The sequence below is a fragment of the Rheinheimera mangrovi genome (assembly GCF_003990335.1).
In the GTDB taxonomy this organism is placed as follows: domain Bacteria; phylum Pseudomonadota; class Gammaproteobacteria; order Enterobacterales; family Alteromonadaceae; genus Pararheinheimera; species Pararheinheimera mangrovi.
In genome coordinates this window covers 3,565,342-4,026,714 of the sequence record NZ_CP034683.1, presented here as the reverse complement: position 1 = coordinate 4,026,714, position 461,373 = coordinate 3,565,342, and the positions used below count along the sequence as shown (strand labels likewise).

Annotated in this window: 393 protein-coding genes, 3 tRNA genes, 1 other RNA gene and 3 pseudogenes (1 of these 400 only partly in view); 233 read left to right on the top strand and 167 right to left on the bottom strand. The window is 47.0% G+C overall.

The window, feature by feature from the left end; all coding sequences use genetic code 11:
* Window positions 1–175 precede the first annotated feature (175 nt).
* From EK374_RS18180 to EK374_RS18170, 3 genes are all read right to left on the bottom strand, one after another.
* Window positions 176–1,051: a dioxygenase family protein gene (locus EK374_RS18180; protein WP_127025948.1), complete on the bottom strand. Its 876-nt coding sequence runs from the start codon at window positions 1,049–1,051 to the stop codon at window positions 176–178.
* 151 nt (window positions 1,052–1,202) lie between these two features.
* Window positions 1,203–1,688 carry an arsinothricin resistance N-acetyltransferase ArsN1 family B gene (locus EK374_RS18175; RefSeq protein ID WP_127025947.1) on the bottom strand — a complete coding sequence of 162 codons (486 nt, stop codon included), beginning with the start codon at window positions 1,686–1,688 and terminating at the stop codon, window positions 1,203–1,205.
* 96 nt (window positions 1,689–1,784) lie between these two features.
* Window positions 1,785–2,891, bottom strand: coding sequence for a phosphoribosylaminoimidazolesuccinocarboxamide synthase (locus tag EK374_RS18170; protein ID WP_127025946.1), 1,107 nt, complete (start codon window positions 2,889–2,891; stop codon window positions 1,785–1,787).
* A gap of 427 nt (window positions 2,892–3,318) precedes the next feature.
* Here EK374_RS18170 and EK374_RS18165 point away from each other — a divergent pair, with 427 nt between their 5' ends.
* The 6 genes from EK374_RS18165 (at window position 3,319) to hemH (ending at window position 10,638) form a co-directional block, all read left to right on the top strand.
* The gene (locus EK374_RS18165; protein ID WP_127025945.1) at window positions 3,319–4,152 is read left to right on the top strand and encodes an alpha/beta fold hydrolase; all 834 of its coding nucleotides are present in this window, start codon (window positions 3,319–3,321) and stop codon (window positions 4,150–4,152) included.
* Window positions 4,149–5,042: a GGDEF domain-containing protein gene (locus EK374_RS18160; RefSeq protein ID WP_127025944.1), complete on the top strand. Its 894-nt coding sequence runs from the start codon at window positions 4,149–4,151 to the stop codon at window positions 5,040–5,042. Before EK374_RS18165 ends, EK374_RS18160 begins: the two co-directional genes overlap by 4 nt.
* Window positions 5,043–5,149: 107 nt before the next feature.
* Window positions 5,150–6,868, top strand: coding sequence for a class I SAM-dependent methyltransferase (locus EK374_RS18155; RefSeq protein ID WP_127025943.1), 1,719 nt, complete (start codon window positions 5,150–5,152; stop codon window positions 6,866–6,868).
* Window positions 6,869–6,937: 69 nt separating this feature from the next.
* A complete protein-coding gene (locus tag EK374_RS18150; RefSeq protein WP_127025942.1) occupies window positions 6,938–7,576 on the top strand; it encodes a hypothetical protein in 639 nt (212 codons plus the stop codon).
* A 385-nt stretch (window positions 7,577–7,961) separates the two neighbouring features.
* Window positions 7,962–9,338 (top strand): Fic family protein, encoded by a 1,377-nt coding sequence (locus tag EK374_RS18145; protein WP_127025941.1) that lies wholly within the window; start codon window positions 7,962–7,964, stop codon window positions 9,336–9,338.
* A gap of 223 nt (window positions 9,339–9,561) precedes the next feature.
* On the top strand, window positions 9,562–10,638 hold the full coding sequence (gene hemH / locus EK374_RS18140) for a ferrochelatase (RefSeq protein ID WP_127025940.1): 1,077 nt from the start codon (window positions 9,562–9,564) through the stop codon (window positions 10,636–10,638).
* Between the two features lie 230 nt (window positions 10,639–10,868).
* Here the strand turns inward: hemH and EK374_RS18135 are convergent.
* A tRNA-Arg gene (locus tag EK374_RS18135) sits at window positions 10,869–10,945 on the bottom strand.
* Between the two features lie 302 nt (window positions 10,946–11,247).
* On the opposite strand from EK374_RS18135, the gene EK374_RS18130 reads away from it, so the two are divergent.
* The 6 genes from EK374_RS18130 to ybaK all read left to right on the top strand — a co-directional run bounded on the left by EK374_RS18130 (window position 11,248) and on the right by ybaK (window position 20,557).
* Complete coding sequence (locus EK374_RS18130; protein WP_127025939.1) at window positions 11,248–12,132, top strand: response regulator transcription factor; 885 nt, start codon at window positions 11,248–11,250, stop codon at window positions 12,130–12,132.
* A gap of 392 nt (window positions 12,133–12,524) precedes the next feature.
* Entirely contained in the window at window positions 12,525–15,497 is a 2,973-nt protein-coding gene (locus EK374_RS18125; RefSeq protein ID WP_127025938.1) for a TonB-dependent receptor, read from the top strand.
* Between the two features lie 91 nt (window positions 15,498–15,588).
* Window positions 15,589–17,307, top strand: a complete 1,719-nt coding sequence (locus EK374_RS18120; protein WP_127025937.1) for a cyanophycinase — start codon at window positions 15,589–15,591, stop codon at window positions 17,305–17,307.
* On the top strand, window positions 17,304–18,752 hold the full coding sequence (gene yfcC, locus EK374_RS18115; RefSeq protein WP_127025936.1) for a putative basic amino acid antiporter YfcC: 1,449 nt from the start codon (window positions 17,304–17,306) through the stop codon (window positions 18,750–18,752). The genes EK374_RS18120 and yfcC overlap by 4 nt, the downstream gene beginning before the upstream one ends.
* A 60-nt stretch (window positions 18,753–18,812) precedes the next feature.
* Window positions 18,813–19,982 (top strand): beta-aspartyl-peptidase, encoded by a 1,170-nt coding sequence (gene iadA / locus EK374_RS18110; RefSeq protein WP_127025935.1) that lies wholly within the window; start codon window positions 18,813–18,815, stop codon window positions 19,980–19,982.
* Window positions 19,983–20,077: 95 nt separating this feature from the next.
* Complete coding sequence (ybaK, locus tag EK374_RS18105) at window positions 20,078–20,557, top strand: Cys-tRNA(Pro) deacylase (RefSeq protein ID WP_127025934.1); 480 nt, start codon at window positions 20,078–20,080, stop codon at window positions 20,555–20,557.
* Here ybaK and EK374_RS18100 read toward each other — a convergent pair whose 3' ends face one another.
* Both EK374_RS18100 and EK374_RS18095 read right to left on the bottom strand, forming a co-directional pair.
* A complete protein-coding gene (locus tag EK374_RS18100; RefSeq protein WP_127025933.1) occupies window positions 20,558–21,490 on the bottom strand; it encodes a ZIP family metal transporter in 933 nt (310 codons plus the stop codon).
* A 279-nt stretch (window positions 21,491–21,769) separates the two neighbouring features.
* Window positions 21,770–22,285 carry an aldolase/citrate lyase/malate synthase family protein gene (locus EK374_RS18095; protein WP_127025932.1) on the bottom strand — a complete coding sequence of 172 codons (516 nt, stop codon included), beginning with the start codon at window positions 22,283–22,285 and terminating at the stop codon, window positions 21,770–21,772.
* 100 nt (window positions 22,286–22,385) lie between these two features.
* Between EK374_RS18095 and EK374_RS18090 the strand changes: the two genes are divergently transcribed.
* Complete coding sequence (locus EK374_RS18090; protein WP_325049682.1) at window positions 22,386–23,930, top strand: DUF3612 domain-containing protein; 1,545 nt, start codon at window positions 22,386–22,388, stop codon at window positions 23,928–23,930.
* A 6-nt stretch (window positions 23,931–23,936) separates the two neighbouring features.
* On the opposite strand, the gene EK374_RS18085 is transcribed toward EK374_RS18090, so the two are convergent.
* Window positions 23,937–26,027 carry a TonB-dependent receptor gene (locus EK374_RS18085; protein WP_127025930.1) on the bottom strand — a complete coding sequence of 697 codons (2,091 nt, stop codon included), beginning with the start codon at window positions 26,025–26,027 and terminating at the stop codon, window positions 23,937–23,939.
* A 247-nt stretch (window positions 26,028–26,274) separates the two neighbouring features.
* Entirely contained in the window at window positions 26,275–27,315 is a 1,041-nt protein-coding gene (gene pyrC / locus EK374_RS18080; RefSeq protein WP_127025929.1) for a dihydroorotase, read from the bottom strand.
* A gap of 170 nt (window positions 27,316–27,485) precedes the next feature.
* Between pyrC and EK374_RS18075 the strand changes: the two genes are divergently transcribed.
* Window positions 27,486–29,423, top strand: coding sequence for an ATP-binding protein (locus EK374_RS18075; protein WP_127025928.1), 1,938 nt, complete (start codon window positions 27,486–27,488; stop codon window positions 29,421–29,423).
* A 30-nt stretch (window positions 29,424–29,453) separates the two neighbouring features.
* Complete coding sequence (locus tag EK374_RS21025) at window positions 29,454–29,579, top strand: hypothetical protein (RefSeq protein ID WP_267898321.1); 126 nt, start codon at window positions 29,454–29,456, stop codon at window positions 29,577–29,579.
* Between the two features lie 168 nt (window positions 29,580–29,747).
* On the opposite strand, the gene dolP is transcribed toward EK374_RS21025, so the two are convergent.
* From dolP to EK374_RS18050, 4 genes are read right to left on the bottom strand one after another with little or no spacing between them, the layout of a single operon-like run.
* Window positions 29,748–30,317, bottom strand: coding sequence for a division/outer membrane stress-associated lipid-binding lipoprotein (dolP, locus tag EK374_RS18065; protein WP_127025927.1), 570 nt, complete (start codon window positions 30,315–30,317; stop codon window positions 29,748–29,750).
* Window positions 30,317–30,904 (bottom strand): D-sedoheptulose-7-phosphate isomerase, encoded by a 588-nt coding sequence (locus EK374_RS18060; RefSeq protein WP_127025926.1) that lies wholly within the window; start codon window positions 30,902–30,904, stop codon window positions 30,317–30,319. Before EK374_RS18060 ends, dolP begins: the two co-directional genes overlap by 1 nt.
* Window positions 30,904–31,254 (bottom strand): YraN family protein, encoded by a 351-nt coding sequence (locus EK374_RS18055; protein ID WP_127025925.1) that lies wholly within the window; start codon window positions 31,252–31,254, stop codon window positions 30,904–30,906. The genes EK374_RS18060 and EK374_RS18055 overlap by 1 nt, the downstream gene beginning before the upstream one ends.
* Window positions 31,255–33,129, bottom strand: coding sequence for a penicillin-binding protein activator (locus tag EK374_RS18050; protein WP_127025924.1), 1,875 nt, complete (start codon window positions 33,127–33,129; stop codon window positions 31,255–31,257). It abuts the gene before it with no gap.
* Window positions 33,130–33,178: 49 nt separating this feature from the next.
* On the opposite strand from EK374_RS18050, the gene rsmI reads away from it, so the two are divergent.
* Window positions 33,179–34,027 carry a 16S rRNA (cytidine(1402)-2'-O)-methyltransferase gene (gene rsmI, locus EK374_RS18045; protein WP_127025923.1) on the top strand — a complete coding sequence of 283 codons (849 nt, stop codon included), beginning with the start codon at window positions 33,179–33,181 and terminating at the stop codon, window positions 34,025–34,027.
* Window positions 34,028–34,315: 288 nt separating this feature from the next.
* Window positions 34,316–34,669: RNase P RNA component class A (gene rnpB, locus EK374_RS18040), an RNA gene on the top strand.
* 64 nt (window positions 34,670–34,733) lie between these two features.
* On the opposite strand, the gene EK374_RS18035 is transcribed toward rnpB, so the two are convergent.
* Window positions 34,734–36,356 (bottom strand): MAP7 domain-containing protein, encoded by a 1,623-nt coding sequence (locus tag EK374_RS18035; RefSeq protein ID WP_127025922.1) that lies wholly within the window; start codon window positions 36,354–36,356, stop codon window positions 34,734–34,736.
* Window positions 36,353–36,931, bottom strand: coding sequence for a hypothetical protein (locus EK374_RS18030; protein WP_127025921.1), 579 nt, complete (start codon window positions 36,929–36,931; stop codon window positions 36,353–36,355). The genes EK374_RS18035 and EK374_RS18030 overlap by 4 nt, the downstream gene beginning before the upstream one ends.
* 312 nt (window positions 36,932–37,243) lie before the next feature.
* Here EK374_RS18030 and chrA point away from each other — a divergent pair, with 312 nt between their 5' ends.
* The 18 genes from chrA to lpxC all read left to right on the top strand — a co-directional run bounded on the left by chrA (window position 37,244) and on the right by lpxC (window position 57,355).
* Window positions 37,244–38,575 carry a chromate efflux transporter gene (gene chrA, locus EK374_RS18025; RefSeq protein WP_127025920.1) on the top strand — a complete coding sequence of 444 codons (1,332 nt, stop codon included), beginning with the start codon at window positions 37,244–37,246 and terminating at the stop codon, window positions 38,573–38,575.
* Complete coding sequence (locus EK374_RS18020) at window positions 38,575–39,201, top strand: flavin reductase family protein (protein ID WP_127025919.1); 627 nt, start codon at window positions 38,575–38,577, stop codon at window positions 39,199–39,201. Before chrA ends, EK374_RS18020 begins: the two co-directional genes overlap by 1 nt.
* A gap of 571 nt (window positions 39,202–39,772) precedes the next feature.
* Window positions 39,773–40,237, top strand: a complete 465-nt coding sequence (gene mraZ / locus EK374_RS18015) for a division/cell wall cluster transcriptional repressor MraZ (RefSeq protein WP_127025918.1) — start codon at window positions 39,773–39,775, stop codon at window positions 40,235–40,237.
* The gene (gene rsmH / locus EK374_RS18010) at window positions 40,237–41,175 is read left to right on the top strand and encodes a 16S rRNA (cytosine(1402)-N(4))-methyltransferase RsmH (RefSeq protein ID WP_127025917.1); all 939 of its coding nucleotides are present in this window, start codon (window positions 40,237–40,239) and stop codon (window positions 41,173–41,175) included. The genes mraZ and rsmH overlap by 1 nt, the downstream gene beginning before the upstream one ends.
* Window positions 41,172–41,480, top strand: a complete 309-nt coding sequence (gene ftsL / locus EK374_RS18005; RefSeq protein ID WP_127025916.1) for a cell division protein FtsL — start codon at window positions 41,172–41,174, stop codon at window positions 41,478–41,480. Before rsmH ends, ftsL begins: the two co-directional genes overlap by 4 nt.
* A complete protein-coding gene (locus tag EK374_RS18000; RefSeq protein ID WP_206099238.1) occupies window positions 41,477–43,231 on the top strand; it encodes a penicillin-binding transpeptidase domain-containing protein in 1,755 nt (584 codons plus the stop codon). Before ftsL ends, EK374_RS18000 begins: the two co-directional genes overlap by 4 nt.
* Window positions 43,221–44,690, top strand: a complete 1,470-nt coding sequence (locus tag EK374_RS17995; RefSeq protein WP_127025915.1) for a UDP-N-acetylmuramoyl-L-alanyl-D-glutamate--2,6-diaminopimelate ligase — start codon at window positions 43,221–43,223, stop codon at window positions 44,688–44,690. Before EK374_RS18000 ends, EK374_RS17995 begins: the two co-directional genes overlap by 11 nt.
* A complete protein-coding gene (locus EK374_RS17990; RefSeq protein ID WP_127025914.1) occupies window positions 44,687–46,063 on the top strand; it encodes a UDP-N-acetylmuramoyl-tripeptide--D-alanyl-D-alanine ligase in 1,377 nt (458 codons plus the stop codon). Before EK374_RS17995 ends, EK374_RS17990 begins: the two co-directional genes overlap by 4 nt.
* Complete coding sequence (gene mraY, locus EK374_RS17985) at window positions 46,057–47,139, top strand: phospho-N-acetylmuramoyl-pentapeptide-transferase (protein WP_127025913.1); 1,083 nt, start codon at window positions 46,057–46,059, stop codon at window positions 47,137–47,139. Before EK374_RS17990 ends, mraY begins: the two co-directional genes overlap by 7 nt.
* 3 nt (window positions 47,140–47,142) lie before the next feature.
* Entirely contained in the window at window positions 47,143–48,468 is a 1,326-nt protein-coding gene (murD, locus tag EK374_RS17980; protein WP_127025912.1) for a UDP-N-acetylmuramoyl-L-alanine--D-glutamate ligase, read from the top strand.
* Window positions 48,465–49,664 carry a cell division protein FtsW gene (ftsW, locus tag EK374_RS17975; RefSeq protein WP_127025911.1) on the top strand — a complete coding sequence of 400 codons (1,200 nt, stop codon included), beginning with the start codon at window positions 48,465–48,467 and terminating at the stop codon, window positions 49,662–49,664. Before murD ends, ftsW begins: the two co-directional genes overlap by 4 nt.
* The gene (gene murG / locus EK374_RS17970) at window positions 49,657–50,772 is read left to right on the top strand and encodes an undecaprenyldiphospho-muramoylpentapeptide beta-N-acetylglucosaminyltransferase (RefSeq protein ID WP_127025910.1); all 1,116 of its coding nucleotides are present in this window, start codon (window positions 49,657–49,659) and stop codon (window positions 50,770–50,772) included. Before ftsW ends, murG begins: the two co-directional genes overlap by 8 nt.
* On the top strand, window positions 50,769–52,211 hold the full coding sequence (murC, locus tag EK374_RS17965) for a UDP-N-acetylmuramate--L-alanine ligase (protein ID WP_127025909.1): 1,443 nt from the start codon (window positions 50,769–50,771) through the stop codon (window positions 52,209–52,211). The genes murG and murC overlap by 4 nt, the downstream gene beginning before the upstream one ends.
* A 3-nt stretch (window positions 52,212–52,214) precedes the next feature.
* Window positions 52,215–53,129, top strand: coding sequence for a D-alanine--D-alanine ligase (locus EK374_RS17960; protein ID WP_127025908.1), 915 nt, complete (start codon window positions 52,215–52,217; stop codon window positions 53,127–53,129).
* Entirely contained in the window at window positions 53,126–53,902 is a 777-nt protein-coding gene (locus tag EK374_RS17955) for a cell division protein FtsQ/DivIB (protein WP_127025907.1), read from the top strand. Before EK374_RS17960 ends, EK374_RS17955 begins: the two co-directional genes overlap by 4 nt.
* Window positions 53,880–55,115, top strand: coding sequence for a cell division protein FtsA (gene ftsA / locus EK374_RS17950; protein ID WP_127025906.1), 1,236 nt, complete (start codon window positions 53,880–53,882; stop codon window positions 55,113–55,115). The genes EK374_RS17955 and ftsA overlap by 23 nt, the downstream gene beginning before the upstream one ends.
* A gap of 37 nt (window positions 55,116–55,152) precedes the next feature.
* The gene (gene ftsZ, locus EK374_RS17945; protein ID WP_127025905.1) at window positions 55,153–56,340 is read left to right on the top strand and encodes a cell division protein FtsZ; all 1,188 of its coding nucleotides are present in this window, start codon (window positions 55,153–55,155) and stop codon (window positions 56,338–56,340) included.
* A gap of 103 nt (window positions 56,341–56,443) precedes the next feature.
* Entirely contained in the window at window positions 56,444–57,355 is a 912-nt protein-coding gene (lpxC, locus tag EK374_RS17940; RefSeq protein ID WP_127025904.1) for a UDP-3-O-acyl-N-acetylglucosamine deacetylase, read from the top strand.
* Window positions 57,356–57,451: 96 nt separating this feature from the next.
* Here lpxC and EK374_RS17935 read toward each other — a convergent pair whose 3' ends face one another.
* Entirely contained in the window at window positions 57,452–57,928 is a 477-nt protein-coding gene (locus EK374_RS17935; protein WP_127025903.1) for a DUF721 domain-containing protein, read from the bottom strand.
* Between the two features lie 29 nt (window positions 57,929–57,957).
* Between EK374_RS17935 and EK374_RS17930 the strand changes: the two genes are divergently transcribed.
* The 3 genes from EK374_RS17930 to mutT all read left to right on the top strand — a co-directional run bounded on the left by EK374_RS17930 (window position 57,958) and on the right by mutT (window position 62,097).
* Window positions 57,958–58,872, top strand: a complete 915-nt coding sequence (locus EK374_RS17930) for a M23 family metallopeptidase (protein ID WP_127025902.1) — start codon at window positions 57,958–57,960, stop codon at window positions 58,870–58,872.
* A gap of 102 nt (window positions 58,873–58,974) precedes the next feature.
* Window positions 58,975–61,689 carry a preprotein translocase subunit SecA gene (gene secA, locus EK374_RS17925; protein ID WP_127025901.1) on the top strand — a complete coding sequence of 905 codons (2,715 nt, stop codon included), beginning with the start codon at window positions 58,975–58,977 and terminating at the stop codon, window positions 61,687–61,689.
* A 3-nt stretch (window positions 61,690–61,692) separates the two neighbouring features.
* Window positions 61,693–62,097: an 8-oxo-dGTP diphosphatase MutT gene (gene mutT / locus EK374_RS17920; RefSeq protein ID WP_127025900.1), complete on the top strand. Its 405-nt coding sequence runs from the start codon at window positions 61,693–61,695 to the stop codon at window positions 62,095–62,097.
* A gap of 67 nt (window positions 62,098–62,164) precedes the next feature.
* Here the strand turns inward: mutT and yacG are convergent, their stop codons facing one another.
* The 10 genes from yacG to EK374_RS17870 all read right to left on the bottom strand — a co-directional run bounded on the left by yacG (window position 62,165) and on the right by EK374_RS17870 (window position 70,625).
* Window positions 62,165–62,395: a DNA gyrase inhibitor YacG gene (yacG, locus tag EK374_RS17915; RefSeq protein ID WP_127025899.1), complete on the bottom strand. Its 231-nt coding sequence runs from the start codon at window positions 62,393–62,395 to the stop codon at window positions 62,165–62,167.
* Between the two features lie 117 nt (window positions 62,396–62,512).
* Window positions 62,513–63,259: a cell division protein ZapD gene (zapD, locus tag EK374_RS17910; RefSeq protein ID WP_127025898.1), complete on the bottom strand. Its 747-nt coding sequence runs from the start codon at window positions 63,257–63,259 to the stop codon at window positions 62,513–62,515.
* 38 nt (window positions 63,260–63,297) lie between these two features.
* The gene (coaE, locus tag EK374_RS17905) at window positions 63,298–63,921 is read right to left on the bottom strand and encodes a dephospho-CoA kinase (protein WP_127025897.1); all 624 of its coding nucleotides are present in this window, start codon (window positions 63,919–63,921) and stop codon (window positions 63,298–63,300) included.
* Between the two features lie 21 nt (window positions 63,922–63,942).
* A complete protein-coding gene (locus tag EK374_RS17900) occupies window positions 63,943–64,824 on the bottom strand; it encodes a prepilin peptidase (RefSeq protein WP_127025896.1) in 882 nt (293 codons plus the stop codon).
* Window positions 64,824–66,044, bottom strand: coding sequence for a type II secretion system F family protein (locus EK374_RS17895; RefSeq protein WP_127025895.1), 1,221 nt, complete (start codon window positions 66,042–66,044; stop codon window positions 64,824–64,826). The genes EK374_RS17900 and EK374_RS17895 overlap by 1 nt, the downstream gene beginning before the upstream one ends.
* Window positions 66,045–66,074: 30 nt before the next feature.
* A complete protein-coding gene (gene pilB, locus EK374_RS17890) occupies window positions 66,075–67,772 on the bottom strand; it encodes a type IV-A pilus assembly ATPase PilB (protein WP_127025894.1) in 1,698 nt (565 codons plus the stop codon).
* 93 nt (window positions 67,773–67,865) lie between these two features.
* The gene (locus EK374_RS17885) at window positions 67,866–68,249 is read right to left on the bottom strand and encodes a pilin (RefSeq protein WP_127025893.1); all 384 of its coding nucleotides are present in this window, start codon (window positions 68,247–68,249) and stop codon (window positions 67,866–67,868) included.
* A gap of 169 nt (window positions 68,250–68,418) precedes the next feature.
* Entirely contained in the window at window positions 68,419–69,072 is a 654-nt protein-coding gene (locus EK374_RS17880; RefSeq protein WP_127025892.1) for a DUF1294 domain-containing protein, read from the bottom strand.
* 116 nt (window positions 69,073–69,188) lie between these two features.
* Complete coding sequence (gene nadC / locus EK374_RS17875; protein WP_127025891.1) at window positions 69,189–70,058, bottom strand: carboxylating nicotinate-nucleotide diphosphorylase; 870 nt, start codon at window positions 70,056–70,058, stop codon at window positions 69,189–69,191.
* A 48-nt stretch (window positions 70,059–70,106) separates the two neighbouring features.
* Window positions 70,107–70,625 carry a retropepsin-like aspartic protease family protein gene (locus EK374_RS17870; RefSeq protein WP_127025890.1) on the bottom strand — a complete coding sequence of 173 codons (519 nt, stop codon included), beginning with the start codon at window positions 70,623–70,625 and terminating at the stop codon, window positions 70,107–70,109.
* Window positions 70,626–70,702: 77 nt separating this feature from the next.
* On the opposite strand from EK374_RS17870, the gene ampD reads away from it, so the two are divergent.
* The 7 genes from ampD to EK374_RS17835 all read left to right on the top strand — a co-directional run bounded on the left by ampD (window position 70,703) and on the right by EK374_RS17835 (window position 81,351).
* Window positions 70,703–71,251 carry a 1,6-anhydro-N-acetylmuramyl-L-alanine amidase AmpD gene (ampD, locus tag EK374_RS17865; RefSeq protein WP_233280278.1) on the top strand — a complete coding sequence of 183 codons (549 nt, stop codon included), beginning with the start codon at window positions 70,703–70,705 and terminating at the stop codon, window positions 71,249–71,251.
* On the top strand, window positions 71,252–72,139 hold the full coding sequence (gene ampE / locus EK374_RS17860) for a beta-lactamase regulator AmpE (protein WP_127025888.1): 888 nt from the start codon (window positions 71,252–71,254) through the stop codon (window positions 72,137–72,139). It begins immediately after the preceding gene.
* Between the two features lie 280 nt (window positions 72,140–72,419).
* Complete coding sequence (gene pdhR, locus EK374_RS17855) at window positions 72,420–73,181, top strand: pyruvate dehydrogenase complex transcriptional repressor PdhR (RefSeq protein ID WP_127025887.1); 762 nt, start codon at window positions 72,420–72,422, stop codon at window positions 73,179–73,181.
* Window positions 73,182–73,249: 68 nt separating this feature from the next.
* Window positions 73,250–75,916 carry a pyruvate dehydrogenase (acetyl-transferring), homodimeric type gene (gene aceE / locus EK374_RS17850; RefSeq protein WP_127025886.1) on the top strand — a complete coding sequence of 889 codons (2,667 nt, stop codon included), beginning with the start codon at window positions 73,250–73,252 and terminating at the stop codon, window positions 75,914–75,916.
* Between the two features lie 11 nt (window positions 75,917–75,927).
* The gene (gene aceF / locus EK374_RS17845; protein WP_127025885.1) at window positions 75,928–77,562 is read left to right on the top strand and encodes a pyruvate dehydrogenase complex dihydrolipoyllysine-residue acetyltransferase; all 1,635 of its coding nucleotides are present in this window, start codon (window positions 75,928–75,930) and stop codon (window positions 77,560–77,562) included.
* Between the two features lie 143 nt (window positions 77,563–77,705).
* Window positions 77,706–79,118, top strand: coding sequence for a dihydrolipoyl dehydrogenase (lpdA, locus tag EK374_RS17840; RefSeq protein ID WP_127025884.1), 1,413 nt, complete (start codon window positions 77,706–77,708; stop codon window positions 79,116–79,118).
* Window positions 79,119–79,260: 142 nt separating this feature from the next.
* Window positions 79,261–81,351: a M13 family metallopeptidase gene (locus EK374_RS17835; protein WP_127025883.1), complete on the top strand. Its 2,091-nt coding sequence runs from the start codon at window positions 79,261–79,263 to the stop codon at window positions 81,349–81,351.
* A 137-nt stretch (window positions 81,352–81,488) separates the two neighbouring features.
* Here EK374_RS17835 and EK374_RS17830 read toward each other — a convergent pair whose 3' ends face one another.
* Window positions 81,489–82,337: an alpha/beta fold hydrolase gene (locus EK374_RS17830; protein ID WP_127025882.1), complete on the bottom strand. Its 849-nt coding sequence runs from the start codon at window positions 82,335–82,337 to the stop codon at window positions 81,489–81,491.
* Between the two features lie 630 nt (window positions 82,338–82,967).
* On the opposite strand from EK374_RS17830, the gene acnB reads away from it, so the two are divergent.
* From acnB to EK374_RS17805, 5 genes are all read left to right on the top strand, one after another.
* Window positions 82,968–85,565 (top strand): bifunctional aconitate hydratase 2/2-methylisocitrate dehydratase, encoded by a 2,598-nt coding sequence (acnB, locus tag EK374_RS17825; RefSeq protein ID WP_127025881.1) that lies wholly within the window; start codon window positions 82,968–82,970, stop codon window positions 85,563–85,565.
* A 70-nt stretch (window positions 85,566–85,635) separates the two neighbouring features.
* Window positions 85,636–86,010, top strand: coding sequence for a YacL family protein (locus EK374_RS17820; protein ID WP_127025880.1), 375 nt, complete (start codon window positions 85,636–85,638; stop codon window positions 86,008–86,010).
* A 181-nt stretch (window positions 86,011–86,191) separates the two neighbouring features.
* Window positions 86,192–86,530, top strand: coding sequence for a P-II family nitrogen regulator (glnK, locus tag EK374_RS17815; protein ID WP_008899672.1), 339 nt, complete (start codon window positions 86,192–86,194; stop codon window positions 86,528–86,530).
* A 10-nt stretch (window positions 86,531–86,540) separates the two neighbouring features.
* Window positions 86,541–87,812 carry an ammonium transporter gene (locus EK374_RS17810; RefSeq protein WP_127025879.1) on the top strand — a complete coding sequence of 424 codons (1,272 nt, stop codon included), beginning with the start codon at window positions 86,541–86,543 and terminating at the stop codon, window positions 87,810–87,812.
* A 1,032-nt stretch (window positions 87,813–88,844) separates the two neighbouring features.
* A complete protein-coding gene (locus EK374_RS17805) occupies window positions 88,845–89,768 on the top strand; it encodes a Dyp-type peroxidase (protein WP_127025878.1) in 924 nt (307 codons plus the stop codon).
* Here EK374_RS17805 and argR read toward each other — a convergent pair.
* Entirely contained in the window at window positions 89,751–90,221 is a 471-nt protein-coding gene (gene argR / locus EK374_RS17800; RefSeq protein ID WP_008899669.1) for a transcriptional regulator ArgR, read from the bottom strand. The two genes, EK374_RS17805 and argR, sit on opposite strands and share 18 nt — an antisense overlap.
* Before the next feature lie 185 nt (window positions 90,222–90,406).
* On the opposite strand from argR, the gene mdh reads away from it, so the two are divergent.
* The gene (gene mdh / locus EK374_RS17795; RefSeq protein WP_127025877.1) at window positions 90,407–91,348 is read left to right on the top strand and encodes a malate dehydrogenase; all 942 of its coding nucleotides are present in this window, start codon (window positions 90,407–90,409) and stop codon (window positions 91,346–91,348) included.
* 61 nt (window positions 91,349–91,409) lie between these two features.
* Here the strand turns inward: mdh and ispB are convergent, their stop codons facing one another.
* Window positions 91,410–92,381, bottom strand: a complete 972-nt coding sequence (ispB, locus tag EK374_RS17790) for an octaprenyl diphosphate synthase (protein ID WP_127025876.1) — start codon at window positions 92,379–92,381, stop codon at window positions 91,410–91,412.
* 207 nt (window positions 92,382–92,588) lie between these two features.
* Here ispB and rplU point away from each other — a divergent pair, with 207 nt between their 5' ends.
* From rplU to EK374_RS17765, 5 genes are all read left to right on the top strand, one after another.
* Window positions 92,589–92,897, top strand: a complete 309-nt coding sequence (rplU, locus tag EK374_RS17785) for a 50S ribosomal protein L21 (protein WP_008899666.1) — start codon at window positions 92,589–92,591, stop codon at window positions 92,895–92,897.
* An 18-nt stretch (window positions 92,898–92,915) separates the two neighbouring features.
* Window positions 92,916–93,173: a 50S ribosomal protein L27 gene (gene rpmA / locus EK374_RS17780; protein WP_127025875.1), complete on the top strand. Its 258-nt coding sequence runs from the start codon at window positions 92,916–92,918 to the stop codon at window positions 93,171–93,173.
* A gap of 189 nt (window positions 93,174–93,362) precedes the next feature.
* Window positions 93,363–94,520 (top strand): Obg family GTPase CgtA, encoded by a 1,158-nt coding sequence (cgtA, locus tag EK374_RS17775; protein WP_127025874.1) that lies wholly within the window; start codon window positions 93,363–93,365, stop codon window positions 94,518–94,520.
* A 7-nt stretch (window positions 94,521–94,527) separates the two neighbouring features.
* Entirely contained in the window at window positions 94,528–95,016 is a 489-nt protein-coding gene (gene folA, locus EK374_RS17770; RefSeq protein ID WP_127025873.1) for a type 3 dihydrofolate reductase, read from the top strand.
* Window positions 95,017–95,093: 77 nt separating this feature from the next.
* Window positions 95,094–95,474 (top strand): DUF3718 domain-containing protein, encoded by a 381-nt coding sequence (locus EK374_RS17765; protein WP_127025872.1) that lies wholly within the window; start codon window positions 95,094–95,096, stop codon window positions 95,472–95,474.
* Between the two features lie 69 nt (window positions 95,475–95,543).
* Here EK374_RS17765 and EK374_RS17760 read toward each other — a convergent pair whose 3' ends face one another.
* The 7 genes from EK374_RS17760 to EK374_RS17730 form a co-directional block, all read right to left on the bottom strand.
* The gene (locus tag EK374_RS17760) at window positions 95,544–97,556 is read right to left on the bottom strand and encodes a HAMP domain-containing methyl-accepting chemotaxis protein (RefSeq protein ID WP_127025871.1); all 2,013 of its coding nucleotides are present in this window, start codon (window positions 97,554–97,556) and stop codon (window positions 95,544–95,546) included.
* 103 nt (window positions 97,557–97,659) lie between these two features.
* On the bottom strand, window positions 97,660–98,463 hold the full coding sequence (locus EK374_RS17755; protein ID WP_127025870.1) for a symmetrical bis(5'-nucleosyl)-tetraphosphatase: 804 nt from the start codon (window positions 98,461–98,463) through the stop codon (window positions 97,660–97,662).
* A gap of 4 nt (window positions 98,464–98,467) precedes the next feature.
* Window positions 98,468–98,845 (bottom strand): Co2+/Mg2+ efflux protein ApaG, encoded by a 378-nt coding sequence (gene apaG / locus EK374_RS17750; RefSeq protein ID WP_127025869.1) that lies wholly within the window; start codon window positions 98,843–98,845, stop codon window positions 98,468–98,470.
* Window positions 98,842–99,657, bottom strand: a complete 816-nt coding sequence (gene rsmA / locus EK374_RS17745; RefSeq protein WP_127025868.1) for a 16S rRNA (adenine(1518)-N(6)/adenine(1519)-N(6))-dimethyltransferase RsmA — start codon at window positions 99,655–99,657, stop codon at window positions 98,842–98,844. The genes apaG and rsmA overlap by 4 nt, the downstream gene beginning before the upstream one ends.
* On the bottom strand, window positions 99,647–100,645 hold the full coding sequence (pdxA, locus tag EK374_RS17740; RefSeq protein ID WP_127025867.1) for a 4-hydroxythreonine-4-phosphate dehydrogenase PdxA: 999 nt from the start codon (window positions 100,643–100,645) through the stop codon (window positions 99,647–99,649). Before pdxA ends, rsmA begins: the two co-directional genes overlap by 11 nt.
* A complete protein-coding gene (gene surA, locus EK374_RS17735) occupies window positions 100,642–101,934 on the bottom strand; it encodes a peptidylprolyl isomerase SurA (RefSeq protein ID WP_127025866.1) in 1,293 nt (430 codons plus the stop codon). The genes pdxA and surA overlap by 4 nt, the downstream gene beginning before the upstream one ends.
* Before the next feature lie 11 nt (window positions 101,935–101,945).
* Window positions 101,946–104,219 carry an LPS-assembly protein LptD gene (locus EK374_RS17730; RefSeq protein ID WP_127025865.1) on the bottom strand — a complete coding sequence of 758 codons (2,274 nt, stop codon included), beginning with the start codon at window positions 104,217–104,219 and terminating at the stop codon, window positions 101,946–101,948.
* A 141-nt stretch (window positions 104,220–104,360) separates the two neighbouring features.
* Between EK374_RS17730 and EK374_RS17725 the strand changes: the two genes are divergently transcribed.
* The 3 genes from EK374_RS17725 to djlA are packed head-to-tail and all read left to right on the top strand — an operon-like array spanning window position 104,361 to window position 106,825.
* A complete protein-coding gene (locus tag EK374_RS17725) occupies window positions 104,361–105,350 on the top strand; it encodes an aminoglycoside phosphotransferase family protein (RefSeq protein ID WP_127025864.1) in 990 nt (329 codons plus the stop codon).
* Between the two features lies 1 nt (window position 105,351).
* Window positions 105,352–106,035, top strand: coding sequence for an N-acetylmuramate alpha-1-phosphate uridylyltransferase MurU (gene murU, locus EK374_RS17720; RefSeq protein WP_127025863.1), 684 nt, complete (start codon window positions 105,352–105,354; stop codon window positions 106,033–106,035).
* Entirely contained in the window at window positions 106,025–106,825 is an 801-nt protein-coding gene (djlA, locus tag EK374_RS17715) for a co-chaperone DjlA (RefSeq protein WP_127025862.1), read from the top strand. The genes murU and djlA overlap by 11 nt, the downstream gene beginning before the upstream one ends.
* Here the strand turns inward: djlA and EK374_RS17710 are convergent.
* From EK374_RS17710 to rapA, 5 genes are all read right to left on the bottom strand, one after another.
* Window positions 106,822–107,166 (bottom strand): DMT family protein, encoded by a 345-nt coding sequence (locus tag EK374_RS17710; RefSeq protein WP_127025861.1) that lies wholly within the window; start codon window positions 107,164–107,166, stop codon window positions 106,822–106,824. The genes djlA and EK374_RS17710 overlap by 4 nt on opposite strands.
* Before the next feature lie 81 nt (window positions 107,167–107,247).
* Window positions 107,248–108,015, bottom strand: a complete 768-nt coding sequence (locus EK374_RS17705; protein WP_127025860.1) for a DUF3530 family protein — start codon at window positions 108,013–108,015, stop codon at window positions 107,248–107,250.
* A 133-nt stretch (window positions 108,016–108,148) separates the two neighbouring features.
* Window positions 108,149–109,210, bottom strand: a complete 1,062-nt coding sequence (locus EK374_RS17700) for an OmpA family protein (protein WP_127025859.1) — start codon at window positions 109,208–109,210, stop codon at window positions 108,149–108,151.
* 185 nt (window positions 109,211–109,395) lie between these two features.
* Complete coding sequence (locus EK374_RS17695) at window positions 109,396–110,049, bottom strand: RluA family pseudouridine synthase (RefSeq protein WP_127025858.1); 654 nt, start codon at window positions 110,047–110,049, stop codon at window positions 109,396–109,398.
* Window positions 110,050–110,060: 11 nt separating this feature from the next.
* Window positions 110,061–112,976, bottom strand: coding sequence for an RNA polymerase-associated protein RapA (rapA, locus tag EK374_RS17690; RefSeq protein ID WP_206099237.1), 2,916 nt, complete (start codon window positions 112,974–112,976; stop codon window positions 110,061–110,063).
* A gap of 268 nt (window positions 112,977–113,244) precedes the next feature.
* On the opposite strand from rapA, the gene EK374_RS17685 reads away from it, so the two are divergent.
* Window positions 113,245–114,636: a PhoH family protein gene (locus EK374_RS17685; RefSeq protein WP_127025857.1), complete on the top strand. Its 1,392-nt coding sequence runs from the start codon at window positions 113,245–113,247 to the stop codon at window positions 114,634–114,636.
* A gap of 42 nt (window positions 114,637–114,678) precedes the next feature.
* Here the strand turns inward: EK374_RS17685 and EK374_RS17680 are convergent, their stop codons facing one another.
* The gene (locus EK374_RS17680; RefSeq protein WP_127025856.1) at window positions 114,679–115,347 is read right to left on the bottom strand and encodes a choice-of-anchor H family protein; all 669 of its coding nucleotides are present in this window, start codon (window positions 115,345–115,347) and stop codon (window positions 114,679–114,681) included.
* Window positions 115,348–115,431: 84 nt separating this feature from the next.
* Here EK374_RS17680 and EK374_RS17675 point away from each other — a divergent pair, with 84 nt between their 5' ends.
* Window positions 115,432–116,271, top strand: coding sequence for an RluA family pseudouridine synthase (locus EK374_RS17675; protein WP_127025855.1), 840 nt, complete (start codon window positions 115,432–115,434; stop codon window positions 116,269–116,271).
* On the opposite strand, the gene EK374_RS17670 is transcribed toward EK374_RS17675, so the two are convergent.
* Window positions 116,262–118,241, bottom strand: a complete 1,980-nt coding sequence (locus EK374_RS17670) for a tetratricopeptide repeat protein (protein ID WP_127025854.1) — start codon at window positions 118,239–118,241, stop codon at window positions 116,262–116,264. The two genes, EK374_RS17675 and EK374_RS17670, sit on opposite strands and share 10 nt — an antisense overlap.
* Before the next feature lie 176 nt (window positions 118,242–118,417).
* Here EK374_RS17670 and EK374_RS17665 point away from each other — a divergent pair, with 176 nt between their 5' ends.
* Window positions 118,418–119,170 (top strand): kinase, encoded by a 753-nt coding sequence (locus EK374_RS17665; protein ID WP_127025853.1) that lies wholly within the window; start codon window positions 118,418–118,420, stop codon window positions 119,168–119,170.
* Here EK374_RS17665 and EK374_RS17660 read toward each other — a convergent pair.
* From EK374_RS17660 to EK374_RS17645, 4 genes are read right to left on the bottom strand one after another with little or no spacing between them, the layout of a single operon-like run.
* Window positions 119,154–120,107, bottom strand: a complete 954-nt coding sequence (locus tag EK374_RS17660; protein WP_233280277.1) for a D-2-hydroxyacid dehydrogenase — start codon at window positions 120,105–120,107, stop codon at window positions 119,154–119,156. The two genes, EK374_RS17665 and EK374_RS17660, sit on opposite strands and share 17 nt — an antisense overlap.
* A complete protein-coding gene (locus EK374_RS17655; RefSeq protein WP_127025852.1) occupies window positions 120,107–120,523 on the bottom strand; it encodes a group I truncated hemoglobin in 417 nt (138 codons plus the stop codon). The genes EK374_RS17660 and EK374_RS17655 overlap by 1 nt, the downstream gene beginning before the upstream one ends.
* Entirely contained in the window at window positions 120,517–121,344 is an 828-nt protein-coding gene (locus tag EK374_RS17650; RefSeq protein ID WP_127025851.1) for a DUF3034 family protein, read from the bottom strand. The genes EK374_RS17655 and EK374_RS17650 overlap by 7 nt, the downstream gene beginning before the upstream one ends.
* Window positions 121,341–123,671 carry an EAL domain-containing protein gene (locus EK374_RS17645; RefSeq protein WP_127025850.1) on the bottom strand — a complete coding sequence of 777 codons (2,331 nt, stop codon included), beginning with the start codon at window positions 123,669–123,671 and terminating at the stop codon, window positions 121,341–121,343. The genes EK374_RS17650 and EK374_RS17645 overlap by 4 nt, the downstream gene beginning before the upstream one ends.
* A 235-nt stretch (window positions 123,672–123,906) precedes the next feature.
* Between EK374_RS17645 and EK374_RS17640 the strand changes: the two genes are divergently transcribed.
* Window positions 123,907–126,183 carry a patatin-like phospholipase family protein gene (locus EK374_RS17640; protein ID WP_127025849.1) on the top strand — a complete coding sequence of 759 codons (2,277 nt, stop codon included), beginning with the start codon at window positions 123,907–123,909 and terminating at the stop codon, window positions 126,181–126,183.
* Window positions 126,184–126,266: 83 nt separating this feature from the next.
* Here the strand turns inward: EK374_RS17640 and EK374_RS17635 are convergent, their stop codons facing one another.
* Together EK374_RS17635 and EK374_RS17630 are read right to left on the bottom strand one after the other, a co-directional pair.
* Window positions 126,267–126,719 (bottom strand): hypothetical protein, encoded by a 453-nt coding sequence (locus tag EK374_RS17635; RefSeq protein ID WP_127025848.1) that lies wholly within the window; start codon window positions 126,717–126,719, stop codon window positions 126,267–126,269.
* Window positions 126,720–126,906: 187 nt separating this feature from the next.
* Window positions 126,907–127,854 (bottom strand): helix-turn-helix domain-containing protein, encoded by a 948-nt coding sequence (locus EK374_RS17630; protein ID WP_127025847.1) that lies wholly within the window; start codon window positions 127,852–127,854, stop codon window positions 126,907–126,909.
* Window positions 127,855–127,997: 143 nt separating this feature from the next.
* Here EK374_RS17630 and EK374_RS17625 point away from each other — a divergent pair, with 143 nt between their 5' ends.
* From EK374_RS17625 to EK374_RS17615, 3 genes are all read left to right on the top strand, one after another.
* A complete protein-coding gene (locus EK374_RS17625) occupies window positions 127,998–128,393 on the top strand; it encodes a rhodanese-like domain-containing protein (protein ID WP_127025846.1) in 396 nt (131 codons plus the stop codon).
* Window positions 128,394–128,791: 398 nt separating this feature from the next.
* Window positions 128,792–129,586 carry a hypothetical protein gene (locus EK374_RS17620; RefSeq protein ID WP_127025845.1) on the top strand — a complete coding sequence of 265 codons (795 nt, stop codon included), beginning with the start codon at window positions 128,792–128,794 and terminating at the stop codon, window positions 129,584–129,586.
* Between the two features lie 60 nt (window positions 129,587–129,646).
* The gene (locus tag EK374_RS17615; protein ID WP_127025844.1) at window positions 129,647–130,723 is read left to right on the top strand and encodes a Ca2+-dependent phosphoinositide-specific phospholipase C; all 1,077 of its coding nucleotides are present in this window, start codon (window positions 129,647–129,649) and stop codon (window positions 130,721–130,723) included.
* 55 nt (window positions 130,724–130,778) lie between these two features.
* On the opposite strand, the pseudogene EK374_RS17610 reads toward EK374_RS17615, so the two are convergent.
* The 3 genes and pseudogenes from EK374_RS17610 to EK374_RS17600 all read right to left on the bottom strand — a co-directional run.
* Window positions 130,779–133,010: pseudogene (locus tag EK374_RS17610) on the bottom strand (DUF2339 domain-containing protein); the annotation flags it as partial.
* Window positions 133,011–133,022: 12 nt separating this feature from the next.
* A complete protein-coding gene (locus tag EK374_RS17605) occupies window positions 133,023–133,346 on the bottom strand; it encodes a hypothetical protein (protein ID WP_127025842.1) in 324 nt (107 codons plus the stop codon).
* Window positions 133,347–133,479: 133 nt separating this feature from the next.
* Window positions 133,480–134,337 (bottom strand): ion transporter, encoded by an 858-nt coding sequence (locus tag EK374_RS17600; protein ID WP_233280276.1) that lies wholly within the window; start codon window positions 134,335–134,337, stop codon window positions 133,480–133,482.
* 113 nt (window positions 134,338–134,450) lie between these two features.
* Between EK374_RS17600 and EK374_RS17595 the strand changes: the two genes are divergently transcribed.
* Window positions 134,451–134,903, top strand: coding sequence for a hypothetical protein (locus EK374_RS17595; RefSeq protein WP_127025841.1), 453 nt, complete (start codon window positions 134,451–134,453; stop codon window positions 134,901–134,903).
* A gap of 72 nt (window positions 134,904–134,975) precedes the next feature.
* Here EK374_RS17595 and EK374_RS17590 read toward each other — a convergent pair whose 3' ends face one another.
* On the bottom strand, window positions 134,976–138,074 hold the full coding sequence (locus EK374_RS17590; RefSeq protein WP_127025840.1) for an ATP-binding protein: 3,099 nt from the start codon (window positions 138,072–138,074) through the stop codon (window positions 134,976–134,978).
* Window positions 138,075–138,077: 3 nt separating this feature from the next.
* Window positions 138,078–140,534, bottom strand: a complete 2,457-nt coding sequence (locus EK374_RS17585; RefSeq protein ID WP_127025839.1) for a GGDEF domain-containing protein — start codon at window positions 140,532–140,534, stop codon at window positions 138,078–138,080.
* A gap of 196 nt (window positions 140,535–140,730) precedes the next feature.
* Here EK374_RS17585 and EK374_RS17580 point away from each other — a divergent pair, with 196 nt between their 5' ends.
* Window positions 140,731–145,164, top strand: coding sequence for a response regulator (locus tag EK374_RS17580; protein ID WP_127025838.1), 4,434 nt, complete (start codon window positions 140,731–140,733; stop codon window positions 145,162–145,164).
* Window positions 145,154–146,092: a diguanylate cyclase gene (locus EK374_RS17575; RefSeq protein WP_127025837.1), complete on the top strand. Its 939-nt coding sequence runs from the start codon at window positions 145,154–145,156 to the stop codon at window positions 146,090–146,092. Before EK374_RS17580 ends, EK374_RS17575 begins: the two co-directional genes overlap by 11 nt.
* 29 nt (window positions 146,093–146,121) lie before the next feature.
* Here EK374_RS17575 and EK374_RS17570 read toward each other — a convergent pair whose 3' ends face one another.
* Genes EK374_RS17570 through EK374_RS17555 form a run of 4 tightly spaced genes read right to left on the bottom strand, consistent with a single transcriptional unit; the run spans window position 146,122 to window position 152,511 of the window.
* Complete coding sequence (locus tag EK374_RS17570) at window positions 146,122–146,742, bottom strand: TetR/AcrR family transcriptional regulator (protein WP_127025836.1); 621 nt, start codon at window positions 146,740–146,742, stop codon at window positions 146,122–146,124.
* 43 nt (window positions 146,743–146,785) lie between these two features.
* On the bottom strand, window positions 146,786–148,201 hold the full coding sequence (locus EK374_RS17565; RefSeq protein WP_127025835.1) for an efflux transporter outer membrane subunit: 1,416 nt from the start codon (window positions 148,199–148,201) through the stop codon (window positions 146,786–146,788).
* On the bottom strand, window positions 148,198–151,329 hold the full coding sequence (locus tag EK374_RS17560) for an efflux RND transporter permease subunit (protein ID WP_127025834.1): 3,132 nt from the start codon (window positions 151,327–151,329) through the stop codon (window positions 148,198–148,200). Before EK374_RS17560 ends, EK374_RS17565 begins: the two co-directional genes overlap by 4 nt.
* 18 nt (window positions 151,330–151,347) lie before the next feature.
* A complete protein-coding gene (locus EK374_RS17555) occupies window positions 151,348–152,511 on the bottom strand; it encodes an efflux RND transporter periplasmic adaptor subunit (RefSeq protein WP_127025833.1) in 1,164 nt (387 codons plus the stop codon).
* A 213-nt stretch (window positions 152,512–152,724) separates the two neighbouring features.
* Here EK374_RS17555 and hemN point away from each other — a divergent pair, with 213 nt between their 5' ends.
* The 5 genes from hemN to EK374_RS17530 all read left to right on the top strand — a co-directional run bounded on the left by hemN (window position 152,725) and on the right by EK374_RS17530 (window position 157,869).
* Window positions 152,725–154,086 (top strand): oxygen-independent coproporphyrinogen III oxidase, encoded by a 1,362-nt coding sequence (hemN, locus tag EK374_RS17550; RefSeq protein ID WP_127025832.1) that lies wholly within the window; start codon window positions 152,725–152,727, stop codon window positions 154,084–154,086.
* 72 nt (window positions 154,087–154,158) lie between these two features.
* Window positions 154,159–155,487: a prephenate-dependent tRNA uridine(34) hydroxylase TrhP gene (gene trhP / locus EK374_RS17545; RefSeq protein WP_127025831.1), complete on the top strand. Its 1,329-nt coding sequence runs from the start codon at window positions 154,159–154,161 to the stop codon at window positions 155,485–155,487.
* On the top strand, window positions 155,472–155,687 hold the full coding sequence (locus EK374_RS17540; protein WP_127025830.1) for a YfhL family 4Fe-4S dicluster ferredoxin: 216 nt from the start codon (window positions 155,472–155,474) through the stop codon (window positions 155,685–155,687). The genes trhP and EK374_RS17540 overlap by 16 nt, the downstream gene beginning before the upstream one ends.
* 120 nt (window positions 155,688–155,807) lie before the next feature.
* Complete coding sequence (locus EK374_RS17535; RefSeq protein ID WP_127025829.1) at window positions 155,808–156,248, top strand: nucleoside deaminase; 441 nt, start codon at window positions 155,808–155,810, stop codon at window positions 156,246–156,248.
* 1 nt (window position 156,249) lies between these two features.
* Entirely contained in the window at window positions 156,250–157,869 is a 1,620-nt protein-coding gene (locus EK374_RS17530; protein WP_127025828.1) for a sensor domain-containing diguanylate cyclase, read from the top strand.
* A 108-nt stretch (window positions 157,870–157,977) separates the two neighbouring features.
* Here the strand turns inward: EK374_RS17530 and EK374_RS17525 are convergent, their stop codons facing one another.
* The 7 genes from EK374_RS17525 to EK374_RS17495 all read right to left on the bottom strand — a co-directional run bounded on the left by EK374_RS17525 (window position 157,978) and on the right by EK374_RS17495 (window position 166,387).
* The gene (locus tag EK374_RS17525; RefSeq protein ID WP_325049680.1) at window positions 157,978–158,988 is read right to left on the bottom strand and encodes a diguanylate cyclase; all 1,011 of its coding nucleotides are present in this window, start codon (window positions 158,986–158,988) and stop codon (window positions 157,978–157,980) included.
* Between the two features lie 23 nt (window positions 158,989–159,011).
* Window positions 159,012–159,980, bottom strand: coding sequence for a chemotaxis protein CheB (locus EK374_RS17520; protein WP_127025827.1), 969 nt, complete (start codon window positions 159,978–159,980; stop codon window positions 159,012–159,014).
* Window positions 159,977–162,214, bottom strand: coding sequence for a hybrid sensor histidine kinase/response regulator (locus EK374_RS17515; protein WP_127025826.1), 2,238 nt, complete (start codon window positions 162,212–162,214; stop codon window positions 159,977–159,979). Before EK374_RS17515 ends, EK374_RS17520 begins: the two co-directional genes overlap by 4 nt.
* A complete protein-coding gene (locus EK374_RS17510) occupies window positions 162,211–162,879 on the bottom strand; it encodes a chemotaxis protein CheW (protein ID WP_127025825.1) in 669 nt (222 codons plus the stop codon). Before EK374_RS17510 ends, EK374_RS17515 begins: the two co-directional genes overlap by 4 nt.
* On the bottom strand, window positions 162,879–164,132 hold the full coding sequence (locus EK374_RS17505; protein ID WP_164731906.1) for a CheR family methyltransferase: 1,254 nt from the start codon (window positions 164,130–164,132) through the stop codon (window positions 162,879–162,881). Before EK374_RS17505 ends, EK374_RS17510 begins: the two co-directional genes overlap by 1 nt.
* Before the next feature lie 76 nt (window positions 164,133–164,208).
* Entirely contained in the window at window positions 164,209–164,742 is a 534-nt protein-coding gene (locus tag EK374_RS17500) for a chemotaxis protein CheW (RefSeq protein WP_164731905.1), read from the bottom strand.
* 4 nt (window positions 164,743–164,746) lie between these two features.
* A complete protein-coding gene (locus EK374_RS17495) occupies window positions 164,747–166,387 on the bottom strand; it encodes a methyl-accepting chemotaxis protein (protein ID WP_127025822.1) in 1,641 nt (546 codons plus the stop codon).
* Window positions 166,388–166,564: 177 nt separating this feature from the next.
* On the opposite strand from EK374_RS17495, the gene EK374_RS17490 reads away from it, so the two are divergent.
* Together EK374_RS17490 and EK374_RS17485 are read left to right on the top strand one after the other, a co-directional pair.
* The gene (locus tag EK374_RS17490) at window positions 166,565–167,185 is read left to right on the top strand and encodes an Hpt domain-containing protein (RefSeq protein WP_127025821.1); all 621 of its coding nucleotides are present in this window, start codon (window positions 166,565–166,567) and stop codon (window positions 167,183–167,185) included.
* Window positions 167,185–167,601, top strand: coding sequence for a response regulator (locus tag EK374_RS17485; RefSeq protein ID WP_127025820.1), 417 nt, complete (start codon window positions 167,185–167,187; stop codon window positions 167,599–167,601). Before EK374_RS17490 ends, EK374_RS17485 begins: the two co-directional genes overlap by 1 nt.
* A gap of 383 nt (window positions 167,602–167,984) precedes the next feature.
* On the opposite strand, the gene EK374_RS17475 is transcribed toward EK374_RS17485, so the two are convergent.
* Both EK374_RS17475 and EK374_RS17470 read right to left on the bottom strand, forming a co-directional pair.
* Window positions 167,985–168,260: a Rho-binding antiterminator gene (locus EK374_RS17475; RefSeq protein WP_127025819.1), complete on the bottom strand. Its 276-nt coding sequence runs from the start codon at window positions 168,258–168,260 to the stop codon at window positions 167,985–167,987.
* A 43-nt stretch (window positions 168,261–168,303) separates the two neighbouring features.
* A complete protein-coding gene (locus EK374_RS17470; RefSeq protein WP_127025818.1) occupies window positions 168,304–168,558 on the bottom strand; it encodes a DUF2024 family protein in 255 nt (84 codons plus the stop codon).
* Between the two features lie 156 nt (window positions 168,559–168,714).
* On the opposite strand from EK374_RS17470, the gene EK374_RS17465 reads away from it, so the two are divergent.
* Both EK374_RS17465 and EK374_RS17460 read left to right on the top strand, forming a co-directional pair.
* Window positions 168,715–169,275 carry a MarR family winged helix-turn-helix transcriptional regulator gene (locus tag EK374_RS17465; RefSeq protein ID WP_127025817.1) on the top strand — a complete coding sequence of 187 codons (561 nt, stop codon included), beginning with the start codon at window positions 168,715–168,717 and terminating at the stop codon, window positions 169,273–169,275.
* 12 nt (window positions 169,276–169,287) lie between these two features.
* Window positions 169,288–169,995, top strand: coding sequence for a glutamine amidotransferase (locus EK374_RS17460; RefSeq protein ID WP_127025816.1), 708 nt, complete (start codon window positions 169,288–169,290; stop codon window positions 169,993–169,995).
* Here EK374_RS17460 and norR read toward each other — a convergent pair.
* The gene (gene norR, locus EK374_RS17455; RefSeq protein WP_127025815.1) at window positions 169,992–171,563 is read right to left on the bottom strand and encodes a nitric oxide reductase transcriptional regulator NorR; all 1,572 of its coding nucleotides are present in this window, start codon (window positions 171,561–171,563) and stop codon (window positions 169,992–169,994) included. The two genes, EK374_RS17460 and norR, sit on opposite strands and share 4 nt — an antisense overlap.
* Before the next feature lie 208 nt (window positions 171,564–171,771).
* Here norR and EK374_RS17450 point away from each other — a divergent pair, with 208 nt between their 5' ends.
* Both EK374_RS17450 and EK374_RS17445 read left to right on the top strand, forming a co-directional pair.
* A complete protein-coding gene (locus tag EK374_RS17450; RefSeq protein WP_127026581.1) occupies window positions 171,772–172,041 on the top strand; it encodes a hypothetical protein in 270 nt (89 codons plus the stop codon).
* 15 nt (window positions 172,042–172,056) lie between these two features.
* The gene (locus EK374_RS17445; protein WP_127025814.1) at window positions 172,057–172,401 is read left to right on the top strand and encodes an NnrS family protein; all 345 of its coding nucleotides are present in this window, start codon (window positions 172,057–172,059) and stop codon (window positions 172,399–172,401) included.
* Here the strand turns inward: EK374_RS17445 and EK374_RS17440 are convergent.
* Window positions 172,396–173,558, bottom strand: a protein-coding gene (locus EK374_RS17440; RefSeq protein ID WP_206099215.1) for an IS3 family transposase whose coding sequence is annotated in 2 segments (ribosomal slippage) — window positions 172,396–173,303 and window positions 173,303–173,558 — 1,164 coding nt in all. Because the reading frame shifts where the segments join, the coding sequence is not laid out codon by codon here. The two genes, EK374_RS17445 and EK374_RS17440, sit on opposite strands and share 6 nt — an antisense overlap.
* Window positions 173,559–174,387: 829 nt before the next feature.
* Between EK374_RS17440 and EK374_RS17435 the strand changes: the two genes are divergently transcribed.
* From EK374_RS17435 to EK374_RS17425, 3 genes are all read left to right on the top strand, one after another.
* Window positions 174,388–174,612, top strand: coding sequence for a hypothetical protein (locus tag EK374_RS17435; protein ID WP_127025813.1), 225 nt, complete (start codon window positions 174,388–174,390; stop codon window positions 174,610–174,612).
* Between the two features lie 34 nt (window positions 174,613–174,646).
* Window positions 174,647–175,486 (top strand): site-specific integrase, encoded by an 840-nt coding sequence (locus EK374_RS17430; protein ID WP_206099236.1) that lies wholly within the window; start codon window positions 174,647–174,649, stop codon window positions 175,484–175,486.
* A 133-nt stretch (window positions 175,487–175,619) separates the two neighbouring features.
* Window positions 175,620–176,303: a hypothetical protein gene (locus EK374_RS17425; RefSeq protein ID WP_127025811.1), complete on the top strand. Its 684-nt coding sequence runs from the start codon at window positions 175,620–175,622 to the stop codon at window positions 176,301–176,303.
* Window positions 176,304–176,356: 53 nt separating this feature from the next.
* On the opposite strand, the gene EK374_RS17420 is transcribed toward EK374_RS17425, so the two are convergent.
* Both EK374_RS17420 and EK374_RS17415 read right to left on the bottom strand, forming a co-directional pair.
* On the bottom strand, window positions 176,357–177,331 hold the full coding sequence (locus EK374_RS17420) for an Abi family protein (protein WP_127025810.1): 975 nt from the start codon (window positions 177,329–177,331) through the stop codon (window positions 176,357–176,359).
* A gap of 242 nt (window positions 177,332–177,573) precedes the next feature.
* Window positions 177,574–177,650, bottom strand: a tRNA-Ile gene (locus EK374_RS17415).
* Window positions 177,651–178,139: 489 nt separating this feature from the next.
* Here EK374_RS17415 and EK374_RS17410 point away from each other — a divergent pair.
* The 3 genes from EK374_RS17410 to EK374_RS17400 all read left to right on the top strand — a co-directional run bounded on the left by EK374_RS17410 (window position 178,140) and on the right by EK374_RS17400 (window position 179,084).
* Window positions 178,140–178,340, top strand: coding sequence for a hypothetical protein (locus EK374_RS17410; protein WP_127025809.1), 201 nt, complete (start codon window positions 178,140–178,142; stop codon window positions 178,338–178,340).
* A 193-nt stretch (window positions 178,341–178,533) separates the two neighbouring features.
* A complete protein-coding gene (locus tag EK374_RS17405) occupies window positions 178,534–178,731 on the top strand; it encodes a hypothetical protein (RefSeq protein WP_127025808.1) in 198 nt (65 codons plus the stop codon).
* 59 nt (window positions 178,732–178,790) lie between these two features.
* Window positions 178,791–179,084: a hypothetical protein gene (locus EK374_RS17400; RefSeq protein WP_127025807.1), complete on the top strand. Its 294-nt coding sequence runs from the start codon at window positions 178,791–178,793 to the stop codon at window positions 179,082–179,084.
* A gap of 210 nt (window positions 179,085–179,294) precedes the next feature.
* Here EK374_RS17400 and rpoD read toward each other — a convergent pair whose 3' ends face one another.
* The 4 genes from rpoD to rpsU all read right to left on the bottom strand — a co-directional run bounded on the left by rpoD (window position 179,295) and on the right by rpsU (window position 183,851).
* Entirely contained in the window at window positions 179,295–181,145 is a 1,851-nt protein-coding gene (rpoD, locus tag EK374_RS17395; protein WP_127025806.1) for an RNA polymerase sigma factor RpoD, read from the bottom strand.
* Window positions 181,146–181,248: 103 nt separating this feature from the next.
* Window positions 181,249–182,973: a DNA primase gene (gene dnaG / locus EK374_RS17390; RefSeq protein WP_127025805.1), complete on the bottom strand. Its 1,725-nt coding sequence runs from the start codon at window positions 182,971–182,973 to the stop codon at window positions 181,249–181,251.
* Between the two features lie 202 nt (window positions 182,974–183,175).
* Window positions 183,176–183,619, bottom strand: coding sequence for a GatB/YqeY domain-containing protein (locus tag EK374_RS17385; protein ID WP_127025804.1), 444 nt, complete (start codon window positions 183,617–183,619; stop codon window positions 183,176–183,178).
* Window positions 183,620–183,635: 16 nt separating this feature from the next.
* Window positions 183,636–183,851 (bottom strand): 30S ribosomal protein S21, encoded by a 216-nt coding sequence (rpsU, locus tag EK374_RS17380; protein WP_031567241.1) that lies wholly within the window; start codon window positions 183,849–183,851, stop codon window positions 183,636–183,638.
* 169 nt (window positions 183,852–184,020) lie between these two features.
* On the opposite strand from rpsU, the gene tsaD reads away from it, so the two are divergent.
* Window positions 184,021–185,034, top strand: a complete 1,014-nt coding sequence (gene tsaD / locus EK374_RS17375; RefSeq protein ID WP_127025803.1) for a tRNA (adenosine(37)-N6)-threonylcarbamoyltransferase complex transferase subunit TsaD — start codon at window positions 184,021–184,023, stop codon at window positions 185,032–185,034.
* Here the strand turns inward: tsaD and plsY are convergent, their stop codons facing one another.
* On the bottom strand, window positions 185,035–185,658 hold the full coding sequence (gene plsY, locus EK374_RS17370) for a glycerol-3-phosphate 1-O-acyltransferase PlsY (protein ID WP_127025802.1): 624 nt from the start codon (window positions 185,656–185,658) through the stop codon (window positions 185,035–185,037).
* A 137-nt stretch (window positions 185,659–185,795) separates the two neighbouring features.
* On the opposite strand from plsY, the gene folB reads away from it, so the two are divergent.
* Together folB and folK are read left to right on the top strand one after the other, a co-directional pair.
* Window positions 185,796–186,149, top strand: a complete 354-nt coding sequence (gene folB, locus EK374_RS17365) for a dihydroneopterin aldolase (RefSeq protein WP_127025801.1) — start codon at window positions 185,796–185,798, stop codon at window positions 186,147–186,149.
* Complete coding sequence (folK, locus tag EK374_RS17360) at window positions 186,149–186,658, top strand: 2-amino-4-hydroxy-6-hydroxymethyldihydropteridine diphosphokinase (RefSeq protein WP_127025800.1); 510 nt, start codon at window positions 186,149–186,151, stop codon at window positions 186,656–186,658. The genes folB and folK overlap by 1 nt, the downstream gene beginning before the upstream one ends.
* Here folK and EK374_RS17355 read toward each other — a convergent pair.
* Window positions 186,621–187,865, bottom strand: a complete 1,245-nt coding sequence (locus tag EK374_RS17355; RefSeq protein WP_127025799.1) for a multifunctional CCA addition/repair protein — start codon at window positions 187,863–187,865, stop codon at window positions 186,621–186,623. The genes folK and EK374_RS17355 overlap by 38 nt on opposite strands.
* A gap of 78 nt (window positions 187,866–187,943) precedes the next feature.
* Between EK374_RS17355 and EK374_RS17350 the strand changes: the two genes are divergently transcribed.
* Both EK374_RS17350 and EK374_RS17345 read left to right on the top strand, forming a co-directional pair.
* Window positions 187,944–188,852, top strand: a complete 909-nt coding sequence (locus EK374_RS17350) for an ExeA family protein (protein ID WP_127025798.1) — start codon at window positions 187,944–187,946, stop codon at window positions 188,850–188,852.
* A 9-nt stretch (window positions 188,853–188,861) separates the two neighbouring features.
* Window positions 188,862–189,677, top strand: a complete 816-nt coding sequence (locus EK374_RS17345; protein ID WP_127025797.1) for a general secretion pathway protein GspB — start codon at window positions 188,862–188,864, stop codon at window positions 189,675–189,677.
* An 8-nt stretch (window positions 189,678–189,685) separates the two neighbouring features.
* Here the strand turns inward: EK374_RS17345 and EK374_RS17340 are convergent, their stop codons facing one another.
* Both EK374_RS17340 and putA read right to left on the bottom strand, forming a co-directional pair.
* Window positions 189,686–190,897: an HD-GYP domain-containing protein gene (locus EK374_RS17340; protein ID WP_127025796.1), complete on the bottom strand. Its 1,212-nt coding sequence runs from the start codon at window positions 190,895–190,897 to the stop codon at window positions 189,686–189,688.
* A gap of 136 nt (window positions 190,898–191,033) precedes the next feature.
* The gene (putA, locus tag EK374_RS17335; RefSeq protein ID WP_127025795.1) at window positions 191,034–194,807 is read right to left on the bottom strand and encodes a bifunctional proline dehydrogenase/L-glutamate gamma-semialdehyde dehydrogenase PutA; all 3,774 of its coding nucleotides are present in this window, start codon (window positions 194,805–194,807) and stop codon (window positions 191,034–191,036) included.
* Between the two features lie 176 nt (window positions 194,808–194,983).
* On the opposite strand from putA, the gene EK374_RS17330 reads away from it, so the two are divergent.
* Entirely contained in the window at window positions 194,984–195,451 is a 468-nt protein-coding gene (locus EK374_RS17330) for an Lrp/AsnC ligand binding domain-containing protein (RefSeq protein WP_456095383.1), read from the top strand.
* 341 nt (window positions 195,452–195,792) lie between these two features.
* Here EK374_RS17330 and EK374_RS17325 read toward each other — a convergent pair whose 3' ends face one another.
* Window positions 195,793–196,416 carry a TIGR04211 family SH3 domain-containing protein gene (locus EK374_RS17325; RefSeq protein WP_164731904.1) on the bottom strand — a complete coding sequence of 208 codons (624 nt, stop codon included), beginning with the start codon at window positions 196,414–196,416 and terminating at the stop codon, window positions 195,793–195,795.
* Window positions 196,417–196,529: 113 nt separating this feature from the next.
* On the opposite strand from EK374_RS17325, the gene EK374_RS17320 reads away from it, so the two are divergent.
* Both EK374_RS17320 and glnE read left to right on the top strand, forming a co-directional pair.
* Complete coding sequence (locus EK374_RS17320; protein WP_127025792.1) at window positions 196,530–197,405, top strand: CYTH domain-containing protein; 876 nt, start codon at window positions 196,530–196,532, stop codon at window positions 197,403–197,405.
* A 7-nt stretch (window positions 197,406–197,412) separates the two neighbouring features.
* A complete protein-coding gene (glnE, locus tag EK374_RS17315; RefSeq protein WP_127025791.1) occupies window positions 197,413–200,238 on the top strand; it encodes a bifunctional [glutamate--ammonia ligase]-adenylyl-L-tyrosine phosphorylase/[glutamate--ammonia-ligase] adenylyltransferase in 2,826 nt (941 codons plus the stop codon).
* A 28-nt stretch (window positions 200,239–200,266) separates the two neighbouring features.
* Here the strand turns inward: glnE and EK374_RS17310 are convergent, their stop codons facing one another.
* From EK374_RS17310 to tolC, 3 genes are all read right to left on the bottom strand, one after another.
* Window positions 200,267–200,875 carry a TcpQ domain-containing protein gene (locus tag EK374_RS17310; RefSeq protein WP_127025790.1) on the bottom strand — a complete coding sequence of 203 codons (609 nt, stop codon included), beginning with the start codon at window positions 200,873–200,875 and terminating at the stop codon, window positions 200,267–200,269.
* A 92-nt stretch (window positions 200,876–200,967) separates the two neighbouring features.
* On the bottom strand, window positions 200,968–201,891 hold the full coding sequence (lpxL, locus tag EK374_RS17305; protein ID WP_127025789.1) for an LpxL/LpxP family Kdo(2)-lipid IV(A) lauroyl/palmitoleoyl acyltransferase: 924 nt from the start codon (window positions 201,889–201,891) through the stop codon (window positions 200,968–200,970).
* Window positions 201,892–202,021: 130 nt separating this feature from the next.
* Window positions 202,022–203,365, bottom strand: coding sequence for an outer membrane channel protein TolC (gene tolC, locus EK374_RS17300; protein WP_127025788.1), 1,344 nt, complete (start codon window positions 203,363–203,365; stop codon window positions 202,022–202,024).
* A gap of 116 nt (window positions 203,366–203,481) precedes the next feature.
* Between tolC and nudF the strand changes: the two genes are divergently transcribed.
* From nudF to EK374_RS17245, 11 genes are all read left to right on the top strand, one after another.
* Window positions 203,482–204,117, top strand: a complete 636-nt coding sequence (gene nudF / locus EK374_RS17295) for an ADP-ribose diphosphatase (RefSeq protein WP_127025787.1) — start codon at window positions 203,482–203,484, stop codon at window positions 204,115–204,117.
* A gap of 39 nt (window positions 204,118–204,156) precedes the next feature.
* Window positions 204,157–204,600 carry a DUF1249 domain-containing protein gene (locus EK374_RS17290; RefSeq protein WP_127025786.1) on the top strand — a complete coding sequence of 148 codons (444 nt, stop codon included), beginning with the start codon at window positions 204,157–204,159 and terminating at the stop codon, window positions 204,598–204,600.
* The gene (locus EK374_RS17285) at window positions 204,600–205,370 is read left to right on the top strand and encodes a metallophosphoesterase family protein (protein WP_127025785.1); all 771 of its coding nucleotides are present in this window, start codon (window positions 204,600–204,602) and stop codon (window positions 205,368–205,370) included. The genes EK374_RS17290 and EK374_RS17285 overlap by 1 nt, the downstream gene beginning before the upstream one ends.
* Window positions 205,371–205,940: a YqiA/YcfP family alpha/beta fold hydrolase gene (locus tag EK374_RS17280; protein WP_127025784.1), complete on the top strand. Its 570-nt coding sequence runs from the start codon at window positions 205,371–205,373 to the stop codon at window positions 205,938–205,940.
* A 117-nt stretch (window positions 205,941–206,057) separates the two neighbouring features.
* Window positions 206,058–207,953 (top strand): DNA topoisomerase IV subunit B, encoded by a 1,896-nt coding sequence (parE, locus tag EK374_RS17275; RefSeq protein WP_127025783.1) that lies wholly within the window; start codon window positions 206,058–206,060, stop codon window positions 207,951–207,953.
* Window positions 207,954–207,982: 29 nt separating this feature from the next.
* Complete coding sequence (locus tag EK374_RS17270; protein WP_127025782.1) at window positions 207,983–209,413, top strand: tetratricopeptide repeat protein; 1,431 nt, start codon at window positions 207,983–207,985, stop codon at window positions 209,411–209,413.
* Window positions 209,414–209,425: 12 nt separating this feature from the next.
* Window positions 209,426–211,696, top strand: coding sequence for a DNA topoisomerase IV subunit A (gene parC, locus EK374_RS17265; RefSeq protein WP_127025781.1), 2,271 nt, complete (start codon window positions 209,426–209,428; stop codon window positions 211,694–211,696).
* A 129-nt stretch (window positions 211,697–211,825) separates the two neighbouring features.
* Complete coding sequence (locus EK374_RS17260) at window positions 211,826–212,563, top strand: 1-acylglycerol-3-phosphate O-acyltransferase (protein WP_127025780.1); 738 nt, start codon at window positions 211,826–211,828, stop codon at window positions 212,561–212,563.
* 4 nt (window positions 212,564–212,567) lie between these two features.
* Entirely contained in the window at window positions 212,568–212,960 is a 393-nt protein-coding gene (gene rraB / locus EK374_RS17255) for a ribonuclease E inhibitor RraB (RefSeq protein WP_127025779.1), read from the top strand.
* 144 nt (window positions 212,961–213,104) lie between these two features.
* Entirely contained in the window at window positions 213,105–213,266 is a 162-nt protein-coding gene (locus tag EK374_RS17250; RefSeq protein WP_127025778.1) for a YezD family protein, read from the top strand.
* A 262-nt stretch (window positions 213,267–213,528) separates the two neighbouring features.
* Window positions 213,529–214,593: a sulfate/molybdate ABC transporter ATP-binding protein gene (locus EK374_RS17245; RefSeq protein ID WP_127025777.1), complete on the top strand. Its 1,065-nt coding sequence runs from the start codon at window positions 213,529–213,531 to the stop codon at window positions 214,591–214,593.
* A gap of 20 nt (window positions 214,594–214,613) precedes the next feature.
* Here the strand turns inward: EK374_RS17245 and EK374_RS17240 are convergent, their stop codons facing one another.
* Complete coding sequence (locus EK374_RS17240) at window positions 214,614–215,390, bottom strand: isocitrate lyase/PEP mutase family protein (protein WP_127025776.1); 777 nt, start codon at window positions 215,388–215,390, stop codon at window positions 214,614–214,616.
* 268 nt (window positions 215,391–215,658) lie between these two features.
* Window positions 215,659–218,061: a TonB-dependent receptor plug domain-containing protein gene (locus EK374_RS17235; RefSeq protein ID WP_206099235.1), complete on the bottom strand. Its 2,403-nt coding sequence runs from the start codon at window positions 218,059–218,061 to the stop codon at window positions 215,659–215,661.
* Window positions 218,062–218,548: 487 nt separating this feature from the next.
* On the opposite strand from EK374_RS17235, the gene EK374_RS17230 reads away from it, so the two are divergent.
* The gene (locus EK374_RS17230; protein WP_127025775.1) at window positions 218,549–219,838 is read left to right on the top strand and encodes a dicarboxylate/amino acid:cation symporter; all 1,290 of its coding nucleotides are present in this window, start codon (window positions 218,549–218,551) and stop codon (window positions 219,836–219,838) included.
* Between the two features lie 15 nt (window positions 219,839–219,853).
* Here EK374_RS17230 and cysW read toward each other — a convergent pair whose 3' ends face one another.
* The 8 genes from cysW to EK374_RS17190 form a co-directional block, all read right to left on the bottom strand.
* Window positions 219,854–220,738 carry a sulfate ABC transporter permease subunit CysW gene (gene cysW / locus EK374_RS17225; protein WP_127025774.1) on the bottom strand — a complete coding sequence of 295 codons (885 nt, stop codon included), beginning with the start codon at window positions 220,736–220,738 and terminating at the stop codon, window positions 219,854–219,856.
* A complete protein-coding gene (gene cysT / locus EK374_RS17220; RefSeq protein ID WP_127025773.1) occupies window positions 220,735–221,577 on the bottom strand; it encodes a sulfate ABC transporter permease subunit CysT in 843 nt (280 codons plus the stop codon). Before cysT ends, cysW begins: the two co-directional genes overlap by 4 nt.
* Window positions 221,578–221,734: 157 nt before the next feature.
* Window positions 221,735–222,730 (bottom strand): sulfate ABC transporter substrate-binding protein, encoded by a 996-nt coding sequence (locus EK374_RS17215; protein WP_127025772.1) that lies wholly within the window; start codon window positions 222,728–222,730, stop codon window positions 221,735–221,737.
* Between the two features lie 25 nt (window positions 222,731–222,755).
* Window positions 222,756–224,027 carry a porin gene (locus EK374_RS17210; protein ID WP_164731903.1) on the bottom strand — a complete coding sequence of 424 codons (1,272 nt, stop codon included), beginning with the start codon at window positions 224,025–224,027 and terminating at the stop codon, window positions 222,756–222,758.
* A 277-nt stretch (window positions 224,028–224,304) separates the two neighbouring features.
* Entirely contained in the window at window positions 224,305–225,471 is a 1,167-nt protein-coding gene (locus EK374_RS17205; RefSeq protein WP_127025770.1) for a trans-sulfuration enzyme family protein, read from the bottom strand.
* A 47-nt stretch (window positions 225,472–225,518) separates the two neighbouring features.
* Window positions 225,519–226,580, bottom strand: coding sequence for an isopenicillin N synthase family dioxygenase (locus EK374_RS17200; RefSeq protein WP_127025769.1), 1,062 nt, complete (start codon window positions 226,578–226,580; stop codon window positions 225,519–225,521).
* A 417-nt stretch (window positions 226,581–226,997) separates the two neighbouring features.
* Window positions 226,998–228,428: a Na+/H+ antiporter NhaC family protein gene (locus EK374_RS17195; protein ID WP_127025768.1), complete on the bottom strand. Its 1,431-nt coding sequence runs from the start codon at window positions 228,426–228,428 to the stop codon at window positions 226,998–227,000.
* Window positions 228,429–228,739: 311 nt separating this feature from the next.
* The gene (locus tag EK374_RS17190; RefSeq protein ID WP_127025767.1) at window positions 228,740–229,141 is read right to left on the bottom strand and encodes a hypothetical protein; all 402 of its coding nucleotides are present in this window, start codon (window positions 229,139–229,141) and stop codon (window positions 228,740–228,742) included.
* A gap of 273 nt (window positions 229,142–229,414) precedes the next feature.
* Here EK374_RS17190 and EK374_RS17185 point away from each other — a divergent pair, with 273 nt between their 5' ends.
* Complete coding sequence (locus tag EK374_RS17185) at window positions 229,415–231,727, top strand: winged helix-turn-helix domain-containing protein (protein WP_127025766.1); 2,313 nt, start codon at window positions 229,415–229,417, stop codon at window positions 231,725–231,727.
* A 60-nt stretch (window positions 231,728–231,787) separates the two neighbouring features.
* Here the strand turns inward: EK374_RS17185 and EK374_RS17180 are convergent, their stop codons facing one another.
* From EK374_RS17180 to pepA, 4 genes are all read right to left on the bottom strand, one after another.
* A complete protein-coding gene (locus EK374_RS17180) occupies window positions 231,788–232,405 on the bottom strand; it encodes a porin family protein (protein WP_127025765.1) in 618 nt (205 codons plus the stop codon).
* 280 nt (window positions 232,406–232,685) lie between these two features.
* Window positions 232,686–235,550 (bottom strand): valine--tRNA ligase, encoded by a 2,865-nt coding sequence (locus EK374_RS17175; RefSeq protein WP_127025764.1) that lies wholly within the window; start codon window positions 235,548–235,550, stop codon window positions 232,686–232,688.
* 41 nt (window positions 235,551–235,591) lie between these two features.
* Window positions 235,592–236,041, bottom strand: a complete 450-nt coding sequence (locus EK374_RS17170) for a DNA polymerase III subunit chi (protein ID WP_127025763.1) — start codon at window positions 236,039–236,041, stop codon at window positions 235,592–235,594.
* Window positions 236,042–236,043: 2 nt separating this feature from the next.
* Window positions 236,044–237,549: a leucyl aminopeptidase gene (pepA, locus tag EK374_RS17165; protein ID WP_127025762.1), complete on the bottom strand. Its 1,506-nt coding sequence runs from the start codon at window positions 237,547–237,549 to the stop codon at window positions 236,044–236,046.
* A gap of 203 nt (window positions 237,550–237,752) precedes the next feature.
* Between pepA and lptF the strand changes: the two genes are divergently transcribed.
* Window positions 237,753–238,862 carry an LPS export ABC transporter permease LptF gene (lptF, locus tag EK374_RS17160; RefSeq protein ID WP_127025761.1) on the top strand — a complete coding sequence of 370 codons (1,110 nt, stop codon included), beginning with the start codon at window positions 237,753–237,755 and terminating at the stop codon, window positions 238,860–238,862.
* On the top strand, window positions 238,855–239,919 hold the full coding sequence (gene lptG / locus EK374_RS17155; RefSeq protein WP_127025760.1) for an LPS export ABC transporter permease LptG: 1,065 nt from the start codon (window positions 238,855–238,857) through the stop codon (window positions 239,917–239,919). Before lptF ends, lptG begins: the two co-directional genes overlap by 8 nt.
* 74 nt (window positions 239,920–239,993) lie before the next feature.
* Here the strand turns inward: lptG and EK374_RS17150 are convergent, their stop codons facing one another.
* A complete protein-coding gene (locus tag EK374_RS17150) occupies window positions 239,994–240,491 on the bottom strand; it encodes an RDD family protein (protein WP_127025759.1) in 498 nt (165 codons plus the stop codon).
* Window positions 240,492–240,819: 328 nt separating this feature from the next.
* Here EK374_RS17150 and EK374_RS17145 point away from each other — a divergent pair.
* The 3 genes from EK374_RS17145 (at window position 240,820) to EK374_RS17135 (ending at window position 243,169) form a co-directional block, all read left to right on the top strand.
* A tRNA-Leu gene (locus EK374_RS17145) sits at window positions 240,820–240,906 on the top strand.
* Between the two features lie 185 nt (window positions 240,907–241,091).
* Window positions 241,092–242,201 (top strand): DNA cytosine methyltransferase, encoded by a 1,110-nt coding sequence (locus tag EK374_RS17140; protein WP_127025758.1) that lies wholly within the window; start codon window positions 241,092–241,094, stop codon window positions 242,199–242,201.
* Complete coding sequence (locus EK374_RS17135; protein ID WP_127025757.1) at window positions 242,201–243,169, top strand: HNH endonuclease; 969 nt, start codon at window positions 242,201–242,203, stop codon at window positions 243,167–243,169. The genes EK374_RS17140 and EK374_RS17135 overlap by 1 nt, the downstream gene beginning before the upstream one ends.
* Window positions 243,170–243,362: 193 nt before the next feature.
* Here EK374_RS17135 and EK374_RS17130 read toward each other — a convergent pair whose 3' ends face one another.
* The 3 genes from EK374_RS17130 to EK374_RS20810 all read right to left on the bottom strand — a co-directional run bounded on the left by EK374_RS17130 (window position 243,363) and on the right by EK374_RS20810 (window position 244,294).
* Entirely contained in the window at window positions 243,363–243,773 is a 411-nt protein-coding gene (locus tag EK374_RS17130) for a DUF2787 family protein (RefSeq protein ID WP_127025756.1), read from the bottom strand.
* Window positions 243,774–243,835: 62 nt separating this feature from the next.
* The gene (locus tag EK374_RS20815; protein WP_206099234.1) at window positions 243,836–244,009 is read right to left on the bottom strand and encodes a hypothetical protein; all 174 of its coding nucleotides are present in this window, start codon (window positions 244,007–244,009) and stop codon (window positions 243,836–243,838) included.
* A gap of 102 nt (window positions 244,010–244,111) precedes the next feature.
* A complete protein-coding gene (locus tag EK374_RS20810) occupies window positions 244,112–244,294 on the bottom strand; it encodes a hypothetical protein (RefSeq protein ID WP_206099233.1) in 183 nt (60 codons plus the stop codon).
* 435 nt (window positions 244,295–244,729) lie between these two features.
* Here EK374_RS20810 and EK374_RS17120 point away from each other — a divergent pair, with 435 nt between their 5' ends.
* The 3 genes and pseudogenes from EK374_RS17120 to EK374_RS17110 all read left to right on the top strand — a co-directional run bounded on the left by EK374_RS17120 (window position 244,730) and on the right by EK374_RS17110 (window position 245,664).
* Window positions 244,730–244,984, top strand: coding sequence for a type II toxin-antitoxin system ParD family antitoxin (locus EK374_RS17120; RefSeq protein ID WP_127025755.1), 255 nt, complete (start codon window positions 244,730–244,732; stop codon window positions 244,982–244,984).
* Window positions 244,977–245,281, top strand: a pseudogene (locus EK374_RS20805) (type II toxin-antitoxin system RelE/ParE family toxin). The gene EK374_RS17120 and the pseudogene EK374_RS20805 overlap by 8 nt, the downstream one beginning before the upstream one ends.
* A gap of 35 nt (window positions 245,282–245,316) precedes the next feature.
* The gene (locus EK374_RS17110) at window positions 245,317–245,664 is read left to right on the top strand and encodes a DUF3024 domain-containing protein (protein ID WP_127025754.1); all 348 of its coding nucleotides are present in this window, start codon (window positions 245,317–245,319) and stop codon (window positions 245,662–245,664) included.
* Window positions 245,665–245,785: 121 nt separating this feature from the next.
* Here EK374_RS17110 and EK374_RS17105 read toward each other — a convergent pair whose 3' ends face one another.
* Complete coding sequence (locus EK374_RS17105; protein WP_127025753.1) at window positions 245,786–247,270, bottom strand: serine hydrolase domain-containing protein; 1,485 nt, start codon at window positions 247,268–247,270, stop codon at window positions 245,786–245,788.
* A 636-nt stretch (window positions 247,271–247,906) separates the two neighbouring features.
* On the opposite strand from EK374_RS17105, the gene EK374_RS17095 reads away from it, so the two are divergent.
* Both EK374_RS17095 and EK374_RS17090 read left to right on the top strand, forming a co-directional pair.
* The gene (locus EK374_RS17095; protein WP_127025752.1) at window positions 247,907–248,284 is read left to right on the top strand and encodes a PA2779 family protein; all 378 of its coding nucleotides are present in this window, start codon (window positions 247,907–247,909) and stop codon (window positions 248,282–248,284) included.
* A 44-nt stretch (window positions 248,285–248,328) separates the two neighbouring features.
* Window positions 248,329–249,255, top strand: a complete 927-nt coding sequence (locus EK374_RS17090; RefSeq protein ID WP_233280275.1) for a PA2778 family cysteine peptidase — start codon at window positions 248,329–248,331, stop codon at window positions 249,253–249,255.
* A gap of 73 nt (window positions 249,256–249,328) precedes the next feature.
* Here the strand turns inward: EK374_RS17090 and EK374_RS17085 are convergent, their stop codons facing one another.
* Window positions 249,329–250,882, bottom strand: coding sequence for a methyl-accepting chemotaxis protein (locus tag EK374_RS17085; RefSeq protein WP_127025751.1), 1,554 nt, complete (start codon window positions 250,880–250,882; stop codon window positions 249,329–249,331).
* Between the two features lie 382 nt (window positions 250,883–251,264).
* Window positions 251,265–252,161, bottom strand: coding sequence for a LysR family transcriptional regulator (locus EK374_RS17080; RefSeq protein WP_127025750.1), 897 nt, complete (start codon window positions 252,159–252,161; stop codon window positions 251,265–251,267).
* Between the two features lie 137 nt (window positions 252,162–252,298).
* Here EK374_RS17080 and hutH point away from each other — a divergent pair, with 137 nt between their 5' ends.
* The gene (gene hutH, locus EK374_RS17075; RefSeq protein ID WP_127025749.1) at window positions 252,299–253,804 is read left to right on the top strand and encodes a histidine ammonia-lyase; all 1,506 of its coding nucleotides are present in this window, start codon (window positions 252,299–252,301) and stop codon (window positions 253,802–253,804) included.
* Between the two features lie 11 nt (window positions 253,805–253,815).
* Window positions 253,816–255,822, top strand: a complete 2,007-nt coding sequence (locus tag EK374_RS17070) for a urocanate hydratase (RefSeq protein ID WP_233280274.1) — start codon at window positions 253,816–253,818, stop codon at window positions 255,820–255,822.
* Window positions 255,823–255,904: 82 nt separating this feature from the next.
* Here EK374_RS17070 and EK374_RS17065 read toward each other — a convergent pair whose 3' ends face one another.
* Window positions 255,905–256,297 (bottom strand): RidA family protein, encoded by a 393-nt coding sequence (locus EK374_RS17065; protein WP_127025748.1) that lies wholly within the window; start codon window positions 256,295–256,297, stop codon window positions 255,905–255,907.
* A gap of 183 nt (window positions 256,298–256,480) precedes the next feature.
* Here EK374_RS17065 and EK374_RS17060 point away from each other — a divergent pair, with 183 nt between their 5' ends.
* Complete coding sequence (locus tag EK374_RS17060) at window positions 256,481–257,068, top strand: TetR/AcrR family transcriptional regulator (protein WP_127025747.1); 588 nt, start codon at window positions 256,481–256,483, stop codon at window positions 257,066–257,068.
* Window positions 257,069–257,158: 90 nt separating this feature from the next.
* Here the strand turns inward: EK374_RS17060 and EK374_RS17055 are convergent, their stop codons facing one another.
* From EK374_RS17055 to EK374_RS17045, 3 genes are all read right to left on the bottom strand, one after another.
* Window positions 257,159–260,089 (bottom strand): glycoside hydrolase family 31 protein, encoded by a 2,931-nt coding sequence (locus EK374_RS17055; protein WP_127025746.1) that lies wholly within the window; start codon window positions 260,087–260,089, stop codon window positions 257,159–257,161.
* 329 nt (window positions 260,090–260,418) lie between these two features.
* Window positions 260,419–262,266 (bottom strand): PhoX family protein, encoded by a 1,848-nt coding sequence (locus tag EK374_RS17050; protein ID WP_127025745.1) that lies wholly within the window; start codon window positions 262,264–262,266, stop codon window positions 260,419–260,421.
* A gap of 111 nt (window positions 262,267–262,377) precedes the next feature.
* Window positions 262,378–263,046, bottom strand: coding sequence for an RluA family pseudouridine synthase (locus EK374_RS17045; RefSeq protein WP_127025744.1), 669 nt, complete (start codon window positions 263,044–263,046; stop codon window positions 262,378–262,380).
* A gap of 110 nt (window positions 263,047–263,156) precedes the next feature.
* Between EK374_RS17045 and EK374_RS17040 the strand changes: the two genes are divergently transcribed.
* Window positions 263,157–263,609 (top strand): DUF4826 family protein, encoded by a 453-nt coding sequence (locus EK374_RS17040; protein WP_127025743.1) that lies wholly within the window; start codon window positions 263,157–263,159, stop codon window positions 263,607–263,609.
* 436 nt (window positions 263,610–264,045) lie between these two features.
* Here EK374_RS17040 and EK374_RS21020 read toward each other — a convergent pair whose 3' ends face one another.
* Window positions 264,046–264,210, bottom strand: coding sequence for a diguanylate cyclase domain-containing protein (locus EK374_RS21020; RefSeq protein ID WP_267898319.1), 165 nt, complete (start codon window positions 264,208–264,210; stop codon window positions 264,046–264,048).
* Window positions 264,165–265,025, bottom strand: a complete 861-nt coding sequence (locus tag EK374_RS17035) for a sensor domain-containing diguanylate cyclase (RefSeq protein ID WP_267898318.1) — start codon at window positions 265,023–265,025, stop codon at window positions 264,165–264,167. The genes EK374_RS21020 and EK374_RS17035 overlap by 46 nt, the downstream gene beginning before the upstream one ends.
* Window positions 265,026–265,225: 200 nt before the next feature.
* On the opposite strand from EK374_RS17035, the gene EK374_RS17030 reads away from it, so the two are divergent.
* A complete protein-coding gene (locus tag EK374_RS17030; protein WP_127025742.1) occupies window positions 265,226–265,951 on the top strand; it encodes a hypothetical protein in 726 nt (241 codons plus the stop codon).
* 7 nt (window positions 265,952–265,958) lie between these two features.
* On the opposite strand, the gene EK374_RS17025 is transcribed toward EK374_RS17030, so the two are convergent.
* Together EK374_RS17025 and EK374_RS17020 are read right to left on the bottom strand one after the other, a co-directional pair.
* A complete protein-coding gene (locus EK374_RS17025; RefSeq protein WP_127025741.1) occupies window positions 265,959–267,539 on the bottom strand; it encodes a tetratricopeptide repeat-containing sulfotransferase family protein in 1,581 nt (526 codons plus the stop codon).
* Window positions 267,540–267,606: 67 nt separating this feature from the next.
* On the bottom strand, window positions 267,607–270,069 hold the full coding sequence (locus EK374_RS17020; protein WP_127025740.1) for a TonB-dependent receptor: 2,463 nt from the start codon (window positions 270,067–270,069) through the stop codon (window positions 267,607–267,609).
* Window positions 270,070–270,437: 368 nt separating this feature from the next.
* Here EK374_RS17020 and EK374_RS17015 point away from each other — a divergent pair, with 368 nt between their 5' ends.
* Window positions 270,438–271,826 (top strand): ADP-ribosylglycohydrolase family protein, encoded by a 1,389-nt coding sequence (locus EK374_RS17015; protein WP_127025739.1) that lies wholly within the window; start codon window positions 270,438–270,440, stop codon window positions 271,824–271,826.
* Window positions 271,827–271,836: 10 nt separating this feature from the next.
* On the opposite strand, the gene EK374_RS17010 is transcribed toward EK374_RS17015, so the two are convergent.
* Window positions 271,837–272,352, bottom strand: a complete 516-nt coding sequence (locus EK374_RS17010; protein WP_127025738.1) for a DUF1569 domain-containing protein — start codon at window positions 272,350–272,352, stop codon at window positions 271,837–271,839.
* A gap of 112 nt (window positions 272,353–272,464) precedes the next feature.
* Here EK374_RS17010 and EK374_RS17005 point away from each other — a divergent pair, with 112 nt between their 5' ends.
* The 4 genes from EK374_RS17005 (at window position 272,465) to EK374_RS16990 (ending at window position 276,377) form a co-directional block, all read left to right on the top strand.
* The gene (locus EK374_RS17005; RefSeq protein ID WP_127025737.1) at window positions 272,465–273,154 is read left to right on the top strand and encodes a Crp/Fnr family transcriptional regulator; all 690 of its coding nucleotides are present in this window, start codon (window positions 272,465–272,467) and stop codon (window positions 273,152–273,154) included.
* A 79-nt stretch (window positions 273,155–273,233) separates the two neighbouring features.
* The gene (locus tag EK374_RS17000) at window positions 273,234–273,725 is read left to right on the top strand and encodes an Mpo1 family 2-hydroxy fatty acid dioxygenase (protein WP_127025736.1); all 492 of its coding nucleotides are present in this window, start codon (window positions 273,234–273,236) and stop codon (window positions 273,723–273,725) included.
* Window positions 273,726–273,856: 131 nt separating this feature from the next.
* Entirely contained in the window at window positions 273,857–275,209 is a 1,353-nt protein-coding gene (locus tag EK374_RS16995) for a ribonuclease J (protein ID WP_206099231.1), read from the top strand.
* A 1-nt stretch (window position 275,210) separates the two neighbouring features.
* Window positions 275,211–276,377 (top strand): GNAT family N-acetyltransferase, encoded by a 1,167-nt coding sequence (locus EK374_RS16990; RefSeq protein WP_127025735.1) that lies wholly within the window; start codon window positions 275,211–275,213, stop codon window positions 276,375–276,377.
* Between the two features lie 11 nt (window positions 276,378–276,388).
* Here the strand turns inward: EK374_RS16990 and yghU are convergent, their stop codons facing one another.
* Entirely contained in the window at window positions 276,389–277,234 is an 846-nt protein-coding gene (gene yghU / locus EK374_RS16985) for a glutathione-dependent disulfide-bond oxidoreductase (RefSeq protein ID WP_127025734.1), read from the bottom strand.
* A gap of 142 nt (window positions 277,235–277,376) precedes the next feature.
* Between yghU and EK374_RS16980 the strand changes: the two genes are divergently transcribed.
* The 3 genes from EK374_RS16980 (at window position 277,377) to EK374_RS16970 (ending at window position 279,663) form a co-directional block, all read left to right on the top strand.
* Window positions 277,377–278,663 (top strand): leucine-rich repeat-containing protein kinase family protein, encoded by a 1,287-nt coding sequence (locus EK374_RS16980; RefSeq protein ID WP_127025733.1) that lies wholly within the window; start codon window positions 277,377–277,379, stop codon window positions 278,661–278,663.
* 154 nt (window positions 278,664–278,817) lie between these two features.
* The gene (locus EK374_RS16975) at window positions 278,818–279,192 is read left to right on the top strand and encodes a response regulator (protein ID WP_127025732.1); all 375 of its coding nucleotides are present in this window, start codon (window positions 278,818–278,820) and stop codon (window positions 279,190–279,192) included.
* Window positions 279,193–279,453: 261 nt separating this feature from the next.
* Window positions 279,454–279,663 carry a cold-shock protein gene (locus tag EK374_RS16970; RefSeq protein WP_008897616.1) on the top strand — a complete coding sequence of 70 codons (210 nt, stop codon included), beginning with the start codon at window positions 279,454–279,456 and terminating at the stop codon, window positions 279,661–279,663.
* A gap of 205 nt (window positions 279,664–279,868) precedes the next feature.
* Here EK374_RS16970 and EK374_RS16965 read toward each other — a convergent pair whose 3' ends face one another.
* Window positions 279,869–280,504, bottom strand: a complete 636-nt coding sequence (locus EK374_RS16965) for a hypothetical protein (protein WP_206099230.1) — start codon at window positions 280,502–280,504, stop codon at window positions 279,869–279,871.
* Window positions 280,505–280,593: 89 nt separating this feature from the next.
* On the bottom strand, window positions 280,594–283,137 hold the full coding sequence (locus EK374_RS16960) for an EAL domain-containing protein (RefSeq protein WP_127025730.1): 2,544 nt from the start codon (window positions 283,135–283,137) through the stop codon (window positions 280,594–280,596).
* A gap of 324 nt (window positions 283,138–283,461) precedes the next feature.
* Here EK374_RS16960 and EK374_RS16955 point away from each other — a divergent pair, with 324 nt between their 5' ends.
* The 12 genes from EK374_RS16955 to EK374_RS16900 all read left to right on the top strand — a co-directional run bounded on the left by EK374_RS16955 (window position 283,462) and on the right by EK374_RS16900 (window position 300,993).
* Entirely contained in the window at window positions 283,462–286,110 is a 2,649-nt protein-coding gene (locus EK374_RS16955; protein ID WP_127025729.1) for a TonB-dependent receptor, read from the top strand.
* Between the two features lie 65 nt (window positions 286,111–286,175).
* A complete protein-coding gene (locus tag EK374_RS16950) occupies window positions 286,176–286,883 on the top strand; it encodes an SDR family NAD(P)-dependent oxidoreductase (RefSeq protein ID WP_127025728.1) in 708 nt (235 codons plus the stop codon).
* 37 nt (window positions 286,884–286,920) lie between these two features.
* Complete coding sequence (locus EK374_RS16945; RefSeq protein ID WP_127025727.1) at window positions 286,921–289,290, top strand: glycoside hydrolase family 2 protein; 2,370 nt, start codon at window positions 286,921–286,923, stop codon at window positions 289,288–289,290.
* Between the two features lie 4 nt (window positions 289,291–289,294).
* Window positions 289,295–290,314, top strand: coding sequence for a UDP-glucose 4-epimerase GalE (galE, locus tag EK374_RS16940; RefSeq protein ID WP_127025726.1), 1,020 nt, complete (start codon window positions 289,295–289,297; stop codon window positions 290,312–290,314).
* Between the two features lie 133 nt (window positions 290,315–290,447).
* Entirely contained in the window at window positions 290,448–291,515 is a 1,068-nt protein-coding gene (locus tag EK374_RS16935; RefSeq protein ID WP_127025725.1) for a UDP-glucose--hexose-1-phosphate uridylyltransferase, read from the top strand.
* Window positions 291,516–291,520: 5 nt separating this feature from the next.
* Window positions 291,521–292,675, top strand: coding sequence for a galactokinase (gene galK / locus EK374_RS16930; RefSeq protein ID WP_127025724.1), 1,155 nt, complete (start codon window positions 291,521–291,523; stop codon window positions 292,673–292,675).
* Window positions 292,672–293,646, top strand: a complete 975-nt coding sequence (locus EK374_RS16925) for an aldose epimerase family protein (protein ID WP_127025723.1) — start codon at window positions 292,672–292,674, stop codon at window positions 293,644–293,646. Before galK ends, EK374_RS16925 begins: the two co-directional genes overlap by 4 nt.
* 89 nt (window positions 293,647–293,735) lie before the next feature.
* On the top strand, window positions 293,736–295,298 hold the full coding sequence (locus EK374_RS16920; RefSeq protein WP_127025722.1) for a sodium/sugar symporter: 1,563 nt from the start codon (window positions 293,736–293,738) through the stop codon (window positions 295,296–295,298).
* A gap of 2 nt (window positions 295,299–295,300) precedes the next feature.
* Window positions 295,301–297,868, top strand: coding sequence for a cellulase family glycosylhydrolase (locus EK374_RS16915; RefSeq protein WP_127025721.1), 2,568 nt, complete (start codon window positions 295,301–295,303; stop codon window positions 297,866–297,868).
* A 101-nt stretch (window positions 297,869–297,969) separates the two neighbouring features.
* On the top strand, window positions 297,970–299,415 hold the full coding sequence (locus tag EK374_RS16910; RefSeq protein ID WP_127025720.1) for an MFS transporter: 1,446 nt from the start codon (window positions 297,970–297,972) through the stop codon (window positions 299,413–299,415).
* Between the two features lie 35 nt (window positions 299,416–299,450).
* A complete protein-coding gene (locus EK374_RS16905) occupies window positions 299,451–300,461 on the top strand; it encodes a LacI family DNA-binding transcriptional regulator (protein WP_127025719.1) in 1,011 nt (336 codons plus the stop codon).
* Between the two features lie 88 nt (window positions 300,462–300,549).
* Complete coding sequence (locus EK374_RS16900) at window positions 300,550–300,993, top strand: anti-virulence regulator CigR family protein (protein WP_127025718.1); 444 nt, start codon at window positions 300,550–300,552, stop codon at window positions 300,991–300,993.
* Window positions 300,994–301,056: 63 nt separating this feature from the next.
* On the opposite strand, the gene EK374_RS16895 is transcribed toward EK374_RS16900, so the two are convergent.
* Genes EK374_RS16895 through EK374_RS16875 form a run of 6 tightly spaced genes read right to left on the bottom strand, consistent with a single transcriptional unit; the run spans window position 301,057 to window position 305,036 of the window.
* Window positions 301,057–302,541: an NAD-dependent succinate-semialdehyde dehydrogenase gene (locus tag EK374_RS16895; protein ID WP_127025717.1), complete on the bottom strand. Its 1,485-nt coding sequence runs from the start codon at window positions 302,539–302,541 to the stop codon at window positions 301,057–301,059.
* A gap of 52 nt (window positions 302,542–302,593) precedes the next feature.
* The gene (locus tag EK374_RS16890) at window positions 302,594–303,580 is read right to left on the bottom strand and encodes an RNA polymerase sigma factor (protein ID WP_206099229.1); all 987 of its coding nucleotides are present in this window, start codon (window positions 303,578–303,580) and stop codon (window positions 302,594–302,596) included.
* Window positions 303,493–303,840, bottom strand: coding sequence for a sigma factor (locus tag EK374_RS20800; protein ID WP_206099228.1), 348 nt, complete (start codon window positions 303,838–303,840; stop codon window positions 303,493–303,495). Before EK374_RS20800 ends, EK374_RS16890 begins: the two co-directional genes overlap by 88 nt.
* Before the next feature lie 4 nt (window positions 303,841–303,844).
* On the bottom strand, window positions 303,845–304,252 hold the full coding sequence (locus tag EK374_RS16885; RefSeq protein ID WP_127025716.1) for a YciI family protein: 408 nt from the start codon (window positions 304,250–304,252) through the stop codon (window positions 303,845–303,847).
* 1 nt (window position 304,253) lies between these two features.
* Window positions 304,254–304,598, bottom strand: a complete 345-nt coding sequence (locus tag EK374_RS16880) for a YciI family protein (RefSeq protein ID WP_127025715.1) — start codon at window positions 304,596–304,598, stop codon at window positions 304,254–304,256.
* Between the two features lie 9 nt (window positions 304,599–304,607).
* Window positions 304,608–305,036, bottom strand: coding sequence for a YybH family protein (locus tag EK374_RS16875; protein WP_127025714.1), 429 nt, complete (start codon window positions 305,034–305,036; stop codon window positions 304,608–304,610).
* A gap of 181 nt (window positions 305,037–305,217) precedes the next feature.
* Between EK374_RS16875 and EK374_RS16870 the strand changes: the two genes are divergently transcribed.
* Entirely contained in the window at window positions 305,218–306,228 is a 1,011-nt protein-coding gene (locus EK374_RS16870) for a sensor domain-containing diguanylate cyclase (protein WP_127025713.1), read from the top strand.
* On the opposite strand, the gene EK374_RS16865 is transcribed toward EK374_RS16870, so the two are convergent.
* The 7 genes from EK374_RS16865 to EK374_RS16835 all read right to left on the bottom strand — a co-directional run bounded on the left by EK374_RS16865 (window position 306,225) and on the right by EK374_RS16835 (window position 316,107).
* Window positions 306,225–307,238 carry an alpha/beta hydrolase family protein gene (locus EK374_RS16865; protein ID WP_164731901.1) on the bottom strand — a complete coding sequence of 338 codons (1,014 nt, stop codon included), beginning with the start codon at window positions 307,236–307,238 and terminating at the stop codon, window positions 306,225–306,227. The two genes, EK374_RS16870 and EK374_RS16865, sit on opposite strands and share 4 nt — an antisense overlap.
* A gap of 135 nt (window positions 307,239–307,373) precedes the next feature.
* Complete coding sequence (locus tag EK374_RS16860) at window positions 307,374–307,832, bottom strand: hypothetical protein (protein WP_127025711.1); 459 nt, start codon at window positions 307,830–307,832, stop codon at window positions 307,374–307,376.
* Entirely contained in the window at window positions 307,832–308,983 is a 1,152-nt protein-coding gene (locus EK374_RS16855; RefSeq protein WP_127025710.1) for a PepSY-associated TM helix domain-containing protein, read from the bottom strand. The genes EK374_RS16860 and EK374_RS16855 overlap by 1 nt, the downstream gene beginning before the upstream one ends.
* Before the next feature lie 115 nt (window positions 308,984–309,098).
* Window positions 309,099–310,016 (bottom strand): subclass B3 metallo-beta-lactamase, encoded by a 918-nt coding sequence (gene bla / locus EK374_RS16850; protein WP_127025709.1) that lies wholly within the window; start codon window positions 310,014–310,016, stop codon window positions 309,099–309,101.
* Between the two features lie 231 nt (window positions 310,017–310,247).
* Window positions 310,248–311,672 (bottom strand): efflux transporter outer membrane subunit, encoded by a 1,425-nt coding sequence (locus tag EK374_RS16845; RefSeq protein WP_127025708.1) that lies wholly within the window; start codon window positions 311,670–311,672, stop codon window positions 310,248–310,250.
* Window positions 311,665–314,838 carry an efflux RND transporter permease subunit gene (locus tag EK374_RS16840; protein WP_127025707.1) on the bottom strand — a complete coding sequence of 1,058 codons (3,174 nt, stop codon included), beginning with the start codon at window positions 314,836–314,838 and terminating at the stop codon, window positions 311,665–311,667. Before EK374_RS16840 ends, EK374_RS16845 begins: the two co-directional genes overlap by 8 nt.
* Before the next feature lie 9 nt (window positions 314,839–314,847).
* Window positions 314,848–316,107, bottom strand: coding sequence for an efflux RND transporter periplasmic adaptor subunit (locus tag EK374_RS16835; protein ID WP_127025706.1), 1,260 nt, complete (start codon window positions 316,105–316,107; stop codon window positions 314,848–314,850).
* Between the two features lie 467 nt (window positions 316,108–316,574).
* Here EK374_RS16835 and EK374_RS16830 point away from each other — a divergent pair, with 467 nt between their 5' ends.
* From EK374_RS16830 to EK374_RS16815, 4 genes are all read left to right on the top strand, one after another.
* Window positions 316,575–317,204 (top strand): TetR/AcrR family transcriptional regulator, encoded by a 630-nt coding sequence (locus tag EK374_RS16830; RefSeq protein WP_127025705.1) that lies wholly within the window; start codon window positions 316,575–316,577, stop codon window positions 317,202–317,204.
* A 140-nt stretch (window positions 317,205–317,344) separates the two neighbouring features.
* Window positions 317,345–318,280, top strand: coding sequence for a GGDEF domain-containing protein (locus EK374_RS16825; RefSeq protein WP_127025704.1), 936 nt, complete (start codon window positions 317,345–317,347; stop codon window positions 318,278–318,280).
* A gap of 116 nt (window positions 318,281–318,396) precedes the next feature.
* Window positions 318,397–320,127, top strand: coding sequence for a phosphoethanolamine transferase (locus EK374_RS16820; protein ID WP_127025703.1), 1,731 nt, complete (start codon window positions 318,397–318,399; stop codon window positions 320,125–320,127).
* Window positions 320,128–320,326: 199 nt separating this feature from the next.
* Window positions 320,327–321,232, top strand: coding sequence for a porin (locus EK374_RS16815; RefSeq protein WP_127025702.1), 906 nt, complete (start codon window positions 320,327–320,329; stop codon window positions 321,230–321,232).
* 156 nt (window positions 321,233–321,388) lie between these two features.
* Here the strand turns inward: EK374_RS16815 and EK374_RS16810 are convergent, their stop codons facing one another.
* The gene (locus EK374_RS16810) at window positions 321,389–321,799 is read right to left on the bottom strand and encodes a DUF4440 domain-containing protein (RefSeq protein WP_127025701.1); all 411 of its coding nucleotides are present in this window, start codon (window positions 321,797–321,799) and stop codon (window positions 321,389–321,391) included.
* A 72-nt stretch (window positions 321,800–321,871) separates the two neighbouring features.
* Between EK374_RS16810 and soxR the strand changes: the two genes are divergently transcribed.
* Together soxR and EK374_RS16800 are read left to right on the top strand one after the other, a co-directional pair.
* The gene (soxR, locus tag EK374_RS16805) at window positions 321,872–322,378 is read left to right on the top strand and encodes a redox-sensitive transcriptional activator SoxR (RefSeq protein ID WP_127025700.1); all 507 of its coding nucleotides are present in this window, start codon (window positions 321,872–321,874) and stop codon (window positions 322,376–322,378) included.
* Between the two features lie 225 nt (window positions 322,379–322,603).
* The gene (locus EK374_RS16800; RefSeq protein WP_127025699.1) at window positions 322,604–324,079 is read left to right on the top strand and encodes a SulP family inorganic anion transporter; all 1,476 of its coding nucleotides are present in this window, start codon (window positions 322,604–322,606) and stop codon (window positions 324,077–324,079) included.
* 61 nt (window positions 324,080–324,140) lie between these two features.
* On the opposite strand, the gene EK374_RS16795 is transcribed toward EK374_RS16800, so the two are convergent.
* Both EK374_RS16795 and EK374_RS16790 read right to left on the bottom strand, forming a co-directional pair.
* Window positions 324,141–326,777, bottom strand: coding sequence for a TonB-dependent receptor domain-containing protein (locus tag EK374_RS16795; RefSeq protein WP_127025698.1), 2,637 nt, complete (start codon window positions 326,775–326,777; stop codon window positions 324,141–324,143).
* A gap of 112 nt (window positions 326,778–326,889) precedes the next feature.
* Window positions 326,890–329,574 (bottom strand): hypothetical protein, encoded by a 2,685-nt coding sequence (locus EK374_RS16790; protein WP_127025697.1) that lies wholly within the window; start codon window positions 329,572–329,574, stop codon window positions 326,890–326,892.
* A gap of 395 nt (window positions 329,575–329,969) precedes the next feature.
* On the opposite strand from EK374_RS16790, the gene phoB reads away from it, so the two are divergent.
* Both phoB and phoR read left to right on the top strand, forming a co-directional pair.
* Window positions 329,970–330,656, top strand: a complete 687-nt coding sequence (gene phoB / locus EK374_RS16785) for a phosphate regulon transcriptional regulator PhoB (RefSeq protein ID WP_008900420.1) — start codon at window positions 329,970–329,972, stop codon at window positions 330,654–330,656.
* Between the two features lie 157 nt (window positions 330,657–330,813).
* The gene (gene phoR, locus EK374_RS16780; protein ID WP_127025696.1) at window positions 330,814–332,133 is read left to right on the top strand and encodes a phosphate regulon sensor histidine kinase PhoR; all 1,320 of its coding nucleotides are present in this window, start codon (window positions 330,814–330,816) and stop codon (window positions 332,131–332,133) included.
* Here phoR and EK374_RS16775 read toward each other — a convergent pair.
* The gene (locus tag EK374_RS16775; RefSeq protein ID WP_127025695.1) at window positions 332,120–332,992 is read right to left on the bottom strand and encodes a LysR family transcriptional regulator; all 873 of its coding nucleotides are present in this window, start codon (window positions 332,990–332,992) and stop codon (window positions 332,120–332,122) included. The genes phoR and EK374_RS16775 overlap by 14 nt on opposite strands.
* 95 nt (window positions 332,993–333,087) lie before the next feature.
* On the opposite strand from EK374_RS16775, the gene EK374_RS16770 reads away from it, so the two are divergent.
* Entirely contained in the window at window positions 333,088–334,047 is a 960-nt protein-coding gene (locus EK374_RS16770; RefSeq protein WP_127025694.1) for a YeiH family protein, read from the top strand.
* On the opposite strand, the gene EK374_RS16765 is transcribed toward EK374_RS16770, so the two are convergent.
* The 8 genes from EK374_RS16765 to EK374_RS16730 form a co-directional block, all read right to left on the bottom strand.
* Complete coding sequence (locus EK374_RS16765) at window positions 334,016–335,326, bottom strand: amidohydrolase (RefSeq protein WP_127025693.1); 1,311 nt, start codon at window positions 335,324–335,326, stop codon at window positions 334,016–334,018. The two genes, EK374_RS16770 and EK374_RS16765, sit on opposite strands and share 32 nt — an antisense overlap.
* Window positions 335,327–335,353: 27 nt before the next feature.
* Entirely contained in the window at window positions 335,354–336,160 is an 807-nt protein-coding gene (locus tag EK374_RS16760; protein ID WP_127025692.1) for an undecaprenyl-diphosphate phosphatase, read from the bottom strand.
* A 105-nt stretch (window positions 336,161–336,265) separates the two neighbouring features.
* Window positions 336,266–337,588: a hemolysin family protein gene (locus tag EK374_RS16755; protein WP_127025691.1), complete on the bottom strand. Its 1,323-nt coding sequence runs from the start codon at window positions 337,586–337,588 to the stop codon at window positions 336,266–336,268.
* A gap of 26 nt (window positions 337,589–337,614) precedes the next feature.
* The gene (locus EK374_RS16750; protein ID WP_127025690.1) at window positions 337,615–337,965 is read right to left on the bottom strand and encodes a hypothetical protein; all 351 of its coding nucleotides are present in this window, start codon (window positions 337,963–337,965) and stop codon (window positions 337,615–337,617) included.
* A gap of 106 nt (window positions 337,966–338,071) precedes the next feature.
* On the bottom strand, window positions 338,072–339,193 hold the full coding sequence (locus tag EK374_RS16745) for an AI-2E family transporter (RefSeq protein ID WP_233280272.1): 1,122 nt from the start codon (window positions 339,191–339,193) through the stop codon (window positions 338,072–338,074).
* Between the two features lie 38 nt (window positions 339,194–339,231).
* Window positions 339,232–340,812, bottom strand: coding sequence for a Ppx/GppA phosphatase family protein (locus EK374_RS16740; protein ID WP_127025689.1), 1,581 nt, complete (start codon window positions 340,810–340,812; stop codon window positions 339,232–339,234).
* Complete coding sequence (gene ppk1 / locus EK374_RS16735; protein ID WP_127025688.1) at window positions 340,809–342,929, bottom strand: polyphosphate kinase 1; 2,121 nt, start codon at window positions 342,927–342,929, stop codon at window positions 340,809–340,811. Before ppk1 ends, EK374_RS16740 begins: the two co-directional genes overlap by 4 nt.
* A gap of 112 nt (window positions 342,930–343,041) precedes the next feature.
* Window positions 343,042–343,542 carry a glycine cleavage system protein R gene (locus EK374_RS16730; RefSeq protein WP_127025687.1) on the bottom strand — a complete coding sequence of 167 codons (501 nt, stop codon included), beginning with the start codon at window positions 343,540–343,542 and terminating at the stop codon, window positions 343,042–343,044.
* A 273-nt stretch (window positions 343,543–343,815) separates the two neighbouring features.
* Here EK374_RS16730 and EK374_RS16725 point away from each other — a divergent pair, with 273 nt between their 5' ends.
* From EK374_RS16725 to EK374_RS16690, 8 genes and pseudogenes are all read left to right on the top strand, one after another.
* Entirely contained in the window at window positions 343,816–344,796 is a 981-nt protein-coding gene (locus tag EK374_RS16725; RefSeq protein ID WP_127025686.1) for a PstS family phosphate ABC transporter substrate-binding protein, read from the top strand.
* Window positions 344,797–345,001: 205 nt separating this feature from the next.
* Entirely contained in the window at window positions 345,002–347,290 is a 2,289-nt protein-coding gene (locus tag EK374_RS16720) for an ABC transporter permease subunit (RefSeq protein WP_127025685.1), read from the top strand.
* Window positions 347,291–347,305: 15 nt separating this feature from the next.
* Window positions 347,306–348,986 (top strand): annotated as a pseudogene (pstA, locus tag EK374_RS16715) (phosphate ABC transporter permease PstA).
* Window positions 348,987–349,047: 61 nt separating this feature from the next.
* Window positions 349,048–349,860, top strand: coding sequence for a phosphate ABC transporter ATP-binding protein PstB (pstB, locus tag EK374_RS16710; protein ID WP_127025684.1), 813 nt, complete (start codon window positions 349,048–349,050; stop codon window positions 349,858–349,860).
* A gap of 67 nt (window positions 349,861–349,927) precedes the next feature.
* Window positions 349,928–350,638, top strand: a complete 711-nt coding sequence (gene phoU, locus EK374_RS16705) for a phosphate signaling complex protein PhoU (protein WP_127025683.1) — start codon at window positions 349,928–349,930, stop codon at window positions 350,636–350,638.
* Between the two features lie 151 nt (window positions 350,639–350,789).
* A complete protein-coding gene (locus tag EK374_RS16700) occupies window positions 350,790–351,464 on the top strand; it encodes a TIGR00153 family protein (protein ID WP_127025682.1) in 675 nt (224 codons plus the stop codon).
* Window positions 351,465–351,483: 19 nt separating this feature from the next.
* Entirely contained in the window at window positions 351,484–352,752 is a 1,269-nt protein-coding gene (locus tag EK374_RS16695; protein ID WP_127025681.1) for an inorganic phosphate transporter, read from the top strand.
* A 208-nt stretch (window positions 352,753–352,960) separates the two neighbouring features.
* On the top strand, window positions 352,961–353,872 hold the full coding sequence (locus tag EK374_RS16690; protein ID WP_127025680.1) for a hydrogen peroxide-inducible genes activator: 912 nt from the start codon (window positions 352,961–352,963) through the stop codon (window positions 353,870–353,872).
* A gap of 3 nt (window positions 353,873–353,875) precedes the next feature.
* On the opposite strand, the gene EK374_RS16685 is transcribed toward EK374_RS16690, so the two are convergent.
* On the bottom strand, window positions 353,876–354,628 hold the full coding sequence (locus tag EK374_RS16685; protein WP_127025679.1) for a substrate-binding periplasmic protein: 753 nt from the start codon (window positions 354,626–354,628) through the stop codon (window positions 353,876–353,878).
* Window positions 354,629–354,808: 180 nt separating this feature from the next.
* On the opposite strand from EK374_RS16685, the gene queA reads away from it, so the two are divergent.
* The 6 genes from queA to EK374_RS16655 all read left to right on the top strand — a co-directional run bounded on the left by queA (window position 354,809) and on the right by EK374_RS16655 (window position 362,242).
* On the top strand, window positions 354,809–355,843 hold the full coding sequence (gene queA / locus EK374_RS16680; RefSeq protein ID WP_127025678.1) for a tRNA preQ1(34) S-adenosylmethionine ribosyltransferase-isomerase QueA: 1,035 nt from the start codon (window positions 354,809–354,811) through the stop codon (window positions 355,841–355,843).
* Window positions 355,844–356,104: 261 nt separating this feature from the next.
* The gene (gene tgt / locus EK374_RS16675; RefSeq protein ID WP_127025677.1) at window positions 356,105–357,238 is read left to right on the top strand and encodes a tRNA guanosine(34) transglycosylase Tgt; all 1,134 of its coding nucleotides are present in this window, start codon (window positions 356,105–356,107) and stop codon (window positions 357,236–357,238) included.
* Between the two features lie 53 nt (window positions 357,239–357,291).
* Entirely contained in the window at window positions 357,292–357,630 is a 339-nt protein-coding gene (gene yajC / locus EK374_RS16670) for a preprotein translocase subunit YajC (RefSeq protein WP_127025676.1), read from the top strand.
* Between the two features lie 12 nt (window positions 357,631–357,642).
* Window positions 357,643–359,493 (top strand): protein translocase subunit SecD, encoded by a 1,851-nt coding sequence (gene secD, locus EK374_RS16665; protein ID WP_127025675.1) that lies wholly within the window; start codon window positions 357,643–357,645, stop codon window positions 359,491–359,493.
* Window positions 359,494–359,502: 9 nt separating this feature from the next.
* Window positions 359,503–360,444: a protein translocase subunit SecF gene (gene secF, locus EK374_RS16660; protein ID WP_127025674.1), complete on the top strand. Its 942-nt coding sequence runs from the start codon at window positions 359,503–359,505 to the stop codon at window positions 360,442–360,444.
* A 556-nt stretch (window positions 360,445–361,000) separates the two neighbouring features.
* Window positions 361,001–362,242, top strand: a complete 1,242-nt coding sequence (locus tag EK374_RS16655) for a malic enzyme-like NAD(P)-binding protein (protein ID WP_127025673.1) — start codon at window positions 361,001–361,003, stop codon at window positions 362,240–362,242.
* Between the two features lie 88 nt (window positions 362,243–362,330).
* On the opposite strand, the gene metJ is transcribed toward EK374_RS16655, so the two are convergent.
* Complete coding sequence (gene metJ, locus EK374_RS16650) at window positions 362,331–362,666, bottom strand: met regulon transcriptional regulator MetJ (protein ID WP_127025672.1); 336 nt, start codon at window positions 362,664–362,666, stop codon at window positions 362,331–362,333.
* Window positions 362,667–362,868: 202 nt separating this feature from the next.
* On the opposite strand from metJ, the gene metB reads away from it, so the two are divergent.
* The 10 genes from metB to argH all read left to right on the top strand — a co-directional run bounded on the left by metB (window position 362,869) and on the right by argH (window position 375,659).
* Window positions 362,869–364,137: a cystathionine gamma-synthase gene (metB, locus tag EK374_RS16645; RefSeq protein ID WP_127025671.1), complete on the top strand. Its 1,269-nt coding sequence runs from the start codon at window positions 362,869–362,871 to the stop codon at window positions 364,135–364,137.
* 5 nt (window positions 364,138–364,142) lie between these two features.
* Window positions 364,143–366,530: a bifunctional aspartate kinase/homoserine dehydrogenase II gene (gene metL / locus EK374_RS16640; protein WP_233280271.1), complete on the top strand. Its 2,388-nt coding sequence runs from the start codon at window positions 364,143–364,145 to the stop codon at window positions 366,528–366,530.
* 8 nt (window positions 366,531–366,538) lie between these two features.
* Window positions 366,539–367,441: a methylenetetrahydrofolate reductase gene (metF, locus tag EK374_RS16635; RefSeq protein ID WP_127025669.1), complete on the top strand. Its 903-nt coding sequence runs from the start codon at window positions 366,539–366,541 to the stop codon at window positions 367,439–367,441.
* Window positions 367,434–367,994: an RNA 2',3'-cyclic phosphodiesterase gene (gene thpR / locus EK374_RS16630; RefSeq protein WP_127025668.1), complete on the top strand. Its 561-nt coding sequence runs from the start codon at window positions 367,434–367,436 to the stop codon at window positions 367,992–367,994. Before metF ends, thpR begins: the two co-directional genes overlap by 8 nt.
* A 77-nt stretch (window positions 367,995–368,071) precedes the next feature.
* Window positions 368,072–369,826, top strand: a complete 1,755-nt coding sequence (gene dauA, locus EK374_RS16625) for a C4-dicarboxylic acid transporter DauA (RefSeq protein WP_127025667.1) — start codon at window positions 368,072–368,074, stop codon at window positions 369,824–369,826.
* A gap of 227 nt (window positions 369,827–370,053) precedes the next feature.
* Window positions 370,054–371,094 (top strand): N-acetyl-gamma-glutamyl-phosphate reductase, encoded by a 1,041-nt coding sequence (argC, locus tag EK374_RS16620; RefSeq protein WP_127025666.1) that lies wholly within the window; start codon window positions 370,054–370,056, stop codon window positions 371,092–371,094.
* On the top strand, window positions 371,091–371,861 hold the full coding sequence (gene argB / locus EK374_RS16615) for an acetylglutamate kinase (RefSeq protein ID WP_127025665.1): 771 nt from the start codon (window positions 371,091–371,093) through the stop codon (window positions 371,859–371,861). Before argC ends, argB begins: the two co-directional genes overlap by 4 nt.
* A 100-nt stretch (window positions 371,862–371,961) precedes the next feature.
* Window positions 371,962–372,876 (top strand): ornithine carbamoyltransferase, encoded by a 915-nt coding sequence (locus EK374_RS16610; RefSeq protein ID WP_127025664.1) that lies wholly within the window; start codon window positions 371,962–371,964, stop codon window positions 372,874–372,876.
* Between the two features lie 2 nt (window positions 372,877–372,878).
* Complete coding sequence (locus EK374_RS16605) at window positions 372,879–374,087, top strand: argininosuccinate synthase (protein ID WP_233280270.1); 1,209 nt, start codon at window positions 372,879–372,881, stop codon at window positions 374,085–374,087.
* A gap of 192 nt (window positions 374,088–374,279) precedes the next feature.
* On the top strand, window positions 374,280–375,659 hold the full coding sequence (argH, locus tag EK374_RS16600; RefSeq protein ID WP_127025662.1) for an argininosuccinate lyase: 1,380 nt from the start codon (window positions 374,280–374,282) through the stop codon (window positions 375,657–375,659).
* A 69-nt stretch (window positions 375,660–375,728) separates the two neighbouring features.
* Here the strand turns inward: argH and EK374_RS16595 are convergent, their stop codons facing one another.
* Together EK374_RS16595 and EK374_RS16590 are read right to left on the bottom strand one after the other, a co-directional pair.
* On the bottom strand, window positions 375,729–376,424 hold the full coding sequence (locus EK374_RS16595; RefSeq protein ID WP_127025661.1) for a tellurite resistance TerB family protein: 696 nt from the start codon (window positions 376,422–376,424) through the stop codon (window positions 375,729–375,731).
* Between the two features lie 157 nt (window positions 376,425–376,581).
* Window positions 376,582–379,206 carry a penicillin-binding protein 1A gene (locus EK374_RS16590; RefSeq protein ID WP_127025660.1) on the bottom strand — a complete coding sequence of 875 codons (2,625 nt, stop codon included), beginning with the start codon at window positions 379,204–379,206 and terminating at the stop codon, window positions 376,582–376,584.
* A gap of 151 nt (window positions 379,207–379,357) precedes the next feature.
* Here EK374_RS16590 and EK374_RS16585 point away from each other — a divergent pair, with 151 nt between their 5' ends.
* From EK374_RS16585 to EK374_RS16545, 9 genes are all read left to right on the top strand, one after another.
* Complete coding sequence (locus tag EK374_RS16585; protein ID WP_127025659.1) at window positions 379,358–380,437, top strand: pilus assembly protein PilM; 1,080 nt, start codon at window positions 379,358–379,360, stop codon at window positions 380,435–380,437.
* On the top strand, window positions 380,425–381,039 hold the full coding sequence (locus tag EK374_RS16580) for a PilN domain-containing protein (RefSeq protein ID WP_127025658.1): 615 nt from the start codon (window positions 380,425–380,427) through the stop codon (window positions 381,037–381,039). Before EK374_RS16585 ends, EK374_RS16580 begins: the two co-directional genes overlap by 13 nt.
* Window positions 381,036–381,635, top strand: coding sequence for a type IV pilus inner membrane component PilO (locus EK374_RS16575; protein WP_127025657.1), 600 nt, complete (start codon window positions 381,036–381,038; stop codon window positions 381,633–381,635). The genes EK374_RS16580 and EK374_RS16575 overlap by 4 nt, the downstream gene beginning before the upstream one ends.
* The gene (locus tag EK374_RS16570; protein ID WP_127025656.1) at window positions 381,632–382,177 is read left to right on the top strand and encodes a pilus assembly protein PilP; all 546 of its coding nucleotides are present in this window, start codon (window positions 381,632–381,634) and stop codon (window positions 382,175–382,177) included. The genes EK374_RS16575 and EK374_RS16570 overlap by 4 nt, the downstream gene beginning before the upstream one ends.
* Before the next feature lie 84 nt (window positions 382,178–382,261).
* The gene (locus tag EK374_RS16565; RefSeq protein WP_233280269.1) at window positions 382,262–383,899 is read left to right on the top strand and encodes a type IV pilus secretin PilQ; all 1,638 of its coding nucleotides are present in this window, start codon (window positions 382,262–382,264) and stop codon (window positions 383,897–383,899) included.
* 158 nt (window positions 383,900–384,057) lie between these two features.
* Window positions 384,058–384,576 (top strand): shikimate kinase AroK, encoded by a 519-nt coding sequence (gene aroK / locus EK374_RS16560; RefSeq protein ID WP_008900467.1) that lies wholly within the window; start codon window positions 384,058–384,060, stop codon window positions 384,574–384,576.
* 38 nt (window positions 384,577–384,614) lie between these two features.
* Window positions 384,615–385,682, top strand: coding sequence for a 3-dehydroquinate synthase (gene aroB, locus EK374_RS16555; protein WP_127025654.1), 1,068 nt, complete (start codon window positions 384,615–384,617; stop codon window positions 385,680–385,682).
* Window positions 385,679–387,469 (top strand): SPOR domain-containing protein, encoded by a 1,791-nt coding sequence (locus tag EK374_RS16550; protein ID WP_127025653.1) that lies wholly within the window; start codon window positions 385,679–385,681, stop codon window positions 387,467–387,469. Before aroB ends, EK374_RS16550 begins: the two co-directional genes overlap by 4 nt.
* 36 nt (window positions 387,470–387,505) lie before the next feature.
* Complete coding sequence (locus tag EK374_RS16545; RefSeq protein ID WP_127025652.1) at window positions 387,506–388,405, top strand: Dam family site-specific DNA-(adenine-N6)-methyltransferase; 900 nt, start codon at window positions 387,506–387,508, stop codon at window positions 388,403–388,405.
* On the opposite strand, the gene EK374_RS21165 is transcribed toward EK374_RS16545, so the two are convergent.
* The 3 genes from EK374_RS21165 to EK374_RS16530 form a co-directional block, all read right to left on the bottom strand.
* Window positions 388,324–388,518, bottom strand: a complete 195-nt coding sequence (locus tag EK374_RS21165) for a DUF2970 domain-containing protein (RefSeq protein WP_127025651.1) — start codon at window positions 388,516–388,518, stop codon at window positions 388,324–388,326. The two genes, EK374_RS16545 and EK374_RS21165, sit on opposite strands and share 82 nt — an antisense overlap.
* 1 nt (window position 388,519) lies before the next feature.
* Window positions 388,520–388,786 (bottom strand): hypothetical protein, encoded by a 267-nt coding sequence (locus tag EK374_RS16535; RefSeq protein ID WP_127025650.1) that lies wholly within the window; start codon window positions 388,784–388,786, stop codon window positions 388,520–388,522.
* Between the two features lie 168 nt (window positions 388,787–388,954).
* Window positions 388,955–389,707 carry a TorF family putative porin gene (locus tag EK374_RS16530; RefSeq protein WP_127025649.1) on the bottom strand — a complete coding sequence of 251 codons (753 nt, stop codon included), beginning with the start codon at window positions 389,705–389,707 and terminating at the stop codon, window positions 388,955–388,957.
* Window positions 389,708–389,947: 240 nt separating this feature from the next.
* Here EK374_RS16530 and rpe point away from each other — a divergent pair, with 240 nt between their 5' ends.
* From rpe to speD, 11 genes are all read left to right on the top strand, one after another.
* Window positions 389,948–390,622 carry a ribulose-phosphate 3-epimerase gene (gene rpe / locus EK374_RS16525; protein WP_127025648.1) on the top strand — a complete coding sequence of 225 codons (675 nt, stop codon included), beginning with the start codon at window positions 389,948–389,950 and terminating at the stop codon, window positions 390,620–390,622.
* Window positions 390,622–391,305 carry a phosphoglycolate phosphatase gene (locus EK374_RS16520; RefSeq protein ID WP_127025647.1) on the top strand — a complete coding sequence of 228 codons (684 nt, stop codon included), beginning with the start codon at window positions 390,622–390,624 and terminating at the stop codon, window positions 391,303–391,305. The genes rpe and EK374_RS16520 overlap by 1 nt, the downstream gene beginning before the upstream one ends.
* Window positions 391,306–392,337 (top strand): tryptophan--tRNA ligase, encoded by a 1,032-nt coding sequence (trpS, locus tag EK374_RS16515; protein WP_127025646.1) that lies wholly within the window; start codon window positions 391,306–391,308, stop codon window positions 392,335–392,337.
* A gap of 47 nt (window positions 392,338–392,384) precedes the next feature.
* Window positions 392,385–392,990, top strand: a complete 606-nt coding sequence (locus EK374_RS16510; RefSeq protein ID WP_127025645.1) for an anthranilate synthase component II — start codon at window positions 392,385–392,387, stop codon at window positions 392,988–392,990.
* A 22-nt stretch (window positions 392,991–393,012) separates the two neighbouring features.
* Window positions 393,013–394,131 (top strand): HDOD domain-containing protein, encoded by a 1,119-nt coding sequence (locus tag EK374_RS16505; RefSeq protein ID WP_127025644.1) that lies wholly within the window; start codon window positions 393,013–393,015, stop codon window positions 394,129–394,131.
* A 323-nt stretch (window positions 394,132–394,454) separates the two neighbouring features.
* Window positions 394,455–395,672 (top strand): aspartate aminotransferase family protein, encoded by a 1,218-nt coding sequence (locus EK374_RS16500; RefSeq protein WP_127025643.1) that lies wholly within the window; start codon window positions 394,455–394,457, stop codon window positions 395,670–395,672.
* A gap of 103 nt (window positions 395,673–395,775) precedes the next feature.
* Complete coding sequence (astA, locus tag EK374_RS16495) at window positions 395,776–396,792, top strand: arginine N-succinyltransferase (RefSeq protein ID WP_127025642.1); 1,017 nt, start codon at window positions 395,776–395,778, stop codon at window positions 396,790–396,792.
* A 19-nt stretch (window positions 396,793–396,811) separates the two neighbouring features.
* Window positions 396,812–398,284: a succinylglutamate-semialdehyde dehydrogenase gene (gene astD, locus EK374_RS16490; protein ID WP_127025641.1), complete on the top strand. Its 1,473-nt coding sequence runs from the start codon at window positions 396,812–396,814 to the stop codon at window positions 398,282–398,284.
* 171 nt (window positions 398,285–398,455) lie between these two features.
* On the top strand, window positions 398,456–398,806 hold the full coding sequence (locus EK374_RS16485) for a DUF3802 family protein (RefSeq protein ID WP_127025640.1): 351 nt from the start codon (window positions 398,456–398,458) through the stop codon (window positions 398,804–398,806).
* 69 nt (window positions 398,807–398,875) lie between these two features.
* Window positions 398,876–399,310 (top strand): OsmC family protein, encoded by a 435-nt coding sequence (locus EK374_RS16480; RefSeq protein WP_127025639.1) that lies wholly within the window; start codon window positions 398,876–398,878, stop codon window positions 399,308–399,310.
* Window positions 399,311–399,373: 63 nt separating this feature from the next.
* Window positions 399,374–400,180, top strand: coding sequence for an adenosylmethionine decarboxylase (gene speD, locus EK374_RS16475; RefSeq protein ID WP_127025638.1), 807 nt, complete (start codon window positions 399,374–399,376; stop codon window positions 400,178–400,180).
* A 144-nt stretch (window positions 400,181–400,324) separates the two neighbouring features.
* Here speD and EK374_RS16470 read toward each other — a convergent pair whose 3' ends face one another.
* Entirely contained in the window at window positions 400,325–401,218 is an 894-nt protein-coding gene (locus tag EK374_RS16470) for a phosphoribulokinase (protein WP_127025637.1), read from the bottom strand.
* Window positions 401,219–401,326: 108 nt separating this feature from the next.
* On the opposite strand from EK374_RS16470, the gene EK374_RS16465 reads away from it, so the two are divergent.
* Window positions 401,327–402,196, top strand: a complete 870-nt coding sequence (locus EK374_RS16465; RefSeq protein ID WP_127025636.1) for a TolB-like translocation protein — start codon at window positions 401,327–401,329, stop codon at window positions 402,194–402,196.
* Here the strand turns inward: EK374_RS16465 and EK374_RS16460 are convergent.
* From EK374_RS16460 to EK374_RS16450, 3 genes are all read right to left on the bottom strand, one after another.
* Window positions 402,193–403,971: an ExeM/NucH family extracellular endonuclease gene (locus EK374_RS16460; protein WP_127025635.1), complete on the bottom strand. Its 1,779-nt coding sequence runs from the start codon at window positions 403,969–403,971 to the stop codon at window positions 402,193–402,195. The genes EK374_RS16465 and EK374_RS16460 overlap by 4 nt on opposite strands.
* A gap of 405 nt (window positions 403,972–404,376) precedes the next feature.
* Entirely contained in the window at window positions 404,377–405,663 is a 1,287-nt protein-coding gene (gene purD / locus EK374_RS16455) for a phosphoribosylamine--glycine ligase (RefSeq protein ID WP_127025634.1), read from the bottom strand.
* Window positions 405,664–405,738: 75 nt separating this feature from the next.
* Window positions 405,739–406,563 carry a class I SAM-dependent methyltransferase gene (locus EK374_RS16450; RefSeq protein ID WP_127025633.1) on the bottom strand — a complete coding sequence of 275 codons (825 nt, stop codon included), beginning with the start codon at window positions 406,561–406,563 and terminating at the stop codon, window positions 405,739–405,741.
* 261 nt (window positions 406,564–406,824) lie between these two features.
* Here EK374_RS16450 and trmJ point away from each other — a divergent pair, with 261 nt between their 5' ends.
* The 18 genes from trmJ (at window position 406,825) to der (ending at window position 424,120) form a co-directional block, all read left to right on the top strand.
* Entirely contained in the window at window positions 406,825–407,547 is a 723-nt protein-coding gene (gene trmJ / locus EK374_RS16445) for a tRNA (cytosine(32)/uridine(32)-2'-O)-methyltransferase TrmJ (protein ID WP_127025632.1), read from the top strand.
* A 10-nt stretch (window positions 407,548–407,557) separates the two neighbouring features.
* The gene (gene cysE / locus EK374_RS16440) at window positions 407,558–408,367 is read left to right on the top strand and encodes a serine O-acetyltransferase (RefSeq protein ID WP_127025631.1); all 810 of its coding nucleotides are present in this window, start codon (window positions 407,558–407,560) and stop codon (window positions 408,365–408,367) included.
* Window positions 408,368–408,498: 131 nt separating this feature from the next.
* Window positions 408,499–408,981, top strand: a complete 483-nt coding sequence (gene iscR / locus EK374_RS16435) for a Fe-S cluster assembly transcriptional regulator IscR (protein ID WP_127025630.1) — start codon at window positions 408,499–408,501, stop codon at window positions 408,979–408,981.
* A gap of 19 nt (window positions 408,982–409,000) precedes the next feature.
* On the top strand, window positions 409,001–410,215 hold the full coding sequence (locus EK374_RS16430) for an IscS subfamily cysteine desulfurase (RefSeq protein WP_127025629.1): 1,215 nt from the start codon (window positions 409,001–409,003) through the stop codon (window positions 410,213–410,215).
* Window positions 410,216–410,244: 29 nt separating this feature from the next.
* Complete coding sequence (gene iscU, locus EK374_RS16425; protein WP_127025628.1) at window positions 410,245–410,628, top strand: Fe-S cluster assembly scaffold IscU; 384 nt, start codon at window positions 410,245–410,247, stop codon at window positions 410,626–410,628.
* Window positions 410,629–410,631: 3 nt separating this feature from the next.
* Window positions 410,632–410,955 carry an iron-sulfur cluster assembly protein IscA gene (gene iscA / locus EK374_RS16420; RefSeq protein ID WP_127025627.1) on the top strand — a complete coding sequence of 108 codons (324 nt, stop codon included), beginning with the start codon at window positions 410,632–410,634 and terminating at the stop codon, window positions 410,953–410,955.
* A 12-nt stretch (window positions 410,956–410,967) separates the two neighbouring features.
* Complete coding sequence (hscB, locus tag EK374_RS16415) at window positions 410,968–411,489, top strand: co-chaperone HscB (RefSeq protein WP_127025626.1); 522 nt, start codon at window positions 410,968–410,970, stop codon at window positions 411,487–411,489.
* 8 nt (window positions 411,490–411,497) lie between these two features.
* Window positions 411,498–413,354 carry a Fe-S protein assembly chaperone HscA gene (gene hscA, locus EK374_RS16410; RefSeq protein ID WP_127025625.1) on the top strand — a complete coding sequence of 619 codons (1,857 nt, stop codon included), beginning with the start codon at window positions 411,498–411,500 and terminating at the stop codon, window positions 413,352–413,354.
* A gap of 1 nt (window position 413,355) precedes the next feature.
* Window positions 413,356–413,694, top strand: a complete 339-nt coding sequence (gene fdx, locus EK374_RS16405) for an ISC system 2Fe-2S type ferredoxin (RefSeq protein WP_127025624.1) — start codon at window positions 413,356–413,358, stop codon at window positions 413,692–413,694.
* A 180-nt stretch (window positions 413,695–413,874) separates the two neighbouring features.
* Entirely contained in the window at window positions 413,875–414,306 is a 432-nt protein-coding gene (gene ndk, locus EK374_RS16400) for a nucleoside-diphosphate kinase (protein ID WP_127025623.1), read from the top strand.
* A 251-nt stretch (window positions 414,307–414,557) separates the two neighbouring features.
* Entirely contained in the window at window positions 414,558–415,682 is a 1,125-nt protein-coding gene (locus EK374_RS16395; protein ID WP_127025622.1) for a bifunctional tRNA (adenosine(37)-C2)-methyltransferase TrmG/ribosomal RNA large subunit methyltransferase RlmN, read from the top strand.
* 23 nt (window positions 415,683–415,705) lie between these two features.
* Window positions 415,706–417,103, top strand: a complete 1,398-nt coding sequence (gene pilW, locus EK374_RS16390; RefSeq protein ID WP_127025621.1) for a type IV pilus biogenesis/stability protein PilW — start codon at window positions 415,706–415,708, stop codon at window positions 417,101–417,103.
* Entirely contained in the window at window positions 417,100–418,176 is a 1,077-nt protein-coding gene (locus EK374_RS16385; RefSeq protein WP_127025620.1) for a RodZ domain-containing protein, read from the top strand. The genes pilW and EK374_RS16385 overlap by 4 nt, the downstream gene beginning before the upstream one ends.
* Window positions 418,176–419,291 (top strand): flavodoxin-dependent (E)-4-hydroxy-3-methylbut-2-enyl-diphosphate synthase, encoded by a 1,116-nt coding sequence (gene ispG, locus EK374_RS16380; RefSeq protein WP_127025619.1) that lies wholly within the window; start codon window positions 418,176–418,178, stop codon window positions 419,289–419,291. Before EK374_RS16385 ends, ispG begins: the two co-directional genes overlap by 1 nt.
* A 44-nt stretch (window positions 419,292–419,335) precedes the next feature.
* A complete protein-coding gene (hisS, locus tag EK374_RS16375) occupies window positions 419,336–420,610 on the top strand; it encodes a histidine--tRNA ligase (protein WP_127025618.1) in 1,275 nt (424 codons plus the stop codon).
* Between the two features lie 11 nt (window positions 420,611–420,621).
* Entirely contained in the window at window positions 420,622–421,260 is a 639-nt protein-coding gene (locus EK374_RS16370; protein ID WP_127025617.1) for a YfgM family protein, read from the top strand.
* Window positions 421,261–421,269: 9 nt separating this feature from the next.
* The gene (gene bamB, locus EK374_RS16365; protein ID WP_233280268.1) at window positions 421,270–422,454 is read left to right on the top strand and encodes an outer membrane protein assembly factor BamB; all 1,185 of its coding nucleotides are present in this window, start codon (window positions 421,270–421,272) and stop codon (window positions 422,452–422,454) included.
* A gap of 187 nt (window positions 422,455–422,641) precedes the next feature.
* Window positions 422,642–424,120 carry a ribosome biogenesis GTPase Der gene (gene der / locus EK374_RS16360; RefSeq protein ID WP_127025616.1) on the top strand — a complete coding sequence of 493 codons (1,479 nt, stop codon included), beginning with the start codon at window positions 422,642–422,644 and terminating at the stop codon, window positions 424,118–424,120.
* A 398-nt stretch (window positions 424,121–424,518) separates the two neighbouring features.
* On the opposite strand, the gene EK374_RS16355 is transcribed toward der, so the two are convergent.
* A complete protein-coding gene (locus tag EK374_RS16355; RefSeq protein ID WP_127025615.1) occupies window positions 424,519–425,292 on the bottom strand; it encodes a hypothetical protein in 774 nt (257 codons plus the stop codon).
* Between the two features lie 66 nt (window positions 425,293–425,358).
* Window positions 425,359–425,715: a hypothetical protein gene (locus EK374_RS16350; protein WP_127025614.1), complete on the bottom strand. Its 357-nt coding sequence runs from the start codon at window positions 425,713–425,715 to the stop codon at window positions 425,359–425,361.
* A 737-nt stretch (window positions 425,716–426,452) separates the two neighbouring features.
* Here EK374_RS16350 and EK374_RS16345 point away from each other — a divergent pair.
* The 3 genes from EK374_RS16345 (at window position 426,453) to EK374_RS16335 (ending at window position 430,842) form a co-directional block, all read left to right on the top strand.
* Window positions 426,453–428,837 (top strand): TonB-dependent receptor, encoded by a 2,385-nt coding sequence (locus EK374_RS16345; protein WP_127025613.1) that lies wholly within the window; start codon window positions 426,453–426,455, stop codon window positions 428,835–428,837.
* A 70-nt stretch (window positions 428,838–428,907) separates the two neighbouring features.
* The gene (locus EK374_RS16340) at window positions 428,908–429,612 is read left to right on the top strand and encodes a response regulator transcription factor (protein WP_456095382.1); all 705 of its coding nucleotides are present in this window, start codon (window positions 428,908–428,910) and stop codon (window positions 429,610–429,612) included.
* Window positions 429,613–430,842 (top strand): sensor histidine kinase, encoded by a 1,230-nt coding sequence (locus tag EK374_RS16335; protein WP_127025612.1) that lies wholly within the window; start codon window positions 429,613–429,615, stop codon window positions 430,840–430,842.
* 116 nt (window positions 430,843–430,958) lie between these two features.
* Here EK374_RS16335 and EK374_RS16330 read toward each other — a convergent pair whose 3' ends face one another.
* The 4 genes from EK374_RS16330 to xseA all read right to left on the bottom strand — a co-directional run bounded on the left by EK374_RS16330 (window position 430,959) and on the right by xseA (window position 434,269).
* Window positions 430,959–431,669: an SDR family oxidoreductase gene (locus EK374_RS16330; protein ID WP_127025611.1), complete on the bottom strand. Its 711-nt coding sequence runs from the start codon at window positions 431,667–431,669 to the stop codon at window positions 430,959–430,961.
* A gap of 72 nt (window positions 431,670–431,741) precedes the next feature.
* Window positions 431,742–432,329: a TetR/AcrR family transcriptional regulator gene (locus EK374_RS16325; protein WP_127025610.1), complete on the bottom strand. Its 588-nt coding sequence runs from the start codon at window positions 432,327–432,329 to the stop codon at window positions 431,742–431,744.
* A gap of 148 nt (window positions 432,330–432,477) precedes the next feature.
* Window positions 432,478–432,930, bottom strand: a complete 453-nt coding sequence (locus EK374_RS16320; protein ID WP_127025609.1) for a hypothetical protein — start codon at window positions 432,928–432,930, stop codon at window positions 432,478–432,480.
* Window positions 432,917–434,269 carry an exodeoxyribonuclease VII large subunit gene (gene xseA, locus EK374_RS16315; RefSeq protein WP_127025608.1) on the bottom strand — a complete coding sequence of 451 codons (1,353 nt, stop codon included), beginning with the start codon at window positions 434,267–434,269 and terminating at the stop codon, window positions 432,917–432,919. Before xseA ends, EK374_RS16320 begins: the two co-directional genes overlap by 14 nt.
* Window positions 434,270–434,522: 253 nt before the next feature.
* On the opposite strand from xseA, the gene guaB reads away from it, so the two are divergent.
* Together guaB and guaA are read left to right on the top strand one after the other, a co-directional pair.
* Window positions 434,523–435,992: an IMP dehydrogenase gene (guaB, locus tag EK374_RS16310; protein ID WP_127025607.1), complete on the top strand. Its 1,470-nt coding sequence runs from the start codon at window positions 434,523–434,525 to the stop codon at window positions 435,990–435,992.
* A gap of 74 nt (window positions 435,993–436,066) precedes the next feature.
* Window positions 436,067–437,644 (top strand): glutamine-hydrolyzing GMP synthase, encoded by a 1,578-nt coding sequence (guaA, locus tag EK374_RS16305; RefSeq protein ID WP_127025606.1) that lies wholly within the window; start codon window positions 436,067–436,069, stop codon window positions 437,642–437,644.
* A 101-nt stretch (window positions 437,645–437,745) separates the two neighbouring features.
* On the opposite strand, the gene EK374_RS16300 is transcribed toward guaA, so the two are convergent.
* Window positions 437,746–437,964 (bottom strand): hypothetical protein, encoded by a 219-nt coding sequence (locus EK374_RS16300; protein ID WP_127025605.1) that lies wholly within the window; start codon window positions 437,962–437,964, stop codon window positions 437,746–437,748.
* A 193-nt stretch (window positions 437,965–438,157) separates the two neighbouring features.
* Here EK374_RS16300 and tadA point away from each other — a divergent pair, with 193 nt between their 5' ends.
* Entirely contained in the window at window positions 438,158–438,682 is a 525-nt protein-coding gene (gene tadA / locus EK374_RS16295; protein WP_127025604.1) for a tRNA adenosine(34) deaminase TadA, read from the top strand.
* On the opposite strand, the gene EK374_RS20710 is transcribed toward tadA, so the two are convergent.
* The gene (locus tag EK374_RS20710) at window positions 438,672–438,839 is read right to left on the bottom strand and encodes a hypothetical protein (RefSeq protein ID WP_164731900.1); all 168 of its coding nucleotides are present in this window, start codon (window positions 438,837–438,839) and stop codon (window positions 438,672–438,674) included. The two genes, tadA and EK374_RS20710, sit on opposite strands and share 11 nt — an antisense overlap.
* Before the next feature lie 182 nt (window positions 438,840–439,021).
* A complete protein-coding gene (gene mltF, locus EK374_RS16290) occupies window positions 439,022–440,473 on the bottom strand; it encodes a membrane-bound lytic murein transglycosylase MltF (protein ID WP_127025603.1) in 1,452 nt (483 codons plus the stop codon).
* A 151-nt stretch (window positions 440,474–440,624) separates the two neighbouring features.
* Between mltF and purL the strand changes: the two genes are divergently transcribed.
* Window positions 440,625–444,518: a phosphoribosylformylglycinamidine synthase gene (purL, locus tag EK374_RS16285; protein ID WP_127025602.1), complete on the top strand. Its 3,894-nt coding sequence runs from the start codon at window positions 440,625–440,627 to the stop codon at window positions 444,516–444,518.
* A gap of 268 nt (window positions 444,519–444,786) precedes the next feature.
* Window positions 444,787–445,449 carry a PilZ domain-containing protein gene (locus EK374_RS16280; protein WP_127025601.1) on the top strand — a complete coding sequence of 221 codons (663 nt, stop codon included), beginning with the start codon at window positions 444,787–444,789 and terminating at the stop codon, window positions 445,447–445,449.
* 53 nt (window positions 445,450–445,502) lie between these two features.
* On the opposite strand, the gene EK374_RS16275 is transcribed toward EK374_RS16280, so the two are convergent.
* The 3 genes from EK374_RS16275 to EK374_RS16265 all read right to left on the bottom strand — a co-directional run bounded on the left by EK374_RS16275 (window position 445,503) and on the right by EK374_RS16265 (window position 448,998).
* On the bottom strand, window positions 445,503–446,204 hold the full coding sequence (locus EK374_RS16275) for an OmpW/AlkL family protein (protein ID WP_127025600.1): 702 nt from the start codon (window positions 446,202–446,204) through the stop codon (window positions 445,503–445,505).
* A 182-nt stretch (window positions 446,205–446,386) separates the two neighbouring features.
* A complete protein-coding gene (locus EK374_RS16270) occupies window positions 446,387–448,093 on the bottom strand; it encodes a GNAT family N-acyltransferase (RefSeq protein WP_127025599.1) in 1,707 nt (568 codons plus the stop codon).
* 101 nt (window positions 448,094–448,194) lie between these two features.
* The gene (locus tag EK374_RS16265) at window positions 448,195–448,998 is read right to left on the bottom strand and encodes a UDP-2,3-diacylglucosamine diphosphatase (protein WP_127025598.1); all 804 of its coding nucleotides are present in this window, start codon (window positions 448,996–448,998) and stop codon (window positions 448,195–448,197) included.
* Window positions 448,999–449,100: 102 nt separating this feature from the next.
* On the opposite strand from EK374_RS16265, the gene EK374_RS16260 reads away from it, so the two are divergent.
* From EK374_RS16260 to EK374_RS20705, 3 genes are all read left to right on the top strand, one after another.
* Window positions 449,101–450,021, top strand: a complete 921-nt coding sequence (locus tag EK374_RS16260) for a 2-hydroxyacid dehydrogenase (protein ID WP_127025597.1) — start codon at window positions 449,101–449,103, stop codon at window positions 450,019–450,021.
* Complete coding sequence (locus tag EK374_RS16255) at window positions 450,021–450,785, top strand: enoyl-CoA hydratase-related protein (protein ID WP_127025596.1); 765 nt, start codon at window positions 450,021–450,023, stop codon at window positions 450,783–450,785. The genes EK374_RS16260 and EK374_RS16255 overlap by 1 nt, the downstream gene beginning before the upstream one ends.
* A gap of 189 nt (window positions 450,786–450,974) precedes the next feature.
* Window positions 450,975–451,124 (top strand): hypothetical protein, encoded by a 150-nt coding sequence (locus tag EK374_RS20705; RefSeq protein WP_164731899.1) that lies wholly within the window; start codon window positions 450,975–450,977, stop codon window positions 451,122–451,124.
* Window positions 451,125–451,154: 30 nt separating this feature from the next.
* On the opposite strand, the gene smrA is transcribed toward EK374_RS20705, so the two are convergent.
* A complete protein-coding gene (smrA, locus tag EK374_RS16250) occupies window positions 451,155–451,733 on the bottom strand; it encodes a DNA endonuclease SmrA (RefSeq protein ID WP_127025595.1) in 579 nt (192 codons plus the stop codon).
* A gap of 230 nt (window positions 451,734–451,963) precedes the next feature.
* Between smrA and EK374_RS16245 the strand changes: the two genes are divergently transcribed.
* A complete protein-coding gene (locus EK374_RS16245) occupies window positions 451,964–452,323 on the top strand; it encodes a hypothetical protein (RefSeq protein WP_127025594.1) in 360 nt (119 codons plus the stop codon).
* Between the two features lie 15 nt (window positions 452,324–452,338).
* On the opposite strand, the gene EK374_RS16240 is transcribed toward EK374_RS16245, so the two are convergent.
* Window positions 452,339–452,833 carry a hypothetical protein gene (locus EK374_RS16240; RefSeq protein WP_127025593.1) on the bottom strand — a complete coding sequence of 165 codons (495 nt, stop codon included), beginning with the start codon at window positions 452,831–452,833 and terminating at the stop codon, window positions 452,339–452,341.
* The gene (locus EK374_RS16235; protein WP_127025592.1) at window positions 452,833–454,170 is read right to left on the bottom strand and encodes a M20/M25/M40 family metallo-hydrolase; all 1,338 of its coding nucleotides are present in this window, start codon (window positions 454,168–454,170) and stop codon (window positions 452,833–452,835) included. The genes EK374_RS16240 and EK374_RS16235 overlap by 1 nt, the downstream gene beginning before the upstream one ends.
* A gap of 266 nt (window positions 454,171–454,436) precedes the next feature.
* Between EK374_RS16235 and EK374_RS16230 the strand changes: the two genes are divergently transcribed.
* Complete coding sequence (locus EK374_RS16230; protein WP_053425924.1) at window positions 454,437–454,736, top strand: ArsR/SmtB family transcription factor; 300 nt, start codon at window positions 454,437–454,439, stop codon at window positions 454,734–454,736.
* 205 nt (window positions 454,737–454,941) lie between these two features.
* Here the strand turns inward: EK374_RS16230 and rpsT are convergent, their stop codons facing one another.
* On the bottom strand, window positions 454,942–455,217 hold the full coding sequence (gene rpsT / locus EK374_RS16225) for a 30S ribosomal protein S20 (RefSeq protein WP_008900529.1): 276 nt from the start codon (window positions 455,215–455,217) through the stop codon (window positions 454,942–454,944).
* Window positions 455,218–455,389: 172 nt separating this feature from the next.
* On the opposite strand from rpsT, the gene murJ reads away from it, so the two are divergent.
* The 5 genes in view from murJ to fkpB are tightly spaced (at most 53 nt apart) and all read left to right on the top strand, a layout consistent with a single transcriptional unit that may run on beyond the window.
* Window positions 455,390–456,964, top strand: coding sequence for a murein biosynthesis integral membrane protein MurJ (gene murJ / locus EK374_RS16220; protein WP_127025591.1), 1,575 nt, complete (start codon window positions 455,390–455,392; stop codon window positions 456,962–456,964).
* A 51-nt stretch (window positions 456,965–457,015) separates the two neighbouring features.
* A complete protein-coding gene (gene ribF / locus EK374_RS16215; protein WP_127025590.1) occupies window positions 457,016–457,948 on the top strand; it encodes a bifunctional riboflavin kinase/FAD synthetase in 933 nt (310 codons plus the stop codon).
* A 53-nt stretch (window positions 457,949–458,001) separates the two neighbouring features.
* Window positions 458,002–460,830, top strand: coding sequence for an isoleucine--tRNA ligase (gene ileS / locus EK374_RS16210; protein WP_127025589.1), 2,829 nt, complete (start codon window positions 458,002–458,004; stop codon window positions 460,828–460,830).
* Window positions 460,830–461,336, top strand: coding sequence for a signal peptidase II (lspA, locus tag EK374_RS16205; protein WP_127025588.1), 507 nt, complete (start codon window positions 460,830–460,832; stop codon window positions 461,334–461,336). The genes ileS and lspA overlap by 1 nt, the downstream gene beginning before the upstream one ends.
* Window positions 461,333–461,373: the beginning of an FKBP-type peptidyl-prolyl cis-trans isomerase gene (gene fkpB, locus EK374_RS16200; RefSeq protein WP_127025587.1), read on the top strand. Its footprint extends 391 nt past the window's final position; the window shows 41 of its 432 coding nt (coding positions 1–41); its start codon is at window positions 461,333–461,335; its stop codon lies off the right edge, out of view. Before lspA ends, fkpB begins: the two co-directional genes overlap by 4 nt.

The window sequence follows — 461,373 nt, the reverse complement described above, 5'->3', positions numbered from 1 at the left end:
CTTGATTCAATACAAAAACAGCACTGTAAAGCCAAGTTAAGGAACATGAAAAAGAAAGTCAACACCAAAATAGAAACGAAGCATAGTTGCAGGGTTTCATACACTGCTTTGATCTCTATGTACTTTTTTCTACTTTAGTATTGGTTACTGGTATAACACTACTTTTTCGCCTGTTTTAGCTAATCTGAATAGTTTTGTAAGCCAGCAACGAGCCGTCTGAATTTTGTTGATAATCAAATAAAAACTCATCGTAGCTGTTGCCAAAGACTGTGTCGCGGCCAGCGCTTAAGGTGGTGTCCTGAATACCACGGCTGCTGTATTCAGTGTGAGTGGTGCAAATTTCTGCGGTGAATGCATCCGGGAAGCAAAACTGTGAAACCACCTCATCGTTGTTGTTGTTACGTACACGAAAGTGGATATGAATAGTGCGGCCTGAATACCAGCCAGGGAAACAAGATTTAAAGTTGACCCTGCCGTTGTTGTCGGTAATTTGAGTGCCTCTGAACCATTTTGAGCGCAAGGCTTCACTGTGGTTGCCTGTGCAAAACGAGCTGGAAAAACCGCTGCTGTCGCTGCTGCCATTGGTATCACCTGAATAAATACCTTCCACATCACAGTGCCAGACTTCCACTTCAAGGCCTGATACCGGCTCACAACTGTTGTCGATCACCCGTAAACACAGCTGCATCGGCAAGCCGCCTTGTGCATCGGAAATATCATCCAGTGTGTTCGCTGTAAAGTAACAAGGGCCTTCAGTTAAGTTTTTGGTTAAGGCGACAGTACAAGTAGTGCCTAATGCAAACAGACTGTCGTCCGGGAAATTTGCCGTCATAGCGGCTGTACCGCCAGTGGCCCAACTGGTGCTACTGCCTGTTGAACTGCCGCTTGAGCCACCGCTACCCGATGTACCAGAGTCGCTGCTGGTTGTTTCAGTACTGTCTGAGCTGCCACCACAAGCCACCAGGCCAATCAGCGGAATACTGGCTAAGCCTAATCCAAGCTGCTTAATAAAATGTCGCCTGGATGTATTGGTAGTTAATGAGTTTTTCATGGCGTTTTGCTCCTCTGCCTGTGATTTCATTGGCTATGACGCTGCATGGCAGAGCAGGGTTCAGAGATAAACTTAACTTTACCTTTGCAGATAAAAGCTGATGTTTCTCAATCGAAATTGATGGTTCTCGTATTGGGGGGAGAGTGTTGAATTACAGCAACTTTTGCCAGTAGCCGACATCGCGCCACTGTTCAAATTTAAAGCCAACCTGCTGAAAATGGCCGCATTTCTCGAAACCAAATTTTTCATGCAGCGCTACACTTCGTTTATTAGGTAAAGTGATACCACCTATCACCAGATGCAAACCCAGAACTTTTAGTTCAGCCAGCAGTTGCTGATACAACTGACTGCCCAGGCCTTTGGCTGTCACACCGTCTTTGACATAAACTGTGCTTTCCACCGAAAACCGATAAGCTGACCGTATCCGCCATTTAGTGGCATAGGCATAACCCAGTAGTTCGCCGCTTTGCTCCAGCACTAACCAGGGCAAGCCATCCGCTTTTACCTGCCCAATACGCTCCGCCATCTGTTCAGTACTAACAGCTTCTTCTTCAAAAGTGACACTGGTATTCAGCACATAGTGGTTATAAATGGCTGCAATAGCTGTGGCGTCTGCTGAGGTTGCACTGCGGATCATGTTGTATCTCCATTAAATACAAGGTTTTGCGTGCTTCAGATACAACAATGCCAGTCATCAGACTGGCATTGCAATAGAGCCTTTGTAGTGAAAAGCTTATTCCGCTATCAAACCATAATCGCGGCCTAACACCTCAATAATTTCGGCTTTAGGATTAGCGGCTAATTCAATTTTACGGCCTGTGACTTTTTCCGCTATGCCAAGGTATGTGCGGGAAATATCCATCATTACTTCCGTCGGCAGGGCGTTGTCGCGGGCTAAAGCGGCGCGCTCCGGCATCCGGTCTTTATTCAGCATAATGTCCGGATCAGGGAAGTTACTCAACAGCCATTGGCGGAAGCCTTCTTTGGATTGCTCCACTATGCTGCCATTGCGCCAGCTGGCGCCATCCCAAATCCGTGAGCTGTCTGGCGTGCCCACTTCGTCCATATAAATCAGCTTGCTGTTGCCATTGGCATCGTTGACATAACCAAATTCAAACTTGGTATCAACAAACATCTGATCCAGCGCAGCTAAAGCGTCGCTGATCACGCCAAAACCTTGTTTTAACAGGGTTTCATACAGGCTGATATCGGATAATTGTTCAAAACCAAAAGCAGCGCTATGGCGTTCAATATCGGCGCGGGAAATGTTTACATCGTCCGCCTCCGGCACACCGGCTAATCCAGTCATAATACCTTTGGTAGACGGAGTAATTAAAATCTCCGGCAGTTTTTGATCTTTTTGCAGGCCTTCAGGCAAGGTAATACCACAGAATTCACGTTCGCCTTTGCTGTAAGCACGCCACATAGAGCCAGTTATGTACTGCCGGGCAATAGCTTCAATTTTCAGCGGACGGGCTTTTTGCACTATCCACACCAGCGGGTGCGGAATATCCAGAATATGGCTGTCGGCCAGGCCATGTTGTTTAAACAAAGCAAACCAGTGATTGGAAATTGCGTTTAAGGCCGCGCCTTTGCCAGGCACACCATTTAAGCCATTTTCGCCATGCCAGATGCAGTCAAATGCAGAAATACGGTCACTGATGACCATAATGGCCAGCGGCGTGTCTGGTGCTACAGGGTAATTTTTTTCCCGGATCAACCGCGCGCTGTCAGCGGCAGTCAGCCAGTACACACTGCGAACTTTACCTGAGTGAACAGGTAAATCTGTACGAATAGGCAAGTCGTCATTGACCGCCAGGACCTGAGTTGCAAGAGTCATCTTCACTTCTTCTGTGGCTGAAAAAAGGCGCGGTGGAGTTTAACAGAAAGTGCGGGTGAACTGAATCGGTCTGCAGCATAGCTTTGGGGTAAAAATTCTGGACGCCGACTTTTCAAAATAGCTGCGTTCGAGGTTATTCCGCTATTTCTTGTTGGGGTAGGCAGCAAACTTACACGAACGCATAAACAACCTGGCGTTACAGTGTTAACTCCAGACTCACTACTGCAGTACAAGGCATTAAAAGGCCCTGCCACAGAAAAATCAGATCAGCTGAAAACAGCTACTCACGGGACAAATAACTGTTTTATATCTTTTTTTTATCACACTAAAGGAGTAATTTGTCTGGCTTATGCTATGGCTGTATTTGTCCTACCATTGTCCCGTAACAGTTCAGCGCCATTTCCGCATGCACTAGATGGAGTTTTTTATGCCTGCAAATGATGACGTCATCCGCAGAAACAATGTCAAAATAACAGGCTCTGGCCAGCAGGTGATGCTGATGGCGCATGGTTTTGGTTGTAACCAGCTGATGTGGCGTTTTCTAACCCCAGAGCTAAGCAGCCAATACAAAATAGTGCTGTTCGATTATGTCGGGTCGGGTGGCTCTAACCTTGCTGCTTACTCCAGACAAAAGTACTCCGATCTGGAAGGTTATGCCCAGGACATTATCGATATCTGTAACACTCTGGATTTACATAATGTAGTGCTGGTTGGACATTCGGTCAGCAGTATCATCAGTTTAATCGCAGCACAGCAAATTCCGCAGCGAATTCATAGCCTGGTGATGGTGTGTCCATCGCCTTGTTTTTTAAATCATCCGCCGGATTATCTGGGTGGTTTTAATCGTGAAGATTTAACTGAGCTAGTTGATTTAATGGATAAAAATTACATAGGCTGGGCCCAGTATCTGGCGCCTTTAGTGGCTGGCAATGTAGATAAAGACTTTGTCAGTAACGAGCTTGCAGAAAGCTTCTGCAGCACCAACCCCATCACAGCCAAAAACTTCGCCAAAGCTACTTTTTTCTCGGACTACCGCTCTTTATTACCACTGAATAAACACCCGGTATTGCTGCTGCAAAGCCAAACCGACGCTCTGGCGTCTTTGTACATCGGCGACTATATGCATAAACACACTCCAAAAAGTGTATTGCAGGTGGTGCAGGCCAAAGGCCATTGTTTGCATATGACGCATCCACAACAGGTGGCTGGCCATATTCAACACTTTATGCAGTCCTTACAGCCAGATGAAAGCAAAGCATGACGGCTGAATTTGCTCTGGACGATTTCCCTACCGGTTTAGTGGTGACCACTCTCGAAGATCGCGAAATTCTGTTTGCTAACCAGTATTTTTATCAGGTCAGCCAACAAGAGCCACAAAGCGGCGCCCGTATTGGTTTGGTATTTACTGCCGCGTCCAAAATTGTGATCGAAAGTTTTGTTATGCCTATGCTGCTGCATCAGGGGTACTGCGCAGAAATCCAGTTAACCCTTGAAACCAAAGCCGCAGAGCCCGTGCCTGTATTGGTTAATGCCCGTATTGTGGATAACGGCAACCGGCTAATTTATTGGGTGATTAGCACAGCACAACAGCGCGATAGCTTGTATCAGGAACTGGTGAACCTGCGTAACGATTTAGAGCTAAGGGCCGAGAAGCTGGAAGTGTTGTCACAAACGGATGAACTAACAGGCTTACTGAATCGCAGAGCTTTTGTCTCCAGAGCCACAACGCTGATCAAACAAGCGCTGCGGCATAAACTACCCTACTCATTTTTTATGATCGACATCGACCACTTTAAGCAAATCAACGACCAGCACGGTCACGACGTCGGCGACGAAGTGTTGCATAAAGTGGGGCAGTTGCTGGCGAAAAACAGCAGAGAAAACGACGTGCTGGCCCGTATTGGCGGCGAAGAATTCGCCATCATCACCCTCAATCAAAGCAGCGAATCCCCAATCCAATTCGCCGAAAAGTTGCTGTCGATGATCCGAGCTGAAAAAATACAAGGCATTGATGTAACAGTAAGTTTAGGCTTGGCTATCTCAGCAAAAGCCAGTTTTGAGCAGCTGTACAAAGGCGCAGATATTCTGCTTTACGAAGCAAAAAACCAGGGCCGCGACAGACTGGTGTGGCGGGATATTGATAATAATTGAGCTGAAGCTGGTGGAATAGTCTGGTTTAGGGACTTGGCTTTCCCCTAAAGCTTTGTAATAGTGGACCTATTCTGGCGTCAGCCATACACAAGGATCGCAGCTTAGGTATGAGCAGTAACATCGATATTTATCATCAGGTCGCCGAAGGTTTTGCCAGCCAATACAATGCGTTAAAACCTGAAGAGGTGCATCAAAGCTGGCGCAGTTTCTGGCCTGCTGCCGATGCTTTAGTGCTGGATATCGGCGCTGGCAGCGGCCGTGATGCGCTCTGGCTGGCACAACAAGGATGCGAAGTATTTGCGGTGGAACCTGCCAAAGCCTTACGTGAGTTAGGGCAACAACAAACTGCTACGTTAGAGGCTGCCCAACAGAAACCAGTACATTGGCTGGACGACCGCTTGCCAGAGCTAAAAACTGTGCTGCAACTTGGTCTGAAGTTTGACCTGATTTTAGTCAGCGCTGTCTGGATGCACCTGACTCCAGCCGAACAAGAGCGTAGTTTTCGTAAATTATCTAACCTGTTAAAAGCCGGTGGCCGTTTGGTCATTAGCCTGCGCCACGGCGACTTTAACGACGGTCGCACTGCTTATCCAGTCAGTATTCACAGCATAGAGCAGCTGTGTGTGCAACATGCGCTTGAGCTGAGTTTTCAGCAGCAAGGCACCGATGCTATGGGCCGCGAAAACGTACAATGGCAAACTGTTGTCTGTACTTTGCCGGACGATGGCAGCGGTAGCTTAAGTCAGGTACGGCATATCATTTTAAATTCGTCCAAATCCTCTACTTACAAACTGGCGCTACTGCGAACTTTGGTGCGTATTGCCGATGCTCATCCGGGCGCAGTGTTGGATAGTAGTAGTCAGCAAATCATCTTACCTGTCGGCTTAGTGGTGCTGTATTGGATCCGACAATTTAAGCGCTTGCTGGATGGTTATAACCTGCAACAAAACTCTGACCCGGCCAAACGTTTAGGTTTTCAAAAAGCAGATGGTTGGGATTTACTGACGCATTTAGCAGCGGACGATTTTGCCATAGGCGCTTTATTTACTGGCCCTGATGCCAAAGCGCTGCAAAAGTTATTTAGCCATTGCATCGACACCATTCAACAAGGCCCAGTGACATTTATCTACCAAAAAACACCGGATAACCCGCTGTTTGCGATAGAGAAAAAGCGCCGCACTGCTACAGATACTGTGCTCATCGATAAGGATTTCCTCGCTAGCTTTGGCCATTTCATAATCCATCAGGACAAACTCTGGCAGTGCTTGCGCCACTACGGCTGCTGGATTGAGCCTTTATTAACCCGGCAATGGGTGGACGAAATGGCCAAATATCAGCTGAATAAGGCACGGGCGCTGCCGCTTGAAACCTACTATTTAAGCCTGCAATGGCTGGAACAAAAACGCGAAACTGCCGCCGTGCGCGATAAAGTAATGAAGCTGCAACAACAAGGCGAGCAAGTGCTGTCGGTTTGGAGTGGCAGCACACTGAAACAATTCGACATAGACCACTGCCTGCCATTTTCCTATTGGCCCAATAACGATCAGTGGAATTTATTACCTTGCACAGCTAACGAAAACCGCAGCAAAAGCGACCGCCTGCCGGGCCGTGACTTACTGCAACATAGTCGTGGCCGCATTAACAACTGGTGGCAACAAGCCAATACCACCCAAGCCGAACAACGGCGCTTTTTCACCGAAGCTAATTTGTCTTTGCCCGGCTTAACCACCCAAAACAACGACTTTGAGCAAGTATTCGAAGCCCTGCAGTTTTTGGTGTTTGGCGTGAAGCAGAGACTGCAGGTGGGGGAGTGGCAAGTTGGGTAAATGTTAGGGATTGAAGTTTTTTAGTTTCCGTAATAGGGTTGATGCGGAAGTGATAAAGGAGGAGCAGTTATGCTGTCTGCCACGCAAGTAGGAGAACTGTTGGGAAATTATGGCATTCCTGGCTTATTCTTATTGGTGCTTTTCTACGTCTTAATTAACTTTGAGAATATGTTTAAATCTTGGACTGTATTCAGAACCAGCAGGATTGCTGTAATCAAACAAGCTCTAGAAGCGTCAGCAGAAAATCCAGCGCTGCAGCAATGCTACAAAACAGAACTTGAAACCGAACATTTTCGATTAGTCAGCGGAATAGTGGCAACGCCGGAATACAGAAAATCCGTACTGGAAGTACTAAGTAAATCCGAAGGAAAGCTAACTCTTAATATGATCCGAAGGTCACAAGAATTCAAAGATCTGGATTCCTCTGGTGTCAGCATACAGCTGGCAACACGGTATTATGTTTGGAAATTGATAGCCTTGCTCTTCGGAATAGTTAATTTTTTGATGGCTTTTTTATCATTGAGCTATTTGATTTACTGGGCAATTTTAGAAGTTGCCGACGCAGACTATCACCTGTTTGGAATTTACTTTTTACTCTTTTCATTCGGCGCATATTTTTTTATCCGAGAAGTCTGGTCTTATAACAATGCTATGAAGGTGAAACATGTGTTGGATTGTTTGGATTCAGAGCATGGTAAAGCTAGTTAGTTTTATTCGGCAACGTGGCTAGGAGCGGGTTTGATATTCACATGGAACTTTTGAGGTAAGCTCTTGCGGTGTGCATCATTTCCGCAGTTCGTTCACTGATAATATGCACTACCTTACTCAAAGCGAAGACAGGTCTACAATTCATAACCTAAACGGTTATATTCTGTAGACCTCGACACCAAAAGCACTAGTTTTCGCTGCGTGAGCTTTGGTGAAAGCTCTGCCCTTTGCCCCTTAGGTAATTACTGGCTTTCCCGAAACTTCTGAAAAGCACCAAATGGCGCAGTTCGCTCAAACTGCGCCATATTTAGCAACAAAAACTGGCGCAGTTCTATAAACTGCGCCACAATTGCGCCATTCAGTATTAAACTGCGCCAATTTAGTTATGTCAGCCACTACTCAAGAGTTGTTTCATATCATTAGTCAGGCCGCTGAAGGGCTTAGTTTGGCTGATCTACAGAACAGTTATCCTGCTATCGCCCGTCGTACTTTGCAGCGCCATATTGCCAAGCTGATTGATGCCGGACAAATCAAAGCTGTAGGTGAGGGGCGGGCCAGACGTTATTTTGTGTTTACGCTCCATCCCATTGCTGTAGCCACGCCGTCAGATCCACAGAGCCAGGCTGACAGCTTTCCGGCTTTTATTCCGTTATCTGCCGATAGCGCGGATATTCTGGCCTATATCGACCAGCCTGCTGAAGCTCGTAAACCTGTAGGGTATCAGCGCGATTTTCTTGAGGCTTACCAGCCGAATCAAAGTTGGTATTTGTCGGAGTCGCTGCGCAGGCAGTTGCATAAAATGGGCAAAACTACGGAGCTGGCTCAACCGGCAGGAACCTACAGCCGTGCCATTTTGAACCGATTGTTGATTGACTTGTCCTGGGCGTCCAGTCAGTTAGAGGGCAATACCTACTCCAGGCTCGACACGCTGGAGCTGATTGAACATGGTAAAGCCGCTGAAGGCAAAGCCGTGCTGGAAACCCAGATGATCCTGAACCACAAAGCCGCCATTGAACTGCTGGTGGAAAATACGGATACAGCGCAGTTCAACCGCTACACTCTGATGAATTTGCATAGCGCTTTGGCGGAAAACTTATTACCTAACCCTGCGGATGAGGGGCGTATTCGCCAGCATGCAGTGGATATAGGCAAAAGTATGTACCGGCCTTTATCTGTGCCGCAGCAGATTGACGCTATGCTGCATTTACTGCTTGAGAAGGTGAATCAAATTCAGGATCCGTTTGAGCAGTCGTTTTTTATGCTGGTGCATCTGCCTTATTTGCAGCCTTTTGTTGATATCAATAAACGCACCTCGCGCCTTGCTGCCAACCTGCCGTTGTTTCGGGCCAACTTGTGCCCGCTTACCTTTTTGGATGTTCCTGAACAAGCCTATAGCCGCGCCACTTTGGGCCTGTACGAGCTGACCAGAGTCGAATTATTGCGCGACCTTTATGTGTGGGCTTATGAGCGCTCTACGCAGGAATACATCGCCATCCGACAGGATCTGGCAGAACCCGACCCACTTCGCCTGAAGTGGCGGGAGCTGTTGAAACAAAGCATCCATCAGGTAGTGTGTGCTCCAGCTACAGAGCCTTTGGTTGTTATTCAGCAGCAGGTGGCTTTACAAGTGCCACAGCCACAGCAAGCCGCTGTGCAAGCTTTGATTATTGAAGAGCTGCGCCGCTTACATGAAGGCGTATTAGCGCGTTATGGCTTACGGCCTTCAGACTTTGCTAAGTGGAAGGCGGAACAAAGGCACTAACAAGGTTGTAGGAAAAGGCGCTGCTTCATTTTGTCCGGACAGAGCCCTTTGCCTGACTATGCGAAGTGCATTGGCCAGTTGCTCCGGATAACAAATACCCCGACACTGCATAGCAACAGAGTTTTCTATGAAAAATGCATATCCGGCTGATTTTTCTGGTAAACCTTTTACATCGAATTGACGTAAACTAAGTTCACTTAGCCAGAAGAGTAATAAATCTGCGATGCGTTATATCAACAGCCCCAATTACGACCACAAACAAAACGACAAAATTGGTATTTTGCTGACCAATTTAGGCACCCCAGATGAGCCAACGCCTAAGGCGCTGAAGCGTTATCTGAAGCAGTTTTTATCAGACCCGCGTGTGGTGGAAGTACCGCGTTTATTGTGGTGGCTGATTTTAAATTGTGTGATATTGCAATTCCGGCCACGTCGCTCGGCCAAAGCTTATGCCACTGTTTTTACCGACCAGGGCTCGCCGCTATTATTTAATACTCAGGCACAAAGTGATGCTATTGCCGCTCAGCTGCAAGAGCAAGGCCTGAAGAATGTAGTGGTTGATTTCGCCATGCGTTATGGCAACCCAAGTTTTGATACTGTGCTGGATAAAATGTTTGCGCAGGGCGTGCGTAAGTTGTTGGTGTTGCCTTTGTATCCACAATATTCGGGTTCTACTTCGGCTTCGACCTTCGACGAGCTAGCCACTAACTTTATGCGTCGGCGCTGGTTACCTGATTTACGTTTTATCTCACATTACCCTGACTACGCGCCTTTTATTCGTGCTGCGGCTGAGAAAATTCGCCAGCACTGGCAACAACAGGGTCAGGCCGACAAACTGATATTGTCTTACCACGGTATTCCAAAACGTTATTTACTCAATGGCGACCCCTATCACTGTGAATGTTATAAAACTTCACGCTTAATTGCTGAGGAGTTGGGCCTGACAAAAGATCAGTACCTCACCACCTTTCAATCCCGTTTTGGCCGCGAAGAATGGCTAAAACCTTACACAGATGAAACCTTAAAGGCGTTGCCAGCGCAAGGCGTAAAAAGCGTTCAGGTGTTTTGCCCAGGCTTTGCTGCCGATTGCCTTGAAACTATTGAAGAAATTGGCGAAGAAAATAAAGAGTATTTCTTACATGCTGGTGGTGAGCGCTACGAGTACATCACAGCATTAAACGCTGAACCTGCGCATATCGACGCTTTGTGTCAGCTGATTCAGGAGAATCTGCACGGCTGGCAAGTAGAGGCAGATGCGCAGCGTGCAGTTCGGGCTGAGGCTTTGAAGGTGGAGAAGTAGTAGGGGCACCAAAACTTGAACTGCAAAACCACCAGAAAAGGTGGTTTTGACGTTTATGGCGCACCCATCAGGATTACTCGGCGCTTCCTGCGCCTCGCCCTGAAGGGCCATCTTCGCAAGCGAAGACGTTCAAAAATGCTCCTGGCAAACTGGTGGTCGAACGGCAGGTTCAAATCCGATAGGGTGCCAAAAACACAAAAACCACCTAAAAAGGTGGTTTTGATGTTTTGTGGTGCACCCGACAGGAGTCGAACCTGTGACCTTCGCCTCCGGAGGGCGACGCTCTATCCAGCTGAGCTACGGGTGCGCAACGGCGGCCATTTTATGGGGCTTTGTGGTTATTGTCCAGCCAGCATTTGGTCTAATTCTGTTGCCTTGGTTTAAAGGCACAAAAATTAACCAATGCTGGATCAATCACAGCTTTTAACGCAGATCCACTGACTTTGCTCCAAAGGCTAAAGAATTCCCTCTTTGTTATCTTGTGTGGCTGACAAAAATATGTAACTTTCAATGGCATGGGAAGATGTTGATTTCACAGCAAAACACAGTGAAGTCAGACAAAAGTATTGAGTGCTGGCGTTGGACGACCGGCTTGGGCTTGAGGTGGGTATGGAGCCAGTAAAGGGTAAAGTGTATCGGTCTGCTTTGGGGCTGATGTTTGATGACAAAGTGATAGCTGCATTTTCTGGCCTGTGGCGCTGTTTAGGTCAGGCTGATTTCAGTACTGCCGTGATGGATGTGCTGGATGCGGTTTGCCCTACTGATTCGTGCGGTGTCCTGGTGTATTACCGTCACCGTAACCCTTTGAGTTTATTGCACCGTTTTAACCCTGTTGACCGTAAAGTGTCGGCTGATATTTATTCCACCGGGCCTTATGCGCTTGACCCTCAGTACCGGCTGTTTTTAGCAGGTTGTCCTACCGGCGCTTATTGGCTGCGTGATGTGGCGCCTGATGATTTTTATTCCAGTGAATACTACGAAACCTTCTACTCCAAAACCGGTGTGGCCGATTCTATTGATGTGTTGTGGCGTATTGATGAGGACTCGGCGCTGGTGTTTTTTATGCAGCGTAATATTCATAGCAGCGAATTTACCGCCGCCGATTTAACGGCGCTGAATATGGTGTTGCCGATTTTATCTGAAGCTTTAACTAAACATTATCAACTGGCTGCTGCTTTGCCGCAGGCTAATCCGGATGATAAAACTCACCAGCAGGTGGAATGTACCTTAAGTTATTTTGCCAGTTCCTTGCTGACCAAAAGAGAGCGTGATGTGCTGCTTTATATGCTGCGTGGCTATTCGTCGGCTTTAACAGCGGAGAAGCTAAATACCTCAGACGGCACAGTGAAAATTCACCGCAAGAATATTTACCGCAAGCTGGAAATTGGCTCGCAGGCTGAGCTGTTTTCATTATTTATCAACTGTATTCCTTTTGCCAGACCAGATGAGAATACCGATCCGCTCCAGCTCTACCAACAAACTCTGAGTCACTAAGGTTCCTTTGTAAGCAGTGTTTAAAAAATAAACTACTGCTTTCTGGGTAGCCTTTGTATCTGTCTATCCGTTTTGTACCACCTGCTTCTACCCCCAACAGGATATATAAGCTTTGGCTTTAACTCTCTATTATCAAAGTGAAATCAAAACCAGACCAGGGCGGTAATGGCTAAGGCACACAGAGGCCGGTTATTACCAGACAGACCCGACATACCCAAGGAACTTGTAGTTGCGGGGAGGCGGCAAGCCAGTGAGTCTCCGGGAGCATAGTAAACCTATGTGACCGGGGCGAAATGGCGCAGTCAACAAAGCCGCAGCTTCAAGGGCGACGGGGATAAAAATAATAACAACAGGCGGACATGGACCTGTAGCAACAAGCCGGAGTTAACAACATGACACAACAGAAGCTGAAATGCCTGCGCCGTTCCGCTTTGGCTGCGCTAATTACCGCAGCCCTTAGCCAGAATATGGCGTATGCCGATTTATCCGTAGGTTCTATTTTTGGTCAGACCGAAAAGGGTGTGACTATTTCGGTGAAAAACTTACAAACAGGCTTAAAACGCGAACTGACCTCAGACAACAGTGGCCGTTTTAATTTCTCCCAGTTACCCAGCGGTCGTTATCAGGTGGTCGCCAATGGCGTAACCCGTGAAGTGAATGTCGCTATAGGCACTGGTACTCCGGTCAGTTTCAGTGACGACACCACAGAACGTATTTCTGTGGTGGGCTCAAGCATCAGTCCTATTGATACGTCGTCCGTGGAGTCGAGCACTGTCTTTACTGCCGCTCAGATGGAACGTTTGCCTGTAGGCCGTGATATCAGCGATGTGGCGTTACTCGCGCCCGGCACAGTGCGGGGCGACAGTGGTTTTGGCAAGCTGGCGTCTTTTGGTGGTTCTTCTGTGGCTGAAAATGGCTACTACATCAATGGTTTTGATGTGACCAACGCCCGTACTTTTTTATCTTATGGCCGTGTGCCTTTTGACGCTATTGGCGAGCAGGAAGTGAAAACCGGTGGTTTTGGCGCCGAATATGGCCGCGCCTTAGGTGGTGTGGTCAATATTGTCACCAAACGTGGTACAAACGAGTGGGAGTTTAGTGGCTCAACTGTCTGGTCTCCTGCTGATTTAGCCGCATCAGGTCGTGATGTGGTCAGCCGCAGCGGCGAAGCAGGCGAGCGTAGTTATTACTCGGCTTACCGTTCGGCAGATAAACAAGATGAGTTGTCTTATAGCTTGTCCGGTGGTGGTGCTATTGTGCAGGACAAGCTGTTTTTTTATGGTTTGCTGGAAGGCAAAAAAGACAGTTTTGATTCGTACAGCAGTGATCGCAGCACTGCAGGTGAAAACACTTCACCTAATGGTCTGGCTAAGTTCGACTGGTACATTACCGACAACCATATTCTGGAAGTGACAGGCATTCGTAATGTGGAAGAAACCGACTACACAGAATACCTGAACCCTGATGATGAGTACTTTACTGGCCGGCATGGCAATGAGCGGGTGCGTTACACCGAACGTAACGGTGGCGAAATTCTGATTGGTAAATACACAGGTCACTTGACGGAAGACTTTACTGTAGGTGTTTTGGTTGGGCGCTTAACCAACGACTCAGGTTACATTACGCCAGACCCGCTGGCGGGCGATGATTGTCCTTTAGTGGATATTTACGATCAGGACACAGACGATGTGATTGACGTGGGCTGCTGGAACAATATCGACGTGCGTTCGCTCGAGTTTGGCCCTGACAACGACGAGCGTAAAGCGCTGCGTTTAGATGCCGAGTGGCGTATTGGTGAACATACCTTACGTTTTGGCTACGACGACGAAACCTTCACTTCCCGCATTGCCGGTGCTGAATATTCAGGTGGCGTTTTCTATCGCCGTTATACCCCGGTCGATTTTGAAGACCGCTGGAACGGTGTTGATATTCCGGCTGATGCTCATGTAGTGCGCAAACGCACCCGTACTTCGCCGTCAGGCCGCTATGAAGTGAAAAACTCAGCTCTGTATTTAGAAGACAGTTTTTACGTCACAGATACAGTGATGTTATACGCAGGTATCCGCAGTGAGTCTTTTGACAACCTCAATGCCGATGGCGTGTCTTTTGTTGATGCCAGCGACATGATAGCGCCACGTTTAGGTTTTGTTTGGGACGTTAACGGTGATGCCAGCTCTAAGCTGTATGCCAATGCCGGTCGTTACTATATTCCTATCGCCGCCAACACCAATATCCGCGCTTCGAACTGGCAATATGTCACCACTGAATATTATCTGTATGACGGTGTGGTCGACCCAACCACTCAGGCCCCGCTGCAGTTAGGCGAAAAGCTGGGCGATACTTTAACCAGCGGTCGCAATAGCTCACCGGATCCGGCCACTGTGGCTTCGGCGAACTTAGAGCCTATGCTGCAGGACGAATTAATTCTGGGTTATCAGCGTGAGTTGTCTGACTTATGGACTGGTGGTGTCAGCTTTATTTACCGTGAAGTGAAAAACGGTGTCGACGACTACTGTGGTCGTCAGGCTTTTATCGACTTTGCTGAAGATCAGGGCTTTGAAGATTTCGACTCTGATTCATTAGCCACTTGTATCATCTTAAACCCGGGTAAAGATCTGGAAATGGATATGGACGTGGCAGGGGATGGTGTATTGCAACGGGTGACAGTGCCAAACAGCTACCTGCAACTGGCCGATTACAAACGGACTTACAAGGCGTTGGAGTTTAACTTTGAACGCGCAAGCAGCAACGGCTGGTATATGCAGGGCAGTTATGTCTGGGCTAAAAGTCAGGGCAACAGCGAAGGTTTAGTTAACAGCTGGCTGGAATCTGAATCGCCGGGTTTAACCAACGACTTTGACCATAAAGTATTTGTTGATGGCACAGACGGCTATTTATCTAATGACAGACGCCATACCTTTAAGTTGTTTGGTGGGTACGAGCTGAACGAAGAAATGGAAGTGTCGGCTAACCTGCTGGTGCAATCCGGTCGTCCGGTCAGCTGTTTTGGTTATGCACCATTTGACGTCGACGAAGATGAGTATGAAGTCTTTGAACGTTATGCGGCGTCCAGCTTGTATTGCCGCAATGCGGATGGCGAGCAGGAGCTGACCCAAAGAGGCCAGTTTGGCCGCACGCCATGGACTTATACAGTGGATTTAGGCTTTTCCTACCGTCCAGAGTGGGCCAAAGGATTACTGCTGCAAGCCAATGTATTTAATGTGCTGAACAGCCAGCGTGTGACTGAATACGATGAAAAAGGCGATTTGTCGCTGGAAGATGAAGGCCAAAACCCGAACTTCCTGAACGATCAAAACTATCAGAGCCCACGTTCTGTGCGTTTAACCGCCCGTTATTCTTTTTAAATATAGTTTTGAAACTCAAGGCGGACACTCGATTGTCCGCCTTTTCTAAATAGCCAGCTGTGAAGCAACTGGCGCAACGGAATTAAATCTGATGCTAAATCCATCTAAGAAATCTCTCACTCTGCTGCCTTTGGCTTTGTGCTTGTGTGCATCTGTTCAGGCCGCTGATATAACCTCAGGCAAAGAGCTTTGGCTGTTTGGCGGTGGTGAACCTATTTGTTCCAGTGTCGAACTCAAGCGTTGTGCGCCAGATAAACAAGCCGCAGCCGCTGCTTATTTTCAGCAGCATCAGGGTGTAACTCAGAAGGTATTCAGGCCTGATGCAAAACGCATGGCTGAATTAAAGGCTTTGCCAAAATGGCCGGATAAGGCGGCTCGAGCGCAGCAGGTCAAACCTTTGCTACTGACTAAATTAGAGCAGATGCAAAACAAAGACTGGCCGGAAGACAGCTGGTATAGCGAGTTTGAGCGCTTTGAGTTATCTGATGACGAGCAGAATTTACTGGATGATGTATTTGAGCAACGGCCTGTACTGAAGGATGGCAGCACAGCTCAAGTGAAAGTCTATTTTGACGGCACAGAACTTTATGTGCAGCAGATGTTTCAGCATTTTATTCAGTCAGCGAAAAACCGTGCACTAGCGCGTGCCAAAACCTCTGGTGCAGCAGCCGTTGCCAAAGTGACAGCACAAAAGCCTAAGTTAGTGCTGATCAGCGCTTCCTCCAACAGCCCTATGGATTGGGTGGATTATTACCTGCAGTTGTTTAATGCAGCTGGTGCTGATGCGGTCTGGTTGCCGATAGAACCTGCTTTGGTGCAGGCAGGTAACTGTGACACTTTAGACGAGGATCGATTCCGCTGGAATGGTCAGTACAAACGATCTGAACGTTACCCTGAGCTGGCAGCCTATCAGCAGCAGATGTGCCGCAATCCTGATTTGATGAAGCAATTGCTGTTGGAGGCTGACGCTATTTTTATTAACGGTGGTGATCAGTCGCTGACTATGCGTAGTCTGCAGAAAAAGCCGGGCGAATTTACTGAACTCGCCAGGCTATTGCATCAGCGTATTGATGCCGGAGTGCCACTGGCTGGCTCCAGCGCTGGTACTGCAGTGCAGTCAGGTTATACAAAGAAAAAGATCCCGATGATCAGTGGTGGTCAAACGGTCAAAGCGTTGCAGTATGGTGCTTATGCTACCGAACCTAACGCACCTTTGTGCCAATACCACCAAAGCTGCAGCTCAGATTTGGATGGCAGCTGGTTAACCTACAGAGCCGCAGGTGGCTTGCAGTCTTTTACTTTAGGTGTGACAGACACGCATTTTCGTGAGCGCAACCGCGAAGGCCGGTTATTACGTTTATTGATCGATACCAATACAGACTTTGGTTTTGGTATGGACGAAGCCACAGTGCTGCGGGCTAATTTTATCGACCCGGACACAGCGCAGTTGCAAATCGAAGGTCGGGGTGGTGTCTGGATAGCAGATGCCAGCGCAGCGAAAGCAAAGGCTGTAAAACAAGGCGATAAAACCACAGGCTGGGCGGCGTCGGGCATGAAGTTCAGTCGTTTACTTTCTGGCGATACTGCCTTTTTCCAGCAAGGCATTCAGCAGGCCAAGCTGCAATGCACTGCGCCTGATCTGGTAGATAACAGCAAAGTAGCACCTGATACTTATTCTGCTGTAGATGGTCGGGTCTGGCAGGCGTTGCCCGGTCAGGTGCAGGCTTGTCAGCGCGAGGATGGCCGCTGGCGTTACCTGAACTTGCCTATGAGTCTAAAGGTGGCCTATGAGTCTGCAGGTGACTTATGAGTGAGTTGCCATCCGGCATCAAAGCAACGGGCTGGCGTATGCCAGATACCTTGCTGATTGTATTTGGGGTATTACTTTGTTCAGCCCTGCTGACCTTGATAGTGCCGCAAGGTCAGTTTGATACGGCTCTGGATACCAACACAGGACGACAATTATTACTGGCCGATAGTTATCGCACTGCGCACAACGGCGAGCCTCAGGCTGTGTCTTTATTTGCTGATGGCGAAAAAACCGGAGTGCTGACTGCATTTTTTGACGGCATGACCTCGGGCTCCAGAAATGGCTCAGCCATAGGCGTGATTATTTTTATTCTGTTGGTTGGCGGTAGTTTTGGTGTGCTGCTGCGCACTGGGGCAGTGGATGAATTGCTTAAGCTGTTGATCAGCAAAATGCAGCATAAAGCCCGTTTGTTATTGCCTGTGATGGCGCTGTTTTTCTCTTTGGGCGGCGCTATTTTTGGCATGGGTGAAGAGGCGATGGCCTTTGCTATTTTGCTGGTGCCGCTGGTACGAATGTTGGGCTACGACGCTATTACCGCTGTGCTTCTGACTTATGGTGCCACTCAGATAGGTTTTGCAACCTCGTGGATGAACCCTTTTTCTGTGGCAATAGCCCAAAGTATTGCTGGTTTACCGCCTTTGTCCGGCTCGGGTTTTCGTATTGCCATGTGGCTGGCGTTTACGCTGATTTATATAGCCTGGTTTATTTGGCGCGCAGAACGGCTTAGACGTATAGCTGATGTGGAAACCAACTTTCAGATAGAACATCAGTTTCACTGGGGGCATTCACTGGTCGTTTTGACCTTAGTGGCAGGCATGGTGTGGGTGGTCTGGGGTGTAGTGACTCAGGGCTATTTTCTGCGTGAAATTGCTACGCAGTTTTTTGTCATGGCTATTGTGGCTATGACCTTAGGCACAGTGCTGAAACTAAATAATGCCAGCCTAAATGATTATGTTGACGCCTTTAAAACCGGAGCTTCTCAGTTGTTACCTGCAGCTTTAGTGGTGGGCATAGCCCAAGGCATTATTTTGCTGCTGGGCGGTACTAATCCTGAACATCCCACCATTTTAAACACCATGCTGCATTCTGCCGCCAGCAGTATCAATGGCCACTCAGAGCTGTTTGCTGCTCAGGCCATGCTGGTGTTTCAGAGTGGTTTTAATTTTTTCGTTACTTCAGGCTCAGGTCAGGCCGCTTTAACTATGCCTTTGATGGCGCCTTTGTCGGATCTGGTGGGTATCAGCCGTCAGACCGCAGTGCTGGCTTTTCAGTTGGGTGATGGTTTAGCGCATCTGTTTTATCCCACCTCAGCCGCTTTGATGGGCACGCTGGCCATAGCTGGTGTTGAGTTTACGCAGTGGCTGCGTGCTATGTGGCCGCTTTGGTTATTACTGACTGCCATGAGCATGCTGACCATGTGTGTGGCTGTGGCCATAGGCTACTGAGTCAGATAATTAAGATTTATAAATCAGGGCTGCTGTCAGCCGGATCAATAAGGATTTTTTATGATCACCAGAATAGTAAATGGGATCTGTTATTCGCCTGAACCTTTAGGCCAAACCAACCTGCTGGTAGCTGGACGTCAAATTGCTGCCTTAGGTGAGCAGGCAGAGCTTGAAGGCAGCATAGTGCAAACAGTGGATGCCAGTGATTGTTATGTAGTGCCGGGTTTAGTCGACTCGCTGGCGCATATTATTGGCGGTGGTGGCGAAGGTGGATTTCGCAGCCGCACCTCTGAGCTGAAAGTGACAGATGCGATTGAAGCTGGAGTGACCACTTTAGTGGGTGTACTTGGCACGGACGCTGTCACCCGCACTTTAACTAATCTGTTGGCTAAGGCGCATGCGCTGGATGAAGAAGGTTTAACTTGTTATTGCCATACCGGCTCTTATCAGGTGCCTGCTTATACCCTGATGGGCGACTTGTTGCAGGATCTGGTGCTGATCGACAAGTTTATTGGGGTAGGTGAAGTGGCGATAGCCGATCACCGCTCGTCACAGCCTACAGTGCAGGAGCTGGCGCGTTTAGCCTCGCAGGCCCGCGTGGGCGGTATGCTCTCGGGTAAAGCCGGTATTGTTAGTGTGCATGTCGGGCCTTCGCCTGAAGGTATAGCTCAACTGCTGCAAGTGGCGTCCAGCACCGATATTCCTATTACCCAGTTTTATCCGACTCATATGAATCGCAATCAGGCCTTGCTGCAAATGGGTTTTGATTATGTGGCTCAGGGCGGTTATATCGACTTAACCACCAGCACTACGGCTCAGGATTTAGCCCAGGGCGAAATTAAATGTGCCGACGCCTTGTTGCAGGCGGTGAAAGCTGGCGTGAATTTACAGCATGTGACTTTTTCGTCCGATGCTAATGCCTCTTTGCCCGTGTTCGACGCGCAGAATAATTTTGTTGGTTTAGGGGAAGGCCGTATCGCCAGTTTATATGAAGAAATGACAGATGCGATTCGTTTAGGTGTGCCGGTGCAGGACGCACTGCGGGTTGTGACGTCAAACCCGGCGCGTATTTTAAAGCTGCCGCATAAAGGCCAGTTGCAGCTTGGCGCTGATGCCGACTTATTACTGATTGATAAAAACACTTTGGAGTTAAAAGCTGTAATGGCGAAAGGCCGCTGGTTATTCTCTGATGGCCGTGTTGCTGTGCAGCGCAGCAGTTTGTTTTTCTGAGCGGACCTTCCTGATATAGAACAGAGCAAAGGTGTTGATTTTTCAGCACCTTTGTTTCCACAATAGCAGCCTAAAAACAAGTAAAGGATGCTGTGATGACACCCGCTGTTTTGCTGCTGAAAAAACTCAAAGTGCCGCATCAGGTATTGGAATACCAGCACGATCCTCAAGCTGAATCTTATGGTCTTGAAGCTGCGACCAAGCTGGGTTTAGCTGCGCCACAGGTGTTTAAAACCTTAGTGGCAACACTCGATAGCAAAGAGCTGGTGACCGCCATAGTGCCTGTGGATCAGCTGCTGAATATGAAACAGTTAGCCAAAGCTGCTGGTGCCAAAAAGGCCGCTATGGCGGCCGCTGCTGATGTAGAGCGCAGCAGTGGTTATGTGCTGGGTGGTGTCAGCCCGCTTGGGCAAAAGAAACTACTACGGACTTTTATTGATGACTCGGCAGCTGGTTTTGAAACTATCTATGTCAGCGCTGGTAAAAGAGGGCTGGAGATAGGGCTCAAGCCTGCGGATTTGCAGGCTTGCCTGAAAGCTAAGCTGGTGAGTTTATGCCAGCACGAAAACCATTAGTTAGCCTAAAGTGGTATCGAGTACCATCATCACCGCAAAACCAACCATTAAACCCAAAGTAGCGGCGGTTTGGTGGCCGTTGCGATGGGTTTCTGGGATCACTTCATGCGAGACTACAAAAATCATAGCGCCTGCCGCTAAACCTAAACCCATAGGGTAAGCGGCGGCGAAACCACTGGATAAACCTACGCCTATTAATGCGCCTATAGGTTCTAAAATACCGCTGGCTGCAGCGACAAAAACCGCAAAACCCGGTTTAAAGCCTGCAGCTCTTAAGGATAAAGCCACAGCTAAACCCTCAGGTATATCCTGCAGCGCTATGGCTGTTGCCAGAGGTAAACCGACCGACATATCCCCATTAGCAAAACTAACGCCCACCGCCATACCTTCAGGTAAGTTGTGTAAGGCGATAGCAAAAACAAATAACCAGATGCGGTCGCAGGCCTGATAACCAGGGCCACAAGGGCCTGTTTTGTCATGTTCGTGTGGGGTAAAGGCATCTAAACCCAGCATCAGCAATACGCCCAATGACATACCAAACACCACCACCAAAGCTCCCAAAGTGTCGCTTTGAAACAGTTCTGTGCCTGCTTCAATACCTGGCAATAACAAGGAAAATGCACTGGCCGCCAGCATCATGCCTGCAGCTATACCTAATAAACTGTCTTCCATCGCCTGCGGCAAACTACGTAATAACAAAGCGGGCAAAGCGCCTAAGGTAGTAGCAACAAAACCTGCTGTGCCGCCTAATAACGCCAGCTTTAAGTTTTCAGAAGAAGGAGAGTTGGACAAATGCACTATGCTTTGTGCCAGTAAAATCAGCACAGCAAACAAAGCTAAAGCTAATCCCACAGCAGCCAGTTTGTGTTCGCCGGCATGTTGTTTCAGTTCGCTTAACCAGTCTGGACTTATAGATATAGTTTTTTCGTTCATGCTCAGTCCCTTAGCTGGTGGAGTTTCAGTTAATTAAGTTCAGTCTTAAACTGCAAGATGACTTTGCTCTGAGTGTGATTTCAGGCTTTAGTGCTGGCACACACCTTAAAAATATATAAAAAAGGCCAGCAAGTTGCTGGCCTTTTTCTCCCCGTCGAACGTCTATCGTCCCCTGTTGTTTTTATTCTTTTTGCCCCTGATTTTTATCAGGTTAGGCAAATATATGTACTCGTAATTTCTATTACTTTGAGTACAAAAAATCAACTGCGTTAGTTATAACTAATTTACTCGGTAATCGCCACCATCTTTTGCACGAAAACACGGACTATTTTGTGTACTGGCAATACAAGGAGCTGGTTGAGCGTTACCCCGGATCATACTGAACCAGCCATTTTGTTCGCCTGTCAGCTGCAATTGGATATCTTCAATACCAGCTTTATCCATGGAGCCATGCGCGCCTTTGTGGCAAAACAATAATTCGACATGGCGTTCGCCGTCTTTTAACAACAGCGATTGTGGCTGTTCCGGATGGCCGCCAAAAGCGACAAACTGCGCCGGAGTTTTTAAGCCGCTGTTACTGCCGTCGGCAAAAAAAGCCAATACATGCTGGTAATACACCACATAACTGCAAACATCTTGGTGAGAGCCGCGGTCCAGTGGAAAAACTTTATCCAGAAAAGCTTTGGAGTAATCCATGATCTGACGGACATGACTCTGGTTCAGCCCGGCGATGTAGCTGATCTCTTCCCGGATATCATGGTCCTGGTGTGAGTGTTGGGTGGCTGTCATGTTCATGATTGTTGTCCTGTTGTGTGTTGCTTTTAATTAGTTTTTAAGGCTGTAGGGCCAGTAAAGCAGCATTGCTGTTGCTTGATATTTAGTCTATGTTAGTTTTATGGATAATTTCACAATAAAAACTTCACAGTGTGAATTTTACAAAATGACAGCTAATAAAAGTTTACTCAGAAAGTCGCATTTCCTTGGTACTAAGATCAGAAACCTGAGGAAACGGAATAATTTGACGATGGAAGACTTGTCGACCCGCTGCATCAGAGTGAACTCTGAGTACGCGCCGTCAGTGTCTTATTTGTCGATGATTGAGCGTGGCAAGCGGGTGCCGAGCCTGGATATGCTGCAAGTCATTGCTGAAGTTTTTCAAAAAGAAGTGGAATGGTTTCTTGATGGTGAAGAGCAGCAACTGGATATCACACCGCAAAAAGGCAGTAGGGGCGGTGTGTCTGGTATGGCGCTGGAACCGGGCTTTTTGTTTTCTAACGATATTCTGCAAATTGCGATACCGGAGATGTTGTCCCAAACCGGTATTAGCGGTCGGCAGTTTGCGCAGTTACTGATCCGCGCGCATCAGGAGCATCATCAAAATCATTTTCCTGAGCTGGAAAGAGCCGCTGAAGAAGTGGGCCTAAAGCGTATGCCCTTGTCGGTGGAAGATTTAATGCAGATAGTGCAGCAATTGGGTCTGCAGGTGCGCTGGTTTGAGCAAACGCCAAAAGAAGTACTGGACGAGCTGGGCGTATTGTCGAAAAACGTGCCGACTTCGTATTTTCTGCCGCCCGCAACTCTGCATTTAAATAAGTTACTGCAGCAGTGGCCGACCCGACTGAAATACGAGCTGGCTGTGCATATTGGCCATGCAGTGCTGCATAACAAGGATGGCGTGAAAAGCGGCATGATGGTCGGTGGTGCTTTTGAATCTGTGCCAACAGACGATAGTGCTGTAGCTCCGCAGGATATTTTGCATGCCTGGCGCGACTTTGAATCGAGCTTTTTTGCTGGTGCTTTATTGTGCCCTAAAATGCCGTTTCGCCAGTTGCTGGATAAACAAGGCTATGAAATCAGCTCACACCGGTTAGCAGGTGTTTCGGCTTCGGTGGCTATGCGCCGGATGACAGCTGTGTCGCCATATAGCCACTGGCATTATTTCGATGCTTATACGCCGGGCAAACTGAAAGCTGTGTACCGGGGCAACGGTATTCCACTGCCCTGGGGCAATATGCGTCAGGTGGAAGACCCCTGTCAGCACTGGGCTGTTTTTAGGATGTTTGAGGCTGCGGATTCAGCGCATTCAGCGCAGCTGTCTATTCTTGATGTACAGGGCCAGCCTCGGATTTATTGTTGTGAATCGACTAAAGTCTCTGATTTGGCGGGCAATGCTCATGTGCTTTGTGCCGGAATAGACTTAAATCCTGCGATCGAGGCTCAGGGCATAGACGTCGATACTATGGCGCAGGAGCTGAAGCAACTTTGTGTCAGGGCTCAGGGTGGGGCTATGGTACCAAAAGCTATTCGCAGCACTTTAAATACAGTAGCTAACGTGCTGAATATTCAGTGGGTACAACGCAGTATGGAAAAGCCAGCCCAGCTGATTTGTGCCAGAGGCAGCAGTTGCCCCCGGCAGCCGGGCTGTTATCAGTGTGCCTGAGTCAGGTTAGAACTTATAGCTCAGGCCCACACGGTAGGCTCTTGGCGTACCTGGAGTGATGTTATTGTTGTTATGAGCTGAAGCGTAATAGGTTTTATCCAGCAGGTTTTCCACATTCAGCTGCACCCGCAGTTGCGGGCTCAGGCTGTAGAACACTGCCGCATCCAGCCTGCCAAAGCCAGGCAGTGTGACACTATTGTCTGTGGTGGCAAAGCCGCTGCTTTGCGCCACCCAGCCCAGGCCTGCGGCAATGGAGTCGTTCAGATGGTAACGGTTCCATAAGGAAAAGCTTTGTTTAGGAACCTGAGCCAGACGGTTACCATTTTGTGCAGTTGGCGTCTGAATTTCACTGTCCTGATAAGCAAAACCGGCCACCAGCTGCCAGTGCTGGCTCAGCTGCCCTGCCATTTCCAGTTCCAGACCACGCACTTGCTGACCATCTACCAGAATAGTGCGGGTCGGGTCGGCCGGATCTGTCACTGCTACATTGGTTCTGTCCAACTGATACAGTGCTGTAGTGAAATTCAGGCCTGAACCTAGCTCCCACTTCATACCAATTTCTTTATTAGTGAATTCTTCCGGATCCAGCGCTTGGTTGCTGACAGTTAACGAGGCCAGTTGCTCTCCGGCGCGTGGCACATAGGATAAACTGTAGCTGGCATAAAATGACAGGTCCTGGCTAGGCTGATAAATCAGGCCTGCCCGCGGCGACAACAGGTTGTCAGTGGCATCCAGCACTGCGGAAGTTCTGTTGTTTAACAGCTCAGCGTCAAAGCGGTCGTAGCGCAGGCCAACAATGGCCTGCCAGTTTTGGTCCAGCTCAATCTGATCCTGCAGGTAGAACGCCGCTGTTTTGGCCACACTGTGGTTGTTGGCATCTGTTGCGCTTGGGCGAAACTCCAGGCTACCAGAATAAATAGTGTTGGCCAGCGGTACAGTGTCTGAGGTCGCTGTGGCGCTGATATCAGTGAAGTAACCGGTCAGACGTTGGTTGTCGGTTTTCTGTCGGTTCAGTTCAACGCCTGTCAGCATAGTGTGACGCATGCCTGCCAGGTCCGCCTGGATCACCAAATCGGTCTGGTTCATCAGGTTGGTCCTTAAGGTCTCGCTGGTATAGGCTGCCAGGCTGACTCTTTGGGTCTGGGCGTTCACTGCGCCCGGAAAGACGTTGCCGTAAAACTTGTCATAATCGGCATAACGGGTGGTGTTAGTCAGAGTGATATTATTGCCAAAATCGTGGCTAACGGTAGCGCCAAAGGCGTCGACAACGGCATCAGAATTGCTGTCTTCTGGTTTACCGAAAAACTGTTCGCGTGGGACTGCCACCGGGCGGCCATTGAGCGATGGAACGCCACGATCCGTGGTGCGATCGTCTTTAAAATGCTCATAACTCAGTGCCACTGTGGTTGCGTCTGAAGCTTTAAAGGTCAGAGTAGGGTTGATAGCCTGACGCTTTAACTCCATATAATCGCGAAAGCCTTCCGAGTCTTCATATAAAGCGGTTACCCGTGCTGCAACAGAATCATTCACTGCATGGTTTAGATCGGCGCTGGCTCTTTGTTGTTGCCAGCTGCCTAGGGCGAGATCCAGAGCATGACCGTCTGTCCAGTTGGCTTGTTTAGTGACGCGGTTAATTAAGCCTCCTGCGCCGCCACGACCAAAGATCATACCGCTTGGCCCTTTCAGTACTTCAACCCGCTTCACGTTGTACAAGTCGCGGAAGTATTGCACGTCATCACGCACACCATTCAGAAAGAAATCAGCAGTAGAGGTATTACCGCGCAACACTGGTGCGTCTCTGTGGCCTTCGCCCTGTTGCATTTGGACACCTGGCACATACCGCACTACGTCAGACATATTTTGCATAGCCTGGTCATCGATCAACTCTTCGGTAATGACGCTGATTGCCTGAGGAATATCTTTGAGGGCTGTAGGGGTTTTAGTCGCGGTGCTACTTTGATCCACAGTGTAAGATTGAGCCTGACCTACCACTTGAATGCGTTCAACGTTCTGATCATCGGCCAACACACTAAAGGCCAGTAAAGGCACACCTGTAACTGCCAGTCGGATTGCGTGACGTAATGTCTGGTGTTTCATAAGAACCTCATACAACAAAAGTGCCTGAATTTTCTGCGCATTATAATACGAATGGTTTTCATCTTTACATATATTTACATAAAGCTGGTGTGAAAAACTTAGCGGCTATTGTGTTGTGCGAGGTGAATTCGTCTGGCCAGACAGAAGGGTGAAGATAAATTGTTATGTCTATCAGAGTGCACGGAGCGGAAAATGCAGCTGAGGAAAAGTCAAAGGGGCCTGACAATTCAGACCCCTTATTCCAGGATCAGAGGCCTTGTTTCAGCTTCCAGCCTAATTGCTGTTCAGCGAAGAAAGGCACTATCGGGCTGCCATCCGGCAGGGTGATTTCAGCAGGCACAGTCCAGGTTTCTTTTACTAAAGTAATGGTGCCGCTATTGCGTGGCAGGTTGTAGAAATCCGGGCCATAGTGGCTGGCGAAACCTTCTAACTTGTCGAGACAACCTAAGTCTTCAAACACCTGTGCATAGAGTTCAATTGCGCTCCAGGCGCTGTAACAACCGGCACAACCACAAGCTGCCTCTTTACGGTGTTTAGCGTGTGGTGCTGAATCTGTGCCAAGGAAGAATTTCTTATTGCCAGTGGCAACCACAGCACGTAACGCTTCCTGATGCGTACGGCGTTTTAATACTGGCAGGCAGTAGTTATGCGGGCGTACACCGCCGACTAACATATCGTTACGGTTCAGCAGTAAGTGCTGAGGTGTAATGGTGGCAGCAACGCGGTCTGGCGCTGCTTTAACAAATTCAACAGCGTCCGCTGTGGTGATATGTTCAAATACCACTTTCAGGCCTTGAATGGTGTTTATCAGCTGAGTTAAATGCTGATCGATAAAGACTTTTTCCCGATCAAAAATATCGATATGGCTGTCGGTCACTTCACCGTGCACCAACAACAGCATCTGCTGCTCTGCCATCACTTCCAGCACAGGATAAAGCTTACTTAAGCTACTGACACCGGAATGAGAGTTGGTGGTCGCGCCTGCCGGATACAATTTAGCTGCGACTACGCCAGCGGCTTTGGCCGCTTTAATGTCTTCAGCTGTGGTTTTGTCTGTCAGGTACAACACCATCAGAGGTTCAAAACTGCTGCCTGCAGGACGGGCGGCCAGAATACGTTCTTTGTAAGCTAAAGCTTCTGCTGCATTGGTCACAGGAGGTACAAGATTGGGCATAACGATTGCGCGTTTAAAGCAGCGGGCAGTGGCTGCCACTGTTTCTTTGAGCATATCGCCATCGCGAAAATGTAAGTGCCAGTCGTCCGGGGTTTGCAGAATTAATTCAGTCACAGCGCTTCTCCTCTACTGATGCAGTGTCATGCCGTCAGGGCGGGGCAGTTTACCACGGCTTGAGCCGATACTCAGCACAACTTTTATTCTGTTACTCTGGCATGGAGTAATATCACTGGAGTAGGTTATAGTCAGTAGCGATACAGAATATGTTCAACAGGTTATAAACCATGGAACAGAGCAGAGTTTCCACACACCAATCTCAATGGCTGTTGCCCTGGCAGTGGCTGGTGCCGCTATTTTGTTTGCTGTGCGCTGGGATTGTGACCGAATATCAATCGAGGCAATTGGTTGAGCAGCGGCAAAATCAGGCGCTGCAGCAGTTGATTGGCTTATCAGGACAGCTGCGTTCTTTTGTGGAATCCGAATTAAATACCTCTTTGTATATGAGCCTGGGGCTGGCGTCCCATTTGCGCGCCAGCGATGGCAAACTTTCCGAAAAGGAAATGCTGTTTTTATTGCGAAATTTGCTGGAGCAAGGCAAACATATCCGCAATATAGGTTTGGCACCAGACAATGTGCTGACACTGATTTATCCGGTGCAGGGCAATGAAAGAGCCTTAGGATTGGACTACAAAAACCTGCCCCAACAATGGCCTGAAATTAAACAGCTGATTGAAGATAAAGAACCAAAATTAGTGGGGCCAATTGCTCTTATCCAGGGGGGGGAAGGGTATATCTATCGGCTGCCATTGTTTCTGAATGATGGCAGCTACTGGGGCATTATCAGCACAGTACTGGATTTAACGTCTTTTAATCAGATGCTGTTACAACAAGCCAATAGCTATCAGGTTCAGGTCGGGATCCGCAAAAAAAATGCGAGTTCAGGAGCTTTGTTTGGTTATTCACATTTGTTTAGCAAAGATGCGCTGATCCTGGATTTAAATATTAAAGGCGCAGAGTGGCAAATTGCTGTGCGCTTTATGGATGAAGCCGCAGGCTGGGGCTTGTGGCAATGGCGCTTATTAGGCGCGTCTTTGTCTGTTGTGTTTTGTCTGATGTTGGCCTGGTTGCTGCATTCATACAGGCGCAGTGCTTTATTCGCCGATGCACTGCAAGACAATGAAATGTACTCACGCCGTATTATGAACAGTGTAGTGGACGTTATAGTCACTACAGATTTGGACGGCACAATTGACAGGGTCAACAGTGCTGTCAGCACAGTGTTTGGTTACTTGCCTATTCAACTGGCGGGGCAACCTTTTAGTGTGCTGCTCGCGCCCGGGCAGGCCGCAGTATTAGCCACACTGGCACCGGACGACGGTGCAGCTGTTGAACTACAAGGGATGCGCTACAGCGGCGAAATTTTTGCAATGGATTTGTCGCGAAACAGAACTGAACACCAGGGCAAAGCGCGTTATGTCTGGCTTATTCGTGATATTTCCGAGCGCAAAAAAGTGGAACAACTGAAAAACGAATTTGTCTCCACAGTCAGCCACGAATTGCGCACACCATTGACAGCGATCAGCGGTGCTTTGGGTTTGGCTGTGGGCGGAGCTTTGGGGCCGCTGAACGAAAAGCAGCAGCATATGTTGGTGCTTGCGCAGCAAAACAGTCAGCGTTTAGGTAAACTTATCAACGATTTACTGGATATCGAAAAACTCGCTGTCAATAAAATGCAGTTTAAGTTAAGGCTTTGGCCTTTAGCTGAATTGGTCAGGCAGGCAATAGATTTGAACCAACCCGTTGCCTTACAGCGTCAGGTGAAGCTGGAGATGCTGTCTGCTGAGCAGGATGATTTATGGGTCGAAGTGGACGAAGTCAGAGTGCAGCAAGTGATGGCCAACTTACTGGCCAATGCGATACGGCATTCGCCTGTTGGCGCTGTAGTGAGAGTGACCATGGAGTCATATGCCAAAAAAGTCAGGGTGTCTGTGATAGATCAGGGTTCTGGTGTGTCCGATAGCTTTGAGCCCCGATTATTTGAAAAGTTTTCTCAGGCAGATTCATCGGATCGCCGACAAGTTGCAGGAACGGGATTGGGTCTGGCGATATGTAAAGATCTGATTAAAGCCATGCGTGGTGAAATTGGTTATCAGCGATCCGAAACAGGGGGCGCTTGTTTTTACTTTACCTTGCCGTTGGCAACTGAATTGTCTCTGGAATAAGGTTTGTTATGCTGACCAGGATTGATTTAATTGCGCTGCTTTGGTTTTTGTCCTGTGCTGATTGGCTCTGCGCCTGATGGTCGTAAGATGACTGCAGAAGAACAGGTCTTGTATGCCAACAGAACGGCTAAGGTGATTGATCAGGCTGGGCATTGATTTAACTATGGGTTGCTGTCGATTTATTTTTCGTTAGTCACTTTGTCCTGGTTTATTGACCCGAACTTGTTTATGGCTATGTCGGTGCAGGAATGCTGAATAATAAAGGCCAGAGCTTAGGCTCTGACCTTACATCATAAGTTGATTAAGACAGTGACAGAGCCAAGGCTACTGATCCTTGTATTCAAAAGCTTTAATAACGCGAGCTACGCCATCAACGTTGCGTGCTAAGTTAACGGCTCTTTCAGCTTCTTGCTGACTGACCAGACCCATTAAAAACACTTCACCGTTTTCGGTGACTACTTTGATATTCAAACCGCTGACGTTTTTATCGGCCAGAAATTTACCTTTGATACGTGTGGTGATCCAGCTGTCTTTGCTGCCTGTAGCAAAACTGATTTCGCTGGCTACACGTAGCTGGTTATGCACATCTTTAACACCTTCGACTCTGGACAGTTCGGCCGCGACTTCACGTACCCGTTCATTTGGCACCTGACCTGTTAACAGCACTATGCCGTTGTAACTGGTCATATTGATATTGCCCTTTTTCTTGGTTTCCGGGTTTTCGTCTAAGGCCCGGATCACTTTGACCTGAATACTTTTATCGTCAATCTGACTACCCAGAGTGCGTGGATCGCCGGCAGAAGTCACTGCTGTTGCTCCGCCTGCCAATACAGCTGCCGCACAGCCTTGTAATAACCAACTGGTCAGTAACACCAGCATTAATTTATTCAACATCAAAGATCTCCTTGTTGCGGAAACAGAGTTATGTCGATCAGTTCGCATAACGCGTGCAGTAAAAAGGTATAACACTCAAACACCCGCGCCGGTCTGTGCGCCGGCACCTTTAATTCAGTATCCTGGTTGCCCAGTAAACCCGATAATTCACCACTGTTATCTACAGTTAAAGCCACCACAGTCATATCTTTGGTTAAGGCGGCTTCAACAGCTTTGATCAGATTATGTTCTTCACCTGTCATTGAAATGGCGACCAGCACATCACCGGATTGACCCAAAGCCCGCACCTGGCGCGCCAGATGATCAGGGTTTTCCTGATTACCTGGTTGTAAGCTGGAGTTATTACTTAACAAGGCAAAAGCGGGTAAACAAGGCCGTTCGGCTTCAAACTGATCCAATAACAGCTGAGCAAAATGAGTGGCTAAAGCTGCTGATGCACCTTCGCCACAACATATTACTTTGCCACCGTTGATCAGGCAGTTCACCAGACTGGCGGCGGCGTTTTCGATAGGCTCAGACAAAGCTTCGGCTGTTGCTATCATGGTTTGAATATTTTCAGTAAAAAGTTGCCTGATATGGTCTTGCATTAGTTAGCTGTTCCTGCAAAAGCGTTCTTAATCCAGCAAATATCTGCTGGCTGTTCGGTTATGGCCACTACATCAAAACGGCAATGTTGTTGGCCAACACTTTGTAAATAACACTGAGCTGTGCGGGTTAGTTTTTGTTGTTTGCTTAAGGTCACGGCCGCAGCAGCACCACCAAAATGGTTGCTGCGCCTGAATTTCACTTCCACAAAAACCAACCTTTGTTGCTCACGCATCACTAAATCAATTTCACCAAAGCGACAACTGTAGTTTTGCTGCACCAGCTGTAAGCCTTGTTGCTGTAAAAACACTAAGGCTTGTTGTTCATAAAACTGCCCAGTGCTTTTGCTCATTTATGGCGTCCGTGGTGTCAGCAAACCATCCTTACTGTATTTGCCCCAGGTTAACTGTCGCTGAACCTGTCCGCCTGTGGATAAGGCCAGATTACCTGTTAAGCCCTGATAACGCAGGGCAGGGAACTGCTGTTGCTGCTTTAAACGGAAAATTAAGTGGTAGGAGTCGTAACCCATAGCAAACAAACGCTGCAGAGTTTCATCCTGCTGTGGAAACAGCTGCTCAAATTGCTGACGGAATTCTTGCTGCTGGCCAGTACTAAGCATCCATGGCATTTCGGTAAAAGTTAAGCCCTGTAAGTCACGGCGGTCGGTGAACTCTGCTGATTTCTGATGGCTGCGTGAACTGGCGTACACAGGCACTGTGGTTTTAGTCGGAGCTACTGACACATCAATGTAGGGTTTCAATAAACGGGTTTGCGATGGGTCGGCCAGTAAATATATAGCGTCTATATCCTGACGACTATGAGGTTCAGCTTTGACACTTTCACCAGCTAACTGACTGATTTCGCGGATACGCTGCTCACTGGCAGCGGTTTCCAGTAATTGTTTGATGGTGCTTTCCATGCCCGCCTGATCAGCAAACCAATAGACTTCCGGCTCTTTACCCGCTATTTGTTTCCAATCACGGCCAAATTGTTCAGCCATTCGCTGACTTAGCGGATTGCGGGACGCCATCAGCACAGGTTGTTTATAGTTTTTTTGCTTAAACAGCATGGCCATTTGGTGCGCTTCATCTTCTACACTGAGTGAAAAATAAAACTTGTCGGCAGATTGTTGCACTAAGTCGGTTTTGCCATTTAAAAACAAGGTTGGAATGGTCCAATCTGCTTGTTGTGAAATGACATCTACTTGTTCTCTGAGCAAAGGCCCAATCACAAAATCCACTTGTTCGGCAGCCAGCTGCTGTTTCAGTGCTGCAGTGTCTGTTTGGCTGTCGATAAAAATTAAACGGGCTTGCTGGTTGGCAGATGCCGCCAGAATTCCCTGTTGAATGGCTTCAGCGTGCTGGCGGAAGTTACTGCTAAAAGGCAGCAATACTGCAATAGTTTGCGGCGAAAACGCATCGACTGCGCTTAACTGCTGAATTTCAGCCGGCAGTTGCTGCAAAGACGGCAGGTTTGAGTATTGTTGCTGCCAGTCGCTGATTGCCTGAGTTAAAGCCGGAGTATTACCTAAATGCTGCTGATGCAGTTGCAGTAATTGGGCCCAACCCTGAGCTGTTGGATCAGAGCTTTGACGCACCTTTTCTAATTGGTCAGGTGTCAGCATACCCAATTGTTGCCACAATGCGCTTTGGTATTGTGTTTGCTCTGGTTGCAATGTCAGCAGCTGCAGGTAAGTGTTAACCGCTTTATCCGGTTCTCTTCTGCTGCTTTGGTACTGTGCCAGGCTTTGCAAATAAGCAGCTTTGTCTTCAGCTCTGAATGATCTTAACGAGTACTGGCTGCTGAATTTTTCAATATCTTCATGATCGCCAGCTGCGACTAGGCCTTGAAAAAAAGCTAATAAATTAGCCTGCTGTACTTCGGGTGCAGCTTGCTGTGCCAGAACTCTGCTAATGGCTAATGCCTGTTCTATTTCGCCTTGCTGCAAATGCGCTTTGGCCGCTTCAAGCAACTGCCATTGCTGCTCTGAACCTTGTTGTTGGCCAGCTTGTTCAATAAAGTCGGCGCCAGACAACGGCTTTGCGATTTTAACGATTTCTACTTCTTCTTCTGCTTGCGGAGCAGGTTTGACGAGCGGAGCTCGTTTTACCGGAGCAGTTTGCTCTGGAGTGGAAGAACAACTGGCTAACGCTATAGCGCTGCCTAAAAGAATAAGTGGCTTCAGTTTGCTGGATTTCACAATGCACAGGTACAATGAAAGAAACATGCAGGTATCTTACTCAGTGCCGTGCCTAAGCTCAATGAATTAGAGAAATATGACCATACAAAGCGGAAATTTATACATAGTAGCCACGCCTATCGGCAATTTAGACGATATTAGTCAGCGCGCTATTAAAACTTTAAGCACTGTGGCCTGGGTGGCGGCAGAAGACACAAGACACAGCGGTAAGTTACTTAGCCACTTAGGTATTTCAGCAAAAATGCTGGCGCTGCATGATCACAACGAAAAGCAACGTGCTGCCACTTTATTGCAGAAATTACAGGCAGGCGAAGACGTTGCTTTGATTTCAGATGCGGGTACACCGCTGATTAGCGACCCGGGTTACAGCCTGGTGAGGTTATGCCGTGATGCTGGTGTGCGCGTCGTACCAATCCCTGGTCCTTGTGCTTTGATAAGCGCCTTGTGCTGCGCTGGTTTACCTACAGATAAATTCCACTTTATTGGCTTTTTACCAGCTAAAAGTCAGCAGCGCCAGAATGTATTAAGTGCCATTCCTCAAGGTGTGGGCACCTTAATTTGTTACGAAACGGCGCGCCGTATCAAAGACTGTTTAGAAGATGTAGTGAAGGTGTTTGGCGCAGAACGTGAGCTGGTCTTAGCCAAAGAGCTGACTAAAACCTTTGAAAACTTTGTCTATGGTACAGCTGCACAAATCACAGCCTGGTTAGATGAAGACCCGGCCCGTTGTCAGGGCGAAATGGTGCTGATGATAGCGCCAACTTTGGCTGCCGAAGAAGAAATTAACCCGGCAGCCCAGCAAACCCTGAAGCTGCTGATGAGTGAATTGCCACTGAAAAAAGCCGCAGCTTTAACGGCAGAAATTCATGGCGAAAAGAAAAATGCCTTATACAAGCTGGGGTTAAGTTGGGATATCGAATCGTAGTGGCGGGTCTTGTACCCGCCCGTTTCAAGTTCCAATCTGATGTTAATTTGGCTTGTCCCCGCCCGTAAATATCATCGATATCCATACTGTATAGAAAGAGCGCAGCCAACAACCTTGCAGCTTCGGGGAAGAAGGGTAATAGCCAAATTCATCGGAGTTGCAACGCCACGGTGTTGTAGGGGCGCGGGCTTGTCCCCGCCCGTAAATGTCATCGATATCCATACTGTATAGAAAGAGCGCAGCCAACAACCTTGCAGCTTCGAGGAAGAAGGGTATAATGCGCGCCGTGAGTTGGCCCAGACAATCGCTGCCTGCGCAAGCAGGGGGAGGAAAGTCCGGGCTCCATAGGGCAGGGTGCCAGGTAACGCCTGGGGGGCGCGAGCCTACGACTAGTGCAACAGAGAGCAAACCGCCGATGGCCCGCTTGCGGGATCAGGTAAGGGTGAAAGGGTGCGGTAAGAGCGCACCGCGCGACTGGTAACAGTTCGTGGCACGGTAAACTCCACCCGGAGCAAGACCAAATAGGCCCCCATTGGCGCGGCCCGCGTTGGGGGCGGGTAGGTTGCTTGAGGCGTACGGTGACGTACGTCCTAGAGGAATGATTGTCCACGACAGAACCCGGCTTAACGGGCCGACTCACACCTTTTTCCTCGTTGTTCCAGATTACAACCTCTGCCTGGTGCAGTGACTGTAGTCTGTAGTTTCTTTATCCGCCGCAGCCTGTGACATCTAGGGTTTCAACTATTACTTGCTCGTCTTTGCATGCCAGCCGCTGCGGCATGAGTGATTCTGCAGACAAACACCCTAAGCCCATACCAGTGAAATTATATTGGGTGCCGCGAAGGCCTGAGCCTCTCGGCGTGCCAGGGCAACGCGCTTCGTAGTGCACGGATATGCATGAAGAGTAATGGTTGATTTCTTTGGGCATAGGATTGGTGGGTCGGTCACCAATCAGCCGGTACGGCTTATCTTTGCCATCACATTGCATAGCACCAAGGCGAATACTGCTTTTGTAAACCGCCAGCCAGTTCGTCCAGGCCTGTTTTTTCTGTTGCTCAGCCCGTTCTGCAGCCAGACGCCGTTCTTCAGCTTCTTGCTGCAATTGACGTTGGCGTTCTTCACGTTCTTTCGCCGCTTTTTCCGCGGCTAATCGTTGCTGCTCAGCCCGTTGTGTCGCCTCTTGCTCACGCTGCAGTCGTTCCCGCTCAATCCGTTCAGCCGCCAGTCGTTGTTTCTCGGCTTGCTCGTCAGCTGTGCGCTGAGCCCGCGCCTGGTCATAACCGGCCTGAGTGCCTTGGGTTGCCATGATATCGACCTGACTGTACATACCCATTTGTTGGGCTGCCTGCATGGCGGCGGCATTGTCGCGTTTCAGCTGTTGTAACCTGGCAGGGTCTGTGGTTTGGGACATCTGCATATTACGGTAGGCAATGCCGTCTGCGAGCTGTTTGGCCAGTGCCTCACGGCCTGCTTGTTGTTGCGCAGCCTGTGCCTGTTGAGCGGCCTGTTGCTCTGCTTGTTGCTGCTGACGCTGGGCTTCGGCCTGAGCGTCCGCCTGCGCTTGCAGATTATTCAGAAATTGAGCCTGCTGGGCTTGCTGCGCCTGATAGTTGGCCATTTCCGCGTTTAAGGTGTTTTGAAACTCCGGGCTGGCAGCCACTTCAAGTGCAGCCCCAGCGAACTCACCGGCACCCGAGACGACTTCCATGGTGCCTTCGACTGTGGCCACAAAGCCATTGGCCAGCGCTACCCCAACAGTACAGCCAAAGCTGGAACCGCCGCTGAGCTCCTGTTGAATAGCACTTTCCAGGCTGCTGGCCTGAGTGTTGAACCCAGCATCCCCATGACTTTTGCGCAGTTCTACCAACAGCAGTTTCAGATTGCCGGCCATTGCTGCATCATAGTCATTGCTGTCACCGTCGACAGGGGCCTGAGTGGTGATAGAGAAACGACTGACCTCCTTGGCCCCTTCATAGAACCGATACGTCAGTGCCAGACTGCCAGCCGTGGTTTTACAGCCGTCTTCATCAACGTCGCCAGCGACATAGCCGCGTTCTATCTGCAGTTTCAGCCGGGGCGCCTGAGCGGTCTGGAAATAGTTACTGGCTCGAAGGGCAGCGCGTAAATCGCCCATGTATTCCAACCAGGCATCACTGTTGCCTTCTTTAAATTCAATGACACCCAGTCGGTAGGGCAGAAAAGACTCGGCCGATTTGATGTTTTGCAGCCACTGCGGGTCAGGTTGATAGCGGCTGGCGCTGCACAGTGGTGCCAGCAACAATAAACTCAACGCGCTGCCAACGCGCAGTAGATTGGCTCTGGCGCTCATTCAAAAGACCCTTGCTCTATCCATAAACGCAGCACGCTATCATGGGCTTCAGTACGGGCTGAGTTTTTGGCCGATTCGGCGCCACTTAAAGTCGATGACACAGAGATTAAGCCTACGGCTTCGTCCCATTCAGCTGGGGTATCAATGCTGTGCAACAGTTCTTGTCCTGCCCACAACTCATAATGAATTCTGGTTTTATAACTAAAAATGGCCGGCACAACACCAAGGGTAAAAATCACAGCGTTGGCTCCCAAAGCGCCAGCCCATTCGCCAGTTGTTTCTTCAACAGCGCTTTCGCTGATTTTTATTTTGAAAGTGCTGCTATCTTGAGACACTGGCTGGAAGCCATGCTGAGTTAATAAATTCTGAATTTCCGTCATACGCAGCTGCTGTTGCTCCGTCATTTCTTCAGCGCTGAGTTCTGCGTCTGTGGGTATGCTGTATTCCACTTTTACGGTGGCATTGGCTGCATCAAAGCCTGATACGTCAGCTTTTCCCAACTTGGCTTCGGCTGCGCAACCGGTCAGAACAATAGAAACGGCGAGCAGCCAGCTCAATTTAATGATGGATGTCATAGACTTACCCTCTGATTAGGCGCAAACCGTTCTCCGGGGGCAGTGCACTGGAGTAAGCTGGCCAGATTTATTGTTATTGTTAAGGCCAGACAGCAGACTCCTTTTGCTTCAATTGAGAGTAACGAAGAAAGAGAAGTAAAGCAGGGTCTACCTTGTAGGCATGAAGAAATAATAAGCAGCATTTTTTTACACGTCCAGCTGGATTTTTAATCTTTTGTTGTAGCAGAAGTGTAGTCAATTCAACTACTTTGACTGGAGGCTGCATGCCTGGTTTGGTAGGCTGTGGATTGCAACGCTTTTGGGCAGGATAAAATGAAACAGGTAGCAACAGCTATTCCCTTCTGGCAAGCCTTTTGGTTGTGGCTCAAGTTGGGTTGTATCAGCTTTGGTGGGCCTGCCGGGCAGATAGCTCTGATGCATACTGAGCTGGTAGAAAAACGCCGCTGGATCAGTGAAGGCCGGTTTTTACATGCGCTGAATTATTGCATGCTGTTGCCCGGGCCTGAGGCGCAGCAACTGGCGACTTATTTAGGCTGGCTAATGCACCGCACTTTAGGTGGGGTGGTGGCCGGTTTGTTGTTTGTTCTGCCGTCATTGCTGCTGTTGGTGCTGCTGTCCTGGGGTTATCTGGTCTATGGCGAGCACCCTTGGGTGGCAGCTTTGTTTTATGGGATTAAACCTGCAATAGCGGCCATAGTGCTGCATGCCGCCTGGCGTATCGGCGGGCGGGTGATGAAACACCCGCTATTATGGGCTATTGCTGTTGCTGCTTTTGTCGCTATTTTTGCCTTCAAACTCCCTTTCCCGCTTATTGTGTTGTCTGCTGCCCTGATTGGTTTTATTGGCAGTAAAGTGACACCTGCGGTGTTTACATCAGACGGTCATGCAGCAGCCCAAAAAAGTTATGGTCCGGCTTTGATTGACGATACAACAGCAGCTCCTTCACATGCGTTATTTCGCTGGAGCCGTTTAGTGGTGGTAGTAGCTTGTGGTTTAGTGCTTTGGATTGTGCCCATGCTGACATTGACCTTCAGTTTGGGCTGGCAACATCAACTGACCCAAATGAGCTGGTTTTTTACAAAAGCTGCATTATTAACTTTTGGTGGTGCTTATGCTGTCCTGCCTTATGTCTACCAGGGCACTGTCGATAAATTTGGCTGGCTAACTCCAGGCCAGATGATGGATGGTTTAGCTTTAGGGGAAACCACACCAGGTCCGCTGATTATGGTGGTGGTGTTTGTCGCTTTTGTTGGGGCTTATGTAGAGGCCAGCTTTGGCCCTGATTTAATGCTGCTGGCAGGAATTACAGCGGCGCTTCTGGTGAGCTGGTTTTCCTTTTTACCTTCCTTTATTTTTATTCTTGCAGGGGGGCCTCTGGTGGAATCGACTCAAGGCAAGTTACAGCTCACTGCGCCATTAACTGCAATTAGTGCTGCTGTAGTCGGGGTAATTGTTAATTTAGCGCTGTTTTTTGCCTACCATGTGGTGTTGCCAACGGGTTTTTCCGGGGCCATCGACTGGCAAGCAGTATGTATCACTGTGCTGGCGGCTATTGCCTTGTTTGTGGCTAAGCAGGGATTAATGCGGGTCATCGCAGGAGCTGCTGTGTTGGGTTTAATTTTATCTTTTTGGAGTAGTTATTAATGTGGATTGATCTGCGGCAGTTGGACCCTTCAGCGGCTTATCAGCTGCTCACCAGCACTATTACGCCTCGTCCTATTGCCTGGGTATCGAGTGTGTCTGCACAGGGCGAGTTGAATTTAGCCCCTTTTAGCTTTTTCCAGATGATCACTGATCAGCCACCGACCTTGATGATCTCCACTCAGCATAAAGCCGATGGCAGTCGCAAAGACACCAGCTTAAATATTGAAGCAACCCGGGATTTTGTAGTCAATCTGGTGCCGCATGCGCTGGCCAATGAAATGAATATCAGTGCGGCTGCTGTGCCATCTGATGAAAGTGAATTTGAACTGGCTGGTCTGGAACAGGCTGCATCCAGCCAAATTAAAGTACCTCGTGTTGCTTTGGCTCCCGTTGCTCTTGAATGCCGACTGGCGAAGTTGCAACCTTATCCACCGGAAAACCCAAGCTGCGAAGTGATTTTTGCACAAGTGCTGGCCCTTTACATCAATCCTGCTTTATTGGACGCCAATGGCATGCCTGATCCTTACAAAATGGATTTAATCAGTCGTATTGGTGGTTCAGGTTACAGCAGGGTTGCTGCTGATATATTTCAGTTAGCCCGACCTGCTTCGGCAGTGCGTCGCTGAACTTCCTGGTTTTGCCCTGAACGCTTTATGGCGGGCAGGGCTTTTTTAAACTTGGTTGTAAGTGCTTGCTTACTTTTTGGTCCTTTGTTTTGCTGTGTTTTCTTTGTGTTCCCCTCGATTTTACCCTGCTTTTTTAGCCTTGTTTTCAATCAGGTAAGCTTTTGCAGTTATTATCGTTTATTGCTTGCTCTGCAAGGCTGGTTTATTAGGTGTTTATATTTTACCTAGAAAAATCATTAGGTTATTGCAGGTTGTTAATAATCAAAATCGACGTAAACACTTTGCTAACGGCCTATTCGTCGCATACTGCAGGCTACTAGCCGGAACTGAATGGTTATGTGTAACTAAATAAAAGATTTCAACTTATTTTATAGTTTTTTTCTTCCACTTTTTCCCACAGAAATCAGGATCTTCGCGCTAAGCCTTGTTTTTACTGGATCTGTCATGATCAAACAAAGGGGTTTTCACCTTGACAAGCTTTCTTCTGCGGCCCTAAACTGTACATCAGTGGGAAATTGTGGGTATTTGTGGATCAAATATCAGGATCAAACAACAATGAAGTGGGATTAACATGTTCCGTGGGTCGTTTTCTTTAACATTGGATGATAAGGGTCGGTTAGCGCTGCCAACGCGTTACCGTGATGCCTTATTTGCTGATGCTGAAGGGGCCATGGTTTGTACTATTCACACCAAAGATCCTTGTTTACTGCTGTATCCACTGCCTGAATGGGAAGATGTTGCGGAGCAGTTGCAGCGTTTATCCAATCAGAACCCACAAGAATTGCGCTTTAAACGTTTACTGATAGGCCATGCGTCGGATTGTGATATGGATAAAAGCGGTCGCATTCTATTACCTGCGCCACTCAGAAGCCACGCCAGTCTGACAAAAAACATCCGCTTAGTCGGACAACTTAACAAATTCGAGATCTGGGACGAAGAGACGTGGAATAAACGTGTTGCCGAAGATATGGCAATTGAGCGTGATATGTCCGTCGACGCTGAGATCTCTGAACGGCTGCAGGATTTTGTACTCTGATGGATCAAAGCGCCCATATCTCCGTTTTATTGGCAGAGACCATAGACGGATTAGCCATTAAACCCGACGGGATTTATCTCGACGGTACTTTTGGCCGCGGTGGTCACAGCAGAGTGATCTTATCCAAATTAGGTGAACAAGGCCGCTTATACGGTATTGACCGCGACCCGGCAGCTATTGCCGCCGCCCAGCCTTTATTGGCCGACCCACGTTTTTCTATTACCCATAGTCCTTTTGCTGCATTGGCTCAAATTGCTGAAGACAAAGGCATTACCGGCAAAGTAGACGGTATATTGCTGGATTTAGGTGTGTCTTCACCGCAATTGGATGACGCTGAGCGTGGTTTCAGCTTTATGCGTGATGGCCCTTTGGATATGCGAATGGATCCAACATCAGGTATTTCTGCAGCCGACTGGCTGGCGAAGGCCGATGTGGAAGACATTACTTTTGTTTTGCGTGAATACGGCGAAGAAAAATCGGCCTGGCGTATAGCCAATGCCATAGTTGACAGCCGCAGTGAGCAACCACTGACCCGCACAGCTCAGCTGGCCAGCTTAATCAGCACTGTAGTACCAAAAAGCCATAAAGAGAAAAAACATCCTGCGACCCGCAGCTTTCAGGGCATTCGCATTTATATCAACAGCGAACTGGACCAGATTAAAACTGCGCTGGACGCCGCTGTACAGGTGTTAAAACCTGGCGGCCGTTTAACAGTAATCAGCTTCCATTCGCTGGAAGATCGGATGGTGAAGCAGTTTATGCGTTTAAAAAGCAAAGGCGCTGCCATTCCAAAAGGTTTGCCATTAACGCAAGACCAACTGAATCTCTACACACCATTAAAACTGATTGGCAAAGCTATTATGCCGTCTGATGCTGAACTGGAAAACAACGTCAGAGCAAGAAGTGCTGTATTACGTATTGCGGAGAAAACCGCATGAGTACCATCAAACTAAACAGACTGATTTTAAGCGATATCTGGCAGCATAAATTTCTGCTGGTGCTGATGTTGTGCTGTTTAGGTTCAGCTTTGGCTGTGGTGGAGTTCACTCATATGAACCGTCAACTGACCATGCACGAAGATAAAATACTGCAACATCGCGACACCCTGGAGATGGAGTGGCGCAATTTGTTGCTGGAACAAAGGGCCTTGTCTGAACACAGCAGGGTGGAAGAGCTGGCAGCGACCAAACTCAATATGGTCAGGCCCAGCGGCCCGCAAGATGTGGTGGTGCAGGAACCATGATAAAGAAACCAGCAGCACCTAAAAAGCAGGCGAAAAAGAATCAACAGCCGACTGTCATCAGTTGGCGTTTTGCTTTTGTAATTGTGTCCTTATTTGCGGTATTTGGCGGCCTGATTATCCGTGCAGCTTATTTGCAGGTGTTAGAACCTGAAATGCTGTTGGAACAGGGCGATATGCGTACGCTAAGGGTAAAATCTGACGCTGCTATGCGTGGCATGATTTTAGACCGCAATGGTGAAGAACTGGCGGTTAGTGTGCCTGTACAGTCGATTTGGGCTGACCCACAACTAGTGATCCGCAACAGACATAAAATTGATGAACGTCGTTGGCATGCGCTGGCTGATATGCTGCAAATCAGCCCGCAGCAGCTGTCCGACAAAATTGGTGGTGACGATTCCAAACGTTTTGTCTATCTGCAACGTCAGGCTAGTCCTGCCACTGTCGACTACATCAAACAACTAAAAATTCCGGGCATTGCTTTTCAGCAAGAGTCGCGCCGTTATTATCCGGCCGGTGAAGTCACTGCGCATTTGTTAGGTTTTACCAATGTAGACGACCAGGGCATGGAAGGCATTGAACGTCAGTTCAACGACGTTTTAACCGGCAAACCTGCACTTAAAACTATACGTAAAGATGCCAAAGGCCGTGAAATTGAAGTGCTTTCACAAACCGATGGTCAGGCGTCGAATAATATTCAGCTGAGTATCGACCAGCGTATTCAGGCTGTGGCCTACCGTGAGCTGAAAAAAGCAGTGATGCAGTTTGGTGCGACCTCTGGTTCTGTTGTCGTAGTGGATGTGCATAACGGTGAAGTACTGGCGATGGCTAATGCGCCTTCATACAACCCAAACAACAGAAAAAACAGTGACAGCAACAGATATCGGAATCGCGCTATTACCGATACCTTCGAGCCAGGTTCAACCATTAAACCTTTGCCTGTGTTAGCGGCGTTGGAACAAGGCACTGCCACTATGGATACAGTGATTTCAACTGGTTATGGCCCTGTACGTATTGGTGGTCGTTTAGTGCGGGATATCAATGGTTATGGCGATTTAGACCTGACCGGCATTATGCGAAAATCCAGTAACATTGGTGTAACCCGTTTGGCTTTAGGCCTGCCAACAGACAAATTCCTTGATATGTATTACAAGATGGGGGTCGGCTCAGAAACGGGTTTAGGCCTGGCGGGCGAAACTCCGGGTGTATTACGTGAGCAACGTCGTTGGGGTGAACATGCGTTAGCCACAATTTCTTTTGGTTATAGTTTTACTGTCAACGCAGTACAACTTGCCCGTATTTACGCCACCATAGCCAATGGCGGTGTGTCTTACCCCTTGTCCATTTTCAAAATTGATAAAAAGCCTTTGGGTGAACGCGTCGTCAGCGAACAGAATGCCGACAATATGGTCGCCATGTTAGAAGCTGTAGTAGGCCCTGGCGGCAGCGCGAAAAAAGCTGCAGTACCGGGTTATCGTGTCGGTGGTAAAACAGGCACTGCGAAAAAAGCTGGCATCCGTGGCTACAGCGATGATTACATTGGCTCATTTGCCGGTATAGCGCCTATTTCAAACCCTCGTATTGCAGTGGTGGTGATTATCAACGAACCAAGCGGCGATTATTATTACGGTGGTGAAGTCGCAGCTCCGGTATTCTCTGCTGTATCGGGTGCCGCGTTGCAATTATTAAATATTGCGCCTGATGCCAACGATAGCCGTATTACCAAAGTCAGTGGGGGGCCCAATGCAGGCTAACTCACTACAGCTGTGGCTGACTCCTTTTGCAATCCAACTGCCAACTTCTGTGGCAGCTTTGCCATTACAGCATTTACGCATCAATAGTTCAGAAGTACAAAAAGGTGATGTGTTTCTGGCGCTGCCTGGTACTAAAACTCATGGCAATCAGTTTATTGAAAAAGCCTTAGCAGCCGGCGCTGTGTTGGTGCTGACGGATACTCAGAGCACTTTGGATGATGAGCGCATTGTGGTTGTCCCTAAGCTAGTTGAATTGCTGAGCGCTTTAGCCGCTGCTTTTTATCCACATCAGGCGCAGCAACTTGTGGGTATTACCGGCACCAACGGTAAATCCAGTACTGCTATTTTTGTCAATCAACTGGCGGTGTTGTTAGAGCAACAAGCTGCTGTGATTGGCACTTTGGGCTATGGCGATTACCGCAGCCTGACGCCATTAAATAACACCACACCACATCTGGTGGATATTCACCGTATTCTGTCCGCCGAAGCTGCCAAAGGCTGTTCGCTGGTGGCGATGGAAGTGTCCTCTCATGCCTTAGTGCAACAGCGTGTGGCGGGCTTGCAGTTTGAAGTGGCGGTGTTTACCAATTTAACCCGCGATCACCTGGATTATCACGGCACTATGCAAGCGTACGGCGAAGCCAAGGCTTTGTTGTTTAAAGCGGATTTAGCCAAAAAAGCTGTGATTAATGTTTCCGATGACTTCGGCCGCCAATTAGCTGCTGGCTGCACTCTGCCTGTGCTGGCTTATGGTCAGCTCATAGATTGCCAGGGCTATAGTGAGTATCTGGCTTACGACCAACTGGAAATCACTCCACTGGGTTATCAGTTCCGCTTAAGCAGCCATTTAGGCCAACAGCTGTTGCCACTAAAAGTGCTGGGCGAATTTAATATTCAAAACGTATTGGCTGCTTTGGGCGCCATGCTGCAATTAGGTCATAGCTTTGAGGCTTTAGTTGCTGCTGCAGAGCAGTTGAGCAGTGTACCTGGCCGTATCGAACAGTTTTATCAGGCCGAGCGCAAAGTGATGGCTGTGGTGGATTATGCCCATACGCCTGATGCGCTGGAGCAAACTTTACTAGCAGTTCGTAACCATTGTCAGGGCCAACTTTGGGTGGTGTTTGGTTGTGGTGGTGACCGCGACAAAGGCAAACGACCTTTAATGGGTGCTATAGCTGAACGTTTAGCGGATCAAGTCATTATTACTGCGGACAATCCCCGCACTGAAGATGTGATGGCCATTTGTCTGGATATAGCTGCAGGTTGCACCCAACAGCAATATCAGCTGAGCCCCGATCGTAAAACGGCGATACGCACCGCTTTAGAACAAGCCAAAGCTGGTGATCTGGTCTTGATCGCCGGTAAAGGCCATGAAGATTATCAAATCATTGGCCATGAAGTTTTACCCTACGACGAACGTGCCTTTGTCCTACAACTGGTGACGGAGACTGCTTTATGATCCCTTTACAAACAAAAGAAATAGCACAATTAGTGCAGGGACAACTGGTTGGCGCAGATATTCAAATTCAAAGCGTCAGTACAGATAGCCGCAATATTAATCAGGGTGATTTATTTATCGCCTTAAAAGGCCCGAATTTTGATGGTCATCAGTTTGCCTCTGATGTGGTTAGAAACGGCGCAGTCGCTTTGATTGTGGAACAACAGCTGGATCTGGCAGTGCCGCAAATAATTGTCGCCGACACCCGTTTAGCTTTAGGGGCTTTGGGCGCAGCTGTAAAGCAAAAGGTCAATCCTAAGTCTGTTGCTGTGACCGGCAGTGTAGGCAAAACCACAGTCAAAGAAATGATGGCGGCCATTTTAGACCGTATAGGCGATGTACTGGCGACAGCAGGCAACTTTAACAACGATATTGGTGCGCCTTTAACCTTATTACGTTTAACAGAGCAGCACCAGTACGCTGTGATGGAGTTGGGCGCCAATCATTTAGGCGAAATTGCCTACACTTCTTCGTTAGTGAAGCCTGAAGTCTCTATTATCACTAATGTAGCTGCAGCTCATCTGGAAGGTTTTGGTGACTTGTTTGGCGTGGCTCGTGCCAAAGGTGAAATTTATGGCTCTTTAGGTGTCGATGGCGTTGCTATAGTGCCATTGGACAGCGAGTTTTCTGATTACTGGTTAAAGCGTCTGCAGGATAAAACTGTATTGACCTTCAGCAGCACTCAGGCAGCCGATTTTACCGCTGAACATATAGTGCTGAATGAACAGGGCTGTGCCAGCTTTGATTTAGTTTGTCCACAAGGCCGCATTTTTATTCAGCTGGTGTTGCCTGGCAAACATAATGTGGCCAATGCGTTGGCTGCAGCAGCTGCTACTTTGACTTTAGGTGCCAGCCTGACCGATGTGCAGTTAGGTTTAGCTGCAATGAAGCCAGTCAAAGGCCGCATTAATGTCACAGTCGCCAGCGACAAATTACGTCTGATTGACGATACCTACAACGCGAACTCTGAATCCACTAAGGCGGCTATCGACTTGTTAGCAACTTACCCTGGTTTCAGAGTACTGGTGTTTGGCGATATGGGTGAACTGGGCGCTGATGCCCGTTTGTACCATGAAGAAGTAGGTTTATACGCCAAACAAAAGGGAATTAATCTGTTATTCACCTTGGGTGTGTTATCACAGAGCGCCAGTGATTTATTTAACGGCCAAGGGGCCCATTTTAGTTCCCGTCAGCAACTGATCCAAAAGTTAAGCCCGATCCTTGATGAACAGTCGAGTAGCACCGTACTGGTCAAAGGTTCGCGCAGCGCCAAAATGGAATTGGTGGTGCAGGACTTGCTAGAAAGATGTCAGCAGGAGATCAGCTCATGTTAGTGTGGTTAGCCGAGTATTTAACTCAATATATCAATGCCTTTAACGTATTCAGTTACCTGACTTTCAGGTCTATTCTGGGTATTTTAACCGCCTTAATGCTGAGCCTTTATTTTGGCCCCAAGCTAATAGCTAAGTTACAACAATTACAAATTGGTCAAACTGTACGTGATGATGGCCCACAAAGCCATTTCTCGAAAAAAGGCACTCCAACTATGGGTGGTTTGCTGATTTTAGGTTCAGTGCTGACCAGTATTTTGTTATGGGCTGATTTGGCCAATAAGTACGTCTGGGTGGTGATTTTTACCCTGATCAGTTTTGGCTGGATTGGTTTTATCGACGACTACCGCAAAGTTGTACGTAAAGATCCAAAAGGCTTAATCGCTAAATGGAAATACTTCTGGCAGTCCTTGTTTGCCATCGTTATCGCATTTTTCCTGTACGCCTCGGCAGAACGTCCGGCCGAAACCAGTTTAGTGGTGCCATTTATAAAAGATGTGCTGCCACAGTTGGGTTTTATCTTCATTGCTTTGTGTTATTTCGTCATTGTGGGTACCAGCAACGCGGTGAATTTAACCGATGGTTTGGACGGTTTAGCCATAGTGCCAACCATTATGGTGGCCTTTGCGTTTGCCATCATCGCTTATGCCAGCGGTAACGTGAATTTTGCCACTTATCTGAATATTCCTTATTTGCCACACGCCAGTGAACTGGTGGTGGTTTGTGCTGCTTTAGTCGGCGCAGGCCTGGGTTTCCTTTGGTTTAATACCTATCCGGCTCAGGTCTTTATGGGCGATGTAGGTTCTTTAGCTTTAGGTGCTGTTTTAGGCGTGATTGCCATTTTAGTCCGTCAGGAAATTGTGCTCTTTATTATGGGCGGTGTTTTTGTGATGGAAACAGTGTCTGTGATTTTGCAGGTTGGTTCTTACAAATTGCGTGGCCAGCGGATTTTCCGTATGGCGCCTATTCACCACCATTACGAATTAAAAGGCTGGCCTGAACCACGCGTTATTGTGCGGTTCTGGATTTTGTCGGTCATTTTTGTGCTGATTGGTTTAGCTACTTTAAAACTGAGATAAAACATGAACGCTAAGTTGTTCCAGGGAAAACGTGTTGCTGTGATAGGACTAGGCCTTTCAGGTCTGGCCACAGTACGCTTTTTGCTGAAACAAGGTGTAAAACCTGTGCTGATGGATACCCGTTTAAAGGTATCTGAATTGGAGCAGATCCCAGTCGACAAAGTGGACGGCATTTATTTAGGTGAACTGGACGCCAACCGTTTAGCTCATATGGATGTGTTGGTGGTCAGCCCAGGCTTAGATCCTAAACATCCGGCTATACGTTTTGCTTTAGCACAAGGTGCTCATCTGATAGGCGATGTCGAGCTGTTTGCACTACAAAACCAGAAACCTGTGCTGGCTATTACCGGTGCCAATGGCAAGTCGACCGTCACCAGCTTAACTGCTCATATGCTGCAATGTTCCGGCTTACATGCTATTGCAGCCGGCAATATTGGTTTGCCAATTCTGGATGCGCTGCAAAGTGATGCTGATGTATTTGTACTGGAGCTATCGAGCTTCCAGTTGGATACCACTCATTCTTTAAAAAGCAAAGCGGCCTGTATTTTAAATGTGACTGAAGATCATATGGACAGATACGGCACTATGGCCGCTTATGCTGCGTCCAAACAACGGGTGTATCAGGGCACAGATCTGGCGATTTACAATAAAGCTGATTGCTTAACTACACCAAAAACTCCGGTGCCTGCTCTGGCTTTAGATTTAGCAGGTTCTGACTACGGCGTGGTTCAGTATCAGGGCGAAAGCTGGTTGTTAGTGCAGGGCGAGCCTTTGATGCCAGTGCGCGATATGACCATAGTGGGTTTGCATAATCAGTTTAATGCCCTGGCAAGCTGCGCTTTAGCTTTAGCGGCTGGTGCAAGCCGTGAAGGCTTAGTCAAAGCGCTGCAGACCTTTACCTCATTACCGCACCGTTGCCAGTTAGTGCTGGACCATAAAGCTGTGCGTTGGGTCAACGACTCCAAAGCCACCAACGTAGGCGCTACTCTGGCAGCTATTGCAGGGTTACGTCCTGAAGTTTCAGGCAAACTGATTTTAATAGCAGGTGGTGATGGCAAGGGCGCTGATTTCAGCGAATTGGCCACAGTGCTGAATAATGATGTCGATCATTTAATTACTTTAGGCCAGGACGGTCCTGCTATAGCTGCGCTGAAAGCGGGTAGCTTTGAAGTGAAAGATTTAATGGCTGCAGTAAAAACTGCGGCTCAACTGGCCACAGCCAATGATTTGGTATTGCTGTCACCAGCCTGTGCCAGCTTAGATATGTTTAAAAATTACGAAGACCGTGGCCAGCAGTTTGCCGCAGCGGTGCAGAAGGTGTGGTTATGAAGCAAATGCTGCTGAACCTGATCCCTTCACCCATTGAAGCCATAACGCAGTGGTGGCAACGTGACGAAGCCAACAGTTATGACAAACTGTTTTTGGTGCTACTGGTCTTAGTATTAGGTGTTGGCATTATTATGGTCACCAGTGCTTCAGTGCCCGTGGCTGAACGCTTATATGGCAACCCAATGCATTTTACTATTCGTCATCTGGTGTATCTGGTGATAGGTATAGCAGCTGCCTATGTGGTACTCAATGTACCTGTGTCCTGGTGGCATAACACCAATATTTTATTGCTGATGTTGGCTTTGGTTTTGTTGATTGCGGTGTTGTTAGTCGGACGTAATGTTAATGGTTCCACCCGTTGGCTGGCGTTAGGCCCAATCAATATTCAGGCTGCTGAACCAGCTAAATTATTCTTTTTTGTCTACTTGTCCAGCTACCTGGTTCGTAAGCATGAAGAAGTGCGGGAAAACATCAAAGGCTTTATCAAACCTTTGATCATTATGTTTATCCTGGCCGTTTTACTGCTGATGCAACCAGACCTTGGAACCGTCATTGTGATGTTTGCCACTTCTGTGGTGTTGCTGTTTTTGGCAGGCGCTAAGTTATGGCAATTCTTCTGCTTAATTTTCACAGGTCTTGCAGCTATTGGTGTGCTGATTTTATACAGCGAATACCGCTGGCGTCGTGTGACTTCGTTTTTAGACCCTTGGGCCGACCCTTTTGGCAGTGGTTATCAGCTCACACAATCTTTGATGGCTTTTGGCCGGGGCAGCTGGTTTGGTCAGGGCCTTGGTAACAGCGTGCAAAAGCTGGAGTATTTACCAGAAGCTCATACCGACTTTATCTTTGCGGTGATTGCAGAAGAAACAGGCCTGATTGGTGTGTTTGTGGTTCTAAGTTTGCTGTTTTTACTGGTCAGCCGTGCTTTATGGATTGGCAATAAAGCCTTATTTAAAGGCATGAGTTTCCACGGCTTTTTAGCCTATGCATTAGCGATTTGGATAGGTTTTCAAACCTGTGTAAATGTAGGTGTTGCCAGCGGTGTGTTACCGACTAAAGGTTTAACTTTGCCTTTTGTCAGTTCAGGTGGCAGTAGTTTAATCATTATGCTGGTCGCAGCCGCTTTGTTACTCCGTATTGATTTTGAAGTGCGACTCAAAGGTCGTCACGCTATCAGCGGAGGTCCTCATGCCTGAGCTGATGCAGACTACTGACAAACAGCAAAAAACAGCGCTGATTATGGCTGGCGGCACTGGTGGCCATATTTTCCCGGCTAAAGCTGTGGCTGAATTGTTAAAGCAACAAGGCTGGGCCATCCATTGGCTGGGTACAGCGGATCGGATGGAAGCGACTTTAGTGCCACAGTTTGGTTTTCCATTCCACAGTATTGCTGTGGCCGGTTTACGGGGTAAAGGTTTAAAAAGCTTAGTCAAAGCGCCGCTGATGTTATTGCGCTCCATCAGTCAGGCCCGTGCTTTAGTCAAGCAACTGAATCCAGAACTGGTGTTAGGTTTTGGCGGTTATGCCAGTGGTCCAGGTGGTTTAGCCGCTTGGTTAGCGGGCAAACCTTTAATAGTGCATGAGCAAAATGCAGTTGCAGGCACCACCAACAGATTGTTGGCCCGTATCGCGAAAAAAGTATTAGTGGCTTTTCCGCAGGCCTTTGCTGATCGCAAAGACAGGTTAGTAGTAGGTAATCCGGTACGTGCAGAAGTACTGGCTGTATCTGGCCAAAAACAACTACAGGCGCCAACACCAAATTTAAAAGTGCTGGTGGTCGGTGGCAGTTTAGGCGCCCAGGTCTTTAATCAGCACTTACCGGCTTTGTTTGCGAAGGCGGCGCAGTTTGGTCAGTTAGAAATACGTCACCAGACGGGTAAAGCAATGGAGACTCAGGTGCAACAGGCCTATGCGGCTTTACCTGAATTAAAGGCCAGTGCCAGTGCATTTATTGAAGATATGGCTGCGGCTTACACCTGGGCTGATTTAGTGATTTGCCGCGCTGGTGCTTTAACAGTCTCTGAAGTGGCTTGTGCCGGCGTAGCTGCAGTTTTTGTGCCTTTGCCGTCGGCTATTGATGATCATCAGACGGCGAATGCCAGTTGGTTAGTGCAAAAACAAGGGGCAGTGTTACTGCCACAAAGCGAATTCAGTAAAGGTGCGTTGTTGCCTTTACTCCAGTCCTGGTTGCAGGACAAAAGTGCACTGCGTCATTTGGCAAATAATGCCCGCAGAACAGCAATAGATGATGCCGCAGAACAAGTTGTTAGAGTCTGTGGTGAAGTGATAGGTAAGACTAAATGAGCAACCAACAAAACAAAAATGCAATGCGCAGGGTAGAGCGGATCCACTTCGTTGGGATCGGCGGCGCTGGTATGGGTGGTATTGCCGAAGTATTAGTCAATGAAGGTTATAAAGTTTCGGGTTCAGATATAGCGCCAAACCCTGTGGTAGACCGTTTAGCAGCTTTAGGTGCCTGCATTGTGATTGGCCATAAAGCTGAAAACATCGAAGGTGCAAGCGTTGTTGTGGTTTCCAGCGCTATTAAAACCGATAACCCGGAAGTAGCTGCTGCTATTGAACATCGAATTCCGGTGGTGCGCCGCGCTGAAATGCTGGCCGAATTAATGCGTTTCCGCCATGGTATTGCTATTGCCGGTACCCATGGTAAAACCACCACCACCAGCTTAATCGCTTCTATTTTTGCCGAAGCTGGTACTGATCCTACTTTTGTGATCGGTGGCTTACTGAATTCTGCAGGCACCAATGCTCGTTTAGGTGCTGGCCGCTATTTAATTGCCGAAGCGGATGAGAGCGATGCTTCTTTCCTGCATTTGCAGCCTATGGCGTCTGTGATCACCAATATCGAACCTGATCATATGGAAACCTATCAGGGTGACTTTGACAAAATGAAAGCCACCTATCTGGAGTTTTGCCATAACCTGCCATTTTATGGTGTCGCCGTGATGTGTATCGATGATGCTGTAGTGCGTGAGTTGATCCCACAAATTGGCCGTTTTGTTATTACCTATGGTTTTAGCGAAGATGCGGATTATGTCATCAGTGACTTCGGCCAGACCGGAACTCAAAGCCATTTTGTTATTACCGATAAAAACGGCGTTGCCAGCCAGATTGAGCTGAATTTAGCCGGTCGTCACAATGCATTAAATGCGACCGCAGCTTTTGCTGTGGCCAAAGATGAAGGCATAGCAACGGATTCCATTTTAGCCGCGCTGAAAAAATTCGAAGGTATAGGCCGTCGCTTTGAACAATACGGTGAGTTTGAGACAGGCCGTGGCAAAGTGCTGCTGGTCGATGACTATGGCCACCATCCAAGCGAGGTCGCTGCCACTTTAGCGGCAGCACGTAACGCCTGGCCGGAGCGCCGTATCGTCATGGCCTATCAGCCACACCGTTACACCAGAACCCGTGATTTATACGAAGACTTCGCCAAAGTACTGTCTTCTGTCGATTTATTGTTATTGCTTGAGGTGTATGCCGCAGGCGAAGCCGCTATTCCAGGTGCTGACAGCCGTAGTTTATGCCGCTCTATTCGTGCCCGCGGTCAGCTGGATCCTATTTATGTGGCAAGCCCTGCAGACCTGCCTGCTGCTTTAGCTGATGTGTTGCAGGACGGTGATGTGCTGCTGACTCAAGGCGCTGGCAATATAGGTGCGCTGGCCAAACAACTGGCGGCTGCTAAATTAGCAATTTCTGCATTAAAACCAAACGAGGGAGCTTGAAGTATGAGCCGCAAATTTGGCAAAGTAGCAGTGATGTTTGGTGGAACCTCGGCAGAACGTGAAGTGTCGTTACGTTCAGGGGCCGCTGTGCTGGCTGCCTTGCAAAAACAAGGTGTCGACGCCCATGCTTTTGATCCCAAAGATCAGCCGCTAAGTGCTCTCACTGCAGCTGGTTTTGATCGTGTATTTATAGTGCTGCATGGCCGTGGTGGTGAAGACGGTACTATGCAAGGTGCGTTGCAATTGATGGGCTTACCTTACACTGGTAGCCGCGTCTTAGGTTCTGCCCTGGCGATGGATAAAATCCGCTGCAAATGGCTGTTTCAGGCACAAGGGTTACCTACGGCAAAATTTTTAGTGGCTGAAGCCGGAAAACAACTGAATTATCAGGATATTTTGCAGCAGTTAGCTGGTAAAGTGATGGTGAAACCAGCAAATGAAGGGTCCAGTATCGGCATGAGTGCAGCAAGCACAGCCGAAGAACTGGAACAGGCATTGGTGGTAGCAACCAAATACGATTCGGATGTACTGGTTGAACAGTGGATCCAGGGCCGTGAATTTACCGTGACCGTATTAAACGGTAAGGCTTTGCCTATCGTTGAAATGCGTACTCCCCGCTCTTTTTATGACTATGAAGCCAAGTATCAGTCCAATAGCACTGAATACCTTTGTCCTGCGCCTTTAACAGCCGAGCAGACTGCCTTTTTGCAACAAGTTGCAGCTGCTGCCTTTACTGCTGTTGGTGCGTCAGGCTGGGGCCGTGTTGATGCAATGCTGGACGAGCAGGGTAATTTTTATCTGCTGGAAGTGAATACTGTGCCTGGCATGACGGAAAAGTCATTGGTGCCTATGGCAGCTAAAGCAGCGGGTTTAAGTTTTGAGCAGTTAGTTTTACAAATTTTAGAACAGACCTTATGACAAAAAACGGCAAGACAGTCAAAGCACCTATCAACAAAGCCTTTTGGGCTGGCGTGCTGTTTTTCTGTTTTTCCGTTTGGTTTGTCTGCTGGTTAGGTTATCAGATCTGGCTCTGGAGTCAGGATCAACAAAGTGCACCTATACAGCAAGTGAAGGTTTATGGCGATTTTTCTCAGATTGAAGCTGCAGATTTAAACCAAAAGCTGCAACAACAGTATCTGGGTAACTTTTTTAATTTGAACGTGGATCAGGTGCAGCTGTTTCTGCAGCAACAACCCTGGGTAGCTCAGGCAGCCGTGCGCAAACAATGGCCTGATACGCTCGTGGTGGTGGTGACTGAACATAAGCCAGTCGCGGTATGGAATGACCAGTATTTACTCAATCAACAAGGTCAGATCTTTGTCGCTCCTGTCGCTGAACTAAAGCAGCCATTGCCAAAGTTACAAGGTCCGGACGGGGCCGAGCAGGATGCACTGACCATGTTCAATCAATTGAATCAAATGCTGACTGTCCATCAGCATGCGGCAACAGGACTCACAGTGTCAGCCCGTCAGGCCTGGCGACTGAATTTAGCAGAGGGCATTCAATTGACTCTGGGCCGGGAAGATACGGCAAAGCGGGTGCAGCGGTTTATCGATTTGTACCCTGTGATTAGTAAACATAAAACTCAGGCAGTCGCCGAAGTTGATTTGCGTTATGACACAGGCGTCGCTGTACGTTGGGTCGAAGCGCCAGAACAAAGAGAACAAGATGACAAAGTCGACAGAACGTGATCTTATCGTTGGCTTAGATATAGGCACAGCACAGGTTAAAGCCTTAGTGGGCGAGATTACCTCTGACAATCAGTTAAGTATTGTTGGAGTAGGTACTCACGTGTCCCGTGGTATGGATAAAGGTGGTGTCAACGATCTGAACCTGGTGGTGCAGTCTGTGCGCCGCGCCGTGGAAGAAGCTGAACTGATGGCTGATTGCCGCGTGTCTTCTGTGTATTTAGGCATTACCGGCAAACATATTCGTTGTCAGAACGAAAGTGGCATGGTGCCTATAAATGACGCCGAAGTGACAGCTGAAGATGTGATCAACGTGATCCATGCCGCTAAGTCTGTGCCTATCTCGGCTGAGCGTCGCATGTTGCATGTGCTGCCACAGGAATTTTCAGTCGACATGCAGGAAGGCATTAAAAGCCCAATCGGCATGTCTGGGGTGCGGATGGAAGCCAAGGCTCACATCATCACCTGCGCTAATGATATGGCAAAAAATATCGAAAAATGTGCTGAGCGCTGCGAGCTGCATGTTGACCAGCTGATTTTCTCTTCTTTGGCATCCAGCTATGCGGTGCTGACGGATGACGAAAAAGAACTGGGTGTCTGCGTGGTCGATATGGGCGGCGGCACTATAGATATTTCAGTTTTTACCAATGGTGCTTTGCGCCATACCGCCGTGATCCCTGTGGCTGGTAATCAGGTCACCAGCGATATTGCCAAGATTTTCCGCACTCCTTTGGGGCATGCAGAAGACATTAAGGTGCAATATGCCTGTGCCCTGCGCAGCATGGTCGGTAAAGAAGAAAATATTGAAGTGCCAAGTGTGGGTGGTCGTCCAGCCCGCAGCATGTCACGTCATACCCTGGCTGAAGTAGTAGAGCCACGCTACCAGGAATTGTTTGAACTGGTGCTGGAAGAGATCCGCAGCTCTGGTCTGGAAGAGCAAATTGCCGCAGGCATAGTGCTGACAGGTGGCACAGCCAAAATGGAAGGTGCTATCGAGTTTGCCGAAGATATTTTCCAGATGCCAGTGCGGTTGGGTTATCCGATAGGCATTACAGGGTTAAGAGAATATGTACAGGACCCGGCCTACGCCAGCGTAGTGGGTTTACTGATTTATGGAAAAGACATGCGGACCCAGCAGAAAAAAGCTGTCGCTGCCCGCGAGTCGGTCGGCGGCATGGTGAAACGACTCACCAGCTGGTTTAAAGGCGAATTTTAACTTTTTTGAGTAAGCGTACTAAAACGGAGAGAGAGCTATGTTTGAGTTAATGGAAAACCACAGCGAAGAAGCTGTCATTAAAGTCATAGGTGTTGGTGGTGGTGGCGGCAACGCTGTTGAGTATATGGTTGCAAGCAACATCGAAGGTGTTGAATTTATTGCGGCTAATACGGATGCGCAGGCACTGCGTAATTCATCTGCCCATATGACTCTGCAACTGGGTGCTGGTGTAACTAAAGGTTTAGGCGCCGGTGCTAACCCTGAAGTAGGTCGTAAGTCAGCAGAAGAAGACCGTGAAACCATCAAGAAAACGCTGCAAGGCGCGGACATGATCTTTATCGCTGCCGGTATGGGCGGTGGTACTGGTACTGGTGCTGCTCCAATAGTGGCTGAAGTAGCACGTGAAATGGGTATTCTGACTGTGGCTGTGGTGACTAAGCCATTCCCGTTCGAAGGCAAAAAGCGTTCTGCTTATGCAGACGAAGGTATTGCTGAGCTGGCAAAACATGTTGACTCATTAATCACCATTCCTAACGACAAGTTATTAAAAGTCTTAGGCAAAGGCACCAGCTTGCTGGATGCATTCAAAGCGGCGAACAACGTGCTGTTAGGTGCGGTGCAAGGTATTGCAGAGCTGATCACCCGTCCAGGTCTGATTAACGTCGACTTCGCCGACGTGCGCACCGTAATGTCTGAGATGGGCACTGCGATGATGGGTACTGGCCGCGCTTCAGGTCCTGACCGTGCTGAAGAAGCTGCTGAACAAGCCATTTCCAGCCCATTACTGGAAGATATTGATTTATCAGGCGCTAAGGGTATTCTGGTGAATATCACTGCTGGCCTTGATATCAGTATTGAAGAGTTTGAAACTGTAGGTAATGCAGTCAAAGCTTTTGCTTCCGAAAATGCGACTGTGGTTGTTGGTGCTGTTATTGATCCTGATATGTCTGACGAACTGCGTGTCACTGTGGTTGCCACAGGTATAGGTGCAGAGCGTAAGCCTGATATCAGTCTGGTGCCAAATCACCGTCATGAACCAGTGCGTTCAGCGCACGTTTATGGCAATGCTGGTACAAGCTATGCTCACCATCAGGGCAACGCAGCTCGTGACATGTCACAGGCTCAATTAGAAGCCCCTGCTGTGCAAAGTAAGCCAGTTGCGGAGAAACAAGCGAACATCGATATTTTCGATATTCCTGCGTTTTTGCGTAAACAAGCTGACTAATTTTTAGTCAGCTTACAAAAGGCTCAAAGGTTGGCATAGCTGGTCAGCTGTGTTATGCTTCGCCGCCATTTTGGATTTGTTCAATATTTGAACAGGAAAAAATATGATTAAACAACGTACCATTACAAAATCAATCAGCTCGATCGGGGTAGGTTTACACAAGGGAGAAAAGGTTACGCTTACTCTCCGGCCTGCTCCTGATAATACCGGTATTGTATTCCGGCGTGTCGATCTGAACCCGATCGTTGATTTTAAAGTCACCCCTGAATTAGTGGGCGACACTGTGATGTGTACGTGTTTGATCAACGACGAAGGCGTACGCCTGTCCACCACTGAGCATTTAATGGCTGCAGTGGCTGGATTAGGTATAGATAACTTGTTTATCGAAGTCGACTCTGCTGAAATTCCTATTATGGATGGCAGTGCCAACCCTTTTGTTTATCTGTTACTGGAAGCCGGTATCAGCGAACAGAAAAAAGCCAAAAAGTTTATCCGCATTAAGCAAAAAGTACGGGTTGAAGACGGTGACAAGTGGGCTGAGTTTGTGCCACACCACGGTTTCCGTATGGATTTTGCCATCGACTTCGATCACCCTGTGATTTCTGAAACCAAACAGCGCATGAAGCTCGACTTCTCCGCTTCGTCTTTTATTAAAGACATCAGCCGCGCCCGTACTTTTGGTTTCCTGCAGGACATTGAGTATTTACGCGCCAATAATCTGGCATTAGGCGGCAGTTTTGATAACGCCGTCGTGCTGGATGAGTTCCGGGTGTTAAACCAGGATGGTCTGCGTTACGAAGACGAATTTATCAAACACAAAATTCTGGATGCAATCGGTGATTTATATATGGCCGGTTACAGCATTCTGGGCGAGTTCCGTTCTTATAAAACGGGTCACGCTTTAAATAATCAGTTATTGTCTGCAGTACTTGCTGAACAGGCGAACTGGGAATTTGTCAGCTTCGATAAAGAAGCGCAAATGCCGATATCATACTTGGCACCACAACTTGCTTAAATCAGTCGTACTTGAAGCTGCAGCTTTGTTTACTGCGTGCCGCACGTCAACGGCATTGGTTTGAAATTTGAGACGGGCGGGGACAAGCCCACGCCCCTACTCAGATGTCGGCGTTGAGTTTTTTTGGGCTAACCCTGCCAACCTTTGTAGTTTCTGCTTTAACTCACCTTCACTGTTTTGTGCTAAAGCCAGTAAATACACCGCCGCTTGTTCAGAGATTTTAGGTCCGTCAGTTTTGATTTCTTCCGCTTTGACATATTGCAGCTGGGTATTAGGCGACACCTCAATGTCGATTCCTGCCAAATCCGGCAAGATTTTCTGGCGAAAATTGTCTAGAATGGCCTCTCTTTGCATTTTCAGCCGGGTCGCCCAGGCGGGTGATTGGCATAAAATAACTAAGCGACCAGCTTTTATGGTACTAATTTTGCAAAAACCGGATGGATCCAGTTGCAGAAACTGCGCTAATTCGGTATTAAGTTGGCGCAACAGATCGGCGTGCTGCATGGTCGACAACAAAGAGCTTTGTTGCAGCAACTGACTTAGATCCACTGGTTTCTGAGAATAGCGCGCCATCTTAACTTATGAATTTATACTGAGGTTGCATGAGTGTAACAGTTTTCTATCGTGGCCGACATCGCCACTTCAGCTTTGGCAGTACGCCATCGCAACTGACAGTCACGGCCGTCTTACTGTTTTGTATTGCGTCTGGTGCAGGAGCCGCTTTTGCTAATCTGTTTCAGCAAGGTAATGCTGAACTTGAAAAAGTGCAGTTAAGTCGTGCTGCAGAAACAGAAGAAATTGCTGATATTCGCCGCCGCGCTGAAAACCAGCTAGCTGCGTTAACCTCCAAAGTCGCCACGCTGCAGGCACAAGTCAACCGACTGAATATGGTGGGTGAGCGCTTAATTGACGCTGCTAATTTATCGACTGAAGAATTTAATCTGCATGAGGCCCCTGCTATGGGCGGCCCTTCGCAAACGCCTACTGAAATTAGTCTGGCTGAGCTGAATGCGGTGTTGTTACAACTCAACGAGCTGGAGCAAAACCTGCAATCAGAGCAAACCCGCTTTGCCATGCTTGAATCTCTGGACCTGAATCACCATATAGGAAAAAGCGTCCAGTTATCCGGCCGTCCTGTATTAAGTGGTTACTTGTCGTCGAGTTTTGGGGTGCGCAGTGACCCCTTTAGTGGTGAACCCGCAGTGCACCGTGGGGTAGATTTTGCAGGTAAAGAAGGCGATTCTATTTTTGCTACAGCAGGTGGTATTGTAACCTGGGCTGGAGAACGTTTTGGCTACGGTAAAATGGTTGAAATTGAGCATAGTGATGGGTATCGCACCCGTTATGCCCATGCTCAGGCAACCACTGTTCAGGTTGGACAGATGGTGACCAAAGGCCAGGAAGTTGCCATTATGGGCAGCACAGGCCGTTCCACAGGCCCACATGTACATTACGAAGTGCTGAAAAATGGTCAACAAATTGACCCTATGATGTTTGTTAATCGCCGTATCCAATAATATATAGCGGCTGAACTGAGGCCAGAGCTTCAGGTCAGCCGGATAAAATAAGGCTCAGGCCGGACTCGGATTGAGTCTCAACCAAGAAGTGGTATTTATAAAATGTTTGGAAAATTTTTCGCCAAATTAATTGGTAGCCGTAATGATCGTTACTTAAAAAAATTGAAAAAAACGGTTGATCTGATTAATAGTCTGGAAGCTTCTTTTGTTGACCTGTCTGACGAACAACTCAAATTAAAAACGGCGGAATTTAAACAACGCTTTGCAGATGGCGCTACGCTGGATGATTTATTACCAGAAGCTTTTGCTACAGTGCGTGAAGCCAGTAAACGTATCTTCAAGATGCGCCATTTTGATGTACAGTTGATCGGCGGTATTGTGCTGCATCAGGGCAAAATTTCTGAGATGCGTACGGGTGAAGGTAAAACTTTAACCGCAACCTTGCCGGCTTACTTAAATGCTTTAAGTGGCCAGTCTGTGCACGTCATTACTGTCAACGATTACTTAGCCCGTCGTGATGCTGAAACCAACGCGCCTTTATTTGATTTCTTAGGCTTAACTGTCGGTGTTAACGTGCCTGGCATGGGACACCTGGACAAACAAGCTGCTTATAACGCTGATATTACCTACGGTACTAACAACGAATTTGGCTTTGATTACCTGCGCGATAATATGGCTTTCTCCGCTATTGAACGGGTGCAGCGCCATTTGGCCTACGCCATTATCGATGAAGTGGATTCTATTTTAATAGACGAAGCCCGCACGCCGCTGATTATTTCTGGCCAGGCTGAAGATAGCTCTGAGCTGTACCGTGTGATTAACACTGTAGTGCCTCAGCTTGTTAAGCAGGAAAAAGAAGATGAAGAAGGCGCTATGGGCGATGGTCACTTCACCATTGACGAAAAAGCCAAACAAATTTATCTGACGGAGCTCGGTCAAATCCGTGTCGAAGAAATTCTACAGGAGCTGGGCTTAATCCAACCGGGCGATTCTTTATTCTCTGCGGCCAACATTACTCTGTTGCACCATACCTATGCTGCTTTACGCGCGCACAACCTGTTTAAGAAAGACGTGGACTATGTGATCAAAGATAACGAAATAGTTATTGTTGATGAGCATACTGGCCGTACTATGGAAGGCCGTCGTTGGTCTGAAGGCTTGCACCAGGCTATTGAAGCCAAAGAAGGTGTGCATATTAACCATGAAAACCAGACTTTAGCATCTATCACTTTCCAGAACCTGTTCCGTTTATACGACAAACTGGCTGGTATGACAGGTACAGCGGACACTGAAGCTTTTGAATTCCAGTCTATTTATGGCCTTGAAACTATAGTAGTTCCAACCAACAGACCTATGGTGCGTAAAGATATGGCCGATTTGGTCTATCTGACAGTGGAAGAAAAGTATCAGGCCATTATCAAAGACATTGAAGAGAACCGAGCACTGAAGCGTCCTATTCTGGTCGGTACAGCTTCAATTGAGAGTTCTGAGTATCTGTCAAAATTGCTACTCGACGCTAAAATTCCGCATCAGGTATTAAACGCTAAGTTCCACGCCAACGAAGCACAAATTATTGCTCAGGCTGGTCAGCCTGGTACTGTGACCATTGCGACCAATATGGCCGGTCGTGGTACAGATATAGTGTTGGGTGGTAACTTGCAGGCTGAATTGGCCACATTAGGCGCGGATGCCAGTGCAGAGCAAATTGCTCAGGTAAAAGCCGAATGGCAAAAACGTCATGATGCAGTCATCGAATCTGGTGGTTTACATATCATTGGTACTGAACGCCATGAATCGCGCCGTATCGACAACCAGTTACGTGGCCGTTCAGGTCGTCAGGGTGACCCAGGTTCTTCACGTTTCTACTTATCGTTAGACGATGCCTTGATGCGTATTTTTGCCTCAGACCGTATGGCCGGCATGATGCGTAAACTGGGTATGGAACCAGGTGAAGCTATTGAACACCCATGGGTCAGCCGTGCTATTGAAAACGCTCAACGTAAAGTAGAAGCCCGTAACTTTGATATCCGTAAGCAATTACTGGAATTCGATGACGTAGCGAACGATCAGCGTAAAGTGGTGTACGAACAGCGTAATGAGCTGATGGATGCTGCCGATATCTCTGAAACCATCAAAGCTATCCGTCACGACGTCGTTGCCTCTGTACTGGACCAATATATTCCGCCTCAGTCTCTGGACGAGATGTGGGATATTCCAGGCTTAGAAGCCCGTTTCCGCGCTGATTTCGCCATAGATATGCCTATCGCTAAATGGTTAGCAGACGATAAGAAGCTATTTGAAGAAAAACTGCGTGAGCAAATCCACGAAGTGGTCGATAAATCCTATGAGCTGAAAGAGCATATGGTTGGCCCTTCAGTGCTGCGTCAGTTTGAAAAATCAGTGATGCTGCAAAGCTTGGACACGCACTGGAAAGAGCATCTGGCGGCGATGGACCACTTGCGTCAGGGCATTAACCTGCGTGGTTATGCGCAGAAGAACCCGAAGCAAGAATACAAGCGTGAAGCTTTTGAGTTGTTCTCTACCATGCTGGACAACCTGAAACTGGACGTAGTCGGTGTGTTATCACGGGTGCAAATCCGTGCCGCTGAAGATGTGGATGCAGTAGAAGATCAACGTCGTAAAGCTGAAAGCACAGAAATGCAGTATCAGCACGAAGAAATGGAGCAGGTCGCTACTGAGGTTCCACAAAGCAGCCCTGCTCCGGTGTTTCGTGATGCGGAAAAGATAGGTCGTAACGACGCTTGTCCTTGTGGTTCTGGTAAAAAATACAAACAGTGTCACGGTAAGCTGGTTTAACTGATGACTGTCAAAGTAGTTCACGTCGCCGTAGGTGTAATTTTAAAGGACAAAGAAGTGTTGTTAGCTTTGCGTCCTGATAAATTGCACCAGGGCGGTCGCTGGGAGTTTCCTGGTGGCAAAGTGGAAGCTGGTGAAACCACAGCGCAAGCGTTGGCCCGTGAACTGAAAGAGGAAGTGGATCTGGATATTGCCGGCTCCACTGCCTGGTTTGAATTGCAGTATGCGTACCCAGAAAAAACAGTGTTGCTGGATATTCATCTGGTGCAAGAGTTTAAAGGTGAAGCAAAAGGTCTGGAAGGCCAGCCAGTGCGCTGGGTGCCTTTATCTGAGCTTCATCAGTATCAGTTCCCTGATGCCAATCAGCCTATTTTGGATAAGTTATTGACCGAATTCGGGCGGCCTTAATGGTCATTTGGGATCGGTTTGAACGGGTAGACGGGCGACCATAAAGGTCGCCCCTACAGTACAAAATTTATTTAAAAAACTCGTTATCTTGTTCCAATAACTCATTTTCTAACTGTTCTAATTGCTGCTCAGAGAGCGGCAAATCGGCACGGCCTTTATCCGGTATTTTGTGTTCTTCATTGGCCCAGGCGCCTAAATCTATTAAACGGCAACGGTCAGAACAAAAAGGCCGGAAAGCGGATTCTGGACCCCAGACGACTTCTTTCTGGCAGGTCGGGCATTTGACGATAGTGGCCATAAGGCGTACTCCGGAAGCAAACTCAAAAGTGCGCTAGTGTACCGCAGACTGTGGATTTCAGGCGAGAAAATAGTAGGGGCGGTGGTTTATCCCCGCCCGTCAGGCAGTTAATACAATCTAACAACAAGCCAATTTAAAAGGAATAGCTTTATCCATTGTGGTGCGGCCTAAGCTGTCGCAGAGCTGCATAAAACGTATGGCATAACGGTATCTGTTACCGCTAATAGTAGGATAACTCTGGTATTCCATTGAGTACTCAATGCGCAGTAATTCAAACTGCTCGGTATTACTTTGGAAAAAACCATTTTCTGCGACTAATGGCTGAAATTGGCCGCGCTCTCGAATAAAGGTCAGCACATAAGAAATAGCAGTTTCAACCAGCGACAATTGGTCTAGCCAATCTTGTGCTGCTTTTTTACGTTGAGCCAGAGGTTGAGAAAACCAGTATTGCAGCTGAGGTAAATCAAAATAGCAGGTGCCACCTGGAATAAAAAAACGTTGGCGCAGCGGGGAAAGGAATTTATCTTCTTTTAAGCTATTGGCAAATTTTCCGCAACGCAATAATTCACTTTGCAGGCGCACCGCTTTTTGTAACATGCTTTGCAGCATCTCATCTGAAATGGAAGGGTGACGCGACCAGTTCACTAAAGCAGATTCGCAGCGTTCCACATCTTTGATCAGATCTGGCCGCACATCATTGCGTTCCAATACTTCAATCAACGAAAACAATGAGGTAAAAAAGCCCTGCTGTTGCCATTCTGTTTCCAGTGGCAGCAACTTAGTGACCTGCTGAAATAAGTACTCAACCCGCAGATAGGTGCGTACTTTTTCGTTCAGCGGATGTTCGTAGATGATTGAAGTCATATCTGAAACATTTGTTAACAATGTTCATTACCATAAACCTAAGTAGAGCTTTTTGCTAGTTTTTCCTTGGCAAACTGCTGATAACGACTATGTAGCTGCTGTATTTGTGGTTGAAGCGCAAATACCGGCACTGTATTAAGCAGCACGTCATCTGCCAGACGCAAGCGCTCCGGTCGGGCTATCTGGCTTTGCAGAATGTTTTGTACTTGTTCTGCTGGCACTTGATCTCGTTGCACTGTGCGACAGAGCTGTAGCTCTTCTGGCACGTCGACAACCAGCACTCTGTCTGTATAAGTTTGCAGCTTATTTTCCAGCAACAAAGGGGCAATCAACAACGCATAGCTTGATGTGCATTGCTGTAACTGCTGCAACAGACGTTGGCGGATCAGCGGATGCAATAATTGATTGAGCCATTGTTTTTCTGTTTCATCAGCAAAGATTTTGGCTCGCAATACTGCGCGGTCCAGTTGGCCGTCTTGCTGCAAAATGCCAGCGCCAAAGTGCTGCACTATGGCTGCCAAAGCGGGTTCTCCCGGCATCACTACTTCACGCGCAACCAGATCGGCATCAACACTTTGTATACCTAAATCATGAAATAAATTGGCGATAGTGGTTTTACCGCTGCCAATACCGCCAGTCAGGCCTACTATATATCCAGACATGTTGTAACTGCCTTGTGCTGACTAAAGACCCATAGTGCCCAGATACCAGGCAGTAATATCCTTGCCCCATAAAATCGCAATCCAACCTGCTGCAGCTATATAGGGCCCAAAAGGAATAGGAGTAGCTTTGCCTTTGCCCTGAACCAGCAGCATCAGTGAACCCAACACAGCACCAACTACGGAGGATAATAAAATAATCAGCGGTAATAATTGCCAGCCGAGCAGAGCACCAAAAATAGCCAGCAGTTTAAAATCACCATACCCCATACCTTCTTTGCCGGTTACCAGTTTAAATAACCAGAACACAGACCATAAACTTAAGTAACCTGCGGCAGCGCCTATCAATGAATCGGTCGGGGACACAGTAAAGCCTGTGACGCTGAGCAATAAGGCAAACCAAAGCAGTGGCTGGGTAATTTGATCGGGTAACAGCATTTTGTCTATGTCGATAAAAGACAAGGCAATCAGGCACCAGGTCACAGCTAAATAAATCAGGCTCTGTTCTGTTACACCAAAATGCATAGCCACCAGCAAAGACAACAAAGCTGTAAAAGCTTCTATGGCTGGATAACGTACACTGATAGGTGCTTTGCAGTAGCGGCATTTGGCTTTCAGCACTATCCAGCTTAACAGCGGAATATTGTCCAGAGCTGATAGCTGATGCTGACACTTAGGGCAATGGGAGTGTGGCAAAGCCAGATTAAATCTGGTTTTTGTTTGTTCAGCATTTTGATCAAAGTACTGCTGGTAGTCCTGTTGCCAAGCCAGTTCCATCATTTTAGGTAATCTGTAGATCACCACATTGAGAAAACTGCCAACCGCCAGACCAAAAAGCGTCACTATGATGTAAAAAGTAAGTAGAGACTGTTCGAACACTTGCACCAGAGGAGAGAAAAAATCCATTACACAATACTGCCCAGTTGGAAGATCGGAAGATACATCGCAATAATAAGTCCGCCTATTAAGACACCTAACACCGCCATAATCAAGGGCTCAAGTAAGGCAGTTAAACCATCTACAGCATCGTCCACTTCCTGTTCATAGATAGTGGCGACTTTTGACAGCATACTGTCCAGCGCACCTGACTCTTCGCCTATTGCTACCATTTGATTGACCATCTCAGGAAAAGATGCGGTATTTTTCATTGCCAGATGCATTTGATTACCTGCTGCTACTTCTTCACGCACTGACAAAATGGCAGCCCGGTATTTCTCGTTGCCTGCCGCTCCGGCTGCAGATTCTAAAGCTTCAATCAAAGGCACACCAGCGGCAAAGGTGGTGGATAAAGTGCGGGCGTAGCGTGCTACAGCAGCTTTATTTAAAATCATACCTATAATGGGTAGTCTTAAAATTGCATGATCGGCTGCTACTTTAAAGCTCTGGCTGTTTTTATAAGATTTAGACATAGCAAATACGGCGGCGATGATGGCGCCAAGAGCGTAATACCAGTAGGCTTGCATAAACTCCGAAATGCCCAGCACAAACAGGGTAAAAGCTGGCAGCTCTGCGCCCATATTGCCAAAAATTTCAGCGAACTGTGGTACCACAAAAATTAATAAGATAGAGGTCACTATACCTGCGACTACAACCACAGCTATAGGATAAAACATGGCTTTTTTAATTTTAGATTTCAGTGCTTCGGCTTTTTCTTTGTAAATGGCTATGCGGTCAAAAATTCTGTCTAAAGCGCCGGACTGTTCACCGGACTTCACCAAATCGCAGTACAACTCATCAAAATGATCTTTGTGTTCCCTCAGGACTTCGGATAAAGGCGTTCCGCCTTGTACTTTGATTGATATTTTAGCCATCAACTGGCGTAAGGTTTCGTTACTGGCACCGCTGGCAATCAGATCAATGCTTTGTACCAAAGGCACGCCAGCGCCCAGCATAGTGGCTATTTGTCGGGTGACGACGGAAATATCGGACGACTTAATCGAAGGCTGAGTAAAGGCCATGGGTTTGCTTTTTTTCTTCACTGAAGAAGGAGTAAAGCCTTGTTGACGCAGCAAAGCCTTGGCTTCCGCGACTGAGCCTGCCCTGATCTCACCATTGCTGGTTTTACCCCTCCTGTTTATGCCTTTCCACAGGAAGATATCCAGCTGCTTAAGTTTTACTTCGGCCATGATTCTAATCCTCGCGCTTTATTTATTGGCTCAGGCGTTAGTCACCCGGTTCACTTCGGCAAGGCTGGTGAAGCCAGCAGCTGCTTTTTTTAAAGCCGACTGGCGTAAGTTTGGGAATCCTTCAATCTGGGCCTGAGCGGCAATATCCAGCGAATTAGCTCCTGCCATAATCTTAGCTGCAATCTGCGCCGTGATCGGCATCACTTCATAAATACCCAAACGGCCTTTATAACCCCCTGTACAATGATCACAACCCACAGGTTTAAACAGTTTGAGTTGACTGAGCTGCGTGGCAGAAAATCCTTGTTTTAACGCTTCCTGTTCGGGTAACTGTTCAGCCGCTTTGCAGTGATTACATAAGCGCCGTGCCAGCCGCTGAGCGATAATCAATGTGACAGAACTTGCGACGTTGTAGGCTGGCACGCCCATGTTCAGCAAGCGGGTTAAGGTTTCAGGAGCTGAGTTGGTGTGTAAAGTGCTTAAGACTAAATGGCCGGTCTGCGCTGCTTTGATAGCGATTTCAGCGGTTTCAATATCCCGGATTTCGCCCACCATAATGACATCAGGGTCCTGACGCAAAAAAGCTTTTAAAGCCGAAGGGAAGGTCAGGCCGGCTCTTGGATTGACCTGCACCTGATTAATACCTGGCAGATTGATTTCAACCGGATCTTCAGCTGTGGATATATTGGTTTCTTCGGTATTGAGAATATTCAGCCCTGTATACAAAGAGACAGTTTTGCCTGAGCCTGTCGGGCCTGTCACCAGAATCATGCCTTGCGGTTGGGCTAAAGCGTCCAGATACAGCTGCTTTTGTTCGGCCTCATAACCCAGAATATCAATGCCTAACATGGCGCTGTCAGAGTCGAGGATCCGCATCACTATTTTTTCGCCCCATAAGGTCGGCAAGGTACTGACCCGAAAATCGATCGATTTTTTTTGCGACAGTTTAAGTTTAATGCGTCCATCTTGCGGTACACGCTTTTCAGCTATGTCTAATCTCGACATTACTTTTAAACGGGCGGACAAACGGGTAGACAAAGCGACTGGGGGTGATGCGACTTCATGCAAAATACCATCAATCCGAAAACGGATACGGTAGCTTTTTTCGTAAGGCTCAAAATGCAGATCCGAAGCCCCCTTACGGATAGCGTCGTGCAGCATCTTGTTAATAAAAGAAATAATAGGCTGATCTTCACTGTCCGACCCCACAGTTTTAGTGTCTTCTTCTTCACCGCCCGCCAAACCCATTTTGGCTAAATCCCATTGGGTGTCGGTAAAGCTGTCGGTGGCCGTAGTTTCAAATAATTTGTCGATGGCTTTGTGGAGCTTATCAAACTCGACCACTATCATTTCGGCGTTCAGGCCGGTATTAAATTCAAAATCTTCCACAGACGTCATATCTGTTGGATCGACTACCGCCAGAAATAAGGTTTTGTGCCTTTTACTCAGCGGCAGAATATGGTGTTTGCGAATGAGCTTTTCATTACGTAGCTGCTCTGGAATGGCATTGATATCAAAAAAGTCTAAATCCATGGAGCTGTGTAAGGTAAAAGAGGCGGCTGCATCTGCCAGGACTTTTGACTGGATCAGTTTTTCACCTATCAGCAGATCAGCAATGGTTTGATACAGATGACTTTTTTCATGCAGCAGTTTAGCGGTGATCTGTGGGTCGACCAGATTCGCCTGGTGCAAACGTTTTAGTAAAATTGAGCTTGGGTTTAATGCCATACGGGCTCTCGGTGTAGGAACTGCGGGTGTCTGATATCCTTATTTCATTGAGAAAACGGCCCGTAGTGGGCCGTTTTTATTATTAGTTCATTATTATGGAGCTACATCACAGCCTTTAATAGGCACTGCGCCATCGCCGGACAAACTACAAACCCAGACAATACTTTCACCTGAACCAGCTGCTGGTGCTGTTGGGGTCAGAGTGGCGGTAATACCATCATAGGCTAGTGCCAAAACACCTGCGTCTGAGCAGTTTTCAATGTCTACACCTGAAGAGTCTTCGCAACCCAAAGCTCCGCTGGTGGCATATGCTTCTGCTACTTTAATTTTTTGACCACCTAATGATGCTACAGCGTTTGAAGCCCGGGCTTTCGCTGTGTAGTCCTGATAAGCAGGTAAAGCAATGGCAGCTAATATACCGATGATCGCAACAACTATCATTAATTCAATAAGGGTAAAACCTTGATTACGTTTCATGGAACATCTCCTGATTGGTTTGCCCACATATGGGGCTACTTAATTCTGGTTAATATTTGTTATTAAGCAAGCTGTGCCCTGATGTTTAATTCCAGTTGCAAACAGAGCGGATGAAAAAAGTGAATTACTGGTTAAATTATTGATTTTTAATGGCTCTCTCTATTAGGGTTTATGAAAGCAGAGCGACTTTCTGCAAAAACGCGGAGCCGGAGTCAGATAGCAACCAAAGTAAAAAGCAGCTATTGCCATAAATAACAAAACGAAACTCACGCTGAAAAGGCATTTTGTGCACTTTATGGTGCAGGTGTTTTTGCGCAACTAAGGCGCCAGGCCAACCACCAATCAGACTGAACATTTGTAAACTTTCTTCAGGCAAGCGGCTGCTTTGCCCACTACAAGCCAGTTTTTTATCGATTTGATAAAGCCAGTAGGTAAAAAGGCTGGCTTCGAGATAAAACAAAGGGACGGTAAAGACAAAAGACCCAGCCAGCAACGACAGTAACAACAAGAAAAAAAACAAATAACGGAAACACCAGGCTTGCTGCTGGATGTGAGAAAAATCAGGTCCGCTGGCTTTGGCTGGTTTTACCTCCGCAACTGTGGCTTCTTCTAACTGCACAGCCAAAGCATAAGGCCGTTGCTGTTTGTCCATACTCAGCTCAAAGCTCAGCTTGTCACCTTGTTGCGGTCTTCTGGCAGGGCAGGATCGAAAGTCACGGATATGAAAAAATAGTCGTTCGCCAGACTCGGTGCTAACAAAACCAAAACCTTTGTCATCACGCCAATAGCTTACAGTGCCTGAACTTCGTGGAAGAGTAGTCATAGCGATCACAACTTTGCTGGAACACTACAGAAAGTGTATCAGTGTTTTATCAATTTGCTGTTTGCTGCGACGAATGACAGCAGATGAAGAGCATATCCCCATCTGCTGATTTCTATTTAGATACTACGTAAACGCATCGATAAATCAATGGCTTGTAGATTTTTGGTTAAAGCGCCACTGGAAATGTAATCCACTCCTGTACTGCTTAACGAGCGCAGAGCCTCAGCGGTAATATTGCCTGATACTTCCAGTTTGGCTCCACCTTTATTCAGACTGACGGCTTGCTGAATATCGGCAATATGGAAGTTATCCAGCATAATAATGTCAGCACCCGCTTTGAGAGCTTGTTCAAATTCAATCAAGTCTTCGACTTCAACTTCAACAGGTTTCCCTGGGAAATTTTGCCGAGCTATGCTGACCGCGTTATCGATAGAACCAGCTGCTGCAATATGATTTTCTTTGATTAAAAATGCATCGTATAAACCCAGACGGTGGTTTTTACCACCACCACAAGCCACAGCATATTTCTGGGCCAAACGCATACCAGGCAAAGTTTTGCGGGTATCGAGCAAGCGGGTTGAGCTGCCTTCTAATAATGCCACATACAAAGCCGTCGTAGTGGCTGTACCGCTTAAACTCTGGATAAAGTTAAGCGCGGTGCGCTCGCCTGTTAATAGAATACGGGCAGGGCCTGTCAGCTCACACAAGACGGAGTTGGCAGTAACTTTATCACCATCCTGAACAAACCATTCCACCTGAACCTCAGCGGACAATTGACGAAACACTTCGGTCAGCCAGGCACTGCCACAAAACACACAGTCTTCGCGGCTGATAATAGTGGCTTTGGCCTGTTGGCTTGCTGGGATCAAAGACGCGGTAATATCACCTTGGTCCAGCGGTAAATGGCCTAAATCCTCAGCCAGAGCCTGACGAACAGTCAGTTCAATATCCCGTTGTAAATCAGTAAGGTAAGGGACGTTAATCATCTGTATTTATAGTTCCGGTGTCGTAACGGGCCTAAAGCCCATTAAAAATTAGCGTTGGATTAGCTTCAGCTCATCCTGTTGTTGGCTGAATTCTAATTGTTTTAGTGCGCTCATGCCTAACAAAATATCTGTGCCATGCAAGCCAGGCGTGATACTGGCGCGTATGTTGGTTAACACAATATCACCCAGTTGCAGACTATTCAGTTGGCTGTCGTACGCAGCAGCAGGCCCATTGGCTGTACTGACCTGATAACGCTGGCCTTTGGCCATGCCCAGTTTTTGCGCCGCCTGTTCAGACACTGCGACTACTGTGGCTCCTGTATCGAGCATAAACTCCATAGGTACACCGTTAAACAAGGCTGTACCCACGTAGTGACCGGCTTTGTTGCGCTTGAGCACTGTGACTTTTTCACCACTGCCGCCAATCTGGCTTTGCAGCTGCTGATTGGGGTTTATTTGTAACGAAATCTGATCTTCAAAAAACCAGTACAGTAACCCAAGCAACAGCAGCCAACTGATCCAGCTAAATAAGCGGCCTAATTTAGTTGTATTGTCAGATGCTTGCATTCCAAAGTCTCAGGGTTGACAATAAAGGCTCCAGCTTAACCGAGCATGAAGCGCATTTGCAAAACAGGATCGATAGGGTGAATCAAGAACAGGTTTCCTTTGAACTTGAACAGCGACCAAGTCCACATTGGAATTTAAGACCGCCTAACACCGATATCAGCCTGTTAGTGATCCATTGCATCAGTTTGCCCGCTGGTCAGTTTGGCAACAGTTACATCGATGATTTATTTATGGGTGTGTTGGACACTGACGCCGATCACAGTTTTGCTGATTTAGCTGGTGTTCGGGTATCGGCGCATTGTGTTGTTTTTAGAAACGGTATGGTCCGGCAATATGTGCCTTTTCAACACAGAGCCTGGCATGCCGGCATATCGGAATTTAACGGGCGGCAAAACTGTAACGATTTTTCGATAGGAATAGAATTAGAGGGGACTGAACATCATGTTTATACCGATGCGCAGTACCAAAGTCTGGTGCTATTAACCAGACAACTGATGCAAGACTTTCCGGCTATCACGTTGGATCGTATTGTGGGACATCAGCAGATTGCGCCGGGTCGGAAAACCGATCCTGGTCCGTCGTTTGACTGGGACCGTTATCAATCTGCGCTAAAGGAGAGTGGATAAATGACCTTGATCAGTATGCTTATCGCCTTAATTATTGAACGGCTGGCGGTTCGCAGTGAGGCATGGCAGTTTTTGTTTTATGCGAAAAAATACTTGTCTCTGAGCCATAGTTCAGCCTTGTCTAAACTTTCAGAGGACAGCAAAGGCCAATACCTCTGGGTGCTGTTACCAGGCATCCTCTATGCTCTGGTGCTGTGGTTAATTGGCAGTAGTCTGGTGACATTGGTGCTGAACACACTGGTATTGCTGGTCTGTATTGGCTGCTGGCATTACCGACAGTTATATAAACAGTATTTGAACGCCAGCGAAAGAGCGGATAACGAAGCTGCTTTTTTAACTATGCAGCAATTAAGCGCTGATGTGGGTCTAACTGATGCTGAGTTAAGTTATGGCCAACGTCTGGTTTGGTTAAACTTTCGTTATTACGCCGCAGTATTGTTTTGGTTTGCTGTTTTAGGTGGTGCTGGTGCTATAACATACGCTTTGCTGCGTCAGATGAATGAACCTGCCAGCAGGGATAAACCAGTAAAACTGACGGAAGAGGGTGATGAAACAGCTGAATTTGTAGCAGCCACACCTGATATTCCAGCGGTATTCCAGCAATTGATGTTCTGGGCAGACTGGGTGCCAGCCCGTTTATTTGGTGTAGGTTTGGCTTTGGTCGGACATTTTTCCCGTGCTTCTGCTGCGTTGTTAGCCTTTTTAGGCGATTTCTCAACGCCTGCAGATAAAGTCGTGACTACAGTAGCCAAAGCAGCTGAACCTTTGCCTGACGATGCCTATAACTGCGCAGAAGAAACCGCTTGTATGGTGCAGTTAGCTAAACGTAATGTGCTGTTTTTCCTCGCATTAGTAGCAGTACTGACACTGTCAGGCTGGTTGGGTTAAGTTCAATTTGGGTCAGAGTAACATTAAGCCAAGCCGTTTAACTTTACTCTGACTCAAATCCATTCAATGGTCAGACCAATTTTCTTGCCGTATTTTTTCCTCGTTATTTTTGAGCTATTACTCTAATTATTTGCCTGCTTTGGTCGCATAATTCCGCAGTTTAATTTACAGTTTGATTCCTTTCTGCTAAGTTATGCCGCACCAAATGAAATTGGTAAGACCAATTTACAAGTGGTCAACTTAAATAACCAAGACAACAAGACTTAACTTCAAGGTGGCAATGTCCAGTCTGAGAATCAAACCTGCCAAATTGTCCGATCAAATAGTCCAGCAACTGGAACATATGCTGCTGGAAGGTACTTTTACGCCCGGACAAAAGTTACCGCCTGAACGTGAACTTGCGCTGCAGTTTGATGTCTCCCGTCCATCCTTACGAGAAGCTATTCAGAAGCTCGAAGCCAAAGGTTTAGTCAATCGCCGTCAGGGCGGTGGCACTTATGTTTGTGAAAATCTGGCTGTTGGACTTACAGATCCATTATTTGCATTGATTGGTCGTCACCCGGAGTCGCAGTTTGATTTGCTCGAATTTCGTCATGCTCTGGAAGGTATTTGTGCTTACTACGCCGCATTGCGTGGTACCCAGGCCGACTATGATTTGATTAAACAACGTTACGAAGAGATTTGTGCTGCCCAGCAGCAACAGGATTTAGACGCTGAAGCGCGGTCGGTAGGCCAGTTTTATTCGGTGGTAGCAGAGGCATCACACAATGTGGTGCTTTTGCATTTGGTGCGCGGCTTAACGCCGCTGGTGGAGCAAAACATCAAGTTAAACCTTGAAGTTTTGCGGGAAAAAGAAGGCATAGTGAGCCAGCTGAATTCGCACAGGCATCGCCTGATGCAAGCGGTGATCAATGGCGAGCCGGAGCAAGCCCGGCAAGCCAGCAACAGCCATTTAGCCTTTATCGAAGAGGCATTGCTGGAAGCTGACCGGGAGCGCTCACGCATTGAACGCTCGCTCAGACGTTCACAACAGAGCGAATGAGCGTAAGCATACTTTTTAACTGTTAATGTTCCGCTCTCTGGCGTGGAACTGATTAAGGAAACTTTGATATGTCTGAAGTCAATAAGATTGACATCGACGCGCTCGAAACCAAAGAATGGTTAGAGGCTCTTGAATCTGTAGTTCGCACCGAAGGTGTAGAGCGCGCTCAGTTCCTGTTAGAACAAGTGCTGGAACAGGCTCGTCTGGACGGCGTGGATATGCCAACAGGCGTGACCACCAATTACATCAATACTATTCCGCCACAGCAGGAACCTGCGTATCCGGGTGATGTAAATCTGGAAAAACGTATCCGTTCAGTGATCCGCTGGAACGCCATTATGATCGTTTTACGCGCTTCGAAAAAAGAGCTGGACTTAGGTGGTCACATGGCCTCTTACCAGTCTTCCGCTGCGTTTTACGAAACCTGTTTTAACCACTTCTTCCGTGCACCGAATGAAAAAGACGGTGGCGATTTAGTCTATTACCAGGGCCATATTTCTCCGGGCATTTATGCCCGTGCTTTTGTCGAAGGCCGTTTAACAGCTGATCAGCTGGACAACTTCCGTCAGGAAGTTGGTGGCGAAGGTTTATCTTCTTACCCACACCCTAAATTAATGCCTGAATTCTGGCAGTTCCCTACAGTTTCTATGGGCTTAGGTCCGATTACGTCTATTTATCAGGCCCGTTTCCTGAAGTATTTAGATGGTCGTGGTTTAAAAGACACCAGCGCACAACGCGTTTATGCCTTCTTAGGTGACGGTGAGATGGACGAGCCGGAAAGCCGTGGTTCTTTATCTTTTGCGGCCCGTGAAAAGCTGGATAACCTGTGTTTCCTGGTGAACTGTAACCTGCAGCGTTTAGACGGTCCTGTGATGGGTAACGGTAAAATTATCCAGGAACTGGAAGGTTTATTCCGTGGTGCCGGCTGGAACGTGATTAAAGTGGTATGGGGTAGTGGCTGGGACAAGCTGCTGGCCAAAGACACCACAGGCAAGTTACTGCAGCTGATGAACGAAACTGTAGATGGTGACTACCAGACCTACAAAGCCAAAGATGGTGCTTATGTGCGTCAGCATTTCTTCGGACGTTACCCTGAAACTGCAGCTTTAGTGGCTGATATGACAGACGAAGAAATCTTCGCCTTAAAACGCGGTGGTCATGAACCTTCCAAGTTATATGCTGCCTTTAAAGCGGCGCAGGAAACCAAAGGTCGTCCAACTGTGATCCTGGCTAAAACCATTAAAGGTTATGGCATGGGTGAAGCGGCTGAAGGCAAAAACATTGCCCACCAGGTGAAGAAAATGGACATGACCCATGTGCTGCAAATTCGTAAGCGCCTGGGTCTGGAAGACTACATCAGCGAAGAAGATGTACAGAGCCTGCCTTATATTCAGCTGCCTGAAGGTTCACCTGAACATCAGTATCTGCATGCCCGTCGTAATGCCTTAAATGGATACACCCCTGTGCGTCTGCCGAATTTCACTAAGGCGTTAACTCTGCCAGAGCTGAATGTATTTGAGCCTCTGCTGGAAGAACAAAAACGTGAAATCTCGACCACTATGGCTTTTGTGCGTTCATTAAACGTATTGCTGAAAGATCCTAATATCGGCCAACAAATTGTGCCAATTATTGCGGACGAAGCCCGTACTTTTGGTATGGAAGGTTTGTTCCGTCAGATTGGTATTTATAACCCGCGTGGCCAGACCTATACCCCTGAAGACCGCGCTGTGGTGTCTTACTACAAAGAAGAAACCTCAGGCCAGGTATTGCAGGAAGGTATCAACGAGCTGGGCGCTATGGCGTCATGGGTTGCTGCTGCTACTTCGTACAGCACCAACGATCTGCCGATGATCCCATTCTATATTTACTACTCTATGTTTGGTTTCCAGCGTGTCGGTGATATGGCCTGGTTAGCTGGTGATCAGCAAGCCCGTGGTTTCCTGTTAGGCGCTACAGCTGGCCGCACCACATTAAACGGCGAAGGTTTACAGCACGAAGATGGCCACAGCCATATTCTGGCTGGCACAGTACCAAACTGTATTTCCTACGACCCGACTTACTCTTATGAGCTGGCGGTGATTATTCAGGACGGTATCCGTCGTATGTACGGTGCTGATCAGGAAAATATTTACTACTACATCACAGTGATGAACGAAAACTACCATCACCCTGCTATGCCAGCTGGTGCTGAAGAAGGTATTCGTCGCGGTATCTATAAACTGGAAAGCCATGTTGGTGACAAAGCTAAAGTTCAGCTGTTAGGCAGCGGTACTATCATGAATGAAGTGCGTAAAGCGGCTGAAATCTTAAGTGAAGACTATGGTGTAGGCTCAGACGTATTCTCTGTAACTTCATTTAACGAACTGGCTCGTGACGGTCAGGATTGTGAACGCTTTAATATGCTGCATCCTATGGCTGAAGAAAAAGTGCCATATATTGCCAAAGTGTTGGGCACAGCACCTGCTATTGCAGCGACCGACTACATTAAAAACTATGCCGATCAGGTGCGTTCTTTTGTACCTGCGGTATCTTATAAAGTTCTGGGTACAGATGGTTTTGGCCGTTCTGACAGCCGTGAAAATCTGCGTCGTCACTTCGAAGTGAACGCAGGTTACATAGTTCTGGCGTCGTTACGGGAACTGGCAAAACGCGGTGAAATCGACAAACAGTTAGTGGCGGACGCCATTGCCCGTTTTGGTATCGACACCAATAAAACTAACCCACTGTACGCATAAGAGGATTTGTCATGACGATTGAAATTCATGTGCCGGACATAGGTGCGGATGAAGTTGAAGTCACCGAAGTACTGGTGAAGGTGGGCGACAAAGTTGCGCTGGACCAGTCATTGTTATCGGTAGAAGGCGACAAAGCGTCGATGGAAGTACCAGCTGCACAAGCCGGTACTGTGAAAGAAATTAAAGTCAAAGCTGGCGATAAAGTAAAAACCGGCTCGCTGATTATGGTATTTGAAGCTGAAGGTGCTGCTGTGGCAGCGCCAGCCGCTGCGGCTCCTGCGCCAGTGGCTGCACCAGCTCCAGTTGCTGCAGCTCCTGCTGCTGCAGAGTTAAAAGAAGTTCAGGTGCCTGACATTGGTGGCGACGCCGTTGAAGTGACTGAAGTGATGGTTAAAGTCGGCGACACTGTTGCCGCTGACCAATCGCTGTTGTCGGTGGAAGGTGATAAAGCTTCAATGGAAGTGCCTGCGCCATTTGCCGGTACTGTCAAAGAAATCAAAGTGAAAGTTGGCGACAAAGTACAAACAGGCTCTTCAGTCTTTGTATTTGAAGTGGCTGGCAGTGCTCCGGCCGCTGCAGCTGTAACAGCTCCAGCTACTGTAGCTGCGCCTGCTCCGGTAGCAACTCCAGCGCCTGCAGTATCAGCTCCGGCTGCAGTATCAGCTCCGGCTGCTGCACCAGCGGCTCCTGCAAGCGAATTTACCGAAAACCAGGCTTATGCTCATGCATCTCCTGTGGTGCGTCGTTTGGCCCGTGAGTTCGGTGTGGACTTAAGCAAGGTGACAGGCACAGCCCGTAAAGGCCGTGTACAGCGTGAAGACGTGCAAAATTATGTGAAAAACATTCTTGCACAAGTGGCTTCAGGCAAAGGCAATGTTACCAGCAGTAGCAACAGCGTGGGTTTCGATTTAATCCCTTGGCCAAAAGTGGATTTCAGCAAATTTGGTGCTGTGGAAGAGAAACCTTTATCCCGTATTCAGAAATTATCTGGTGCTAATTTGCACCGCAACTGGGTACGTATTCCTCATGTGACTCAGTTTGATGAAGCTGATATCACTGGCCTGGAAGAATTCCGCAAAGAGCAAAATGCGCTGGCAGATAAAAAGAAAATGGGCGTTAAATACACCCCGTTAGTCTTTATTATGAAAGCTGTGGCGAAAGCTCTGGAAGAGTTCCCAACCTTTAACAGCTCGTTATCGGAAGATGGCGGCAGCCTTATTCTGAAAAAATACGTGCATTTAGGTATAGCTGTTGATACACCAAACGGTTTAGTGGTGCCAGTGGTACGTGATGTCAATAAAAAAGGCATTATCGAGTTATCCCGTGAACTGCAGGATATTTCGTTAAAAGCCCGTGAAGGTAAACTGACTGCTGCAGATATGCAGGGTGGTTGTTTTACCATCTCCAGCTTAGGTGGTATTGGTGGTACGGCCTTTACGCCTATCGTCAACGCGCCGGAAGTGGCCATTCTGGGTGTGTCAAAATCAGATATCAAACCTAAGTGGAATGGTAAAGAGTTTGAACCACGCCTGATGGTGCCTTTATCTGTTTCTTACGACCACAGGGTGATTGATGGTGCTTTAGCTGCGCGTTTCACTGCGACTCTGGCATCTTATCTGGCGGATATTCGTCAGATCATCATGTAAGACGAAACACGACTGAAAGTTGTCCCATGTTCTGAAAAGATACGGGACATCTTTCAGGTAGGGTGATAAAATTCCGTCACTTTATTTCCTGGCCGTCAGCATGAACTTACGGCTATCTTAGCAAAAGATAAAAAGGTAAAACGATGAGCAACGAAATCAAAACTCAAGTTGTGGTGTTAGGCGCCGGCCCTGGTGGATATTCTGCAGCATTCCGCGCTGCTGACTTAGGTCTGGAAGTGACTTTAGTTGAAGCACGCAGCACACTTGGTGGTGTTTGTTTAAATGTTGGTTGTATCCCATCTAAAGCTTTATTACATGTAGCAAAAGTGATCGACGATGCGAAAGAAATGGCATCACACGGTGTGACTTTTGGTGCTCCACAAATCGATTTAGACAAAATCCGCGCCTGGAAAGACAAAGTTGTAGGTCAATTGACTAACGGCTTAGCTGGCATGTCTAAAATGCGTAAAGTCAAAGTAGTGACTGGTTACGGTAAATTCACTGGCCCTAATACTCTGGTTGTTGGTGATACTACTATTACTTTTGAAAGTGCCATTATCGCTGCTGGTTCTGAGCCAGTTGCTCTGCCATTCATTCCAAAAGATGATGCCCGTGTGATCGACTCTACCGGCGCTCTGGAATTAAAAGATATTCCAGGCGAAATGCTGGTATTAGGTGGCGGTATCATTGGTTTAGAGATGGGTACTGTGTACCGTGCTTTAGGCTCTAAAGTGTCTGTGGTTGAATTCGCTGATCAGCTGGTTCCTGCTGCTGATACAGATCTGGTGAAGGTGTACACCAAATACAACAAAGATAACTTCAACATTATGCTGTCGACTAAAGTGACTGCTGTTGAAGCTAAAGCTGATGGCTTGTATGTGACATTCGAAGGCAAAAATGCACCGGCAACACCAGTACGTTATGACAAAATTTTAGTGGCAGTGGGCCGTCGTCCAAACGGTGCGCTGTTAGATGCTGCCAAAGCTGGTGTGAACGTGGATGAGCGTGGTTTTATCAATGTGGATAAACAACTGCGTACAAACGTGCCTCATATCTATGCGATTGGTGACGTGATTGGTCAGCCAATGTTAGCTCACAAAGCTGTGCATGAAGGCCATGTGGCTGCTGAAGTGATTTCTGGTCTGAAGCATTTCTTCGACCCACGTTGCATTCCTTCTGTGGCATACACAGATCCGGAAATGGCATGGGTAGGTATCACTGAAAAAGAAGCCAAAGAGAAAGGTGTTGCTGTTGAAACCGCTACTTTCCCTTGGGCAGCTTCTGGCCGTGCTATCGCTTCAGCCCGCACTGAAGGCTTCACTAAGTTAATTTTCGACAAAGAAACGCACCGTATTTTAGGTGGCGCTATTGTCGGTATTAACGCTGGCGAAATGTTAGGTGAAATCTGCTTGGCAGTAGAAATGGGGGCAGACGCTGAAGACATCGCTCTGACTATTCATGCTCACCCAACGCTGAACGAATCTATCGGTTTAGCAGCTGAGATTTATGAAGGTTCTATCACTGACCTGCCAAATCCAAAAGCCAAGAAAAAATAACCTTAGCTTTTGAGTGAAAAAACCGGCAACTGCTTCGCATTGCCGGTTTTTTTATATTTTGTTACAACTTCCATTAACAAAAAAGCGCCGCCAAGAGTAGTATGGTGCAGTTAGTCAACCCATTTTGGCAGGAACCCTTCGGATGAAAAAAATTACCTTAACAGCCTTAAGCGTTGCGATAGCGCTTGGTCTGGCAGCCTGTGGCAAAGCCCCGGAAACCACCACCACTGAAACCGCAAAACCAGCAGCAGAACAACAAGCTACAGCTGCTGTAGCAGCCTTAGTTTCTGGTGTGGACAAAGAAAACTTTGATTCAGCAGTGCGTTTTCAGGATGACTTCTTTTTAGCAGTGAACGGCGGCTGGTTGAATAAAACTGAAATCCCTGCGGAAAAATCTTCGTACGGCTCTTTCCATGTATTAGCAGATAACTCTCAGTTGGCTGTGAAAGCCATTATTGATGAAGTCGCCAGCCGCACTGATTTAGCTCCTGGTTCAGATGGTCACAAGTTAGGTAGCTTCTACAACAGCTATATGAATGAAGCCAAACTGGAAGAGTTGGGTTTAACCGCTTTACAGCCTCAGTTAGAATTGATTCAGGGCTTAAAAGACAAAAAGCAACTGGCCAGCACTTTTGCCTCACTGCAACGTGATGGCGTGACTATTCCATTGGGGTGGTACGTTAATAACGATGCGAAAAAATCTACTGAATACGCTGTGTATGCCGATCAAAGTGGTTTAGGTTTACCAGATCGTGATTACTACACCAAAGACGATGAAGCTTCGAAAAAAATTCAGGCTGAGTATCAGACTTACCTGCTGGATTTATTCACTTTAGCTAAGCATGCAGACCCTGCAGCTGCGGCTAAACGTGTCTATGCACTGGAAACTGAACTGGCGAAAAACCAGTGGACCCGTGTAGAAAACCGCGACGCGGATAAAACCTATAACAAAGTAGCCACAGCTGATTTAGCTAAAACATTGGGCGAATTAAGCTGGAGCGACTTTGCCGCAGGTTCCAAGCTGAACACTGTGAATGAAATCATTATTGGTCAGCCAAGCTACTTTGAAGCGTTAGGCAAAATTGTGGCTGCGACTGACCTGCAAAGCTGGCAGGATTATTTGACTTTTCACACAGTGAACGATTACGCGGATAAACTGAACAAGGCTTTTGTTGATCGTCAGTTCCAGTTTTACTCCACTACTTTACGTGGCGTAAAAGAGCAAAAACCACGCTGGAAAAAAGCAGTGGATGCCAGTGATTCTGTGTTAGGTGAGTTGACAGGCAAGCTGTATGTGGAGCGTCATTTCAAACCAGAAGCCAAAGCTCATATGGAAAAGCTGGTGGCGAATTTAATCAAAGCCTACGAGCAGTCGATTAAAGATCTGGAATGGATGTCAGAAGACACCAAAAAAGCTGCCTTGGTTAAATTAGGTACTTTTACACCAAAAATTGGTTACCCCAACAAGTGGAAAGATTACTCCAGCCTGGAAATTAAAGCTGATGATTTAGTGGGTAACTTTGTGCGCTCTACGCATTGGGGTTACGATCAGATGCTGGCTAAATTAGGTAAGCCAATCGATAAAGACGAATGGTTTATGACACCTCAAACTGTGAACGCGTACTACAACCCGGCGAACAATGAAATTGTATTCCCTGCGGCTATTTTGCAACCTCCATTCTTTAACATGGCGGCTGAAGATGCAGTGAACTACGGTGGTATTGGTGCTGTGATCGGCCACGAAATTGGTCATGGCTTTGATGACCAGGGCGCCAAGTATGATGGCGAAGGTAACTTACGCAACTGGTGGACAGAACAGGACGAGACCAAGTTTCAGGCTTTGGGTAAAGCCTTAAGCGCGCAGTACAGCAAATATGAGCCGGTACCTGGCCATTTCGTTAATGGTGATTTGACCTTAGGTGAAAACATCGGTGACTTAGGTGGTTTAACTGTAGCTCTGAAAGCCTACCATATTTCACTGGAAGGCAAAGAAGCGCCAGTAATGGATGGTTTTACCGGTGATCAGCGTGTGTTATTAAGCTGGGCTCAGGTATGGCGTTCTAAATACCGTGATGAAGTGATGATCGAGCAATTAGCCACAGATCCACATTCACCAGCGCATTACCGCGTTAACGGTATTGTGTCCAGTCTGCCGGTCTTCTACACAGCTTTTGATGTGAAAGAAGGCGACAAGCTGTATATAGCACCGGCAAACCGTGTGAAGATTTGGTAACTGTCAAACTATGTCTGAATAGTTAGATGTCAGGGCCGCATTGCGGCCCTTTTCTTTTTCTGAAAAGCGGATTTTATCTAAGCTCCTCAAAGCTTAGACTGCGTTGATTAGAGGATTGCGCTTTCCCCTTGTCCTTATTACAAGTTGTCTGAATCAACAAACAGAGTCAGTGGTGTTGTCGTGCTTATATTCAGTGCGGCTTTCGACCAATTGGTGTAAAACGCTGATTGGATAAAAGCATTCACACTGGCGGCGACATCTACAAAAAAGCTGGCAGGGGTCAACTGGCAGTTCGTACAAGCTGGGCAGTGACCATCACAGAAGCTGCAGTGAAAGTACTTCGGCGAATAGCCACATGGTCCCCACGAATAAGCAGCTTCTACCCGATAAAAAGCGCGTTTCCCGGTGCTTTTTTGATAGGCAGCCTGAGCTGCATCTGCTTTGGTGACAAAACAGGTGGTGACATTAAAGCCCCATACCATGTAAGGCAGGTTGATGTTGGCAGCACTGCTGATATTGTAAGGGTCGATACTGAACAATGCATCGGCGAGATTGTTATCCGCAGCTACCGCATAGTGAGCTGCCTGACCACCAGCTGAGTGGCCTCCCAGTACATAATGGTTGATAGCACCGCACTTGCCCGCAGCCCAGGTTGGCATATTAGCTTTGACTTCTGCGACCAGCGCTGCATAAGCCGTGGCGTCAGTTTTGGTCAGGCCACCGACATTGTGATCGATAATCACAGTGGCATAGCCGTAACTGGTTATAGCGCCAGACAGGCTATCGTAACTGGAAGTGGACATTGCAGTACCAACTGCCAGAACTACTACATCACAGCTGGCGCTGCTTGCGGTTGGCAGATGCACCCGCACGCCGCCATTACTCATACTGTAATCGGTATAAGCCAGCACTGTGCCACTACAGAGGGCAGCGCTTAACAGGCTCAGGGATGCCAGAAACTGGCGCAGAGATTGAGTGAATTTCATTGTATTTCCTTGTTGCTTTTGTTGGGATTAAAAGCCATATCGACCTGCCACCTTAGGCACAACAAGGCAGCGCAATGGAGCGCTGTCTCAGCCAGTTTTTACTGCTGATTATTTGGTAGCCCGGGTCCATATGGCCTGGGTTTCGTCCTTGTCTTATGGCATCTTCTATGGGCCCTTCCTTGTTCTGTCGGCTGGAGCTGAGCAGTCGGGTTAGAAATACCACAGTGGCCAATTTCCGTTTAGCCACCAGATCCTTAATTTAGTTATCAGCTTCAGCTGGCACCTGCTTACGTTTTCAGGCGGGTATCAAGCTGTCACGGAGTTTAATGAACTCTAAAGCTATATAAATTGCATTAGCATTAATGGTATGTCAATAAATCATTTTGAGGTTATTTGAACAATTTTAAAGACCTGATCCCTACAGGTTTTGTTCGAAGCAACATCATTTTTGAGAATGATTCTCAACTAGGTGGGGTATTCACGAAAGTTATAGCGACTATAAGCTTGCTTGCTTATACTCAGGTGTCAATTCAGGCGGTTTTTTCTTATAATCCAGCCTGTTCGAGATTCCTGTCTATCGCTGCGGTACTGATACAGTACTCTGTGGCGACCTAACCAGAGGACATTACTGTGCTTCAACAATACCGTGAACATGTAGCCGAACGTGCGGCTCAAGGCATTCCTCCATTGCCACTTAACGCGCAACAAGTAGCGTCGTTAACTGACTTATTGAAAAACCCACCAGCAGGTGAAGGCGAATTCTTAGTTGATTTGTTAGAAAACCGTATTCCACCAGGTGTGGACGAAGCCGCTTATGTCAAAGCTGGTTTTTTAACTGCTGTCGCTAAAGGCGAAGTTTCAAGCCCGTTAGTGACTCCAGAACGTGCGACTGAATTATTAGGCACCATGTTTGGTGGCTACAATATCCAGCCAATGATCGACTTGCTGGATAACCCAAAATTAGCGGCTTTAGCGGCTAAAGGTTTATCTCATACTTTACTGATGTTTGATTCTTTCCATGACGTGAAAGAAAAAGCAGACGCTGGTAATGTGCACGCCAAAGCCGTATTACAAAGCTGGGCTGATGCCGAATGGTATACCAGTAAGCCTGCTATCCCTGAAAAAATCACTGTGACTGTGTTTAAAGTCACAGGCGAGACCAACACTGACGATTTATCTCCAGCTCCTGATGCCTGGTCGCGCCCTGACATTCCTCTGCATGCTTTAGCCATGCTGAAGAACAGCCGTGATGGTATAGAACCTGATGCGCCTGGTTCAAAAGGCCCGGTGAAGCAAATCGAAGCGCTGATTGCTAAAGGTTTCCCACTGGCTTACGTCGGTGATGTGGTAGGTACAGGTTCAAGCCGTAAATCAGCCACTAACTCAGTGCTGTGGTTCATGGGTGAAGACATTCCATTCGTACCAAACAAGCGTACTGGTGGCGTGTGTTTAGGTAGCAAAATTGCACCTATTTTCTTCAACACCATGGAAGACTCAGGTTCATTACCTATCGAGTTAGATGTGTCGACTATGAACATGGGTGATGTGATCGACATTTTCCCACATCAAGGTGTGGTTAAACGCCATGGCACGGATGAAGTGATTTCTACTTTTGAACTTCGCTCTAACGTGTTGCTGGATGAAGTGCGTGCCGGTGGCCGTATTCCTTTGATCATCGGTCGTGGTTTAACAGACAAAGCCCGTGAAGCTTTAGGTTTAGCTCACTCTACAGTGTTTGAACGTCCGGCTGTGACTGAAGTGACCAACAAAGGTTTCACTTTAGCGCAGAAGCTGGTGGGTAAAGCTTGTGGCGTCAAAGGTATCCGCCCAGGCCAATACTGTGAGCCAAAAATGACCACTGTAGGCTCGCAAGACACCACAGGTCCTATGACCCGTGACGAGCTAAAAGACTTAGCTTGTTTAGGTTTCTCTGCCGATTTAGTGATGCAGTCCTTCTGTCACACAGCAGCTTATCCGAAGCCAGTAGACGTCAACACACACCACACACTGCCAGATTTCATTATGAACCGTGGTGGTATCTCCTTACGTCCTGGTGATGGTGTAATCCACAGCTGGTTAAACCGCATGCTGTTACCAGATACTGTAGGTACAGGTGGTGACTCTCACACCCGTTTCCCTATTGGTATTTCTTTCCCTGCAGGTTCTGGTTTAGTGGCTTTTGCTGCTGCAACTGGTGTTATGCCACTGGATATGCCTGAGTCTGTACTGGTGCGTTTTAAAGGTGAAATGCAGCCTGGCATCACTTTACGTGATTTAGTGCACGCCATTCCTTACTATGCTATTCAGCAGGGCTTATTGACCGTTGAGAAGAAAGGCAAGGTCAACATTTTCTCTGGCCGCGTATTAGAGATTGAAGGTCTGGAACATTTAACGGCTGAGCAAGCCTTCGAATTGTCTGACGCATCAGCAGAGCGTTCTGCTGCAGGTTGTACTATCACTTTGTCTGAAGCTTCAGTAGCTGAGTACTTAGAATCCAACATCGTGATGCTCAAGTGGATGCTGAGCGAAGGTTACGGCGACGTGCGTACTATTGAGCGTCGTATTCAGGCGATGCAAGCCTGGTTAGCGGATCCAAAACTGGAACGTGCTGACGCTGACGCTGAATATGCTGCAGTGATAGAAATTGATTTGGCCGATATTAAAGAGCCAATTCTGTGTGCGCCAAACGATCCCGATGACGCCCGTTTACTATCTCAAGTTGAAGGTGACAAAATCGATGAAGTCTTTATCGGTTCTTGTATGACCAACATCGGCCACTTCCGTGCAGCAGGTAAACTGTTAGACAAGTTCAAAGGCCAGATCCCAACCCGTCTGTGGATAGCTCCACCGACCAAGATGGATAAAGATCAGCTGACGGAAGAAGGTTATTACGGTATTTACGGCCGTGTTGGCGCCCGTATTGAGATCCCAGGTTGTTCCTTATGTATGGGTAACCAGGCTCGTGTAGGCGACAATACTACAGTGGTCTCTACTTCTACCCGTAACTTCCCGAACCGTTTAGGTCAGGGTGCTAACGTCTATCTGGCTTCTGCTGAATTAGCTGCTGTGTCTGCTATTATCGGCCGTTTGCCAACAGTGCCAGAGTACCTGGAGTACGCTAAACAGATCGAAACGACGGCTGCGGATACCTACCGCTACCTGAATTTCCATCAGATGAGCCAGTACACCAGCAAAGCGGCCAATGTGATTATCCAGCAAGCTGTATAATTTACAGGCAATAGTGTTTTAGCTAAAAGGCCCGCATTTAGCGGGTCTTTTGCTTTTCAGGAACCATGGCATGGAATTCGATTTTATCTACAACACTGATGCGAAGCGCTACAGTCTGAAGTTAAGTTCTGAGCAGTTGGCATTGCAGTGTTTTTTATTGGATGAGTTTGAGCCTAGGGCGAGCGCTTATCAGTCGCTGCTGGAACAGCTACAGCAGCTGAATGCTCAAAGTCAGTATCAATGGGACGGTAAAGAGTATCGCATGACGGTACAGGCTGCTGAAGTGGTGATTTGTCATTATGCATTGTTGCAGGATGAAAGTCCTGACATAGAGTTGGATCCGGAGCAGGATCTGGAGCTGGATCAAAGTCAGCTTTATGCCGAATGTGGTCTGGAAGATCTGCTGTATTTAGTGCAGCAATGGCAAGAATTTTTACCCGCCTGATTTAGTTTTTTCACCTATAAGCTGCACTCTGGCAGTGAATAAATGCACCTTATTGGTGCGTTTTTTTTGAGCATTTTAAAATTAATTTAGTAACTCATTGAAAAGTAAAGATTATAAATCTTGGCACAAGGTTTTCTTGTCTTATTGGCAAATGCAACAAGACACCATAAGGATAATAACCATGAAACTCGTATGTGCCATCATCAAGCCATTCAAGCTTGACGATGTCCGTGAAGCGATTGCGGACATCGGTATTGAAGGTCTTACTGTGACAGAAGTGAAAGGCTTCGGTCGTCAGAAAGGTCATACAGAACTCTATCGGGGAGCGGAATATCAGGTCGATTTTTTACCTAAAGTAAAATTAGAGATCGCGGTATTGGATGAAAACGTCGAGCGTTTATTGGAAGTGATCCAAAAAGCTGCACACACAGGCCGCATCGGTGACGGAAAAATCTTCGTTTACGATCTAGAACAAGTAGTGCGTATCCGCACTGGTGAAATGGACTCAGAAGCCATCTAAGGGGTAAATCATGCAGGAACAAATTTATCATTTACAGTTTGCGATGGACACCTTTTACTTTTTGGTGTGTGGCGCTTTAGTGATGTGGATGGCTGCTGGCTTTTCAATGCTGGAAGCCGGCTTGGTACGTGCGAAAAATACGACTGAAATTTTGACTAAAAACGTGGTGTTGTACTCAGTATCATGTGTAATGTATCTGATTTGTGGTTACCAGTTAATGTATGGCGGTGGCTACTTCTTAACTGGTATAGGTGAGGTCGATGTGGCACAGACCTTAACCAGTTTTGCAGAACGTGAAAATGGTTTTGAAGGTAAAGCCATTTACTCAAAAGCGTCAGACTTCTTCTTCCAGGTGGTGTTTGTAGCAACTGCTATGTCTATCGTATCTGGTGCTGTGGCTGAACGTATGAAGTTATGGGCTTTCCTGACTTTTGCGGTGGTGATGACTGGTGTGATTTACCCAATGGAAGGTTCGTGGACCTGGGGTGGTCAGTCTGTGTTCGGTTTATACAGCTTAGGTGACTTAGGTTTCTCTGACTTTGCCGGTTCAGGCATAGTGCATCTGGCCGGTGCTGCTGCTGCTCTAGCTGGGGTTCTACTGTTAGGCGCCCGTAAAGGCAAATACGGCAAAGACGGTAAAGCTCATGCATTCCCTGGTTCCAACATGCCACTGGCAGCTTTAGGTACTTTAATTCTGTGGTTAGGCTGGTTTGGCTTTAACGGTGGCTCAGTGCTGAAGTTAGGCGATATCGCAAATGCTAATTCTGTCGCTGTGGTGTTCTTAAATACCAATGCTGCCGCTGCTGCCGGAACTATTGCTGCGATTGGCTTGTCTATGCTGTTGTTCAAAAAGGCAGATCTGACTATGGCATTAAACGGCGCTTTAGCTGGCCTAGTGGCTATTACTGCAGAACCTTCTACACCAACACCTTTAGAAGCCTCTATCTTCGGTGCTATTGCTGGTGTGTTGGTGGTGGGTTCTATCCTGGCTTTAGATAAGTTAAAAATTGATGACCCGGTAGGTGCCATTTCTGTGCACGGTACTGTAGGTTTATTTGGATTATTGATTGTTCCTCTGACCAAAGAGTCGGCTACTTTAGTGGGTCAACTGGCTGGTGCTGCAACTATTTTCGTCTGGGTTTTTGTGGCGAGTTTAGTCGTGTGGTTTGCTTTGAAAATGACAATGGGTATCCGTGTCACAGAGCAGGAAGAATATGAAGGTGTTGATCGTTCAGAGTGTGGTGTAGAAGCCTATCCTGAGTTTGTATCGACAGTAAAGTAGGCAGCCTGGGGAGAGCCGGTGGGGCTTCTCAGGAGCTGGTTGCCAAGCCAGCAGCTACGCAAGTAGCAGTTGGTCTTGGCAACTAAACCCGTACCACCAAATTCGTCTATCCTTGTCCTTTGTCTTTATCAGACAACCCCGGCGGCTTAAGCTTCCGGGGTTTTTTCTTGTGGTCTTAGCCACGGACCTGTGCGCTGTTTTAGTGCAGTCGCCAAATCATTTCGCAAAGAACGCCTGTAATCTAGCAGCTGTTTTCACACAGGAAAAGAGCCTTGGTGGAAAAAACAACATTATTGTTAGCGCAAATACTCTAAAGTGCATCATAGTAGCGCGGAGGATGCATTCATATGGTGCATTTGTGGTGCAGATGACTGAAGTTATGAGGAGATAAAAAGCGGTGTGTTGAAAACAAGGCGGGCCGCGAACTTCGCGGCCCCTAAAACTTGGTGGTGTCCTTCCAACCACTATCCCTGATGGATCATCCCTGTGCTCGTCCTGAACATTCCCACTGCATTCTCGCAGAATCCTTTTCCCTTTAACTCTCATCCTGAGAGTACCTTCTGCCTCCGGCAGAGTCCTTATCCTTTTATCTTCATCCTGAAGATGTATACTCACTCCGGAGCCTGTCCTTTTCATCCTTGTGCTGCCCTGCACAATCCTTTGGTATCCATGCTTCCTGCTGCTACTTCTTGTAGCTTGTCCTGCTTAACATCTTGTTAAGCCGTCACATCCAGCGACGTAATAATTATCGTCTATTTATCGCTGGAAAAGGACCTTGTTTGTTAAATACTTGTAGTGAAACATTATTGCAATCTGTGGTTTGTTACTTGTATTTCTTTATTAATCATGTGCTTATGTGTTTGTTATTGGGGTGTTTCCTGTATTAAAAGCTACATTAGCTTACTGATTTGTGAGATATATCTCACAAGGAAGTAGGGCAATTGTCTGTCTGTTTCTGACCGGTGTGAAAACTACTGACCTATACCAGCCAAATTGGTATGATCGCCTCCCCTTGATTCTGATGAGATGATTATGGCCCGGGAACAATCTGGCATCTGTGCCGAAGCGAACTTGCATTGTTGTTATGTATTGTTGAATGCCTTAGATGGCCACGAGCATTATATACGTCTGCAATTAGCTAAAGTACCTATGTTAGCTGAGCGTCTATCTGATCAGTTTTCTGAGGCGATGCTTAATATTGTTGTTGCTGTAGGGCAAAACTACTGGCCGCATTTGTATCCGGAGCAACAACCAGAACCCTGGCCTGACTTTACGGGAAATCTTGCTGATTTGCCTGTGGTCTCTCCAGATTTGCTGATCCAAATTCGTGCTGATCGTTTTGATGTTATTCACATAGCTACCCAACAAATTTATCATTTGCTGCAACAGCATGTGGATCTGTATGAGCAATTACATGCCTTTCGTTATTTGGACGGCCGTAGCCTGACGGGCTTTCACGATACTCCGGATAATCCTAAAGGCAAGCAACGGCGCTCCTGTGCTTTGATCAGTAACGATCCTAAAAGCGCTATGAGTGCTGGCAGCTATGTGTACATGTTGCGGTATCAATATGACTTGCAGCGTTGGCAGCAACTGACTATGCCAGAGCAGGAAGCTATAATGGGACGTAATAAACTGGATGGACAGTTGTTGCCCTCAGCACAGCGGCAGGCAAACTCTCATGCCGACAAAACTGCATTAGAAAATGGAACAGGCCGCAAACAGATCCTCTGGCAAAACATGCCTGTAGCTGATATTCGTTCTCAGGGTATGATTTCTATAGGATTTTCTGCCAATCCAACGGATGTCGCAAACTGGCTAGTGAATCGGTTAGGAGTGGGGTCAGACAATGCAGATTTGCTGTTGGATTATTGCCAGATTGAAGCGGGGGCTGCTTTTTTTGCCCCCTCAATCACTTTTTTGGAAGATCAGGCCGGTTCAGACCTTTTCAAATAATTCAGTCACTTTGTTTAAGGTGAAGTTGATATTTTTAACACTGGTCGGGGCTATAAAAATGGTGTCGTCGCCCGCTATAGTCCCCAGTACACCTTCAGCTTTACCTACAGAATCCAGTAAGCGGGCAATCAGTTGAGCAGCGCCCGGGCTGGTACGGATAATAATCATCACATCGTTGTGTTCAATATCAAGCACTAACTGCCTCAGCGGGCTTTTAGTAGTGGGGACACCCAATTCAGGCGGCAAACAATACACCATCTCCTGCTTCGCGTTGCGGGTACGTACAGCACCGTATTTGCTTAACATGCGGGACACTTTAGACTGGCTTATATTGTCAAATCCTTCGGCTTTGAGCGCATCCACAATATCGCTTTGTGAGCCAAAACGTTCTTCTTTCAGTAAGGATTTAAACGCCTGGATCAGTGCTTCTTGTTTTGATTGTTTAGTCATCATTTTTAATTAAACTTTTGGTTTTTCCGGCCGTCTTGACCGAACTTGGACTAATACTGTGGTTCAGCAAGTAAATTACACCAAAATCAGATAAAATGCTTAGACTTTAGGCGTAAGTAATTTGTATTTTGTGCCACATTTCAGTATTGTTGGCGCGTTTCTTTTGAACCGTAAATTGGGAGAATAGCATGAAAGTTGCCGTATTAGGTGCTGCTGGTGGTATAGGTCAGGCGCTGTCTTTATTATTAAAGTTAAACTTACCATCTGGTACTGATTTAGCTCTGTACGATTTAGCGCCGGTAACTCCAGGTGTAGCTGTTGATTTAAGTCATATCCCAACAGCGGTGAAAGTTACAGGTTTTGGTAAAGAAGATCTGGATAAAGCGCTGATCGGAGCTGATATCGTAATGATCCCTGCCGGTATGCCACGCAAGCCAGGTATGGACCGTTCTGATTTATTTAACATTAATGCTGGCGTAGTAAAAACTTTGGCTGAAGCCATAGTTGTAAACTGCCCTAAGGCTTTAGTGGGTGTGATCACTAACCCTGTGAATACTACTGTGGCTATTGCCGCTGAAGTGTTTAAGAAAGCTGGCACTTATGATGCTAAGCGTTTATTCGGTGTCACTACACTGGACGTGATCCGTGCTGAAACTTTTGTTGCTGAATTGAAAGGTAAAAATCCAGCTGAAATTATTGTTCCAGTGATCGGTGGCCACAGCGGTACTACTATTCTGCCTCTGCTGTCTCAGGTGAAAGATGTCACTTTCACGGATGAAGAAGTGTCTTCATTAACTTACCGTATCCAGAACGCTGGTACTGAAGTAGTGGAAGCTAAAGCTGGTGGCGGATCTGCAACTCTGTCTATGGGTCAGGCTGCTGCACGTTTCTGTGTGTCTTTAGTTAAAGGCTTAAAAGGCGAACAAGTGACTGAATACGCTTATGTTGAAGGTCAGGGTGAACACGCCCGTTTCTTCGCTCAGCCTATCGTATTAGGTAAAAATGGTGTTGAAGCACTGTTACCTATCGGCGAGTTAAGTGCGTACGAGCAAAAAGCCATGAATGACATGTTAGGCACGTTAAAAGCTGACATCACATTAGGCGAAGAGTTTGTTGCTAACGCAAACTAAGATGCTTTGAATAGAAAAAGCCAGCATTATGCTGGCTTTTGCTTTTAAAGTGAACCCGTTTTTAGTGATTCCGCTGCACTGCGATATCGGCTAACGTCAATAAAGCATCTTTGTAACCAGATTCAGGTAAGAAAGCGATAGCCTGGCGGGCTTTTTCTGCTTCCTGCTCTGCTACAGCGCGAGTGTACTCAAAGGCTTTAGTGTGTTCTAAAATAGCCATAATACGTTCAAGGTGCTGCATACCATTGGCATGTTCAATTGCATCTTTCAGTAGTTGCTGGTCGTCACCGCTGGTATGACGAAGTGCGTATATCAAAGGCAATGTAGGTTTACCTTCCGCTAAATCGTCACCGATGTTTTTGCCCAGTTCGTCAGCATCCGCCTGATAATCCAATACATCGTCAATCAGCTGGAAGGCTGTGCCCAAATGCATACCGTAGAGTTTCATCGCATTCACAACCGATTCAGGCTGATTTGCCAAAATAGCAGCAAGCTGCGTGGCTGCTTCAAATAATTTGGCAGTTTTGCAGTAAATCACCTGCATATAGTTCTGCTCGGACGTCTCCGGGTCGTTGACGTTCATCAACTGCAACACTTCGCCTTCAGCAATAATATTGGTGGCATCAGCAAGGATTTGCATAATCTGCATTTTATCCAGTGACACCATTAACTGAAAGGCTCGTGTATAGAGAAAATCACCAACTAAGACGCTGGCTTGATTACCAAATACGGCGTTAGCTGTCTCTTTACCACGACGTAGCATAGATTCATCTACGACATCATCGTGTAATAAGGTCGCGGTGTGAATGAATTCCACTATAGTGGCGAGGGTAATATGTTGTTGGCCTTCATAACCCAGCGCACGGGCAGCCAATACAGCTAAAAGCGGACGCAAGCGCTTGCCACCACTATTGACTATATAGATGCCCAGCTGATTAATCAGCGCCACCTCAGAGCTAAGCTGAGTGAATATATGTTGGTTCACGGCCGTCATGTCATCAAGACTGAGTTGGCGGATCTCTTCGAGCGTCATCTGGTAAAACAACTGCTTAGGTATAGAATGTGGCTGATTCTACACCATTGCAGCTGATCAGCTAAAGTAAAACCCGATCCTTTTTGTTGCCCACTGATCTTTTTAATAATTGTACTTGCGGGGGTAGGGGAAATTGCGTACAATTCGCGCCCTGTGATTATAATTAACACGCCCTTAAAAGTCGGCGTGCTTTGTACGGAGTTAACTATGTACGCGGTTTTCCAAAGTGGTGGTAAACAGCACCGTGTAACGGAAGGGCAAACCCTTCGTCTAGAAAAACTAGACTTAGAAACCGGCGCAACTATTGAATTTTCAGCTCTGATGATCGCTAATGGCGAAGACATCAAGATCGGTACTCCTTTAGTTGAAGGCAGTAAAGTAACAGCGGAAGTGGTCAACCATGGCCGTGGCGATAAAGTTAAAATCGTCAAATTCCGTCGTCGTAAGCACTACCGTAAACAAGCTGGTCACCGCCAGTGGTTTACAGAAGTGAAAATTACCGGCATCAGCGCGTAATCGAAGGAGTAACTACTCATGGCAAGTAAAAAAGGTGTAGGTAGCACTCGTAACGGTCGCGATTCAGAAGCGAAACGCTTAGGTGTTAAACGTTTTGGTGGTGAGACAGTATTAGCTGGTAACATCATCGTTCGTCAACGTGGTACTAAGTTCCACGCTGGTAGTAATGTAGGTATCGGTAAAGATCACACATTATTCGCCTTAACTGACGGTAAAGTGCAATTCGAAACGAAAGGCGAAAACAATCGCAAGTTCGTAAGCATCGTTAGCGAATAACGACGCATTACTTCGAAAAGCCCCGCCTAGTGCGGGGCTTTTTTATTAAGAATCGATCAAAGGCTGATACTTCAGTGTTCCGAAGGTCAGTTTTGTTGCTTTCAATTCATCCAGACACAGCTAGGCATTCATGCAGGCTGAATTGATAGTATAATGAGCCCATAGTTTTTTTAGATCAGGATAGTCCAGATGAAATTCGTAGATGAAGCGGAAATTCGGGTTGAAGCCGGCGATGGCGGCAACGGTATTGTCAGTTTCCGTCGCGAAAAATTTGTCGCCAAAGGTGGCCCAAATGGTGGTGACGGTGGTGATGGTGGTGATGTTTATTTAATGGCTGACACCAACCTGAACACTTTGGTGGACTATCAGTTTGAAAAGTATCACCAGGCGGAACGTGGTCAGAATGGTATGAGTACCAACTGTACTGGTAAACGTGGTGATGACATGATTTTGCGTGTGCCAGTTGGGACACGTGCTGTGGATATAGATACCGCAGAAGTAATTGGTGATTTGACCAAAAATGGTCAGAAGCTAATGATTGCTAAAGGCGGCTGGCATGGTTTGGGTAACGCCCGCTTTACCAGTAGCACTAACAGAGCGCCACGCAAGAAAACCAATGGTACGCCAGGTGAAGTACGTAATATCCGCTTAGAACTGCTGTTATTAGCGGATGTAGGCCTATTAGGCCTGCCGAATGCTGGTAAGTCGACTCTGATCCGTGCTGTATCTTCTGCCAAGCCAAAAGTAGCTGATTATCCTTTTACAACCTTGGTACCAAATCTGGGAGTTGTCAGGGTAGAAAGCCACCGCTCTTTTGTAATAGCAGATATTCCCGGTTTGATTGAGGGCGCTGCAGAAGGTGCTGGCTTGGGTATTCAGTTCTTAAAGCACTTAGAGCGTTGTCGTTTGCTGTTGCATGTTGTAGACGTGCTGCCAGCTGATGGTTCAGATCCGGCTGAAAATGCTGTGACTATTTTAAAAGAATTGGATAAATACAGTGACAAGCTGGCCAACAAACCACGCTGGTTAGTGTTTAACAAACTGGATTTAGTGTTGGAAGATGAGCTGGAAGACGTGATTGAGCGAGTCACTAAAGCCATCAATTGGCAAGGCGAGGTCCATAAGATTGCTGCTGCCAGCCGCACTAATACCGAGCGTTTAGCGGCAGATATCCTGAATTATATTGAATTGCTACCCGTTGAAAAACCAAAAGAGCAGGTGGAAGACGCTGTAAACTTCAAATGGGATGATTATCACACCGATGTGTTGTCTATTGCTGATGACCTGGATGATGATGATGATTTCGACGAAGACGATTACGACGTTGAAGTCATTTACCGGCGTTGAGGTTAGCATGCGGATAGCAATGATAGCGGCTATGGCCAATAACAGAGTCATCGGCAAAGATAACCAAATGCCCTGGCATTTACCGGCTGATCTGAAGCATTTTAAAAAAGTGACTTTAGGCAAGCCGGTGATTATGGGCCGTAAAACTTATCAATCTATTGGTAAGGCGCTGCCTGGCCGCCGTAACATAGTGATCAGCAGGCAGAGTGGTGCACTCAGTACTGATGCCGATTGGGTGCAAAGCATCGAACAGGCGCTGGCTCTAGTGCAGCATGAAGCAGAAGTGATGATTATAGGCGGTGCTGAGATTTATCGTCAGGTACTGCCTATGGCCGATACGCTTTATATTACCGATATTGATTTAACTGTAGAGGGAGATGCCTTTTTCCCTGATTATCAGGCTGCAGGTCGTTGGTACGAATCAGCATCAGAACGACATCAAGCTGATGCACAAAATCCTCATCCATACCAATTCCGCATCCTGAACAGAGAATGAACAGGACTTCATTGCACCTGCTGCGACATGTTGTTACTATGGATTTGTCTGTTTTTTGACTGCTTCAGGAGTAATGTATGAAATTGTTGCCAGCAGTGTTCTGTGGTGTTGTGGTGGCAGGTGCAGTATTAGTGTCCCCAGTGGTACATGCTGACGACCAGCTAGCTGCTTCGATGTGTGATTATGTCAAGGCTGACGATAAGAATAGATTACGCAAAGTATTAAGTGATTACCGCCTGCGTTTACGTAATATCTATGATGGTGTGACGTGTAACGGAGACAGCTTAGTGCGTTTTGCGATCAAAAATAATGCGGCTGATGTGGGGGAGTTTATTGTGAAACAGTTACCTGCCGCTCAGGTTGCAGCATCCGGTGATATCGCATGGGCTGAAGGCAATGGTTTTGCTGCCTCTCCTGTACTTAAAGTATTAAAGGAACGTGCAGGTGGTGGTGAATAATTACTCCTACCAAGCCCAATAAAAAAATCCGCCATACGGCGGATTTTTTTTACTGACTACCTAACCAGCTCAGACTTTGAACTGCTCTACAGATTGACGTAGTTCTTCAGCTAAACGCGCTACTTCATGGCTGGATTGAGACGTTTGTTCAGCACCTGAAGCTGTTTGTTCTGCGATAGTGACAATTGACTCTAATAAATGACTTATTTCGTTAGACACCTGATTCTGTTCTTTAGCTGCATGAGAGATTTGTTCGCTCATATCATGGGCTAAGTGGACCGCATTGGTGATAGATTCCAAAGCCTGAGCTGCAACTTCAGTTTGAGTCACACAATTTTCAGCCTGCTTTTTACCTTTGTTCATTGCTTCTACAGCTGCATGAGCACCGGTTTGCAGGACTTGAATCATGGCTTGAATTTCCTGAGTCGAAGCCTGAGTTTTACTGGCCAAAGAACGTACTTCATCAGCTACCACCGCAAAACCACGACCTTGTTCACCTGCGCGGGCTGCTTCAATAGCGGCGTTTAATGCCAGTAAGTTGGTTTGTTCTGCAATGCCACGGATCACATCAAGGATACTACCGATTGATGCGCTGTCTTTATGCAGTTTATTGATCACAGTTGATGCCTGATCGACTTCTTTTGATAACTGCAGTATGGTCTGCTTGTTATTTTCAGAAATCACTTTCACGCGCTCGGCTTCGCTGTCCGCATTTTTGATTTCAGCCAACGCATCGTTTGAGCTTTGCATGACGCCTTGAGAAGTGCTACTCATCTCAGTAGTGGCTGTAGCGGCTTGAGTGACCTGAGACTTCTGTTCACGAATAGCTGTAGTGGTTTCCACTGTAATAGCTGAAGTCTGTTCTGAAGCTGCGGCAAGCTGCGTAGAACGGGAAATAATGCCTTGGATCAATTGGCGCAAGTTGGTAATAACCTGATTACAGTTACGGGCCAGATCGCCAAATTCATCGTGTGAGGAATCATCTAGTCTCTTGGTCAAATCACCTGAAGCAACTACACCTAAAATTTCATTTACTTTGGCTAATGGGGTAGTAATGCTGCGCACTGTCAGCATAGCTATACCTATAGCTAAACCAATAGAAATCAGCACAACAAGAAAAATTGTAGTAATAGCACCAGATACATCAGATGCTGCCTCGGCCTGAATTTCGCCTGCAACGGTACGAGCGCGGGATAGTAAGCGATTTAATCCATCTAACGCAGTTTTATTGTGAGCTTCCGCCTGAGTCAATAGTTTCTGAGCTTCGGCTGATGCCGCTAACATTTGTGCTTTTAATGCCAGGATGCCTTCATCACCAGCTAATAAATCATTAATAGCAGTAATTTTTTCGTCTAAATCGGCCACCATATCAACATTGGAACCCGCCTCGGTTTTGATGGTGCTCATTTGTTGATTTACACCTTCCAAACGAGACTTTACTTCGTTGGATATGGTGTCTGCCGTAGTAGCAGAAGTGGTACGGGTTAAATCTACAACTACGCTGACTAAGGTATTTAATCCTGTTTCAAGATCAGTGGCCGCTTTGCTTGCTTGCGGGAAACGACGGGTTACATCTCGGACGTCACTGAAATCTAACAGCAAGGATGCTGAGTCATCTGAATTTAACTCTACATCTGATAATTGGGAGGCAATTTGGTCACGTAAGGTTAGGCTTTTACTCAGTTCTGCAAATAGCTTTTTGCTGACAGGGGTAAATTCGGTATAAGCCGCTGATACATCCTTAAACGAATTCGTCAGAGTTTCTTCCTCTGCTACTACAGTTTGTAATGCTTTAGCTGCTGTATCGTACAACACCTGTTCTGCAACGAACTGAGTCTCTAAATCTTTGACCTGTTTCACTTCAGTGGCATAAAACGCCTGCAGACTGACCTTGCTCATTTTGACAAATTCGCTTTGCAGCACTGCGCTATTTTCTAAAGCTGGGATCGAGATTTCATTTACTTGCGTGGTTGAGGTGTTGATACTATCCAAGCTCTTGTACGAGGTAATACCGATCACCAGCAGTAGGAGTGAAATTACACCAAAACCACCAATAATCCGAAGTGCTACCGTTAACTTCATAACCTTACTCCCAGTATCCAGGCTAAAAGGGCATCATTGGCCCTGTCACCACACAATAAACAATTCAAAATACATCATTTTGAAACAGCGTTGCATTATAGCGTTATTTTTGGTCAGAAACACTATAACGCTGTGCTGTCTCAATACAATAGGCCGTTAAATAATTTCCCCAAACACATCCGGTATCCAGCGCATGAATTCCTGCTACAGGGCTATATCCCATCAAGGCTGCCCAGTGCCCAAAAAAAATCTGTGGATGAGATTTATGTTGCCAAAACTGATACCAGGGGATCAGATTACTCACTTTATCCGGATGGCGCTTTTCTTTGAGTTCAAGTGCGCCATTGGTCAGACAAAATCGCATTCTGGTACAACTGTTAATGGTAAAACGCCATCTGTCTTCCTCAGACTGTACTTCTGACCACAGAGCAGGAGTATTTCCGTACATGGCAGCGAATAGTTTTTCCGGAGTTTCTTTAAGTACAGCACTAACTTCCGCTGCAGCATTTAAGGCGGTACTCAGGGGCCAATCGGGCGCCAGACCCGCATGAACCATCAGCAGTTGTCGTTCCGTTTCAAAATGCATTAGAGGTTGTTGCTGTAGCCAATGGGTCAGCTCAGCTAAGTCGGGAGCATTGAATAGTTCGCTGAGTTGATCTTTGGTATCTACTTTTGCAAAACCAAACACGCAAGCCAAAAAATGCAGGTCATGATTTCCCAGCACCACTTTGGCCTTATTGCCCAAAGAGCGAATAAACCTTAGCGTCGCCAATGAATCCGGGCCTCTTGCGACTAAATCACCACAAAACCACAGTTGATCCTGGTTTGGATCAAACTGAATTTTTTTTAACAAGTATTGCAGCTGTTTAAAGCAGCCCTGGACATCACCTATCACGTAGCTTGGCATGAGGTTAGTTCAGAATGTTAGGGATGGCCAAACGAAACAGGGGAATCGCCGTTTTAAAACTCAATTGGCTCTGGCTGGTCATTTCATAATGGCCTTGCATGGTGCCTACCGGAGTTTCGAGCACAGCTCCGCTGGTATAGCTATAACTAGAGCCCGGCGCAAGCTGAGGTTGCTCACCTACCACACCGTCACCATGCACTTCTGTTTCTTTGCCATTGGCATCAGTGATTAACCAATACCGTTTTAGCAACTGCACCGTTTCAGTGCTGTGGTTTTTTATGGTAATAGTATAAGCAAATACATATCTGTCCGAAGCCGGATCAGATTGAGCTGCCACATAAAATGTTTCCACTGAAACAGGAATTTCGAAACTCAGGCTCATAACTGTTGTTGCTCTTGTTGATGGAGCCAACGGGCTATACCAATAAATTGTTCCACGCTTAATTGCTCGGGACGTAAAGTTGGATCTATACCCATCTCGACAATTTGCTCAGCTGTTGCAAAGTTACTGAAGCAGTTACGCAAGGTTTTACGGCGCTGGTTAAAGGCTTCCAGACAGACTCTGTTTAAGACCGCAACAGGTACATCCTGTCTCTCTGAGCTTGATTTGGGGATCAGACGCACCACAGCAGAATGCACTTTAGGTGCCGGTTTAAAGGCGCCCGGGCCGACTTCGACTACTGGCATGGCGTGACAGAAAAACTGAGTCATCACAGATAAACGGCCATAAGTTTTAGAACCATGACCTGCAGTCATACGCTCCACCACTTCCTTTTGCAGCATAAAGTGCATGTTTTCAATATCGTCTGCGTAGTCAAACAGGTGAAACAGCAGTGGGGTAGAGATGTTGTAAGGTAAATTACCGAATACTTTTAATTTCTTGCCCGGTTGCAGCAGCTGACGGAAATCGAATTTCATCGCATCAGCCTGATGTATGGTCAATTTATCAGCCAATACAGGGTGTTCCTGCAAACGCTGCGCCAAATCTCTGTCTAATTCAACCACAGTGAGGTGACCGGCTTTTTCTGCTACAGGTTCTGTAATAGCACCTAAACCAGGGCCTATTTCGACCAGTATGTCTGTTGGTTTTGGGTTAATGGCTTTAACTATTCGTTCAATCACTACAGGATCGTGTAAGAAGTTCTGACCAAAACGTTTTCGGGCTGTATGTCCCAGGTGTACTTTATCTGTCATGTGATAACTTGGCTCTTTGCGCTAAATAAATGGCTTGTTCCAGGGCATGGAATAAACTGCCGGGATCGGCCTTTCCTGTGCCAGCTAAATCCAGCGCAGTACCATGGTCGACTGATGTTCTTATTAAAGGTAAGCCCAAACTGATATTCACTGACCGCCCAAAGCCTTTATGTTTCAATACAGGCAAGCCCTGATCATGATACATAGCTAAGACGGCATCGGCATGCTCCAGATATTTAGCCTGAAACAAAGTATCGGCAGGTAATGGGCCGACCAGATCCATGCCTTGTAAACGTAATTCTTCTAAAGCCGGGCTGATGATATCTATTTCTTCGCGGCCCAGATGCCCATCCTCTCCAGCGTGTGGATTTAGCCCACAGACATAAATAACAGGGGACTCGATCGCGAATTTGTGTCGCAAGTCGTGGTGCAGCACTGTAATGACTTTGTGTAAGCGCTCTTTTGTGATGGCTTTAGCGACATAGGCCAATGGAATATGAGTAGTTGCCAGTGCAACACGCAGACCTTCAGTGGCCAGCATCATCACCACATAAGGAGTGTTAGACAGGTGAGCAAAATATTCGGTATGACCACTAAAGGGGATGCCAGCTTTATTAATAATACCTTTGTGCACCGGCCCCGTAACTATGGCATCAAATTCACCTGACATGGCCTTTTCGCCGACATATCGTAAGGTGTCTACCACATACCGACCATTAGCTTCATTGAGCTGTCCTGTTACCACAGGAGCCTCTACTGCGAAATCCACGCAAGTCAGAGTACCAGCCTGTTGCTGTTGTGCTGGTTGCTCAGGCACATAAGGTAAAAGCTGAAGCGGCAGGTTTAACGCTGCCGCTCTTTGTTGCAATACTTCTGCGTTGGCACAAACGATGAGCTGCACTGGCCAGTTTTTTTGTGCCAACATCACCACCAGATCAGGGCCTATACCTGCCGGTTCACCTGGGGTGATTGCTATCCTTAATGTCATTCAGTTTCCGCCAACACTTCAACAAATGCCTGATCACGTAATTCGCGCAGGAAGTTGGCTTGCTCTTCATTAAAACGGCGGTTAAACAGCATACGGTACACTTGATCCTGTTTTTTCTCTGCAGTCATGTCAACAACACGTTTTTCCAATAACTGTACAACGTGCCAGCCATGCTCAGTACGGAAAGGCTCACTGATTTCCTGCAATTGCAGCTTGTTTAAGGTATCGCGGAAGGCCGGTACATACATGGCCGGATCCGCCCAACCCAAATCACCACCTTTTAACTTAGAACCAGGATCTTCAGAGTTTGCGCTGGCAAATTCGGCAAAATCAGCTTTACCAGCTTTAAAGTCGGTAACAAACTGCTTTAAGGTGTCACGGGCTTTTTCTTCACTCATGATAATAGACGGCTTAATTAATACGTGACGTGATTTCACTTCGTTCAGTTCGGCAACATTCGCGCCACGAATATCAAAAATCGTCAAAATATGGAAACCAGCGCCAGAGCGTAAAGGCCCAATCATGTCGGTCTTTTTCTTACCACGAATAGCATCAGAGAACAGCGTTGGCATTTCGTTGATATTCATCCAACCCATATCACCGCCATCTAAGGCTGTGCTATCTGAAGAAGAGGCAATAGCGATTTTCTTGAAATCACTGCCTTCGCGCAACAAACTCATTACTTTATCCGCACGATCTTTTGCTTCAGTAATTTCTTCTGTGCTGGCCTGGTTTGGAATGGAAATCAGAATATGACCAATATTGTATTGCTCATTAGAAGCCCCTTGTTCTTCCATCACTTTCATCAGGCTGTCTATTTCCTGTGGGCTGATGTAGATACGGCGTTGCACATTTGAACGTAACACTTCACCTGTGGTGATTTCTTCGCGGAAACGTTCACGGAACTGCTGATAATCACCTTCTTCTTCCACTATGCGCTGGCGAAATTGTTCCATAGTCAGGTTTTCACCGCGGGCAACGTTTTCCAGCGCCTGATCCAGTTGTGGATCGGTAATCTGCAGGCCCATACGTTTTGCCATCTGCATCTGTAAACTGTTGCTGATCAAGCGCTCAAGTGCTTGAGTTCGTAAGGCACGGTCTGAAGGTAAGGTCTGACCCTGGCTTTGCGCATTACGCTTCACCTTATCGACCATATCTGTCACTTCGCTATCCAATACGACACCGTTGTTGACGATCGCTGCAACACCGTCGATCTTTTGTTCTGCCGCCTGGCTCGAAAAGGCCAGAAATGCGGCCACAGAGCTGGCAATCAAAAGTTGTAACTTCATAGGTTCCTACATTAATTATTTAGTAAATATGGGCGTCTATAACCAAAAATTCCGTTCGATAACATGTCGTTGACTGAGAAACCAGCCCCTTCACCAAAACCTTTTAATACAAATTGTACGGCTATACCGTTATCAAAAGTTGGTGGTTGTGACAAATCATTCAGTGCCAATTCAAGGTTGGTGTTAATTTGGCGCTTGGCAACCACACGAATTGCCCAACAACAGGATTCATATTGCAAACCAAAGTTAGCTTCTATCATATGATGCTTGTTGATGTCACGATAATAACTGGCAATCAGTTTCCATTTATCATCGATAGGCGTAGTGGCTAAAAAACCGACCTGTGCAATTTCGTAGTCTGAGACTTCACGACTGTAACGATGGTTCAATTGGATCAGGCTTTTATCGTCTGCAATGTAATCCAGCGTGACATTGCTTTTTACCATGCGTTCATTGCTGGAGTCATACTGCAATGCGGTATTTAAGTACCAACCTTTGCTCCAGTTCCATAACAGCTCAGAGGCAAGTACAGAGTCTGCAGGCTGTTTTGTATCGAGTAATGAATTATCTATAGGTTCCGGATCATCTAAAAATACGATTTGCCCCAGACTGAAACGAAATAGCTCAGTATCTTCCGAATCATACAGGCGGGTGGTCCAGCCAATGGTCAGCTGGTTTGTATCTGCAATTCTGTCTAAACCTGAGAATCTGTTTTCGCGGAATAAACCATAATAGTCGTCCTGTAACCGAGCCGTGTCATACAAGCCGATGTCTGACTGATCACGATAGGGGATATAAAGGTATTGTATTTGTGGCTCAAATGTTTGCAGAGAATCCGCATTATCCCATGCCAGTTCCCGTTCCATATTCAGTTTGGCGTTGATCTGAATTTTTGGCAGAGTTCTGTTGGTTTCTTCCTGAACCAACAAGGTGTTTTGATCAGTATTTTGCTGATAGCGGGTATGCAACAAGCTGGTTTCTGCAACCAGTTCCATCGCCGGAGTGATTAAAGGCCAGCGGATGCTGGGTTCAAGATGCAAACGATCAGCACTGTTTATGACTGCGGCATCATTGCGAAAATGAGCATATTGACTGTGCCAGTTAAATTCAAAGCCAGCTGCTAAATCCAAAGGTGCGGCGGAGCTAAGATCAACTTGGGGTAAGGCTGCGTAAGACGGCGAGTAATTGCCGAGAATTTCAAACCCTTGCAAACGAATTTCTGAATTCAGGTAATCCCCGAAGTAGTTCAGACTGGCCTGACGGTATAGCTGAGTGTCACTTTGATTGCTGTAATCTGAGCCCAGTTCAGATAAATAAGCATCGTCACTGACGTCTGTAAAATCCACACTGGCACGCCACCGATCCGACAACTCACCGCTATGACTGAAATGCGTTAAATAGCGACTGCCAAAACCTGCGGGTTTATCGTTGTCATCAGGTAAAATTTCCAGTTGTAGCAGGCCATTATGCTCTTCGGTGAGATAACGGAACTCTGTATTGAGCTGGGCACCCCTTTTACTCATAAAGCGTGGGCTTATGGTGGCATCGTAATTTTCTGCCAGATTCAGGTAATAAGGTGTTTCTAAATCAACACCTAATTTTTGCGAGCTGCCAATCTTTGGAAACAATAAACCACTTTTACGTTTGTCACTGACGGGGAAGGTCATATAAGGCAAATACAAAATAGGTACGTCCTGGATTTTAATCACAGAATGCCAGGCTTCGCCCCAGCCATCGTCGGCATTGATATTAATTTTATCAGCGTGCAGCGCCCAACTGCTGTCAGTTTCAGGGCAGGTAGTAAAACTTGCAGCTGATAAATTAATTTGCTTATTAAACGCACTCATTTCTTTGGCATAGCCACGACCAGACTGACTAACCAGTTGATAATTGGCTTCACTCAGTACTGCTTTATCTTCCTTTAACTGGGCACTGAATTTACTACTGCTGACCTTTAAATCAGGGCTGTAATACTGAATACCGCCACTGGCCACTAAAGTTTGTTCTTTTTGGCTGACTCTGGCATTTGCTGCGTTTAGCATGGTATTGCGATAAAGGATTTCTATATTGCCGTCAAACAATGCAGTTTGGTCGCGCATCATGCGAATACGGTCTGATAAAATTTGTAGCCTGTTATCTTCTGCTGACAGCTGACTCAGCTTTGCAGGCATTTCAATAGCGCTATAACATTGCCGGATAGGTTGAGGTGTTTGCTCTTCTGCATGGGCAAGATAGGGAATACCAAGCGCCATGATAATAAGGCGATAGATCAGAGAATGAGTCATGCAACCTACTTAGTACAATACGTGAAACAGGTGAAAACTAACAGAACACCGAGCGAGCTATAATAAATCAATTTTCCGGATCCTGCTAATCCGTTATAGTGCTGGCTTTGACCTGATGAGGGGAATGAAGTGCCAGCTCGAATGCAGTTAATTCAAAGTTTTTTAACGGCTTGTTTTCCTGGGGAAGCCATTCAGCTGGTTCCGATCACGGGAGATGCTAGTTTCAGGCGTTATTTTCGTTTCTCTATAGCCAAAAAAAGCTACATTTTAATGGATGCTCCCACTCCTGCAGAGGATTGCAGTCGCTTTGTTGCAACCCAACAAGCATTTGTTCAGGCGGGTTTACTGGTTCCGCAAATTATTGCGCAGGACATACCTCTTGGGTTGCTACTGCTGAGTGATTTAGGCGATACCTTGTTGCTGTCCAAACTGACGGAGCAGACAGTCACGGCATTTTATCATCAGGCATTGGCAGAATTAACTAAAGTTCGCACTATCAGCTCGACCAGTGCAGGGGCGTTGCCGGTATTTGACCAGGCCTTTTTACTGCGTGAAATGCAGATATTTATTGATTGGTTTGTGCTTCAGCACCTGAAGCTAACGCTCAATGAACAAGAACAAGCCATGTTGCTGCGGCATTTTCTGCTGCTGGCTGACACCGCATTGCAGCAGCCTCAGGCTGGTATGCACAGGGATTACCATTCCCGTAATTTAATGCTGCAACCTAATGGCGATTTAGCAGTCATCGATTTTCAAGATGTGGTGACAGGCCCTGTCACTTATGACGCTGTGTCTTTGCTTAAAGATTGTTATATCAAATGGCCTGCTGAGCTGGTGCAGGTATTCAGTCATGAGTTGTATCAAAGCCTCAGAGCTCAAGCACAATTACCGCTGGATATAAGCCCCGAACAGTTCCAACTGTGGTTTGATTGGATGGGGTTACAACGACATATTAAAGTCTGTGGTATTTTCTGCCGCCTATATCACCGAGATGGGAAAGCAGGTTATCTTGCTGATTTACCTCGGGTCTTTGACTATGTTCTTGAGGTGACATCGCGTTACCCACAGCTACATGAACTGGATTTGTGGTTAAAACAAAAAGTACAACCAGCGCTGGAGGTGAGGGGCTGATATGAAAGCAATGATCCTGGCTGCCGGAAGGGGGGAGCGTATGCGCCCTTTAACTGATTTGTTACCTAAACCTTTGTTGGCTGTTGCTGGTAAGCCATTGATCCAATATCACCTTGAGGCTCTTGCTGTCGCAGGGCTGCACGATATTGTCATCAATTATGCATGGCTGGGACACCTGTTGCCTCAACATTTGGGCACGGGGGAACAGTTTGGTGTGAACATCAGTTACTCGGATGAAGGTGCTGAAGGTCTTGAAACGGCCGGAGGGATAAGAAAAGCCTTACCATTATTGGGCGATGCACCTTTTGTTGTAGTGAACGGCGACGTTTTCAGCGATTACCCATATCAACAGCTTGCAGGGAAATTGGCGGCGGATAGCCTGGCTCATCTGGTACTTGTACCGAACCCTGTGCAGCATCCCGCCGGAGATTTTGGCATCAGTGCCACAGGTTATGCTTTAGCCGCAGCTCAACAATGTTTTACTTTCAGTGGTATTGCCGTCTACCGTCCTGAGTTTTTTAGCTCGGTGCCTGCAGGCAAGCAAAAATTAGCCCCTTTTTTGCGAGAGGCTATGCAGCAGGGCAAAGTGACAGCAGAACTGTATCAGGGAGTCTGGCATGATATAGGCACTGCGCAAAGGCTGAGCGAGTTGTCACTTCTATTGGAGTCTGAATATGTGGGGTAAGATTCTCGGAGCTTTGTTTGGCATGGCGTTGCTGAAAATTCCGGGGTTGTTTATCGGTTTATTGATTGGCCATTGGTTTGATAAGTCTTATGGTGGTGCCTTCGCCAGTCGTGGTGGTTTTAATGGTTTTTCCCGCGATAAATCGGAAGCTCAGGGAATTTTTCGTTACAACACTTTTGCCGTCATGGGGCATATCGCTAAATCTAATGGTGTAGTGACCAAATCTCATATTCAGCAAGCGACTGTGTTTATGGAGCAACTTGGTTTAACTACTGTGCAAAAACAAGAAGCTCAGGCTGCTTTTCGTGACGGTAAACAGACGGATTTCCCTTTATTAGAGCAGTTAGCGGAATTTAAATCTGCCTACAGATCCAGGCCGGATCTGTTACTGATGTTTCTTGAGATTCAAATCAGTACAGCTTATGTCGATTTACATTTAAGCAGTGCAGAACAAAAGATACTGACGCAAGTCGCGTCGGCTTTAGGGATAAATGCGACTCAGTTTGAACACATGGTCAGCCGTTATGAAGCGGAAGCCCGGTTTGCCAAAAGTAGTCACAGCGGAACTGTTGATGCAGCAAACCGTTTAACAGATGCTTATAAAATTTTAGGTGTTAACTCCAACAGCTCTGAAGCTCAATTAAAAAAGGCCTACAAAAAGCTGATGGCACAGCATCATCCTGACAAGCTGATGTCGCAAGGCCTGCCGCCTGAGCTGATGGATGTTGCCAAACAAAAAACTCAGGATATTCAAGCTGCTTATGAGTTAATTCGTAAACAGAGGGGTTAGTCGCGGAAAAACATAAAATACACTGCACCCATCAGGCACAATCCCGCATAAACATAATTCCACTTAAAAGGTTCTCTCATATAGAAAACGGCGAATGGAATAAACACACTTAAGGTAATCACTTCCTGCAAAATCTTCAGTTGAGCCAGACTCAGCACCTGATGGCCTATCCGGTTCGCTGGTACCATCAACATATATTCAAATAAAGCTATACCCCAGGACACAGCAATGGCTATGTACAAGGCTGAGCCTTTAAAGTGCTTTAAGTGCCCATACCATGCAAAGGTCATAAAGATATTGCTTGCTGTCAGCAACAATACGGTTTGGATCAAAGGCGACATGGTTTGGCTTCTCCGGCCCAGAGTTACAGGAAAACTGATGCTGCACAGTGTAATAAGTTTTTTGCTGTGGAAAAGCTATTTTTAATAGCCTTGGTAACTTAACCAGCCATAAATTTCTTTAAATACCCGCTGTTGGGTTTCGGCCTGCGCTACAAGTCCGCTGATTTCGCGCTGACGGTATAATAGCTTTTGTTGTTGTTTTGCCAATTGTTTTCTCAATTGCCATTGGGCAGCAACTTGCTGATTACCTTGCTGCTGCATCAGATCTAAAGTGGGAACCTGTTGCTTGGCTATAGCTAAAGGCAAGCTGCGTTGTTGTTCTGCCGCGGGTAAATATGCTTCCAGCAAAATAAGAGATTGAGGTTCCTGTAGCTTTTTGTCCGCATACAGTTGGCTGATGAATGCCGCACTGCTGCCCTGGGCCACAACAATCACAGTAGTGTTTTCCGTCATGGCGCTCGTCATCGCCACTTCGATACGTTGTTGTAACTGTTCTCTATAGTTTTCCAGGCTAGCTATGTCGTCATTAAAAGGAGCATCAGGTACTGCGATAGCTAAAGTATCCCAGCCATAGTCGTTAAACTCTTTTCGAAGTAAATTCAGATATTTAGGGCTGGCAGCATGTTGTGACCAGTCCGGGATAAATAAAATAGTGCCTTTTACTTTTGCGGTAAATGCTGACCTTTTTAGTGCCAGAAAACTTTTGTCTCCAGCCAATAACTCAGTGATTTCATCCGCAGGCATTTGCCAACTTAAATCAGCTTTGTACCAATCTTCCATAGGCACGGGTTCTGAGGCTTGAGTACCTAAGCTTAGTAACACTATCATCGCTAAAATTTTCGATTGCATTGCATAGCTCAAAAGCCGGAGTCTACGAAATGTATCGGCAGGTCATGGAAAAACTTTATCCGAAGATACGCAATGGCAGGGAAGTGATAGACATAAAAAAACCGCCTTGCGGCGGTTTTTCAGGCAGAGTGGATTAACGCTCTACTTTTTCTTTGATAGTTGCAGTTACAACAGCTTCAATGCGGCGGTTAGCAGCGTGAGCAGCTGGAGTATTACCTTCAACTTTCGGACGTGAAATACCGTAACCTTTTGCTGTTACACGATTTGCACTGATACCGTGCTCGTTTAACAATACTTTAGCCACTGCATCAGCACGACGCTCTGATAGCTTCAGGTTGTATGCTGCAGTACCTACGTTTGAAGCATGACCACCGATTTCAACATCGGTACCAGGGAAACGTTTTAAGAAAGCCGCTAAGTCAGCGATTTCTGATCTGTATTCAGGTTTGATTTCAGCTGAGTCATTAGCAAACTGAGCTTTTAAAGTGAAATTCACTTCTTTTTCAGTGAAGATTGAACAGCCAGTTGCATCTACTTTGTCGGTAGAAGGAGTGCCTGGACACAGATCGCTTGAATCCGGTACGCCATCCTTGTCACTATCAGCAACTACAACAACAGGAGCTACTGGCTCTGGAGCTGGAGTTGGTTCTGCTACAACAGGAGCATCACCAAACAGTACTGACATACCTAACTTAATGTTGGCATCGGCGAAGCTGTCGCTAATACCCTGAAAGCGGTTCATCTCACCGAACAGAGACACGCGATCATTTAAATATTGACGGTAACCTACACCCACGTTTAGAGCGGTCGTATCATCAACAGTCTCGATATCCAGGTTTTTCAAACCACCCAGAAGGTACATACCGGTGCCTGGAACGCTGTATAACACGTCCAAACCAATACGCTCACCATCGATTTTATTGTCGGTAGTTAATTGCTCTAAACGCTGTTTAGCGTATTCCAGACGTAAAGCCCAAGTTTCGTTCAGGTTATAACCTAACTCAACGCCGTAGCCCCAGCCTTTATCGGCATATGCCCACTCAACTGATTCAGTTTTATCGGTGTCAGGGAGATAGTATTCACCAAACACAGAGCCGTATGCACGATCAGTGACTAAAGGTTTTGAACTATCTGCTAAAGCAGCTGTCGAAATTAAAGTTGCCATGATGGCAATTGCGCTAGTACTTAGTTTCATCCATATCTCCTAAGAGGTAAATTTCGGCGGCTATTCTATTTGAGTAAAATATTTAGTCAAATCTAGCTGCTCGTTATTACGAATTTAAGTCAGACGTCCATCTGACTTCTTACCGTTGTGCTAAGTTTACCTTAAATAACTGAACCTTAGGTTAACAAAGCAATCAATTACAACTGTCCCTTTGATTAAAACGGACACTCGACTTCAAAATAAAGCTCAGCGCCCGAAGTGGGGTGTCTGAATTTCAAAGATCCAGCATGCAATTGAAGTCGAGCCACTGAACGCTTTCCTTGTTCAGTCCCATAAAATTTATCCCCCAGTATTGGGTATCCCAGCCACAACATGTGCACGCGAAGTTGATGCGAGCGGCCAGTGATTGGAACTAATTCTACTTTTGTTTGCTGCTCGTTTCGCTCAAGCACTTTAAAATAGGTTAACGAAGGCTTACCAGATCCAAAATGCACCATTTGTTTTGGTCTGTTGGGCCAATCGCATAATAAAGGTAGATCAACTGCGCCAGAATCGACAGGCACTTCACCTTCCAATAATGCAAAGTAACGCTTTTGGGTCTGACGTAATTCAAACTGTTTATTTAAATCACGCTGACTTTGCGCATGCATTGCCATAATAACCAGCCCGGAGGTTGCCATATCCAGTCGATGCACTATGCGCGCCAAAGGCCACACCAGGCGGACCCTATAATCCAAACTGTCTTTATGTTCTGGCGCTTTGCCGGGCACAGTAAGTAAGCCGCTGGGTTTATTCAGGACCAGAATGTCGTCATCCTGATAAACCACATCCAGATAAGGCTGCGTTGGCGGCTTGTACTCAATTAGCATTGTATTTACTTTTAGTCATGGCTGACAACAACGACCCGCAATGCATCAAATTTTAACCGTGCTTTACTAATGTAATCTGTTAATTCTTGTTGCTGTTGTTGTAAATGTGCAATTTCTTCCGGCCGTACCGACGGATTCAATTTCCGCAATGCCTGGAGGCGTTCAATTTGTGCATTGAGCTTTTGTTGCATCAATTGCTGTGCTTGCTGCTGCACTTCGGTTAAACGCACTGCGGCCAATTCCTGAGCCTTACCTATCAATGGATGAATCAGGCTTTGTAAGGCTTTCACCATCTTGGCGGCAGGTTGTCTGCCTACAGGTTTTAATTGCTTATTAAACTGCTCAAAGCCAACGTTTGCAGCCAGATTTTTCCCATTTTTTTCCAGTAATAAACGCACAGGTGTTACAGGTAAATAACGGCCCAGTTGCAGCTCTTTTGGTGCGCTGGCTTCGACAATAAATATAAATTCTACAAAATATGTGCCGGCAGGCAGGGCTTTGTTCGGCAACAATGCCACAGAACTATTGCCCATTTGCTCATTGGTCAGAATATCCAGAGTGCCTTGTACCATAGGGTGATCCCAGCTTAAGAACTGGATATCTTCCTGAGCCAAAGCAGTAGCCCGATCAAAGGTGACACTGATACCGTCATCGTCCAGCATAGGATAGTGACTGTGTAAATGCTCCGACATGGTCAGCACCATGCTGTTTTCACCACGGTCGTCCTGATTCACACCCAAAACATCCCATGCCCTTAACATAAACATCGGCAGGCGGGTTTCATCATCCAAAACTGCGATGGCTTCCGCCAATTCACTGGCTTTACCCCGACCAGAACTGTTGATTTCTAACAGTTTATCGCGGCCTTGTTCCAGTTTTTGTTTCAGTTGCTGGTTCAGCTCGGCACTTTTAGCGATCAGCGTCTGAACTGCGTCCTTGTCTATGGCGTTCGCTGCCAGCAATTCGAACAATTCAGTCGACACCTGTTCAAATACAGCTCGCCCGGTTTGGCAGGTTTGGCTTAAAGCCTCTAAACCCTGTTGATACCAATCCAGTAGTACTTGTTGAGGATGGTCATTAAAATAAGGAATATGTAACTGAATATCCTGGGTTTGACCTATGCGATCCAGACGGCCTATGCGCTGTTCCAATAAGTCTGGGTTCAGAGGTAAATCAAACAACACCAGATGATGAGCGAATTGGAAGTTGCGACCTTCGCTGCCAATTTCTGAACAAATCAGCATTTGGGCGCTGTTATCTTCCTGGGCAAAATAGGCCGCAGCCATGTCCCGCTCGATAATACTCATGCCTTCATGGAATACCGAAGCCCGGATCCCTTCGCGCACCCGAACCGCTTCTTCCAGTGCAATAGCTGTATCGGCATGGGCACAAATCAGTAAAAACTTGCTGCGTTTATGCTTTTTCAGTAAGGCAATCAGGTGATCGACCCGAGGGTCAAATTGCCACCAGCTGCTGGCTTTGCCTTCAAATTCCTGAAATACCCGCTCCGGGAATAAGCTGGCTTTGGCTTTTTGCTCCAGGCTTTGCTGTTTGTTAAAGGCTTGTTGTACTTTTAATGCATTCTTATACTGTTCAGGTAACTCCAGAGCAACAGCTTGTGGCTGACGTTGTGGAAAGCCTGAAATAGCACTACGGCTATTGCGGAATAAAATCCGGCCTGTGCCATGACGATCCAGCAATTGATTGAGTAACTGCTGTTTTGCTTGTTCAATGTCATCATCACTGCTGTCTGTTTGCTGCAAAACAGCTACAGCGGCTTTGATATCGCTTTCGGCTAACAGCGCAGTTAAGGCTTGTGCCGAGGCTGAATTTAAAGGTCTTTGCTCCAGCACTGCAGCCGCTAAATCAGCGATCTGTTTATAGCTTTGTTCTTCTGCAATAAATGCCTGATAGTCGTGGAAGCGGTTTGGATCCAATAAACGTAAACGGGCAAAATGGCTCTGATGACCCAATTGATCCGGCGTTGCAGTCAGTAATATTAAGCCAGCAGTACCTTCTGCCAGCTCTTCAATACGCATGTATTCAGTACTGGCCGATTCTTCACTCCACTGCAGATGGTGGGCTTCATCCACTACCAGTAGATCCCAGTCGGCGTCGACAGCCTTTTGATGATGGCTGCGTTTTTTCACTAAAAATTCAAGACTGGTTAAAACCAATTGTTCGGTTTCAAACGGATTACCGCCATCTAATGAGGATTCAATACAACGTTCATCATCAAAAATAGAAAACTTCAGGTTAAAGCGGCGCAGCATTTCGACCAGCCACTGATGTTGCAGCGACTCTGGCACAACAACCAGCACCCGTTTAGCTAAACCAGCCAGTACCTGCTGATGGATAATTAGGCCTGCTTCAATGGTTTTACCCAAACCCACTTCGTCGGCCAGTAATACACGCGGGGCATGACGTTTTGCCACTTCTTCAGCTATATACAGCTGATGTGGGATCAGGCTCATACGGCCGCCCACTAAGCCTTGCAGTGGACTTTGTTGCTGCTGATGTAAATGTTGCCAACTCTGATAACGCAAAGGGAAAGTTTCAAACCTATCCAACTGACCCGCAAACATGCGGTCCTGTGGCTGACTAAAACTAATAAAATGGTCGAGAAACAATTCGCGCAGCGCTACAGTTTCGTTGGTGTCAGTGCGGGTGCCATGATAAATAAAACAGTCGTTTTTACTTTCAACTTCACTGATGAGCAAAGAAAAACCTTCGGCACTTTTGACTGTATCGCCAGGGTTAAACTGAACACGGGTCAGCGGTGCTTCTAAAATGGAGTACAGGCGGTTTTCACCACTGGCCGGAAACAGCAAAGTCAGCATTCTGCCTTCCTGCCCAATCACAGTACCTAAACCTAAATCCGACTCACTGTCGCTGATCCAACGTTGACCCAAAGCAAATTTTATCATCTTGTCCTCACTGCAGAAAATGGCGCGCCATGGTACAGCGAAATGCCCGATACCGCATCAGCTCTAATGACGTATTTTTTGCTATAGATTAAAAATCGTCATCTATTGGTCATACAGGCAGTGCATTTTTGCTCTAAGCTTAGATCAAAAGAGCTGATATCTTCCTTCTCACTGAACAAAACATCAGGGAGCCAGTCAGAGTTGAAGTAAAGACTGTTGTATTTTGCCATGAACTTTCATGGGTTTTATTGTCGCTAAGGAGCTGCTTATGGCGCGAAGAAGAGCTAAAGATAAAAAAATATACGTTCTGGACACCAACATTCTACTGCATGAACCTTTCGCCTTCTTAAACTTTCAGGAACACGACGTTGTCATCCCGATGACAGTGCTCGAAGAATTAGACCATATCAAAGATAAACACAAAGACGTCAGCCGTGAAGCCCGCATTGCCATCCGTGCGCTGGAAGATGTGCTGAAAGACGCTTCACCTGAACAAATGCTACAAGGCGTTGCTTTACCCAGTCCTATTGAAGAAAAAAATGCCGGTCATTTATTTATCATCAACGACCATCATATCAGCGACCAGATACCGGGGTTGCCAGGGGGGGAAAACGATCATTTAATTATTAATACGGCGTTATTTTTACAACGGGAAAAAGCACCGGTCAAAGTGATACTGGTGACCAAAGACATCAATATGCGCCTGAAAGCCAAAGGGGCAGGGTTGAAGTTGGTTGAGGATTACCGTACTGACCAACTGATTGACGATGTGCGGTTTTTATACAAAGGCTATTATAAGTTTGCTGGCGACTTCTGGTCTGTAGTGAAAGATTGCCGCACCCATAACGAAGGGCGTGACACTTATCATTTTGTGCCCCGTGCTGTGTTACCTAATGCGTATATCAACGAATACCTGATTGACGAAGCCGAAACCTTTGCTGGCCGGGTGCTGGAAATCAATGAGCAGGAAATCAAAATTCTTGATTTAGGTTTTGAGCGTCTGATGCACAAACATGCCTGGGGTATTCATCCTAAAAATATTTATCAGGCGATGGCCTTAAATGCTTTACTCGACCCTGAGATTGATTTGGTCATTCTGACCGGCCCTGCAGGTTGTGGTAAAACCCTGATAGCATTAGCTGCAGCTTTGGAGCTGGTTATTGAAAAGGGTATGTACGACAAGGTGATAGTCACCCGCAACACACCGGAAATAGCGGAATCTATCGGCTTTTTACCAGGCACTGAAGAAGAAAAAATGGCGCCATGGTTAGCTGCTATTACCGATTCATTGGAAGTGCTGCATAAAACCGATGAACACCCGCACGCCAGCGTACAATACATTATGGACAAGGCTAATATTCAGTTTAAATCAGTCAACTTTATGCGTGGGCGCAGTATTCAGAATGCGATAGTGCTGCTGGATGAATGTCAGAACTTAAGTGCTGCTCAGTTAAAAACCATCATCACCCGTTGTGGGGAAGGCACTAAGCTGATTTGTTCAGGGAACCTGTCACAAATTGACAGCAATTATCTGACGGCTGTGACTTCTGGTTTAACTTACATTGTTGAGCGATTTAAAAACTTTGAAGGCAGCACTACTATTAATCTGAATGGTGTGGTGCGTAGCCGGTTGGCGTCTTTTGCTGAGGCGAACTTATAGTGCAAATCAAAAAGCCCCGCAGCGGAGCGGGGCTTTTATCTATTAAGCGGTTATAAGCTTGCGTCTGGTCAGGGCGATACAGACTAACCCAAGCAGACTGAACCAGCCTAAACTGCCACCGTCTTCTTCAATCACCACAACCTGTGGTTTGTCGAAGGAGTAATCTTCCAGTGGAAGCTCTGCCAATGCTGGTTCGTCGAAGCCGGAAATTTCCGCCAATAGATCATTGTAATCAGCATCATAAATGCGGATCACCAGATCATAATAGGCGGGTGGCAGGCTATGCAGCAATTCACTTTCTATGGCAAACCAGTCGTCTGCACTGGTTTCGTATAATCTAAATACAGAGCTGGTGTGAATAATTACCTCAGGAGCTCCTGCGCGTTTTAACGCGAAGTGGGCGTAAACCGGAATCGAAGTGTAGTTAGTGTCAGCATCAAAACGGACGTATAAGTTGTGGTAGAAGCCGTTACTATTCAAATCTGATTCATAGGAGATATCTATGGTATCAAACCAGACGTTGTTTTCGACACTCTGAATTAAGGCTCCGCTGCTACGCAGTGCTGATTTAGATTTTGCCGATTTTTCAACTGCAGATGGCAGCTTAAATGACTCTTTGGTGGATGCAATTTCTGCAGGCGCGGCCAGAGTGAAAAACGGTACTATGCCAGAACTTACGATAAATAAACTGACCAACCAAAATTTACGCATACACAGAGCCTCCTTAGCTTTGGTATCATTACAGGCTAATTGCCATGAATACTGGCTGAACTTCTTTTTAAGTGAATAAATAATTTGAAACTGACGAAAAAACTCCAGATCACCGAAGCACAACAGGCTATTGAGGCTCTGGTTGCGGCAGCACCACAGCTCAGCAAAGGTCGGCTGAAAGATGCGATGAATAAAGGTGCAGTGTTGTGGCGACGTGGCAAACAAAACAAAAGGTTGCGCCGTGCTCAGGCTGATTTATTACCTGGAGATAGTCTGGAGCTGAATTACGACGAACAATTACTGCAGCGCAGTTGTGATCCTGCAGTACTTATTCACGAAGCGCGTGGCTACAGCGTCTGGTTTAAACCGGCGGGGATGTTGTCGCAGGGCAATGAATGGGGTGATCATCTGGCGTTATTACGTTTCGCTGAATTGCACTGGCAAGGCAAACGTCAGGTGTTCTTATTGCACCGGCTGGATCGTGAAGCCAGTGGGCTGGTACTGATAGCGCATACCAAACAAGCTGCAGCAGCTTTTAGCCTGATGCTACAGCAACACAAAATTGATAAAGAATATCGTATTGAAGTAAAAGGGCAGCTGTCAGATGAACTGCTGGCAAAAGGTGTTTTGACTACGCCGCTGGATGATAAAGCCTGTAGCACAGAATTTGAGCTGGAGTCGTATTGTGAAGAACGACGCAGCAGCATAGTTCGGGTCAAGCTGATTACGGGTCGTAAACATCAAATTCGCCGGCACTTTGCACAAGCAGGACACCCTGTAATGGGCGATCCTGCTTATGGTTCTGGCAATAAAAATGAACAGGGTTTGATGTTGCAAGCGGTCAAGCTGAAGTTTATTTGCCCCTTCCGCAAAACCGCTATGGAGTTTGAGTTACCAGCGAATTTAGTACAAAGTCAAATCTGAGCCAGTTGTTGTTGTAATTGCTTACTCAGTGAAATGCCATTGACCTGAATATCCAATATACCCAGGCTGATGGCGTTAAATAAATCCTGCCGCAAGTTATCAGCCTGCCATGAGCAAGGGCGGTTCTGATTGCATTGGTAGTTAAACTGCAATGCGCCCTCAATACCTTGTTGTTTTGCTAAAAACAGACTGTACCAGACCAGTTCCCGCAACGCGTCTAAGTCCTTTTCACAAATACGTCGAGATAATAATGCATGTAAAGGTAATACAGCGGAGTGAGCCTGGTAGTCGGCAGGTAATAGTTGAAGCAGCTGCTGCTGTAGTTCAGTACCTTGTTGTTCTGACGTGCAATACAGCCAGAATTCCTGATCCTGCTCTACCCAAAACAATGCCTGATCCAAAGTGCTCCTGAATGTTTCAAGATCGGAAGCTACCTGCTGTATTCCCTTGCTCAGCAGCAGCTGGGTTTGTTCCAGCAAGATAACCACTAAATGCCCGTGAATTTTAGCCTGATGGTGATGCTGTAATAATTCGGTAAAACTGCGCCATTGCGATAACTGTACCAAGGCTCCCAAACGGGACTTTTTCTGTTTACTCAGTAACAAAAGCAGCAGAAATACAGCAAGTGCCAATAAAGTCAGGCTTATCAGCAGCCATAATTGCAGTTGATTTTTCTGGGAGAGATGCAGTTGCTGTTGTTTTTCCTGCTGCATCTGCAACTCAAGGCTGTTTTGCAGACTATCTAACTGAATTTTGCTGTCGTCATTTAACTGAGCTACTTCCAATTGATTCGCCGATTTCTCCAGTTGATAAGCTTGTTGCCATTGTTGTTCTAATGCTGCCAGCTCCGCACTTAAAGCTAAATGTTTGCGCTTGAGGTAACCCGCCAGTTTCTCTGGTTCAGGCGCCGCCTCGTCCAGCATTTGTTGAGCTGCGCTGTAGTTTTGTTTTTTGACAAACACATTCGCAAGAAACAGAGCGGTTTCGGATTTAATGGATTGTGCCGAGACCTGGCTGGCTAAGTGGTGCGCTTTCACCAGTAACTGCTCTGATTGATCCAAATCTCCTTGCTCTAATACCAGCTCTGACAGACTGACATAAGCAGAGATCAGCATATAGGGATCCTGACTCTCCACCGCTAACTTCAGCGCTTTGTTATAGGTGTCTTTTGCTTTGTCCATTTGTTTGAGCACCAGCTGGCTGTCGCCAATATTAATCAGTGCATTGACCTGACTACTCTGAATATTCAATTGCTGATAAAGCGTCGCAGCCTCTTCAAAATGTTGTAATGCCAGCTCATGTTGTTCCAGCTTTTGGTACGCCATGCCCAAACGCATACTGATCGAAGCTATGGCTTGCTGATCCCCTATTTCACTGGCAAGTGGCAGAGCTGATTTAAAATGTTTATAGGCTTTAGTTAAATTGTTATTTTGCAAATGGAGCCGGCCTAACATAATCATTGAAGCCAATTGCCTTGGTTTATCTGCTGCAACAACGGCCAGTGCCAGACTTTCATTTGCTGCTTTCATTGCAAGCCCGGCGTTACCTTGCTGATTGTAAGCCTGGGCAAAGCTTTCCAGAATATCCATCCGTAATCTGAGCATTGCAGGACTGTTTTCATCCGGCAAAATAGTTAGCGCCAGTTTGAGCTTTTCAAGAGCGAGCGCGGTGTCACGATAAAACACACCATAAGTCAGAGCTTGCATTAATAAGATTCGAGCCGCCAGTTCAGCATCGGGTTCCAGAGTCAGAGCCTTATTACTGAATTCCAGCGCAGCCTCTTTATTTTTCAGGGCATAATGGCTGTAGGCCAGTAAAAAGTAGTCTTTGGCTGTGCTTGCCGGATGTTTTAGCTGAGCTGTCAGCCGGGCTTGCGGATCTGCTTTGACTTGAGCTATCAGCTGAGTCAGATCGGTCGCATAGGTGCCGGCAGTAAACAGCAGCAAAAAAGTGCAGAAAGCAAAGCGCATGCGGATTTTCTCCAAAAAATAGACAACGCAGTGTAACTGAAAGAAAATAAGACAGCCAGATGAAAACGATGAGGTGCTTAGTGATTGAAAATGCTAGTGATTTATGGCTGAGGCAATGGCTTTTGTACAGCTTGAAATTGCAATTATCTGATCAAAGGTCATGGAATGAGCAAGTAATGCGATTGAGCCAGCTGCAGCCATCACAAGCATTGATCATTTGCATCAGTGGCGCGCAAGGCAGTGGTAAAAGTAGTCTGGCCGCTGCATTGCAGCAACGCTGGGCAGCGCTGGGGGTTCAAACCGATATAGTGTCGCTGGACGATTATTATCTTGAACCTGCCCAAAGGCAGGATCGGGCGCAGCTTTGGCATCCTCTTTTTGCCGAGCGTGGTGTGCCGGGAACTCATGATACCTCCCAGTTGTTGACACAGTTGCAGGGATTCAAACGAGGAGAACCACAGAGCTGGCGTCGTTATGACAAGGGGCTGGACAGGATGGGGCACACAAAGCCAGCAACCAGTGCCCGGCTACTTATTCTGGAAGGATGGTGTGTGGGGCTGCAGGCGCAGCAGGACAGCGATCTGGTGCACAGTATCAATCTGTTAGAACAGCAACATGATCCTGATGCAGTATGGCGACATCAGGTTAATCAGCAACTCAAAGGTGATTATCAGCTTATCTGGCAACAGTCAGACAGCCTGATTTGGCTCAATGCGCCGGATTGGCAAGCGGTGTGCCGCTGGCGGGCCTGGCAGGAAGAGCCTCTGCAGCAGCGGGGGCAGGGCAAAAGCCCTGCTGAACTTGAGCATTTTATGTTGTATTTCGAGCGCTTGACACAAGAGAGCTGGCGACAACTACCACAAGGCGCAGATTTTATTCTGCAGTTGGATCAGGAGCATAAGCTTGTGAGCTTTACACCTGACGAATAGGCTGTCCTGCTAAAAAAGCCTGTAGATTTTCAGACAGCTGTAACACCAGACGTTGCATAGCCTGACGACTGGCCCATGCCACATGAGGGGTAATGATCAGGTTGGGCAAAGAGCTATGAAGTAATGGATGGTCAACAGCCGGAGGCTCAGTACTCAGCACATCCAAAGCTGCTCCTGCCAAAGCACCTTTAGATAACGCCTCTGCAAGTGCATTTTCATCAATTAGTCCGCCTCTGGCTGTGTTGATCAATAGCGCAGTAGGCTTCATCCAGCTTAAGGTTTGAGTATTAATCAGTTTTGCTGTTGCATCCGTCAGTGGACAATGCAAAGACAACACATCAGCCTGGCGCAGTGCGGCTTCAAAGGCCGTTCTGCCACTGCGGATTTCCGTGGCGTCAGGTCGTTCAGCAATCAGTACCTTCATACCAAAAGCTTCAGCCAAACGAGCCGTCGCCTGGCCTAAATCGCCATAACCAAGCAGCGTCAGGGTTTTATCTGCAAGTTCTTCTATAGGTTGCAGATGCAGGCAAAACTGCGAGCTTTGACTCCACAAGCCTTGTTGTACCGCCTGATGATAGAACTGAATATGGTTGGTCAGTTGCAGTAACAAAGCAAATACCTGCTGGGGTACTGCTGTACCTGCATAGCCTTGTGCATTGCAGACAACTATGCCTGCCGCTTTAGCTGCGGCTAAATCAACCATATTCACCCCTGTGGCCGCCACCAGAATGCAACGCAGTTGTGGCAAGGCCGCTATAGCTTTTGCATCCAAAGGTACTTTATTGCTGATCAGCACTTGTGCATCTTTGGCATGATGCAGCAATTGCTCAGGGCTGGTTTGAGGATAGAAGGTTAAACTGACATCGGCAGACTGTAACGCACTCAAATCAGTACCAGCCATAGTGGCTGCATCAAGAAAAACTACCTTATTCATCATCAGCGATACACCACATCTTTGTACATAGGCGCTAACATAGCCAGAAATTCATTCTGAGCTGCAACAGGGACATGTTGTTGCTGCATAGCGGTAATTAAATGGTTCACCAGGGCATCAAAATGCGCTTGAGTGATTTGAAAGCCGGTATGGCTTTCCTGCATGGACACACCTGTGTATTTACAAGGGCCTCCGGAGAGTTCGCAAAACTGTTCTATCAGCAGACGACGAAAACGAGGCACATCTGTGTCGGCAAAATGGTGCACTATGCTCTGGTCATGCTCGATTCCATACAAGACGCCGTCGACAATTTTTTCAACGCCGGCTTCACCCCCTAAACGGTGATATAAAGTGGTTTCCGGGCTTTGTTGGCATGCAGTTAAGACTAAAGTAGCTAACAGCAACAGGTACTTCACCATGTGCCCTCCACTGATAAATAAAAGCCGGTTTGTTCTGTTAAGCCGGCAATATCGCCTAAGTCGACATAACCCAGTACTACAGATGCATTTTTATTAATAAACCAGGCCGCAAACAGATCGCGCCAGTGCTGCTCGTCAGCAAAACCTAACTGATTAGGTTTTTGTTTAAATTCAGTGCCAACAGCCAGATTGTAATTCAGCAATAACACTGCCGAGCTTTCAAACATCAGTTTATGCCCAACACCTTCCCCACCAAAACCTAATAATCCAGTTTGATGGGCGTCAGTGGATCGAACTGTGGCATTGAGAACTAAGTTACGTCCGGCTATGGCATCAAAAAATACTTTAGTGGCGGCGATATAAACTTCATAACCTGAATCATCACCCGCACCTACAGCAGTGGGCAGGGCAAAGTCGCGGTTTTTCTTAAACTGCATGCCGATACTAATTTGCGGCAGAGTTGTATACAGCAATTCACCTGCAACTTTGTATTTGATGCCCAGTATATCCTGACGCAGCTCACCGCCTATGGTATCAAGGTCAAAAGTCTGCCGGGCCAGCGACAATTCCCATTGGTTGTTGAAACTAGCGCCAATGCCATAACTGTCTAAGGTAAAATCGTCTACACCAACCCGTGCGGCAAAGGTATTGACTGACCATTCGTCGCTGCTGCTGTACCCGTTTATCGTGGCCCATGGCACTATGCCGCCACCTGAGTTACCTTCTATTGTTGTCGCACCGCCGGTGGCTATTACTTTTGAGCCTGCCATCAGACCGCCACTGGCCGTTAATAAACACAGGCAAATTAAGATGTTTTTCATTCACTTACTTCTTGTTCAAACCATTGCTGGCTGTGTTGTCCAAAATGCTGCAACCACTCGCTGAAATGTTCGGCCGTCAAAGGTTTTGAGAAAAAATAACCCTGGATTTTATCACATTGATATTGCTGCAGCTTTGCAAGCCCGGCCAGATTCTCTAAGCCTTCGGCCGTCACTTTCAAACCTAAACTGTGGGCCAGCTGAGAGGTCGCGCTGACAATCAAAGCGTCGTCCTGATTGTGCTCAATGTCTTTAATAAAAGCCCGGTCGATTTTTACTTCATGCACTGGCAATTGCTTTAAATAAGCCAATGAGGATTGACCGGTACCAAAATCATCAATGGCCAGTTCAATCCCCATATCGCGCAGTTGGGATAAAATCTGGATCACCCGTTTGGGATCCTGCATCACTGCACCTTCTGTCACTTCCAGTGCTAAAACTGCAGGAGGAAGGTTATGGACTTTTAGTAGTGCAGCTATGTACGCTGGTAGTTGCGGATTGGTGAGATCATGTGCAGACAGGTTCACAGCCACAGTAATTTTTTTGCCTTGCTGGTACCAAAGCGCCAGCTGTGCCACCACAGTGTTTAACATCCATTCCGTGACCAACGCTATATTGCCCGAGTGCTCGGCTAATTTAATAAACTCATCTGGTGGTACAAAACCCAGTTCAGGATGAATCCAACGTATCAACGCTTCTGCAGAGCTGCATGAGCGTTGAGCTAAGTCTACTTTGGGTTGATACACCACAAACAATTGGTTTTGCTGTAAGGCCGCAGGTAAGTCACGCAGAATGGTCAGCTCACGCTGGTGACTTTCATCCTGGCCTTGTTGATAAAAAGCCAGCAAACCAGGTTGTTGCTTGGCGTGGCTCAATGCGATATCCAGCCGCCTGATGGCGTCGTTGGCATGCACGCTGCCTGGTGCAATATTGTATGCACCAACAGAGACTTTTAAACTTAAAGGCGAATCAGCCAGCAGGTAGCCTGTATGCAATTGCCTGATGAATTGTTCCAGCTGTTCTTCAGTAAAGTGTTGGGTATAGAGTAATAAAAACTCGTCGCCACCTAAACGTGCTGCCAAGAGGGGAGCTGGTTGAAGTTGATGTAAGCGTTGTGCCATTTGTTGTAATAACGAATCACCATTGGCAAAACCTAATGCATCATTGATATGGCGGAAATTTTTAATGTTCAGTAGCAGCAGGCCTACATTCTCACTGGGCAACAGCTCGGCTAACTTACGCTCGGCCGCTCCACGGTTTTTTAACGCCGTCAGCGAATCATGTTCTGCCTGATACAACAGCTCGGCTTCACGGCTGCGGATATCCAGTTGCATTTTTTGTAAGGTGTTGCCCAACAAGCCAATTTCGCCTTTGGCGGCAGGTAAATCCTTTGTATTCACCCCCTGACCTATCTGACTGGCAAAGTGGGACAATAACCGTAAAGGCTGAGTAATGCTGCGGGCTATGACAAAAGCCAATAACAAGGCCAGCGTTAAACTTAAACCAAAAATGACCAGCAGTTGTTGCCGGATTTGCTGATAGCTCTCCTGCCAGCGTGAACTTGGATAATGCAATACAGCCCAGAGCAATTGTTGTTGATCCAAGGCCAGAGCTAAAGATAAAAACCGATCTTCGTTACTGCTGAAGGGTTGTTGACGGGTGTCAACCAGGCTGGGCAATAAAGGTAACAAGCTCTGTTGTGTTTTGCTGTCTAAGGTTGAGTGCAGGGTTTGATTTCCCTTGTCACTGTTTGTTGTAAAGCTGATATCCAGATCGGTAATGCCCTTAATTTGTTCGGCCAGTTGTTTATTTAAACTAAAGCCCATACCAACCCAGGCTATTGTTTGGGGCGCTTTAACTGGGACCAGAACCAATTGGTAAGAGCTACCCGCCAATACCAGGATGTCGTTGACTGTGCCGGATTGATTACTTTTGCTTTGTAAAAACAGAGGTTTTACATTGTGATTATTTAAATCTGAGCTGGTGCTGGCGAGTAAATCTCCGGAAGGTGACAGCAGTAACACCAAATCGGCATGCACTCTGCCACCATGATTTTCCAGTACGGATAAAATAGTTTCCTGCTCAACTGTTGCCACTGCACGGCGAAACCCAAAGTCGCTGGCTAAAATACTGACTGAATTAGTCAACTGACTGGCTCTGTTTTCCAGTGCTTGTAAAAACACGTTCGCAGCAACCCTTAAGACTTGTCTTGCTTGCTGTTCGCTGTCTTTTTTCATGGTGTTTAAAGTAGCAAGACCGCTGGCTAAGGCCAGTATTGTCAACAGACTGACAAGAGACACAATCAATCGGCTACGTAATGAATCAAACATTTGGCCTCTTTGTGGCAGCGCTGGGTGAATGCTGTCATAGTAGATAAAAAAATTCCGGGTGGCGCAGCGGTGCGCGCGGAACCAGCATAAGTGAAAATCATAGGTCTGGATATGCCTGTTGAAACCTTAGCAATAAGTCGGTGCGCACTCAACTCTAAAGCGTCAAAACCAAAAGAAAAACCTGATTATTCAAATATGTTTTTATGATGGAACAGATAAAACAAAGGGGCTGCGCATGAAGGTAAAGTGGGGATTATTGTTTTTTGTCTGTTTTTTTAGCGAACTACTTTTTTCCGCAGAACCTGTGGCGACAGAGCAAATGCCTTGTGCCAGAGTCAAAGGCCGGCCTTGTATTGCGCTGGTATTAGGTGGTGGTGGAGCCCGCGGTGGCGCGCATCTTGGCGTGATCCGCCAGTTAGAGCAACAAGGTATACCAGTTGATTTAATAGTGGGAACCAGCATTGGCGCCTTTATTGGTGGTTTGTATGCAACAGGCCATAGTCCGGATGAAATTCAGTCCATTCTGGAGCATTTGGAATGGGGTACAGGTTTTCGCGATAAAGTGCATCGTGATGAAATGCCGGTGCGGCGTAAGCAGCAACAGGATACTTATCCGATTCGGTTAGGCCTGGGTTTAGATAGTTCCGGTATTAAAATTCCCAAAGGCGTTTTGTTAGGTCAGGCTATGGCTGAGCTGATTTTGGAGGCCTATGGAGCCCAGTTAAATCATAGTCATTTTGATCAGTTGCCTATTCCATTTCGCGCTGTTGCTGCAGATCTGACCAACAGGGAAACTGTAGTGATGAGTCATGGCAGCCTGTTGCAGGCCGTTCAGGCGTCGATGTCTATTCCGGGAGTGGTGCGGCCCATGGAGTTGAATGGCCGGATTTTAGTCGATGGGGGTGTGGCTAATAATTTACCAGTCAGTGTGGCCAAAGAGCTTGGCGCCGGGCGGGTTATTGCGGTGGCCATTGACGCTCCGCTGTTGAATAAAGAGCAATTAGACTCCGCTTTTGCAGTGACGGATCAATTAACCAATTTTTTAGTCCGGCAGGTGGTTGAACAACAAATTGCTTTATTAACACCTGATGATTTGTTGCTCAATCCAGATGTGGCGCAGATAGGTACTCTGGATTTTGAACAGTTACCAGCATCCATCGAAGCTGGCCGGTTAAGTGCAGAACAACAAAGTAAAGCCTTAGCCAGTTTTTCCTATCCAAAACAATATCCGGATTGGCTTGCTGCACACAGAGCAAAACAACAGTCTGGTATTCGTGTCGATCATATTGAATTGGATAATCAAAGCTTATTGTCTGATGAGGTTCTGTTACACCGGCTGACATTAAAAGAAGGGCATATTTACGACAGTAAAAAACTCAAAGAAGGGTTACGTCAGGTCTATGGCGTTGATACGCTGGAGCGGGTGTCATTGCAACTAGAGCAAAATACTCAGGGTGAAGACACCAGTTTAAAAGTGCGGGCGGTAGAAAAAAGCTGGGGGCCAGGCTATCTGAATTTCCGTTTTACGATGGAAGATGATTTTCGTAACAACAGATATTACCAACTGGCTGCATCTTACACTTACACCAATATTTCCGAGCTGGGGGCTGAGTGGCACAATGAACTGGCTTTAGGTACTGATAAACTAATTAGTTCGGAGTTGTATTGGCCCGTCTTTACACCTGCTACCTTTGTGAGTGCTCAGGTCCAAAGAGAGAATACTATTCTGGTATTAGAAGATACCCAAGGCTTATCTTTGGGAGATTTATCCAATAAAGAAACTTCTTTAACGGCAAAAGCGGGCTGGAATTTGTCTGATCATGCCCGGCTCAGCTCCGGCTGGACAGACAAAGATGGTTACTTCCGTATTCCTCGCTCGGGGGTGGAAGATTTAGGCTTTGATCGGCTCAGATATCAGCGTGAAGGGCCTGTACTGGATTTTGTCTGGGACAGACTGGATAACCCTGTGTTTCCAAGCCGGGGGTTTCGGATCAGCGCTAACTGGCAATGGTTAGACGATACAGCCTTGGGGCAAACCCGTCATAGCAGTAGCCAATCCATTGAAGTCCAAGCCGCCCGTAGCTTTTTTGAGCGCCATATTCTGCGCACCAGGTGGCGCTTTGAAGATTATAATCCGGGCGATCCACAAGTAGCAGTTGAACAGTTTTCGCTCGGGGGCTTGTTAAATCTTTCGGGCTATCCCAAAAACTATTTATTTGGCAGTGAAATTCAGTTTGGCAGTCTGGTGTATTTGTACAAGATGAGTGAAAACAGGTTCAGTGTATTTAACTCGCCGTTTTATCTGGGGGCTTCACTTGAAAGGGGGCAAGTGCATGGCAATATGATCCGGCTGGACAGCCTGGCCAATGAGACCGACTGGATTTGGGCCAGTAGCCTATTTGCTGGTTGGGATAGTCCTTTTGGTCCTGTGTACCTGGGGTATGGCAGGGCGGAAGATGATATCAATGGCAGGGCATATAATTATTATTTATCCCTCGGGCAAAATTTTTAAGCAGGATCAAACAGGTAAAATGAGCTGGAATTTGGCCGGGTTTGGCCAGTGTAAACCCAAACCCTGCTGACTAATTAGCTGCATTAGCTTTCTTCTTCTGTCAGTTTTTTCGCCCCTTCTTTAATCAGCTGTTCTTTTTGTTTTTGCAGCATTTCTAACTGAGACTTTTCTGCGTCTGTCAGCTCGCCTTCTTTATTGGCAAGGGCTTCAATTTTTTCTTCTATTTCTTCCAGCTTTTTCCGGTCAATACCCAGTTTTGCATCCAGTACCTGCTGCATCATTGTTGCCAGACGGTCAGGCTCTTTTAACCGGGCTTTTTGTTCATTGTTTTGTGTGCCGGTATCTTCTGACTTAGGCGCGGAGTTATTGTTAGCCAAATGCTGATAGGTCATATCCGGCTCTTGTTGACCTGAGGATAAACTAACTTTATCAGCATAAGCATCGTTAAAACCTGACTTTTCTTTGTCAACAATGGGTGCTTTATAGAGTTGATCCGTCAATCCTGAGAGCGCGGATAAGCCAGAAATAGTGAGCATGAGAGTCTCCTGAACTTTATGCTGTGGTCATGTACCTGACCTGTTGCTTAAAGAAAGAGCAAATTTGGTGCCAAAGATACTTGGCTTAAAGACGCGGTATGCAGGCCGGGATCTGGCTGCAGTGTGGCAAAAACCAGCCGTTTTTACCCTTTTTCAGATAAATTTTGCCGCCCTATGCGGTAGTCTTTTATTGCAATTGGTTACAACCAAACTGACGTTGATATTGACGTGGACTGATCCCCAGTTGTTTCTGAAATTGCTGGCGCAAATTTAATGAGCTGCCAAAACCTGTCAAATCGCTAATTTGTTCTATCGAATGCTGGCCCTGTTCCAGATAATGTTGCACCAATTGCAATCGATGCTGTAGCAGCCACTGTAGTGGGCTTACCCCAGTACTGGCTTTAAAATGCCGGTCAAAACTGCGTCTGGACATACCCGCCTTATCGGCCAGTTGTTCAATAGCTAAAGGTTTATCTAAATTTAATAAAGCCCAGTCCATAGTGGCACTGAGTAAGTTGGTTTTTTTCTGCAAAGGTTGTGCTACAAATTGAGCTTGTCCGCCTTCACGGTGAGCCGAAATAACAGCTCGTTTGGCTACCTGATTGGCTATTTCAAAGCCAAAATCCCGCCTGATCACGGCCAGGCCTAAATCCAGTGCGGCTGCGCTGCCCGCTGAGCAGCCAATCTGACCATCAAAACAATAAAGCACATTTTGTTGATAGCGGCTGTCCGGATAACGGCGTTGAAACTCATCGGCATAACGCCAGTGGGTGGTTGCTGCTTTGCCTTTGAGTATCCCAAGTTCGGCCAATAAAAAGGCACCTGAACAGAAAGAAATCAAGCGTACCCCTCGCTGGTAAGCGGCCACTAACTGGACTCGTAGTTCTGGTGGCGGTTCTGGCTGAGATACGGACCAGTTCGGGATCAGAATGGTATCGTAACAGGTTAAATCCTGAACCTGTGGCACCAGCAATTGCAAGCCACCTGTAGCTATAAAAGGCCCTGGATGAAAACTGACGATATCGGTCTGATACCAGTTCGGGTACTCAGGCCGGTTTAATGCAAATAACTCGGAGGCACAACCCAGTTCAAATGTAGCCACAGATGGGCCCAACAAAATAGCGACTTTATGCATGCGGGAGCTCTGGTTTTATCTGCTGACTGAATTTGGCTTAATACTAACTTATTGTGTCTTTTAAGCCAATGGTGTCAGCTGTGTAAGCACAGTAGAGTGTTGTTGAACCTCATCCACAGCGCACTTACACAGGAGTAACACTGATGTCATCTATGGTATCCAGACCCGCAGCTGCGGGATCAGAACAAGCTATTACGCACTTTAGCGCCTTACTGCAGTTTGAAACCGACTGCTGGGATGTCCATCATGCCATCAGCAATCAAAGGCAGGATTTTGTACTGTTAGATGTGCGCGGCGAGGCCGCTTATCAGCAAGGCCATTTACCTGAAGCTGTACTTTTTCCTCATAGCAGAATTTCTGCAGAGAGTCTGGTGCTTTATCCGGCGGACACCTTGTTTGTGGTGTATTGCGCCGGGCCTCACTGTAACGGAGCAGATAAAGCAGCGTTGAAACTGGCGCAGTTGCAAAGACCAGTAAAGAAGATGATCGGTGGAGTAACAGGGTGGCTGGACGAAGGTTTTAGTCTGATTGCTGAGTGACAGACATAACATAGTCCAAAGGGTATTTTTCAGCATAACCAAAGGCAAAAAAAAGAGGGAGAACCACAGGGGTTTCCCTCATCAAACATTCAGGACAATCCAGAGAGTTAAAGCAACAGTTCTATCCTAATTAATTGGAGTTGCGGCAAGGCGACAAGCTATAAAGTCCCCATGAGCATAGTAAAACTATGTGACTGGGGCTTTAGAGCGCAGGCAACACAGCTGCAGCTTCAAGTCAGACGGATATAGACAGGGTACGCACTTAACTGATGCCCATTATCCAGCTGGTCCGTGGCAAATTTATGACAACTTGATAAAGCTTTCGCGACACTTGCCAAGCAGGTTGCTTTCAGGTTGACTGTGGGCTGTCTGGCACGCAGTCACTTCAGGAGCAATGGATGTTAAAAAAATACCTGCAGCAAATCCGTCAGGGAAAGCCTGTGCATTACGGCCGTATGCTGGAGTTGTTGCCGCCGCTGTTTTATCAGAAAAAATCGGAACTATTTAAAGTACGGCAGTTAGGTTCGGGCAGATGGCAGGTCAGTATATTATCTGAAACTCTGTTTAGTCAGCTTGAACAACAGGCGTTGCAGCCTGCCTCACGTAAAGAGGCGGCTCAGATAGGTGATTCGCATCAGGTGAATACCTCTTTTGGTTATCAACTGGTGTATCACGAGTTGTGCCAGAACCGCCAACCCGAGGTGGTGGTGCTGGATGGCACCGACAAATTCCAGAGTTATCAGGCGAAACCTACCTTGCTGTTGATTGAAAATGAAGAATGTTTTTTCCGTTATCCGGAGCTCGTGCCGGTGTGTGGCCAGATGCTGGCGTTGGACTTCTCACTCACTAACACTGATATAGGTTTCGCCTCTGGCAGCAAAGCCAGTTCAGCACTGCTGACGCCTTTTTATCAGCAGTACCAACAAATTTATTGCGCCTTTGATTTTGATGCCGCAGCTTTAGAGCTGTTTGATGTATTAAAACAGCGTTTAGGCGACAAACTGAAATTCGTCACACCAGCAGATTTTAGCCCCTGGCAGGCGTTGTTTAATAACAAACCCAAACACCCGAACCAGTTGGCTAAAGCTCTGGAATTAGCAGAGAAACACCACTTTTATGGCTTGTTGCATGCCTTGCAGCAAAAGGGCTGCTTTTTAGAGCAGGAAGCGCTGTTAGAGACGTCACAGCTGTAGTGTCGTCATTTATTCATCTTTTAACTCTATAGTGTTGTTTTTATTTAACAGGCTGAAAGGATGTTGATCAGATTTTGCATATTCACTGTGTTATGGCTTTGTTGCCAGACACTGGCGGCAGAACCCCTGAAATTAAATCAATTACAGTGGATTGGATCGCACAATAGCTATAAACAGGCGCTGCCAGATGGTGTCAGTGGCTATTTGCAACAACAAGGTCAGGATACCTCTTCGTTGCAGTATCAGCATTTACCTTTGCAGCAGCAGTTGGAGCTGGGCTTGCGCCATCTGGAGCTTGATGTACTGGCTGATCCACAAGGTGGTATGTATCTCCAACCTGCGGCTGAGCAGTGGTTAGGCAAGTCTTTGTTATCCGCAGAATACAAAGCTAAATTACAGCAACCTGGCTTTAAAGCTTTTCATATTCCTGATATGGATTTTGCCTCGCATTGCCCTTTATTTCAGGATTGTCTGCGCCAATTGCTTGAATGGTCAAAGCAACACAACAATCACTTGCCTGTGGTCATTTTACTGAATGTAAAAGAAAGCGGCGTAGCCGGAGGTATTCAGCCCCTGATACTGACGACTAAAGACTATGCTCAGCTGGATCAGGAGATCCGAGCTGTCTTGCCGGAAGATAAATTACTGACACCGGATTTTGTCCGAAAACCTGGCCTTACTTTGCAGCAAACGGTATTGACCCAAGGTTGGCCTGGTCTGGACTCGTCCCGTGGTCGTTTTATCTTCTTGTTTGACGGGCAGCCAAAGCAGTTGGAATTGTATCGCTCGCAGCATCCATCCTTAGCTGGACGGGTGATGTTTGGTAATTATCCGCCCGCCAGTGCCGAAGCGGCGATGGTACTGCAGAATCAGCCGGAGCAGCAGTTTGAAACCATAGCGGAACTGGTGCAACAGGGGTATATAGTGCGCACCCGCAGTGATGAATTTCATCCAACAGCTTATTCGACTGCAAGACGGGATACGGCTTTGCGAAGTGCTGCTCAGATTATTTCCACCGACTTTTATCCGCAGGCGCCACAACAAACACCGGACGGCAAAGCGGTGCAGTTTCCCGATCAAAGCCTATGGCGTTGTCACCCCACATTAACTGACAACCTTTGTGTGGTAGCGGAATAATCTGCAGAGTCAAAGAGCAAATTCCGGTTTGCTCAGGCTCTGCCCGCTTTTATCGCTATGGATATTCAGTTGTGGCCTCAGTGTTTTTCAAACGCTGAAATAACCAGCCAAGTAATACCAGACTTAAACCTAAACCTATAAAAGATAAAGCCCTGAGCACCCCGGTTAAGTCGTTTAAATCCACCACAAAAACTTTCAGCACTACAACACTTAACAGCACAAAACCTGCTTTGCGCGGTCCACTTTTATTTTGCCATTGTGAGAGCAACACAGTAGCGATGGCTATGGTTAAAAACACCAGCGAATAGCTGTATTGCTCCGCCACTGAAGTAGGCAAGCTCAGCAGTAGTTGCCCTTGTTGCCAAAAATGCCGGATAGCGCCAGTCAGGTATAAAGTACCACTGACTAATGCTGCATATAGTGACGCTTTTTTCAGGCGGAGGTTTAATGGCAGACAGCTTAAACCCCAAAAAATGACTGCAGGTAAACCCCACAACAGCAGCAACAGATTAAGTACAGGCCAGGCGCCTAAAGACTGAGTATGCCAGAACGGGTTTTCTTCAACGCTAAGTTTTAAATGAGCCAGACTGACCAGTATGACTAAGACTGCGGCTGCGACGCGGTAAAGTGCTGCGGTACTGCCAGCTTTAGCGCTGCGCCACTGATAAATCCATGCCATCAGTAGCCAGTTAAACGCCTGAATAGTCAGGGTATTAAAGTTCATATCGGTAAAATCAACAACGCCTTTATTCAACCAGTATTGGGTTTGTACTGTGATAAATACAGCCACCAAATGCAGTAGTGCACCTTCCAGATAGCTTCGAAGGGCGGTGCTAAACCACAAATACCAGCTCAAAGCAAAACACAGCAGAGCTGCAGGGTAAACCACAAAAGACCAATGCAAACTGAATAACAGTTCTGTTTCGTAGTGCCCAAGCAGAGGAGCTGTCGTCAAACGCAACAGAACTACAGCCACCAGTAGCTTCATCAGCCAGTGCGGCACAGGCATTTTTAACCGGATAGCCAGTAGAGTCAGCAGCACCAGTTGCGCTGCGATGGCTAATGTTAAAGCTGCATCGGCAAGCCATAAGGTAAAACATAACGTCAGTGCAAAGTTAGCTCCAGCCATTTGAATAAAAGCAGCGGCTTTATGGCTGGTTTTCAGCGCCATCGCACTTTGAACTGCGACCAGCAACAAGGCCAGGCAAGTCCAGAGCAATTGCAACTGGTGCTGCACCCCAACGCTGGCCTGTGCATGACTTACACCCAGTAATAGCGCAGGCAGCGTGGCTAAAGCACTGCTCCATTGCAAACGCTCCGGCCATTTTAGCGCTACAGTGCACACAGGGACTGTAAAAACCAGCAATAACAACAGATGGTGTTTTACGCTGGCACTGCTTATGGCATAAGGATCTGTAGATAATCCCAAAGGGGTTTGTAGCAGCCAGCAAAGGGCTGGCAGAAAGCTCAGCCAAACCAACAGTTCAGATTTACTGTAGCTGGCTGCGCATCCCAGCATAAGCAGAACAAAAATTAACAGGCCTGTAAAACTAACGATATCTGTTGTATTAAACAGCGCACAGCATGCCACTACCAGCAGCGCCAGACTCAATATCAGCTCGCGGCTCAATGGCCACCAGCCGCGCATTGGCTGGTGGGTAAACTCCATATGTTGTGCTTTTACCCCAACAAAGGGTAACCAGACCAATAAGGCAAAACTGCCACAAAGTACCAGCCAGAACGCCCATAACTGAGTTGAACTGGCTAGCCAAATTGCAGCAAAAAGCCATAACAGATGGGCAGACATCGGCAGCCACCACAGCCAGAGGCGTTTAACTTTTTGTTCTACCAGTACTGAAGATACTGTGACCAGTGAAATATAAGCCAATAAGGCTGGCACATTGCCTGAATCCGTGGAGACCAGCACGGGCACTGCATAAGCACCTACAATACCAATCAGTGCCAACAATGGGCCTTGTCGCAAGGACATCCAGGACGCGGCCAAAGCAATAATGGCTAAAAGTGGAAAAGCAACGGCAGGGCTAATCAGTTGATACCAATCCAGCGCCACCAGTACAGCAGCATAAAGGCTGATAAAGCCACCGCTAGACAAAGCTGCTGGCGCATAGTTGTTCAGCGCATGGCCTTGACTGCGTTTATGCAGCCATTCACTGCCGATAATTAACAGCAGACCAAAGGCGGCACCGGACGCACTGCGTAAGGCCGGCGATAACCAGCCAGCATCCAGCGAATGTTTGACTAAAAAAATGCCACCCAGGGCCAGGGCTAAAGCTCCAACTCAGACCATACCTCTTTTAATTAACTGCTGTTCTATCCAACCTGATAGGGCAGAAAATACATGAACTGATGGCAATTCAGTGCCGGTTTTGTTGGAGTGAACTGGCTGAGGTGCTGCCAGGGTGGATAGTGGATTTAGTGGATTCAGAGCCACCTCTGGTTGTGGTACTGCAACTGGGGCGGTGTGCACTGGAGTAGGGCCCTTAAGTAATTTTTTCAGCTCCGCCAGTTCAGCTTTTACTTTTTGTAATTGTACTAAAGCGCTGATGCCACAGGCAGCGCCAATCAGAACAGCAAAGATGGCTAAAAATGCTAAAGTAGTCATAAGCCTGACCTTTTAATTCGGGCGCTGTAAAAAGTAACAACCAAGATCCGTACACTCCATTGTATAAAAAGTCAGCTCCACAATAGCCTTAGCTTGAATCGGCCGCAACCTTAAGGGCGGCCGATTGGCCGGACTAATGTGATGGTCGTTTCAGCTCTGCCCTTAAAGCTTGCAACTCCTGCTTAATATCAGCCAGTTGCTGATGCATCATTTGTTGTTCGGCCAGCTCTGCTTTTTTATCTTCCGCACGTTCTGCCGCATGCTCCTGATCGGTAAAGGTTTGCATGGTGTTGACGATAATGGCGATAAAGAGGTTCAGCATGGTAAAAGTGGCAATCAGGATAAAAGGCACAAAAAAGGCCCAGGCGTAGGGGTATTGTTCCATCACGGGACGGGAAATACCCATAGACCAGCTTTCCAGCGTCATCACCTGAAACAAGGTATAAAACGAGGCGCCAATAGAGCCAAACCATTCCGGAAAAGCCGCACCAAATAACTTAGTGGCTATCACCGCAAAAACGTAATAAATCAACAGCAACACCATAGCGATAGAGCCTAAGCCAGGTAAAGATCCCAGCAGGGCAGAAATAACCCGGCGCATCGAAGGTACAATAGATAAAACCCGTAACACCCGCAGTACACGCAATGCCCTGAGTACAGAGAACTGCCCCGTGGTTGGCATCAGCGCTATCCCCACCACAGCAAAATCAAACAAACTCCAGGGGTCTTTGAAAAAGTTAAGGCGATAGGCAAAAATTCGCAACAGCAGTTCCAGCACAAAAACTGCCAGTAGCAGGTTATCGGCGAGCAGGATCACTGCTCCAAAGTCTTGCATCAGTGCTGCTGAGGTTTCCAGACCTAATAAAATAGCGTTGATTAAAATCAGCGCTAAGATACCGTGGCTAAACCAGCTTTTCTCTACCAGTTGTTGCACTTTGTGTTGCAGCTGTTGTTCCATTTTTTCCTCTGAATATTCAAAAATATGCCGCATTGTAGCCGCCGCTTTGTGAACTTGATAGCTGGCTTTCAAGCTTGTCAAAATAATGTCCCGAATACTGGCTTATATCTTGCTTTGCTATCTGTAAGGACTAAAGGACGCATCTAATGAAACTGGATAACAGCAATCTTTTTGAAACATTAAGTCAAATCCGCTCTGGCCAGTATTCGGCTATGTATGCAGCTGCTGCGAAAAAGGAGTCTCGATCTGTGACTGATCCTGCAGATAAAGCTGTGGACAATGGCACAGGACCAGTGGGCGACGGCAAAACCTTAGTCTTTGACAACATGAGCCGTAAGCAATTATCCGACTGGCTGACCAAAGGCCTGGAGAGCGGTAAAATTCCGGCGGATCAGGAGCAAGCGTTTAGGGTTTTGTTGTATTCAGGCAAAACAGAAAGTTCTGGCGATGAAGCCAATTCAGACACAACAGCTATTAATTTTATGGAAAAAGCTCAGGACGCGATCAAGAGTGCTGCGCTGCGCAATGATAAAAGCTCAGTGCAGTTTTGGGCCAATGCGATGGCGACTATGCAGCAGTTTCAGGGGAAAAGGACATAAGATAGTGATGCCCTTGAAAATAAAAGGCTATTCAAATCAAATTTTTAGTGGTTATTAAGCCAGGATGTCACTTTATTTTTTATTCAGCCATAGCATCACTTTTTCCTCAAATGCATCAGGGTCAATGGGTTTGGATATGAAATCATTCATGCCGGCTTGAAGACAAGAGTCCCGATCACCTGACATGGCTCCCGCCGTCATCGCAATAATAGGAATATTCTGGAATACTGCTCCTGCGGCACCTTGTCTGATCATAGCTGTCGCTTCAAATCCACTCAATACGGGCATTTGGCAGTCCATCAATACCAGATGTACCTGATGATCGCTTTGCATTTCTTTTAACAGCTCCACAGCTTCAGCGCCATTTTTAGCCATCAGGGTTTCGACAGGGTATTTCTCCAGCAGCCCCTTAGCGACCACTCTATTAATTTCATTGTCATCCGCAACCAACACTCTGAAAGTCTCTGTTTCTCTGGTGTCAGCCTGGTGGGGAGTCGTCACCACCTGCTGAAGCCTGGCACGCTCGGTCAAAACAGATTGCTGCAATTTGTTATAGGCAGCTAAAAACTGCAGTGGCAATACAGGTTTATTCAGATGCACACAAGCTTCATGTTCTGCCATCAGATAATGCTCATCCGACAGATCGTCACATAGCAGGATCAGCTTACATTTATTATGAACAAGCTGTTGCTGTTGCCAGGCAGTAAAATCGGCGTCTATACGACTATTTTGCACTATCAACAGCTCAGGTAATTTATTGATTTTGCTAGAATATGCATCCTGCAAAGTGTCCAGTTCGATAATCTCTGCTTTCCATACTCTGAGTTGCTGTATCAGCAGCTGTTTGTCAGTACCTTCAGGCAGCAGCAGACCGGTTTTTACGCCTAACAATAATGGACCTACCACTTTGTAATCGGCGTTGTGGTCGATTTCTGCTGGCAGTTGAAAGCTAAAGGTACTGCCTTGTCCTGGTTGGCTGCTGACCTTTATCTCTCCCCCTAACAAATGCACCAACTGTTTACAAATCGACAAGCCCAGGCCTGTGCCGCCAAAAGTTTTTGCGATAGAGGAGTTGGCTTGTGTAAAAGGTCTGAATAGTTTCTCTTTTTGCTCTGGGCTGATCCCTATGCCTGTATCAGTGATTTCGACCTGGATCTGGGCTTTATCATTCAACAGTGTCGAGCTTATCACCAGACTGACATAACCTTGTTCGGTAAATTTAATGGCGTTACCTATTAAGTTAATTAGCACTTGTTTCAGTCGGTAGGCATCTGAGATTAAGTGTTCATAACGTACGGCTGTACTGTCTAAATACAGCGATAAGCCTTTTTCCTGAGCCTTGTGAGTCATAGTGGCCATTACACTGCTGGCCATCTCAATCAGGTTAAATTCGGCATATTCAATATCCAGTTTGCCTGATTCTATCTTCGATAAATCCAGCAAATCGTTGATCAGCACTGTCAGAGTCGAGACACTGCCTTTGGCCATAGTCAGGTAACTTTGCTGCTTGTCAGTTAAATTTTCGCGGGCCAGCAGTTCCAGCATTCCGCCTATACCATTGAGTGGGGTTCTTATTTCATGGCTGATATTGGCAACAAAAGCACTTTTTGTTTTGTTGGCTGCCAGAGCTTGTTCTGTGGCTAATTCCAACTCTTTGGTGCGTTCTGCGACTTGTTTTTCCAATGATTCATTAACGGCGACAATTTTTTTCTGATTGAGCCTGGCCTCGGTAATATCCCGCACTAAAGCGGCAACGCTGGGTTCACTGCCCGAGTTTTTAGGGACCACAGGTGACAAGCTGATGCTGAGGGTTTGCTGTTTACCTGAGTCGGATAGCGTTTCCAATTCCAGATTGATTGGAGTGGCATTCGCCACTACTTTTTTCAGCAAGGCTTGATCCAATTGTTGTTGAACATTGACCGCCTGGATAAGTTGATGGAGTTTTTTTCGCTTTGCGGCAGCTTCACTTAAACCAAAGAGGTAAGAAGCTGAGGTGTTCCAGTTCAGAATATTGCCATTTAAATCTATATTGATAATAGCGTCAGAGGAACCAGAGACTATGGCTTCGTATCTGGATTGATCATCATAGAGCTTCAATACTTTGTTTAAGTATTTTTGGTAACCATAAATAATCAGCGAAGTCAGGGCAAAGACGCTGGTTAACAGCAGTAAAATATTTTGTCGTTGCTGACTCCAGGCCTGTTGTAACGCAGATTCAGGCAGCGCACTTATTAAATGAAGGTGGCGGTTTTCTTTAGCGGACAATACCAGTTTACCGGCGGTCATATAATGAGGTTCAGCAGCAAACTCAAAAGTAACGACTTTGTTTTGCGGAGGTAAGGGGCTACCCTTGCTCAGGTATTTCCACTGCGCTTCAGGTTGTTCCAAATCAAAACCGAAGGTAATAGCTGGGTTAGGGGCATCAATAAAATAACCTTCTGTATTGAGGATATAAAGTTGCTCTGCTGCATCAGTCATAGTGTTCTTTAACGCAGTCAGCAAGGGTCTGGCGTCAAAGTTAATAATCACAAAGCCAAAAAAATCAGCATTTTCGTCATACACAGTTTTGGCTATGCGGAACGTAGGCCAAATGGGGTTTTCAACAACGCCATACTCCCTGTTTAAGGTGATGTCTGAGATGTATTCACCGTCGCCCCGGAGTTTTTCGATTTGTTTAAAATACGAGGTATCGCCTTTTTCCTGCAACAGCTCGTCAGGTGTAACCACAATGCGGCCCTGCTGTCGTTCCACCCTGACAATTTCTTTGCCGTTATTTTGAGCTCCGATCAGCCGGATTTGTTTAATATCCGGGTTGGTTTGCAGGTAAGCCGCAAATATGGTTTTCAGCCGTTTTTTCCATTGTTCAGTACTGTTACCCTCTTTTTCATCCATATCATTATTGGGGATAGACCGGGTCAAACCCGATACAGGTGGCGTTGCATGTAAAAAACGAACTTTTTGCTTGCGCTCGTTTAAATGCGTATTCAAGGACGTTGTGATGGATTGGTTATTATGTAACAGCGACTCCGTTTTCTGTGTAACCAGTGCGCTATAGCCATTGGAGGACAGAGTCCAATACAAAAGTCCAACACAAAAGAACAGCACAGCTGTGATGATAAATGGCATCGATTGTTTGGTGAAGGCCGGGTTGTTTTTATGCAAAAAATCCATAGGTTACCTTTGAGTTGTGCTGACAACTAAAGCGAAGAAATCGGCTTCAGGCAGAGGCTTGCTGTAAAGATAACCCTGACCGGTTTGGCAATTCAATGCGATGAGGGCATCAGCTTGCGGCTGTGTTTCCACACCTTCTGCAACCAGTTTTAATCCCATGGACAAGCCCAGAGAAATAATGGTTTTGACAATTTCGTAATCATGTTTGTTTGTCAGCATGTCTTTGATAAAAGACATATCAATTTTCATGATATCAACGTCAAATTTCTTTAAATAAGACAAGCTGGAATAGCCGGTACCAAAGTCATCAATAGAAATACTAAGCCCTATACTTTTTAACTGCGCCAGTTTGGCTTGAGTGGCCTGGGCGTCCAGCATCAAGGCTGTTTCTGTGATTTCCAGCTCCAGTAATGCCGGCTCTAAGTTGTGTGCAGATAAAGCGGCCTGAATATCCTCATACAAGGTGTCGGATGCAAACTGAGCGGCTGCCACGTTGACCGATATAGCGACAGGGCACAGCCTTTGTGCCAGAGATTTGGCAACGGCACAAGCCTGATGTAACACTTGGCGGCCGAGTTCAAGTATTAGACCCGATTCTTCAGCTAAAGGAATAAATTCGGCAGGGGAGATAAAGTTTCCGTTGTCATCTATCAGTCTGGCTAAGGCCTCTGCACCCACAAGTCGTTTAGTTTGAAGGTCAAACTTTGGCTGGTAGTAAACCTGTAACTTTTGAGTACTGAGCGCCTGACGGATCACTTTTTCCAATTCATGCCGTTGCAGCAATGCAGTTTCCAGCTCATCAGAGAAAAAGCTAAAGCGGTTGCGGCCTTCTTGTTTAGCTTTATACAGAGCTACATCAGCATGGCGCATCAAATCTTCAGCATTGCTGGCATCATCGGGGTACATACTGATCCCCGCACTGACGGACACGCTGTAATATTGCTCCGCCAGTTTAAATTGTTCATGCATGGCCGCGAGCAATTTAGACGCAAAAGCGGATACGGCCTCAGCACTGCTGACCTCATTCATCAGGATAACAAACTCGTCACCGCCAAGACGGGCTAGGGTGTAGGACTGAGGGATTTTCCTTTTCAGTCGTTGCGCCATCTGAAGAATCAGTTCATCCCCGACCTGATGACCCAAGGAGTCATTTAAATACTTAAAATGGTCGATATCTATCATGATCACGCAGCTTTTTGTGTTGTTTGCCTGAGCCGATGCACAGCAAACTGCCAATCTGTCTTGCAGCAAAATACGGTTGGGTAAATCAGTTAATTGATCGTGATTGGCTAAGTGGCTCATTTTGATGGCCATGGCCATGGTTTCACTGACATCGTGGAACACCATAATGGCGCCTATAATATCGCCGCTTTCACTACGGATAGGGGCGGCGGAGTCTTCGACAGCAAAAGCCTGGCCATTTCTGCTGATAAGTTCACAGTTTAAAGCCATGGCAACAGCGCGTCGTTCCCGAAGCGCTATATAAAGGGGATTGGTCAGCGGGTGCTTTGAACTGCCATCACGTAGTGGCATCACCTCCTCAATTTTTACCCCCATCGCATCTCTGAAGCGCCAACCCGTCATGCGCTCCGCTATAGGATTCATAAAATTAATATGACCTTCGGTGTCTGTTGCCACCACAGCGTCACCTATCGAATTTAAGGTGACCCTTAGTCGTTCTTTCTCTGAATAAAGCGCCTGTTTTGCCTGCTTCACTTCGGTAATATCGACTAAGGTGACTAAATAACCATCGAGTCTTTGGTTTTTGTGCACAGATGAGCGAAATACCTGGAAGAATCTGCAGCCTTTTTTACCCTGGACCTGAATTGTAAAGTTGTGTTCGTCCTGTTCCTCACCGCGCAGTTGCAGGGCAGAACTGAGCTCTGGCGGGAACATCTGTTCCAGCGACAACTTGTGCTCATTCGCCTCTGCTAACTCAAACCAGACACCACTGAAATCATTCGAAAACAAATTGATCCAGTTGGGGGACCAGTAGGTGATGAGTACAGGAACCTGCTTTACCAGCTTTTGTAATTGTTCGCGGCCCTGGGCAATCATCTGACTTTGTTTTCTCAGCTTTATCTGATTAGTCACTCGTAGTTTGCAGATTGCGGCATTAAAAGGCTTGTGAATGAAATCACGGCCACCCAGTTCCAGTGAGATGCGTTCGAAGTTCAGATTTTCATGGCCGGTAATAAATACGATGGGAATGTCAGCAAGACTTTGATCCTGTTGTAGCAGGCGACACAACTCCCAACCATCCATATCGGGCATTTCGATGTCCAGCAATATAACATCGGGTAGGATCAGTGGGATTAACTCTAATGCGTCTTTCGCCGACTCTGAAAAATAAATAGAGCCGCATCCAGTCAGAATTTCTTTCAACACCAGCACATTAGACAACGTATCGTCGACTATTAAAATCCTACTCTCAGCGAGTTCAGCAGAGTTTGAAAACATCTGTAGGTGCGAGCTCCTTTCTAAAAATACTGATATAACAGGTACATCAATCAAACGATTACAGCATAGTCTGTAATTACATAAAAGGTTTACAAGTACTTGAAAATTAGCCTAGATTCTTATGTGCCTCTATTCGGTGCTTTAAGATTTCAGAATAAAAGCAGCCAATTTCGTTTGTAAAAGGATGTAGCTAAGTATGAATAAAAGACAGTATTGGCTTCTTGGGATCCCACTCGCTATTTTCATCTTTGGAATACTGCTTGCTTTTATGATCAAAGAGGACAGAATTCAGGCGAACACCAGTTTGATCCGGCAAACGGCACAGCTCAAGCTCGATGATCTGAGCACCGAAATGGTGGAAGGGGTAAGGCGCTATGAATATGGTCTGAGAGGATTAAAAGCTGCTATAGACGCAGTAGGCTTTGAAGAATTTAATTATCAGGAGCAGCTGCAGTACTTTAAAAGCCGGAATTACCCAAAAGAATTTCCTGGTGCACGCGGCTTTGGATTGATTAAAAAAGTAAATCAGAAGGATTTGGCCGCCTTTTTAGCCAAAGCCTCAGCAGACAGAGCAAGACCTTTCCGTCTACAGCAGTTATCTGACCCTAAAGACCCTTTGTTTATTATTCAGTACATAGAGCCGGAACTGAATAATGCGCAGGCGGTCGGGTTAGATATAGGTTCAGAGCCGGCACGCAGACTGGCGGCATTACAAAGCGCAACCACAGGTTCTACCCATCTGACAGCTCCTATCACTTTAGTTCAGGCGGCAAACAAACAAAAACATGGCTTTTTGCTGTTGAACGCACTGATGAAAGAGGACGCTGCATCGGGTGGAACAAGGCTTTTAGGCTGGGTTTATGCGCCATTGCTGATTAATGAGATCATCGACTCAGTGGTGATTCAAAACGGTGAATTCCAGATAGAGATTGCAGACACTACGGTCAGCAACACCATAGATTTTTATCAGTCAGTACCCGAAAATGATCTGGTGATCGATGAATTTATGGCATCCATTGTTGTAGAGGTGTTTGGCCGGCAATGGCAGATCCAATTGATCCCAACACAAAAATTTGTGGATAAATTGGCGCTGGCTGATGCCGAAACTGCATTTTGGCAAATGCTGGTGCTGAGTTTGCTTTGTGCTGTGCTTTCTTTTGGCTTAGTGCACTTTTTTCAAAGACGCCTGGCCGAAATACGCTTAAGTCATACACTTGCTGCCGTGGTTGACAGTACCAGTGATGGGATAGTCAGTGTCGACAAATACTTTGCTATTACAAGTTGGAATCAAGCGGCTGAACTATTGTTTAATTTTGACTCTGCTCATGCTTTGGGCAAGCCGCTGGCGAACTGGTTTAATGCAAGCCTGGCACCGGATACATTGATGCAGCTTTTTAAACAAGTAGCGCAGGGGGAAGTGATCAAGCAATTTCCACTTACTTACAAAGCGGACGATAGTAGCGCCCCCCGTCACCTGACCCTGAATATTTCCCCACTTTTTGTTAATAAAACCTTCAGTGGCGCGACATTGGTACTGTTTGATTCAACAACTCTTGTGCAATTGCAAAACAAGCTGATTCATAGCAACAAAGAGCTGCAACTTCAGGTTCAGCACTTCAAAAATCACTCCAGTATGCAGCAACTGTTTGAAGAGCGTATCGTCAACCTGGCGCATATAGCTATGATTTTCTGTGATACAAAAGGTGTTATTTCCAAAGCGAATCCTATGATATCTGCGCTGTTAGGCTATGACTCTGAAAAGCTCGAAGGATGCAATATTGCTCAGTTATTGGTCGCTGCTCAGAGCAGTGGCATTGAATCCGACCCTTCCAATCATCTACTGACACAGTTAAAAACGAAGGGAAATGAGGCTGTCGATGTGCTCTTTACCCATCAATCGGGAAAGCATATTTCTGTTCAGCTGAACATTATCCCTCTGCATTCAGAGACAATAAATCGGGGTTATGTCTGGCTACTGGACGACTTAACTGAAAAAAAGGATATGCAGCGGCATGTGAAACTCATTCAGTCTGCTGTTGAAAATGCCAGGGAAGTGATGTTGTGGCTGAACCAAAAAGGCGAAATTTTTTACAGTAATCCTTATGCAACTTTAGCCCTGAATATCAAACCGTCGCGTTTGAAAGGCATGAATGTCAGGAGCCTTTTGTTTCTGGATCAGGCAGATGACTGGGATGCGTTACTGGAGCGTATAGTCCAGGGCGGTCTGTATACCTTTGAAGCCAGACTAAAAAAAATGCATGACAGCTTTGTACCCAAACTAGTCTCTGGATGTGCTATTGAACTGGACGGTCAGCATTATATTTATCTGGCGGCTAAAGATATTACAGATCGGCTAGAGAAAGAGAAAAAAATTGAGCTGGCGATGGAAAACGTCGCAGCGGCCAGTGCAGCAAAAAGTGAATTCATTGCCAACATGAGTAATGAATTTAAAACCCCTCTACATGCGATTAACGGCTACCTGCAATTGATTGGTCACACTACAACTGAGCATACGACACAGGACTATGTGAACAACGCAAAAAGTGAGGTCACAAAGCTTAATCATCTGCTGGATGACACCTTAACCGTCAGTGATTTTTACAGTACAACACCAGAATTGAATGAGGCCGATTTTGAGTTAGATGAGTTGTTGGCTGATGTGGGCAGGCAGTTGCACAGAATGGCTGGCGAGAAAGCTGTTGAGGTCTATTTTGATGTCGAAGAGGATGTGTCTTTCTTTTTTCATGCTGACGGTTATAAATTTAAACAAATTTTGCTGCATATAGCCGGAAATGCAGTCAAATTCACCACTGAAGGTGAGGTGACTATCCACTTGTCTCAGCAGCGACTGGACCAAAATGATATCCGGCTGTGCGTTTCTGTAAAGGATACTGGAATTGGTATTGAACCTGAGCAGTTACAGCGGATCTTTCAGATGTTTTCACAAGTCTCTGGTTCTGAAAAACGAAAATTCAAAGGATTAGGTTTAGGTTTAACTATTGCGGATAAATTTACCCACTTAATGCAAGGCAGCATTCAGGTGCAAAGTACACTAGGTCTGGGATCCGAATTTAGTTTTGATGTCCGAGTGCATGCTGCAAAAAGCTTAAGTCTGCCCGCCAGATGTAGTCAGGCTGAAACCCCTGTTCATGTGTTGCTGGTCGATGACAACACAACCAGTTTGAAGATCATGAAGGAAATTGTCAGTCAATTGAACTGGAAGGCTACTCTGGCTTCGAACGCTGCCGATGCTTTGACTTTGCTACAGTCAGCCTTCAACCATCAGGAACCTTTTGATTTAGTTTTGTTGGATTGGCTTATGCCTGAAATGGACGGCCTGGAACTGGCGGAAATGATCAGAAAGATAGCTCCTGTGCATCAAGTGCCGGTATTGATTCTGGTGACGGCACACAAAGTAGATTCACTGGCCGTTCAGTGCGAAAAAAGGCCTGAGTTATTAAATGGTTTCCTGACTAAACCTGTGACCCGCAGTCAGATTATCGAGGCCTTTTTTGATGCAGTGGCACCGTCCAGACATCAGGTGTTTCATACTGTCATTCAGCCGGACGTTGCATTGTTAAAAGGTACCCGTATTCTGCTGGTGGAGGATAACCCTACCAATCAGCACATTGCCAGCGAGCTGTTGGCACTGCATGGCGCTGTGGTTACTGTGGCTGCAAGTGGCAAAGAGGCTTTGGCTGTGCTGGATAATAGCCTGGTCCGTTTTGACCTGGTGCTTATGGATATCCAGATGCCAGGTATGGATGGTTATGAAACCACTCAACATATTAAGAATAAAGAGAGTTTAAAATATTTACCTGTTATTGCTGTCACCGCAAGCGGAATGGTGTCGGAGCAGAAAAAATGCTTTGAGGCCGGTATGGTGGGGCACATAGTCAAGCCATTTGAACTGACAGATTTGGTGCAAAAGATTCTTGATGTCAGACGCAACACCGATCAAGCTGTTGAACCCGGGGCCGCAGTTGTTGTTAATTCGACTGGGTTTAATGACATTGTTTTTGAGTTTTGTCAGCAACATCAGATAGATATCAGCTCTGCTTTGGCGCGCTTTAACCAGATGACGAAAGTGTATGTGCAGTCACTGGCTTTATTGATTGCGGACCTGGATGACTACAAAGTAAAGCTTGCTGCAGGAGACTGCCGCAAGGCTGAGTTAAAGCTGGTGTTCCATACGCTTAAAAGCACTTCCGCATCTCTTGGTTTTAACCAATTGGCTGAAGTGGCAAAAGCACAGGAACTTGCTATAGAAGCGGAACTGGATGAAGCTACGCAGCCGCAAACTGACTTTGCTGAGGTCATTCAGCAGTTAGAGACCACCCGTCAACTTGCGGAGCAGTTAAGTCAATTGCTGCCAGAACCACAGGCTGCCAGAGGCCGGACTCCTGGCGGGGATTTTATGCCAGCCTATAACCAGCTCAAAGCTGAACTCAATAGTTTTAATATGCAGGCGATGCAAAGTATTCAAACTATTGAACCTGAACTGCGATTTTTATCCCCGCAGCTTTTTGACAAATTAAATCAGGCCATGAATGCATTAAAATTTCGGGAAGCCGGTGAAATACTGAAGCAATATGATGTCCTGATTGAAAGGGGGGCGGATGCAAACTAACCAAAAGAGCCTGGAGACAAGTCTGCCAGACAAGCTGCCGACCATATTAGTGATTGATGATCAGCCAACCAATATTCAAAGTATCAATGCCATTTTATCCGGTCACTATAGAGTGCTTGCTGCCACCAGTGCGGCTTTGGCTTTGGAAATCTGCCAGCAATGCCAGCCTGATTTAATTATTTCTGATGTGGTGATGCCGCAGATGACAGGCTTACAACTATGCCAACTATTGGCAGAAAATCAGGAAACAAAAGATATACCTGTGATTTTTATGACATCTTTTAGTAAGCCTGAAGAAGAAAACGCTTGTTGGCAAAGTGGTGGTGCGGACTTTATTACTAAACCTGTGCAGCCGATGACATTAAAAAACCGGGTTAATGCTCAGCTAAAATTTAAAGCGCAAAAGGAGTTTTTAGCTCAGTTGGCTTTTGTCGATGGTCTGACTGCAGTGTATAACAGACGCTATTTTGATCTGCATATTGTGAAGTTAACGGCGCGTGCTGACAGAGGCCAGGGCGGGTTATCCATACTGCTGATTGATATCGACTTTTTTAAACTGTTTAATGATAACTATGGTCATCTGGCCGGTGATAGCGCGCTGTGCCAAGTGGCTTCAGGCATTAAAGCCACATTGCTTCGCCCATTAGATTTTGTATCACGCTATGGTGGAGAAGAGTTTGTGGTGGTTTTACCTGAAACTGATGCTGAAGGGGCACTGCAGGTGGCGGCCCGCATTCAAAAAAATGTGGCTGACAGGCAAATTCCCCACAAAAATTCCACTCACAAAGTTGTGACTGTAAGTATTGGCGTTGCATGCTACCAAGCAGGCACAGCTGGTTATCAGACGCTTATAGAAAAAGCCGATAAAAGTCTTTACGCTGCAAAGAAATCCGGCAGAAACAAAGTGTCTTACTGCAATGAAGACTAAGGTAGTAGTTCACTACCTTATCAAGATACTCACTCAAAAGGTGACAGTAAAGTGCGCAGAGCAGGGCGCAAAGCCAGCAATATAGTGTCTTTTTGCAGTTCAGGATACAAAGTCCGGCGCATCGCCAAACCCGTGATCATGGCAAAAATAATATTGATACGGCCATCCAGTTCTTTATCTGTTGCATCTTTGACCAGACTACGTTCGCCGGTTAACAATCGGCGCATCCGCGCTCTGGCATGGGTATCGGATTGTTGCATCAAAAACGCCACTTTTTGATTGCGGGCAGCTTCAGCCAACATTTCCAGTTCTAACGCATTTTTTTCTTTATCTATATGCCGTTCAACCCCTTGGTCTGCTCCCTCCAGCATAGTAGTGAGCAGATCGCCCGGATCGTCTTCAAACTGCTGAAAGGTTGAAAACATCTCCTCCATATCGCGCTGAATAATAGCTTCGATAATGGCTTCTTTACTGTCGAAATAATTGTAAATATGGCCTGCGCTCATCCCGGCAGTTTTTGAGATCTCAGCCATACCAGCACCATGGTAACCTTTGCGGCGAAAACAATCCGCTGCCGCTGTCAGTACCTGATTTCTCCGCGCTTCTGCTAACGCTGGATCTGTATGTCTTTTTGCTGTTTTTTCTGTCATTGGGAACTCCGACACCGGGCTCGAAAGCCCGGTGAGCACACATTTATTCGGCTGACATATTACTTTGTTGCCAGCCACCGCCGAGCACTTTATACAAACTAATCTGGCTGGCAAGCAAAGCTTGCTGGCCGCTGATCAGTTGTTGTTGTGCGCTGTACCAGGAACGCTGGGCGTCCAGTACCTGCAGATAGCTGTCAGCACCTTGTTTAAAGCGTGCTTCGGATAATAGAAAGCTTTGCTGGTTGCTGTTGGCCAGGTCTTGCTGAGCCTGTAACTGGGCTGCATACCCTTCACGGTCCGCTAAACCATCAGACACTTCACGAAAAGCCTGCTGGATTTTCTGCTGGTAAGTCACCAGTGCGACTTGCTGCTGAGCTTCGGCCACCTCTAAATTGGCTTGAGTACGGCCCATATTAAAGATTGGCAGGTTGACCGACGGCATAAAACTCCAGCTGCCTGAACCACTTTTAAACAGATTATCCAACTCAGCCGAGGCCGAGCCCGCATTGGCCGTTAGGCTGATGCTGGGGAAAAAAGCGGCTTTAGCAATGCCAATATTGGCATTGGCGGCCAATAAGTCATGTTCTGCCGCTTTTAAATCTGGTCGTTGTTGCAATAAATCCGAAGGTAAACCCGCTGGCAATTCTGGTAATTGCAGGATTTTGCTTAGTGGTTGATCCGGCAGTAGATCGTCTGCTACCTGTGATCCAGTTAACAGATCCAAGGCATTTTTATCCCGTTGCAGTAAACGCTGATAACGAGCTATATCCACTTTGGCTGTCGCTACAGTACTTTTCACTTGCTGCAGTGTTAAAGCTGAAGCTGCGCCTAAGTTATAGCTCTGCTCAGTCAGTTCCAGCGTTTTTTGCTGGCTGTGCAAGGTATGGGCAGCCAGTTCCAACAACTGTTGATCAGCCGCATAAGTCAGCCAGGCATTGGCTAGTTCTGCGACCAGACTGATCTGGCTGCTTAATTGCGCCTGTTCTGTTGAATACAGCTGCTGTAAAGCTTGCTCTGACTGATTACGTACTTTGCCCCAGAAATCCAGCTCGTACGAGGTTATACCCACAGTTGCGCTGTATTGCTGATTGATTTGGGCATTGCCAGTACCTGTTAAATCGGCCGGTAAACGCTGGCGTGTGCCTGAAGCATTTAAGTCCAAAGACGGATACAAAGCTGAGTCTTCAATTTGATACAAAGCCCGGACACGCTGCACATTGAGTGCAGCGATTTGTAAGTCTTTGTTGTTCGCAAGGCTTAGCTCTATCAGTTGTTGCAGCTTAGGGTTACTGAAAAACTGTTGCCAATGCAGTTCTGCCGCTTTAACTCCCGAATCACCGGAAGCCAGTGCATAGTTTTGTGGCACAGGTAACTCAATAGCTTGTTGTTCTGGTGCCAGCTGACAGGCACTTAATACCAATACCGCCAAAGCGCTTAAACTTAAAGTTTTTAATTTCATTCTGCTTTCTCCTGTGCTGCCTGATGTTTGCTTGGGAAGACACGGCGAACCAGCACAAAAAACATCGGCACAAAAAGAACGGCCAGGATAGACGAAGCTAAAGTACCGCCTATCACTGAAATACCCAGAGCATTCTGCGCACCTGAACCTGCACTGGAGGCTATAGCCAGCGGCAATACACCACAAATAAAGGCCATGGACGTCATTAAGATAGGGCGCAGACGCAAACGCACTGCTTCAATGGCAGCTTCGACTAAACCTAAGCCCTGTTCCATGCGGTGTATGGCAAACTCCACGATCAGAATGGCGTTTTTAGAGGCTAAGCCTATGGTGGTCAATAAACCCACCTGCAGATAGATGTCGTTGGATAAATGGGCAATAAGAGCAGCCAAGGCAGCACCAAACACACCCAGAGGCACTATCATCATGACGGCTGCAGGTACAGACCAGCTTTCGTACAAGGCAGCTAAACAAAGGAATACCACCAACAGAGATAAGGCATAGAGTAAAGGCGCCTGACCACCACTTAAACGCTCCTCGTAAGAGATACCAGTCCACTCATAAGCAAAGCCTGGTGGTAACTGTTTGGCCAGTTTTTCCATTTCATCCATAGCCTGACCGGTACTGTAACCAGGTGCTGCAGCGCCCTGAATTTCCATAGAGGAGAAGCCGTTATAACGCTCCAGGCGAGGAGAGCCATAAGTCCAGTGTGAGGTAGCAAAGGCTGAAAATGGCACCATCTCACCTTCACTGTTGCGCACATACCATTTGGTTAAGTCCTCTGGCACCATGCGACTGTCCGGAGTACCTTGCAGATAGACTTTTTTCACCCGGCCGCGGTCAATAAAGTCATTGACGTAGCTGCTACCCCAGGCTGTGGCTAAGGTACTGTTAATATCGGCCTGACTGACATTCAAGGCTTCTGCTTTGGCCAGATCGATATCCAGTTTCAGCTCAGGCATATCTTCCTGACCATTTGGACGCACACCAGCTAATACCGGGCTTTGAGCGGCCATACCCAATAATTGGTTACGGGCAGCCAGTAACTGGTCGTGACCTAAGCCACCTCTGTCCTGTAAATGCAGGTTAAAGCCATTGGCTGTGCCAAGCTCCACTACTGCAGGTGGCGGGAAGGCGAACACAAAAGCTTCTTTGATGGTGGCGAAATAGCCCATGGCTTTGCCAGCGACCGCACCTACAGATAAATCAGGACGCTGACGCTCATCCCAGTGTTTTAAGTTCACAAAACCTAAAGCAGCATTTTGGCCTGAACCTGCAAAACTAAAGCCAGTGACGGTGAAAATAGACTTCACGGCTTCACCCTGTTCTTGCAGGAAATGGTGTTCCATTTTCTCTACAACTTTCAGGGTTTGTTCTGTGGTTGAACCTGCTGGCAGCACCACCTGGTTAAACAAAATACCCTGATCTTCGTCTGGTAAAAACGCCGAAGGCAATTGACTGAAAATAAACACCATACCGCCAACAATCAATGCATAACCCAACAAGTAGCGTTTGCTCTGCTTGATCATTCGACCGACAAAACTCTGTGCGCCTTGATTGGTTTTATCAAAACCGCGGTTAAAGCCAGAGAAAAACTTACCTAAGACAGAGCTGTCATCATGCACATGGCTTGGCTTTAATAAAGTGGCACATAAAGCTGGAGTCAAAATTAAAGCCACCAGTACCGACAGAGCCATAGCAGAAACCAGAGTGATAGAGAACTGGCGGTAAATCACGCCGGTAGAGCCACCAAAAAACGCCATAGGCACAAACACAGCGGACAGCACCATGGCGATACCAACCAGCGCACCTTTGATTTCATCCATCGATTTACGGGTAGCTTCCAGCGGCGACAAACCCTCTTCGGTCATTACCCGCTCGACGTTTTCAACTACGACTATAGCGTCATCCACCAGCAGACCTATGGCCAGCACCATTGCAAACATAGTCAGGGTATTAATGGAGTAACCAAAAGCCGATAAAATAGCAAAGGTACCCAGCAAAACCACAGGCACAGCTATGGTAGGAATTAAAGTGGCGCGGAAATTTTGCAGGAACAGATACATTACAAAAAATACCAGCACTACAGCTTCAATTAAGGTGCTGACTACTTTTTCAATAGATAAAGAAACAAAAGGTGTGGTGTCGTAAGGCACTACAGACTTTAAGCCAGCAGGGAAAAAAGGTTCTAAATCCGCCAGTGCTTTTTTCACGCCTGCCGCTGTTTCCAACGCATTGGCACCACTGGCCAGTTTGACACCTAAGCCAGAAGCAGGTTTGCCGTTAAAACGGGCTACAACACCGTAGTTTTCGCCACCCAGCTCAACTTTAGCTACATCAGCTAAACGCACCACTGAGCCGTCACTGTTGGTTTTCACCAGAATCTGACGGAACTGCTCCGGCGTTTGCAGGCGGCTTTGGGCAGTGACTGTCGCATTCAGTTGCTGGCCTTCAATAGCGGGCATACCACCTAACTGACCCGCAGACACCTGAGCATTCTGCGCACTAATAGCTGCACTGATATCGGCAGTAGTTAGCTTATAGTTTTGCAGTTTTGCCGGGTCTAACCAGATCCGCATAGCGTACTGAGAACCAAACAGTTGTACTTCACCTACACCATTGACACGGGAGACGATGTCCTGCACGTTTGATGCAACATAATCACCTATGTCGATGTTGCTCATGCTGCCGTCTTCAGACACAAAACCTGCGACTAACAGGAAGTTCCGGGCTGATTTAGCTACAGAGACACCCTGGCGCTGCACTTCCTGCGGTAACAGAGGAGTGGCCAACGCCAGTTTGTTCTGCACCTGAACCTGAGCTATATCCGGGTTGGTATCGGCACTGAAGGTTAAGGTTAAAGTCACAGAACCATTGGATTCAGACGTGGATGACATATACATCAGGCCATCCAGACCTTTCATTTTCTGCTCTATAACCTGGGTGACTGTATCTTCCAGAGTACGGGCAGAAGCACCAGGATAGCTGGCGCTGACGCTGATAGCAGGCGGCGCTATCGATGGATATTGTGCGATTGGCAAGGTATTGATGGCTAAAATACCAGACAGCATCACCACTATCGCCAACACCCAGGCAAAAATCGGCCTGTCGATAAAAAATCGTGACATCAGGATTCTCCGTTGGCTTTATTGTGACTTGGCTTGAGCAGCTGCATCGGTCGGAACAGCCTGAACTGGCGCACCAGGACGTATTTTCTGTAAGCCTTCAATAATCAGTTGATCACCGGCATTTAAGCCGCTACTGACCAGCCAATCTGAACCTATAGTACGGTCGGCTTGTAAAATACGGGCTTCTACTTTGCCTTCTTTACCAATCACCATGGCTGTAGCTTCACCTTTGCTGTTACGGCTGATACCACGTTGTGGTGCCAGAATAGCGTTGGCTTTAATCCCTTCAACCACTTCAGCCCGTACATACATGCCTGGTAGCAGTAACTTTTCAGGGTTTGGAAATTGTGCTCTTAAGGTGACAGAACCAGTACCCGGATCCACAGTCACTTCCGAAAATTGCAAAGTGCCTTTGTGTGGGTAAACGGAACCGTCTTCCATTTTCAGTTCAACGACGGTCTGAATGGCAGCATCTGAACCTAAAGCACCGGATGCCAGCGCTTTTTTCAGCTGCAGTAACTCGTTGCTCGACTGAGTCAGGTCGACATAAATAGGATCCAACTGGGTCACAGTAGCTAAAGCAGTCGTTTGGTTAGCGCTGACTAAAGCACCTGCTGTTACTGCAGACTTACTAATCTGGCCGCTGATAGGAGATAAAACTTTGCTGTAGTTCAGATTGATCTGAGCTGTTTTCAGCTGAGCCTGAGCTGTCAGTAAATCGGCCTGAGCTTGTTTATAGCTAGCATCAGCTTCATCAAATTCCTGCTGACTGACGGCTTTAATTTTTAACAATTCGGTATAACGACTGGCTTTAGATTTGCTGCTGGCAATACTGGCCTGAGCACGTGCTACCGCTGCTTTAGCGCTTGAAAGCTGTGCGTCAAAACTGGCAGGGTCGATTTGATACAAAGCCTGACCTGCTTTTACTTCACCCCCTTCGGTAAATAAACGTTGCAGCACTATGCCGTCGACTTGAGGGCGGATTTCGGCAATTTGCGAGGCGGCAACGCGGCCTGGTAATTCTTTGGTTAAGGTCACGGCCTGACTTTTCAGTGTGACTACACCCACAGGCATGGCCTGAGCCGCAGGAGCTGAGGCTTGTTGAGCCTGGCCACAACCGGCCAAAGCAACAGAGCCCGCCAGGGCAGATAGGGCAAAAAATACAATGCGGGAACGCTGCATGTTTAAAATCTCCATTTAGAGTGAACGTTCATTCTAAGTTAATTCGCTGAATTTTTCCAGCTGGATTTGTCGCCGTTTTATGGGCTTTGGTCGTTATCGGAACTGTATAGGAACTATAAAAAGGCAGTGACTGACTTTGTTTCAGATCAAAACAGAGTCAAAGCTGATGTTTTAAACTGCAGCACCTTTGAGGGGATAACAGAGAAAAGTTCAATGCAGGTGTTATGGTCAGCTGAGTTAATACAGAAATATTCGGTGAATGGTCCCCGTTATACCTCGTATCCAACGGCTTTATCTTTACAGCCTGACTTTCCAGCATCCGCTGTCCAGGCGGCGTTAACCAATGCAGCTTCAGAGCTGTGTTTGTATCTGCATATCCCGTTTTGTCAGCAACTGTGTTACTACTGTGGCTGTAACAAAATAGTGACCCGCCATAGTGAAAAAGCTGATTTGTATCTGCAAAATCTGGCGACAGAGATGGCATTGTATCAGCCACTACTGAGCGATAAAACCATTTCACAGCTGCATTTAGGCGGCGGCACTCCCACTTTTTTGACTGAAGATCAGTTGTCTTTGCTTATGCATTTGCTCAGACAACATTTTGTATTCAAAGCCGATGCTGAGCTTTCGATAGAAATAGACCCACGCAGTTGTAGCCTGGAAAAGCTGGCTCATTTACGCCAGCTGGGTTTTAGCCGGGTTAGTTTTGGTGTGCAGGACTTTGACGAGCAAGTGCAAATCACCATTAACAGGGTGCAAAGCGAAGATCTGGTGCAAGCTTTGGTGCTGGAAGCTAAACGTTTAGGCTTTAGCTCTATTAATCTGGATTTGGTGTACGGCTTGCCTTACCAAAAACCGGAGCGATTTTTACAGACGCTGCAAAGCGTCCTGCAGCTTGATCCTGACCGGGTGTCGTTATTCAGTTATGCCCATATGCCCACCCGTTTTGCCGCCCAGCGCAAAATTCCTACCCAAAGCCTGCCGCAGGCTGAAGATAAACTGGCTTTGTTGCAACTGGCCATTAAAGAGTTCAGTGAAGCTGGTTACCAGTGTATTGGTATGGATCATTTCGCCAAAACCACAGACTCTTTAGCCAAAGCGCAGCAACAAGGCAAATTGCAGCGAAATTTTCAGGGCTACACCACAGCGGGCCAGGATGCTCTGATTGGCTTGGGTGTGTCTTCTATTAGTCAGGTGAATGGTGTGATCTGGCAAAACCAAAAAGAGTTATCGCATTATCAGCAGCAATTGAATGACGGGCAGTTGCCGCTGGAACGGGGTTTTAGCTTAAGCCAGGACGATAAAATCCGTGCTGCGTTGATCAGCCAGCTGATTTGCCATTTTAAACTGGATATCCCTGACTTTTGTCAGCGCTTTGCTATCGAGGATTTCTGGAGCTATTTTGCTGATGCCTTACCTAAGCTCGACCCACTGATTGCCGATGGCTTAGTGCAATGCTCTGATAGTGTTATTCAGGTGACGCCACTGGGCCGGTTACTGGTGCGTTTAGTCTGTGCCAGTTTTGACCGTTACCTGCATCAGGCCAATAGCTTGAGTTATTCCAAAGTGGTTTGATCCAACGCAAAACCCGGATAAAAGCAGGCGCTATGATGCGCCTCTTTTCTTTCGAATGTGTAGGTTACACCGATGAATGCTCCTGAACTTTTATCTCCGGCCGGTAGTTTAAAAGCCATGCGGATGGCTTTTGCATATGGTGCCGATGCCGTCTATGCCGGGCAGCCCCGTTTTAGTTTGCGGGTGCGCAATAACGAATTTGATCTGGATACTCTGGCTATTGGCATTAAGGAAGCGCATCAGCAGGGCAAGAAGTTTTATCTGGTGGTCAATATTGCGCCGCATAACAGTAAGTTGCAGCGTTTTGTTGAAGATATGGCTCCTGCTATAGCGCTGGGGCCTGATGCGCTTATTGTGTCTGACCCCGGTGTGGTGTTTTTGTTACGTCAGCATTTCCCCCAAATGCCGCTGCATTTGTCGGTGCAGGCCAACACAGTCAATTGGGCCGCTGTATTGTTTTGGCAGCAACAAGGCATAGAGCGGGTGATTTTATCCCGCGAGCTGGCGCTGGAAGAAATAGCGCAAATCCGCGAAAAAGTGCCAGAAATGGAGCTGGAAGTTTTTGTACATGGTGCTTTGTGTATGGCTTATTCCGGCCGCTGCTTGTTGTCGGGTTACATCAATAAACGCGACCCCAATCAGGGCGCTTGCACTAATGCTTGTCGTTGGTCTTATCAAAGCCATCAAGCGCAGGCCGATGAGGTGGGGCAATATAAGCCAGTGGTTTCGCCATTAGCTCCACCTGTATTGGTGGAAGAACAAGGCCGTCCTGGCGAGCTGATGCTGTTGGACGAAGATGAGCATGGTAGTTACATCTTTAATTCCAAAGATTTACGTGCTGTGCAGCATGTGCCTGCTTTAACAGCTATGGGCGTGCATTCACTGAAAATCGAAGGCCGCACTAAGTCACCTTATTATGTAGCGCGCACAGCTCAGGTCTATCGCCAAGCCATAGATGATGCTATGGCGGGCAAAAGCTTTGATGTTGATTTATTGCAGCAATTGAACGGCATGGCGAACCGCGGTTTTACTGAAGGCTTTTTGCGCCGTCATGTGCCCGCCGATTTGCAAAATTACCAAACCAGCCATAGCGAAGGCGAGCAGTTACTGGTGGGGGAGTTCAGCGGTGAATTCAACGCTCAGGGTCAGGCATTGTTGCAGGTAAAAAATCGTTTTAGCTTTGACGATCAACTATTGCTGATGACCCCGCAAGGCGTCACAGCGTTAGAGTCTGTTTTCTATGCCGCAGATGGCCAACCATTGCTGATTGCACCTGGTTCTGGCTATCAGGTTTGGTTTCAGTTGCCTGCTGGAGTGAGTCCGGATTATGGTTTTTTGCTGAAGCGACAGAAGGTTCAGGCTAAAGCGACTTGTGGGGACACTTTATGTCAGTGTGGATAGAAGCCCTTTGTATTAACTGTGATATGTGTGTGCCGGAATGCCCGAATACGGCGATTTACAGGGGGGAAAGCCACTATCAGGTGGATGCAGACCTATGTACTGAATGTGTTGGTTTTTACGACCAGCCAGCCTGTATTGAAGTTTGCCCGCTGGATTGTATAACCTACCTTCCGGCCGCGCCTGAAGCACAGGCAATTTAATTTATCGATCTACACTTCTTTTTCTGTTTTTCTCACTAAACTACTGAAACATAGCCACAAGCTTTTAAGCGCCTGTGGCTCATTTCAGATGATCGACAGCCGATCTACAGGATAAAGCGAATGACAGACCCTTTTATGTTAGCTGCGATAGAACAAGCCAGAAAAAGTTTAGCCGAAGGGGGGATCCCTATAGGTTCAGTGCTGGTGATTGGTGGGGAAATTGTCGGCCGTGGCCACAATCAGCGGGTACAAAAAAGCAGCTGTGTGCTACATGCGGAAATGGATTGTCTGGAAAACGCCGGTCGTTTAACGGCAAAAGACTACCAACGAGCCGTGCTGTATTCCACTTTATCTCCATGCGATATGTGCAGTGGCACAGTGTTGCTTTATGGCATTCCTAAGGTGGTCGTGGGTGAAAACCGTACTTTTCAGGGGCCTGAGGACTATGTCAAAAGCCGTGGCGTTGAACTTGTCGTTCAGGACAATGCTGAATGTATGCAACTGATGCAGGACTTTATTGCCACTAAACCAGAGTTATGGAATGAAGATATAGGGGAATAACGTGAAGCTTTGGCGAGTAGTGTTACATGGACTGTTGATCACAACTCCGGCATTTGTTGATGCCTCAGGCTTGTTGCAGGCTGATTCTGGCTGGTTGCTGCTGGGTACTGCCGCTTTTGTTATCGTTCCTGCTGCTTTGGCTTTTATATTTTTTGTCTATCGGGTTAATCGTAAACTCCGGGCTATTGTGATTGCCGGTCAGCGATCGGCCCTGATGCAGCAAAACAGAGGCAGGGTCCTGTCGATGATTGTTGAACAGGCTCCTCTGCAAAAAGTATTGGATACTTTGGTCGAAGGGGCTGAACAGATGGACCCTTCGGCCAGCTGCACAGTGTTGTTGCTGGATGATCAAGGTTTTTTGCATGTGGCTTCAGCCCCGCATTTGCCTGATGAATACAATGCAGCCATAGAGGGTATAGCGGCAGGTTATGGTGTGGGGTCTTGTGGGACTGCTGCATTTTTAGGTCAAAGGGTGGTTGTAGAGGATGTGCGTGTGCATCCCTATTGGCAACCCTATCAGGCTTTGGTGGATATAGCAGGTATCCGCTCTTGTTGGTCTGAACCTATTAAAAACCGTCAGGGGAAAGTATTGGGGACCTTTGCTATTTATCATAAAGAGGTAACGTCGCCCTCGGAGCAGGATATCCAGCTGATCAGCGAAAGTGCGGCTTTGGCTGAAATTGTGATAGAACGCAGCAATGCCATCGAAGCGTTAAAACGCAGTGAAGAGCGGCATCGTTTATTGGCCGATCATGCCACTGATGTGATCTGGACTATGGATCTTAATGGGCATTTTACTTATATCAGCCCTTCTGCAGAAAAGTTGACTGGTTTTACCGTCACAGAGCTGATGCAGCAGCAAATGCAGCAATTGGTCACGCCAGAGTCTTATGCACAGGTGAAACTGCAAATGAAAAAAGCAGCCAAAGCTTTGCAGGAAGGCCAGCCCTATCCGGACTATGTCGGTGAAGTGGAGCAAGTATGTAAAGACGGCCGACGGGTCTGGAGTGAAGTCAAAATCTCCGGTATGTACGACGCCGAAGGTGTCTTTGTTGGCATATTAGGAGTGAGTCGTGATTTAACAGAACGACGCAAAATCGAAGAGCGGATGCGTTATATGGCGCAGCACGATACTCTAACTGGATTACCTAACCGCACGCTGTTTTCAGACCGCTTACACAAAGCCCTGCAGTATGCGGTACGGCATCAAAAGACTCTGGCGTTAATGTTGTTGGACTTAAACAAATTTAAGCCTGTGAATGACACTCATGGTCATGCAGTGGGTGATTTGTTATTACAGCAAGTGGCAGAGCGGCTGCAGCATGCAGTTCGTTCCTCTGATACTGTGGCCCGTATTGGCGGGGATGAATTTATTATTTTGTTACCTCAGGTGGATGAATTGCAGCATGCGACAACAGTGGCGGACAAAATTCAGCAGGCATTAGCACAGCCTTTTGATGTTCATGGTTTGGAAATCCAGATTGGCTGCAGCATTGGGCTGGCCTGTTATCCGCAGGACGGCGAAACGGATTTGGCGCTGAGCAAAGTGGCGGATCAGCGGATGTATCAGCAAAAAGCTGAACATCATGCGAGTCAGAGTAAAATTGCATCTATCAGTTAATTTTACTCTGGATAGCTGCAACCTGAGGTTCAGCCTTCAGGTTGCAGGTTAGAAATACCAGTAGGGAGCCTCAGTGTGCTTCCACTTTTGTTTTACATTAGAGTGGCGTTATATCGTGCTTTCTGATCTGTTTCTGCCGTTATGTTTGGCCTGATACAGTGCTTTATCTGCAGTTTCCACCAGACTGACAGGACTAAAGTGGGCTTGGGGTATGGTGCTGGACACTCCGATAGACACTGTGACCACGGACTGTTCATCTGGTTTGATATGAGAGACCCTCAGTCCCTGCACTGCAGTGCGGATTTCTTCTGCCAGCTTATAGGCCCCATCCAGATCCGTGTTTGGGAATATGGCCACAAACTCTTCACCACCATAACGAGCGCCCAAATCACCGGCTCGTGCACAATGCTCTTTGATCACCTGCGCAACTTTTTGCAGTGTGTAATCGCCTTCCACATGGCCAAAGGAATCATTAAAGGCCTTAAAGTAATCAACATCAATCATCAGCAGAGATAAAGAATACTGTTCTCTGGCTGCTCTTTTCCATTCAATGTCCAGATATTCGTCAAAATGGCGTCTGTTTGCCAGTCCAGTTAAGCCATCGGCACGCATCAGCTTTTCCAGCGCCAGATTACTTTCTTGCAATTGTTGCTGGCTGGTGCGTAATGCCCGGAACATCTCATCCCTTTGCTTCAGCGCCGTATAAGCTTTTGAGTGGTAGCGAATACGGGCAATGAGTTCTATTGCATCGGGCAGTTTGACCAGATAGTCATTTGCCCCAGCCTCAAACGCCTGGCTTTTAACTGTCGCATCATCTTTTGCGGACAGAACAATCACGGGCAAATCCCGCAGCTCTTCATGGGTTTTGTAGGTTTTAACCAAATCCAGCCCATCTATACCAGGCATCACCAAATCCTGTAGTATCACTGTTGGTTTGATACTCAGGGCCATACTCATGGCTTTTTCTGCGTCTGAGCAAAAATGAAAATCTATACCTTCTTCGGCAATCAGAATTCGGCGTATGACCTCGCCAACCAGAGCCTGGTCATCGATAAGCAATACCATAGCTTTTGCATTGCTTTCTAAGTTTGCTGTGCCGTATAGGTTATCTGTAGACAAATTTATTTTCCTCTATAAAAGAATCAGTCAGCGCATAGTTTTATCAGTCGGGCGGCAATTTTATCTAAAGGTAAAACCTCTGTAGCTGCCTGTAAATGCACGGCGGCTTTAGGCATGCCATATACAATGCTGCTAGCCTGATCCTGAGCTATAGTGAACCAACCCTTGTTTTTCATCAACTTTAAACCCAAAGCGCCATCTTGCCCCATGCCCGTGAGCAGCACGCCAATAGCGATACCCCGCCAGTTTTTGGCTAAACTTTCAAAAAATACGTCTATGGATGGTTTGAACAAGCTGTGTTGAGGCTCTTCTGAGTATAGAAAGCGGCCTTCTTCAGAGATACGTAAGTGTATGTCCGCGCCAGCAATATAAATAGTACCAGCTTCTGCTTTTTCGCGATGCGCAATCAATTTTACCGTCAAGCTTGTTGCCCGCTCCAGCCAATCTGCCAGGCCTGTACTGAAACGGCCGTCCATATGCTGCACTATGACAATTACGGCCTTAAAATCTTTGGGAAGAGCTTGGATCAGTTCATAAAGAGAAGAGGGGCCTCCGGTCGAAGCTCCTATGGCAATGATCACGGGTAAAGTTGTGCTGACGGGCTCTGCAGGGCGGGGTTTAATCCCCTGTAAGACGATTTGCTGCCTAATTTTACGTAACAACAACGTAGCCTTAGCCTGTTGTGCTCCAGTCAGTTCAACATAATCTTTGGCGCCAAAGCCAAAAGCCGTAAACACCTGCTGTGTATGGTCCCGGCCATCCAAGGAAAATAACACTATAGGACAGTCGATATAAGGGGTGAGTTGCTGTATGTCTAGAGCTGACCAGCCCTCATGCAGCTTTACCAGCAGTAAATCCACCGGCTTGGCCAACTGGAGGGTCAGAGTTTGTGTGACATCCTGGGCGTGCCATGCAACCTGATACTCAGCCTCAATGACTTGTTTGACCCAATCGGAATTAGGCACATTGTAAGTCAACAACCCTAAATTCATAACTGTGGTGCCCCAATCAGGAGCTGGACTGCCTCAATCAAAGATTCATCGTGGAAACTGGATTTTGCCAGATAATAATCTGCTCCGGCTTCTAATCCTTTGTTTTTGTCTTCTTCCCTATCTTTATAAGAGACGACTATCACAGGAAGCCTGTTTAAACGCGGGTCAGCCCGAACTAAACGCACAAGCTCGATGCCATCCATTTTCGGCATATCTATGTCGGTCACCAGTAAGTCGAACTTTTCGGCTCTGAGCATAGTCCAGCCCTCCAGGCCATCAACAGCTACCTGAACCTGATAGCCTTTATTGCTCAATAGTTTACGTTCCAGTTCCCGCACAGTCAGTGAATCGTCGACCACCAGAATTTTTTGGGTTGGAGTATCCTGTTGCTGGCTGGTGAAACTATTGACCTGGCCTTGTTTTAACAAGGTACTGGCTTTCGTCAGCACATCGTCAATATCCAGAATTAGCGCGGGCGTACCGTCAGCCAGCACAGCACCAGCCATTACAGCAGACAAACGACCAAATCGCTGGTCCATGTGCATCACGACAAGGCTTTGTTCCCCAAGTAGCTTTTCAACAGCAAAGGCGATTTTCCTATCTCTTTCCTGAAACACCAATACGCCTAATCCTTGTGGATCGCCCTGACCTTCCGGAAGTCCCAATAATTGAGATAAACGCAATAACCCTATAGCGTCGCCGTTCCACCAAAAATGGGGTCTGCCTTCAACTGTAATCAGCTCGTCCTGTTGCAGTCTTAGCATGCTTTCGATCCTGTGCAGTGGGATAGCATAAACTTCAGAGCTTACTTCGACTATGACACAGCGGATCACTGAGACGGTAACAGGCAATCTGAACTGGAAATTGCACCCCTGGCCCGGAGTGTTGATCAGCTCGATATGACCGCCTAAGGCTTTGATTTCATGCTGTACTGCATCTAAGCCAACACCACGGCCTGAAATGTCACTGACTTGTTGTGCCAGGCTAAAATCAGGTAAAAACAAAAAGGCCAGCAGTTCCTGCTCGTCCATTTGTGCTACGGCGTCCGCCGTCGCCAGATTTCTGGATAGGACTCTGGATTTAATTTTTTCCAGGTTGACACCACGTCCGTCGTCACTGATTTCCATATGCAGGTATCCGGAAGCATGCCAGGCTTTTAAGCGGATTGTAGCTATTTCCGTTTTACCTGCACTGAGGCGCTCCTGCACCTCTTCTATGCCATGATCAACGGCATTGCGGATTAAATGTAACAATGGAGCTTCCAATCGCTCCAGCATATCGCGGTCAACTGAGGTGTGCTCGCCCTCTACTTGTAACTGAACCTTTTTATTCAGACGAGTGGCCAAATCAAACACCATTCTGGCTTTACCTGTGAACAAATCACTAAAAGGCCGCATTCTGCAGGCTAGGGCAGCATCGTACAGGTTCTGGTTTAACAACAGGTTGCTCCAGCTGACGCTATCGTAATGCTGTAAACTTTGTACCGTTTGAGTGTTAGCGTCAGAAAGCAACTGGCCCATTTGTGTCAGAGATGTCAGAAAATAATCAGGCATTTGCTGTTCAACCAGCTGATCTCTCAATGCTTCAAGAATACTTTTCGCCTGAAGCTGTGTCTTTTTGATCCGCAGTAATTCCAGACCAAAACGCTGAGCATGTTTAGACTCCTCCAGTGATCGACTGGCTAAATCCAGTAACAAATCCAGCCGTTCTGAGGACACCCTGATAGTGCCAGATTTACGGATTTCTTCATGGTTATGCAACTCTTCCGCTGATTGTGGCGGAGCATAGTGTTCCGCTCCCTCTGTGGCGGCAAGGGGAGAAGGAACGTCTTCTGTTGGCAATGCAGCAGGTTGCGCTGGTGTTAACGCTTGTTGTGACAAGGCGTGCACTAAGAGCGCCAGATCTGGTGGTGTTTTGCCCTCAGCTATGGCCATTAATGCAGACGAGCCTTGCATCAGCAGTTGAATTTGTTCTGTATTTAACTGGCTTTGCCCCCGCATTGCTTCAACCAGTAATTCTTCCATTTCATGGGCCACACCAACAGCTGGTTCCACCCCAACCAACCGCGCGGCTCCTTTTAAGGAATGGGCAGCCCTCATACTGGATTCCAGCATGGATTTATCTGTTGGATGCTGAGATAAGCCAATCAGAGCCTGATCGAGTATTTGTGTTTGCGCCTGAGCTTCAAGTAAAAACAATTCCAGCAAAGAAGCATTTTGATACTGATCCGTCATTGCAGCTCCTTAAGCATCAGACTTAATAAAGTCTCTGCGTTCAACAGGGTCAGGTTATAAGCTTTGTGCTGGGCAACTGCCACACTGACCTGACCCAGGGCAGTGCCAGAATTCATTGCATTATTATTCCAGACAGAGTGGTCAAGTGGTGTGATTTCCAGGATTTGATCCACAGATACAACTAAAGCACCGGACGGATGAGACAGTACCAGCATTCTGGCTGTTGCAGTTGAACTCTCTGCAATGGAAAACAATCTGTGTAATGACAGGCAGGGCACCAGTTGACCTCTGACATTACAGACCCCGAGTAAAACCTTACTGTGGCGATTCGGCACTGCTCTGACGACCAGTGGTAATGTCACTTCTGTTAAATAACGGCTTGGAATGGCAAACCACTGCTGCTCCAGCCTGAAAATTATGTGGCGTTGTGTTTGTTGCTTTGCCGTATGTCGGGTATTTCTGCTGACAATACTGCTCTGTTCGTCCGTATCCTGGACATAAAACTGGTCACGTAATCTGGATGCAGCCTCAGTGTAAACTTCGCAGTTGCGGCAATGCGTATGGAGCACCAGTTTTGGGCAGCTGCGGTCTCCATAGATCCCTTTGGTTTTCCAGCAGGCATCTATCTCAATCTGTTGTGTCTGGATAACAGGAGCCTGGTTCATTAAAATTTCCTCTCAAGCTTCATACGCTGTTCTATCAAAGCTGCGGCAGCAGTTTGCCCTTGTGAATGAAGCAAAGCGGCAAGCTGCCTTAAGGCTGCTGCATGCAAAGGTTCTAAATACAGCACCTTCCGATAATAGATTTCTGCATTCCCTTTATGACCCATGCTGTCAAATAATAACCCCCAGACGTAAAACAACTGGGCGCTGGGGCCAACCTCACTAAGCGCAGCCTGACAGAGCTCCAATGCCGCAGAGAGTTGTCCGGCATTTGAAAGCTGTTCAATACGTTGTAATAAATCCTGCTTACGTTCTGCCTTTTTTGCAGGCGCAGAAAGCACAGGTGCTGAGCTGTTTATTCTTGGCGATGGTTTTAAAGCAGGGAGAGGCAGAGCTTGGCCTGCCTTTTTACTTTTCTCTTTGAATGTCGCAGGGACAATAAGCTGTCTAGTGATCTTTTTTGGCTTGACCTGCTCCGCCTGACTAAAAGCAAAACAATCCCGGCGAGGCAATGCGGTCATGCCTGCTCTGACAAAAGCTCCGGCTTCTGCGGGGCCTGAAAGTAAATAGCCGTCCGGGCTCAATAGTTTTCTGAGTTGTTGAATGGCCTGCTGCTGTTTATTTTGATCAAAATAAATCAGTAAGTTACGGCAAAACACAAAGTCATACTGTTTTGCAGGTAAAGTCGCGGGTTCAAATAAATTGCCATAACTGAATTTGACACAATCCCGTACATTCTGATTCACCAGACTACCGGATTCAGTGACTTCAAAAAACTGATGGATAAAAGGTAAGTTAGTAGTTCTGAACGAGTATTGTCTGAATATGCCTGACTGAGCCTGCTGCAGCGCCTGGGTGTTAATATCAATCGCATCTACACAAAACTGCCGGGCACTGTAGCCATTGCGCAATAAACTGATAGCAATGGAATAGGCTTCTTCCCCGGTAGAACAAGGCAGGCACAGGATCTTTAATGCAGGTCTGGCCGGATTGGCTCTGAACTGCTCATGCACCAGCTCTTCGAACAAGCCAAAAGATTCCGGGTATCTGAAAAACCAGGTTTCGGGGATAACAATAGCTTCCACCAATGAAGTCCAGATCTCCTCCGAGTGCTGCAACAACTGGCTGTAGTGAGCCAAATCGCATTGATATTTATGCAATTGTTGTTGTAAAACACGCTGGAAAATCTGCTGCCCCACAGACTTTATGTCCATGCCAATGCGTTGGTACAACATGTTTTCAATCAGGGCACTCATCGTCACCCCTGCCAGCACTGTACGAATGCCCATAACTGCACGGGGACTGTGAAGCAATGACAGCCTGAATTCGGACTCATGGCGTTGGGCCTAACTGTTGCTCTGTTGCAGGAGCCGGGCTTTGCTGAACGTTCTGAAACAGGAGCTGCTGGATGTCTTCAGGTAATAACAATGAAAGTTCTATATTCTGGAGCAGCCCTAAACTGGCATGTTGTTGCACAGAAGCCAGAAAATCAGTGTTGTACAGCTGGATAGTGGCATCCATCCAGCCATTGATGTTCAGGCGTTCGAAAGTGTTTACTTTTTCCAGTAACAAACCCAACAGTTTGTCATTGTCGTAGTTCACTATAACAATTCGGGTGCTGGACTGAGCTGATGCAGGTCTTTGCAGTATGCGCTGGTATATATCAATCACAGGTACTATCTGGCCGTCTAAATGCAACAGACCTGCAACCCAGGTTGGGGCTCCCGGCAGTTTCTTCAGGCTTTGTTGCTTCAGCACCATCTCAATTTCAGAAGCGGCTAAAGCATAATAGTCCGCCTCAATTCGGAATATAAGGTACAAAGCCGTAGTTGCAGCTGGTCTGGATGACACATCAGACAAAGCCATGGCGTCAGACCTTGAACCTGTTGACGCCTGAACGTAATTTACTGGCGACATCACTCATATTATCGATAGCGCTGGTGGTTTGTACCAAAGAGTCCACGGTTTGTGAGGTGGCATCAGCCAGTTGGCTTAAGGCTAAATTGATTTGTTCTGCACCTTCAGCCTGATGCAGCATGCCTTCATTCACTTGTTGGATATGAGGGGCAAGTTCCTGAACCTGTTCAATGATCATGGATAATTGTTCGCTGACATCGTCCATATCAGATGAACCACGGCGCACTTCTTCTGAGAATTTATCTATGCCCATCACACCTGCAGCTACCGCAGACTGAATTTCACGGACCATCTGTTCAATGTCATACGTGGCTATGGCTGTTTGATCAGCTAACCTGCGAATTTCGTTGGCTACTACTGTGAATCCTTTACCGTATTCTCCGGCTTTTTCTGCTTCTATGGCGGCATTCAGTGACAATAAATTAGTTTGATCAGCCACTTTCATAATAGTGGTCACAACCTGATTGATGCCTGTAGCCCGCTCGCTCAGCAAGGCCAGTTTGCCACTGACCATCTCTGCGGCAGAAGACAACTGACGCATTACATCGTCCATATTGTTGACCGACTGCTGACTGGTTTGAGCCAGACGTGAGGTGTGAGCTGCTGTGTCCGCTGCTTCACTGACAGTGTGCAATAGCTCCTTGGCTGTGGCTGCAATTTGCTTTGACGTTGCCCCTATTTCAGTAGTGGTGGCTGCGGTTTCTGTAACCGTTGCCTGTTGCTGCTTAGAGGTAGCGGCCAGCTCAGTGATAGAGGAACTCAAATGGACTGCAGAGCCTTGAGTTTGAACCACCAGCTCTTTTAGTGACTCGGCCATGTCGTTGAAGCCTGTGATAATAGAGCCAAACTCGTCATTTTGTTTTTTCTCAATACGGTAGGTCAGTATGCCTTCGCCCATTTTATGCATGCCACTTAATATAAAGTCGATAGGAGTCATAATAGCGCGGCGTAAATAATAGCCGCACAAGGTGGCGATAAGAACGGAGATAACAACTGCTGCAATGGCGGTATAAATATTTTTTGTGATGTTGTTATGCAAAGTGGCTATTGAGTTTTCGTAGCTTTCTTCATTTAACTTGATCATATCGCCTAGTGTTGCTCTGACACTTTGCCAGGCAGTACTCTGCTTCTGGAATAATTTACTGATGTCACTTTGAGGATCCGTCATTAACCTTTCCTGCAGTTGTTGGCTCAGGTCAAAATAAACACTCAGTTTTGGTTCAAGGTCTGCATAGAGTATTTTGTCTTTTTCTAAGGTGATAGTGGACTCGTAGTTAGCATACAAAGCCTTGATTTGTTTTTCCGCATTCAATAAGTGGTCGCGACCTTCCTCAATGACGGCAACTTTATCATCACTGCTATGGTTGAGTTTGATATAGATAGTATTGGTTTCCATCCAGTGGTCAGAGGTAGTCAGGCGGATATCTCTGGCAATCTCAATGCCTTTAATGTCTGAAGTTTCAATGGAGGAGATGTTTGCTTCATTGTCTATAGCTCTGTTGTAAAACATAAAGCCTGACAATATCATCACAAAGACAATAAGGGAAAAACTCAGGTTAATGCGTTGACTCAGACTTAAACTCATCGTTTTCATTGTGATTCCTTAAAACTGCACCTTAGGCTGTCCCACTTTAGGCCCAGAGCCGGCAGATTTCCACTGCATGCCCCATATCTCTTTAATATATCAGTAAAAAACCTGCGGTTGGATTATTTGACCTCAGACAGATACGCAGACCATAATAAACTTAACCTGGGCAAAAGGGTCGATAATGTGCCATTAAAAATTCTGCTGACTCAACTGGACGCAGGATCTGAACTGCCTGCAGTTCAGTCCAAACTACAATCTGTCGGATATCATACTTATGTTGCTTTAACCCTTGATGAGTCCGTACAACAGGCTTTGAGTTATGAGTACGATGCCCTGATGTTTCTGAGTAAGAACGCTGACCATCAAATACATGAAGCAGTTCAGTTATTGCGACAGTTGGGGTATCAGCGCCCCATTGCGGTACTGGCTGCACAAGAAGGGCGGTTTGAACAGGTCGACCAACACTTCAGCTGGCCCTGCCAATGGGAATTGCTGTATGGCTGGTTTAATGGGCTGACCAGACAAAATCTGAAAAAACTCGATGTACCTGATGAATTGCAGCAGTTGTTTGCAGAATCTTTAGCAGTGGCTGCAGCTGAGCTGGAGCTTGCGATGCAAAATGATGACTTGTTAAAAATAAAACAGATAGTTCATCGGCTAAAAGGCAATGCGGCTTGTTTTGGCGAAGCGCAAATTACGGGTCTTGCCAATGAGTTGCAACTCTTATGGGAAGAACAAAAAGTACCTGTACGCTATGAACAGTTGACAGCGCTTTTGGTCGCTTTAAAGACCGGAACTACTTAATGCATAGAACGCCACAGAATATTTTGCTGGTCGATGATCAGGACTCCACCAGACAGTTGTTGCAGAATAATCTGGCGATGCTAAAAGACGAAGCGGACTTGCATTCAGTGATCTGGAGCTACCAGCATGCCAACAATGCTGTGCAGGCCATTAAATCCTTTAATCAGTATCAGCCAGCCTTAGTCTTTCTGGACATAGAGTTGCCAGACCAATCAGGTTTGTACTTGCTGGAAAAGTTTAAGGATATTAATAAAGACTGCTTTGTCGTGATGGTCAGTGGTGTCAGAACACTGGAAAATGTCAAAACCAGTATGAAAAGTGGCGCTTCCTCCTTTATCGTCAAACCTTTTACCGGAGACAAAATACTGTCTGTATTAAAACAGTACGACAGGTATTTGCATCAGATGAAAAAGTGACTGCCATTACGCGTTGCAGCAGATATCTGTGCAGTAAAGCGGGTATCAAGAAACAGAAATAGCCTTTGCTACCCGCTTTATCCTTGCTTATTTGGTTTGTGCCGGCCAGCTGGCAGGTAAAGATAAATCACCTGAAGCCACATCGTACAGATTCACTACGCAGAGCAGTGGGTTGTGCAGGTTGGCATTTACTTTCAGTATCCTTTTTCAGGTTGAAATCATAACCCGGAGAGTCGATATAAATTGGCGCGCCTGGCCAGGTTTTTGGCACTTTAGGGGGTTCACCTTGTGGGATATCCCGTAAGGTGAAACCTTGAGAACTGCAGCTTTCATCCGGTGTTAACGCTACGTTGTGGTGACTTCTCTGCTATGGGGGGATTGGCTTAAATAGCGCAGCTTCCGCCTTGCTGTAACCAAATTTGCTGTTGTGGTGCATTGGCATCCAATACCTCAATTCGTTCAATCTGCAGCAGTGGAATTTCCACTTTTTGACCGTCCTTATCCAGCAGTAGAAATTCTTGCTGTGCTGTACTTCGGGTGTCACGGGCAATACCCTGAATAGTGCTGCCATCCAGCTGATGGATCAGGACCGGGTATCGTCTCATACAGATAATTTCGACATGATCATGTAAATCACAAGCAAGAATGGCCGGGTTCATCAGGGTGCTCCTTTGATCTTGGGTTAATTAAACACTGAGCCGCTTAACAGCCCTGTAATTTCAGAATGTAATACCCCTGTGCATCAATAGCTGCAATAACCGCTGGGGTGGCTATTTCGTTATGACAAAAATCACAGCTTTGTTGCTGTATGTCGTCACTGTTATAGCCTTGTTGTTGTAAAAACTGCTGTGCATAGAGTTTAGCTTTAGCTGCATGCTCTGGCGTCACCAACACATCAAAATGCAGGTAGTGGCCATTGGTCGTTTTTACATGGGTGTCAAAAACCTGAACGTTCATAAAAGCTCCTCACTCAATCTTAAATTAAGTATCGAATCGATACGTTATGAAAATAATAGTTTCGCTTCGATACAATGTCAAGCTATACTGTGCAGATAAAATGCAGGTCTAAATCCAAATGCAAGTGCAGGTGTTAAAAGTGCAGGTGTAAAAACTATGGCTTTAAGCTTTTTTGATTATGTCGAACGCATCAACAGTTTGCTGCGTAGCTGGCAGCGGGATGATGCCGAACTTTCTATGGTGCCCGCTGTGCAGCTCAGCGCTTTGCGTTATCTGAGTATTTGTAATCATTACTCAGATACTGTGATGGGCGTGACCGATTATCTGGGCCTGACTAAAGGCACAGTGTCTCAGTCGTTAAAAGCGCTGGAAGAGCGGCAGTGGATTTACAAAGAGCCGGATCTGCAGGACAAACGCATAGTGCATTTAAAACCAACAGCAGCAGGTTTAGCTGTGGTGCAACAGTTGGTGGCTGTGCAGGTGCTGCAACAGGCAGTGCAGCAGCTGGGGCCTGAACTGGAACAACAATTGACCGGTGCGTTGCATCAGTTGTTGAGCCAGGTGCAGCAGCAAGAGCAGCGCAAAAGTTTTGGTCAGTGTAAAAGCTGCCGTTTCCATCAGCAGCAGGACGGTTTGCCCTTTTGTGGTTTAACTCAGCAGCCTTTGCCGGTAACAAGCACAGATCTGATTTGTCGTGAACATCAGGACCCGGCATAGAGGAGACAATATATGAAAACGAAAAGTTGTGTGGTGATCCGGCATTTGCAGTTTGAAGATCTCGGTAGTTTTGCCGAGCCATTAACGGCTGCTGGTTATCAGCTGCAGTATCTGGATGCGGCTATGGATGATTTAACTGCGGCGTATCAGGCCGATTTAACTGTCATTTTAGGTGGCCCTGTTGGGGTCTACGACACGGCTTTATATCCATTTTTACAGACAGAGCTTTTGATAGCTAAACAACGTTTGGCGGAACAACGACCCTTAGTAGGGGTTTGCCTCGGGTCGCAGTTGATAGCCGCAGCTGCTGGTGCTGCTGTCTATCCGGGCGCTTCGGGTAAAGAAATTGGCTGGTCGCCTATTCAGTTTACTCAAGCGGCGCTGGACACTCAGCTCTTTGCGGTTGAGAGCGCGGATGCAGAAATCCAGATGTTCCACTGGCATGGTGATACCTTTGATTTGCCTGCTGGTGCAGAGCTGTTGGCATCGAGTGAAAGTTACAAGCAAATTTACCGTATAGGCTCGCAGGTACTGGCGTTTCAATGCCACCCTGAACTGGAAGGCCAGCGTATCGAACAATGGTTGCTTGGCCATGCCGCCGAATTAGCAGCCTGGCCTTTGGCAGATTTAGCGAAAATTCGCCAGGACACCACAGCTTATGCCCCGGCTTTACGCCAGTTTAGTCAGCAACTACTCACGCGCTGGTTAAGCCAACTTTAGCTGCGTACTGTTTTTTCGACTTTAATCCCTAAGCGTTTGGCAAGGCGGGCCAGATTGGCCCTGTCGACATCCAGTTGCTTCGCCGCCAGACTCCAGTTACCTGCTGTTTGGCTTAAGATTTGAATAATTTGCTGCTTCTGAAATTCTTCAGTGGCCGCTTTCAGGCTTAAGCCGCTGCTGTGGATCATAGGCAAAGCTGCTTGCGGGTTGTTATCAACTGAAACTGCGCGCTCTGCCAGTTCCAGATGCTGTGGTAACAGCGCAATAATATCCTGAGCTTTGGCTTCTTTTCTGGCTTTGAGGGCAGCGCGGCTAATCACATGTTCCAGCTCCCGCACATTACCCGGCCAGTTGTACTGCAACAACACAGACTGAGCTGCAGTACTGAGTTTTAGCTGACGTATGCCCAGTTTGCGGGCTGTCAGTTCGAGAAAATAGCCTGCCAGCAGCAACACATCCTGTTGTCGTTCTTTTAAGGCTGGCACAGTAATGGGATAGACCGACAAGCGATGATACAAGTCGGCGCGAAAATGACCTGCCGCCACTTCAGCGGCTAAATCTCTGTTGGTGGCCGCTATCACCCGCACATTGACCGTTTTTACTTCATCTTTGCCGACAGGCTGAATTTCGCCGCTTTGCAGCACCCGCAATAATTTGCTTTGTACGCTAAGTGGTAGTTCACCAACTTCATCGAGGAAGATAGTACCGCCATCGGCCAATAAAAATTTACCAGGTCTTTCCCGCTCGGCGCCGGTAAAAGCACCTTTGGCATGACCAAACAACTCAGATTCAGCCAGCGTTTCAGGCAAAGAAGCACAGTTTAAATGCACCAGTTGCCGTTTAGCTCTTCTGGATAACTGATGTAGAGTTCTGGCGACCAGCTCTTTGCCTACACCAGTCTGGCCCTGAATCAGCACTGTGTAATCTGAACCCGCCACCAGTTGAATATCACTTTTTAGCGCCAGCATGGCCTGGCTTTGACCTATCAGCTCACCACCGTCGCGGATCAGGGCTTCATGGGTCAGTTCTTCCACTAAATGTTGCGCCTGCAGCGCTTGTTGTTCGAGTTTTTTCAGCTGGATAGCGGTTTTTAGGGTGGCTGCTGACATAGCTGCAATTAAGTCTAAGGTCCGTTCAGCTATGGCTGAAAAAGCATCAGGTTTCAGGCTGTCCAGCGTCAGCACTCCTATCAGTTGACCATCTGAATACAAAGGTAAACCCATGCAGGAATGCACAGGCAAGTCACCGGCCTGTGCCAGTAACAAGCCATCGTAAGGATCGGCCAATTCAGTGTCGGATGGAAAACGCACCGGGCTGCTGCTTTGGCAAATGATCGCAAGGCGAGGGTGGTCCTTCAGAGCGAAACGACGGCCTAAGGTATCGGCCGTTAAGCCCTGGATCGCCAGGGGTATTAACAGCTCCCCCTGAAATGACAGCAAGACCACAGCATCGCAGTTAATGGCTTTACGCACAGAGCCCAGCAAGCGGTCAAAGCGGTCTGTAGTAGTGATGCTGTTCGCCAGATCCAGCGCTACTTCCAGCAACAAGGTGGAGTTGAGTTCAGCCATTGCAGCTCCTGCTGACAACTAGAGTGCTTAAATTGTGTCACAAAGAATCTAGTTTGTCATTTTGACTCTTTTTTGTTGTGTCATTTTGACATGGTTTTTAGTTGTTAAATTATTAAGCTATTGAATTTAAATTGAAAAATAACTGGCATCAGAACTGCAATACATAAGCAAATCAAACCGGAATCCAATGATTCCAAAGGAGCTTATGATGTTTCACGTTGCCCAATTTTTTAGTAATGAAAAACTGTCCGCCTCTGACAAGTTCGAAACATTGTTATTGGCTGCCAATACTTTATTAGCTTTGTCCTTTAGTTTACTGCTGGCGACTGTGGTTGTCTGTTATCCGCTGTCTTATTTGTTTTCGTTTGAGCTGCAACTGGCGGGTCATGTCACTATGATTTTCAGCGCGACTCTGGTGAAAATTGCCTATGTCTGCCGCTGTATAGCTCAGTACGAACTGCATAAAGAAGTGCGTTAGGTTATGAATAAAAGAATGAGCCAGCGTCCTCCTTTGATCAATATCCACTGGCCTGAACAGACCGAAGTGGGCAAGCGAAAAGCACTATCTGCTTATCCGCTGTTTGCTTTGGCATTCCGGCCTTTTTTTCTGGCTGGTGCCTGTTGGGCTTTTTTGGCGATCAGCATTTGGGCCTTGTGGTTTAGCGGCCTGATATCGTTTCAGTTTGGTTTTCCAGCAAGCTTGTGGCACGCCCATGAGATGTTATTTGGCTTTGGCGCCGTGGTCGCAGTCGGCTTTTTACTGACTGCAGCACAAAACTGGACAGGCTTGCCGAGCCTTTCTGGCAAACCGCTGTTTGGACTTCCCCCAATCTCATAGACACTCGTTAACCTCGTTGAGATTAGCTTTTTCCTCATAATCTGCTGGTGATAACTGTCCTAAATGACTGTGTCTGCGCCGACGGTTATAAAATACCTCGATGTACTCAAAAATGTCACTACGCGCTTCTTCACGGTTGTTATAAATTCTCCGTTTAATCTGCTCTTTTTTCAGTGAACTAAAGAAGGATTCGGCAACCGCATTATCCCAACAGTTACCGCGCCGACTCATGCTGGCTGAGAGTTTGTGTGTATCCAGAAATCGTTTCCATTCATCGCTACTGAACTGGGAGCCTTGGTCAGAATGTATGATGACCGGTTGTTTCGGTTTCCTGCGCCAGACAGCCATTAACAACGCATCAAGCACAATTTCTTTCGCCAGCGTGGCCTTCATCGACCAACCAATGACTCGTCGAGAGTACAGATCTAACACTACGGCAAGATATAAAAAGCCCTCGTAGGTTCTGATATAGGTGATATCAGTTACCCAGGCTTTATTTGGCTCGTTATAAGTAAATTCACGCTGTAACTGGTTTTTTGCCGGTACAGCGGGTTTACCCGCACGATAACGTGGCGTTTTATAACCACGAATAGCTTTGAGGCCAGCCAAATTCATCAAGCGAGCTACGCGATTCTCCGAGCAGGTTTCACCGGCTTCACGTAAATCAACATGGATACGAGGGCTGCCATAAATGCCGCCGCTTTCAAGCCATGACTCTTTAATCAGTGCCGTTAAACGCTGGTTCTCACGTGCTCTGTTTGATTCAGGCTGCTTCAGCCATTGATAATAGCCGCTGTGATGGACACGCAGCATGGTACACATCAACCGCACAGGATGGCAGTTCTGGTTATCGCGGATAAAGGCATACCTTAACTGAACTGCTTGGCAAAGTATGCGGCGGCCTTTTTTAGGATGTCCCGCTCTTCTTCAGCCCGTTTTAAAGCGGCTTTTAGCCTGGCATTTTCAGCGGCTAAATCCTGCTGCTGCGTCACTACAGGATCTGGATTAGTGGCCTGATTATGTTCCTTGAGCCACTTATAAAGGCTGTTGTCTGATACGCCTAAGCGCTCAGATACATCTTTAACGGAATATCCACGTTCTGTGATTTGTTTGATAGCTTCGGCTTTGAATTCTGGTGTAAAACGTTGCTTGGACATGGTGCCCTCCTAAAGTTGTATTTTAACCTAAGGAGTGTCTAGTGTTTTAGGGGAAGTCCAAATCTAGAATTTATTGAAATGGCCCTGGTGGAAGAAAAAATTAGGCTGAGAGGGCCTATGTTGCGCTCAAGTAATTTCGTATATGACTTAAGAAGGAAGATTTTCAATATTAACTGGATAGTCAAATGCATTTTCTGGTCAAAAAATATTATTTTTGCTAAGCAAATTTCTTCAGAGGTTATTAAATACATCGAAGAAAAAACTGCACAGAAAAATGGAACAAAAAATCATGGCAGCGATTGCAGTATTTAGCGCTTAGAATGCGCTGGATATCAGTGTCAGTGCGAGAGAGTGCTTTGGCTCTTTTTAGGTATTTGTTGCATAGCCATTATGCCTTAACTTCAAGATCGAAAATGTAGGCATCACGAGCAAATGCCTACCTTTTTTGGCTGCGCCAGCCGCTGGGTACAAGCAATGAATTGCCCTGTACCCAGCGGCTGGCGAGGGCGGCAGAGCTTTCGACGCAGAAAGTTATTTGCAGATTGAAAGTTAAATTGGTTCGCAGTAGACTTTTATTGTCAATCGGGCACAAGCCCAACATCAAAACAGGCGCTGTTTAAGCTGCCTTCAATACGCATCTCCGCGAGAGTTTATTTAGTTTCCTATAGCAACGCTTCTAATGCTGCGTTTCCCTTTTGCATTTCCAAACTTAGGCGCGATCAGTCCGGCCTGCTTCTTTTGGAGCATCGTGGGCGAATAGGCTTCAGTGCCGCTGAACCGTTTTTTACGGTCAGTTAGTTCTTACAAGTCTTCGCAAAGGTGGATAGCAATGTCAGATTTTAATCCTGAAGTTGAATTGGCACGGTTAAAGACTCAAACCGTGATCCTTAGAAAGAAAGTGTATAAAAGATCGCGGCTTGATCGATATAAAGGCGAGCTGTTGCAGCTAAAACACCAAGGCGCAACAACAGCTGAGTTACAACGATGGTTAAAAGACAAACGGGTCAAGGTTGTTTGGACCACAGTTAAGCGCTGGCTGGATAACAATGGCTAAGTTCGCAAAGCCACAAAAACAAGCTGGAGCTGTTATGAAGCAGCTCCAGGGCAAAGTGATTAAATCTGTACGTACTGTTAGTAACTTCGAGCAGGCGCTAACTCGGGTTGCTGAATACTGCCAACAGATGAAGTTGCCAAGCTTGCAGGCAATGACCATTAACGACGTGCTCACTTATCTTGAGCTAAGGGGGCAGATAGTCGGGCAAAAAACGCTTGATATGGAGCGGCAGGCCATCCAGAAAATGTTGCAGCATGTCACCGGCACTTTGCCAACAGACAAAACACTTCCAGTTATCAAATCCGAGCATCAGCAAGTACTACTTTCCAGAGCTTATACAGTACCGCAGGTTGAGCTTGTTGCTGGTCAACAGAAAGACTCCAATTCACTAGCGACAAGAATTAGCCATGCTGCTGGGCTAAGGGCGCATGAGTTATTAACGTTAGCAAAGCCAACAGAACGGCCAGCGGATAAACGCCCAGCAAACTCGACTAAGTTCTCAGGCAGGGAAGGTATTATCTATACGGTGCAAGGGAAGGGCGGTTTGAAGCGGGAAGTGTTGATCCCAGTGTCTTTGTCCCATGAACTTGAAAAGTGTAGGAGGCCAGCACCTGTTACAGTTAAGGACCGAGGCATCAACTATTTAAGTCGTTACCAGATAGCCGGAGGCCAGCCTTGGTCTAACTCATTCAGTGCAGCATCTAATAGGGCATTAAACTGGTCTAGAGGCGCACACGGGCTTCGCCACAGCTATGCTCAGGAAAGAATGCACGAATTACAATCTTTGGGGCTGACAAGGCTTTTGGCGCTGGAAACCGTATCGCAGGAAATGGGGCATTTTCGGCCTGAGATTACGGAGACGTACCTTCGGTGAATTACCAGTTATCAATCTGAACTGCTAACAGTACTTTCCTGCGTGTAAAAATCCTTTAATTTATGTATTGTTTTTGGGTCCTTTATTTTAGGGACTAATACCCACTATTCAATAATTTTTAAGTGAGATTTTTATGGTTGATACAGAAACAAAAACAACAAAATTGAGCACTATATTGCAGTTCTTCGCGATAGGATTACCGCTGGCGTATTTGACGGGATATTTATATCAGCAAGGTTATTTATCGACCTACGGTTTCAGTTCTGATGCGTTCCTGCAGGCTCCCGAATATTATTTAGTCAATTTCTTTATTGCAGTTAGCATGTTACTTATCTGGGGGTTAGAGAAGATTTTCAGCCACTGGCAGCCGTTTTTATTATTTTTTGTAATGCTTTTCATCGTTGCTGTTGTCGCCGCTAACTTTGAGGATAAGGTCTCTGGCTTTAACAATCGCATGAAGTTGAAAGTAAAAGAATCTTTCAAAAAGCCGCCGTTCTTAAAGTTTTTCCTGCCCGTAATTTTCGCCACGATGATGACGTCCATGATTTATTTAATATTTGTCCTAGTGGGCACTGCAGTAATTGCTTGCTTTAGCGGATTTTATATAGGGAAAAATGTTGCTCAAGACGAAATTAAAGAATTTTCTTGTGGGGTTAATGCTAGATGTCAAAGTCTATTTGTTAACGGAGAGTCGAAGGGGATTGGGTACGTTATTGCTATGAGTGATAAATTTATAGCATTTCGTACGGCGAATGAGACCGTGATGTTCCCGAACGAAAATATAGTACTCAAAGGCAATATCGCAGTAGATAAATAAAACGGTTCAATAGAGGCATAACGAGTGCCTCTCTTCTTGTCTGGCAGATGTTATTACTGAGGGGCAAAAAATATTGGTTCTTCTAGCCAGTTATCAGGAAAACCCATTGATGCTTGAAATTGACGTACAGACGGATGTTCTTCAAACAATCCCTCTAAGATTGGGCCTAATTTTTCAGTGTAACCAAGATGGCTGTATAGGCACTGCAATGCAGCAATGGCGGTGTAGAGTCGATTTAATTGCTCTTCTTCCCTCAATCCCGCTTTAGGACGCGTTTTGACGAGATTAATTTCTGAACTCAGAATACTTTTGATCGCAGTTGGTGATTTGAGGTTACGATTAAAAAGTCGCATGTGGTGCCCACAGTGGTTTCTGACTTCTTGAAGGGTTGTCATCCATGAGGCAAGAGACTTGAATTTCTGAACGCCAAGCGTTTTGGAGTACCGGTTCAATTTTAGACTTTGAATGCTGCTCTCGGTAATACCTGATAGTAGCTTCGTCAGATTTCCAAATGTCATTAGCTCAATCGCAACCCAACCAGGTGGAAGGTCTCTGTAGAATGGGCAATATTCGTTAAAGTATTTTTGTCTGAAGTGTTCCGCAAAAAGCTCTTTTGAATCAATAAACATGCTCCTGACGTTATTGACAGTTCTAATATGATTGTCGCTGTTCTCGAAGAGTGATGTATCCAAATACCAGAACAAGTTTCCAGTTTGTTTTGTCATCCATTGCTCAAACGTGCTTCTTACACCTATTTCCACGCATGCAATTATTCTGAATAACTCAGATCGCAGTTTGCTGTCAAAAAGGTATAGGTCGTAAGCATTTTCAAATGTGGCATCCGTATGGAATGTTTTATCTGGCTTTTGGAAAGGTATTAAATATGCTTTAAAGCGATAGTAACTGCACATCGATAATGTACGTTCAGCTAACTGTCGATTTTGGATGTTCAGACCTTGACCTAATAACTTCTCACAAAGCTCTGAACTTGCTTTATGTGGTTTTCTATAGGGAAGCAATTCTGCCACGGTGATTTCCTTTTTCGTAGCAAAAAAAAAGCTTCCACTCTTACGAACCCATATAGAGTTCTGGAGGAAGCCGTTGTTGATGTAAAAATACAACTCACGAAGAGTTGTGTCAACTATTGTTTTATCGCAATGAATAAATGAGGCTGCTTGAGTGTTTTGCTAAAGACTTATACGATGTTGGTAGCACAGAGGTAGCACAGACTTAAAGTGAATCAGAAGACGTAACGTAAGTGCTTGATAAATGGTGGCCCCACCTGGACTTGAACCAGGGACCTGCCGATTATGAGTCGGATGCTCTAACCAACTGAGCTATAGGGCCATTTGAGAAGTGTCTTTAGGTTTTGCTACCGCAAGCCTAAAGAGCGAAGGCAGTATAAGAAGTTTTTCTGCTGTTGTCACCGCTTCGTGGCATGCTCTTTGTGCTGACTGCTTGTTTTTTATTCGCTTTCATAAGAAATCCTCCGCCCTAAGCACAGAGGGTTAAGGAAGATAAAGGCCTAAGCGGCGTTTTGGTGCCAGCAATACTCTGTAGCTTAGAGCTTTTTGCAATGGCAGTGCGGTGATGAACCCCCATTGTTGGAGCTGCTGAACAGGTCGGATCAAATAGCCAGCCAAGATAGGCTGCATTTTATGATTATCAGGATTTAAATCTCTGTCGAACAACTAAATTCCCTGCCAAATAAAGGTGTTAAATTTTTTAGCCAAAAATGTAACGGTTAATTTTTGATTAATTCACTTTTGTGAGGTAAATTTATTGTTAATAGTATGGCTGATGTTGGCGGCTGCCATTTGATAGCAGGCTCCAGTTATGAGACAAAAGTTTATTATTTTTAATAGATTACAGCATCAACGCGGCAAATTCCGTCGTTCTGTTCTGGTACAACCAGTCATTGTCATTTTGCTGTTCACTGCTCTTGCCTGGGACAGAGTCACGCGTTTATTAGTAGGAACCGGCCCGCACTATCAGGCTGGGATTTTTATTGCCGACGTTGCTGCCACACAAAATTGAAATGTCGCTCCCCATTCCGGAAACTGTGTACAGGGGGGCAGCATATCCGTGCTGACAATAAGAGCATGCCGCTGCAGTCTGGCCTGTTGTTAAGCGCTGATGTGAGCTCCGAAAATCATAGCCTTCAGCCTTGGTTTTCGGGTTAATACTGAGCCTGTTAGACAGGCTTTAATTCATTCAAGGAGAAACAGACATGAACGTATTAAATGCTAAACAGATTGCAGTTGTTTCTGGCGGAAATATTTACAGTGCAAGTAATCTTGCTGCTGCCACCCGGTTTACTGGTGCTCTTGGTTTTTTAGCTACGTCTTTCAAGGTTGGCTATGAAGCAGGAGAATGGCTGAATGAAAATACGCCCATCCAGAGCTGGATTAGTGAGGCTCTAAGCTAAAGAACATGGCTGGCAATAGTGTTACTGTTGCCAGCTATTCGATAAACAGGAGAAAAATCATGGATATGAAGAGGTTTTCTCATTTTTCTTATAAAAGCATAAAAGTGCTATTTATCGTTCTGGTTTTTCTGTATGCGCTCTATGTGCCCTGGTTTTACAGTAGTTCGGATCCTCAGCGCTACTACCAGTTTGCATTCGCTTTGTTAATGTTTGCGCTGTTGTTTGAGTTGCATCTGGCTAACTTGCGTTTTTCTGAATACATTCGGCAACCGATACGCTGGAAGTCGCCAGCAGGCTTTTTATATCTGTGCGCCTTAGTATGTTTTGGCTGGGGATTCTGGGGCCTTGGCTAAGCGATGAACAAAAGATGGATGGATCAGTGCGGTGGCTAAATAGAGCAGGTAAAACTACATAAACACGGAGGCTAGATGCTGTGCAGTTTGAAGTTGCGGATTTATTCTGGCGGGCACCGCAAGTATGGGGACAGCACGGAGTTGAACTGACTTTATTAACAACTAGGATCTAAAAAGGCACCTTGCGGTGCCTCTCTAATTCAGACCAATCTACTCGTCGAGGAAGCTTTTTAACACTTCTGAACGGGAAGGGTGGCGCAGTTTACGCAGCGCTTTGGCTTCGATTTGACGGATACGTTCCCGTGTTACGTCAAACTGTTTACCCACTTCTTCCAGTGTATGGTCGGTATTCATATCGATACCAAAACGCATACGCAGTACTTTTGCTTCACGGGCTGTTAAACCGGCCAACACTTCGTTGGTGGCGGCTTTTAAGCTTTCCATGGTGGCTGAATCCAGCGGCGATTCTGAAGAGCTGTCTTCGATAAAATCGCCCAGATGCGAATCTTCATCGTCACCTATTGGCGTTTCCATGGAGATTGGCTCTTTGGCAATTTTCAGCACTTTACGGATCTTGTCTTCCGGCATGCCCATACGTTCGGACAGTTCTTCCGGAGACGGCTCACGCCCCATTTCCTGCAACATCTGACGTGAAATACGGTTCAGTTTGTTGATGGTTTCGATCATATGCACAGGGATCCGGATAGTACGGGCCTGGTCAGCGATAGAACGGGTAATGGCCTGACGGATCCACCATGTAGCATAAGTTGAAAACTTATAACCACGACGGTATTCGAACTTGTCGACAGCCTTCATCAAGCCGATGTTACCTTCCTGAATTAAATCAAGGAATTGTAAACCACGGTTGGTGTATTTTTTCGCGATAGAAATAACCAGACGTAAGTTCGCCTCAACCATTTCTTTTTTCGCACGACGGGCCTTAGCTTCACCAATCGACATGCGACGGTTGATATCTTTAATTTTAAAAATAGAAAGACCAGTTTCTTCTTCAATTTTTTTCAGCTTCTCAACGCTGCGGAACAAATCGTCACGCATCTCACCCAGCTTGGCTGAGTAAGGTTTACCTGCTGCAATTTCGGCGTCGATCCATGCTGTTGAGTTTTCGTTGCCACTGAAAGACTTCATAAAGTTTTTCTTTGGCATTTTTGCGTACTCAACGCAGTTCTTCATCACAATACGTTCCTGGACGCGCACGCGGTCCATCATTTCACGCATGTTTTTGACCAGACGGTCGAACTGTTTTGGCACTAAACGGAAGCAACGGAAAACTTCGCTCAGCTTTTCAATTTCTTCTTTGGTGGTTGGGTGTTCACGGCCGTTTTTGACGATCGAGGCACGGGTAACTTCGTACTGAGTACGGAGTTCACCAAACTTCTCGCGCGCCATTTCCGGATCCGGGCCAGTGTCTGCCTCTTCGTCCGAGTCTTCTGACTCTTCGTCATCGCCTGTGATATCAGCGTCTTCATCGGCCAGTTCTTCTTCTGGCACGTCAGAACCGATATGAGTGGCCGTTGGGGCCATATCATCCACTTCATTTGGATCGATAAAAGCGGTGACAATGTCACTTAAGCGAATTTCTTCGGCTTCAAATTTATCCCACTGTTCTAACAGGTAGGTGATGGCTTCAGGGTATTCAGCAACAGAGGTCTGAACCTGATTGATACCATCTTCAATCCGCTTGGCGATGTCGATTTCGCCTTCACGGGTTAACAGCTCTACAGTGCCCATTTCGCGCATATACATGCGGACCGGATCTGTAGTGCGACCTAACTCTTTATCCACACTGACTAAAGCCTGAGCGGCTTCTTCTGCGGCGTCTTCGTCCGGCGCAGCGTCAGACATGATCAGGTCATCGGCATCTGGTGCTGTTTCAAACACCTGAATACCCATGTCATTGATCATACGGATAATGTCTTCGATCTGATCGGAGTCAATAATATCTTGTGGAAGATGATCATTAACTTCAGCAAAGGTCAAATAACCTTGCTCTTTACCCTTTAAGATCAGGAGTTTTAGTTGCGACTGAGGATTATGCTCCATAGAGGCTGTTCTTCCACCCAAATAGTTAGTTCAAAAATGCGAATTAGCGATTATAACAAAGCGCGGCTTTTCTAGCCACCGCACAATGACGGCTTACTCACGGTTATTTGCTTTTAAAAGCTTTTAACAGCAACACAAATTCGTGTTTTTCCGCCGTGGTTAGTTGCTGCAATGTATCTTTGCGTTGCAATTCTTCCAGACGTTGGCCCAGATACTGATCTTCAATAGACCTAAAAGTATCCAGAAATTCTTTGGTTAACTGCTCTTCGGCAACCTGATGGTCCCATAAAGCCAGTTTCACCAATATGTTGTATTCAGGCGTATCGCGCCAATGTTCCAGCAATTGTGCAGTGGTCAGTTCAGGCTGAGCTAATAAAGTGCCCTGTACTGTCAGCAATAACTGAATACCAGGTAAATTCGCTTCTGCCAATTCGGGAGCCAGTGGCATCACTTTGGCTAGGGCAGGGTATTGCAACAACAACGCAATAGCCCGGCGCATCGGCGTAATTTTTGTGGTCGCAGGCGCTTTGCTCTGCACCTTGTTCTGGTTTCTGGTCGCCGTATTTTGCTGCGACGATTTACCAACCAGCGATCCCAAAGTTTCAAACAAGGCATCGCGGTAAAATTCACTTGGAATTTGTTTAATCAGCTCGTTACCTTTAACCCATAAGGCAGATTTTCCGGCATCGCTGTTTAAATCTAACTCTTTGGCCAGATGGTCAAATAAATACTGACCTAAAGGCATGGCCTGTTCCAGACGGTTTAAAAAGGCATCTTTACCTTCTTTTTGCACCAGTGAATCTGGGTCTTCGCCGTCCGGTAAAAAGACAAAATTCAGTTCCACGCCGTCTTTTAAATGCGGTAAGGCACTTTGTAAGGCTCGCCATGCGGCGTCGCGGCCTGCTCTGTCGCCGTCATAACAGCAAGTGACAGTGCTGGTCAGGCGGAATAACGTATGCATGTGATCTGGGGTCGTGGCGGTGCCTAAACAAGCCACGGCAAAAGATATTCCTTGCTCAGCCAGACCCACCACGTCCATATAACCTTCAACTATCAGCACTCGATTCAGCCTATCCTGGCTTTGTCTGGCTTCGTATAAGCCATAAAGTTCACGGCCTTTATGGAAAAGTCGGGTCTCAGGAGAGTTTAGATACTTAGGCGTACCTTCACCTATCACTCTGCCGCCAAAACCTATCACTCTGCCGCGTTTATCCCGGATCGGAAACATCAGCCGGTCACGGAAAAAATCGTATTCACGGCCCTGATCATTGCGGCTGATCAGTTTAATTTCAAACAGCTGATCACGGGCTGAACGTGAAGCGCCTAACTGCTTTAATACAAAATCCCAGCTGTCCGGCGCGTAGCCTATGCCGTATTTTGTTGCTGTGGCTTCTGAAATACCACGTTTGTGCAAATAAGTTGCAGCATGAACCTGTTGTTTCAGCTGTTGCTGATACAAATCTGCCGCTTTTTGCATCTGACTGTAATCGTCGGCCTGAGCCTGCGGATACTGCTTACCACTGCCTTGTTCGCGTGGTATCTCTAAATGGTGTTGCTTCGCCAGTTCTTCAATAGCTTCTACAAATTCAAGCTGTTCGTACGCCATCATAAAACTGATGGCATTGCCGTGAGCTCCACAACCAAAGCAATGATAAAACTGTTTGTCGCTACTTACGGTAAAAGAAGGGGATTTTTCGTTATGGAAAGGGCAACAAGCCTGGTAATTCTTACCGGCTTTTTTTAACGGAACTCTGTGATCAATCAGTTCCACTATATCTGTACGAGCTAATAAGTCGTCGATAAAGTGTCTGGGGATTTGTCCTGCCACCTTTTTCCTCATCTACTGATATATACCCAAGCAACTTGACGTTGCAGGGAGGCGACAAGCTCGTGAGACCCAAGAGCATAGATACACTATGTGACTGGGGCGAATGAGCGCAGTCAACAAAGCTGCAGCTTCAAGTACGACGGGTATACAGAAAAAGACAAGCCGTGCTAGAGGCACGGCGTGCAGTAGTTCAGCTAGAAGCTTAACTCAAACGAGCTTTAATAACCTGACTTAAAACGGCCATATCAGTACGGCCTTGAACCTGTGGTTTTAAGTGGGCCATGACTTTCGCCATGTCCTGCATTCCACAGGCTGCAACAGCAGTAATAGCTTGTTGCACTAAATCATTCAGCTCGGCCTGAGATAAGGCTTGTGGCAAAAACTGTTCTACGATTACGATTTCTGCTAATTCAATATCAGCTAAATCTTGCCGACCTGCTGCACTGTACTGACTGGCAGACTCTTTCCGCTGTTTTACCATTTTGGTCAACACAGGAAGAATATTGGCGTCATCAGGCACCATCTGCGAATCAATTTGACGTTGTTTGATTTCAGCTAAAGCTAAACGAATAGTGCCGAGACGCAATTTGTCTTTGGCACGCATTGCGTCTTTTTGTGCTACTTGCAGCTGTTCTAACAATGCCATAGGTCAGGCAATAATCTTAGTAAAGCTTGATACGACGAGCGTTTTCGCGAGAAAGCTTTTTCATGTGACGCTTAACAGCGGCAGCTTTCTTACGCTTACGAACCCAAGTTGGCTTCTCGAAAAACTCTTTAGCGCGCACATCTGCTAATACGCCAGCTTTTTCACAAGAGCGCTTGAAACGACGTAAAGCTACGTCAAATGGTTCGTTTTCTTTTACTTTAACAACAGGCATTAAATTCTCACCTCGGTCAACTCTGGTTAGTGTCTAACCAATACGATTAAAAATGGTGCGGCATTTTACTCAAAAGCCAGCCCCAATGTAAAGCAATAAGTGTTGTACTGGTGATGATGCTCGGATCCCAGTACAATTCGCCGCGTAGCATATAGGTAAGGGGAGAAAAATGCGAGTACTTGGCATAGAAACATCGTGTGATGAAACCGGCATCGCTGTATACGACGAAGAGCGGGGTCTGCTAAGTCATGTGTTATACAGCCAGATCCCTTTGCATGCTGATTATGGCGGTGTAGTGCCTGAACTGGCCTCACGCGACCATATCCGAAAAACATTACCTTTAATTCAACAAGCGTTAAAAGAAGCCGGGTGTCAGGCATCTGACATAGATGGTGTTGCTTATACAGCAGGCCCAGGTTTAGCCGGAGCCTTGTTAGTAGGCGCTTCAATAGGGCGCAGTTTAGCTTTTGCCTGGGGCAAACCAGCACTGGCTGTGCATCATATGGAAGGCCATTTACTGGCGCCTATGCTGGAAGAGAACCCACCGGAGTTTCCTTTTATCGCGTTGTTAGTCTCAGGCGGTCATACCCAGTTAGTTAGGGTGGATGGCATTGGGCAATACCAGTTATTGGGCGAATCTGTCGATGATGCCGCAGGTGAAGCTTTTGATAAAACGGCTAAATTAATGGGGCTGGATTATCCTGGCGGGCCTTTACTTGCCAAATTAGCCACCCAAGGGCAGGCCGATAAATATGCCTTTCCGCGTCCTATGACTGACAGACCAGGTTTGAATTTCAGTTTCAGTGGCTTAAAAACTGCTGCTGCTAATGTGATTGCAGCCGAAGGAAAAAGCCCTGAAGTACAGGCTGATATAGCGGCTTCCTTTCAGCAAGCCGTGGTCGATACATTGGTATTAAAGTGTCGCCGTGCTTTGAAAGAGCAGCGCTTAAAACGTTTAGTGGTGGCAGGAGGCGTTAGCGCCAATACCTCGTTACGTGAACAGCTGGAAGTTTTATTGAAAAGCTTAAAAGGTGAAGTCTATTACCCACGTAAAGAATTCTGCACCGACAATGGCGCTATGATCGCTTTTGCTGGCTTTCAACGTTTAAAAGCAGGACAGCAGCAGGATTTAACCATAGGCGTGACCCCACGTTGGCCTATGGAGCAATTACCAGCACTTTAATTATTCCTGTTCAGGATCCTCTGGTTTGGTTTTGCGGTTTTTATGCCAAACCTTAGTTTCCTGATTGTTCCAGAGCCTGATGATATTGTCTTTGTGGCGGATAATAATCAGCAGGCTCAGCATAGACACGGGGATGGTATACAGAGGTTTGATAAACCAGGTGAAAATGGGCGCAAGGCCCACAGTGACAATAGCAGCCAGTGACGAGTAGCCTGTGGCACCTACCAGCATCATCCAGGTAGAAATCAGTAAACCAGCTAAATCCAGGCCTATAGGCATCATACTGCCAAAAGCTGTGGCGACAGCTTTACCGCCTTTAAAGCCAAAAAATATGGGGAATATATGACCCAAGCAGGCGCAGACCGCAATCATGCCCAGATAAAAGGCTTCAATGCCTAAAAAATAAGAACCCCAAACAGGAATAGTGCCTTTGAGCACATCAAATACTAGCACCATAGATGCTGGAACAGCGCCACCTAAACGCAATACGTTAGTTGCGCCCGGATTACATGAACCATGAGTACGCGGATCGGGCAGCCTGAATATGCGACTGACCAGAATGGCAGACGAGATTGAGCCGCTTAAATAAGCGAGCAGCATCAAAATCGCTATAGTGACGGTCATGGATTAAGGTTCCTCAGTCCGGCAAAGTGCGCTAAAATCGCGTCCTGTTTAATAAGGCGTTCAGAGTATAGGCTTTTTTAATTTTTGCCTATCCGACCAGCCTACCTGAAACAAGTCTTTAACAAAAGCGGAAATCTATGACGGATATAGTTTTTATCAAACAGTTCAAGGTTCAGACGGTAATAGGTGTGTATGACTGGGAAAAAGCCATACAGCAGACACTGGAGTTTGATTTGGAGCTGGCAACAGATATCCGTCAGGCCGCGGCCACTGATGATTTGCAATACACCCTCGATTACAGCGCCGTTTGTACTGCCATTGCAGAGCTTTGCCAGCAACCTCACGAATTAATTGAAACTGTGGCTGAAAAAGTAGCAGCTATGGTGCTGGAAAAATTCCCGACTAAAGCGGTAAAAGTGACTATTGCTAAGCCTGCTGCTGTGCCAGCTGCTGCCAGTGTTGGTGTGTCTATATCGCGTGGAAGCTGGTAATGGCGCTGATTTATATCAGTATTGGCAGCAATATAGAGCGTGATGTACATATCAGCGCCGCTTATCTTGAGCTGTCTGCGTTATTCGGTGAAATTCGCTGCTCTGCTGTGTATGAAAGTGAAGCTGTGGGTTTTGATGGTGATGCGTTTTATAATCTGGTGGCTGAAGCCAACACCCATTTATCTGTAGCCGATTGTGTGGCTGCTTTTAAAGCGATAGAACAAAAATATGGCCGGCCTGCGAAATCGCCTAAGTTTTGTGGCAAACGACTGGATCTGGATTTGCTGACTTACGATCAGCTCGTGTGCAAAGAACCTGTTGAATTACCGCGGGACGAAATTACTAAAAATGCTTTTGTATTGTTGCCTTTATCCGAATTGGCGCCAGAGCAAATCCATCCGCTGACAGGCCAAAACTATCAGCAGATGTGGCAAAACTATCAAGTGCCACAAAAGCTGTGGCAAGTGGCTTTTAACTGGCCGGATGCAGCTCCTGCCACTGTTGTTTAGCGGTGTTAATGGCTTCAAGCCGTGCCTTAGCAACTTCCAGTTTAATAGCCTCACCTTTTAAACCCAAAGCAACTATAGCCTTCACATCAATAGCACGAGCTGCTACTGCAAGCTGACGTAAATAATCTGCTTGCGGATAAGCAGCCTGTTCAAAGCCGGTACGACCTCGTAAATCCGCTATGGCACAGAGTAGCAATAAATCCAGACGTTCAGGTTTACGCCATAAATCTATGCCATCAAATAGCTTTTGTACTGTGGCAGGGCGAAGCTCAAAAGCTTTGTGCAGCAACTGATGATACTCACAGGCCAACAATGCCAAATCACGACAGTCGTTGGGTACACGAATACGGCTGCAAAGCTGATGCACCAAAGGCAAACCTGTATGTTCGTGACCATGATGTTTGGGCCATAAAGCCGGGTCGGTAATGCCTTTACCCAGATCATGACAAAGTGCGGCAAAACGCACATCCAATCTGTCAGACAATAACGCCGCTTGTTTCAGTACGAGCATGCAGTGCATACCGGTGTCTATTTCCGGATGCCACTGTGGCGGGTTGGGTACTCCCCACAGCTGATCCAGTTCTGGCATCAATACTTTTAATGCACCGCAGCTGTGCAGCAATTCAAAATAAGCTTGTGGGTCTTGTTCCGTTAAAGCGCGGGCTGTTTCCTGCCAGACCCGCTCTGCTGTTAAATGCTGCAGCTCTCCGCTCTGGCTCAGTTCTGCCATGAGCTGCAAAGTTTCAGCGGCTACAGTAAAACCCTTATGAAAATAACGGGCATAAAAACGGGCAACTCTTAATACCCGCAGTGGGTCTTCACTAAAAGCAGGGGAGACATGACGCAGAACCTTGGCGTTCAGATCAGCAATACCGCCATAGGGGTCATGCAGCTGGCCTGCATCATCTTTGGCTATCGCATTGATGGTTAGGTCACGACGCTGCAAATCCTGCTCTAAGGTGACGTCCTCTGCAAAATAACAGGCAAAGCCAGTGTAGCCCTGGCCTTGTTTGCGTTCGGTGCGGGCCAAAGCGTATTCCTGTTTGGTTTTGGGATGCAAAAACACCGGGAAATCCTTACCCACAGCCTGATAACCCAAGGCCAACAATTGTTCGGGGGTAGCACCGACCACCAGCCAGTCTTTATCTAAAGCCGGGTAACCCAGCAGCTCGTCGCGCACAGCGCCGCCTACAAGATAAATTTTCAAAGCTTTCACACCTATCATTTTTTTGCCATTATAACGCCTTGCTTACAATTGTCGCCCTAACTCAGCAGCGGGAAGCTTATGTACACCGGATTTTTCGGTTTAACCAGTCAGCCTTTTTCCATAGCGCCTAACCCTGACTTTCTATTTTTAAGTCCTCGTCACGCCGAAGCTCTGGCGCATTTGCGTTACGGTTTAGGTGAAGCCGGTGGTTTTGTGTTGTTAACAGGTGAAGTTGGGACAGGTAAAACTACAGTCTCCCGTTGTTTATTGCAGGAACTGACGGATCAAACCGAAGTGGCTTTTATCCTCAATCCAACCTTAAACGAGCTTGAGTTATTGGCGGCTATTTGTGACCAGCTAAAAATCCGCTATAAGAAATCCGACGCCAGCTTAAAAATGCTGACCGACAAAATTACCAATCGTTTGATGAAAAACCATCAGGCCAGTAAGAATACTATTCTGATTATCGACGAAGCCCAGCATTTGCAGCCAGCCGTGCTGGAACAATTGCGGCTGTTAACCAATCTGGAAACCAATACTAAAAAACTGCTGCAGGTGATTTTAATAGGTCAGCCCGAATTACAGCAGTTGTTACAACGTCAGGATTTGCGTCAGCTGGCACAGCGGATCACGGCCCGTTATCACTTAATGCCTTTGACCGAGCAGGAAGTGCAGCAGTACATCAGTTACCGTTTACAGGTCGCTGGTTGCAGCCGTCCTGTGTTTACTTCTTCTGCGGTAAAAAAATTATTTCAATTATCAGGTGGTATTCCACGCCTACTCAATTTAATCTGCGACCGCGCTTTGTTAGGGGGTTATAGTCAGCAAAAGGCGTTAATTGACGCAGGTCTGGTTAATCAGGCTGCTTCAGAAGTGCTGGCGATTAAACCTCAACAGGACAAAGCCGCCTGGCCTGTCTGGTTATGGCCTGTGTTCACCCTAGTGGCCTTAGGTGTTGGTGCAGGGCTGTCTGCACTTATTTGGTAGGAACTCTTGATGTCGTTATTAATGGATGCGTTAAAGCAACAACAGCAAGTGCCAGTGGCGGCAGTAAAAACTGCCTCAGGCCCTGGTTGGCGTATTGTGGCTTTAACTTTGTTAGTGGTTTTAGGTTTAGTACTGGGCTTCTTTATTGGTCAGTATCAGTTTGATAAAAAACAGCCAGAATCTGCTGTGGTGGTTGCCCCGGTTCAGGCTGCTCCTGCTGTTGCTAACGCCGCAGATATTGCGATGGAACTGCAACTGGCGGCTGATTTATTAAAGCCAGCAGAGCCTGTGCAACTGGAAGCCGTGCCGGAAGATGAGCCGCAATTGGTGGTATCGGCCAAACGTGGTGAGAAAGTGTTAGGCCGCTCGACAGATGAAGACTTTGTTGATTTTGAACAAATGCAGGAAGCGGATACAGCAGAAGAATTGACCCCGGTCGACGAATTATTACCAGCAGCAGAGCTGGAGCAATCCGATGTATCGGCTGAGCTGCGTGATAAATTTGAATCCGCTTTGGCGGCGGCAGATAGCCCACAGCAACGCAAACAAGAAATTAACTATCATGATGTACCGGCACAGGATATTAATCAACTGGATGACTTAATGCAGCGCCAGTTACCTTCATTGCGCTTTGAAGCTCACGTCTATGCTACTGATGCCAAACAACGTTGGATCAAAGTGAATGGCAAAGACTTGCAACAAGGTCAGTGGGTTACAGCTGATATTCAGGTGAAAGAAATATTGCCGCAATACGTTGTACTGCAGTTTAATCAGGTGCAGTTTAGTGTCGAAGCATTAGCAGACTGGAGTTACCAACGCCGCTAAAGGCGTTGTTACTCCAGCACTGACTGGCGGAAGAAACGAATAATATCAATGCCAAAATCTTCAGGCATCACAGCGCCTTCAATTTCCAGATCCACTTTATTACTCGCCAAATCAACAATAGAAATTTCGATATAACGTTTGAACTTGCAGTTGTAAAACACCTTGATCACAGGGCGCAGCGGGTCCAGTTCATTCGCTTTGAGCACTATGCCCAGTTTCTCATTACTGAGTTTCACCAGCGTGCCGACTGGGTGGATCCCTATGGCTTTGATAAATTGAGCCAAGAGTACAGGATCGAAACTGGCAGGTGATTCGCGTTTTAAGATCTTCAAGGCTGAAATGCCAGTCTGGCCTTCTTTATAGCAACGTTGTGCCGTGATGGCATCGTAGGTATCCACAATAGAAATCATCCGGCCATAGACTGAAATTTGTGATTCGGCCAAACCATGTGGGTAACCTTTGCCATCCAGCCGCTCGTGATGCACGGCCGCCACATCAATACTGATGGGGCTTAAGCCTGGTATTTTGTCGAGAATTTCTTTGCTGTACACCACATGGCGACGCATTTCAGCAAACTCTTCAGCGGTCAGCTTGCCGGGTTTATTCAGTATGCTATCCGGTACCAGAATTTTGCCTATATCGTGCAGCAAGGCGCCTGTGGCCAGTTGTTGGATCAAATCTTCGTCAAACTTCATTTGCTTGGCAAAAATGGTCATCAGAATAGACACATTGACCGAATGTTCCAGCAGGTACGCATCTTTTTCGCGGATACGGCTGATGCAAAGTAAGGCATCCTGATTGCGAAATACTGAGTCGATAAAGCCTGTGGCACAATCCTGGAATTGTTGCAGGTTCAGCGCGCGGCCTGCCTGAATATCGGCAAAAGCTTTTTTTTGCAGGCCTTTGGCTTGTTGGTACAACAGGTTCGCCTGGCCAAGCTCTTGCTCAAAACTGACCTTTTCGCGGCTTCTGCTTGTTGCTGCAGACTCAGCTTCTGCGGGAGCTGCTGCGTCTACTTTAGGTTGTTCCAGAGTTTTACTTAAATCGACCACCAGTTCCAGCACACCTTTTTGCTTCAGTTGTGCTATCACTGCAGCAGTTCTGGCCCAGCCCTGGGTTTTAATCTCTACCTTACCTTTTTGCTTATGCACAGCCACCACGTACATGCCTGGCTGCAATTCGGCGATAGACAAAACTTTAAGCTGAGCTGGTGCTGTCATAGGTAAACTCTGGAATTGCCGAATTACGGGAATTCATGAATAAGCGAAAATATGAAAAAAATGATACATCATATTCGGTCGAAAAAAAAGCCCGCAACAAGGCGGGCTCTCTATTTAATTAGCTTTTGCTGAAGTTTTAACCCAGATTATCTGTCATGGTCATCAGCGAGGCATTACCTCCGGCAGCTGTTGTATTGATGGTGACGGTTTTTTCTGTCACTAAACGGTGCAACAACTGATGATCGGCAGGACTGGTGACTAAAGCACTGATAGCGCCATCACGGGCCGCCATCCACTGCGCAGATAAAGCTTTCAGTGGATTGGTACCTTCAATCACAGCTGTTGCCAGCACTGGGTGGGCTAATAGCGCTTTTAAGGCTGGCAGCTTGACCCAGTGGAACAGGTTGGCTGGTAAACCGGCCTGCAGTAACAGCTTACGGCAGGTATCCATCTCGGCTTGCTGAGCTTCAGCAGCAGTGCTGACGACTGCATTGCCTGAAACCAGAGCTGTGATTAACGCCAGCATCCAATGTTGGAAGCTGCTGTGTTCGCTACGAATAAGCGCCACTACACCTTTGGCTTCCAGATGTAATTGGTTGGACTCACCCGTAGGTCCTGGCAGAGTGATGGGCTGAGCCAGTTCTTTTTCAATAAACTGCAGCTGTTCACGGGCTGCTGTGATCACGTCGTTTAAGTCGTGTTCTTGCTCTGACACCAGTTTGTTACCAGCCAGCTGAGCGATAAAACGACGTAACACAGAGCCTCTGTTGTTGACGTTTTGGTTCAGCCAGGCCACTTGAGCCACAGCCATTTGCTGCAGTTGAGTATTGAGCTGAGCATCAAAACCGCTGGCAGCTTCCAACTGTTGTTGTACCGCAGCATCCAAAGCAGCAGCCTGTAATTCATGTTCTTTTACCAGACGGCTTAAGTAGAACGGGCCACCTGCTTTAGGGCCAGTACCAGATAAACCACGGCCACCAAAAGGCTGAACACCGACCACAGCACCAATCATATTGCGGTTCACGTAAATGTTACCCGCTTTGATTTCGCTGGCGACTTTCATGGTGGTTTGAGCTATACGGCTATGAATGCCCATCGTCAGGCCGTAGCCTGTAGCATTGATTTGCTGAATGACTTTATCCAGTTCTTCGGCTTTAAAGCGGATGATATGTACCACAGGGCCAAAAACTTCACGTTCCAGCAGATTCAGGCTGCTGATTTCATATAAACGTGGTGCGAAGAAATAATGATCGCCAGCAGCTGGGGCATCACAGACATAATGCAGAGTAGCTTTGCCTTCCAGATACTGCACATGCTGGTTTAAACGCTCTAAAGCTTTGGCATCAATCACTGGACCTAAGTCAGTGCTTAACCAGGCTGGGTCGCCGACATGCAGCTCTTTCATCGCGCCTTTGATCATGGTGATGATCTTATCGGCCACATCTTCCTGCAGAAACAGCACTCGAAGGGCTGAACAACGTTGACCAGCGCTCTGGAAACCAGAAGAGATCACATCGTCCACCACTTGCTCAGGCAGAGCAGTAGAATCGACTATCATACAGTTCTGACCACCGGTTTCGGCAATCAGTGGCACTGGCTCGCCACCACGTTCGGCCAGTTTACGGGCAATCCAGGCACCTGTTTCAGTAGAACCGGTAAACATTACCGCCTGAATACGCGTATCCGGCACTATGACTTCACCGACCTGACGACCTGGAGCTATGACTAACTGCACTACATTGTCCGGGAAACCTGCGGCTTTCATCAGCTCCAGAGTACGTACAGCAATTAAGCTGGTTTGTTCGGCAGGTTTGGCGACTACTGTATTACCAGCCACTAAAGCTGCGCTGACCTGACCTAAGAAAATAGCCAGTGGGAAGTTCCATGGGCTGATACACAGCACTACACCACGGGCTTGAGCCGCCTGCAAGTTTTTAGTGGCTTCAGCAGCATAATAACGACAGAAATCAACAGCTTCGCGTACTTCGGCCATGCTGTCGCCCACTGTTTTACCTGCTTCTTTAATACATAAAGCCAGTAATTCGTCGCGGTGTAATTCCAGTTGATCAGCAAGTTTATTTAAAAGCAGAGCGCGTTCAGTTACAGCTGTTGCAGACCAGGCCGGGAAAGCGGCTTCGGCTAATGCCACAGTTTGCTGCATCTGCTCAGCCGTGCTGTGATGATGGAAACCTATCACTTCTTTGGTGTTGGCCGGGTTAGTGACAGCAAAAGCACCTGCCGGTACTTCAATCTGGCTGACGGAAGCGAGCCATCTGTCCATAGCTTCGCGCATCGCAGTCACTTGATCGATATCGGTAAAGTCCTGACCTTTAGAGTTCAGGCGAGCCGCACCGTACAGCTGGTGGGGTAACGGAATAGAGTTATTGCGTTTTTTGCTCCAGGCCCGCACTGTCTCAACCGGATCTTTTAATAAAGATTCCACCGGAATAGTTTCATCGACTATGTTGTTCACAAAGGAGCTGTTGGCGCCGTTTTCTAATAAACGACGGACTAAGTAAGCCAGTAAGTCAGAGTGTTCACCGACAGGGGCATAAATACGGCAAGGAACTTTGTCATCGGCCACCACCTGATCGTACAGCGCATCACCCATACCGTGTAAACGCTGGAACTCATAACCAGTGCGGTCCGGTGCCATTTCTAAAATAGTGGCTACTGTGTAAGCGTTGTGAGTAGCGAACATAGGGTAAATACTGTCACGGTATTCCAGCATTTTTTTGGCACAAGCCTGATAAGACACGTCAGTGGACGGCTTGCGGCTAAATACCGGGAAGTCACTTAAACCTTCGGTCTGGCTGATTTTAACTTCAGTATCCCAGTAGGCGCCTTTGACCAGACGCACCATCATTTTACGGCCGACTTTTACTGTCAGCTCGCGCAGCCATTCAATCACAAATAAACCACGTTTGGAGTAGGCCTGCACTGCTAAACCAAAACCTTCCCAACCGTTTAATTCCGGATCTGAGAATACAGCTTCGATAATATCCAGGGATAAATCTAAACGGTCAGCTTCTTCTGCATCCACTGTAAAGCTGATGTCATAGGCCTTAGCGGCAATCGCCAGTTGTTTTAAGCGTGGCACTAATTCACTGATCACGCGGTCGCGATGGGTAAATTCGTAGCGTGGGTGAATGGCCGATAACTTGACTGAAATGCCAGGGCTTTTTAATGGGCCACGTTTTTTCGCTGCAGTGCCTATGACTTTAATTGCCATCATGTAACTGTCGAAATAACGGTTGGCGTCGTCCATAGTGCGGGCGCCTTCACCCAGCATATCGTAGGAGTAAGTAAAACCTTTGCTTTCCAGCTCTACTGCACGTTCTACCGCTTTTTCGATGCTGGTGCCCATGACAAATTGGGTACCCATAATTTGCATCGCATAACGCACAGCCTGACGGATCACCGGCTCGCCCATACGGCCACAGGTACGTTTTAATAAACCAAACTGAGCTTTTTTCTGATCGTCGCTGTAATTCACCAACTTGCCAGTCAGCAATAAACCCCAGGCCGAGATATTCACAAATAGGGATTCGCTATTGCCTAAATGCGAGCTCCAATCGCCATTGGATAACTTGTCGCGGATCAAAAGGTCAGCTGTGTGTTTGTCTGGTACACGCAATAAGGCTTCGGCTAAACACATCAGCACTAAACCTTCTTCGGTCGACAAAGAGAATTCGTTCAACAAGGCGTCTACACCGCCTTTACCGACCTGAGCTTCACGGATATTTACCACCAACTGACGGGCTTTTTCCCAGGCACGGCTGCGCGCCGCAGGGCCAATATCAGCAATAGGCAATAAGTTGTTGAGTACCTGATCTTCATCAGCGCGATAATGGTCGCGCATGGATTGACGAATAGCGTGACTTGTAGTCAGTTGGCCTTGGAATAACATAGGGTTTTAATCCAGTGAAATGAAAAAAATTATGCTGCATTTTAGTGAAAGCGCAGCCCTATTTGGTGGTTTCTTTTTCAAGGTAACCTTATATAATTCGGTTTATTAACCCTAAAACCCGAAAAAATACTGCCATGACTCAAAGCGCCAAAGGCCGGTTACCGGACCGTATCGACATGACAATTCTAGACACGCTACAAAAAGATGGACGTATTTCTAATGTCGAACTGGCAAAAAAGGTCAACTTAAGCCCAAGCCCTTGCATAGACAGGGTGCGCAAGCTGGAGCAGGACGGTTTTATTGAAGGTTATGGCGCCCGTTTAAACGCCAGTAAACTGGGGTTTGGCACTGCGGCTTTTATTCAGGTGACCTTAGACAGAACCACAGGCGCAGTTTTTGATCAGTTTCGTGATGCTGTGGTAAAAATTCCGCAAGTGGCGGAATGCCATATGGTGGCCGGTGGTTTTGATTATCTGCTGAAACTGCGCTTATCCAGCATGGAAGCCTACCGGGGCGTATTAGGCTTGATTGTGGATTTGCCTGGCGTGTTGCAGACTCATACTTATGTGGTGATAGAGCAGGTAAAGCAGGATGCGGGTTTGCCTTTGAAGTTTGCTGCGGCGCCTGAGATTAAAACCGACTAATTGTTGTTATTTGGCATGATATGGCGAGGTCTAGAACGGCTATTCATATCTGCGGGTTAACTGTAGGGGCGGGTCTTGCACCCGCCCGTCTCAAATTTGAATCAGGTCTTTATAATTGATAAAAGGCGACCCCAGGTCGCAGCGACTTACTATGAAAACTTGTCGATTCAAATATCGGACTAATGGGCAGGAGTTGGCATCAAGCTATTTTTAAAGCTGTACAGCTCATTTGCAAGTGACTACTGAGTCAAACCAAGTGCTGAGCCTTTACAGCCAGCTCAGCACCTGATTTTTCAACAATAAATAGCGGTATTTCAGAGGGTAAGGCTAATAGCCTTCAATCACATCCAGCGTTCTTTGCGGCGGCGTCCTGGGATCAGGGCTGGGACTATCAGGCCTAATAACAAACCAGCGAAGCCTAAGATGGAGCCTAATACCATTTTGTCTTGCCAGAAAGCGGATGGTTTTTCCTGTAGTTGTGTAGTCAGCAACGCAATAGTTTGTTGTGCAGTAGCTGTGGCTTTTTCTGCTTGTTGTAGTGCAGCGTCCGTTTCATTGAGTTGTTGTTGGACTTGTTCTTTTTCCTGCTGCAACTGGGAAACGAGAGTTTGTTGCTGTTGTAATTGTTGCTGCAGTTCACCTGTTTCACCACCAAATACCGGGGTTAAGCTAACGTATTGTTTTAAAATCCAGCCGGTGCGGCCTTTGCTGTCCGTGAGTTGCCAGTAATTGGAGCTACTGTCTTCTGCAATAAGTTTAATTTCTTCGCCCGCGGCAATGCTGCCAATAATTTTAAAGTCGCGGCCTGGGCCGTTGTAAATGTAAGTAATCAGCTTATCGCTGATATAGGCGTTTTGTGGGCTGACCGGAGTGCCTGTTGTTTCTTGTTGTGCAGTGACGCTTGTGCTTAGCAACACTGTGGCCAGAAGCATGCCTGCTTGCCATGGTCTTGAAGTGATCAACATAAAAATCCTAAAAAAACCGACCAACATCTGGTCAAAATAGAGAATTGAGCCGATCATAGGCCAGATGATGATCAATTGACAACTTCTTCTTGCAGAACAGGAATTAAGCCACTATGGCGATGGAAGCTGAACTTAAATTTTTAATAATCCAAAGCAGCACAACTGCACTGGATTTGGTATGGCAGCAACTGGCTGCCACAGTGCAACCTGAGGGCAGTGTCCAGCTATTAAATGCCTATTACGAAACTGATGATTTGTGGTTTCGTCGCCATGATGCCGGTCTTCGCACCCGGCTTAAAAAAGGTCAGTTTGAACAAACCATAAAATTGGCAGGACAGCAGCATGGTGGTTTGCATTTGCGGCCTGAGTACAATCTGCCTTGTGCTTCGGTTTGGCCTGAATTAATTGCCTTCCCAGCTGAAATATGGCCGCAAGGTACAGATTTAGCGCTGCTACAAAGTCAGCTGAAACAGCTGTTTCGCACTGACTTTGTTCGTCAAAGCTGGTTACTTACCTTAGCGGATGGCAGCACAGTAGAAGCTGTGTTAGATCAGGGCGAAGTGGTATCAGGAGATCAAAGCGAAGCGATATTTGAACTGGAACTAGAGCTGCAACAAGGTGATGTGAAAGCCTTATTTGCACTGTCGCGCCAGCTGGTGCAGTTGTTACCGCTGCGTTTGGGCTGGCAGTCTAAGGCTGAGCGGGGTTATCGTTTGGTGCAGCAGCAGCCTTTGGTCTTTATACCAGCCGATCACAGCAGTACAGCGGCTTTATTAAAATCTCTGCAGTATCACGAAAGCTATTTCTTACGTAGTCAGGATCCGCAGTCATGGCAGGTCATAGGTCAATCTATAAAGGCTTTGTCTGTTATCTCTGCAGACTTCGCGGCTTTGCCGTTGCCTGATCCGACACAAGCCTTGAGTTTTTTCAGCAGTGCAGCTTATAACTGTGCTTTGCTGAATTGTTCTGAATCTTTGTTTTCTGCCTGAGGTAATGATGAGCCCATTGACCGCCCGGTTAGCCGCTGTATTGCCGTCTGAGTTACAGCATGAAGTCGATCTGGTATTGCCCACTTTGTTGGTGCCGGATTTAAGCGCCGAACAGCAGCAGGATCTCAAGCTCTTACTGGCGGTCAGCCCATTTTTAAGCCGGGTGATGCAACAGCAACCAGAGCTTATTGCTGTGCTGCTGCATAAAGAGCTGTTGGCTAAAGCCTTAATACATCAGAACCCTTTGTCTGACCTTGCCGATCAAACAGAACCCAGCGTATTTAAGGCTCTGCGCCGTTGCCGCAATGCGATACTTGCCCAAATTCTGGCGGCCGATATTCTCGCTGTGAAATCGACAGAGCAGTGCCTGCTGGATATCTCAGCTATGGCAGACAACCTGATCCACAGCGCTTATCAATGGGCTTATCAGGATGTGGCTACTCAGTGGGGCCAGCCTTTGGATCAGCAAGGCAAGCCTATGCCTTTACTGATCTTAGGTATGGGCAAATTGGGTGGCGGTGAGCTGAATTTCTCATCCGACATCGACCTGATTTTTACTTATCCGCATAACGGCGAAACCAGTGGGGGTCGCAGGTCGGTTGAAAATCAGCAGTTTTTTACCAAGTTAGGCCAGAAACTGATATCAGCTTTGCATCAGGTCACGGCCGATGGTTTTGTGTTTAGGGTCGATATGCGTTTGCGGCCTTTTGGCGATTCTGGCCCGCTGGTGCTGAGTTTTGCGGCTATGGAAGATTATTATCAGGCGCAGGGCAGGGAGTGGGAACGCTACGCCATGCTCAAAGCCCGTATTCTGAATCCGGATCCTGTGCATGCGGTGGAGCTGAATCAGCTGCTAAAACCTTTTGTCTACCGTCGTTATATCGACTACTCAGCGTTGGAATCCTTACGCCGGATGAAACAGTTGATAGAGCAGGAAAACCGCCGTCGCAACCGTGTGGATAATATTAAGCTGGGCGCGGGCGGTATACGCGAAGTGGAGTTTGTGGTGCAAACTCTGCAGCTGATCCGGGGTGGGCGTATTCCTCAGTTGCAGCAAGTTTCTATTTTTAAAGCCTTAGATGCTTTGCAAAGCCAGCAGTTATTGGAGCCTGAGCAGCAGCATCAACTCAAGCAGGATTATCTGTGGTTGCGCAAAGTCGAGCAGTTGTTACAGGGGCTGGACGATCAACAAACTCAAACTTTACCGGCTGATGAGCTGAACCGGCAACGGCTAGTGCTGGGTTTAGGCTTTAGCAACTGGCAACAACTAACCGACACGACTGAGCAGGCTATGGGTCGTATTCATCAGCATTTTAAACTGGTGATTGATCAAGGCGATAATCCTGAGCCGGAAGAAATGGTGTTAGGCCGTTTATGTTGGGACAGTGAATTGCCGTCAGCAGATTTAGCTGAGCATCTGGACTGGTTAGCAGCTGATGAAGCTGTGCAATTGCTGGAGCATTTAAAGCAGTTTAAACAGGATTGCCAAAAACGCAGTGTAGGCCCAAGAGGTCGTGAGCTGTTAGAAAAACTTATTCCGTTTTTATTGCATCAGTTGGCCAAACAGCAAGGCTCGGCTCTGGTATTGCAGCGGGTGCTGGGCGTGTTCCGGCAGATTGTCAGCCGTACAGCTTACCTTGAGCTGCTCTCTGAGAATCCGCCTGCACTACAGCAACTGCTGATGTTATGTCATAAAAGTGGCTGGTTGGCAGAACATCTGGCGCGTTACCCCTTGTTGCTGGACGAGCTAATCGACCCATCTCAGCTGTATCAGGTACCGGATTCAACGGATTACCGGGATAAACTACGCCAAAGTATGCTGAGGGTGCCAACCGATGATTTAGAGCTGCAAATGGAGGTGTTGCGTCAGTTTAAACAGGCCCAACAACTGCGTATTGCAGCTGCCGATATCACGGGTATTTTGCCGTTGATGAAAGTCAGCGACCATCTGACCTTTTTAGCCGAAGCCATTATTGCCGCAGTAGTGGAGTTATCCTGGCAGCAAATGGCAGAAAAATACGGCTTACCTGCAGGTTTAAAACCTGAAGACGCCAAAGCTTTTGCTGTGCTTGCTTATGGCAAATTGGGTGGGCTGGAACTGGGCTATGGTTCGGATTTAGATTTGGTTTTTGTCCATCAGTGCGACAATCTTGCGCCGACTCAAGGAGACAAAGCCATTGATTCACGTCAGTTTTATATCAAGATGGTGCAGCGCATAGTGCATATGTTTACCACCAGAACTCCAAGTGGTGTGTTATACGATATTGATACCCGCTTGCGCCCTGCTGGTAATGCCGGTTTATTGGCTGTGCATATTGATACCTATGCTGATTACCTGGAAAAAGAAGCCTGGACCTGGGAGCATCAGGCTTTAGTGCGCAGCCGTCTGGTCTATGGTGATGATAAAATTGCACAGCGCTTTAACAAAATACGCAGTGAAGTGTTAGCCAAACCGCGAGACTTAGCTGTGCTTAAAGCTGAAGTCACTGAAATGCGGCAAAAGCTGCGACAGCATCATGGCGAGCAGTCGACTGAAGTAAAACATGCGTCAGGTGGCATAGTGGATCTGGAATTTATTAGCCAGTACCTGGTGTTGGCTTATGGCAGTCAGTATGCGGATTTGTATTTCTACAGTGACAATATTCGTATTCTGGATGCAGCCGCTGCCGCTGGTTTGTTGCAGCCTGAACAAACCCAGGCGCTACAGCAGGCGTATCAGCAATTAAGAGGGGTTAGTCACAGACAAACCCTGGATCCTGCTATCGAAACCGCTCAGCAATTAGAACAGGCGATGGAGCAAGTGCGCAAAGTCTGGGAGCAGTTATTTAGCTAAAACACAGTCGCAGGCGCAGAGTATCAGGTTAACTGTTTATTCTGCGGCGTGGTGCGTTGATATTGATGCAATTTTGCTGCAAAAACGGAATGATTTTGTCGGTCAGCACCACGGCTCTGGACACATTACAAAAGTAGGCCTGCACTGGTTGTTCAAAGTCAGAAGATATAGCTTGAGAGGCTTCCTGAATGGCACTGATGTAACTGAAGTCGGTCTGGAAGTAGTGCTTTACTTTGTAGTCTTTCGACAGCACCCAAAACAGTTCTACACCTTCTTTACGACCTTGCATCGTCAGCACTGTTTTTAAGGTATCGCCGACACGGAAACGCCTGTCGGTTTCATTGCCTTTCCAGTTTTCAGGCAGCGCCACCATTCGGTTTGCTCTGTCACGTAACAAGGAGATCAGATTGCTGTGGTCTTCTGTCAATTCAATCACAAAGTCAGCGGAATTATCGTCTTTATCCGCAAAAGAACTGCGGATATTGCTGTAAAAGTCTGTAAAGCCTTTCACTGCGACTGAGCTTTTTTCGGATAGTTTCTCCGGCTTGAAATACAGCAATTCCGGTTTAAACATCACAATTGCAGCTAGTATGAATAATAAAGCTGCAAGCAATAAGTGCTTGATCCAAAACCACATAGCTTTTATCCCTGGTCAGCGTCACAGCATCATAGCCTGCCTTAACGCTGTGCTGCAACTTCCGTTCGTGGCGAAAATGCTGTAGCAATTTCTTAATACAAACTTGGGTCGTCCGGATTTGGCCGGGTTTTAAAACGTCGGTGTAGCCACATGTATTGTTCAGGATGAGCCAACACGCCTTGCTCCAGCCATTGATTGACCCGGGTCACATCTGCTTTAGCATCACCACTTGGAAAGTTTTCAAAAGCTGGCAAGGCATCTACGCGATAACCCTGATAACCAGGTAAACGGTAACAATGGATAGGTACTGTTTCACAGTTGGCACTGCCGGCAAATAATAAAGTGCCTGTGGTGGTGGCGGTTTCTTTTACTGCAAAAAATGGCACGAACTCAGCCTTATTGCGGCCATAGTCCTGATCGGGCAGATAAAAACAAACCTCTTTTTCGTTTAAGGCTTTGATCATGGTGCGTACGTCACGTTTACCAATCAGGTAGCGGTTTGAACGCACCCGGCCATGGTATTGAAAGTACTCCATAATTTCATTGTCGTTCGGGCGGTAAAAACCTACAGCAGGGCAATGAAAACCAAAGGTTCGGGCAATCATTTCCAGCGATAAAAAGTGACCACTAAGCAGCAATACGCCTTTGCCCTGATCTAAGATTTGCTGAATATGTTCTTTGCCTGTGAAATGGCACAAAGGGCGGGCACGCCAGTCTGGCCACCACCAGCCGATAAAAGTTTCAAAGGCTGCTTTACCTGTTTCTTTAAAGTTTTGTTTTACTAAAGCTTCACGTTCGGCCTCTGGCATATCAGGAAAACACAGCTCCAGATTACGACGCGTTACTTTCACCCTGGATTTCATGGCTTTCATCAGCAACCAGCCGACGCCTTCGCCCATTTTCATCAACACAGGGTAAGGCAACCACAGCAGGATCCACATCAGACCTAAACCACACCACAAGGGCCAGTGTTTTGGATGTAAAAAACCAATGGTAAAACGTGGAACATGAACCACAGCAAATCCTCGGGCAAAAAAAGTGCGGCTATTGTAACGAAAAAAAGCGGGGAAAAAAGTGCTAACTGGTAGGAACAGGCTCAGTTGAAGCCGCAAATGCAGCTTCAACTGAGACGCTCTAAAAAGAGATTTAGTTACCTAAGGCTCTGTTTACAGTGAATAAATCTTCTTCAGTTAAAGTACCTGCTGCTTGTTTTAAGGCTAAAACAGACAGTATGTAGTCGTAACGGGCTTTGGACAGGTTACGGCGGGCATCAAACAGGTTTCTGGTACTTTGTAATACGTCAACGATAGTACGGGTACCTACTTCAAAACCTGCTTCAGTGGCTTTTAACGCACTTTCAGCCGACACTACAGCTTGTTCCAGCGCTTTGGTACTGGAGATCAAAGCACCCACATTGTTGTAGTTGCTGCGAACCTGACGGATCACACTGCGGTGGCTTAGTTCTAAGTCTTCAGCTGCTTCTACATAGTTAGCACGGACTACTTCTTCGTTCGCTACAGTGCCGCCTCCAGAATAAATAGGCACCACTAAGTTAATGCCAATAGAGCTGCTATCTGTACGAGGCGAGTTTGAACCTTCACCTGTATCTTTGTTTTTGCTGTTGCTGTTCTCCAGACCAGTAGAGGCCTGCAGATCAAGGGTCGGATAATGGCCTGATTTGGCGATCTGGATGTTGTGCTCCGCAATGTCCAGTGACAGCTTGCGGATTTTCAGCTCCAGATTATTGTCCTGCGCCGTTTGTACCCAATCTTGCGGATTGTTAGGTGTAGGCTGACTGGTGCTGAAACGGGCCGTGTTTAACGGATCCAGCTGAGCATGGTATTCACCGGTAATTTCACGTAAAAATTCACGGGCTGTTTCCAAATCATTTTGTGCGCTGATTTCACGGGCAACAGCACTGTCATACTGAGCCTGAGCTTCATGTACGTCAGTGATAGCTGTTAAACCTACCGCAAATCGTTGTTTGGTTTGTTCCAGCTGACGTTCGATAGCGCGTTTTTCAGCTACCACGAAACTTAAATTATCCTCAGCTGTTAACACGTTAAAGTAGGACTGAGACACCCGTACTATCAAAGTTTGAATAGCGGCATCGTAAGCAGTCTGGCCCTGAACTGCCGCTTTTTCAGCTATCGACAGATTCTCGTAACGACTCCAATCAAACAGAGATTGAGTCAAGTTAATGCTTGCGTTGGTTCTGTTACTTTCAGCGTCAAACATTGCGCCGCTATTGTCCATGCCATCGCCAATAGAGTGGCTGGCACCTGCAGTGAAATTCACCTGCGGTAATAAACGGGCTTTAGACACGTCGATGCCGGCTTTGGCTGCATCACGAGTCGCTGCAGCTTTTAATACTTGCGGGTCTTTTTTAGTCGCTAACTGATAAATGGTTTGCAAGTTTTCGGCATTTGCCTGCACACTCAGAAGAGCCAGTGCCGAGCCTATCAACGTGCCTAACAAGGTTTTTTTCATAACCGAAAGTCCATATTTGTGCAAAAGTGAGCCAATAATACCTTGTTGGTATTAACTAAGTAATGATTAAAGCGTAAACAGCATAGGTTCAAGTGTAACAGAATGTGAGTCTTCAAATGTCTGATTTCAAGCCAGAAAATTATCCATCCTTTTGCTCTGACGATGTAAAAATACTCGACCAGACCACAGTTTTTCAGGGTTTCTTCCGGGTCGACAGCTATAAAATAAAGCATAAGTTATTTAACGGTGGCTGGAGTGGTGAAGTAAAGCGTGAACTATTTGAGCGTGGTCATGCGGTCATAGTACTGCCTTATGATGTAAAAAATGACAGTTTGGTACTGATAGAGCAATTCCGTATCGGGGCTTTGCAGAATCAAAATGGCCCTTGGTTGCTTGAGGCTATAGCCGGCATGATTGAGTCGGGTGAAACTATTGAGCAAGTGGCACAACGTGAATCAGAAGAAGAAGCGGGTCTGAAGCTGACAGAATTCTGGCCTATGCTTAGTTATCAGAGTAGCCCTGGTGGCAGTACAGAACGGATTTATTTAGTGCTGGCGCGACTGACTGAGCCGGTAGAAAGCGGGGTTTATGGCTTGGCATCGGAGCAGGAAGATATTAAAGTTCATAGCTTGCCGCGTCAGGCTGCGATGCAGCTTTTACAGGCCGGAAAGATAGATAACGCTGCAACTGTCATAGCCTTGCAATGGTTAGCCTTGAATCTGGAAGAAGTAAAAGCGCGCTGGGCTCTGTAAATTTAATCATCACAAACCAGAATAAAGAGAGTAGCTGGTATGCCAAATTTGGCCCGAAAACGTTATGTGCCTTACCTGCCAGACTTTCTCAGTTTGTGTGAGCGCAATTACGCACAACTGCGTTTTTTTCTGCCTGGCAATCAACGTCCAGGCCAGCGTTGCCTTATTCATATTAATGCCAGTGAAAGTTATCAGGTTGAACTGTTGGAGCTGTGTAAATACACCACCACCGTCAGTATTGAATTGATTAGCCAGTCGATGATTGGCTGGCTCAAACCACGCTTTGAAGTGCGGCTATACCACGATGCACGTCTGGCTGAAGTCTTGGCTTGTCAGCAGGTGCGCCAGTTGAAAGCTGTCTACAGCTATCCGAATGTGGATATGTTATTGCCTGATGAAAAACGCCAGATTAATTTATTGCTGCGTGACTGGCTGAACTTGTGTTCACGCCGTGGCTATCAGAACACAGGGGTATTGGCCTGATGGCTGTGGTTTTTGCCAACCAAGACTCTTATCGCCTGCTGCAAATTTCTGATTGTCATTTATTAGCGGAGCCAGACGGTTGGTTTTATGGTGTGCAGCCTTACCGTCAGTTGGAACTGCTGTTATCTCAACTTCAAACTAATCAACCTGATGCCGTGATCCTGACCGGCGATTTAACTCAGGACCATAGTCTGGCCTCTTATCAGTTAATTGCTCAGCTTTTTTGCGACTGGTCTTGCCCTGTGTTTTATTTGCCTGGTAATCACGACGACCTAGCGTTGATGCAGCAGGCTTTTGTGTCCGCACCTTTTAATGCACAGACAGAGCTAAGTCTGGGCGACTGGCGGCTTTGTTTACTCAATAGCACAGGACCTACACCAGCAGGTTATTTTGGTAGGGCAAGACAGCAGCAGTTACAACAACAGTTGGCAACTTATCAGCCAGAAGCGGCTGTCTGGCTGTTTTGTCATCACCATATCAGTGCTATGGGCAGTTTTATTGATGAGCATATTCAGCTGGATGCGGCTGCTTTGTGGCAGATCATCAGCTCGGATCTTCGGATCAAAGGTTTGGCTCATGGTCATTGTCATTACGCTTATGCCAAACAGCTACAAGGGCTTCAACTGGTGGGCTGCCCTGCCAGTTCAGTGCAATTTTTATTAACACCGGACTATCAGCCCGTCGCTGCGCGTCCTGGTTATATCGAATGGATTTTTAATGCCAATGCCGCGGCGGACAACGCAGTGCACTGGCATTTTCTGGAAGGGTAAATGTCTAAACTTGTCATCTATTTGCATGGCTTTGCCAGCTCATCTCAATCCGAAAAGGCCTTAATCACCAAAGCATTTTTTCAGCAGCAACTGCCTGATGTTGAACTTTTGGCTCCGGATTTACCTTACACGCCAAAAGAAGCCATAGCTGCTATAGAAAAAGCGCTGAATGGCCGTCGGCCTGATGCTGTGATAGGCAGTTCGTTAGGCGGCTTTTTAGCTACCTATCTGGCGGAAAAAAACAGCTGTTTTGCCGCACTGATTAACCCGGCAGTAGCACCTTACGAGTTATTAAGTCAGCATTTAGGGACTTATCATCACCCAGTGTTAAAGCAGGATTTCCAGGTACAGGCTGATCATATGCCGTTGCTGGTCGAACTTGAGCTTAAGCCATCAGCTTTGGACAAGTATCTGGTGCTGTTGCAGGAAGGGGATGAAGTGCTGGATTATCGCAAAGCGGTGCAGTTTTACGCAGGTTGTACAGTGGATGTGCAAACAGGTGGTGACCACAGTTATCAAGGTTATGCCAATTGCCTGCCTGCTATTGTCAAGTTTTGTCAAATAGCGTAAAACAACTGGTTGTTAATACAGTTATATCCTGCGTACTTGAAGTAGCGGCCCGAGCAGGCCGCATCAATGACTTTGGGTTCGCGAAAACGAGTGATTCAGAGAAGTGACGTTTGCCCTATGACAGACCAGCAATACAACGCCGATTCCATTGAGGTGCTGACAGGCCTGGAGCCAGTTCAGCGCCGTCCAGGTATGTACACCGATACCACCCGTCCTAACCACTTAGGCCAGGAAGTCATAGATAACAGCGTCGACGAAGCTTTGGCTGGCCATGCCGATTTAGTGCATGTGATTTTGCACGAGGATCAATCGCTGGAAGTCATAGACAATGGTCGGGGTATGCCGGTGGATATCCACCCGGAAGAAGGGGTGTCTGGTGTCGAACTGATCCTCTGTCGTTTGCACGCTGGTGGTAAGTTTTCCAATAAAAACTATCAATTCTCAGGTGGTTTACACGGCGTAGGTATTTCTGTCGTGAATGCCTTATCCAGTCGGGTTGATGTGGCAGTGCGTCGCGATGGCAATGTCTATGAAATAGCCTTTGAGCATGGCAATAAAGTCAGTGAACTGGCTATTACCGGCACAGTAGGCAAACGCAATACAGGCACAAGAGTGCGCTTCTGGCCTGCGCCTGATTATTTTGATTCGCCTAAGTTTTCTGTCAGCCGCATGCTGCATGTGCTTAAAGCCAAAGCCGTATTGTGTCCAGGCCTGACTATCAAGTTTGACGATAAGGTCAACAACCAGAGTTATCAGTGGTGTTATCAGGCCGGTATCCGCGATTATTTAATGGATGCGGTCAAAGACATGATAGCGCTGCCGGAGCAGCCTTTTGTCGGCAGCTTCAGTGCCAGTCATGAAGCGGTAGAATGGGCTGTGCTTTGGTTACCTGAAGGTGGCGAACTCATCACTGAAAGTTACGTCAACTTAATTCCAACAGCTCAAGGTGGTACTCACGTCAATGGCTTACGTCAGGGCTTGTTAGAAGCATTACGTGATTTTTGTGAATTCCGTAATTTATTGCCACGTGGCATTAAGCTGACACCTGAAGATGTCTGGGACCGCTGCAGTTACATCCTGTCGTTAAAAATGCAGGAACCGCAGTTTGCCGGTCAAACCAAAGAGAAGCTGTCGTCCCGTCAGGCCGTGGCTTTTATCAGCGGTGTGGTGAAAGATGCCTTTAGTTTATGGCTGAACGAACACACAGATATCGCCGAACAGCTGGCAGAGTTTTGTATCAACAACGCGCAAAAACGTCTGCGTGCTGCGAAAAAAATTATCCGTAAAAAAGTCACTGCAGGTCCAGCGTTACCGGGCAAATTGTCAGACTGTTCGTCACAGGATTTAAACCGGACTGAACTGTTTTTTGTCGAAGGGGACTCAGCTGGCGGCTCTGCTAAACAGGCACGGGATCGTGAGTTTCAGGCCGTGATGCCACTGCGCGGTAAAATTCTCAATACCTGGGAAGTCGAATCCGAGCAAATTCTGGGTTCACAGGAAGTGCATGATATTTCTGTCGCCATAGGCATGGACCCAAACTCAGCCGATTTAAGCCAGTTGCGTTACGGTAAGATTTGTATTCTGGCCGACGCTGACTCTGATGGTTTACACATCGCAACCTTATTGTGTGCCTTGTTTATGCGCCATTTCCGCCCTCTGGTGGAAGCCGGTCATATTTATGTCGCCATGCCGCCGTTGTACCGTATCGACTGTGGTAAAGAAGTGTTTTATGCGCTGGATGAAGACGAGAAAAAAGGCATTCTGGATCGTTTAGAAGCCGAGAAAAAACGTAGCAAAATTAACGTGCAACGTTTTAAAGGTTTGGGTGAAATGAACCCATTGCAGCTGCGTGAAACCACCATAGATCCAAACACCAGACGACTGGTGCAACTGACCATAGATGATCTGGTACAGACAATGGAAATGATGGATATGTTGCTGGCGAAAAAGCGGGCAACAGACCGAAAAGACTGGCTGGAGATGAAAGGCGACCGCGCTATAGTGGCCGTTTAGTATTTTGCCTGAGCCCTGAAGGATTACAGATGAAACCACTACAATACCTCAAATCATGGGGAACTCTGTTAAGCCTCTGTTTTTGTCTGGCGGCGCCACTGCATGCTGATGAAAAGAGCGCACCTGACTGGCTGGTGCAGGTCAAACAACAAAAAGCCCAACAACCTGAACAAATGCTGCAACTGTTAGAAAAGCAACAGCCTGCTTATGGTGATTGGCCTGTTGAATTACAGGTGCAGTATTTATTGCAACTGGCTGATATCTATGAAAGTTTAGGCAGGCATCAGCAGCAACAGGAAGTGGCTGAACGTGGTCTGGCTTTGTTGGGTGAGCGCCGGGATTTAACCACTATAGATTTCTGGAATAACCTTGGGTTTGCACTGGAAATGCAAAGTCAGTATCAGCAGGCCCTGCATTATTATCTGCAGGCTTCAGCACTGGCAGTCGAATTAAAAGCCGAAAAACTGCATATCGAAGCCGACATTAACATCGCTGCCATTTACAGCATTCAGGATAAATTTCAGGAAGCTTTAGTCTTGCTGAAAAGCAGTTACGACAGAGCCGTGTTGCTAAAGGATCCGGAAATTCTGGCATATGTAAATTCTGAATTGGGGCTCTTGTATGTAGGTCTTGGTTTTGACCAAGAAGCCATAGATTTTATGGAAAAAGCGCTTGAAGGTTATGATGCGCTGGGCTGGCAAAAAGACAAAATGGATGTGTTGTTTAATTTAGCCAGAAGTTACAGCTATTTAAAACAGTACGACAAAGCCATGCAACGCTATGACCAATTACTGCAGTTGGCGATAGCGCAACAGGATCAGGCAAATTTGTATTTTGCCTATCTGGGGCTGGCCTCGACCAGCAAAGACAATGAAAAGCTGGATGCAGCTTTGGCCTATATCGAAAAAGCTGAGCAGTATCTACCAGGTTTGCAGTCGACTTATCAAAACTCGATGCACCACTATGAAAAAGCCTTGATTTACCGAGAGCTGGGCCAGATTTCTTTGGCTAGCCAGGAATTGGCACAGGCAGAGCAAAGCTTAAGTAAAGAGGAAAATGATGCTAATCAGTCCAGCCAGTTATGGATCCTGAATTTAAAAGCCAGGCTGGAGGCGGATTCTGGCCGCTATCAAAAAGCCTATGAGCATCTGGCTCAGTTTTTTAAGGGTTATCACAAATTACGCAATAAAGAACATGAACTGGCTGTGGAGAAACTGCGCTTAGGTTTTGATGTGCAGCGCCAGCAGGCTCAAAACGAGTTGCTGGCCAAAGATAATGAATTACAGGCCCTGCGCTTGCAGGAAGCTGAACGCAAAAGACAAAACCAGTGGTTATGGATAGGACTGTTTGGCTGCACCAGCTTAGTTTTACTGGTGTTACTGCTATGGCAACTGGCGCGTCGCCAGGCTCAATTGCAAGCCCAAACGCTTGAAAAACAACAATCAAATCAGGCTGGTTAACGGAAGCAAAAAATGACAGATATTATGATAACCAATGAAGGGACAGAGCAGCTGCCGCTGCGTCGCTTTACTGAAGAAGCCTACCTGAATTATTCGATGTACGTCATTATGGACCGGGCTTTGCCATTTATTGGTGATGGTTTAAAACCAGTCCAACGCCGTATTATTTATGCGATGTCAGAGCTGGGGTTGTCGCATCTGGCGAAATACAAAAAATCTGCCCGTACTGTGGGTGACGTGTTAGGTAAGTTCCACCCTCATGGTGACAGTGCCTGTTACGAAGCTATGGTACTGATGGCTCAGCCGTTTTCTTACCGCTACCCGCTAGTCGATGGTCAGGGCAACTGGGGCGCGCCGGACGATCCAAAGTCTTTCGCTGCTATGCGTTATACCGAAGCCAAGTTATCCCGCTTTAGTGAAGTCTTATTAAACGAGCTGGGGCAGGGCACTGTGGACTGGGTGCCAAACTTTGACGGCACAATGGAAGAGCCCCGTACTTTACCTGCGCGTTTACCTCATATTCTGCTCAATGGCGTGACGGGTATAGCTGTTGGTATGGCAACAGATATACCACCGCATAATGCCCGTGAAGTGGCCAACGCCACTGCCTTTTTACTGGATAACCCAAAAGCCACTGTCCCTGACTTAATGCAGTATATTCAGGGCCCGGATTATCCGACTGACGCTGAAATTATAAGTCCGGCGCACGAACTGCAGGCTATTTATGAAACAGGCCGCGGCAGCATTAAGATGCGTGGTTTGTATCAGTTGGAAGATGGTGACATTATTATCACCGCCTTGCCACATCAAACCTCAGGCTCGAAAGTGCTGGAGCAGATAGCGGCTCAGATGAACGCGAAAAAACTGCCTATGGTCAGTGATTTACGTGATGAATCTGATCATGAAAACCCAACCCGTATCGTGATAGTACCGCGTTCCAACCGCATAGACGTGGAACAGCTAATGGCGCATTTGTTTGCCACCACGGATCTGGAAAAAAGCTATCGCGTCAATTTAAACATTCTGGGCCTGGATCAGCGGCCCAGGGTGAAAAACTTATTGGAAATTTTATCTGAATGGCTGGTGTTCCGCCGCGACACAGTGCGTCGTCGTCTGCAGTTCCGCTTGGATAAAGTGCTGGATCGTTTGCATGTTTTAGAGGCGTTGTTGATCGCGTTTTTAAACATCGACGAAGTGATTAAAATTATTCGCGAAAACGATCAGCCCAAGCCGGTGTTAATGGCGCATTTCGGCATTACCGAACGTCAGGCAGAAGCCATACTGGAATTAAAGTTACGTCACTTAGCCAAGCTTGAAGAGATGAAAATCCGCGGCGAACAAGCCGAGCTGGAAAAAGAGCGTGACTACTTAGAAGGCATTTTAGGTTCAGAGAAAAAGCTAACCAAGCTGATCCGTGAAGAGCTGCTGTCAGATGCTGAAAAATATGGCGACAACCGCAGAAGCCCAATAGTGATGCGTGAAGAAGCCAAAGCCTTAAGCGAAAAAGAATTACTGCCAAGTGAGCCTGTCACTGTAGTGCTGTCAGAAAAAGGCTGGGTGCGCTGCGCCAAAGGCCATGATGTCGACGGCAACAGTTTGCAATACAAAGCGGGGGACGGTTTTAAAGCGGCCGCTATGGGGCGAAGTAACAGATACGCCGCCTTTATCGATTCATCAGGTCGCGCTTTTGCTGCCGAAGCTCATGATCTACCTTCAGCCCGAGGTCAGGGCGAACCGTTAACAGGCCGCTTTACCTTAGTGGCTGGTGAAAACTTTGAGCATGTACTGATGGCTGAAGACAGCCAGAAATTATTGCTGGCCAGTGATGCAGGTTATGGTTTTGTTGGCACTTTTGCCGACTTAGTCAGCCGTAATAAAGCGGGTAAGGCGGTATTAAGTTTGCCGACCGGCGCTAAAGTATTGCCTCCTGTGCCTATCAAAAACCCGGAAACGGATTTAGTGGTGGCTATCAGCACTGAAGGTCGTATGTTGGTGTTCCCTGTGGCTGAGTTACCACAGCTGAGCAAAGGTAAAGGTAATAAGATTTTGTCTATTCCTTCAGCCCGCGCCGCCAGCCGTGAAGAGTATCTGAAACTTTTAACCGTTGTGCCTGCAGCCACAGCTGTGACTTTAGTGGCAGGTAAACGCAAAATGACCATCAAGGTGGATGATTTAGCCCATTACATAGGCGAACGCGGTCGTCGTGGTAACAAGCTGCCCCGGGGTTTGCAGCGGATTGACGAGCTGTTAACAGGTGAAGTGGCTGGCGATGCCACGGAATAGACTGTAGGGGCGGGTCTTGTACCCGCCCGTCTTGAATTACAATTCGATCCCTAGCGGGAAACAGATCAAACCAGACAAAAACACTAATGCCGTTATACTCAGGCCCTTGTAAAATACAGGGGCCTTTTTGTGTTAGCTATTCTACGCTTGGTGCTGGTCGCCATTTTTATTGTATTCAGTGCCTTAGTGGGTTTGCTGATCTGTCTGGTTCGTCCTTTTTATGTCCCGAACGTGGCGCTATTTTCCAGCTGGTACGGCTGGGCGGCCTGGATCTTTGGTTTAAAAGTCGAAGTGCGTCAGGCTCCTGAAGTGACAGCTGCTATGCCATGTGTGTTTTTAGCCAACCATCAGAATAACTACGATTTGTTTACTATCAGCAAAGCTTTATTACCTGGCACTGTCACCATAGGTAAAAAAAGCCTGAAATGGATCCCGTTTTTTGGTCAGCTGTATTGGCTCAGTGGCAATATCCTGATCGACAGAGCCAATAAATCCAAAGCAGTAGGCACTATGCAGGGCGCAGTGGATCGTATAGTGCAGGACAAAGTCTCGGTCTGGGTATTTCCTGAAGGTACCCGTAGTTATGGCCGTGGTTTATTGCCTTTTAAAACCGGTGCTTTTCATATTGCACACCAAGCTAAAGTGCCGCTGGTGCCTATTTGTATGAGCAGTACCAACAAGGTGCGCTTAAACAAATGGAATAACGGCAGAGTCATTATTGAGATTTTGTCACCTATCCAGCCTGAAGGAACTCCGGCCCGTGAACTGGCTGAAACAATACGGCAACAGATGGCAGATAAGATTAAGCTGCTTGATAGCGAAGTGGCAACCGACTACACTGCCGACTCATTGACTGTCACGGGGTAATATCATGGAAAACTGGCAAGAATTTACTGAAGACACCATAGCTGCATTGATGGAAGACGGCAGCGATCCGGATGCGGAATACACCATCGAACACCATTTTTACCATGAAGATTTTGCCCGCTTAGAAAAACTGGCTGTGGAAGTCTTTAAATTAGGTTACGAAGTCACAGACGCCGAAGAAGTTGAATTTGAAGAAGGCGGCACCGCCTGGGTATTCGACGCTATTCGTGAGCAATCACTGGACGGCGCCAGCATCACAGCAGATGCAATCAAACTGGAAGCCTTAGCGCAGAAGTTTGGTGTCGAATACGACGGTTGGGGCACCTATTTTGAAGGTGGCGAAGACGAAGAAGGCGACTTCGATGATGACGAAGACGACGAAGCTCCACGTCACTAAATCAAGTCACTAGGGTCAGAGTCTTGACTCTGACCCTTTTTTATTTCTTTTTCGTATAACCTTGCTACTTTAAAGTATTTTAAGTTATTAGTTAGCTCTGCTTTAATGCATAAAGACATAGAGATGTCCTTAAGGAGAACAGAGATGGCGGCAAAAGAAATATCTGCAGATTTGCTGAACCAACTGCTCGATAAACTGGAAAAACTGGTGGGTCGGGTAGAGTTTGGATCTATTGAACTGGTGTTTCATCAGGGCAAATTAGTGCAGTTGGAAAAAAACGAAAAACTACGTCTGGATAAAGCTTAGTCTTCACGGTTCAGACTGCGTCCCTCAGTGAACCTACCCGTCGTACTTGAAGCTGCTGCTGTGTTGACCATGCTCTATCACCCCAATCACATAGGCCACTATGTTCATGGGGATTCTTTCACTGGTCGCCTTGCTGTAACTCCAATTACTTAGGGAATCAATTTTTCTCCTGCTTCGGCGCACCGGACCACCGGATCTGAAGTGATGTTGAGCCACTAACGCAAAAGCTGTACTGGCTGCAACCTGAAGTCAGAGCGCTGATATGAGCATCCGAATAGAGCAGATCAATAAAAAATTTGGTGACTTTGTTGCCGTCGATAATGTCAGTTTATCCATTCAGACCGGTGAGCTCACCGCCCTACTTGGCCCTTCAGGTTCAGGTAAAACCAGCTTGTTACGTATTATTGCCGGCTTAGAGCAAGCCGACAGTGGCAGCATCCACTTTGATGATCTGGATATCAGCGCGCGCCATGTGTCAGAGCGAGGTGTAGGTTTTGTATTTCAGCACTATGCGCTGTTTAAGCATATGACAGTCTATGAAAACGTGGCTTTTGGTTTAACAGTCAAACCAAAAAAGCAGCGTCCTACCCCAGAGCAAATCCGTAAAAAAGTGCAGCATTTGCTGGAGCTGGTGCAACTGGATTGGACTGCAGACCGCTATCCGTCCCAGCTCTCCGGTGGTCAACGTCAGCGTATTGCTTTAGCCCGGGCTTTGGCGGTTGAGCCTAAAGTACTGCTGCTGGACGAACCTTTTGGTGCTTTGGATGCCAAGGTCAGAGCCGAATTGCGCCGCTGGCTGCGCCGACTGCATGATGAAATTCATGTCACCAGCGTTTTTGTCACTCACGATCAGGAAGAAGCACTGGAAGTGGCCGACAAAATAGTGGTGATGAACAAAGGCCGGATTGAGCAGCAAGGCTCACCTGAGCAAGTGTACGACAACCCGGCCAATCCTTTTGTTTATGAGTTTTTAGGCAATGTGAACTTGTTCCACGCCCGCATTAAACAAGGCAAAGCCGAAATAGGCCAGTTGTCTGTCGCCTCGTCGGAATTTAGCGACGAACAGGAAGAGAGTGGTTTTGCTTATGTACGGCCGCATGAAATTGATCTGTTGCTCAAACCTGCGGACGAAGCGCTGGAAGCCAAAGTCGACCTGATTACCATAGTAGGCCCCAATGTCCGGCTGGAATTGTTAGCCAAAGACAGCCAGCAACTTATTTATGTGGAGCTGGCTCGTGATCGTTTTAAACAACTGGGGTTATCAGTGGGGCAACAAGCCTGGGTGAAGCCCCGTTACACTAAGGTTTTTCTTGGCGAAGGTATTTAGCTGACCATTTCACTGAGGTACTAACTGAATAAGTTATTGAGATCAGAGTAATTTAAAGCGGGATCTGCAAGTGGACTTTGTTGCAAAAAACTTAACACAGCCCCCTGATAAGCCTGATAACTCTGAAGAAATAAAGCAGGCCCTGCACTTAAGCGCTTCACTCCGGCTGCAGTTAAATCCTCAACAGTTGCAGCTTCCGGCCAGCCCATTAAGTTCAGCGGCAAACTGCAATGCTGACTCAATTGTTTCGCCACAGCTAAATCCGTTAATCCAGGCACAAAAGCGCCATCAGCCCCAGCCTCTTGATACAAGGCCAACCGTCTACGGCACTCTGTAACAGCTTCTGACCCTGTAGCCAATTGCGCCAGATAGACATCAGTTCTGGCGTTGATAAACATAGCCCGCTCGTTTAAAAGGCGACGACAAGCGCGGATCTTTGCGCATAAAAGCTCTGGCGTAGCTGTCCCATCCTCAATATTAATACCAGCCACCCCCAGCTCTGCCAACTGCACAACCAATTCTGCAACTTGTGTTGGTTCATCGCTATAGCCTTGTTCTATATCCACAGTCAAAGGCAATTGAATCACTCGCAGGATACGCTTTACTGCGGCCAGCAATTCGGCAACTGGAAGCTGTTGACCATCAACGTATCCCAAAGACCAGGCTAAAGCGGCGCTGGAGGTGCCAAGGGCTTGGGCACCTTGTTGTTGTGCTAAAACCGCACTGGCCGGGTCCCAGATGTTGATAAGCAGTAAAGGGGGTCTTTGGTGGTGAAGTTGGTGAAAGTAGGTGGGCATGATACTAATCCTGTTCAATAAGAAGACCTCATACTAAAGAGCCTTTAGGGTTTTGTCTGGCCAGTTCCGGCACTGGACAGCAGATCTATCCGATCTAGTCGCAACAGGCTTCCGGCCTGCGCCAGAGGCTAAGGCGTGATAACGACGAAATGCCAAACTGTTGGCATTTCGAAAGACCGTTATCACCCCGACAGTTGCGACATACCGTCCTTCCATGGACATAAAAAAGGCAGCCGAAGCTGCCTTGAAGATACTGTTATTCACCTGCTCAGAAGCGATAACTCAGATCTGCGTAATAAGAGCCACCGTTAAAGCCAAAAGGCGCATTGGTATTTGGATAGATAAAGATCCCATTGAAGCTGTTGATCTCCGGTTGTTTATCCGGATAAGTATCAAACAGATTGTTGGCGCCAAAGCCAAAACGCAATTGATCCGTCAGCTCGTAGTGAAAAGTGATATCCACTGTAGTTTTGCCGCTGTAGGTTTTATCTCCTGTGGCATAACCAATAGTGTAAGGACCAAAGTAGTTTAGTCTCAGATTGGTTTGCAGCTGCTTGTAATCCTGTGTCAGGCTCCAGACTGCGCCTTTATTTGGATTGGCTTTGGTTAAACGTACTTGCTCAACCCGATCAAAGAGTTTGCTCTGAAGACCATCCAACAGAGTGGGAACACGGATAGCGTCTATGCTGGTGTCGTTGTATTGCGCGCTGAACGAAGTTTTCCATTCTCCCCACAACCCAGCGTCCCACTGGTAGGCCACTACAGCTTCCAGGCCTTGAGTCGTGGTATCTACAGCATTAGTAAAGAACCGAACTGAGTTTGCTCCTGAATCACCCAAAATAGCAGCTAAAGCAACACTGTCGGCACGGGCAACGCTGCCTGTCAGTATCACGCGGTCGTCCAGCTCAATGCGGTAGCCATCCAACGTGAAGCTGAAGCCGTCATCACCCTGAAAGGTAATGCCGCCACTGAAACTTAACGCCGACTCTGCTTGCAAATCACCCTGGCCAATAGCTCGGGTTACGGCCGATATATTGTTAAAAGTACCGGATTCAGTAGGTGTCAGCACACCTGTTTGCGGATCGGCCACAAAAAGTGTCGACAAGTTAGAGAAATACAGTTGCTGCACACTAGGGGCCCGGAACGCATCGTTTGCTGTGGCACGTACAGCCCATTTCTCAGTCAATTGATAACGGCCAGACAGTTTCCAGCTAGTGTCGCTGCCAAAGTCGGAATAGTCTTCCTGACGTACAGCTGCACCCCAGGTAAAATCGTCTGTCAGGGCGTTTTCAAGTTCCAGATAAAGTGCGGTATTGTGGCGCGATTCGTCTACTTCTGACTCTGGGGTAAAACCACCAAAACCCTGAATACCTCCGGCTTTATTCTGATAACCATAGTTGCGCCATGATACCTCTTCACCAGCATTAATCTGGTAGCTGTTATGGCGGCGGCTTAGCCCTGTGGATACCACCAATTCTGAATCGTTGACAAAGCTGTATCTTTTACTGGCATCAACATTAAAGTTTTGCTCAGCATTCACCAGTTCACCGGCATAAGCGCTGGTTGGGCTGGTGGGGCCAAAAGATGCATTCAGCGAATTATTGACATAGTATTTGAAGCTGCTTTCACCTGTGCCAGCAGAGAGGTCCAGGCGCCAGTCAGCAACGTCAAATCTGACTCCTGTAGTTAAGGAGTAATCACCTGATTCTGGTGCTATTTCCGGTAGATAGCCGTCAGGGTAAATTTCCGGGACGTTACGCGCATCTTTCGCTATACGATAAAAAGCGCCTGAAGCTGATTCTCTGTGACTGGCGCCACCAAAGGCATACCATTCTGTAGTGCCGTGCTCGTAGCCTGCATTAATAAACACAGCTTGTTGTTTAAATGCGGCATCACCCACTTTGTGACTTAGCCGATTAAAACTGGCTTCACGCGGATCCGGAGCGCCGTTAATCGGGTTGTATTGCTCACGTGGATCTAAACCCGCTCTGTTGGTGCCATTTTTGTGCTGTTGCTCCACACTGAAGTTTACAAAGCCAGTATCGGCAAAACGAAAGCCTGAATTCAGCGACGCCTTGTAGTATTCGCCATCGCCTTCGTAGGTTTGACCTGTGCTGGCAGTAATCTCACCCGAGCCCGCCTGATCTTTCAGTACTATGTTAATAACGCCAGCAATAGCATCCGAACCATATTGAGCCGCAGCACCGTCACGCAGTACTTCAATGCGTTTAATGGCTGAAACAGGGATAGTATTCAAATCGACATTTGAACTACCGCGGCCCATAGTACCGTTCAGGTGAACCAAAGCTGTGCCATGGCGTCTTTTACCATTCACTAATACCAGCGTATGGTCTGGTGACAAACCTCTTAAACTGGCTGGTTTTACTGCATCAGAACCGTCTGTAATAGAAGATGTCGGGAAGTTAAAGCTTGGAACCAGCATTTGCAAAGCTTTGGCTGTTTCCAGCGCACCTGTGCCTGCCAGTTGAGCTTCATCAATAATATCGACTGGTGAGCTGGTTTCGGTGGCTGATCGCACGGATAGACGACTGCCAATCACGGAAATTTTCTCTACGTCAGCCTGCGCCTGTTGCGCCAGAGTGCTGCTGCTGTAAGCACCGCTGATCAATACCAAACTGATAGCGGATGCCAGTGGAGTTTTTATCGTCATGCTAAGTCCTTTCATTAATGTACTACATTCGAATCATACCCAATCTTTTATGTAAACATTTCAATAAATTGTGATTGAATATTTCAAATAGATATAAAGGTTTTGTGAATAAAAAAGACCCCGCCGAAAAGTTAGCGGGGCTATATTGGGGTAGTCACTTAAGTCGATAAAGACTGTGGACCACAAGCAACAGGACAAGGAATAGAACGTAGCGGGGGGTGGCACTCCATGTACCCTACGAATTTCGCATCCATTCAACAACTAAGGTGGTTGCTGCACTACCAGGTGAGGTATTGCGGCAACAGCTTTAATCTATTAGATCAAAATGATTGTGTAAATGTAATTTATATTCCAAAAGTGAATATCATATTTAGGCGTTAGCATCAGCCAAAGCCTTGCTCCTTTTGGTTCTTGCTTAGAACAGAACTGAATAGGTCCGAATTGGTCTGGCACTTATACTGGCCAGCTATCTTCTGTGGAATTTGTTATGAAAAACATCAATTTAAAATTTGCACTCTGGCAGCAGGTGTTAGTTGCTATGGCATTGGGTGTCATTGCGGGTTTAGTGTTAGGCACTGATGCGCTGCTATTAAAGCCGTTGGGAACCGCCTATATCAATGCCATTAAGATGTTAGTGATCCCGCTGGTGTTTTTTAGCCTGATTTTAAGTATTACCTCACTGGGACAAGGCAAAGGCTTAGGTCGTATCGCCAGTAAAACAGTGGGGCTATTTTTATTGACCGCTTTGATTGCCAGCCTGATAGGCCTGGGTGTAGGCACAGCTTTTCAATTTGAAGCTGGCCAGAATTTAGTGGCTGCACAAGTGACCGAAAAAGTCATACCTCCTGTCAGTCAGGTACTGGTGGATTTAATACCTGCAAATCCTGTGGCCGCTATGGCGCAGGGACAGGTTTTACCTGTGATGTTGTTTGCCATTTTGTTGGGGCTTGCTCTGCGTAATATAGGCGAAAAGGGCACTGCTATGCTTGCAGTGGTTCGCTCTGGCGCCGATATGATGTTTGAGGTCACCCGTCTGGTGCTGCTGTTTACTCCTGTGGGTATTTTTGGTTTGATAGCCTGGGTGGTTGGCACTTATGGCCTGGAGATGTTGCTGCCGCTGGGTAAGTTTATTTTGGCTATTTATGTTGGCTGTTTGCTGCATATTGGCCTGACCTATGGCGGTTTTGTGCACTTTTTCAGTTCAATGAAAGTAACGGATTACTTCAAAGCTATTTTCCCGGTGCAACTGGTTGCCTTTAGTACCTGCTCCAGTTATGCCTCTTTGCCTGCCAGTTACAAAGCTGTGACTGAAGATCTGAAGGTCTCCAAAGACTATGCGGGTTTTGTGTTGCCTTTAGGTTCAACCATCAATATGGATGGTTGTGGTGGTATTTATCCGGCAATAGCCGCTATTTTTATTGCCAGCTTATACGGCATTGAACTGCAGTTTATTGATTATCTGCTGATTGTTGGTACCGCCACTTTGGCTTCATTAGGCACAGCTGGTGTGCCAGGCACTGCGCTGGTGATGCTGACTGTGACTTTATCTGTGGTGGGTTTACCGCTGGAAGGTATCGCCTTTATCGCCGCCATCGACCGTATTGTCGATATGGCCCGCACTACCACTAATGTCACTGGCGATACCATGGTGGCTTTAGTGGTCGCTGAGCAGGAAGGCTTGCTGACAGGACTTGCTGCTCAAGAGAACCTGAACGATGACGGCGTTTTTGCAAAAGCTCTGGCAGAGACGCCTGTTAGCTGCGAAATCCGCAGCTAACAGGCTGAGTAGAGGTTAGTGCGATCGGCCTTGGGCTAAATCTTTGGCCGCTTTGTATTCCAGCAGGGATTTCAGCAGAAGTGTGACTAAAGCCAATAAAGCTAATAAAGACGATACGGCAAAAGCGGCAGCAAACTGATATTCGTTGTACAAGATTTCAATATGCAAAGGCATGGTATTGGTTTGCTCGCGGATTTTTCCTGACACCACACTGACAGCGCCAAACTCACCCATAGCGCGGGCATTGGCTAAAATCACGCCGTATAACAAGGCCCATTTCACTGAAGGTAAAGTAACCCGGAAAAAGGTTTGCCAGCCGTTGGCACCTAAAGTTAAAGCGGCTTCTTCCTGCTCCCTGCCTTGCTCCTGCATTAATGGAATAAGCTCACGGGCCACAAAAGGAAAGGTGATAAAAATAGTCGCCAGTACTATGCCGGGGACTGCAAACATAATGCGCACATCATGATCCATCAGCCAATCGCCTAAATAACCGCGAGCGCCAAAAATCAGCATCAGGCTTAAACCTACAATCACAGGTGAGACGGCTATTGGCAGATCTATTAGGGTGATCAACAGCTGCCGGCCTTTAAACTGAAACTTGGCGATAGCCCAGCTGGCTGCCAGACCAAAAATCACATTGCAGGGTACAGCAATAGCTGCTGCTATCAGTGTGAGTTTAATCGCATGTAAAGCAGCAGGTTCACTGATGGAAGCCCAATACAGTTCAGCACCACGGGCAAAAGCTTCGCTAAAAACAATGATTAATGGCAGCACTAGGAACAGACTTAAAAACAACAGGGCAATGCAGGTGAGCAGTAGTCTGACCCATGCAGGTTCTGTGGTGGCTTTGCGTAAAGCTGCAGCTGCCGGATGAGGGGAAACGAGTGGGATACTGCTCATGCTTTGGCTCCATGTCTGTTATTGCTCCAGTGTTGAAGCAGGTTAATCAGCAGCAATAAAATAAAGGAAATCAATAACATCACAGAGCCAAGTGCGGCGGCACCGGCATAATCAAACTGTTCTAAGCGGGTCATGATGAGCAGCGGCGTAATTTCAGTTTTCATTGGCATATTGCCGCTGATAAAGACCACAGAACCGTATTCACCGACAGCACGGGCAAATGCCAGCGCAAAACCTGTCAGTAAAGAGGGCAACAGAGCTGGGAATAAAATGCGGCAAAAGGTTTGTAAGCGATTTGCACCTAAACTGGCGGCTGCTTCCTCAATTTCTTTTTCCAAATCCTCTAGTACAGGCTGCACTGTGCGCACTACAAAAGGCAGGCCGATAAAAATCAATGCTAAGGTGACACCTAACGGGCTGTAGGCGGCTTTAATGCCCCAAGCGCTTAAATGCTGGCCAATCCAGCCATTAGGGGCATAAATGGCTGTCAGCGCTATGCCTGCTACTGCTGTGGGTAAAGCAAAGGGTAAATCGACTAAGGCATCAATCACCTTTTTGCCAAAGAAGTTGTAGCGCACTAACACCCAGGCGACGATCAAACCAAACACCAGATTGACAGCTGCAGCAATAAAAGAGGCGCCAAAAGTCAGCTGATAACTGGCGATAGCTCTGTCACTGGCCACTACTTTCCAGAATTCTGCCCAACTTAACGTCAGGCTATGACCCAATAAAGCGGCTAAAGGCAGCAGCACTATTAAGCTTAAATAAAAGGTGGCAAAGCCCAGGGATAAGCCAAAGCCGGGTAATACGGTGGGTTTTAGCCAGGATGATTTGTTCAAGATAAGGAACCTCCTTTGTGGTTATCCCTTTCGCAGATAAAACTGCAGCTGTGCTGGCATTTTGACTCTGGTGCCTTGATTCTGACACCAGGTGGGCAGGGATAAACCCTGCCCCTACAATGCCGCGCTGCAGCTCCAATTATTTTGAGGTCTATGACTAGTTATAAATTTGGTCAAACACGCCGCCATCACCAAAGTGTTCTGGTTGGGCTTTTTGCCAGCCACCAAAGTCGGCAATAGTCACCAGCTTCAGTTGTGGGAACTGTTTGCTGTACTCTGCTGCCACTGCTTTGTCGCGAGGTCTGTAGTAATGTTTGGCCGCCAGTTGTTGGCCTTCTTTGCTATACAGGTACTGCAGGTAGGCAGTAGCTACTTCGGTGGTGCCTTTGGCTTCAGTGTTTTTATCCACTACAGCAACAGAAGGTTCAGCCAGAATAGACAAGGACGGCACTACGATTTCAATCTTGTCTTTGCCTAATTCATTGACTGCCAAAAAGGCTTCGTTTTCCCAGGCCAGTAACACATCCCCTATGCCACGCTGCACAAAAGTGGTGGTTGAACCACGGGCGCCAGAGTCCAGTACAGGTACGTTTTTAAACAGCTTGCCAACGAAGTCTTTGGCTGCATCATCGGAGCCGTATTTTTGTTCGGCATAAGCCCAGGCTGCTAAATAGTTCCAGCGGGCGCCGCCTGAGGTTTTCGGATTCGGAGTGATCACTTCGACCCCTTCTTTTACCAGGTCGTCCCAGTCTTTGATATTTTTCGGATTACCTTTGCGCACCAAAAATACGATGGTGGAGGTGTAAGGCGCGCTGCTGTCGGCTAATCGGCTTTCCCAGTTTTCCGGCAGTAACTTACCAATTTTTGCCAGCGGATCTATATCGCCGGACAAAGCTAAGGTCACTACATCTGCTCTTAAGCCATCAATGACAGAACGTGATTGGCTGCCGGAACCACCGTGTGATTGTTCAATTTTGACGGTATCGCCGGTTTTTTGCTGCCAGTAAGCCGAGAAGGCTTTGTTGTAATCACGGTATAACTCGCGGGTTGGGTCGTACGACACATTGAGTAAGGTAATATCTTTGGCCATTAAGCCTGAACTTAAGGTCAGTACAGTGGCGGCCAGCAGTAATTTATTTTTGATGCTTTGCATAGCGTTTTTCCTTTTAAAATAGGGTTCAGAATCTGAAATCCAGGCCCAGGGCCAAAGTGCTGTCTTTAGGTTTTACTGTGCCGATCAGGCTGTCACCTTCGGTTTCTAACTGGGCGTAGTAGCTGTAAAGCCGTGCTGCGTCACTTAGTTTGTAATCCACACCCAGTGCCAGAGCTGTCAGATCCACATCGCCGTAGCTGCTGTTGGCTGGTGTAGAGGTTGAGCTGCCGTACTGAGCTTTGGCTGTCCATGGGCCTGCAACTTTCCAGGCCGCATTCAGCACATAACCATCCTGCTCAATAAAGGCATTACCTGAAACGCCATCCCATTCGCTGATCGGGTTCAGGCCGTTTTGCGCACCAGAGCTGGATACTGAAGAGCCAACGAAGCTAGAGAAGGGGCCAATACGGTCGCTGTCTTTATGGGCTTCAGCGCTTTGGTAGATAGCGCCTAATTTCACCGGGCCAACAGATACTTCGCCTAACACCCGAATGGCGTCTGTAGTGGCGACATTGTTGTCGATGGCGACACCAACAAACCATTTGGATTTACCGTAAGTTAAAGCGCTGGAATAACCACTGGCTAAATCACTTTCATCCTGTGGATTGTTAGCATTGACTGCTATGCCTGTTTCTTCGCTTTGTACTGCGGCAAAACTGAATTCAAAACCTTCAAGGAAAATAGGTGAGTTGTACTGGATCACGTTATCGGCGCGGTTTTCGCCGACCAGATAGCTGCCGATATCGGCAAGCGCTGCATCGTTAAATCTGTCGATGTCGCCACGCACGACCGTATTGGTTTGCAGAGTTTTCAGTGGTGTATCGTTTTTGCCGATAAGCAGCGTACCCCATTCGCCCTGCAAGCCAGCGTAGATATTACGCTGAGTCAGTTCACGGCCATTGGCGTTGGTGCCGTTGTCGACGTCTATGCCGTATTCCACCAGGTAAACAATTTTCAGCTCGGCTGATACATCTAAATCACCACGAATACCAAAACGCGAGGCATTGCTTTCGACAGAGGTGTTGTCCAGCTCATCAGCCAGGCTGGTTGCGCCTGTATGCAAATAGCTGACCGGACTAGTGGCTGGAGTGGTCTGGGCAAAATTTAACTTTTCGAAATTATACTGCTGAGCACTGAGATTAATTTTGCCGTAAATACTAGGGTAACCGGCTTGGCTGGGTAAGCTGAGCAACAAAGCTGCTGCCAGGCTGGCCAGTTGGAAGCTTTTATAGAAACGGGTTGGGCTGGTTCTGGCTTTGCTGTGTAAACCGTAATATTGAGTGTATTGAACTGACATCATATTCTCCGCAAGTTTTTTAATCACTTCCGGCGTTCCGGTCAGTCTGTTTTTTGTTTTTGTGTTCCTGGATGTTTTTTGTTTTCTACGAAGCGCAAGTGGTGGAGGCTTCGGATCCTGCGACTGTACTTGCTTCAAGCTTTAGCCGTCTGGACGCTTGAGATGAATGTAGAGGATATTTATATTCTTAAAAAGAACGAAATTCGTATTTTATAGTCCTGAAATGAATAAGGGCCAAAGGCTGAGCTTTGACCCTTCACCATCCCAATACCTGCTTTTAGTCGAGCTTGGCCAAAGCTTGTGCTAAGTCGGCTATTAAATCATCCGCATCTTCCACACCTATACTCAGACGCACCAGATTTTCAGTAACACCCGCTTTTTGTCTGTCTTCAGCTGTCATAGCAGCATGGGTGGTGCTGGCCGGGTGACAAGCGAGGCTTTCGACATCACCCAGGCTGACCGCCTGCGCGAATAACTGCAGGTGATTTAAAAATACGGCAGCTTTGGCAAAACCACCTTCGATATCCACAGCCACCATGCCACCAAAACCACTGGCAGTGTCCGCTACAGCCTGATGGCCCGGATGACTGGCATGGCCAGGGTAATAGACTTTGGCCACTTTAGGATGAGCCGCTAAAAAGTCAGCCACTTTACGGGCGTTTTCGATATGAGCATCCATCCGCAGTGTCAGAGTTTTTACGCCACGCTGCAGCAAATAAGCTTCCTGCGGGCCTATAGGTGAACCTATATGTTTCAGTGCCACAGTGCGGATTTTCTGCATCAGTTCGCTGCGTCCTGCCACTATGCCGGCAATAATATCGCCATGGCCAGACAGGTATTTAGTGCCGCTGTGCATCACAATATCAGCACCTATTTCCAGCGGGCGGAATAAATAAGGCGTTAAAAAGGTATTGTCACAAATCACCAAAGCGCCGACTTTACGGGCCGCTTCTACCACTATGCGAGTGTCTATCACTTTTAAGGTCGGGTTGGTGATAGGCTCAAATAACACCACTTTGGTGTTGGGTTTCACCCGTTCGGCAAAGTCTTTATCGCTGCTGTAACGACTTAAGGTGACACCGGCGCGGGTTAAGGTATTACGTAAAAAGGCATCAGTACCGCCGTAGACAGGGTCGATAAAAGCGACTTCATCCCCTGCATTGGTCAGCGCATACATAATGGCGCTGACTGCCGCCATACCACTGGCTACGACTAAAGCTTCGTCTGCTCCTTCAAGGGCTGCCAGTTTTTGCTCTAAGGCGGCGGTCGTAGGGTTGGCAAAACGACTGTAGATATAACCCGGATTCTGACCGGAAAAACGGGCCTGACCTTCTTCAGCTGTACCGTAACTAAAGGTGCTGGTGAAATACACCGGAGTAGCTAAAGCGCCGGTGCTTGGGTCTGGTTGTTGCCCGGCATGAATACTTAAAGTACGGAATTTCATAGTAAACCTTAGTTCTGTTTTTATATTTATCTTTGCTTGTGCTGAGCTTAGACAGCTTTGGCTAACTCTGCATAATGAGCTGCAGCTACATCACGGTGCGAACGTAAACGTCCTTTTAGCACATTCTGGCCGACCTGATAAAACAATGGGTTAGAAGGATCGCTGGCCGGACCTTTGGCTTCGTCAGCTAAATGAGACGGCAACTGCAATAAAGGCACAGTAGCGTCCAGTTGAGCTGCCATAAAAAAGGCACAAGAGTAACGCTCTACACCAGAATTTGGGCTGACGACACGGTGCAAGGTAGCCTTTAAGTAGCCGTTGGACGCCAGTTCCAGCAGCTCACCAATATTGACCACAAAAGCGCCCGGCAGCGGAGCGACAGAAACCCAACCTTGTTCGGTTTCCACTTCTAAACCGGATTGATCATCCTGCACCACTAAGGTCAGGTAGCCCGGATCTTTATGAGCGCCCACACCTTGTTTGCTGTTTGACGCTTTTGCATCCACACCAGGGTAGCGGATCAGTTTCATATGCTGGTAAGGGCCAGCCTTGATGGTGGCATCTAAAGCATCAGCAGGTTGTTGTAACGCCAGCATTAAAGCGCGCATCAGTTTAACCGTGATATCAGACAGCGATTGTTGCCAGTTCAGCAGTTCAGTTTTCATCTGTGGTAAAGCCGTTGGCCATTGGTTTGGACCTATTAAACCTTGCCAGGCCGGACTGATATCGGTCTGGGCTGGTATAACGTCTTCCCGCATCAGGTCAAACTGTTCGCGGATATCCGGTTGACCACGGGTGAGTTCACCACCTAAGCCTGTGTAACCACGAAAGTGAGGGGAGTGGATCATCTGCACTTGTTGTTTATCGGCCAGCGGCAGCGCAAAAAACTGTTTGGCCAGGGCTAAAATCTGTTGTTGTTTCTGTTCGGTTTGACCATGACCTGTCAGGTAAAAGAAACCGACATCACGGGCTGCAACACGTAATTGTTGAATAAAAGATTGTTGCTCAACGGCTGTGCCATCCATCAGGCTCAGATCCAGCACAGGCAAAGCACTGCTGGCCTCTGATGTGGTGTTGCCGGATAAAAACTCTTGTGTTGAATGAAGCATAAAAACCTCGTTGTGCTAAAGGTTCTGCATCACAGAGCACTGGCCCTGGCAGAAAGTGAGCGCATTCTAGGCCTGAGTAGAAAGTAAAATAACTAATGGATTGGTCTTGTATAGATGAATTAGAAATAACCGGATGTCTGGATAGTTAGCGGTCTTCAAGCATAAAAGTCTTAGTATCTAAAACTTTATGGAATAAAGGAATGGCCACTTATGCTTTTCAAGCCAGTCCTTCGCTAACTCGCTTATTTCTAACACTATTTCGTAAAAAATGGATAGGATGTATGAATCTGTGCGTTTTTGTAGATTAACGGCCTGAGCTTTTCTATATCGCCAAAAGTTATAACCAAGATAAATTTGGCCTGTAGCTGAAATGAAAAAGGCACCTTGCGGTGCCTTTTGTTATGCAACTTTGAAGATTTAAGCGATCAGGATAAAACCAATAAATGCCAGAGTGGCTGCTATTAAAGCATAAGGCAACTGAGTCACAGCATGCGACACCAGGTTACAACCCGAGCCCTGAGCTGCTAATACAGTTGAGTCACTGTAGAAACAGGCCTGGCTGCCAAAAGAACTGGCCGATAACAGCGCACCAATGACCAGTGGGATATCAGCTTCTACCGCATAAGCCAAAGGCATCACAATAGGAATTGAAACGGCAAAAATACCCCAGGACGAACCTGTAGCAAACGAAAGCACAGCCATAGCTAAAAATACGATAGCGGGCAGCATTTGTGCCGTCATATAAGGCGTCAGGTTTTCAATCACATACTGAGGCAGCAATAACTTGTCGCAGACATCTTTAAACACAAAAGCGGCGATTACAGTACAGATGGCGGGTAGCATGGTTTTAAAACCATTCATCATTACTTCCATCATCTCGCCTAATGGCATCAGACGCTGGTAACTATAAAAAGCGATAGTCAGCACTAAAGTCACTAACAGACCTTTGAGTACATCAATATCAAAGTAGATGGTAAAACCGATCAGCATCAGCATAGGCACTATAAAGTTACGCAGCTTGCCTTGTTTATTGCTGCCTTCAAATTCTTGTTCCATCGAATGCACAGCATACTGATCACCAGCAGGAACAGTCTGGCCCTGCACATGGTGATGACTGGCACTGGCTTCAACACCCACATCAGGCAATACATCCAGAGGTGTACCATTTTGCGCCGCCAGTTCAGCTTTTTTCATCGGGCCTATGGCAGGCATAATTTTTAACGTAACTAACAGCACCATCAATACGGCCAGCCATGGATACAGCATATAAGGAATGGCTTGCATATAAACATCCACACCTTGCCCGGCTTCAGCGACTTTATTGTTTTCCAGCAAACCGCCAAAGAAGATAGCCCAGGTAGAAATAGGAATAATGACGCAAATAGGTGCAGCGGTAGAATCCACTATATAAGCCAGCATTTGACGGGAAATTTTGTATTTATCTGTCACCCGTTTCATCGCTTCACCCACGCTTAACGCGTTCAGATAGTCGTCGATAAAAATAATGCAGCCTAAAACAAAGGTCATAAACATAGAGGAGCGCGGGCCTGTTGCCAGCTTAGAAGCCGAACGGCCAAACGCAACCGCGCCTCCTGTATGGATCAACAAACCAATTAAGGATCCAAAACCACCACAAACCAGAATTAACCAGCCAATGGTTTCATCCTGCATCACGCTGGTTGAGATCTCAGCAAAGGTATTTAGCAACTCAAAAGGTTGAGTTGGAAACAGCATCAACAAACCTGCAACTGCGCCCACAACCAGCGACAAAATCGGCCGCTTCAGCCAGATGGCAACAGCCATCACAACAACTGGTGGGATCAAACTAATGGCACTTGGTGAATCCATTTAAGGGTTCCTTCACAAAGCCTGGCAACGCCAGAAAAATAAAAGCCAACCGCTGCGTCAATTGCATACGGAGTGTTTGGGGTTTTAGCTGCCAGAGCCCGGGACTGAATCGCACTGCTTATAGTGCAGGTTTGCCAGATCAGGGTAAACAACAGAATGAATTTACACGGGTTAAATTCAGGCGCGCAATAATAACAAAAAAAATACTTTCTACAACTTTTGAGTGGGTTCGAATAGCCGTGAAAATGCAGACATTGGAGGGAAATAGTTGGAAAAAATCACTGCCGCTGGTTGCGGCAGTGATTAAAGAATTACTTAGCGTTGGTGATCAGTTCTAACTTATCTAACATATCGCCATTGAAGCTTAATTGCACAGACTTTTGTGCTGCTTCCTGAGTTTTTACTAACTCAGTTAAAGTTGGGTAGCTGGCAGATAAAGCGGTCACGTCGTATAACCACAGAGTTTTACCGTCTTTTTCTGTTTTGCTGACTGGTTCACCCAGTTTCTCAGCAATAGCAGCCTGAGTAGATTTACCCTCAGTTAAACCTAAAGCTGTGCGCACTGAAGTATTTAAAGCCGCGGTTTTAGCGCTGTCTTTGGTTTCTTTCAGCATGCTGCCTGCGCCGTCTTTGACTGCATTTAACCAATCAGCCTGAGCTGGAACTGCAGTCACTACTAAGGCAACGAATAAGGCGCTTAACTTTAATTTCATCTTGTCTCTTCCATTTGAGAATTTTCAGGGAACCGCTCAACCTTGACGGACTAAGTGGCGGCAGAATGGTATAGCAGATCACGCTTTAAGCCAAACTTTTCAACTGAATTTTATTCACGAAAGTTTTACAGCTTGCAGACAGATCTGAAACAGCTTTCTGTTGTTATCAAATTTGCTCTGATGTCAGGGAACAGCTCTGGCATTCAATTTACATTTGCTGCATATTTGCAACCCACAAGAACTGACGTCAGTTCCCAAAAGGATGGATTACCTATGGTGTTGTTAGGTCCCTGGACCATTGATGTTGCCAGGTTTGCAATAGTCGATATCGACCTCAATCAGGAGATTGAGCTGGAGCCTCTGTTGTTTCGTTTGTTGCAGCATTTTTTAGCGCACCCTCAGCGGGTGATCGTCAGACAAGAATTAGCTGATCAGGTCTGGCAGCAGGCCTATGTCGACGATAACGCCATCAACAGAGCTATTTCGGATTTGCGAAAGGCACTACAGCATCCATTGCTTGATGTCTCTGTGTTAAAAACACATCACCGCAAGGGGTATAGCCTGCAGTGGAGTCAGGTTCTGCAGCAGCAGTTTATACTCCGACAACAGAGTGTGAACACTACGGCTGGCGTGTCTGCTTTATCCGGGACTGCAGCCCCTGATAAAGAGCTGGAACTAACCACTCAACCGTTGCCCGGCCAATCCAATGAACTCCAGTCTGTTACTGCGAAAGCTCCGGAGTTGGCTACAGCCTCAATCCAGCCCTTAGCCTTTTGGTTGCGATGGCCCCTGCTACTGTTGATTCTGTGTGCTTTGGCAATGAGTGCTTATCTATTGCTGCCCGCAGAACCTGATTCTGTGGAGCAAGAGCTAGCTGCTGTGCCCGCCAGCTCAGCCCCGCTTTCAGACTGGCCAAAGCCGCAGCAAATAACTTGGGCGCAAGGGATGGCGTCGACACCTTTACTCAGTGCAGATAAAACTTTACTGGCCTATTCTCAGTTTAATTCACCCCAGCAAGCCAGGGTTATAGTGCAGTTGTATAGTAAAAAAACGAACCCTCAAGCGCAAAATACCAGTGAAGAAGCTGTCAGTCTGGAATTGGCTGAACATCACTTGCAAGTACAAAACTGGCAACCCGGTCGGCCAGTGTTGCTGGTACTGGCCCAGCATATGCAGACGGGCCAGTGCAGCTACAGATTGTATGATTTCAGTGCTTACCCGGCGTATCAACAACAGCAACTGGATGCAAGATGTAGTCCGGGTTCTAAAGTGCGGGCTTTACTGGCAGGTGATGGCCGAATGCTGTATCGCCCTGAGCTGGAATCGCAGCAAAACTCAGTGCACCTGATCCAGGAAGAACTGGCAACAGGCCAGCGTCAGGTGCTGGTCAATAGTCGCGGTACCGCCATGGGTTTACTGGATTTTACTCTGTCACCAGGTGGCCATCAGTTAGCTTATGTCCGGTTGGATAATAGTAAGGCTGGGTTGATTTACCTCTATGATCTGCGAACCCATGAACAGCGGAAACTGGCTAGCTTTGAGCAAACAGGCATGGTATTGCAGCTGGCTTTTAACCCGGCAGGGGATTATCTGTATGGGCTTAATGGACTGGAATTAGTGCGGGTTCGGCTATCGGACTTTCAGGTACAAAAACAGAAGTTACCTGTAGGTTTTGAAGCGGGTGAGTTGAATTTACTGGACGAGCACAGTGCTGTAGTGTCAGAAGTCAGCGCCAGACTAGCTGGACGCAGTGGCTCTATGCAGGTGGTGCAGCTGGATCATCTGTTTGATGAGCAGCAGCGCAAGCTCAGTTGGTTTTGGCAAGGCCAGGGCTCAGTCGCCGCCGTTACGCCGAATCCGGTGCAGCCTGATAGTTTTGCTTTTGCAGTGTTACAAGGCCTGGGCTGGCAAATCTGGTTGCGTGAAGCGGGTCAAGACAGGCAATTGACAGAGCTTGCACCTTCCAACGAACCTATCAACCATATCAGCTGGTCCCCAGACGGAACGCAATTGGCCTTCAGCCAGAAAAAAGTACTCTGGCTGTACCAGCTAAAGCAACAGCGATTGACTCAACTTTTACCGCAGGCTGAATTTTTATTTCCGGTGTTTGACCCCAGTGGCGACAGTCTGGTGGTGCAACGGGATTTGAATAAACAGCAGCAAATCTGGCGGGTGCAATTGCCTTCTGGCCAGTTGCAGCGCCTGGGCTTAAACCAGGGCTCAGTGCCGCAGTTTGACCTGGGCCAGCTGTATTATTATCGCGGCAACCAGTTAATGCATTATGTCGATGGTGGCAAAGGCGATCAGGTGCTGAGCAGAGATGCTGGCAGTCTATTAAGCAGCTACAGACTGAGTCAGGGCTGGGTCTATTATTATGTGCATGATAAATCGGAGTTTCGCCGTTTTCCGCTGCACCAACCTGATGCTGTGGAAAAAGTCACGTTGCAGCAGCTGCAATTGCAGGGTAAAGGCATGCCCATGACTTTTACCATGCAGCCCAGCGCGCCGCAGCAACTTTTCGTCAATATGATGATCTATCCTCAGCTACATTTATACCTGCTGCGCTGGCCTGCTTTTGCGGATTAGCGCGGCTTAGCTCGGTATTAAGTTTTCGATACCGAGCTAAGATGGGCTCTGAAGCTCAACTCAGAACAACGGCACACGAAGGCCCAGACCAAAGTGATGTTGGTCTTCCTGGCGCTGATAATTGGTATACAGACTGATCCGACTGCTTAATTGATAGTTCAGTTGTACTTCGTAGTACCAGCCACGGCGTGAAAACTCGGCCTGAGCGTTGTCATACTGATAGCCCAGGTTGGATATCAGCGAAAAGTCTTGTGCTGGTGTCCATTCTGATTTATAGCCAAAGGCATAAAACTGATGCGACTGTGCAAAAACGCCCTGATACTTTTCCTCACCCACTCTGAGCTCCAGACCTCCAAGATAATCACATTGGCAAAGTTCTAACTTAGCAAACTGATAATGCGCAGCCAGTTGCAGTCGGCGGTATTCTTGTTGCTGGTTATTGCTTTTGGCTTCAGCATGTTTTGACATCAACGCAAATTGCCAGGACGATGAATACTGAGTCTGGGCCTGCACAGCATAGCCATTTAAATCCCGGACTAAGTTGTCATCTGTCATTCGAAAAGCGCCAAAGTCCAGTCTGCTGTGATGAAATCCGCTTTGACTATCCTCTGCGGCCAAAGCAGGAGTTGTCACAGCAAAAGCCAATGTGGTGGCTATAACTAAAGGGAGTAAACGCATGATATTTTCCTTTTTTTAAATGTAAAGTGCTCGCAGTTGGGCTGCGTCTAAGTGTTGGAATGCACTTTAAAGAGCGTCCTGCAAAAAGTCTCTTATCAGCATCTGAGGAAGTTATAATCTAAGGATTTAATGATTAAGTTGTTGATACTAATGAGTTATGTGAATTCTTATTTAGTTGTGAGCTTAAGGTTTTTCCAAAGGGTTGGGCTAAGATGGCGAACAAAAGCCAATAAAAAAGGCGACTGTGAAGTCGCCTTTTAAATGGTGTTGCTGTGAGTAGTTAAATCGCAGCTATTTGTGCTTGCTGAGCTTTTAACTTACTGATCGCTTCCAAAGCTTCAGCCAGTTTTTCACGCTCTTTCGCCAGTACTGCTTCAGGCGCTTTAGCCACAAAACCTTCGTTCGCCAGTTTACCGGCCACACGGTCATGTTCCTGCTGAGCTTTTTCCAGTTGCTTGGCAATACGGGCCAGTTCAGCTTCTTTGTCGATCAGGCCTGCCATAGGGATCAGAATATCCATCTTACCCAACAACTGAGCAGCACAAGCTGGGGCTGTGTCGCCATCGGCCAATACAGTAATGGCTTCTAACTTGGCCATATTCTGCAGGAAGGCCATATTGCTTTGTAAACGGCGGCTGTCGTCTGCTGTCAGGTTGCGCACCAGTACAGACAATGGCTTGCTTGGTGCTATATCCATCTCACCCCGTACGTTACGGATAGCAACGATAAAGCTCTTCACCCATTCCAGATCGGCTGTAGCGGTTTCGTTGACCAGCGCCTGGTTAAATTCAGGGTAAGCTTGCAGCATAATGCTGTCGCCTGGCTTGATATCGCTTCTGATCATGGGCGCAACACGCTGCCAAATCTCTTCTGTGATAAACGGCATGATCGGGTGCATTAAACGCAGCAAAGATTCCAGTACTGTCAGTAAGGTATGACGGGTACCACGCTGCTGAGCTTCGGTGCCTTTGAATAGTACAGGCTTAGTCAGTTCTAAGTACCAGTCACAGAACTGGTTCCAGGTGAATTCGTACAGCGTATTGGCCGCCATATCAAAACGGTAGCTGTCTAAATAACCGCGGAACTGACTGATGGTTTGCTGGTACTGACTGATGATCCACTGATCGGCTAACGACAGCTCCATCTCGCCGCCTGCAACACCACATTCTTTTTCTTCGGTCATCATGGTGACGTAACGGCTGGCGTTCCACAGCTTGTTACAGAAGTTACGGTAACCGTCTAAACGTTTCATATCCCAGTTGATATCGCGGCCTGTAGAGGCCAAAGCCGCTAAAGTGAAACGTAAAGCGTCAGTACCACTGGCTTCAATACCTTCAGGAAACTGCTTTTTAGTCTGGTTGCCAATTTTTTCGGCCAGCTGCGGTTGCATCATATTGCTGGTGCGTTTCGCCAGCAGGTCGTCCAGACTGATACCGTCAATCATATCCAGCGGGTCAATCACGTTGCCCTTGGACTTGGACATCTTGTCGCCGTTTTCATCACGGATTAAACCTGTGACATACACCGTCTTAAACGGCACTTGCGGCTTGCCATCTTCATCTTTGATGAAATGCATCGTCATCATAATCATCCGGGCAACCCAGAAGAAAATAATGTCAAAACCAGTGACTAACACGTCGGTTGGGTGGAAGGTTTTTAAGTCTTCGGTATTGTCCGGCCAACCTAAAGTAGAGAAGGTCCACAGCGCTGAGCTGAACCAGGTGTCCAGCACATCGTTGTCCTGACGTAAAGTGACAGAGTCGGCCAGGCTGTGCTTAGCACGCACTTCAGCTTCATTGCGACCAACATAGACTTTGCCTTCAGCATCGTACCAGGCAGGAATACGGTGACCCCACCACAGCTGACGGCTGATACACCAGTCCTGAATGTCACGCATCCAGCTGTAATACATGTTTTCGTATTGTTTAGGCACAAACTGAATGTCGCCGTTTTCCACAGCTTCAATAGCGGTTTTCGCCATAGGTGCAACACGCACATACCACTGGTCTGTCAGTAAAGGTTCAATTACCACGCCAGAACGGTCACCGTACGGCAGGGTGTTGTTGTGATCTTCCACTTTGTCTAACAGCCCAGCTGCATCAAAGGCCGCTACTATGGCTTTGCGCGCTGCATAACGCTCCAGGCCCTGGAATTCAGCCGGGATCAGGGTGTTATGGGCCGGGTTGGCTTCGCCATTCGGGAAGAAACACTCGCCTTCAGTGCGGATAGTGGCGTCCGCTGTCATCACGTTGATCATCGGTAACTGATGACGTTTACCAACTTCGTAGTCGTTAAAGTCATGAGCTGGCGTTATTTTTACGCAGCCTGTGCCTTTGTCTTTATCGGCGTGTTCGTCGGCCAGAATTGGAATACGGCGGTTCACCAGCGGCAGCAGCACTTCTTTACCGATCAAAGATTGATAACGCTCATCGTCCGGGTTGACCGCAACACCTGTATCGCCCAGCATAGTTTCCGGACGGGTAGTGGCCACTACTATGTAGTTTTTGCCATCTGCAGTCGTCACACCATCAGCCAGCGGGTAACGTAAGTTCCACAGGTGGCCTTTTTGTTCTTTGTTTTCTACTTCTAAATCAGAAATAGCCGTATGCAGCTTCGGATCCCAGTTTACCAGGCGTTTGCCACGGTAAATTAAGTCGTCCTGATACAAGCGTACAAAAACTTCCTGCACCGCGTTCGACAGGCCAGCGTCCATAGTGAAACGCTCTTTGTCCCAGTCGACTGAGTTGCCTAAACGGCGCATTTGTTCGGTGATGGTGCCACCTGATTCGGCTTTCCATTCCCATACTTTTTCAATAAAAGCTTCACGGCCCATGGCATGACGGTCTGGTTTGCCTTCGGCTGCCAGTTTACGCTCAACCACCATTTGCGTGGCGATACCAGCGTGGTCAGTCCCTACTTGCCATAAGGTATTTTTACCCAGCATACGTTTGTAGCGGGTTAAGGCATCCATAATAGTTTGCTGGAAGGCATGGCCCATATGCAGGCTACCGGTCACGTTTGGTGGTGGGATCATGATGCAATAAGCACCATTGCTGTTGTCACCACTTGGCTTGAAATAGCCTTTGCTTTCCCATGCCTGATACATGGCTTGTTCAACTTGACTCGGGTTAAATGTCTTTTCCATCTTCGTTACCTGAAACTCTCACTAAAAACGCAGGCCGGCCATCAGAGCTGCACTGTTTGCGGGGTTAACCCCGACTGGCGATAAAATTTAAATCGTTCCCGCGCCTGAACCTTAAGCAGTTCTTCGGCTGGAACAAATTCGATAATTTGTTGAAAACGCTGACTAAAAGGCGGCACTGTTGCCGACAGGTTAATTAAAACCGGCCTCGCGTTGCTTGGAGGCAGCCAGCTGATTTCTACCGGAGCGCCTCGTGCAGGGCCTTCGCCCGCCAGATTGTGTGGCACAAAACGCTCTGGATCAAAGCGCCATAATACCTCATCCAGCAGTTCGGCGTCCGCCTGATTTTGGCAGAACACAAAAACCCGCTGTCCGGCCTGATACAAATCGGCGCAAAGTTTTGCTGCTACATGAAAAAAAGCTGGCTCTGACGCCAGCTGTGATTCAGCTTCTGCTGCCTGTTCCGGCAGCAGATAAAAACTGACTTGAGGCACTGTTATCCCTCGATGTCGGTTCCGACACGGTTAATTAAAAACTGGGTCAACATAGCCACAGGGCGGCCTGTTGCACCTTTGTCTTTACCACCACTGCGCCATGCAGTGCCGGCAATATCCAAATGCGCCCAGTTGTATTTACGGGTGAAGCGCGACAGGAAACAAGCGGCGGTAATAGTACCGGCGGCACGGCCACCTAAGTTACTGAAGTCCGCGAACGGGCTTTCCAGTTGATCCTGATAGTCATCCCACAACGGCAAACGCCAGGCTCTGTCACCACTTTGATCCGAGGCATTTAAAATTTCATGCGCCAGCGGGTTATGGTTACTTAATAAACCTGAAGCATGTTTACCTAAAGCAATGACACAAGCGCCTGTTAAAGTCGCTACGTCTATCACCACATCCGGGTCAAAACGTTCAACATAAGTTAAGGCATCACACAGCACTAAACGGCCTTCGGCGTCTGTGTTTAATACTTCAACCGTCTGGCCAGACATAGTAGTTAAAATGTCACCAGGGCGATAAGCGCGGCCATCCGGCATATTTTCAGCGCCAGCCAGCACTGCCACCATATTCACGGGCAGACCTAAGCTAACCACGGCATGCATAGTTCCCAGCACTGAAGCTGCGCCACACATGTCGTATTTCATTTCGTCCATCGCATCGCTTGGCTTGATGCTAATACCGCCTGTATCAAAGGTTAAACCTTTGCCGACTAACACCACAGGCGCGCTGTTATCCATGGCGCCGTTGTATTTAATCACCGCCATTTTGGCTTCGTTTTCTGAGCCACGGCCAACAGCAAGGTACGAATGCATACCCAAAGCTGTCATTTCAGGCACACCCAGCACTTCGACCGACACTTTGTCGTGTTGTGCTAACGCCACGGCCTGATCGGCCAGGTAAGCCGGAGTACAGATGTTTGGCGGCATATTCGACACGTCTTTACAGACCTTAATACCAGCGGCCACAGCTAAACCATGTTCAACGGCTTTTTCGCCTATGGTTAAATCGCGACGGGTAGGCACGTTAAAGACAATTTTACGCAGCGGGCGACGGGTTTCGTCTTTGCGGCTTTTTAGTTTGTCGAATACGTATAAGCAATCTTGGGTGGTTTCCACCGCATGACGTACTTTCCAGTAGGTGTCACGGCCTTTGACATGCAACTCAGATAAGAAACACACAGCTTCCATTGAGCCGGTTTCGTTTAAGGTGCTGATAGTTTTGGCAATGATTTGGCGGTACTGACGTTCGTCCAGCTCACGCTCTTTACCACAGCCCACCAACAGTACACGTTCACTCAACACGTTAGGCACATGGTGCAATAACAACATTTGGCCGGGTTTGCCTTCTAAATCGCCCCGACGTAATAAATTGCTGATGTAGCCTTCGCTGATTTTATCCAGCTGTTCGGCAACCGCTGACAAGCGGCGCGGCTCATAAACGCCGACAACGATACATGCACTTCGTTGTTTTTCCGGACTACCGCTTTTTACGCTGAACTCCATGCTCACTCCTGATTCTAAGACTTCCGGCCACTATACCAAGTTAGTTCGGTGTTACAGTGGGCTTCTTTGTGATGATATTTTGTCCTGCTTTATAAAAAAGCTCGGATTTATCGCCACTTTAGTCAATAATAATTGCTGTAAATATCCAGTTTACTTAAAAATCGTCAGGGTTCCAGCAAAAAGACAGGTTTTAGGGGGCATTTTTGATTGTTTTTCGTTATCTGATTGGTGAAGTGTTTAAATCCCAATTGGCGGTCTTCCTGATCCTGATCACTATTATCATGAGCCAACGCTTTGTGAAAATTTTGGCTGACGCTTCAGATGGTGATATTCCGGGTCAGTTAGTGCTGACCATTTTGTCATTAAAGCTGCCGCAACTGGCCGTAGTTATTATTCCTTTAAGTGCTTTTTTGGGCGTATTAATAGCCTATGGCCGAATTTATGCCGACAGCGAAATGACTGTGTTACACGCCACCGGCATCAGCGAATGGTATGTCACCCGCTTAACATTGCTCTTGTCTTTAGTGGTGGCGCTGGGCGCAGGTTTTGTTACTTTGTATTTAAGCCCCTGGTCTATAGAACGTGAATACCAGATTTTAGAGCAAGCCGAAGCCGACTCTGGCCTCACCAGTTTAGTTCCTGGGCGTTTCCAGCAAACCTCCAATGAAAAAGCTGTGGTCTTTGTGCATGAGATCAGTCGTGACGGCGGCCAGTTAGAAAGAGTATTCCTGGCACAAACTCCGGCAGAAGCAGGCGGCCAAACCTCTATTGTTTATGCCGAATCAGGCAATGTAAAAGAAGACGCCAGCGGCGCCCAGATGCTGGAACTCAACAGCGGTCGTCGTTATGCCGGTGAAACCAGTTCTCCAGCTTATGAAGTGGTGGAATTCGGTAAATACCAAATCCAAATTCGTGAGCAGCAGGTAGAACAAAAACGTCGTAAGTTATCCAGTTTACCAACGACTGAGCTACGCAAACAAACAGGGCCAGAAGCTGCAGCTGAATGGCATTGGCGTATCGCTATCCCCCTGTCTATTCCTATTCTGATGCTCATTGCCGTGCCGCTGAGCAAGGTGAATCCGCGTCAGGGTAAGTTTGGCCGTTTATTACCTGCTTTGGCGTTGTATCTGCTGTATTACATGCTGCTGATTGGCTGTCGCTCGGCTATTGAAGACGGTACTATTCCACAACAACTGGGCATGTGGTGGATCCACGCGCTGGGTCTTATTTTTGGCATAATCATGTTGGTTAAACACCGTACCCTAGGCCAGAAGTTCAAAGCATTAATCACAGGGCGCGCATCTCATGTTTAAGATCCTCGACCTGTATATAGGCCGCACCATATTAACCACAGTGCTGATGACAGTGACTGTGCTGATGATTTTATCTGGCATGTTCAGGTTTATCGACCAACTGCGTTTAACAGGGCGGGGCGATTACGACTTGCTGTCGGCTGGTTTATTTACCTTGTTCAGTGTGCCCGGCGACTTAATTTTGTTTTTCCCTATGGCGGCGTTAATAGGCGGTTTAGTAGGCTTGGGCATGCTGGCGAGCAACAGTGAATTGGTGGTGATGCAAGCGGCGGGTTTATCGCGGCTCAATATCATCAACTCGGTGATGAAAACCTCTTTGCTGATGATGCTGATCGTGATGCTGGTGGCCGAATTTGGTGCGCCTGTCGCTGAAAAAACCGCCCGTGAACTGCGCACTAAAGCCATATCAGGCGGTGATTTAATTTCAGCACGCCAAGGTGTATGGGCCAAAGACGGCGATCACTTTATTAATATTAAACAGGTCGATGACTTCGGTAATTTAACCGATTTAACCATTTATGAGTTTGATACAGACTTAAAACTTCAGGCTATTGTCAGTGCTAAAACCGCAGTTTTTGTCAGCAATTCCTGGCGTTTAAGCGACGTCAGCCGCTTGCATTTTCGCGATGACAGAGTGGAAAAACATCAGTGGCAGGAACAACGTTGGCGCTCTACCTTAACACCAGACAAATTGGGTGTGGTGTCGGTGAAGCCCGAGTTGTTATCCCTCAAAGGTTTAACCGACTACATTGATTATCTGGAGAGTAACCAGCAAGACAGCAGTAAATTCGAGTTGGCATTCTGGCGCAAGGCGACGCAGCCTTTAACCATTATTGCTATGTTGCTGGTGGCATTGTCCTTTATTTTCGGACCACTGCGCAGCGTCACTATGGCGGCCCGTATTCTGATGGGTATTCTGACTGGCTTCGCGTTTTATATGAGCGACCAGGTGTTTGGTCCTGTGGCTTTGGTCTACCAGCTACCGCCTGTGTTTGGTGCAGTTTTACCTTCGGCCTTGTTTATAGGGCTGGCGATGTATTTATTGCAGAAGAAATAGCGAAGCTTGTTGCTCTGGATATAAAAAGGCAGAACTGAATTCTGCCTTTTTATATCTGATTGTGCGGTGCTGCTTTAGCCCGCTTTATGATGTAAATTCAACGCTTTGCTTTCATCTTTGGTCAGCTTTACCACTATGGTGTCTGTGACCTGATCCTGCAGCGCTAAGCCTTTGCCCCAGCGGATCCACAACCAGAAGTTACCCAGGCCCAACAAAGACACCGGTAAACGCAGCGCTGCTTGTTTTAGCGTGATGGGAGAGCCATCGGGTTGGATCAACAAAATACGCCAGGCGCGCATGCCAAGGGTTTGTCCGGCTTTGACCCAGAAGTAGAGGTAAAACCACAAAAACACTAACAGCGAATACAGCTGAAACCAAATCGCATGTTTTTGAATAAAATCAGCCTGATCCTGATAAGCCGCCAGTGAAACTAAACCCAGCTTATCCAGAATAGTCACCAGCAACAGCGCCAGACCCATAGCCAGCATCCAGAGCGCTGCTAAAATCAGCACGTCATAAACAATAGCCGCTAAACGGCGGAACAAACCCGCCTTCGGAGATTCGTGATACATCAGTGTGTCCTGACTTTTATTGATTCTGTAATTGGCGCTAAGTGTATCACGCAGCTTTGTTTTTTCGAAACTGCTGCAAAAATGCGCAACCAGACAGCCAGCTGAAACTTTTGCTTGCGCCACGCCATTCGCTTTGTATAATGCAAGCGTTTACTTCTGTACGACCCCTCAATGCCTGGGTGGCGAAATCGGTAGACGCAGCGGATTCAAAATGCAAAGCGTCTGAGAAAGTGGTAGACATAACTCATTGAAACGTCTACAGTTCATGAGTTATTAAAAATGCGAATCTGATGCAAAGATTTGCAAAGTTTTAGAGCATGTCCCCTATGCCTAGGTGGCGAAATCGGTAGACGCAGCGGATTCAAAATCCGCCGTTAGAAATAACGTGTCGGTTCGAGTCCGACCCTAGGCACCAATCACTGCTGCTCAAATAAAAATTTCTCTTTCATACAATCAGTTACTAACAGTATTTTGAATTCCCTAATTAATTCCTGTATTTATATACAGTACTCTGCTATTTTAATTCTTGAATAATCGTAAATCCAAGAGTTACATTAGTTTGGTTTTGCCAAGTATAGCGTTGAATTAGAGACTCAAAAAATGACTACAAAATACAGATTACTCGACTTGTTCTGTGGTGCCGGTGGCATGACTCTGGGATTTGTCGGGCAACAGTTTTCAGGGCATTTTGAGAGTGTATTTGCCATCGATAATGACAAGGCAGCAGTTAATACATACAACGCCAATTTTAGTTCAACCAATCACTGTGTTAATGCAAGCATCGAGGATTGGTTAGCTGAGTCAAAAGTACCTCAAGCTGATGTAATTATCGGTGGTCCTCCATGCCAAGGATTTAGCTTACTTAATAAAAATCGAGACGGAGATCATCGACGAGCCCTGTGGGAGCCCTACATGGATATTGTCGAACAATCAGGTGCTTCAATTTTTGTTATGGAGAATGTGCCTGGGTTGCTCAAAAGTCCCGAGTTTGTAGATATTGAAAAACGTGCGGATGAGCTAGGTTTTGACATTATTACACCTGCGGTATTGAATACTGCAGACTACGGTGTGCCACAAACCAGAAAAAGAGCCATTGCTATAGGGATCAAGCGAAGTGATTTTGTGGGCGCAGCTTTGCCATCATTTCCTCCAAAACCTTTATTTGCCTCTCCTTCTACTGAATCAAGCTTGCCTGCTTGGCGTACAGTTAAAGATGCAATCGCTGATTTGCCAAAAAAACCACATGGAACAGACATCAGGCATGATCAAAATCCACCTTTGAATCTTCATTTTGGTCGGACCCCAACTGATGTAAGTCTTGAACGCTATAAAGCGGTTCCTGTCGGTGGGAATCGTTTCGATTTGCAGAGAAATAGGCTCGATCTGACGCCAAATTGTTGGATTAAGAAAACGTCTGGCGGTACTGATCTATTCGGTCGGTTATGGTGGGATCGGCCTTCAGTTACAATAAGAACAGAATTTTTCAAACCAGAAAAAGGGCGCTATTTACACCCTGATCAACATCGCCCAATTACCCATCGTGAAGCTGCAAGATTGATGTCTTTCCCTGATGATTTTATTTTTACAGGGACAAAGATTGAAATTGCACGCCAAATTGGTAATGCTGTTCCTCCAGTATTTGCGGCTAAGTTAGCCGATTATGTTTCTGAATTACTCTTGAATAGGGTGAGAAAAGCAAAGGCAGCTTAATGGCTAGACGTTCTAAACGAATGGATGCAGAAAAACTTAGATCAGAAGTTGTCCAACTGCTCACCAATTTTCAGAGTGTTCTTGAAGGGGGGTCTCTACGCCAACAAGTTTTGGCATTGATTCCAGCCAGCGAAAAATTTCGAGACTTGGGTAGTTCTCTTGTCAAAGATGAGGATGCTAACTCGGCAAGAGATCGCATTTTGGCTTACATCCGCCGTTATCCTCAAACGTTGATTGCAGGTACCGAGCTTGCTATCGTTGCTGGTATTAGTGAATATCCACGCCGAATTCGTGAGCTTCGTGTCGAGGCTGGTTGGCCTATCATCAGTGGGAAGTCTCTTAAAAGTATAATTGCCGATGATGATCAGTTTTGGGATCTGGATGTTTCCAAGATAAAGCCTGATACCTACTTTTTGTTGGAAGATGAGCAGGACCGTGATGCAGCCTTTCGCTGGAACACTGCGAATCAGATTAGAAAGCAAAAGATATCGGTTAAAGACAAATTGCTTACGTACTTCAAAGCAAACGTCGGTAAGCACGTTACGGGAGAGGAGCTTCAGTACTTAGCCTCTGATAAATCAGAGTGGGCTAGAAGGGTTAGAGAGTTGCGTACTGAAGAAGGATGGCAGATTTTAACTAAGGCTTCTGGAGCGTCGGAGCTCCCAGTCGGCGTATACATTCTTGCAACTGAGGTTCAGGCAGAGATTCATGACCGCCGGATACCCGATCCAGTTAGGATTGCAGTGTTGGAGAGGGATCATTTTGCCTGTAAATCTTGCGGTTGGACTATATCTAAACGTCACCCATCGGATAAGAGAAGCATGTTGGAGCTACATCATCTAAAACATCATGTCGAAGGTGGCGAAAATACTGCGGATAACCTAATCACTCTTTGTAACATCTGCCATGACGATGTTCATAGAGGAGGGATAACTGAACCGGCCTTGCAGAAAATGATGGGCTCTTAGCCCACTCGGTACTGAGCGATTTTATTCTGTTGGCAAGTTATCGATAGCCTGTTTTGCTTCTTCCAATGCCGCTTCAGTTGTAAATGCAAGGCTCGATGTAAATGGTGAAGCCTTTGTATTCCTCTTCAAACGATTCCATCATTTTTAAAATCCAATAAAATTCACATATTTAAGTTCGGCATTAAGGTATCTGCTAAGCAGACACCTGACAAGTGTAAACGTCAAACTCGCTTCGGTAACAACAAAAATTCTGCTCCCACACCGGATAGATGTCTAATGCCTCTTCTATCCGGTAATACCCGTACAGGGTCTGAAACACGCCCGCCCCAAAATCAAAATCCAAGTCTTTGACCAGTTCAGCATAGGGACCGATATCCGCATAACAAAAGTCGGTGATGTACAGCATGTGCCATTCATCGCCTTTGCGCTTTAGCATGATCTCAACCGGATGGTAGCCACCCTTTTCTGCACTGTAGTCTGGGTCCCTGAAATTAAGGGTAACGCTGGTTTTATTGGTGAGGTCTTTGCCCTTCAACGCCTCTTTGATGAGGTCTGTCAGTTTATCGCTTACTGCTAATGGCAGGTTGGTGGTGTTGATGTTCATTGTGGTACTCCTAAAAAGCACAAGGCCCGCAGTGAGTGCAGGCCTTGTTGGTTGATCATGGGTTAAACGGTTTTCTTGGTTCTGTTGCGGACCTTCGGCGCTTTGGGCGGTGACAGCGCCAGAATGTGCGTGTCCAGCTCGCCTTTCTCCACGGCTTTGATGATGGTGCCAATCACATCCAGCAGTTTGTCTTTGGGGCCAACAGCAATCGCAGTTTTGCCTTTTTCCAGCTCCATGGATTTCAGGCCAACCTTGATCTCAAAGTAGTAGTGTTCGTTGGCTTCGTAGTATCAAGGCCGGACAGCCTTGCGTTTACGGATGGTTTGGCGCTCTCAGGTTTAGGGATGTTTTACCACCTTTTCTTTAAAGGCTTCGAAGGGCTCCCCAGCTAACATGCACTGCACCATGGCCAGCTGTTCGTCCAGCCGTTCTATCAGCTTCATGCGTTTGCCTAAAATTGGTGGCTTAGGCTCGATTTTTGGACGGTCGATCACCTTGAGAGAACTCAATAATGTAGTCATAACATTCACCTTGTAATGTGGGTGTCAGTGCTTAGCGGATAAAGCCAATGCCTGACGAGGGGTGCTTGCGTTGGTTTTCGTCTTTCAGCAGCAGAAGTGCCGATTGGCGAGGGTTTGAATTGGTATCGAAGTTGAGGCGTCTTGCGAGAATTGCAAAATCGCCTGGGGTTAAGTACTTGAGCGCAGTCAGTCTTTCGCGCTCGTCCGTAGACAGTGTTTTGACGCTCAGAACACGCTTGTAGAGCGTGATTGCTTGCTCAGCTGTCAGGTAGTCACACTCAAGCTTAAAGTCAAAGCGGCGAAGTACAGCTGTGTCGAGCGACTGGTCGATTCAATCTGCTATGTTGCTGATCGATACTTGCACTGGATTTTAAATTGCGAAGTGCGTGATATGCGCATAATATGCATCTATGACGTTATTGTCTGGAGGCTGAAATGAACATCACATTAGGCACTGAGTTTGAAAAACGTATTCAGGAAAAGGTTGCGTCTGGCATGTATACCTCAGCCAGCGAAGTGATACGAGACGGCCTTCGTTTACTGTTTGAAAAAGACATGCTGAAGCAGCAACAGCTGGACGTTCTGCGGCAGGAAGTGGCGAAAGGTTTTGAGCAGTTATCAGCAGGTGAGCAATCGTCAAAGAGTGTGTTGGATATTTTTGATGAAGTGAATCGAAGCCTGCATGGCTAGTTACCGGCTCACACGGTTGGCCGAAGCAGACATTCGTGAAATCTCCGCAACAACGATCACCAATTGGGGCAGCTTACGGGCCAGAGCATATTTAGAAAGCCTGGACAAAACGTGCTTACGCTTGCCCAAAATCCTGAGTTAGGTCGAGAGCGGAGTGAGGTTTATGCCGGTGCACGTAGCTTTCCATCCGGCAAGCACGTCATTTTCTACCGTGCAGCTGCCCAAGGTGTCATTGAAATAGCTCGGGTACTGCATCAGCGTATGGATCTGCTGAGTCAGTTCAGCGACGGGTTCTGAGTTATCCTAATCTATTGAAAAGTTTGAGATAAAGCATGGCATTTAGCGAATTTGAGCAATTCCGCATTGAAAAAGCGATTGACGCTTTTATGAAGCAGCGTCGGCCACGGCCAGACATCCGGCATGAATTTGATTTATCGGCCAAGATAGAACGGCAGAGTCTGGTGCTTTATGAGGTTCGTCCTGACTGGCAGAACAAAACAGAGATCCACGAATATCCCTTTGCTAAGTTGACCTATGTGCGGACTCGGAATAGCTGGAACATCTTCTGGATGCGCGCCAACCTGAAATGGTACGGCTACGAGCCGGAGCCATCAGTGCGAACCATAGATGAAGCACTAAGAATCGTTGCAGAAGACAAGTTCGCTTGTTTCTTCGGTTAATACCGCTCGATCAGCCAATTGCAGTTTTGGGGCTTAGGTAGTAGTAATTTGCATGTTACTTTCAGCAGCATTGCGAATCGCCACCAATTAACTAAACACTCATTAATCTCGTTGACATGAGTTACTTCACTTTCTTAGCCGGATAAGTATTCACCCCCTTAATCAAAGCAAACCCCTTCACCGCATTTTTAGCATCTGTTTCAAAGCGGATTGTGGCATCCGGGGCTGTCAGGAAGAAGCTGGATTGTGCTTCGCGGTGTAGTTCGAGGCGCTTGGCGCTGATTAAATTACTTTGGAAATACAGGCGGTTGCCTTCGGCTGTGATAGAAGCGGGTTTATCTAACAGCAGGTATTCGCCTACTAATTGTTGGTTCAGTGTTGCGTCTGAGGCTATGGCTGATTTTTCTGTCACCTTAAAGTCAGGCCAGTTGTATTCGGCAGCAATACTGGCAAATATTTCCTCAATTAATGCCATGCCATTGTCGCTGTTGGTCAGTACTACTGCGCCCTGGCCGGTTTTTGTGTAGCCGAACAACAAGGAGCGGAAGCCGTCATTTCCACCACTGTGGCTAAAGCTGGTTCTGTCTGGTTGTTGTTCAACAAAGAAGCCAAGGCCGGTTTCACCTAAGCCGCGGGTTAACATGGTTTTGGTCATTGGGCTGGAGAGTATTTTGTTAGACGTTCCAGCCTCTGACTTTTGCACTTCCATAATGATTTTTGCCAAATCCGATGCTGTGCTCCACAGGCCAGCCGCTGCCAGTTCAGGGTTTTGGTGCCACAAGCCGGGAATGGCTGCACCGCTGCCGTTATGTCCTGCAGCCGCATTATTACGCTGCTCTTTCGGTAAGCGTGCTGTAAAGCGGCTGTGCTGCATATCTAAAGGCGTGAAGACGATGTCTTGTAATAGCTGCGGAAATTCCTGTTGGCTGGCTTCCATCATCTGCAACTGGATGATGCTGTAGCCCCCACCTGAATAGCTCCACTTTGTGCCTGGTATGGCTTCAACACGCACTGGCTCCGTATTGGCCGGGGCTTCCCCCTTCAGCACTGCCAGCAGGCTTGGCACTGTTTGAGTCATTTCATAGCCATGAAAACCATGCACATTGACGCCACCACTGTGGTTTAGCAACTGTCGCAGGCTGACTTTATGCTCTTTAGTGAATTCATTGTCAGGCAGCTTCCAGCTTTTCAGTTGGTTATTTATATCGCCATCCAGTTTGAGTTTTCCTTGCTCAACCAGATGTAATGCCGCCATGGCGCTGACTGCTTTGCTGATGGACGCAGTTTGAAATAAGGTGGTTGGCGTGGTGTGTTCAGTGCTTCCTGTGACATTCACTCCATAAGCACGAGCCCACTCCAGTTGACCATGGTTTACAACTGCAATGCTTACGGCAGGTACTTGATGATAGTGCATCCGATCTGTAAGCCGCATTTTTTGCGCTGATGCGCCTTTGACAACCACTGAAGTCGAAAGCCCTTGTTCTACACGGCTGATTTTCTCATTCAGCGCGGTCGAATCCGAACCGGCTGCAAAGGCTGCCGCTGCATAGGCGCTACATAGCACAAGGAAGATCTGAGTTTTACGCAGTAACTTAGGTGCAGGCATAACGTGGTCGTCCTTGAGTTAGCGGCCAGGAGGGGGGGGCTAACAAGTTAATTTTCTTCACCTTATTGAAAAGCCGCTTTAGTTGCAATGCTCAAGCTGTAAGCAATGATTTCTTAAATAGGTAAAACCAAAGTAGCTCAAGCCACTTGCTCATCCTGGCCTGTGGCTTTAGTCTGTACCCGTATCTTGATTTTCGACCCACCTAAGTTGAAGTGACTTAACAATGATGTTGCAGTTGCAGAGCATGGAGTGCTGATGGCTCGCAGAAAGAAAACTAACTTTTTGGAAGACTTATTTAATCTGGCTGCCGCTTTGCCTTGGTGGGTTGGAGTTACGCTGGCTGTTATTGTGTTCTGGTTTCTCGATTCGCTTGCCGCCCAGCCTGTTCCCGTTGTCACAAAGGGGTTAGAGATGCGACCGCAGAGCTGTCCCTGAATACATAAAGCCGTGCAAATATACTGCGCTAGTGCTCTGGCGGCTTTACCCATGATGGAGATTACCCCCATGAGCTTTATTTGCGCATAACAGTCATATGCTTTACTCTTCAGGACAGGTGAAGCTTAACCAGTTAGTGCTTTGAATTTTATCTAAAAACGGTTTTTTCCATAAAAACAACGAGCTTAAGGATAAATAAATATGAATAAATTTTTAAAAGCCAGCATCCTGTGTCCGCTGTTCATTCTGGGTATGAGCCAGGCGAGCGCCGCTGTAGTAAGTTCAGAACAAGTGATTGCTCATCAGCAGTTCAACTTCAATAAAGCGCAGGTATTGTCTTTTGTTGACAGCACCGAAGTGCAGAACAAACTTGTTGAACTGGGTGTCAGCCCAGCTGATGCCAAACAACGTATCGCTAACATGACTGCCGAAGAGCTGAATGCGCTGAATACGCAGATGAACGACATGCCAGCTGGTGGTGTGGTTGGTGCCATAGTCACTGTCTTAGCCATCATTGCATTGCTGGATTTATTGGGTGTCACAGACGTTTACCCTTTTATCAATCCAATTAACCGTTGAGTTTGCTGGTTTTACTACGACAAGTCTGCCTTCTGGCGGGCTTGTTGATTTTACTGACAGGCTGCCAAACGCCGCCACAAACTAAGTTGTTGCTGGCACAGCCTCCTGCTATTGCCCGTCAGCATTTGATCCCGCAGGTCCCTTTTTATCCGCAGCAAGAGTATTTTTGCGGCCCAACAACCTTAGCTGAAGTGGCTGGTTTTTATGGGCTAAACAAAGACCCTGTCACTATAGCGCCCGCTACTTTTATTCCCGGTTTACAAGGCACGTTGCAAATTGAAATGGCCGCAGCAACACGACAACTGGGGCTACTTGCTTACGCACAGCGCGGCACTATGAGGCAATTGTTAAGTCTGGTGGCAGAAAACATTCCTGTGATAGTGCTGCAAAACAACTCTATCGCCTGGTATCCACAGTGGCATTATGCGGTGGTGATTGGCTATGACCTGCACAGCCAGGAAGTTATATTGCATACAGGGGTGACTGAAGCCTATCGGCTGGACTTCTCTACCTTTGAACGCACCTGGGCGAGGGGGAGTTATTGGTTGTTAGCCATGTTACCCCCAGGCAAAAGTAGCTCGCAGCTTGAGCCTTTTATTTACACCAAAGCCAGTCAGGATTTACTCACTACACAACAGGTCCTTAGCGGTATTGCTGCGCTAAAAACAGCGACCACTCAGTGGCCAGATTATTGGCTCCCTTATTTTTTATTGGGTAATTATTATTTTTCCAGCAAGCCTGCAGAAGCGGCCCGCTGGTTTGAACAAGGTCTGCCTTTTGCACAGCAGGAAATAGCCTATCTGAACAATTACGCTGTGTTGTTAAGCGAGCAAGGCTGCAAGGCAAAAGCAACCACACTGATAGAAGCAGCGCTGCAGCTGTCGCCCCGTGACAGCAATCTGCTGGATAGCCAGCAACAAATTAACAGCTCGAACAAGGCAGAACCTGCTGCTGGTTTTCAATGTCAGTGACGGACAGAGAGGCGTGAGTCAGCCTGAACCTCTTTCATCTGAGCGTTCAGGGTGGGTATGACTTGCCTGGCCTCTAGCGTTTGAACCGTACTACCAGTTCGTGTAATTCATCTGCAGTGGTTTTTAGCACAGTAATAGAATCAGACGTGTTATTTGCACTGCCCGAGCTGGTTCCTGCCAAATCAGAAATATTCACGACTTGCCTGTTTATATCATCGGCTACATTAGCCTGTTCCTCCACTGCCGCAGCCATTTGAGTCGACATATGAGTTATTTGTTCGACAGCCTCTGATATGCCATTAAGCATCTTGCCACTCTCCAGCACTTTTAACAGGCCTTCGTCTGCGGCCACAGTACCCAGTTTGGCAGTGGTGACAGCATTTTCAGCCTTAGAGGTTAACTGCTGCACAATAGAGTAAATCTCACGGGTTGAATCCTGAGTGCGTTTGGCCAGGTGACGAACTTCGTCGGCGACCACAGCAAAACCTCGTCCTTGGTCGCCGGCTCGTGCCGCCTCTATGGCCGCATTCAAAGCCAGTAAGTTGGTTTGATCGGCAATTTGTTCAATGATTTGAGCAGCCTGAGCTATGAGTTTGGTTTGCTCGGACACCTCTGCTACTGAGGTACTGATATCCGACACTGTATCTCTGAGGTTTTGGATCGATTGTCGGGTGACCTCGGCCACCTGATTGCCTTTGATGGCTAAACCATTGGCGACATCGGCGTGAGACGCTGTATCAGACACATGCTTAGAGACTTCCGCTATGGTTGTGGTCATCTCATTCATCGCTGTTGCCACCTGAAACGTTTCAGCTTGCTGCCTTTCTATGGCGCTGCAGGTTTGTAACGTGAGTCGATGGCCTTGTTCTGATTCTTTGGCAACATGAAGTGCCGCATTTTCGATACGGGTAATTACAGCCCCCAAATGGGCAGCCTGACTTAACATCGCCACTTTGAGCATGCCAAGAGTGCCATGAGAATCTGTATAGGTTTGTGCCGCCAGCTCATGCGAAAAACTACTTGCCAGCATATTATTGAGCGATTGGAGAGTGCGTTGGTTTTTCAGGGAAACCAAAACGGCATAAATTAATACAGAAGGCACAATTAGTAGTTCAGACAAGGTCTGAAAGCCAGCAAGAAAGAGAGTTGTACACAACAGCAGTGCAGCTGCCAGTACCCAGTTTGTTTTCGATATTAGAGGGGCTTTGGTTAAGGCTTTGCCGGCATTAATTTTTGCATACGCAGCTTCCGCTCTGGCTACATCCTCTCGCTTAGGACTGGAGCGCACAGATTCATAGCCAATAATTTTGCCTTTCTCAGTGATTGGCGTGACATAGGCATCGACCCAATAATAATCGCCATTCTTGCAGCGATTCTTGACCAGCCCCATCCACGCTTTTCCTGCTTTCAGATGCTCCCACATAACCTTAAATGCTGCCGTGGGCATTTCAGGGTGCCTGACAATATTATGTGGTTGTCCAATCAGCTCGTTTTTTTCAAAACCGCTGATTGCAACGAATGCGTCGTTGCATTCCATAATAGTGCCTTGGGTATCTGTCACAGAAATCAGTTTGGTGGTATCAGGAAAGGTTTTTTCGTTTCTTGTTATTGGTTGGTTGTTTCGCATTAGTCCTACTCTTTACAACATTAGTTTGAGCTAAATCAAGGCAGTCTAATAGTGGATGAAATGATAGTGCTAATTAAATTTATGTATTTTGAAAAAAAAGATCAGCAGTAATAAAGTCTGTAATCAATAAAGGTAATATGTTGTTTTTTATGTACTTAAAGCGTTGCATTCGTGTTTTTGGAAAGTGATTTTTAAGTTTTTTGTCGGTGATAGCGAATTCTATGCAATAGACTTGTGTTACCGGATAAATGTCAGGATAGCTGATTGCGCCGCTGGCACAGGCAAATGCCGATCCTGTGGGGTACTGCTAATTCGTTCCTTCTCTGTTTCATTTTCTGCGGCGGTAACAGGGATTCTTGCAGCTTATTACCCTGGTTAATATTCAGTCCCGGTGACATCGCTGTACCTCCTCAATAGTGGCCTTGGCCAGAGGTGAGCTGCTGTTGCTTTTTGACGTGATTAGCACCACCGGAATTTGGTAGTTGTATTTTTCCGGCTGAATGGCGCGAAACAGGCCTTTTTCTACCCAGTAGCTGGCGTAATGTTCAGGCAAATAACCAATAAACTTACCGGATAAAATCAGGTGGGCTATACCTTCGTCATGGTAAGCGCTGGCACTGTTCTGATAGTTCAGGCCGTCGTTGCGGATCTCTTTATCCCTCATGTAGTTACTGGTCACCACTTCGGCCTGGGCCAACAATCTGCTGCTGTCCTTGGCAACGCAGTCAAACAGAGCATGGCCGGCTGCGCAATACAGATAGTTGGTTTCCGGATGCAGCGGCTGGTAATGCAGGCCACGGATATGATGACGGCTGACGCCAATGCCGACTAAAGAGCGGCCATTGGCAACTGCTGTTTCTACTTCACGCGCTTCACACACATGAATATCAAACTGCAGATTGCTGCTTTTGTTTTTCAGCGCAGCTATGGCTTTGGCGACACCACAACGTGGATCGCTGATCAGCGTATCAACAATGGCAATAGTGACACGGCCCGACAAGGTGTGTCTGGAGCCTGCCACTGTAGCTGCGAAGGATTCACATTGCTGCAGCAGTTGCAGAGACGCCTGATAGGTTACCCGGCCAGCATCAGTCAGCTCAAAACCGCTGCGGCCGCGTTTACACAAGGTCACACCTAAACGAATTTCCAGATCGGACAAATGGGCGCTGATGGTGGATCGGCCAATATTTAGCCTGGATTCGGCTGCCGACAAACCGCCGGATTCCACTATGGTGACAAAAATTCGCAGTAAGCGTAAATCAACGTCCTGGACTTGCATAAGGACTCACTCTTTAGTTCGATAATTCCGGAATAAGATACGGTTATTATGTATTTATAAAACATCAACAGCAAGCTAGCATTAGCTTATCTCTGGCCTTTAAGGCTCAAGCACAGCAACAGATAGAGGAGTAGAAGATGGTGTTTAATTATGGCATTGACCGTCTTGACCTGGACACAGTACAAGCTATTGCAGAAGGCCGTATTCAAGCGCAGTTAAATGCTGAAGCTATAGCAAAAATTAATCACAGCCGCAGCTGTGTCGACCAAATGGCGGCTTCAGATAAAGCCATTTACGGCATCAACACGGGCTTTGGTCCTTTATGCGACACCCAGATTTCACCGGCTGAAACCGCGCTGCTGCAGAAAAACCTGCTGATCACTCATGCGGTTGGTGTAGGTGAGCCTATTGCCAAAGCTATTTCTAAGCTGATGCTGATCACTAAAGTGCATGCACTGAGCCAGGGCTATTCTGGTGTGCGGCTGGAAGTGGTTGAGCGTATGCTGAAATTTATTGAGCTGGACCTGATTCCTGTGGTGCCAGAACAAGGTTCGGTTGGCGCTTCAGGTGACTTAGCGCCGCTGTCGCATTTATTCCTGCCACTGATAGGTGAAGGCGAGTTCTGGCAAGGTAAAGAAAGTATTCAGGCCGCTGAAGCTTTACGTCAGCATGGTTTAGAACCACTGGAACTGCAGGCCAAAGAAGGTTTGGGTCTGATTAACGGCACTCAGTTTATTCTGTCGCACGGTATCACTGCATTGTCCAAAATGCGTTACCTGCTGGACTTAGCTGATGTGGCGGGCGCTATGAGCATTGAAGGTATGCAGGGCAGTGGTTCACCTTTCCGTGCTGAATTGCATCAAATCCGTCCTTTTGCCGGTAATATCGAAGTAGCAGCGCGGATGCGCCGGCTGTTTAAAGACTCAGAAAATATGGCGTCGCATTTTGGTTGTGCCAGAGTGCAGGACCCTTATTCACTGCGTTGTATACCGCAAGTGCATGGCGCGTCACGCAATGCCTATTACCATTTAAAAGAACTGGTTGAGATTGAGATGAACTCAGTCACAGACAACCCAATCGTCATCAGCGCTGAAGAAGCCTTGTCCGGTGGTGGTTTCCATGGTCAGCCTCTGGCGATGGCACTGGATTACACTTCGATAGCAGCAGCTGAGCTTGGCAATATTTCTGACCGCCGTTGTTATTTGTTACTGGAAGGTCTACATGGTTTACCACGTTTGCTGACCAAAGCCGGTGGTTTAAATTCCGGCCTGATGATCCCGCAGTACACTACGGCAGCATTGGTGACAGAAAACAAATCTCTGTGTTTCCCACCATCTGCTGACAGTGTGCCGACTTCTATGGGCCAGGAAGACCATGTGTCTATGGGCAGTATCTCGGGTCGTAAGCTGAATCAGATTTTGGGCAATCTGGAGAAAATCCTCGCCATTGAACTGATGTATGCGGCACAGGCTATTGAGTTCCGTCGTCCTCATACCTGTTCAGATTTAATCGAAGAAAATCATGCCATTATCCGCGCCAAAGTGGCCAAGCTGGAAGAGGATCGTCTGTTAAAGCCGGACATTGATGCGATGATCCAGCTGGTTCGCAACCAGGCTTTTCATGTCGCTTTTGCAGTGAACTAACAGGGAGTGCCATGATGATGACGTTTCAGGATCAGATTAAACAAGGTATTCCGGCTGTATTGCCTGCGGCTAAAGCTTATCCGTTGGATGCCAACCGTGCGCCAAAACGCAAAGACATTTTAACCAAAGCAGAAAAACAGCTGGCGGTACGTAATGCGTTGCGTTATTTCCCAAAAGAATGGCATGCCGAACTGGCGGCTGAATTTGCGCAGGAACTGAATAACTTTGGCCGTATTTACATGTATCGCTTTAAGCCGGAGTACGCCATTAAAGCCCGTGCTATCAGCGACTACCCGGCCCGGTGCCAGCAAGCTGCCGCTATTATGCTGATGATCGACAATAACTTAGATCCAGCCGTGGCACAGCACCCGGAAGAGCTGATCACCTACGGTGGTAATGGCGCTGTATTTCAGAACTGGGCGCAGTATCGCTTAACCATGAAGTACTTAAGCGAAATGGCTGAAGACCAGACGCTGCATATGTACTCTGGCCACCCTATGGGGTTATTCCCTTCATCCGTTGAAGCACCGCGGGTGGTGGTGACCAACGGCATGATGATCCCGAACTATTCCAAGCCGGATGACTGGGAACGTTTTAATGCCCTGGGTGTGACCCAATATGGCCAGATGACGGCCGGTTCCTTTATGTACATTGGCCCGCAGGGCATAGTGCACGGCACTACCATTACAGTGATGAACGCCTTCCGTAAAGTGCTGCAAAAAGGTGATACACCCAAAGGTAAAATTTTCTTAACCGCAGGTTTAGGTGGCATGAGTGGTGCGCAGCCTAAGGCGGGTAACATAGCTAACTGCATTACGGTTTGTGCTGAAGTTAATCCAAAAGCTGCCATCAAACGCCATCAGCAAGGTTGGGTGGATGAGCTGATTGATAACATGGACGCTCTGATTGCCAGGGTGAAACAAGCTCAGGCTGGCAACGAAGTAGTATCTATTGCTTATATCGGCAACGTAGTGGATGTATGGGAAGCCTTTGATCAGCAGGGTATTTTTGTGCATTTGGGCTCAGACCAGACCTCGTTACACAACCCGTGGTCAGGTGGTTATTACCCTGTTGGCATCAGTTATGACGAAGCCAACAGGTTAATCCGCGAAGAACCGGAGCTGTTTAAAGCCAAGGTGCAGGACAGCTTAAAACGTCACGCTGCTACAGTGAATAAACACACAGCCAAAGGCACTTACTTTTTTGACTATGGCAATGCCTTTTTACTGGAAGCGTCCCGCGCTGGTGGTGATGTAATGGCGGCCAACGGCATCGACTTTAAATATCCGTCTTATGTGCAGGATATTTTGGGCCCTATGTGTTTTGACTATGGTTTTGGCCCTTTCCGTTGGGTCTGTACTTCAGGCAAAGCGGACGATCTGGATAAAACCGACGCCATAGCTGCAGAAGTGCTGAAAAAAATCATGGCAGAATCGCCGGAAGAAATTCAGCAGCAGATGCAGGACAATATCAGCTGGATCCTGGATGCCAAACAAAACAAATTAGTGGTAGGTTCACAGGCGCGCATTTTATATGCCGACGCTCAGGGCCGCGCTGAAATTGCTGCAGCCTTTAACCAGGCCATAGCCCGTGGCGAGATAGGCCCAGTAGTATTAGGCCGCGATCACCATGATGTCAGTGGTACAGATTCACCTTTCCGTGAAACCTCGAACATTTATGACGGTAGCCGTTTTACTGCGGATATGGCTATTCATAACGTCATAGGTGACGGCTTCCGCGGCGCCACCTGGGTGTCTATTCACAACGGCGGCGGTGTTGGCTGGGGTGAAGTGATTAACGGTGGTTTTGGTATGTTGCTGGATGGTTCAGGTGAAGCGGAACGCCGGTTAAAATCCATGTTGTTTTTTGATGTCAATAACGGCATAGCTCGTCGTAGCTGGGCGCGTAACAAAGAAGCCGATTTTGCCATCCGCCGTGAAATGGCGCGCTCTCCTAAGTTGCAGGTGACGCTGGCCAATACCGTCGATGACGAGCTGTTAAATCAACTGCCGTTTTAACTAAGTGTGACAATACGAAACAACAGCAGCAGGGGTATGCCTGCTGCCGTTGTTTAATCCAGAGTCCTTTGTTTTTCCCGCATCAGGCCGGAATTCGGGCTATCACTTTAATCTCAAAATCAAAGCCGGATAACCAGGTCACCCCAACAGCTGTCCAGTTTGGATAAGGGGGAGCACCAAAGATCTTCTGTTTAACTTTCATAATGCTGCCGAACTGATGTTGTGGATCGGTATGAAAAGTCGTGACATCGACAATATCCTCAAAACCACAGCCCGCAGCAGCCAGCGTTGCTTGCAGATTGTCAAAGGCTAATTCTACCTGGCGCTCAAAATCTGGCTCCGGGCTGCCGTCCGCATGACTGCCAACCTGGCCTGATACAAACAATAAATCGCCTGAACGTATAGCGGCCGAATACCCATGCTCTTCATAGAGTGCATGTCTGTTGGCAGGAAAAATGCTTTCTCTTTTGATCATGATAGAGCTCTCTTCGTTGGATGGACTGCATGGCTGCAGATCGCAGTGTGGGCACTGTACAATCCGCATAGTTTTAATAGTCCTGTATGTTGAATTGGTTTAACATACGAGGCGTATGTAGAATATCTCGCATACGCTTCGTATGTCAAGTGGCATACATGGCGTATGTGAAAGGAGTTTCAGATGAGCATCCGATTAACCAAAATGGCGGAAAACCGCGAAAAGCTGATTGCAGCGGCACGAAAGGCCTTTGCTGAGCAGGGGTATGCGGCGGCCTCTATGGATCATTTAACCGCTGAAGCTGGCTTAACCCGCGGCGCGTTGTACCATAATTTTGGTGATAAACGTGGTTTGCTTGCTGCTGTGGTGGACCAGATAGATTCTGAAATGGCGGACTATGCACAGTCTGTTGGAGCCAAAGCAGCAGACATCTGGTCAGGTTTATTGGCAGAAGGTGCGGCTTATATAGAAAAAGCTTTGGACCCTGAAGTGCAGCGCATTGTATTGCTGGATGGCCCTGCAGTGTTGGGTGACCCGTCGCAGTGGCCAAGTCAAAATCGTTGCCTGCAGGCGACCAGAGCTAAGCTTGAGCAGTTGATCGAGCAAGGTATTGTCAAAGCAGTAGATCCGGAAGCCGCTGCTATGTTGTTAAACGGTGCGGCATTAAATGCGGCGCTTTGGCTGGCATCCAGTAAAGATCCTCAGACCATGCTGCCAAAAACACTGGACGCTTTTAATATGCTGGCTTCAGGTTTTCTGAGCAAAGGTTAAAACAAAGGTTAACACCAAGAATCAAAAGGGCGGAATACAAGGCTATACATTTTTCCAGTCTTGCTGTTCCACCCTTGCTGTTCGCCACAGTTAGCGACTGAGCACCAGCTCTTCACCATTGTAGACCACGGTCTGGCTGCTTGGGTCGGTCAGAGACTTTGCCATGCCTTGGGTGCTGCCAATCCAGCGGATCTGAAAGCTGATGTTTTTCTGCATCCCTTTATACTCACCCTGACGTTTACCCAGGGTCAGTTGGCCTTTGGCGTCGTCGTAATGCAGTTCTATGGTGCTGTAGTGGCCTTTTTCATAGTCGTAGCTGCGGCCATCGTCGTTATACAGGCTGTAGTGACCATCAGCGCCTGTGTAAATATTCAATGTGATGGGGGCATCGGCTTTGTCGTTAACAAACTGAATGTCCTCGCCTGTTGGCACTATGGAGCCTGCTTTGACGTACAAAGGCATTTTGTCTAAAGGTGCTGCGGCTTGAATATGCTGGCCGCCACTGAGTTTTTCCCCGCTATAAAAATCATACCAGTCGGCACCCTGTGGCAGATACAGAGCGCGGCTTCTGGCCTGATATTCGTGCACAGGGCTGACTAAAAAGGCCGGGCCAAACATGTATTGATCGTTCAGGTGAATGGCGGTTTTGTCGGTTGGAAAATCCATCACTAAACCACGCATCAGGGTATTGTCGTTCAGGTACATTTTACCTGCTTCGCTATAGATATAAGGCATCAATTGGTAACGCAGTTTGGTGTAATACACCAGACTGTTGTACACCTCGCTGCCTTCATCGGCCAGATTATAAATTTCGCGGTACGGGTTTTGGCCGTGCGAGCGGAAGATAGGCGCAAAAGCACCAAACTGGAACCAGCGTAAGTTCAGCTCCTGCCATGGCGCCTGATCTTCTGGCTGTAAACCAGAGAAATGCCCTATAGCGCTGCCGTCTTTTTTCCAGCGGTATTTATCTTCAGGCGTAAAGCCTCCGATATCAAAGGTCCAGTTCGGCATACCTGCTAAACCTACGCCTATGCCTGCGGCTATTTGTTCTTTTAAATTGGACCAGCGTGGCACTGTGTCGCCACTCCAGATGGCGGCACCGGCGCGTTGTTGTCCGGCAAAACCTGAGCGGGTTAAGATAAAAGCGCGTTTATCCGGGTCAGTCTGGCGCTCGCCTACATACACCCCTTCGGCATTGGCCAGGCCGTACGAGTTAAAGTATTCAGTGCCTGAGCCAATGGACAGCGGCGTCATATTTTCTTTGCGTTTTTTGATGCTTAAGTTGGAATGCATATCGGGTTCTGACGCATCCAGCCACCAGGCATCTATACCTAATACATTTAAATTCTCTGCGATCTGACGCCAGAAGATTTGTTGTGACTCTTCAGGGTAGGGGTCGTAGAAACCGTTCAGGTAACCCTGGCCTATCCAGTCCAGGTTCTTCTCTTTTTCCACGTTGTTACTCAGCATATAGCCTTTGGCGTCCAGCTCTTTGTAGTGGTCTGTGCTGGCATAAAATTTTGGCCAGACCGAAATCATGATATTGGCGTTGAGGGCGTGCACTTCATCGACCATTTTTTTCGGATCAGGAAAATGCTTCGGATCAAATTTATGACTGCCCCAGGCATCCTCTGGCCAGTAGGACCAATCCAGCACTATGTTATCTAGAGGAATTTTGCGTTTGCGGTATTCTTTGACCACATCCAGCAACTGCTGCTGATTGGTGTAGCGCTCGCGGCTTTGCCAAAAGCCATACACCCATTTCGGCAATAACACAGCTTTGCCTGTTAAGCTGCGGTAACCGCTGATAATGTCGTCGGCTTTGTCACCGGCAATGTAGTAGTAATCAATGGCTTTGCCGCTTTCAGAGGCAAAGCTCAGTGAATACTGATCCTCTTTTGGCTGCGGCTTGTTGTGTTCTAGAAAGATATAACCGCCTTGCGAATCCCATTCCAGTTCAATGTTTTGCGCTACACCTGGGCTAAATTCGGCTTGAGTCGTGTGGTACCAGGGGTTCCAGTTCATCCGCCAGCGATCGAGCAATAGCTTGCCGCCAATACTGAGTTTGGCATAGCCACTGTTGTACAGTCTGAACTTATGCATGCCAGCCTGATCTGTGCGAATAGCGCCTTTCCAGATCACACGAGGTTGTTTCAGCTCACCCAGCTCTTTCGGGAAAGGGAATTCGCGCACATTGTTGTTGGCCAAATACTGGTAATTGGGGCCTTGTTCGATGCGACTGAAGATCAGCTTGTCGCCATCATAATACTCTGCCGTCAGCCCACCCGGATTTCCGTTGGCGTCAAACAGCTGAAAGTGATCAAAAAATGGCTGAGCCCCTTTGGCATCACCAAACTGGGTAATAGAAGCGTTGTCCCAAAGCACGCCGTAGTTGCGGGTCGAGACCACCAGCGGTATCGAAATTACCAGGTTATGAGTGGTGAGTTCAACATGTTCGCCCGCGTAGTTCACCTGACCATTCTGGTGTTGGCCCAGACCAAAAAAGCCTTCATCTGTGTTTTTGTTCCATTGTTGCTGCAGTGCATAGGAGTCGGCAGCCGCTTGCACCGGGTCTTGCGTCACAGGGCCAAATTCACGTTTGGTTTCAGCTAAAGTGATCTGGCCCTTTTTATCGATAAAATGCACAGCACCATCCAGCAAAGATGCCACGGCCGTCAGTTGGTTGGTTTTCAGCAGTAGCTGCTCTCCTTGTTGCTCAACTGTAAATTGGCCCTGGGGTTGGGCTGTGACCACTAAGCTTTTGCCTACTGCAGACAATTGGTTATGGGGCAGAGCTGTCACCCGGATAATACGCTCGCTCATCACCTCCAGCCGCAGCAATTGCGTGTGCTGCTGTGGCAGTTGGATCAGCACGCCGTGTTCAGTAGGTTGAAAACTGCCCAGTTGTTTTACAGCAACCTCTGAGGCTGTTGTAGTGGCAGGCTCGCTGCATGCTGTCAGCCAGGTCAAAGGCAAAGCCATAAGTGCAAGCCGCAACGCTAATCCTTTGTGTAGTCGCATTCAGGTCTCCAGTTTTAACGGTTCAGCAAAGACTTCATCACCAGGCCTCACCAAAGCGGGTTGTGAAGCTCAGGTTTTTTGGTGAGTAAAACTGCAAAATAGCTTCAGAGACAAAGCCTTAAACGCCGGGTTGAACTGTCAGACTAGCAGTGCACTGCAGCATCAGGTTTTTATAAAATATGGTAGCGGACTTCAGTTTTTTGTTAATGGTTGCGGAAAAACGACAACAGGAGCTGCAGTGCTAAGTTCCCGGTCAGCAGACCGGGACACTTAAACAACAGATTGCAAGGGTCTAAAAGGCGACAAGAAAGTGAAGGCTGGAAACTGAATTAACGTCCAACCACCTCGCCATCTTTTCGATTGATCACCACCACAGCAGGGCGTGGTGGCAGACTGGTATCGAAGTCTGGCCAGCGGGTGGATGGCGCTTCAAAACTGCTGCCTTCAGCCGGATGCTGTACCGAGCAGAACAAGTGTTTATCGTCCGGGCTAAAAAATGGACCACAAATTTCAGAACCAAGAGGGGCCCTTAAAAAACGTTTCATTAAAGCGCGCGACGCGCCGCTGACATCACAGGCCCAAATGCCTTCGGCTATACCAAAATCTTCGGCACCATCAGAGGTGACCCATAACCTGCCTTTACTATCAAAAGCGCAGTTATCAGGACAAGCCAGCCAGCTGTTTGCCGCTGTAGCCGGATGGTAGCTGGTGCTGGGATCGTCACGCCGGCCTGCCAGTAAAAACATATCCCAGGCAAAACTGGACAAGCTGTGATCGCCTTTTGGTGGCACCAGTTCAACAATCTGACCTGCTTTGTTTTCAGCGCGTGGATTGGCCGGGTTGCGTTGCTTTTTGCTGCGGTCGGCATTTTTGGTCAGCATCACATACACAGCGCCATTAGCCGGATTCACTTCCACATCCTCAGGCCTGTCCATAGGGGTAGCACCCAATAAATCAGCGGCTTTGCGCACATCGATGACCACATCGGCCTGACTGTGAAAACCATGGGCTGCGGTCAGTGGGCCCTGACCAAACACCAGCGGCAACCAGTCGACTGTGCCGTCGGCAGCAAAGCGGGCGCAATACAAAGTACCCTGGTCGAGTAAATCCAGATTGGCTGCTCTGTTGTCTGGCTGATAGCGGTTTGCTGAGACAAATTTGTACAGGTATTCAAACTTTTGGTCATCGCCCATATAAGCCACGACACGGCCATCCTGGTTGATATAAACATTGGCACCTTCATGTTTAAAGCGGCCAAGGGCTGTACGCTTTTTCGGCACTGAAGTGGGGTCGTAGGGGTCTATTTCCACTATCCAACCCATATGAAAACTTTCGTTGGGCTCTTTGGTTAAATCCCAACGTGCATAATGTGTAGCCCAACTTTTTTGCGCTTTTTTCGCCATGCCAAAGCGCTTCAGGCTGGCCTGTTCTTTGCTCTGACTAAAATCGCCGGCAAACATAGCATCAATATTTTCTTCGCCTGTCAGTACTGTGCCCCAGGGCGTGACACCTCCGGCACAATTGCCGTAAGTACCAAGGGTATGTACTCCATCTGCTGAAATGGCAGTTTTTAACCTGTCACTGCCTGCAGCCGGGCCATTCAGCGTCATTGGCGTCAGCGGGGTAATACGTCTGGTGTAGCTGGAGTCTTTTTTCTGCTGCCACTGGCCATTCGTAAGCTGAATTTCCACCACGGACAGGCCATGCGCGGCTATGTCGGTGTCCGTTTGGGCTTTGTTCAACGCTGTAGCTGCAGGAGAGCCTGGCCACATGATTTCCGGCACTGTGTACTCATGATTGACCACCAACAGGCCATGATCCGAATTTTTGCTGCCCAAAGGTAAAGACAAAAAGCCAATAAAGTCGTTATTAAAACCAAATTGTTGCTGCTGTTTTTCCGCTGTTTGTGTTGCTGGATCAAAAGCCGGGCCATTGGCAAACAAAGGTTCGCCCCATTTCAGCAGAACCTGGGCCTGATAACCTGGTGGTACTTCCAGTGTTGGTGTCATGTGATGACTTTGTTCGCTGAAAGTTAAGCTCGATTGCACCGCCTGTGTCTGGTTTTGTGCCGAAGCAAATGCAGGTAAACCCGAGCTTAAGGCTAAAGCGCTGCCTGCTTTTAAAAAATCACGCCTTGATAAAGCGCTTGCGACGACTTCGGAAAAATGTTTCGACATGATGAACTCCAGTGACAGCTTGTCCGCGGTATCAGGGGTGCTAGATAGCCCATGAAATGCTGCTGAGAGTAGCACAGTGAATAAGACAGAAATGTGACAGGGATTACAGCGCTAAAAAGGACAAGGGCTATGAATACTGAGGCGTTGCCCTGTGACTGGATGCTCAAACTCCAGTTCTGCTGCATGCAGCAACAGTCGTGGTGCCATAGCTTGTGTTTCGTTAGTGCCATATAAATCACAGCCCAGCATAGGATGGCCGATAAACTGGCTATGGATCCGTAGTTGATGAGTGCGGCCTGTGGTTGGCGTAAATAGCAGCCTGGTGCGGTCCGGCTTGGTCAGGCGTTCCAATACCTGAAAATGGCTAAGGGCTTTTTGGCCTTGTTCAAAACAAACTTTTAAGCGTGGAAACAAGGCTTTGTCTTTGCTGATAGGTGCTTCGATGATGCCGCTATCTTGTTTTATATGGCCAGCCACTATGCTTTGGTAGCGCTTGATCACAGTGCGGGACTGAAACTGTTGGCTTAACAAGGCGTTAGTGGTTTTGTCTAGGGCCAGCAGCATAATGCCTGAAGTGCCAAAGTCGAGTCGGTGTATTAAGCTGATAAGCGGATAAATTTGGGCTAAACGATAGTGCACTGAATCCAGATTCAGCGGGTTTTTACCGGATAAACTTAATAAACCGCTGGGTTTATTGATCAGCAGAATATGCTCGTCCTGATACAGAGTTTCAATAGACTGATGACAGGGCGGGGCAACAAAAGTATCTATCACTGTCATCTTGGCTGTCCTGGGGGAAACAAGGCGCAGAGTGTACTTGAAATCAAAGCTTGCTGCCTTGGATTAACTTAGTGAAAATAGCGCTTTTCAGCCAACAAGGGCCTTAGTGTATGGATTTGGATGAAGCAGAAGACTGGGCCTGGTGTGACGCACAGTTTGCCGCTATTGAAGCTTATGTCAAAGAGCAGAACATTCCGCATGGTGTGATTTGTGACTGGCCTGAATGGTATGCCGCTCCTTATGTAGGTTTATGGGCAGTGGAAGACCCAGCCGATCCGGGTTTCGTTGGGCACTGGATTTTAGCCGGTGATAGCACTGGTGCTCAGCCGCAACCTGTGGCTTTTGATTATTTAAGCGCAGAAGATGCTGCTGAACCTCGTGAAGCTTTAGCTGCTTTTGCCAAAAAATGGGCCGCATTAGCTGCAGCTGCGGCAAAAGGCACAGCCTGGACTGGCAGTCCGGTATTAACGGGTGACTTAGCTCAGCAGGCTGCCCAGTTAGCACGACAGGCAGAGCTGTTAAAGCTTTGGGCTGCTGACGATGAGATGTGGGAGCAGGATTAAAGTCCTGCCTCTTGTCGGAAAGTCGAAGGTGATACCCCGACCACTCTTAAGAACTCTTTGTTAAAGTTGAACTTACTGCTAAAGCCTGCCTGCTGCATCACTGCCAACTCAGGTTCAGCGCTGTGATATACCACGACATCACTCCGGACATTAGTAACGACATAAAAAGTGCAACTACATAGGGGCTAAAGTGGCTTGGGTTACATCGCCCTGGCATCAGATCCAATGCTCGCCATAATGAGACAACAGGGGGCAAGCTTGCTTTTTTGCGCGAAATGGCAAAACCTTTACTCCTTGGTTTAATAAGGCCGAAGTAGCGGCTAAATCTATATCTGAACAGCTTCCGGTAATAACAGCAAAACGGCAAGTGAGAACCCCGATGCTAGTGTTGACGCTGTTATCTGTGGAGTCATTGATTAAGGGACTAGACAGAAACTTAGCTATCTGAGAATACTCCTGTTTGATTACGGCCCTGAGCTTTAGCTTTGTAAAGCACCTGATCTGCCGCTTCGATCAATTGTTTTTTATCACTGAATTTTTCAGCGCTGGCCAAACCTATACTGACAGTGAGCTGGCGCAGTGGCCATTCATGATTGGCCACTGCGCCAGTCGCAATTTCTCCAGAGTTTTGTAAGCAGCAACTCTGTCAGTGCCGGGTAAAAGCAACACAAATTCTTCGCCGCCATAACGGGCAAAAAAATCATAATTTCTGCAGTGGCGTGCGAACAGTTTAGCGACTTCGGCAAGGGCCTGATCGCCTGCAGCATGGCCAAAACTGTCGTTAAAGCTTTTAAAATGATCAACGTCTATCAGTGCCAGCGTAAAAGGCTGACCTGTTCTTTGCCAGCGGGCAAATTCAGCTTCAAATCGTTGATCAAAAGCTCTCCTGTTATTTACCCCGGTCAACGCATCAGTCATGCTGGTCTGGTGTAATTGTTCGCTGAGTTTTTTTAGTTCCAGCATGGCGATAACTTGTCTGGAAAGTGCCTGCAAAGAATCAATTTGTCTCTGGTTCAATTGCTTAGGCTGATAATCGAATACGCAAATAGTACCTATGACATAGCCTTCGGGATCAACCAAAGGTGAGCCGGCATAGAATCTGTATTCCGGACCTTGAGTCACCATAGGGTGAGTTCTGAACCTGCTGTCTAAGGTGGTGTCAGGTATCACCATCACTGCATCAGGTACTTCCATGGCGTGGCCACAAAATGACTCTTTACGCAGAACAGAATTTCCTTCAAACCCAAGCTTAACGATTAAATTCAGCTCTGAATCATCCGCCTGTGTAACCATGGCCACTGGAGCGTCACAAATGTAGCTGGCCAACTGGATGATATCCCGCAGACTTTGTTCGGCTGGGCTTTGTTCTTTGATTGAGGTATTGCTTAAGGTTGTTGCAGCTAAACTAAAAGCCATATATTCCCCCAATGTCCAGGCCACTTTTCAGAATAGCTATAATTAAAAATGATTAAGCCGTTGATTTAACTCTAGCATAGCTCTGGCAGGTCGGGGGCAAGTTACTTTGAGGTCTGAAACGTCGCCAGCAAAGCGGCACTGGCCTCTGAGCTGCCTTACTGCTAGTCTGAGGCGGTAAAAAAATTTTGAACGGAGTCAAAATGAAACTAACCACAGTGCTGCTTGTTGTCTTGGTTTTTGCGGTGGGGTTAGTGCTTGGAGTTCAACTCAGCACTTTTGGCCTTCAGAGCGCTAACAAGGCCACTGAGCCACAGCAGCAAAGCGGTATTGAACAGCCGCAACAGCCAGACACTGTGCCAGCTGCGGCTCAGGTCACAGCTCAAGCAACAGCCAGTCCGCACCAGTTGACCTTACTGCAAAACAAAGTGCAGATGTTAGAGCAACAGCTGGTAACCAGTAACCAAAGGCTGGAGGATGCGGCACTTCGCTTAGAGCAGGCGTATCAGCCGGAATTTGCGGGGTCTGGCGAGAAAGGAGTACCAACCACTATCAGTCTGCAGCAGGCTCAGTCTTTTTTGCCTGAGCCTTTTGCCAGCCTGATGGCAAAGCAGCAGGGACAGGCCATTGATTACCTGAAGCTGCATCAGGCTGAAGAAATAGATAGCGAATGGGCCTATGATGTGGAACAAAAAGTCCGCGACTACTTTGCTGCACACGAGAACACAGCCAAAGTGAAACTAAGTTCTGTGTCCTGCAAAACCAGTATCTGTGAGATCCGCGGTTATCAGTATGAGCCTCATAGTTTCACAATGATTTACAACAGTATGTCAGCAGAAAGCTGGTGGCGTTATGGCAGTTCTTATTCCTTTCAAAGCGACAACAAACAAGAAGCTTATTTTTATCTGTTGGCTGAATTGACCCGTTAACAATACCTCAGCACTCCAACCCTTCAGCCCTGAGTTGCTGCAGCAAAGGGTCAAGTAAGGGCTGGTATTTTTGCCAGCGGCCAACTGAATTGGTATTGATAGGCTGGCGCACCTGTACTTTAGATGCAGTCGATACAGGGGCCTGATTCTGTTCGCTGTGCAGACAGGCTTCTTGCCAGCTCAAACCACAAAACTCAAGTAATTCAGTGATCTGTTGTTTAGGATCCTGCACCAGATCTTCATAACTTTGCAGCCGGAAATTGGCCAGCTTTTGCTGTTGCCAGAACATAGCCAGTCGGTGAAAACTGGCATAAAAAGCTGCGATGTGTTTGAGCTGAAAGGCATAACGGTAATAAGGACTGCCAAGGGAAAACAGCGCTCTGTAGTTACCAAGGCAAGTGTCCACCGGATGACGCATCATGCAGATGATTTTGGCATTCGGTAAAGCGCGGCGTATCAGGTCTATATAAAAAAAGTTAAAGGGTAATTTGTCGATAAAATGGGCTTTGCTGCCGGTAACCACTCTGCTGCGCTGCAGATAACGTTCCCCTAAGGCATTAAAATCCAAAGCATAAGCTGCATTTAAGGTTGCCGGATCCAGTACTTTCTCGCTGCTTGTTGCAGTCAGCTCTTTTACCGCTAAACCAAAGTCCTGCAACTCGCCTGCGGATAACACCTCGCTATGGCTGGTTAAAATTCGTTCCACTAAGGTGGTGCCTGAACGCGGCATACCCAGAATAAAGATGGGTTCACGGCTTTGACAGCCAGCAGCCTTATGCACTGGTTTGCTGGCATGTTGTACCGCAGCATCAAACAAAGCCCGGTCATCTTCAGGTTGATAGTTCAGGCTTTGAGATTTCACTTGTTTCGCCTGATGCAGTTCGGCCATAGCGGCTGGGTAGTTGTGGATGGCTTCGTATTCTTTGGCCAGCGCATGGCCTATATGCAGCATTGCATCGGCGGATCGGACACTGCTTTTTACTTCTGAAAGTTGGTTGATCCTGGCTTGAGGATCCGTGGTCATGGCCAGATCACTCATCGCATAGTGCGCCTGATAAAAAGCAGGTTCCAATTGCAATGCCTGCTCAAAAGCTGCTTTGGCGGCTGCAAAATCGCCGGTAAATTTCAGGGATACGCCAAGGTTGTAAAAATAGGGGGCTTTGTTGGTTTGAAGCTGTGTCGCCCGTTGAAAGTAACTTAAGGCCAGTTGGTGTAAACCAACCCGGCTTAAGGCCACCCCCAAGGTATCTAAAGTTAAAGCCTGTTGGATCTGGTCTGCAGGTAAAGACTCTGCTATGGCTTTGGCTTTATTTAAGTCGCCTATCAGGCTGTAGCCTTTGGCCAGATGCGCCAGATATTCATCTTTTGCATGCAGGCTAACCGCCTTTTCCATTAACCGGATGGACTTTTGCACCTGACCATAGTCAAGGTTAATTACACCCAATAAAAAATAGCTGTCTGCGTGGTCCGGCTGATGTTCGAGCAACTGAACAAGACAGGCATGCGCCTCTTTAAAGCGCCTTTGTTGGATAAGCTGCAAGGCCTGCTGGTGTTGTTTGGACAAAGCGGTCGGGAGCGTTGAAGTCATAAAATCCTGAATAAAAATAAGGGCACTGTCAGTGCCCTTGTAAACAACAGTACTAACCTGGCAAAGTTTAAATTTCGAATTGATAGTTAAACTTCATACCAACAGTCATAGGGGTCAGAATGTAATGACCGTAATTGCGCTGTAAGGCTGGGTCGTTCACATTCATTTCCGGATAGGTAGCCAGACCTATATCCCCTTTATCACGGCGAACCGAAGTAAAGGCATATTTATCAAACAGGTTGTCGACATAGAAGGTAACAGACCAGCTCTCTTCAGCCAGTTTGGCAGCCACATTACTTAAGGCGTAAGCAGGTAATGCTTCACCATCTGCGCGTAAACCTACTTTGGAAATCACGTCACTTTGGTAGGTTAAACCATAGGTCAGATCCAACTGTTTACCATCTAACACTTCGGTCTGATAGTTCACACCTAAAGAGAATTGATGCTCAGGTGAACCTGGCAAGCGATCACCATCTTTACCATCGTAAAAGTCCTGTAATTCAGTGCCCTGATCGTCCACTACTGCAAACAGGAAAGGCGCATCGCTGGTTAACTTAGCTCTGGTATAGGCATAAGTGGCATAGGTGCTGACGCCATTAGGTAAAATGGCCCGAGCTGATATTTCTACACCTTTGGAGTTGGCTGATGCAGCATTCGCAATAATAGGGATCTGACCATTTACAGTAGTACTTGAGATCTGCGCATCTTTCCAATCGACATTAAATACCGCGGCGTTAAAGTGCAGTTTGTTTTTAAACCAACTGGTTTTAAAACCTAACTCATAGTTAGTGGTGGTGTCTGGCGTGAACAAGCGCTCATTGGGAAGAGCACAGAGTTGAGGCGAATCCGTCGGTAATGGATCCTCACACAGCGCCACGCCATTGGTGCCACCAATGCGGAAGCCTTCACTCACTGTAAAGTAAGCCATCACATCAGAGGTGAATTTATAATTCGTATTAAACTTCAACAAGTTACCACTATCCTCAGCCATAACTGAAGAATCTGTAAAATCTAATGTAATCGCATCCGATGCGGCACCGCCAAACACTGTGTTATACAGCGGAGTGTCGTAAGCTGATTTAGAGTCCACTTTGTAGTCGTAAAAACGTGCACCTAGAGTAAAAGCCAGTTGCTCAGTCAACTGATAACCCAATTCACCAAAAATGGCTTTTTCTGTGACTTCGGTATCATCGACAGATATATATTCCAAAGCGTCAGGACGGGGATTTCCACCAGCCTCCCATTCGGTCAACGCATATTGGTCAAAGCCCGGAGTGTATTCTCTGCTATAGCCTTCAAATTCGGATTTATTGTAAAAAGCACCAACTATCCAGCTCAGGTCGCTGTCGCCAGTCGAAACTAAACGCAGCTCCTGAGTAAAGATTTCTTCTTCTTCATCTTCGCGGGTAAAAGCGGAAAAAGCCGGAAACTCTTCATAACCATAATCCAGACGCATTAATAAGTCGGTCTGGTCACGCTGGCCCTGCTCTTCTGTTTTAGCTAAACCTGTGGCAGAAACCAGTTCGGCAAATTCTAAATCAACGCTGACTTCCAGACTCAATAGCGAGTTGTCGATATCATTTGGCTCTTCATAACGGTAAGCCGATTCGTATTTTCCAACCAAAGGCTGCAGCGGGTTAGCTGCACCCAAAGCGTCGTAATGGGTAATACCACGGCCTTCAATTTCTTCATTTTGGAAGTAGTAGTTTAACGTGCTGTCTAACCAGTCGTTTGGAGTCCAGCGCAGAGCAATACGGCCTGTAGTGGTTTTTTCACCATTGGCATCGGCTTTACGAGAGATATTGTCGGCAACTTCAGCGCTGTCACTCCAGTCAGGGTCGGTCAGCGACACGCCAGGTTCACGCACCAGGTAGTTGTAATCTATATAACCCGGGTCGTTCAGATAATTTAGCGACGCACGTAAAGCCAAAGTGTCACTGATCAGGGGCAGGTTAAAAATAAAACCACCTTGTTTACCCAAACTATCACTTTCAGCTGTAGAGGATAAATCACCGAAGATACTGCCGCTGGTCACGTCAGTTTCTGGTTTATTCAGAATATAACGAATGGCGCCGCCTAAAGTGCCTGCACCATATAAAGTGCCTTGCGGGCCTATCAGTACTTCAACCCGTTCAACATCCACCAGTTTCAGATCCACTGCTGCTGGCAATTCACCAATGTAGGTGGACACTGTGCCACCGTCAGAGCCTGGACCTGACGAGTTGGTATTTAAACCTCGTACTATGATAGGTGAGGCTTCACGGCCACCTTGATCTGTAATGGTTAAACCTGGCACCCAACGCGCTATATCGGCCAGCTCGCTAATGTTTTGCTGCGCTATCACGTCATTGTCCAGAGCTGTGATATTCAGAGGTGCTTCCTGCACTGTTCCGCTGCGGCGGGTTGCGGTGACATTAATCACCTCAATTTGTTGTTCCTGGGCTGCCAGGTCTTCTGCGAGCACTGTACCTGCGGGTACAGCTAACACTGAAGCAATGGCCAGCGATAACAGGCTGGGCTGGAAATTCATGGAAATTACCTCTGTTGGTCGTGATTTTTTGGCGGTTCATCTGATGAAAGCATAGAGGAAATCATAAAACAATAGGCCCACAAATCGTCTGGTGAATTTTAATTCAACAATTAACAAATTAAATTCATTCGATTGTTTTTGTTTAACTTTTGCTACATCCCTTTATTTGTCTGGCCTTGTCGGTTGTTGTTGTAACAAACAGTAGAAGGCTTTAAATCATAATTATGCAATATTGGTGTGGTTGATTTTTTTTTATTCAACAGGTGAGTGATTTTTGCGCATGAAGGCCCGGTGCTTTGCTGTTGCTTGACACTATTGAGCTGGCGTTGGATAACAGTGCTTTGTAAGTGCTTTCATTGGGTGGAAATATGAGATCCAGAGGTTTTATAGCAGGCCTGTTGTTTGCTGTCGGAATGCTTTCTGACGCGGTGGCGCAACAACAAGCTGCTTCATGTCAGGTTGCAGCTGAGGAGCACCACAAACTGGATAAAAAGCTATACGCCGACAAAGTGCATGGTTTTTGGCTGGGGCTGAGTATTGCCAACTGGACCGGGTTGGTCACAGAAATGGATAAAATTGGTGGCGAGGGACCAGCAGGACAGTTTTATAGCCGCAAGGACTGGCAAAAAAAAGATCAGCCCAGTATCTGGGGCCAGGGTATTCCAAGTAATTTATCTGACACTATTGATTGGGTAGTGGCAGATAAAGATGAAGTCTGGGGTTCGGATGATGACAGCGATATTGAATACATTTATCTGAAACTGATGCACGACAGCAAACAACCACAGCTCAGCGCAGAACAAATACGCGATGGTTGGCTGGCTCATATTTACAAAGATTCAGAAACACCATTTAAAACCGCAGAAGGCAAACCAGAAAACTTCTTATGGGTGTCGAATCAGCAAGCTTTTGATTTAATGCAGCAAAATATTCTGCCGCCCTATACTGGTATGCCCGCGAATAACCCGCACTACGATATGATTGATGCCCAACTGACCACTGAGCTTTTTGGTATTCTGGCGCCGTTTCGTCCTGATATAGCGTCCAAACTGGCCTATTTACCTATACGTACTACGGCTTATGCTGAGGCTGCGGATATCGCTAATTTTTATGTCGTGATGCATGCGCTCTCAGCTGCAGTGGATCCTGCCAAAGTTATTCAACCGCAATTGCTGCGAATTGCTCATCAGGCTCGCGCTGAGCTGCCATCAAACCAGTATCCGGCCAAGATGTTTGATTATGTCTGGTCTTTGTATCAGTCCGGAATGCCTTGGGAAGAGGCCAGAGACAAGCTGTATCAGCGTTATCAGGTAGAGGCAAAAGACGGTTATGAAATTACCGGCAAAAAGTTGTATTGCAATGGCTGTTTTGCTGCTGGTATTAACTTTGCTGCCAGTTTGGTCAGCTTGTTTTATGGCGAAGGCGATATGCAGGAGACAATAAAAATAGCTGTATTGGCGGGGTGGGATTCAGATAATCCGGCTGCAACCTGGGGTGGTCTCTATGGTTTTATGCTGGGAAAATCTGGAGTGGAACAGGCTTTTGGCCGCAGCTTCTCTGACAAATTTAATATTCACCGCACCCGTAAAGGTTTTGCTAATAACGGCATAGATAACTTTGATCAGATGGCGGCTAAGGCGACAGCAATAGTGGATCAGGTGGTGATGCAACATATGACTTTGAACACTGCTATTGCGCCTGATGCCACCTGCTGGCAGATCCCGGCTTTTGAAGCGCTCAGTGTCAGTCCTTTATAAATACAAGGTACTAAGCACTGTGAATGTGCTGTAAATGCTGCCGGATATGCATGACATGAGCGGCCTGATAGTCCTGATGATTCAGCACTCCGTAGGCAAAATGTGGGGTAAGAGTGGTGCTTTGTGTAAATTGCTCTAAGGCCTGTAACAAGGACTGCAAGGCCTGTTGTGTTGGTATGGTTGCGTCAAGCTGCGGCATGCCTGGGATCACTTCATCCAGCGGATGATGCATAGCGCCGGCGGTTTTAAAGGCTTTAAGAGCAACAGGCCCAATACTGTGGGTAAACCAGGCTGCTTTATGTTCAGGGTAACCCTGAAATGAGCCCTGAACGCTTTGCGCCAGATGCTGAAATACCTGGCTTGGATTCCAGCTGCCGCTACTGGTCAGTTCTTTATTCTGCAGCCATTGCAGTTGCTCTATTAAGGCATCCCAATGGGCTTCAAAACCTCTGCTACCCAGTTCCAATCCTGCAGCTGCAGCCACAGTAATACCTGCACCTGCTATTAAAAATTGTCTTCTGTTCATCTGTTTTCCTGTTTTGGATTGAATGCTGAGCTGCTGTGCTTGCTGATTTTATCCGGATCTCCTACCTTGTGCACAGTTTGAATTATTCAGCTTGATAAGCTCAGGTTTAGTTATGTCCGACCATTTTGCATTACAGCTTCGGGAGCACAGCCACTGGTTTGCGGCTTTGTCAGCCAGCCAACAGCAGCAGTTGTTAACTCATGCCAGACTTGTGCAACTGGGGGCAGGGCAACGTTTATTCAATCGCGGTGATGAGTTTGATGGTATCTATGTGTTGTTATCCGGTGCTTTGCTGATAGCTGGTGTGCACAGTTCAGGCCGCGAAGCTTTGCTGACCATAGTGGAAGCCGGTGACTGGATAGGTGAAATAGCCTTATTTGACCGCAAAGCCCGCACTCATGACGCTACCGCCAGTGTGGCTTGTCAGTTGCTGCAGTTGAACAATTCAGCTTTGCAGCAATTAGTGCAGCAAGACCCGCTTTGGTGGCAACGCTTTGGCCAGTTATTGACTGAAAAAATGCGTTTGGTGTTTCAAGCGCTGGAAGATATGAGTTTGTTACCCGCTTCAGTGCGTTTGGCCAGACGTTTATTAATGTTATGTCGTTTGCATCAGCAAGATGAGCGTTACCTGATCCCTGTGCAGCAAGAGCAGCTAGGGCAATTATTGTCGTTATCACGCCAGACTATTAATCAGTTACTTCAGCAACTGGTAGCAAATGGAGTGATCCGAACCAGTTATGGCGAAATTGAAGTACTGGATCCGAAGCTGTTAAAACAAGCTGCAGAAATGCCATTGAATTAAAGTGGCCTGATTGTCAGTTATCCGACAGAGCTTAGATTAACTTCTGCCTTAGAGTGTTGTTTTCACTAAGGAGAATCCTATGAAAACCTTATCAGAACATTTAATTCAGTACGCTCATTACCACAGAGACCAGCGCAATATTTACACCCATTTTGCCGGTATCCCGCTGATTGTTATTGCGTTGTTTAGCTTATTATCGTTTGAGATAGCAGCGGGTATTACAGCCACTCATCTGCTGCTGGTTGGCTCTTTGCTGTTTTATTTCCGTTTAAGTTTCATTATGGGGCTGGTGATGTTGGGCTTTAGCGCTAGCTGTTATGCGCTGGCGTTGCAATTGGTCGCACTTAACAGCACCGCTGCCTGGTTAGGTAGTTCTGTTGCTGTATTTGTGTTGGGTTGGGTTTTGCAGTTTATCGGGCATTATTTCGAAGGCAAAAAACCGGCTTTTGTCGATGATTTGGTGGGTTTATTGATAGGGCCTTTGTTTGTGATGGCGGAGCTGCTGTTTTTGTTGGGTTTTGCCAAATCGCTGCAACAGCAAATTGATCAAAGCGCCGGACCTGTGCATTAAGCATCTATGCGATCTTTATTGTTAGGCTACCTTTATCGCCAGGCTGCTTTATTACTAGGCTGACTGGGCCAATCAGCTTACACTAGCCGTATTGTGAATAATGGTTGTGAAAAGCGCAGGAAGTTGTGATTGTGGATTTAATACCGGGCCGCGCTGATTTGTGGTTTTTACCTTTAGGTGGCACAGGCGAAATTGGCATGAACCTGAATTTATATGGTCATGCCGGTTACTGGCTGATGGTGGATTGTGGTGTGACTTTTAACAGCCCACTGCAGCCTGATGACCTGACTAAGGCTGACGTGGTGGCGGCCGATCCGGCTTTTATTGCCAAACAACCTGAATATCTGGCCGGTATTGTTATTACTCATGCCCATGAAGATCATATAGGTGCTTTGCCCGCACTGTGGCCCCGTTTTAAATGCCCTGTGTATGCCACTGCTTTTACGGCTGAAATTTTGCGTCGTAAGCTTGCCGAAGTTGGGCTTTTAGATAAAGTACCTATCATTGAAGTCAAAACCGGTGACACCAAACATATAGGCCCTTTTGCGGTGCAGTTTCTCTCTATTACCCATTCCATCCCTGAGCCTCATTGCCTGATGATACGCACTGACGCAGGTTCGGTGTTTCATACAGCCGACTGGAAAATAGATGCAACACCTATGACAGGGAAAGCCTTTAAACCTCGTGTGTTTCAGCGTTTAGCTCAGGAAAATGTCACAGCTATGGTCTGTGACTCCACCAATGCATTGCGTGAAGGTTTTTCTGTATCAGAACACGACTGTTATCAAGCCTTGTTGCAGGTGATAAGCGAGGCAAAGGGCCGTGTGGTAGTCAGTGGTTTTAGCAGCAATGTCGGGCGTCTAATAGCGCTTGGCCGGGTGGCGAATAAAACCGGCCGATATATGGCGCTTTTGGGCCGCTCTTTACAAAATATGGTGGGTGCTGCTCGTGCTACAGGGCACTGGCCTGACGATATTCATCTGATAGACGCCAATGATTTAGGTTATTTACCCAAAGAAGAAGTCTTAGTGGTCGCGACCGGCAGTCAGGGTGAACCTAAAGCAACTTTAAGCCGGTTAGCCGCTGATATGCAGCGCGAGTTGTCGCTCGAAGGCGGTGATTTAGTCATCTTCAGCTCCATTATCATTCCGGGCAATGAAGCTTTTATTGAAAAGCTGGTGCAGCAATTTCAGCAACGTGACATTCAAACCTTACAAAGCCATAACACTGACTTACCTATTCACGTTTCAGGGCATCCGTGCCGCGGTGAGCTGGAATTATTGTACAGCTGGGTCAAACCTCAAATCGCTGTGCCAGTGCATGGCGAAGCCGCTCATATTGAGGCCAATGCCGATGTGGCTCGACAAAGTCTGGTGCCAATCCAACTGACAGGCCTCAATGGAGATTTGTATGTGCTCTCCCCGGAGCCTCGTATTTATAAACAAGTGGTCAAAACTGGCCGCATTGCATTGTTAAGGTCCTGATATGCAGCTGCAGTGGCTTGATTCCATCAGTAAAGTCAAAGCAGCGGACTGGAATGCTTTATTCCCGGTAGATTACCCTTTTACCCGCCATGAGTTTTTACAGGCGCTGGAATTAGGTGCTAGTGTTGGCAGCAGTTTAGGCCGGCACACCGGCTGGCTGGTGCGGCACTTTGTGGTCTGGCAAGACGATCAACTGATCGCCGCTGTGCCTGCTTATCTCAAATTGCATTCCTATGGCGAATACTTGTTCGACTGGTCTTTTGCCGAAGCTTATCAAAACTACGGTTTGGACTATTACCCTAAGTTATTGCTGGCTATTCCTTTTACCCCTGCTGAAGGGCCACGTTTGGGGCTGGCCGCTGGTGTCGATAAAGCGCAATTGCTGCAATGGTTACAGCTGGGGGTCAGTCAGCTCAATCAGGTACTGCCTTTAAGCCATCTGCAATGCCTGTATGCCGAACCTGGTGATCAGCAGGTTTTTCGTGACGCTGGTTTTATTGAACGTTTTGATGTGCAGTTTTTATGGGCCAATCAGAGCTTTCAGCATTTTGAGGAGTTTCTGGCGATACTGACAGCGCGCAAACGTAAACAAATCCGGAAGGAAAGAGCTGCAGTGACAGAGCAGGGCATTGTGCTTAAAACCTTAACAGGCGCCGATTTAACGCCGCAGTTCTGGCAGCAGTTTTATGGCTTTTATTGCGACACCTACCAAAAACGTTCCCGTCACAATGGCTATTTAACAGCGGACACCTTCAGGTTGTGGGGCCAGACTATGGCAAAGCAAATGGTGGTCTTTGCTGCTTTTTCCGATGAAAAAATGCTGGCCGCTTCTTTGTGTTTCCAGTCAGAGACTAGCTTGTATGGCCGTTATTGGGGCTGTGCAGAAGATTTTAATTTCCTGCATTTTGAATGCTGTTATTACAGCGGCATAGAGTATTGCATCACACAGGGACTGCAGTTTTTTGATGCCGGAGCTCAGGGCGAACATAAACTGCAACGTGGTTTTGCACCAGTACTTCGACGTGGCTTTTATCACTTTACTGAAAAAGCTCAGCACAAGGCTATCAATGAAGCTATAGCCCGTTACTGCCTGCAGGAGCAACGGGCTATAGTGCAGTATCAGCAGGAGGCACAAGACAGCCTGCCTTTTGCCAACCGGACTGATTAAGCTTCAGGCATTTAGGCTTTAGGAATGCTGTCAAAATCTGCAGCGCTATGGCGCTCTGGCAGCTGCTCGTGGGCTTCACCCCAGTTGCGATTCACCTTCACAGCCCTTTGTACTGCAGGGCGTGCATCAATTTGTTTGGCCCAGCGTTGCAGATGTTGGTAACTTTGTACATCCAGAAATTCGGCTGCATTGTAGGCCCGGCCCAACACCAAAGCGCCATACCAGGACCAAATCGCCATATCGGCAATGCTGTACTCATCGCCTGCGACAAATGGATGTTTCGCCAGTTGTCGATCCAGCACATCCAGCTGACGTTTTGTTTCCATCGCATATCTGTTGATGGGGTATTCGTATTTTTCCGGCGCATAGGCGTAAAAATGACCAAAGCCACCACCAACAAAAGGGGCGCTGCCCATTTGCCAGAACAACCAATTCATTACTTCAGTGCGTTTGGCCAGATCTTTTGGCAAAAAAGCGCCAAATTTTTCTGCCAGATACAACAAAATTGACCCTGACTCAAAGAGCCGGATCCCTGTACTGCGATCAAACAAAGCCGGAATTTTACTGTTTGGGTTGACGGCAACAAAACCACTGCCAAACTGGTCGCCATCACGAATGTTGATCAGCCAGGCGTCGTAATCAGCAGCCTGATGGCCAGCTTCCAGTAGCTCTTCCAGCAGCATTGTTACTTTGACACCGTTTGGCGTTGCCATTGAATAAAGCTGTAAATCATGTTCGCCAACAGGCAAAGTTTTGTCATGGGTTGCACCAGAGACAGGCCTGTTTATATTGGCAAAGGCGCCGCCGTTTTGACTGTCCCATGTCCAGACTTTTGGTGGGGTATAAGTGTTGCTCATAAAGCTCTCCTGTTGTGCCTGATTTGTAAAAGCTTAAATTGATATTGGTTTAGTCTGGACAGATCTCAAGGGAGACTGAGTCTGTTTTGCCGAATTGGGTTCTGCACTGTACAATCCGGCTTTTTCAGCGGGTTGGAATAAGATGTTTAACCTTGAAACTTTAGCACAGACCACAGCGCCATTAAGCCGTATTAATCTTTCTGCGGGCTTGAACGAATTTCCAGCCGGGTTATACCGTTTTGCCGATAGCCTGGAAATTCTGGATTTATCCGGCAATCAGCTCACGGATTTACCTGCTGATTTGCACCGTTTTAAAAAGCTGAAACGTTTGTTTTTAACCTCTAACAAGTTCAGCCATATTCCTGCAGTGTTAAGCCTTTGTCCTGCGCTGGTGATGGTTAGTTTTAAAGGCAATAAGCTGACAGACTTTGCCGAAGCTTGCTTACCTGAACAATTGGAGTGGCTGATCCTGACAGACAATCAGCTGACAGCATTACCTAATGACTTTGGACGCTACAAAAAACTGCGTAAAGTGGCGATGGCCGGTAATCAATTGGCTTCGTTACCGGATTCGATGCAGCAATGCCGAGAGCTGGGCTTATTACGCTTATCGCTGAATCAGTTTGAGTCTTTTCCTGACTGGTTATTTGAATTGCCCAAATTAGCCTGGCTGGCGCTGGGGGCAAACCCTGCTTGTCCTGTGCCTGAGGCTGTGGCTATTACTGCTCATAGTTTGTCGGATTATCAGTTGTTCGAAAAACTAGGTGAAGGCGCATCCGGTGTGATTTATCAGGCGCGTTTTGCGCAAGAGCCAGAGCTGGTGGCGTTAAAGCAATTTAAAGGCTGGATCACCAGTGATGGTTGTCCAAAAGATGAGATGAATAACTACCTGAATGCAGGTCAGCATCCGAATTTAATAGCCGTCAAAGCAAAATTAAAGGACTGCGATTTACCTGGCTTAGTGATGGATCTGGTACCAGCGTCATTTTCTGTGTTAGGGCAACCGCCTTCTTTTGATACCTGCACCCGCGATACGTTTACGCAAGGCCAAAACCTGACGCTGTTGCAGCTGAAACAGCTGGCTGAGCAGGTGGTGAGCGTGATGGCGCATTTGCATCAGCAGCAGATCACACATGGCGACTTGTATGCGCACAATATGCTGGTGAATGAAGAGCAACAGCTGTATCTGGGCGACTTTGGCGCTGCTACTGCGTTACATGCCCTGCCACAAAAACAACAGCAGCTGTTTTGTGCGCTGGAAGTTCGTGCTTTTGGTTATTGGTTACTGGATATGCAAAGTTTGCTGTCAGCCAGAGAGTCCGAAGAATTTGAACAAATATTTACAGCTGTAGTGCAGTTATGTATACAACAGAAGGTCAGTAGTCGCCCGGAGTTTCGACAGTTACAGGCTTTGCTTCACGGGCTCTAAGCTCTTTAGCTCCGGCCCCTGAACCGAGCCTGCCCATGCTTTCTCAAAAGACATCATCTTGTTGCATAACTGGAGTAATGGAAAAGTTATAGCTACAGTAAAAGACCATGGAGTTTTACTGTTTGTGTAACATGGAAGAGGTTGAAACAGACTTATGCCTTTTAAAATCTTGATAGTAGATGATAGTCAGGTGTGCTTAATGTTGACCAGAGGCTATGTGCAGTCGTTCAGACCGGACTGGAGTTGTTCGACGGCAGGCAGTGCCGAAGAAGCTATGGCATTGATAGAACTGCACCACTTTGATGCGTATTCGCTGGACTACAATCTACCGGGGCGTAATGGGCTGGAATTGGCCCGTTGGATCCGCAGTCGTGATAAACAATGTTTCATAGGTTTACTGACATCCAATATTATGAATTATGTCGAAGATCAGGCAATCAGTGACAAGATTAATTACTATAGAAAGCCAGCCAAATCTGAAGTCATTCAGCAGTTTGTAGCTGATGTTGAAGGTTATTTGCGCACCTGATTTTCAAGATGCAGTCTAGTTCTCATCTGGAGGCTATTTGGGAATAAAACTGCTTATTTTAATAACGTAGTGAAATAAGCTTTGACACTGCTCTGAAAACCTATACACTGGCCTTGCTTTGTTAGTCTGTTCATTATTTATGCACCACAACGAATGTTACTGTTGTTTTAGTACGTCCTGTATTCATAAGTTAAAACATCTCTTACAGCACCATCGCCTGAAACCAGGCACAATTAATTTTATTAAATACAGGTAAATACCATGTCTAATACAACTACCGGCACAGTAAAATGGTTCAACGAAACTAAAGGTTTCGGTTTCATCGAACAGGCTTCAGGTCCAGACGTTTTCGCTCACTTCAGCGAAATTTCTAGCACGGGTTTCAAAACTCTGCAAGAAGGCCAACGTGTACAGTTCACTGTAACACAAGGTCAAAAAGGCCCACAGGCTGAGAAAATCGTTGTTCTGTAATTTCTAATTACAGTTACCGGAGTTAATAGATTTAATCTGATTTCACCGGTCACAACACAAAAAAAGGCAACTGCATCGCAGCTGCCTTTTTTATGGCCCATCAGTTAGGGAGCTCAGCTTAAAGTACGGCGATTTATGGCTTTGTTGCATGGTCCAGCGAACAGCAGATACTCCTGCAGTGAGGACCAGTAGGTCACCTTAGGTTCTATTCTTGTAAGGCATATACCTTAGGTAAATAGATCTCTTCTCCGGCTTTAAATTTCATCTCTGCAAAATCGAAAAAATTCTGGACAGTTACGCCAAATACTTTTTGCGTATTAAACTGTGGCACTAAACGTTCGACAAATTCCTCCGCTATATTGTGCGCGCAGCGAATCAGCTGTAAGTCGGCTTCGTCACCATGTTCAAAATACATCTTGATAAAAGTATGCAAACCGGCCAGACGGAATACGGTTTTCATCGAGTTAGGGCGCCAGAACTTAAAGTCCATCTGCGGATGATTGGCCAGCTCAAAATCAAACTCCCGCCCAGATTTCCAGGGCAGGCAATGAATTTCAAAACCATGAGGGGTAAATACTTTATACACGGATAAACGAGGCTTGTTCGGGCAAATAATTTGTCCTGCAGCATCTTCGCTGCCGCCAAGATATTTTAAGTTCCAGTTTCGTTGGTCGGTCAGAATATCCAGGGAGTTTTCAAAACCATATTTAAGCATGCCCTCCGCCATACCTAAGGAGGTGGCTACCGCATGATAAAAAGGTGGAACATTGCCAAAGGTCAGTTTTAATTTAAGGCGATTAATTTCTCTGAGCCGATGCTCAATTTTTTCAATTTCTTGCATGGTATCCATTCCAATACTGTTTTAGGATAGGCTGCACCATAACATAACATAAATCAGCTTATGAGCAGATTTATACAAAAACAGAGCGATCAGTGGCTCAGAGAATGCTTCTGTAGCAACAATAAGGTACTGGCTGCGTTTTCAGCTTTACCAAACCAATATCCCTGACCAAACTTACAGCCAGCGGTCAGCAAAAACTCTTGCTGGGCCTGTGTTTCCACCCCCTCAGCAATGACATCCAGCCCCATGGCATTGGCCATCGCAATAATAGCACTGGTGATTTGGCGATCGCTGGTATTCTCTGGTAAGGATTTAATAAAGCTACGATCTATTTTCAGGCTATTGATCGGTAAATGCCGTAAATAAGACAGAGATGAATAGCCTGTGCCAAAGTCGTCAATCGCCAGACGTATGCCTAATTGTCTCAGCTGTTGCAACACTTGCCGGGTTTGGGTTTCACGATCGGGCAGCAGACAGCTTTCGGTAATTTCCAGCTCCAGCAACTGTGGGTTAATTGCTGTCTCGGTTAAGATCTGGGTTAGCTGTGTTAAAAAACCAGGATCTGCCAGTTCCATTACGGAAATATTCACTGCCACAGGAACTGCCTGTTCACCCCATAACTGCAACTGGTAACAAACTTGCCGCAGCACCTGTTGGCCTAATTGCTGGATCAGTCCTAAGGTTTCAGCCATGGCAATAAAACGTTGTGGTGGCACTTGCCCCAGCTCTTTGTCCTGCCAGCGTGCCAGCGCCTCAAGGCTATGTAACTGACCTGTCTGCAGCGCAACTTTGGGTTGGTAATACACTTCTAATTGTTGCTGCGACAATGCCTTACGTAATGCCTGCTCAAGTTGCAACGCCTCGTCATTACGTTGACCAACACTGTTGGTGTAAAGGCTGTATTTGTTGCGGCCAGACTCTTTTGCCTGGTACATAGCTGCATCTGCAAATTTCAGCAGTTCACTGATCGTGCCGCCATGTTGTGGGTAAATACTGATGCCTACGCTGGTGGTGAGGACCAGTTCGTTATGCTGAATTTGAAAGGGCAGCTCAAATTGAGCCACTATACGTTGTGCCAGCTTTTCGATTTCTTCAATGCCGTCGCACTCAGGGACCAGCATGGTAAATTCATCGCCGCCTAAGCGGGCGACAGATTCGCCTGCTCTGCTGGCTTTTTGCAGCCGTCGGGCAACCTGACGTAAGGCTTCATCACCGGCCTGATGACCTAAAGTATCATTGATGCGCTTAAACAAATCTAAATCGAGAAACAGCACCGCCAACTGGTGATCGTGGCGTTTGGCATTCGCCAGTGCCTGCTCCAGCCTGTCCTGAAATAAACGGCGGTTGGCAAGGCCGGTCAGTTCATCAAAATAAGCCAGTTCGTGAATTTTTTTCTCACGCTTTTTACGTTCTGTAATATCAGAAAAAATGGCAGCATATTGATTAACAATGCCATTTTCACCGCGCACAGCGCTGATGGACAGCCATTCAGGGTAAATTTCGCCATTTTTACGTTTATTCCAGATTTCACCTTGCCAGTAGCCTTGCTGCTGCAGTCGTTGCCACATTTGCTGATAAAAGTTCTCGTCATGCTGTCCTGAACTTAACAGGTTGGGGGTCTGGCCTAAGGCTTCTTCTACACTGTAGCCTGTCAACTTACAAAAGCTGGGATTAACTGACTGAATGAAACCCGATGCATCAGTAATCATTACAGCATCGTGCGATGCTTCTATCACTTTGTAGGCTAACCGCAAACTGCTTTCCGACGACCGCAGCGCCTTATCCCGAGCTTGCAGTGCAGCTTTTAGCTCGTTGATGTACAAATGTTCCATATTCAGCAGTATGTGATTGTGGGATAACAATCCTATAGGTTTACCCAAGGAGTCCGTTACGCCAAGATGCCGAAAACCATGTTCGCGTAGTAAGCGCACCGCCTGCAATAAACTGCTATGCAGCGGCAGCGTCAATAAAGGCCGGGTTGCAACTTCAGCCAGAGTGCAAAGGGTACGGTTTGTGGCTACAAAGTGCACCAGATCCCGTTCAGTCACTATGCCGTATTCTGCAAGGCCAGACTCTGTGTTTTCAAACTTAACTATGGCGGCGTCACGTTGGGTTTGCTGCATCAACGCAGCAGAGTGAGCGACGCTAAGTTCGGCCTGAAGCAATAAAGGCAGTTCTACCAGAATGGAGCTGATATCGCGCAGCATTAAATAATGCTCCAGCGGTTGTTGATGGATAAGGTCGGTTTGCGTCACTATGCCTATGGCCTTTTGCGACTTGTCTGTTACCAGCAAACGCCTGATCCCTTGTTTTTTCATGAGTGCTGCTGCATCAACGGCACTAAAATGATCGGCGACGGAAAGCACCGGGCTACTCATCACGGCCGACACTGCTTGCTGCAACACTGCGTGATCCGCCAAATCCAACTTTTTGCAGTCAGATTCAGTCCAGATCCCCAGGATATTCTGTTCTTGTTTAATCAGGATGCAGCTGATGTTGTGTTGCTGCATTAACTGCGCTGCTTGCTGCACGCTGGTGTCGGCGGAACAACAAATCAGGTTTTTTTGTAGTACCTGCGCCACGGTCTGATCTGATGATAAAGATGTTACGGCTGTGCTCGGCGGATAATTCATGTTCAGGGCAGTTCCATTGTCAACAAAACGAGCTCTATGCTAATTCTTGTCTCTTTTTTGGATCTTGATCTGAAACAACAGCGAGCAAGCTTTGTCATTTATTGAGACTGAAAATAGCGAGTTTTCCTATTTTTAAGAAATCGATTACCTGATTATATATTCAATAAATTCAATGTTTTGTGATCTGAATGCCAATGTGTTGCGAAAAAGTTTTGGTAAACGTTTACCTTGAGTGTTATAAATGCACTGTGCACTGCTGATCCCGCACAGAAAAATCAGCCCAGCGCATAAAAAAATAACAATTGATACCGACAGGGGTAGGAAATGACAGGCAAATTCAACTTGACCGTTGTAGCTTTAGCTATGACGCAAATTTTTGCTATGCAGCATGCACAGGCGCAAAGCGAAGAAAATACCACTCAACAAAAAGCAAAAGAAGCTGAACAGCAAATCGAAACCATTGTCGTCAAAGGTTTTGGTGCCACGCTGAGCAAGTCTTTAATGCAGAAAAAGTTTTCAGAATCAACGGTCGAAATTATCTCTACCGATGACTTAGGTCAATTACCTGACGTGACTATCGCTGATTCCTTAGGCCGCTTGCCTGGTGTAACGGCAGAGCGTGATCGGGGTAACGCCAGCAGTATTTCTATCCGTGGTCTAGGTGCACGTTTAAACGCTGCCACCATGAATGGCCGCGAAATTGTCAGTGCTGAACCAAGCCGTGACGTGCGTTACGAGCAATTCCCTGCTGAACTGATTAACTCAGTTGAAGTTTATAAAAGCCCGATGGCGAACAATCTCGAAGGTGGTATTGCCGGTCTGGTGAATATGAATTTTGTCAGCCCGCTGGCAAAAGACAAGCGCATGATTAACATCAGTGGCCATTTGATGGACTATCAGATGGGCGATGATTTAGCTGGGGCTGACAGTTCAGGCGAAAAAGCCAGTTTCTCTTATGTCGATCAGTGGGCTGATAACTTTGGTGTGGTTTTTGGTTTAACTTATCAGGACCAGCCGTCAGTGCAGCGTGAAACTGCCTCCTATTCGTACAACAAAACTGAAGCCGATCAAGGTGACGTCAATGGCGACGGCATTAAAGAAGCTGCGCCATGGGGCGGTAAAGCCGGCACTAAAGTGGGTAACACAGAGCGTGTAGGCAGCCTGATGATTCTGGAATGGGAACCTGTTGACACAGTGAACCTGAAATACGATCTGTTTTATTCCAAATTTGATATTGAAGAACGTGAAGACCAGTTTTGGTTTGATGGCTGGGGTAACTGGCAGGACAGCACGAATTGGGGCTACAACAACTCCGCGACTGCGCCTCAGATAGTGACCCGCCCTGATGGCTCGCAGCAACTCGTGGGCGGTGGTGTGTTATGGGGCGCGCATTCAGCCAATAATGCCACTTGGTTCCAGCAAAACCATCTGTTAAGCACTGGCTTAAAAACTACAGTGACTGGTGATGTCTGGACGTCAACTTACGATGTTGGTTACTCAGAAGCTGGTATCGAATCACGTTGGGTCAATATTACTTCGGCTTATGGTGGTCCAACTCCACTGGATATCAGCTGGAACAATGCCGGTGGTCGTTTAGCTATTCAAACCAATGAAGACATTGGCAATCCTGATTACTACAGCATTACCGGTATGAACGTCGATACTGACCGCGATCTGACCGATGAAATGGTGAGTCTGCGAGCCGATTTTGAACGCAATGTGGACTGGGGTGTATTCGAAACGCTGGTGGTCGGTGGCCGTTACAGCGACCGCGACAAAGACAACGACGTGCAAAGCTGGTGGCAGGCTCCTGTTACTACAGGTCTGACCGATTACGGATACAGCTATCAGCTGGGTGGCGATTTTATCGCGCCAAATCTGTATGGCTTTAAAGACTGGAATGCCACTATGAATCAGGCCTTTGGTGGCATTGATGATCGTAGCCAGCACGCCAAAACCGATCAGGACAGAGTCAACAGCTGGTACGTGGGTGAAACCAACACTGCGGCTTATTTTATGCTGAAAATGTCCGGTGAATTGGGTGATTTACCTTACACAGGTAACTTTGGCGTGCGTTATGTCAAAACAGAATCTACTTCTTCTGGTTATCAGTTCAAAGACAGCCTGTATTCGCCTATTTCAGTTGACCATGAATACGACGAAATTTTACCTGCCCTGAATATGATCTTTACTGTCAGTGAAGAATCTCAGGTGCGTTTTGGTTTATCCCGAGCGCTTTCCCGTCCGCCTCTGGTTGAAATGCGCACAGGTTTCCAATTGGATTCGCAAAGCCCGGTGAAAACAGGTTCAGGCGGTAATCCGACTCTGGATCCATTTGTGGCTGATCAAATTGATTTGGGCTACGAATACTACTGGTCCAGCGACCGCGCTATGACAGTATCTACTTTCTTTAAAGACTTAAAAACTCATGTTGGTAGTTCTACCGATGTGATGATAGTGGATGGTATAGCCTATAACTTCACTGGCCCTATTAATGGTGACGGTGGTCAGATCAAAGGTTTAGAGCTGATGTATCAACAGGCTCTGACTATGTTGCCAGCACCTTTTGATGGTTTAGGTTTCTACGCCAACTATTCATTAACAGACAGCAATGTGCATGAGTTTGTGCCGGAAGATAATCCATTGCCATTAGGCGGCTTGTCCCGTCATGTCGGCAACCTGACCTTGTGGTACTACAAAGCTGGTTTTGACGCCAAGGTGTCTTACAACTACCGCAGTGCAAACACCCGTGTTGGCAGCTGGACTCCAACGGAAATCACCAGAGCCAAAGCTGAACGTACTGTAGATGCAAGCTTGTCATACGAAGTGACAGAAGCCTTTAAGGTGATGCTGCAGGCGCAAAACCTGACGAATGAAGAAGCAGTGACTTATTTTGATAACGATCCAAGCCGTCCGGCTAGTTATCAGGAATGGGGCCGTCGTTTCCTGTTAGGTTTCTCTTACTCTATGTAAGTGGCTTGTTATTCAGCATATAAAACCCGGCCTTTGGGCCGGGTTTTTATACGGAACTACCACCTATGCTTATATCTCCCTCTCATATTCTGCTGACCGGTGCTTCTTCGGGCATTGGCCGGGCTTTGGCTATAGCTTTAGCGGCGCAAGGCCATAAGTTGAGTTTATGTGGTCGTGATCCGGCCAAACTAGCTCAGACCTTAGCTTTATTACCTCAGGACGCAATGGTGTTCAGCCAGCATTTTTCAGTCACAAAACCAGCCGCCATTCATCAGTTTTGCCAACAGGCGAAACAGCAATGGGGCGACGTGGATGTACTGATTAACTGCGCTGGAGGCAATAGCAGCCGTAGCGCAGCGACAGAGCCGGATTGGTCTGCGATAGAGCAGATGATGCAACTGAATTTTTATGCGCCGCTGCATTTTATCCAGAAATTGGTGCCAGCGATGAAAGAGCAGGGTAAAGGTGTAGTGCTGAATGTACTCTCGACCGTTTGTTTATTTTCCAACCCTGGTATTTCTGCTTACAGCGCCAGCAAAGCAGCTCTTGATAGCTACAGCAAAGTGCTGCGTAAAGAGCTAAATGGCACTGGTGTGAAAGTGTTATCTGTGTATCCGGGCGGGGTAGATACCGAATTTCGCGCAGCCAGCAGACCAGATTATTTGTCTGCAGAAGAAGTGGCTGATGCCGTTTTGCTGATGCTGGCAAGTTCAGCCAAAGCTCATATTCACGAGCTGGTGCTAAGGCCAGCCGTTGAAACAAATTTTTGCTAAGTCCCGCTGCAGCGGGCCTATTAAAAGGAATTCTCCAGTGTTGAAGTACTTAATACAATCTCTGGCTGTGTTGGCGTTGCTGCTGCAGTTTGGATGCAGCCCAGTCGCCCTCTCATCAAAAGACGAGCAGTCACCGAAAGTTGCAGTAGCCACAGAGCAGAATTTAAATGCCGACTGGCAGTTTTATAAAAGTCAGTCCGCTGACTTAACGGCAAAACCAGAAGACTGGCAGCAAGTCAATTTACCTCACACACCACAAATTGAACCTTTGCTGGTGAATAACCAATGGCAGGGTTTTGCCTGGTATCAAAAGTCTCTGAGCATAGCGCCAGAGTGGCAAGGCAAACAGCTGCTGATCCGCTTTGAAGCGGCGATGAATCATGCACAAGTCTGGTTAGGCGATAAGCTGATTGGCGAGCATCTGGGTGGCTATTTACCTTTTACTATTGATTTAACACCTTATGTCGCTGCAGGTCAGACTTATCAGCTGACCGTCAAACTGGATAACAGAGACAATGAAGTCACAGGGCCTAAACCTTTGGCTCAGCTGGATTTTAATACCTACGGTGGTTTGTACCGTGATGTGCGCTTATTGATCAAAAACCCTGTGCATATCACAGATGAAATGCTGGCCAATGAAGTGGCTGGTGGCGGTATTTTTGTGACTTATCCAAAAGTGGATAAAGCAGAGTCTGTGGTTGCGGTAAAAACTCAGCTGGCCAATACATCTGCGACAGGCGCAGAGCTGGAATTAGTACAGCAGCTTTATGCGGGTGAGCTATTAGTGACTGAAGTTAGCTCAGGCTCCATTCAGCTGGCCGCTGGTGCAAAACTAGATCAACAGCAACAGCTGACTGTGACCACACCAAATCTGTGGAGCCCTGCCAGTCCGTTTTTATACAGCCTGCATACTGTGCTGAAACAAAATGGCACTGTGATTGAACATCAGCAGCAAAATATAGGGATCCGCAGTTTTGCCTTTAACGACAAACACCAGTTGCTGATCAATGGCGAGCTGACTTTTTTACGCGGCGTAAACCGCCATCAGGAATACCCTCATGTCGGCTATGCTACTTCGCCTCAGGCCGATTACCGTGACGCGGTAAAAATTAAATCAGCGGGTTTTGATTACGTGCGTTTATCACATTACCCACATTCTAAAGCTTTTATGCAGGCAGCGGATGAGCTGGGTTTAGTGCTGATGAATGCTATTTTAGGCTGGCAGTATTATCAGCCAACCGAAGCCTTCCGTACTCAGACTATTCAGAGTTGCCGTGATTTAATCCGCCGTGATCGCAACCATGCCAGTGTGCTGGCCTGGGAATGTTCTCTGAATGAATCTGCGATGCCGGATGAGTTTGTTGCGACTTTGCACAACACGGTGAAACAAGAGTTTCCTGGAGCCTATTCTGCCGGCTGGCAACATGGTTACGATATGTACCTGCAAGCGCGTCAGCACCGTCAAATGCACTACGAAACACCAACAGTGCCTTACAATGTGTCTGAATACGGCGACTGGGAATACTATGCACAAAATGCCGGCTTTAATCAGGACAGCTGGGGTGACTTAAAAGAAGAAGCCCGCACCAGTCGTCAGTTATTAAGCCATGGCGAAGCCCGTTTATTACAGCAAGCCCGTAACTTACAGGAAGCGCATAACGACAACCTAACCACTCCTGCTTATGCCGATGGTTACTGGGTAATGTTTGATTACAACAGAGGTTATGCCAATGATCTGGAAGCATCAGGTATCATGAGCATTTACCGCTTACCTAAATACAGTTACTACTTTTACCAAAGTCAGCGTGATGCTGCTGAACAGTCAGAAAAATATCAGTCTGGCCCTATGGTATTTATTGCCAGTGAGTGGCAACTGGGTTCCAGCTCACAGGTGCGGGTATTTAGCAATGCTGAAGAAGTGGAACTCTATTTAAACGGCGTTTTAGTCAGCCGGAATAAGCCGTCTACAGATAAATTCTCTACCCATTTGCCACATCCACCTTTTGAATTTGATGTTAAAGCCTTCAAAGCTGGTCAGTTAGTGGCAAAAGCTTATATTGCCGGTAAAGAAGTGGCGACTCATCAGGTGACTACTCCTGACGTCGCTGCCAGCTTAAAATTGACAGTCGACACCAGTGGCGTGGCGCCTGTGGCAGGAGATCTGGTGTTTGTCTATGCCGAAGTGCTGGATAAAAACGGCCAGCTTGTGCCTTTAAACAATCAAACCATTGAATTTAAAACCAGTGGTGATATTGAAATTATTAATCCTGAACCTGCTTTTACTGAACAAGGCAAAGCTGCAGTGTTAGTGAAATTAGGTGCTGAATTTAACAAAGCTAAGCTTGAAGCTCATTCCAAAGCCTTGGCTATTCAAAGTGAAGCCTTAGTTTTTAACCTCAAGGAGTAACAGTATGCGTATTTTAGTCACGGGCGGCGCTGGTTATATAGGCTCTCATACTTGTCTGGAGTTGCTTAATTCTGGCCATCAGGTGGTGGTGGTCGACAACCTGAGCAACAGTAGTGTTGAGGCTTTAAAACGGGTTGAGCAACTGACAGGCCAGAGCATCCAGTTTTATCAAGCCGATATCCGTGATGAAAAAGCGCTTTCTGCTATTTTTGCTGCTGATAAAGTAGATGCAGTCATTCACTTTGCCGGTTCCAAAGCTGTGGGCGAATCTGTCGCTAAACCGCTGTTTTATTATGAAAACAATGTCAGTGCCTCTGGCTTGCTGATGCAGGTGATGTTGGCACATCAGGTTAAAACGCTAGTGTTCAGCTCTTCTGCCACAGTCTATGGTGAGCCGGTTTCTTCGCCAATACGGGAAGATTTTGCTGTCCATCCTGAAAGTCCTTATGGACGCTCTAAGCTGATGGTAGAGCAGATCATGTCAGATCTGGTGGTGGCGCAATCTGATTTCAGCGCCATAGTGCTGCGTTATTTTAACCCTGTAGGTGCGCATGAGTCTGGCCAGATTGGTGAAGATCCAAATGGTATTCCAAATAACCTGATGCCTTTTATTAATCAGGTGGCTATAGGCCGCCGACCACATTTATCTGTGTTTGGTGATGATTACGATACACCGGACGGCACTGGTGTGCGGGACTATATCCATGTCTGTGATTTAGCTTCAGGTCATGTCAAAGCCTTAGAAACTCTGCATCAGAACGCTGGTTTTCATGTATTTAACTTAGGCACTGGCCAGGGCGTTTCTGTGCTGGAAATGGTTGACGCTTACCGTCGTATTTCTGGTCAGCTTATTGCCTATCAGGTGGCACCGCGTCGTCCCGGCGACATCGCCTGTTATTTTGGTGACCCATCTTTAGCGGCTGAAAAACTCGGCTGGAAAGCAGAGCGGGGCTTGGATCAGATGGTAGCAGATAGCTGGAAGTGGCAGAAATTAAACCCTCACGGTTATACCCGTCGTTCTTGACGCTGCAGCTTTGTTGACTGCTTGTTCGCTGAAACGGCAATTACTTAGGGTATGTATGAACCAGTGCGGGCTGGGATAAACCCAGCCCCTACGGGGTATGTAAAAAAGATTAAGTGAAAGGTTGGAATAGTAAATGTCTGAATTTAATGCAAAAGATCATCCGCATCGCAGATACAACCCTTTGACGGGGGATTGGGTGCTGGTGTCGCCACACAGAGCTAAAAGACCCTGGCAGGGCCAGATTGAAACTGCAGCGACAGAGCAGAATCCATCGTATGACCACAGCTGTTTTTTATGTCCAACCAATACCCGTATTTCCGGGGACCTGAATCCTGACTATAAAAAACCTTATGTTTTTACCAATGACTTCGCCGCTTTAACCGCGGATACGCCTTTTTATCAGCGCTCAGATGACGATTTATTTGTATTAAAAGCCGAGCGTGGTACCAGCAGGGTGATTTGTTATTCACCTGATCACAGCCTGACGATGCCAGAACTGAGTGTTGCTGATATTCAGAACATAGTCGAAGAATGGATCCGTCAGTATCAGGACTTATCCAAAACCTACAGCTGGGTGCAGGTGTTTGAAAACAAAGGCGCTATTAACGGCTGCTCGAATCCGCATCCTCATGGTCAGATTTGGGCCAACAGCACTGTGCCGACTTTACCAGCCAAAGCCGATGCGGCTCAGCGTGAGTATTTAGCTAAACATGGCAAAAACCTGTTATTAAATTATGCCGAGCTGGAACAACAAAGTGGCGAGCGCACTGTGGTTGAAAACGAGCATTGGCTTGTTGTGGTGCCATTCTGGGCCAGCTGGCCTTTTGAAACACTAGTGTTGCCAAAAGCTCATGTTCGCCGGATGGAAGATTTAACCAAAGAGCAGCAAGCTGCTTTGGCCGATATTCTTAAGCAAATCACCATTGCCTACGACAACCTGTTCCAGTGTTCTTTCCCTTATTCCATGGGCTGGCATAGTGCGCCTTATCAGAATGAAAACGCGGATGCTGTTGAAAGCATCGACCACTGGCAGCTGCATGGCCATTTTTATCCGCCGTTATTACGCTCAGCCACCATCAAAAAGTTTATGGTGGGCTACGAAATGCTGGCTGAAACTCAACGTGATATGACCCCTGAACAGGCCGCTGAACGCTTAAAACAGCAAAGCCCTGTGCATTACAAACAGCAGAGCAAGGTTTAATACAGATGGAATTAGTGCAACAAGTACAGCAGGCATTTGCCGAACATTATCAACAGCAGGGCGAATTTGCGTTCAGAGCGCCGGGCCGGGTTAATCTGATTGGCGAGCATACAGATTACAACGACGGTTTTGTATTGCCATGCGCTATTAACTACGACACTGTGGTTGTGGCAACACCACGCAACGACAAGAAGGTGCGGGTGCTGGCGCTGGATTATCAGCAGCAAGTGGATGAGTTTGAACTGACCTTTCCGCTTGCTAAACATTCAGAGTACCAGTGGGCCAACTATGTGCGTGGTGTGGCCAACAGCCTGATGCAAAAAGGTTTTAACCTGGTCGGTTGTGACTTAGCCATCAGCGGCAATGTGCCGCAAGGTGTAGGTTTAAGCTCTTCAGCTTCTTTGGAAGTTGCATTGGGCCTGACTTATAGCACCTTGGCGGGCATCGAGCTTTCCAGCCGCGATAATGCACTGAATGGTCAGCATGCAGAAAACCACTTTGTCGGTTGCAACTGCGGCATTATGGACCAGCTAATTTCTGCTCAGGGCAAAGTCGCTCATGCCTTATTGATCGACTGCCGCAGCCTCGACAGCATGCCTGTATCTGTGCCCACAGATATGGCTGTGATGATTATCAACTCCAATGTAAAACGTGGCCTGGTCGACAGCGAATACAATACCCGCCGTCGTCAGTGTGAAGAAGCTGCAGCCATTTTTGGCGTCAAAGCCTTACGGGATGTCAGCTGGGATACTTTTGTCGCCAGGCAGGATCAACTGGATCCGGTTGTGGCTAAACGCGCCCGTCATGTGATCTCTGAAAACGATCGCACTGAGCTGGCCGCTAAAGCTTTAGCCGATCATGACATTAAGCTGTTAAGCCGTTTAATGGCGGAATCTCATTTGTCGATGAAAAACGACTTTGAAATCACTGTACCTGCTATAGATGCGCTGGTCGAAATGATTGGCAACAGGCTAGGTGATACAGGTGGTGTCCGTATGACAGGTGGTGGTTTTGGTGGTTGTGTGGTGGCTTTAGTGCCGCAAGGCCGGGTGGATGAGATTCGTGCTTTGGTGGAACGCGAGTACCCGGCTCAAACAGGTTTAACTGCTGGCATTTTTGTCTGTACAGCCAGTCAGGGCGCAGAGCAGATTTTGGCATGAGCGCTGCTGGAACTGGTGACTCAGTGATACGGCTGGGTGGCAATAAGGGGTTGGAAGTGGAGTTGTTGCCTTTTGGGGCAACAATCCGCTCTATCCGCTTGTTTGGTCAGGAGCTGACGCTGAACTATCCGCAAGCGGCAGATTATCAAACAGATGAGTTTTACCTGGGAGCTACCGCAGGCCGGGTTGCCAATCGTATTGCCAAAGGCAGCTTTGAACTCAATGGCCAGAGTTATCAGCTTGATTGCAACAATGGCCCCAATCATTTGCATGGTGGTGTGGCAGGTTTTAACCGTCAATCCTGGCAAGTGCTGAAACAGCAATCTGATACGGTGCAATTGTATTTGCGCTCTGCTGATGGTGATCAGGGGTATCCAGGTGCTGTCCAAGTGTGGCAACAATTCCGTATCGTTGATAAACAGCTTGAGTTATCTTTTTTGGCTTTATCTACTAAAGATACGCTGCTGAATTTAACCAACCATTGTTATTTCAATCTGAACAACGACAACAGTTCAATTGAAAACCATCAGTTACAGCTGACAGCCACTGACTATTTGCCGACAGATGAGCATGCTATACCAACAGGAGAGCGCCGCGCTGTAGCTGGCACCGCCTTTGACTTTAGCAAGGCTAAATTAGTGGGGCCGGCGCTTCGTCAACAGGATCAGCAGCTTGCGCTTGCTAATGGTTTTGACCACTGCTTTATCTGGCAAGGTGCTGATGCTGCAGAGTTAAAATTGATGGCGGTGTTAAGTTCCAGTCAAAGTGGTCGTCAGCTTGAAGTACTCAGTACTCAGCCGGGTTTGCAGCTTTATACAGGCAACTTTCTGGCTGCACCTTTTACGCCACGGCAGGGCATTTGTCTGGAAGCTCAGGGCTGGCCTGATGCGATAAATCAGCTTGGCTTTCCCAGCACTCAGCTCAAAGCAGGTGAGTTGTATCAGCAACTAATAGTGTATAAATTCAGTTAGCTAAAAACTGGTAACCATAATAAAGACCCAAAGTCTCTGGTGTTGCAATGCGGCGGCCAGAACTAAGGGATAACAGGGTAAGGATAAAAATGACTTTAAGTAATTTAGATTTGGCGATCCTCGCCATTTACGTGCTGGGGCTGGTCGGTCTGGCCTATTACATCTCCCGGGAAGAAAAGGGACATAACAAAGACACCAATGACTACTTTCTGGCAGGTAATACCTTACCCTGGTGGGCTATTGGTGCTTCACTGATTGCAGCCAATATTTCGGCTGAACAAATTATTGGTATGTCTGGTTCTGGTTATGCCATAGGTATGGCCATCGCAGCTTACGAGTGGATGGCAGCGATCACGCTGTTACTGGTGGGAAAGTTTTTCCTGCCGATTTTCCTGAAACGTAAAATTTATACCATGCCGCAATTCCTGCAGCAGCGTTTTGACAACAGAGTGCGCACTACTATGGCGCTGTTCTGGATGGCGGTGTATGTGTTTGTTAACTTAACTGCTGTGTTGTGGTTAGGTGCCTTGGCTATTAATACAGTCACAGGTGTGGATATGACCACCAGCATGTTCATATTAGCAACTTTATCAGTGGCTTATTCCTTATACGGTGGCTTAAAAGCTGTGGCCTATACCGACATTATCCAGGTGGTCTTACTGGTCGGCGGTGGTTTATTCCTGTCCTTTATGTCGCTGGATATGTTAGGCGCAGGCAACGGTTTATGGGCTGGTTTTGACCGTTTATTAACTGAAGTGCCGGAAAAGTTCGATATGATTTTAACGCCGGACAGCCCGCATTATGTCAGCTTACCTGGTATTTCTGTGCTGATTGGTGGTATGTGGATTATGAACCTGAGTTACTGGGGTTTTAACCAATACATTATTCAACGTACTTTGGCAGCAAAAGACTTAGCCGAAGCACAAAAAGGTATTGTATTTGCTGCCTTCCTGAAAGTGTTAATGCCTGTGATAGTGGTACTGCCAGGTATAGCAGCAGTGTTGCTGTTACCAGATTTAAGCAAACCGGATCAGGCTTACCCTCAGCTGCTGAGCATGATGCCTTCTGGTATTAAAGGCTTAATTTTTGCTGCATTAGTGGCTGCTATTTTATCGAGCCTGGCGTCTATGACGAACAGCGTCGCGACCATTTTCACTATGGATATTTACTCTCAGTTTAAGAAAGAACAAAGCCAGCAGCACTACGTCAAAGTAGGCCGTATTGTCAGCCTGGTGGCTTTAGTGATTGCAGTCTTTACTGCTAAGCCATTGCTGGGCGAATTCGACCAGGCCTTCCAGTATATTCAGGAATTTACCGGTTTCTTCACGCCAGGTATTGTGGTGCTGTTCTTGTTAGGTATGTTCTGGGCCCGTACTACAGCCACAGCTGCATTAGTGGCGGCTATCAGCTCAGCTGTACTGAGCTGGATTTTCAAAGTGGCTCTGCCAGAAATGCCATTTATGGACCGTGTTGGTTTAGTTTTCCTCTGCTGTTTAGCTTTAGCTGTGCTGGTGACTTTATTCCAGCGTCAGGGCAAACATCCACAGGCGGTGGAACTGCGGGACATCAGCTTTGAAACCCGTCCAAGCTTTAACTTGTATGCAGTGTTGATCAGCCTGATTGTTGCTGCCTTTTATATTACCTGGTGGTAACAATGAAGCAGACATTTCTTTGTACAGCTTTAGCAGCAGCGCTTTTTAGCGCCGCTGCCAGTGCTAACCCTGTATCGGTAAAAGACGGTGTAATGCAGTGGCAAGACGGTTCTGAAGTTGCACTTTTTGGTGTGAATTACAGTGCGCCTTTTGCTTACGGTTATCGCTCTATTGAACGTGTGGGTGTTGATCACCGCACTGCCATCGACATGGATGTGGACCATATTGCCCGCTTAGGGCTGGACGCTTACCGTGTGCATTTATGGGACAGATTACTGGCCGATAAAGACGGCAATTTACAGAACAATATTCACCTGCAATTATTTGATTACCTGTTGCTGCGGTTAAAAGAAAAAGGCATCAAGGTGATTATTACCCCTATCGGCTGGTGGGGCAGTGGTTACCCTGAGCCGGACCCGGTGGAATATGGTTTCTCTACTTTTTTCAGCAAAAGTCAGATGAACCAGTCACCAGATGCCATTGCAGCGCAGAAAAACTATCTGACGCAGCTGTTTAAACACGTTAACCCGCTGACCGGCAAAAGTTATCAGCAGGACGACAACATTATTGCTTTTGAGATCTTTAACGAACCTAAACACGAGATCAAACCAGAACAAAGTGCCGCTTATATTGAAGACTTAATCAGTACCATTCGTGCAGCTGGCGTCACTAAACCTTTGTTTTACAACACCAGTGAGCAGGGGGACGATCAGCCTTTTGCCAAAGCTTTATGCAATACCAGCATAGATGGTGTGTCTTATCAGTGGTATCCAACAGGCTTGATCAAAGGCAGTACTATTCTGGCGAATATGTTGCCAGCGGTCGCGCATTACACCAATCCTTTTGCCGGTATCAGCCAGTGTGCTACGAAAGCCAAAATGGTGTATGAGTTTGATGCAGCCGATGTGGCAAGTTCTGTGATGTATCCGGCTATGGCGCGAAGCTTTCGTGAAGCTGGATTTCAGTGGGCCACTCAGTTTGCCTATGATGCTGCGGCTGTAGCTCATACCAACTCCGAATACAACACTCACCATCTGAACCTGTTGTATACACCTTCAAAAGCTATCAGCTTAAAAATTGCTGCTGAAGTGTTCCGTACGCAAAAACGGGCTGAAAAAGTAGCGGATTATCCGGCCAGCAACAGTTTTGGCGCTGTGACTCTGGATTATCAGCAGAATTTATCTGTGCTGAACACTCCTACGCAGTTCTTCTACAGCAATAGCACTCAAACAGAGCCAAAAGCTGCAGCTAAACTAAGCAGCATTGCAGGTGTTGGCTCGTCTTCTGTGGCGAAATACAGCGGTTCTGGTGCTTATTTCCTTGATAAAGTAGCAGATGGTGTCTGGCGACTGGAGGTGTATCCTGACTTGCTGACCTTGCAAGACCCTTATCAGAACTCCAGTTTAAGCCGTGAAGTAGGGCGTTTATATCCTGCTGCTCAGCAATTGAAGCTGACGCTGGCTGATTTAGGTAAAAACTACCAGCTCAAGGGCGTAAATAGCGGTAATACAGCAACTGCATCTGCCGTTGATGGCGAAGTGACAGTACGCCCCGGTGTGTACTTACTGACCGCCAAAGCGGCATTGGCACAGCGGTATGCCAATAAAGTCGAGACAGATTTTTATCTGCCAAAACCACAATCGACAGAACTGGCTTTAGTGCATCAGAATCAGCGTCAAAGCCATTTGGGCGACCCCTTTAGCTTTAATGTTGAGATTGGCGCTTTGGTTAAGCCTGCAAAAGTGCAGTTGATGTTGCGTTATCTGGGCGAGAGCAAGTTTACTGCTTTTGATATGCAACCAAGCCTTGATGTCAGCAGTCGTTACCAGCTCGCTATGCCAAAGGACTGGACTCAGACAGGTCTGCTGGAATATGCCTTTGTGGTGACAACTAACGGCAAAGCAGTGACTTTCCCTGGTGCAGCTGCTGGTTCTCCACAGGATTGGGATTTTGTCAGCAAAGCACCGTTTTGGACTGTGGCTTTGAAACCACAAGGCCAGCCTGTGGCCTTATTTGATGCAACTCTGGACAGACAAAACAGCTTGTATCCAAAAGATGCGACTGTGACGCAACGTTTTGTTGCTGATAGTTCAGGTGCTGGTTTAGCTTTGCAATTGGGTGTGGATTCTTTAGAAACGCCTAAAGCGGCGGCTATCCTTAAAACCACTTTGTCTGCCGATAACAGTCTGCTAAATCGTAACCTGAAAGGTTATGACACAGTGGCGCTGAAAATTCGTGCGGTCAAACAACCGGAACAGTTGATGTTCGCATTGCTGGATAAAGACGGTATAGCTTATGGCACAGAGCTGAACGTGGGCACTGACTGGCAGTATCTGTTAGTTCCGCTGCATAAGTTAAAACAAAGCGACACTTTGTTGACTCAGGCTTATCCTATGTTTATGCCTTTGTTTGCACCCAAGGTTGCAGCTGGGGATAAGCTGAAGCTGAATGAACTGTCAAAGTTACAAGGCCTGCAACTGATGTTTAATCAGAGTGCTTACAGTGCTGCTGATGCCAAAGGTTGGCATGGAGTGGAGCTGGCGGAAGTGAGTTTGATCCAAAAGCCATGATGGTTCGGGCATTGGATTAAATCATAGACGGGCGGGGATAAACTCCGCCCCTTGTTTTGTGTATATAATCTTTTGCATTTCATCCTCAGCACAGGAGTGCTATGGCAAAGCCACTGCACCAAAACACAACAATATCTGCATCGGCATCAGGATCGATACGGGTTTCAGGCACTCAAAAGCTGGCGCTTGGCGCCGGCTTTTTTGCGATGTTTTTTGCTCAGCAAAGTGTCAGCGTACTGGCTATTCCTTTTTACCAGATGACCTTAGGGGTAGACCCGTTTTTATTGGGGTTGGCCCTTACTTTACCTCTGTTACTTGGTACTTTATTAGGCCCCTGGGTTGGGCATTTATCTGATCATCATCACAGCCGTTTTGGCCGTAGACGACCTTTTATTCTGGTCGCCAGTTGGGCCTGTTGTCTGTTTTTTGGTTTGATCTGGATGGTACCCACAGGCTGGGGCGAGCTGGCTCATCTATTGTATTTTGTTATTTTTTCCCTGCTGTTTTATGTCGCCGTTACATTTATGTCTGTGCCTATGACCTGTTTATCTTATGAGATGAGCCCGGATTATCATCAACGCACCGATATTATGGGTTTTACCACCTATTTTCTGAAGTTAGGTTCTTTGTTGTATCAGTGGTTATTTCCACTGGCGCAGCTGGCGATATTCAGTTCGGTTTTTGTTGGGATACGTTATGTTGGCTGGGGTGTGGCATTATTTATTTTTGGCCTGCTGGGCACTTTAGCCGCCTGTTACAGCAAAGAAGTTATACAACGCTCTTCTGTGGCTTTTCCACCTGTGACTTTAAGGCAAAGCTTAAAAACGTTGAAAGCTAACAAAGGCTTGCGGGTGTTGCTGCTGCTCACTGTCATCCAAATGGCAGGTGGCGCTTTTACCGCCAGTATGGATTATTACCTGTTGGTGTATTTTATTGCCGATGGCGACATAGCTCAGGGCGCAATTTTTAAGGGCTGGTTGTCGATGGCTTATGCTGCCTTTGGTTTTCTGACTGTGCCTTTGATCAGTGCGTTATCCTCCCGCATCGGCAAAATTAAAGCAGTACAGTTGATTTATGTCGTGACCTTAGTGGGCGGCCTCTGTAAGTGGTTTATTTTCACACCCCAAGGTTACGGTTGGATTTGGCTGGATGCATTATTGTGTACTGCAGCCTGGACAGCTATGACCATGTTAATTCCCTCTATGATGGCGGATTTATGTGATGAAGACGAATTAAAACATGGTCAGCGGCGCGAAGGGGTCTTTGTTGCTATTCATAGCTGGGTTACCAGTATAAGCGCTGCGCTGGCGTTGTTACTGGCCGGTTTATCGCTGAATTTGATTGGTTTTGATGCTCAGCTCTCTGCAGCTCAAGACCCAGACAGTATTCTGGCGATGCGGGTTATTTTAGCTGTAGGGACTATGCTGTTTGCCTTGTGCTCTTTGTTGATAGTACGGGGCTATCATTTGGATGTTCAGGCGAGCCAGCGGATCAGTCAGGCCTTAGCTAAAACAAAAGATCAACATCAGGGTTCGGAATCCATTTAATTCATTGTTAAGTAAATAATAAAAAAGAAAAAATTATGGTCACAATTAAAGATGTAGCAAAAGTAGCTGGAGTGTCGATAGCTACAGTGTCCCGGGTGATCCACGATGGTCATCAGGTGGGCGAAGCCTGCCGTGCGCGGGTGAAAAAGGTCATTGCCGAGTTAGGCTACAGACCCAACAGTAATGCACGGGCTCTGGTCAGTAAAACCACTAATACGCTGGGAGTGGTTACGCCTAAACTGTCGATGCCATTTTTTGGCAGCTTAGCCAGTGGTGTCGAAAAAGGCGCACGGGAAAATAACTATAAACTGCTGATGAGTAACTCGTTATACGAGACTAAGTCGGAGCAGGAAGCTATAGACTCACTGCGGGATCACAACTGCCAGGCCATTATTCTGCATAGTGAATATTCAGATGAAAAAACTTTACTGAAACTGGCCAATGAGATTCCAGGGCTGGTGCTGATCAACCGCTATATGCCTGCCATTGCCAACCGCTGTGTCTGGCTGGATAACGTGGCGGGCGCGCGTCAGGCTACGGATTACTTAATCAATAGAGGCCATAAAGACTTTGCCGTGATCACCAGTATTTACCAAAACGGCGACCCGGGTTTTCGGCTGCAGGGTATCAGGGAATCGCTCAAGCTGGCCGGCTTGCAGCTTGCTGAAGCTGCTATTGAAGAGTCCACCGCCAATATGGAAGGTGGCGAGCAAGCGGTGCAGGCCTTGCTGAATAAAGGCATTAAATTCACTGCATTATTGGCCTACAACGACTTAATGGCGATAGGCGCTATTCATGCCTTATTTGCTGCAGGCCTGCGTGTACCGGAAGATGTATCAGTAATAGGTTTTGACGATTTAATAGTAAGCCGAGCCTGCCGTCCCCGTTTAACCACTATGCATTATCCGGTCGAAGAAATGGCTAGCTACGCCACCAAACTGGCGATACAGCTCAGCGACATCAGCATAGAACCAGAACACCGTACGCATTTATTTATCCCGCAGTTGGTGGAACGTGATTCAGTGGCAGATGCACCTCAGGGGTAAAGTACACAAAGCACTTTAAATGTCATTCAGCCGGTATCCAGTTTTGTTGGCTATGCTAAAGCACAACTGGATAGCGAGGCTAAACAATATGAATGCACGAACTAGATTGTGGGTGGCTTTAATTGCCCCCTTATTAACGCAGCACGTGATGGCGGCTGACGATGACAAAGGCCATGAACATAAAAGCAAAGCGGCGGAAAAGCATGTAAAACATCAGGGCAAACAGAAGGTCACTGAACTAAATCCTGCTCATATAACCGTCAGTGCAGGTATTAGTGTGACGGATGCACGCGCCCTGGCAAAACGATATAAGCTGACTGGCCAGAGTGCGTTGCCACCAGGTATCCGTAAAAATCTGGTCAGGGGTAAAGCATTGCCACCAGGTATTGTGAACAAATCTGTGCCTGCGGCTATGCTGGCTGAATTACCGCAACATCAGGGGTATGAATGGCAAGTGGTTGGCACTGATGTGGTATTAGTGTCTATCGCTACAGCAGTGATCACTGACGTACTGATTGATGTATTAAACTGATTTAAACCAAAGCCCGGTATCACAACCGGGCTTTTGACTTTATGCACTCAACTCACTATGCACTCAGCCCAATCCCCCCAAACACAGATACTTTAATTCAGTAAAATCATCCAAACCATAACTGGATCCTTCGCGGCCCAAACCTGATTCTTTCACACCACCAAAAGGTGCGGCTGCATTAGAGATTAAACCTTCGTTGATACCTACCATGCCGTAGTCCAGGGCTTTGGCGACACGAAAAATCCGGCCTATATCGCGACTGTAAAAATAGCTGGCAAGGCCTGTTGGCGTATTGTTGGAGAGCTCTATCGCTTCCTGCTCGGTATCAAACAGACTAATACAAAGCACAGGGCCAAAAATTTCGGTCTGACTGATTTGCATATCGGCAGTGACGTCCGTGACTATGGTTGGCTGGAAAAACAACGGCCCTAAGTCGGCATCTATCGCGCCACCTAACAGCAGTTCAGCGCCTTGATCCAGCGCTTGATCCAGCAAGCGGGTAATTTTATCGACGGCGGCCTGATTAATCAGCGGGCCTATCTGGCAACCTGCTTCCAAACCAGAAGCCAGCTTTAGTGGCGCAGTGGCTTTAATTAACTGGGCTAAAAAGGCATCGTACACAGGGCGCTGCACAAACACCCTATTGACACACACACAAGTTTGACCGGCATTACGGAATTTGGCGGCCAGTAAACCCTGCACAGCAGCAGGCAGATCGGCATCATCAAACACAATAAAGGGCGCGTTTCCTCCCAGTTCCATTGAGACTTTTTTTACGGTAGACGCACACTGCGCCAACAAGGTTTTGCCGACAGGGGTGGAGCCGGTAAAACTGAATTTTGCCACACGGCTGTCTTTGGTCAGTACCTGACCTATAGCTTTGGCATCTGTACCTGTAACTACATTAAACACACCTGCCGGAATACCAGAACGGGTCGCGAGTTCTGCCAAGGCCAAAGCCGATAAAGGCGTCAGCTCCGAAGGTTTAACCACAAAAGTACAACCAGCGGCCAAAGCCGCAGCGGCTTTACGTAAAATCATCGCATTCGGGAAATTCCATGGCGTAATAGCGGCTACTACTCCAATGGCTTGTTTTAGCACCAGTATTTGCTGATTTGCTTTAGCTGCAGGAATAATATCGCCATTCATACGCTTGGCTTCTTCAGCAAACCAACTGACATAAGAGGCGCCGTAGGCTATTTCACCTGCTGCTTCGTCTAAGGGTTTACCTTGCTCCAAAGTTAAAATACGGGCTAAGTCTTGCTGATGCTCCAGCATCAACTGACTCCAGCGCATAAGTTTGGCAGCACGTTCAGCCGCAGTAAGACCAGACCAGCCTGGAAAAGCCGCAGCAGCCGCTGTGATTGCTTGTTCAGCTTCTGTGCTTCCTGCTTCAGCCACTAACGCCAGCAAGCTGCCATCAGCAGGGTTATGCACAGCAAAATGACCACTGCGGCCACTTTGGAATTGTCCGGCTATATAACTGCTGTGATGCACCAAAGCGCTGTCTTTAAGCAGAGCGAAAACACTATTTGTTTGGTTTGTCATGGGCTTAGCTCCGGAGTTTGTCTGATTTTGCCAGTGTAGCCTGAATTAACAGTTAACCCAATGTTCCTAACTGCTTTTGCAAAAACCGCTGCTCGGCCTGTTGGCTGGTCTTACTTAATGCGTTTTGATAATAGAGCTTTGCCTGTTGGTTGTGGCCGAGTTTTTGGTGCAGGTCTGCTAAAGCTGCGTCGAGCAGGTGGTACTGCGCCAGTTCGCCACTTTGTTGCAGTGCCAGTAAGAGCGGTAATGCCGCCGCCGGGCCTTGTGCCATGCTGATGGCTACAGCGCGGTTTAACAGCACCACAGGCGAGGCTTCAAAGCGATACAACAGATCATACAAAGCCACAATTTGTGGCCAGTCGGTGCTTGCTGCATCTGGGCTTTCGGCGTGAAGCGCGGCAATAGCTGCCTGCAGGCCATAAGGGCCAATACGGCGGCCTGTTAAAGAGCGTTCGACCAGTTGAACCCCTTGTTGGATCAACGCCTGATCCCACAAGCTTCTGTCCTGATCGGCCAGTAAAATCAGGTCGCCCTGTTGATCGATGCGGGCAAAACGCCTTGATTCCTGCAATAACAACAAGGCCAGTAAACCCATAGTTTCAGTGTCGGGTTGTAATTCCAGCAATAAATAACCAAGCCGTATCGCCTGAGCACAAAGCTCAGCGCATAGCAGCTGGTCACCTGAACTTTGGCTGTACCCTTCGTTAAACAGCAGGTAAATGACCTTAAGCACAGCATCCAGCCGCTCTGGTAATTGTTCTGCAGTGGGAATTTCATAAGGAATGGCTGCGTCACGGATTTTGTTTTTTGCCCTGACTATCCGCTGGGCTATGGTGACTGGGCTGGTTAAAAAAGCTTTGGCAATTTGTTCTGTGGTTAAACCGCAAATTTCCCGCAGGGTTAAGGCAATTTGAGCTTCGGTAGACAAAGCCGGGTGACAGCAGGTAAATATCAGTCGCAGCTCATCGTCCTGCCAGCTTTGATCATTTGCTGCATCGGCCTGAAAAGCTTCGCTGTCTTCATCTTGTTCTGACGCCACTGCTGCTGATATTTACGCTGGGTTTGCTGCTGACGCATTTTATCTATGGCTTTAAAGCGTCCTGTCGAGACCAGCCAGGCTCTGGGTTGTTCAGGTAACCCGTCGACTGGCCATTGCTGTAAAGCACAGGCAAAGGCATCCTGCAGGGCTTCTTCGGCCAGTTCAAAATCACCCAATAGTCGGATCAGGGTGGCCAGCACCCTGCGGCTTTGTTGTTGATATAAGGCCGAAATAGTTTCGGCTGTAACTTGACTATTCAACAGCTTACGAACTTTGCATACTGGCGAAGTCAGCAGCAATTTGCTGAATATCTTCAGGAAAATCTTCCATGTCCTGAATTTGCCTTACTTCAATCACTTCGTTATCACCGGCTGGACATAAACTGGCCCAGTGAATAGCTTCGGCTTTGGAATTCACTTTAATCATCCAAAAACCACCTAATACTTCTTTGGTTTCAGTAAAAGGCCCGTCTGTGACCAGCGGCTTGCCTGCGCTGAAACTGACACGAGCTCCCATAGAAGGTGGATGCAACCCTTCACAGCTCATCAAAATACCTGCTTCCTGTAGTTTTCTGTTGTACTCCATCATCACTTCTACAGCAGCGGCTTCAGGCATAGCGCCAGGGGCTGCGCTTTCATAGCCTTTAGGGATCATCAGTAACATAAAGCGCATCTTATATCTCCAGTTGTCGTATAGGGCGAACTTCAACAGAACCAACACGAGCAGCCGGAATACCAGCGGCCAGTTGAATGGCTTCGTTTAAATCTTTGGCTTCCACCAGATAAAAACCTGCCAGCTGCTCTTTGGTTTCGGCAAAAGGGCCATCGGTTAATAAGGTTTTACCGGCACGAACCCGCACTGTGGTGGCTGTATCTATGGGTTGCAGCGCTTCAGCGGCCAGCATGCGGCCACTGTTTTGTACGCTGGCGGCGTAAGCAAAACATTCTTCATCTTTAGGGCTGTCTGGCAAGGAATGCAGCAGTTTTTCATCGCTGTAGACTAAACATAAATATTTCATGGCCGCTCCTTACGCCTCTGGTGTCAGTTCAAATAATACGGCACCGGATACCATATCAAAAGGCACAGAAAAATGGTCATGAATAATACGCCACTGGCCTTGTTGTTTTTGCCAGCCCTGGGTTAACCGCATCCAGCAGCCCTGAGTTTCGCCTTTTTCATTGCAGCCTTCGCAGTACAGCAACGCATGGCTAAAGGCTATCGGGTCGTTTTGCTGAATGTTTAAATTGTGAAGTTCAAACTTCGAATGACCACCGGCGCAAAATTCCATGCATTTTTGCCAGTGCCTTTGGTAGGCCGCTTTACCGCTAAACTGCAGTTGAGCAACAGCATCATAGGCAATGAGCTCATCGGCGTAAAACGCCATGATCTGCGCCATATTCTGACTGGCCACTGCACTAGCCCATTGGGTTGCTAACTGTTGAATGGATTGAGTCATGTTGTGTTCTCCTTAGGTTGCAATCACTAAGTAGTCGGGTTGGTCTGCTTGCATTCGACACCCTTGCTAAAATATTTGGTATTTATTTGCTCTGACTGGCCAAAAGCTACGTATAAAATAAACATCATGGAAGAAACAGTGCTAAAAGGGATGTTTAATCCTGCAGCAAATAAGAGCCGCTATGCCACAACGTCAAAGTTATTCCAGTGTAGCTCTTGAACAGGCTGCCCGACCTCTGCTGCAATTAGTGCAGCATTTAACAGGCCTTGATACCACGTTTTTAACCCGCATTGACTGGAAGGCTCTGACTCAGCAAGTCGTTCTGGTAGAAGGGCAGCATGGTGTGCCGCTACAAGAAGGTAGTGTGGTGAACTGGTCAGATTCGATGTGCCGTTTGTTGTTTGATACACAACGTAGCCAATCGGATGCTGTGCCAGTATTGTTCCCTGGTTCTTCTGGTGCGGCTTTGGGCATGCAGAGTTTTTTTGCCATTCCGGTTTTATCTGAAGGAAAAACCTTGGGCACTTTGTGTGGGGCCAGTACCGAAGCTGTGTTGATCACAGAGCATACGCTGAGCAGCTTAAAGCTGATTGCGGATGCCCTTGCTTATCAGATGGCGCTGGACCAACAAATGCAGTTGCAACAAAGGAAGGTTAAAGTTGCAGAAAAAACGATAGACAAGCTGTACCTGCAAGCCCAGCAAATGGAAAACTTAGCCCACACCGATGAGTTAACAGGGCTGGATAACCGCAGAGCTTTTCAAACTAAATTTGAACAATACCAGCTTCATTCAGAAGTTCAGGGCACTGCTTTAGCCTTGATGATGATTGATATCGACGAGTTTAAGCAGCTGAATGACCAGTATGGGCATGAAACCGGAGACTTAGCTTTGCAGCAACTGGGGACTGTGTTGGCAGCAGTGGCAAGGCAAAGTGATATCGCCTGTCGTTTAGGCGGTGATGAATTTGTGCTGGCTGCTGCTGATACCACAGCAGAAGGCTTACTGCATCTGGCACACCGAGTGCAGCAGCAGTTTAAACAGCAGATGCAGCAATCAGGTTTAGAAAGCAGTTTAAGTATAGGTATCGCAAGTTCAGTGGAAAGCCCGTTGGATCAGCTGTTGCAACGCGCGGATCAGGCCTTGTATAAAGCCAAAGAGCTTGGGCGGGACAGAGTCGAGATTGCTGGTTAAGGTGCTGCGACAGGTTTTTGGCTGTTGTATTGGTGCTGACGAAACCAGTGCAGCATAGCCTCACGTTCCTGCTCTTTGTAGTCTGTTAACAGGTGATCGGCATAGGTAAATTCAATCAGCTTTACCGGCCGCTTCAGCTCTGTCAGCTTAGCCGCCAGTCGTTTTGAATTATCCGGGTGCACTCTTTGATCTTCACCACCATACATTAACAGTATAGGTAAGTTGGCTGGTAACTCTTCTGCCCAATACAAGACTGAGCGTTGTTGCAATGCTTGTTGTTTGTTTTGATCATAATTGGGGATCAGGCTGCGGAAAATAATCTCCATTTCTGGCAAGCGTGGTAGTTCTGTGACTAAATCTGTTGGGGCGCCGGTAATGGCCATGGCGCGAATATCTCCACGTTGCTGTGCCGTCAGATAGCTCATCATGCCACCCCGGCTTATGCCGTATAAAAACACATTATCTGCATCTGCCTCAGGCAGATTTTTCGCCAGTTCAATCAACTGATGAATGTCATTCACATCAGCGCCGCCAAACTGATCTTTGCCATAGGTTTTTTGATCCTGCGGCACTGACCCCCGGTACTGGCTGGCCAGCACAATAAACCCTTGTTGAGCTAAAGGGCTTAGCTGACGTAATACCGAGACAAAATCCAACCGCCCTAAAGCTGAATTACCGCCTCTGTTGTAAATAATCACTGGCCATTTTTTTGATTGAGTCGCCTTAGGCTGTAGACCCCAGGCTTGCACTAAGAAATTATCGGAGTGGTATTCCAACTGAGCGCAATCCAGCTGTTGTTGAGTGTTTTCGAACTGCTGTTCTGGCAACAACCAGGGGGCAAGCCAGTGATCCAGACTGTACCAAGGCGTCTGCTGGCGGATGTCAGCGACCAGTTGTGGATAAGTGGGGTAAAGTTCAAGACAAGACTGTTGTTTGGCAAAACCAGGCCAGCTGTGGGCCATAGTCTGGCCTTGATAAGAAAACAGCAGCACTAACCAGAACAGTCTCATAGCCAACCCCGTGAACATTCGCGGTCTGAGTGTAACGCTTTAGCGGATAAATTTGTGCTTGGGATTGTAACAAAAGTTGATTGGGTTCAGAGTAAAATTAAGCTTTTAGGCTTAATTTTACTCTGAACCTTAATTTTAAGACTGTGGCCAATCCCATGCACCAACATGCACCTGACCTTGCCAGTCTTCAATGAGTAACCAGACTTTATCGCCTGCTTTAGGCATAGCTGTGGCTTTGGCGTGCACATGCTGGGCAAAAGAGCTGCCGTGCAGGATACTCAGATCGGCTTCGGCGAAGTCTTCAAGAGCAGGTTGTTCTGCCGCTATCGCCATGTAAGCCTGACGAATGTTAGCTACACAACCTTCACAAAATTGCAGGCTGAAATCTTTCACCCACTCGCCATGATGCTGGTAAGGCGCATCATTGGTCAGAGGGGTTGGAGTCACTTCAAAAGTACCAATTTTCTGAGTCGACCACGAAGGTGGAAACACCGGGCTTAAGGAGTCGTATAAAAACCAGAATGGTAAAATAAGCACTAAAGCATTGAGTTTAAACTTGTTACGTTGCCACCAATTATCTGAACGTTGTGCCATCAGGAGTTTACCTCTGAAGTTGTGTAGCTAGTTGCAGATTCTGTGCGGGCCGCTTTAATAGTGCGGCTACCCCAAATCATAAAACCTGTAATGGACATACCGGATAACAGCAAGCCAAACAGGAACCAGATTATTTTGGTCCAAATACCACCTAAAGTGCCGTAATGCAGCGGATCAGCAATATGGCTCAGTACTTCAAGCTTGCCCATTTTATCCGGGGTATGTACGTCCGTGACCTGACCTGTCCAGGGATTTACTGCGACAGAGTAGGAGTACTGATCAAAAAATATCGAATCGCCTGAACCTGAAATACGATACAAATCCCTGTTATGCTCTGGCATCATAATGTAAGCCGGCTGTAACTCAGGCAAGGTCTGTTTGGCGATGACCAGCGCATCTTCCAATGAATAAGGCGGTGTATGTTTTTGCCCTGCAGCAGGCACTTCGGCTGCCGTCAGAATTGGCGTCTCATGATAAAACTCAATATCGTTGTGCCATAAAATGGCCTGCAGCAGATACCACAATCCGGTCAGACTCATCACCACTAAAAACCAAATCGACCAGACACCAGCTAAACGGTGCAGGTCGGTCAGCAGGGTTTTCCGGCCTTGGTGCAGCCTTACTTTGGGTTGTGTAAAAGAACGCCAGAAGTTTTTATAAATAACTAAACCTGTAATTAAAGACACCAGCATCAGTATGGCCATGCCACTGACCAGGTAATAGCCAACACTGTAACTACTGTGCCAGGGGAACAATAACCAACCATGCAAGGAACGCATAAAAGTAATGAAGTTCAGGCCGTAATTTAGCTCCTGCACCTGAGCTGTGTACTGGTTCACATAAGCTATGCCAAAAGGCGCTTTGGCGGTAGAAAATACAATGGCGTTGACCAGATAAGGTTCCATCACCAGTACTGTGCCAATTTCAGCATCTGGCACTTCAGCCTTTACCGCAGCAATCAAGTCTGTGGCAGGTTTGACTGGCAGATTTTGCGGATTTTCTGCTCTGGAGTTTGGGTTAGTTAACCAGGTCAATTCATGACTGAACACCGCTATGGTGCCCGTTAAACACACAGCGCAAAAGATTAACCAGACAGGTAAACCCACCCAGCCGTGTAATAAAAACCAGAAGCGTTGTTTGAGTTTAAACACCGGAAATTCAGCCTTAAAAATAAGTTATCAAAACGGTGCCAATAATAATGCGGATAAGAATAGTTATCAATAGGAACTTAAAGTGCCTCTGTCGAAGCAGGCACAAACTCAGCCTCTAGCGAGCTGAGTTTTCGTCAGACAGACGTTTCTCCAGCGTCTTACTGGCGTTGGATGAATAGTCACGACAGCCATTGCGATTGACTAAAGGCTGGCTTGGCTCCGCACCAAGTCGTTGCCACGTCGCGCTTGCACCAGGATGAGGCGTCAGCAAAATGTCACAGGGTAACAGGCTGATTTGTTCTAGTGCAGTGCGAAACGATGCCAGATAACCCGGATGACTGTTATCGTCGCTGTAGCGGTATTCGTTGTCTGAAATAGCGGTCAGGCTGTCAATGTAGGCCATATTAAGGCATTGCTTTTCATCGCATGAAATCCAGCTCCAGCTGGTGCTGCCCGGCGTATGACCTGGTGTAGCTATTGACTGTATCTCCAGTGAGCCTGTAGTCACTTTTTGGTTATCCTGAATTGTGGTCACTTTGCTGACCGCAGCCATGGCTGGCGATTCTAAAAATTGTGGGTCGCTCCTGCTGCTTTTCCCTGTACGCATCACCAAATCGGCAGGGGCCCTGGCAAAAAGAGGGGCTTTGGTCACCTGTTGTAAATAGGCCATACCACCACTGTGGTCATGATGCTCATGCGTCATTAATAACACACGTACATCCTGCAGCTTAAAGCCAAGTGCTTCGATATTGGCTGCTACCTGAGGGGCTGCTTTTTCTGTACCACTGTCAATCAGCACATGGCCTTGTGGTGAGGTAATTAAAATAGCGCTGATGCCACAAGTGCCAACGTACCAGCTATTACCAAAAATCTGCCGTGGTGTTGCAGGATCATCCCAACCTGAATTGTCTGCACAAACAATAGGATCAATGGGCTGAGGCACAGTGGCTGTGGCGATAGGTGCGCTGAGTTGTGGTGCAGAGCACGCTGATAATGCGGAAAGAAGTGAGAGTGCCACCAGATGTTGTTTCATGGAAGTCTCCAGAATGAAGCCGTCAGGCAAGAGGCATGCCTTTGATTGCAATCAGCTTATAGCAAAGCAAATTGGAGTGACACAGCTATTTTGCTGGAGGGTAAATTGGCGAGACCTGCAATAAGGATTGTGGTCGCTGGTGAAAAAAAAGGGCGTCCGTTGGGAAATGGGACTAACCGGACGCCCAAAAGTTACTCGTTCACACAGGCAGGGAGTCTGCCTTCCACGGCTTTAGTTTTGCACTAAGGCCACTTGCTGAGCGTCTTGCTGCAGTTCTATGCCACCCGCAAAAGCCCGGTAAATAGAGACTAAACGCTGGAAGCTTTGCGCAGACAACACGGCTTGCTGATCGCGGGCTGCTAACCACTCACGTTCGGCGTCCAGCAAGTCCAGAAACTCAGTGGTGCCAGCTTCATATTGAGCGCGAGTCAGTTGCACTGCCTGTTCAGTGGCCGCCACTTGTTGTTGCGCGCTTAGCTGTTGCTCGCGGCTGGTTCTGTAACCTTGCAATGAGGTCTGCATTTGCGCCAGCGCATCAAACACCGTTTGCTGAAAGCGGGCGAAGGCCATTTGCTGCTCTGCTTCAGCGCCACGAATACGGGCCTGAATAGAGCTCAGCTCTGTCGCTTGCCAGCGTAAACTAGGCGCTATACTCCAGGCTTCATTTTGGGAACCAAGACTCAGGCCAGGGCTTGAGATAAAACCTAAAAACCCACTGACAGACACTTCCGGGTATAACTCGGCTGTAGCCACACCTATATCTGCGGTACTGGCTGCCAGTTCGCGCTCTGCTACAGCGACATCAGTTCTGAACTTTAAATAGTTATGCTGATTGGCAAAAGACAAAGGTTTGTTCAGTTCAGGCAAAGCCTCTGCTTTAGTCGCAACTACAAATTGCTCTGCAGGCTGCGCTACTAAAGCCGCTATGGTGGCGTTGGCCTGAGCTTTGGCAAACTGAAACTGCGGCAGCGAGCTTTGCAACTGATAAATCTGCGCGTCTATGCGGCTGATTTCCAGATCAGAGGCAAAACCTGCATCACGGCGCGCCAGAATAATCTGCTTGGTGCGGCGTAAATTGCCGAGGTTTTGTTCAGCCACGGCCAGGCGCAGTTCAGCGCCGCGGTAGTCGCCATAACTGGCGGCTACCTGGGCTAACAATTGCACTTTGGCTTCCTGCCATGCCAGTTCAGCACCTTGTGCTCTGGCATTGGCAGCTTCCGCAGCGCGTCGCAGTTTGCCAAACAAATCTAAATCCCAGCTCAAAGCTCCACCTAAGTTAGCCTGACGTTGAATTTGTCCTGCGTTTACTGCTGCGCTGTCTGGTACCTGATTGTTTTGCTGACTGGCGGTGATATCCACACGCGGCAGATAATCATTGTCGCTGTCTTCAAAAGCGGCATAAGCACGTTTTACGTTGGCTTCTGCTGCAGCTAATGTCTGGTTATTCTGCAGTGCTTTTTCTATCAGTTGGCTCAGCACCAGGTCATTAAATTGCTGCCACCAGCTTTGGGCTTTATCAGCTGCTTTGTATTCAGCAGGCAGTTGCACCAGGTTTGCTGTTACAGGCGCTGCATAACTTGGCCCTACCGAAGCACAACCAAATAACAGCGATGCTAAAGCCATACTGATAGCGGTTAAGCGAATAGTTTTACGCATGATGAGTGTCCTCAATTGCTGCGACAGGGGCCTGCGCCAGTTGGCGGTCACGGCGTTTAGCCAGAACGTAATAAAACAGTGGTGTTAAAATCAGTCCGAAGATTGTGACGCCAATCATACCGGCGAATACAGCTACCCCCATGGCCTGACGCATTTCCGAACCAGCTCCGCTGGAGAACACCATAGGCACCACACCCATAATAAAGGCGATGGAGGTCATTAAAATTGGACGCAGACGTAAGCGGGCTGCTTCCAGAATGGCATCCATAGTTTTCATGCCGTGGTCTTGTAGCTCTTTGGCAAATTCGACTATTAAGATGGCGTTTTTCGTCGCGAGCCCCACCAGTACTATCAAGCCTATCTGAGTGAAGATGTTGTTATCACCACCGTAGATCCAGACACCTGTCATGGCCGACAACAAGGTCATAGGCACAATCAGGATAATAGCCAGCGGTAAAGTTAAGCTTTCGTACTGAGCAGCCAGCACCATAAATACCAACAGTATTACCAGCGGGAACACTAAGAGTTCGGAATTGCCAGCCAGAATTTGCTGATAAGTCAGTTCTGTCCACTCGTAGGTCATGCCAACAGGTAAGGTTTCAGCCAGAATTTTTTCAATGGCAGCCTGAGCTTCACCAGTGCTGTAACCTGCAGCAGGGCCACCGTTAATTTCAGCTGTGGTGTAACCGTTGTAGTGCATAACGCGGTCAGGGCCAGCTGAATGTTTCACGTTGATAAAGGAACCCAACGGGATCATTTCACCGGCGTTATTGCGCACTTTCAACTGACGGATTTGTTCAGGATCCTGACGGAATTGCTCGTCCGCCTGCACATTTACCTGATAAGTCCGGCCAAACTGGTTGAAGTCGTTGACATAAGCCGAGCCCATATAGACCTGCAATGTTTGAAAAATCTCGTCCAGGTTCACGCCTTGTTGTTTGGCTTTGGTACGGTCGACCTCAAGGTCAAGCTGCGGTACGTTCACCTGATAACTGGAGAACACACCGGCCAGTTCAGGCGTTGCCCAGGCTTTTTGCATTACTTGCATAGACACAGCAGCCAGCTCTTCATAACCCAGATTAGCTCTGTCCTGAATTTGCAGACGGAAACCGCCTATTGTGCCTAAACCTTGTACTGGTGGCGGCGGGAATATAGCGATAAAAGCGTCCTGAATACCGGCAAATTTCTGGTTTAAGGCAGCAGCTATGGCATTGCCTGATAATTCTGGGGATGATCTTTTATCGAAGTCATCCAGACCCACAAAGACTATGCCTGCGCTTGGGCTGTTGGTAAAACCGTTGATCGACAAGCCAGGGAAGGAGATAGAGTTCGCCACACCCGGATGTTCAGCCGCAATACGGGACATTTCTTTAATCACAGCTTCGGTACGATCTAAAGACGATGCGTCCGGTAACTGAGCAAAGGCCACTAAATACTGCTTGTCCTGACCAGGCACATAACCTGTAGGTGTTTGCTGGAACTGCACTGCTGTTAAGCCAACTAAGCCAATGTACAGAATGCCGATAATGCCGCCAAAACGAATGACTTTACGCACCATCAGACCATAACCTTTAGAGGCTTTGCTAAACAGGCGGTTAAAAGGATCAAATAACCAGCTGCCAAAAGCTTTGTTCAGCACACGGGTTAAGCCGTCTGGTTTAGCGCCATGAGGTTTTAACAACAAAGCCGATAAAGCCGGACTTAAAGTTAAGGAGTTCAGCGCTGAGATAAAGGTAGAAATAGTGATAGTTAAGGCAAATTGCTTATAAAACTGACCTGTTAAACCTGACATAAAAGCGGTAGGAATAAATACAGCAGCCAACACCAAGGTAGTGGCAACAATTGGGCCTGTTACTTCTTTCATGGCTTTTTGAGTGGCGGCTACTGGAGATAAGCCATCTGCAATATTCCGCTCGACGTTTTCGACTACCACTATGGCGTCATCGACCACTATACCTATGGCCAAAACCAGACCGAATAAGGATAAAGCGTTCAGCGAGAAGCCCAGCATATGCATAAAGGCAAAAGTACCGACCAAAGACACAGGCACTGCCACTAAAGGAATAATAGAAGCACGCCAGGTTTGCAGGAACAGCACCACCACCAGTACTACCAGCAATATAGCTTCCAGCAGAGTTTTGACTACAGCTTCAATAGAACCGCGCACGAATACAGTCGGGTCGTAGACGATGTCGTAAGTTAATCCTTCAGGGAAACCTTTCGACAGCTCTGCCATAGTGGCACGGACATCATCAGAAATCTGGATAGCGTTTGAACCTGAAGCCTGGAAAATTGGAATAGCCACAGCATCTTTGTTATTCAGTAATGAGCGCAGCGCATAAGACTGAGCACCTAACTCCACCCGGCCTATATCACGGACACGGGTCACTTCGCCGTCTTCACCCACTTTCACTATGATGTCGGCAAATTCCTGTTCTGTGGTTAAACGGCCTTTGACGTTAATCAGGATTTGGAAATCGCTGTCACCTGCAGGCTGAGCACCTAAAGAACCGGCTGCAGCCTGTTGGTTTTGTTCACGGATAGCCGCCAATACCTGGGCTGGTGATAAACCTACGGCAGAAACTTTATTCGGGTCCAGCCAGATACGTAAGCTGTATTCACTGGCACCAAATAAACGTACTGCACCCACACCATCAATACGGGCTAATTCGTCTTTGACGTTCAGCGCCGCATAGTTCGACAAATACAACATATCGTATCTGTCATCCGGTGAGGTTAAATGCACCACCATGGTTAAATCCGGTGATGATTTTTCAGTCACTACGCCTAAACGTTGCACTTCCTGCGGCAGACGAGGTTTTGCTCTGTCGACACGACTTTGCACTTGTGTCTGAGCGCGATCAACGTCAGTACCTATAGCGAAAGTAATGGTTAAGGTCATACGGCCATCTGAAGTCGCTTGTGAAGACATATACAACATGTCTTCAACACCGTTAATTTCCTGCTCTAAAGGGGATGCGACTGTGTCCGCTATAACTTTAGGGTTAGCACCCGGATAGTTAGCTGTGACGACCACTGTAGGAGGTACCACTTCAGGATATTCAGTGATAGGCAATTGCCAGACGGCTATGGCGCCGCCGATAAAAATCAGCAGCGACAGCACAGCGGCAAAAATAGGTCTTTTGATAAAAAATTGCGATAACATATCCGTTCCTTAACCCTGGTTAGCTGCTTGTTGCACAGAAGCAGCTTGTTCTGCAGCAGCTGTCAGCTCCTGCTTACTGTCCTGCTCTAACTGCTGTTGTTCTGCTTTTAAACTGGTTAACTGCTCTGTTGTTGCCATCTCTACCAATTTAGGCTGAATGGTCATGGATGGACGAACACGTTGCAGGCCGTTTACCACGATCCGATCTGAGGCATTTAAACCAGAACTTATAATGCGTAGGCCGTTGACCTTTTCACCTAAAGTGACAGGGCGGTACTCCAGTTGGTTTTCGTTATTCACCACCAGAACAAACTTGTTATTTAAGTCTGTGCCTATGGCTTTGTCGTCGATCAAAATGCCCTGATAAGCACTGCTGCCAACCAGCTTTAAGCGGGCGAATAAACCTGGAATTAATTTGTTATCGACGTTTTCAAAGGTCGCACGGGCACGGATAGTACCGGTTTGGGCATTGATGCTGTTGTCGATAAAGTCGATGCTGCCGACATAACCAAAGTCGCTGTCACCAGCCAAAGCCATATAAACCGTGTTGTGTGCAGTGCGCTGTTCTGCTCTGTTGCCTTCAGCCGCCAGTTGCACATATTTCAGATAAGTTTGTTCGTCAGCATCAAAGTAAGCGTACATTTTGCTGGTGCTGACTAAGGTCGTCAGTTGACTGCTACCGGCCTGAACAAAGTTACCTGCTGTGATTTGTGCATAAGAAACCCGGCCTGAAATAGGGGCTTTCACCTGAGTAAAAGACAAGTCCAGTTCAGCACGTTGCAAGGCTGCTTTTACAGAAGCTACTGTGGCAGCAGATTGCAGCTTGCGGCTTAAACGGGTATCTAATACTTCTTCAGAGATAGCACGTTGTTTTTTCAATGCTGCGGCACGACGGTAATCGTTATCCGCCAGCTTTTGTGCGGTTTCAGCATTGGTTAACTCAGCTTTTAAGCGCGCGACTTCAGCAGCAAAAGGGCGTGCATCAATCTGGAACAGCAAGTCGCCTTGTTTGACTAAAGCGCCTTCAGTGAAATAGACCTGCTCGATATAACCTGACACCCTTGGTACTAAAGTGACAGTTTCCGGCGCCTGTAAACGGCCAGTGAACTCATCCCATTCAGTGATTTTTTCATGTACTACTGTTGCCACATTAATTTCAGGTGCTGCCATAGCGCCCGGTGCCGCAGCTTCCGGAGTGCCACAAGCGGATAACACTAAGGCGGCGATGCTTCCCAATACAAAGGTACGAATAGTGCTGTTGCTGCTCATGACATGTTCCTCGTTCAGTTCGATCAATAAAGAAATTTGGTTTCAACTTTTGTTGTACAAACTAGTTTCATCTGTTAGTTTTGTACTGGTCGGTAAATATATAGAAGTCCAGTTCAGAGTCAATCATTATTTTGTACCGTTCGGTAAATAATTTAGAGTCTTTTGAACTTAACAAAAAAACTTTGGTTATAAGCCGAAGTTTTATGGGCTAGCAGGAGCTACTGCGGGAAGGGCTGTTAACCTGGATACAGGATAAATCGAGCCTTGTTTTTGCTTAATATCTAAAAACCGCTTTGGATTGCCTAAAACTATTTCACAATGACAGAGTCAAAAGCAGGCCTGGCAACTGGTCTGTCAAGATAAGTTGCTATTATATACAATAATGTACCGCTTGGTAAGTATTCCTTTCTGGACATGTGCTGCCAAGCAGTTTAAGCTAGCGCATCGTTTTTAATCCGGAGTCTGAAATGTCAGCATCAGCGGTTACACCAGCGCCAACAGTGGGACGCCCGCGCGCTTTTGACATGGAAAAAGCCTTACAAAAGGCATTAGAGGTCTTCTGGCGTAAAGGTTACGAAGGTGCATCCTTACCTGATTTATGTGAAGCCATGGGCATTAACAAACCCAGCTTGTATGCCGCCTTTGGTAATAAAGAACAGTTATTTTTAAAAGCCATTGAGCTCTATGAAAACCGCCCTTGTGCGTTTTTTTATCCTGCATTGGAGCATGCAACTTCCTATGAAGTGGTGAAACATATGCTCTGTGGTGCAGCCAGTGCCAATGCTGATCCGGATAACCCGCCAGGTTGTGTCATAGTGCAGGGGGCTTTGGCTTGTAGTGAGTCTGCGGCTTTTGTGAAAGAAGCATTGATTATTAAACGCAGAGCCGGAGAAACAGCTTTGTGCGAGCGTCTGCAACGAGCTAAAAACGAGGGCGATTTACCTGAAGACTCTGATCCTGCCGCTTTAGCACGCTATATAGGTGCAGTGTTACAAGGGATGGCGATACAAGCCACCAGTGGTGCAAACTGTGCTGAATTAAAGCAGGTTGCAGAAACCGTACTTAGTGCCTGGCCTGGTAAGCGTGCTGAACTTTGATGGATGTTCGCAGATAAAAAGGACACTTGGTTGTCCTTTTTTTATTTAAACCTCTGATCAAGCTTAAGTTTACAATCTTCTCTGGCACTCTTAATTCCCTCTGCTAGTGTTTAAACACAGATGTTGCAGCAGAGGTTGGTATGTCATTCTCTCAGCTGATGTTTCAGCAAAAACTACTTGAATTTATAGCTGTCTGTAACGATGGTTACGCGATTTTAAGTGCCAACGATGAGATGCTTGGCTGCAATCAGGCTTTTGCTGATATTTTTTATCAGGACCAGCGGAATATACTGGGGATCTCCTTCGATAATCTGATGCGCTTGTCTTTTCGCGAAGGCAAAGGTGTGCGGTTTGAGGCTGACAATATTGAAGAGTGGCTGGCGCAAGCTCAGCAAAAAAGGCGACAAAACCCGTTTCGATTGTTTGAAGTGGATTTAACCGACGGCCGCTGGTTTTTAATGTCAGAGCAAATTCTTCCTTCCGGCGAAATGCTGATCCAGGCTAAAGAAATTACCAAGCAGAAGGTGTTGGAGCATCAGCTGTACAGCAAGGTTGAAAGTTTAAGTGAGTTAGCGCTGACAGACGAGCTGACCAAAGTAGCCAATCGTCGCTGTTTTGTTGATTCTGTTGAAGCTGAACTGGCGCGTTGTCAACGTACGGATCAGCCAGCGGCTTTATTACTGCTGGATTTGGACTTTTTTAAATCAGTGAATGACACCTACGGCCATCAGGCCGGCGATGAAGTGTTAAAAGCTACCGCTAACCGAATCAAAAAAGCTCTGCGTGAATACGATATTTTTGGCCGTATTGGTGGTGAAGAGTTTGCCGTGTTTTTATCTGAAACCGATCCGTCCACTGCTTTACATGTCGCGGAGCGGGTACGGGTGATTCTGGCTGATTATCCAATTAAAGCCGGCATGGCCGAGTTATGTGTGACTACATCTATCGGCATTGCCCTGACGCAGGGCGAAAGTAACTTCGAGGAGTTGTATTTACAGGCTGATTCAGCGCTGTATATGGCCAAACGTAATGGTCGCAACAGAGCCGAGTTATTTGCACTATTAACTGAGGAGTAATATTCGGACATCACTGTGCCCATGAGATTCTGTTAACAGGTCTGGTAAAAGTTACAAAATGCGCTCAGAATCCCAATTTTTCAGACCAGCTGAGTTTTGAGCCCGGAGGCTTTTTGGTGAACCAGTCGTTATTGCATTCGTTGTGTCGTGCTGTTGGGTTAGTGATCTTTGCTCTGCTGTTGTTATCTCCTGTGCTGGTGCAATGGCCAGAACAGGAGCTGGTGCCTTATCTGCAATGGAAGCTTATTGCCGCGGTTTGGTGTTACTTGCTGGTGCTTTCGCTATTCCGTTCCTTATGGCCAGGTTTGGTGTTGCTACTCCCTGCGGCTTTGCTGGTGCCGCAAGAAGTGTTTTATCTGCTGACGTATCAGAAAAATACGGATGCTCATGCCATAGCTATAGTGGCGGAAACTGATCTGAACGAAGCTTTGGGCTATTTGACTGGCATAGGTGTATTTTTAGCTTTGGCTGTTGTGGTGATTGTGGCGCTCTGGTGGTATCTGGTGCGTAATGCCTGGCAGCGAAACTGGCGCTGGGAAGGTGGAGTAAGGCCAGTGATTTGGCTGATTTGCATCGGTGTGCTGGCGAGCCTGAGCTGGAACGAATGGCAGTATCAGCAAATTAATAAAGCGAAACAGCGTGCCAACCCGGAAGAGAATATTTTTGTACAGCGGCCTTTGCCGTACAGCTATGAGAAGTTTCATGCGACTTATCCGCTGAATATGCTGCTGGCCATCAATGAATTTGTTAAGCAAAAACAAGCTGTGGCTGATGTGGCTGAAAGTACGGCTCTGTTTAAGTTTTCTGCCCGTCAGACTGATGTACCGGCGCAACGACAAATTTATGTGCTGGTGATAGGGGAAACCTTAAGACCGGACCATTTGCAGCTCAATGGTTACAACAGAGCCACTACACCCCGTTTGGCTGGTACTGAAAATGTAGTTAGTTTTACCGACATGATCAGCCCATGGGCCTGGACCCGTATGTCGGTGCCTGTGATCCTATCGCGTAAAGCGGCTACAGATCAGCGATATTTTCCGACAGAAACATCTTTGGTTGCCGCCTTTAAAGAAGCGGGATTCAGCACCAGTTGGCTTTCCACACAAAGCCCGCTCGGCGTGCATGATTCCTCTATCGCTTTGCATGCCAGTGAAGCTGATCAGGTGCAGTATTTAAACCCGGTAGGCTATAAAAAAGAGGGCTTTTACGACGACATATTATTACCTGCCTTTGAACGTGTACTGCAACAAAACCAGCAGAAGCAATTTATTGTCGTACACACTCTTGGTAGTCATTTTAGTTATGCCGATCGCTATCCGGAGGCATTTGATTTATTTACTCCGTCTGGCAAAGGCCAGCTCATCAGCATGCATGATCAAAAATCCAGAGCTTTACTGAATAATGCCTATGACAATAGCGTGGCCTACACTGACTTTGTTTTATTTAACCTGATTAAGCAGCTGGAAAAAAGTCAGAGTGTCAGCAGTTTGTTTTTTGTGTCGGATCATGGTGAGAATATTTTTGACGGCCAGTGTGCTAAGAGTGGCCACGGTCATAACACCGAGCGTGACTACAGAGTGGCTTCTATTCTCTGGACCTCCGATGCATATAATTTGCTCTACCCTCAGAAAAAAGCGCTGGCTGAACAGCGTCGTCAGCAACCTCTGATGACCAGCAGTGTGTTTCATAGTTTGCTTGACCTGGCAGGTATTCAGTATCCGGATCAAAAACTTAGTAAAAGCTGGGTGAATCCAGAGTGGCGTCCTGCCTCGAGGATACTGCAACAAGGGCTGGATTTTGATAAAGCCAGCAGAGTAGGCGAATGTCTGGAGCTTAAGGCTCCTTAATTCATGTCATAAATCTGTCATCATAAAGTCATAAAATAGACTCCGAAACGTCATGTGTCGGAAGCTTTATTGTCATATTCAATAGCTCAGCGGCAGACGATTACACAATTGATGCTGAAGCTGAGCTTTTGCATCCACCGATTATTATCCAGCTAAAAAGTAATTTTTAGCCCAAACCTCTTCATCGAGAAGGACAATCATGTTTGCAAAAGCTTTATTAAGTAGTGCATTGGCTTTAAGTTGTGTGACTACCGCCCAGGCTAAAGACTGGGAAATCTACGGAAAAATAAATGTTTCAGCGCAACAGTCTGATGAGGGCGAAGGATCGTTCGGCGAATTAAAAAGTAATGCCTCCCGCTTTGGCATCAAGGGTGACTACGGATTGGAGGAGGGGTTGACACTGATTTACCAACTGGAGTGGGAAGTTGATCCTTCGGATGAGGCTAACGAGAAAAATATTAAATCCCGTAACCAGTTTATTGGTTTGCAGGGGGTCTTTGGTACTGTAACTGCGGGCCGTCATGATACAGCGTTGAAAATGTCACAAGGCAAATTGGATTTATTTGGTGACTATGAAGCTGATATTAAAACCTTATGGAAAGGCGAAAACCGTATGAGCAATTCTATCGCTTATACCTCCCCATCTTTTCAGGGTTTTAAGCTGCTGCTGAGTCATGTGATGGAAGATGAAGCTGATGCTAAAGATGCACAGAGTTATGCTGTAGTCTACGGTGATGAAAATTTAAAAGACTCTACCTGGTATGCGTCCATTGCGATGGACAGCGAAATGAATGGCTTTGATGCCAGCCGCGCTACCGTGCAGGTGAAATTGGCAGACTTTAAATTAGGCGCCATGTTACAGCAGCAGGAAAAAGTTGATAGCGGCGAAAAGTTTGATGGTTATCTGGCCAATATTGCTTACACGCTACATCAGTGGGAACTGAAAGCTCAGTACCAGACTTTGGAAGATGACAAGGGCGTCTCGGTTGGCGCAGATTATAAATTAGGTAAAAATACCAAGTTGTTTGGCTGGTACAGTAGTTTTGATTTTGATAGTAAAGTGGACAGCGACTACCTTGCCGTGGGTATAGAGCATAAGTTCTGACTCTGATCCTCTGGCAATACAGGCAACTGGCCTTTCTTCTCCCTTTGTTTGACAAGTCACTGACAAACAAAGGGAGATAAAAAGATTCACCAAGTGGCTGACCCGAGCTGATGAAACAACACAAGCTCATTAAAAAGGTTCTGCAGCGTTTATCGATTAAAGTGTATTACCAGCGCAAATCCGCCACTGTCGTCCTTGCCGTGTCACCACATAAAGCGGAGTGCTGCACAGGCCCACTTTATGTTGTAGTCCTCTGTGTTGCCACTGCTGCTCCGCATTGATTAAAAAGGTATCCAAATCCAGTTGTTGCAGATGCAGTAACTGATATATCCAGACCCTGTCCTGATGCATATCAATCAGTTGCTGCTGATAACGTACCAGTTCTGCGTGTCCTGCCAGGCGTTGCCCCAATAAATTGACCAGTACGACCTGCTCGGTAAAACAGGACCTGAATAATGGCCAGTTACGTTGATTGATGGCGCGTTGCAAACGACTTAATAATTGCTGTGCACAGCCTTGATCAGACTGGCACCCCGATCCTATTGGATAAACCGCATGCTCCAGCATAAAAACTTCCCCTGTGAATGAAATTGCGGTTATGCTAAAACCTCAAGTTAGGTTAAGGTCAATAGTTTTTTTATGGCAGCTACAAACGAAGTCAGAGAGCAGCAAAAAAAGCCGCTGAAAACTGTGTTATCTGTTGGGGAAGTGGCGAAACGTAGTGGAGTGTCCGTGGCTACTTTGCATTTTTATGAGCAAAAAGGCCTGATCCACAGTCAACGTAATGCAGGGAATCAGCGTCGTTATTCGCGCGATGTATTACGCAGAGTTGCGATTATTAAGGTTGCGCAGCGCACCGGTATTCCGCTGGAACAAATTGGCAAAGCCTTGTCGGTTTTGCCACCAGGTCAACATGCCGACCAACAGCACTGGCAACAGATGTCGGAACAATGGAAAGCCGAGCTGGATTTGCGCATAGCTCAACTGACTGATTTAAGAGACCAATTGAGCATGTGTATCGGCTGTGGTTGTTTATCGATGACGCATTGCCCATTGCGTAATCCACAAGACAAGCTGGCAGAAAAAGGGGCAGGTGCGCATTTTTATCCACTGCCTGATGAGGTTTTACCTGAGCAACTGCCCTGACAAAAAATCCTTGCCCGGAAGATTAAGGTTCCAGCTATAAGGCTTTTGGGCTAGAATATAGCCGTTTTTTCCAGCCTCTGGCCTGCTTAGCGTAAGGAACTTTGTCGCCGATGTAGTGCTTAAACTGTTTTTCTATCGATAAAAGTGAAAACGCATTCTGGAGCGTTATAACTTTTATGCCCGAAAAAATGCGTTTATAAAGACTCGACTACAAAGGAATTCCTGATGTTTCAATCCATACGGCAGCACTGGCTGTCTAATGTTCGTGGCGATGTATTATCTGCCATAGTGGTTGCTCTGGCGCTTATTCCAGAAGCTATCGCCTTCTCTATCATTGCCGGTGTCGATCCTAAAGTTGGTTTATACGCTTCCTTTGCTATCGCTGTGATCACCGCTTTTGCCGGTGGCCGTCCTGCGATGATTTCCGCCGCTACTGGCGCTATGGCGCTGTTGATGATTACCTTGGTGAAAGAACATGGTTTGCAGTATTTACTGCTGGCTACTTTGTTAACCGGTGTGCTGCAAATTTTGTTTGGTTTATGCAAACTGGGTGAGCTGATGAGGTTTGTTTCGCGTTCAGTGGTGACAGGTTTTGTCAATGCGCTGGCTATTCTGATCTTTATGGCGCAACTGCCTGAGCTAACTAATGTCACCTGGCATGTCTACGCCATGACAGCTGCGGGCTTAGCTATTATTTATCTGTTTCCTTATGTTACAAAAACAGTGCCTTCACCTCTGGTCTGCATTGTAGTTTTAACCTCCATTGCGCTGTATTTCCAGATTGATGTTCGTACTGTGTCGGATATGGGGGCTTTGCCTGATAGCCTGCCAATCTTCTTATGGCCAGATGTGCCTCTGACGATGGATACTCTGCAAATTATTTTCCCTTATGCTTTAGGTCTGGCCTTAGTAGGTATATTAGAGTCGTTAATGACGGCCACTATTGTCGATGATATGACCGATACCAACAGCAATAAAAACCGCGAATGTATAGGGCAGGGCATTGCCAATATAGGTTCAGGTTTATTAGGCGGTATGGCGGGTTGTGCCATGATTGGCCAGTCAGTAATTAACGTCAAATCCGGTGGTCGCACCCGTTTGTCTACCTTATTGGCGGGCATCTTGCTGCTTATTTTTGCTGTGTTTCTAGGTGAATGGGTCGGCATGATCCCTATGGCTGCTTTGGTTGCGGTGATGATTATGGTATCCATTGGCACCTTTAACTGGCAGTCAGTACGGGATTTGACCACTAATCCTAAAAGCTCCAGCCTGGTGATGATTATTACTGTGCTTGTGGTAGTTTTTACTCACAATCTGGCTTATGGCGTCTTTGTGGGTGTACTGATGAGTGCGTTATTTTTTGCCAATAAAGTAGGTCAGTTACTGGCAATTCAATCTGAACTCTCTGCCGATGGCAGCAGTCGTCGTTATCTGGTGACAGGGCAGGTATTTTTTACCTCTGCTGAACCTTTTGTCGCTGCTTTTGATTTTAAGGAGCCACTTCGTGTGGTGCAGATTGATTTAACTCATGCACATTTTTGGGATATCACAGCCATAAGCTCGCTGGATAAGGTGATACTGAAATTCCGCAAAGCAGGAATAGAAGCAGAAGTGATAGGGCTGAATCAGGCCAGTGCCACTTTAGTCGACAAGTTCGCCATTCATAATAAGCCAGAAGCTATAGAACAGCTGATGCACTAATCATAGTTCATAAAAAAAGGGCCAGAACTTCAGTTCTGACCCTCTGTATAAAAACACTAACTTAGTATTTGTAGCTGAAGCTTAAACCGTAGCTTTGGCCTTCAACACGGCGTTGTAACAACTCACCTTGCTGCATAATTTCAACATCTTCATCCAGTATGTTTTTCATCGACAGCTTGACTGAAGTCGATTCAAACGGCGTGTATGAGTAGACAAAATCTAATGAGTTAAATGGCTGCTCGTAGGCATCGTCTTTGTCGTTTACACCAGCAAAGGCAATACGTTTACCGAAGACGTTGTAAGTCAGAGTCGCATTATGTTCGTCGTTATCTGAGTCAAAACCTAACTGGAAGTTGACCACATGTTTAGAGTGACCATTTAGAGGACGCTTTAAATTTGTCAGATCAGTACCAGCAAAAGGCTGAATAGTGATTTCAGATTCGCTATAGGTAAAGTTACCGGCGACAAAGAAGTTATCCAGCCAGTTATCGCCTTGCAGCACATTCAACTGTTGCAGGAACTCTGCTTCTAAACCATAAACTTCGCCTGTGTCGCCATTACGGAACGACATCAATAAGTTACCGTCTGAACCACTTAGCTCAATGGATTCAATTGGTTTGTCCAGATCTTTATAAAACACACCTACGCTGTAGTTACTTTCGTCGTAATACCACTCTAAACGAGCATCGTAACTGGTGACATCTGTACTTTGCAGACCAGAGAAACCCGTGACTTTAAAGTCGGTCAAAGGGTCGATAAAGAGCACTGGGGTGACTTCACGTAAGTCTGGGCGAACTACAGTGCTGCTGTAACCAAAACGGGCTTGCAGCTCTTCACTGACAAACCAGGTTAAAGACAACGAAGGATAGTAACCATCTTCCTGTAATGGGAATTCTTCGATATTGCCGCTGATTTCACCGTCTGCATTAAGCGGAATTGAAATCTGGCGGAAGTCTTCATAACGGACACCGAAGTTTAAACGTAGCAAATAGTCGTAGTTCATTTCCATACCAACATAAGCGGCATCAATCATTTGTGCTGCTATGTAGTCGTCGGCTTGTGTGGTGACGTTAGAGATCTGGAAACCATTGGCTGTATTCAGAATGCTTTCATCTGAAAAAATATCTGAAAACTTCTGACTCAACTGCTCCAGACTATAACCCACAGTGTTGAAGTTAAACAGGTTGGTTTCAGACTCACGGGTCCGCTCAAAATAGGAGTAACCGCCGTTCAGGCTCATCTCTGCTTTACCCAGGGTAAAAGGCAGTTTGGCATTCCAGCTACCGTTTTCAGTATCATCTTCCATTTTGCCGAAGCTGTAGTTCACAGCATTCTGGTTACGGCGCAGGAAAGAACTGTAAGAACCATCAGCCTGACGTTCGTTGACATAACGGTATTCGATTTCACCCGGTGCGTCACGTTCAGCTTTTGCATCTGTATATTGCCAGTCGATGCTGATGTCATACAACCATGGCAACATATGGCGGCCACGAATTTGGTTGCTGAACATAGAGCGCTCTTCGTAACGTAAAGAGGTATCAGTGTTGAAACGATCCTCTTCGTTGACTGTTTCTATACTGTCGCCATTTTTTACTTTGACTTCGTCTTTAGTATCCCGCAGATAAATAGACGCAGTTTCAAACCTATGATTTTCATCTAGCTCTAAACCGAAGTTCAGCATACCGGACAGTTTTACCTGGTGTTCAGTACCTTTAATATCGTCATAGATATTCAGGGGAACTAAATCGTCACCGGATACTGAAAAATAACGTTCCTGTTCTTCGATATTTTGTGTGGATCTGTCATAGCTGACACCGGCCATTACGCCAAATACCGAAGAACCAATATCAAACTTATCACCAAAAGAAACGCTGCCATCAAAATCTGGTTTGATATTTTCGCGCTGTACATCAACATCACGGTTAAAGTTTAAACCTAATTCACGCACTATAGTGGCAGCCTGAGCCAGGTTGCTCTGATTGATACCACCCAGAGCTTCAGCGATATTAATCTGGTTAATAGTACCGTACTGATCCAAGGCAGCACGCAATTCTGGTGACATGGATCTGGTACCGTCGTCGCTGCCCTTCCAGTCATCACCACCGCCGTTGTATGTGTAGGCGTCGTCGCTGTTCAGGCTGTTGTAGCCTGTGCCTACTGAGAGGTTAAAGCTGCGTTGTAACGGAATAGACGCTGTACGGATATTGACACTACCACCACCAAAAGCGGCTGGTAGTTCAGGTGAATAAGCTTTTTGTACCACTAAACTTTCAATAATACCGGCTGGGAACATATCCAAAGGGATAACGTTCCGGGTTGGATCCGGGCTTGGTACCATAGCGCCGTTTAATAAGGTACTGGAATAACGTTCCCCTAAACCACGCACATAAATAAATTTGTCTTTCACTAAAGTTAAACCTGTCACACGGCGCAGTGCTGTTGCCGCGTTACTGTCGCCAGCTCTGGAGATTTGCTCCATGCCTAATAATTCAGCGACGTAAGGCTGTTCGCGGCGTTCTGCTGCAGCGGAGGCTGCTGAGCTCATCAGGCGGCCAGAGACTTCAATACGCTCTACTTCTTTGCTGTCTTCAGTCGTAGTTTCCTGGGCTAATGCAGGCATCATGCTGGCTGTTGCGGCTAAAGCCAGCAGTACACTGCGGCCAACCTGACTGATTTTAAAACTTTGCTTGCTGCTCATTTGAACTTGGTCCTATCAGCTAATTCGTACATCAATGTGCCGGGCTTATCCAAGGGAGGCCCGGCACTAAGTGAATTCAAAACTGCCGGCGAGCCGGCAGTTTATGGTTGCTTTAGTCGTTCAGACCTACAGTCCAACCAGCAGTCCAGTTGTTGCTTTGTGAAACAGCACCTGTGAAGGTTACAGTGTCAAAGAAAGCATTCACTGGTTTCATGTCTTTTGCAGCACCTGTGTCTATGGTGAAGATACCGTTTAACACTGCTGACTGATCAGCCGCTAACTTGTTACCTGTTTGGCCAAGGAACCATGCAGAAGTAGTCACACCAGAAGCCACGTTACCTTTGACTGCTTCAGTAGGGCACGCAATTACAGAGTTAGTCATGGTTAAGGTGCCTGCAGCAGCCATTGCCTGAGATTCTGCAGACTCAATCTCCAGACATTCGCCCATACCTGCAGGACCTGTAATAACGAAGTTTGCTAATTGAGCGTTAGTACCGGCACGCAGTAATACGCCTTCAGAATCGTCAGTACCATCGAAGGTGTTACCTATGATCGTCATGTTGGCGATGATTGGGTTTGAGATTGGCAGGGCAGTGAAGTTACCTGATTGGTTGTCGCCTTCGATACCACGGTTTGCTTTTGCACCGTCAGCAGCATGTTTAACCAGTACGAACTGCATTTTGCCGTTCCAGCCGTCAGCCCAGTCGACTGAGTCGTCGCCGTTTGCAGTCAGAACTACGTTTTTACAGTTCACACTACCACCGAAGAATTCCACACCGTCATCGACGTTCTGGTGAACCTGGATATTGGAGCACTCAGTACCTGAACCTACGCCAGCAAAAGTAATACCGTTTAATTCGTTGTCTGGAATAACTTCAAAACCAGCATGTTTGACTACGACGTAGTTCAGTTTACCGCTACTGTCAGCTGCGTTAGGGCCACCATATGGGCCTGCATCACCCTCAGCCTGCACTAAACAGTTGGCTAAATCAGCCTGGTTACATTTATTGGTTGGAGCTTTACCCAATAAGACTAAGCCACCCCATTGACCAGCTGCTGTAGGTGAACCAATCACGTCTTGTACCGAAGTCATAGTAATAGGGTTTGCCGCAGTGCCGTCTGCCATGATTTTTGAACCACGGGTGATCACCAGGAAGTCAGCACCTGATTTACCGTAAATGGTTACGCCAGGTTGTACTGTTAAGGTGGCGCTGGTGGTGTTGTCCACACCAATACGCACACGGCCACTTAATACATAATCAGCACCAGCAGCTAAAGTGACGTTTGAAGTGATATCGCCTGTTAACTGGCAGTTTAAACGCCCTGTTAAGCTGGCAACTTCAGTAGTACCTGTAGGACAAGCTTTTAAGTTAACGCCATCTTCAACATGTAAAGAAGTAGTCCAGCCTTTGGTCCAGTCTGTTGTGCCGTTAAAGGCACCAATGTAGTTCACATTATCAAACCAACCATCGACGTTATTTGAAACGTTGTAACCATTGGCTAAAGCTGGAGAGTTAGGTGCCGGGATATAACCACCTAATAATGCATCACCTACCAGGTTGTTCGGCTGAGATTCAAACCAGGTCTTTGCATTAAATGTCACGTTGCCAGCAGAATCTTTGATGTTAGCAAAAGGTTCTGCACAGTCGATGATAGAGTTACGGAATACTAAGTCACCGCTATTGGCAAAGTTAGCGGTTTCTGTGGTGTTCACTTCGAAACACTCGCCCATTTTTTCCGGGCCAGTCACAATCACGTTATACAGTTCAGCAGAAGTACCAGCGCGTAATAAAATACCCTCTGAGTCTTCGTCACCGTCAAAGTTATTACCAATAATGGTCAGGTTAGAAATCTTTGGCTTACTGACTGGTGTAGCTGTGAAGTTAGATGATTGGTTGTCCGCTTCAATACCGCGGTTAGCCTTAGTATTGTTTGGGTTGTGGCGAATTAAAACGTGCTGCATACGACCAGTCCAGCCATCAGCCCAGTCTAAAGAGTCGTCGCGGTTTCCTGTGAGCACTACATATTTAGCATCCACTGTACCGCCGAAAAACTCTACGCCATCATCCAGGTTGTTATGCACCTGAATGTATTCCACAGTAGTGCCACGGCCTACGCCAGCAAAAGTAATACCGTTTAACTCGTTATCAGGGATAACTTCAAAACCAGCGTAACGTACCTGAACGTATTTTAAAGCACCGCTGTTGTCGTCTGGGTTAGAACCACCGTATGGACCAGCTTCACCTTCAGCTTCAACTTTACAGTTGGCTAAATCAGCCTGATTACATTTGTTGGTTGGCGCTTTACCTAATAAAACTAAACCTCCCCATTCAGCTGCAGATTCGTTATCAGATAAACCTAACATGTCGTTGACTGACGTCATGATGATAGGGCTAGTGGCTGTACCTACAGCCTGAATTTTTGAACCACGGGCAACTACTAAATAGTCCGCACCACTTTTACCAAAAATTTTAGTACCTGGCTGAATAGTTAAAGTAGCGCTGTTGGCGTTATCGTTACCTACAGTCACTTTGCCCGCTAAAGCCCAGGCGATATCAGCTGTTAATGTGGTGTCGCTGGTAATGGTGCCTTTAATTTCACAAACTGGAGTAGTAACGCCAGCTAAAGCGGCGGCCTGAGTAGCAAAGGCTGGACAAGCGCTGGTTGGAGGAGGGGTAACACCACCGCCATTATTACCGCCATTGCCTGTATCGATGTTGATATCTCCACCGCCACAACCAGCTAACACTAAAGCTGAGGCAATTGCGCTCAATTTTAAAAAGTTACGTAAAGCCATTACTCAATCTCCAATAAGTACGAACAGGAATACTGTTGTTATAAAAAGCTGGAGCCAACCATACTCAGGCTTAATGACTGTTTTATTACAGTGACGGATGAATAGATTGAACTAAAAATGCAGGCCGCGTCTGACGTGGTGTAGCGCTGATGCTGTCAAAAAACCTTCACTAAAGTGTCATCTGAAAGACTTTTATATTTATTAGAAAAATGTAAGCAAATTGGTTGTTTTTTATCTCGGGTCAGTCAAAGTGGCAAAATACTGCTGTAGCTGTGTTCCTGAACCTGTTATCTGGTCATTACAGAGCAGTTTGCTTGTTTTGCTTTCATAAAACTGTCATAAACTAACGCCATACTGGCCACAATTAATAAATCAGCTTGAATTGGTAGAGGGTTATGTCTAGAAAAATCCTGGTCGTAGAAGACGAAGCGCCGATCCGTGACATGTTGTGTTTTGTGCTTGAACAAAATGGCTATCAGGCCAGCACCGCAGAAGATTTTGATTCGGCCGTAAATATGTTGGTAGAACCTTATCCTGATTTAGTCTTACTGGATTGGATGTTGCCAGGGGGCAGCGGTATTCAGTTTGCCAAAAAAATGAAAGGGCATGAGCTGACCCGCACTATTCCAATCATTATGATTACGGCGCGCGGTGAAGAAGAAGACAAAGTCCGTGGGCTGGAAGTAGGGGCTGATGATTACGTCACTAAGCCATTTTCACCTAAAGAGCTGATGGCTCGTATTAAAGCTGTGATCCGTCGTGTGGCGCCAACCAGCCTGGATGATGTGATTGAAGTGCAAGGCTTAAAACTGGATCCGGTATCTCACCGTGTGACTGCAGCTGAACAGGCTGTCGATATGGGGCCGACCGAATTCCGCTTATTACATTTTTTTATGACGCATCCGGAGCGGGTGTATAGCCGTGAGCAGTTGCTGGATCATGTCTGGGGCACTAATGTGTACGTCGAGGACAGAACAGTCGATGTGCATATCCGCCGTTTACGTAAAGCCATTTCATTGGCTGGACATGACCGTTTAGTGCAAACTGTACGGGGGTCGGGTTATCGTTTCTCAGCCAAGTGAGCGAGACCCAATGATTGTTGCTATTTACCCTAAGTAATTGGAGTTGCAGCACGGCCGCAACGAGACCCCATGAACATAGTTGTTCTATGTGATCGGGGCGAAAGAGAGCAGCCAATAAGGCTGCGGCTTCAAGTGCGACGGGTAATAAGTAGGTGCTATGCGTTTGTTACTATCTAAAAGGAAGATTTTCGGAAAAATCTTCCTTTTGTTCTTTATTGTGGCTTTAGCTGGCTGGTTGTTTGACCTGCTGTTTCCTGCTTTATTTGCCACCTCTTTAGTGTTGCTGGGCTGGAATTACCAGCATATTTTTATCCTGGATAAATGGCTGTGGCGCGATAAAAAGCTGACGCCTCCAGCCGGTGATGGCAGCTGGCAACAAGTGTTTGATGGTATTTATTATCGTCTGCGCAAAGCCCGTAAAAAAAATAAAGAACTACGATCACTGATCCGACGCTTTCGCGATGGTGCCGAAGCCTTGCCTGATGCGATAGTGGTTTTAAACAGCGACTGGACCATTATCTGGTGCAATAAACTGGCACAGCAACTGGTGGGTTTACGTTGGCCACAGGATGAGCGTCAGCGTATTGATAACCTTATTCGCAATCCAGAATTTCAAACTTATATTCAGCAGAAGCAATTTGACCAGTCTCTGGAGTTATCCTCGCCGGTGAACGAAGATCTGGTGCTGGAATACCGCATGCTGCAATACGGTGATGATCAGCATTTGCTGATCGTGCGTGATGTCACTCAGTTGAAACTGTTGGAACAGGTTCGCAAAGACTTTGTGGCTAATGTGTCACATGAACTGCGTACGCCGTTAACTGTATTACAGGGCTATCTGGAAGTGATGGATGCAGATAACCTGCCCAACGCCGGTATCTGGCTGAAAGCTCACACTGTGATGCTGGAGCAAACCAAACGTATGGACGCTCTGGTACAGCAACTGTTAACGCTGTCCCGTATTGAAGCCGCGGCTAAAGTACAGTTTGAAGATCATATCGATGTGCCCGCAATGCTGGCGATGCTGGAGCAGGAATCTCAGACGTTAAATCGCGATAAGCATCATCAGATCAGCTTTTCAGTTGAACCTGATCTTGTGGTGTCAGGTATTCGCGAAGAGCTGCGTAGCGCCTTTTCTAACCTGATCACTAACGCTATTAAATACACGCCAAATGGTGGCGAAATTCAGGTGAGCTGGGTAAGGCAGCATCAGAAGGCAGTATTTAGTGTCAGCGATAATGGTGAAGGTATAGCGCCACAGCATGTGAAACGGCTGACCGAAAGGTTTTACCGTGTTGACCAGGCCAGAGCCCGAGCCACAGGCGGCACGGGTTTAGGCTTAGCTATAGTCAAACATGTATTGCAGCGCCATAACAGCAAGCTGATGATTTTCAGCGAGCCGAAAAAAGGCAGCAGCTTTTCTTTTAGTTTACCTGCAGAGTTATTACCAAAACGTAAAGCTATTAAAGCGCGTTAATGACGCTGCTTTGCTGCAGAAAATGCAAAAATTTTTGCAGCAGAGCAGGTTGATAGTTTTTATGCTGTACTAGTCTGAAATGACGTTGCAGCTGCAAAGGACTTTGCAGTAATAGCAACTGCCCGGCATTAATTTCGTCCTGCACCGCCAGTAAAGGTAAACAGCCTATACCTAAACCTTGTTTTATCGCTTGCTTAATGGCCTCAGGCCGCTCCAACTCCAGCAACTGGTTGGGCGTCCAGTGCAGTCGTGCCAATTCATGCTCCAGTACAGCGCGGGTGCCAGATCCTTGCTCCCTCACTATCCAGCGTTGTGCCAATAGCTGTTCTGTTGACAGATTCTGGTGTAGCAGTGGGTGACCTATCAATACCGTCAAATCCTGACGCCAGTGCCTGATGTCAAACTCAGCACTTAATACTGGTCCTTCAACAAAACCCAACTGAGCTTGCTGCTGGTGCATCAATTGCAGTACTTCGCTGCTATTGCACAGCCGTAGTTTAAAGTCTATGTGTGGGTGCAAAGCCGTAAACTGTGCCAGCAAGCCGGGTAATAAATAACATCCTACAGTTTCACTGGCGACTAACCTTAACTGTCCTTTGTCAGGATCGGCACTGACTAAATCCTGCTGCAACTCCAGAAACAGCTGTAATCTGGGCAATAAATCCAGCGTGTGTTGAGTGGGAATTAACTGTCGGCCCTGACGTAAAAACAGTGCATGACCCAAGCGTTGCTCCAGTTCTTTTAAAGCCTGGCTGGCGGCGGACTGACTTAATGCCAATTGATCAGCTGCTTTGGTCAGGCTGTGCTGGCGGCAAATCGCATCTAATAACAACCAGTGGCGTGGGCTGGGGTAATTCATTTGATTATCTAATCTGAGTGATAAGATAAATCCATTATTCTTATTTTATTCACGCATTACAATAGCGCTGTTTATACATCAAAGATGAAATCACTATGTGGGTATTACTTCTGCTTAGCCTGTTATTGCAACTCTGTTATCTGGCAGAACCTGTCTTGCATCAGTGGGTTAGTCCTGTTTTTGTGGCTTTGATCCTGGGATTATCTGCCGCTTTTGTGTTGCCCTTGTGTTCGGTGCAACCCCGCCAACTGTTGGCGTCACAATTAGACACACTGGCTTTATGGCAACAAAAAGCCCTGCGTTTTGGCATAGTTCTGTTTGCTTTTAGTGTTGACCCACAGCTGGTTTTGCAAACCAGTCCGCTGGCTTTAGTACAGCTGATTGTTTTAGTGCTGCTGGTGTTAACCGCTGCACTGTGGTTGGGGATCAAAGTGTTTAAGTTACCTAAAGATCTGGTGCTATTAGTCAGCTGTGGTTTAAGTTTCTGCGGAACTTCGGCCATTTTTGCCACCTGGTCGGTGCGCAAAAGTGACGACGCCACTTTAACTCAAAGTCTGGCTATGGTGCTGTTGATGGGCTTGTTGGCGTTATTGAGTTATTCCGTGTTGATGCAAACTGGCGTTTTACCCGAAGCCCAGCTGGCCTGGCTGATAGGCAGTACTGCACCTGAAGTATCACAAGCTGTTGCGGCAGGCAGTCAATTGGGCGATGTGGCGCCACAAGCTGTGATTGCCAAACTATTCCGGGTTTGTTTACTGGTACCGTTTTTACTTTGGTTGAGTTTTAACAGCAAAAATAACCAGGGCTTTGTGTTTCCATGGTTTGTGTTGGCTTTTATTGTGGTATTGCTGATAAACATAGCTTTTGCTGTGCCTGTCTGGTTTAGTCAGGCTGCGCTTGTATTGTCACAAAGTTGTCTGATTTTCGCCATGGTAGTGACAGGGCTTTTAACCTGTTGGCAGGATCTGAAACAATGCAGCGGCAAAGCAGTTGGCTTCGCCGCTGTGGTGATGGTTTTACTCTTTAGCCTTTCTTGGTTACTGTTGCCGGGTTAGCCAAATAATCCAGCGCCAGACCGGTGAAAGCCCGCACACCATTTTCCAGTGCTTGTTCGTTGACCTGAAAAAATGGCGAGTGATTAGGTGCGGTTTTTTCGACAGGGGTATTGTCCGCTGCTATGCCCAAAAAGAAAAATACGCCTGGTACGTCTTGTTGGAAAAATGAAAAGTCTTCAGAAGCGGTAATAGGCTTAATTGGTGCCACACCAGCTTTGCCTGCGGCCCATTCTAAGCTCGGCATAGCCCATTCGGTGAGTGCAGCGTCATTCCAGGTGACTGCGGCAAAGCTGTGGTTATGAAATTCTGCAGTAGCGCCGCTTGCCGCTGCTATATGCTCGGATGTGTGCTGCATTTTTTGCAATAATTGCTCGCGCATACCAGGATCAAAAGTTCGTATTGTGCCTTCAAGTTTCACGTCATCCGGAATAATATTCCAGCGCACGCCACCATGCACTTGACCTACAGATAACACTGCCGGAGCTTGAGTTACATCCAACTGCCTGGCAGGAATTTGATGTAAGGCGGTGATGAGCTGGCCTGTGACCGCTATAGGATCAACACCACGCCATGGGCTGGAGCCATGCACCTGTTTACCTTTGACGGTAATATTAAAACTGTCGGCCGCAGCCATGATGCCTTCGCTTTTTACCTGTAACTGGCCTGCAGGGCCAGGCCATACATGCAAACCAAAAATGGCATCAGGTTTGTATTTGGCAAACACACCTTCTTTGAGCATCAGTTTAGCTCCCCCTTCTTCACCAGCTGGAGGGCCTTCTTCTGCAGGCTGAAACACAAACAAAATAGTACCGGCAAGATCTGCTTTTAGCGTCGTCAGAACTGAAGCTGTGGCCATTAGCATCGCTGTATGGGCATCATGACCGCAGGCGTGCATTACACCCACATCCTGGCCATTAAAGGTACTGCGGACTTTAGAAGCAAAAGGTAAGTCGACCTGCTCTGTCACAGGTAAAGCGTCCATATCAGCCCTTAATGCGACTGTTGGGCCTGGCTTTGCGCCTTTTAATACGCCCAGTACACCATGGTGGGCAATGCCGGTTTGCACTTCCAGACCTAGGGATTTTAAATGTTGTGCAACTTTTTTGGCTGTATTGATTTCACGGTTCGACAGTTCAGGGTATTGATGGAAATGACGGCGCCATTCCAACATTTGTGGCTGTATGTTTTTGATGGCAGTTTCTGTCAGCGGTTTTAAATCAGTGCTGGCCTGTGCTGAAAAAGCACTGAACACTGCAATTGAAAGTAAAGTACGTAACATGGTTATTCCTTTTGATTGGCCATAAACTCAGTGACTAAAATAAAACACAAAAGCGAGCAGAAACATACCTAAAGCTAAGCGGTAAATAACAAAAGGCAGCATGCCCATTTTTTCTATCACTTTGAGGAAAAAATGAATACAGACATAGGCCGAGATAAAACTTAGTACAGTACCTAAGCCTAAGGCTGTCCAATCGACAGCTTGTTCGCTTTGCAGCAGTTTCAGGCTTTGATAGCCACCTGCCAGCAGAATGATAGGAATAGAGATTAAAAACGAAAAACGGGCAGCTGCCTGACGGGTTAATCCAAGCATCAGGCCAGCTGTCATGGTGATGCCTGAACGGGAAGTGCCGGGGATCAGTGCGATGGCCTGAGCCAGGCCAATAATAATCACATCTTTTACAGTTAACTGATCCGTTTGTTTAGTTTGTTTTGCTTTCACATCGGCGTACCACAGCAACAAGCCAAAGATAATGGTTGTGCTTGCGATCACTAAGGCAGAACGGGCATAGATTTCAATAAAATCTTTGATCAACAAACCAAACAGGGCTGCAGGTATAGTCGCGAGAATAATTAGCCAACCCATGCGGCTATGCTGGTCGTGTTGGCCTTTGAAACTGCCAAACCAGCTGCAACTAATCAGGCCTACATCGCGGCGAAAATAATGCAATACAGCAGCCAGAGTACCCAGATGGACGGCAACATCAAAAGCCAGTCCCTGATCAGTCCAGCCCAGTAATTGTGAAGGTAAGATCAGATGTGCTGAACTTGAGATAGGTAAAAACTCGGTAAAGCCTTGCAGTAAAGCCAGAACAATAATTTCCAGTGTGGTCATAACAATCCATAAAACGAGAGATTAATTTTATCAGCAGAGCCACATACCAGCCCTGTTTATGAAAAAGCCTCCTGCTAATTGGAGGCTCAGAGTCAAACCATTACTTTAGCCTGTCTTGTGGTCGGGATCTGATTCATCCTGGTCTTGTGGCAGCAGACTGGCAAGCACTTTATCAATACGTTTGCCGTCCATATCAACAATTTCCAGTTTCCAGCCTGCAACCTCTATAGTGTCAGCCGTTTGCGGTATTTTACCCAGCTGATACATCACCATACCGTTCAGAGTTTGAAAGCGGCCTTCGACTTCATCTGGTATTTCACGGATATTCAGTGCATCTTTAAAGTCGATAATAGGGATCAGGCCGTCGATTAAAAAACTGCCATCTGCTCTTCGCACTATCATCTGATCGTCTTCGTCATCATCTTGCGCAATTTCGCCAGTCAGCGCATCCATCATATCCTGCAGTGTGACCAGGCCTTTTAAATCGCCATATTCATCCACCACAAACACCATCTGGGTGCCTGAGGTTTTAAAGTGATCCAGCAGTTCCATACCGGATAAGCTATCAGGTACATAATTACAAGGCTTGGCAAGGGAGGCGATGTGGATCTCTTTTGCCGCAATAGACTGCGCCAGCAGTTGTTTGGCAGAAACAATACCTACCAAATCGTCAATGCTGTTACGACAGACCGGGAAACGGGAGTGGGGGGCCTGCATCACTAGCTTCAGGTTGTCTTCAATCGGCTTGTTAACATCCAAATAGACGATGTCTGAACGTGGCACCATCAAAGAAGAAATACTCCGTTCATCTAAACGGAATACGTTTTTCACCATGGCATGTTCAGAATGTTCAATGATGCCTGCAGATGAACCTTCCTGCAGCATGGCTTGTATATCTTCGTGAGTAACATTGTCTTCAATAATATGGCTAAAGCCCAAAAATTTCATAATGGCGTGGGTTGAACCTGACAACATCCAGACAAAAGGTTTAGTCGCTACAGCAAGCAATGCCATAGGCCGTGCAACTATACAGGCGATACGCTCGGCGCTGACTTGCCCCACCCGTTTGGGGACCAGTTCACCGACAACAATAGAGACATAAGTGACGATGATGACCACCAGTATGGTTGAGACTATGCTGGTGATTTCCGGTGCAAAACCAAAACTTTGCAGCCAGAGTGATAAAGGTTCTGCCAAAATAGACTCACCAAAGATACCGTTCAGGATACCTATAGAAGTAATACCTATCTGGACAGTGGATAAAAACTGTGTTGGATCTTCAGAGAGTTTTAATGCGGCTTTCGCTGAGCTGCTGCCGCTTTGTGCCAAAGCAGTTAATCTCGACTTTCTCGCTGTGACTATTGCAATTTCTGACATGGCAAACAGACCATTTAAAATGATCAGACCCACAAGAATAAAGATTTCCATAGCTTGCTATTAAGACTCCGGTGAGTTTAGTGTTGAATTAACAGATAAGAGGTGGGTAACTGATAGCTGTATTCAATCAGTTGCCCTGAATCTGACAGGATCAGATATAAATTTTGTTCGTTGAGCTTTCTGGCTTGTGGGTCGACAAAGCGGACTAACCACAGGTCTTTCTGGGACGTCGAAGAGGCCTTTTGCGCATATTGTGGCGAGACAGAAGACCAATGAGCCGCAATGACATGCCGCTGCTGTAGCTCAGAGATAGTGAGTTCTGCATGTTTAATGGCTGTGGAATGTGTCGAATACACATCAGCCAGAGTCGAAAAGTGTGTCAACGCTGCAATCAAAAAGACTACAGCGCGCCTTCGGAGAGGGTTCATAAGGTGGTCTGTATAATTCTTAAATTGAAAAAATTAATCTTACTGATCATTTTAAACTAGTAAAGTAATTTATCTCAGTTTCAGCTGATACTAGGCTGGTGTATCGTCAATCTTTTTTATGGTCCGGGCTTTGATTGCCTGTCTTGTCAGGGGCCGGTTCCTTGAGTTCTTCGCCAGACAGTTGTGGTGCTAACAGCCACTCTCTCCAGATAGCGACCAGCAGCGCCATTAACACAGGGCCAACAAATAAACCCACCATGCCCATGGTTTTCACACCGCCTATTAAACCAAAAAAGGTCGGTAAAAAGGGTAGTTTTACCGGGCCGCCAACCAGATTAGGCCTAATAGTTTTATCGACAATAAAAAGCTCAATGCTGCCCCATAAAAACAAGCCAACCCCAGCGGTTAAATCGCCAGTGCCAATCAGATAAATCGAAATCAGGCTAAATGACAAAGGTGCACCGCCCGGAATAAGAGCCATAAAACCAGTTAACACGCCAAAAGCCACAGGGGAAGGGACGCCTGCAATCCAGTAGGCAACACCTAACACAACTCCTTCGCCTATAGCGATAATGGTCATGCCTATAACTGTTGAGCTGACGGTGGCCGGCACAACGCGGGAAAAACGGTTCCAGCGATCGGGTAAAATGCGTTCACCTACAGTATCCAGTTGCCAGGCTAAACGTTCGCCATCTTTATACAGAAAAAACAAAGTGATCAGCATAAACAACAAAGTCAGCATAAAGCCTGCTGTAGTCCAGCCGAAATTCAGCACCCACTTGGAGATCCCACTGATTTGTTCGCCACTGACTAAACTGACTACTTGCCCAAGCTGATGCGGTTCGGCTAAATAAGTTTGCCAATAGGCTGCTAAAGTTTCACCGACACCAGGCAAAGCTTTAAGCCAGTCAGGTACAACTGCGCCATGTTCATTGGCGTATTTTAGCCATTCAATCCAGGCGCGTATTTCTTCCATTGCATAACTGAACACCATGGCAAGCGGGATCACCAAGCCTAGCAAAATAGCAATAATGGCCACACTGGCTGCTAAAGCGGAGTTATGGCGGCAATAACTAAGCAGGTGGCGATACAAAGGCCAACTGGCAAAACAGATAATCAGAGCTGCTAATACCGGTACCAGAAAGCCGATAAAAAAGAATACACCGGCACAGAGGATCACCAGCAATAAAGCTCTGCTGATGGCATCGTTACTAAAAATCTGTGGCATCTGTGACTTTTCCTTTTCGCTTGTAAGGCGTGAAGTGATTACTCCTCATCCAGACTGGATGGATCAAACCCCGGACTTTGCAAACTGCACTCTACTAAATAGGGGCAGTCGAGCACAAAGGCAATCTTTTTCAGATGCAATTGCTCTTGCTGGAGGTCAGCAACTAATAAGGGTTGTTGTTCCAGCCACTCTTTTGGCAGCTGCAAAGACAATTGCTGATTCTGGCCTTTGGCTTGCAGTAGTGGCAAAAAGTCATCGCGGCGTTTCTGATTCAACAGGACTGCCAGACGCAACAGTACCAGTAAAGACACTACTGTACTTGCGCTGTATAAATAAAACTGCGACAAATCTTCGCTTTTTATTTTGCGGCGGTGTGAGCGCACCAGCGTGGCGATGAGCTGTTGTTGTTCCTGATTAAATCCAGGCAAATTGGCATTTTTCAAAATATAGGACGAATGCCGTTGTACGCTGGAGGAATTGATATGCAGGCCAATCTCATACACAGTGGCAGCCCAGCTCAATAAATCGGCCATTTCATCATTCAGTTGCCAGCTAGTCCGCAACTGAGCAAAAAGCTCCAGCGCTGTGCTGCGCACTCTGTCAGCCTGAGCTGTGTCTATGCTGTATCTTTTAATCAGACTTTGAATGGTATGTTCGCGAATATCGTGATGGTGCAGACGGTCGCTCATTTCATACAGCACACCTTCACGCAAAGCTGCATCGACATAATACATTTGCGAAATGCCAAGCATATTAAAAGCCGCAATCAGAATAGCTAATCCGGAACAAATCAGGAGTTTGCGGTCATCAGCCAGGCCTGGTAAATCCAGTTGAACACTGTTCTCCTGCGACACCAGCAAGTCCTTCAACTGCAGCAGATGTTCGTATTCAATACAAGCCGGATGCCAGCCTAAACCAAGGATAATGTCGCGGATGGTTTTAATGGTACCCGAGGTTCCAACAGCTTGTTGCCAGCCGGTTTCGCGGTACGCTGAGACTATAGGTTCAAGTTCCTGTTCGGCTTGTAAAATGGCCCGTTCAAACTTCTTGGCACTGATTCGGCCAGTGGGGAAATGAAACTGGGCGTAGCTGACACAGCCCATATTGCGACTGGCCAGTTTTAGCGGCTGAAAACCTTCACCTATGGCAAATTCGGTGCTGCCTCCGCCAATATCCATCACCAGACGACGGCCCTGATAATGTTCAAAATGGGCCACACCCTGATAAATAAAACGCGCTTCTTCCTGTCCTGAAATCACTTCAATAGGGAAAGGGAATACAGCCTGGGCACGGCGTAAAAACATAGCGCTGTTTTTGGCCCTTCTTAAGGTGTAGGTGGCAATCACCCGCACCGATTCAGTTGGTACTGGTTGTAAGGTGTCAGCAAACTGAGCAAGTACAGCCAGACCACGTAACATGGCTTCTTCGGTGAGCAGTAAATCTTCTGTTAAACCTTCGGCCAACTGGACCTTTTGTTTTTCACGGTGCAGTAGCTGTAAAGCACCATCAACCACACGGGCTATCACCATATGAAAGCTGTTGGAGCCTAAATCAACAGCTGCCATATAAGCGGCTTTTTGTGTATCGCTAGTCGTGTCTGCGTTGGTCCAGTGGGTCATGTTCCGGCCTGAGTGGATTGCTGCAACTGAGCAAAATAATCGTAGATTTCCTGTTGGGAGCGAATGCTACGCTTATTGCCTCTTTTTACATAGTGGTTGCTTTGATCTTTATCGATAATCCGAGCTTTGACGTTGTCATGCCACTGGATGTCCAGAGTGGTCATAATTTGTTGTTTAATAGCTGCATCGTAAATGGGCACGCCCACTTCTACGCGTTGATCCAGATTGCGGGTCATCCAGTCCGCTGACGAGAGATATAGATCCGTTTCACCGCCATTGTTAAATACATAGACCCTGGCGTGCTCAAGAAATCTGTCCAGTACACTCACCACATGAATATTGTGGCTCAGGCCTTTTACACCCGGGATCAAAGAGCACATGCCGCGCACTATAATGCGAACTTTTACCCCGGCCATACTGGCTTTATAGAGTAAATCAACAATCTGATTATCTACCAGGTTATTAATTTTTAATATAATTTCGGCTTTACGGCCTGAAATAGCGAAGTTGGTTTCCCGCTCAATTAACGCGCAGAGTTTAGGTCGGCTCCAGGTGGGGGATACCACCAAATGGTTAAACTGGAAGGGTTTGTAGCTGTACTGAATAAATTCAAACACCTGATCCACTTCATCACAAATTTCAGCGTGGCAGGTGAATAAGCTCATGTCTGTATAAACGCGGGCGGTTTTTTCGTTAAAGTTGCCAGTGCCTATATGGGCAAACTTCACGGTTTTACCTTTTTCCAGCCTTGTGATTAAACATAGCTTGGAGTGAATTTTTAACGTTTGCAGGCCAAAAATAACTTCAATACCAGCTTCAGTCATGCGCCTTGCCCAGTTGATATTGTTTTCTTCATCAAAACGGGCTTTGAGCTCGACGACTACTGTCACCTGTTTACCGTTACGCACAGCATCAAGCAAGGAATGGATCACCCGTGAGTTTTTAGCCACCCGGTACATGGTCATTTTGATGGCGGTGACTTTAGGATCAAAAGAGGCCTGACGCACCCACTCGGTAAAATAACCAAAGCTATGGTAGGGGTAATACAACAAAATATCTGAAGTGCGAATAGCCTCAAAACTGGTGGTATGACGCTCAAACTCCGGACTTTTTAGTACCGGCATCGCAGGGAATTCTAAAGACGGATGGCCTATGTTCGGAAAACCAATAAAGTCTTTGAAGTTCCGGTACTTACCCCCTGGGATTAAAGAGTCATAGGAGCTGTAGCCAAGTAATTTTTTCAGCATTTTTAACATATGCTCAGGCATATGGCTGTCATATACCATACGCACAGGTTCTGATTTCAGTCGCTGTTTAATGCCTTTCGACATTTTGTCAATGAGCGACTGGTCCAGCGTATCGCTGATGTTGTATTCGGCATCGCGGGTTAATTTCAGGGAAAACGCCTGAATTTCACAGAATTCAAAAAAGCCGTCGAACAAGTCTTTTAAGCAGTGCACTATGATGTCGTCGAGTAAAATAATCTGCCGACGGAAGCGGCCTCTCTTTTTACTTTTATTCAGATGCAGTGGTAATTCAACAAAACGCGACATGGCATCTGTAGGTACCTGCACTATAGCGTATTCCGCTTTGTTCGATCCTGTCATTTCCACCATTAGATAGGTGGCATTGTCCTGTAAATGTTTCGCCAGCTTAACTTCTTCAGCTGACAAAATAATAGGCGATAAATGCCGTTGTACTTCAGTACGGTAGAATCGTTTGACCCACTGAGCCTGCGCATCAGTCAGCTTAAAGTTGTCAATCAGCTCAATATTGTGTTTGCGCAGTTCCTGCTGTAAGTCGTCATAAATTTTATTAAAACGCTCACCCAGTTTCAGCACTATATGTTGAATATCGTGCAGCAGTTGTTCCGCGTCTTCCTGCTCGTTGGCATGGTATTTTTTCAACAGAATACGACGTTTAACGTCAGCCACCCTAACCCGGAAAAACTCATCCATGTTGTTGGAATAAATACCTAAAAAACGTAAACGCTCGATCAAAGGATTACGTTCGTCAGCCGCTTCCTGCAGCACTCGGCCATTAAAAGACAGCCAGCTTAATTCGCGGGGAAAATAATTCGTATCGCTCACAGTATGTATTAGCTCTGTAAAGACCATAACGCGCTCCATATCGGGTTCTGGAGCTACTCTATGGCAGTTTTATGACAGACTGATGAAAGGATCAAGCGCTTGATCCTCTGTTACAGGAATATTTTTTTCTTCAACCGGCTTAATGTTCTATATCTACTACAACGTCAGAGGCTATAGCCTCCAGAGCTTTCACCACTTCGTCCTTGTTCAGACCTGCAGGCAGTTCTACTGTGGCTATCGCATGAAACAAGGGGACACCCCAGTTGGGAGCGCTTTGTTTGGAGCTTTCAAAATGAATAATATTCGCGCCTTTGTGTTTCATCACGCTGGACAACTCGCGCACTATGCCAGGCCTATCATTACCAGTGATGACAAACTGCAGTTGTTTATCCGGATGAATGACAGAGTCTAAGCCTTGTTGAATTTTAATATCCAGATCCGACATGCGTTCCAGCTCTGTGGTTAACGCAAATACATGTTCTTCAGAGACTTCCAGTTGCAATATACCAGCGAAATAGCCACCTAAATGGCTTAAGTTACTAGCCATCCAATTGCCCTGATGACTGGCAATTACTGTGGCGAGTTGTTCTACTAAACCCGCTTTATCCTGACCTATAACAGTTAAAATCAACTGCTTCATTTCACATCTCCTGGAAAGTCAAATCTGATAAAAATTGAAAAGAACTTCGAAAAACAGTGAGTTAGCTAACTTTAGCTTCACCCATTGTAGACCTCTGGCTAATTTTTGACAGTCTAGTCGTCGCAATTCTCCCGGCTAATAGCAAAAAAACTGACATAGCTCAAAAGACGTTCTTTCCTTTCGTCATATTAGTGTCATATTTCTTTCTTATGATGAGCCTCAGAAAACAACCTGAACCACGAACAGGCATTGGTCTGTTGTGAGGAGAGCAACGTGAAAGTAGCAAAGTTATTAACTTCATTAAGTCTGATTGCAGCCACTTTAGGTCTGACAGCTCAGGCTGCCATTATCGAAGCTGACCCTAAATTACCAGCTTATGTAAAAGCCACTGGTGTTTCAGGCAATATTTCCAGCATTGGTTCTGATACGCTGAACAACCTGATGACCAAATGGGCTGAAGAATTCCGTAAGCAATACCCGAACGTGAATATTCAAATCCAGGGCGCAGGTTCTTCTACTGCTCCTACCGCTTTAACTGAAGGCACATCAAACTTTGGCCCTATGAGCCGTGCGATGAAGCCATCTGAAGTTCAGGATTTCGAAGCCAAATACGGTTACAAGCCAATGGCTATTCCTGTGGCTATCGACTTGTTAGCTGTATACGTGAACAAAGACAACCCGTTAAAAGGTTTAACTATTGCTCAGGTGGACGCAATTTTCTCTGCAACCCGTAAATGTGGTTACAAAGAAGACGTGACTCGTTGGGGTCAGTTAGGTATGGAAGGCGCTTGGGCAAACCGTGATTTCACTGTCTACAGCCGTAACGCCGTTTCTGGTACCTATGGTTACTTCAAAGATGTTGCTTTATGTGGCGGTGATTTTAAGTCAAGCATCAACGAGCAGCCTGGTTCTGCTTCAGTAGTGCAGGGTATCAGTGAATCCATCAACGGTATTGGTTATTCAGGTATCGGCTATATCACATCAAGCGTAAAAGCTTTACCTTTAGCGAAAAAAGAAGGTGAGCCGTTTTATGCACCAAATGCAGACCACGCCTTAGATGGTAAATACCCGTTGTCGCGTTTCCTGTATGTTTATGTCAACAAGCACCCAAACAAAGAAATGCTGCCTTTAGAGCGTGAGTTTGTTCGTTTCGTATTGTCGAAAAATGGTCAGGACGTCGTAGCTCATGACGGCTATGTGCCAGTACCTGCTTCAGTAGCAGCTAAGGCTCTGACTGACTTAGGTATTAAATAAACTAGTATGTCAAAAACAAGGCACCCTAAGGTGCCTTGTTTGTTTCTGAGAGCCACAACTAAGGCTGTTTTATTGATTCCAGATGATGGAATTTTTTGCATTTTAAATATGTCATTTATATGACAAAAAGCCGCTCTGTAATATTTCCGTCATAAAACTCTACTATAGTTGCCAGCATCTTAAAGTAACTGGTGGTATCGCAACTATGCACTCAACCCATCCAAGTCAGCAGTCAGCCGGCGATTCGCCGCGTTCTTTGCTGCCAACTGGTGAACGTCGGGCCCGATTACGGCGCTGGCGTGCTATTAAAGATAAAATCTCCAAATATGGCATCAGCTTTGCCGGCATCAGTGTGGTGCTGGCTTTTGCCACTATATTTGTTTATCTGTTTTCTGAAGTTGGGCCTTTATTTTCCTCAGCTTCAGTCGAGCAGGAAACCAGCTATCAAAGCCCTGCAGCACAACCACTACACAGCAATATTGAGCGTTACGGTGAAGTGGGTTTAACCATTACATCAGATGCAAAGCTGCAATTTTTTAATGCCAATACAGGTGAGTTGAAGCAGCAGGTCCAGCTGGCTTTGCCTGCTGGCGCTACAGTGACCGCTTTTGGTAAAGCTGACCCTCGTACCGGTACCATTATTTTGGGTTTATCCAACGGTCAGGCTTTAATTGCCAAACATGAATACCTGCTGAGTTATCCAAATGACCAGCGTCAGGTCAATCCTAAGGTCAGCTTTCCGTTAGGTGAGGCGCCTGTGCAGGTGGATGCTCAGGGCCAGGCTTTACTGGCTGTTGCGATTCAGGAAAAAGACGAAAACCGGATGCTAAGTGCCTATACAGCTGACGGTCGCTTAGTGTTGTCGAATATGGTGGCTGAAACTGTGTTTCTGACTGGCGAAACCACAGTAGTCCGCACCGATTACACCTTGCCAGATGCTCCAGCTTCTGCCAGAAAAATTCTAATCGACAATACCTTTCAGAATTTGTTTGTCGCGGATAACGCAGGACATATTCACTATTACGCCATTAATAACCCTGAACAGGCGCGTTTAGTACAAAGTGTCAATGCGGTGGCTTCTGGTGACCAAATCACGGCGATGGAGTTTCTGGTTGGTACTGTGTCTTTGGTGGTCGGTTCTTCTAGCGGTGACTTAAGTCAGTGGTTTTTAGTGCGCGATAAGCACAACAACTTCGACTTAAAACAAATTCGTGATTTTGAACAGCACCCTGGTGCTATCACTCAAATTGAATCTGAATACTCCCGTAAAGGTTTTATGGCCATAGATGATAAAGGTCATTTAGGCATTCATTACGGTACTTCAGCCCGCACTTTGTTTTTAGAAAGCTTTGATGATGGCTTGGTGGCAAAACAAATTGCTATATCGCCCATCAATACCAATTTCCTGATGCTGGATGACAAAGGTCAGATGCATAAGTTTGAGCTGGAAAATGCCCATCCTGATGTGTCTTACAAAGCACTGTGGAACGAGGTATGGTACGAAGGCCGCGATGAAGCTCGTTATATTTGGCAGGCTTCTGCTGGTTCTGATGAATTTGAAGCGAAAATGAGCATGGTGCCATTGGCTATAGGTACTTTAAAAGCAGCCTTCTTTGCCATGTTGTTTGCCACTCCGCTGGCTATTATGAGCGCGATTTACGTCGCTTATTTTATGACGCCGGTGCTGCGCGGCAAGGTAAAACCTACCATCGAAATTATGGCGGCTTTACCTACAGTTATTTTGGGTTTCCTGGCGGGCTTATGGTTAGCGCCTTTTATTGAAGAGTATTTAAGCGCCGTATTTGCCATACTGTTCCTGATGCCATTTATGATGCTTGCTGCGGCCTACTTATGGCGTTATATGCCGGAATCCATCCGTAACCGTTTCGGTTTAGGCTGGGAAGCCGCGTTTTTAGTGCCTGTGATTATTCTGTTTGGTTATCTGGCTATTAGTGCCAGCCCAATGATTGACAACACCTTTTTTGATGGCAGCTTACGTCAGTGGTTTACTGACAATGGCATTAACTACGACCAGCGTAATGCGCTGATTGTGGGGATCGCTATGGGCTTTGCTGTTATTCCAAATATCTTCTCTATTGCTGAAGATGCCATTTTTAACGTGCCTCGCCACTTAACCCAGGGCTCTTTAGCTTTGGGCGCCACGCCATGGCAAACCATGGTGGGTGTGGTTCTGCCAACAGCAAGTCCAGGTGTTTTTGCTGCGGTAATGGTGGGTTTTGGCCGTGCTGTGGGTGAAACCATGATAGTGCTGATGGCCACAGGTAATAGCCCAGTGGTGAACTTTAATATCTTCGAAGGTATGCGTACTTTATCCGCCAATATAGCGGTTGAGCTTCCTGAAACTGCAGTTGGTAGCACTCACTTCCGTGTGTTGTTCCTGGCAGCGCTGGTGCTCTTTGTATTTACCTTTGTATTTAATACCCTCGCCGAAGTAATACGGCAGCGTTTACGTCAACGCTTCAGCAATCTGTAATTAAGGGGCACTTTGATGAAATCTTTATTTGGCGTAAGAGCCTGGTTCAGATCAGGGACTCCCTGGATTTGGTTAAACGCTGGTGCCATCGCCTTATGTCTGGTGATGGTCGTGGGTGTGTTAGGTTTGATTGTGGTGCGTGGTGGCAGTCATTTCTGGCCTGCTGATTTACAGCAAACAGAATGGACACCTGAATCCGGCCAGAAAAAAGTCATTATGGGTGAGCTGGTTCGTTCTGAAACAGTATCAGCTGTGATGGCTGCGTGAATCAGGTGCTACAGTGCCAGCAGAGCTGGAAGCTGTGACCCGTTATCTGGTGAAAGTAGGTAACCGCGATGTGTATGGTCGTGATTTCTCCTGGTATATGGATTATGAAATCAGTGGCTGGACTGTGCCTGAAGGTGCTATTGCATTGGAACGCCGTGAACGTGGTAACTTTTATGGTTTCCCGCTGAAACTCAATGAAGGCGAGACGTTGATTGCTGAAGGTGTGGCCATGTGGCCTGAGCTGCTCAAACGTGTAGAGCGTGCCAACCTTATCTTCCAGCAAATGAAAGATATCGAAAAAAATGACATCAGCCGCATCAACAACCAGATTGAAAAGTTGCGTTTAACTGAACGCCGTCTGGTATTGGATAAAGTGTCTGACGCTGAAATGGCAGAGTTTAAAGCTCAGGCTGCTGCAGAAAATAAAGTGCTGAGTGACGAATACGAAGTGATCCAACAAAAACTGGATCAACTTCGTGCAGAATCCAACCGTGACAGTTTATTGGTTCGCTCTGCGGAAGGCCGTGAAGTGACAGTGTCACTGGCTAATATTGTGCATGCTTATGCACCTAACGATATGTCGGTCTGGCAAAAAACTAAACACTATGTCAAAGGCATTGGTAACTTCCTGACGGAAGAGCCACGTGAAGCCAATACCGAAGGCGGTATTTTCCCTGCCATTTTTGGTACTGTCACTATGGTTATCTTAATGGCCATTATCGTTACACCTTTTGGTGTACTGGCAGCCATTTACCTGCGTGAATATGCCAAACAAGGTCCGCTGCTGAAGATCATCCGGATTTCGGTTTACAACCTGGCTGGCGTACCTTCAATCGTTTATGGTGTCTTTGGTTTAGGTTTCTTTGTGTACATTATGGGGGGCAGCATCGATCAGCTGTTTTACCCTGAAGCGTTACCAAGTCCGACTTTTGGTACTCCGGGTTTATTCTGGGCTTCATTAACGCTGGCGCTGCTTACGCTTCCAGTGGTGATTGTATCGACTGAAGAAGGTTTATCCCGTATTCCAAGTACTATTCGTATGGGTAGCCTGGCCTTGGGCGCGACTAAATCTGAGACTTTATGGAAGGTCGTAGTGCCACTGGCTACTCCGGCTATGATGACAGGTTTAATTTTGGCTGTAGCTCGTGCTGCAGGTGAAGTAGCGCCGCTGATGTTGGTGGGGGTAGTGAAGTTAGCTCCAACTTTACCTATAGATGGCAACTTCCCATTCATTCATTTAGATCAGAAAATTATGCACTTAGGTTTCCATGTGTTTGATGTGGGTTTCCAGAGTCCAAACGTCGAAGCATCGCGCCCTCTGCTCTATGCGACAGCGCTGGTGTTGGTGTTATTGATTGTGGTGCTGAATATGGCGGCTATTTATATGCGTAACAGATTACGTGAAAAATACCGCAGTGACACAGATTAGAAAGCATCCGGCCTGCGCAGGCAGGCCTTAAAACACAGAATTTCACAGAATGGTAATGAAGATGAATCAAGATAAATTAACAGCTCCACCAGTAGAGACCGAATTGAAACTGTCGGATGAAAAAATCAAGCTTCAGGTCAATGATCTGAAACTGTACTACGGTGATTCGCTGGCGTTAAAAAGCATCAATATGACAATCCCGGAAAAACGTGTGACGGCTTTTATCGGCCCTTCAGGCTGTGGTAAATCCACATTGCTGCGCTGTTTTAATCGGATGAACGATTTAGTAGATATCTGCCGTATTGAAGGCCAAATTTTAATGGACGGCCAGAATATTTATGATCCGAAAATTGACGTGGCAGAGCTGCGCCGTCAGGTCGGTATGGTATTTCAGAAGCCTAACCCATTTCCAAAAAGCATTTATGAAAACGTAGCCTATGGCCTGCGCTTACAAGGCGTGAAAGACAAACGCATTCTGGATGAAGTGGTCGAGACTTCATTAAAAGGTGCTGCCTTATGGAACGAAGTCAAAGATCGTTTGCATGACAATGCTTTTGGTTTGTCTGGTGGTCAGCAGCAACGTTTGGTCATTGCCCGCGCTATAGCAATAGAACCAGAAGTGTTATTGCTTGATGAACCAGCCTCAGCTTTGGACCCAATTTCCACGCTGAAAATTGAAGAGCTGATTTATGAGCTCAAAGATAAATACACTATTGTGATTGTTACCCACAATATGCAACAGGCCGCCCGTGTATCCGACTATACTGCCTTTATGTATATGGGTGATTTAATTGAGTTTGATGCCACCAATAAGATGTTTACCAATCCATCGCAGCAACAAACTGAAGATTACATCACAGGCCGTTTTGGTTAATTAATTAAACTAATACCCAAAGTAATTGTAGTTGCAGCAAGACATTAGGGTATTGGAGGAGAGTGCGATGGACAAAATGAATTTAACAAAACACATTTCCAGCCAGTTTAACGAAGAAATTGAACAGGTTCGCAACCATGTGATGGCAATGGGTGGCTTAATCGAGCAGCAACTGGCGGATGCACTGAACGCTATTGCTAGCAGTGATGCTGATTTAGCTCGCCAGGTGATTGCCAACGATTTAAAGGTAAACGACTGGGAAATTAAAATTGACCACGAGTGCACCCGTATTATTGCTAAGCGTCAGCCTGCTGCCAGCGATTTGCGTCTGATTATGGCCATTATCAAAACCATTTCTGACCTAGAGCGTATTGGTGACGAAGCAGAGCGTATCGCTAAAGTGGCGTTGGAGTCCTTTAACAGTGCGCAGCAGGATTTGCTGGTTAATCTGGACAATATGGGCCGCCACGTCGCTCAGATGCTGCACGATGTATTAGACGCTTTTGCCCGTATGGATGTGGAAGCGGCACTAGCTGTACACCGTGAAGATAAAAAAGTAGACCGTGAATACGAAGCTATCACTCGTCAACTGATGACTTATATGATGGAAGACCCACGTTCTATTCCTAAGATCATGAACGTATTATGGTCAGCTCGTTCGATGGAGCGTATCGGCGATCGGTGTAAAAACGTCGCTGAATACATTGTTTTCCTGGTGAAGGGGAAAGACGTGCGTCATGCGGATGATGAAAAGTTAGAGCAAGACGCCCGTAGTTAAAAAACTACCGGTAAAGCTGTCATAAAAGTCTGATAAAACCTATGGTTTATCAGGCTTTTTTTATTACTGCTGTATAAGACGTTTTTATTACATCTTGATTGCAGTACAATGCGCGCCGGTTTTCATTAACTCAACAGCAAGAGGCACACTTATGCCAAATCACTTTTTGGCGGTTTTTGCGAAATCACCAATCAAGCCTTTAGAAGAGCACATCAAAAAGGTATTTGATGCCAGCTTGTTATTACTGCCGTTTTTTGATGCAGTCTTTGTAAGGGATTGGGAAAAAGCAGCCGAAGTTCGTAAGGCGCTTGTAGCTTTAGAAAAAGATGCAGACAAATTAAAACGTGATATCCGTGTGCATTTACCACGTGGCCTGTTTTTACCTGTCGATAGAACGGACTTGTTAGAACTGGTATCGCAGCAGGATAAAATTGCCAACAAAGCCAAAGATATTACCGGTCGTGTTTTAGGCCGCGAGTTAGAAATTCCTGCGCCTATTCAGGTCGAATTTAAAGCCTATTTACAGCGTTGCATCGACGCCGTTGAATTAGCCTGTGAAGCCATCAACGAGTTGGACGAGCTGCTGGAAACTGGGTTCCGCGGACGTGAAGTTGATTTGGTGATCAAAATGGTTGAGCGTATCGATGAAATCGAGCACGACACCGATCAACTGCAAATCAGTCTGCGCAAATTTGTTCGTAAAGCAGAAGCCGAAATGAATCCGGTTGATGTGATGTTCCTGTACCGCACTTTGGAGTGGGTTGGCGATTTAGCTGATTCAGCTTTAAAAGTAGGTTCAAGACTCGAAATCATGTTGGCCCGTTAATTCTTAAGGTAATTCAACGATGGATATTATTTCTCAATACGGCTTATTGCTGATTATTACTGCCGCTGTGTTTGGCTTTATTATGGCCTACGGCGTGGGTGCGAATGACGTTGCCAATGCTATGGGAACGTCTGTAGGCTCTAAAGCCTTAACTCTGAAACAAGCGTTAATTATCGCCGCCATTTTTGAAGCTGCCGGTGCCTGGTTAGCAGGTGGTGAAGTAACCTCTACGATCCGCAGCGGCATAGTAGACGCTGAAGCCTTTAAAGCAGTACCTGAGTTGTTGGTGTACGGCATGATTGCTTCCTTGCTCGCAGCTGGTACCTGGTTATTAGTAGCTACTCATTTTGGCTGGCCTGTCTCTACCACTCACTCTATTGTAGGTGCCATCATTGGTTTCGCCTCTGTTGGCGTCGGCATGGAATATGTGCACTGGGATGAAGTCAGCAGCATAGTAGGCAGCTGGGTTGTCACTCCTGTTTTGTCCGGTATTTTGGCTTATCTTATATTTATGAGTGCTCAGCGCCTGATTTTTGATACAGATAATCCACTGCAAGCTGCAAAAAAATACGTGCCTTTTTATATGGTATTTGCCGCGTTCATCATGGCTTTTGTGACTGTAACCAAAGGGTTAAAACACGTAGGTCTAAAACTGAGCACAGGCGAAGGTTTACTTTTATGTCTGGCTATTGCACTGCTGGTTGGTCTGATTGGTAAAATTGCCATCAGCCGTCTGAAAATCGATCCGGAAGCTGACAAAGAAATGCACTTTAATAACGTTGAGCGCATTTTTGGTATTCTGATGGTGTTTACCGCTTGTTGTATGGCCTTTGCACACGGTTCAAACGATGTGGCGAATGCAATTGGGCCTTTGGCTGCCGTTGTTGGTATTATTCAGTCTGGTGGTCAGATCCTGGATAAAGTCGCGTTGGACTGGTGGATTTTACCTTTAGGTGCTGTGGGTATCGTATTAGGTCTGGCGACCTTGGGTGCCAAAGTGATCCGTACTATAGGTGAAAACATTACTCACCTGACGCCAAGCCGTGGTTTTGCTGCTGAAATCGCTGCAGCCAGCACAGTAGTAATTGCCTCAGGTATTGGTTTACCTATCTCTACCACTCAAACCTTAGTGGGTGCGGTTTTAGGTGTAGGTATGGCCCGTGGTATAGCGGCTCTGAACCTTGGCGTTATTCGTAACATCTTTATTTCATGGGTTGTTACTTTGCCTGTTGGTGCTGCGTTAGCTATCGCATTTTTCTACATTATTAAGGCTTTGTTTGGCGCCTGATGCCATCCTTAGTTTGATAAAAATCCCGGCCTGGCGCCGGGATTTTTTTATGTCCATGGCAGGACTGTCTATCGCAACTGTCGGGCCATAGTCACTGCACTCTGATTTTAAACACTGTCTTTTGTCGCAAGATCTGGTGTTGTAGCTTTGCTTTTTGGTTTTATTCGATTAAATTGGTTTTAACCAAGTTTAATCATCGGAATAAAAGATGAAGCGTGTCCCTAGCATTAAACAGCTGCAGTATCTGTTGGCTCTGCATGAACATCAGCATTTTGGTCGTGCTGCAGAAGCTTGTTATATAGGCCAGTCCACTTTAAGTGCTGCTATTGCCAATTTAGAAGAAACTATGAACGCTCAATTGTTAGAGCGTGATCACAAGACTTTTATTTTTACCCCACTGGGCGAAGATGTAGTGCGTCAGGCCCGCTATATTGTCGAGCAATGTGAAGAATTAACGGAATTTGCCAAATGCCAGGGCAAACCTATGGCTGGACCTTTACGTTTAGGTTGTATCCCTACCATAGCTCCCTTTGTGCTGAGTGAAGTGATGGCTCTGGCCCGCGAGCGTTTTCCTGAACTGCAACTGTTGCTGCGCGAGGACACCACCGAAAACTCGTTACAGTCCTTAACCGAAGGCCGACTGGATTTAGTGTTGTTAGCCTTGCCCTATGACACAGGCACTTTGCATACTGAAGTGCTGGCACAAGACCCCTTTAAGCTGGTGCTCCATAAAGACTGGCTGGAACGTGGGTTTCAGCAAGATATCAGCCAATGGCCGGATGAAAGCATTTTCCTGCTGGAACGTGAGCATTGCATGACAGGTCATGCGGTCAAAGCCTGTGAGCTGGATGATAACCGCAAAGTGAACCCATTTTTTGCCACCAGTCTGCATACCTTAAGTCAGATGGTGAATAACAAACTGGGGGTGACTTTTATGCCGCAAATGGCGATTAACAGCGGTTTGCTGCGCGGCACTGAATTAGTGGCACAAAAACCTGGCTCAGGCCAGGCTTATCGGGATATAGGTGTAGCCTGGCGTCCAACCTCCAGCAAACTTCGTAGTTACCGTCAGATGGCGCAGTTAATCACCGAAGTGCTGCAACAAAAATGCAGTGACTAAAGATTAATCTAGTTTAGGTAAGGTCAGTTGAGGGTAATTGCGATAAAAAGTCTTTAACTGACCTGATTTATATAAGTCGATAAATCTTTGGTCCCATAACCTTTTGAATTTCCGGCCTTCGTCATTATCCGCGAAGCCAAGATAAATAGGATCACGTAGCAATTCTCTGTAGATAAGAGGTTGTAGTTTGACCGGGCTTTCTCCCTGCAGATACTGTAGCAACTCACTTTTTTCTGCCAGATAGATATCGACGCGGCGGTTTTTTACTAATTCAAGCCCTTGTTTGATATCTGGTACTTCATAGCCTTTTTCCTTCAGACCTAAAACCAAATGTAAATCGTAAGCCAGATCCCAGGCTAGTTTGTACTGCTGCAGTTGCGAAAGCTCTGGAGTGGCGGTGTGGGATGGATTGTAAATAGCCACTATAAGATCTGAATCAAAAGGGTAGGCGGACAGCAGCAAAGCTTTATGCTGCTGGGGGGACACTGGCGCGGACAAACCTGGAACCAAGTGGTGTTTGCCTTGCTGAACCAGTGCTATGGCTCTGCTGTAATTGGTGAGATGCCATGTCAGCTCAATCTGGTCTTTTGGATAGATAAAACGGAATAAATCCACGTAAGCACCAGTGCTGTCGGCATTGGTAAATCCGGGCCAGACTGGCGCACTGATATGAAGTTCAACCGGTTGTTTTGGCTCAGCAAAAATAGTCTGGGTCACAAAAAAACAAAACAGCATAAAAGGCAGGTGATAATTCATACCGCGACGTCTCTGGCTTTTTCCAAAGCTTAGCTGAAAATTCAGGCTTCAGTGCGGGCAGGGAAAAAGAGCTTGTGTTGAAAAAAACATCTTTGTAGACTGCGCGCCGCGCTGCAAAGCGCCTTCGGTATCGGTGTGAACACCGGTTGGATTGGTTTGTCGGTAAAGCGGACTACAACTATGCAAGTAAAAGATTTCTCCTTCGAGCTGCCAGAGCAGCTGATCGCTCGTTTCCCTAAAGCTGAACGTTCCAGCAGTCGTCTATTAAAAATGCAGCGCCAGACCGGTGAGTTATCCCATCTGGTGTTTACTGATTTATTGGCACAACTTAATAGTGGCGATTTATTGGTATTTAACAATACCCGCGTGATACCGGCCCGTTTGTTTGGGCAAAAAGAGTCAGGTGGCAAAGTTGAAATTCTGGTAGAGCGTGTGCTGGATGCTCAGCGTTTTTTAGCCCATGTGCGAGCCAGCAAAGCGCCAAAACCAGATACTATTATTCTGGTCGATGACAACACAAAGCTGAAAATGCTGCAGCGTCACGATACTTTATTTGAGTTAGAACTATTGGGTGAAGAACCTTTGCTGGTAATGCTAGACAGGCTTGGCCATATGCCTTTGCCGCCATACATAGACAGACCAGACAGCGACGAGGATAAACAAAGGTATCAGACTGTCTATAACCAGAAGCCGGGTGCTGTTGCGGCACCTACAGCGGGCTTACATTTTGACGAGCCTTTACTGGCTGCGCTGAAAGCCAAAGGCGTTGAGTTTGCTTATGTCACTTTGCATGTAGGCGCTGGTACCTTTCAGCCCGTACGGGTAGACAATGTGCTGGAACACCAAATGCACGCTGAATACATTGAAGTGGAGCAGGCCGTGGTGGATGCCATTCATGCCTGTAAAGCCCGCGGTAACAGAGTGATCGCGGTGGGGACTACGTCGGTGCGTTCACTGGAGTCTGCCGCTCAAATTGCATTACAGCAAGGCAAAAAACTACAGCCTTACAGCGGCGATACCAAAATCTTTATCTACCCTGGTTACCAGTTCCAGGTCATTGATGGTTTAGTCACTAACTTCCATTTACCTGAGTCTACTCTGATTATGCTAGTCAGCGCTTTTAGCCAAAAAGACTATGTAATGCAGGCTTATCAGACCGCCATAGAACAGGAGTATCGCTTTTATTCCTATGGCGATGCGATGCTTATTCTCTAAGCTTTCCTATCGTGACCGTAGGGGCGGGTCTTGTACCCGCCCGTCTATTGATACTGCGATTTCCATCGACGGGCCGGGACAAGCCACGGCCCCTATAAACTCTCTCGCCTCAAACTGTAATTCAATCTCGTACGGCTTATCCGCGGCAGCTTTGCTGCCATCTCAATCACTAAGGTTAAGGGTGGGGTTTGGCCTTATCTTCTGCTACAATCGGGCGCGAAAAAAGCCGGACTGTTTTTCTGGCAGAGACTGAGGTAGAACGTGAAATTTGAATTGTTAAAAACCGACGGCAAAGCCCGTCGTGGCCGTCTTGTATTCGAGCGCGGCATTGTTGAAACTCCTGCATTTATGCCTGTGGGTACTTATGGCACAGTCAAAGGTATGACACCTGAAGAACTGGACGCTACGGGAGCTCAAATCTGCTTAGGCAATACCTTCCATTTAATGCTGCGTCCAGGCACTGAGATCATCAAAAAACATGGTGATTTGCATGACTTTATGAACTGGCACAAGCCTATCCTGACCGACTCTGGTGGTTTTCAGGTGTTTAGTTTAGGTGAGCTGCGTAAAATTAAAGAAGAAGGTGTGACTTTCCGCTCGCCGTTGAACGGCGAAAAAATCATGTTAACTCCTGAGCGTTCTATGGAAGTGCAACGTGATTTAGGCTCAGACATAGTGATGATTTTTGACGAATGTACGCCGTACCCAGCCACTGAGCAGCAAGCGAAAAAGTCGATGGAAATGTCGTTACGCTGGGCGAAACGCAGTAAAGATGCGCACGGAGATAATCCATCAGCGCTGTTCGGTATTATCCAGGGCGGCATGTATCCTAATTTGCGTGATGTTTCGCTGCAAGGCCTGGAAGAGATTGGTTTTGATGGTTATGCCATAGGTGGTTTGTCTGTCGGTGAGCCGAAAGAGGATATGATTAAAATCCTTAATCACACTACAGGTCAGATGCCGCAGCACAAGCCACGTTATTTAATGGGTGTCGGCAAGCCTGAAGACATAGTTGAAGCGGTGCGCCGTGGTATTGATATGTTTGACTGTGTGATGCCAACCCGTAATGCCCGTAATGGTCATTTGTTTGTCAGCACTGGTGTGATTAAGATCCGCAACGCCAAACACAAGGACGATCCATCTGCCTTAGATGCAGAATGTGATTGCTACACTTGTAAAAACTATTCTCGGTCATATCTACACCATCTGGACAGATGCAATGAGATTTTGGGCGCTCGCTTGAATACCATGCACAATTTGCATCATTATCAGAAGTTAATGCAGGGCTTGCGTGCAGCTATTGCTGAACAAAAACTGGAAGAATTTGTGGCTGAGTTTTACCAGAAACGTGGTATGGAAGTACCGCCACTGGAAGCAAGCCTTACAGAACAATAAGATTTCATTTTTCAATTTTAAAACTTTTAATTTAAAACTTTAGGGGACATGTGATGAGTTTATTTATATCCAATGCGTATGCTAATACTCCTGCTGCAGCACCTGCTGGCGGTGGTTGGGACTTGCTGATAATGCTGGTTGCCTTTGGTCTGATCTTCTATTTCCTGATCTACCGTCCACAAGCTAAACGCGTCAAAGAGCATAAAAACCTGATGTCTGCATTAGGCAAAGGTGATGAAGTATTAACACAAGGTGGCTTAGTAGGCCGTATCGCCAAAATTGCTGATGATAAAGACTTTGTTGCTATCGCATTAAACGATACCACTGAAGTGACAGTGCAAAAATCAGCTATCGCCGCCGTATTGCCGAAAGGCACGATGAAATCACTGTAAAAGGATTTTAATGTGTTAAACCAGAACTCCATCTGGCGGTACTTATTGGTGATCATCGTCATGGGCGTCAGCATGCTGTACGCCCTGCCGAATTTATATCCCAATGATCCGTCCTTACAAATTAATGCAACCCGGGGTGCTGATGTTACTCAGCAAACCGTGGATCAACTGCAAAAAGCTTTTACTGAACAAGGTTTAACACCTAAGTCAGCTGTGTTGGAAAAAGGCCAGGTGTTGGTTCGTTTTTTAAACACTGAAGATCAGTTAAAAGCGCGCGAAGTGGCCAATGATACTTTGGGCGACAATTTCGTCACCGCATTAAATCTGGCTCCGGCAACTCCAGCCTGGCTGGATGCAATAGGCGCCGCTCCAATGAAGTTGGGTCTGGACTTACGTGGTGGTGTGCATTTCCTGATGGAAGTGGACATGAAAACGGCGATGGAAAAAAACGTCAACGATTTAGTGCTGGTATATCGCACTGATTTGCGTGAAGCCAAGGTTCGTTACCGTGCTGTGACTGCTGATGTAGCCAATTTACGGGTGAATCTGAGTTTCCGCACGGCTGAAGATCTAACTGCTGCGAAATCCCTGTTAAGCAGTAAAGACCGTGATATGACTTTTACTGAAACAGACGACCTGACTCTGGTTGCTGGTTTTAGTGAAATCAAAATAAAAGCATTACGTGAAGATGCGGTAGCACAAAACATTACGATCATCCGTAACCGAGTGAATGCCATTGGTGTGGCTGAGCCTTTAGTACAGCGCCAGGGCGCAGAACGTATTGTGGTTCAGTTACCAGGTGTACAGGATACAGCCCGCGCTAAAGAGATTTTAGGTGCTACCGCTACTCTTGAATTCCGTATGGTGGATGAAGCCGGTGATTTACAAAGTGCGATAGATGGCCGTGTGCCGCCTAACGCTCAGTTATACACTGACCGTGCAGGGCGTCCTGTGTTACTGCAAAAACGTGTGATGCTGACAGGTAACCATATTATTGGTGCCAATAGCAGCTTCGACGAATACAGTCGGCCTCAGGTGAATATCGATCTGGATGCCAAAGGCGGTAATACCTTCTCGCAAGCCACTAAAGAAGCTATTGGTAAATCGATGGCGACTGTGTTTATTGAATACAAGCCAACAGATAAAAAAGACGCTCAGGGCCGTACAATTCTTGAGAAAAAAGAAGAAGTGATTAACGTCGCCACTATTCAGGCGCGTTTAGGTCGCAGCTTCCGTATCACAGGTGTCGACAGTCCGGCAGAAGCCCAAAACCTGGCGCTGTTATTACGGGCTGGTGCTTTGATTGCTCCGATCCAGATCGTAGAAGAACGTACCATAGGCCCAAGTCTGGGTCAGGAAAACATTGAGCTGGGTACCAACGCTATTATGGTGGGTATGCTGCTGACTGTGATCTTTATGGGGATTTACTACAAAGGCGTAGGTATGGTCGCGAATTTGGCATTGGCCAGCAACGTAGTCTTGCTGATAGGCGTGTTGTCTATGGTGCCTGGCGCTACTCTGACTTTACCAGGTATGGCGGGCATACTGCTGACCATAGGTATGGCCATTGATGCGAACGTACTGATTAACGAGCGTATCCGTGAAGAACTGGCAAATGGTCGTTCAGTACAACAAGCCATTCATGAAGGTTATAACAGAGCTTTTGCCACTATTACCGACTCCAACATCACTACCTTTTTGGTCGCGATCATATTGTTTGGTTTAGGTTCTGGCCCAGTGAAAGGTTTTGCCGTGACTTTAGCCATAGGTATTATCACCTCCATCTTTACCGCTGTGACCGTATCAAGATTGTTTGTCAATCTGATCTGGGGTGGCCGTAAAGTTGAAAAGTTACCTATATAAGGAATTATGATGAAGTTTCTTGATTTTAAAGAACCGCTTAATTTTATGCGTTTCAAATCGCCGGCCATCATATTTTCTTTGTTGCTGGTGCTTGGGTCTTTATTCAGTATCTTTACCAAGGGCGTCAACTTTGGTCTGGATTTTACTGGCGGTATAGTGGTAGAGGCAGGTTTTGAACAACAAGCCGATTTGCCAAAAATCCGCACAGCTTTAGCTGCTGATGGTTTTCCTGATGCGATAGTGCAATATTTTGGTACCTCAACTGAAGTGATGATCCGCATTGCGCCACGCGCTGATGTTGAACAGGCTGTGGTGGGTGAGCAGATTATTGAGTCTATTCAAAAAGTGGAAAAGGGTGAAGTCACTAAGCGTCGCGTTGAACAGGTGAGTGCTTCAGTAGGTGACGAGCTGAAAGATGACGGTATGTTGGCTTTATTGGCCTCTTTTATCGGCATCATGATGTATGTAGCCTTCCGCTTTGAATGGCGTTATTCAGTCGGTTCTGTGGTTGCGTTAATTCACGACGTAATTATTACTATAGGTATGTTCTCTATCACAGGGATGGAGTTTGATTTAACTGTATTGGCAGCCTTGCTGGCGCTAGTGGGTTACTCTATCAACGACACCATAGTGGTATTTGACCGTATCCGCGAGATGTTCCGTAAACTGCGTGAAGCCACAGTTGAAGAGACAGTAAACGATGCTATCACATCTACACTAAGCCGGACTACTATTACCTCAGGCACTACCGCCTTGTCATTAGTAGCGCTGTTTTATTTAGGCGGCCCATTGTTACACGGTTTTGCGGCAGCTCTGTTATTTGGTATTGCCATTGGTACTTATTCTTCAATTTACGTAGCAAGCTCTGTTGCTGTGTTGTTAGGCGCAAGCCGCGAAGATTTGTTACCTGAAGTGATTGAAAAAGAAGGCGAGAATACGCCGTCTCTTTAATTGTTTAAATGGTAGCTGAAGCTAAAGGCCGGTTTCCGGCCTTTAGTTTTTCGAAGAATAAAAATTTATTCTGCATAAACTCTTTGATTGTTATCTAGCCATCTGTTTGTTCATCTATTTGATATTACTCATTTTATTAAGTGAGTTTTTTTCCTCAATTGCATCGCTAAGCAATTTTTTGTCAAAACTATCCGGCTAATGATGGCGTAAAACTGCATACTTTATCATTTTGTATTATCTGGTCTGATCAGTTTCGTTTTAGCGCTTGGCGCACCTCATAAAACTTGTTATAACAGACGTACAGAGCTCCGCTGTTGAAGTATTCGGCGGTCTGTTCCTGACAGGTTTACCCTACAAAAATACCTGACGGAACAGAGAAAACAGCAGAGTGAGTTCTGCTAAACACTGACTTGTTACTGGTACGATCTGAAAATTAGTGGTTCTAAAGGACGGTGTTGCTCTTTAGAATGAGCCACCTTTTGGGTTGCACCACAACTCTTAGCAAGTAAAAAAATAGCCCACTGGGCATACTTACCTACTCATGGAACCTCTACCTATGTCAGATTTTCGAGAACAGGCGCTGAAGTATCACGCCGAGCCTAAACCGGGCAAAATCAGTATTGAAATCAGTAAACCCGCTGAAACGGTCAGAGACCTCGCTTTAGCTTATAGTCCTGGTGTAGCTGAACCAGTACGTGAAATCGCTAATAATATTGACGATGTCTACAAGTACACAGGCAAAGGCAATCTGGTGGCAGTGATCAGCAATGGCACGGCTATTTTGGGTTTAGGTAACTTAGGCCCTATGGCCTCTAAACCAGTGATGGAAGGCAAGGCCTTGTTGTTTAAACGTTTTGCTGGCCTCGATTCGATAGATATTGAAGTCACACACCGCACTACCGAAGAGTTTATCGATACCGTAGCCAATATTGCCGATACCTTTGGTGGTATTAACCTGGAAGATATTAAATCACCTGAGTGTTTTGAAATTGAAAAAGAGCTGATTAGACGCTGCAACATTCCGGTCTTTCATGACGATCAGCATGGCACAGCTATTGTGACAGCTGCAGGTTTACTCAATGCGTTGGAAATTCAGGGCAAAGACATCCGTAAAGTAGTAATTGTCTGCTTAGGTGCTGGCGCTGCCGCTATTGCCTGTATGGAACTGCTGATTAAATGTGGCGCGAAACGCGAACATATTTATATGCTCGACACCAAAGGTGTGATCCACACTCGCCGTAACGATTTGAATAAATACAAAGAGTTGTTTGCCAACAATACCGACAAACGCACGCTGGAAGATGCAATGGAGGGCGCTGATGTATTTGTGGGGGTGTCAGGTCCTGATGCCTTACCAGCCGAAGCCTTAAAGCTGATGGCGGATAAGCCGGTGATTTTTGCCTGCTCGAACCCGGATCCGGAAATTAAACCTGAACTGGCGCATGCCCAGCGTAGTGATTTAATTATGGCAACAGGACGTTCGGATTACCCAAATCAGGTCAACAACGTCTTGTGTTTCCCCTTTATTTTCCGTGGTGCCTTAGATGTACGTGCCAAGGTGATTAACGATGAAATGAAGTTGGCGGCAGTGCATGCGATTCGCGCTATAGCCAAAGAACCTGTATCTCAGGCGATATTAACTGCAGCTCAAGTAGATAAACTGGAGTTTGGTGCGGATTATATTATTCCAAAGCCAATGGACCCACGTTTATTATCCCGTGTTGCCCGTGCAGTGGCTGAAGCTGCTGTGGCATCAGGAGTGGCGCGTTTGCCAATGCCTGAAAACTATATGCAGTAAATATAAAGGGGTCAGAACTTTAGTTCTGACCCCTTTATCTGAGCCAATCAGCTGATTTGTGGGTCAGAGCCAAGGCTCTGACCCAGTATTACTCTTCGTCTGATTCCGCTTCCTGGATCACAGGAATTGGCTTACCCATACTGGTTAAAATATCACGCACTTCCACCGGGATTTGATGTGGATTGTCTTTGCGTAAATCTTCATCTGCCGGCAAAGGCTGGCCAGTGAACGCATGTAAAAAAGCTTCACATAATAATTCGCTGTTGGTGGCATGACGCAGGTTGTTGACCTGGCGGCGGGTTCTTTCATCTGTTAACACTTTCAAAACGTTCAACGGGATAGAGACTGTAATCTTTTTCACCTGTTCGGACTTCTTTCCGTGTTCCGCATAAGGGTGAACATACTCACCATTCCACTTTGCCATAGGGATACCTTGATTGAATTTAGTTATATGGTCTGCTGACCTTTGCTACGTTGCGCACGTAATTGGACGAAATTTTACTTCTTTATACTCCCGAGTACAAACTCTGCGCAAGATTTAATAGTACAGACGTCTAAATGTTTTGACTTCTTAGTTTTGCTGGGTATACTTTTAGACGTCTAAACATCTAAATTTGAGGTTTTTTATGAGCAAACCACACTCAGCCACAGTAGCTGCCCGCGCCGGAATAGCGCAGGACTCTGCATATGGTGCTGTGACGCCGCCTTTGTATTTAACCTCAACTTATGAACTGAAAGCTTTTAAGCAGCCGGGCAAATACGATTATTCACGCTCGAATAACCCAACGCGTGATTTATTAGGCGATGCGTTGGCAGAGCTCGAAGGTGGTGCCAAAGGTTTAATTACCGGCACTGGCATGTCCGCTTGTTTGCTGGCGCTGCAACTGATTGGCCCGGAAGATACCTTAGTGATCCCTCATGATTGTTACGGTGGTAGTTATCGTTTATTCCTGAATTTAGCCACTCGTAAAAAAGCTTTTGGGCTTGTGGTAGTGAATTTCCAGCAAGCCGACTGGGCAGAACAAATTAAAGCCGCGAAACCAAAAATGATTTGGGTGGAAACCCCCAGTAACCCATTGCTGCAAATTACTGATGTCAAAGCTACGGCTGAACTGGCGAAAACTCTGAATGCCATTCTGGTGGTGGACAACACCTTTTTATCACCGGCTTTGCAAAACCCAATCGCCTTGGGTGCTGACATAGTGGTTCATTCCACCACCAAATTTATTAATGGCCACAGCGATATAGTCGGCGGCGCCTTAATTGCCAAAGATGCTGCTGTGGGTGATGAGCTGAAATGGTGGGCGAATTGTTTAGGTGTGACCAGTGGCGCTTTTGATGCTTATCAGACCTTACGTGGCCTTCGTACTTTATTACCCCGTATTAAACAGCATCAGCACAACGCAGAGCTGGTGGTGGATTATCTGCAAAAACAGCCATTGGTTAGTCGGATTTATTACCCGGGTTTAAAAGATCATCCAGGTCATGCCATTGCCAAGGCGCAGCAACATGGTTTTGGTTCCATGCTGAGTTTTGATTTAGCTGCAGACGAAGCCTATTTACCGGTATTTTTCGAAGCACTGCAGTGTTTCACTTTGGCTCAGTCTTTAGGTGGCATCGAAAGCTTAATCTGCCACCCAGGTTCTATGACTCATGCCTCATTAGATGCTGCGACCCAAAAAGCCGCAGGCATAGGCCCGACTTTAATTCGTTTATCTGTAGGTATTGAAGAAGCACAGGATTTAATAGCCGATCTGGCACAGGCTTTTGCTGCTGTAGATGCAACAGTACAGCAAAACAACCCAACAAAAAAGGTTCAGTCAGAGCCAGCAACAGCAGCTACAACTGAACAGCAGCAATTCAGATTAAATCCGGCACTTAGTGTTTTATGGTGAATGTTATGAGCAGTACAGTGAAGAGTCAAAACACAGTGCATAAATTTGGCGGCAGCAGCCTAGCCAGTGCTGAGCGTTTTTCTGCGGTTGCCGCTATTGTGGCAAAAGAGCCACAAGCCTGGGTGGTGGTATCAGCTCCTGGCGACACCACTGATGAGTTATTGGCGTTAATCGACAGCCGCGAACAACCAGAGCTTTTTGCTGCATTGTTACAGCAACTGACTGAAAAGCTGAGTTTACTTATTCAGCGCACTTTAAATGAACAAAACTCAGCTGTGCTTATCAGCAAAGTACAAAGCTGGTTCGCTGAAGTACCGGGCTTTTTAGCTAGTACTCAGTTTAACGATGTATTGGCCATTGGTGAGCGCTTATCCAGCCAGTTATTAGCGGCTTTACTGAATCAGCAGGGCTTACAAGCCAGTGCTATTGATGCCCGTGATTTTTTACGTCTAGACGGCAGCGAAGTGCAATACGAAGTGTCGTCTTCATGGCTAGCACCTTTTGAAACCACAGGTATTAAAGTCGTGACTGGTTATATAGCCCGTGATTTACAAGGCAACAGCATCACTTTAGGCCGCAATGGCAGTGATTACTCCGCCACTATAGTGGGTCGTTTAGTCAAAGCTCAGGCAATTCATATCTGGACTGACGTGGATGCAATTTATAGTGCCGATCCACGTAAAGTGCCTTCAGCCAGAGCCTACCGTCAAGTGCCATGGCAACAGGCTTTAACTTTGGCTCAGTTGGGTAATCCGGTATTGCATGCTAAAACCTTGAGTCCTTTATTGGATGCACCGGCCGATTTGATAGTGCGCAGCAGTTTTGAACCGAATCACCCTGGCTGCAAAGTCAGCCAACAAGCTGCTATTGAAGTACAGTTTTTAACTGACCTAACACAAGCTGCCTTAGTGACAGTACCGGATAACTGCAAATTAACTGCTACTGCTGTGGCTTCCGCCTTACAAATTACCGTCTTTGCCGCACCTAATGCGTTAAACCAATGGATAGTGGCTAGCAATCAGGTCGACAGCTTATTAAGTTACCTGGCTGGTAAGCAGGTATTTGCCCGGGTGAATCCACAAGCCTTTCATGCTGTGGTTTGGGTAAAACCTGCGGCCCGTCAGCAAAAACAAGTGAATGCCGCAGCAGGGCGCTGGTTAGACCGTCAGCAAGCAGCTTTTCAGTTTGAAGACGAGCAACTGGCTTTATGGTTATTCCAAAGTGCATTAACCTCGTTGGAGCTGACTGAGCTGCATCAGTTATTACTGCCAACCCAAGTGCAACTGAATGTTGTAGTGGCAGGCACTGGTAACGTAGGCGCTGAGTTTTTAGCTTTATTAGCAAAGCAACAACAAGCTTTTGCTGGTCAAATCAATTTAAAGCTGGCCGGGTTATTTAATTCCCGTCAGGCGCTTTTTGCCGAAAAGATTGATATTCACCACTGGCAACAGGCACTGGCTTTAGCTCCTGCTTATACTGAAGAGCAGCTCGAGCTGGCATTACAACAACTGCCTGAACCAAAAGTACTGGTGGATTTAACACCAAGTCGCGCTTTTGCTGAACGTTATCCGCAGTTTATCAATGCTGGGTTAGATTTAATAAGTGCCAATAAACAAGGCGTGACCTTACCACTGGCGCAGTATCAGCAAATAAAACAAGCGGCTGAACAGCAGCAGGTGCAATGGCTGAGCAATACCACTGTAGGTGCTGGTTTACCTGTGCAACGTTTATTGCAGGAATTAAAAAGCAGTGGCGACACAGTGCATCGCATCAGTGGTATTTTTTCCGGTACTTTGTCCTGGTTACTGGCAAAGTTTGATGGCAGCAAAGCCTTTTCTGACTTTGTGCAGGAAGCTCAACAGTTAGGTTTAACAGAACCAGATCCAAGGGATGATTTATCGGGTAAAGATGTACAGCGTAAATTGCTGGTGCTGGCCCGTGAGCTGGATTTAGCCCTGGATATTGACCAGATTGAGCTGGAACCTTTGCTGCCAGCCTCGCTAAGCTCAGGCAGCATCGCAGACTTTTGGGCAGGTCGTGCCGTGTTAGACGAAGAGTTAGCTGCTTTGCAGCAACAAGCAGCTGCCGCTGGTAAAGTCTTACGTTATGTCGCCGATTTAAAGATTGAAGCAGGCAAAGCCAAAGCCCAGGTGTCTCTGGTGGCTGTCGAACAGACAGATCCGCTGGCGGCTATTTTGCCTTGTGACAATATTTTTGTTATTGAGTCCGACTGGTATCAACAGAATCCATTGGTGTTAAAAGGCCCAGGCGCTGGTCGTCAGGTCACGGCTGGCGGTGTGCATGCCGACTTAGCCATTTTAGCCAAACAAAAAATTGCCGCTGCCAAAGCAGCTAAACATAGTCAGGCTCAGGCCGCAGCCTGGGTGAAGTGAGAAATAATATGTCTTTTGTCAGCGCACAATATGTCGAATCCATGAACCGCAACCTGCAGGATGTGGCAGGCAAGGTGAACGTTAGTTTTGAGTTTTTTCCGCCAAAAACCGAACAGATGGAAAATACGCTATGGCAATCCATCGAGCGTTTAGCGCCTTTGGCGCCATCTTTTGTGTCTGTGACTTATGGCGCCAATTCGGGCGAACGTGACCGTACCCATGACATTATTAAGTCCATTAAACAGCGCACCGGCCTAATAGCGGCGCCGCATTTAACTTGCGTCGATGCCAGCCGTGCTGAACTTGAGCGTATTGCCAAAGACTACTGGGACAATGGTATTCGCCATATTGTCGCGCTGCGTGGTGACTTGCCGCCGGGCAATAAAGAGAAGCCAGCTTTGTATGCGGCCGATCTGGTAGAGATCCTGCGTTCAGTGGCTGACTTTGATATCTCTGTAGCAGCTTACCCTGAAGTACACCCGGAATCACCCAACGCTCAGTTTGATTTACTGAACTTAAAACGCAAAGTGGATGCCGGTGCTTCACGCGCTATTACCCAGTTCTTTTTTGACCCGGAAAAGTACTTACGTTACCGCGACCGCTGCGCTGCTGTAGGTATAGATGTGGAGATAGTACCAGGCATTTTACCTGTGACTAACTTCCAGCAATTGCAGAAATTCGCCACTATGACCAATGTGGCTATACCGGGTTGGATGAACAAGGCGTATGAAGGTTTAGAGCAGGACGCTACTACCCGTAACCTGGTGGCAGCCAATATAGCCATGGAAATGGTGAAAGTGTTAAGCCGTGAAGGCGTGAATCATTTCCACTTCTACACCTTAAACCGTAGTGAATTGACCTACGCTATTTGTCACTTATTAGGGGTACGGCCTCAGGCTGTGAGTGCCTGAAAACAGGGCAACGCTGGATGACAGATGTTTTTTAAGTCTGAAGTTCAGCCCGGCACAACAAAGGCTGCTGCATACTTATCAGCAGCCAGGGCTCTGGCCTGATGCCAAGTGGCATTCAGTCGACAACCTGCATCTGACCTTGGTGTTTTTAGGCCAGCAAGCTGTAACTGCACAACAAGAGTTATGGTCAAAAAGCCTGGAACTGCTTCACGAACATCCTCCAGTTGAACTCTGTTTTGATCAGTATCATCAGTTCAGCAAGGCAAAAATTTTGTATCTGGGGGTCTCAAATCCCGACTCTGCTTTGATGGCACTACAACAGCAGTTGCAGCAACTGGCTTTGCCATATCTGCATGCGCCAGTGCCAGAGCCAGAGCACTTTGTGCCTCATGTAACTTTGGCCCGTAAGTTTCAGTCAGCCGCTATGTTTCCCCAGCCTGCGCCGCCTCTGGAGTTACTTTGTACAGAAGTGGCTTTGTATCATTCCGTCAGCTCAGTGCTGGGCGTGAGCTATCAAAGTGTCTACTCCTATACTTTAGTCCCAAAGGGCTGAATCTTTACGTTACATCAATACCTTAGTCGCTAAACTTAGTTACACTCACCTTGTGTTTTGCTACCGGACGGATTCAGATGTCGCACCGCTCTTATTTATTTTCTTTGCGTATTGGTCATGCGCTGCGGGAATCTCTGGCTGAAGGGTACAGTTTTGGTACTTTTAAGCTGGACCTGATGGCCGGTATTACAGTGGGCATTATCGCCATTCCACTGGCGATGGCGCTGGCGATCGCCAGTGGTGTACCGCCACAATACGGGTTATATACCGCCATTATTGCTGGTTTTCTGATTGCCCTGACTGGCGGGTCGCGCTACAGCATCAGTGGGCCTACTGCAGCTTTTGTCGTGATTCTCTATCCTGTGGCGCAAAGTTATGGTCTGGCGGGTTTACTGCTGGCCACTATCTTGTCTGGTGTGATGCTGATCATCATGGCCGCTATGCGTTTTGGCCGCTTTATCGAATATATACCGGAAGCTGTTACTTTAGGTTTTACCAGCGGCATTGCAGTGGTGATCGCCACTTTGCAAATCAAAGATGTGTTGGGTTTACCGATAGACAAAATGTCAGAACATTATCTGGAAAAACTACAGCAATTGTCTTTGGCCTTGCCTGATCTGCATTGGCCATCCTTGCTGGTGGCTGCTGTTACTTTAGCTGTAATGCTAGTGTGGCCAAAACTCAAACTGCCTCTGCCGCCGCATTTACCCGCAATTTTGATAGCAACTGGCTTAGCCATGGCGTTGGCACAATTTGGGCTGGAGCTGGATAGCATTGGCAGTCGATTTAGTTATCTGTTGCCAGATGGCTCGTTAGGGCAGGGCATTCCCGCTGTGTTACCCGAATTCAGCTGGCCCTGGTTGCAGCCAGGCCCTGATGGTCACGCCTTAGAGTTCAGCACTCAGATGCTGAAGGATTTAATTGGGGCGGCCTTTGCGATGGCGATGTTAGGTGCTATTGAATCCTTATTGTGCGCTGTAGTTTTAGATGGCATGACAGGACGCAGACACAGCGCGAACAGCGAATTATTAGGTCAGGGCATAGGCAATATAGTGGCGCCTTTTTTAGGAGGTTTTACCTCCACTGCGGCTTTAGCCCGATCCGCTGCCAATGTGCGCTCTGGTGCTCAGTCGCCTATCGCCGCTATGGTTCATGCGTTAGTGGTGTTATTGGCTTTGCTGGTGCTGGCGCCTGTATTGGCTTATTTACCTATGGCCGCTATGGCTGCTTTGTTGTTGGTTGTGGCATGGAATATGAGTGAAGCGCCTAAAGCTGTGCATCTGTTAAAAACAGCGCCCCGTAACGACATTATTATTTTCCTGATTTGTTTTGGCTGTACTGTGCTGTTTGATATGGTCATTGCCATCAGCTGTGGCATGGTCATCGCTGCATTTTTCTTTGTGAAGCAAGTGGCGGATATGACCCGGGTCGCGGATATCAGCCATAACAGCAAATACCTGTCTGAGCCTTTGCCCGAGGGCTGGAAAGCATTTCGGATCAGCGGTCCTTTGTTTTTTGCCGCTGCAGACCGGGTCTTTGGTGAGCTGTCGGTCAAACTTAGGCAACAGCAAGGCGCTATTTTAGTGATGGATGCTGTGACTTTAATGGACGCTGGCGGGCTTTCTGCTTTTACCAAACTGGTGAGTCTGGCACAAAAGCAGGGCATTCATTTACTGGTAACGGACCTTACCTTTCAACCGCTAAAAACTCTGGCCAAAGCCAAAGTGCAACCTTTGCCTGGTATTTTGAGTTTTTATTCAAGCTTAGCTGATGCGCTGAATAGCCTGCCGGGTCAGAAAATCGATCCTCAGGGCGAAGCTGTGGGTCTTTGATAGGAGCCAATCTTTAACACAGTCTTCTGCCTTGGGTCATTTTGGTCTAAGCTGTGGTCTTTCTGCAGTGGATCTGATGCTTGTTTGGATTTATGAATTAAATAAAATAAAAATTCACTAATTCAGCATAATAATTCTTGAAACTGCATGGCGAAGCCACTACACTGGCCACTCTTTTTTGGCGTGGCCTTAATTTATTATTTTTGTTTTCGGAGACTCAGCGACCTATGTCCACTCAATCCACTTCCTCTACCACCAAACTGCGCAGCGCTGTGTTAGGTGCTGCCGGCTACAGCGGCGCTGAATTGGCCGTTATGTTGGCACGGAACCCGTATTTTGAGTTGAGTTACGCTTTTGCTTCCGCTGGCCGCGCTGCTGAGCCTTTTTCTAATTTATATCCACGTTATCAGGGCGTTGTAGATATCCAGGTACAGCCGTGGACAGACGATTTAGTGGAAGAACTGGCTGACAAACTGGATGTAGCCTTTTTAGCTTTACCGCACGAGGCCAGTGAAGCTGTTACGCCTTTATTATTGGCCAAAGGCATAGCTGTGTTTGATTTATCCGGCGCTTTCCGGTTAAAAGACCCGGCTTTGTATCCGAAATATTATGGCTATGAGCATCAGCATCCGGAACTGCTGGATCAAGCTGTGTATTCATTAATGGAATGGTTAGATAAGCCGTTGCCACAGCTGGTTTCCGTGCCAGGCTGTTACCCAACGGCCTGCTCACTGGCGTTATTGCCTTTATTAAAAGCAGGTTTGGTGGCCGACGGTTGTATTCCTGTGATCAATGCCACCAGCGGTGTGTCAGGTGCAGGCCGTAAAGCCGCATTAAACACCTCCTTTTGTGAAGTCGGCTTAAATGCTTATGGCTTCTTTAAGCACAGACACAGACCAGAGATTGAACAGAATTTAGGCCGAAAAGTGGTGTTTACTCCACATTTAGGCAACTTCAAGCGTGGCATTCTGGCCACCAGCGTAGTGACTTTAAAGTCAGGTGTCACAGCAGAGCAAGTTTCTGCTGCGTTCCAGCAGGCCTATGCAGCTAAACCATTAGTACGTTTAGTGAAACATTCACCTAATGTGGCTGATGTGGCTGGCACGCCATTTTGTGATATCCACTGGCAACAAGATGGTGAGCAACTGGTTATTGTGTCCGCTATTGATAACTTGCTCAAAGGTGCTGCAGCACAGGCGATGCAGGCTGCAAACATCAAATTTGGTGCACCTGAAACCGCGGGTTTATTTGCAGGAGCTGCAGAATGAGCCAGACACCTTTAGTACTTAAAATGGGTGGGCGTTTATTGCAGGATCAGGCCGCTTTAGATGCCTTATTAAAAGTCTGTGCAGAGCTGAAAACCCGGTATCCGATCGTGCTGGTGCATGGTGGTGGCGATCAGGTGGATCAGTGGCTGGCAAAATTTGGTTTCGCTACTCAGAAAATTGATGGCCAGCGTGTATCTCCAGCAGAACAAATGCCTGTGATCACCGGTGCTTTAGATGGCGCAGTCAACGCTGATATGGTGGCCCGTGCCACATTACAGGGCTTAAATCCTGTGGGGTTAAGCCTGGCTGCCGGCGGCAGCCTGGAGTTTGACATCAATCATAAATTGGGTGCTGTGGGTATAGCCAAAGCAGGTAACCCACTGTTATTGACTACTTTGTTAGCTCAGGGCTTTACTCCTGTATTCAGCTCCATTGGTTTAAGTGCCGAAGGTCAGCTGTTAAATGTAAACGCTGATATTGCAGCGGCTGCTATTTGTCAGCTGGTGCAGGGCCAACTGGTTTTACTGACCGACGTGCCTGGCATTTTGGATGCCAATATGCAGCTCATACCAACCTTAACTGCAGCAGAAGCGCAGCAGTTGGTCACAGATGGTGTGATTAAAGGTGGCATGAAAGTAAAACTGGATGCAGCGCTCGAAACAGCCCAGGCACTGAAACGTAATATTACAGTGGCAGGATGGCAGCATCCGGACGATTTATTAAAGTTGATGCAACAAGAAGCAGTAGGAACTTGCATCGTGTATTGATCCCGAAACAAAACAGCGCCTGATACCCTGTTGAGTCCAACAGAAGCTGAGCCTGTTGCAACGATAAGGATGCCGCCTAGCGGACATGCAGTGTGTTTTTATGAGTAAATTAACCCAGCTTTTATGTTTAGCTGAATTAGACCAGAAGCAATTATCAGACCTGCTGGAGCTTGCGCTTCAGATCAAACAAAACCCAGAGCAGTATAGCTCTGCACTCAAAGGCAAAAGCATTGCCTTATTGTTTGAAAAACCTTCTTTGCGAACCCGAGTCAGCTTTGATGTAGGGATCAATAAATTAGGTGGTCACAGTGTCTATCTGGATCAGCAAAACGGAGCTATGGGCGTACGCGAATCAGTGGAAGATTTTGGTAGTAACCTGGCCTGTTGGTGTGATGCCATAGTGGCTCGGGTTTATTCTCAGAAAACATTAGTGCAACTGGCACAAAGCAGCAAAAAACCAGTGATTAACGCACTGAGCGATTTGTACCATCCTTGTCAGGCGCTGGCGGATTTACTGACCTTAAAAGAGCATTATGGCGATTTAAGCAAAGTGCATCTGGCTTTTGTCGGCGACGGTAACAATGTCTGTCATTCGCTGATGTTAGGTGCCGCTATTATGGGCATGACACTGACTGTGGTCACACCACAAGGCTTTGGTCCTGATGCTCATGTATTGTTAAAAGCTCAGGCTATAGCAGAAAAAAGCGGCGCTAAACTGACCTTAAGTCAGCATGTGTCAGCTGCTGCTGGTGCGGACGCTATTTACACCGACACCTGGTTGTCGATGGGGGCTAAGGCCGACCCTAAACTGGTTGAGAACCTGTTTGCTCCTTACCAGATCAATACTGCAGTGATGCAGCGTTTAGCCGTCAAACATTTTATGCACTGCCTGCCTGCACATCGTGGGCATGAAGTGACCAGCGAAGTGCTGGACAGTGATAATTCGTTAGTGTTGCAGCAGGCGGAAAACCGTATGCACGCTCAGAATGCAGTATTAGTCAGTTTATTTAGTTGAGGTTGGACATGAGTATCAAAAAAGTAGTGTTAGCGTATTCAGGTGGTTTAGACACATCAGCCATTGTGCCTTGGTTAAAAGATAACTATGACTGTGAGGTTATAGCTTTTGTGGCTAACGTAGGTCAGGGTGAAGAAGAACTGGCAGGTGTGGAAGAAAAAGCCATTAAGTCAGGCGCAAGCTCGTGCTACGTGGTCGACCTGCGTGAAGAACTGATCAAAGAAGTGATTTATCCGACGTTAAAAACAGGTGCTGTGTATGAAGGCCAGTATTTACTGGGTACTTCTATGGCACGCCCTGTGATTGCCCGTGCTCAGGTTGAGCTGGCGCTGAAATTAGGTGCTGATGCCTTATGCCACGGCTGTACTGGTAAAGGTAACGATCAGGTGCGTTTTGAAGGTGCGTTTGCCGCCTTAGCGCCGCAGTTAAAAGTGATAGCGCCATGGCGTGAATGGCAATTTAACTCTCGTCAGTCACTGCTCAATTACCTGGCTGAGAAAAATGTACCAACCACAGCTTCAGCTACCAAAATTTATAGCCGTGATGCCAACTTATGGCACATCTCGCACGAAGGTGGCGAGATTGAAAACCCATGGAATGAGCCGTCCGATCAAATCTGGATGTGGACTAAATCTCCAGAGCAGGCGCCGGATAAAGCTGAACATATTCAATTGAGTTTTGAAAAAGGCGAGTTGACCAAAATAAACGGTGAATCCGTAGCTCCGGTCAAAGCTATTGAAGTACTGAACGCTATTGGTTCAGAGCACGGTGTAGGTCGTATCGACATCGTTGAAAACCGTTTAGTGGGCATGAAATCCCGTGGCTGTTACGAAACACCTGGCGGCACTATTTTAGTGGCGGCATTGCGTGCGTTGGAGTCTCTGGTCTATGACCGTACTTCACTGAAATACCGTGAAGAAGTGGGCTTAGAGTTTGCTCAGCTGGTTTATGATGGCCGTTGGTTCACGCCGCTAAAAGATGCCTTGTTAGCTGCTGCTACTTCTTTAGCCGACCAACTGACAGGTGACATTGTTGTTAAGCTGTACAAGGGCAACGTCACTGTGACGCAACGCCGTTCTACAAACAGCTTGTATTCTGAAGCCTTTGCGACTTTTGAAGGCGATGAAGTGTACAACCAAAAAGATGCGGCAGGTTTTATCCGCCTGTATAGCTTAGCCAGCCGTATTCGTGCTTTACATAGCAAAGGTTAATTGTTCTGAGCATTAAGACGGCTCAGCTATACCCGTCGTCCTTGAAGTTGCAGCTTTGTTGACTGCGCCATTTCGCCCCAGTCACATAGGTTAACTATGCTCCTGGGGTCTCACTGGCTTGTCGCCTCCCTGCATCTTCAAGTAACTCGGGTATATAAACCGTTTCTTTTTTCAAGTTTTGGGGTATCAATCATGGCGATGTGGGGTGGTCGGTTTACCGAAGCCAGTCTGGCCGAGTTCAGTGAATTTAATGACTCATTAAGTTTTGATTATCTGCTGGCGCAACAGGATATTCAGGCCTCCCGTGCCTGGACCATAGGTTTGCTCGAAGCTGGCATTATTACAGCAGCCGAAGCAGAGCAGCTGGATCATGCGTTGGCAGATTTAGCTTTAGCCTTGGAATCTAACCCTAAGCTGCCACTGCAGACTCAGGAAGAAGATATTCACAGCTGGGTGGAAGCTCAGTTACAGCAAAAAATTGGTGTAGTCGCCAAGAAGCTGCACACAGGCCGCAGCCGTAACGACTTAGTGGCTACAGATCTGCGTTTGTGGACCAAACTAAATGCCACTCAGGTGCGCAGTACTTTAATCAATGCCATTGGTGCCCTTGTCACTTTTGCTGATGCGCATTTTGGTGCTGTGATGCCGGGCTTTACCCACCTGCAGCGGGCTCAGCCTGTGCTGGTCAGTCACTGGGCTTTGGCTTACATCGAAATGTTTAAACGGGATTTAAGCCGTATTGATGATGCTTTAGCGCGGCTGGACGTTTGTCCTTTAGGCTGTGGTGCTTTAGCAGGCACTGGCATTCAAATTGACCGCACTGCGTTAGCCCAGCGTTTAGGCTTTAAATCAGCCGCGCTGAATAGCTTAGATGCAGTGTCGGATCGGGATTATGTAGTTGAGCTGTCAGCTACCGCCTCTTTGTGTATGACGCATTTATCGCGTTTATCTGAAGATGTGATCTTCTTCTGTTCAGGCGAAGCCGCTTTCTTTAAGCTGGGTGATGCGATTAGCAGTGGTTCATCGCTGATGCCACAGAAGAAAAACCCGGACGTCTTTGAGTTATTGCGTGGTAAAACTGGCCGGGTGCTGGGCCATTTAGTGGCTATTTTGCATGTACTTAAAGGTTTGCCTCTGGCCTACAACAAAGATATGCAAGAAGACAAGCAGGGCTTTTTTGATTTGATGGCGAGCTGGCAACAATGCCTGCTGGTGTTGGCGACTGTACTGCCGCATTTATCGGTCAATGTAGAACGTTGCCGTTTAGCTGCAGAGCTTGGTTACAGCAACGCTACCGATCTGGCCGATTATCTGGTCGGTAAGGGTATTGCTTTCCGTGACGCCCATGAGTTATCCGGTGAGCTGGTGCTGGTCGCTTCGAAACAGCAAAAACCACTGGAAGCTTTAGCTTTAGCCGAAATGCAGCAGGTCTCGCCTTTGATCAGCGAGGATGTTTTTGCAGCCCTGACCATTGAAGCAGGTCTGGCAAAACGTGCATCTTTGGCAGGCACCAGTCCTGATAGAGTCAAAGAAGCTTTAGACGCCACTAAAGTCTGGTTTGAAGCACTCTGAGTTGATTTGACCCAAATGAATAAGCCGGATTATCGATCCGGCTTTTTTGCTTTTTAGCGCCGCCAAAAGTTATGCGGCTAAAGCCTGCTTGGCCTGAAACTCCAGTTCAGCTTTAAGCTCAACCGGCAGTTTCAGCTGACGAGCCAGTTCCTGCAGATAAGCCCCTTCCATATAGTTTTGCTCGTTAATCACCAATAAGCTGGCCAGATACATCTCAGCCGCCATTTCTGGCGTGCTGGCTGCACTTGCGATATCGGCTGGATCTAAAGCTTTGGCCAATTCCTGATCAAACCAGCGCTGCAGGCTGAAGTCCGATGTCAGTTTGGCGATTTCACTGTCGATCAACTCGCGCTCTTGCTGATCAATATGACCATCTGCTTTGGCAGCTCCAATCAGCGCTTTTAATATGGCGTTACTGTGCTGCTCAGCCTCCGGAGCGGGCAAGCGATCCACTGTTTGTGGTTCGTGCTGATCAACTTTACCTTTGTTTTGCTGTTGCCAGTTGCCATAAGCTTTGTATGCAAGCAAGCCCAAAGCTGCCAAGCCCCCATAAGTGATAACTTTTCCGCCCAGGCTGCGGCCTTTTTTCGAGCCAAGCAACATAGCTAAAGCACCACCAGACAGCGCCCCTCCACCAAAACCTGACATTAATTTGCTGACAGAAGAGGTGGCAGATGATTGATGGGAACTCTGTGACGCTGATTTCTGCTGCATCAGATCAGAACCGGCCTTGAGCAACTGATCCAATAAACCTTTAGTATTCATTTATAGAAGTCCTTGAACTACGGTTAGTTCTTTTCAGACTTGTTTCAGCACAGAAAATTCAGTTGTAGTTGTAAGCAGATATAAATAGTTGCCAGAGCTGACATAAAAAAGGCCGCTTAAAAGCGGCCTTTCACTGCATCCAACAGACAGACTGTGATCAGAACAGCTCGATTTCTTCCTGTTGTTGCTGATTATTCTGCGTTGGCAGCTGCTGTACCGACGAATTGGTATAAGTTTTAGGTTCTGTACCCTGAATAAAAAACTCAAAACCACTGCTGTTATCAGTTGCCTGAGTTAATAAACCTGTTTTAAGGTCAATCCGCACAGAGGTAATACCTACAGGTGGTTGCACAAAAACTTGCGGTTTGTCTTTTAAGGCAAAACCGACAAAATCCTGCCAGGCCGGTAATGCGGTTTTCGCACCCGACTCACCGCCAGCGATCTGATCTTTACCCAGATTATTATTCCAGGCTGTTTTACCTAAGCGGCTTTCAGCATCATCAAAACCAACCCAGGATGTCACCACCAAATCAGGTGAAAAACCAGAGAACCAGGCGTCTTTCACATCGTTGGTAGTACCGGTTTTACCTGATAAATCCTGCCGCTTTAACTCTCGTAACCGATGCGCAGTACCAAGCCAGCCTGTGCCTGCTTTCCAGTCACCGCCACCCCAGATTGAGCTTTTCAGGGCGTCAGCAATTAAGAAGGAGTTTTGTGCTGATAAAACCCGCGGAGCATAAGCTGGGGCCTCTGCAGGCGCAGCTTGTTCAGTGGGTGCTGTTTGCTCTGCAAAGGTAGCTTCGAGCTGAGCTTCAGAATCGGCCGTTTCAGCCAAAGCTGCAGCTTCTTTTGCCGCTTGTTCCGCAGCAGCTTTGGCTGCTAAGTCTTGTTGTTCACAGTCGGAACAAACTGGCACAGGCACATGCTCGAAGATCAGGTTGTTCTGATCATCCAGAATTTTGGTAATGACATAAGGCTTCACCAAATAGCCGCCGTTCGCAAATACCGCGTAGCCTGTCGCCAGTTCAAGCGGAGTTAATGATGCTGAGCCTAAAGCCAGAGTTTCACTGTGAGGTAAATCTTTTTCTCTGAAACCAAACTTCGTCAGATGCTGGCGGGTTTTTTCTATACCTACGGCCCTTAATAAACGCACTGCCACCACGTTTTTCGATTTGGCCAAAGCTTCACGGATACGGATAGCTCCATCATAAACCTCTGGTGAGTTTTTAGGCCGCCATGCCTGATTTGAACCTTCATCCCATTCATGAATAGGCGCATCGTTCATTAAAGTTGCCAGCGTAAGATTGGATTCCAAAGCAGCTGAATAAATAAAAGGTTTAATGTTTGAACCGACCTGACGATTCGCCTGAGTGGCACGGTTAAACTGTGTCATAGCAAAACTGTAACCACCTACTAAGGCTTGTACAGCACCATCCTTTGGATTAATAGCCACAATAGCGCCACTGACTCCGGGGATTTGGCCTAAACGCCATTCGCCTGCTGCAGGACGCACCAGCACATGCATACCTGGCGCTAACACGTCAGCTGCTGCTTTAGGTGCATGGCTTTGTCTGTCGTGGCTGATAAAAGCCCGGGCCCAGTTTAAACCTTGCCATGGTAGGGTGATTTTACGGCCACCAGATAAAATAGCTTGTGCCTGTTGACCTGAAACTTCAGTGATCACGGCAGGAATTAAGTCTTCTAAACCATCTTGTGTATCCAGATAAGCCAGAATAGCCTCATCGCTCAGACGATCTTTTTCCACAAATTTAACTGAGCCATCTTGTTGTGGCTCTGGTGTGGCTTGCCACAAAGTTGCAACAGGACCGCGGTAGCCGTGACGCTCGTCATAGCCTACGACATTTTTTTGTACCGCAGCGACAGCTTTGCCCTGCAATTTAGAATCGACTGTAGTAAAGACCTGAAAACCTTTGGAGTAGGCTTCTTCTTCGCCGTATTTATCGACCACTTCCTGACGCACCATTTCAGCAATATAAGGGGCTGAGGCTGTGATTTGAGCACCGTGCAGCTTGGACAATATAGGTTCCTGCAGCGCTTCATCATACTGAGCCTGAGTGATGTAGCCTTCATTCAGCATCCGGCCCAGCACAATATTACGACGGGCACGGGCGCGGCTTGGTGAACGCACCGGGTTCAGTATTGAAGGGCCTTGTGGTAAACCTGCAATAATGGCGATTTCAGATAAAGTTAAATCCTGGATGTTTTTACCAAAATAGACCTGTGCTGCAGCACCGACACCAAAAGAGCGCTGGCCTAATTCGATTTTATTTAAATACAGTTCCAGAATTTCGTCCTTGGTCAGCTCTTGTTCAATACGCAAAGCCAGGAAGATTTCTTTGATTTTACGGATCAGCTTTTTTTCACGCGTCAGGAAAAATACCCTGGCCAATTGCTGAGTAATGGTACTGGCGCCTTGTTTGGCTTCACCGCTGAATGCCACTACGGTCGCCGCACGGAACATGCCAATGACATCAATACCAGGGTGTTCATAGAAGCGATTATCTTCAGTTGCTAACACCGCCTTGAGCAGTAAATCAGGCATTTCTTCCAGTTTTAATGGAATACGGCGCTTTTCACCAAATTGTGAAATAAGCTCACCGTCCTGACTAAAAACGCGCATAGGTGTTTGCAGCTTCACATCTTTTAGTGTCGCTACACTTGGCAGGTCATCTTTGACATACCAATAACTCGCAGCAATCAAAGCTACAACGGAAAAAGCACCTGCAATCACCAGAATGATTAGTTTTTTAAACCACGACACTGATTAACCTCAATGTATATTTTTGGATCTAGCGGGACTGCTAGTCTGTTTTTTTTAAAAAGCTGTTTGCCTACCCTACGCAATCTTGTATGAAACGACTAAGCTCTTGACAGAAGTTCAATATAAATCATTGACCTGTGCACGGGACGCTATGCTAAAGCAGCTGTTTCAAACAAAAAAAACCTTGATGTTAGGGGTCGATATCGGCTCACATGCTGTGAAAGCTGTGTTATTGAGCCAACACAACCAGCATTATAAAGTAGAAGCCTTTGCAATAGAACCTATGCTGAAAGGCACTATGGTCGATCGCGAAATTCAGGATATTGAAGCTGTCGCTCATGCTTTGTTGAATATCAGAAAAAAGATAGATAAATCAATTAAGTATGCGGCGGCTGCTGTGTCTGGTTCTTTGGTGATCAGTAAAGTGATTTTTATGGATGCCAGTTTAACAGACGCTGAATTAGCCCGTCAGATTGAATTGGAAGCCGATAGTTTAATACCTTACCCGCTGAACGAAGTCAGTTTAGACTTTGAACGGCTGGAAGCCAATGAAACGGACTCAAGTAAAGTCAATGTGTTACTCAGTGCAGCCCGCACCGAAAGTGTTCAGGCAAGAGTTACCGCGCTGGAGTCCGCCGGATTTACTGCCAAAGTGATAGATGTCGAAAGTTCAGCCTTAAGTCGCGCTGCACTTTTATGTCTGGATCAACTGCCAGAAGATGCGGCAGAAAAAGTTGTAGCAGTATTGGATATAGGCGCCACTATGACGCTGCTTAGCATAGTGGAAGGCGATAAAAACCTCTACACCAGAGACATAGCTTTTGGTGGTGAGCATTACAGTCGCAGCATTATGAATTATTACAATAAAACCTACGAAGAGGCCGAACAGGCGAAAATTCTGACGGATTTGCCTCCAAGCTATAGCTTTGAAGTGCTGGCTCCGTTTCAAACCATGTTGTTACAACAAATTCGCCGTTCTATTCAGATGTACCTGACCACCAGTGGTAAGGATCAAGTGGATTATTTACTGGTCAGTGGGGGGACCAGTTTGTTAGATGGTATAGACAAATTGATTAGTGACGAGCTGGCTATCCAAACTGTGGTTGCTAACCCTTTTCGTCATATGGAGTCAGCAACTAGCGTTAGCCGGCAGGAATTAACAGAAAAAGCCCCTTGCCTGATGATAGCAACCGGTCTGGCATTGCGGAGTTTTAACTCATGGCATCAATAAACCTGCTGCCATGGCGTGAAGCCGCGCGCAAACAACAGCAACTGAATTATCTAAGCGTTTTGGCGCAGGTTGCTGTTCTGACTTTTGTGCTGATGTTTTTTGTTTACTGGTTGTATCAGGCGCGGGTTGAGGGGCAAATCAGTCGCAATGCTTTGCTGGAGACCGAAATAAAACAACTGGACAAGCGTATTGCCAAGATCCGTGAGTTAGAAAAACAAAAAGCGGGTTTGCAGCAGCGTATGTCGCTGATCGAGCAGCTGCAGCGCAGCAGAAACCTTGGTACCCAAATTATGGATGAAGTGGCCAAAACCGTACCTGCCGGGGTGTACCTTGTCTCTATGGATAAAAAATTTAACAGGTTACTGGTCACAGGCAAAAGTGAGTCGAACAACAGATTATCCAGCTTGTTGCGGGTGATTGAGCAGTCTCCTTTACTTACTCAGCCTGTGCTGGAGTTTATTCAGGCCAGTAAAGAAGACAGTGGCTTATTGAGTGATTTCAAAATGCATTTACGTTTAATAGGAGCAGAACCGCCACTTCCACCACCTGAACCGGCAGGGCGTGCGGCCAAAAATGCAAAAAATACCGGAGCGAAAAAATGAGCCTGAAAATCAACTTAACCGATATCGATGTCTCAGAGATTGATTTTAACAACATGGGAGCCTGGCCCAGAGCCGGCAAAATCGCATTGGCTCTGTTGGTCGCTTTAGTTGTGATGGTGTTGAGTTATTTTTTCCTGATTGACGCTCAAGTGACGAACCTTGAAATTGCGCAGCAAAAAGAGCTGGAACTGAGAGTTGATTATCAAAACAAGTATGTGAAGGCAATCAATCTTGAGTTGTACCTGCAACAAATGCAGGAAATGGAAAAAACCTTTTCCACCTTATTAAAACAGTTGCCAGCAACCCATGAAACGCCGGGCATGCTGGACGATATCACCTTTGCCGGTACTTCAGTGGGCCTGACTTTTGTCCGTATAAACTGGATGCCTGAAATTGAAAAAGAGTTCTACACTGAACTGCCAATTCAGATTGAGGTGATAGGGGACTACCATCAGATTGGAAATTTTGTCAGTGAAATTGCCAAGTTACCCCGTATTGTCAGTTTGCACGATTTTGTGATCCAAAGCAGGGAAGAGGGCAACCAAAGCTTTAACGTGATAGCTAAGACTTACAGGTACAAGGAGCTGAAAAAATGAAACGAGCTCCTTTACCTCTGTTTATAGCTTTGATGATTTTGAGCGGATGCTTTGACGATACCGCAGATATTCAACAGTTTATGGCAGACGTCAAAGCCAATTCCAGTGCCAGAATTCCGCCTCTGCCTCCGGTCAAAGCTTTTGAGCACTTACCTTACACCAGCTCAGAATTGCGCAGCCCTTTTAGTTTGCCGTCACCTGAGGCTTATAACCAACTACCTGTGCATCAACCCGGCTGTATTCAACTGGACAATCAACGCGAAAAACAAGCTTTGGAGCAATACGCTGTTGATAACTTAAAAATGCGCGGCACTTTAGGCCATGCCGATCAGCTATGGGCGTTGATTGAGGCATCCGATCAAAGTATGCACAGAATCACTATCAACGACCGGTTGGGTTTATTTCATGGCAAGGTGATTGCTGTAAAGCCAGACTATATTGAAATAACAGAATTTATCCCTGATGGCAGCGGTTGCACTGTGCAGCGGAACAGTAAATTGCAATTGTTGGATGCATCCGCCGATGCAACCGAAACTAACTGAGCGACCTGAATGATGATAAAAAATAAAACAAGCTGCAGGCTCCTCCACTTTAGTAAAGCTATAGCTCTGTGTTGTATGGTGCTGATGGGAAATGTTGCAGCCCAACAAGGCAGCAAGGACTTTATTAATGAAATTGATTCAATAGATTTTCGCCGTGGTGAACAAGGTGAAGCTAAGGTATTGGTATTTCTGCAACAAAATTCAGCTGCTGTGGATGTCATTGAACAAAATGGCAAAATTCAGCTGGATTTTCATGACACGAAAATCAGCGATGAGTTGTTGTATCAACTGGATGTGCTGGATTTTGCCACTGTGGTTAAAGGTATAGAAACCTTCAGAGAAGGCAGTAAAGCAAGGCTGGTGATTGAAACTCTTGATACCTTCACCTATAGCTACCAGCAAATTGACGAGGTCTTTCATTTGGTGGTGCAGAAAAAATCTGCAGAACAAACCAAATCTGCTGCAACTGGCCAGTATGTTGGTAGGGCTATTTCTTTGAATTTTCAGGATATTCCGGTTCGGACTGTGTTGCAGATTATTGCTGATTACAATGGTTTTAATCTGGTGACCAGCGATTCAGTGACAGGCAATATCACCTTAAGGCTGGACGGTACGCCTTGGGATCAGGCGCTGGATATAGTGCTGAAAGTACGTGGGCTGGATAAACGTATGGACGGCAATATTCTGATGATAGCGCCATCCGACGAACTGGCAGCACGGGAAGCGAAAGAGCTGCAGGCTCTGCAGCAGGTTGAGCAGTTAGAACCTTTGATGTCCGAGTTTTTGCCTATTAACTACGCCAAAGCTGCGGATATTGCCGCTTTGCTCAATAACAAAGACGCGACCTTATTATCTGCCCGAGGCAATGTGGCAGTGGACGATAGAACCAACACTTTATTGGTAAAAGATACCGCGACCACGATCGAAAATGTACGGCGTTTGCTGCGTCGGCTGGATGTGCCGGTAAAACAAGTGCTGATTGAATCCCGTATGGTCACAGTCAAAGACAATGTGCGGGACGAGATTGGTTTACGTTGGGGCTTCAGTGACCAGCAAAATGACAGGGCCTGGTCTGGTACAGCGCCTGGTGCTAATAATCTGGCGGGCGGTACAGTACCTTCGTTAACTGACCGATGGAATGTGAACTTACCTGTCGCCAATCCGGCGGGTAGTATAGCTTTTCATGTCACTAAGTTTGCCGATGGCACTTTGCTGGATTTGGAACTGTCAGCGCTGGAGCAGGAAAACAAGGGTGAAATCATTGCCAGCCCACGTATTACCACGGCCAATCAGAAAAAAGCCCGGATAGAGCAGGGCACTGAAATTCCTTACCTGGAGGCTTCCAGCAGCGGTGCCACGACCGTTACTTTTAAAAAGGCGGTATTAAGCCTTGAAGTGACACCACAAATTACGCCGGACAATAAAATTATTCTGGATTTGGAGATCACTCAGGACACTCGCGGCGAAACTGTATCGACAGGCAATGGCCCAGCTCAGGCGATAGATACGCAACGTATCCAGACCCAGGTGCTGGTCGATAATGGCGCTACTGTGGTCTTGGGTGGCATCTACCAGCAACAGATGACCAACACCACCTCAAAAGTACCGGTTTTTGGCGACATTCCTTATTTAGGAAATTTGTTTAAACGCCGTAATGACTTTAATGAAAAAACTGAATTATTGATTTTCGTCACCCCAAAAATACTGACCGAAAGCTTGTAGCAGGATCCAAAGCAAGGCCGGAGCTGACGCAGGCTCCGGCAGAAAATTCGCTTGCCAAGCCAAGGCTATTACTGACATAATTCACCGCTTCAAATTTTCGTGGGAGCTTTCGGGTCCTGAAATTAACCTTCTAAGTTAGCGCAGCAGCATTACGAACTATGGCAGAAAAACGCAATATCTTCCTGGTAGGCCCAATGGGTGCAGGCAAAAGTACAATTGGCCGTCATTTAGCAGACATGCTTCATCTCGAATTCTACGACTCAGATCAGGAAATTGAACGCCGCACTGGTGCAGATATAGCCTGGGTATTTGATCTGGAAGGCGAAGAGGGATTCCGTGTTCGCGAAGAAAACGTGATCTCGGACTTAACAGAATTACAAGGCATAGTACTGGCGACTGGCGGTGGCTCAGTACTGAGCAAAGAAACCCGCAACCGTTTATCCGCGCGTGGCATAGTGGTTTATTTAGAAACCCCTATAGAGAAACAAGTGGCTCGTACTCAACGTGACAAAAGACGTCCGTTGTTACAAACCGAAGAAGCACCAAAAGAGGTGCTGGAACGTCTGGCGGCTGAGCGTAATCCTCTGTATGAAGAGATTGCAGACTTTACCGTGCGCACAGACGAGCAAAGTGCCCGTTCAGTGGCGAATCAAATCGTTGAACAACTTGGTTTCTAGTTTGAGATAACTTTTCAGGGATATAAGGAGAGCTGTTGATGCAAAAAGTTGCAGTACAACTTGGAGAGCGCAGCTACCCTATCCTGATCAGCCCCCATTTATTTACCCTGCCTCTGACGGACTACTTACCTCAAGCCCGTCAGGTGGTAATTATTTCTAATCCAGTGGTTTCAGGGTTATATTTGCCTGCTGTCACTGCATTATTTCCCGACTCTGTCGTTCATTCCTTTATTTTACCTGATGGCGAAGCCTACAAGACGCTGCAATCTTTTGAGCAGGTGATGTCCTTTTTGCTTGAGCAAAAGATTAACCGTGATGTGTTGCTGGTGGCTTTAGGTGGCGGAGTGATAGGCGATCTGACCGGCTTTGTTGCCGCTTGTTACCAGCGTGGCGTGCGTTTTATTCAAATTCCTACCACTTTGTTGTCTCAGGTGGATTCTTCGGTGGGTGGCAAAACCGCAGTGAACCATCCGCTGGGTAAAAATATGATTGGTGCTTTTAAGCAACCTGATCTGGTACTGATTAATACTGCTGTTTTAAGCTCTCTACCTGCCTCAGAATTCGCAGCTGGTATGGCGGAAGTCATCAAGTATGCACTAATCAGCGATCTGGCATTTTTCAATTGGCTGGAGCAAAATCAGCAGGCGATCCGTGAACTGCAACCTGCAGTCTTAGGTGAAATGATCCGCCATTGTTGCCAGATGAAAGCCGACATTGTCAGCCGCGATGAAACAGAGCAGGGCGAACGGGCTTTACTCAATTTAGGCCATACCTTTGGCCATGCTATTGAAGCCTTTCTGGGTTATGGCCACTGGTTACACGGTGAGGCTGTGGCCGTAGGTATGGTGATGGCCACACAACTAGCGGTGAGCCGTGGTGATGTCAGTTGCGACGAGTTACAACGTATCATTCGCTTATTGTCTGCTTTTAATTTGCCTGTAGCGCCTCCTGTGCAAATGAAGATCGCAGATTTTATGCCCTATATGAAAACCGATAAAAAAGTACAGGCAGGCAAAATGCGCTTTATCGTTCCGACCTCCTTAGGACAAAGTGCAATAGTCGATGATGTGACCGAACAAGAACTAATGGCTATCTTCAGCATATGAGTAAACAAGCTCTGCAACAGCGCTTAGCGCAACATTCAGGCCTTTTAGCCTCTCAGCGTCAGTTACTGCAACGGTTGTTGTTGCAACTGGAGTTTAACCAACCTGATCGCTTACAACTGATTGGATCAAGTGGTAGTGGCAAATCTACGCTGATCCTGACTTTAGCTGAAATTTGCTCTGAGCAGTTTAACGTAGCCTTGTTACAGGCAGATATAGGCCTGGCTCCTGTTGATGTGTTAAAAGTATTGCAGCAGCAATGGGTCGGTTCTGCATCTATGCCTCGTACTTTGACTGATTTTGTCGCTCAGTTGAGTAAATCAGAACAATACCTGTTGCTGGTTGATGACGCGGATCAACTCAATGAAGAGAGCTGGCAACTGCTACAGCAACTGCCTGTCAGTGTGTTTGTCAGCAGCTTAAAAGCTAAAAGTGATATTCGCCTTGCGATGAATATTCCGGCTTTTACTGAAGACGAAGCCGCCGAATTATTGGCGCCATACAATTTACAGGGCCGCGAACAGCGCGAGCGTATTGAAGATTGTGCTGGTGATCTGCATTTGTTACTGCATGGTCTGAATGCCAATCCACCCCGTAAAACAGCTGGTATTCCCAAACAAAAACCAGAAGTTGCCACTTCTCCACTGGCGTTTTCGGCACGGGAAGACAGAGAAGCTCCGGCTTTTGTTGTAAGCGCAGCAGACTCAGGTTTTGACTTAAGCGGCAGAGACGACCCATTAGGTCTGCGGGCTATAGATACGGCAGATGAGCAACCGTCGTTTTCGATTGAAACTGAGCAACGTACTGATTACCGCAGTGGCGCTACGGAAGAGCGAAAAGCAGCGAAACAGGCTTCAGGCCAGTTCTTTTCACCCTTTTTAGTGATGAGTATTGGTTTTGGCTTGATTGCAGCTGTAGTGATGTTCTGGTTGTGGACTGAACAGCAGTTCCGCCACCCTGTAGCTGACGATATAGTGCCTTATTATCCTGCCTCAACGGATACAAGTGCAGCTGCTCGTTTAGAAAAAGATCGGCAATTTGAGCCTACAGTCGAGATCAAACCTGAAGTTCCATCCTCTGCCAATACAACGGCAAAGACCTCGAATGCGACACAAGACTCTATTGTTGATCAGGGTTTACCTCAAATGGCGATGGAGAAGAATACAGATAGCGCCAGCATGACGATACAACAGGAAGTAGTAAAAGATGACAACGGTTTGCCACAACAGAAAATGATCTCTATGACTATTGAATCTGAGCCAATGCGCGAGCAGCCTGTGATCCCTGCGCTGCCTGCACCTGGTGAAGAAGCTCCAGTGGTTACTGAGCCAGAGCCTGCTGCAGAAGTGTCTGTAAAACCGACTCCGGCTGAGGCTGCATCTGAGCAAAATGATTTAGTGGCAGAAATGGCTGCGGATGCAGCAGATATTGTTCCGGAGACGCTTCCGGAATCAGCTCCAGCTGCTAGCCCGGCAACAAGTTCCGCAGGGCATGATTCTGCCGCTTTACTGGGGATGTTGCCTGATACAGTAGCTATTCAGCTTGGGGTGTTTTCACAGGAAGCTGCTGCGAAAAAGTTTCTGCAGCAATACTCTAGTTTAAACCTGCAGCTTTACAAACGTCAGCAGCAAGGCAAAACCCAGTTCGTGGTGGTGTCGGCCTCTTATGTCAATGGTGGTGCGGCGCGTCAACAGGTGAAGTCTTTACCGGAAGAGTTAAGACAACAAACTCCTTTTGTAAAACCATTAAGCGATATTCAGCGAGAGATCCGCTCAGCCAATGCGAACTAATTTCACACAGCTGCAGAGCTCACATATGGCTTGTGTATGCTAAAGAAGTCCAGAGCTTTCCTGAAATGGGCTGGCGGCAAATACAATTTAGTTGATGCTATCTCACAGCAGCTGCCAAAGGCACCTTTATTGGTGGAGCCTTTTGTTGGGGCTGGTTCAGTGTTTTTAAACACAGATTATCCAGAGTATCTGCTGAACGATATCAATGCTGATTTAATCCATTTGTACCAGTTATTGCAGAATCAGCCCGCTCGTTTTATCGCGGATGCCAGAAGTTTGTTTGTGCAAAGCAGTAACGAAAAAAGCAGCTATTTGTCTTTCAGAGAACAATTTAATCAGAGTACAGACAGCTATCAGCGCTCTTTGTTGTTTTTGTATTTAAACCGCCATGGTTATAACGGTTTATGCCGTTACAACAGCAGTGGTAAATTTAACGTGCCTTTTGGTAGCTATAAAAAGCCGTATTTTCCTGAAGCTGAGCTATGGTTTTTTGCCGAAAAGGCGCAAAAAGCCAAGTTTGTTTGTATGGATTACAATGCGTTGATGCAGCAAATCAGTTCACCAGCAGTGGTGTATTGTGATCCACCTTATGTACCACTGAGCCGTACAGCCAGTTTTACCTCTTATGCGAAAAACAGTTTTGATTTGGATGATCAGGCTGAACTGGCGAATCTGGCGGAAAACTGCCAAAGCCGCGGTATCAGTGTGGTGATCAGTAATCACGACACAACTTTAACCCGTAAGCTGTATGAAAAAGCACAACTGACGTCTATTCAGGTAGGGCGTTCTATTAGTCAGAAAGGCGCAACGCGTGGAAAAGTCGCAGAGCTGTTTGCGTTATACGCAACAAAGGATCAGCGTTCTACAACCCAGCTGACCAGCAGTAGTAATAGCACTACAAAAGCCACGACAGCAAAAATTCCGGCAACTAAATAAGGCCAGATGACTGTTGTCTGAAAGTCTTGTTGCCGTTGCTGTTCAGATTGAACTCCAACAATAGCGCCGAATACAGCTTTGAGTACTTGCTTAAAGCCAGGGGCTTTTGCCATTTTAACCTCTGTGGTCAAAACGATTCAGTAACTCCAGTAAATCGACGAAATGAAACTGAGTGGAGCGGCTGTTGCCTTGCAGCCAGCTAAACCAACTTTGCTGAGATGGTTTGCATAATGAAGTGATAACCAGGGGCTTAGATGGATCGGCTTGCACTGAAGCCTGACATAACTCAGTCGTTGCGCTCTTATGGTTATAAGCAAAAACACCAATACACAAACTAACGACCAAAACGGGCATTATTTTGCGGGATGCTAGCTGCTTCATATGAACCTCAACTGGTTGAATTATGTGCTGGATAATACTCAAGTTGACTACAAGTTACAAGTTTATAACTTCACAGAGTAGTGACAAAAGTCACTTTTTATACCAGCTTTTTACTACAGTGGGTTGAATAAACAGGGCAAAACTTAGATTTTGCCCTGTTTGCACGGTTTAGAAGGTTTTGCTTAAGGTCAGCACTGCACGACCGTCACATAAATTACATTCTGCTGAACCGTCGATATCCGTATCAGCATACTTCAGAGACACGCCTGCACCTAAGACTTCAGTACTGAAGCCGATGCTCCAGTCTATGTAAGTATCGCTACCAACAGGACCCGCGGCTAAAAAGGTTTCAAACTCGGCTTCGTCTTCAAAAGCGTTGTAGCCAAAGTGTAAATCTAATGCGATGTTTTCTACCAGGCTGTATTTGTAGTCTGCAGACAGGTAGTAATAGTCATCGACACCAGTACCAAAATAGTCAGGTGAATAAGCTACACCTAAAGTCCAGCTGTCATAGAAGAACTTGGCATAACCTTCGTAGAAGTTAAATTCATCAACCGCATTGTCGCCTTTTGGATAGCGGTATTGCATCACGCCAACGTCCACATTCCAGCTGTCGTTTAAGGCACCGGTCCAGCCAGCCAGAATATCCAGCTCCATGCTGCCTTCGCCAAATTTAATATTTGAACCCCAGGTTGACAAATAAAAGCCTGATTCACCGCTTAATGTAAAACCACCCTGCACAGCCGGGCCTTCATCCGTCTGAGAGATACCACGGAATAAATAATCAGAGGTCAAGGCTACGTTGCCTGTCAGGCTTGCCGCACCTACACCGAAACTGCTGCCTGCAATGAGTAATGCTACGAGGCTACGGCGAATTGTTTTACTTGTTGCTTTTGATCCCAGTGTTACTTTTTTTGTCATTTTATTTGCCCTTATCTATTAGTTCCCATCAATACAGTCCATTTTTTATGCCATTGCTTTATTTCTATGTAAATCAATTGGATAGTTAAAATGTGCCAGAGTGTTTTATTATTTATGTGCAAAAACGGTGCGTTGTTGCTTGATTTTCGTGCAGAACGCCTTGCCGACAAAGATGATTTTTTCTTAATGATTCAGTAAAGTCTGGGCCTTGCGTTATTACAACTGCCTTTTGGAGATCAGATGCGTCAACCAAACTGGATTGCTCCGTCAATTTTATCCGCAGATTTTGCTCGCCTGGGTGAAGACGTCGTTCGTGTGTTAAAAGCCGGAGCCGATGTTGTGCATTTTGATGTGATGGACAACCACTATGTGCCAAATTTAACTTTTGGTCCGATGATTTGCAGTGCGTTGCGTAACTATGGTGTAACAGCTCCTGTCGATGTGCATTTGATGGTGGAAAACGTCGATACTCTGGTACCTGCTTTTGCTGATGCTGGTGCTTCGATCATTAGTTTTCATCCTGAAGCGTCGAAACACATCGATCGTACTTTGCAGCTTATTCGTCAACACGGCTGTAAGGCGGGTCTGGTGTTTAATCCGGCCACTCCATTAAGTTACTTAGACTATGTACTGGATAAAGTGGACTTAGTGCTGTTGATGTCGGTCAACCCGGGGTTTGGCGGTCAGTCTTTTATTCCCGCAACCTTAAAGAAGCTGCAACAGGCCCGACAGATCATCGACCAAAGTGGGTTACCCATTCGGCTGGAAATAGATGGCGGTGTGAAGGTAGAAAATATCCGCGAGATAGCAGAAGCAGGCGCTGATACTTTTGTGGCCGGTTCTGCTATTTTCAGCCAGAGCGATTATCAAAAAGTAATTGATCAGATGAGAGCTGAACTGGCTGGAGTGAACTAGTGCAGCCTTTTCAGTTATTAGCCTTTGATTTAGATGGCACTTTAGTCGACAGCGCTCCTGACATTTTAGCCGCATTAAATCAGATGATGGCTAGGCTTGGCAAAGCGCAGGTTAGTCTGATGCAAGTGCAGCATTGGCTTGGCAACGGCATGGCGATGCTGATTAAAAGAGCACTAACAGGCAGGCTTGAACCCGGCAGTTGCGATGCAGCTGAATTTGAAACTGCACAGCAGTTGTTTATTGATTTTTACCAACAAAGCAACGGCTCTGCAACCCGCTTATTTGATCTGGTGCCTGAAGTATTAGCACAGCTAAGTGAGCGTTATCCCCTGGCTTTGGTCACCAATAAACCACGGCAGTTTACCGAACCTTTGTTAGAACATTTGCGGATCGGGCGCTTTTTTAAAGCTATCTGGTGTGCAGATGACGTGGCTAAAGCCAAACCTGATCCGCAGATGTTGCTGGCACTTGCAGAACAGCAGCAACTTCAGGTTACAGATATTTTGCTGGTGGGTGATTCGGAAAACGATATATTTGCTGCCCGTGCCGCTGGTATGCCTGTTATTGCGCTGAGCTATGGGTATAATCACGGCCAATCCATTGCGCATAGTCAGCCGGATCTGGTGTTGGAGTCTTTTTCCTCGCTGCCAGATGCCATTTGTAGTTTAGAACAGGAAAGATAGATGTCAGAGTCAAAATCCAATAGCCCAACAGCTAAACCTATAGTTTTAAGTGGTGCTCAGCCTTCAGGTCAGCTCACCATAGGCAATTATCTGGGGGCCTTGCGCCATTGGGACAGGATGCAGGACGACTACGACTGTTTGTACTGCATTGTGGATTTGCATGCCATCACAGTGCGTCAGGACCCTGTTGCGCTGCGTAATGCGTCGCTCGACAGTCTGGCTTTGTATCTGGCTTGTGGTATAGATCCAAACCGCTCCAGCGTCTTTATGCAGTCTCATGTGCCGGAGCACAGTCAACTGAACTGGATTTTAAATTGCTATACCCAGTTTGGCGAATTAAGCCGTATGACGCAGTTTAAAGATAAATCTGAACGCCATGCCAATAACATAAATGCTGGTTTGTTTACTTATCCTGTGCTGATGGCGGCTGATATTCTGATCTATAACGCCCACCAAATTCCGGTCGGCCATGATCAGAAGCAACATCTGGAACTGGCCCGTGACATCGCCACTCGTTTTAATGCTTTGCATGGCGACATTTTTACTGTGCCAGAACCTTATATTCCTGACGTTGCAGCGCGGGTAATGAGTTTGCAGGAGCCGACGAAAAAGATGTCGAAGTCGGATGAGAACCCATGGAATTTTGTTGGTTTGCTGGAAGATCCGAAGATGATCAGCAAAAAATTCAAAAAGGCCATGACAGACTCAGAGGATCCTCCTCGTGTCACTTACGATCTGGAAAACAAAGCCGGTGTTGCCAACCTGCTGAGCATCTTAAGTGGTGTGACTGGGAAGCCGATTGACAGTCTGGTTGCTGAGTATGAAGGCAAAATGTATGGCCATTTAAAAGGCGACGTGGCTGATGCCGTGATTGCGTTATTAGAACCAGTGCAGGCCAAATTCCATGAAATTCGTCAGGATCAGAGCCTGATGAATCAGGTATTAAAACAAGGTGCAGCAGAGGCAAGAGCCCGTGCTTCAGTCACACTTGAGAAAGTCTATGACGCTGTAGGTTTTGTCTTACCTGGCTAACTAACCTTGGGTTTGATTGATAATAGTGCTTTAAAAGCCGGATTGTTATGATTTTATTGATAGATAATTACGATTCTTTTACCTACAATTTAGTTCAGTATTTTGCTGAATTAGGTGAGCAGGTGCTGGTGCGTCGTAATGATGAAATCAGCCTGACGCAAATTGCGGCTATCCGGCCTTCTAGCCTGGTGATATCACCAGGTCCTTGTAGTCCTGATCAGGCCGGAATATCGCTGGCTGCCATTCAGCATTTTGCCGGACAAATTCCTATATTAGGGGTTTGCCTGGGGCATCAGGCAATAGCCCAGGCTTTTGGCGCTAAAGTGGTGCGGGCTAAAACTGTGATGCATGGCAAAAATTCGCTGATTAAGCACAGAGAAGAAGGCCTGTTTAAAGGCTTGAATAACCCCTTGAGTGTGACTCGCTATCACTCTTTGGTGGTTGAAAAAGATTCGGTGCCTGATGATTTTAGTATTGAAGCCTGGACTGAAGCAGATAGCCCGGAAATCATGGCTCTGTCGCATAAAAAGCTGGCTGTGCATGGGGTGCAATTTCATCCTGAGGCCATATTAACTGAGCAAGGTCATCAGTTATTACGGAACTTTCTGACATTGTGCAAAGGCCTGAACAATAATGATAAATATGATGTGTAAACACATAAAGTAAAGGGTAGTTATGTCTTTGTCTTCTTTCTCCTCCCTGGAGCAGCTGTTTATCGATAATCTGATTGGTGTTGACCCTAATCAGAAGCGGTTACGTTATTTAAAAAACCAGCAAACAACGAACGAGCAACGTCCTATGCTGGAAGTAGAACGTAAAGCTCAGGAGGCACGCCAGTCTGGCGAGAATGCAAAAAAAATCTTCCTCGACTTTACTCAGGCCCATTTGCACGATGAAGTTGCTCAGGAACTAATGCAACGCCTGAGCAGCATTGAAGTGGTCAGCAGTTCGTTGTTTGACCTGGGACCAAACTTTCCGGCATTAATCGATGCATTAAGCGCTAAAGCTGTGACCTTGAACCAATTGGACCCGTTGATCACTAACGTGCAATGGTTGAAAGAAGATGTACTGAGGTTAGTGAACCAGCCGCGTTATCGCAATAAAACCAGCTCTGGTAATCTGGTGAAAGATATTAAAACGGCATTGCGCTTTTTGGGTATTGAAGCTTTGCAGGCATTGGTACCCGTTTATGCATTTCGCCATTGTATTCCACACTCCACAGATCCTTTTGCCCAGTTTAAAGTCAAAATATGGGAGTATTCTTTAGCTACTGCTTTATCTGCCCGTGAAATTGCAAATTCACAGGGTCTGAATGGTTTTGTTGCCTTTTGCGCCGCTATGTTCCAGACCATGGGGCATATGGTGGTGATCCGAAATTACCTGCGAAGTTATGCTCAGGTGAAGCGCACCGAGTTGTTGCGAGCCCGTGATGCCCGCGATAATGAGCTGACAGACGCTTTAGAAGCTTTAGATGCAGATGCTGGTTTCTTATCCAGCAGCATTGAAGAATTTGCCGGCATCATCAGTGCTGATTTAATTGCCCGCTGGCAGTTAAAACGTATGCCGCTTGCTGCTATTTTGGATCAGATTGTTGATGAAACGCCTTTAAGCAGCTGCACAGATTTAACCCGTGTAGTTAAACAAGCCAATACTTATGTTCAGGTGAAATTTTTAGTTCAGGAACAACGGCTTGAAGTGGATGATGCCAATAAGTTATTAAATGACGCTGGCATTCATAATGAAATGCGAAAAATGTTATCTGGACTTGACCTGAAAAAACTGTCATTTGAATAATTTCAAAAAAATTACTCCATAAACATGCAGTTTTTTTCGACAAATCTTCTATCGTGCCAAATGGCAGAGCAGAGCAACAGGGACATTCGTTCGTCTGTGTTTTTCTGCTCTGTTTCCCTGTGAAAGCTAATAGCTAGTTATTCACATCCTATGCAAAACTATCTGGAAGCCTTATTTTTCAAGGCTTTTAGCGGTGTCGTCTGCAAGACTTTTTATTTTTTATCTGCAATAATGCGGTGAAGCATCTTTTTCCGTCCGTCGTTTTTTTGCTGAAAAAAACAGCCAGAGCAAACTACGGACCTTTATTGCAACAGAGGTAAAAAATGGCAGAACATATTCAGGTCACCCGTGCACTTTTTGATGAAGTGATGGTTCCAAATTATGCACCGGCACCTGTTATTCCGGTTCGTGGTCAGGGCTCTCGCGTTTGGGATCAGGCGGGTCGTGAATACGTTGATTTTGCAGGTGGTATAGCGGTGAATGCCTTAGGTCATTGCCATCCGGCTTTAGTCTCCGCTTTAAAAGAACAAGCTGACAAGTTGTGGCATCTAAGCAATGTGATGACTAATGAGCCTGCTTTGCGTTTGGCACAGAAGTTAGTCGACAGTACCTTTGCCGAAAAAGTCTATTTTGCCAACTCTGGCGCTGAAGCCAATGAAGCCGCTTTAAAGCTGGCACGCCGTTGGGCTCTGGATAAGTTTGGTGCACAAAAGCAACAAATTATTTCTTTTGGCAAAAGTTTCCACGGCCGTACTTTTTTTACTGTGACAGTAGGTGGTCAGGCTGCGTACTCAGATGGTTTTGGTCCTAAACCTGGTGGCATAGATCACGCTGAATACAATAACCTTGAAAGCTTAAAAGCGCTGATGTCGGATAACACTTGTGCCGTGATATTAGAGCCTTTGCAAGGCGAAGGCGGCATTATTCCCGGTGATCTGGCGTTCCTGCAAGGTGTGCGTGATTTATGTAACCAATTCAATGCACTGATGATTTACGATGAAGTGCAATCTGGTGTAGGTCGTACCGGTAAATTATATGCCTACATGCACAGCAATGTAGTGCCTGACATTCTGACCACAGCTAAATCTTTAGGCGGTGGTTTCCCGGTGGGCGCTATGTTAACTACGACTGAGATTGCCAGTCATTTAAAAGTGGGCACTCATGGTAGTACCTATGGCGGCAATCCACTGGCTTGTGCTGTAGCAGAAGCGGCGTTGGATACTATCAACCAGCCTGAAGTGTTAAATGGTGTGCTGGAGCGGGAAAAACTGTTCCGTCGTGAACTGGCAGCGATCAACGAAAAACACAATGTATTCAGTACCGTGCGTGGTCAGGGTATGTTGCTGGGGGCTGTACTCAATGAAGAGTTTAAAGGCCGTTCACGCGACTTTTTGCTGGCGTCTGCTGATCAGGGCTTATTTGCTTTAGTTGCAGGCCCGGATGTGATTCGTTTTGCCCCTTCGTTAGTGATCCCTGAAGCAGACATTATCGAAGGTTTTAAGCGATTTGAACAAGCTGTAGCTCAGGTAAAACAAGGCTGAACTTTGCCTCTGTACACTGTCTGATTACAAATACAATAAAGCAAAAAATGAAGCGCCCGCTACGATCGGGCGCTCTGAAGCAAACTAACTGGAGTAAGCGACTATGATGGTCATTCGCCCAATCCGAGCCGAAGATTATGCTGAACTGTACGACATTGCTGTCGAATCAGGTCATGGCTTTACTTCGTTGCCCGTCAATGATGAGTTGTTACAACGTAAGATCAGCCGGTCGGAAAGTTCCTTTGCCAAAAAGGTAACGAAGCCAGGTGATGAGGGGTATCTGTTTGTACTGGAAGACCCTGCAACAGGCGCTGTAGTAGGCACCAGTGCTATCGAAGCCGCAGTAGGGCTGGAAGATGCGTTTTATCATTACCATTTAGGTAAGGTAGTGCATACCTCCCGTGCTTTAGGGGTTTATAACCCGGTAGATATTCTGACGCTTTGTAATGATTACACCGGAGTGTCAGAGCTTTGTACCTTGTTTTTACGCGAGACGAGTCGCAAACAAAACAATGGTCGTTTGTTATCTAAGTTCCGTTTTTTATTTATTGCCGAATTCCGTTCGCGTTTTGCCGACAGGGTGATTGCTGAAATGCGAGGAGTGTCCGATGAAGATGGGCACTCACCGTTCTGGAAATGGCTGCAGGACAGCTTCTTTTCAGTGGATTTCCCAACAGCAGACTACCTGACAGGTATAGGCCAGAAGGTGTTTATTGCTGAGCTGATGCCGAAGTACCCAATTTACGTCACTTTATTAAGTAAAGAAGCTCAGGCTGTAATAGGCAAAGTGCACGAAAAAACCCGTCCGGCTTTAGCTTTGCTGCAATCAGAAGGTTTTTCTAATACTGGTTATGTCGATATTTTTGACGCAGGCCCAACGGTTGAAGCCAAAGTAGAGCATATCCGCAGTGTGCGCAGTAGCCGTAAGTTGCAAGTCCAGATTGGTGCTGTCACAGGTGGCCAATCCTACATGGTGTCAAACACCAAACTGGAGGACTTCAGAGCCACCTGGCTTTACCTGCAACTGGCAGAAGACAGCGAAGTGGTAATCTTACCTGCTGAATGCGCAGAACTATTGCAGGTAGGTAACGGCGATTGGGTGCGTTTAGCCCGGATTTAATCTTTAACGGACAACGATCATGACAGAACTTGCAGTGCAATTTATCAATGGCCAGTGGCAACAGGGTGCTGGCCTCTCATTTTCCTCGTTAAATCCGGCTAAACAACAGCTAATTTGGCAAGGTCAGAGCGCCGATTCCACACAGGTGAACAGCGCCATCGAAGCGGCAAGAGCCGCTTTTGAACACTGGAGCGAATTAAGTTTTGATGCTCGTTTACAGATAGCCCGCGCCTTTGCGGACCAACTGACCGAACACAAAGAACAGTTCGCTTTGTGCATTGCCGAAGAAACAGGTAAACCGCTGTGGGAAACCCGTACAGAAGTGGCTGCCATGATAGGCAAGATCGACATTTCTGCCCGGGCTTATCAGGAAAGAACAGGGGTGAAAGAAAATCCTATGCCACAAGGCAAGGCTTGGATCCGTCATAAACCTCATGGTGTAGTGGCTGTATTTGGTCCTTATAATTTTCCAGGGCATTTGCCCAATGGTCATATAGTGCCTGCTTTATTGGCAGGTAATACGGTGGTGTTTAAACCCAGTGAGCTGACGCCAAAAGTGGCAGAACTGACGGTGCAGTTATGGCAAAAAGCTGGTTTACCTGCTGGGGTGCTGAATTTGCTGCAGGGTGAAATTGATACGGGTAAAGCTATCGCCAGTCATCCCGGTATTGATGGTTTATTTTTTACCGGCAGTTCTGGCACAGGTCATTATTTGCATCAGCAGTTTGCTGGTCAGCCGCATAAAATTCTGGCGCTGGAAATGGGTGGCAATAACCCTCTGATCGTCCAGAAAGTCAAAGATGTTGACGCAGCTGTGCATGACATTATTCAGTCGGCTTTTATCTCAGCTGGCCAACGTTGTACCTGTGCCCGTCGTTTGTATTTGCCTGTAGGTGAAGAAGGCGATGCCATACTGGCCCGTGTACTTGAAGTCACTAAGGCTTTGAAAGTAGGGCTGTACGACGACGCAGAACAGCCATTTATGGGCACATTAATTTCTGAAAAAGCAGCTTTGGGTATGCTTAAAGCGCAGCAGGATTTAATAGAACGTGGTGCTAAGGTGTTGTTATCTATGCAGCAACAAGCTCAAAGTCCGGCCATGTTGAGCCCAGGTATTTTGGATTGCAGCCAGGTCAATGATATGCCAGATGAAGAGCATTTTGGACCATTGTTAAAAGTATTCCGTTTTACTGATTTCAGTGAAGCAATTAAAGCAGCTAATAACACCAGCTTTGGTTTGTCGGCAGGCTTGTTGTCGGATGATGAAGAGCTGTATCAGCTGTTTTTCCGTAAAATCCGTGCCGGCATAGTCAACTGGAACAGGCCTATCACTGGAGCAAGCTCGGCAGCTCCTTTTGGTGGCGTTGGCGGCAGTGGAAATCACAGAGCCAGTGCTTATTACGCCGCGGATTATTGTGCTTATCCGGTCGCCTCTGTCGAGCTGGATCAATTGCAGCTTCCTGCGCAGTTGTCACCAGGTTTGCGTTTCTGACGCAAGCGACGTGTGTTTTTTAGTTTTATTTCAATCGGGGCCTTGCCCCGATTTGTTTTATGAAAAAAAATTTGCTTAAATGACACTCACTTAACCACAACTTGTCTGGGCTTTTGTGTCATGCTCAGAAGGTTGAATTTCTGCGTTGTGCACTATAGGTGTCCTTTTTGTATGGTAACTGATAAACCCGGCTATGAGCATTTGATCCAGTTTCTCACGGAGCATTTGTCGCTGTTTGAACAACGCGGCCCTGTCGTCGCTGGTGCTAAAACTCTGGGTGAAGTGCTGGAAGAGTCCATCGCTGAGCAAATTATCCAGCTGTGTACTCAGCATACCGAACTGGAAATGAACCATCGCAGCATGATAGTGCGCGAAGTAGATGGTATTTTGTATGACTTCCAGGAGGTTTTAGCTTCTGTTTTGGAAGAACCGGCCACGGCGCAGCAGACAGAGCTCATTCAGGAAATATCATTGTTGATCAAAAACCTGTTTGACAATGCCATTGCGGCTTTGATGGATTAATCTTAACTAGCCTCATCTGACTGTTTTCCGTAAAATAGTCGTTCTTTTATACGGACAACAGGATCTTCTATGCAAGCCAGCGTAAAATGGGCCGGTGACCAGACTTTTATCGGTCGTTCTGATAGTGGCCACAATGTGGTGTTTGACGCTCATAAAGAAGGCAGTGCTGCACCCAGCCCTATGGAAATGGTGCTGATGTCAGCTGGTGCCTGTTCTTCGGTTGACGTTGTTAGTATTCTGCAAAAAGCCAGACAGCAAGTCACGGATTGTGAAGTGATTTTAACTGGAGAGCGTGTAGAAACCATTCCTCGTGTATTCAGTAAAATTCATCTGCATTTTGTCGTGACTGGTTTTAATGTCAGCGAAAAACATGTGGAAAAAGCAGTGAATTTGTCGGCTGAGAAATACTGTTCTGTTTCTATTATGTTGTCACAAAGTGTCGAAGTGACGCATTCTTTTAGTGTGAAACAATCCGAAGTACAGCCTGCGGCTGAATCTGAATAAGGATTGCATCAGAGCTGTTGTTCTATACTGGACCACAGTGCTGACTATTGAGGTAAAGAAGACGTGGTTAAACCTTTTGAAAAACTAAGACTGCATGGTTTTAATAACCTGACCAAGAGCCTGAGTTTCAGCATTTACGATATCTGCTATGCCCAGACTGAGCAACATCGTCAGGAGTATATCTCCTACATCGACGAGCAATACAATGCCGATCGTCTGACCGATATTCTGAGTGAAGTGGTGGATATTATCGGCGCCAATATTTTAAATATTGCCCGGCAGGATTATGACCCACAAGGCGCCAGCGTGACCATTTTGGTCTGTGAAGAACCTATTGAAGGTTCACCGGATAACTCAGAAAATCCAGGCCCATTGCCGGATTCTGTGGTGGCTCACCTGGATAAAAGCCATATTTGTGTGCATACCTATCCTGAAGTGCATCCACAGGATGGCATCTGTACTTTCCGCGCTGATATTGAAGTTTCGACTTGTGGTTTAATTTCACCCTTGAAGGCGCTGAACTTCCTGATCCACAGTTTTGAGTCAGACATAGTGACCATAGATTACCGGGTGCGTGGTTTTACCCGTGACGTGAAAGGTGTCAAACACTACATAGACCATCCTATTCATTCGATTCAGAATTTTATGGACGAGCAGACTAAAAATGCCTTCCAGATGGTGGATGTGAATGTGTACCAGGAAAACCTGTTTCACACCAAAATGATGCTCAAAGAGTATGACTTGAACAACTATCTGTTTGGTACAGGTGTTGGTGAGCTGGACGATGTTGAGCGTAAAACCATCAACAAAAAAGTAAAACGCGAAATGCGGGAAATCTTTTACGGCCGCAATTTACCGGAAATGGAATAACTTAGTTTCCCCGTTATACCCAAAGTAATTGGAGTTGCAGATCGGCGGCACGTAGGGGCGTGGTTTATCCGCGCCCGTCCCGACGCCAAACCAATGCCGGGAACAGGCAGGCAACAAAGCTGCAGCTTCAAGTACGAAGGCTAATTATTCCAGCCAGTTAATCTGCCCCCTGGCCTGACGCCTTTTAATAATCAGCTGCTCTACCAGCGGCGTTAAAATCAGTTCCATCGCCAGATTCATTTTTCCTCCCGGCACCACCAGTGTATTGACCCGTGACATAAAAGCGCCGTTGATCATTTGCAGGTAATAAGGGAAGTCGACATGTTTAATGCCACGGAAGCGGATCACCACAAAGCTTTCATCCAATGACGGAATATCTTTGGCACTGAATGGGTTGGAAGTATCGACCGTAGGCACGCGCTGAAAGTTGATATGAGTACGGGAAAACTGCGGAGTGATCTGATTCACGTAATCATCCATGCTGCGCACTATGCTCGACATCACGGCCTCGCGGCTATGGCCACGTTCAGAGGTGTCGCGGATGATTTTTTGGATCCACTCTAAGTTGACTATAGGTACCATGCCGATCAGCAAATCCACATGCTGAGCCACATTGTTTTGTTCAGTTACTACACCACCATGTAAGCCCTCATAAAACAACAAATCGGTGTTAGGGCGTAAATCTTGCCAGGGCGTAAAAGTGCCTGGCAGTTGGTTATAAGGCACAGCTTCATCAAAGGTATGTAAATACTGTCGTACTTTGCCAGTACCTGTTTCGGCATAACTTGAGAACAGCGATTCTAAAGCGGCAAAGTCGTTCGCTTCTGCGCCAAAGTAGCTGATATGTTTGCCATGTTCCTTAGCTTTACGTACTTCCAGATCCATTTCTGGTCTGCTGTATTTGTGAAAACAATCTCCTGCGACAAAACCTGCGTCTATACCAAGGCTGCGGAATATATGTGAGAAAGCGCTCATCGTGGTGGTAGTGCCAGCACCTGAAGAACCTGTGACCGCAATAATAGGGTTTTTGTGAGACATAAAAAGCCAGGTTGTGTTGATTGTCAGCCGACTACCATAAAGGATAAAGTAAGGTTACTGCAAGCACAGTAATGAAGCTGTTGCTCATTCACCCACAAGGACTATCAAGTGCGATTACTTTCTCTTGCTTTGGCTGCTATGGTTTTACCCGTGGCAGCAGCTTTACCACAATACAATTTATATCTGGCTGATTTATCAAAAGATTTGTCTGTTTCTAACAGCGTAAAAATTAACGAAGCTCCAACTTATATCAATCAGCCAACTTTTAGCATGGACGGGAAAAGCTTATTTTTTACGCTGGAGCAAGGTAAAGATACAGCAGCTCAAACTGATATAGGGCTTTATTCTGTAGTAGAGAGAAAGCAGCAACTGCTGAGCAAAACAGCGTTAAGTGAATATTCGCCCACCTTATTACCTGATGGTTCAGGTGTATCCGTAGTTGTAGTGGAAGCCGATCAAACACAACGATTATGGAAAGTGGACTGGCAGGGCAACAGCAGTTTGCTAAAAGCCGATCCGAAAGGGGTGGGTTATCATGCCTGGGGGCAGGATCAGGATCTGTTGTTGTTTATTCTGGGCGATAAAGAAGACAACCATACAGTGCGTTATCTGGATAAAAACGGCAAGCTGACGACGCTGGCGACAGGGGTAGGCCGGGCGTTAAGCTGGCAACCTGGTACTCAAAAAGCTTATTACACTGAGGCCAAACACGAGCAACTCTATTTAAGTTTTTACGATGTGAAAACCAGAACTACGACTGCGACTGAGCTGGCGCTGCCTGAGAAAGGTCAGGATTTAGTCTGGTGGTCAGCTGATACTTTACTGGTATCAGCTGGTACAAAAATTTATCAGTGGCAAGCCTCAGATAAACAAGGCTGGACTTTGTGGTTAGATTTATCGAAAGACTGTGGTACTGAAGTCAGCCGTTTTGCGCTCAATAAAGAGCGCAGTCAGCTGGCTTTTGTTTGTAAGCTTTAAAACTTAAAGTCGATCAACACCGGGTCATGATCCGACGAGCGGTAAGGATCCGGTGCATACCACATCTTTTGCTGTGCTTCTGATTTAAATTCTGTGTTGTAATCCAGTACGGCTGGCTCGTCGGCATTGATATTCCAGTGCTGGAATTGAGTCAGCTGTTTCGCCATGCTTTTGCTGGCAAGGGCGTGATCTAAAGACCCTGTACGACCTTGATACACATAAGAATAATGGCCGGTTTCAGCAACTGGCGCCAAATGCATCCAACCTGCTTGTTCCAGTGCATAAATTGGGTCTTCTTTACGGTAAGCATTTAAATCGCCAATCACCAGTTGATGTGGGGTATTGACGCCTGTAGGTTGGCTTTGCAGCCAGGCAGCTAAGGCTTTTGCCGCTTCTACACGAGACTGATTCCAGCAGCCTTGGCCATCTTTATTGTCATTGTTGCCATGGGTTGTTGTGTTGGATTGCTTATCCGGGCAACTGCCTTTGGATTTAAAGTGATTAATACTGACGGTAAAGGAGGTTGACGCTGTTTTGGCTTTGAAGCTCTGCGCTAAAGGGGCACGTGAACCATAAGCAAATGGTCCTTCGGCTGTCACTGCCGCTTTGCCTGTCTCAGTCACCTTTTGCTGGTTATAGATCATCGCAACTTTAATCGCATCATTGCCCTGAGAGCTCTCTGGTTTGACAAAAGCATAACGATTTTCGCCAAGCGCTTTATTCAGTTCGCGCACTATAGTGGCCAAAGCACTGCGCTCGTCAAAACCATTGTTTTCTACTTCCAGCAAACCTATCACATCAGCATCCATGCGGGATAAAGCCGCTATCATTTTGGCTTGCTGGCGCTCTAGCTCATTTGCATTTGTAGCACCACGGCGGGTAGGAAAAGGATTGGCTGCGGTTTCACCGGTAAAAAAGTTCAGCACGTTAAAACTGGCCACCCGGATTTGATCCGCCGCTTTGGCTTTTGGCGCTTCAGTTCTTGCATTGCTGGTTTCAAAATCAGGCACTTGTGCCGCAACTAAGCGGTAACCTTGTTTAGTTTCAATTAAATAACCCTGCAGGTTTTTCACTGTATCGCCAACCCGCACCGTATTGCTGGCTGATAAATTGCCGTCAGGGAAAATAACAGGGTCTGGATTCTGTTTAAAAATACCATCGTCCAGCCACAGTTGGCTTAAACGCTGTTGTTGCTCTAACTGCTGGGCTTCTTTACCTGGTCTGTGTAACTCTGTGGCAACCCAGAGTCTTTTATCGGCCAGTAAAATTTCACCGTAGCGTGCTAACGGATAAGTGTCGTTGACAATGAGAGGTTGGGAGAACGACAAATACTGACCTTCCAAAGCTTCCCAATCTTGTCTGGATTGAACAGGCAATTTTGCGGCTACAGGCTTTGGCGCTGTTTGTTGACCACAGACTGAACTGGTGACATCCACTAAAGCTGTCATGCCATTGAGCTCAGCCACTTTACCCTTCACTTGAACCTGCTGACCTGGCTTCGCTGTCTGCACCAGCTCTTTGCTGGCGATAAATAGAGCCTCACTGGTTTTTGGATTGTTATCAGGCGTCAAACTTTGGATCAAAATGCCTGCCGCTTTACTGCCCGGATACAACACTGCAGTGACTACACCTGATGTAGACACAGTGTTGTTTAACAGCGGGCTTTGTTTCGCATCGCCCTGAATTGCTGCAATAGCGGTTTCTGTCTGACAAGCGGCAGAAACAGCAAATGAACCAGTGGATAGCACCAGTAAAGTAAAAATGGATAATTTCATCAAAAGAGTCCTTTAATTCAGGAGCATAAGCACAGATCCGTACAGCCTAAGGCACCCAGAAAAATCTACAAGGGCAAATCGTTGAAATTCGTATGAAATTGCTGTGAACGGCGGTTAAATAAAAAATTGCCTGGAGCAATTTTTAACATTGGAGCGCAGCGACGATGGCCCCAAGGGGAGCGCCAAGGATGGCAGCGAATAAAAAATTGCCTGGAGCAATTTTTAACATTGGAGCGCAGCGACGATGGCCCCAAGGGTGAGCGCCAAGGATGGCAGCGAATAAAAAATTGCCTGGAGCAATTTTTAACATTGGAGCGCAGCGACGATGGCCCCAAGGGTGAGCGCCAAGGATGGCAGCGAATAACAAAGGCGCCATAAAGGCGCCCTTGTCTGATATCCATCTAATCAGCTGTTTTCACGTTTGATGGCGCGGTAACCTATATCACGTCTGCTGAAAACACCGTCCCACTGCACTTTATCAGTCAGCTCATAGGCTGCTTTTTGTGCCGCGGTCACATTGGCGCCTAAAGCTGTGGCACAAAGCACCCGACCACCTGCTGTCAGCACCTGACCGTCTTTTAATACAGTGCCAGCGTGGAATACTTTGGCTTCACGGCTGTCCTCTGTAGGTAAACCTGAAATCACATCACCTTTGCGATAATCATCCGGATAACCACCAGCAGCCAGCACTACACCTACAGCGGCGCGGCCGTCGAATTTAATCTCTTGCTGGGCTAATTTACCTTCCACAGCGGCCTGGCACAGCTCAACTAAGTCGGACTGTAAACGCATCATAATTGGCTGAGTTTCAGGGTCACCAAAACGACAGTTAAATTCCAGTACTTTACAGGTGCCATCTGGCGATACCATCAAACCTGCATAGAGGAAACCTGTGTAGATATGGCCTTCAGACGCCATCCCATTCACTGTTGGGTAAATTACATTCTGCATTACCCAATCGTGTACGGCAGGAGTCACTACTGGTGCTGGCGAATAAGCACCCATACCACCTGTGTTTGGACCTTTGTCACCATCATCACGGGCTTTATGATCCTGAGATGATGCAAAAGCTAAAGCGTGAGTACCATCGACCATCACGATAAAGGAAGCTTCTTCACCTGTTAAAAACTCTTCAATCACCACACGGCTGCCAGCTGAACCAAACTTGTTACCAGAGAGCATATCGTCAATGGCTGCAAAAGCTTCAGCTTCATTCTGGGCGATAATCACGCCTTTGCCGGCAGCTAAACCATCGGCCTTGATGACTATTGGAGTGCCATTGGCTTTCACATAAGCTTTAGCTGGCTCTATGTCCGTAAAGTTAGCGTAAGACGCAGTAGGGATTTTGTGACGGGCTAAAAAGTCTTTGGCAAAAGCTTTCGAGCTTTCTAACTGAGCAGAGGCCTGAGTTGGGCCAAAAATAGCTAAGCCTTGCTGACGGAAGGTATCAACCACACCTTTGGCCAGTGGTGCTTCAGGACCCACTATAGTCAAAGCTATGCCTTCTCTTTTGGCAAAAGCGGTCAGGGCAGGCACATCGTCTGCTGCAATAGCCACATTAGTCAGATTGGCTTCCAGCGCAGTACCTGCGTTACCCGGAGCTACAAAAACTTGTGTCACATGAGCAGATTGTGCTGCTTTCCATGCCAGAGCATGTTCACGACCACCACCACCTATTACTAATACTTTCATTGTCAGTCTCGCCCTAATCAAAAACTAAAAAATATTAAAAACTAAAAAATCAGTGTTGCTAAAACAAACAGCAGCCTATTTGGCTGCTGGTTTGCGGAATTTCAGAGTCATACGGTCACTTTCACCAATGGCCAGATACTTGTCTTTGTCCTGCTCTTTTTGTGACAGAGTAGGAGGTAAAGTCCAGACACCACCCGGATGGTCGGCTGTATCTTTTGGATTGGCGTTAATTTCGCTACTCTCTTCTAAGACAAAACCCGCTTTTTGCGCCAATTCAACCGCCAGACTTTGCGGGAAGTAGCCTGACTTTAACCAGTCGGCTGATTTTTTATCTTCGGGTAAACGGTGTTCCACTACACCTAACACAGCATCAGGTTTTAACGCTGCGTAAAAGGAAGCAAAAGCATCGAGCATACCTTGTTCACCTTTTTGCATATACCAGTTATGCAGGTTACGGAAGGTTAGTACCACATCGGCACTGTTAGCCGGAGCGACTTGTTGATTAGGTAACGGAGAGAATTCAGTGATAACAACCTGAGAGTAGGCGTCATCAGCAGCCAGCTTCTCTTTAAAGGCTTTCAGGTTGCGTGTCGCGTATTCGGAGGTGCTGTTGGCAGGGAAATGAGCCGCATAGTATTTGCCTTCTTTGGCCAGTAAGGGCGCCAGAATTTCGGTGTACCAGCCAGCACCAGGAGCTATTTCAACCACAGTGCTTTGTGGTGTAACCCCAAAAAAAGCTAAGGTTTCAACCGGATGTCTGTATTGGTCTCGTACTTTGTTGGCTTCAGTACGGGCTGGGTTTTGCACCGCTTGCTGTAAAGCTGTGGTTGCAGTATCTGCAAAAGAAAACTGGCTAAGCACTAAACTGGATACTAAAACGAATTGCGATAACGCCTTCATAACACGATCCTTCTGAGTTAAAAACCTGCGCTAGTGTAACAAAGCACAAGATCTTTTGCAGTCAGAAAAAACCAGCGGCCGTGTTTATGGGATAACGGGGCTGAATAAAAAGCTTTAGATGGCTGGACTGCTAAATTTCAATCAACAAAATTTTAATGCTGTGATAAAATGCCGCCCCTTGAATTTTTAAGTCTGCTGCTGTGCTGAAGACGACTTCAGCACAGCAGCAGACTTCTGTCCTAAGTATTGGTTGGAGTGGGCATGTTAGAGCAAATCCGTATTGTATTAGTGGGTACCTCTCATACCGGAAACATAGGTTCTGTTGCCCGCGCCATGAAAACTATGGGCCTGAGCAAGCTGGTGCTGGTGTCACCAAAAGAGTTACCAGACGGTCAGGCTTATGCATTGTCGGCGGGAGCCAGCGACATTCTGGCTAATGCTCAAGTCGTGGATAGGTTAGAGCAGGCTATTGCTGACTGTGGTTTGGTGGTTGGCAGCAGTGCCCGTTCCCGTACTTTATCCTGGCCTATGCTGGAACCGCGTGAATGTGGTGAAAAAGCTGTGCTGGAAGCCAACCAAAAACCTGTGGCATTGGTATTTGGCCGTGAAAACAATGGCTTGACCAATGAAGAGCTGCAAATGTGTAACTACCATGTTTGTATTCCCGCTAATCCTGAATACAGCTCCTTGAATTTAGCTATGGCAGTCCAAATTATCGCTTATGAAGTTCGGGTGGCCTTTTTAGCGCAGCAGGATAAAACCCCTGAAGCTGATTTAACTATTTATCCGGAAATTGACCAGATGGAGAAGTTTTATGTTCATCTGGAACAAACCCTGAGCGACACAGGTTTTATCATTAAGCAGCATCCAGGCATTGTGATGGCGCGTTTACGCCGCTTATTTGCCCGTTCCAGACCAGATGATCAAGAACTGAATATTTTACGTGGCATTTTGGCCTCGATTCAACGCACCACCAAGCAATAGGATTTGTACGATGTTTGCAGGTATCAAAGAAGACATTAAAAGTGTGTTCGAGCGGGACCCGGCGGCGCGCAGTGCTTTTGAAGTACTGACTAACTATCCAGGTTTGCATGCCATCTGGTGGCATAGAATGAATCATCGCCTGTGGAGAGCGAACTGGAAATGGCTGGCGCGTTTTTTAAGCACCATAGCCCGCTGGTTAACAGGAGTTGAAATTCACCCCGGCGCCAAAATAGGCCGTCGTTTTTTTATCGACCATGGCATGGGGGTGGTGATAGGTGAAACCGCCGAAATAGGTGATGACGTGACTTTGTACCACGGTGTGACTTTAGGTGGTACCAGTTGGAACCCGGGTAAACGTCACCCAACCTTAGGCAATGGCGTCGTCATAGGTGCAGGTGCCAAAGTTCTGGGGCCTTTGTATGTCGGCGAATCTGCCCGTATAGGTTCAAATGCTGTGGTGGTGAAAGATGTACCAGCTGGCGCAACAGTGGTGGGTATTCCCGGTCGTATTGTCGCCAAACAGGATATGGCACTGACGGAGCAACGTCAGCAAATGGCGAAAAAATTTGGCTTTGATGCGTACGCTGTCTCCAGCGATAACCCGGACCCTGTAGCCAATGCGATGGGGCGGATGCTGGATCATATGCACTTTCTGGATAACAAAGTGACGGAGCTGTGCCAAAGCGTCAACAAGCTTGGTGGCAACGTCTGCGACATAGTGCCGGAAATCACTATTGAGGATGAAACTTTTATCCAGGCCGAACGTGAAGCGGCTGAACATCGCAAAAAAGCAGTGGATGCTTTTGACCCAACTATTTAATAGATGCGATTGAATCATCGAAAAAAGAGTTGAACCTAAACGGATAATACCTGACTAAAATGGTAGGATTAATACTTGACTAAAACAGTCAAGAATGTACAATTTGCGCCATTCGTTTCAGGGAGTCCGTTATGCGTTTAACTTCAAAAGGCCGTTACGCAGTGACAGCTATGCTGGATGTTGCATTACATGCTGAATCCGGTCCGGTATCATTGGCGGATATCTCTGAACGTCAGGGTATTTCCCTGTCTTACCTTGAACAGCTGTTTGCCCGTTTACGCAAACAAGGTCTGGTCAGCAGTGTGCGTGGTCCTGGCGGTGGTTACCAGTTGGGCTTAGATCCAATGCAGATCTCGGTATCCGCGGTGATCAGTGCGGTTGATGAATCCGTAGATGCTACACGTTGTCAGGGTAAATCAGATTGTCAAAGCGGCGCTAAATGTTTAACCCATACCTTGTGGACTGATTTAAGCGAACGCATAGAAGACTTCCTTACTGGTATCACCTTAGGTGAACTGGTTCGCCAGAATGAAGTGAAAAAAGTGGCGAAACGGCAAGATGGCCGTGTGTTAAAAAATCCAGCAACTGAAATCGAAGTCAGTTGCCAGTTGTAGGCAAAAGCCGGAGCAGAAAATGAAGCTACCTATTTATCTAGATTATGCAGCCACAACCCCGGTTGATCCGCGGGTCGCTGAAAAACTGATGCAATTTTTGACTATGGATGGTTGTTTTGGTAATCCAGCGTCACGTTCGCACAAGTTCGGCTGGCAGGCAGAAGAAGCGGTAGAAATTGCCCGTGCGCAAATTGCCGAACTGGTTAACGCTGACCCACGTGAAATTGTATTCACTTCAGGTGCAACCGAATCAAACAATTTAGCTATTAAAGGTGCTGCGCAGTTTTACCATAAAAAGGGTAAGCACCTGATCACCGCTAAAACCGAACATAAAGCTGTACTGGACACTATGCGTGCTCTGGAACGTGAAGGTTTTGAAGTGACTTATCTGGATGTAGAAGCCAGTGGTTTAGTTGACTTAGACAAGTTAACTGCCGCTATCCGCCCAGATACCACTGTCATCAGCATCATGTTCGTGAACAACGAAATTGGTGTTATTCAGGATATCGCTGCTATTGGCGAGCTGTGCCGCAGCAAAGGTATTATTTTCCATGTCGATGCGGCTCAGGCCACAGGCAAAGTGGATATAGATTTAGAGACCTTAAAAGTCGATCTGATGTCGTTCTCAGGCCATAAAACTTATGGTCCAAAAGGCGTGGGCGCTTTGTATGTGCGCCGTAAGCCACGTATTCGTTTAGAAGCTCAGACGCACGGTGGTGGTCATGAGCGTGGTATGCGTTCAGGCACTTTAGCCACACACCAGATTGTGGCCATGGGTGAAGCTTTCCGTATTGCCAAAGAAGAAATGCACGCTGAGCGTGAACGTGTTGCTGTGTTACGTGATCGTCTGCTGGACGGTATTAAAGACATCGAACAGGTGTTTTTAAATGGTGATGCTGTGCAACGAGTGCCTGGCATTACCAACGTCAGCTTCAACTATGTCGAAGGTGAATCACTGATTATGGCGTTAAAAGACATCGCCGTATCTTCAGGTTCAGCTTGTACTTCAGCCAGTCTGGAACCTTCGTATGTATTACGTGCTTTAGGTTTAACCGACGAGCTGGCACACAGTTCTATTCGTTTCAGCATCGGCCGTTACACCACGGAAGAGCAAATTGATCACACCATTAAGATTGTGCATGACGCCATTGGTAAATTACGCGACATGTCACCTCTGTGGGAAATGTACAAAGACGGCGTGGATTTAGGCAGCGTAGCCTGGGTTGCACACTAAGTTATTTGCAGGATTAGAGGGTAAGTACCATGGCATACAGCACTAAAGTCATAGACCATTATGAAAATCCGCGTAACGTCGGTTCATTCGCTAAAGACGACCCAACTATAGCTACAGGTATGGTTGGCGCACCGGCTTGTGGTGACGTAATGAAGTTACAGTTAAAAATTAACGACCAGGGCATTATTGAAGATGCCAAGTTCAAGACTTATGGCTGTGGCAGCGCTATTGCGTCCAGCTCATTAGTGACTGAATGGGTGAAAGGCAAAAGCATCGACGAAGCTGCTTTAATCAAGAACACCGATATAGCGCAGGAGTTGGCTTTACCTCCGGTAAAAATTCACTGCTCTATTCTGGCGGAAGATGCAATCAAAGCAGCCATTGCTGATTACAAACAACGTCACGGGAACTAAGTTATGGCTATTTCAATGACACCAGCGGCAGCGGATCGCGTCAGAAGCTTCCTCGCCAACAGAGGCAAAGGCCTCGGCCTGCGTGTGGGGGTAAAAACCACTGGCTGTTCAGGTTTAGCTTATGTGCTGGAGTTTGTTGACGAGTTAAACGATGACGATCAGGTGTTTGAACAGAACGATCTGAAACTCATTGTTGATGGTAAAAGCCTGGTGTACATAGACGGCACCCAGCTTGATTTTGTCAAAGAAGGTTTAAACGAAGGGTTCCAGTTTAACAACCCCAACGTCAATGGCGAATGTGGTTGTGGCGAAAGCTTCACTGTTTAACTAAGGGCGCAGATGAATTACTTTCAGCTTTTTCATCTGCCAGCTCAATTTGAGCTGGATTTGACTGAATTAGGCACGCGTTATCTGGAACTGCAGCGTCAGTTTCACCCGGATAAACATGCAGCGGGCTCTGAGCGCGATAAGCTGATGGCGGTGCAACAAGCTGCCAATATCAATGATGCCTATCACAGCTTAAAGCAGCCCTTGTTGCGCGCCGAACATTTACTGGCGTTACGGGGTTTAAAAATCAGTAACGAGCAGCGTAGCTTTATGGAGCCTGCTTTTTTAATGCAGCAAATGGAATTACGTGAATTGCTGGCCGAGATCAGTGATGCAGCGGATCCTGATGCGTTAATTGATGAAGCCGATCAACAAATTCAGCAGCAGAAAAAAGCCTTATTACGACAGTTGCAATCGGCACTGGACGCCAACAACCCTGAGCACGATCATCAGGCGGCTGATATAATCCGCAAACTCAAATTTTTCTTTAAGCTGCAGCAAGAGCTGGAGCTGATTGAACAAACACAAGATTAAAGAGCAGCATGGCGTTATTACAAATTGCAGAGCCCGGTCAAAGCGCGGCTCCACATCAGCACAAGTTAGCCGCAGGTATTGATCTCGGTACCACTAATTCGCTTGTTGCTACTGTTCGCAGTGGCGAAGCCAAAACTCTGTTTAATAAAGCAGGCCAGGACATGGTGCCTTCTGTGGTGCGTTATACCGCGGACAAGGTCATAGTAGGTCATGCAGCAGCAGCGGATGCTGTGCTGGACCCACACAATACCATAGTGTCAGTAAAACGTCTGATGGGCCGTGGTTTTGCTGAAATCAACGCCGATGCCGAACATATTCCTTACGAGCTGGTAGACCAATCTGGCTTAGTGGCGATAAACACCATTCAGGGTATTAAAAACCCGGTTGAAGTCTCAGCTGAAATTCTGGCGACTTTGGCCGATACTGCCAGCCAAACCTTAGGTGGTGACCTGACTGGTGTGGTGATTACAGTACCTGCCTATTTTGATGACTCGCAGCGCCAGGCGACCAAAGATGCAGCCAAGCTTGCTGGTTTAACTGTATTACGTTTATTAAACGAACCGACAGCAGCAGCTTTAGCTTATGGCCTGGATTCAGGTCAGGAGGGTGTAGTTGCTGTCTATGATTTAGGTGGTGGTACTTTTGATATCTCCATCCTGCGCTTAAAGCGTGGTGTGTTTGAGGTACTAGCCACAGGTGGTGATTCGGCTTTAGGTGGTGATGATTTTGATCACGCTTTAGTCAACTGGTTACAACAGCAAACTGGTCAAAGCACACTTTCGCATTCAGAGCTGCGCCAGTATCTGGTCACAGCCCGTCAAATTAAAGAAAACTTAAGTGCCACAGAGCAGCTGGATTTTGTTCTGCCTTTAGCTTCCGGTGAATTTAAAGGCCAGATCAGCAGAGCTGATTTTGATGCCTTAATTCAGCCTTTAGTGCGCAAGACCATTCGAGCTTGCAAGCAAGTACTGCGAGATGCCGGTTTAGATACCGAAGAAATTCAGCAAGTGGTGATGGTCGGTGGGTCTACCCGCGTACCATTAGTGCGAAGCGCTGTGGCAGAGTTTTTCGACACAGAACCACTGACTTCGATAGACCCGGACAAAGTGGTTGCTATAGGTGCAGCTATTCAGGCCAACGTGCTGGTCGGCAATAAGTCCGATCACGATACCTTGCTGCTTGACGTGATACCTCTGTCTTTAGGTTTGGAGACCATGGGTGGTTTAGTGGAAAAAATTATTCCACGTAATACTGTTATCCCTGTGGCCCGTGCTCAGGAATTTACCACCTTTAAAGATGGCCAGACCGCTATGGCTATTCACGTGCTGCAAGGTGAACGTGAACTGGTCGATGCTTGTCGTTCACTCGCCCGTTTTAATCTGACTAATATTCCGGCTATGGCCGCTGGTGGCGCTCATATTCGGGTCACTTTCCAGGTCGATGCCGATGGTTTATTAAGTGTCACTGCTCAGGAAAAATCGACCGGAGTCAGCGCCAGTATTCAGGTCAAACCTTCGTACGGTTTAAGTGACGATCAGGTCGCAACCATGATCCAAAGCTCTATGTTGTATGCCAAGCAGGATATGCAGCTGCGTTTGTTAAAAGAGCAACAGGTAGAAGCTGAGCGGGTACTGGAAGCTGTCAGTGCGGCCTTAAATGCCGATGCTGCACTTTTAACTGCAGAAGAAAAATTAAGTGTAGAACAAGCCCTTGCTGAACTTGCCACAGTGAAACAAGGCGACAACACGGCCGCTATTAAAGCCGCCATTGAACATACCAATCACATAACGGATGAGTTTGCAGCACGCCGTATGGATATTTCTATCCGTAAGGCATTGCAAGGTCATAAGGTCGACGAGGTCTGATATGCCACAAATCATCTTTTTACCCCATGCAGAGTTATGCCCTGAAGGTGTCGCAGTCGAAGCCAAAACAGGTGAAACTGTGCTGGATGTGGCGCTTCGTTGTGGCATTTCGATTGAACATGCCTGCGAAAAATCCTGTGCCTGCACCACCTGTCACGTCATAGTGCGTGAAGGCTTCCGCTCTCTTGATCCTAGCGATGAGCTGGAAGACGATATGTTGGATAAAGCCTGGGGTTTAGAACCAGATTCACGTTTAGGCTGTCAGGCGCGCATTGCGGATGAAGACTTAGTGGTTGAAATTCCTAAGTACACAGTCAATATGGTCAGCGAAGGGCATTAAGCCTGGTCTGGCGAGACAAAAAAGCAGCTTCGTGCTGCTTTTTTACTAATTGCAGTACGGGTTCTGAGCACAAAATAAAAGCTTTATCCTCTCTATTTAGAAAAAATAGGTTTTTTATTTTGCTTAGCGTATAATTCGCGGCCTTAAATTTATTCACCCTTTTGATTACAGGAGTCTGTCATGGCTTTAGAACGTACTTTTTCAATCGTAAAACCAGATGCAGTAGCGAAGAACCACATCGGCGCTATCTACCACCGTTTTGAGTCTGCAGGTTTACGTATTGTTGCAGCAAAAATGTTGCACTTAAGCCAGGAACAGGCTGAAGGCTTCTACGGTGAGCACAAAGAGCGTCCATTTTTCAAAGCTTTAGTATCTTTCATGACCTCTGGTCCAGTAATGGTTCAGGTGTTAGAAGGCGAAGACGCTGTTCGTAAGAACCGTGAAATCATGGGTGCTACTAACCCTAAAGACGCTGCTGCCGGTACTTTACGTGCTGACTACGCTGCCAGCATTGACGAAAACGCTGTTCATGGTTCAGACGCTGCTGCTTCTGCTGCCCGTGAAATCGCGTTCTTCTTCACTGAAGCGGAACTGTGTGCCCGTACTCGTTAATTAAACCGTCGTTCTTGAAGCTGCAGCTTCGTTGACCGCGCGCTTTCGCCCCAGTCACATAGGACTACTATGCTCCTGGGGTCTCAAGCTCTTGTCGCCTCGCTGCAACTCCAATTACTTAGGTTTACGGAGATGTTTGATTTAACAAACGGATCCACAGGGACGATTTGTATAAAAGGGAGCTTAGCTCCCTTTCTATCTATTTAAACTGTCCTATTTTTTATCTTTCTATGTTGTGAGGAAAAGCCCAAATGAGCCAAACAGAAAACAAAGTCAATCTGCTTGATCTGACCCGTACCCAGATGAAGGAGTTTTTTGTCTCTATTGGTGAAGCAGGCTTCAGAGCCGATCAAGTGATGAAATGGATTTACCATTTCTGCATCGACGACTTTGATAAAATGACCAACATCAACAAGAAGTTGCGTGACAAATTAAAAGAAAAAGCCGTGATTGCAGCACCAGTTGTGGTGACGCGTCAGGACAGCGCCGATGGCACAATCAAGTTTGTGATGGGTTTGGCTGGTGGTCAGGAAGTGGAAACTGTCTGGATCCCGGAAAAAGACCGCCGCACTTTATGTGTGTCTTCGCAAGTTGGCTGTGCTTTAGAATGTACCTTTTGTTCCACAGCCCAGCAGGGTTTTAACCGCAATTTAAAAGTATCTGAAATCATTGGCCAGGTTTGGCGTGTAGCGCAGATCATCGGCAGCTACGGCGACACAGGCGAAAAACCAGTCACCAACGTGGTCATGATGGGCATGGGCGAACCTTTGCTGAATCTGAACAACGTAGTGCCTGCCATGGAGCTAATGCTGGAAGACTTTGGTTTTGGTTTATCCAAACGCCGCGTCACTTTAAGTACCTCAGGTGTAGTACCAGCTTTGGATATGCTGAAAGAGCGCATCGATGTGGCCTTGGCGATTTCTTTACACGCGCCGAATAACACCCTGCGTGATGAGTTAGTGCCGGTGAATAAAAAATACCCTATGGAAGAATTCCTGGCTGCGGCGAAGCGTTATGTCACAGATTCACGTGCCAACGATAAAGTCACAGTCGAATATGTGATGCTGGATGGGGTGAACGACAGCATGGAACAAGCCCACGAATTAGCGCATGCTCTTAAAGGCACGCCGTCAAAAGTGAACCTGATCCCATTTAATCCATACCCTGGTTCACCGTACAAACGCTCCAGCAATTCGCGCATCGACCGCTTTAATAAAGTGCTGCAGGAACACGGTTATACCGTGATGGTGCGCAAGACCCGCGGCGACGATATTGACGCTGCTTGTGGTCAATTAGTGGGTGATGTAATTGACCGTACTAAACGTTTAGAAAAAAAACAGATGAAAGGTCAGGAGATTTCAGTAAAAATGGTGTAACACTCCATTCAACTGGTACCCCTATGCAAAAACTCAGGCTTCTTGCTTGTGTTATTTTCAGTTTACAGTTGGCAGCTTGCGTCACTGAAACCACAGTAGTGGGCAGTGACCGGCAAATTCGTCCGAAGATGGATCAAAAGGAAGCTGCCCGTACCCGCATAGCGCTTGGTATTAACTACCTGCAACGGGGGGATAATGCACAGGCCAAGTTCAATCTGGAAAAAGCTAAAAGCTTAGCGCCTGAACTGGCTGAAGTGCATAACGCCATGGCTTATTATTATCAGCAGGTGGCAGAGTTTGAAGCCGCCGAAAACTCCTACAAAACAGCCATAGATCTTGAACCCAATAACGCTGACTCTTATAACAACTATGGTGCTTTTTTATGTCAGCGTGGTAAATATGATCAAGCCGAACAGTTACTGTTACAGGCGATAAGCCGCCCAGGTTATATCCGTGCAGCAGACAGCTATGAAAACATCGCCTTGTGCCGCTTAGAGCAAAAAGACTTTATTCAGGCCAAAACCTACCTCGATTTATCCATTAAACACAATGCCAGTCGCCCCAGTGCTTTATTTAACTTAGCTTCAGTGAATTATGCAATGGCCGATTTGCCAGCCGCTCAGGTGCTGTTGGAGCGCATGCAAAGTGCCTCACAAATTTCTCCCCGTTCTGTGTTATTGGGCTATTTAATAGCGCAGGAACAACAGGACTACAGCCGGATGCAAACGGCAGAGCAGTTACTGCTGACCACTTATCCGCAAAGTCAGGAAACCTTGTTATTCAGTCAGGGCAAGTTGAATGAATCTGAATTTAGCCAACTCCGACAGGACTATAAGCAGCAGTTACTGCAACATCCCACTGAACAAGTTAAAGCTGGCGTGGTTCAACCCAAAATCAAAATCACCCGTAAAAAGCCACCTGCAGCTGTGGCGACAGAACAAGCCCGGCCTAGCGCGGCAACAGTTACAGCCCCTTTACCTGAAGCACGAATGGTGTCTGAGGATCTAGCTGTCACAGAAAGCGCTGCAGTCGAAGAAAATCAGGCTGAAGTGACACAACCAGAGCCAGAAGGGCAGGTCCGGCAACACGAAGTGCAACAAGATGAAACCTTGTATGGCATAGCGCAGCGTTACAGTGTTACTATTAGCGATATAATCAGCTGGAACTCTTTGCGTGATAATCAGCCTATAGTCAAGGGCCAGATCCTTTGGATTGGACAACAAGCACCCCGGCAGATCGAACCACAAATTGAAGTACCAGAACGTTATCAAATCCAGTATGGCGACACCTTATTCCGGATTTCGATGCGTTACAGGGTGAAACTAACCAGCCTGCTGCAATGGAACAACTTAACTGAGCAAAGCCCGATAAGGGCTGGGCAATTTATCTACTTAAAAGATCCGGCACAATTGGAATTATGACGACTGAATTAACGCCGCCTAGCAGCGCACCAAAAGTATTGAGCGCAGGACAAACCTTACGCCAGGCCAGAGAGCAACAAAATCTGACCGTAGCGCAAGTGGCACAGCAACTGAATTTAGGTAAAAGCCTGATTGAGGATCTGGAAATGGATCAGGTGGATGCCAAGCTGTCTTCAACTTTCGTCCGGGGTTATTTACGCTCTTATGCTAAGTTACTGAAAATACCAGCTCAGCAAGTGCTGGAGGCTTACAGCAGTAACTCCAAAGGTTTACATCAGATCCCAAGCCTGACCCGGAGTTTCTCGAGGCGAACCGCTAAAGAAGCTACAGAAAACCGCTTTATGTGGGTGACTTATTTTGTCATTTTTGTGTTTGTGGTGTTGCTGGTAGTCGGATTCTGGCAAAGCCGTTTTGGTAGTTCAGCGTCGGGCACAGCTTTGCCAATGGCACAAACAGATGAAGCTATGTTGGCCAGCGAAGAGGTTAAGCCTGTTGAAACGCCACCGTATCAGCCAACCGAACAGACCCAGCAAAACAGCATTCCCGTGACACAGTTGGATCATTCGCCCACAGCGACTGATGCTCCAAGCCTTCCGGCTATGCCACAAAGCAGCTTAACCACAGATGTTCCGGCTGTGATGCCGCGACAATCACCTGCATTAGTCACAGAGTCCTCGGCAACAGCGCCTGCAGTTACAAATACTGTTCAGAGCGAACCTCTGACATCGGCTCCGGTAACAAATGACGCACCTGTTGTGACCACTACCGTTCAACCCGCAACGAGCGCCGCTGCAGAAACTCAGACTTCTGCTTTGGTTGATGCGTCAGCTAACGCCACCATCAACTTGTCACTGAATGCAGAATGTTGGGTCGATATAGTGGATGCTACAGGTAAACGACTGGTGTTTGGCAGTCGTCAGGCCGGTGAGCAGTTAAATTTGCGTGGTGTAGCGCCAGTCAAAGTGTTACTGGGCAACGCAGCCGCAGCCACTCTTAGCTTTAATGGCGAAGCCATTGACCTGTCAGGTTATCCAACAGGTCGGGTCGCCCGGTTAACCCTCGGACAGAACTGATGAGTTACGCAGAAAATCCTATTAAAAGACGCCAGTCGACCCAGATCAAAGTGGGTAATGTACTGATAGGCGGTGATGCGCCTATCGCAGTGCAGTCGATGACCAATACTAAAACCACAGATGTGGCCGCCACAGTGGCACAAATTCAGGCTATAGCGAGAGCTGGCGCTGATTTGGTGCGTGTGTCTGTGCCGACTATGGAAGCGGCGGAAGCCTTTAAGCTGATTAAACAGCAATCGCCTATTCCGCTGGTGGCCGATATTCATTTTGATTACCGTATCGCGCTGAAAGTGGCTGAATATGGCGTCGATTGTTTGCGTATCAACCCGGGTAATATAGGTCGTGAAGACCGGATCCGCTCTGTGGTTGAAGCTGCGCGCGATAAAAATATTCCTATCCGTATTGGTGTCAATGGCGGCTCGCTGGAGGCAGATTTACAGGAAAAATATGGCGAACCCACCCCAGAAGCATTGGTGGAATCGGCGATGCGTCATGTCGAAATTCTGGATCGCCTGAACTTCGACCAGTTTAAAGTCAGTGTCAAAGCATCAGACGTATTTTTAGCTGTAGGTGCTTACCGATTGCTGGCGAAACAAATTAAACAACCCTTGCATTTAGGTATTACTGAAGCAGGCGGCGCCCGTGCCGGTTCAGTGAAGTCTGCTATTGGCCTTGGCATGCTGTTATCCGAAGGCATAGGCGATACCTTGCGTATTTCACTTGCAGCCGATCCGGTGGAAGAAGTGAAAGTGGGTTTTGATATTTTAAAATCACTGCGTATTCGTTCCCGTGGTGTCAATTTTATTGCCTGCCCAAGCTGTTCCCGTCAGGAATTTGATGTGATCAAAACCATGAACGAGCTGGAACAACGACTGGAAGACGTGATAGACCCTGTCACTGTATCCGTCATCGGCTGTGTGGTGAATGGTCCTGGCGAAGCCTTGATCTCTGATTTAGGGGTAGCAGGGGCAAACCGTATGAGTGGTTTTTACCTCAAAGGCCAGCGCCAGAAATTACGTATTGATAACAACAGTGTCGCAGAACAGCTGGAAGCTCAGATACGACTGTATTTGGCAGAGCAAAAACGACTGATTGAAATTAAACAGCTGGATTGAGTAGCTTCGCTGCATCATCCGCTTAGGATAAAGAGATAAAACCCGTGTCAAAAGATATCCAGGCCATTCGTGGCATGAACGACTGCTTACCTGCGGATACCCCAGCATGGCAGTACGTGGAACAGATTTTACGTAAAACAGTGCGCAACTATGGTTACGAAGAAATTCGTTTTCCTATAGTCGAAATGACGGAACTGTTTAAACGTTCTATCGGCGAAGTGACCGATATAGTCGAAAAAGAAATGTATACCTTTGCCGATCGCAATGGTGACAGCCTGACCTTACGCCCTGAAGGCACAGCAGTTTGCGTGCGTGCAGCCAACCAAAATGGTTTGTTGTACAACCAGGAGCAACGCCTGTGGTACATGGGCCCAATGTTCCGCCATGAGCGTCCACAAAAAGGCCGTTACCGCCAGTTCCACCAGTTTGGTTTAGAAGCTTTTGGTATGGCAGGCCCGGACATAGATGCTGAAGTGATTTTACTCAGCGCCCGTTTGTGGAAAAGCTTAGGTTTATCTGCTCATGTCACGCTGGAGATGAACTCTCTAGGTTCGAATCAGGCCCGTGCTGATTACCGCGCTGCTTTAGTCGCCTATTTAGAGCAACATAAAGAACTGCTGGATGAAGACAGCTTACGCCGTATGTACAGCAATCCGCTGCGGGTACTGGATAGCAAAAATCCAGTGATGCAAGACATGCTGGGCAAAGCGCCACAGCTGTTAGATTATTTAGATGATGAATCCAAAGCTGATTTTGATGGCTTGCAAAAGCGTTTAAAAGCCGCTGGCGTAGACTTTGTGCTCAACCCACGTTTAGTGCGTGGGCTGGATTATTACAATAAAACTGTATTCGAATGGGTGACTAGCAGCCTGGGCTCACAAGGCACAGTCTGTGCTGGTGGTCGCTACGATGGTTTAGTTGAACAGCTGGGTGGCAAAGCCACTCCTGCAGTTGGTTTTGCCTTAGGTATGGAGCGACTGGTATTATTGCTGCAAACTTTAGACTTATTGCCACAAGCCCAGCCTCAAACTGATGTTTATCTGATGGCCTTAGGGGAGAGCGCGGAACTTGCAGCAGTTTCTATTGCCGAAGGCCTGCGGAATGATTTACCGGATATGCGTTTAATGACGCATTCCGGTGGTGGCAACTTAAAGAAACAACTGAAAAAAGCGGATAAGTCTGGCGCCAGCCTTGGTCTGTTATTAGGTGAAACTGAACTGGCTGCAGGCGAAATTACGCTGAAATGGCTCAGAGAAGAAAAGCCACAACAAAATATTAAATTGACTGAATTAAGCGGCTTCATAAAGCAGCTGGTTTAAAGGGATCGAAGATGGAAATTTACAACAGCGAAGAACAACAAGTCGAAGCAATTAAACGCTTTTGGAAAGAAAACGGCACCGCCATTATCGCTGGTGTAGTGTTAGGTTTAGGTGGTTTGTACGGCTGGCGCTATTTTCAGAATCAGCAACTTGAAGCCACTATGGCGGTTTCAAGTGCTTATACTAAGTTGCTGGAACAGCAAGAAAAAGCTGCAGATAACCCTGAATTACTGGCTCAGTTCCAGACTTTTGTCGATAAAAACAGCGACTCTTCTTATGCGTTGCTGGCTGCTTTTGTGGCAGCCAAAGAAGCTGTAGCTAAAGAAGACTACACCAGTGCAGCCAAACAGCTGAATTGGGTCGTGACTACAGCCAAACAACCTGAAATCAAAGCTTTAGCTCAACTGCGTCTGGCTCGTGTACAAAACGAACAAAAAGACTATCCTGCTGCTTTAGCAACCTTAGCCTTGGCTGTGCCGGAGTCATTTAAAGCCCAACAGCAAGAGCTGACAGGTGACGTGCTGCTGAACTCAGGTGAGCTGGCTAAGGCTAAAACAGCTTACCAGGCTGCGGCTGCAGCGAATAAAGATGCTCAGAATCCAATTCTGAAAGTGAAATTAGACGAACTGGCGCACGTAACTGCTGCTTAAGGTGTAAGAGTGAAGTTATTCAGGTCCCGTATCAGCTTAATGCTGGTGTTGTTGACGACTTTGGCGGCTTGTTCTTCCAAGGAAGAATTGGTGTATCCGGAAATTAACAACAAAATTGAACCCGAAGAAATTTGGAGTGCATCTGTTGGTGATGGTGTTGAACATTATGATTCAGCACTGCGTCCACTGATCTACAAAGATAAAGTTTTTGCAGCCAGCCGTGCTGGTTTAGTCATGGGGTTCGACAAAGAGTCTGGCAAACGTCTGTGGACTTTTGATGTGCGCAATGATGGCACAGGCAGCTTGTTAGATGGGCTTAAATTCTGGAATTCAGAAACTGCCCGTGTTTCTGGCGGCGTTAGTCAAGGCTACGATAAGATATTTGTCGGCACTGAAAATGGCGATGTAGTGGCTTTAAATCCTGAAACAGGCGAGCTGGTATGGCGCGTTAAAGTGAAAGGTGAAGTCATTGCCAGCCCTGCTGCAGGCGAAGGTTATGTGCTGGTGAATACCTCTGCTGGTAATTTGTTTGCTTTGCACCCTGACACAGGCGAGCAGCGCTGGATGCACGAGCAGGAAAGTGCATTATTAAGCTTACGTGGCACCAGTGAACCTGTTATTGCCAGTGGCGGCGTTATTTTTGGTAGCGGTGCAGGCAAAGTTTCAGTGTTGATCGCCGATAAAGGCGTAATGGCATGGGACGCTGCGATTGCAGTGCCAAAAGGAGCAACAGATTTATCCCGCATGGTCGACGTAGATGCAACCCCAATAGTGGTGGATGGTACAGTGTACGCCATTGCGTTTAATGGTGAGTTAGTTGCGCTTGAGCTGCGTACCGGCCGGGTTATATGGAAACGTGAGTATGCCAGTTTCCGCGATATGGTGGTTGAAGGTAATACCATTTATCTGGTCGACAGCGTAGGTAAGATCTTTGCCATTGACCGTCGTAATGGCCTAGAGCAGTGGGCTCAATTGGGTTTACATAAACATTTCCTGACAGGTCCTGCTGTGTATAAAGACTATCTGGCCATTGGTGATGTGGAAGGTAACCTGTTTTGGTTAGATAAAAACACCGGTGCTTTTGTTGCCAAGAATTCATATGGCTCAGGTTTTTATGTTCAGGGTGTAAGTAGCCCGGATGAATTAGTGATCCAAACCCGGGACGGTGAGCTAAGTTTAATACGCTTACCTTAAACCAGCTGAGTATGGAATAAGACAAGGTCGGAGCCGGTAAACCATCGCCTCCGGCCTTGTTGCTTAATAAAGTTTAACCAATTATACGTAGTTGCCATGGCTGAAAAGCCTGGTGTGACAAAGTAAGAAGGCCAGTTGGCCTGCGGTATCCACAAGGATACATAGTAATTTTATTTGAGGTAAAACCATGTTACCTGTAGTGGCTTTGGTTGGCAGAGCCAACGTTGGAAAATCAACATTATTTAACCGTTTGACCCGCACCCGTGACGCCTTAGTGGCGGATTATCCGGGCCTGACGCGTGACCGCAAATACGGTTCAGTCAAATACGAAGGTTACGAATTTATTGTGGTGGATACCGGTGGTATAGACGGCAATGAGCAAGGCATTGAAGTAGAAATGGCCGAGCAGTCACTTAAAGCCATAGATGAAGCCGATGTTGTGCTGTTTATGGTCGACGCCCGTGCCGGTGCCATGGTGGCAGATGATGCGATAGCGCAGCATTTACGCCGTATCAATAAAAAGGTGTTTTTAGTCGCCAATAAAACCGATGGTTTGGATGCAGACACAGCCACAGCAGATTTCTATAGTCTGGCTTTAGGCGAGGTCTACCCAATAGCTGCTGTGCATGGCCGTGGTGTGCTGTCTTTGCTGCAACATGCGTTATTGCCTATGTTGTCTGAACAGCAACAACAGCGTATTGCTGCCATTGAAAAGGGCGAAGAATTACCGGAAGAATTTGAGCCAGAGGACGAAAGCGAAGAAGACATCACCCAGGCGAAGGATCAGCATATCAAGCTGGCCATAGTGGGTCGTCCAAACGTTGGTAAATCGACTTTAACCAACAGAATTTTAGGTGAAGAGCGTGTCGTGGTATTCGACATGCCAGGCACCACAAGGGATTCGATTTATATCCCTATGACCCGTGGTGAGCGCGAATACACCCTGATTGATACAGCTGGTGTGCGTCGTCGTGGCAAAATTGACGATATGGTCGAAAAGTTCTCTGTAATTAAAACCCTGCAGGCAATAGAAGATGCCAACGTAGTGATTTTAGTGCTGGACGCCCGTTTAGGTATTTCGGATCAGGATTTAAGTATTTTAGGTTTTGTCTTAAATTCAGGCCGCTCTTTGGTGATCGCGGTCAATAAATGGGACGGATTGGACGATCGCATTAAAGATGATGTGAAACGTGAGCTAGATAGACGTTTAGGTTTTATCGACTTTGCCCGTTTGCATTTTATCTCTGCCTTACACGGCTCTGGTGTAGGTAACTTATTTGAATCGGTAGAAGAGGCCTTCGACTCGGCCACCCGTCGTGTCAGCACTGCGCTTTTAACCCGTATTATGAAAATGGCAGTGGAAGATCACCAGCCACCTATGGTGAAAGGTCGTCGCGTCAAGCTGAAATACGCTCACGCCGGTGGTTACAATCCACCTCTTATCGTGATCCACGGTAATCAGGTCGATGACTTGCCAGATTCGTACAAACGTTATCTGATGAACTATTTCCGTAAATCGCTGCAGATGATGGGTACTCCGGTACGGATTGAATTCCGCGAAGGCGAAAACCCATTTGCCGGTAAACGTAATACGCTGACACCTAATCAGCAGTACAAACGAGACCGTATCTTAAAAGCCAGAGCGAATCTGGTGAATAAGAAGTAAGTTTGATTCAGGGCCAGCGCAAGCTGGCCTTGTTGTTTTTGGGCTTTTCGTCGATTCGAAATTGTAGGGGCGGGTCTTGCACCCGCCCGTGGTATCAGAGGGATCAATGACCGTCTTTTAGCGCTGATTAGCTAAGTTCTTCATTGCTACATTTTTTGTTTTAAACCGTTTCGCCGCTGGCGAGATACTTTCTTTTGCTTCGCCAAAAGAAAGTATCCAAAGAAAAGGCGACCCCAGGTCGCAGCGAAATCCCGGCCCAAAATCGTGCGTCCAAGGCGGCTGGGCAACTCGCTCGTCGCTACCGCTCCTCACTCAGACACTCCCAGCCTTAAAACCTTGGCCACCCAATTTTGTCCGGCTCGCGCCCTAATGGGGGGTTGGTGCCAGTAGTTGGTAGCTTAGGTCTGAGAGCTGCGACGATATGCTGGGACAACAACATGATCTTCTCCACAAAACCCGCATACGAACTCACGATTTTTCATGATTTTCTGGTCATCAATTTGTAGCATCTCACCACAGCGACCACATTTAACGTCATGTACCGTATATGACAAGGTAAGTTTGTTACCACCTTTCGACTTTACTCGATAGCGAAATTTGCATGAGTCACACTCGACAACATCAGCTTCTTTAAGTTGGTTACGATCAAAAATAAGATCTTCGGAGCACTCTAGGCAAGCCTGAAGTTCAATACCAGACGCCCTAATCCAAATATCCGTGTTTACATATTGTTCTATGCCGTCAAGTACATCAATTACACACTTTTTTATCTTTTCAGTATTGAATGACTCGCTCTCATTAGGCTTAGGTAAGTGCAGAAAATTTCCAAGCTTGCTGTAATTTTTAGTCAGCCATTGTACGGATGGTATCTTTTGTTCTCCCAGAGCGATCCAACCATCTATCGGCGGAATATTTGACTGACAAAAATTTATTTCTACTTTACAGTATTTGTCTGCAAACTCATCAATCTTACTAAGCATTTTGATAGCTTTATGCGGTTGCCAAGTTTCAGTAATAGTGTTTGGAATATCACGAAAAGCAGATAACTTCTTGTATACAATTGCTTCAATACAGTAGCGAAGCTCTAAGCAACAATATCGAAGTTGGCTATCTTCTTTACTCTCAGAAAGAGCTCTAGCATTTTCAAAATGAACTTTCGGGAAATAACCCACTGTACCTCCAAACGAAGTTCAAGCCCTACTATCCGATAAATTGAGATCGCAGCGATTCAATTTAATCTACTTCCACTTAGCGATGGCATTGGCCTGGCAAGAGGTTATACCTGTTAACTCATTGCGGCCCATTGAAATGCGAATTCTTTGCTCGTTGACTGGTTCAATTTCACGCCCCTCGTTATCTGCATGTTCCCAAGCGATAGAGGTTAGCTGGCTCTTGCAAGCTGTTGCTAAAACATCACTTTCAGGTATGAATTGATAGCGTGAGTAGAAAACGGTAATTGCGAATCCATCGTCCCTTTTTTCTATACCATACTCGGTATCTTTGTCATAGGTTGAAAGCGGTATGTTTGTGTGACTCACGGGTGTTGCACATCCGGACAGCAAAAGCACCAACAGCAAAGCACTCCAAATTTGCATAGCTACTCCATGTAGTTGTAACAATGATTTTTCAAAGGCAGCCTGCTAACACGCAGAACTTTTCCAGCCTTATCTCCTGATTTTCACTCATACCAAACTAACGCTGACATACCTCTATTTCAACAACTTTTTCTAAAATGCCTAAAATGGGCCACACAAACTTTATACATGCCAGAATGGAGCCTTGAGGGACGCTAGGGTTAGGTCTTGTGATGTGCCCTAATGTCGCTTTTCGCTCTTAACTGCCAATCAGCAAAAACCATACCAACTACTGGCACCAAATCCCCATTGGGGCGCGAGCCGGACAAAATTGGGTGGCCAAGGTTTTAAGACGAGGAGTGTTTGAGCGAGGAGCGGTAGCGACGAACGAGTTGCCGAGTCGCCTTGGACGCACGGTTTTGGGCCGGGCTTTCGCTGCGACCTGGGGTCGCCTTTTCTTTGGATAGCTTTCTTTTGGCGAAGCAAAAGAAAGTATCTCGCCAAAGGCGATACGCTTTGAATTCAAAATCCTAAATTGTTTATTACCGCTAGTTTCATTGTTGTACTGCCGCTGCGCGACGAGTACAACCTACTGCTGTTCAACGCAAGCGTTGTCGCTGCGACTGACCTTTCCCCCAAATTTAAGACCATGACATTGATGTAACTTTCATAATTTGGCGACTTTTTAGTCACATTGGCTCTGCTAGCCTGCCTGCAGTTCTTCAAATAAACAGGGTTGATTTTTGGAGGTTAGCAAGATGAATAGACAGTTAAAACACCTATGCTGGATCACGTTGTGGGGAGGCCTTATTGGCATGCCAGTTTTTACCCATGCAGCAGAAGCGCCCGGTGCGCTGACTTTTATCGTCAAAGATCAGAATACTGATCGGCCACTGTCAAAGGTGCAGATCACTCTTAAGCAACGGGAAAGCTCTGCCACTCAAACCTTAGAAACTGACGAGCAAGGTCGTATCCTTGTTGAATCGCTCGAGCCAGGTCTGTACTCGGTGGACATCGCCAAAAGCGGCTTTGCTTCATTAAATGCGCCCAGTGTACGGGTGGTGACGCGCAAAACTATCAAAATAGAATTCGAACTTAAACAGCACTCCATCGAGGTCGTAGAGGTTCGGGGACGACAATCTGATGTTTTTGCATCAGGCTCCAGTACCTATCTCGACAGAGAAGCTCTGGCAAGTGCTGTAGGCGGAGGTGCAGATCCGCTGCTGTCGTTGGACGGCTTGCCTGGCCTGGCATCCGCCAGTGAATTCGCCAGCTTTAGTGTGCGTGGCCGTGGTCCAAGGGATAATTTGTTATTTGTTGATGACTTTCCCTTTGATAAAGCCGTGCACTTTGACGCCACTTTAGGTGAAGAGGAAGATGTGGGTGGTGGGGGGCGTTTCTCGATTTTTGCGCCGAACGTGATAGGCGGAGCAGAGTTCTCGCCCGGTGGTTGGGGGCCGGCTTATGGTGGCCGGGCAGCATCGCTACTCAAGTTAGACGTCGCTGATGGTAATCCAAGCCCTTCAGCCAGTTTTCGCTACGACCTTGCCGGTTATGAAGTAGGTTACGACGGCCCTGCCGGTATCACCGATGACTCTACTATGCTGTTTTCTGCCAGACGGCTGGACTTCGGCGCTTTGTTTGAAACTATTGAAGAACTGGACATCGGCAACCCTGTGCTCAGAGACGTCATTCTAAAGTCGGTTATTCCTGTCAATCAGGATCACAGCGTTGAAGTTTTATTGATGGATACTCACGAAGACTATGTTCGTGATGTCACTCACGTGTTTGCATCGCCTGATTTCGAAGATGTTGCGCTGCAGTCTGCCGAACAAGATAGTGATTTGTATGGCCTGACCTTGCGATCATTGCTAGGTGAAGATGCGGTCTGGACCAATAAAGTTTACTACCGCAAAAGCGACAAAATAAGCTCAGAGGGCGAAGCCTTTCCTGATCTGGTACCAGCAGGATCGCCAGCCGCTGATTTTCCGGTGCGGGAAGATATTATTACCATAGGTGAGCGCGAAACGGAGACGGGTTGGCGAAGTGATTTTGAGGTGACGAATCAATGGGGGTTGTTTAGTGCAGGTGGTCAGATCACGCAAATTGATCTGGACTACAACACAGTGTTAGATGGCGATTGGAACCGCTTTGTTTACGACGACGATGATTTCAGACCAGACCCACAGCAGCGCTTTATTGTGCTTGAGCCCGAGAACATTAATTCTGCAATAAAGCAAAAAGAAACCAGCTATGCTGGCTACGTTAATCAGGTATTTGAGCGGGGTGATTGGGATTTCGGCACTGGTCTGCGGCTCGAACGGGACGGTTTTGCCGACGAAAGCCTGGTGTCACCCAGGTTCAGCCTTAACTGGCAGCCAGCTGGTCTGGTCAGATATTTTGCAACCGCAGGACTTTTTCATCAGTCGCCACGCTTTCTCTACCTGGCGGCTAACGAGTCAAACGATTTGAAGAATGAAAAAATCAGCCATGCTAGTGTTGGTTTCAAATATTTCCCGAACACCCAGTGGTCGCTGTTAACTGAGGCTTATTATCAAAAGCTCGACGATCTGGTGGTCGACCTGGATAGAGCAAGTGGTACCTTTGCCAACATGGGGGACGGCAGATCGTACGGAGTCGACATAGTGCTTATGGGGACAATTCGCGAAGGCCTATACGCTAGCGCAACCTATTCTTACAATGATGCCGTGGTTGACCGCAAAGATGGTCGGGGTGAGGTCGCTGCCGAATTCAGTCGCGACCATGTGGCTACCCTTGGCCTGACCTGGGAAATTAATGATCGCTGGAAAGTCGCCGGGCGTTACAAATACCTTTCCGGCAGGCCAGACGACCAGTTTATTATTCATGCAGACGTATTGGGTGCCGGACAACCGTTACGCTATTCGAAAGAGATCACAGAGCGTAATGTAGGTCGTAAAAGCGGTTCAGCTTTGTTGAACCTTCGTGTGGACTATAGACGCGCATTTGGCCCTATAGATGTTACGGCCTTTCTGGATGTGATCAACGTCACCTCAGCCTCGTCCAGCGATGACACCGAGTTTGACTACCGCCGGGGCGTGGAAGTGAAAGACGATAGCGAAGCCGAGCCACTGATTGGTCTTCGATTTGACTATGCGTGGTAACAATAAGGGTGAGAGCGAGGCCCTGGTACGGGCTAGTGCAAGGGCGGGATGGGGTAAGGAGTAACAACAGATGGTCCACAAACTGGGTGCAGCGCCAATCCGAGTCTTGATTGTCGAAGATAATCGCGACATTTGTGCCAACATTGCCGCTTATCTCGAACAGCATAACTATATTCTGGATTTTGCTTATGACGGGATAAGCGCTATGCATCTGGCCTTAACTACCCCCTTCGACGTGATTGTACTGGACCTGATGCTGCCGGGAATGGATGGTCTGAGTTTCTGCAAAAAGTTGCGCGCTGATGCCACTCTGGATAAGCCTGTGCTTATGCTGACGGCGCGTGACACCCTTGAAGACAAACTCAAAGGCTTTGAGGCAGGAGCAGATGACTATCTGGTCAAGCCATTCGCTTTGCAGGAGCTGCATGCCCGGCTGCAGGCTCTGTACAAACGCAGTCATGGCAAAACCGATAATCTGCTTACTGTAGGTGAGCTGACATTCAATAAGTCCACACTGCAGGTGCACAGAGCGGGGTGCAGGGTTGATATTAACCCTGCGGGCCTGAAGCTATTGCAACGATTGATGGAAGAAGCTCCTGCAGTGGTGGATCGCGATGCACTTGAAACCTTGTTATGGGCAGACGAGGTGCCGGATGGTGACGCGCTTCGCTCCCATATGTATAAGCTGCGACAGGCGATAGACAGGCCCTTCGACAGGCCGCTGATCCATACCGTACATCGGATAGGCTACCGTATTGCAGAGGATACAGACTAAATGTACAGGCGCAGTTTACGTCAGCGTGTCGCTATTGCATTTGCGATTTGCGTCGCTGTACTCAGTATTGCCTGGGGGCTGGCTTTTTTTGCTGCCATCCGCTTGAGTGAAGACCGTGTGCTGATGCAACAACTGGAGGTTGCCGCCAAAAGCTATCCCAGATTGAGCATGAACCTTAGCGGATACGATAAGGTTGCCAGCTTGCCGGCATCGCTGCAGGACTGGGCTAAGACAAATCCGGCTGAAGGCTTGTACGAATTCGAAGCCGACGAATTACATGTAGCTGTTGTCACTGCTGACAATGACCAACAAAAGGCTTTTGTGGTGTTTGATGTGGCAGGTATTGAGGCTGCCTCGTCAGAGGATTGGTGGTTGCTGCTTGTGATCACTGGCGCAGTGGGAACCCTTGGCATGCTGGGATTCGGCTTGGGCATAGTGGTGATGCGACGAGCGGTAGCCCCAGTTGCTCAACTGGCCAAAGCTGTGGCGGACATCGACCTTGAACACTTGTCGGTTGAAGATTATAAACGCATCGGATCCAGCCGCTTTGGTGACGATGAAGTGGGGCTGCTGGCGGCGACTATTGAAAAGACCCTCGAGCGCATCAGCGCCTTTGTCGCCAGAGAGCGCTACTTTACCAGTTCAGCCAGCCATGAATTGCGCACTCCTATTACTGTGATTACAGGAGCACTTGAGCTGTTGGAACAAAGTAAGTTGTCAGAGGCTGATGTGAAGGCGCTGGACAGGGTAAGGCGAGCCACTCTTGAAATGAGAACCACCATTGAGATGTTCTTGTGTCTGGCCCGCGAAACGGATGATGCTTTGTATGATGAGCAGTTTCTGGTGGCGCCACTGGTCAGCAACGCCGTAGATCTGCAGCGCCACCTGCTATGCCATAAGAGGCTTGAGGTGGAAATCGAGCCGCTGGCTAACCCTTGTGTCAGTGGGCATCCGCAGGCTTTTGCCATAGCTGTGAATAATCTGGTGCGCAATGCCTTTGAGCACAGCCATAGCGGACAGGGGCCAATCTCTATTCATATTAAAGAGCGGGAGCTTTTTATCACCAATCAAGTGCATTCGGCTGCGACAGGGGATACAGCATCTGAGGCATCTTCGTCTCAGGGTTATGGTTTAGGGCTTGGCATAGTGCAAAGGCTGTGTGAGCGCAATGGCTGGTCCTTTTCGTTGCACGTTGATGAGAAGTCAGTCGTAGCCCGTCTTTCGTGGTGAGTTGGGCTGTTTAGTGCATAGCTCCGCTTTGTGCAAGTTTGTAGCTTCAGTTGCGGGCAAAACACAAAACCCCGGCGAACCGCAAAACTGCAGTTCGTCCGGGTTTTTTCTTGTGTTTAATGGCCTGGCAGTGCGTGCAAATACACTTGCGGTGCAGTGGAGAACGCCTGATGGATCATTTGAGTTGGCTCATCAGCCAGTACTTGATCGGCGCCAGCTTCTAAACCGTCAAAAGTACGGCTGACGACTTGCTCTGCGGACACTTTAGGCACTTCTAAACCTTTGGTTAAATCAGTGTCGATAAAACCTACGTGTAAACCTAATACTTGGGTCTGTTGTGCCGCCAGTTCCTGACGCACCGCATTGGTCATAGACCAGGCTGCCGATTTAGTCACAGAGTAAGTGGCCAGTAATGGGCCTGTGATCCAGCTGGCAATAGACAACACATTGATAATGCCACCGCCGCCGTTGTTCGCCAGCACTGGGGCAAAACCCTGAGTTAAACGCAGCGGGCCATACAGGTTAGTTTCCAGCTGACGACGCATCATAGTTTCAGCATCTTCGGTCAGCATAGCGCCAAGTTCAGCGACACCTGCGTTGTTGATTAACAAGGTCAGATCCGAACATTGTTCAACCAGCTTGGCGATATCGTCTTTATTGGTTACATCTAATTTCACCGGAATCACACCTTCCAGTGTGATGCTGTCCGGGTTACGCGCCGCGGCATAGACTTTACGGGCACCGCGGGCCAGTGCTGCTTTGGCAAAAGCTAAACCTAAACCACGGTTAGCGCCTGTGACCAGTACTACTGCATTTTCAAGTTTCATAGCTGTTACCTTTTGTTTATATGATGGTTATCATATTTTGATTTAAAAAAACGGTTGGACCTAACAAGAGTTTTATTCATGACCAGCATAACGTCGAACTAAATCTTCGCGACAGGCCGTTAAATACTGCATAGCCTGAGCTGTGCCTTTTAAACCACGCGCCAGTTGCAGTGCGCCAACTAAGGTACTGGTCAGTAAGAATGCACTTTCACGGCTTAAGCTTTGCTTACTGAGCCACTGCACTTTATCTACATAAGCTTCGATAGTTTTGGCAGCCACTGCCTTAGTGTCCGGATCCAGCCGAAAAAAATCTGAACCTAGCGCAGCTACAGGGCAGCCTGTGCCATCAGTGCAAGTATTCAGATGTTGCTCTGACAGATAAATCTCAATAAAAGCAGTAAGTGGCTGTACTCCCGCATTGATGCGCTCTGCCAGACTTTGTTCAAGCAAAGTGGCAGATTCTGCACCGGCATAGCCTAAAGCTTCCGCCAGTAATGCATCTCTGTTGGCAAAATGGGCGTAAAAACCACCGTGAGTTAAACCCGCTTGTTTCATGACGTCAGCCACGGCCAGAGCATCAAAACCATCTCTGCGGATAATCTTTGCAGCGGTCTGCAAAATGCGCTGATGGGTCATCTCTTTTTTGGTTAATGCTGTCATCAAAATGGCCTGCGGTTGATAATATGATGTGCATCATATTTTTATTGTCGTTTATTGGCAAGTACTTTTTTTGAACAAAAAGCCATTTTTGACAGTAGTTAAACTTAAGTGATTGAGTTGATATGATTTATAGCGGAAAAATAATGCATCAGTGCGTTGAGTGTAGATACTGTTGCAACTGCGCGACTCGCTGTGGGCGGTCAAATAGCTGATACAAAACCTGCCAGTCTGTTAATGCCATCAATGGCAAACCTTGTTGCCAACTGGTGCGTTCCGGCAAAAACTGAAACTGCCGCAGACTGTTGTTTGTGAGCACCTGAATGCCTGCCATCAATTCGATCATCAGACCATTTTTTTCAAAACGGGCAAAGCCAAGGCTGCAATAGCTGGGGTGGGGCGTCACAGGCACAGCTTGTGCGTACTGGCTGAGTAATGCTTTAAAATGCTCAAAGTGTTCGAGAGTACAGACCAGATCCAAATCTCTGGCCTGGGGTTCTATACCGTAACACTGAAGTAAAAAGCTGCCGCCTATAGCCCAGTCTGTATGACCAAGTAGCTGGACCAGTTCTTCGGCGACTTGTCTGATCTCAGTGACTTGCATCGGCGTCTGGAAAAACTTGCTCGACACGGGCGATAAACTGCCCCTTCGCCAGCCGGGTTTTGATCTGTTGACCAGGCTGTAGTGTCGATGCATCAGTGATCACTTGCTGCTGGTCATCAAAGCTGATGCTGTAACCGCGCTCTAAAGTGGCGAGGGGGCTGACGGTATGCAAACGGCTACTTTGCAGTAACCACTGCTGCTGTTTTTGTCTTAGGAGCTGCTGCATGGATTGATGCAACTGGTGCTGGTGCTGGTCCAGCTTTTGTTGCTGCTGTTTAATCCGCACCAGAGGTGTCAGTTGCTGCAATCTATGTTGTAAAAACTGCTGCTGTTGAGCCGCTTTGTCGATCCGTCTGAGCAGGGCATTTTGCAATCGCAGCTGTAATTCATCCAGATACTGCTGTTGCTGTTGTAAACGCCGTGCCGGATCTAGCAAGGTTAAACGATGCACTAAAGCCGTTAAACGGGGTTGTTGCTGCCGTAAATAACTGTGCATTGAACGTTTAAGACGCAGCTCTGCAGCCTGAACCATTTGCAGCTGTTGCTGCTGATCCGGTGACACCAGTTCTGCAGCTGCAGAAGGCGTAGCAGCGCGCACGTCAGCGACAAAGTCAGCTATGGTAAAGTCAATTTCATGACCTACGGCACTGACGGTTGGGATGGGGCAATGCGCTATTAAACGTGCCACCTGTTCGTCATTAAAACACCATAAATCTTCCAGCGATCCGCCACCACGGCCAATCAGCAATACATCCACTTCATTGCGGGAGATAGCTTTTTGGATGGCGTTATATATTTGCGCCGGCGCCTGAGTACCTTGCACTAAACAAGGATAAATAATAACTTCCAGCGCTGGAGCCCGGCGTTTCAGCACTGTGATGATATCGCGAATGGCAGCGCCGGTCGGGGAGGTGACCACCCCAACTTTTTGTACTTTTTTAGGCAGAGGTTTTTTGCGCTCAGGCGCCAATAACCCTTCAGCAGCTAATGTGGCTTTGATTTGTTCGTAGTGTTGCTTTAGTAAACCGTCACCGGCAGGTTCCAGCATATCGGCCAGTAACTGATATTCACCCCTGGGTTCGTACACACTGATACGGGCGCGGATCAGAATTTGTTGACCATTTTTTGGCTGTAGGCTGGCATATCTGTTGCTTTGTTTAAACATCGCCACTTTGACCTGTGCCGCCTGATCTTTTAATGAAAAGTACCAGTGGCCGGAGGAAGCAGCGATAAAATTGGACACTTCGCCCACTAACCACAGCTGACGAAATTGCAGCTCAAGGGTCAGGCGAACTTCAGAGTTTAAGCGGGAGACGGTATAAATATCAGCTTGCGACATAAGGCATTCCTCAACCCCCTTCGTACTTGAAGCCGCAGCTTTGTTGACTGCGTTCTCTCGCCCCAGTCACATAGGTTAACTATGCTCCTGGGGTCTCGAGTACTTGTCGTCGCGCTGCAACTCCAATTACTTTGGGGCTTACTTTGTGGCTAATGTAACACAAAAGCGAAAAATTGATTGTGGCAAGGCGCAAAAGCGGATAAAATTGCGCCGCAACATTCCCCCCTCTTTTTTTAACAGCGAGATTGTTGCAATGCTCAGGATCGTGAAAGAAGCCATTACATTTGACGACGTGTTACTTGTTCCGGCGCACTCCACTGTGTTACCCCATACCGCAGACCTGCGGACTCAATTGACCAGCAAAATTACGTTAAATATACCTATGGTATCAGCGTCTATGGACACTGTGACCGAGGCTCGTTTAGCTATTGCTTTAGCACAGGAAGGCGGTTTAGGTTTTATTCACAAAAATATGACCATCGAAGAGCAGGCAGCCAATGTTCGTAAAGTAAAAAAATACGAAAGTGGTGTCGTCTCTGACCCTGTCACTGTGCGTCCGGAGCAAAGCATCCGCGAAGTGCAGCAACTGGCGGCTCAGCATGGATTCTCTGGTTTCCCTGTAGTTGATGCTGACAATAACCTGGTTGGTATTGTGACAGGTCGTGACCTGAACGTTGAAACCAACCCACAACTGGCTATTTCTTCTGTGATGACGCCAAAAGAGCGTTTAGTCACAGTAAATGAAGCAGGCCCACGTGCTGAAGCTTTGGCTTTAATGCACAAACATCGTATCGAAAAAGTATTAGTGGTCGACAATGACTTTAAACTCAAAGGTCTGATCACAGTACAGGATTACAACAAAGCCGCCAGCAAACCAAACGCCTGTAAAGACGAATTTGGTCGCTTACGTGTTGGCGCAGCTGTGGGCGTAGGCCCAGGCACAGACGAACGTATTGCTGCTTTAGTAGAAGCCGGTGTGGATATTTTATTAATAGATACCTCACATGGCCACTCAGAAGGCGTGTTAGATCGCGTCCGTCAAACCCGTGCTATGTACCCTGACTTACAGATAGTGGCAGGTAACGTCGCCACTGCTGAAGGCGCCAAAGCGCTTGCTTTAGCTGGTGCCAACGCGGTGAAGGTAGGTATAGGCCCTGGTTCCATTTGTACCACCCGTATTGTCACAGGTTGTGGTGTACCACAACTGACAGCTATCTCTGATGCAGTAGATGGTGTACAGGGCATGGACGTTTGTATTATCGCTGACGGCGGTATCCGCTTCTCAGGTGATATCGCCAAAGCTTTAGTGGCTGGCGCACACTGTGTGATGGTGGGGTCTATGTTTGCTGGTACTGAAGAAGCACCGGGTGATGTTGAACTGTATCAGGGCCGTTACTACAAATCCTACCGTGGTATGGGGTCATTAGGTGCTATGGCACAACGTAATGGCTCTTCTGACCGTTACTTCCAGGGCAGCAACAATGCTGAGAAGTTAGTGCCTGAAGGTATCGAAGGCCGTGTGGCGTACAAAGGCCCAATCGGCACTATTATTCACCAGCAAATGGGTGGCCTGCGCTCTTCAATGGGCTTAACAGGTTGCTCAACTATTGCTGAAGTCCGCACCAAGCCGGTCTTTGTCAAAGTAACTTCTGCTGGTATGGGTGAATCGCACGTGCATGATGTGCAAATCACCAAAGAAGCACCAAACTACCGCTTAGGTTAACCGCTTAATCAGAGGCTGGCGTTTTGCCAGCCTCTGTGTTTTATCCATTCGACATTTGTTACTACAAGGTGATTATGAGCAAAAACATTCACTTCCATCGAATTCTGATCCTCGACTTCGGTTCGCAATACACTCAGCTGATCGCCCGTCGTGTGCGTGAAATTGGCGTTTATTGTGAGCTGTGGGCATGGGACGTTACTGCAGAACAAATCGCTGAATTTGCTCCAACCGGTATTATTTTATCTGGTGGTCCTGAAAGTGTGACTGAAGCTGGTTCACCTCGTGCGCCATCTTATGTATTTGAAGCCGGTGTGCCTGTGCTGGGTGTGTGCTACGGCATGCAGACCATGGCTGAACAACTGGGCGGTAAAGTGTCCAGTTCTGATCACCGTGAATTTGGTTATGCTCAGGTTGAACTGATTGCAGAGAATGCCATGTTCACCGGTATTGAAGATCATCTGAACGAACAAGGCCGTGGCTTATTGGATGTCTGGATGAGTCATGGCGATAAAGTAGTGCAAATCCCACAGGGTTTTGTCACTACAGCGCAAACGCCAACTTGCCCTCATGCTGCTATGGCTGATGAAGCCCGTCAGTTCTACGGCGTACAATTCCACCCTGAAGTGACTCACACCCGTCAGGGCCTGCGCATGTTAGAGCAGTTTGTGGTGGATATCTGTGGTTGTGAAAAACTCTGGACTCCGGCCACCATCATTGATGACGCTATTGCCAATATCAAAAAGCAAGTGGGCGATGATCAGGTGATTTTAGGTCTTTCCGGTGGTGTCGACTCTTCAGTGGTTGCGATGTTATTGCACCGTGCTATCGGCAAAAACCTGACCTGTGTCTTCGTCGATAACGGATTATTGCGTTTAAACGAAGGCGCACAAGTGATGGACATGTTCGGCGACCACTTTGGTCTGAACATTATTCATGTTAAAGCTGAAAACCGTTTCCTCGACGCCTTAAAAGGTGTTGCTGAGCCGGAAGCCAAGCGTAAAATCATCGGTCGTGTTTTCGTTGAAGTTTTTGATGAAGAAGCGAAAAAACTGACGAACGCTAAATGGTTAGCCCAGGGCACTATTTACCCTGACGTGATTGAATCTGCGGCTTCTAAAACCGGTAAAGCTCATGTAATTAAGTCGCATCACAATGTCGGCGGTTTACCTGCTGATATGAAAATGGGCTTGGTCGAGCCACTGCGTGAACTCTTTAAAGATGAAGTACGCAAAGTAGGTTTAGCTTTAGGTTTGCCATACGACATGCTGTACCGTCACCCTTTCCCAGGCCCGGGTTTAGGTGTGCGTGTATTAGGTGAAGTGAAAAAAGAATACTGCGATTTATTACGCAAAGCCGACGCGATTTTCATCGAAGAGCTGCGTAATTCAGGCTGGTATGACAAAGTTAGTCAGGCTTTTACCGTGTTCCTGCCAGTGAAATCTGTAGGCGTGATGGGCGACGGTCGTAAATACGACTGGGTGGTGTCTATTCGTGCTGTAGAGACGATCGACTTTATGACGGCACACTGGGCGCATCTGCCTTATGAGCTGTTAGGTACAATCTCGAACCGCATTATTAATGAAGTGAATGGTATTTCCCGCGTGGTGTACGACATTTCCGGTAAGCCACCAGCAACTATTGAGTGGGAATAATTTATCTTGCGCGTATGACTCTGGACGGGTGGGGACAAGCCCCACCCCTACATTACTTTGGATAGAAAAAAAGGGCAGATTTAATCTGCCCCTTTTGTTTTCTACAGCTTATTAATTTCGTGTTTCAGCTGATAGGACTTATCTGTCACTATAGTCTCTAAAGTGGCAACCCGTTGTTTCAGCTGTTCAATTTGCTGACGAAGCTCATCTCTGCTGGCTGAGGATTGTTGCAACTTAATTTTAGTTTTATTGTGGTTTTCATAAAACGCATAGGCAAAAGCGCCTAAGACTGCGATAAAGCCTACGTCAAATACACCCATGATCATCCCTCTGTATAGATTGAAAACTTTACTGGTTAAGCAATAGCTATACCATAACCACTATTTGATTCATTATCAAAGCGTTAGCTATTTTGTTGTCAGTTGATTTGTAACAAAATAACTAAAAGATAGTCAAAATCTTAACCAGAGCTGGTAAAATTAGCCAGATTCAGCAGCACTATAAGAGGCCAAGGTGACAGCAGCAGACGACGATTTACACTGGATGCAGTATGCCTTGCAACTGGCCGATAAAGCTGAACAAAGTGGCGAAATTCCGGTAGGTGCTGTGCTGATCAAAGACGGTATGGTGCTGGGGGAGGGCTGGAATCAGTCGATCCAACTGAACGACCCTTCTGCTCATGCTGAAATGATGGCTATCCGGCAGGCTGCGGCAAAAGTCGGCAATTACCGTCTGATAGACTGCACTTTATATGTCACTTTAGAGCCTTGTGCTATGTGCGCAGGTCTTTTAGTGCACAGCAGAGTAAAACGACTGGTATTTGGCGCTAAAGATGCAAAAACCGGTGCTGCTGGCTCTGTGCTGGATATAGTGCGGCATCCGGTGTTGAATCATCAGTTAGATGTACTGGATGGTCCTTTGGCGCAGCAATGCGCAGACAAACTCTCTGAATTTTTCCGCCGTCGCAGAGCAGAACAAAAGGCATTAAAACAGCAGGAAAAACAGCAGAGTGTTGAGGAAGGGCAGTTTAAGCGATAGCTTCGGTGGCGCTGGCTAAATCCTGAATAGACTGAAAAGAGCGGCGGCGTCTGTTTAACTTTAACATCGTCATATTGCGGCTGACCCGTCTTCTGCCGGATGCAACATCCATTAATCGCCGTTTGCGCAGCATTTTAGGTTTTTTACGTTTTAACATTCATTGACTCCAAATTATTTTCGCTAATATAAAAGCTTAGCTGCGCAGTTACAAGATTAAGACTGCTTATACCCGTCGCCCTTTAAGCTGCAACTTTGTTGACTGCGCCATCTCACCCCAGTCACATAGGTTTACTATGCTCCTGGGGGGGCACTGGCTTGTCGCCTCGCCGCAACTTCAAGTTACTTGGATAGAGGAGTGCTGATGTTCCCTGACTTTTCTGTTGAATTTACCGCTTTATCGCCGAATTGCTCGTTAAGCCTCTGTTTTTGCTGATCTAACCTTTGTTCGGTTTTTCTCTTTTCATCGACCCATAACAGCGTATCGTAGAAACGACGGACGTTTTCAACATAATAGACGGCCTGAGCGCCACGGGCGTAACCCAGCCTGGTATTCTGGTAGTAACGTTTTTGTTGCAGCAAAGGCAGGCGCTGTTTTACTTCATGCCATTTGTCCGGATTGGCACCATCCCGTTCAGTCAGCACACGAGCACTCTCAACATGACCCCAGCCAATGTTATAAGCAGCAATAGCAAACCAAAGCCGATCCGGCATCTGAATACGCTCAGGTATACGTTCAACCATGCGCTGCAGGTATTTTGCTCCACCTCTGATACTTTGGGCCGGGTCCAGCCTGCTGCTGACACCCATAGTCTGTGCTGTACTGACGGTCAGCATCATCATACCAACCACACCAGTGGAACTGCGGGCGTCAGGTCGCCAGTTTGATTCCTGATAACCAATAGCCGCCAGTAAACGCCAGTCAAAGTTACCGGCATATTTCTCAAATAACGGCTGATAACGGGGCAAATCTTTTTCAATCGCCTTGATGTAGTCCAGAGTCGCGACGTAATCGAAGCGGCGGATATGGCCAAAGTATTTATCTTCAAGGCTCAACAAATCTCCGGACTGATAATTCTGGCCAAAAAACTCGATTAACACAGCCCAAAATGAATCATCGGCTTTGTTATTAAGCAGCCAGGCCACTGGTTGTTGTTCTTTCACTTTAAAGGCGACTGTTAAGTTAGGAAAGAAGCGTTGATTCACCGCCAGTAAGTTTGAGTCAACCAGCGTATAAGGGATTTTGCCATCTTCGACTTGTTGCAGTAACTCATCCGCATCTTCAGATTCAGTTTCCTGCCACTGCAATTGTGGATAGTCTTTTTGCACCAGGCTTAAGGTTTCTGCCAGCGAACTGTCTTTTGGCACCAGCACAGGCTCTTTGATATCTTTAAAGCTATTGGGTTTTGCCTGACCTTTACGGTAGACCAATACTTCGTTACGCCATAAATAAGCTGGTGCTATACGGTATTTCTGTTTCCGGCTTTCAGTGACAGCTAAACCACCTGCTATGTAGTCAACCTGACCAGAATCTAATTTTTGTAATAGCTCTTCACGTTGATAACTGGGAAATAACTCCAGTTCAACGCCTAACTTTTCTGCTAATGCAACTGACAGTTCATAGTCGTAGCCTGTTGGGCCATCAGCGCCTACATAGTAGCTGGTAGGGCTGTTTAAAATGCCAACACGAATGCTATCTCTTTGATAAATTTCATGAAGCTGAACAGGCTCCTGTACCGGAGTACAAGAAACTACTGCTGTTAATACAGCTCCTAGAATTCCAAATCGAATCATTCGGTTGTGCCTTGAATATGCGAGAGCGCCATTTATACCAAAATTCCTGCTGGTCGTCAGATCTTATTCATACCATTGCAGACGTTTTTTCTTTATAATGCGGCGCCTGATTTTGGGTTCCATTGTCGCTCAACCAACGGAAAAAAAACCTATGTTGATCCTGCGTGGTGCACCTGCACTGTCCGAGTTTAGAGTTCAGAAGTTCATCGATCTTTGTGTTAAAGCTAATTTGCCTGTGAATGGTGTTTATGCCGAATTTATGCATTTTGCTGATTTAAGCAGCGAACTGTCGGCTGAACAACAGACCACCTTAAGCAAGTTGCTGACTTACGGACCTACTATCGTCAGCCACACTCCAGAAGGTTTATTGCTGGTGGTGACACCACGCCCTGGCACTATTTCTCCATGGTCGTCCAAAGCGACTGATATTGCCAAAAACTGTGGCCTGAGTCAGGTGAAACGTTTAGAACGTGGTGTGGCTTATTATATCCAGACTACTGCTACCTTGACTGAAGCACAGTTGCAGCAGTTAAAGGGCTTAGTACACGACCGCATGATGGAAGTGGTATTCAGCGAGTTTGAACAAGCTGCTGCCTTATTTCATAAAGCTGAGCCTGCGCCTTTAAGCTCGGTCGACATAATCTCCGGCGGCCGTGAAGCTTTAGTCAAAGCCAATATCGAGATGGGTCTGGCATTAGCTGAAGATGAAATAGATTATCTGGTAACGAATTTTAATCAGTTGGGCCGCAACCCAAATGATATTGAGCTTTATATGTTTGCGCAGGCCAACTCTGAGCACTGCCGTCATAAAATTTTTAACGCCGACTGGACTATAGACGGTGAACAACAGCCGAAGTCGCTGTTTAAAATGATCAAAAATACCTTTGAGAAAACGCCGGATCATGTGTTGTCGGCTTATAAAGACAATGCCGCTGTCATGACAGGTTCAAAAGCTGGTCGTTTTTTCCCGTCTGCTGATACCCAGGAATATGGCTACAACCATGAAGATATTCATGTGTTAATGAAAGTGGAAACTCACAACCACCCAACAGCTATTTCTCCATTCCCAGGTGCCGCTACTGGTTCAGGTGGTGAAATCCGCGACGAAGGTGCCACAGGTGTAGGTGCCAAGCCAAAAGCTGGCTTATCAGGTTTCTCTGTATCTAACTTACGGATCCCGGGTTTTGAACAGCCATGGGAAACTGACTTTGGTAAACCAGACCGTATAGTCACTGCTTTAGACATCATGACAGAAGGTCCATTAGGTGGTGCTGCCTTTAACAACGAATTTGGTCGCCCGAATATTCTGGGTTACTTCCGTACTTACGAAGAAAAAGTGCCAAGCCACAATGGCGAGGAAGTTCGTGGTTACCACAAACCTATTATGATTGCCGGTGGTATGGGCAATATCCGTGCTGAGCACGTACAAAAAGGCCAAATGCCTGTTGGCGCCAAGTTAGTGGTGCTGGGTGGCCCGGCGATGAACATAGGTTTAGGTGGTGGTGCTGCGTCTTCTATGGCTTCAGGCCAGTCGGCTGAAGATTTAGATTTTGCTTCGGTACAACGTGAAAACCCTGAAATTGAACGTCGTTGTCAGGAAGTGATAGACCGCTGCTGGCAGCTGGGCGATGCCAACCCTATTTGTTTTATCCATGACGTAGGTGCCGGTGGTTTATCTAACGCCTTCCCTGAGCTGGTCAACGATGGTGGTGTGGGTGGTAAGTTCGAATTACGTAACGTGCCTAACGACGAGCCAGGTATGTCGCCACTGGAAATCTGGTGTAACGAATCACAAGAACGTTATGTGATGGCGATCCCAGCTGACAAAATGGCTGTGTTTGAAGAGATTTGTAAGCGCGAACGTGCACCTTATGCTGTAGTGGGTGAAGCCACAGCTGAACACCACCTGACCCTGTCAGACCAGCATTTTGGTAATACGCCTATTGATTTGCCACTGAACGTGCTGCTGGGCAAAGCGCCTAAAATGCACCGTGATGTCAAATCTCAGGTGACAGAAGGTAAAGCCTTAGATCTGAATGGCGTGACAGTGGCCGATGCAGCTGAGCGTTTGTTACGTTTACCTACTATTGCTGAAAAAACCTTCCTGATCACCATAGGTGACCGCACAGTCACTGGTTTAGTGGCCCGTGATCAGATGGTGGGTCCATGGCAGGTGCCGGTAGCGAACTGTGGTGTGACCGCTGCATCCTACGATACCTATCATGGCGAAGCCATGTCGATGGGTGAACGTACCCCTGTTGCTTTATTAGACTTCGCCGCTTCTGCCCGTTTGGCTGTTGCTGAATCTATTACCAATATTGCAGCCACTCAGATTGGTGATATTAAACATATCAAACTGTCGGCTAACTGGATGTCGGCAGCTGGTCACCCAGGTGAAGATGCAGGTTTGTATCAGGCTGTTAAGGCCATAGGCGAAGAGTTATGTCCTGCTATGGGTTTAACTATCCCTGTAGGTAAAGACTCCATGTCGATGAAAACCAGCTGGCAACAGGATGGTGAACAGAAGACAGTGACCTCACCTTTATCCTTGATTATCACAGCTTTTGCCCGTGTTGAAGATGTTCGCCGCACTGTGACACCACAGCTGCGCACGGACAAAGGCGCAAGCAGCCTGATCCTGTTGGATTTAGGCCAGGGTGCCAACCGTTTAGGCGCCTCATGTTTAGCTCAGGTGTATAAGCAGTTAGGCCAAACAGCGCCAGATCTGGAAAGCCCGGAATTACTGATGAACTTCTATCAGGCTGTGCAGGCTTTAGTGGCCCAGCAGAAGTTACTGGCCTACCATGACCGTTCAGACGGTGGTTTATTTGTCACGCTGGCGGAAATGGCCTTTGCCGGTAAAGCCGGTATCAAAGTTGATATTGCGAGCTTAGGCGCAGATAACCTGGCCGTGCTGTTTAGCGAAGAGTTAGGTGCAGTACTGCAGGTCGCAAACAGTGATTTACCTGTAGTACAGGCGATTTTAGCTCAGCATAATTTATCTGCTGTGGCACATTTATTAGGTGAAGTGACGACGGACGATCAAATTCAGATCAGCCGCGGCGATCAGCTGGTGTACAGCAACAGCCGTACCACTTTACGTACCATTTGGGCTGAAACGACCTATCAGATGCAACTGATGCGTGATAACCCTGAAGGGGCTCGTCAGGAATTTGTAGCTAAAGCAGACGTCACAGATCCAGGCTTAAACGCAAAATTAAGCTTTGATTTGAACGAAGATGTAGCAGCGCCTTATATCCTTAAAGGTGTACAACCAAAAGTCGCTATTCTGCGTGAGCAGGGCGTAAACTCTCATGTTGAGATGGCTGCTGCCTACAACAGAGCAGGCTTTAATGCAGTTGACGTGCATATGAGCGACATTTTGTCTGGTCGTCGTTCTTTAGCTGAATTTAACGGCTTAGTGGCGTGCGGTGGTTTCTCTTACGGTGACGTGTTAGGTGCTGGTGAAGGCTGGGCGAAGTCTGTGCTGTTTAACGACAAAGCCCGTGCTGAATTTGCCGCGTTTTTTGAGCGTGAAAGCACTTTTAGCTTAGGGGTCTGTAACGGTTGTCAGATGATGTCGAATCTGAAGAGCCTGATCCCTGGTGCTGATTTATGGCCACGTTTCGTCCGCAACAAGTCTGAACGTTTCGAAGCCCGTTTCAGCCTGGTCGAAGTACAGGAAAGCGCCTCTTTATTCTTTAAAGGCATGGCAGGTTCCCGTATGCCTATCGCAGTGTCGCATGGCGAAGGTCATGCAGAGTTTGCTTCACAAGCAGCACTGCAAGCCGCGGATCAAAGTGGCACAGTGGCGTTACGTTTTGTCGACAACTACGGCAATGTGACGACTCAATACCCGTCGAATCCAAACGGATCACCACTGGGTATCACTTCGTTAACCACAACGGACGGTCGTGTCACTATCATGATGCCTCACCCAGAGCGTGTGTTCCGTACTGTGGCAAACAGCTGGTACCCGGATGAGTGGCAGGAAGACAGTCCGTGGATGCGGATGTTCCGCAACGCCAGGGTCTGGTTAGGCTAATAGTGAAAAAATGATAACAACAAGACCTGCTTCGGCAGGTCTTGTTTTTGCGGCCATCCTTGTCGCTCACCTTTCAGGCCACCACTTCGCATTGTTGTTTTATGTAACAGAAGGTTTAAATAAGTATTTCATTTTTACTGTATGTGCAATTTTTTTCATTTTGGCTCTTGATCCTACTCCTGTTTTTTTACACACTAGTTGTATCTCTTTTATCACCCGCACAAACGAGACTGCCGACATGAAGTCGGTGAAACCTGAAGGATAAGGTATGCAAGTAGCTGTGAGTTCTGTACATCCTGATAATAAAGAATGGTTGTCACATGTAAAAATTGGCCAGCGTTTTGATTTGGAGTTATTGGATCAACGCAAAAGCCGGTGTAACTGCGAACTTGTGGGTTATAAAGCGGGTAAATATGTGCTGTTCAGGGTTGATGATGATACCTTACCTGACCGCTTTTTCATTAATGGTTTGGCTGTGGTCTGTCGTTTTTTAGTTGAAGATTCAGTAGGTGAATGTTTCGCTTTTAAATCTGAACTACAGCAACTGATGCGTTTTCCTGACAAACTGGTAGTAGTCAGTTTCCCTGTGATGATACAGCGTCGGGCGTTGCGTAATGAACGCCGTAACAGTATTTTTATTCCTGCGTCGGTGAGGCTCAATCTGGAAGTTGTGCAGAGTGCCCGCAGTTTTCAAGGCTACGTGATTGACGTATCCAGTGGGGGCTGTCGTTTTTTATTTGACCCTTCTCCTCAGGGCAACAAAGTCAATATGGCTCCTATAGTTCTGCATATTCAATGTGAAAAAGTAGGAATTAATCAGCAAATTAAGGGCGAAGTACGTAACTCCAGGCTGGAAGAACGCGGGTTATCTATTGGTATTCAGTTTAACTTGCCGCAACTGTATTTAGAGAAACTGGCCGTTGCTTCCTGAACCAGTCCTTCAGGTTGCCACTGTCAGAAGGACTGGTTAGTTGCTGTTTGCTTTTAGAACGAATAACGGGCGCCAATCATCCAAACATAAGGATCGATACTGACATCAACAGACTGAATGCTGGTGTTATTCACCAGTACGCGGCCAGTGGTATCTATATCCATTTTACTTAGCATCAGATGTGCGCTCCAGCTATCCGCCAGCTTCACATTAACACCAGCCTGCATGGCCAATCCCCAGGAGTCTTTTAATTTAAGCTCTACCTTGTCATTTGCATCAGTCACATTCAGTGCCTGCAAGGTACTGATTAACTCGCCTGACACTTCTTCTTTAAAGAAGTTAGTGTAATTCAGACCTAAACCAATAAAAGGGTCAAATCTGCTGTCACCCAAATCAAAATGGTACTGAGCTAATAAAGTGGGAGGTAAATGTTTGGTACTGCCTAATGGCAAGCCGTCGATGGCTGAACCTTTTACCTGAACATCATGGCTAAAAGGTGTTGCCGCTATCAGCTCCAGGGTCCAGTTTTTATTCAATTGGTAGTCGATAGTAATGCCCAACTGGGTATTGTTATTAACAGACACTTCAGTGGAATTAGCAGGTAAACCAGCGACAGTCTCAACAACATTCAGGTGACCACTGGAGTCTTGTGGAGCTACAGAAATAGCACCGACATTTACAGACCAGTTAGCCAGAGCTGGAGCGGCAGAGGCGGCTAACAACAGAGAGAGGATTGTTTTATAACTTGTGTTCATCAGAATGATCCTTGGCTTAAGAAACTGGCGTCATTCTGCGCTTTTGGTGTAGTGAAACTTTGCCCCAGATCAATACTTGTTATAAGCCTGTACTGTCTTTAAGGTTTTTATTGATGTAAAACAAACATATGACAGAATCAAAAATGAAAAGAGAGCCTGAACACTCAGGCTCTATGGCGATATCAGGCAATATAGCGTGCTTTTTTATTGTCTTTCAGCATTGTCATATCAACCAGCACTAAACCGTCGACACAGTCGGCAAAGTCAGGGTCGACGCCAAAGGCCAAAAAGCGCACACCACCAGGTTCGGTCAGTTCACTGTATTGCTTATACAAAGTGGGAATACTAACGCCCATATTGGCCAGTAAGTGCTTTAGCTGCACAAAGTCCTGACTGTAGTTATCACCGCTAAAATGCTGCTGCAGCTGGCTTAAGGTATCCATAGGTAATTCATAAGGAATATTAGGCACAGCGCTTTGTTCCGGGCAGCGGAAATACAGGCTGTAGAAATACACCATCAGATCCCGTGCGGCCTTAGGGTAGCTGTTGGATAAACTGACACCACCAAATAAATAACGGATCTCCGGATTTTGTTTTAAGTATGCTCCTATGCCATACCATAAATAATCCAGACTACGTTTGCCCCAATAACGAGGTTGTACAAAGCTACGGCCAAGCTCCAGGCCTTGATCTAAATAAGGTGTCATCGCAAGGTTAAACTGGAATAAAGATGCTGTATACAAGCCTGAAAGGCCCTTGTCCGCCATCACTTTAGCTGTGTTGGCAAAACGGTATGCACCTACTATTTCTAAGTCGTCTTTGTCCCATAAAATCAGTTGTTCGTAGTAGCTGTCGTACTGATCAATATCACGGCGCTGACCGCTGCCTTCGCCTACAGCTCTAAAGGCGATTTCCCGTAAACGACCAATTTCACGCAGCACAGGTGAACTTTGCTGATACTGGTATAAATAAATCTGTTTGCCATCGCTGGTTTGGCCGAGCAAAGGGCAAGCTTCCACCGCTTTTTTTAATAAAATACGATCTTCAGGATGGGCTATAGCAGTTTGAGTTTTAAACAGCGGCGACTTATCTTTGGCAAGACGATACAGATGTTTTTTAAACAGCTTTACTTTCGCCTGCGTTTCCACAGCCAGATGAGCAAAGCTGTCGTAAGGAATTTGTTCACCAATCCGCATCGCGATGTTTTTATGCTTCTGATTAAACATTTCCTGCACCAGCAACATAGTGGCCAGTGGTTTGTAAATCATTGAGGCGCCATAAAACATCGCAGAGTTACGACCATCAATATAAATCGGCAGAATAGGTGCTTTAGCATTCATCGCAAAACGTAAAAAACCGCCATGCCATTTGCCGTCGCGAATACCATTTGGTTTTAAACGTGATACTTCACCGGCTGGAAACAAAATCAGCGCGCCTTCTGCGGCTAAATGGTCACTGATGCGATCGATACGGCTGCGCTCAGTGCCACCGCTCATATTATTCACTGGTAATAATAAGGAGTGCAGAGGTTCAACCGCCATTAGTAGTTGGTTAGCTATGACTTTCACGTCGGGTCGGATATCCCGCACAAGTTTAATTAAAGCTAAACCATCTAAAGAACCTATAGGGTGGTTGGCGATAATCACCACCCGGCCAGTGCTTGGGATCCGCTCCACTTCGTTGTCACGCACCGCATAGGCGAAGTTAAAGTAATCCAGTACTTGCTCAACGAATTCAATCCCTTGCAAGTGAGGGTAACGTTTGGCGAAGGCAACAAATTCTTGTTCATGCAGCAGATGGCGTAAGGCGCCTTTGACCGGTTTGGCTAACCAGGGTTTTTGTTCGAGTTTTGGCAGATGCGTTTGCATCATTTGGTCAACACTGATCATAGCTTTATCTCTGTAAGACCCATTATCTATTGCAGAGAGTAGGGGGTTAACATGACAAAAATGCGTCAGATTTATGGCTTTTTGTAGAAGTTTTAGCCTGCTCAGGCCACTTTGCTCTGAGCAGGTTGCTCTTCGCTAAGCACGGTCATCGGCATAGCAGCCAGCGTATGGCTTTGTTCTGTCCAATGGTACAGCGTTAGTGAACCGTCTTGTTGTTCTATCAGGGCTGTGCAGTTATCAATCCAGTCGCCATCGTTGCAGTAAATAATGCCATCCTGCAGGCTGATTTCCGGATGATGGATATGACCACAGACCACACCATCAAAACCTGAACGTTTGGCTTTTGCCACTGCCGCATCCCGGTAGCGGGCAATGGCCTGCTGAGCCCCTGGTACTTTGCTTTTGATAAAGGCAGCTAAACTGAAATAACGTCCACCTAAAGCTCGGCGGATGCGGTTGCTCCAGCGATTTAAAAACAACAATAAGTCATACAGATTGTCACCCAGCCAGGCGTGAAAACGGCCAAAATTCACTTCTTTATCAAATTCGTCGCCGTGTAACAGCAGCAGCTTTTTGCCTAAAGCTGTGGTATGGCAACCACGTAATTGCAATTTGATGGTACCAAACTGACGACCTGCCCAGTGGCGGAATTCTTCATCATGGTTTCCTGGAATATAAATCACTTCAGTACCCTGATCAGCTTTGGCCAGCAGGCTTTGGATCACGGCATTTTGTTCCGGGCTCCAGCACACTTGTTTTTGCATAGCCCATAAGTCGAGGATATCGCCCAGCAGGTAAATAGTGTCGGCTTTGGTTTGATTGAGGAAGTTCAGCAGATAGGTGGCCTGACAATCTTTATTTCCTAAATGAATGTCAGACAAGAAGATGGTTCGACAATGCAGCATACAAAGCTCCTGCGAATTGTTGGCCTTGGTTCTTCAGGCTCGGGTAGAATGAAGTTTGCCCATGTCAGAGATATGACGAAAACTTGAAACTTTGGTGAACTGATGTCTATAGCCCTGGTGATCCCCGATCGTAAGTTAGATACGTTAGTTGAAAAATTAAGTGCCTTATTGCCTGGAGTTTTAATCCAAGAATGGCCGGATTACAGCGCACCTGAACAGGTGCAGATGGCTGTGATCTGGAAACAACCCCATGGTTCGTTGTCGGCGTTAAGTAATTTAAAAAGCCTGCAGTCTTTTGGAGCTGGTGTGGATAGTATTGTGTCGGATCCTACTTTACCTGACTTGCCTTTAAGCCGCATTGTCGATCCGGCGCTAGCATCTTCTATGGTGAATTACCTGGCTGGTATAGTGCTGCATTACCAGCTGCGGCTGGATGTATTTCAGCGTCAGCAGCAACAGCAGTTGTGGAAACCAAAAAGTCCGCGCTCGATTCAACAGATTTGTGTGCTGGGTTTAGGTGAGCTGGGGCAGGCGGCGGCTCACTATTTTGTGAACCAGGGTTATCAGGTCAGTGGCTGGTCGCGCAGTTTAAAACAGCTGAAGGCAATGAAGTGCTACGCCGGTGAAGCTGGTTTTAAAGAGGCAGTCTCTACTGCAGATCTGGTGATTTGTTTATTGCCTCTGACACCTGATACCAACAACTTTTTAAATACTGAGCGTCTTAGTGCTTTTAAACAGGGCGCAATTCTCGTTAACGTAGCCCGTGGTGCCATAGTGGATGATCATGCTTTATTAGCGGCTTTAGACTCTGGCCAGTTACAGGCTGCTTGTCTGGATGTATTCCGTAAAGAGCCTTTGCCTGCCTCCGATCCTTATTGGCAGCATCCGGCTGTATTGGTGACTCCGCATTGCTCTGCGGTCACCAATGTAGATACTGCTATTCATCAGATTGTTGAAAACTATCAACGTACGTTAAATGGGCTACCTTTAAAGCATCTGGTCAACAGGGAAAGAGGCTACTGATGGATAGTTTTATTATTGAAAAGTACGGTCACGTTGCACTGTTACAACTGACAGCAGCAGAAAAACGTAATCTGCTAACACCTGATATTGCATTACAGATTGCGGCAGCAGTGCATCAACTAAGTCTGGATAATGAACTCAAAGTGTTGTGTGTGATGGGTACAGAGCGGGCTTTTTGTGCCGGTGCTGATCTGGAAGTATTACAACATGCGGCAGATGGCGATGGCACAGAACTCAAGCAGCTGTATCAGGCTTTTAGTCAGGTTGCAGATTCGCCACTGCTCACCATAGCTTTAGTCAATGGTCCTGCGGTCGGGGCAGGTATGAATCTGGCGATGGTCTGTGATATTCGTTTAGCCAGCAAAGAAGCTTGGTTTGACAGTCGTTTTTTCCAACTGGCTTTGCATCCGGGCGGAGGACATGGTTGGTTATTGCCACAATTGATCGGCTGGCAACAAGCCATGGCCATGTTGTTTTGTGGTGAAAAGTTGAGCGCTGATCAGGCCTGGCAATATGGTTTAGTCAAAGAAGTGTTGGCGGCGGATCAATTATTACCGCGAGCTTTGGCTATGACTGCAGATTTGGCTACAGTTCCTACCGCTTTGGTGCGGCAAACCAAAAGTTCTATGCGTCAATTATTGCATTGTAAAGAGCATAGTCAGGCTGTGGAATTTGAATACCAGCAACAATTTTATAGTCTGCAACAGGACGCTGCCCGTCAGGCTATTGCCGCTTTACAGCATAAACTCGCCACGAAAAGCTAAAGTTCACCACAAAAAACTTAAAAGCGGGGATTACTTTTCGTCTCTGCTTGTCTCTTTATCAGAAAATTGACTGTAAATGATTGTAAATCTTGTAACTAAACAACAAGTTGTCTACACTGGTTTTGGATTGTTCAAGATCCACAAAAAAGCAAGAACAATAACAATATTTTTTAGTCTGAGGTTTTTTGTATGCGTAAAGCGTCCAGTCGCGGTTTTGGCTTTACTGCAATCGCCATTTTGGTGTTATTAATGGCATTGTCGGCTTTTTTAACAAAGGCTGAAGCTACACAAGTGACTCATAGTTCACAAGGACAGCAGTCGATCGAAGGATTGAACTGATCAAAGGCCCCCACTTTGTGGGGGTTTTTGTTATTTCTTCTGATGCCGTTCGCGGTTTTCCCGTTTTTGTTCTGCATTTTTCTGCAATAACACATAACTGGCTGCATAACCGCCATGAGGTTTTAGCGCGGTATGGCAGGCTAATACTTCTGGTATTTGTGGTAACCATTTGAAACAGTAGCTTTTCAGAATAGCCGGATGAGGTTTGCTGTCACGCCCCATACCATGGTGGATCAGTAAAGTCCGGATACCACGTTGATGACAATCTGCTATAAAACCGTATAAAGCCGCACGGGCTTCAATCAGAGTTTTACCTAGCAGATTCAGGGTCGCATCCATTTGGTATTTACCCAGACGCAGATTCTTGTAGACACCGTCCTGTACACCATCTTTTTTATAAGCAATCACATCGTCAGGAGCAACCAGGTCAACGTATTCCATACTCAGATAGTTTGGATCGTATTCCATTTCCTGTTCTGCGGCCTTACGACGCGCCAGTTGGGCCAGACTCGGATTATGTTCGCCATTGGGGTCGGCCAGAGCATCGGCATTTAAGCGTTTTACTCCAGCCATTTCCTGTAAAAATAAGTCCAGATCTTCGTCATGCATTATTACTACTCCGCCTTAAGCTGACCGGGAATTGCCCTATTATATACCCGTCTTATTTGAAGTCGCAGCGCTTTGAGGAGCGTTTTTGACTCTGTCCAGCCAGTCGCTTTAGTTTTATCAAAGGTATTCAATTGCCTGGAACTAAAGTTAATATAAATGCACTTTTTGGCAACAAAAAATTAACCATGTACTATGCTTAAACTCACTTTCATTATTGCAAGGAAGGCTTCATGATCCCCGAACGGCTTTATGAAACTTTACCTTATCTCTATGTTGTCAGTGGCTCACAAACCCTGTTGTGGTTACCGCATTGGACTGCTGCTTTATCTGGCGTTGTATTGATTTTTGTCGGGGCTGTTGTGTGGGTGATCCGCACAGACAAGCGCCGCAGTCCCTATGGTATTAAATTTAAAGAGCAGGGCTCCTTGCCATTCTGGTGTTATGAATTGCAGCCTTTTATTTATTTGACCAGCGGAGCTTTGCTATTTAACTACGCCGACAGCTTTTTATTGTATCCGTCGGCGATGATTTTATTCGTGCTTGGCATACAGCTCTGGTTATGCAGGATTTGTTGGCGCAGCCATTCTTGAATGCAAAGCTCTGTATTAGGGTTGTGATGAGTACCAGAAGATCGCGGCAGCAATCAAGCCTTGTTGTTTACGTAGGCGGTATTTCGCACACTGCTCATTGCTTTGGCCTTCAAAGCACAAATATAAACTTTGCTCTTCTTCTGCCAACACTGCGCGTTGATTGGTATCGAGAATGACACCAGGCTTGCCAAACCAGCCCGGCATATAGACACTTTGAGTGGTCAATCCTGCGCTTTGGTATTCAATTAGCTGGGGTTTAGGAGCCAAAATAAAAGTAACTAACAGTATTATGCTGATACCAGCCCATACTTTGAAATTTTTGGCAGTTGAAGTATTCCTTTGTTCTTCAGTGGTGAGTCCTGTTGCTGATCGCGTAACGGCACGCACAGCCGGAGTTGCCGCGTTTATCGTCTGAGTTTGAGTGAGTGGCTTTTTGTTGCCTGCTTTTTTTAATAGTTTTTGTTTGTCGGCCTCGCTTAAAAGCGAGGCCTTTTTGATTTGTTTGGCCATTAGTGACGTAAGTTAACTGTACTGTTGGCAACAGTTTCGGTCATGATGAGCCAAGCTTGCAAGTTTTGTTTTAAGGAATCAGGGTCTATTTTGTCCAGCGTGTCGTTTGGAGTATGGTGATAATCAAAATAGTCTGTGCCATCCTGTGATAAAGCTACAACTGGTACACCTGCCTGAGCCAATACAGAAACATCTGGCCCGCCGTAGGTGGTATTGCCACCTAAAGCAATATTCAAATGCGCCAGTTTTTGTTGTAACTCTTTGGCAAAAGGCAAGGCGTTGTCACCAAACCGACTTTCAATTTGCCAGATCCGGCCAGCACCAAAATCAGATTCTGCTGCTAATACATGTTTGGCTAAATCTTGATGATGTTTGGCTGCGTAAGCCCGGGCTCCTAACAATCCACCTTCTTCATTGCCATAAAGCACAACACGAATAGTGCGTTTAGGTCTGGCTTTTTGCTTAATTAAGGCGCCTGTAGCCATAGCTAAAGCAACGCCTGCACCATCATCTAATGCACCAGTGCCCTGATCCCAGGAATCCAGGTGGCCACTGATCAACACAATTTCTTCTGGTTTCTCTGTACCTGTCATTTCTGCTATCACATTATGGCTGGTGGCAGTTTGCAGCTGGTTCTCCATCTGTAGTTTTAATTCTACTTTGGGCGATCGTTCCAGCATTTTCGCCAGATTTTGTGCATCAGGTACGGAAATGGCCACAGCAGGAATTTTCGTGATGCTATCGTCGTATTTCATAGTGCCGGTATGAGCAAATCTGTTATTGCTGGTGCCTACTGAACGAATCACTATAGCGACAGCGCCTAATTTAGCTGCCTCAACTGCACCGCGGGAACGGGCTGCGACCACCTGACCATAAAAAGAACCGGATTTATCTTTAGCCATGGGTTTGTTGATAAAAACAATTTTACCTTTGACTGAGGCTGCATCGGCTTTTTCTAAAGCTTCAATGCTGTCAAACATTACAACAGAGGCGGTAATGCCTGTTGCTGGTGTTCCAACAGAACCACCTAAGGAGGTTAATACAAAAGGCTGAGCGAAAGGAGAAACCACTGCCAGGCTTGCTTGACCGCGGGTCCAGCCTGGCATGTCAAATTCTTCAGTCCAGACTTTGTCATAACCAAGCTGCTTTAAATTAGTCACGGCCCATTGAACCGCACGGCGGTCTGCTTCGCTACCTGCAATGCGCGGACCCACTTCAACTGTTAAAGACTCCACCAGTTTATAGGCTAAATCCTGATCCAAAGTAACCGGAGTGGTAGCAGCCCATGCTGCCGGAGCGAATAAAGCGCCCGAAATGATTTTTTGCCAAAGCTTCATCTGTGATATGCACCCTGTATTGTAATAGTGCCGCCAATGTAGCACGCCACTATTGAGGCTCATCTTCAGATTGCGACAAAAAGCTAAAGCCGGGAGTCAGTTGCGAGTCTGGATCATGTTGTTCTTCACTTTTTGCAGCATAGCTCTGTCGTAGCGCTTCTATGAGTCAGGTACAGCCTGAAATACGACAGATGAGAATAGATCGTATTGTTTCAATCACCTGCCCAGCGGCATAATGCTTTTTTTTATCTGTAAGAAGCAACAAAATGAAATTGGAAGAAATGCTGAAGAATTCGGCGCAGGCAGCCAAGCTGCTGAAGGCGGTTTCCAATGAACGCCGCTTGCTGATTTTATGCTATTTGCTGGAGTCTGAGTTATCAGTCACAGAGATGAACGATAAGCTAGGTTTAAGCCAGTCGGCTTTGTCTCAGCACTTAGCTGTGCTCAGACGGCAAAAACTGGTAAAAACCCGCAAAGAAGCTCAAACCGTGTTTTATCGTATCCATAGTGAAGAAGCTGTAGCTTTGATTGGACTGCTGCATAAACTCTATTGTGAGAAGAAATAAAAAACTGGCTGAGGCTTTAGCTGGCCCGAAGGGGGAGCGTCAAGGACGACGGCGAATACAAAATTGTCAGGAGCAATTTTGAACAACGCAACGCGTTGGCCCGAAGGGGGAGCGTCAAGGACGACGGCGAATAAAAAAACCACCTTGCGGTGGTTTTTTTATTGCACTGTCACAATAAGCTGCTGCGAACAACAGCGTACTGAGATTAAGCAGCTTTAGTAGCTAAAGCTTTAACGTGTGCATTTAAGCGTGACTTATGACGGGCAGCTTTGTTCTTATGGATCAGACCTTTGTCTGCCATACGATCCAAAATTGGAACCATCTTTTTGAACGCTTCTTGTGAAGCAGCCAGATCAGCAGTTAACACTGCAGCGTATGTTTTCTTCATGAAAGTACGCATCATTGAGCGCTGACTTGCGTTTTGCTGACGACGCTTTTCTGATTGAATAGCGCGCTTCTTAGCAGACTTGATGTTAGCCAAGGTAACACTCCTAAAAACTAAACCGGGACCTTTAAAGGCCGCATAATATGCCTATTTTGTAGGCCCTTGTCAAATGGTTTCCTTGACAGATTACAGAATAAAATTAGCCCTTCGCTGGTAATCCACTCTGACTCGGGTGAAAATAGCAGAAATGTCGTTGCAGGAGCAGTCTGTGTCAGGAAAATTATTAAAATCGGGCATGATCGTAAGCTTTATGACCCTTATTTCACGGGTACTTGGCTTAGTCCGTGATGTGATTGTGGCCAATGTGCTTGGCGCTGGTGCTATGGCCGACGTATTTTTTATGGCCAATCGTATTCCTAATTTTTTACGACGTTTATTTGCTGAAGGGGCTTTTTCACAAGCTTTTGTGCCTGTACTGGCTGAAGTAAAAGAAAAACATGGCGACGATTCGGTGCGGGAGCTAATTGCCAAAGCTGCAGGGACTTTAGGTTTAATTGTCACTGGCGTCACTTTAGTGGCAGTGATTGGCTCGCCTGTGCTGATGATGTTATTTGGTGCCGGCTGGTTTAGTGCCTATTTAGACGGCGCACCAGAAGGCGATAAATACCTACAAGCCAGTTTCCTGCTAAAAATTACTTTTCCATATTTGTGGTTTATCACCTTTGTCGCTTTATCTGGTGCTGTGCTCAATACCTATAACAAGTTCGCAGTCGCGGCTTTTACGCCAGTATTTTTAAATATTGCCATGATAGGGGCTGCGATATATCTGGCACCGCAAATGCAAAATCCGGCTGAAGCCATTGCCTGGGGGGTATTTTTAGGTGGTTTAATTCAGTTTTTATTCCAGTTGCCTTTTTTAGCCAAAGCCGGATTGTTGGTGATGCCACGCTGGGGCTGGAATGATCCAAACGTGACAAAAATCCGCACTTTAATGATCCCTGCTTTATTTGGTGTGTCGGTTAGTCAGATTAACTTATTACTGGATGCCATTATCGCGTCCTTTTTGGTCACAGGTGCGGTGAGTTGGTTGTATTACTCTGACCGCCTGCTGGAGTTTCCTTTAGGTTTATTTGGTATCGCCATTGCAACCGTGATTTTGCCTGGCTTGTCACGTCATTACGCATCCGCCAGCGAAGAAGCCTTTAAATACACGCTGGATTGGGCTGTACGTTTTATTTGTTTATTCGGTATTCCGTCGATGATGGGTTTAATAGTGTTGGCAGAACCTATTATTGCGTCTGTCTTTATGCGTGGTGAATTCACTGCTGATGATGTGGTGAAAACCTCGTATAGCCTGATTGCTTACAACACAGGCCTGGTGGCACTGATGCTGATTAAAGTGCTGGCACCGGCCTTTTATGCACGACAGGACATTAAAACTCCGGTGCGTATCGCCATTATTGCTATGGTGGCCAATATGGGCTTTAACCTGATGCTGGCACCTTTTTTAAGTTATGTTGGCCTGGCCTTAGCCACAGCTTTATCCGGTACTTTAAATGCCTATTTGCTGTATCGCGGCTTGAAGCAACGCGATATCTATAGTTTCAGTAGTAAAACCTGTAGGTTTATTGCGAAGGCTTTTATCGCCGCAGCTGTGATGGCAGGCTGTATTTTTTATGTGATGCCAGATCTGACAGGTTGGATAGCCTTAGGTTTGTCAGGCCAGGTAGTGCATCTGTTGGCCTATTTTGCTTTTGCTATTGTGGCCTACTTTGTTTTACTTTTTGCCTTTGGTGTTCGTTTGAACGATTTTAAACGCCAGACAAATGCTGAAAGCAAATGATTATGCGGTTATAATCGGGCACTTTCGCAAGCAGCAGAGTAAGAATACCGAATGGAGTTAATTCGCGGCTTACATACAATACACCCCAGACATCAGGGCTGCGTCTTAACTATTGGCAATTTTGATGGTGTGCATCTGGGGCATCAGGCAGTACTTACGCAATTAAAAGCCATTGCGGCAGAGTTGAATTTACCTGCAGTGGTGATGGTGTTTGAACCCCAGCCACTGGAGTTATTTAACCCTGAAGGTGCTCCTGCGCGTTTATGCCGTTTTCGGGAAAAATACCATTGGTTGGCGCAACAAGGTGTGGACCGTATGCTCTGCGTGCCTTTTACCCGAGACTTTGCCAGTCAGCAGCCAGAGCAGTTTATTCAGGATTTATTGCTGAACAAGCTGGGTGTAAAGCATCTGATAGTCGGTGACGATTTTTGTTTTGGAAAAAATCGGGCCGGTAACTTTGCCTTGTTACAACAGGCCGCAGCGAAACATGGTTTTGGTTTGGGCAGCACCGCCAGCCTGAAGCAAAATGATCAACGGGTCAGCAGTACCCTGATCAGGCAAGCGCTGGAGCAGGATCGTTTAGATCTGGCGGCCCAAATGTTAGGCCGGCCATTTTCATTGATGGGGCGGGTACGGCATGGTCAGAAAGTAGGGCGCCAGTTGGGTTTTCCAACGGCCAATGTTTGGCTTTATCGCAAAAATTTACCTGTGCATGGTGTCTATGCTATTGAAGCTGTGACCCAAATGGGCCGTTATCATGGCGTTGCCAATATAGGTTCCAGGCCGACGCTGCAGGGTAAAAAAGAGCAGCTTGAAGCTCATTTTTTTGATTTTAACGGCGACTTATACGGCCAGCAGATTGAAGTGATTTTAAAAAAGAAAATCAGGCCGGAGCGTCGTTTTGATGGCCTTGCGCAATTACAGCAACAAATTGCATTAGATGCGCAGCAGGCGCGCGATTATTTTGCTTTGCCACCCGCTTAAGCTAGTTGCAAAGCGACACGAATTTAAACTTAAAGAAGACGGAACAACAACGGATGACTGACTACAAGCAGACTTTGAATTTACCGGACACGGCTTTTGCCATGCGCGCCAACCTTGCGCAGCGTGAGCCACAGATGCTAGCCAACTGGACAGAAAAAAATCTGTACCAGAAAATTCGTCAGGCCAAACAAGGTAAAAAAACCTTTATCCTGCACGATGGCCCTCCATACGCCAACGGTAACATTCACATTGGTCACGCGGTCAATAAAATCCTCAAGGATATGATTGTTAAAGCCAAGACCTTGTCTGACTTCGATGCCCCTTATGTGCCGGGTTGGGACTGCCATGGTTTGCCAATAGAGCTGGTGGTTGAAAAGAAATACGGCAAACCTGGCGTCAAGCTAAGTGCTGCTGAATTCCGTCAAAAATGCCGTGATTATGCGTTGACGCAAATCGAAGCTCAGAAAGTCGACTTTATCCGCTTAGGTGTGTTGGGCGATTGGGACAATCCATACCGCACTATGGATTTTAATACCGAAGCCAATATCATCCGTTCTTTAGGTCGTATCATCGACAATGGTCATTTGCAACAAGGCTTCAAGCCAGTGCACTGGTGTACTGACTGTGGTTCTGCTTTGGCTGAAGCTGAAGTGGAATACCAGGATAAAGTATCACCGGCTATTGATGTACGTTTCACCCTGGTGAACGACGCTGATGTGAATAAATTTGATCACCCTGAAGGCCATACAGGTTCAGGCCCTGTGTCTGTTGTGATCTGGACTACCACGCCCTGGACTATTCCGGCCAACCGCGCTGTGGCCCTGAATGCCAAAATAGATTACAGCCTGGTGCAGGTTGAACAAGGTCCAAATGGCCCTGAGCGTTTAATTCTGGCCACAGATTTAGTGACTGCTGTGATGGCTCGTGCTGGTGTGGAGCATTACCATAATTTAGGCTTCTGCAAAGGTCAGGCGCTAGAGTTGGTGAAGTTAAAGCACCCGCTGTATGACTTTGAAGTGCCGGTGATTTTAGGTGATCACGTCACGACCGATTCTGGTACTGGTGCTGTACATACGGCGCCTGGCCATGGCCCGGAAGACTTCACTGTAGGTAAGCTCTACAACTTAGAAGTGGCTAATCCTGTAGGTGCTAACGGTGTTTATTTACCTGATACGCCACTTTTTGCTGGTCAGCACGTGTTTAAAGCCAACGACTCTGTGGTTGAAGCATTAAAAGACGCAGGCAAGTTATTGGTGCATAAAGCCTTAACGCACAGCTATCCGCATTGCTGGCGTCATAAAACCCCTATTATTTTCCGTGCTACGCCGCAGTGGTTTGTCAGCATGGAACAGAAAGGCCTGCGCAGTACTTCTTTAGAAGAAATTGGCAAAACCCGCTGGATCCCGGATTGGGGTCAGCAGCGTATTGAAAATATGGTGGCAGGTCGTCCGGACTGGTGTATTTCCCGTCAGCGTACCTGGGGCGTGCCTATTGCACTTTTTGTTGATAAAGACACCAGTGCTTTGCATCCGAATACGCCAGCTTTGATGGAGCAAGTGGCTAAGTTAGTGGAGCAATCCGGTATTCAGGCCTGGTTTGACTTAGAGCCTGAAACGCTACTAGGTGCTGATGCAGCACAGTACGTTAAAGTCACAGATACGCTGGATGTGTGGTTTGACTCAGGTGTGACTCACGCTTGTGTGATTGAGCCGCGTGCTGAATTCCATGGTGCAACTCAGGCTGACCTGTATTTAGAGGGGTCGGATCAGCACCGTGGCTGGTTTATGTCGTCGCTGATGACAGGTGTGGCAATTAAACACCATGCACCTTACAAACAAGTACTGACCCATGGTTTTACCGTGGATGGTGAAGGCCGCAAAATGTCCAAGTCCCTGGGCAACGTGGTATCGCCGCAGGACGTGATGAACAAGTTAGGTGCAGATATTCTGCGCTTATGGGTAGCGACTACAGATTACACCTCAGAGATGACTGTCTCTGATGAAATCTTAAACCGCGCGGCTGACAAATACCGTCGTATCCGTAATACAGCCCGTTTCCTTTTAGCCAACTTAAAAGGTTTCGAGCCAGAGACGCAACTGGTGCCATTTGAAGACATGGTGCAGCTGGATTTATGGCTGGTGCAACGTGCTGCTAAATTGCAGCAGGAAATTGTCGATGCTTATGAGAACTACCAGTTCCATCAGGTCAGCCAGAAGTTAATGAATTTCTGTACTGTAGAGTTGGGTAGCTTCTACTTAGACGTGATTAAAGACCGTCAGTACACGGCAAAAACCGATGGTTTAGCCCGACGCTCCTGCCAGACTGCGTTATTCCATGTTGTACAGGCTATGGTGCGCTGGATGGCACCTATCATGAGCTTTACGGCACAGGAAATCTGGGAAGTGATGCCGGGTCAGCACAGTGAGTTTGTCTTTACTGAAGTCTGGTATCAGGGCTTAGATACAGTGCCTGCAGGTCAGTTTGATGATGCCTTCTGGCAACAACTGCTGGAAGTGCGTGATGCAGTCAACAAGGTGCTGGAAGTAGGCCGTCGTGATGGCAAAATTGGTGCTTCGTTACAAGCTGAAGTGACTTTATACGCTAAAGGCCAGCTGGCTTCAGACCTGACCTCTATTGGCGATGAGTTACGTTTTGCCTTGCTAACTTCTACCGCAGTGGTCTCCAGCGACGCTGCTCCTGCTGATGCAGTAGCCACTGAAATGGACAACCTGTTTGTGCTGCTGAACGCCTCCACTGCGCCTAAGTGTGACCGTTGCTGGCACCACAGACATGATGTGGGTCTGAATCCAGCGCATCCGCTGATTTGTATCCGCTGTGTCGACAACGTCGAAGGCGCTGGTGAAGTGAGGAAGTTTGCCTGATGCAGTTATTCAGAGAAACCGGTTGGCGCTGGTGGTGGCTGATAGTGCTGGTGCTGGTCGTTGACCAGCTTACTAAAATCTGGGTGATTCAGAACTTCAGCTTAGGCGAATCTGTGTCTTTGTTGCCAGTGTTTAATTTTACCTACGCCCGTAACTATGGCGCTGCGTTTTCGTTTTTAGGTGACGCAGGTGGCTGGCAACGCTGGTTTTTTACCCTGATCGCTGTAGTGGTCAGTCTCGTATTAGCTGTATGGTTAAGCCGTTTAGCGAAAAGCCAGCTGAAATTATCTTTAGCACTGAGCCTGATAATCAGCGGCGCTATTGGTAATTTAATCGACCGCAGCCTCTATGGCTATGTGGTGGATTTTTTGCACGTGTTTTACCAGAGCTGGCATTACCCTATTTTTAATATTGCCGATTGTGCTATCAGCATTGGCGCCGTTTTACTGATCTGGGATAGCTTCAGTAGCGAAACCCAGAAAGCCACTTCAGGAGACAAACAGTGATCATAGGTCCAGGCAGTACTGTGATATTTCACTTTGA

Bases quoted from the DNA above. Each gene is read 5' to 3' on its own strand.
- EK374_RS18180 (WP_127025948.1), bottom strand. From the start codon at position 1,051: ATGAAAAACTCATTAACTACCAATACATCCAGGCGACATTTTATTAAG.
- EK374_RS18175 (WP_127025947.1), bottom strand. From the start codon at position 1,688: ATGATCCGCAGTGCAACCTCAGCAGACGCCACAGCTATTGCAGCCATT.
- EK374_RS18170 (WP_127025946.1), bottom strand. From the start codon at position 2,891: ATGACTCTTGCAACTCAGGTCCTGGCGGTCAATGACGACTTGCCTATT.
- EK374_RS18165 (WP_127025945.1), top strand. From the start codon at position 3,319: ATGCCTGCAAATGATGACGTCATCCGCAGAAACAATGTCAAAATAACA.
- EK374_RS18160 (WP_127025944.1), top strand. From the start codon at position 4,149: ATGACGGCTGAATTTGCTCTGGACGATTTCCCTACCGGTTTAGTGGTG.
- EK374_RS18155 (WP_127025943.1), top strand. From the start codon at position 5,150: ATGAGCAGTAACATCGATATTTATCATCAGGTCGCCGAAGGTTTTGCC.
- EK374_RS18150 (WP_127025942.1), top strand. From the start codon at position 6,938: ATGCTGTCTGCCACGCAAGTAGGAGAACTGTTGGGAAATTATGGCATT.
- EK374_RS18145 (WP_127025941.1), top strand. From the start codon at position 7,962: ATGTCAGCCACTACTCAAGAGTTGTTTCATATCATTAGTCAGGCCGCT.
- hemH (WP_127025940.1), top strand. From the start codon at position 9,562: ATGCGTTATATCAACAGCCCCAATTACGACCACAAACAAAACGACAAA.
- EK374_RS18130 (WP_127025939.1), top strand. From the start codon at position 11,248: ATGGAGCCAGTAAAGGGTAAAGTGTATCGGTCTGCTTTGGGGCTGATG.
- EK374_RS18125 (WP_127025938.1), top strand. From the start codon at position 12,525: ATGACACAACAGAAGCTGAAATGCCTGCGCCGTTCCGCTTTGGCTGCG.
- EK374_RS18120 (WP_127025937.1), top strand. From the start codon at position 15,589: ATGCTAAATCCATCTAAGAAATCTCTCACTCTGCTGCCTTTGGCTTTG.
- yfcC (WP_127025936.1), top strand. From the start codon at position 17,304: ATGAGTGAGTTGCCATCCGGCATCAAAGCAACGGGCTGGCGTATGCCA.
- iadA (WP_127025935.1), top strand. From the start codon at position 18,813: ATGATCACCAGAATAGTAAATGGGATCTGTTATTCGCCTGAACCTTTA.
- ybaK (WP_127025934.1), top strand. From the start codon at position 20,078: ATGACACCCGCTGTTTTGCTGCTGAAAAAACTCAAAGTGCCGCATCAG.
- EK374_RS18100 (WP_127025933.1), bottom strand. From the start codon at position 21,490: ATGAACGAAAAAACTATATCTATAAGTCCAGACTGGTTAAGCGAACTG.
- EK374_RS18095 (WP_127025932.1), bottom strand. From the start codon at position 22,285: ATGAACATGACAGCCACCCAACACTCACACCAGGACCATGATATCCGG.
- EK374_RS18090 (WP_325049682.1), top strand. From the start codon at position 22,386: ATGGATAATTTCACAATAAAAACTTCACAGTGTGAATTTTACAAAATG.
- EK374_RS18085 (WP_127025930.1), bottom strand. From the start codon at position 26,027: ATGAAACACCAGACATTACGTCACGCAATCCGACTGGCAGTTACAGGT.
- EK374_RS18075 (WP_127025928.1), top strand. From the start codon at position 27,486: ATGGAACAGAGCAGAGTTTCCACACACCAATCTCAATGGCTGTTGCCC.
- dolP (WP_127025927.1), bottom strand. From the start codon at position 30,317: ATGTTGAATAAATTAATGCTGGTGTTACTGACCAGTTGGTTATTACAA.
- EK374_RS18060 (WP_127025926.1), bottom strand. From the start codon at position 30,904: ATGCAAGACCATATCAGGCAACTTTTTACTGAAAATATTCAAACCATG.
- EK374_RS18055 (WP_127025925.1), bottom strand. From the start codon at position 31,254: ATGAGCAAAAGCACTGGGCAGTTTTATGAACAACAAGCCTTAGTGTTT.
- EK374_RS18050 (WP_127025924.1), bottom strand. From the start codon at position 33,129: ATGTTTCTTTCATTGTACCTGTGCATTGTGAAATCCAGCAAACTGAAG.
- rsmI (WP_127025923.1), top strand. From the start codon at position 33,179: ATGACCATACAAAGCGGAAATTTATACATAGTAGCCACGCCTATCGGC.
- EK374_RS18035 (WP_127025922.1), bottom strand. From the start codon at position 36,356: ATGAGCGCCAGAGCCAATCTACTGCGCGTTGGCAGCGCGTTGAGTTTA.
- EK374_RS18030 (WP_127025921.1), bottom strand. From the start codon at position 36,931: ATGACATCCATCATTAAATTGAGCTGGCTGCTCGCCGTTTCTATTGTT.
- chrA (WP_127025920.1), top strand. From the start codon at position 37,244: ATGAAACAGGTAGCAACAGCTATTCCCTTCTGGCAAGCCTTTTGGTTG.
- EK374_RS18020 (WP_127025919.1), top strand. From the start codon at position 38,575: ATGTGGATTGATCTGCGGCAGTTGGACCCTTCAGCGGCTTATCAGCTG.
- mraZ (WP_127025918.1), top strand. From the start codon at position 39,773: ATGTTCCGTGGGTCGTTTTCTTTAACATTGGATGATAAGGGTCGGTTA.
- rsmH (WP_127025917.1), top strand. From the start codon at position 40,237: ATGGATCAAAGCGCCCATATCTCCGTTTTATTGGCAGAGACCATAGAC.
- ftsL (WP_127025916.1), top strand. From the start codon at position 41,172: ATGAGTACCATCAAACTAAACAGACTGATTTTAAGCGATATCTGGCAG.
- EK374_RS18000 (WP_206099238.1), top strand. From the start codon at position 41,477: ATGATAAAGAAACCAGCAGCACCTAAAAAGCAGGCGAAAAAGAATCAA.
- EK374_RS17995 (WP_127025915.1), top strand. From the start codon at position 43,221: ATGCAGGCTAACTCACTACAGCTGTGGCTGACTCCTTTTGCAATCCAA.
- EK374_RS17990 (WP_127025914.1), top strand. From the start codon at position 44,687: ATGATCCCTTTACAAACAAAAGAAATAGCACAATTAGTGCAGGGACAA.
- mraY (WP_127025913.1), top strand. From the start codon at position 46,057: ATGTTAGTGTGGTTAGCCGAGTATTTAACTCAATATATCAATGCCTTT.
- murD (WP_127025912.1), top strand. From the start codon at position 47,143: ATGAACGCTAAGTTGTTCCAGGGAAAACGTGTTGCTGTGATAGGACTA.
- ftsW (WP_127025911.1), top strand. From the start codon at position 48,465: ATGAAGCAAATGCTGCTGAACCTGATCCCTTCACCCATTGAAGCCATA.
- murG (WP_127025910.1), top strand. From the start codon at position 49,657: ATGCCTGAGCTGATGCAGACTACTGACAAACAGCAAAAAACAGCGCTG.
- murC (WP_127025909.1), top strand. From the start codon at position 50,769: ATGAGCAACCAACAAAACAAAAATGCAATGCGCAGGGTAGAGCGGATC.
- EK374_RS17960 (WP_127025908.1), top strand. From the start codon at position 52,215: ATGAGCCGCAAATTTGGCAAAGTAGCAGTGATGTTTGGTGGAACCTCG.
- EK374_RS17955 (WP_127025907.1), top strand. From the start codon at position 53,126: ATGACAAAAAACGGCAAGACAGTCAAAGCACCTATCAACAAAGCCTTT.
- ftsA (WP_127025906.1), top strand. From the start codon at position 53,880: ATGACAAAGTCGACAGAACGTGATCTTATCGTTGGCTTAGATATAGGC.
- ftsZ (WP_127025905.1), top strand. From the start codon at position 55,153: ATGTTTGAGTTAATGGAAAACCACAGCGAAGAAGCTGTCATTAAAGTC.
- lpxC (WP_127025904.1), top strand. From the start codon at position 56,444: ATGATTAAACAACGTACCATTACAAAATCAATCAGCTCGATCGGGGTA.
- EK374_RS17935 (WP_127025903.1), bottom strand. From the start codon at position 57,928: ATGGCGCGCTATTCTCAGAAACCAGTGGATCTAAGTCAGTTGCTGCAA.
- EK374_RS17930 (WP_127025902.1), top strand. From the start codon at position 57,958: ATGAGTGTAACAGTTTTCTATCGTGGCCGACATCGCCACTTCAGCTTT.
- secA (WP_127025901.1), top strand. From the start codon at position 58,975: ATGTTTGGAAAATTTTTCGCCAAATTAATTGGTAGCCGTAATGATCGT.
- mutT (WP_127025900.1), top strand. From the start codon at position 61,693: ATGACTGTCAAAGTAGTTCACGTCGCCGTAGGTGTAATTTTAAAGGAC.
- yacG (WP_127025899.1), bottom strand. From the start codon at position 62,395: ATGGCCACTATCGTCAAATGCCCGACCTGCCAGAAAGAAGTCGTCTGG.
- zapD (WP_127025898.1), bottom strand. From the start codon at position 63,259: ATGACTTCAATCATCTACGAACATCCGCTGAACGAAAAAGTACGCACC.
- coaE (WP_127025897.1), bottom strand. From the start codon at position 63,921: ATGTCTGGATATATAGTAGGCCTGACTGGCGGTATTGGCAGCGGTAAA.
- EK374_RS17900 (WP_127025896.1), bottom strand. From the start codon at position 64,824: ATGGATTTTTTCTCTCCTCTGGTGCAAGTGTTCGAACAGTCTCTACTT.
- EK374_RS17895 (WP_127025895.1), bottom strand. From the start codon at position 66,044: ATGGCCGAAGTAAAACTTAAGCAGCTGGATATCTTCCTGTGGAAAGGC.
- pilB (WP_127025894.1), bottom strand. From the start codon at position 67,772: ATGGCATTAAACCCAAGCTCAATTTTACTAAAACGTTTGCACCAGGCG.
- EK374_RS17885 (WP_127025893.1), bottom strand. From the start codon at position 68,249: ATGAAACGTAATCAAGGTTTTACCCTTATTGAATTAATGATAGTTGTT.
- EK374_RS17880 (WP_127025892.1), bottom strand. From the start codon at position 69,072: ATGACTACTCTTCCACGAAGTTCAGGCACTGTAAGCTATTGGCGTGAT.
- nadC (WP_127025891.1), bottom strand. From the start codon at position 70,058: ATGATTAACGTCCCTTACCTTACTGATTTACAACGGGATATTGAACTG.
- EK374_RS17870 (WP_127025890.1), bottom strand. From the start codon at position 70,625: ATGCAAGCATCTGACAATACAACTAAATTAGGCCGCTTATTTAGCTGG.
- ampE (WP_127025888.1), top strand. From the start codon at position 71,252: ATGACCTTGATCAGTATGCTTATCGCCTTAATTATTGAACGGCTGGCG.
- pdhR (WP_127025887.1), top strand. From the start codon at position 72,420: ATGTCCAGTCTGAGAATCAAACCTGCCAAATTGTCCGATCAAATAGTC.
- aceE (WP_127025886.1), top strand. From the start codon at position 73,250: ATGTCTGAAGTCAATAAGATTGACATCGACGCGCTCGAAACCAAAGAA.
- aceF (WP_127025885.1), top strand. From the start codon at position 75,928: ATGACGATTGAAATTCATGTGCCGGACATAGGTGCGGATGAAGTTGAA.
- lpdA (WP_127025884.1), top strand. From the start codon at position 77,706: ATGAGCAACGAAATCAAAACTCAAGTTGTGGTGTTAGGCGCCGGCCCT.
- EK374_RS17835 (WP_127025883.1), top strand. From the start codon at position 79,261: ATGAAAAAAATTACCTTAACAGCCTTAAGCGTTGCGATAGCGCTTGGT.
- EK374_RS17830 (WP_127025882.1), bottom strand. From the start codon at position 82,337: ATGAAATTCACTCAATCTCTGCGCCAGTTTCTGGCATCCCTGAGCCTG.
- EK374_RS17820 (WP_127025880.1), top strand. From the start codon at position 85,636: ATGGAATTCGATTTTATCTACAACACTGATGCGAAGCGCTACAGTCTG.
- glnK (WP_008899672.1), top strand. From the start codon at position 86,192: ATGAAACTCGTATGTGCCATCATCAAGCCATTCAAGCTTGACGATGTC.
- EK374_RS17810 (WP_127025879.1), top strand. From the start codon at position 86,541: ATGCAGGAACAAATTTATCATTTACAGTTTGCGATGGACACCTTTTAC.
- EK374_RS17805 (WP_127025878.1), top strand. From the start codon at position 88,845: ATGGCCCGGGAACAATCTGGCATCTGTGCCGAAGCGAACTTGCATTGT.
- argR (WP_008899669.1), bottom strand. From the start codon at position 90,221: ATGATGACTAAACAATCAAAACAAGAAGCACTGATCCAGGCGTTTAAA.
- mdh (WP_127025877.1), top strand. From the start codon at position 90,407: ATGAAAGTTGCCGTATTAGGTGCTGCTGGTGGTATAGGTCAGGCGCTG.
- ispB (WP_127025876.1), bottom strand. From the start codon at position 92,381: ATGACGCTCGAAGAGATCCGCCAACTCAGTCTTGATGACATGACGGCC.
- rplU (WP_008899666.1), top strand. From the start codon at position 92,589: ATGTACGCGGTTTTCCAAAGTGGTGGTAAACAGCACCGTGTAACGGAA.
- rpmA (WP_127025875.1), top strand. From the start codon at position 92,916: ATGGCAAGTAAAAAAGGTGTAGGTAGCACTCGTAACGGTCGCGATTCA.
- cgtA (WP_127025874.1), top strand. From the start codon at position 93,363: ATGAAATTCGTAGATGAAGCGGAAATTCGGGTTGAAGCCGGCGATGGC.
- folA (WP_127025873.1), top strand. From the start codon at position 94,528: ATGCGGATAGCAATGATAGCGGCTATGGCCAATAACAGAGTCATCGGC.
- EK374_RS17765 (WP_127025872.1), top strand. From the start codon at position 95,094: ATGAAATTGTTGCCAGCAGTGTTCTGTGGTGTTGTGGTGGCAGGTGCA.
- EK374_RS17760 (WP_127025871.1), bottom strand. From the start codon at position 97,556: ATGAAGTTAACGGTAGCACTTCGGATTATTGGTGGTTTTGGTGTAATT.
- EK374_RS17755 (WP_127025870.1), bottom strand. From the start codon at position 98,463: ATGCCAAGCTACGTGATAGGTGATGTCCAGGGCTGCTTTAAACAGCTG.
- apaG (WP_127025869.1), bottom strand. From the start codon at position 98,845: ATGAGCCTGAGTTTCGAAATTCCTGTTTCAGTGGAAACATTTTATGTG.
- rsmA (WP_127025868.1), bottom strand. From the start codon at position 99,657: ATGACAGATAAAGTACACCTGGGACATACAGCCCGAAAACGTTTTGGT.
- pdxA (WP_127025867.1), bottom strand. From the start codon at position 100,645: ATGACATTAAGGATAGCAATCACCCCAGGTGAACCGGCAGGTATAGGC.
- surA (WP_127025866.1), bottom strand. From the start codon at position 101,934: ATGAAGTTACAACTTTTGATTGCCAGCTCTGTGGCCGCATTTCTGGCC.
- EK374_RS17730 (WP_127025865.1), bottom strand. From the start codon at position 104,219: ATGACTCATTCTCTGATCTATCGCCTTATTATCATGGCGCTTGGTATT.
- EK374_RS17725 (WP_127025864.1), top strand. From the start codon at position 104,361: ATGCAGTTAATTCAAAGTTTTTTAACGGCTTGTTTTCCTGGGGAAGCC.
- murU (WP_127025863.1), top strand. From the start codon at position 105,352: ATGAAAGCAATGATCCTGGCTGCCGGAAGGGGGGAGCGTATGCGCCCT.
- djlA (WP_127025862.1), top strand. From the start codon at position 106,025: ATGTGGGGTAAGATTCTCGGAGCTTTGTTTGGCATGGCGTTGCTGAAA.
- EK374_RS17710 (WP_127025861.1), bottom strand. From the start codon at position 107,166: ATGTCGCCTTTGATCCAAACCGTATTGTTGCTGACAGCAAGCAATATC.
- EK374_RS17705 (WP_127025860.1), bottom strand. From the start codon at position 108,015: ATGCAATCGAAAATTTTAGCGATGATAGTGTTACTAAGCTTAGGTACT.
- EK374_RS17700 (WP_127025859.1), bottom strand. From the start codon at position 109,210: ATGAAACTAAGTACTAGCGCAATTGCCATCATGGCAACTTTAATTTCG.
- EK374_RS17695 (WP_127025858.1), bottom strand. From the start codon at position 110,049: ATGCTAATTGAGTACAAGCCGCCAACGCAGCCTTATCTGGATGTGGTT.
- rapA (WP_206099237.1), bottom strand. From the start codon at position 112,976: ATGATAAAATTTGCTTTGGGTCAACGTTGGATCAGCGACAGTGAGTCG.
- EK374_RS17685 (WP_127025857.1), top strand. From the start codon at position 113,245: ATGGCGCGAAGAAGAGCTAAAGATAAAAAAATATACGTTCTGGACACC.
- EK374_RS17680 (WP_127025856.1), bottom strand. From the start codon at position 115,347: ATGCGTAAATTTTGGTTGGTCAGTTTATTTATCGTAAGTTCTGGCATA.
- EK374_RS17670 (WP_127025854.1), bottom strand. From the start codon at position 118,241: ATGCGCTTTGCTTTCTGCACTTTTTTGCTGCTGTTTACTGCCGGCACC.
- EK374_RS17665 (WP_127025853.1), top strand. From the start codon at position 118,418: ATGCGATTGAGCCAGCTGCAGCCATCACAAGCATTGATCATTTGCATC.
- EK374_RS17660 (WP_233280277.1), bottom strand. From the start codon at position 120,107: ATGATGAATAAGGTAGTTTTTCTTGATGCAGCCACTATGGCTGGTACT.
- EK374_RS17655 (WP_127025852.1), bottom strand. From the start codon at position 120,523: ATGGTGAAGTACCTGTTGCTGTTAGCTACTTTAGTCTTAACTGCATGC.
- EK374_RS17650 (WP_127025851.1), bottom strand. From the start codon at position 121,344: ATGAAAAACATCTTAATTTGCCTGTGTTTATTAACGGCCAGTGGCGGT.
- EK374_RS17645 (WP_127025850.1), bottom strand. From the start codon at position 123,671: ATGTTTGATTCATTACGTAGCCGATTGATTGTGTCTCTTGTCAGTCTG.
- EK374_RS17640 (WP_127025849.1), top strand. From the start codon at position 123,907: ATGAAGGTAAAGTGGGGATTATTGTTTTTTGTCTGTTTTTTTAGCGAA.
- EK374_RS17635 (WP_127025848.1), bottom strand. From the start codon at position 126,719: ATGCTCACTATTTCTGGCTTATCCGCGCTCTCAGGATTGACGGATCAA.
- EK374_RS17630 (WP_127025847.1), bottom strand. From the start codon at position 127,854: ATGCATAAAGTCGCTATTTTGTTGGGCCCATCTGTGGCTACATTTGAA.
- EK374_RS17625 (WP_127025846.1), top strand. From the start codon at position 127,998: ATGTCATCTATGGTATCCAGACCCGCAGCTGCGGGATCAGAACAAGCT.
- EK374_RS17620 (WP_127025845.1), top strand. From the start codon at position 128,792: ATGTTAAAAAAATACCTGCAGCAAATCCGTCAGGGAAAGCCTGTGCAT.
- EK374_RS17615 (WP_127025844.1), top strand. From the start codon at position 129,647: ATGTTGATCAGATTTTGCATATTCACTGTGTTATGGCTTTGTTGCCAG.
- EK374_RS17605 (WP_127025842.1), bottom strand. From the start codon at position 133,346: ATGACTACTTTAGCATTTTTAGCCATCTTTGCTGTTCTGATTGGCGCT.
- EK374_RS17600 (WP_233280276.1), bottom strand. From the start codon at position 134,337: ATGCGGCATATTTTTGAATATTCAGAGGAAAAAATGGAACAACAGCTG.
- EK374_RS17595 (WP_127025841.1), top strand. From the start codon at position 134,451: ATGAAACTGGATAACAGCAATCTTTTTGAAACATTAAGTCAAATCCGC.
- EK374_RS17590 (WP_127025840.1), bottom strand. From the start codon at position 138,074: ATGGATTTTTTGCATAAAAACAACCCGGCCTTCACCAAACAATCGATG.
- EK374_RS17585 (WP_127025839.1), bottom strand. From the start codon at position 140,534: ATGTTTTCAAACTCTGCTGAACTCGCTGAGAGTAGGATTTTAATAGTC.
- EK374_RS17580 (WP_127025838.1), top strand. From the start codon at position 140,731: ATGAATAAAAGACAGTATTGGCTTCTTGGGATCCCACTCGCTATTTTC.
- EK374_RS17575 (WP_127025837.1), top strand. From the start codon at position 145,154: ATGCAAACTAACCAAAAGAGCCTGGAGACAAGTCTGCCAGACAAGCTG.
- EK374_RS17570 (WP_127025836.1), bottom strand. From the start codon at position 146,742: ATGACAGAAAAAACAGCAAAAAGACATACAGATCCAGCGTTAGCAGAA.
- EK374_RS17565 (WP_127025835.1), bottom strand. From the start codon at position 148,201: ATGAAATTAAAAACTTTAAGTTTAAGCGCTTTGGCGGTATTGGTATTA.
- EK374_RS17560 (WP_127025834.1), bottom strand. From the start codon at position 151,329: ATGTCACGATTTTTTATCGACAGGCCGATTTTTGCCTGGGTGTTGGCG.
- EK374_RS17555 (WP_127025833.1), bottom strand. From the start codon at position 152,511: ATGCAGCGTTCCCGCATTGTATTTTTTGCCCTATCTGCCCTGGCGGGC.
- hemN (WP_127025832.1), top strand. From the start codon at position 152,725: ATGCAGGTGTTATGGTCAGCTGAGTTAATACAGAAATATTCGGTGAAT.
- trhP (WP_127025831.1), top strand. From the start codon at position 154,159: ATGAATGCTCCTGAACTTTTATCTCCGGCCGGTAGTTTAAAAGCCATG.
- EK374_RS17540 (WP_127025830.1), top strand. From the start codon at position 155,472: ATGTCAGTGTGGATAGAAGCCCTTTGTATTAACTGTGATATGTGTGTG.
- EK374_RS17535 (WP_127025829.1), top strand. From the start codon at position 155,808: ATGACAGACCCTTTTATGTTAGCTGCGATAGAACAAGCCAGAAAAAGT.
- EK374_RS17520 (WP_127025827.1), bottom strand. From the start codon at position 159,980: ATGAATTTAGGGTTGTTGACTTACAATGTGCCTAATTCCGATTGGGTC.
- EK374_RS17515 (WP_127025826.1), bottom strand. From the start codon at position 162,214: ATGACGGATCAGTATCAAAATGCTTCTTTGCTGGAATTGTTTTTACTT.
- EK374_RS17510 (WP_127025825.1), bottom strand. From the start codon at position 162,879: ATGAACCAGGCTCCTGTTATCCAGACACAACAGATTGAGATAGATGCC.
- EK374_RS17505 (WP_164731906.1), bottom strand. From the start codon at position 164,132: ATGAGTGCCCTGATTGAAAACATGTTGTACCAACGCATTGGCATGGAC.
- EK374_RS17500 (WP_164731905.1), bottom strand. From the start codon at position 164,742: ATGGCTTTGTCTGATGTGTCATCCAGACCAGCTGCAACTACGGCTTTG.
- EK374_RS17495 (WP_127025822.1), bottom strand. From the start codon at position 166,387: ATGAAAACGATGAGTTTAAGTCTGAGTCAACGCATTAACCTGAGTTTT.
- EK374_RS17485 (WP_127025820.1), top strand. From the start codon at position 167,185: ATGCATAGAACGCCACAGAATATTTTGCTGGTCGATGATCAGGACTCC.
- EK374_RS17475 (WP_127025819.1), bottom strand. From the start codon at position 168,260: ATGAACCCGGCCATTCTTGCTTGTGATTTACATGATCATGTCGAAATT.
- EK374_RS17470 (WP_127025818.1), bottom strand. From the start codon at position 168,558: ATGAACGTTCAGGTTTTTGACACCCATGTAAAAACGACCAATGGCCAC.
- EK374_RS17465 (WP_127025817.1), top strand. From the start codon at position 168,715: ATGGCTTTAAGCTTTTTTGATTATGTCGAACGCATCAACAGTTTGCTG.
- EK374_RS17460 (WP_127025816.1), top strand. From the start codon at position 169,288: ATGAAAACGAAAAGTTGTGTGGTGATCCGGCATTTGCAGTTTGAAGAT.
- norR (WP_127025815.1), bottom strand. From the start codon at position 171,563: ATGGCTGAACTCAACTCCACCTTGTTGCTGGAAGTAGCGCTGGATCTG.
- EK374_RS17450 (WP_127026581.1), top strand. From the start codon at position 171,772: ATGTTTCACGTTGCCCAATTTTTTAGTAATGAAAAACTGTCCGCCTCT.
- EK374_RS17445 (WP_127025814.1), top strand. From the start codon at position 172,057: ATGAGCCAGCGTCCTCCTTTGATCAATATCCACTGGCCTGAACAGACC.
- EK374_RS17435 (WP_127025813.1), top strand. From the start codon at position 174,388: ATGTCAGATTTTAATCCTGAAGTTGAATTGGCACGGTTAAAGACTCAA.
- EK374_RS17430 (WP_206099236.1), top strand. From the start codon at position 174,647: ATGAAGCAGCTCCAGGGCAAAGTGATTAAATCTGTACGTACTGTTAGT.
- EK374_RS17425 (WP_127025811.1), top strand. From the start codon at position 175,620: ATGGTTGATACAGAAACAAAAACAACAAAATTGAGCACTATATTGCAG.
- EK374_RS17410 (WP_127025809.1), top strand. From the start codon at position 178,140: ATGAGACAAAAGTTTATTATTTTTAATAGATTACAGCATCAACGCGGC.
- EK374_RS17405 (WP_127025808.1), top strand. From the start codon at position 178,534: ATGAACGTATTAAATGCTAAACAGATTGCAGTTGTTTCTGGCGGAAAT.
- EK374_RS17400 (WP_127025807.1), top strand. From the start codon at position 178,791: ATGGATATGAAGAGGTTTTCTCATTTTTCTTATAAAAGCATAAAAGTG.
- rpoD (WP_127025806.1), bottom strand. From the start codon at position 181,145: ATGGAGCATAATCCTCAGTCGCAACTAAAACTCCTGATCTTAAAGGGT.
- EK374_RS17385 (WP_127025804.1), bottom strand. From the start codon at position 183,619: ATGGCATTGTTAGAACAGCTGCAAGTAGCACAAAAAGACGCAATGCGT.
- rpsU (WP_031567241.1), bottom strand. From the start codon at position 183,851: ATGCCTGTTGTTAAAGTAAAAGAAAACGAACCATTTGACGTAGCTTTA.
- tsaD (WP_127025803.1), top strand. From the start codon at position 184,021: ATGCGAGTACTTGGCATAGAAACATCGTGTGATGAAACCGGCATCGCT.
- plsY (WP_127025802.1), bottom strand. From the start codon at position 185,658: ATGACCGTCACTATAGCGATTTTGATGCTGCTCGCTTATTTAAGCGGC.
- folB (WP_127025801.1), top strand. From the start codon at position 185,796: ATGACGGATATAGTTTTTATCAAACAGTTCAAGGTTCAGACGGTAATA.
- folK (WP_127025800.1), top strand. From the start codon at position 186,149: ATGGCGCTGATTTATATCAGTATTGGCAGCAATATAGAGCGTGATGTA.
- EK374_RS17350 (WP_127025798.1), top strand. From the start codon at position 187,944: ATGTACACCGGATTTTTCGGTTTAACCAGTCAGCCTTTTTCCATAGCG.
- EK374_RS17345 (WP_127025797.1), top strand. From the start codon at position 188,862: ATGTCGTTATTAATGGATGCGTTAAAGCAACAACAGCAAGTGCCAGTG.
- EK374_RS17340 (WP_127025796.1), bottom strand. From the start codon at position 190,897: ATGACAGCACCAGCTCAGCTTAAAGTTTTGTCTATCGCCGAATTGCAG.
- putA (WP_127025795.1), bottom strand. From the start codon at position 194,807: ATGTTATTCCAAGGCCAACTGACTACAAGTCACGCTATTCGTCAATCC.
- EK374_RS17330 (WP_456095383.1), top strand. From the start codon at position 194,984: ATGACAATTCTAGACACGCTACAAAAAGATGGACGTATTTCTAATGTC.
- EK374_RS17325 (WP_164731904.1), bottom strand. From the start codon at position 196,416: ATGTTGATCACTTCAAGACCATGGCAAGCAGGCATGCTTCTGGCCACA.
- EK374_RS17320 (WP_127025792.1), top strand. From the start codon at position 196,530: ATGGCGATGGAAGCTGAACTTAAATTTTTAATAATCCAAAGCAGCACA.
- glnE (WP_127025791.1), top strand. From the start codon at position 197,413: ATGAGCCCATTGACCGCCCGGTTAGCCGCTGTATTGCCGTCTGAGTTA.
- EK374_RS17310 (WP_127025790.1), bottom strand. From the start codon at position 200,875: ATGTGGTTTTGGATCAAGCACTTATTGCTTGCAGCTTTATTATTCATA.
- tolC (WP_127025788.1), bottom strand. From the start codon at position 203,365: ATGAAAAAAACCTTGTTAGGCACGTTGATAGGCTCGGCACTGGCTCTT.
- nudF (WP_127025787.1), top strand. From the start codon at position 203,482: ATGTCTGATTTCAAGCCAGAAAATTATCCATCCTTTTGCTCTGACGAT.
- EK374_RS17290 (WP_127025786.1), top strand. From the start codon at position 204,157: ATGCCAAATTTGGCCCGAAAACGTTATGTGCCTTACCTGCCAGACTTT.
- EK374_RS17285 (WP_127025785.1), top strand. From the start codon at position 204,600: ATGGCTGTGGTTTTTGCCAACCAAGACTCTTATCGCCTGCTGCAAATT.
- EK374_RS17280 (WP_127025784.1), top strand. From the start codon at position 205,371: ATGTCTAAACTTGTCATCTATTTGCATGGCTTTGCCAGCTCATCTCAA.
- parE (WP_127025783.1), top strand. From the start codon at position 206,058: ATGACAGACCAGCAATACAACGCCGATTCCATTGAGGTGCTGACAGGC.
- EK374_RS17270 (WP_127025782.1), top strand. From the start codon at position 207,983: ATGAAACCACTACAATACCTCAAATCATGGGGAACTCTGTTAAGCCTC.
- parC (WP_127025781.1), top strand. From the start codon at position 209,426: ATGACAGATATTATGATAACCAATGAAGGGACAGAGCAGCTGCCGCTG.
- rraB (WP_127025779.1), top strand. From the start codon at position 212,568: ATGGAAAACTGGCAAGAATTTACTGAAGACACCATAGCTGCATTGATG.
- EK374_RS17250 (WP_127025778.1), top strand. From the start codon at position 213,105: ATGGCGGCAAAAGAAATATCTGCAGATTTGCTGAACCAACTGCTCGAT.
- EK374_RS17245 (WP_127025777.1), top strand. From the start codon at position 213,529: ATGAGCATCCGAATAGAGCAGATCAATAAAAAATTTGGTGACTTTGTT.
- EK374_RS17240 (WP_127025776.1), bottom strand. From the start codon at position 215,390: ATGCCCACCTACTTTCACCAACTTCACCACCAAAGACCCCCTTTACTG.
- EK374_RS17235 (WP_206099235.1), bottom strand. From the start codon at position 218,061: ATGACGATAAAAACTCCACTGGCATCCGCTATCAGTTTGGTATTGATC.
- EK374_RS17230 (WP_127025775.1), top strand. From the start codon at position 218,549: ATGAAAAACATCAATTTAAAATTTGCACTCTGGCAGCAGGTGTTAGTT.
- cysW (WP_127025774.1), bottom strand. From the start codon at position 220,738: ATGAGCAGTATCCCACTCGTTTCCCCTCATCCGGCAGCTGCAGCTTTA.
- EK374_RS17215 (WP_127025772.1), bottom strand. From the start codon at position 222,730: ATGCAAAGCATCAAAAATAAATTACTGCTGGCCGCCACTGTACTGACC.
- EK374_RS17210 (WP_164731903.1), bottom strand. From the start codon at position 224,027: ATGTCAGTTCAATACACTCAATATTACGGTTTACACAGCAAAGCCAGA.
- EK374_RS17205 (WP_127025770.1), bottom strand. From the start codon at position 225,471: ATGAAATTCCGTACTTTAAGTATTCATGCCGGGCAACAACCAGACCCA.
- EK374_RS17200 (WP_127025769.1), bottom strand. From the start codon at position 226,580: ATGCTTCATTCAACACAAGAGTTTTTATCCGGCAACACCACATCAGAG.
- EK374_RS17195 (WP_127025768.1), bottom strand. From the start codon at position 228,428: ATGGATTCACCAAGTGCCATTAGTTTGATCCCACCAGTTGTTGTGATG.
- EK374_RS17190 (WP_127025767.1), bottom strand. From the start codon at position 229,141: ATGAAATTAAAGTTAAGCGCCTTATTCGTTGCCTTAGTAGTGACTGCA.
- EK374_RS17185 (WP_127025766.1), top strand. From the start codon at position 229,415: ATGGTGTTGTTAGGTCCCTGGACCATTGATGTTGCCAGGTTTGCAATA.
- EK374_RS17180 (WP_127025765.1), bottom strand. From the start codon at position 232,405: ATGCGTTTACTCCCTTTAGTTATAGCCACCACATTGGCTTTTGCTGTG.
- EK374_RS17175 (WP_127025764.1), bottom strand. From the start codon at position 235,550: ATGGAAAAGACATTTAACCCGAGTCAAGTTGAACAAGCCATGTATCAG.
- pepA (WP_127025762.1), bottom strand. From the start codon at position 237,549: ATGGAGTTCAGCGTAAAAAGCGGTAGTCCGGAAAAACAACGAAGTGCA.
- lptG (WP_127025760.1), top strand. From the start codon at position 238,855: ATGTTTAAGATCCTCGACCTGTATATAGGCCGCACCATATTAACCACA.
- EK374_RS17150 (WP_127025759.1), bottom strand. From the start codon at position 240,491: ATGTATCACGAATCTCCGAAGGCGGGTTTGTTCCGCCGTTTAGCGGCT.
- EK374_RS17140 (WP_127025758.1), top strand. From the start codon at position 241,092: ATGACTACAAAATACAGATTACTCGACTTGTTCTGTGGTGCCGGTGGC.
- EK374_RS17135 (WP_127025757.1), top strand. From the start codon at position 242,201: ATGGCTAGACGTTCTAAACGAATGGATGCAGAAAAACTTAGATCAGAA.
- EK374_RS17130 (WP_127025756.1), bottom strand. From the start codon at position 243,773: ATGAACATCAACACCACCAACCTGCCATTAGCAGTAAGCGATAAACTG.
- EK374_RS20815 (WP_206099234.1), bottom strand. From the start codon at position 244,009: ATGGAGCTGGAAAAAGGCAAAACTGCGATTGCTGTTGGCCCCAAAGAC.
- EK374_RS20810 (WP_206099233.1), bottom strand. From the start codon at position 244,294: ATGACTACATTATTGAGTTCTCTCAAGGTGATCGACCGTCCAAAAATC.
- EK374_RS17120 (WP_127025755.1), top strand. From the start codon at position 244,730: ATGAACATCACATTAGGCACTGAGTTTGAAAAACGTATTCAGGAAAAG.
- EK374_RS17110 (WP_127025754.1), top strand. From the start codon at position 245,317: ATGGCATTTAGCGAATTTGAGCAATTCCGCATTGAAAAAGCGATTGAC.
- EK374_RS17105 (WP_127025753.1), bottom strand. From the start codon at position 247,270: ATGCCTGCACCTAAGTTACTGCGTAAAACTCAGATCTTCCTTGTGCTA.
- EK374_RS17095 (WP_127025752.1), top strand. From the start codon at position 247,907: ATGAATAAATTTTTAAAAGCCAGCATCCTGTGTCCGCTGTTCATTCTG.
- EK374_RS17085 (WP_127025751.1), bottom strand. From the start codon at position 250,882: ATGCGAAACAACCAACCAATAACAAGAAACGAAAAAACCTTTCCTGAT.
- EK374_RS17080 (WP_127025750.1), bottom strand. From the start codon at position 252,161: ATGCAAGTCCAGGACGTTGATTTACGCTTACTGCGAATTTTTGTCACC.
- hutH (WP_127025749.1), top strand. From the start codon at position 252,299: ATGGTGTTTAATTATGGCATTGACCGTCTTGACCTGGACACAGTACAA.
- EK374_RS17070 (WP_233280274.1), top strand. From the start codon at position 253,816: ATGATGATGACGTTTCAGGATCAGATTAAACAAGGTATTCCGGCTGTA.
- EK374_RS17065 (WP_127025748.1), bottom strand. From the start codon at position 256,297: ATGATCAAAAGAGAAAGCATTTTTCCTGCCAACAGACATGCACTCTAT.
- EK374_RS17060 (WP_127025747.1), top strand. From the start codon at position 256,481: ATGAGCATCCGATTAACCAAAATGGCGGAAAACCGCGAAAAGCTGATT.
- EK374_RS17055 (WP_127025746.1), bottom strand. From the start codon at position 260,089: ATGCGACTACACAAAGGATTAGCGTTGCGGCTTGCACTTATGGCTTTG.
- EK374_RS17050 (WP_127025745.1), bottom strand. From the start codon at position 262,266: ATGTCGAAACATTTTTCCGAAGTCGTCGCAAGCGCTTTATCAAGGCGT.
- EK374_RS17045 (WP_127025744.1), bottom strand. From the start codon at position 263,046: ATGACAGTGATAGATACTTTTGTTGCCCCGCCCTGTCATCAGTCTATT.
- EK374_RS17040 (WP_127025743.1), top strand. From the start codon at position 263,157: ATGGATTTGGATGAAGCAGAAGACTGGGCCTGGTGTGACGCACAGTTT.
- EK374_RS17035 (WP_267898318.1), bottom strand. From the start codon at position 265,025: ATGGCTTTTAGTTTAGCTGCAACAACCTTAAGCAATACCTCAATCAAA.
- EK374_RS17030 (WP_127025742.1), top strand. From the start codon at position 265,226: ATGAAACTAACCACAGTGCTGCTTGTTGTCTTGGTTTTTGCGGTGGGG.
- EK374_RS17025 (WP_127025741.1), bottom strand. From the start codon at position 267,539: ATGACTTCAACGCTCCCGACCGCTTTGTCCAAACAACACCAGCAGGCC.
- EK374_RS17020 (WP_127025740.1), bottom strand. From the start codon at position 270,069: ATGAATTTCCAGCCCAGCCTGTTATCGCTGGCCATTGCTTCAGTGTTA.
- EK374_RS17015 (WP_127025739.1), top strand. From the start codon at position 270,438: ATGAGATCCAGAGGTTTTATAGCAGGCCTGTTGTTTGCTGTCGGAATG.
- EK374_RS17010 (WP_127025738.1), bottom strand. From the start codon at position 272,352: ATGAACAGAAGACAATTTTTAATAGCAGGTGCAGGTATTACTGTGGCT.
- EK374_RS17005 (WP_127025737.1), top strand. From the start codon at position 272,465: ATGTCCGACCATTTTGCATTACAGCTTCGGGAGCACAGCCACTGGTTT.
- EK374_RS17000 (WP_127025736.1), top strand. From the start codon at position 273,234: ATGAAAACCTTATCAGAACATTTAATTCAGTACGCTCATTACCACAGA.
- EK374_RS16990 (WP_127025735.1), top strand. From the start codon at position 275,211: ATGCAGCTGCAGTGGCTTGATTCCATCAGTAAAGTCAAAGCAGCGGAC.
- yghU (WP_127025734.1), bottom strand. From the start codon at position 277,234: ATGAGCAACACTTATACCCCACCAAAAGTCTGGACATGGGACAGTCAA.
- EK374_RS16980 (WP_127025733.1), top strand. From the start codon at position 277,377: ATGTTTAACCTTGAAACTTTAGCACAGACCACAGCGCCATTAAGCCGT.
- EK374_RS16975 (WP_127025732.1), top strand. From the start codon at position 278,818: ATGCCTTTTAAAATCTTGATAGTAGATGATAGTCAGGTGTGCTTAATG.
- EK374_RS16970 (WP_008897616.1), top strand. From the start codon at position 279,454: ATGTCTAATACAACTACCGGCACAGTAAAATGGTTCAACGAAACTAAA.
- EK374_RS16965 (WP_206099230.1), bottom strand. From the start codon at position 280,504: ATGCAAGAAATTGAAAAAATTGAGCATCGGCTCAGAGAAATTAATCGC.
- EK374_RS16960 (WP_127025730.1), bottom strand. From the start codon at position 283,137: ATGAATTATCCGCCGAGCACAGCCGTAACATCTTTATCATCAGATCAG.
- EK374_RS16955 (WP_127025729.1), top strand. From the start codon at position 283,462: ATGACAGGCAAATTCAACTTGACCGTTGTAGCTTTAGCTATGACGCAA.
- EK374_RS16950 (WP_127025728.1), top strand. From the start codon at position 286,176: ATGCTTATATCTCCCTCTCATATTCTGCTGACCGGTGCTTCTTCGGGC.
- galE (WP_127025726.1), top strand. From the start codon at position 289,295: ATGCGTATTTTAGTCACGGGCGGCGCTGGTTATATAGGCTCTCATACT.
- EK374_RS16935 (WP_127025725.1), top strand. From the start codon at position 290,448: ATGTCTGAATTTAATGCAAAAGATCATCCGCATCGCAGATACAACCCT.
- galK (WP_127025724.1), top strand. From the start codon at position 291,521: ATGGAATTAGTGCAACAAGTACAGCAGGCATTTGCCGAACATTATCAA.
- EK374_RS16925 (WP_127025723.1), top strand. From the start codon at position 292,672: ATGAGCGCTGCTGGAACTGGTGACTCAGTGATACGGCTGGGTGGCAAT.
- EK374_RS16920 (WP_127025722.1), top strand. From the start codon at position 293,736: ATGACTTTAAGTAATTTAGATTTGGCGATCCTCGCCATTTACGTGCTG.
- EK374_RS16915 (WP_127025721.1), top strand. From the start codon at position 295,301: ATGAAGCAGACATTTCTTTGTACAGCTTTAGCAGCAGCGCTTTTTAGC.
- EK374_RS16910 (WP_127025720.1), top strand. From the start codon at position 297,970: ATGGCAAAGCCACTGCACCAAAACACAACAATATCTGCATCGGCATCA.
- EK374_RS16905 (WP_127025719.1), top strand. From the start codon at position 299,451: ATGGTCACAATTAAAGATGTAGCAAAAGTAGCTGGAGTGTCGATAGCT.
- EK374_RS16900 (WP_127025718.1), top strand. From the start codon at position 300,550: ATGAATGCACGAACTAGATTGTGGGTGGCTTTAATTGCCCCCTTATTA.
- EK374_RS16895 (WP_127025717.1), bottom strand. From the start codon at position 302,541: ATGACAAACCAAACAAATAGTGTTTTCGCTCTGCTTAAAGACAGCGCT.
- EK374_RS16885 (WP_127025716.1), bottom strand. From the start codon at position 304,252: ATGCGCTTTATGTTACTGATGATCCCTAAAGGCTATGAAAGCGCAGCC.
- EK374_RS16880 (WP_127025715.1), bottom strand. From the start codon at position 304,598: ATGAAATATTTATGTTTAGTCTACAGCGATGAAAAACTGCTGCATTCC.
- EK374_RS16875 (WP_127025714.1), bottom strand. From the start codon at position 305,036: ATGACTCAATCCATTCAACAGTTAGCAACCCAATGGGCTAGTGCAGTG.
- EK374_RS16870 (WP_127025713.1), top strand. From the start codon at position 305,218: ATGCCACAACGTCAAAGTTATTCCAGTGTAGCTCTTGAACAGGCTGCC.
- EK374_RS16865 (WP_164731901.1), bottom strand. From the start codon at position 307,238: ATGAGACTGTTCTGGTTAGTGCTGCTGTTTTCTTATCAAGGCCAGACT.
- EK374_RS16860 (WP_127025711.1), bottom strand. From the start codon at position 307,832: ATGGCACAACGTTCAGATAATTGGTGGCAACGTAACAAGTTTAAACTC.
- bla (WP_127025709.1), bottom strand. From the start codon at position 310,016: ATGAAACAACATCTGGTGGCACTCTCACTTCTTTCCGCATTATCAGCG.
- EK374_RS16845 (WP_127025708.1), bottom strand. From the start codon at position 311,672: ATGCGTAAAACTATTCGCTTAACCGCTATCAGTATGGCTTTAGCATCG.
- EK374_RS16840 (WP_127025707.1), bottom strand. From the start codon at position 314,838: ATGTTATCGCAATTTTTTATCAAAAGACCTATTTTTGCCGCTGTGCTG.
- EK374_RS16835 (WP_127025706.1), bottom strand. From the start codon at position 316,107: ATGAGCAGCAACAGCACTATTCGTACCTTTGTATTGGGAAGCATCGCC.
- EK374_RS16830 (WP_127025705.1), top strand. From the start codon at position 316,575: ATGTCAGCATCAGCGGTTACACCAGCGCCAACAGTGGGACGCCCGCGC.
- EK374_RS16825 (WP_127025704.1), top strand. From the start codon at position 317,345: ATGTCATTCTCTCAGCTGATGTTTCAGCAAAAACTACTTGAATTTATA.
- EK374_RS16815 (WP_127025702.1), top strand. From the start codon at position 320,327: ATGTTTGCAAAAGCTTTATTAAGTAGTGCATTGGCTTTAAGTTGTGTG.
- EK374_RS16810 (WP_127025701.1), bottom strand. From the start codon at position 321,799: ATGCTGGAGCATGCGGTTTATCCAATAGGATCGGGGTGCCAGTCTGAT.
- soxR (WP_127025700.1), top strand. From the start codon at position 321,872: ATGGCAGCTACAAACGAAGTCAGAGAGCAGCAAAAAAAGCCGCTGAAA.
- EK374_RS16800 (WP_127025699.1), top strand. From the start codon at position 322,604: ATGTTTCAATCCATACGGCAGCACTGGCTGTCTAATGTTCGTGGCGAT.
- EK374_RS16795 (WP_127025698.1), bottom strand. From the start codon at position 326,777: ATGAGCAGCAAGCAAAGTTTTAAAATCAGTCAGGTTGGCCGCAGTGTA.
- EK374_RS16790 (WP_127025697.1), bottom strand. From the start codon at position 329,574: ATGGCTTTACGTAACTTTTTAAAATTGAGCGCAATTGCCTCAGCTTTA.
- phoB (WP_008900420.1), top strand. From the start codon at position 329,970: ATGTCTAGAAAAATCCTGGTCGTAGAAGACGAAGCGCCGATCCGTGAC.
- phoR (WP_127025696.1), top strand. From the start codon at position 330,814: ATGCGTTTGTTACTATCTAAAAGGAAGATTTTCGGAAAAATCTTCCTT.
- EK374_RS16775 (WP_127025695.1), bottom strand. From the start codon at position 332,992: ATGAATTACCCCAGCCCACGCCACTGGTTGTTATTAGATGCGATTTGC.
- EK374_RS16770 (WP_127025694.1), top strand. From the start codon at position 333,088: ATGTGGGTATTACTTCTGCTTAGCCTGTTATTGCAACTCTGTTATCTG.
- EK374_RS16765 (WP_127025693.1), bottom strand. From the start codon at position 335,326: ATGTTACGTACTTTACTTTCAATTGCAGTGTTCAGTGCTTTTTCAGCA.
- EK374_RS16760 (WP_127025692.1), bottom strand. From the start codon at position 336,160: ATGACCACACTGGAAATTATTGTTCTGGCTTTACTGCAAGGCTTTACC.
- EK374_RS16755 (WP_127025691.1), bottom strand. From the start codon at position 337,588: ATGGAAATCTTTATTCTTGTGGGTCTGATCATTTTAAATGGTCTGTTT.
- EK374_RS16750 (WP_127025690.1), bottom strand. From the start codon at position 337,965: ATGAACCCTCTCCGAAGGCGCGCTGTAGTCTTTTTGATTGCAGCGTTG.
- EK374_RS16745 (WP_233280272.1), bottom strand. From the start codon at position 339,193: ATGCCACAGATTTTTAGTAACGATGCCATCAGCAGAGCTTTATTGCTG.
- EK374_RS16740 (WP_127025689.1), bottom strand. From the start codon at position 340,812: ATGACCCACTGGACCAACGCAGACACGACTAGCGATACACAAAAAGCC.
- ppk1 (WP_127025688.1), bottom strand. From the start codon at position 342,929: ATGGTCTTTACAGAGCTAATACATACTGTGAGCGATACGAATTATTTT.
- EK374_RS16730 (WP_127025687.1), bottom strand. From the start codon at position 343,542: ATGAAGCAGTTGATTTTAACTGTTATAGGTCAGGATAAAGCGGGTTTA.
- EK374_RS16720 (WP_127025685.1), top strand. From the start codon at position 345,002: ATGCACTCAACCCATCCAAGTCAGCAGTCAGCCGGCGATTCGCCGCGT.
- pstB (WP_127025684.1), top strand. From the start codon at position 349,048: ATGAATCAAGATAAATTAACAGCTCCACCAGTAGAGACCGAATTGAAA.
- phoU (WP_127025683.1), top strand. From the start codon at position 349,928: ATGGACAAAATGAATTTAACAAAACACATTTCCAGCCAGTTTAACGAA.
- EK374_RS16700 (WP_127025682.1), top strand. From the start codon at position 350,790: ATGCCAAATCACTTTTTGGCGGTTTTTGCGAAATCACCAATCAAGCCT.
- EK374_RS16695 (WP_127025681.1), top strand. From the start codon at position 351,484: ATGGATATTATTTCTCAATACGGCTTATTGCTGATTATTACTGCCGCT.
- EK374_RS16690 (WP_127025680.1), top strand. From the start codon at position 352,961: ATGAAGCGTGTCCCTAGCATTAAACAGCTGCAGTATCTGTTGGCTCTG.
- EK374_RS16685 (WP_127025679.1), bottom strand. From the start codon at position 354,628: ATGAATTATCACCTGCCTTTTATGCTGTTTTGTTTTTTTGTGACCCAG.
- queA (WP_127025678.1), top strand. From the start codon at position 354,809: ATGCAAGTAAAAGATTTCTCCTTCGAGCTGCCAGAGCAGCTGATCGCT.
- yajC (WP_127025676.1), top strand. From the start codon at position 357,292: ATGAGTTTATTTATATCCAATGCGTATGCTAATACTCCTGCTGCAGCA.
- secF (WP_127025674.1), top strand. From the start codon at position 359,503: ATGAAGTTTCTTGATTTTAAAGAACCGCTTAATTTTATGCGTTTCAAA.
- EK374_RS16655 (WP_127025673.1), top strand. From the start codon at position 361,001: ATGTCAGATTTTCGAGAACAGGCGCTGAAGTATCACGCCGAGCCTAAA.
- metJ (WP_127025672.1), bottom strand. From the start codon at position 362,666: ATGGCAAAGTGGAATGGTGAGTATGTTCACCCTTATGCGGAACACGGA.
- metB (WP_127025671.1), top strand. From the start codon at position 362,869: ATGAGCAAACCACACTCAGCCACAGTAGCTGCCCGCGCCGGAATAGCG.
- metL (WP_233280271.1), top strand. From the start codon at position 364,143: ATGAGCAGTACAGTGAAGAGTCAAAACACAGTGCATAAATTTGGCGGC.
- metF (WP_127025669.1), top strand. From the start codon at position 366,539: ATGTCTTTTGTCAGCGCACAATATGTCGAATCCATGAACCGCAACCTG.
- dauA (WP_127025667.1), top strand. From the start codon at position 368,072: ATGTCGCACCGCTCTTATTTATTTTCTTTGCGTATTGGTCATGCGCTG.
- argC (WP_127025666.1), top strand. From the start codon at position 370,054: ATGTCCACTCAATCCACTTCCTCTACCACCAAACTGCGCAGCGCTGTG.
- argB (WP_127025665.1), top strand. From the start codon at position 371,091: ATGAGCCAGACACCTTTAGTACTTAAAATGGGTGGGCGTTTATTGCAG.
- EK374_RS16610 (WP_127025664.1), top strand. From the start codon at position 371,962: ATGAGTAAATTAACCCAGCTTTTATGTTTAGCTGAATTAGACCAGAAG.
- argH (WP_127025662.1), top strand. From the start codon at position 374,280: ATGGCGATGTGGGGTGGTCGGTTTACCGAAGCCAGTCTGGCCGAGTTC.
- EK374_RS16595 (WP_127025661.1), bottom strand. From the start codon at position 376,424: ATGAATACTAAAGGTTTATTGGATCAGTTGCTCAAGGCCGGTTCTGAT.
- EK374_RS16585 (WP_127025659.1), top strand. From the start codon at position 379,358: ATGCTAAAGCAGCTGTTTCAAACAAAAAAAACCTTGATGTTAGGGGTC.
- EK374_RS16580 (WP_127025658.1), top strand. From the start codon at position 380,425: ATGGCATCAATAAACCTGCTGCCATGGCGTGAAGCCGCGCGCAAACAA.
- EK374_RS16575 (WP_127025657.1), top strand. From the start codon at position 381,036: ATGAGCCTGAAAATCAACTTAACCGATATCGATGTCTCAGAGATTGAT.
- EK374_RS16570 (WP_127025656.1), top strand. From the start codon at position 381,632: ATGAAACGAGCTCCTTTACCTCTGTTTATAGCTTTGATGATTTTGAGC.
- EK374_RS16565 (WP_233280269.1), top strand. From the start codon at position 382,262: ATGGGAAATGTTGCAGCCCAACAAGGCAGCAAGGACTTTATTAATGAA.
- aroK (WP_008900467.1), top strand. From the start codon at position 384,058: ATGGCAGAAAAACGCAATATCTTCCTGGTAGGCCCAATGGGTGCAGGC.
- aroB (WP_127025654.1), top strand. From the start codon at position 384,615: ATGCAAAAAGTTGCAGTACAACTTGGAGAGCGCAGCTACCCTATCCTG.
- EK374_RS16550 (WP_127025653.1), top strand. From the start codon at position 385,679: ATGAGTAAACAAGCTCTGCAACAGCGCTTAGCGCAACATTCAGGCCTT.
- EK374_RS16545 (WP_127025652.1), top strand. From the start codon at position 387,506: ATGCTAAAGAAGTCCAGAGCTTTCCTGAAATGGGCTGGCGGCAAATAC.
- EK374_RS21165 (WP_127025651.1), bottom strand. From the start codon at position 388,518: ATGGCAAAAGCCCCTGGCTTTAAGCAAGTACTCAAAGCTGTATTCGGC.
- EK374_RS16535 (WP_127025650.1), bottom strand. From the start codon at position 388,786: ATGAAGCAGCTAGCATCCCGCAAAATAATGCCCGTTTTGGTCGTTAGT.
- EK374_RS16530 (WP_127025649.1), bottom strand. From the start codon at position 389,707: ATGACAAAAAAAGTAACACTGGGATCAAAAGCAACAAGTAAAACAATT.
- rpe (WP_127025648.1), top strand. From the start codon at position 389,948: ATGCGTCAACCAAACTGGATTGCTCCGTCAATTTTATCCGCAGATTTT.
- trpS (WP_127025646.1), top strand. From the start codon at position 391,306: ATGTCAGAGTCAAAATCCAATAGCCCAACAGCTAAACCTATAGTTTTA.
- EK374_RS16510 (WP_127025645.1), top strand. From the start codon at position 392,385: ATGATTTTATTGATAGATAATTACGATTCTTTTACCTACAATTTAGTT.
- EK374_RS16505 (WP_127025644.1), top strand. From the start codon at position 393,013: ATGTCTTTGTCTTCTTTCTCCTCCCTGGAGCAGCTGTTTATCGATAAT.
- EK374_RS16500 (WP_127025643.1), top strand. From the start codon at position 394,455: ATGGCAGAACATATTCAGGTCACCCGTGCACTTTTTGATGAAGTGATG.
- astA (WP_127025642.1), top strand. From the start codon at position 395,776: ATGATGGTCATTCGCCCAATCCGAGCCGAAGATTATGCTGAACTGTAC.
- astD (WP_127025641.1), top strand. From the start codon at position 396,812: ATGACAGAACTTGCAGTGCAATTTATCAATGGCCAGTGGCAACAGGGT.
- EK374_RS16485 (WP_127025640.1), top strand. From the start codon at position 398,456: ATGGTAACTGATAAACCCGGCTATGAGCATTTGATCCAGTTTCTCACG.
- EK374_RS16480 (WP_127025639.1), top strand. From the start codon at position 398,876: ATGCAAGCCAGCGTAAAATGGGCCGGTGACCAGACTTTTATCGGTCGT.
- EK374_RS16470 (WP_127025637.1), bottom strand. From the start codon at position 401,218: ATGTCTCACAAAAACCCTATTATTGCGGTCACAGGTTCTTCAGGTGCT.
- EK374_RS16460 (WP_127025635.1), bottom strand. From the start codon at position 403,971: ATGAAATTATCCATTTTTACTTTACTGGTGCTATCCACTGGTTCATTT.
- purD (WP_127025634.1), bottom strand. From the start codon at position 405,663: ATGAAAGTATTAGTAATAGGTGGTGGTGGTCGTGAACATGCTCTGGCA.
- EK374_RS16450 (WP_127025633.1), bottom strand. From the start codon at position 406,563: ATGAAGGCGTTATCGCAATTCGTTTTAGTATCCAGTTTAGTGCTTAGC.
- trmJ (WP_127025632.1), top strand. From the start codon at position 406,825: ATGTTAGAGCAAATCCGTATTGTATTAGTGGGTACCTCTCATACCGGA.
- cysE (WP_127025631.1), top strand. From the start codon at position 407,558: ATGTTTGCAGGTATCAAAGAAGACATTAAAAGTGTGTTCGAGCGGGAC.
- iscR (WP_127025630.1), top strand. From the start codon at position 408,499: ATGCGTTTAACTTCAAAAGGCCGTTACGCAGTGACAGCTATGCTGGAT.
- EK374_RS16430 (WP_127025629.1), top strand. From the start codon at position 409,001: ATGAAGCTACCTATTTATCTAGATTATGCAGCCACAACCCCGGTTGAT.
- iscU (WP_127025628.1), top strand. From the start codon at position 410,245: ATGGCATACAGCACTAAAGTCATAGACCATTATGAAAATCCGCGTAAC.
- iscA (WP_127025627.1), top strand. From the start codon at position 410,632: ATGGCTATTTCAATGACACCAGCGGCAGCGGATCGCGTCAGAAGCTTC.
- hscB (WP_127025626.1), top strand. From the start codon at position 410,968: ATGAATTACTTTCAGCTTTTTCATCTGCCAGCTCAATTTGAGCTGGAT.
- hscA (WP_127025625.1), top strand. From the start codon at position 411,498: ATGGCGTTATTACAAATTGCAGAGCCCGGTCAAAGCGCGGCTCCACAT.
- fdx (WP_127025624.1), top strand. From the start codon at position 413,356: ATGCCACAAATCATCTTTTTACCCCATGCAGAGTTATGCCCTGAAGGT.
- ndk (WP_127025623.1), top strand. From the start codon at position 413,875: ATGGCTTTAGAACGTACTTTTTCAATCGTAAAACCAGATGCAGTAGCG.
- EK374_RS16395 (WP_127025622.1), top strand. From the start codon at position 414,558: ATGAGCCAAACAGAAAACAAAGTCAATCTGCTTGATCTGACCCGTACC.
- pilW (WP_127025621.1), top strand. From the start codon at position 415,706: ATGCAAAAACTCAGGCTTCTTGCTTGTGTTATTTTCAGTTTACAGTTG.
- EK374_RS16385 (WP_127025620.1), top strand. From the start codon at position 417,100: ATGACGACTGAATTAACGCCGCCTAGCAGCGCACCAAAAGTATTGAGC.
- ispG (WP_127025619.1), top strand. From the start codon at position 418,176: ATGAGTTACGCAGAAAATCCTATTAAAAGACGCCAGTCGACCCAGATC.
- EK374_RS16370 (WP_127025617.1), top strand. From the start codon at position 420,622: ATGGAAATTTACAACAGCGAAGAACAACAAGTCGAAGCAATTAAACGC.
- der (WP_127025616.1), top strand. From the start codon at position 422,642: ATGTTACCTGTAGTGGCTTTGGTTGGCAGAGCCAACGTTGGAAAATCA.
- EK374_RS16350 (WP_127025614.1), bottom strand. From the start codon at position 425,715: ATGCAAATTTGGAGTGCTTTGCTGTTGGTGCTTTTGCTGTCCGGATGT.
- EK374_RS16345 (WP_127025613.1), top strand. From the start codon at position 426,453: ATGAATAGACAGTTAAAACACCTATGCTGGATCACGTTGTGGGGAGGC.
- EK374_RS16340 (WP_456095382.1), top strand. From the start codon at position 428,908: ATGGTCCACAAACTGGGTGCAGCGCCAATCCGAGTCTTGATTGTCGAA.
- EK374_RS16335 (WP_127025612.1), top strand. From the start codon at position 429,613: ATGTACAGGCGCAGTTTACGTCAGCGTGTCGCTATTGCATTTGCGATT.
- EK374_RS16330 (WP_127025611.1), bottom strand. From the start codon at position 431,669: ATGAAACTTGAAAATGCAGTAGTACTGGTCACAGGCGCTAACCGTGGT.
- EK374_RS16325 (WP_127025610.1), bottom strand. From the start codon at position 432,329: ATGACAGCATTAACCAAAAAAGAGATGACCCATCAGCGCATTTTGCAG.
- EK374_RS16320 (WP_127025609.1), bottom strand. From the start codon at position 432,930: ATGCAAGTCACTGAGATCAGACAAGTCGCCGAAGAACTGGTCCAGCTA.
- xseA (WP_127025608.1), bottom strand. From the start codon at position 434,269: ATGTCGCAAGCTGATATTTATACCGTCTCCCGCTTAAACTCTGAAGTT.
- guaB (WP_127025607.1), top strand. From the start codon at position 434,523: ATGCTCAGGATCGTGAAAGAAGCCATTACATTTGACGACGTGTTACTT.
- guaA (WP_127025606.1), top strand. From the start codon at position 436,067: ATGAGCAAAAACATTCACTTCCATCGAATTCTGATCCTCGACTTCGGT.
- EK374_RS16300 (WP_127025605.1), bottom strand. From the start codon at position 437,964: ATGGGTGTATTTGACGTAGGCTTTATCGCAGTCTTAGGCGCTTTTGCC.
- EK374_RS20710 (WP_164731900.1), bottom strand. From the start codon at position 438,839: ATGTTAAAACGTAAAAAACCTAAAATGCTGCGCAAACGGCGATTAATG.
- mltF (WP_127025603.1), bottom strand. From the start codon at position 440,473: ATGATTCGATTTGGAATTCTAGGAGCTGTATTAACAGCAGTAGTTTCT.
- purL (WP_127025602.1), top strand. From the start codon at position 440,625: ATGTTGATCCTGCGTGGTGCACCTGCACTGTCCGAGTTTAGAGTTCAG.
- EK374_RS16280 (WP_127025601.1), top strand. From the start codon at position 444,787: ATGCAAGTAGCTGTGAGTTCTGTACATCCTGATAATAAAGAATGGTTG.
- EK374_RS16275 (WP_127025600.1), bottom strand. From the start codon at position 446,204: ATGAACACAAGTTATAAAACAATCCTCTCTCTGTTGTTAGCCGCCTCT.
- EK374_RS16270 (WP_127025599.1), bottom strand. From the start codon at position 448,093: ATGATCAGTGTTGACCAAATGATGCAAACGCATCTGCCAAAACTCGAA.
- EK374_RS16265 (WP_127025598.1), bottom strand. From the start codon at position 448,998: ATGCTGCATTGTCGAACCATCTTCTTGTCTGACATTCATTTAGGAAAT.
- EK374_RS16260 (WP_127025597.1), top strand. From the start codon at position 449,101: ATGTCTATAGCCCTGGTGATCCCCGATCGTAAGTTAGATACGTTAGTT.
- EK374_RS16255 (WP_127025596.1), top strand. From the start codon at position 450,021: ATGGATAGTTTTATTATTGAAAAGTACGGTCACGTTGCACTGTTACAA.
- EK374_RS20705 (WP_164731899.1), top strand. From the start codon at position 450,975: ATGCGTAAAGCGTCCAGTCGCGGTTTTGGCTTTACTGCAATCGCCATT.
- smrA (WP_127025595.1), bottom strand. From the start codon at position 451,733: ATGCATGACGAAGATCTGGACTTATTTTTACAGGAAATGGCTGGAGTA.
- EK374_RS16245 (WP_127025594.1), top strand. From the start codon at position 451,964: ATGATCCCCGAACGGCTTTATGAAACTTTACCTTATCTCTATGTTGTC.
- EK374_RS16240 (WP_127025593.1), bottom strand. From the start codon at position 452,833: ATGGCCAAACAAATCAAAAAGGCCTCGCTTTTAAGCGAGGCCGACAAA.
- EK374_RS16235 (WP_127025592.1), bottom strand. From the start codon at position 454,170: ATGAAGCTTTGGCAAAAAATCATTTCGGGCGCTTTATTCGCTCCGGCA.
- EK374_RS16230 (WP_053425924.1), top strand. From the start codon at position 454,437: ATGAAATTGGAAGAAATGCTGAAGAATTCGGCGCAGGCAGCCAAGCTG.
- ribF (WP_127025590.1), top strand. From the start codon at position 457,016: ATGGAGTTAATTCGCGGCTTACATACAATACACCCCAGACATCAGGGC.
- ileS (WP_127025589.1), top strand. From the start codon at position 458,002: ATGACTGACTACAAGCAGACTTTGAATTTACCGGACACGGCTTTTGCC.
- lspA (WP_127025588.1), top strand. From the start codon at position 460,830: ATGCAGTTATTCAGAGAAACCGGTTGGCGCTGGTGGTGGCTGATAGTG.